This is a genomic window from Polynucleobacter alcilacus (genome assembly GCF_018881545.1).
In the GTDB taxonomy this organism is placed as follows: domain Bacteria; phylum Pseudomonadota; class Gammaproteobacteria; order Burkholderiales; family Burkholderiaceae; genus Polynucleobacter; species Polynucleobacter alcilacus.
This window is the reverse complement of the sequence record NZ_JACVQD010000001.1, coordinates 784,109-1,241,484: the sequence shown is the minus strand read 5'-3', so window position 1 is coordinate 1,241,484 and position 457,376 is coordinate 784,109. Positions and strand designations below refer to the sequence as shown.

Here is a 457,376-nt window from a genome sequence, read left to right as displayed (position 1 = left end):
TGTAGCCATCATTGGCATATTAATTTACAGGCCTTTTGCAGCTTATGTAACAGCCATGTTGGTTGAGAAAATAGGCTCACGTAAGTAATTTATAGAGCAAAAAAGGATTTATATGAAAGCCTATGTAGCTAGTATTTTTTTTATCATTGGATTATGGGGATGCGCTGCTGTTTATACAGACGCATCGGATGCAAATCACGTTACGTTTTTGAATAGTAGCGGCGAATCCATTGCACAGTTGACGCAAAAAGCGGGCGCGTACTGCGCGCAGTACGGTAAGGCTGCTTCCTTCAGAAGCAGCGATACTCAGTTACTCGTTGTGTTTGATTGCAAACCACCCCGCAACTAGGTGCAAGCAGCTTATCCAGCAAGATCTGATTGATAAATTAGGCCGGCATGTTCCCTCAGGGCATGGAACTGGATCGACTCCCAGCGCTGCTGTGCTACATCTAGCTCTGATTTATGGGATGCTAGAAAAACAGAGGCGCCTACAACATCCTCAGCCATACGATGAATATTTTCTTGAATAAACTTTTTTAGCGTAACGGGATCGTCCGAGCTTACCCAGCGAGCAAGGCTATAGCGTGCAGGCAGTAGCCGTACTTCTGCGCCATACTCACTTTGTAGACGATGACTTACCACTTCAAATTGCAGTTGACCAAAGGCACCAAGCAGCATGGTTCCGCCAGCCATGGGGCGGAAAACCTGAATGGCACCTTCTTCACCAAGCTGCATAAGGCCAGTTCGGAGTTGCTTGGTGCGTAAGGGGTCGGCTGACTCAACCATGCGGAAAATTTCAGGGGCAAAAAATGGCAAGCCTGTAAATTGCAATTGCTCGCCCTCGGTAAGCGTATCACCTAGGCGGAGTAGACCATGGTTAGGCAGGCCAATGATGTCGCCTGGAAATGCTTCATCTAAAATATCGCGTCTTTGCGACAAGAAAGACAACGCGTTATTGGTACGCACTTCTTTGTTGTTGCGACAAATCTTGAGTTTCATCCCCCGCTGAAAATGGCCGGAACAGATGCGTAAAAATGCTACGCGGTCACGATGGGCTGGATCCATATTTGCCTGGATCTTAAAGACTACAGCAGAGAATTTATTTTCAGCAGGACTTACTTCACGTTGCAGGGCTTTGCGTGATCCGGGTGAAGGCGCTAGTTCAACTAGTGTGTTCAGAATTTCACGAACACCAAAATTATTAATTGCAGAGCCAAAAAATACCGGCGACTGACGACCAGCCAGAAAGGCCGCCCGATCAAATGCGGGCATTGCTTCTTTAATAAGAGCCACTTCAGTCAACGCATTTTCTAAATCAGTTCCAAGGCGTGCCCTAAGGCCTGGATCATTGACGTCTACTACGGCGTGTGAGTCTTCAGTTACGCGGTCTTCGCCGGCTTTAAACATGCGCATACGCATATTGGCAATATCAATTACCCCAGCAAAAGATTTACCCATACCAACTGGCCAGGTAAATGGAACGACTTCAATGCCAAGTGCAGTCTCGATCTCATCCATCAATTCCATGGGAGGCTTTACCTCGCGATCCATCTTATTAATGAAAGTAACAATCGGTGTATTACGAGCACGACACACTTCAAGCAAACGAAGGGTTTGTGATTCGACACCATTGGCCGCATCAATCACCATTAATGCAGAATCTACTGCAGTCAGAACACGGTAAGTGTCTTCCGAGAAATCTTGGTGTCCGGGTGTATCTAATAGGTTGATGATGCAGTCGCGATATTCCATCTGCATTACAGAGCTTGCTACAGAAATACCGCGCTGCTTCTCAATTTCCATCCAGTCCGAGGTCGCATGCCTACTAGCCTTACGTGCCTTAACGCTACCCGCAATTTGAATGGCTCCTGCATAGAGCAACAGTTTTTCGGTAAGCGTAGTCTTACCTGCATCTGGGTGAGAGATGATGGCGAAGCTACGACGTCTCAGTACTTCTGCACCTGGGGTGCTGGGGATAATAGTTTCGATGGTGATTCTGCGCTTATCTAGTTTGGACGCAATTATAAGCGGGCGGCCTTGCTTAGAATTGCTCTTCAGGCCTTACAAAACGCCATTGGCCAGGTGGCAGTGGTCCTAGAGAGATACGTCCGATTCTGACGCGTTTCAAGCCAATCACTTTCAGGCCGACAATTTCGCACATTCTACGTATCTGACGCTTGCGACCTTCTCGTAATACAAAGCGAAGTTGATCTTCATTTTGCCAACTGACTTGCGCTGGTTTGAGTTCTACACCATCAAGAGAAAGGCCATGCTTTAGACGATCTAAATCCTCAAAGGAGAGTTTGCCCTCTACACGCACTAAATATTCTTTTTCAATGGGACTATTTTCGCCAATTAGTAATTTGGCAATACGACCATCCTGGGTTAAAACCAACATTCCGGTGGAATCAATATCCAGCCTACCCGCAGGCGCAAGGCCCTTGGTATTGAAGCGAGGATTGCGACCTTTATCGAGCGGGCTACCAAAGTAATTTTCAGGCGTGATGAGAGATGCTGCTGGTTGATATTCTTGCTCATCGTCAAAATGCGAGATGTAGCCAACCGGTTTATTTAAAACGACTGTTATGCGAGATGCTTGCTGTGCCTTGGCGCCAGACTGCAACTCAATTTTTTGATGGCGGTAGGCTCTAACGCCAAGTTCATTGACTACTTCACCATCTACCGTTACTAAGCCTTGCTCAATGTAGGAATCTGCTTCACGACGTGAGCACAGCCCCAGCTCAGACAATAGTTTAGAAACCCGTAATTTTTCTTCCATTACTGCATTATCCGTTAAAGGGTAGCTTAAAATGGTGCAAAGCAGTACTTCAAACTGGCTAAACTACGCGAGTCCTTAATACAAAATAAGAGAATTCAAAATGACTGTTGCCATGAAAAAGCCCCCATTTTATAAAATCCTTTATTTTCAAGTGCTTATGGCTGTATTGATCGGGGTTCTGCTTGGTAACTTTTACCCTTCCATTGGCGTAGAAATGAAACCCTTTGGCGATGCCTTTATTAAGGGCATCAAGATGTTAATTGCCCCGATTATTTTCTGCACGGTTGTGATTGGTATTGCCGGCATGGAAGATATGAAGAAAGTAGGCAAAACGGGTGGACTAGCGCTTTTGTATTTTGAGGTTGTGAGCACTATTGCATTAATGGTTGGATTGCTTGTGGTGAACGTATTACAGCCAGGCGCCGGCATGAATATTGATCCTGCCAGCTTGGACACCAAAGGAATTGCTGCATATACAGGCCCAGGAAAGATGGGCACCACCACAGAATTTTTACTCAACATCATTCCCAATACTGTTGTAGATGCATTTGCAAAAGGCGAGATATTACAGGTACTTTTTATTGCAGTACTTTTTGGATTTGCATTACATCGATTTGGTGGCCGGGGAACGATGGTATTTGATTTGATCGAAAAGACCTCCCATGTTTTATTCGACATCATTGGCATCATTATGAAATTTGCACCGATTGGTGCTTTTGGTGCAATGGCCTTCACCATTGGCAAGTATGGTGTTGGCTCACTTTTCTCCTTAGGCAAATTGATGGGCGCTTTTTACATTACTTGCCTACTTTTTGTTTTCATTGTGCTCGGAACCATTGCGCGTCTAAATGGTTTTAATATTTTCAAATTTGTACGCTACATTAAAGAAGAGCTCTTGATTGTTTTGGGCACATCCTCATCTGAATCGGTCTTGCCGCGCATGATGGAGAAGATGGAGTTATTGGGCGCCAAGAAGAGTTGTGTAGGTTTAGTTATTCCAACTGGCTATTCCTTTAACCTAGATGGCACTTCTATTTATCTAACCATGGCCGCAGTCTTTATTGCTCAGGCTACCGATACCCCAATGACGATCACTCAACAAATAACGCTTTTGCTGGTCTTATTGCTGACCTCAAAAGGAGCTGCTGGGATCACTGGTAGCGGCTTCATTGTCTTAGCCGCGACCCTTTCTGCCGTTGGGAATGTTCCAGTGGCTGGCTTAGCAATCATCTTGGGAATTGATCGCTTCATGTCTGAAGCGCGTGCTTTGACTAATTTAGTTGGGAATGGCGTAGCCACAATTGTTGTGGCCAAATGGACGGGTGAGTTAAATGAAAAGCAATTAACGGCAGCCCTGAATAGAGATAGTTGGATTGAGGCTCAGGATCCTGAATATTTCTTAGATCAAAAGCAAGACAAAATGCGTTAAGTTAGGTTCTCACAATATGAACGCTGCAGGGAGCTTCCTCAGCAATCTTTGTCATGGAAGTTCTCCAAGGCGTCACTTTGTTAGGCATCTTGTGTGAAGCACCAATTAAAATCAGGGATGCATCATTATCTTTAGCAAATTCCACAATGCGTGAGGCCGGATCCATGGCTTCTAGCACGTGATAAGAAATTCTCTCAGGGGGTAACTTTAAAGGCTTGGCCCACTCCATTAGTTGCACCAAGTGGCCACGCACAATTCCACTGGCGGTTTCATTTTCTTGATTGCCTTCAAATGTAGGAGTGCTGCTAATCGTACTAATACATACCAAGCGACTTTCTGGATAGGCATGCAATAAATTTTTAGCGGTGAGTTGCATGAGCTCGCGCAAGTCTTCATCAGATTGGCGAGTGTCAATTGCAGCAATCATCAAAGGGGCATCATGATTACCCATACTGGGGCGTGGACTAGGAGATGGTTCATAGCCAGCCGCCTTAAACATGCCTTTCAGGTTTTCCCAAAAGCTAGGGGGCTCAACTCGATCAGCCCGTTCTGTAAGGGTGATGCCTTCAGGCTCACGCAACACTTGACGTAAGCGGGCGGCACTTTGGTAGCGATCAGCAGCACGCGGTTCTAAGCATCTTAAAACAACCTCTTGTAACCAGCGGGGGATTTCCTTGCGGATTGCGCGGGGCGGAAAAGGTTCTGCCCACATCCGTTTTCTCAAGCCACTCATGGTCTGTGGGTTACCAAAAGGCAATTCACCAGTGAGCAGCTCATACATGATGACGCCAATGGAGTAGATATCACTGCGTGAATCTGAACGAATTCCCGCTACTTGTTCTGGGGAGATGTAGGGCGCCGATCCAACGCCCTTGCGCATTTCTTCTGCAAGCAAATCAGGATAGCGGGCATGATGTGACAAGCCAAAGTCAATCAAGGTTAACTTTCCTGTGTCATCAATCAGAATATTGTCTGGCTTGATATCCAGATGAATAGCATCTTGAGAGTGCAAGGATTGAACTGCTTGAGCTAGGTCTGCAGCAATCCGTACTACCTCCTCAATCGTAAAAATTTTGCCCTCTTTAATGAGATCTTCGAGCGGTTGCCCTGCCACTCTTGCCATCGCAATATAGGGGCGAGTAGCCATATTTCCAGCCCCCAAAAATTGAGGAACAAACGGGCTTTTCAAAGAGCGAAGAATCGTGAGCTCTGTCTCAAAGCCAATTAAGCTCTCAACAGGCTGATCTCTGCCGACGCGAGGGATCTTCAGTAGTATCGGAAGATCAATGCCTTCCTTGGTGGCAGTGAAAAGACTGGCCATGCCCCCTCGATGAACTTCTTTTCCTATAACAAAGCCGTCAACAACTTTGCCTTCTTGAAAAATATCATCAACCGCCTCAATATCGGTATTGATTGCCATTGACTTTTACTTGCCGGTAATTAAACGGTTCGCCAAATCTTCTGGCAAGCCTGCGCGACGAACTTTATCGGCAGCCGTGAAATGGTCATAGGGCACTCGATGAAAAGTGAGCACCTCTAATTCTGGTTCAAAAACTGCAAAACACGCCTCTGGATTTCCATCTCTTGGCTGCCCTAAGGAGCCAACGACACCAACCCATTGGCGGTGCTGTAAGACTGGGATTTCATCACCAGGATGTGGGGCAAAGCGAATCAACTTACCTACAGCGCTTTGATAAAAAAGGGCTTGCTCATGAGCATGCCCTACAAAGGTGTAGCTCTTGCCAGAATCTTGAACGCAACGCCATGCACTCATGCTGTCGGTAATGTAATTCCACTCAGCGGGTTTATAAGCAGAAGCATGAACGAAACACATTTTTTCTTCATTCACAATCAAGGGCAAGTTTTTTAAAAACTCAATATGACTTTCCTTGAGTTGAGTTTTGGTCCATTCAATAGCAGCATTGGCGCTGGCATTCATTTGGGTGCGGCAGTCCTTAAAAACAGCTTCGTCGTGATTTCCCAAAATAGCGATGGCTCTTTTGGCTTCTACTAGTCCTGCAATACGATCGAGTAAGGCAACCGGATCTGCGTTATAGCCCACTAGGTCGCCTAAGAAAACCATCCGGGTTACACCCAGCTCTTCAGCTCTGGCGATACAGGCTTCATAAGCCTCTAGATTGCTATGAAGATCGGCAAATAGCCCAATACGTTCGGTCATTTTTCAATGATAGGACAAAAGGTCTTCAATTTGAAGGGTTATAGGGGCTAGCTACGTTGTTAGGACGGTTTTTAAAGCGCTTATGAACCCAATAGTATTCAGCAGGGCGAAGCCGAATAGTGTCTTCAAAATACTGATTTAAGCGAGCTGTATCTATCGTGGCATCTGAGCTTGGAAAGTCTTTTAGAGGGGCGCTAATCTCACATAGATAGCCTGACTCATCTGCTTTTAAAGTAGTAGTCATCATGCAAACATCCGCACCCGTGATCTTGGCTAAGCGTGATACCGCGGTAATGGTGTTGGTCTCAATTCCAAAAAATGGCACAAATTCAGAATCTTTCAGACCTAAATCAATATCGGGGGCAATGATAATGAAGTTCCCATTGCGTATTTCTCGAATAATTTCTTTTGAGCTTCCTTGGCGATCAATTGAATTGCCCCCAAAGCGATTACGCCACTCAACTATTTTTTTATTGAAAAACGGATTTTTCATTCTCTGAAAGTATCCCGAGGTGCGAGGCCAGTGTTTTTGTTTTGCAAGCGCACTCAAAATAATACTTCCCTCGATACCAGTGAAATGCATATTCACCAGTATGCGAGGTTTTTTGCTGGAAAGATCAACCGCAGACTTAACTTCAATCATACGACTCAGTTGATTAACGCTTCCCATCCAAATAATGCTTTTTTCCACAATGCTTCTGCCGAGCAAACGCCAGTGTTGTTTGCTGAGTTGGTCAATTTCGGAGGCATTAAGATTATGAAAGCACAAGTGCAAGTTTGTTTTAACTACTTTGTTTCTATCCCCTGGAATACGTGCTGCTATATAGCCAAGACCATAACCTATTGATACTAATAGCCTGTAGGGAAGAAGTGATAACAGCTTGAGAAGGCAAACTGCAACAGAATTGAAGAACGACTTAAGCAAATGGGTTTTGCTCTGAATCGTAACGCTTGATGGATTTGATATAGCGCTCTTGCATCTCTTCAGTTGAGCTGATCGACATTCCTAAGTCGTTGACAAGACCAGTTTCTAATCGATAAGTCCAGCCATGGACTGTAAGGTCTTGGTCGCGCGCCCAAGCATCTTGCACGATGGTTGTTTCGCATACATTCACCACTTGCTCGATAACATTCAGTTCACATAAGCGATCTTGGCGTTTAGGTGTTGGTATTAGCTCACCTAAGTAGCGCTCATGTTTTTGATGCACGTCCTTTACATGGCGTAGCCAGTTATCGGCTAGGCCTACGCGTTTATCGGCTAATGCAGCATGCACGCCAGAGCATCCATAGTGACCGACAACCAAGATATGCTTGACTTTGAGTAGGTCGATGGCAAACTGAATGACGGACAAGCAATTCAAGTCGGTGTGAACTACAACGTTTGCTACATTACGATGAACGAAGAGTTCGCCTGGATCGAGATTCACAATCGCATTTGCTGGTACTCGACTATCTGAACAGCCTATCCAAAGGTATTCTGGGGCTTGTTGGGAAACGAGCCTTTTGAAGAAGTCACTATCCCGGGCAATCATGTCTTCTGCCCATGCGCGATTATTCACAAATAGCTGTTCGAGGGCTTGAGAATTCGGTTTGCTCATAATTTAAGTTTAAAGTACTTTCATGATGCCTATTTGGTTAAAACAAACCCCTAACGGAATTACGCTGAATTTGCACTGCCAGCCTGGCGCAAAGCAAACCAAGGTGGTGGGTTTGCATGATGGATGCCTCAAGATTTCTCTCCAAGCGCCTGCTTTGGAAAATAAGGCCAATGAATTTCTACTGGCCTGGCTTTCGAAGCAACTAAAAGTACCGCAAAAACAAATTCAATTTATCTCTGGCCAAAATAGCCGCCATAAACGGATTGAAATATGGGGCTCTATCAGTCCAGAGCAAATTATTCAGATCTTAAAGCCCTAAATTACCAAAAGATCGCCCACAAAATACCCAAGATCAATACCCATTTTCCAAGGTAATAGGCTGAGCGATGCTTGGCTTTCAGTTTTTTGGCTTGCGCCCTGAGCTCGTAAAAATACTTAAACAGCACGTTTACAAAACCAACCTTTTCACCTGCGACGTTTTGTGAAGCAGCAGCACTCATCACGTTTCTACCAAACCAACGATTAAATGCTTGCACTATCTTTGTATAAACGGGTCTTTCCACGTCACAAAATAAGACAATTCGTTGGTGATCAGTCTCGTTGGCAGCAAAATGAATATAGGTTTCATCAAACATCACAGGCTCTCCATCCTTCCAGTGATAACGCTCGCCATCAACCTCAATAAAGCATTTGGGGTCATTCGGTGTGACTAAGCCAATGTGATAGCGCAGCGAGCCTGCATAAGGGTCGCGGTGGCGAACCAGCGTTGCTCCAGGGGGCAAAGAGGCAAACATGGCTGCCTTAACTGAGGGGATCGACTTTAGTAATGCAACTGTTCTGGGGCAACTGGCTTGAGCTGAAGGCAAATCTTTGCCATACCAATACAAATGAAAGCGCTTCCAACCCGTCCTGAAAAAGGAATTAAAGCCAATATCGTTATACCCGGTAGCTACAGCAATCGCACCATCTGCATTTAAAGAAAGCGCCTCTTCACGAATCGCTTCCCAGTTATCTTGCAGTACTTGCATTTCAGGGAATTGGCTCACGGGAATGTAAGCGCTCGCCTTTACCTTAGAAAACAAATATAAAAGCGTATTCACAGGGGCTAGCAGGACTTGATAGTCTGTGAGGGATCGCACGACCCCAAACCTGACTCTGCCCCTAAAATACACATAAATAGCTGAGGCTACAAAAATAAAAAAGATGACGTGACGAATTTGCATGGGGCTTATCTAAGTGAGTTAACCCCCTTATTTTAATTTGTCTGTAGATGATTAATTGACTATTTCTTAGCTTTAGATGCTCATATACTTAGGCCTGATAGGTTTATGGACCTGATTAGGGTTTATGTGTAGATTGATCAAGGAAGATCTTATGAACGGGTTTACAAAATGGCTCTTAAGCCTTGTTTTAATTGGGTTAGTCGGTATTTCTGTATATACCTGGGCTATGCTCACTTGGAGTTATGGCAGCGGCGAACGTGCGGGATATGTGCAGAAATTCTCACATCGCGGCTATATCTGTAAAACTTGGGAAGGCGAATTGGCAATGGTTTCTATGCCCGGCACCATGTCAGAAAAATTCCTCTTTACGGTGCGTGAAGATGCTGTGGCGCAAAAAATAAATGCTAATCTAGGCAAAAAAGTAGCTCTAAAATATCAACAACATATTGGTTTACCAACTACCTGTTTTGGAGACACAGAATATTTTGTTTACGATATTACTGTTTTGGATGAGTAATTTGTAGGGCTTATAAAAAATTGCTGTAACGCAGCTTTATTTTTGTAATTTTTTGTGGTTAAAATCATGTCAGCGCAATGTGCGCCGACATCAATATCTATAAGGAGCTTCACTTGAACAAAGCCGAACTAATCGCAGCGATTGCTGACGACGCGGAGATTTCTAAAGCCAAAGCTGAATTCGCATTGAATTCTGCAATCGACACAATCATCAAAGCTGTTACCAAAGGTGACTCAGTACAACTGATCGGCTTCGGTACTTTTGCATCTGGTAAGCGCGCTGCACGTATGGGCCGTAATCCAAAAACTGGCGAGCCACTCAAAATCGCCGCTGCTAAAACTGTTAAGTTTTCTGCTGGTAAAGCATTTAAAGATTCAGTGAACAAGCGTAAGAAGTAATTCTGCCTTGGCAAATAAAAAAGCCCGGTCTGCCGGGTTTTTTTATTACTTCAGAAGCTAAGTACGCCTATCCAAGGCTAGCTTTGTACCAAGCGGCGATGGCGATGAATGCTCATCAGGATCCCTGCTCCAAAGCCCAGTGTGACCAACGCGGTTCCCCCGTAACTAATAAAAGGTAGGGGTACCCCTACAACGGGAAGTAGGCCGCTTACCATACCGATGTTCACAAATGCATAGGTAAAGAAAATTAACGTAACGGAAGCGCCCAATAAGCGAGTAAATAAATTGGGAGCACTCGCAGAGATGGCTAAACCGCGCTTAATCAGAGCAAAGAAAAGTGCCAGTAATACGAGATTTCCAAGAAATCCAAATTCTTCAGAAAATACTGCGAATACAAAGTCGGTATGTTTTTCTGGAATGAATTCCAAATGCGCTTGCGTTCCTTGAAACCAGCCTTTTCCAAAAAATCCGCCTGAACCAATCGCAATCATCGATTGAATGGTGTGGAATCCTTTTCCAAGGGGGTCGCTGCTAGGATCTAGCAAAGTACAAATGCGATGTTTTTGATAATCGTGCACAAAAGGCCACACCACATCACGCACACAAATCGTACTGCCAAAAATAATGATCAGTAATATACCAATCACTCCAATGCCAATAAAGGGGAGAATCCATTTCCAGGGTAGTCCAGCCAGAATGATGACGTAAAGGCCCGCAGCAAAAACAAGCAGTGCAGTACCTAAGTCGGGTTGGCGCGCAATCAGAAACACTGGGATTGCCAAAATAATTGCTGCAACTGCATAGTCCCAAGTTTTTTGAATGCCTTCACGTTTGTGAAAATACCACGCAAGCATTAATGGCATAGCAATCTTCATTAACTCAGATGGTTGAATAACGAAGCCAATATTGAGCCAACGACGTGCACCTTTTTTAATTAATCCAAATACCGCGACTGCAATTAATAAGGCAACCCCAAAACCATAAATCCAAACGGCACCCATCTCCAACCATTTGGGTGGAATGCGCGAAACAAGCCACATCACTACAAAGCAGAGAGCGAGATTACGCAACTCATCGGCAATTTGAACCGGTGTATTTTGACTGGAAGATAGGAATGTAAAAAATCCAATAGCTGCTAAGCCAAGTAAAATAAGGCCTAGCTGGCGGTCTAACCCAGAAAAAATACCAAAGAAAAAACTTTTAATTTTTATTAAGGGGCTCTTGTCCATTCAGGAATCTCCTTAGGCCACTTGCCCTCTATATAAAAGTCTAGCGCTTTACGCGCAATCGGCGCAGCGTACTGCGCACCAAAGCCCGCATTCTCAACCACCATCGCAATCACAATTGTTGGTTTATCTGCGGGAGCAAATGCAATATACAAAGCATGGTCACGTAAAAATTCTGCAGTGGAGCCATGTTTATATTCTTTCGAATTTAAACTAAAGACCTGGGCAGTACCCGTTTTTCCACCTACTTGATAACCAGTTCCCTTGAATGCCGTAGCGGATGTACCAGAGACATTCACTTCAACCATCGCCTTTTTAATGACTTCAATATTGTCTTGGTTAAGATCAATGCGATAGCTTTCTTTAGGGGTAGTTAAGACTCTGTTGCGCGTGAACGGGTCTTCAACTGCTTTAACCAAGTGCGGCTTCATCACAACACCGTTATTCGCTACGTTTGCCATTGCATGGGCTAGTTGCAAAATTGTAAAGGCGTTATAGCCCTGTCCAATGCCTAGAGAAATCGTTTCACCCTCGTACCATTTTTGTTGCTCAGGTTTTTTAAAGGTATTTTTCTTCCACTCAGTAGATGGCAGTACGCCTTTTGATTCACCCTGTAAATCGATGCCAGTAATTTGACCAAAGCCCAATGGTTTCATAAAGTCATGCATCATGTTCACGCCCATATCGCGAGCTAGCGTGTAATAGTAGGTATCGCAGGATTCAACGATCGACTTCTGCATATCTACTATGCCGTGACCACCTTTTTTATCATCGCGGAAAGTGTGGTTACCAAAATCAAAGTAACCCGGATCTGAAATGGTTTGCACAGGGGTGCGTTTCTTATTTTCTAATGCAGCCAGTGCCATGAAAGGCTTGTAGGTTGATCCTGGTGGGTATATCCCTTTGAGTGGACGGTTGTACAAAGGCTTTTGTGGGGAGTCATTAAGCTCCTTCCAGGTGACTGCATCTATGCCTTCTACGAAATCATTTGGATTGAAGTTTGGCTTAGACACAAAGGCAAGTACATCACCAGTTTCTGGTTCAATTGCAACAAATGCCCCGCGGAAATTTCCGTAGAGCTGCTCAACTAAATATTGCAGTTTGATATCCACCGAGAGAACCACATTCTTTCCCGGTATTGATGGCGAACTAGAAAGAGTGCGCACCGGTTTTCCGCCGGCAGTAATTTCTACTTGGTCGTAACCAGGTGTACCACGTAAAACCGTCTCATAGCTTTGCTCAAGCCCAATCTTGCCAACGTACTGAATGCCGGGCAAAAAGGAAGCTTGTAATGCATCGGGATCATCCGCTTTTGCCCCTTCAATTTCTACCTGCATTTTCTCTTTGTCTTTTTGGGAGACACGCCCAATATAGCCAATGAGGTGGGAGGCTAATTCGTTATAGGGATATTCACGAAAGCTTCTGGCACGGACTTCAACTCCAGGAAAGCGATAGCGATTAGCCATAAAACGAGCAGTTTCAGCCTCATTGAGCATCGAACGAAGGGGAAAAGTACCCATGTTTCGGGAGTCTTCTAGGGAGCGCTTGAAATTGCGGCGATCTCTGGGGGAAATATCAATGATTTCTGAAAGTTCATTGATGAGTTGGTCAACGTTCCCCTTCACTTCTTCAGCATTGACATCTAAAGTCAGGGCCGAGTAGTTTCTGCCAATCACAATGCCATTTCGATCAATCAGAAGCCCTCGATTGGCGGGTGCCGGCACTAAGGCAATGCGATTGCTTTCAGCGAGAAGAACATATTTTCCATGACTGACAAGTTGCAACCATACCAAGCGAGTTATTAGGAGTAAGAAGCAAAAAGTGACAAATAGGGTCGCAATATGAATGCGCTCTTGAAATGAGTCGAGGTCAGGTTTTTTATAAGAAACCATACAGCTTCTTAGAGTGGCCGATTGTGATCGACGTCAATTGGACGACGTTGTGGCCACAACAAAATGCGCGTTGCTAATGGCCAAAGCATTGCCTCAATTAGCGCTTGAACTGCCCCTGTTAAGGCCCACCAATAGAACTCTCCGCTTAGTAAGCAATGTACTAGTACCGGAAATAAAGAGGCTAGTAAGAAGATGGGCAGAAGATGCAGGGCTTGTGACAGGACGCTGAGCGCGATAATTCTTCTATGCCAAGAGATCGCTAGATAAGCAACTAATGAATAGCTAAACGCATGCAGACCTAAAAGATCCGAGTTGTGCACGTCTATTAATAAGCCGAGGATAAAGGCAGTGATGACGCTGACATAGCGATGCTGATGGATATTCCAAAACACAATACAAAGAATCAGCCAGTCTGGTACCCATCCGTAATTACCAATTGGTAAAAGGTTTAATAGCAGCGCACAAAATAAGCTGAAATAAATGAAGACCGGATTTACCGGACGCAGAATGTAGCCACTCTGAAGATCGATCATTGCATGCCTCGCGAGCGCGTTTGGCGACGACCTGGTGTGTTTGTTAAGGGCGCGTCAGTAAGCGATTTAGTATTCACGACGGGCGCTTTAGCATCGAATTGGGGGTCATACAAAAATGCCAAGGCTTGACGATAGCGGTTGACAGCCGCTACAGGGACACAAAATACATTCGACGAGTTCTTATCAGCGTTGCGCTCAATTTTGCTAATCACTGCCACAGCAAATCCAGGGGGGTATACGCCATCAATGCCTGAGGTAAGCAAAATATCACCGACCTCTAGATCACTGGCCACTGGTAAATAACGCAGTTCCAGCGGATTGCTGCGCCCAGCCCCAAATACCGCTGCACGCAGTCCGTTGCGGGCAACTTGTACTGGAACTGCGAAATCACGATCCTCTAATAAGGAAACTTCGGCAGAGCGCTCATATAGCCTTACTACCTGCCCAAGGATGCCGGAGTCATTGGCAATAGGGTTGCCAAGTTTGAGGCCATCATTGCTTCCGCGATTGATGACAATGCGCTGTGAGATTGGATTGGGTGGATTAAACAGAATCTCAACGGGTAAGGTTTTAAAGGCAAGCTGTTTTTGTAGTGCCATCAACTCACGCAAATTTTGATTTTCTACCATCAAAAATTCGGATTGGTTAGCAAGAAGCGAGAGCTCAGCTTGGCGAGCTTTCATCACTTGGTTTTCTTGATCAAGCGTAGCGCGTGTAGTGAAATATTCCGATGCTGCTTCAAATAGATTACGCGGTGTCATCATGACATATTCAAGCGGACGCAAAACCCAATTGACGTTGTTGCGAATGGGATCGAGAGGCTTGAAACGAAAATCAATCAGCATCAGAGCGATGCTGATTGACAGACAGACAATCAGTTTAAGTAAGGCCGGAATGCCCTGTCTGAAAAGTGGTGGAGCGCTATATTGCAATTCCCTGATCGACGTGTATGTCGCTTACTCGTGCGAGAACACTCCGCCTAACTTATCCATGCGCTCAAGGGCAATACCGCAACCACGAGCGACGCAAGTTAATGGATCTTCTGCAATATGAATTGGCAAACCTGTTTCTTCAAGCAAGAGGCGATCAAGGTCACGTAATAAGGCTCCGCCGCCAGTCAGCATCATCCCGCGCTCAGCAATATCAGAGGCCAACTCAGGCGGGATCTGCTCGAGAGCTGCTTTTACTGCAGTCACGATTTGATTCAAGGGATCAGTCAGCGCTTCCAGAATTTCATTACTTGTAACAGTAAAGCTACGTGGAATGCCTTCAGAAAGATTGCGTCCTTTTACTTCCATCTCACGCACTTCTGCGCCAGGGAAAGCAGAGCCAATCGTTTTCTTGATTAACTCAGCAGTTTGCTCACCAATCAACATGCCGTAGTTACGACGAATGTAATTAGTAATGGCTTCATCAAACTTATCACCACCAACGCGAACAGAGCCTTTGTAAACCATGCCACCTAATGACATCACACCAACTTCAGTTGTTCCGCCCCCGATGTCAACCACCATCGAACCAGCAGCCTCGGAAACGGGTAAGCCAGAACCAATTGCAGCAGCCATTGGTTCTTCAATCAGAAATACTTGGGATGCACCAGCGCCTAATGCAGACTCACGAATTGCACGACGTTCTACTTGGGTAGATCCACAAGGAACGCAAATGATGATGCGTGGACTCGGTTTTAATAATTTGCTCTCATGCACCAGCTTGATAAATTGCTTGAGCATTTGTTCGGTAATCGTGAAATCAGCGATCACGCCATCTTTCATTGGGCGAATTGCCTCGATATTTCCCGGAACACGACCCAACATCGCTTTTGCCTCTTTGCCGACGGCCAAAATGGTCTTTTTGCCATTGGGGCCACCTTCTTGGCGAATTGCGACAACTGAGGGTTCGTCGAGCACAATACCCCGCTCACGCATATAGATTAAGGTGTTGGCGGTGCCTAGGTCGATGGCTAGGTCATTAGAAAAGTAGCTGCGGAAAAAACCAAACATGATGTAGTGGGAAAATAGAAGTTGTTAATAAAAATATATAGGAATGATACTCTAGCGCCTCATGAATCTTGATGATGTCCAGCGCATTGCGCACCTTTCTCAACTTGAGTTAAGCCAGGCAGAAGCCGAGGCAGTTTTACCTCAATTGCAGGCTATTTTTTCCCTAGTGGAGGAAATGCAGGCAGTTGACACAACTGGTCTTGAGCCATTGGCCCACCCGATCCTATTTTTGCGTGATTTGGCTCAACCATTACGTGCTGACCAGGTTACCGAATCAAACCACCGAGCTGAAAATATGAAATCAGCCCCCGCTGAGCAGGAGGGTTACTTCTTAGTACCCAAGGTGATTGAATGAGTTGGCACAACACCCCTATCTCGTTAATGGCGAAGGCGCTGGCAGCAAAAGAGGTTTCCAGCACGGAGTTAACCCAATACTTTTTAGATCGAATTGAGGCTGGAAAACAGTGGAACGCATACCTAGATGTGAATGCTCACTTAAGTTTAGAGCAAGCATCTAAAGCAGATCAATTAATTTCTTCAGGAAAGTCTGGCAAATTAACAGGCATCCCAGTAGCCCATAAAGATGTCTTTGTCACCCGTGGTTGGAAGTCGACTGCTGCCTCCAAAATTCTGGCTGGCTACCAGAGCCCTTTTGATGCGACGGTTGTCGCGAACTTGGGAATTCCAGACGAAAGTAATCCAAACGGTGCTGGCATGGTGTGTCTTGGTAAGACCAATATGGATGAATTTGCGATGGGCTCTTCCAATGAAAACTCGGCCTATGGCCCCGTTTTAAATCCCTGGAATGCAGCCTATGTTGCGGGAGGTTCGTCAGGTGGCTCAGCCGCAGCCGTTGCTGCTGGACTAGCCCCCATTGCTACTGGCACGGATACGGGCGGCTCGATTCGTCAGCCAGCTGCATTTTGTGGCTTAACCGGAATTAAGCCCAGCTATGGGCGTGTGTCCCGCTACGGCATGATTGCCTACGCCTCTTCCTTAGACCAAGCTGGCCCAATGGGTAAATCTGCAGAGGATTGCGCATTGTTACTTTCAGCAATGTCTTCGCACGACCCCCGAGATTCCACTTCGCTCGCAGATTCTGGTGAAGACTACGGTCGTTACCTTAATCAAAGCTGGCAGGAGAGCAATGCCAATCCCGCAAAACCATTAGAAGGTTTACGTATTGGTTTGCCTAAAGAATTCTTCGCCGCAGGTTTGGCAGTAGAGGTTGCTAAGTCAGTAAACGAAGCGGCTAAAACTTTAGAAAGTCTAGGCGCTAAGCTTGTTGAGGTGAGTTTGCCTAAAACAAAGTTGTCCATTCCTGTGTATTACGTATTAGCCCCTGCTGAAGCTTCCAGTAACTTGAGTCGTTTTGATGGCGTGCGTTATGGGCTGCGTGCCAATGAGTACAAAGATCTGGGTGATATGTATCAAAAGTCGCGTACCGAAGGTTTTGGCGCTGAAGTCAAACGGCGCATCATGATAGGTACCTATGTTTTGTGTCATGGCTACTACGATGCTTACTATCTACAAGCGCAGAAAATTCGTCGCATTATTGCGGCTGATTTTCAGACGGCATTCAAAGACTGTGATGTCATTCTGGGCCCCGTTGCCCCAGATGTAGCTTGGCGCTTAGGCGAGAAATCAAAAGATCCCGTGCAAATGTATCTAGAAGATATCTACACTCTCTCTACGAATTTAGCTGGCTTGCCAGCGATGAGTACGCCCTGTGGATTTAATGCAAACAACTTACCGATTGGTATGCAGTTGATTGGTAACTACTTTTCAGAAGCGCGCTTATTGCAAGTGGCTCATCAATATCAGCAAGCCACCGATTGGCATTTGCGTCAAGCAAGCGGGGTGACATGATGCAATGGGAAGTCGTTATCGGTCTAGAGACCCACGCGCAGTTACAAACCCAATCGAAGATTTTTAGTGGTGCAAGCACACGTTTTGGGGCAGCACCTAATACACAAGCCTGCGCCGTAGATTTGGCTTTACCCGGAGTATTGCCAGTGCTGAATCGACAAGCAGTTGAGCATGCCATTCGTTTTGGGTTGGCAGTAGGGGCTAAGATTTCACCGGCAAGCATTTTCGCGCGCAAGAATTACTTCTACCCCGACTTACCAAAGGGATATCAGATTAGTCAGATGGAGATCCCAGTAGTCGTTGGCGGGCATCTTGAGATTTTGGTAGGCGATGAGGTCAAGATAGTTGAGCTGACCCGCGCCCACATGGAAGAGGACGCTGGTAAGTCGGTTCACGAAGAAGGCTTTATCGGGCCCCATGGTGAGGCCTCTAGCGGTATTGACCTCAATCGTGCTGGGACGCCTCTTTTAGAAATTGTGACTGAGCCTGTGATGCGGAGCGCTGCAGAAGCAGTGGCTTATGCCAAGGCGCTTCACACCCTTGTGGTTTGGTTGGGTGTTTGTGATGGCAATATGCAAGAGGGATCCTTCCGTTGTGATGCCAACGTATCAGTTCGCCCGATGGGGCAAAAAGAATTTGGCACGCGTTGCGAGATTAAGAATTTGAATTCATTCCGATTCTTGGAGGAAGCCATTCAATATGAGGTGCGTCGTCAAATTGAATTGATTGAGGATGGCGGCACTGTTGTTCAAGAAACCCGTTTATACGATCCTGACCGTGGTGAAACACGCAGCATGCGCAGTAAAGAGGATGCTAACGATTATCGTTATTTCCCGGACCCAGACTTGTTGCCAGTGGTAATCGATGCCGCATGGATAGCTGAAGTTCGCAATCAGATGCCGGTACTTCCTGAGCAGCTTCGTAAGCAATGGCAGACCGAGTATGGTTTGAGTGCTTACGATGCGCAAATATTGACACAAGATCGTGATACTGCAAAGGTCTTTGAAGAGCTTTCCACTATTGTTGGTAAGCCGCTTGCAAAGGCTGCTGCCAATTTAATTGCTGGTGAATTTGCTTCCTCCTTAAATCGTGCGGGTATTGCAGTAGTAAACGCGCCACTAAAAGCGGAGAACTTAGCCCCATTGCTGACTCGCGTGGCTGATGGCACGATCTCAAACAAGATTGCTAAAGATATCTTTGCCATACTCTGGGAAGAGGCCGTAGCTGGCAATGCAATCAGCACCGTAGATCAAGTAATTGACGCTAAAGGACTTAAACAGATTAGTGATAGTGGTGCTTTAGAGACCATCATTGATCAAGTGCTTGCAGCAAATCCGAAATCCGTTGAAGAGTTCCGCGCTGGCAAAGAGAAGGCCTTTAATGCGCTCATTGGGCAAATTATGAAGGCCTCACAAGGCAAGGCAAATCCTGGTCAGGTGAATGAGCTACTGCGTAAAAAGCTGAGTTAATAAAAGTACTTATTGAGAGTGATATTGAGAAAGAGATAGATGAGCGCAATAGATCCAAAGAAAGCAGAACAAGAAGAGTTAGTTGCAGAGTGGTTGCGGGCAACACCTGGCTTCTTTGAGCGTTATGCAGCCCTCTTTAATGAGATTCGCATTAAGCATCCGCATGAAGATCGCACGATCTCTTTGCAAGAACGTCAAATGACAGTCTTGCGCACTCAAAATCAAGAGCTTAATCGTCGCTTGAGCGAAATGCTGCACTTTGGTAGTCGAAACGATAAGACCCAACAAAGTTTGGTTGCCTGGTTATTGCGTTTAATGAAGGCCAACAATACAGTGGATGTTGAAGAGGCAATTACTTCTGGCTTAGCCGACGTATTTGAGGTGGAGTCAGCACAACTGCTGTCCCCGAATTCTGCATTTGGACCTTGGATAGATACGCCGCTGTGTGGATCGGCTAAAGAGTTGGCTACGGCAAGTGTCGCTTTGCTGGCGAGCCAAACCACCATTGATCCTGATTGGCAAAGCATGGTGGCTATTGGTCTGCCGCTGGGTAAGAGCATTGGTGCCGATCAATCCCCGGCAGTGTTGCTATTGGCAAGCAAAGATGAAACACGCTTCACTGCAGACATGGGTGCTTTCTATCTGCGCCAAATAGCCGAACTAAGCGCTGCAGCTTTGGATCGTGTCCAGGCTTATGAAATTAAAGGCGACTGATCTTCATCCCCTCGTGCAGGAGTACTTGCACGAGCTGCATGTTTTACGTCAACTATCAACGCATACGCTCAAGGCGTATGGCATGGATCTGAGCGATTTACAAACTTTTGCTCAGGAAGATTCCATTGATTTATTAAAAGTCAGCAATGGCCATGTACGTCGTTGGGCTGGTCGCTTACATTCAAAAGGGAAATCCTCTAGAAGTATTGCCAGGGCACTTTCAGCATGGCGTGGTTGGTATGACTGGCTTACAGAAAAAGATGCTAGGCGAGATGCACGTGCTGGCAAGGTGGCCGGTAATCTAGTGGCCAATCCCGTTGATGATGTTAAAGCCCCCAAACGCCTAAAGTCCTTACCTAAAGCCCTCTCGGTTGAGCAAGCTCTGGCTCTCGTAAACCAAGCAGTCAAAGAGGCGGAGGCGAAAAAGGATTTGGAATCGATTCGGGATGCAGCCATTATTGATTTACTCTATTCCTCTGGCTTGCGTCTATCAGAACTGTTGGGAATTGATGTGATGCAAAGTAAAGATCGTCAGCAAGAGTCTGCGGGTTGGCTAGATTGGGATGCTGCTGAAGTGACTGTACTAGGCAAAGGCGGCAAAAGAAGGTCAGTTCCCGTTGGGGGGCCTGCTATGCAATCTCTGAAAATATGGCGCCAGCTCCGGGATGCGGGCGCGTATGTCGAGCAATCGAATGCCCTCTTTTTATCCGCTACTGGAAAGCGCTTATCACCGCGTACCGTGCAAGCACGCTTACGAACCCTGGCAATGCGGGCTGGATTGCCAACCCATGTTCACCCCCATATGATGCGCCATAGCTTTGCAAGTCATGTGCTGCAATCCTCCCAGGACTTACGTGCCGTGCAAGAGATGCTGGGTCATGCCAGCATCGCTAGCACCCAGATTTATACCTCCTTAGATTTTCAGCACCTTGCCCAGGCATACGATAAGGCGCATCCACGCGCAAAGGCTGGTAAGGGCTGAGGAACTAGGTAATATAGTGAGTTTCCTGCTTTGGGAAAACACGATTTGAGAATTTGATTGGATTATTCATGGCGTTAATTCCGGTAACCATTTTGACGGGCTTCTTAGGTAGCGGCAAGACCACTTTGCTCAAGCACATTCTCACTGAGCAGCATGGCAAAAAAATTGCCGTGATCGAGAATGAATTTGGCGAAGAGAACATCGACAATGACATCTTGGTTCAAGACAATCAGGAGAACATCGTTCAGATGAGCAATGGATGCATTTGCTGCACTATCCGTGGGGACCTTGTTGAAGCCTTGAATGAGCTTTGGGAGCAGCGCAAAGATAAGAAAATTAGTTTTGAACGTGTTGTTATTGAAACTACCGGCGTCGCCAATCCAGGGCCGGTTGCGCAAACTTTTTTCATGGACGATGACGTTGCAGACCACTATGTGTTGGATGCAGTTGTCACTCTGGTAGATGCCAAGCATGGCCCGCAGCAATTAAATGAGCATGAAGAAGCACAGCGTCAAGTAGGGTTTGCTGATCAAATCTTTATTACCAAGACTGATCTCGTTACGCCAGCTGAAGTGGATACCTTACGCAAGCGCCTGATGCATATGAACCCAAGAGCCCCTATAACGGGTATTTCTAAGGGCGTCGTGCCCTTGGATGCAGTTTTAGATCTCAAAGGATTTAACTTAAACGCTAAGCTAGATATTGACCCGCATTTCTTGGAGCAAGATGATCATGATCACGAACACTGTGGCCACGATCATAGTCACGACCACGATCATAGTACTCATGGCCACGACCATAGCCACGCTCATCATGGCCACGCAGGCCATACAGATCGGATTCAATCCTTCGTTTTTCGTAGTGATAAACCCTTTGATCATAAAAAGCTGGAAGACTTCCTCGGGGGCATTTTGGAGGTTTTTGGAGAGAAGATGTTGCGCTATAAAGGGGTGCTCTATGTCAAGGGAAGCAACCGAAAAGTGGTGTTCCAAGGCGTTCATCAGATGATGGGCAGCGATTTGGCTGGTCCTTGGGGTACAGAGCCCAAACAAACCCGTATGGTCTTTATAGGCATCGATTTACCTAAAGACACACTGCTGGCTGGGCTGGAGGGATGTTTGGCATAGTTAGAGTCGGGTACAATCCGCCGCCACGGTCAATATTGATGAATATCGAACAATATTGATAAAAGGGTAGCAAAAGTTTGGCAGAATGAGGCAATAATGCTTCAAATCTAGGAAAGAATGAGATGACGGTAAAAACAGCAACAAAACCAGCTACTGCTGCAAAAGCTAGCAGTAAAGCTACGAGCACTAAGACTGCAAAAGGTGCGCCAATAACTGAAGCAGAATTGCTCAAAATGTCCGAGAAGGACTACATGAATGCTGCACAGTTGGATTTTTTCCGTCAAAAACTTCAGACCTTGAAAGAGGACATTTTGAAAAATGCCTCCGAGACAACAGAGCATCTGCGTGAAAATATTTTGGTGCCGGATCCTGCTGATCGCGCAACGATTGAAGAAGAACATGCATTGGAATTGCGTACTCGTGATCGCGAGCGGAAATTGCTCAAAAAAGTAGAGCAAGCTTTAACCCGTATTGAGTCTGGCGACTATGGATGGTGTGAAGAGACTGGTGAGCCTATCGGCCTGAACCGTTTAATTGCAAGGCCTACAGCCAATTTATCTCTTGAAGCTCAAGAGCGTCGAGAACTCCGCCAAAAATTATTTGGCGAATAAATTTTACTTGCAATGACTAAGCATTTACCTACTATTAGTGATATCCCGCCTTTATTAAAGGCGGAGATTCTTGCTGAAGCTTTACCTTACATCCGCGCATATCACGGCAAGACAATTGTGATTAAGTATGGTGGAAACGCCATGGTGGAGGAGCGTCTCAAAGAAAGTTTTGCTCGTGATGTCATTTTGCTGAAGTTAGTCGGCATGAATCCGGTTGTGGTTCACGGCGGCGGCCCACAGATTGACGAAGCACTCAAAAAAATTGGTAAGACTGGAACCTTTATTCAGGGCATGCGCGTTACTGATGAAGAAACCATGGAAGTGGTTGAATGGGTTCTTGGTGGTGAGGTGCAGCAGGATATTGTGATGTTGATTAACCACTTTGGTGGTCAGGCTGTAGGTTTGACTGGTAAAGATGGCGGACTCATTCATGCCAAGAAAATGTTCGTAGCAGATGAGAAAAACCCAGGCGGGAAAATTGATCTCGGTTTTGTAGGTGAGATTGAAGCGATTAATCCCGCAGTAGTAAAAGCCCTGCAAGACGATGCTTTCATTCCAGTGATCTCACCGATTGGCTTTAGTGCAGAAGGTCAGGCCTTCAATATCAATGCAGACTTGGTCGCTGGCAAGATGGCTGAAATACTGCATGCAGAGAAGTTGGTCATGATGACCAATATTCCTGGTGTGATGGATAAGAATGGCAAGTTGCTCACCGATTTAACCGCTCGTGAAATTGATGCTTTATTTGCTGACGGTACTATTTCAGGTGGTATGTTGCCAAAGATCTCTTCTGCATTAGATGCAGCTAAGAGTGGCGTAAATTCAGTGCATATCATTGATGGGCGCATTGAGCACTCCTTATTATTAGAAATCCTGACCGAGCAAGCGTTCGGCACGATGATTCGCTCGAGATAATTCAGTCCACATGCGCGAATCTATCAAGCCGGCAGATATCGACAACAGCAGCGCTGACGCTGGTAAGACACGTAAGCGGCCTCGCCCGGGCGAGCGGCGTTTACAAATCCTGCAAGTGCTTGCAGAGATGTTGCAAAACCCTAAGGCTGAGCGCGTAACTACAGCCGCCTTAGCTGCCAAAATTCAAGTTTCTGAGGCGGCCTTATATCGACACTTCGCGAGTAAAGCGCAAATGTTTGAAGGTTTGATTGCCTTTATTGAGCAAACTGTTTTTGGTTTAATTAATCAGATTAATCAAAAAGAAGAGTCTGGTCTTGCTCAAGCCCGCGGTATTTTGCAGATGCTTTTATTCTTTGCAGAAAAGAATCCTGGCATGACTCGCGTTCTATTGGGTGATGCTTTATTGCAAGAGGATGATCGCTTGCAAGAGCGCATCACTCAGGTTCTGGATCGTGTTGAGGCTTCCCTTAAGCAGGCATTGCGGATCGCACAATCCCAAGGCGGTGCCTGGGCACAAGTTGGCCAAGAAGAAGTCAGTATTCGTGCCGCCATGTTGATGAGTTTTGTGTTGGGTCGTTGGCATCGCTTTGCCCGCAGCGGCTTTAAGAAATTGCCAACAGAAGCCTCTGATATTAGTTTGCGCATCCTCCTTTCAGAATGAGCGAGCTACACCTCTCTAGAAACACTATTCATTTTGCCGAGCCCCTGCCTTTGCAGAGTGGCGCTATATTATCTGGCTACGATTTAGTGATTGAAACTTACGGTAAGCTGAACGCAGACAAAAGTAATGCTGTACTAATTTGCCATGCCCTCAATGCCTCCCACCATGTAGCCGGCCCGAGTCCAAGCGACGAAGCGGATATCGGTTGGTGGGACAACATGATTGGCCCTGGTAAGCCTGTTGATACAGATCATTTCTTTGTCATTGGCGTGAATAATTTAGGCTCTTGTTTTGGTTCTACGGGGCCAATGAGTATCAGCCCCCAAACTGGGAAGCCTTATGGGGCTGACTTTCCGGTCGTCACAGTAGAAGATTGGGTCAACACCCAGGCGCGGCTAGCGGATAAATTGGGCATTCGGAAGTTTGCTGCAGTCATGGGTGGTAGCTTAGGCGGTATGCAAGCGATGGCATGGGCTATTCAGTTTCCTAAGCGTCTTGAGCATTGTGTTGTGATTGCCTCAACGCCAAAACTTAGCGCCCAAAATATTGCCTTTAATGAAGTGGCGCGTAATGCCATTTTGTCTGACCCCGATTTTCATGGGGGCAATTATTACGAGCATGGTGTCGTACCAAAGCGTGGTTTACGTTTAGCGCGTATGGTCGGGCACATCACTTATTTATCCGATGACGATATGGCTGAGAAGTTTGGCCGTGAATTACAACGCCCAAATGGTGAATCAGATGACTATCGCTTTAGTTTTGACGTTGAGTTTGAGGTAGAGAGCTATTTGCGCCATCAAGGCGAAAAGTTCTCCACTTACTTTGACGCCAACACCTACCTTCTCATTACCCGTGCCTTAGACTATTTTGACCCTTCCCGTCGCTATGAAGGCAGCTTAAATCGCACCCTCGCCGAGGTACAGGCGAAGTTTTTGGTGGTGAGTTTCTCCACTGATTGGCGCTTCCCGCCAAATCGTAGTCGCGAGATTGTGCAATCTTTGCTAAGTAATAAGAGTGCAGTCAGTTATGCTGAGATAGATGCTCCGCATGGCCATGATGCTTTCTTATTGGATGATGAGCGCTATCACAATCTGGTGAGAGCTTATTTCAAGCAGATGCGTGAGGCCCACACATGATGAAGCGCGCAGACTTTGTTGCCATTGCTAATTGGATTTCATCTGATAGCCAAGTGCTTGATCTAGGTTGTGGCGACGGCAGTTTCTTAGAATTCTTGCAGAAGCAAAAACCAGTCCATTCATATGGTGTTGAGATTGATGATGCGCGCGTGCTCTCTTGTGTGCAAAAAGGGCTGAACGTGATCCAGCAAGACTTAGAAGGGGGTCTAGCCCTTTTTGAAGACGATAGTTTTGACACGGTAGTGCTATCGCAGACTCTGCAAACGATTCATCAAACTGAAAAAATCTTACGTGAGGTAGTGCGGGTTGGAAAAGAATCCATTATTTCTTTCCCAAACTTTGGCCACTGGTCGCATCGCCTAGCAGTAGGACTTGGTCATATGCCGATCTCCAAGAGCCTACCGTATCAGTGGTACAACACACCTAACGTGCGGGTGCTGACCGTTGCCGATTTTGAAAAGCTGGCCTCAACTTTGGGCTTGAAGGTTCTGGATCAATGCATCTTGCATGAAGGTCGACAGGTCACCTTAATGCCTAATCTTTTTGGTAGCCTCGCTCTATTCCGTATTCGTCGTGCCTAGTGCCGTGCTAAAGGCAGTGCAGTCGTGGCTAAAAGATTTTCGGGTTTATCTCGAATGGCCATGTCTGCGAATGCTCTTTCTGGGTTTTTCTGCTGGCCTACCCCTTTTATTAATCTTAGGCACTTTAAGTTTCTGGTTACGTGAGGCTGGTATTGATCGCAGCACAATTGGGTATTTGACTTGGGTGGGATTGATTTACGCATTTAAGTGGGCTTGGGCCCCATTGGTGGATCGTTTGCAGATCCCGCTACTCACTAAACTATTTGGACGCCGTCGTAGTTGGCTACTATTTGCGCAAGCACTGATTGTGATTGGTCTATTGGGCATGTCTACCCTAGACCCCAAGCTCGCCCTGAATTCTGTCGTCTGGTGCGCTTTGCTAGTGGCCTTTGGGTCGGCAACCCAAGATATTGCACTAGATGCATTCCGAATTGAATCGGCAAATAGCGATCATCAGGCAGCTTTAGCGGCCACCTACCAAACAGGTTATCGCTTGGCATTAATCTGGTCAGGAGCAGGTGTTTTATGGCTTGCGGCTCGGGTCGAGACTGGTGCTGGTTACGATGCGAGCGCATGGCAGTTTGCGTATCTCTGTATGGCCGCTTCCATCGGCATCGGCGTGGTGACTACCTTATTGAGTAAAGAACCGGTTCAAATTCATTTACCAAAGGCGCGGAATGCAAAAGCCTGGCTTCATCAAACCTTGATTGAGCCATTTGCAGAATTCTTCACCCGTTATCGCTGGCACGCAGTGTTGATTTTGTCTTTGATCGCCATTTATCGGATTAGTGACGTGGTGATGGGCATCATGGCAAATCCTTTTTATGTCGACATGGGTTACACCAAGGATGAGGTGGCGGCCGTTAGTAAGGTGTTTGGTGTCGTGATGACTTTAGTCGGCGCATTTGTTGGGGGTGTTTTAACTCTCCGTTTTGGTGTCTTGAGAATTTTGTTTTTGGGAGCCATATTGTCAGCAGTGAGTAATCTATTATTTGCTTGGTTAGCGACTCAAGGCCATGATTTACATGGATTGATTTGGGTCATTTCTGCGGACAACTTAAGTTCAGGCATTGCTAGCGCTGCTTTTATTGCTTTTTTATCGGCGCTTACCAATATTCGTTACTCGGCAACTCAGTACGCCTTGTTTAGCTCGATGATGCTGTTATTACCAAAATGGTTGGCGGGTTTTTCAGGAGTGTTTGTCGATAATTTCGGCTACCCAGCATTCTTCTATGGCACTGCCATTATTGGTGCCCCGGTCCTACTCTTAATTTGGGCAACAATTCATTTCAAAGTCGTGCAGATCAAAAAAGATTAAGACCAGTTTTTAAATTACAGCTTCCAGTCGTAGTCTACTGTTAGCGGTGCATGATCCGAGAATCGCTCATCCTTGTATACGGCAGTTTTCTTGGCAGCATCTGCAATGCTTGGGGTGCTAATGTGATAGTCAATGCGCCAACCGACATTTTTTGTATAAGCCTGCCCTCGATTGCTCCACCAGGTATAGCAAGACTCGCTCGCTTTCGGCTCTAGTTTGCGATACACATCTACGTAACCAACTTGATCAAATAAGTTGGTAAGCCATGCCCGCTCTTCAGGTAAGAAGCCAGAATTTTTAAGGTTACCTTTCCAGTTCTTCAGATCGATTTCTTGATGGGCGATATTGACGTCCCCACAAAGTACGATTTCACGACCAGATTTTTTTAACTTAATGAGGTGAGGTAGGAAGCTGTCGAGATAGCGATATTTTGCTTCCTGTCTTTCGGGCGAGCTTGAGCCAGAGGGCATATAAACTGAAATCACCGAAAGCCCTTTGAAGCGGGCCTCGACATAGCGCCCCTCGGCATCAAATTCTGCATTGCCATAACCATATAAGACATCATCAGGCTTATGGGGGGTATAAATTCCGCAGCCGCTATAGCCTTTTTTCTCGGCGTGATGAAAGAAGCCGTGCATTCCGCCCGGATTCAGAATGCCATCCTCTAAGTCATCGCGCTGCGCCTTCAACTCTTGCATGCAGATAAAGTCCGCTTTTTGTGCAATAGCCCATGGCAGAAAGCCTTTTTTAACTGCAGAACGGATACCGTTGAGGTTCGCGGAAATGATGCGTAACATGTAGGCCTATGAGCTCAAATAATTCAAATCAAGATAACTTTATACGTTTTGCCCTGGAGGCGAAGGTTTTATCCTTCGGAGAGTTTAAAACTAAAGCAGGAAGACTCTCACCTTATTTCTTTAATGCTGGTGGATTTAATGATGGGACACGCTTAAGCGCGCTGGGTCGTTATTACGCTAAAGCCTTACAAGAGTCACAGATTCAGTTCGACATGCTCTATGGTCCAGCCTATAAGGGCATCACCTTGGCTGCGGCTACTGCGATTGCCTTGGCTGATAACGGTTTGAATGTACCTTATGCCTATAACCGCAAAGAGGCTAAAGACCATGGTGAGGGTGGCTCACTGGTTGGGGCGCCCGTTAAAGGCAAGGTCGTGATTATTGATGATGTGATCTCCGCAGGCACCTCAGTCCGAGAGTCGGTAGATCTGATTCGTGAAGCAGGCGCTGAACCTGCCGCAGTATTGATCGCTTTGGATCGGATGGAGCGCTCTGGTAATGCAATAGAGATTGGCGATCAGTCGGCAGTGCAGGCGGTTGAACAAGAGTTTGGTTTGCCAGTCATTGCGATTGCAAACTTGACTGACTTAATGGCTTTCTTAACAGCATCAAGCGATACCGAGTTAACAAACTACCTGCCTGCAGTGAAAGCCTACCGCGATAAGTACGGTATTTAGATCCTTACTTCGCCTTCGAAGACAGTAACTGCTGGACCAGTCATGATGACTGACTGAGCGATGTCATTGACGATGCCTGCCCAAGCAATTTGCAGGTCGCCGCCACGCGTATGAACCGTGACTGGTGAATCTAATAAGCCCCTACGAATTCCGGAAACAACGGCTGCGCATGCCCCAGTGCCACAAGATAGCGTTTCTCCAGCGCCCCGTTCGTAAACCCGCAATTTGATTGCATTGCGATTGATCACTTGTAGATAGCCCGCATTCACCCTATTTGGAAATGCAGGATACCCTTCTATTGCAGGGCCTTCTTCTAAAACAGGCGCGCTCTCAATGTCAACGACCACTTGTACTGCATGAGGATTTCCCATGGAAAGTACACCGACGAAACTGTCATGAGTGGCCGGATGATCTAAAGGGATCGCATAGAGCATCTCTTGAAAATCTTGAATGCTTTTCAAGCCGCTTGCATCAAATGGTATTTGGCTGTGCTCAAAAATAGGGGCGCCCATGTCCACCTCAACTTGACCATCGGGGTGAGATTTGAGGGACAAGATGGTATGGGCAACCTCTACCCGCAGTGGATTTTTGCTAGACAGGCCTTGATCTAGTACAAATCGGACAAAGCAACGCGAGCCATTACCGCATTGCTCTACTTCGCCGCCATCTGCATTAAAAATACGATAGCGAAAATCCGCATCCGGGCGAGTCGCTTTTTCAACTAATAAAATTTGGTCCGCTCCAATACCGAATTGACGATGCGCAAGGGCTTTCCATTGCTCGCGTGTAATTGTGCTGAGATCTTGATCAATCCCATTAAGCACAATGAAATCATTGCCGGCACCATGCATTTTGGTGAAGCGTAGTTTGCGTCCTAGATTGGAGGTATTGGTACTCAAAATAGTTCCGTTTATTCGTAAAGGCTTGGTTCGCCCGGTGGCCTATGTTTAAAGCGCTTATGCACCCAATAGTACTCTGCTGGTCTCTCACGAACAAGCTCTTCAATATATTGATTTAATCGTGCAGTATCTTTTTCAGGATCGTCGCTCGGAAAGTTTGGCAGCGGCTTGCTAATGCGGCAGGTATAGCTCTGACGATCTTGATTCAGAGTGGTAGTCATTAGGTTGACTTCTGCATTGGTGAGTTTTGCCAATCGTGATATGGAGTCCACTGTGCTTGTCTGGATGCCAAAGAAAGGTACGAAGATAGAATCCTGTGGTCCTAGGTCGATGTCTGGCGCAATGATGGCTGGGTTACCACTTTTCAACTCGCGAAGAAGATCTCGTAAGCGATGCTGCCTTTCAATTGATTTACCGCCAAATCGATTTCGCCACCCCACCATTTTTTGGTTGAAAAGTGGATTCTTCATTCTTTGATATAAGCCAACACCATTGGGCCAATGATTCTGGGCGCTTAATGCTGATAGAGCCATAAAGCCGCCTTCGAGACCAACGAAATGAGGATTCACTAAAATGCGCGGTTTTTTATCTCTTAGATCAATTTCGGATCTGATGGAAACAAACTTAAGAATTTGTTCTCTGGTCCCAAGCCAAACTCGGCTTCGCTCCACAACGCTTCGCCCAAATAATTTCCAGTGCTCTAGCGCCAGCGCATTAATTTCATTTTCAGTGAGATTGGGAAAGCACAGTCGTAAATTGGTTTTAACGACTTTGGCACGACTATTGGGGATGTGCGCTGCGAGCCAACCAAGACCATAGCCTACGTAGACAGTAATGGTGTAAGGCAAAAAAGCAAAAAGGCGCAAGAGATTGAGCGCCAAGAAATTAAAAAGGTTGGATAACCAGGCCATTTCAAAAGTTTAAAACTAATCTCTTGGTGGTAATTCTGCACCCGCTGGATGCTTGTAACGGTTGTATGACCAGATAAATTGTTCGGGAGCAATTAAGACGGCGTTTTCAATAGCCACATTGAGTTCGGTGGCTGCAGTAGTGGCATCTTCAGATAAAGGGGCTAAACGGGTGGCTTGCATTAGCCAGCCCTTGCCAATGCTTTTACGTTTAGCAGTAAACATCACTACTGGTGTGTTATTACGATTTGCAAGACGAGCTGGTAGTGGTGTTGTATAGGCAGGACGACCGAAGAAGGGTACCCATACGCCTTCGCCTCCACTAGGCACTTGATCGGGAAGAATGCCAATGGCTTCTCCACGAGTAAGGGCTCTGGTCATTTGCCGAACGCCGTGCAGATTCGTTGGTACGAAATGCATATTGGGATACGCGCGACCTGTTTCCACTACTTCATTGAGCCATTCTTGACGTGAGGGCCTATACAAAATGGTGGCCGGGAAATGCTGCGCCAGGACACGAGGAATGATTTCAAAACCACCCAGGTGCGGAGTCAGCATGACTAAACCATGACCCTCATTGATGGCAGATTCCACTACATCCCAGTTTTGCACCTCGACCAGTTGTAGCGCTTTCTGAGGATTGCGCCAAATCCATAGGCTATCTGAAAAAAGCATGCCGGAGGCCCTAACAGCCTGCCAAAGCTTGCTTGGCAAATGATGGCTTTTCACGACAGCCTCATACTGGGGGCGAAAAAGGGAGCGAAACTGCTTTGAGCAAACATAGGCTAGCAGGCCTAATCCAGACCCAATTACCTGCAATACGGCAAGGGGGAGTACGGCAATTAAATGGAGGCTCAGCTTTAAAAGAAGTTTTCGCACCCCTTAATGATATTCAATGATGCCATTAGGGCCAAATTTAAGTCCACCTTGATGAATCGGAGCTTTTTCGGATAGAATTGATCTATCGCCGAGTTAAGACAACTTGCAGGGCGATTCAAAAATTCTGCTAAAGCGTCGCCGTTGTGGTTCCTGGCACGTCGAGTTGTCCCATAGATCGTGTTAATTTTTTAAAGGAATATGCAATGGCAAATGATTACTTCTTTACCTCAGAGTCTGTCTCTGAAGGTCACCCCGATAAAGTAGCAGACCAAATTTCCGATGCCATCTTGGATGCCATCTTGGCCCAAGATCCAACTGCACGTGTTGCGGCTGAAACTTTATGTAATACCGGCTTAGTAGTACTTGCTGGTGAAATCACTACTAATGCAAATGTTGACTATATTCAAGTAGCGCGTAATACCTTGCGTGAAATTGGTTACGACAATACCGCTTACGGTATTGATTACAAAGGTTGTGCAGTGCTTGTTGCTTATGACAAGCAAAGTCCAGATATTGCTCAAGGCGTTGATAAGGCGCATGACGATGGTTTAGATCAAGGTGCTGGCGACCAAGGCCTGATGTTTGGTTACGCTTGCGATGAAACTGCAGAGCTCATGCCCATGCCAATCCACTTGTCGCACCGTTTAGTTGAGCGCCAATCCCAATTGCGTCGCGATGGCCGTTTGACCTGGTTGCGCCCGGATGCCAAGTCTCAAGTGACCTTGCGTTATGTAGATGGCAAGCCTGACTCAATCGACACCGTGGTGCTATCAACGCAGCATGATGAAGATATCTCTCTTGAAAAATTACGTGAAGCAGTGATCGAAGAGATCATCAAGCCAGTACTGCCTAAGCATTTGGTCAAGGGCGCGATTAATTTCTTGGTAAATCCGACCGGTCGTTTTGTAATCGGCGGCCCACAAGGTGACTGCGGCTTAACTGGTCGCAAAATTATTGTGGATACCTACGGTGGGGCAGCTCCTCACGGTGGCGGCGCTTTCTCAGGCAAGGATCCATCTAAAGTTGACCGCTCTGCTGCCTATGCTGGTCGCTATGTTGCTAAGAACATCGTTGCCGCTGGATTGGCAAGCAAGTGTTTGATCCAGATTTCTTACGCCATCGGTGTAGCGAAACCTACTTCAGTCATGGTGAGTACGTTCGGTACTGGCAAAATTTCTGACGAAAAGATTGCTCAATTGGTATCAGAGCACTTTGACTTGCGTCCAAAAGGAATTGTGAAGATGCTCAATCTCTTGCGCCCAATTTATCGTAAGACTGCTGCTTATGGCCACTTCGGTCGTGAAGAGCCAGAATTTACTTGGGAGCAGTGCGATAAGGCACCTGCATTGCGTGCTGCAGCTGGCTTGTAGGCATTAAAAAGCAGATTTAGCTGTATTGAGGCGAAATATGGCGTAATTGATTACAATTACGCCATACCTTCAAGGAGCGTTGCAAGGATTGCTGAACCCAGCAGTTCCCCAGGCTTGAAGGGAGTGAATTCCTAGGTAACCCCGGAATTTGCTAATTGCAACTGCGCTCGCTAACCCATGATTCAATGGCTAGCGAGTTTCTACTCCAGCATTGGATCGTATTTAGCTGGAGCATGAATGAATACCGTTACTGATTTAAATAACTTTGTTGCCACTCGTTGCGCAATTGCTGATATTTCTTTGGCTGACTTTGGCCGTAAAGAAATTGCGATTGCCGAAACGGAGATGCCTGGTCTTATCGCCATTCGTGATGAATTCGCAGCAACACAGCCATTGCGTGGTGCTCGTATCACTGGCTCATTGCATATGACCATTCAAACTGCTGTATTGATCGAGACCCTTGAGGCGCTTGGTGCAGAAGTTCAGTGGGCTTCTTGCAATATTTTTTCAACTCAAGACCATGCTGCTGCTGCAATCGCTGCCAATGGCACACCAGTATTTGCTATCAAGGGCGAGACTCTTGAGCAGTATTGGGACTTTACCCACCGTATTTTTGAATGGGCTGATGGTGGCTTCACCAATATGATTTTGGATGACGGTGGCGACGCCACTTTGTTATTGCACTTGGGGGCACGCGCTGAAAAAGATCAAGCTTGCTTGAATCACCCAACGAGCGAAGAAGAAACCATCTTGTTTGCTGCCATCAAGAAAAAATTGGCACAAGACCCCACTTGGTATTCAACACGCTTAGAAAAAGTCAAGGGCGTTACGGAAGAAACGACTACTGGTGTTCATCGCCTTTATCAAATGTTTGCTAAGGGTGAATTGAAGTTCCCAGCAATCAACGTGAATGATTCAGTAACGAAAAGTAAGTTTGACAATCTCTATGGTTGCCGTGAGTCTTTGGTTGACGCAATTAAACGTGCAACCGATGTAATGGTAGCCGGTAAGGTTGCAGTAGTGTGTGGCTATGGCGACGTAGGTAAGGGCTCTGCACAGGCTTTACGTGCTTTATCTGCCCAAGTTTGGGTTACTGAAGTAGATCCAATTTGCGCACTTCAAGCTGCTATGGAAGGTTATCGTGTTGTCACGATGGATTACGCTGCTGATAAAGCCGACATCTTTGTTTCGGCAACTGGTAACTACCATGTGATTACTCATGACCATATGGCCAAGATGAAGAATCAAGCCATCGTTTGTAATATTGGCCACTTTGATAATGAGATTGATGTTGCTGGTATTGAAAAGTACAAATGGGAAGAAATCAAACCACAAGTGGATCATGTGATTTTCCCAGCAAGCAATGGCAAACCAGAGAAGCGCATCATCATTTTGGCCAAAGGGCGCTTGGTAAACCTCGGTTGCGGTACAGGTCACCCTTCTTATGTGATGAGCTCTTCATTTGCAAATCAAGTGATTGCGCAAATTGAATTATGGAATGCGGTTGGTACAGATAAATACCCAGTGGGTGTTTACACCTTACCTAAGCATTTAGATGAGAAGGTTGCACGCTTACAGCTCAAGACCCTCAATGCCCAGTTGACGGTATTGTCTGATCAGCAGGCCTCCTACATTGGCGTAACGAAGGAAGGCCCATACAAAGCTGACCACTATCGTTATTAATTCATTCAACCAATAGACCTGGGCCCAAGAACATGGAATTAAGCATTGAATTCTTTCCTCCAAAAACACCTGAAGGTGAGAGTAAGTTGCGTCTTGTGCGCGAGCGCTTTAGTAAAACACTAAAGCCCGCGTTTTATTCTGTGACTTTTGGTGCCGGTGGTTCTACCCAGTCCGGCACATTAAAGGTGGTGAGTGACATTCATGCTGCTGGTGCAGTAGTTGCGCCCCATCTATCTTGTGTCGGCAGTTCGCGTGAGAGCGTGCGTGAAATGCTCAAGCAATATCAAGCCATGGGTATTAAGCGCATGGTGGCTCTGCGTGGTGACTTGCCATCTGGCATGGGCCAATATGGTGAGTTTCATCACGCTAATGAGTTGGTGGAATTTATTCGCGCAGAAACGGGTGATTGGTTTCATATCGATGTTGCCGCTTATCCAGAAACACATCCTCAGGCAAAGTCACCCGCAAGTGATGTCGGTTTTTTTGTACAGAAAATGAAAGCGGGTGCGAACTCTGCTGTGACTCAATATTTTTATAATAGTGACGCTTATTTCCGCTTTGTCGATGAAGCCTATAAATTGGGTGTCACCGAGCCAATCGTTGCCGGCATCATGCCTATTTCCAATAGCAGTCAGTTATTGCGTTTCTCAGATGCCTGTGGAGCAGAAATTCCTCGTTGGATTCGCTTACGTTTGCAATCTTATGGAGATGATATTGCCTCCATTCGGGCATTTGGCGAAGAGGTAGTAACCGATTTGTGTGACCAACTTCTATGTGCTGGGGCACCTGGACTGCATTTTTATTCTTTGAATCAAGCGGATGCGGTTTTAGCAATCGCAGATAACTTAGATCTAACGAAGTAATCCTGACTCGGTAAGCAACATATCAAGCGGCTCATCATGAGTTTGAGCTGACCACTGATCATCATTGAGTTGTTGCCAATCAAAGCCAATCCCCATGCAAATGAGGTTTGGCTTATTTTTTCTGAGTTGCGCTAAGGTGCGATCAAAGTAACCGCCACCGTAGCCTAAGCGCCAAAATTGGGCCTTTCCAGCCAGATCAGAACTTGACCAGCCTACGCAAGGAATAAGGATGCAGTCGGGAGTGATAGCGGGTCTTGCAGGATTGTTTGGACTTGGTTCAGGCACACCATGTTGGCTTAGGCTTAAAACCTCACCGTCTTGCCATTCATAAAAGTCGAGGTGTTTATCAGGTCGAGCAAATGGCAGCGCTAATCGGCGCCCAGAAACCTGGTTTGCCCAAGAGATTAATGCGGGGCGTAAATCTACCTCATCTTGAATTGGCCAATAAAGGGCAATCGTGCTTAAGGATTTGCCATCCCTTTGTAAAAACTGAATTAGACCAGCCATGAGTCGATCTTTGGTTTGGGTGTAATTTTGCCCAGCAGCAAATTTTTTGCGTTGCTTTAATAAATCTTGGCGAAGACTTTTTGGTGAATTACCGTGCATATCGACCATTATCAGGCGAAAATTAGAAGATATAGTAAACAAGTTCAAGCCTAGTGGGTAGCTCGGCAAATCCGTATAAGGTTAGACAGTGAAAAAGAAGTTGGAATCTCTTACAGGCAAACATGCTCAATGGGCCAAGATCTTGGTCTTGGGTATCGTCTTGGCGATGCCTTATGCCCATGCTGAAAAGACCCAAAAGCCAAGCTTACCGAAATCCTATGAAAGCAAAGCTGCCCCTGCTGAAATTACCGATGCAGATCGGATGTTTATTGACTTGCGTGAAGCCGCCAGAAAGAACGATGTTTTTCGTACTCAGCAACTGTCATCAAACTTAGCAAACTATCCATTTGATGACTATGTAGCCTACTTTCGCATTAAGCCGCAATTATTTGATGGTACCGGTGGACCGCGCAGTGATTACAGCGCCGATACGCAAGTAGTAGCCTTTTTAAATCAGTATCAAGGCACAGCGCTGGCAGATCGCATGCGCAATGATTGGCTGTTGGTTTTAGGGAAGCGCAAAGATTGGGCGCGTTTTGATACCGAGTATGCAAAGTTCGTATTGGATGATGATACTCAGGTGAAATGCTATTCCTTGCTCTCCAAATTATCACAAGGTGAAAACCCAACTAAATTAGCAATTGATGCACGCTCAGTGTTGTTGGATCCGAGTTACTTTGGACAAGCATGTCAGGAATTAGTTCCTTCTCTGCTTGCTGCTGGTGGTATGACACCGAGTGAGGCAAAAGCCATCGGTCGTGCTGCCAGTGAGAGAGGCTTCGATACGATGGCACGTCGCTTGGGTGGCGAAGATCCGATTGCAGAGATTGTGAAAGCGGCTAAAGCCGATCCCGCTAAAACGTATCGTGATTTTTCTCAAAGCGCATCACATTATAGCAAGGAGAATCAAGCTGTAGCTTGGGGGGTGATTGGTCAATTTCTGGCGAAGAAGTTAGATCCCAATGCAGATGATGCCTATCGTATGCAACAAGAGCTTGGGTATAACGAGCTACTTTCGGTTGAGTCACAAGAATGGAAAGTGCGTGCAGGCTTGCGTGCCAAGGATTGGGTCTTGGTAAAAAATGCCATAGACGGCATGAATCCTGCAGTAAGGACTAAGGATCCAGCATGGACTTATTGGTATGGCAGGGCATTAAAGGTTGAGGGCCAAGATGCCAAAGCCAAGGAAAGCTATGAACTGATTGCCGATCAATACAATTTTTATGGTCAGCTTGCGCGTGAAGAGTTAGGAAAATCCAATCATGCTCCGACCCGCACCAAGGTTACGGATCAAGAAATTGACGCAATGGCTAGTCGTAAAGGCTTTATTCGGGGTGAGCGTTTATATGCCATGAACTTACGATTTGAAGGCAATCGCGAGTGGAATTGGGAGCTACGCAATATGACTGACAAGCAATTACTTGCAGCGGCTGAATATGCTAAACGGATTAACTTATATGACCGTGTAGTCAATACTGCCGATCGTACCAAGCAAGAGCATGACTTTAGCTTGCGTTACCCTACGCCATATCGTGAAGAGCTATCTCCTATCGCCAGACAAATTGATCTCAATCTTGCCTGGGCTTACGGATTAATTCGTCAAGAGTCCCGCTTCATCATGAATGCATCATCTTCGGTGGGTGCATCGGGCTTGATGCAGGTGATGCCAAATACAGCTAAGTATGTTGCTAAGAAAATCGGGATGGTGAATTACACCAATGACAAGTTAAGTGACACCACGACAAATCTCACTTTGGGTAGTAACTATCTCAATATGGTGTTGATTGATCTCGACGGCTCCTGGGTATTGGCTTCAGCTGCCTATAACGCCGGTCCATCTCGCTCTAAAGCATGGCGTGAGCGCTTGACTGGTCCCACTGAGGGGGCAATCTTTGCTGAGACGATTCCCTTTAATGAGACACGGACCTATGTGAAAAATGTACTCTCAAATGCAAACTACTATTCATCCGTAATGAATGGTCAGCAGCAATCTTTAAAACAACGCCTGGGTGTCATTACGCCAAAAGCAGCCACTCAAACCGAACTCCCTTAAATTACATCCCTTATATTGGAACTCTCATGAAATACGACATCCTCCTTATCGGCGGCAATGGATTTGTAGGGCGAGTATTGGCTGCACAATTACAGGGTGAGGGTTATTCAGTACTATTACCAACCAGTCATCTTGCGGCTGGGCGTGAGCTAAGAATGTTGCCGAAAGTACACCTTGAAGATGCCGATGTTCATGACTTTGATGAATTACAGGCGCTTTGTACACGCATTAAACCCAATGGGGCAGTCATCAATTTGGTTGGCGTGTTACACGATAAACCTGCTATGCCTTATGGCAAAGTGTTTAAGGCTGCTCATGTGGATTTACCTAAAAATATCATTACCGCCATGCAGATGAATGGACTCAAGCGCTATTTGCATATGAGCGCTTTGGGCGCCGATTCAAATGGACCATCCATGTACCAGCGCAGCAAGGGTGATGGCGAAGCAGCAGTTAGAGCTAGCGGTTTAGATTGGACTATCTTTCGACCATCCGTGATTTTTGGTGCGCAAGATCAATTTATCAATCTGTTCGCAAAGTTAACCAAGCTATTTCCTGCATTGCCTTTAGCCAATCACCAGGCAAAGTTTCAGCCGGTGAGCGTAGATGATGTGGCGACCGCATTTTCAATGGCCATCAAGATGCCGCAAACAATTCATCAAGCCTATGATTTGGTTGGACCTACTGTCTACACTATGAAAGAGATTGTTGAGTTTGCCGCGCGCAAAGCAAAAACCTCTTGTGCCATCATTCCGGTGCCTGCATTTGTTGGGCATCTGCAGGCCTTAGCTTTTGAATTCTTGCCCGTGCCTACTTTGATGTCGCGTGACAATATTGCTTCAATGCAACTACCAAATGTATTGCCAGTAAATGGTAGTGACGCCTTGACTGAAGTTTTCAAAATCAGTCGTCGTAGTTTGGAAGGCATGCGGTAATGAAGATTTACGCAGTCGGTGGTGCTATTAGGGACACTTTAATGGGTTTACCTGTGCACGATATCGACTATGTAGTAGTAGGTTCAAGCGTAGAGGAAATGCTCGCTCAGGGCTTTCGCCCAGTGGGTAAGGACTTCCCTGTTTTTTTGCATCCCGATACACAAGCTGAGTATGCCTTGGCACGTACTGAGCGTAAAACAGGTCAAGGCTATAAAGGCTTTCACTTTTATGCGGATCCTTCTGTTACCTTAGAGCAGGACTTAGAGCGTCGCGACTTAACCATTAATGCAATGGCTCAGGAGCTTGGCGCGGATGGAAAACAGTTTGGCCCAATTATTGATCCTTATAAAGGACAAGAAGATTTAGCGAGCAAAGTATTTCGTCATGTATCTGATGCCTTTGCAGAAGACCCTCTGCGCTTATTACGAATCGCTCGCTTTGCGGCACGTTTCCCAGAATTTAGTATTGCAGATGAAACTATGAGTGCATTAAAGGCAATTGTTCAATCTGGGGAATTAAATGCGCTTTCAGCAGAAAGGATTTGGCAAGAGCTTGCTAGGGGATTGATTGCGACAAAGCCAATGCATTTGTTTCAAGTCTTACTCAATACAGGTGCTGCCAAAACGATTCTGCCACCCACTCTTGCTGCAAATCTTGCCTATGAATTCTTTCGTGAAGAATTAATTACGCATTTTGATTTAGGAGGCAAGCGATTGGAAGAGCGCTGCGCCATCACATTGATGGATTTAGATTCAAGTGAAATTCGTTCTTGGGCTGAAGGTGTACGTATGCCGATTGAGGTGCGAGACTTTAGCGAGATCTTTAGTGAGTTGAAATTGCTTTCTCAAAAGACGCTAGCAGATACCTATCAAGCGGTTGATGTGCTAGCCTGGTTTAATCGTGCCGATGTTTGGCGTAAACCGGATCGTGGGCAGGCATTACTAGAGCTTGCTGAAAAGCTTGGATTTAAAGTCTCACCTTTGCTTGCGGCCCTTCGTCAGGCTCAGGAATTAAATACTGCACAAATTATTGCTGGCGTTGACGCTCAAGATCGCTCCAACGGTGAGCGTATTGGGAGTGCATTTGAATCTGCCAGACTTGCTGCTATCACTGCGGCCCTTCATTCTTAGAGCCTGTTCCTGCCGCGGAATCCTGGCAGATCCTCCAGCGTAAATCCAGGTAGTAAATCGCTCAAATTCTTTGTAAAAGCAAAGGCTTTGAAGAGTTCACCCATCTCTGCCTCAGAGAGTAATTTTTGTAGTGAGTTCGATATTGGCAAGAAAGTTTCTGGGTTGCTAGGATCACCAATTTCTAAGGCAATATCGCCAATGCCAGCATCGAGTAAATACGCAGCTTGATTTGTGAGAAAGACATTATCTGCATTTTCTGCGAGTGCACTGCGCGCAATTTGTGACCAGTCAACGTGAGTCGTTAAGTCGCATAGCCCTGGTAAATAAAAGGGATCTTGAATTGCGTGATGGCGATGGTGGGCCATCAGAGTACCCTCTAATCTCTGTGGATGGTAGTACTCGCTTTCAGGGAAGCCATAGTCAAAAGTTAAGAACAGACCTGTATTTAGATGTTGGGCAAGCTGATGCATCCAGGCATTGGCTGGTATATGCAATTCAGTGACATAGCCTTCCGAGAAGTTCCCGCTTAGCAAGCTTGCGGGTAATAGATCTTGTCCTACGGGCTTACCAGCTTTCCAGAGAAGTGTATTTTCTTCAAAGGCAACACCATACCAATACCAAAATCCATTTTGAAAAATAATGGCATCACAAGGAATAGCATCAATCACTTCATTCGCAAGGATGACGCCTTTAAAATCTAATGGTAATTCGCTAAGCCAGTTGCATTGGGTAGATAGAGCTTGATCACGAACGACATTGGTAATGGACTCTTTTTGCCGCTGAGCCAGATCTGGAGATATTTCAATAATGTCATAACGATCTAAGCTAAAGCCCAGATCCTTTAAGCGAGTCAGAATGGATGTTGCTAATTTGCCAGTACCGGCACCAAACTCCAAGATTTGAGCGGGGAGCCCCTTTTCTATGAGCCCTTCCAGGACTGGCAGGAGGGTTGAGCATATAGCTGCACCAAAGAGCGGACTCAGCTCAGGAGCCGTCGTGAAATCTCCACCAGTACCCAATTTATGGGCTCCCGCACTGTAATAGCCCATTCCGGGCTCATACAAGACCATTTCCATATATCGTGAAAAGGGTATCCAGCCACCATCAGAGGTGATCTGGGCAGCTATTTTGTCCTTTAGAAGCTGGCTATGCTCCGTTTCAAGGCTGGTCAAGGTAATATCCATAGCTCGCTAGTCTAAGAGAATTTAATTGAACTTACCTTTATCCCAGCAACAGAAAGCAGTTTTAGTGACCGGCGCTGCCAAGCGTCTGGGTCGAGAAATTGCTTTGCAGTTTGCACGCCAGGGGTGGGATGTAGTTGTTCATTATGGGCGATCTGAGAAAGAGGCCTTTGAAACAGTGAAGCAAATTCAGGGTTTAGGGGTGAAGTCTCAGGCATTCCAAGCAGACTTGGCAGACGAGCAGGCAACCCAAAACCTTTTTTTAGCAGTGCGTCAGGAATTTCCAAATTTACATTGCCTAGTCAATAGTGCCTCTATTTTTGAATACGACCGCGCTAATTCGAAGACGCCACTTTCAAGCAAGAGTTTGCAAGCACATACGCAGGTTAATTTAGCCGCGCCAATGTTGCTATCTCAGCTGATGTTTGAGTTTCAAAAAAATAGAACAAGCAAAGTGGATGATGGGTATCTGCCATCGGTCATTCAATTGCTTGATCAAAAGCTCATCAACCTCAATCCAGATTACTTGTCTTACACCTTATCAAAAGCTGCGCTTGCTACTTCAGTTGAAATATTGGCAGTCGACTTTGCGCCGGTTTTACGAGTGGTTGGTTTGGCGCCCGGAATCTCTTTGCCTTCAGGTGATCAAACCAATGAGGGATTTACAAAGGCTCATCAGATGACGCCACTTGGAAAATCTTCCACACCAGCTGATGTTGCTAAAGCTGCTGTATTTTTAGCAGAGTCAAATGCTATTACAGGAACTACTTTGTATGTGGATGGCGGTCAGCACTTATTGCCATCTTCACGCGATGTGATGTTTAAGACAAGTTAAGTTATATCATTCGATAAAAATAGAAGAAAAGTAATTATTTATGCATGCCATTCTTTCTCATCCTGCTCTTATTAATTGTCGGCGCTTATTTTTGCGTGACTACGAAATTTATATCAATATTGGTGTTCATGATTTTGAGAAAAAAGCTGAGCAACGCGTGATTCTAAACGTTGATTTATATATTCCAATGGCAATAAACACGCCAACCCATGATCAATTGGATGAAGTAGTTGATTATGATTTTATGCGCGAGACCATTAAGATACTTGCATCTAAAGGCCATATCCAGCTACAAGAAACTTTTTGCGATGACATTGTTGCTGCGATGCTTGCACACTCTAAGGTATTGGCAGCATGCGTAAGTACCTCTAAGCCAGACGTGTATCCAGACTGCTATTCAGTAGGTGTTGAAGTGTTTCGAATTAAGTAAGCCTGAGTTATTAAAGAAGAATTGCATTGTTATGGGTGATATTCGTAAAGTTGTCTTTGAGGAAAACAAGCTAGAGAAAAAGCTATGTCGTCTAGTAGGCCAAGCCATTGGTGACTTTGGCATGATTGAAGACGGCGACAAAATCATGGTTTGTGTATCAGGCGGTAAAGATAGCTATGCCATGTTGGATATTTTGATGAAGTTGCGTGAACGTGCTCCAATTCATTTTGACATTGTGGCTGTTAATTTAGACCAGAAGCAGCCCAACTTTCCGGCCGAGACATTGCCTAATTATTTAAACAGTTTAGGCATTCAGTTTCATATTGAAGAGCAGGATACCTATAGCATTGTTAAGCGGGTCATTCCGGAAGGAAAGACAACCTGTGGACTATGTTCGCGTTTGCGCCGTGGCATTTTGTACCGGGTGGCAGATGAGCTGGGTGCAACCAAGATTGCTTTGGGGCACCATCGTGATGACATCCTTGAAACACTCATGCTCAATATGTTTTACGCAGGCAAGTTAAAAGGCATGCCGCCAAAATTACGTTCGGATGATGGTAAGCACATTGTGATTCGACCCTTGGCTTATGTGCCTGAGAAATTACTTGAGCGCTATGCGGCAGATATGAGTTTCCCGATCATTCCTTGTGACTTGTGTGGCAGCCAGCCCAATCTTCAGCGTCAAGTAATGAAAGAAATGCTGCGTGATTGGGAGAAAAAGCATCCCGGTCGTGTAGAAAACCTGTTCCGCTCCATGCACCACATCGTCCCCTCCCATTTAATGGATGGAGAGGCTTTTGATTTCCAAAATTTAGAGATTTCCACCGAGTTATCGGGAATAGCTGCTCGGTCAGCTGGCGACAAGGCAATTGATGAGGCTGAATTAGACGAATTGGCTTGTGGAACCCTGATTCAGGGGACTTATAATCCCACTTTATGAATATCGTCATATTGGCTGCTGGGCAAGGAAAGCGGATGAAATCCGCTCTGCCCAAGGTCCTCCAAACTTTGGCAGGAAAACCGCTGCTTCAGCATGTACTCAATACAGCCCTCTCTTTGCAGGAAAAACAGACTAAAGCAGGACCTATTGTAGTGGTGGGGCATGGCGCTGCAGATGTGAAAACATTCTTGGCAAATGCTAGCAAGGTAGATGTCAGCTTTAGCAAAGTCACTACCGCACTTCAGGCTGAGCAAAAAGGGACCGGCCATGCGCTGTTGCAGGCTCTACCAAAACTCGATGCACAAGAGCCCACTTTAGTTCTTTATGGCGATGTGCCGCTGACTAGTAAAAAAACTTTAAGCAAGTTGGCTAAATTGGCTGATGGTGTTCGGGGTCAAGATTCTGCTGTGGCACTCCTTACCCAAAACTTAAAAGATCCAACGGGCTATGGCCGCATCGTACGTGACGCGGATGGTTCGGTAAAAGAGATTGTTGAAGAAAAAGATGCATCATTGGCACAAAAAGCCATTCAAGAGATTAATACCGGCATCATGGTGTTACCAACCAATGCGTTAAAGAAATGGCTGAAAGCCTTACGTGCAAGCAATGCACAAGGTGAATATTATTTAACGGATGTAATTGCGATGGCCGTTAAAGATGGTGTGCCAATTCGCACTACTCAAGCGGATGATGAATTTGAAATTATCGGCGTTAATAGCCGTAGTCAATTAGCTACCCTGGAGCGAGTACATCAACTCACTATCGCTAATCAATTGATGGATGCTGGTGTTTCTCTTGCTGATCCTGCACGTATGGATGTGCGTGGCACGCTCGAGTGCGGCACTGATGTATTTATTGATGTGGGCTGTGTATTTGAAGGCTGTGTCTCCCTGGCAGCGGGCACGAAAATTGGACCTTATTGCATTATTCGCAATAGCGTCATTGGTAATGAGGTTGCAATCCATGCATTCAGCCACATAGATGGTGCGAAAGTAGGTAATCAGTCAGTGATTGGGCCTTATGCTCGCTTACGTCCAGGTGCTGATTTATCGAATGATGTGCATATCGGTAACTTTGTTGAAGTGAAAAATAGCAAGATTGCCGCCAATAGCAAAGCAAATCACTTGGCTTATGTAGGTGATTCTATTGTGGGATCAAGAGTAAACATTGGCGCCGGCACCATTACTTGTAACTATGATGGCGTTAATAAACACCAGACCATTATTGAAGATGATGTCTTTATTGGTTCCGATACCCAATTAGTAGCACCAGTGCGTGTTGGGCGTGGCGCTACATTAGGCGCAGGTACCACACTCACTAAGGATGCGCCACCAAATCAATTGACTATTTCAAGGGCAAAGCAAATTTCCCTGAAATGGCAGCGTCCAGTGAAGCAGGATAAAAAGCCGGTTGTAAAGAAAGTAGCGAAAAAAACAGCGGTATCTAAAAAGGCAGCCCCTAAAAAAACTGCAAAGGGTAAAAAATAATGTGCGGCATTGTAGGCGCAGCTTCCCATCAAAATATTGTGGATGTGTTGGTTGAGGGATTGCGGCGCCTAGAGTACCGCGGTTACGACTCCTGTGGATTTGCTGTTATCAACGGCAATGATGCAAACCATCCGATTGAACGAGCGCGTACCACGGCCCGTGTCTCTGAATTGGCTGAACAGGGAAAAGACTTCACTGGCACTATTGGTATCGCTCACACCCGTTGGGCAACCCACGGTAAGCCAGATACGCAAAATGCTCACCCCCACATTTCAAATGGGCTGATTGCAGTAGTTCATAACGGCATTATTGAAAACTATGAAACGCTGCGTACAGAATTAATAACAGCGGGCTATGTATTTACTTCTGAGACAGATACAGAAGTGATTGCGCATTTGATTCATCAACAGTATGTGGCTAGCGGACAAAAACATATAGCTCAATCGGTTAGGGCGGTATTGCCTAAATTGCATGGCGCCTATGCTATTGGTGTCATTGCCCAAGATCAGCCAACTACTTTAGTTGGTGCGCGCGTTGGATCCCCTTTAGTTATTGCGCTTGGCGATAAAGAAAACTTCTTGGCCTCTGATGCACTAGCTTTAGCTGGCCGTGCCCATTCCATGATGTATTTGGAAGAGGGCGATATTGCTGTATTAAAAGCAGATAGTGCAGAAGTAATTGATCAAGCTGGAAATTCTGTGCAACGGGATCGCAAGCCGATGCCTGCACAAGCAGACTCGGTTGATCTCGGACCATATCAGCACTACATGCAAAAAGAGATCTTTGAGCAACCCCGGGCGATTGGCGACACTTTGGCCAATATTGCCTCTTTTGGCCCAGAACTCTTTGGGGCAAAACCAGAAGACTGGAAAGCCTTTGATCAAATATTAATTTTGGCTTGCGGTACGAGTTATTACTCAGCATGCGTGGCTAAATATTGGTTGGAAGATATTGCGGGCATTCCAACGCAAGTGGAAATTGCTAGTGAATATCGTTATCGCACCTCGGTGCCAAACCCAAAGACATTGATTGTGGTGGTGTCTCAGTCGGGTGAGACCGCAGATACTTTGGCGGCATTACGGCATGCCAAATCACTGGGGCATTGCTATACCTTGGCGATTTGTAACGTGGCTAGTAGTGCCATGGTTCGCGAAACGGATTGGCATTTCTTGACCAAAGCAGGTACCGAGATTGGCGTTGCTTCAACCAAGGCATTTACTACCCAGTTGTTGGCACTTTACCTCTTGGCGGTTTCACTTGCTAAACGCGCTGGCAGAATTTCTGCTGAAAAAGAAAAAGAACTCCTTCGTGAATTACGCCACTTACCAAAAGCACTCCATGCAGTGCTCGCACTAGAGCCGCAAATCATTGCTTGGAGTGAGGCCTTTTCTAAATGCGAGAACGCACTCTTCTTGGGTCGCGGTTTACATTATCCAATTGCGCTTGAAGGGGCTTTAAAACTAAAAGAAATTTCTTATATCCATGCAGAAGCTTATCCAGCAGGTGAATTAAAGCATGGCCCACTGGCCTTGGTAACAGACAAGATGCCTGTTGTAACCGTTGCTCCGAAAGATGAATTATTGGAAAAGCTCAAATCCAATATGCAGGAAGTGAAAGCACGTGGCGGTAAGCTGTATGTATTTGCAGATCAGGGCACTAATATTGAGAGCGCTGATGGCATCAATGTCATCAGATTGCCTGAACACTATGGCAACCTTTCACCCATTCTGCATGTAGTGCCTCTACAGCTATTGGCGTATCACACAGCTTGTGCTCGTGGCACCGATGTCGATAAGCCTAGAAATCTAGCGAAGAGTGTTACCGTCGAATAAAACACGCATTTTTATTTGACTTTACTCCGAGAGTATGTACAAATTTAAGTAGATAAATCAGGGCTTTACGAAGTCGTGTTTGTATTTTTGTGTTCAAATAACTCTTGTAAAAGAGGATATTTGTTGCAATTCATGTTTCTTTCAAAGTTACCTCCGTTCTCACGTTTGCAGTTACTTGCCTTGACTTGCGCAGGTGCTTTGTCTGCGTGTGCAGTAGGGCCAGACTTTAAACAACCTGAGGCACCCAATACCTCCTCTTATACCGAGACCACTCTATCCAAGAAATTGACTACTGCACCTGGTGTACCAGGGGGTTCTGAACAAGAATTTGTTGATGGTGCAGATATTGAGGCGCAGTGGTGGGAGCTGTATAAGTCACCCGAGCTCGATGCGCTAATTAAAAAAGCCTTAGTTCAAAATCCCAATTTAGGAGCTGCAGATGCAGCCTTACGGTCTGCCCAAGAAAATGTGAGTGCTCAAATTGGAGGGCAGTATTTTCCAGCTGTGGGCTTGGGTGGCACCGCTTCACGTCAGTTACAGCCATCGGCAATCTATGGTCTTCCATATGGCTCTGATACTTACAATCTTTACAACACTTCAGTCAACGTCACTTACAAGTTGGATGTTTTTGGTGGTGCACGCAGAACAGTAGAAAATGCGCGCGCACAAGCGGAGTATCAACAGTTTCAATTAGAGAGCGCATACCTTTCATTGACTGCAAATATCGTGACGGGCGCTATTCGTGAGGCCGCTTTGCGTGCGCAGATGCAGGCTACTGAAGAAATTCTCAAAGCACAAACCAATTTAGCTGAAGTAACTGAGAAGCAATTAAAGATAGGAACCGTAAATAAGGTAGATCTGACATCCCAGTTAACTTTAGTAGCAACATCAAAAGTAGACTTATTTACTTATGAGCGTAACTTGGCCTTTGCGCGTAATCAATTGGCTGTGTATACCGGTGAGTTGCCAAGCAATGCAACTATCACAAAATTTGATTTAAGTAATTTACATCTACCAGCACAGCTACCCCTCTCAGTGCCATCAAGCTTGGTACGTCAGCGACCCGATGTACGCTCAGCAGAAGCACTCATTAAATCAACCAATGCCTTGGTTGGGGTTGCTACTGCTAATTTATTGCCGCAATTTAATATCACTGGGGCAATTGGATCTGCAGCTCTAACTTCAGCAAATCTATTCGGGCCTAATGCCGCATTGTGGTCAATTGCAGGTGGAATATTTCAGCCCTTGTTTCAGGGTGGTCAACTCTTAGCCCAGCGTCGTGGCGCAATTGCCAATTATGAGCAAGCGGTTTATCAGTATCAAGCGACGGTGTTAAAAGCATTTCAAGAGGTTGCCGATTCATTACGCGCGCTTGAGACTGGTGCACAAGCACTTAAGGCTGCCTCAGAAGCTGAACAATTTGCTTATGAAACATTGGATTTAGTTCAGCAGCAATATAAGTTGGGTACTGCAAGTTATTTAGCAGTCCTGTATTACCAAAACCAATATCAACAAGCAAAAGTAAAATCGGTATCGGCACAAGCAACCCGTTTTTCTGATACTGCAGCATTATTTGCAGCATTGGGTGGCGGTTGGTGGAATCGTACCGGACCTGCTTTTAAACCAAAAGACATGGCTAACAAAGATCAAAATGAAACTTCTGGAAACAATTAAGAATAAGCTCATTGCTATGGTTCTTGCCTTGTGGGCATGGGTGAAGCTGAAGGCGGTGGAATGGAAGCTGCGCGAGAAAGCATTCGCCCTTGGGGAAAAAGCAAAAGCCTTTTGGGCACGCATGGGTCAAAAATGGCGTGCTACCAAAGCACATGAAAAGCTGATGGCGATGGAACCCTTGCACCGTCGCATGACCATCATGTTGTGTGGCGTGTTCTTGTTGTTAGGTTTGATTTTTGCTTTTAATCAGTTCAAGACTTTTATGATTAAGCATTTCATTTCAGGCATGGGCTTACCACCCGCAACCGTTTCAACGATGGTGATTGCTACAACCGAATGGCAGCCTAAGCTCACTAGTGTCGGTAATGTCCGTGCCTTTAGGGGCGTTGAGTTGAGTACGGAAATTGGCGGCTTAGTCTTGACGGTACCGATTAAATCTGGGCAGGATGTTAAAGAAGGCGACTTATTAATCAAACTTAATGATGCTTCGGATGTTGCACAGCTGAAGTCCCTAAAGGCCATGGCCGATCTTGCTAAAGTGATTAACGAGCGGGATAGACAGCAGTTAGCAATCCAAGCGATTAGTAAGAATGTTTTCGATACCAGTGCAGCGGATGCGAAGTCGAAACAAGCTCAAGTTGAAGCACAGATTGCATTGGTGGCCAAAAAGAACCTGAAGGCACCTTTCAGTGGACGAGTTGGCATCGTCTCAATTAACCCTGGCCAATTCGTCAATCCAGGTGACAAACTATTAACTTTGCAAACTTTAGATCCAATTTTTGTGGATTTCAATTTGCCCCAAAGCAATGCAGAGCAAATTCAGGTGGGGCAAGAAGTAGTGGTTACAACCGATGCCTTTAAGGACGCTAGCTTTACTGGAAAGATCACGGCTGTAAGTCCAAAGGTCGATACTAATACGCGCAATATTTCTATTGAGGCGCAGATTGCTAACCCGGATAAGAAAATTCTTCCAGGGATGTTTGCAAATGTAAATATTAAGCTTGGCGAACAAGTGAAGCTATTGACACTGCCGCAAACCGCTGTCACCTATAACCCTTATGGCTCTACTGTGTTTATTGCTAAACCTACTGGTAAGAAAGATAAACAGGGCAATCCAGCACTTGAGGCACAGCAAGTATTTGTTACTACGGGCGCCACGCGCGGCGACCAAGTGGCAATTCTGAAGGGGGTTGAAGAGGGCGCTACAGTTGTGACTAGTGGCCAGTTGAAGATAAAGAATGGTACACCGCTCATTATTAATAACAAAGTCCAGCCTGAAAACTTGCCTGACCCTAAGCCGCAGGAATAATTAGCCCATGAATTGGACTGATATATTCATTCGCAGGCCAGTGTTATCGCTGGTCGTGAGTGCACTCGTTTTACTCTTTGGTTTAAAGGCAATAGGTTCGCTACCAGTCAATCAATATCCGCAAACACAAAATGCGATTGTGACGATTACTACGGCTTACTACGGCGCAGATCCAGAGACTATCGCTGGCTTTATTACGCAACCGCTTGAAGCATCGATTGCTCAAGCACAAGGAATTGATTACCTATCCTCAACTAGTGTCAGCGGCCTTTCAACCATCATTGCTACTTTGAAGCTGAACTATGACTCCAATGCGGCTCTAACGCAGATTCAGACCCAAATCAGCGCAGTCAAAAATCAGCTTCCTCCACAGGCTCAGCAGCCTGTATTGACGGTACAAATTGGTCAATCAACCGCTGCTATGTATATGGGCTTCTACAGCGATGAAATAGCGAATAACGCGATTACTGATTACTTATTGCGCGTGGTTAAGCCTAAGTTAGATTCGGTTCAAGGTGTGCAGAACGCTGAAATTACTGGCGGTAGGAAATTTGCTCTACGCGCCTGGTTGGATCGCGAAAAGATGGCTGGTCTTGGAGTAGGTGCTGATGACGTATATGCGGCTATGGCTGCTAATAACTATCTATCTGCAGTGGGGAGCACTAAAGGCGATATGGTGGCTGTTGATTTAGTCGCCGGTACGGATTTACATACCTTGGAAGAGTTTCGCAAGTTAGTTGTCAAGAGTAATGGCGTCAATATTGTTTACCTAGATCAGGTTGCTAGCGTTACCTTAGGATCAGAAGACTACAACACCAATGTGGCTTTCAGTGGCAAGAAATCGGTATTTATTGCGATTAAGGTGGCTCCACAAGCGAACCTTCTGGATGTGGCGCAACGTGTTCGGGATGTGGTGCCCGATATTCAGAAACAATTGCCCATCGGTATGACTGGCAAAGTTGTTTACGACTCCACGAAATTTATTACTAGCTCTATTGATGAGGTCATATCAACACTAATTGAGGCTTTACTCATTGTGACCGTAGTGATCTACCTTTTCTTGGGTAGCGCCCGCGCTGTTGCCGTCCCGGTGATTGCCATGCCGCTTTCCTTAATTGGTACTTTCTTTTTGATGCAGATATTGGGCTACTCGATTAATTTATTGACGCTTCTAGCTTTGGTGCTGGCTATTGGGCTGGTAGTAGATGATGCCATCATCGTAGTAGAAAACGTCGATCGTCATATGAAAGAGGGAAAGTCTCCCTTAGAGGCATCCTTAATTGCTGCACGCGAATTGGGCGGTCCTATTTTGGCAATGACTGTAGTGTTGATTGCGGTTTATATCCCAATCGGATTTCAGGGGGGCTTAACCGGAGCCTTATTTACTGAGTTTGCTTTTACACTTGCAAGCGCAGTAGCTGTCTCAGGCTTGATTGCGTTAACGCTATCGCCAATGATGTGTTCCCGGATCTTTACGGAAGATCAAGAAACATCCGCTTTGGTAAAAAAGATCGATTTCATTTTTGATAAGGTACATCACAGCTATCAAAACACCTTGCGTGAGTTATTGAGTACCTGGCAAGTCATCATTGTCATGGGTGCAATCCTATTGGGCGGGGTAGCGTATTTGTATGCTACTGCTCGTGCAGAGCTTGCGCCAACAGAAGATCAAGGCATTGTTTTAATGCAAGCATCTGGTCCACCAAATAGTACCGTCAACCAAATGCAGACCTATGCAGATCAAATTTACCAAATATCTAGTGCTGAACCAGAATACGAGCAGATGTTTCAAATCACTAGCCCTACCAGTAGTTTTGGCGGTGTTTTATTGAAAGATTGGGGTGAGCGCAATCGTAACGCCACCAAGTTTCAGGAAGATATGCAGGCGAAGTGGAATACGATTGCTGGTGCACGCGTAGCAGCTTTCCAGTTCCCTGCCTTGCCTGGTGCTCAGGGCTTACCGGTGCAGGTGGTAATTAATACGACAGAGTCTTATGAGCAGTTAAATGAAGTTTCTCAGGCAGTTTTAGATAAAGCGCGTCGCAGCGGCAATTTCTTCTTTGTGGATTCGGATCTAAAGATTGATAAACCGCAAGATGTACTGGTGATCGATCGAGAAAAAGTGGCTGCCTTAGGTATGACACAGCAACAGGTTGGTTCTGCTTTATCAGCTGCTTTAGGCGGTGGTTACGTAAACTATTTTTCAGTTTCCGGACGCTCGTACAGGGTGATTCCTCAGGTTAAACAAGTTGACCGCCTAAATCCGGATCAAATCTTGGATTACTACATCCGCACACCAAGTGGTGCGATGATCCAGGCTAGAACCATTGCAACTATTAAGCAAAAGGTGGTTCCCCAATCAATCAATCACTTTCAACAATTGAACTCCGCAACGATTTCTGGAGTTAAAACCCCATTTATCTCAGAGGAAGGCGTGTTAGAGTTCATGCGTCAAACTTTGAAAGAGGTTGCGCCGAATGGTTACAGCATGGACTATGCCGGCCCATCGCGCCAGTTTATGGCGGAGTCTGGTGGGTTCTTGGTAACCATGTTCTTTGCCATCCTAATTGTGTTCCTAGTGCTTGCCGCTCAGTTTGAAAGCTTCCGCGATCCAATCGTGATTTTGGTCTCAGTACCGCTTGCTTTGTTTGGCGCACTGATCTTTATTAATTTAGGATTCACCACTCTAAACGTGTATACCCAAGTGGGTTTAGTCACGCTAATGGGGTTGATTAGTAAGCACGGAATTTTGATCGTGGAATTCGCGAATGAATTACAAGCTGAGGGCCGAAGCAAACTGGATGCCATCGTTGAGGCAAGTAGTATTCGCTTAAGACCGATCTTGATGACAACCGCTGCGATGGTATTAGGTGTATTGCCTTTGGTGATTGCCTCTGGAGCCGGTGCTGCAGGCCGCCAATCCATGGGCATTGTGATCTTTACTGGTCTCTCTATAGGTACCTTGTTTACCTTATTCGTAGTACCTGCGATGTATCTGTTTATTGGTGCAGATCATCATGCGAAGAAATTTAAACAACAGTAAAAAGAAAGGGTAAGAAACCTTATTTAACAATATTGAGTTCTTTATCTGCAAAATCATTAAAGCAAGTTTCAGTCTCCAGTTGTTTTAACCAGCGAGCAATATTCTTCAGTTCAGCACGTGGCCCAGTTTTTTCGGGGAAGGTTTGGTGCAGTAATACCCAGCGATGAACGCCTAAAGCCAGCACAATATCGCCAATATGAAATTGCTTGCCGGAGCAATAAGACTGTTTTTCAAGAATGTTATCAAGCAATTTGAGCGAATGATTGGTTGCTTGATATCCCTTATAAATTGCATCGTAGTCACGCTCCGCTTCTGGCGTTCTAGTTAATCCAAGAAAGGCGCCACGCAATGGGGGCCATAAGGTAGTCAGTTGCCAATCTAACCATTTTTCGGATCCGTACTTAGATACATTATCTGTTGGGAATCGCTTATTTTTATCGTATTGTTGGATCAGGTAACGCAAGATGGTATTGGATTCCCAGAGCACTAAGTCACCGTCTTGTAGGGCGGGCACTAAGCCATTCGGATTTAATTTTAGAAACTCGGGAGTGTGATTCACCCCAAAGTGAAGGCCGGCGTCGAGACGCTCAAAATCAACATTTTCTTTTAGACCAAGCTCAGCAAGACACCATAATACTTTTTGAACATTGATAGAACTTTTACGACCCCATAAATGCATCATGGCATTTCCTTTTCAAGCAGATTAGTTGGGGTGTGTTTCGGTGAAATCTACACCAACAAACTTGCTGCGAGCAAAAATCAGCGGCTCTTTTTCAGGATCATTTTTTAAGTTAATCACTTTAGCAACAATGATGTTGTGGTCACCACCAATATGCACCGTGATGGTTTCACATTCATAGTAGGCAACACAATGCTCAATTTGCGTGAGGCCACTGACTGCCAGCTTATGCTCTACACCAACAAATTGATCTAGTTTTACGGTAGCAAAGTGCATGGCTAAGTTTTCTTGGGAGCGTTCAAGTACGTGGATCAGATGTTTTTTACCGACCTCGACCCAAGGCATGAGACGCGAATGCTTTTTAAGGCTCCAAAGAATCAGTGGGGGCTCTAAAGAGACAGTATTAAACGAGCTGATCGTAATGCCGTGATGCATGCCTTCTTCATCGAGACAGGTAATCACTGTAACCCCAGTTGCAAATGAAGAAAATCCTTTGCGAAGCTCTTGTGAGGTAAAAGGGGCCATCAATTTTGGTTTACTTTGCTTCTGCTTTTGTCGCAGGCGGGATGCTGGTTCCTGGAATTGGAATCAATATTTCATTTTCTTCCGCTTTTACGCATTTAAATCGATATTCCTTGCCAGCCTTCGAGATGAAGCTCGCGCCTTCATAAAAGTCGTCTCTACAGGTCTTGCTGGCAAAGTTCATCACGTCCTGAGGATCGGCGCTAGAGCTAATTAGGCGCATATTTCCCATAGACATATTGATTTGCGTGGAATAGCACCCAGCTAGCAAGGAGCCAGAAATCGCGGTTAAGAGTAGAATTTTTTTCATGGAAGCCTCCATAATTAGTAATGCTCGTTAGGATAAACCTATTAAGCGATTGTTGCGGGGAAATACTCCGCTCTAAAAGGAAGAGACATGTTTAAAGCAATATTAATAAATAAGGATGACCAGGGCTATCGCGCTGAATTAGGTGAGGTGGAGGAGTCCAGTCTCCCAGAGGGCGATGTGCGGGTAAAGGTGTTGTATTCCACCCTGAATTACAAAGATGGACTAGCCATTACGGGTAAGAGTCCGGTGGTGAGAAGTTTTCCGATGGTGCCTGGAATCGACTTTGCAGGTGAGGTCATAGAAAGTAGCAGCCCAGACTTTAAGGCGGGCGATATGGTGCTTTTAAATGGCTGGGGAGTTGGCGAAGGCCATTGGGGCGGTTTGGCTCAACAAGCTCGAGTGAAGGCAGAGTGGTTGATTCCCCTCCCTAAGGGCTTTACTGCCAAGCAAGCTTTGGCAATTGGTACTGCAGGATATACCGCCATGCTCTGTGTCATGGCTCTACAAAAACATGATCTGAAGCCAAGTGATGGTGAGGTATTAGTCACTGGTGCTGCAGGAGGGGTGGGAAGTTTTGCAGTGGCGCTGCTGAGTAAATTGGGCTTTACGGTTGTGGCAAGTACGGGACGCATGGCCGAGGCAGACTATTTGAAAAAATTAGGCGCAGCTGAAGTAATTGATCGAAACACATTATCTGAGCCAGGAAAGCCTTTGGCAAAAGAGCGTTGGGCAGCAGTATTGGATAGCGTTGGGAGCCATACTTTAGCTAATGCTTGTGCTCAAACAAAAAGTAACGGTGCAGTAGCTGCTTGCGGCCTTGCACAGGGCATGGATTTTCCTTCATCAGTGGCGCCATTTATCTTGCGAGGAGTGACTTTGTATGGAGTGAACAGTGTTACCGTTCCCCGTACAAAACGCATTGCTGCATACGAGCAGTTAAGTAAACTGGTGGATCTCAAAACACTAGACGAAATCTCTCATGAAATCACTTTAGAAGAATCACTAAAGTATGCTCAAGAGTTGATGGCAGGAAATGTCCGTGGCCGTTTAATTGTTGATGTGAATAGATAGTAAGGATATTTACTGTGCTGCCTGAGGTTTACGTGATTCGAGTTGAGACCAAACCTCAAGCTTTTCAGTATTTGAAAGTTCAGACCAATCTGCAATTTCAGTCAGTGTGCGATAGCATCCACGGCAGTAACCGTTTTCTGGATTCATATCGCACCAGTTGATGCAAGGTGATGGAACTGTTGTCAAAGTAAGCCTAAAAACGTTAGCAACCCAAAAGAAAAATATACCCAAACCATGACCACTCAAAATCAGGCAAGCGCTGAAAGTGCTATCCATTATCCATTAGGAGACGCACTTCCTGAATTGGGCAGCACGATTGAAGTGGCCCCAGGCTTACGCTGGCTTAGAATGCGTTTGCCGTTTGCTTTAGACCACATCAATCTATGGTTGCTACGCGATGAAATTGATGGCGTAGATGGTTGGACTATTGTTGATTGCGGGATTTCAAATGATGAAACCAAAGCAGCCTGGGAGCAGATTTTTGCCAGCCAGCTAGCAGGCTTGCCTGTGTTACGGGTCATCGTGACCCATATGCATCCAGATCATATTGGTTTGGCGCAATGGCTCTGTGAAACATGGAATGTGCCTCTATGGATTTCTATGTCAGAATTTTTAACAGCGCAATGGCTTAGTTGTAAAGAGGGTGGCGCTGCAGTAGGTGCACGTGCTGGCGGTGGTGGCTCAGCAGACCATTTTCAGAGGCATGGTTTAACGACGCCTGAGGATTTGGAAAAGATTCGTGCGCGCTCAAATTACTATAGCAATATGGTCCCAGGTGTACCGCGGCAATACCGCCGCATTATGGACGATGAAAGTATATTGATTGGCGGCAAGCAGTGGCAAGTCATCATGGGTTTTGGTCACGCACCAGAACACGCATCACTCTTTTGTAAAGAGCTTGGAGTATTAATTTCTGGCGATATGCTTTTACCTCGCATCTCGACTAACGTAAGCGTTTATGACGCCGACCCGGACGCCGATCCATTGGGTTTGTATTTGCAATCTCTTGACCGCTATTTACCTTTGCCTGACGATACGCTCGTGTTGCCTTCTCATGGCAAACCATTCACTGGTATGAAGCCACGCATTGCTCAATTGAAAACACATCATGATGAGCGCTTAGCCGATACGCTCGGCGCATGTAGAAAACCGGCACATGCTCGGGAGATAGTGCCGGTTTTGTTTAAGCGTGAATTAGATATTCACCAACTCACTTTTGCTATGGGGGAGGCTATTGCTCACCTGAATTACCTACTTCGTCAAGGAAAGTTGCATCGCCAGCTTTGCGACGACGGCCTGTTGCGGTTTTCCGTGGTTTAGAGCTGCTGGTTTTGCTGGCAGACTCTTCCTTTGGAGTAGTGGCAGCTGCACTTGCTGCCGATACAGCATCACCAAAGGATTTGAGAGCCATCATCGTGGCATGCTGTACTTCCAAACCCTGAATCGTTGATTTGAGAACATTGAGATTGAGATTTAGCCAATTCTCAACACTTTTGAGGTCCTTGATGCGCTTTTCTAGTTCATCAACATCTAGACCTGGAAAGGCAGATCCAAAGCCGCCTGCCGCCTTAGAGGCATCTGTAGTGAAGGGAAACTGGCCAGCCTGACCTACGGCTCCTTGCCCCCACATTGTTTTAAGCATGTCAAGGCTTTGATTGAATTCTGGAATTGTTCCAAACATACCGGCTCCGGGTTAAATGAAAAGTGGCTTTTCCAATAGAATAAGGGATTCTAGAGATTAATCCCGGTTAAACAATGCAATCTAATGGTTTGTCCCAGCCTTACACCCGCGGTCAGGCACTACCCGAGCTTCTGAAGCAGCGTATCCTGATTTTGGATGGCGCTATGGGCACCATGATTCAGCAATACAAATTAAGCGAAGCTGACTATCGTGGACTGCCTAGCAACACGCGTTTTGCAGATCATCCCAGCGACATCAAAGGCAATAATGAGCTTTTGGTTCTGACCCAACCGCAAATCATTAGCAAGATTCATGAGCAGTATTTGGATGCGGGTGCTGACATTATTGAAACAAATACATTTGGTGCGACTTCCGTAGCGCAAGAAGATTACAAAATGGCCGGACTTGCTCGTGAGATGAATGAGGTCTCCGCAAAGCTTGCACGTGCTGCATGCGAAAAATATAGCACTTCGGATAAGCCTCGATTTGCCGCCGGAGCAATTGGACCTACACCAAAGACGGCAAGCATCTCTCCAGATGTCAATGATCCTGGTGCACGCAATGTGACTTTTGATGCCTTGCGCGCTTCTTATCGTGAGCAGATTGAGGGACTGTATGCCGGTGGCGTAGATTTGTTTTTAGTTGAGACGATTTTTGACACTCTGAATGCGAAAGCTGCATTGTTTGCATTAGACGAATTTTTTGAAGAGACTGGCGCGCGTTTGCCAGTCATGATTTCGGGAACAGTCACGGATGCGTCTGGACGTATTCTTTCTGGTCAAACTGTAGAGGCATTTTGGAATAGCTTGCGGCACATTAAGCCACTCACCTTTGGTTTGAACTGCGCCCTAGGCGCTGCTTTGATGCGTCCTTATATTGCTGAGCTTGCGCGTATTTGTGACGCAGCAGTTTCTTGTTATCCAAATGCTGGCTTGCCTAATCCCATGAGTGATACCGGATTTGATGAAACTCCTGAAATTACATCGAGCTTAGTAGATGGCTTCGCCAAAGATGGTTTGGTGAACTTAGTTGGCGGTTGTTGTGGAACAACTCCTGATCATATTCGTGCCATTGCCGATGCAGTTGCTAAACGCAAACCACGTGCTTTTTATCGTGAACAGCATGAGGCTTCAGCATGAGCCAAATAGATAAAAAAGTAATGCCTGCCATGAAGCTTTCTGGGCTTGAGCCTTTTAACGTCACGCCAGGAGTAGGTTTTGTCAACATTGGCGAGCGCACCAACGTTACTGGATCTAAAGCTTTTGCACGCATGATTTTGAATAATCAATTTGATGAAGCACTAGTAGTTGCTCGTCAACAAGTTGAGAGTGGCGCTCAAGTGATCGATATCAATATGGACGAAGCCATGTTGGATTCTGAGGCCGCTATGACACGCTTCTTAAACCTGATTGCTTCTGAACCAGATATTGCACGTATTCCCATCATGATCGACTCCTCTAAGTGGAGTGTGATTGAGGCGGGATTGAAATGTATTCAGGGTAAGCCAATTGTTAATTCCATTTCCTTAAAAGAAGGTGAAGAGTCTTTCAAAAGGCAGGCACGCTTAATTCGTCGCTATGGGGCAGCTTCTGTAGTCATGGCCTTTGATGAGGCGGGGCAGGCAGATACATTTAAGCGCAAGACCGAAATTTGTCAGCGTTGTTATGAAATCCTAGTTAATGAAATTGGTTTTCCAGCCGAAGATATTATTTTTGATCCCAATATCTTTGCGATAGCTACTGGTATTGAGGAACATGACAACTATGCGGTAGATTTTATTAATGCTACCCGCTGGATAAAAGAGAATCTCCCAGGCGCCAAGATCAGCGGGGGTGTTTCTAATGTGAGCTTCTCCTTCCGTGGCAATGATCGTGTACGTGAGGCTATCCACACCGTATTTCTGTACCATGCGATTCAAGCTGGCATGGACATGGGCATTGTGAATGCCGGTCAGTTGGGCGTATATGCTGACTTAGATCCTGAATTACGCGAGCGCGCTGAAGATGTGGTGCTCAACCGCTTTAAAGAAAAAGACGGAAAAACACCTACTGAGCGTTTATTAGATATTGCCGATCAATTTAAAGGCGGCGGTGCTAAGCAGGTAGAGAACTTGGTATGGCGTGAAGCACTAGTACGTGAACGCTTGACTCATGCACTAGTACACGGTATCACTACTTTTATTGAAGAAGATACTGAAGAATTGCGCGCTGAAATTATGGGATCAGGCGGGCGACCCATCGAAGTCATTGAAGGCCCGCTGATGGATGGCATGAATGTGGTGGGCGATTTATTTGGCGCCGGCAAAATGTTCTTACCGCAAGTAGTCAAGAGTGCGCGCGTCATGAAGCAGGCAGTTGCAATTCTGATTCCTTATATTGAGGAAGAAAAGCGTCAACATGTTGCTGCTGGTGGTGAAGCAAAGGCTAAAGGTAAGATTGTCATGGCTACTGTAAAGGGCGATGTCCACGATATTGGTAAAAACATTGTGACCGTAGTCTTGCAATGCAATAACTTTGAAGTGGCCAATATGGGGGTAATGGTTCCCTGTGCCGAGATTCTGAAACGTGCCAAGGAAGAGAATGCTGACATTGTTGGCCTTTCTGGATTAATAACGCCATCACTTGAAGAAATGACTTATGTAGCCCAAGAGATGCAGCGAGATGATTATTTCCGTGAGCGTCAGATCCCTTTAATGATTGGTGGTGCTACTACTTCGCGGGTTCATACTGCAGTCAAAATTGCGCCTCACTACGATGGCCCAGTTGTTTATGTTCCAGATGCATCTCGCTCAGTATCGGTTGCCTCAAACTTGCTTTCGGATGAGAGTGCTAAGAAGTTTATTCAAGACTTACGCGATGACTATGTTCGCATTCGAGAGCAACATGCCAACAAGAAGGCAGCGCCAACTATTTCTTTAGCGGCAGCACGTAAAAACCGTGAGCTCATTGATTGGTCATCGTATGTTCCAGAGAAGCCCAAGTTCATTGGGCGCCGGGTATTTAAAAACTTTGCACTCAGTGATATCGCTAAATATATCGACTGGACGCCATTCTTTCAGACCTGGGATTTAGCTGGAAAATTTCCTGCCATTTTGGATGATGAAGTGGTCGGCGTTGAAGCCCGTAAGGTGTTTGAGGATGCGAAGGCATTGCTCGATAAGCTTATCAAGGGGCAATGGTTGCAGGCAGATGCGGTGGTTGCCTTCTATCCAGCTAATACGATTGGTGATGATATTGTTTTCTATAGCGACGAAGCGCGCGAGCACCCACTTTTTGTGTGGCATAACTTGCGTCAGCAATCGGAGCGTCCTGTTATCGATGGAGTGCGCAGGCCTAATCGTTGTTTGGCGGATTATGTTGCTCCAAAAGATTCTGGAGTAGCTGACTATCTTGGTTGCTTTGCCGTTACAACTGGTCATGGCGTGGAAAAGAAAGTCGCTGAGTTTCAAGCGAAGCATGATGACTATAGTGCGATCATGTTAAAAGCGTTAGCAGATCGCTTGGCCGAGGCATTTGCAGAATTAATGCATCACCGCGTGCGCACTGATTTATGGGGTTATGCCACGGATGAGATTTTGACAAATGATCAGATGATCGATGAACAGTACCGCGGAATTCGTCCGGCCCCGGGCTACCCAGCTTGTCCTGCACATGAAGTGAAGGAAGATTTACTCAGAGTCATTGGTTCTGAAGATATTGGGATGACCTTAACGGAATCGATGGCCATGAATCCGGCTTCTAGTGTCAGCGGCTTCTATCTTGCGCACCCAGATGCACGCTACTTTAATGTTGGCAAAATCTCAGCCGATCAACTAGAAGATTTTGCTCAGCGTCGCGGCCAGACTATTGAAGATGCTCGTCGGCAACTTGCTAGTTTGATTGATTAAACGCCCCACATTACTGGTTCGCCTTTCGCCTTAGCTTGCTTCATCAGCTCTAAGAGAGGATAGGCTCTTTGTCCAAGACGATCAGCTAACTTGGGTTTTTCAGTCCCAGCTTCACCTTCAGCTTGTATTTTTGAGCGCTCTCCTAGATCTTTTAGGATAGCTGTCTCTAGAGCGGTAATGAGATTGGGTAGCTGCTCAATGGTCAGAATTCCTCTAGGCTCCAGGGGGCGCCCCAAAATATCAAAGATTCGTTTAGTCAAATCAGCCAGCATGATGACGTCTGGTCCAGCTTTTGAGCGAAATTGATAGATCATTTCAATAGCTTACCACCTGATAAACTCACTCTTCTATGTTGTCGACCAATAAAAATCGTTTAATTGAGATGCTTAGCAGTGCACTTCAGAGCCTGGCTCAAGAGCGCGGCTTTGCAGAAGCTCCTGTGCCTCGTTTAGAGCGCCCAAAGGCTGTAGATCACGGCGACATCGCCTGTAATATTGCGCTTCAGTTATCTAAGGCTTGGAAACTCAATCCTCGTGACTTGGCTCAGGCTTTAGTAGAGCGTTTGCAACAACAGTCCGGCTTTGATCAGCTAGTTACCTCTCTTGAAATTGCTGGACCAGGATTTATTAATTTGCGCTTAAGTAATGCTGCCAAAACAGCCGTGGTGACCGAGATTCTTGCGGAAGGTAGCCTTTTTGGCGAGCTGGCCCCCGATGCAGCTCCAGTAACTAGCGCCATGATTGAGTTTGTTTCTGCAAATCCCACCGGGCCTTTGCATGTGGGACATGGACGGCAAGCTGCACTTGGCGATGCGTTAGCCAATTTATTGGCAACTCAAGGCATTCGAGTTCACCGCGAGTTTTATTACAACGATGCAGGCGTGCAAATTGCAAACCTGGCTTTATCTGTTCAAGCGCGTTTAAAGAGTTTGAAGCCCGGGGATGCGGCCTGGCCTGAGCAAGCTTATAACGGTGAATATATTGCTGAGATTGCTAGTGCCTTTAAGGCATCTCCTCAATATCAAGATGACATCGAAGCAATGCGTCAGTTTGCGGTTGCTTACTTGCGCAATGAACAAGACATTGACTTAAAAACCTTTGGCGTTCAATTCGATTGTTATTACTTAGAATCTTCTTTATATACCGATGGTAGCGTTGCCCAAATTGTGGGTGATTTGCAAAGTATTGGTAAGACTTATGAGTCCGAAGGCGCATTGTGGTTGAAGACTACTGATGACGGCGATGACAAAGACCGCGTGATGCGTAAGTCTGATGGTAGCTTTACTTATTTTGTGCCTGATGTGGCCTATCACACCAGCAAGTGGAATCGTGGCTTTCATAAAGTAATTAATGTTCAGGGTAGTGACCATCATGGCACCATGGCCCGGGTCCGTTCTGGCTTGCAGGGCGTAGCTCAAAAGCGTGGCTGGGATATTCCGAAGACGTATCCAGAGTATGTATTGCATAAGATGGTTACCGTGATGAGACATGGTGAAGAGGTCAAGATTTCCAAACGTGCCGGCTCGTATGTGACAGTACGCGATTTAGTAGAGTGGTCAGGTGGCGTTACTCCGGAGATGACTCCAGCCGAGAGAGAATTAGCACTACAACGCGGCCGGGATGCAGTCCGCTTTTTCTTGATCTCGCGTAAAGCTGATACTGAATTTGTCTTTGATATTGATCTGGCCCTGCAGCAAAATGATGAGAATCCCGTGTTCTACGTTCAGTATGCCCATGCACGTATTAGCTCTATCTTGCAACAATGGGATGGGCAAACGTCTGATTTAGCAGCTGCAGATTTATCTTTATTGCAAAGCAAAGCTTCGGATCATTTATTGCGTCGCTTAGCAGAGTATCCCGAAGTACTCACGGATGCTGCTACTGAATTAGCTCCACACGCACTCGCTTTTTACTTACGCGATTTGGCTGGTGATTTCCATACCTTCTATAACGCTGACCGAGTCTTGGTGGATGATCAGAACCTTAAATTGGCCCGCTTAGCCCTTTTGTCGGCCACTCGCCAAGTCTTACAAAATGGTTTAAAAGTATTAGGGGTATCTGCTCCCGCTAAGATGTAGTGGCAGTAAATGAAGTGAAAATGTAAGATGAGGAAACAATGAAAAAACCGAATCAACAAACAGGCTTCATGAAGACTGATAAAGACAATGCCCAGTTTGGCGGCACCATCTTGGGCTTTATATTAGGCCTAGGCGCTGGTCTTGGTATTGCTTTTATGATTGCTTTCTACCTTTCTAAGAATACCCCCCAGGAAAGACCGGGGGTACGTGCACCCAATTTACCCTTAACGATTAAGCCTGCTGCTCCCCCTGCAGAGGGAGAAACCGCACCACCTGCTGAGCAATTGGATCTGAATAAGCCTTTGCAAAGTAAGACTCCAGCAGCTGCATCGCCTGACCCTATTGGTGATTTGGTGAGCGGTAAAAAGCCAGCCGATAATTCTGCTGCTAAATCAGACTCTATTTACTTCTTGCAAGTAGGCGCCTTTGTAAAACGAGCTGATGCTGATGCTCAAAAAGCAAACTTAGCAATTCAGGGTATTCAGGCACAACTCAGCGAAGTAACGAGCGACGGAAACACATTGTGGCGTGTCCGTACGGGCCCCTATAACAGTGTTGAAGACAGCAATCCTGTGCGAGATAAGTTGAATGGCATGGGCATCAAATCAACCCTTATTAAAGCCAGCAAATCATGATTTCATTTAGCAAAAGAATCCTCATTCTCCTAACGCTTTATTGTTTGAGCGGTATGGTTAGTGCACAAGGCCAAAAGATTGAAGAGGGCTTCGATTATCGTATTCTGCCCATCGCTCAGCCTGTAGAAACCAAGGGCAAAGTAGAGGTGATTGAGTTCTTTTGGTACGGCTGTCCGCATTGCTATGATTTTGAGCCAGAACTGACTAGCTGGGTTAAACGTCAGCCGAAGGATGTTGCTTTCCGGCGGGTCCCGGTCGCCTTCCGTGATGATTTTCTGCCACACAGCCAATTATTTTATGCGCTTGAAGCCATGGGCAAAGGGGATGCCATGAATGACAAGGTCATGTATGCCATGCATAAAGAGAACAAGCGCTTACTGACTGAGCCAGAGATTGCAGATTGGGTTGCTTCCCAAGGCATTGATCGCAATACCTTCTTGGCTACGTATCGTTCTTTTGCGGTGGTTTCTAAAGCGCGTGCTGCTAAGCAATTAACAGAAGCCTATCGCATCGATGGCGTTCCAACGATAGTGATGCAAGGAAAGTATGTCACTTCACCGTCAATTGCCGGATCTAAATCCAAAGCAATTGCAGTGATGGATTATTTAGAAGAAAAGATTCGAAAAGAGAAATACAAGCAGTAATGACCTTGTTTGATTTAATTGCTACTGCAGCTTAGATTTTTACAAAGCGGCGGACAATCCAAAAGTACAGTGGATAAGGCAATATTCTGAGAAATTTTAAGAATCTTGAAAATCTTTTAGGGAAATGAATGTCAAATTCTCCCTTTTGGATCCCACTCAAGATCTCAGTGGCAGCCTCTTCAGCACTAATGAGGGCGGGCATCTCAAAATCATTCTGAGCGGTGGCTTCTGTGGCAACAAACCCTGGAGAAATCATATGAACACTGATACCTTGAGGGAGAAGATCATAGTAAAGCGTTTCACAGAAATTGATGATTGCAGCCTTGCTAGGCCCATAAGCTAAGGCTTTAGGTAATCCGCTATATCCCGCAACACTGCCAACGATGGCAATGTGACCATTGTGCGCCTTGAGCATTTCAGGCAACACTAAGGCAACTGCACGCATAGGTCCTAGTAGGTTGGCGTTAATCGTTTGTTCTGCGATCTCAATGGTAAAACTATCTGCACGCAACGGCATATAAACACCAGAGACAAAAAGTAAAAGATCTACGCCGCCCCAGGTATTGAGGATGGAGGCATATCCCGCTTTGAATTGTGCATCATCGGTGACATCTAAGGGTAGCACCAAAGTTTGACCGAGTTGACCCTGGGATGCTATTGGGATTAAGCGTTCTTCCCTGCGACTAGAGAGGGCAACTTTAGCCCCTGATTGGATGAGTGCTTTAGCACAAGCTTCGCCAATACCACTAGAGGCGCCAATGACCCAGACACGTTTTCCTGAAAAAAGAGCGATACCCTTTTGCTTCATACGCTGAGAGCATCAGGAGATGCGTGTTTGGGTTGATGACTCAGGGTAAATTGCACTACATCGATGCTGCGCTCTGCAAATCCTGCAGCACAATACATGAGATAGAAATTCCAGAGACGGATAAAAGCTTCATCAAATCCTAGCCGACGAACTTCATGAAGTTTTTGATTGAAACTCTCGCGCCATAGACAAAGCGTTTTTGCATAGTCAACCCCAAAAGCAAATTCAGCTTCAATTTGTAATCCAGCCTTAGCGGCACTTTCTTTAAAGCTCGTGCGAGAGGGGAGCATTCCACCAGGGAATACATATTGCTGAATAAAGTCCGTACTTTGACGGTAGCGATCAAAGAACTCTTCGGCAATCACAATGGTTTGAATGCAGGCTTTACCGCCGGCTTTTAGACATTTGGCCAGTGTCTGAAAATATTCGGGCCAATGTTTCTCTCCGACAGCCTCGAACATTTCAACTGAAGCAATGCCTTCATACTGTTCTTCGCAGTCACGATAATCTTGCAAACGAACTTCAAATGGTTTTGGATCTACTATTTGTAACTGGATTTTTTGCAATCGATCTTCAGCAAAGACTTTTTGTTCTGTAGATAAGGTAAGACCCGTAATGGCCATATTACTTCTTAGGGCTTCCTCCATAACACCGCCCCAGCCACAACCTATCTCTAGAATGTGATCGCCTGGCTTAGTTCTCAAAGATTGAAAAATACGTCCAATCTTGGCGCGCTGGGCATCGACGAGAGAGTGCTTATCTCCCCCAGAAAACCAGGCACTGGAATAGCTCATCGTTGGATCAAGCCATAAGGTGTAGAAAGCATTTCCAAGATCATAGTGGGCATGAATATTCTTGCGGCTACCCGATTTCGAGTTGTCGCGCAGCCAATGTCTGATACGGTAAAGAATGGATCCGTACCAGTTACCATAGATGGCTTTTTCGAGAATGGTCCGATTGCGAATCGCTAGCTCCAGAATGGCTTTTAGATCTGGTGTATTCCATTCCCCACGAATATAACTCTCTGCAAAGCCAATATCTCCGTGAGAAATCACTTGTCTAAAGACTGACCAATCTAAGATGTGTATCTCAGCATGTAGTTCATCGGCTTGATTTCCAAACTCCTTCACATCACCATTGGGTAGCGTCATTTTTAAGTGGCCGCTACTCAGCTGCGATAAAAGTCGTAAAAGTGTATTAGTACTAATACGAAAAGGGTTGGCCTTGGCAGCATTTCTCTGTGGCCCTGAGAAATTTAGTCTCGATAGAAGGGATTGTCCAGGACGATTCATTTGCTAACTTCGAATTCTGGTGGGTTGGGCTTTGAGTGAAAGGGTACACCTTTTAGCCATAATTTCAAGGCTTGCCAGTGGATACGAAATATTACCCCAAGACTCATTAAAGGAAAGCGTAGAAACGCCAGCCAGAGCTTGCGTTGACTTAAGGGATAACTAGTTCCGCTGATACTGGTATTGATCAGTGGAGAGCCATCTTCATGCAGTTCAATTCGGCAAACTGAATGAGTCCCGCTACTGCTGTCTTGAGGAAATAGGAAACGAAAATGGTACTCGCCACGTACCTCACAAAATGGGGATACATAGAATACTTTTTTACTGTTGAGTGTTTCGCCAGAACATAAAACATCCCCTGAGCTTTTGTAGAGCAAGTAGCAGTGACGCTCCCCAAAGGTATTATTCACTTCAGCCAGTACAGCCTGTACTTGACCATCTGCGCGTGTGCACATCCAAAAACTGATGGGATTAAATACATAAGCTAAAACTCTTGGAAAAGTTTGTAGCCAAATTTCGCCATCTACATTGGGGATTGCATTTTCTTGCAATATATTCTCAATCCATTTCAGACTATCTTCTTGCCCAAGGCCATGATCTTTATCAAAGAAAGAAAATAAGCCTAGGCGATTGTCTTTTAAGCCGTATTGATTTAATAGCTGAGGATTAAGACTCCTGGCACGCATTGGGATAGATATGGTGAATACACCATAACCAAAGGCATTTTTGGCTGGCCTAAGTCGCTGATGCTTCACAAGCCCAAAGTTAATCTTTGGCGAATTCATTTATTGAGCGTCTTGCTTAGGAAGTATTTTGTGTGGAGACCGAATACGCTCGATTAAGGCTTCTGCTACCAGTTCACCAGAACGTAAGCCGTCCTCATGAAAGCCAAAGCCGGTCCAGGCACCGCAATACCAGATAGAGGATGCGCCTTGTATGAGCGGCAATTCTTTTTGCGCTTGAATGGCACTCATATCAAAGACGGGGTGTGAATAATGGATTTCTTGATGAATCAGCCGAGGATCTGGCTCCGAAGCAGGATTAAGGCTAACGATAATGGGAATATCTTTAAGCTGATCGGGCAGTGGCTGCAAGCGATTAATCAGGTAGTTGACGCTGACATGCTGCTTTGATGACAACTTCATGCCTGACTTGGCGGTGTAATTCCAGGCTGCCCAACAGCGTTTTTCATTGGGCAAAAATCGGACATCAGTATGAAGAATTGCGCGATTCTTTTGATAAGGAATTGCTGCCAAAATATTTCGGGCTTGTTGATTAATTCCGTGAACTACATCAAGTGTTTGATCGCTATGACAGGCCATGACAACTTCGTCAAAAAATACTGAACCGGATTGAGTAAGCAGCTCAACTTGAGATGTGCCATCTTGAGGGGCATTAATGCGCTGTACAGCCTCGCGAACAATCTTTACTTGATGAGTGGCTAAGGCAGCCAAAATGCGTTTCACGTATTCTCGTGAGCCACCTTGAATCGTAAGCCATTGAGGACGGTTTTGGATCTGCAATAAACCATGGTTGTGACAGAAGCGGACCATCGTTTGAATCGGAAACTCGAGCATTTGCTCAACTGAACAAGACCAGATCGCGCCGATCATTGGTAAAAAATAATTTTCTCTAAAGCTTTGACTGAGGCGGTTACGGTCTAGGAAGTTGGCAATCGTTTCATTAGGCTCTTTGTAAAGATGACCTGCATCAATTTGCTGTTTAGCTAGCTTAGTTGCTAGACGATTGAAGCGTAAAATATCGTAAGCCATTCGCCAAAAGGATGGTGAGAGCAAATTAGACCTCTGGCCAAAGAATGAGTTGAGATCGTTTCCGGCCCATTCAATATTTTTGTTACCTTGATTTTTCTCGGATGTATCAATTGATACTGAGAAGGACATTTCCGAAGGAGCTATGGGAGCTTGAATTTCTTCAAAGAGCCGGACTAGGCGCGGATAGGTTTTGCGATTGAAAACCAAGAACCCAGTGTCAACCCCATGCGTGATTTGCTTGCCGTTAACTGGGCAATTGAAATCAACTGTATTACTATGGCCGCCAATGTGATCGCCAGACTCATAGATGGTTAAGTCAAATTCAGGATGCTCTCGTAAGGCATAAGCGCAGCCGAGCCCAGATATGCCAGACCCAACAATGGCGATACGTTTTTTTATCACTGGGACTTTTCTCCCAAGAGCTTTTCGATTGCACCAGTGAGGCTGCTACTGCTTGGCTTGGTCATGCTGCCGTAGGAGTCAATCACATTTCCGTTGCGGTCAATCAGATATTTATAAAAGTTCCATTTTGGAGTTGTACCGGTTTTAGTAATCAACATCTTAAAGAGGGGGTTCGGGTTGCTGCCTGAGACCGAGCTCTTTGCAAACATCGGGAACTTCACGTCATAGGTATTTTTACAAAAATCAGCTATTTCTTTATTGCTTCCTGGCTCCTGTTGGCCAAAATCATTAGAAGGAAAACCCAAAACTACGAAACCCTGATCTTTGTATTTGGCATAAATCTTCTCAAGTCCTTCATATTGACTGGTAAAGCCACAAAAGCTGGCGGTATTCACAACGAGGATTACTTTGCCCTGGTATTGGCAGAGGTTTTGTGGGGCCTCATCCTGCAGACGGGGGAAGGTATGCGATAACAGAGGGCTGCAACTAGTGGCAGCATTGGCAATGTTTATATCGGCTAGGAGGGCTAGTGGGGTAAAAAGCCAAGAGAGGATGAATCGGGGGATACGGCAGTGCATTTAGCGCCTTCTTTTATTGGATCCTGAGTGCATCAAGTCTAAGACATTCTGAGTAATATCGCTGGACTACTCCTAAAGCCATTAATATTGAGCTATGAGTTCTTTACCGCTACCTTCTTTTGAATCTAAAGTTTGTCCTCTGGACCAGCTTGCAGCACGCATTGCAAAGCTTCCTAGACCATTGGTATTTACTAATGGGGTATTTGATATCTTGCATCGCGGACATGCCAGCTATTTAGCTCAAGCGCGCGCTCTAGGTGGAAGCCTAGTAGCGGGCGTGAATTCAGATGCTTCAGTAAAAATGCTGGGTAAAGGCGATGACAGGCCAATTAATTCAGAGGCTGATCGTCAAGCCTTGTTAGCCGCCCTTGAGAGTGTTGATATGGTGGTGCTCTTTGCTGAGCAAACGCCAGTGAACTTGATTGAGAAAATTCGGCCGGATATTTATGTCAAAGGCGGCGATTATGAAATTGATACCTTGGCAGAAACACATTTAGTGAAAAGCTGGGGAGGCAAAGCGATCGCCATTCCATTTCTTTATGAGCGCTCGACTACCAGCCTCCTCGGTAGGATCCGCTCTTAAAGATTCTGCAGTAACCAGGCCCAAATACCGCGGAGGACTAAGCCCTCAACAGGTTCGATGACGATTAAACCTGCCGTTTGAGATCGATTTATCTCATTAACCAGAATTTTGGCGTTACCCCCATCGACCCACACTCTTTCGACTGGATGATTCATTTCTTTGGCCAATTGAATGGCATATTGGATCGCGCCGACTTGAGCAGCGTCGCACCCGCCAATAATGGCATCGTTGGTAGACAAGCCAAAGCCTTGATTAGGATCACCACGGACAGCAAGAGGAAGTTGCGCAGTGTTCCTCTCCAAGCTTGTTTGCATTAGCTCGAGTCCCGGCAAGATCCAGCCACCATAGTGCACTCCATTTGAGCCAAGTAAATCAATGGTGGTAGCTGTTCCAGCGTTAATGATTAAGGTGTTAGTGCTGGATAGGGCGCGCGCGCCAATGACGGCAGCCCAACGGTCTGCACCTAGCTTGCTAGGATCTCGATAAAGAGTACGAACGCCGGCATATTCAGTATTGCCGCTGAGCTGTTTCCAGGAAATAGCCCCCCATTGTGGAAAAAGGGATTTGAGATTTTCAATCGCGTCTTCGCCAGCCACGCAACTAAACCCAATGACATCTGGCATGGGCAAAGTTTTAGCGATGTAATCAGCAAGCTCCGATCTATGTTCAGGAGATGCTAAAGATTTGCTGCTGATAGATCCAGAGTAGGCCCACAACTTCTTTTGTCGATCTGATGGCTGTTGTGATGATTCAACGGCAGCCCATTTGAGGCGCGTATTACCAACGTCGAATAATAAGTAAAGACTCATGATTGAACTCTTAAAGAAACATCACCAGCATGAATGGTGATGGTTTTATTTTCTTGTTGTAATAGTAGTGCACCAGTGTGGTCTATCCCTTTTGCAACTCCATATAGGGAATCTTTACCTGTATCAGAGATGCATACCGCTTGATCTTGATAAGCATCCCACTTCTTCCATTGCTCTTCAAAAAGGATGAAGCCATGGCGATCAAATTCATTGAGACGGCGCTCCAGAGCAGAAACGATTTTTAGCCAAAGGTATTCCATATCGGGAATTTTGGATGGTGCTTGCAGTATTTGATCCAGCGATCCAATCTTCAGATTATTGAGATTACTCAAGCTTGCTTCAATTGCATTAGCATTGCACAAATTAAGTCCAACACCAATAATCATCCAGCTTGGATCACTGGGTTTTGTTTGACCACCTTCTATCAAAATGCCGCCAAGCTTCGCCCCATTTAGGAGTAAATCATTGGGCCACTTTAGGCGTATACCCTTTTGATATAACGCTTCTTCATCTAGTCCACATGCTTGTGCGATGCCGGAGATTGTCGCTAACCCTACTAATAGACTAAGCCCAGTGAGTTCGGCCGGACTTCTTTTAAATGGAAAGGCCAAGGAAAAGCAGAGTGAGTCTTCTGGGTTGGCGAGCCATGTGCGCCCAGCCCTACCTTTGCCCGCAGTTTGTTTATGGGCAAGCCGGGCTATTGGGTCAATCAGCTGTCCAGCGCGCCAGCGCTCCAAAAGATCGTCATTGGTAGATCTAGTTTCGGCAACGCGTTCAAGGATGCTATTTGCAGTCATTTCGCCATTGTAGAAAGGTCTGACCTAGAATTGTGGGATGGATCAAAAAGAGCAGCGCCCCCACAAGTTTGTTTGGCCCCTCCAGGCCATGCCGCTTGCTCGGGCTATGAGTCTGAGCTATGCGCTATTAATCATTTATGTCAGCCTCAATCCCTTTGATTTTGATTTTCATAATGGAATATCTGCCTCAGCCTGGTTAGATGCCCCTTTACCCCGCTTTATTACTTTATTTGATGTATCGGTCAATATCCTGGCTTATATCCCATTTGGGTTTTTATTAGTTTTCGCTACGTATCCCCGTTGGCGTAATTTTGTGGCCCTGAGCATAGCCATTGGACTGAGTGCTTTATTGGCGTTTAGTGTAGAAACCTTGCAATCTTGGGTGCCTACCCGCATTCCTAGCTCGATGGATTGGTGGGCTAATGTGTTTGGCGGTCTCTTGGGTGGATTGCTGGCTATTCCGCTGGGCCCGCAATGGTTGTCTGGTAGTGCTATTCGTCGTCGCTTTGATCAGTGGTTTGGCCTGGATTGGGGAGGTTGCACCCTTTTATTGTTATTTCCCTGGTCGCAAATCTATCCTCAAAGTTCTTGGCTTGGAACTGGTGTATGGGGGCATGCTATTTTTGGTTCAATTGATTGGGGAACGTTCGTTATCAATCAAGTGGTGCAAGAGACATTCATTACTGCACTTTGTTGGCTTGGTGTGGCCTTGCTACTCTCATCGGGCTTAAGAGCAAAAGCACCACAATGGCGGATCTTAAATGGACTACTGTGTTTCACTGTATTAATGAAGACTTTCTTCACTGCACTCCAGTTTGGTGGAGAGTTTAGTTTGATCTGGCTCACAGCTGGAGCATTATGGGGAATGGTGCTGGGAAGTATCTCATTGCGATGGGCTCTGAGATTGAGACAAAAAGCCAAGTTTTGGCTAGCGCTATTTTGTTTGATTACTGCCACTATTGTGATCAATCAGTTGCCTGATAACCCGTATTTCATTATGAATTTGCGCCATTGGCATCAAGGTCGCTTAGTACACTTTAATGAGTTAATGCAATGGGTTTCAGTGGTATGGTTACCTGTTGCATTGATTTGGATGATTCAAAACAATGCCGCAGAAATGAAATCGAAACATTGACGAATATAATTTTTATATGAGCTATTCACACCACTTATTTTTTTGTTTAAATCAGCGCAGTAATGGCGAAGATTGTTGCGATCGCCATAACGCATTTGCATTATTTGAATATGCAAAAAAAAGGGTAAAAGAACTCGGTCTTGCTGGCCCGGGCAAGATTCGTGTTAATAAGGCAGGGTGTTTAGATCGCTGTGCAGATGGCCCAGTAATGGTGATTTATCCCGAAGGTATTTGGTATACCTTGGTAGATCAAGAGGATGTTGAAGAAATTATTCAATCCCATTTAATTGAAGGGCGTCCAGTAGAGCGTCTGCAATTAGCATAGTGTTTTATTGCTGAAAGTTTTCTCATGAATAGCCGTACCAAAGTAATTCAGATTAATGGCATTGTTGGCTCAATAGAAATGTCCATTGACCTTCCTGATGAATTAAAAAATGATCCATCCTATTCAGTGCGCGGCTTGGCTTTAGTCGCCCATCCGCACCCGCTCATGGGCGGCACGATGGATAACAAAGTTGCCCAGACTATGGCCCGCGCTTTTAATCAACTGGGTTACGTCAGCGTGCGCCCTAATTTTCGTGGTGTGGGCAGCACAGCAGGCGTGCATGATGATGGCGTTGGCGAATTGGAAGATTTATTGCATGTGACGGATTGGATGCGCACCCCATCTAGCTGGGCTCAATTTGAGGCAACCCTGAATCAATCTTGGGTTTCTGGTGTGAATACCTTGCCACTCGTAATTTCAGGTTTCTCCTTTGGTAGTTTTGTTGGAAGCCATTTGGTTAAAAGACTTTCTGAATTGGGACGCCCAGCTGAACGCTTAGTGATGGTTGGTAGTGCTGCTGGTAAATGGACCCTCGCTCCAGTTCCTGCAGATACCATCCTCATTCATGGGGAAGTGGATGAAACCATTCCTTTGATCGATGTGTTTGATTGGGCGCGCCCACAAGAATTGACTGTACAAGTAGTGCCAGGTGCCGACCACTTTTTCCATCGCCGCTTACATTGCATCCGCAATATTATTACTGGTGCATGGCTTGGTATGCCAGATCATCGCAAACAATAAGAGACTCTAAAAACTATGGCTGAAGAAAAATCACTGATCGAGTATCCATCGCAATTTCCCATTAAGGTAATGGGCAAGGCTAATCCAGAATATTTACCAGCAATTATTCACATCGCTAAGCAATTTGATCCAACGTTCGATGAGAGCAAGGTTGAACAAAGACCTTCTAAGGACGGAAATTACTTAGGGATTACTTTGCCGATCACCGCTACTAGTCGTGAGCAATTAGATGAGTTATATAGAACCTTGTCTACACATCCCCTAGTAAGTATCGTTCTGTAATTGCTCGATGCCCCTTTTGGTAAAACATCTCGGTTTAGTGGAATACGTACCAACGTATGAGGCGATGCAAACTTTTACCAAAGAGCGTCACAGTTCAACACCAGATGAGATTTGGGTTTTAGAACACGTACCCGTCTTTACCTTAGGGCTTGCAGGTGATGCGAGTAATCTGCATTCACCAAGCAGCCAAATTCCGCTAGTGCAGGTTGATCGTGGTGGTGAGATCACCTATCACGGCCCGGGCCAGATTGTGGTTTATCTCCTTCTGGATCTCAAGCGCCTTGGGATTTTTGTAAAAGAATTCGTCTCACGCATTGAGCAGGCACTGATTGATACTCTGGCCGATTTCGGGATTCAAGCAGAAAGACGTCCTGGCGCACCAGGGATTTATGTGGCTAAGCAGCCCGGAATTCCTGCGGAATGGATTGGTGCAAAGGTGGCGGCTTTAGGCTTAAAAGTCTCTAAAAACTGTTCTTATCATGGTCTAGCTCTGAATGTAGCTACTGATTTAGAAGCTTTCGAGCGGATCCACCCTTGTGGGTACGAGGGTTTAAAGACGGTTGATATGCAAACTCTTGGGATCAAGGACAATATGGGGATTATTAGCCAAAAGCTTTTGGAGCATTTACAAAAGCAACTGATGTCATCATGACCATAATTAAAACCAATACCGACAAGTCTTTTGAGGCGCGCCAAGACCTCAATTACGACGCATCTCGTAAACAAAAGTCGAGCGAGAAGACTGCGCGTATTCCAATCAAGATTATTCCTTTGGTGGAAGTTTTAAAGAAGCCAGACTGGATTCGGGTTAAAGCAGCATCAGGAAATTCTCGTTTTAATGAGATCAAAAAAATCTTGCGTGAAAACGAGCTTGTCACGGTTTGCGAAGAAGCCAGTTGTCCTAATATTGGTGAGTGTTTTGGCAAAGGTACTGCCACATTCATGATCATGGGCGATAAGTGCACTCGACGTTGCCCATTCTGTGATGTTGGGCATGGTAGACCGGATCCTCTTGATATAAAAGAACCTGCCAACTTAGCTCGTACGATCGCTGCATTGAAATTAAATTACGTAGTGATTACCAGCGTAGATCGTGATGATTTACGGGATGGCGGTGCCATGCATTATGTCGATTGTATTTCGCAATCACGCGCACTTTCACCGAATACGCGTATTGAAGTATTGGTGCCAGATTTTCGTGGGCGTCTAGATAAAGCATTGAATATTTTTTCCGAGCACGCGCCTAGTGGTCTGCCAGATGTGATGAACCATAATCTAGAAACAGTTCCCCGTTTGTACAAAGAAGCAAGACCAGGAGCTGATTATTTGCACTCTTTAAAACTCTTGAAAGATTTCAAAGAACGCTTTACTCATATTCCAACGAAGAGTGGTTTGATGCTTGGTCTTGGTGAAACTGACGAAGAAATATTAGAAGTTATGCGGGATATGCGTGAGCACAATATAGATATGCTTACCATTGGTCAGTACCTCGCACCATCAGGTCATCACCTTCCAGTAAGGCGCTATGTTCATCCTGATGTTTTTAAGATGTTTGAAGCAGAGGCTTATGCCATGGGCTTTTCCCACGCTGCAGTGGGTGCAATGGTGCGCTCGAGCTACCATGCTGATCAACAGGCCCTCGGAGCGGGAGTTGTCTAAAGGTTTCGCAAAAGCATGCGCTTTACTGGCAGTTGCAATTCTTCTAGTAGCCTGCAGTCCAAAACTAGACTGGCGCACTGTTCAGTCACCTCAAGAAAGATATACCGCTTTATTTCCTGGTAAACCAGATAAGCTGGAGCGACGCATTCCTTATCAAGATCAAGAATTGCTTCAAACTCTTGAGGCTGTAAAAATAGATGATGATATTTATGCCATCAGCTCTATTCAGCTCTCCGTCGATCAGATTGCCTCATTACCAAAGCTGCTCTTGCACTTGCAAAATAATATCCTGGAGAGAGCCAAAGCAAGCGGTGGAATAGTAGAGGAAGAGAGTGCGACTTATCAAACTGCTAGTCGTCAGCGTATACCAACGCAAGACTACTTCATCACATTAAAATCGGATGGAAAAGCACAGCAATTCATGCGAGTGCGTTGGATTACTCGTCCAATGAGTGATGGCGGTGTATGGGTCTATCAAGTATCAGTATTGCACGCCAACGCAAATGCGGACAACGCAAAGATAATGTTATCTAAAGAAGAATACACAAACTTCTTTAATGACTTCTATCCAGAATAAAAATCAACACCTAAAGTAGTCTTATTCAGATTTTTCTAAGGTAGCCACTTTGGCCTCTAATGCCTCTAATTTTTCTCTAGTTTTAGCAAGTACCTTCGTTTGTAAATCAAATTCTTCGCGCGTTACTAGGTCCATTTTCTGAAAACCTTGGTTCATCATCGCGCGAACATTTTTTTCAATCTCTTGCGCTGGTGAATTTCGGATCGCATCCCCCACTTTGTTTTGCATATCGCTTGCGATACGTTGAATTTGTTCGAGGATCTCGCCTGGTTTTTGCATGATTGGGATTCACAGTTCTATTGGTAGTTGTAGAAAAGATACACATTGATATTTTATGTTGTGTGGCCAAAAGTCTCAAAAAGGGCCCGAAAACCGCAATTTCAGCCGAATTTCCCCCAATTAGTGCAATCAAGTGCACTAAATAGGTGCATTGGCATTATTTAGGGGAATGATCCTGATTCCCAGTCTGGTGCGCGCTTCATGATCACTCCATGCATTAATCATTCAACTTATTTTTAATTAAAACAAGTAAGGAGTAACACATGAAATCTTTGCACAAGAAAGCCCTATCAGCTGCTGCTGTAGCTTTATTGAGCGGCGTAGCAATGCAATCTGCATATGCTGCTGATGAGCCAGCCGCTCCAGAAGTAAGCCCGATCACTGCAAACGTAACAGTTGTTAACGACTATCGTTACCGCGGTCTTAGTCAGTCAAATTTCAAGCCAGCTATTCAAGGTGGTTTTGATTACGCGCATGAAAGCGGTTTCTACATTGGTAACTGGAACAGCTCGATTAGCTGGATTAGCGATGCTTATGGTCAAAATGGCAGCGTCGGAGGGAATCCTTCAGCTGGTAAAACTGTATCCGCTCCTATTGAAATGGACTTCTATGCTGGCTTTAAGAAAGAGTTAATTGGCGAAGGCTTTGCGAGTGATATTGGGTTCTTGCAATACTACTATCCGACCTCAGGCTTGCCTAATGGCGCAACGAACCCAAATACTAGTGAAGTGTATGTTGCTCAAAACTTCACCTTTGGCCCATTAACTGGCTTTGCCAAAGTTTCTTATGCATTAACGCAAATCTTTGGAACCGCCAACTCATCTGGCTCTTACTATCCTGACTTAACATTGAACTACGACACTGGTGTATGGGGCTTGTCATTGAATGGCCACATTGGGTATCAGTATATTGCGGGTAATTTAAATAACGGCTCTCTTTCTTATGCGGGTGCGCAGATTGCTAATGGAACTAGCAACAGTACTTTGTATAGTTATACCGATTGGAAATTGGGTGTAACTAAAGATTTCGGCGGCGGTTTATCTGGCGCTATATCTTATGTTGGCACCAATGCGGCAACTTATGGGGGCGGCTACGCTTATTCCAATCCACAAGGCAAGAACTTGGGTAAATCTACCGGTTTGATTTCCTTAACAAAGGCTTTCTAATTTCCACATCTAAACGGAGAAACACATGAAATTAATTACCGCAATCATCAAGCCCTTCAAGCTTGACGAAGTGCGCGAAGCTCTCTCGGAAGTCGGAGTTTCGGGCATCACTGTCACTGAAGTCAAAGGCTTTGGTCGTCAAAAAGGTCATACCGAGCTGTATCGCGGCGCTGAGTATGTTGTTGATTTTTTACCTAAAGTAAAAATTGAAGCTGCTGTTGATGATGGCATCTTGGAGCGTGCGATTGAAGCAATTGAAAAATCAGCACGTACTGGCAAGATTGGTGATGGCAAGATTTTTGTCTCTCCTATTGAGCATGTCATTCGTATTCGCACCGGTGAAACCGGCGCGTCAGCACTTTAAAGAGAGGCTCAAAATGTTAACTTGGATGAAAAAACTCCTTGCTGGCGGTGCGATGGCTTTGGCTATTGGATCAACTGGCGTCATGGTGACATCACCAGCTTTTGCTGATGAAGCCAAACCTGCTGTTGCTGCTGCGGCAGCTGCTGCAACCGCGGCCGCTCCTGCCGCTCCTGCTTTAGTTCCTAACAAGGCAGATACCGCTTGGATGATGGTATGTACCGCTTTAGTGTTGTTGATGACACTTCCTGGCCTGGCTTTGTTTTACGGTGGTTTAACACGTAGCAAAAATATCTTGTCCATCTGTATGCAATGTTTCATGGTCTTTTCGTTGATTACAGTGCTTTGGGCTATTTATGGCTATAGCTTTGCATTCACGGAAGGTGGGCCATTCGTTGGTGGACTCGATCGTTTGTTCTTGGGTGGTATGACTCCAGATTCAGTTGCGGCAACCTTTAGTAAAGGTGTTGTCATTCCTGAGTATGTATTTATGGCTTTCCAAGCAGTGTTTGCAACGATCACTTGCTGTTTGATCATCGGTTCATTTGCTGAGCGCGCTAAGTTCTCTGCAATTTTAGTATTCATGATTATTTGGTTCACATTCAGCTACGTGCCAATCGCTCATATGGTTTGGTTCTGGCCTGGTCCTGACGACATCAAAGATGCTGCATCCCTCGAGGCAATTACTGCTCGTGCTGGTTGGTTATGGCAAAAAGGGGTTCTCGACTTTGCTGGCGGTACTGTTGTACATATCAATGCTGCGATCGCCGGTTTGGTTGGTTCTTACGTTATCGGCAAGCGAGTTGGTTACGGCAAAGAAGCCATGAAGCCGCATAACTTAGTTTATGTAATGGCGGGCGCTGCACTCTTGTGGTTTGGCTGGTTTGGTTTCAATGCAGGCTCTGCTCTTGAAGCTAATGGTAGCGCTGCATTGGCATTCGTGAATACTTATCTAGCTACTGCTGCTGCCGTATTGGGTTGGTCAGTTGCTGAATGGGTTCTCAAAGGAAAGCCATCGATGTTGGGTGCTGCTTCTGGTTGCGTAGCTGGCTTGGTAGCAATTACTCCTGCGGCTGGTTTTGTTGGCCCAATGGGCGCTCTCATCATAGGTGTATTGGCTGGTGTTCTTTGCCTCTGGGGTGTAACTGGTCTTAAGAGGATATTAGGCTCAGATGATAGCTTGGATGTGTTTGGTGTGCATGGTGTTGGCGGTATTACTGGCGCCTTGCTGACCGGTGTATTTGCTGATCCGGCATTGGGTGGAACTGGCATTTGGGACTATGTTGCAAATGCAGCTGCTGCTGACTACTCCATCGCTAGCCAATTATGGATTCAGGCTCAAGGTGTCATTACTACCCTGATCTGGTCCGGCGTAGTTTCTTTCATCGCATTCAAATTGATCGATATGGTGATTGGTTTGCGTGTCAAGGAAGAAGACGAGCGCGAAGGACTGGATATCAGCTCACATGGTGAGACTGCATACGAGTCTTAATTAGTCGATTTACCCCTCACTAGGCGGCCTTTGTTGGCTGCCTAGTTTTTAAGCGCGGGATCCTAGGATCCCGCGTCTTTCTTTTAATAATCTTACAATGGTGGAATGGTTCCACATCTCATCACTGCCCTAAGCGGCCCTTTGCTCGAATTAGAGTCAAAGGTTCTAGAAGCAACTCCAACTATTGAGCGTTGGTTCAGATTGGAGTGGCAAGAGCATACGCCGCCATTCTATTGTTCAGTTGATTTGCGCAATGCGGGCTTTAAGTTAGCTCCAGTTGATACCAATCTATTTCCTGGCGGCTTTAATAACCTATCCCCGCAAATGTTGCCTCTGGCTGTTCAAGCTGCCATGGCTGCGATTGAGAAAATCTGCCCAGAAGCGAAGAATCTTTTATTAATTCCGGAACGCCATACCCGCAATACTTTTTATTTACAAAATGTTGCCCGTCTTTCTTCCATCTTGCGTCAAGCAGGCTTGAATGTTCGCTTGGGTACTTTTTCAGAAGAAATTAAAAAGCCTACTTGGATTGAGCTGCCAGATGGTAATCGTCTATTGATGGAGCCCCTATCAAGATTGGGCTTGAAAAAGCAACGCTTAGGTTTAAAAGATTTTGACCCATGTTCGATCTTATTGAATAACGATTTGTCTGCTGGAATCCCGCCGATTTTAGAAAACATTCATGAGCAATACTTATTGCCAGGTTTACATGCTGGTTGGCATGTGCGTCGGAAGTCAAATCACTTTGCCGCCTATGAAGAGGTTGCTAAGAAATTTGCCAAGGTGGTTGATATCGACCCTTGGATGATTAATCCTTACTTTACCAGTTGCTCAAACGTTAATTTTCATGAGCGTAAGGGAGAAGAAGAGCTTCAAGCTGCGGTTGAGCAAGTTTTGAAAAAGACCGCGAAAAAATATCGTGAATATGGCATTAAAGAAAAACCCTATGTCGTTGTGAAAGCCGATGCCGGCACCTACGGTATGGGGGTGATGGTGGTTAACGATCCTTCACAGCTTAAGGACTTGAACCGTAAAGACCGTAACAAAATGAGTGTAGTTAAGGAAGGTCTAGAGGTGAGTGATGTTCTGATTCAAGAAGGTGTATATACCTTTGAGAAGGTAAATGAGGCAGTCGCTGAACCAGTGGTTTACATGATTGATCGCTATGTGATTGGTGGCTTCTATCGTGTACATACCGATCGTGGTCCTGACGAAAATCTGAACGCACCTGGTATGCACTTCGTGCCCTTAGCTTTCGAACAAAACTCAATGCCGGATATGAGTGCTAAGCCTGGTAGTGCAGCTCCTAACCGTTTTTACTTGTATGGTGTAGTTGCCCGCCTGGCATTATTGGCCGCCTCCTTAGAGCTTGAACGTACTGACCCTGATGCTGAAGCGGCCTAAATAAAACATGGATCTTTTATTCATTGCCGATCCACTAGAATCTTTTAAGGTTAAAAAGGATTCCACCCTAGCAATGATGCGAGTTGCCCAGGAGGCTGGGCACCGTTTATGGTTTTGCCAAAGTCGCAATGTATTGTGGAAAGAGAATGTAGTCCTTGCTGATTGCCAGACGCTAGTTATTAAGCCAAGCTCTACTTCTTGGTTTGAGCTTGGCGAAATTGAATCTCGCGTATTGAACTCTTTTTCCGCAGTATTGATGCGTACCGACCCTCCATTTGATATTGAGTATCTCAACGCAACTTGGTTGCTATCTGCAGCTGTAAGGCAGGGTGCAATCGTATTGAACGCACCCGCTGCAGTGCGCGACCATTCTGAAAAACTATCAATTACTGAATTTTCAGAATTAATTCCCCCCACATTAGTGGCTCGTGAATTGAGTGCGGTGGAGGAATTTCATCGGGTGCAGCACGATATTGTGATTAAACCCCTCGATGGCATGGGTGGAATGGGCGTGTTTCGGGTGGGGCCAGATGGGCTTAATTTGGCCAGTATTGTAGAAACCTTGGGGCAAAATGGCGCTAGAACCCTGATGATACAAAGATTCTTGCCGGAGATAGCGCAAGGCGATAAGCGCGTCTTGTTGATTGGGGGTGAGGTAGTCCCATTCTCCTTAGCGCGGATTCCTCAGGGCAATGAAATTCGTGGGAATTTAGCTGCTGGCGGAAAAGGCGTTGCTATGCCTTTATCTGCAGTTGAAAAACAAGTTGCTGAAAGACTTGCGCCAATTTTGAATCAGCGTGGTTTATTCTTGGTTGGACTAGATTTAATCGGCGGTTACCTTACTGAAATAAATGTTACTAGCCCCACTTGTTTTGTTGAAATAACAGATCAAAGTGGTTTTGATGTCCCGCAGTTTTGGTTGAAGGCGCTTGAGAAAGCATTGTCATAAGATGACCGGAATATTAATAGTTGCACACACCCCTCTTGCGAGCGCAATGCTAAGTTTTATTGAGCATACCTTTGGTGATTTGCCAGAGCGTATCAGCGCAGTTGATATTCCTCCGCATGAAGATATCAAAGATAGTTTTGAGCGAGTGCTTGAAGCGGCCATTGCTGTGAACACTGGTAAGGGTGTCTTGATATTGACCGACGTGATGGGGGCCACCCCAGCAAATGTGGCCTCTAAGATCGAATCTGTAGGCCATTCTTATGGGCTTACATCGCAAGTGATTGTATTGACAGGCCTGAACTTGCCAATGTTGATGCGCTGCATATCTCATCGCGGGGAAGAGTTGGAAGAATTGGCACATAAGGCGCTAGCCGGTGGCCAGCATGGAATTTTGCGTTTGGGCACAAAGGTTAATCAAGAATAAATTCGAGGTGAGTACGTAATGCCAGTTGCTGAAATTGAAATCATTAATAAATTAGGCCTACATGCCCGCGCTTCGGCCAAGCTAACTCAAATGGCAGCTGAATTTCCCTGTGAAATATTCTTGTCGCGCAATGGACGTCAAATCAATGCCAAGAGCATTATGGGTGTCATGATGCTTGCAGCTGGTATTGGCAGCAAAGTGACTATAGAGACTGTGGGTGATAAAGCGGATGAGGCAATGCAGGCTCTGACAGAATTAATTAATAACCGCTTTGGTGAAGGCGAGTAGCAATGACTTTTGCATTGCACGGAATTTCGGTATCAAAAGGCATTGCTATTGGCAAGGCGGTACTGATCTCACGTGCAGCTCTAGAAGTTAGTCATTACTTAGTTGAGTCCGGTAAAGAAGAGGTTGAAGTGCAGAAGCTTTTAGATGCCTTCGAGCAAGTTCGTTTAGAGCTCAATCAATTGCGTCAAGGCTTGCCAAAAGATGCACCGCAAGAGATGGCTGCATTCTTGGACGTACATGGCATGATCCTCGCTGATCCTGCCTTAGCAGAGAAGCCGATGAAACTAATTCGTACTCAGCGTATGAATGCCGCTTGGGCCTTAACCACAGAGTTAAATGATTTATTAGAGCAGTTTGCCGAGATTGAGGATATCTATCTCAAAGAGCGCGCTAATGATATCCGTCAAGTAGCTGAACGGGTGATTAAGGCTTTAAATGCGCAGAAAAAGGACTCTCTGACTGCTGCAGATTTACTGTCCCCAAGTGAACTTGGTGTTGAATCTATTATTGTGGCGCACGATATTGCTCCACTTGACATGTTGCGATTTAAGGAGTCCGCATTCACTGGATTTGTAACTGATCTAGGCGGTAAGACTTCTCATACTGCAATTGTTGCTCGTAGTATGGAAATTCCAGCCATAGTGGGTGTTCGTCATGCCAGTGAGATGATCCGCCATGGTGATTGGTTGGTTTTGGATGGCGAGCGTGGCGTTGTAGTGGTGGCTCCGGATGCGCAATTACTTGCGGAGTATCGTAAGTTACAAGGCCTAGCCTTAAAGGAGGGGCGCAAGCTTCAACAGCTTAAGCATACCAAAACCGAAACCCTTGACCGGATTGATATTGATTTGTTTGCCAATATCGAATTACCCGAGGATGCAATACAAGCGGTAAAACTCGGGGCTGTAGGAGTAGGCCTGTTTCGGTCCGAATTTTTATTTATGAATCGTAATCAGGCATTGCCCGATGAAGAGCAGCAATTTCAAGAATATCGACGTGTAGTTGATCTCTTGCATGGCCTGCCTGTCAATATTAGAACAATTGACGTTGGTGCCGATAAGGCCTTGGGCTCTAGCAGTATGGATGTTTCACAAACAGGGACTTCACCATTGGGTTTGCGGGCGATTCGTTGGTCCTTAACTGAACCTGAAATCTTTTTGACCCAATTAAGAGCAATATTGCGAGCCTCTGCATTTGGTCAAGCTCGCATCATGATTCCGATGTTGGCTCACGCAAAAGAAATTGATGAAACTTTCCGCTTAATAGAAAAAGCGAAGCAACAACTCCATCAACGCGGTCAGCCATTTAATCCTAGTATCCAGGTGGGCGCCATGATTGAAATCCCGGCGGCTGCTTTAGTTCTACCCCTATTCATAAACCGCTTTGATTTTCTCTCAATTGGTACCAATGATTTAATTCAGTACACCTTAGCGATTGATCGTGCCGATCATGCGGTCGCACATTTATACGATCCTTTGCATCCAGCCATTTTGCATTTACTGGCAAGTATCATTGATCAAGCAAAACGCGCTAATGTACCGATAGCAGTCTGCGGCGAAATGGCTGGCGACCCTTCATTAACTAAGCTTCTGCTTGCGATGGGTCTAACGGATTTCTCGATGCACTTTAGCCAGTTATTACTAGTCAAACGTGAGATTTTGAAGGCGAATGTGGGAATGTTAAAAGCCCGTTTTCCAAGGGTGCTTAAGGCTTATGAGCCTGAAGCCCAGGCGAAGGCGCTCGAGCGTTTACTGGCTTAGTGGGCTTTGCCACAAACCGGACACTCCGAATTGCGGGAAATTTTGAATTCATCAATTTGAGTAGTGCAAGCATTCCAAAGTAGCATGCGTCCCACTAAAGGCTCTCCAAAACCAATTAATACTTGCAAGGCTTGAGCGGCTTGCATTGTGCCAATAATTCCCACGAGCGGCGAAAAGATCCCCATTGAGGAGCAGCTTACCTCTTCAAATTGCTCGTCAGGAGAAAAGATGCATGCATAACATGGTGATGAAGCCTTACGTGGATCAAACACGCTAAGCTGACCATCAAAGCGGAGAGCCGAACCAGAAACTAATGGAATTTTGTACCTTACACAACTGGCATTAATCAAGTGGCGCGTTGAAAAGTTATCAGTGCAATCCAACACAACATCAACACTCGGTAGCAGCTCATCTAGCAAGGATGTTGTTGCCTTAGCTTGGATAGTTTCAATATGAACGTAAGAGTTGAGTTGCTCTAGAAACTGTTTGCCTGAGCCGACTTTGCTTTTGCCGACACTGTTTTCAGTGTGCATGATTTGGCGTTGGAGATTGGTGAGTTCAACTTGATCGTGATCAAGCAGAGTAATATTTCCAACACCGGCAGCCGCTAAATAAGGCGCAGCCGCACTGCCTAGTCCACCGGCCCCAATTACCAACACATGCGAATGTAAAAGCTTTTCTTGGCCTGCTACATCAATTTCTTCAAGGAGCAAGTGCCTTGAGTAACGGAGTAGCTGCTCATCATTCATGTGCTGGCTGAAAATGGATTACTCAAGCTTGGATGAAGAGCGCTTCACTGGCTGGCCGTTAATAAAGGCCACAGCTTGAGAAAGCATAAAGTCATCTGCACTACCAAGTTCAGGTGGCTTCTTATTCTTATCTTTTTCTTTCTCTTCAGGAGTCTTCTTCGCATTTTTCTCTTCAATGCGTTGTAACTCTTCAAGTCGACGCTGCTCGCGATCCTTAATCAACTTGTCTTCGGCAGATTGTTTATTGCGTAGATGTTTCTCACTATCGATTTCACGGGTAATTAATACGTCATCCGGATCGCCATCTTTGTTTTGATCTACAGGAATATCTGGCTTAACACCGTATGCCTGAATCGATTTTCCGCTGGGTGTGTAGTAGTAGGCGGTAGTAATTTTTAATGCAGAGTCATTGGTGAGTGGGCGAACCGTTTGCACGGACCCCTTGCCAAAAGTAGTTTTGCCAATAATAGTTGCCCGCTTGTAATCCTGCAGTGCCCCAGCCACAATTTCGGAGGCAGATGCGGAGTAGGCATTTACCAAAACTACCATTGGTAGTTTTTTGAAAATCTCGGGTACTCCAGCTAAGGGGTCTCCTGGTTCGCTCAGGCGGTACATTGCTGGTGTGGCATTGAAGACTTGCTTAGAGTCTGGAGATTGACCTTTGGTGGAGACAATTACAGCATCCGGCGGTAAGAACGCCGCCGCAACGCCAACAGCACCCTGTAAAAGGCCACCACCATTATTGCGAAGGTCCAGAATAATACCCTTGAGTTTAGGATCTTGATTAGCAAGCTCAGTTAACTTCTTGGCAAGATCAGGAACGGTACGCTCTTGAAAGCTGGTTACGCGAACCCAGGCAATATCCTTATCTAAAATTTTGGCTTTAACAGATTGCACTTTAATTTCAGCGCGAGTAATGGTTACTGGAAAGCTACGCTCTTCACTCTTGCGATAGACGGTCAGGGTAATTTTAGTACCTGGTGTACCACGCATCGTACGCACTGCTTTATCAAGCGACATTCCACGTACAGGCTTATCGTCTAAGCGAGTAATTAAGTCTCCTGCCTGCAATCCTGCTCTTGCAGCAGGACTATCTTCAATTGGATTGAGAACTTTGACAACGCCATCTTCAGAAGTAATCTCAATGCCAAGACCAGCAAATTTTCCTGAGGTTTGCTCTTGCATTTCTGCAAAATCTTTTTTATCCAAAAACGTGGAGTGTGGATCAAGACTGCTAACCATCCCTTTAACAGCATCAGTCAATAGCTGTTTATCTTCAATCGGCTCAACGTATTCGCGTTTGATTTGGGCAAAGACGTTTGAAAGGGTGCGAAGTTCTTCTAGCGGTAGCTGCTGAGAGCCTTGCTGGGCAGTAGCTGAAAGCTGAATGGTGGCGGCTACCCCTGCAATCAGACCAATCGCGATAAGGGCAAAGTTCTTTAAAAAATGGCGCATGTTTCTTTTTACCCTAGTCTAAGTAAAAGTGTTGAATCGGTTTAAGATTGTCATCGAGCTCATAAACAAGGGGTACTCCGTTAGGAACATTGACTTCCATAATTGCTTCATCAGACATTTGATCTAAATACTTAATTAATGAGCGAATACTGTTACCGTGCGCAACCAATAAAACGCGCTTCCCAGCTTTGAGGGCTGGTGCAATCGACTCATTCCACAGTGGCAGTACCCGCTCTACGTTATCTTTAAGGCATTCGCCCAGGGGAATTTCAGAAGTGCTGAGTTTTGCATAGCGCTGCTCATTTTTTGGATTGCGCTCATCGTCGTGCTCAAGCAAGGGTGGGCGTACATCATAAGAACGGCGCCAAATATGCACTTGTGCGTCCCCATATTTTTCGGCTGTTTCTGCTTTATTGAGACCAGTTAGCGCCCCGTAATGACGTTCATTTAATCTCCAACTGTGGACTACGGGAAGCCACATTAAATCCATGGCGTCCTGAACATGCCAAAGAGTGCGAATGGCCCGTCTTAAAACAGAGGTATACGCCACATCAAATTCATAGCCTGCTTTTTTGAGGTTTTCACCAGCAGTTAGAGCCTGTTCAGCGCCTTTAGGGGTTAAGTCAATGTCTGCCCAGCCAGTGAAGCGGTTTTCTAGGTTCCAGGTGGATTCGCCATGACGAATTAGGACAAGTTGTTTCATAGAGCCATTCTATAATCCCGGGATGAACTTTCTCACTCAAATCGATAATTTAGCGCTTATTGCCTTACTGTTAGTTTCCGGCTCAGCGCTTTTCCTTCCTACATTATCTACGCTAATTGGCGGGAAAGGCTTATCACCTACCGAAGCCACCATTTGGATAAATCGACGTAAAGCCTATGTTTTAGATTTACGTCCAGAAGAGATATTCAAGGCGGGCCGCTTGCCGGGGGCTAAATCGATTAGTGCAACCGCATTGACTGCAGCGATTGAAAAGCTCAAGCTAGACCGCAAGAACCCAGTCGTACTAGTGTGTGAAACAGGTGCACAGTCCCGTAAGGCAGTTGCTGAAGTGCAAAAATTGGGTTTTGTTGAGGTTGGTAGCTTAGATGGTGGAGTGCAGGCATGGAAAGATGCAGCCCTCCCATTAGTTAAATAAGAGAATTTATGCCCCAAGTCACGATGTATAGCACCCAAGTTTGCCCATATTGTGTGATGGCTGAAAAGCTGTTGCTTAAAAAAGGCGTCAACAACTTAGAAAAAATCCTTATAGACCGAGACCCAGTTCAGCGTGAAGCAATGATGTCCCGTACGGGTCGTCGTACTGTTCCGCAGATTTATATTGGCGAGACACATGTGGGCGGATATGATGATTTAGTAGCCTTGGATCGAGCAGGCAATCTCGATCCTTTATTAGCTTGAAGTATTAACATTTACAGAAAGATAGTAATGATTGAACAGTCTACCGCCCCTCAAGAAGGGGTCGATAACTCAACAGGACCCGGATTTCGGATCCAGCGCATTTATTTAAAGGACGCTTCACTTGAGCAGCCTAATGCACCGCAAATACTGTTGGTTGCATCTGAGCCTCAAGTTGAAGTTGAAGTGGATATTTCAGTTACTCCCTTGAGTGACGGTATATTTGAAGTAGCCTTAAGTTCGACGGTGACTGCGAAAGTTGAAGCTAAGGTACTCTTTTTGGTTGAAGCGAAGCAAGCGGGTATTTTTGAGTTCAGTAATATCCCTCCTGAGCAAATCGATCCCATGCTCGGGATCGCCTGTCCAACCATTTTGTATCCCTACTTGCGATCTAATGTCGCCGACATTATTAGTCGCGCTGGATTCCAGCCAATCCATTTGAATGAAATCAACTTCCACGGCATGTATGAGCAGCGCTTAATACAGGCTCAACAGGCATCTGCCATGGAAGCTAGCCCTACAGATGAAAGCAAGATCATCCTGCCGCATTAAGCTTCAGGAGCGGGCCTACAGATCATGAAAGTGACCCTGCTTGGTGCTGGCGCTTGGGGAACAGCGATGGCCGCTCAGGCGGCTCGCTTTCTGCAAGAAGGTGATGTTTGTTTGTGGTCTCGAAGTGCCGAGCAATTACTAGAGATCGAGAAGTCTGGCCAAAATAAACTCTATCTTCCTGACATTCGATTACCCAAAAATCTCACATTAGAAAGTCATTTTTCTAAGGCGATCAACAGACTCTCTAGTAATGATCTCTTAGTGATTGCAACCCCAATGTCAGGTCTTGCAGAAACAACCACTCAAGTGTTAAAGCTTGCCGAACACCCTCTAAATATTATTTGGTTATGCAAGGGTTTGGAACCTACGACGGCTTTGTTGCCCCATCAAGTGGTTGCGCGTGAACATGCCTTGCATAGTCATGGTATCCAGCATGCTTACGGCGCTTTATCGGGCCCTAGTTTTGCGCGTGAGGTAGGGGCCGGAATGCCCTGCGCATTAACTGTTGCTAGCACCTCAAGCCAGTTATGCGAAATTGTGCAAGCCGCATTTCATCATGGAAATATGCGCGTCTACTCAAGCGATGACTTAATTGGTGTTGAGCTAGGTGGAGCCATTAAGAATGTTTTAGCAATTGCCGCAGGCATTGGTGATGGCCTAGATTTAGGTTTGAATGCACGTGCAGCTGTTCTGACCAGAGGTTTGGCTGAAATGATGCGTTTGGTTAAGGCTGCTGGCGGTAGATCTGAAACTTGCATGGGTTTGACTGGTGTTGGAGATTTGATCTTGACTGCTACCGGTGATCTGTCTCGTAATCGCCGCGTTGGGCTTGAGCTAGCCGCTGGAAAGTCATTGAATGAGATTTTGGCTGGTTTAGGCCATGTTGCAGAGGGCGTTCTTTGCGCCGCAGCGGTTGCTGATTTAGCAAAGCGCCTGGGGGTGGAGATGCCGATTACCGTGATGATGGGTGAAGTCTTATCTAACAAGCTTACCGCGCAAGATGCCCTTAAAAAACTGATGAGCCGCGACCCAAAAATAGAAGCTTAATTTTCTTTCGCTTATTTTTAATTACCGCCAATAAGCCCATTTTGGCGCCAGGCTTCATACACCACAATCGCTACTGTATTGGATAGATTCAGACTACGACTACTATCTTGCATTACTAAACGCATTTGATTTTTTGGTGGAATTGAATTACGTACCTCATCAGTAATGCCTTTGGTTTCTGAGCCAAAAACAAAGTAATCATTTGGAGCATATTTGCTCTCATGAAATTTTCCACTTCCTTTAGTTGTTAAAGCAAAAAGATGCTTTGGATCGGGTTGCTCATCTTTTAAAAACTGTGCCCAACTAGTGTGTACTTTTACGCTAGCGAATTCGTGATAGTCAAGACCAGCCCTTTTTAGTTTGGCGTCTTCCATTGGAAATCCCAAAGGCTCAATTAAATGTAATTTCGCCCCTGTGTTTGCGCATAAGCGGATGATATTTCCAGTATTGGGCGGAATTTCTGGTTCGAATAAGACAATATTAAACATACTCTGTTCTTGATTTAATTTCTTTATAAAGGCTTTGAGGTTCTGAGTAGCACCCAATTTGTCACTCTCTTGACTCCATTGTCCTTCAGAACGCGAGCAATTTCATTCAGGGTCGCTCCACTAGTCATGACATCATCAAAAACGATGATGGAATGACCCTGAAGAAGTTCAAGATGCCGTTCTTCCACGTAAAACATCTCTTGTATTGATAAGCTTCTGTCAGTGCGCTTGCTTCCAGCTTGTTGCCCTGAAAAGTGTTGGCGCTTTAATGTGTAAGGCATTTTTTTAATCTGCGAACCAGAGTCAATCCTTCTAGCGATTTCCCAGCTTTGATTAAACCCGCGTAAGGCTAACTTTTCAGGGCTCAGTGGAACAGGAAGGAGATAAGTTGCTTTCTCATCTGGCAATTGCTGCACAAAAATCGCATTCCACACTTTTGCGAGTCCATCGGCATAGGCAAGACGTTTTTGATATTTCAGCTGATGTAAAGCATCTTGTAAGGAACCTTCGTAGCGATCAAGACAATAGCTTGCATCAAAATAGGGAGAATTTGCTATGCACTGCTTGCAGTGCTGCTCTTCTATTTCTGATGCGTCAAGTGAGATGCCGCATTGACGGCAACATTCATAATTAAATAGCGCGTTCTCATACAGGGATTGCAAGCAGTTATTGCATACAGCAGCTTTTTGATGATGTTCGCAAATGATGCAAGCTGTTGGCAACGCATACTCACTAATGCATTGAAAAATCTTCTCTAGAAATCGCATGGGACGCTGAGTATACTGAGCCAATGACCCAGCAGATCAGATGGTTACAAGATGAAATTGCAGACCGTATGTTGCAAAAACTCGATATTGTTAAATTAGATGTTAAGGATATTCTGCTTGTTCCAGATTTTCCTGGAAAGCATTTACTAAGCTTTGCAAAGCGCTATCCCAGGGCAACTATTTTTAGCGTTTCTGAGGAAGGTATTTCTGCTTTTGCAATGTGGCGCTCTAAGGCGATAAGTAATTGGCGATCTTTGTTTAGTAGTAATTCAAGTGCCTTTGCAACTTATCAATCAAAAGGCCGATTTGATCTTCCTGATAATTCTGTAGGTTTGGTTTTTAGCGACTTAATGATGCAGGACTTACCCGATCCGCAGCATTTCCTCAAAGAGTGTTGGCGTGTTCTGCGGGAGGGTGGTTTGCTCACTTTTAGTTATTTGGGGCCCGACACCGCTAAAGAGTTACGCGTCCTTGAACCAGGAGTGCTCCAGTTTAAAAACTTGTTGAGTCCTTGGGACATGCACGATATGGGCGACGCCTTGTTGGGAGAACGATTTTCAGATCCAGTAATGGATATGGAATGTCTGCATCTCGAATACGATTCTGACCAGCTTTTACTGATTGATGCAGGGGCTTTGAAATTGCTTCAAGACCCCCTTGTTGAAATGCCGAAAAGTGGCGTTTTGCCACAAAAAATGACCTTAGAGGTGGTTTATGGGCATGCTTGGGCTATCGGAAAACACCTAGCTAAGGTACAGGACAATGTCGCCTACATTGACATAAATCAAATTGGACGCAAGACTAGGTGAGATTCTGCTTAAGTGTAAGTACTTACTATCATTTAAACCTAGATCAAGATTGGACTACGCTGGGTCATCGCTGTTTGTTCTTAAGCTCAATTAACCCTATAATTAGCGCTGGATGAATTGGCTTGATACCGCATTTTGGGCATTTAGTGGCGCTTTTTGGCACTTTGCCCGCGACAATAAACAGAGAATAAGATGAATTTATTTGGAAAAGTCACTAGGGCTTCGCTCTATTTAGTAGCAGCCTTTGGTACTGCTTTAGCGCACGCAAGTGAAAATATGCCTGGTGGCCCAGCTGTAAATCAGCTGAACTTTACAGCCCCAGCAACCAAAATCATGCAAGAAATCCACTGGCTACATTGGATGATGTTGGTCATTTGTGCATTGATCTTTATTGGGGTTTTTGGGGTGATGTTCTACTCCATCTTGAAACATCGCAAATCATTGGGTCACAAATCTGCTTCGTTTCATGAGAGCACCACTGTTGAGATTATTTGGACAGTGATTCCGCTTTTAATCGTCATCGGTATGGCGTTGCCTGCAACCAAGACTGTTGTGGCAATGAAAGATACAACCAATTCAGATATCACCATTAAGACCACTGGTTACCAGTGGAAATGGGGTTATGACTACATTAAGGGGGAGGGCGAAGGAATTAGCTTTTTGTCGACTCTCTCTACTTCACGTGAAGCCATCAATAATTTGGCACCAAAATCAAATACCTATTTGATGGAAGTGGACAATGAAATGGTTGTGCCAGTTGGCAAAAAAATTCGCTTGATTACTACTGCTAACGACGTGATACATGCTTGGACAATTCCAGCATTCGGCGTTAAGCAAGATGCGATTCCAGGATTTGTGCGTGACACTTGGTTTAGGGCCGACAAGATTGGTACTTTCCGTGGTCAATGCTCAGAGTTGTGTGGTGCAGAGCATGCATTTATGCCGATTGTTGTGAACGTTGTTTCACAAGAAGACTACACGGCTTGGGTTGCACAGAAGAAAAAAGAAATGGGCGCCGCTGGCGATGATCCTTCAAAGGTGTATACCTTGGATGAGCAAAAAGAGCGTGGCGCAAAAGTGTATGCTGCAAATTGTGCGGCTTGTCACCAGGCAAATGGTAAGGGTGCGGGTGCATTTCCAGCTCTTGACGGTAGCAAAGTGGTCAATGGCCCTAAAGACGGTCAATACAATATTTTGCTTAACGGTAAAAATGCAATGCCGAAATGGGCTGGCGTAATTTCTGATGGTGATATCGCTGCTGTTATTACTTATACCCGTAACTCCTGGGGTAATAAATCAGGTGAGGTAATTCAGACCCAAGAAATTATTACTGCGCGCGGCGGCAAGTAATTCAGATTAACTAATATAGATAAAACGAAACCGGAGTATTCCATGAGCACAGTCTCTACTACCCACGATCACGATCACGCACACGATCATGCGCATGATGATCACACGCCACACGGTTGGCGTCGTTGGTTGTTTGCCACCAATCACAAAGACATCGGCACGATGTATTTGATCTTCTCGTTTATTAGCTTATTGGCTGGCGGCGTGATGGCTTTGGGAATTCGCTTGGAATTATTCCAACCGGGTTTGCAATTCTTGCGCCCAGAATTCTTCAATCAATTAACTACCATGCACGGTTTGGTGATGGTGTTCGGTGCAATCATGCCAGCCTTCGTTGGTTTTGCTAACTGGATGGTGCCTTTGCAAATCGGCGCATCAGATATGGCTTTTGCACGTATGAATAACTTCAGCTTCTGGATTCTGCCGGTGGCTGCTACTTTGTTATTGAGCTCATTCCTAGTTCCTGGCGGAGCACCTGCAGGCGGTTGGACAATCTATGCTCCGCTGAGTTCGCAGATGGGCCCCGGAATGGATATGGCTATTTTTGCCCTCCATTTATTGGGTGCTTCCTCGATCATGGGTTCGATCAATATCATCGTGACCATTTTGAATATGCGCGCGCCTGGTTTAACTCTGATGAAGATGCCCATGTTCTGCTGGACTTGGTTAATTACTGCTTATTTATTGATTGCCGTGATGCCTGTATTGGCCGGCGCAATTACGATGGTGTTAACCGACCGTCACTTCGGTACCTCATTCTTCTCTGCTGTTGGTGGCGGTGACCCAGTGATGTTCCAGCATATTTTCTGGTTCTTTGGCCACCCTGAGGTTTACATCATGATTCTTCCAGCATTTGGAATCGTCAGTGAGATCATCCCAACCTTTTCCAGAAAAACATTGTTTGGTTATAGCTCCATGGTTTATGCAACCGCATCAATTGCGATCTTGTCATTTATCGTATGGGCTCACCATATGTTTGCTACTGGTATGCCTGTCACTGGGCAGTTATTTTTCATGTACGCAACGATGTTGATTGCGGTACCAACTGGCGTGAAGATTTTTAACTGGGTTGCCACTATGTGGAAAGGGTCGATGACCTTTGAAACTCCAATGTTGTGGGCTATTGGTTTCATCTTCGTATTTACAATGGGTGGCTTTACGGGTTTGATCTTGGCATTGGCGCCAATTGATATCGGCGTTCAAGATACTTATTATGTGGTTGCTCACTTCCACTATGTATTGGTAGCGGGCTCATTATTTGCGATGTTCGCTGGCTTTTACTACTGGTGTCCAAAGTGGACTGGCTATATGGCTAATGAAACTCGCGGCAAGATCCATTTTTGGACTTCCATGATTTTCTTTAACTTGACCTTCTTCCCAATGCACTTCTTGGGCCTAGCAGGTATGCCACGTCGCTATGCAGACTATCCAACCCAATTCGCTGACTTTAATGCGATTGCTTCAATTGGTGCTTTGGGCTTTGGTTTATCACAAGTGTATTTCTTGTTCTTTGTTGTGCTGCCTGCCTATCGTGGTCAAGGCGTCAAAGCATCGATGAAGCCCTGGGATGGGGCAAAAGGTTTGGAGTGGACAATCCCTTCACCAGCGCCACACCACACTTTTGAAACCCCGCCAAGTCCAGAGCAAATGCGTGAAGCCGGAATTTAATTCTTCAGAGAAACAGGCCCTTGCTGCGAATAATCGCAGGATGGGTTTTATTCTTTTGAGTGTAGTAGTAGTCTTTTTTATTGGCATTCTGATTAAACGAGGTATGTTAGGTTAATCCCTCTAATTGTGATGGTTACTACTCAAACGCTAAATCGTCAGATTTTATTAAAGCTCTTAATTGCGGCTGTGATGATGTTTGGTTTTGGTTACGCTCTAGTTCCAATGTATAAGGCCTTGTGTGAGGTCACTGGAATTAATGTAGTGACTAGTAAGAATGATTATGGTGTCAGAGCCTTTAGTCCTAATAAGGTCGGTAATACTCAAGTGAACTATGCGCGCACAGTCACTATTGAGTTTGATTCGAATAGTCGTGGGCCATTTACTTTTAAACCAGTAAAGAACTTCTTAGAAGTTCACCCTGGAGAGATGACCGAAATTGTGTATGAAGTAACGAACAATCTCGGTCGTGTAGTGCGGGCTCAAGCAATACCGAGTTATGCGCCAAAAAGCGCAACGGAGTTTTTTACTAAGTTAGAGTGCTTTTGTTTTCAGGAACAAACGCTAGCAGCAAATGAAATGAAGAAGATGCCGGTAGTGTTTGTAATTGATGCAGGCTTGCCTGATGATGTGAAGACAATTACTTTGTCATATACCTTCTTCGAGTTGGGATTGGGCGGTACACCGCCTGCCCCTAAATCGAAGCTAGCTTCATGAAAAAGAAAAGTAGTTTTATGCAGTCTATGAAAGCCGTGATGTGGGGCTTCTTAGGTGTGCGTAAAAAAGCAGGTTTACAGGAAGATGTAGCTTCACTCAGTTTTGTGCACATTATCATTGCAGGTGTTCTTGGGGCCTTGATTTTTATGGCCGTTCTGCTGTTGATAGTGAAAGCAGTTGTGTCCCATTGATTATTTATTGATTGAATAGAGAGAATAAGATGTCATCCAATTCAACCCCATACTATTTTGTCCCTGCGCTATCTAGGCACCCAGCCATGGCAGCGATTGGCTTAATTGCATTTGGCTTCGGTATGTCCGGCTGGGTTAACCACGCCTCTTGGGGCGGTCCTCTGAGCCTAGTAGGCGTAGCCTGGATATTATTCGTTCTCTATCACTGGTTTGGAGACACGATTTCTGAATCCAATGCCGGTAAGTATGGCGTTAACGTTGATGTCTCTTACCGTTGGTCAATGGCTTGGTTTATCTTTTCTGAAATCATGTTCTTTGCTGCATTCTTTTCAGCCTTGTTTTATGCGCGTAATATTGCGATGCCTTGGATGGGTGATGTTGAGAGTAAGTTGATCTGGCCTAATTTCCAGGCTGTTTGGCCGAATGATGGTCCTGCCGGCTTGGTTGAAAAATTCACTACCATGGGTCCTTGGCCGATTCCTACCTTGAACACTTTCTTATTGTTGAGTTCAGGTGTAACGATCACCATCTCGCATCATGCTCTAGTCGAAAACCACATGAAGAAAGCTATCATTTTCTTGGCTGCAACGGTTGGTTTAGGCTTTATCTTCTTAGGGTTCCAGGCTTACGAGTATTACCATGCTTACCATGAGTTGAACTTGAAATTAACCTCTGGTATCTACGGCTCAACTTTTTTCATGTTGACTGGTTTCCATGGTTTCCACGTATTCCTTGGGGGCACTATGTTAGCGATTGTTCTGCGCCGGATGATTCGTGGCGACTTTACTGCTAAACACCACTTCGCTTTTGAAGGCGCTGCTTGGTACTGGCATTTTGTCGACGTTGTCTGGTTAGGCCTATACATCGCTGTCTACTGGATGTAAGCAGAGGAAAAAATCGGGGCGTAAGCCCCGATTCGTTTTGAGTTAGGGTTTTTTTACCTAGCTTTAGTTTCTGCCTACTTTGATACCAGTTGCCTCAATGAGGCCAAAGTAGTAAGCAAGCAGGATCCCCAGGAATAGCGCAAGTGATAGGCCAATGCGCAGCATCAGCGAGCGGACCATTCTGGAGCTATTGCCCCGATCTTTCATCATGTAATACAGTGCTGAGCCTAGGCTTCCAACAATCATTAGTAGGACAATCGGAATAATCCACTTCATCTCAAATCCTTAACTTGAATAATCTCTTTTCTGCCCTCATTACTAAGCGCATAGTTGCTACTGTATCAGCCTTGCTGGTCATTGCCATTGGCTGTGTTGCTGGAGTCTGGCAACTCAATAGGGCTGAAACCAAAATTGCTTTGGCTGCTAATTTATTGGCCCGCCAACAAATGCCCATTTTGAATGCCAATGCTGGCCCTGTAAGCTTAGAAGATGCGAGAGAACGTCGTATGAATGCTCGCGGACAGTTCATCCCAGAGGCAGCCGTTTGGTTGGATAACCGGCCAAGACCGATCCCTCCGGCGGCAAGTGCTGTTTCGCAGTCAGGCTTTTATCTCATGATGCCCTTTAGGCTCGAGGGACGCGATGAGATGTTATGGGTCAATCGAGGTTGGGCCCCTCGCAATACTGAAAATCGAGAAGCTTTGCCGCCGGTTAAAACACCAGCTAGTGTGGTCAATATTGAGGGCATTGTATTTCCCCATCCTGGTAAGGTGTATGAATTGGGTGATAGCACGCCTGCAGTTGACACTGGCAAACCCCGCATTGAACAAAACTTTAATTTAGGGATAGAAGCAAAGATCCATAGCTGGTCGCAAAGCCCCTTTATCTTGCGGGAAGTTGAAGCGGGTATTGACGATGGTTTATTACGTGAGTGGGCGCCCCTGACAAATGGGGTCGATCGCCATTATGCTTATGCATTCCAGTGGTTTGCTTTAGCTTTCTCTGGATTTTTATTTTGGTTAATTAGCGGCTTACGACAATATTGGCGTAGGGGTGTTGTGAATGGGGATCAAGGGTGAGTGATAAAGAATTATTAATACCTGCTTCGCAGACAGATACTTCTGCAATCATTGCGCGGACCCGGCGTGGCCGCATTCAAATGCTATTGCTTATGCTTGCCTGTGCTGCACCAGTCATTGCTTCTTACTTAGCCTATTACGTCATTAAGCCTGAAGGCGGCAAAACGAACTTCGGCATCTTAGTGTATCCAGCCCAAGAATGGAACACTGCCTGGCTAGATATTCCTATGCAGGGTAAGTGGACGTTGCTGATTGCGCGTCCAGCAGGTGAGTGCCAGATTAAAGATGAAAAGTGTATTGAGGCTTTATTTTTAATGCGTCAGACAAGAGTGGCTATGGGTAGAGAGAATAAGCGTGTTCAGCTGGTTTGGGTCAATACGGATGGCAAGCCCGTTGATCCAGAAGTGCTTAAGGTCTATGACGAGCAGTCTGCTGGCATGAAAGTGATTTCATTGCCCACAGATCCTCAACTCAGAGCTGGCTTTGAAGGCTGGCTTAATAAAGAGGGCGCAGGTCAGCAGATTCAATTGATTGACCCTAGTCCAGCCAAGATGATGTATTTCCCGGTCACGAATTCTCCTAAAGAGTTTTCAAGTATGAAGAAAGATTTAGAAAGACTCTTGAAGCTGAATCACAAGGGCGAAAATTTGTAATGCCCAATTTTGTTTTGTTTCTAGAGTTAGCTGCAATCGCAATCGTATTTGCGGGTCTGCCCTTGGCTTATCTGTGGACAAGGCCGGGTTATAGTTTTTTTCAAAAACTCAATTGGGTTCTAGTCTTTATGACTTTTGACTTGATTGTGTTTGGGGCATTTACCCGTCTGACTGACTCAGGACTTGGTTGTCCAGATTGGCCTGGTTGCTATGGGACATCCAATCCCTTTCATGCCCTTGGAGAAATCCAGCAGGCTGAGAGCGCCTTGCCGACGGGCCCCGTCACAGTTATAAAAGCATGGATTGAAATGATTCACCGCTACTTAGCTATGACGGTGGGGGCTTTAATTTTAGTTCAAGTTGGAATGGCTTTTAGCAAACTGAAGTCCTTAGGTAAGACTCCCTTGTTTGGTAGTTTAGGTCTCCTCTTATTGGTGTGTATTCAAGGCGCATTTGGTGCTTGGACTGTTACGCTCAAATTGCAGCCGATTATTGTGACCATGCATTTAATGTTGGCTTTGATTTTATTGGCCTGCCTTACTACATATGCTCAACACACTTGGGAAGGGGGTTCCACGAGTTCGCATACATTACGCATTCGCCCACTCCCTGCGGGCTTGCTACTCACCGCTTTTATTGTTCTTTCGATACAGATCTTTTTAGGCGCCTGGGTAAGTACGAACTACGCTGTATTGGCTTGTCCAGACTTCCCAACCTGCTTAGGAAGCCTGTGGCCAGAAACCAATTGGGCTGAGGGTTTCAGCCTGTGGCGCCAATTGGGCCTGAATGCTCAAGGTGAATTTATTTCTCCAGTTGCTTTACAAACGATTCATTGGGCGCATCGTCTATTTGCGCTTGTGGTTTTGCTTGTCTTGGGGGCATTGGGCTTGAAGGCTTTGCAATTAACAACGCCAGCCTTATCTGATCTTGGACGCTTGGCAAAACTTTTGCTGGCGATACTCTTACTGCAAGTTGTTACCGGGATATCAAATGTCGTGTTTCAGTGGCCTTTATTAGCCGCTTTACTGCACACCGCCGGCTCAGCCGCTCTAGTATTCTGTTTAGTCAGAATGAGTTATTGGGCATCTTGGGGCGCATCCATTCAACAGAAGATGACAAAGTTATGAGCACACCCCAACCCTCTCCGCCAGCAGCAATGCCACGTTGGCGCCAATACTGGGTTTTAACTAAACCGAGAGTGACTCAGCTTGCCGTTTTTTGTGCTGTGATTGGAATGTTCTTGGCAACCCCTGGCATGGTTCCTTACCCAGTACTTTTGGGTGGCATTGTGGGAATTTGGCTCTTAGCGGGCGCGGCGTTTGCAGTCAATTGTTTGATTGAACAGGCTGTTGATGCAAAAATGAAACGCACTGCATGGCGTCCTTCAGCTACAGGCGAAGTGGCGCCCTTTCACATTATTGTTTTTTCAATCATCATTGGTTCACTGGGGATGATTGTGTTGTGGAATTTCTGTAACCCACTGACGATGTGGTTAACCTTAGCTACCTTTGTGGGTTATGCAGTGATTTATACCTGGTTATTAAAACCAGCAACCCCCCAGAACATTGTGATTGGCGGCTTATCAGGTGCAATGCCTCCAGCGCTTGGTTGGGCAGCCGTTACCAATACCCTGTCTGCGGAAGCTTGGCTTTTAGTGCTAATTATTTTTGTTTGGACGCCGCCCCATTTTTGGGCCCTGGCTTTATACCGCCGCGATGATTATGTGCAATCTGGTTTGCCAATGCTACCCGTAACACACGGTGAGCGATTTACCTTGCTGAATATTTTGTTGTATACATTGATCTTGATTGCCGCAACGATGCTTCCCTATCTATATGGCATGAGTGGCATCGTGTATCTGGTCTCAGCCATCGTGCTCGGCTTAATATTTTTGGGCTATGCCATTGCTTTATTTATTTCCTATAGCGATGCCTTGGCTAAGAAAACCTTTCGTTTTTCAATTACCTATTTGTCATTGCTCTTTGCGGCACTGTTAATAGATCACTACTATCTTTAAGATGAATCTAAATTTATTCCGTACTAGCTGTGTTGTTGCACTGTTGATGATTTTGGCAGCTTGCAGTCCAAAGCCCGAGTTTAAGAATATTGACATCACTGGTAGCACAGCCTTTGGTAAAGACTTTAGTTTGCTCGATCCAGATGGTAAGGTTAGAACGCTTGCGGACTTTAAGGGGAAAGTAGTGCTGATGTTCTTCGGCTATACCCAGTGCCCAGATGTTTGCCCAACTACCTTGACTGAAATGCAGCAAGTCATGACCCTGTTGGGGCCTCAAGCAGATAAAGTGCAAGTGCTCTTTGTGACAGTAGATCCAGCACGAGATACAGACGCTATTCTGAAGCAGTATGTGCCTGCATTTGATCCCCGTTTCTTAGGCCTTCGTCCCGCAGATGATGCCGCCCTAGAAAAAGTCACCAAAGATTTCAAGATTTATTACAAAAAGGTGCCAGGAAATAGTCCAGGCTCATACACCATAGATCACACTGCAGGAAGCTATGCGTTTGATCCTGAGGGGCGTTTACGCCTTTACATCAAACATGCTCAAGGTCCTGAGACCTTGGCGCATGACTTGAAAGAACTTTTAAAGTAAGGGAATACTACTGTGGGCGAAAGCTTGCTTAGGCTGCTTCAGCTTGCAACATCCCGCGCATTTTTTTGAGCGCTGCTGTCTCAATTTGGCGGACGCGCTCTGCAGAGATGCCATATTCGGTAGCCAAATCATGCAAGGTTTTTGTACCATTACCATCGGCATCCATAGCCAACCAACGTGATTGAACAATATTGCGGCTACGCTCGTCTAAAGCCATCAGGGCTTGATCAAGCTTGGGGCCTTGTAATGCGTCAGCCTCATTGCCGGCAATACGCTCTGTGGGTTCTTGACTGTTATCTGCAAGCCATTGAATTGGTGCATATGCAGCATCGTCATCTGTGTCATCGCCTTCGAGTGCGATATCACCGCCAGCGAGGCGCATTTCCATTTCTTTAACGTCAGAACCTTTAACATCAAGCGCTTTTGCTAAAGCTTCCACTTCACCTGGGGTGAGGGCACTTAAGGTTGGTTTATTACTGCGCAAATTAAAGAACAGCTTACGCTGAGCTTTGGTAGTAGCCATTTTGACCAAGCGCCAATTCTTGAGAATGTATTCATGAATTTCTGCTTTGATCCAATGGATGGCATAGGAAACCAAGCGTGCACCATTATTAGGGTCATAGCGCTTAACGGCTTTCATCAGGCCAATATTGCCTTCTTGAATTAAGTCCGCGTGCGGGATTCCGTAGCCAAGATATTGACGAGCAACCGAAACAACGAGACGCAAATGCGAGAGCACTAAGGTTTTAGCGGCATCGACATTTTCAGAGCGACGAAATTCCTGCGCAAGATGTAACTCTTCTGCAGCACTCAGCATGGGTACGCGATTAACGTAAGCAATATAAGAATCAAGAGTGCCAACCCCTAAGGATGGCAACATTGGAAATGCAGACGCCGCCACAGTCTGCATAGCAGGCAGTCTTTGCATATTCAGATTGTCAGATTTCTTTTGAACCATTTTTTTATAAATATAAAGTATTAATAGAAATCTATTTTAGCACTCTTGTCAAGAGAGTGCCAATCGCTTAATTGGTCTATAAGTTATTGATTTAATTAAATAATTCAGAGGAATATTGCCCTGCTGTGAAGGGGGCTAAATCATCAATTCCTTCACCTTTGCCAAGAGCCAACACAGCTGGCTTTGGCTCTGCTTGCAGGATTTGTGCCAAGGCGCAGATCACGCCCCCTTTAGCAGTTCCATCAAGCTTGGTAACGATAATTCCAGTAAGACCCAAGGCCGTATGGAAGGCCTTCACTTGGCTTAAGCCATTTTGACCTGTATTGCCATCAAGTACTAACAAGGTGTGGTGTGGTGCCCCAATAAGGGCCTTAGCAATGACGCGCTTAATCTTTTTGAGTTCTTCCATAAGGTGATCTTGGGTTGCAAGACGGCCAGCGGTATCAATAATGAGAATATCGCTTTTACGAGAGATTGCTGCATGGATCGCATCGTGCGCAACAGCGGCTGCATCACCACCTTCTTGAGAAATGACGTCAACTTGATTGCGGCTACCCCATTCTTGTAGTTGATTGCGCGCTGCAGCCCTGAAGGTATCTCCTGCAGCCAAAAGGACGGATTTACCCTGAGACTGAAAGAGCTTGCAAAGCTTACCAATGGTGGTTGTCTTGCCTGCTCCATTAACCCCTACAACCAACCATACCTCTGGAATATAGGCTTTGTGAGATTCAAAAAGGGGGTTAGGGAAGGGTTCTAAAACTTTTAATAGAGCGCTGACTTCATCAATCAATAGGGTTTTAAGTTCATCTGGGCTAGAGGCTTTTTCAGTTTTAGCCGCTTTGCGCAGCTTACTAATCAACAGTTCGGTCGTAGGAAGGCCCACATCACTTTGAATCAGTGATTCTTCTAATGACTCAAACCAAGCTTCATCTATTTTGCTGGATTTGAAAAGGGATCCGAGGGTTTTACTTAAGCCGAACATAATCGATACAATTTAAACCTTGCATCTTATCAATTTAATTCTTGGGATATGGTGATTTAGCAGATGCGTTCTAATTTACTCCGAATTACCTTTTTACTCTTTGCATGTGCCCCATTGTCATGGGCGGCTGGTACAGACTCTGCAGATACTCACGAATATCGCTTGAGTAATGGACTCAAATTAATCGTGAGAGAGGATCATCGCGCCCCTACAGTAGCCCATATGGTTTGGTATCGTGCTGGCTCGATGGATGAGGTCAATGGCAAAACTGGGGTCGCCCATGTACTTGAACACATGATGTTCAAAGGTACCAATAAGGTTAAGACGGGGGAGTTTTCTCGCTTAGTAGCTGCCGTTGGTGGGCGCGAGAATGCCTTTACATCACGTGATTACACCGCATATTTTCAGCAAGTTGAAAAATCTAAATTAGACACCGTTATTCAGCTTGAAGCAGATCGGATGTCCAATCTGAATTTTGATGACGCTGAGTTCTTAAAAGAAATCCAGGTAGTCATGGAAGAGCGTCGCCTACGTACCGAAGACAATCCAAGCAGCTTATTAAATGAAGCATTCATGGCGACTGCTTATATGAGCTCCCCCTATCGTCACCCAGTGGTCGGTTGGATGAATGATTTACAGAATATGAAAGCTGCCGATGCACGTGACTGGTATCGCAGTTGGTATGCACCAAATAATGCAACGGTCGTCATTAGTGGCGATGTAGATCCAAAACAAGTTCTGAAAACAGTGGAAAAATATTATGGTGCTGTAGACGCTCATGAATTACCAGTACGTAAGCCACAAATTGAGCCACCACAAAAAGGCATCAAGCAGATTCAGGTAAAAGCTCCTGCAGATAACGCGCAATTAACGATGGGCTGGAAGGTGCCAAAGTTAGAGCCCGGGAAACTTGATGATGTTGAGCCATATGCTCTTGAGCTCCTCACGGGAGTGCTAGATGGCTATGATAATGCCCGCCTTAATCGCACTCTCGTGAAACAAGAGAAGGTAGTAAATGATGTTGGGGTTGGTTACGACATGATTTCTCGGGGCCCAGAGTTATTTTTGATTAGCACCACCATGGCCAAAGGGAAAACCGTGGCACAAGCTCAGGTAAGTATTCGTAAAGCATTGGCAGAACTAAAGCAAAAAGGGATTTTGGAGTCTGAGTTAAAGCGTATTAAGGTGCGCATTCTTTCCGATCAAATTTATAAGCGTGACTCTATTTTTGGCCAAGCAATGGAAATTGGTAGTACAGAAATGGCTGGATTTTCCTGGAAAGACATCGACTACATGTTGCAGAAAATGCAGACCATCACTCCTGAGCAGGTTCAGTCCGTCGCTAAGAAATATTTGATCGATGAAGGCCTAACCATTGCCATACTCGATCCGCAGGCCCGTCAATCTACAGCAAATAAGGAGAGCAAATAATGCATGCTCTCAAAAATACTATTGGGATTTTCTTGCTCAGCTTTGGGGTCTTCAATAGCGCCCATGCAATTTTGCCAATTGAAAAATTGGATTCATACAACGGGGCTAAGGCATATCTAGTCCAAACTAAAACCCTACCAATGGTCGATATTGAAGTGAGTATTGATGCTGGGGATCGTTATGACCCCGTTGGCAAAAGTGGGCTGGCTGATATGACTGCAGCCCTGATGAATTATGGCGCCCGTGGTAGTGAAGGGCTCCTAAACGAGGCTCAGATCGCCGATGAAATTGCTGATCTGGGCGCTAATATTGGACTATCGGTAAGTGGTGAGCGGGCGACTTTGCGTATTCGTAGTTTAAGTAGAAAAGATTTGCGAGATAGGGCGGTGAGGTTGGTGGCAGCAATGTTGAGTGCGCCCACGTACGATCCAAAAATAGTTGAGCGTGAAAAACAAAGAATGATTACCAATTTACTTGAAGCAGAAACAAAGCCAGAGTATGTTTTAGAGCGCCGTTTTAAAAAATCAGTTTATGGCAATTACCCTCTGGCTTATTCCCCCAGTGCTAAATCCATTGCTACGGTTAATACTGTTGATTTAAAGCAATTTCATAAGCAGTTTTATCGTGGTGATCGCATGATTGTGAGCATTGTTGGTGATGTTGATCGAGTACAAGCGAATGAAATCGTTCAGACCCTGTTACAAAAAGTTCCTGTATCTGGCCCAGCGATTTCAAAATTACCTGAGCTACAACGCTCTGTAGTAGAGCCATTGATGCAACGCGAGGTTCAAATCCCTTTTGATTCTCAGCAAGCGCATATCGCAATGGGAATGACGGCAGTAACTCGAAGTAATCCGGATTACTTTCCACTTTTAGTTGGCAATTACATATTAGGCGGCGGCGGATTTGTGTCCCGTCTAATGGCTGAGGTGCGTGAGAAACGAGGTCTAGCCTATAGTGTCTCTAGCTACTTCGTCCCAGGCAAAGATGCTGGTATTTTTCAGGCTGGCCTACAGACCAAAAATGATCAGGCCGTATTAGCGCTTGAGGTGATGAGTTCAACGATTGCAAAATTTATTGCAGATGGTCCGACCACTTCCGAGCTTATCGCTGCTAAATCCAACTTGATGAATGGTTATCCATTGCGTATTGATAACAATCGTAAATTGCTTGATAACGTTTCTTCAATAGCTTGGAATGATCTACCGCTCGATACGATGGACGTTTGGACCAAGCAAGTTGAGGCAGTTAGCTTAGAGCAAGTCACTAATGCTTTCCAAAAATATCTGGCAATGGATCGAATGCAAATTGTGGTCTTAGGCGCAAAAAAATAAGCTGATAACAACGATGGCCAGTAAAGCTACTCCAAGTCAAAAAATAGAGCTGCCTAAAAGGGTACGTATCATTGGCGGCGTTTGGAGAAGTCGTCTATTAACAGTTCTCGACTTGCCAGGATTACGTCCCACAACAGATCGTATTCGGGAAACTGTATTTAACTGGCTTGGTCAGGATTTAACAGATTTAGATTGCTTGGATTTATTTTCTGGCACAGGCGCATTCGGTTTTGAGGCAGCCTCTCGTGGGGCATCTCGGGTAGTGTTGTTAGAAAAAGATAAAAAAGTCTATGCTAGTCTCACTAAGAATTTTGCCTTGCTGCAATCATCCCCCGTTTCAGGTCAAGTAGAAATCTTACATAGGGATAGTTTGGAATATTTAAAGCAACAGGCAGATCAATCCAGTAATTTAATTTTCATAGACCCCCCTTTCCAAGATTCAGAGTTATTGGATCGAGCTGTCATTGAGGCAGGTCGAGTTTGTGATGACTCTCGGGGCGGTGGTATTTATGTCGAATTTTCTGCAAATCGTGCTCGTCAGGAGGTGGAAGCCCTAATACCGGACTGGCATTGTGGAAAATACTTAGAGGCGGGACAGGTAAAAGCCTGTCTATTCCGATCTGGAAGGGACTAAACTCTTGCCTGTAGCTGATAAAGCCTTAGGAGATTTATGACTGTCGCTGTATACCCAGGAACATTTGACCCCTTTACTCGTGGTCACGAGGATTTGGTGCGTCGTGCATCAAGTATTTTTGAGCAGTTGATTGTTGGTATTGCCTCAAGTCGCAGTAAACATCCCTTTTTCTCACTAGAAGAGCGAATTGACATTGCTACAGAAGTGCTTGGGCATTACTCTAATGTCAAAGTTGTAGGCTTTGACGGCTTATTAAAAGATTTTGCGCGTGAGCATAATGCCCGCGTCATTGTGCGAGGACTGCGTGCAGTCTCTGACTTTGAATATGAGTTCCAGATGGCTGGTATGAATCGCTATCTTTTACCTGATGTAGAAACATTATTCCTAACCCCTTCCGATCAATATCAATTTATCTCTGGAACGTTTGTTCGTGAGATCGCCTCAATGGGTGGCGATGTTAGTAAGTTTGTCTTCCCGTCGGTTGAAAAATGGTTAGTGAAGAAGATGGCGAGTAATAGCCAGAAAAAAGAGTAGGGACAGAAAGTACCGCTATGGCTTTAATGATTACGGACGAATGCATCAACTGTGACGTATGTGAGCCAGAGTGCCCCAATGATGCTATTTACATGGGGATTGAGATTTATGAAATCAATCCAGATAAGTGCACTGAATGCGTGGGGCACTATGATGCGCCCCAATGTCGTCAAGTCTGTCCGGTAGATTGCATTCCGTTTAATCCTGACCATACCGAATCCCAAGATCAGTTAATGGCCAAATATCATTTATTAACAGCCAGCAAAAAGACTGGCTCGGCTTAAGACTTCGAGTGCAACTCCAACATGGCTGTTTGGGTAGCGCCTTTCAAAAACAGGGGCAGAATTTCTAAACCATTTTTAATGCTAGCCTCTATGAGTTTTTGCTCAGACTGCAGTGGCCTACGCAAAACATAATCAGCAACATCCATTACTCTCGCGTCACCCGCGATATCCCTAGGATGTCCAATGCCTAAGCGAAGACGCCAGTAGTCAGCAGTACCTAAGTGGGCTTGTATGTCCTTAAGTCCATTGTGACCGCCAGTTCCCCCGCCCAATTTAATACGGGCAGATCCGGGCTTCAGATCGAGCTCATCTTGAACTACCAGAATATTTTCTGGAGTGATTTTGTGAAAACGGCATAAGGCGCCTACAGCTTGACCGCTGAGATTCATGTAAGTAGTAGGCTTGAGTAGAAAGAGATCGTCACCTCCCCATTTTGCTTTGGCTACTTTTCCAAGAAAACGTTTTTCAGTTTCAAAGCGAACATTTAATTGTTTTGCAAGGGCGTCAACAAACCAAAAGCCAGCGTTATGCCGGTCTTCTAAGTGCTCTTCTCCAGGGTTGCCCAGGCCAACAATTAATTGAGTCATGGTGGGAGTTTAAAGACTTCAGGGCTTTTCTACAAAAAAGAAAAAAGAAAGCCCGCTTGTGCGGGCCTTCGTGATGCAAAGAATGGGGCTTAAGTGTATTAAGCTTTATCTTTGGCAGGTTCAGCTGCAGCAGCTGGTGCAACAGCAGCTGCAGGGGCAGCTTCTTCAGCCTCAGCAGCTTTAACAGTTGGAATACGGGCGTTTGCAAGAACCGGATTCTCTTGTTCAATATGCAATACCAAGCTAACGCCTTTTGGTAAGGCAACGTCTTTAGCATGAATAGAGTGACCCACTTCAACCTTGCTAAGGTCCACTTCAATGAACTCTGGTAAGTCTGCTGGTAAGCATGAAATTTCGAGTTCAGTAATGATGTGGCTAATAACAGCACCTTGTAGCTTCACTGCAGCTGAAGTTTCAGCGTTGGTGAAGTGCAATGGAACACGCATATGGACTTTCTCAGTCGCGGAAACGCGCTGGAAGTCAATGTGTAATACCAGTGGCTTAAATGGATGCATTTGGTAATCACGCAACAACACTTGTTGTGTTTTTCCGCCGATTTCCAAGTCAAGAATAGATGAGTGAAATGCTTCCTTGCGGAGAGCATGAAACAGTGCGTTGTGATCTAACTCAATAACAGCAACTGGATCTTTACTACCGTAAACGATTCCCGGGGTCTTACCGGAATTGCGCAGACGGCGGCTCGCACCCGTTCCCTGTACGCTTCTTTCAAAGGCTACTACTTTCATATTTAATTCCCTAGTTAAGGTTAATTTCCGTTCGCGACCAAACAGAAAAGCCTTCGATTATATCGTGGGAATAGGCATTTTTGCCTAGAAATGATGCAAAACTGCCAAAAATCGGGGTAAAACAGTGTTTTTGGGCTTATTCAGCAAACATCGACATCACGGAGTCACCCTTGCTAATGCGGGAAAGGGTTTCGGCCAGAATAGGAGCAACGCTTAATTGACGGATTTTGCTGACTTTCATTGCTTCGGGGGTCAAAGGGATCGTGTCGGTGACGACTAGCTCATCTAATTCAGAGGCAGCAATACGAGCCACCGCACCACCAGATAGGACTGCGTGAGTACAGTAAGCAGTAACGCCCTTAGCACCCCGCTCTTTTAGCGCCTCAGCGGCCTTACAAAGCGTTCCACCAGTATCAATGATGTCATCCATGATGACGCAATGGCGGCCTTCTACTTCACCGATCAGATGCATTACTTCAGAAACATTAGCCTTGGGGCGACGTTTATCAATAATCGCTAGGTCAGTCCCCAATTGTTTTGCCATTGCACGGGCGCGTACGACGCCTCCAATGTCTGGAGAGACAATAATGAGGTCTTTTTGGGTTTTCTGAGCTTGTAGGTCAGCCAGCAGAACGGGAGATGAATAAATATTGTCTACAGGAATATCAAAGAAACCCTGAATTTGGTCAGCATGGAGATCCATAGTTAACACACGCTCAATACCAGCAACAGACTGGAGCATATTGGCGACGATACGGGCCGAGATAGCAACTCGTGCAGAACGAGGGCGACGGTCTTGGCGCGCATAGCCAAAGTAAGGAATCACGGCGGTAATGCGGCCTGCTGATGCGCGCTTCAGGGCATCAATCATGATCATTAATTCCATCAAGTTGTCGTTAGCTGGCGCGCAGGTTGATTGAATCACAACGACATTTTTACCGCGGACATTTTCTTGAATTTCTACTTGAATCTCACCGTCTGAGAATCGCCCAACAAAGGCTTTACCCATCGGAAGATTGAGTTCCTTGGCTACGGCCTCGGCCAAAACAGGATTTGCATTACCTGTGAATAGGGTCAGTAAATCTGTGTGGGTAGAGGAAGTCATAGGCTTAAGGGCATTATGGGGTCAAAAGGTTTTCTTTATCGTTTCTACAGTATTTGGCAGGGGAAGAAGGATTCGAACCTTCGCATGCTGGAATCAAAATCCAGTGCCTTAACCAGCTTGGCGATTCCCCTACAGGTCAATCTGAAGAAGTCAAATTGTAAGCGGGATTTTTATTTAACCCTCGAACAATGCGACTTACCCACCCTTTTGGAAGATTTTGTAAAAGATTCTCTAGTTTTACGATGTCAGTCTTAGGCTCTAAGACGGCAAAAACGCTACTTCCAGAACCAGTCATTCGGGGTTTAGAACCCGGTAATGCTTGGCCAATCCAATCCAAAGCTTGCTTCACTTCAGGACAAATCCGCATCGCTACAGCCTGACAATCATTTGTTTGAAAGGACCATGGCGACGCAAGAAAGCCATCTATTGTAATCGGAGCGTGATCTCGGGTCAATTCTGGGTCATGAAAAATGCGTGTAGTAGCGATCCCCTGACCAGGAAAGAGGATCAAAAAATCCCGAGTTTCCAGGGCAATTTCTTGAATTGTCTCGCCAACTCCCTCAACAAAAGCGTTTTGGCCAAAGATGAAAAAGGGCACATCAGCGCCAAGCTCAAGACCCAGTTTGGCTAAAGCCTCTGTGCTTAATTGGAGGTCCCAAATCAGATTTAGGCCAATGAGGGTGGTAGCTGCATCAGAAGAGCCGCCACCCAATCCAGCACCCATGGGAATTTCTTTTTTGAGGTCAATCTCAATGCCACTTTCAACTTGGTAAAACTCTTTTAATAATCTTGCTGCACGAACAACCAAATCACTTTCCACGGGCACGCCAGGAAGCGGATTGATTCGACGCACTTCATTTTCGGAGATCGGCTTGAGGGTGAGGGTGTCACACCAATCAATCAATTGAAAAACGGATTGAAGTAAGTGGTAGCCATTAGGACGACGTCCAACGATGTGGAGAAAAAGATTAAGTTTTGCTGGTGAGTGCAGCGTTAAACCATTACTAGTCATTTGGATGATCAAATACCAAGCGTATATCAATAGAACCAATATTGGAGCTGCGAGTCATGGTGAGTTTATCCAAGCGATTGTTCTTGCCCCAGCCATAAACCAAATCCCAACCATCCTGGTTAATTTTGCTGACTTGACCTTGAGGATTCCTTTCAACGCTTGCCTCGCTACCTGGCCGCACTTCACCTCTTAGCCAATTTGATAATCCACGTGCAGGGAGCGGTAGGCCTAAAGTGTTTTGTACTAAGGTATCGGCATCGATAGCAGTCACTATTTGTCCGTCGCGCTCAAGGCTTGCTTCACCAGGCATGATTATTATTTTTGCAATCGAGCCGCCTACGGGATTTCGAATCTCTAAAGTATCTTTGAGTGCTTCTTGCGTCAAACTAAATCCACCTGAACCACCTTGATTTTGAGCTTCGGTAATACCGATGATTTTGACTGCAAAGCGGCCGTCCCAAGAGCTATTCGGAGGCTGTTCGGGGGTCGTCCAGTCAGGCTTTAAGCGCTTTAAGGTTTCTTTTAAAGTGGGGTTATTGGCATCAAGTTTTTGACCTTGGCGCCACATCTCTTCCGCTTCAGATTTGCGGTTCATAACCCACATTACTTCACCAGTATGCGCTGCGATATCGGCTTCAGGTTTCATCGTAAATGCTTCTTGAAGTTGCTCTAATGCAATTGCATTTTTCCCAAGGCGAAAATTTACCCAACCCAAACTATCTAAGATAAAGCTATCTTTAGGAGAAAGCTGATGTGCTTTACTAATTAGGGCAAAGGCTTCTGGTAATTTGATATTGCGATCCGCTAATGAGTAACCCAATGCATTTAAAGAATTTGCATCATTGGGGTTCTTGCGCAAAATCTCGCGTAAGGTTTTTTCCATAATATCCAAGCGCCCAGCCTTTTCGGCAGACATGGCATAGGTATAGAGGAGCCCTTGATCTTTTGGCGCTATTTTTACAGTCGAAGCAATCTCATAAAAAGCACGCAAAGCCTCAGTTTCATCTTTAGCTCTTGCGAGTAAGGCTTGCAATTGCAAAAGCAGCATTTCTTGTTGAGCAGGAGTTTGTTGACTCAATAATGCAATTGCGGGTTTCACAGCATCCGACCAGCGATTATTTAAAACTAGCAGAGTGATCAGTACCTCTTTTGGCTTTGTTTGGGATGCCGGCGATAGTTCATCCCAAGTTTTTGCTGCTTGAAGGGCTAAGTCAGGTGAGCCACCAGCAATCGCAATTTCCATGGCTCTTTGAGCTAGGCGAGGGTCTTTATATTGGCGCGCCATTTCAATATAGGTGTTGTAGGCTAAACCAGCATCTCCTCGTTGCAGGGCAATTTCGGAAGCCAGCACTTCAAATATCACCTGACCACCTTGCGCGCTATTTGCTGCGGTCTGAGCCTGGCTTGAAATAGCCGCCCCTAAGGTCAGCGCTAATAGGAGTAAGCCCTGAAAAAAGGGCTTTATTGTGAATTTGCTCATAAGCACATTCTAATCTGCGAATCTACAATGCATTTATGCCAGAACTTCCAGAGGTTGAAGTCACCAGATTAGGAATTGCCCCCCATATTCAGGGGCAAAAGCTAAGTGCCGTCAAAGTGATTGATGGACGTCTACGTTGGCCGGTACCTAGCAGCTTGCCCAAGATCCTTCCAGGTCAACAGGTGCACTCCATCGATAGACGCGGAAAGTACCTCTTAATTGAGCTAGACACTGGCCACTTGCTGATTCATTTGGGAATGACGGGAACGCTCAGGGTCTTGCCTCACTCTGATCCTTTGAAAATACACGACCGAATCACATTTGAATTTGGCAAGTTCAGTTTGCGCTTGCATGACCCTCGCAAATTTGGGGCAGTGTTATGGCACCCCAAAACAAATGGCGCGCTTGAGAAACATGTCCTCTTGCAAAAACTTGGAGTTGAACCATTTTCACCCGAGTTTGCGGGAGAGCTTGGCGCCCAAATTTTGTATCAAGCTTCTCGTAAAAGAAGTATTGCCGTTAAACAATTTCTCTTGGCTGGTCAAGCGGTGGTTGGTGTTGGAAATATTTACTGTTCAGAATGTTTGTTTAGAGCTGGCATTCATCCGGCAAAAGCGGCGGGTAAGTTAACCCGTCCGCAGTGTATTCGTTTAGCAGATGCAGTCAGAATCATTTTGAAAAAAGCGATTGATGCTGGTGGTAGTAGTTTGAAAGACTTTGTCAATAGTGAAGGTGATCCTGGTCACTTCATGGTTCAAACTAAGGTATATGACCGCAAAGGCTTACCCTGCAAGGTTTGCAAGACGCCGATCATCCAAATAGTGCAAGGACAACGATCAAGCTATTTTTGTCCCCAATGTCAAAAACGTTGATGGACAATTTTTCCAAGAAGCTAATTGCCTGGCACAAGGTCAGTGGACGCTCGGGTTTGCCTTGGCAAAATAATCGAGATCCCTATGCCGTATGGGTTTCTGAAATCATGTTGCAACAAACCCAAGTAGCGACCGTGCTAGAGCGCTACCCCCGTTTCATGAAGCGTTTTCCGACAGTGAAAAAATTAGCTGCAGCAGATATCGATGAGATACTAGCTGAGTGGGCTGGCTTAGGCTACTACTCTCGAGCTAGAAATTTGCATGCCTGTGCTAAGCAAGTGATGGAAGATTTTTCTGGAAAGTTTCCGAGCGATCCTTTGCTCCTTATGCAACTCAAAGGAGTTGGTCGCTCAACTGCGGGTGCCATTGCTGCATTTGCATTTCAGGAAAAGGCACCCATTCTGGATGCGAATGTCAAAAGAATTTTGGCGCGCTTATTTGCTATTGAAGGCGCAATACAAGAAAAGGTTGTGAATGATCGCCTGTGGGATTTAGCCACAGAATTGCTACCAAGGCATTCTCAGGATATGCCGGCCTATACGCAAGCATTGATGGATTTTGGGGCAACCTGGTGTACTTCGCGAAAGCCGGTGTGCATCACTAATGAGAAAAAATGCCCTTTTTCTAGGGATTGTCAGGCTAATTTAAGTAACCAAGTGCTAGCCCTTCCGCAAAAGGTAGTGAAGGCAAAATCTCCGGAATTTGATTGCAACATGTTATTGATTCGATTTGACAATACGGTTCTTTTGCAAAAGCGTCCTACTACGGCAATCTGGGGCGGCCTATGGTCCATACCAGAATCTCCATGGAAACCAAGATCTGCCGGACTTGGAAAGCCCCATACAGCCTTAAAGACATTATTGGAAGAGGCGCTACCTGACGAGAAGGGCCCTGTTTTACTAGAGTCCTTTGGGGGTTTAAAGCAAGGCCAACAGATCAAACACATTTTTACGCATCGCCGTCTATGGATGCAAATTTGGGAAGTGCATTCCTTAAAGCCTGTGGAATTGACGAGCCCACATTTTAAGTGGGTGCCCCTCAATCAATTAGGACGATACGGCCTGCCTCAACCAATTAAACTTTTATTGCAGGGATTGAGTCTAGTTCGCGGTGGCGGTCCAAAAAGTTAAGCTGCAGAGTATTTAACTCTTTATTTGCACGGAAGTATTCGCTAAGGCGGTTGACTAAATAGACAGAGCGATGCTGTCCGCCAGTACAGCCAATGGCTACTGTCAAATAGCTACGACCATCCGCTATGTATTGTGGCAACCATTTTTCAATAAATTGGGTAATGTCACTCTCCATGCTGATTACTTCCGGAATTTTTTCTAGAAATTCTTTTACTGGCTCATCGTTGCCGGTGAGAGGTCTTAAGACTTTGTCGTAATGGGGGTTTGGTAGGCAGCGAACATCAAACACTAGGTCCGCATCGCTGGGCACCCCTTTTTTAAATCCAAAGGATTCAAAAACAACAGTAAGCCCGAGCGGTTTGTCTTTCAGAAGATCCTGAATCCAAGAGCGCAATGCATGGGAAGGCAAATTACTTGTATCAATGCTATGTGCTTGGGCACGTAGCGGCTCGAGTAGGGCGCGCTCGTTATCAATGGCCTCAATTAGAGTAGTAGATTGAGTCTGGGTAGTGCTTTTGGAAAGCGGATGGCGTCGGCGAGTTTCTGAAAAGCGCTGCACCAATGTGTTGGTATCAGCGTTTAAGAAAACCACGCGCACCTGATGATGGCTGCGTAAATTTTCTAGGATGGAGGGCAGCTCGGCAATCGATTCACCACGCCGGGCATCAATCGCCACGGCTATACGCTCACTGTTTTCTTTCTCCAGAGTGTGAATGAGACTTTCTAAGAGTGAAACAGGCAGGTTATCCACACAGTCATAGCCTGCGTCCTCAAAAGCCCTTAGGGCAACTGATTTACCCGAGCCAGAGATTCCGGTAATCAGATTAATTTGCATGACTTAGAGTAAGCGCCCTTGCGTTTTTAAAGAATCGGCTTCAGCATTCATTTGAATGCGCTGACGTTCCATAAATTCTTTCAGCGTGTCAATTCCACGTAATTGCAAAATAGTATTCCGAACTGCTGCCTCCACCAACACTGCTAAGTTACGACCAGCAGCCACCTGAATTTTGACGGTACGAATAGGGAGGCCTAATACATTAATATGCTGTGCTTCTAAAGGAAGTCTTTCGAACTCGCCATCAGTTCTCCGAACGAGTTGCACGATCAGACGCAACTTGAGTTTGCGACGTACAGCGGTTTCGCCGAAGATAGTGCGAATATCGAGAAGACCTAGACCACGAACCTCAAGTAGGTTGCGTAAGATGACAGGGCAACGACCTTCAATGTAATCCGGGCCAAGACGTGCAAAATCAACAGCATCATCAGCAACCAAACCATGCCCACGAGAAATGAGCTCAAGACCCAATTCGCTTTTGCCGAGACCTGAGTCACCGGTTAGCAAAACACCTAGACCTAAAATATCCATGAATACACCATGCATCGTGATTTGGGGCGCACCAATTTTGGTTAAGTAAGTGCGCAGATGGTCGATGACCTCTGCCGCAGAGATATTGGTAGTGAATAAAGGTGTTGAAGAGCGCTGGCAAAAGAGTTGAAGATCGGGGTCTGCAGATTTGCCATCAGCCACAATGACGCAAGGCGGAGTTTTAGAAATTAAGTTGGCAATCTGCTCCTGCCGCTGTTTGGGATCTAAGGCCGCATGGTAATCCACTTCTTGAACGCCAAAGATCTGAATGCGACTTGGATGTATCAGGTTTAAGTGACCTACTAAGTCAGAGCTAGCCGCAGCAGCCCTCACAGCTTCAATTGGGAAAGTGCGATCGGCACCTTCTAAGCCGCCGATCCAGGAAAGCTTGAGATCTGAAACATTGTCATCAAAGATTTGCTGAGCGTTTACTCCCTCTAGAAGTAATGGCTGCGTCATTTTGTTTTACCCCATTGCTGCAATAGCTCGCATACTTTGATTGGATCATTTGCAGATGACAAAAATTGACGGGCATCTGCATCGGACAGTAATTGGGCGATAGAAGATAGGATTTCTAAATGCTGTTGAGTTGCTTTTTCTGGCACTAACAAAAAAATCAGAATGGAAACTGGTTCCCCATCTGGCGCAGCGAACTCAATTGGGTCTTTTAGTTTTAGTAAGGCAGCAATGGGCTGCTTGAGGCCTTTCACGCGACCATGGGGGATGGCAACACCTGCACCAAGTGCGGTAGATCCTAAATCTTCACGTGCATTTAGAAAGTCAACAATAGCGCTAGCTTCAAGACCAGACTGCTTGGAGAATAGGCCGCCAGCGGCTGCAAATGCATCAGCCCTGCTTTTGGCAGGATTGTCTAATGCAATGCAGTCAGGGGTAAAAAGATTTATCAGGGCATTCATGTGAATTGATTATAGGTGTCCTGACATTCGGGATTACTCAAATCGCTTATCGTGATGGTGATCTTGGAGCTTTTCTTTGTGCTTTACAACTTGGCGCTCGAGTTTGTCAACCACTGCATCCATTGCGTGGTATAGATCGGCATTGTGTGCTTCAGCGAATAATTCTTTACCTTTGAGGTGAATGGTTATCTCGGCACTTTGACGGAGTTCCTTTTCTTTGGCGTTATCCACAACGAGAAAGGCGGAAGCATCAATGACATGGTCAAAGTGCTTACGAATTTTGGCCATCCCAGCCTCAAGGTGCGTACGCATGGCTGGTGTTACTTCCAGATGGCGGCTATTAATTTTTAAATTCATTAGCATCTCCTCTTATATATGCTTGCGCAGGCTCATGCATGGGGTGCGCAGCAAGCCCCTAAAATGATTTGAACAGTATTTTTTTGAAAGAAACTTCATGAACCTCCAGCGTATCAGCGAATTTGCTGAAAACCAAGAGGGGAAGTCACTTTTATTGCATAAATTGCCAGGCAAGCGATCTAGCTTACATTCGGAAGTTTTCGCCTAAGTAGACTCTACGCACGGCGTCGTTTTGGATAATCTGGTCAGGCTTACCCTCAGCCAGGACGCTACCCTCACTGATGATGTAGGCGTGGTCGCAAATACCGAGGGTTTCACGAACGTTGTGGTCGGTAATGAGTACGCCTATTTGGCGATCCCGAAGGAAGCGCACAATCCGCTGAATTTCCCCAACGGCAATAGGGTCAACACCAGCAAATGGCTCATCTAACAAGATAAATTTCGGCTGAGAAGCCAGGGCCCTCGCAATCTCAACCCGTCGGCGCTCTCCTCCAGACAATGATAGGGCTGGATTGTTGCGTAGATGGCTGATTTGCAGTTCGCCCAAAAGCTCGTCAAGGCGCGCAGCAATATCCGCTTTGCTAAGGGGTTTGCCACCTTGTACTTGGAGCTCAAGAACTGCCTGAATATTCTCAGCAACATTGAGCTTTCTAAAGACAGAGGCTTCTTGGGGAAGATAGGATAAGCCCATACGCGCACGCTCATGGATAGGCAAGTGAGTGATATCTGCGCCATCTAAAACAATGTTTCCGCCATCGAGTGGAACTAGGCCAACGATCATATAAAACGAAGTGGTTTTACCAGCGCCATTCGGGCCCAGGAGGCCTACAACTTCACCACATTTTACTTGGATAGAAACGTCACGAACGACAGTACGAGAGCCGTAACGTTTTTTTAAATTGTGGGCCGTGAGTGTTGCCGCCTGATTGGGTTGCACTAAATCCGTTGTCATTTCTCTAATGTGGCTTTTCTTCTCGGTGAAAGGATTGCTCTAGCCAAGGGCAGATCATCCGGCTTTGCATTTGTTGGAGGTGTAACTCGATAGTACTGCTTTACATCGTCGTATTCAATTTTCCAGCCACGCAATTGATCTAGCATCTGCATGTTTAAAAGGCGCTTGAGCTTCGCATCACCAGTTAATGTGAGGATTTCGGTTTTAGCGTTGTAGACAACTTGACTTGCTTGCCCTTGCATGAATTCGTCTGCTAAACCTTCGCGACGTTGCCTAAAGGAGGCGACTGCATCGGGTGTGCCCTTAACGTCTACAGATTCGTAGCCTTCGGGGTCAACCTGAATGTGGCCATCTTCACCGGTAATCACAATGCTGCCTTTGATGAGTAACACTTGCCCGTTCAAATCATAAATTTGTTGCACGTCATTTACAGAAACTTTTTCTGCTTCAAGAATAATGGGCTTATCTTGATCCGCCTTTTCAGCGTTAACATCTCCCGCCTGGGTAAGGAGCGATGAGAACAATACAACAGCAAAGCGGAGGTTTGGATAAGTTACTTTATGCATTTATTGAGTTACACGGGGCGCTCGTTCAATCCGTCCTTTAACTTGACCGGATAGCATCATACTTTGTTGAACATTATCAAAGATACCGCCTTCAGTAGAGTTCATGACCGACATACCCTGCTCAAGAGTGATGGGCTTATTGGTTTCGATAATGTCATCATTAATGAGCACCTTAAAATAACTTGAAGTTGCTAGCATGCGTAGGGTGGCTGGCTCTGTTGCGCTAGCTGCTTGGGCTGGCCGAAAGATCGATGCATTATTGAATAAATCCAAAATCGTGAGGTCGCCATCAAGATGTCCGGTATCTGATTTCACGGTCACTGGCGCTTTCTCGGCTTGAAAGAGGCGCATCTGCGGAGTGACAATGTCAATTGAAGCATCATCATCATAATGAATCACTTTCTTGCCCAGAATTCGATATTTGGTAGCGCCGAACTCATTGAGTGCATTAAGCGCGCCATCGTTTATGGTGTAGTCAGGTTCATGGAGCCTGGCACGCTCAAGGGCAGATTTTTCTGCTGGAGTATTTTTTTGGACCAACCAAAAAGTAGCTAAGGTTAGAGCGCCCATGAAAATCAATGGCATTAGGCGCAATAGGGTGCGACCAATGCCGAGTTTGATTTGTCGAGAATTTAATTGCATTACTTAGCTTTTGGCCTTCTTCAGCAACTCTTCATAGCGGTTCTGGGCTTTCAGAATGAGGTCACAGAGTTCCCGGACTGCACTATTGCCGCCAGTGTGGGTGGTGACTAGATGGGCAAACTCTTTTACTGCTTCATGTGCTTGAGCAGGACAGACTCGCATTCCGGCATTCTTCATCATCGCAAGATCAGGCCAGTCATCGCCCATCACCGCGCAATCCGCCATATTAAGTCCAAGCGCTTTAAGCACTTGATCTAATGCCAACGCTTTATTTTCTACGCCCATATGAACCTGCTTGATTCCAAGCTCTTCACAGCGAGACAAAACCATTTTGGAGTTTCGGCCAGTGATGATCGCCGTTGGAATACCACACTGCTCTAATAATTTAATACCCAGACCATCTTGAATATCAAATCCCTTGAGCGATTCTTTGCCATCCGCACCAATCCAAACCTGGCCATTGGTGAGAACGCCATCCACGTCTAACACGAGTAGTTTGACTTTGCCAGCGCGATCCCATGCTTGTGGATATTGCGCAAGAGGGTTGGTGTTGTGAGTATTAAAAGCGCTAGACATAAAAGTTCATCTAAGTAAGAGGCTGGATTAAATTACTTTGGCGGCAAATAAATCGTGCAGATTGAGGGCGCCCAATAATTGTCCATTGCGATCGGTTACCACTAAATGATTGATGCGATGTTTCTCCATCATCTCGATGGCCTCTTCTGCCAGAAGCTCCGGTGGAATCGTGCGAGGACCAGGCCTAGTAGCGCTTTTGAGGGTAAGTGCATCTAGATTAGTGCTCTTTTCTAGTAAGCGACGCAAGTCACCATCTGTCAGAATGCCAAACACTGTGTTGCCTTTTTCTAAGGTCACGACCATACCCATCCGCTTTGAAGTCATTTCTAAAAGGGCATCTTGTAAAGAAGCCTCTATAGAAATCTTTGGCGTATCTTCAAAGCTGCGCATGACTTCACTGACATGCATTAATTGTTTGCGACCAAGTCTGCCGCCAGGATGTGAGCGTATGAAATCCTCTGCTTCGAAACCTCTGGCATCTAAGAGCGCAACCGCTAAAGCATCACCCATTGCCAAGGCAGCAGTAGTGCTTGATGTTGGCGCTAGATTGAGAGGGCAAGCTTCTTTTTCAACACTCGTATCCAGATGGGCATCTGCTAACTTTGCTAAAGAGGAGTTCGGAGCGCCGGTGAGCGCAATGAGTTTTGCACCGGTACGCTTGACGATGGGGACAATAGTTAAGAGTTCATCGGTCTCGCCAGAATTCGAAAGAGCGACAAACACATCCTCTCGAGTCACCATACCTAAATCACCATGACTGGCTTCTGCTGGATGGACAAAAAAGGCAGGGGAGCCTGTAGAGGCAAAAGTAGCGGCAATTTTGCGAGCAATGTGACCAGATTTGCCGATACCCGAAACCACAATTCTGCCCTTGCAAGCATGGAGTAGTTCAACGGCTAGCACAAGGGCATCTGCATTGGCGCCTTCAAGGCGGTCGCGCATGGTTTGCAGCGCAGCAGCCTCAATAGTGAGGGTGTCGCGCGCAAGCTTTAGGGTACGTTCACGAGTCTTAGCTATCATCAAGTAAGTATATGCCGTCAGTCCTTCAGTTAACTCTCATTCTCTTGGCCTCTGGTGTGGCCGGAGTGGTTATTTTCCGCTATTTTGGCTTACCCCCGATTTTGGGCTATTTGGCCATTGGGGTACTCATAGGCCCCCATGCCCTGGCCTTCGCGAATGATTCGGCTACGGTGAAGTATTTGGCTGAATTTGGGGTGGTTTTCCTGATGTTTTCGATCGGGCTTGAATTCAACCTTCATAAGCTGCGGTCAATGCGCAAGATCGTATTTGGGCTTGGTGTCAGCCAAGTCATCTTGACCATGCTCTTGGCTGTTCCCGCTAGTCTTCTGATGAACTGGATTTATCCGATTTCATGGCAAGCTGCGATTGCTCTAGGCGGAGCCCTAGCGATGTCATCCACTGCCATTGTCACTAAGCTGATTTCAGATCGAGCTGAATTAGAAACCGAGCATGGTCGCAATGTCGTAGGTATTTTGTTATTCCAAGATTTGGCCGTGGTATTCCTGTTGATTTTGCTGCCGTCTCTGGGTAAAAATCCTTCAGACTTATTTGTTGCTCTCACGACGGCCTCCATCAAAATCACGATCGCCTTAGTGCTCATTTTCTTTATTGGCCAATCACTCATGAGCCATTGGTTCAAGTTGGTCGCTAAGTTACGGTCACAAGAGCTATTCATGTTAAATCTCTTGTTAATCGTGTTGGGGATGGCGGGTCTAACAGAGTACTTTGGTTTGTCATTAGCGCTTGGCGCATTCTTGGCTGGCATGTTGATTTCAGAAACGCCATACCGCCATCAGGTTGAAGAAGACGTTAAACCATTCCGCGATGTCTTACTAGGACTTTTCTTTATTACGATTGGTATGCTGCTGGATTTGAATGTCATCCGCGAGCAGTGGCTGTTAGTTATGCTTTTATTAATAGGGCCATTGATATTCAAGTTTGGTCTGATTGCTTTGTTATCCCGGGTCTTTGGCTCTAGTCCTGGGATATCGATTAGGACCGGCTTATGTCTAGCTCAGGCCGGAGAGTTTGGATTTGTATTGCTGACTCAAATTGATGGCTTAGATTTAATTGATCCAGTCTTGAGCCAAGCAATACTTGCTGCGATGCTGATCTCTATGTTCGGCGCTCCCTTCCTAATTGAATACAGCGATCGCATCGCAATGCGTTTCTCAAACAATGAGTGGTTATTGCAATCTCTTGCTTTAACACGAGTTGCCGCAAAAAGTGTGCGCAATGAAAATCATGTATTGATTTGTGGTTTTGGCCGTTCAGGTCAAAGCTTGGCGCGCATGCTTGACCAAGAAAAGATTCCTTATATCGCTTTAGATTTGGATCCTGATCGCGTAAAAGAAGCTGCCGCTGCAGGAGATAACGTGGTCTATGGTGATGCGAGTCGTGAGAACTATCTAGTGGCCGCTGGACTCTCCAGAGCGAAAGCAGTAGTGATTACTTACGCTGATACCGCAGCAAGCCTGCGGGTCTTGCGACAAGTGGAACAATTGCGTCCCGGTATGACGGTGCTAGTGCGAACACGAGATGATGCTGATATTAAGAAGCTGCAAGCTGCTGGCGCCACAGAGGTAGTGCCTGAGCTCATTGAGGGCAGCCTGATGATTGCTTCTCATGTCTTACTCATGATGGGCGTTCCAATGCGTAAGGTAGTCAGACGCATTACTAGTGCGCGCGAAGCACGTTATAGCTTATTGAGGGGGTATTTCCGAGGCTCTGCAGATGACGACTTTGGGTCGAATGAATCTTGGCGTCTGCATACGATTACCTTATTGCCGCACTCCCAAGCAGTTGGCAAGGCCTTGAGTGAACTTAAACTTGAGGATGACGGGGTTAATGTGCAAGCTGTGCGCCGCAAGGAGGCCAACTCAGACTATGTCAAGTTAGCCCTCAGTCCAGAGCTCATCCTGCAGGCGAATGACATTTTGGTGATCTCAGGTAATTCAGAGGCAACCGATTTGGCTGAAGCAAAGTTACTCTGAGATATGCCTAGTCTACCAATGACTTCTTTTTCTTAACGGGCGGAGCTTTACGAGTGAGCAAGGGGGCTAAGTAATGACCAGTAAAGCTCGCTTCATTCTTGGCAACTTCTTCAGGCGTACCGGTAGCAATAATTAGCCCACCTCCAGCGCCGCCTTTGGGTCCTAAATCAATTATCCAGTCAGCAGTTTTGATCACATCTAGGTTGTGCTCAATGATGACAATCGTGTTGCCTTGCTTCTTAAGTGTTTGGATAACCGTTAACAAAAGTTGAATGTCATGGAAATGCAAACCGGTTGTTGGTTCGTCTAGGATATACAGCGTTCTACCTGTATCCCGTTTGGATAATTCCAAGGAAAGCTTTACTCGTTGGGCCTCACCGCCTGATAGGGTTGTTGCGCTTTGTCCTAGTTTGACATAGCCTAGGCCAACATCTAACAGGGTTTTGAGTTTGCGTTTAACAACTGGTACAGCTTCAAAAAATTCATGTGCTTGTTCAATCGTCATCGAAAGGACTTCATGAATATTCTTGCCCTTGTAACGAATATCTAAAGTTTCCCGGTTGTAACGTTTTCCGTGGCACACATCGCAAGGTACGTAGACATCTGGTAGGAAGTGCATCTCTACTTTGAGAACGCCATCACCTTCACAAGAGTCGCAGCGACCACCTTTGACGTTAAAAGAGAAGCGGCCAGCTTCGTAGCCACGCTCACGTGACGCTGGCACGCCTGCAAAGAGTTCACGAATTGGGGTAAAGAGACCTGTGTAGGTAGCGGGATTTGAGCGCGGCGTTCTACCAATCGGGGATTGATCAACGCTAATCACTTTATCGAAATGCTCCAGACCCTTGATTGCATCATGCGCTGCTGGCTCTGCATTGGAGCCATACAGATGATGGGCTACTGCATGATGCAAAGTATCGTTGATTAAGGTCGATTTACCTGAGCCTGAAACCCCCGTTACGCAAGTGAGTAATCCAACTGGAATTTTGGCGTGCACTGATTGCAGGTTATTTCCGCGTGCGCCAATGATTTCTAGAAAGCGATCATTCACAGGGATGCGTTTTTCAGGAACGGCAATTGCTTCACGACCAGAAAGATAGGCGCCAGTTAAGGAATTGGGATTTGCTTCTACTTCCGCTGGAGTGCCTTGGGCAACAATCTCTCCGCCATGAATACCAGCACCGGGGCCAATATCAATGACCCAGTCAGAAGCGCGAATCATATCTTCATCGTGCTCAACTACTAAGACACTGTTGCCTAAGTCACGTAAGTGTTTTAGCGTGCCGATGAGTCGGTCATTATCACGTTGATGGAGACCAATCGAGGGCTCATCTAAGACATACATCACGCCCGTTAAGCCAGAGCCAATTTGGGAGGCTAGGCGAATCCGCTGGGCTTCTCCGCCAGAAAGGGTATCGGCACTTCGTTCAAGGGATAGATAATCTAGACCTACATCGTTCAAAAAGCGCAAACGCGCACTGATTTCTTTCACAATCTTGTCGGCAATTTCTCGTTTGGCACCCTTCAGTTCAAGCGCTTCGAAATATTCTTTTGCTTCTTTAAGGGGTAAGGCGCTGATTTCATAAATGGCGCGCGATTGTTTTTTATCACCCACTTTGACAAAGCGCGCCTCTTTACGAAGGCGGCTACCATTACATTCTGGACAGGTCTGTACATTTTGGTAGCGTGCAAGTTCTTCACGGACCGTCATCGAATCGGTTTCGCGATAACGTCTTTCGAAGTTCGCTACGATCCCTTCAAAGGCATGTTCCCGAATACTATTCTTGCCCCGTTCATTAATGTATTCAAACGGAATGGTGACATCACCAGAGCCCAACAAGACCAGATCCTGTTGCTTCTTGGAGAGGGTCTCAAATGGCTTCTCCACATCAAAGCCACCATGCTTAGCCAGGGTCTGCAGCAGTTTGAAGTAGAACTGATTGCGCCGATCCCAGCCTTTAATGGCACCAGAGGCTAGTGATAAATCAGGGTGGGCCACAATCCTTTTAGGGTCAAAGAAAGATTGATGTCCAAGACCATCACAAGATGGACAAGCACCCATCGGGTTGTTAAATGAAAAGAGACGTGGCTCTAATTCTTGAAGCGAGTATGAGCAAACCGGGCAAGCAAACTTACTAGAGAAAATCATTTCTTTGCCAGTATCCATATCGACAATCATGGCTTTGCCGTCAGCAAGACGAAGAGCGGTCTCGAAAGATTCGGCAAGACGTTGCTGAATATCAGGGCGCACTTTAATGCGATCAACCACCACTTCAATTGAATGCTTATCGTTTTTCTTTAGTACTGGTAGTTGGTCAACTTCAAATATTTCTGCTTTAGCAGCATTAGCTGTACCGCCTCCAGAGCGGACGCGAAAGCGAACAAAGCCTTGTGCTTGCAGGTCCTGGAAGAGGTCGACGAATTCGCCTTTACGCTCACTGACAACGGGAGCAAGAATCATTAACTTGGTATCTTCAGGCATCGATAGCACGGTATCGACCATTTGAGAAACGCTTTGCGCTTCTAGAGGAAGATCATGATCGGGACAATGTGGTGTACCTGCACGGGCAAAGAGTAAGCGTAGGTAATCGTGGATCTCTGTAACCGTACCCACTGTCGAGCGTGGGTTATGGCTCGTTGCTTTTTGCTCAATCGAAATCGCTGGCGAGAGTCCTTCAATCGTATCAACATCAGGTTTTTCCATTAGCTGCAAAAACTGACGCGCATAAGCAGAGAGTGACTCCACATAACGACGCTGGCCTTCAGCATAGAGCGTATCAAAAGCCAATGAGCTCTTACCTGAACCGGATAAGCCAGTCAGCACGACGAGTTTCTCTCTAGGAATGTCTAGATTGATGTTTTTGAGGTTGTGGGTGCGTGCACCGCGGATCTTAATTTCGTTATTCATGATTTTTTAGCGTAACTTGTTAATATAGCTCTTTCCCATGAATCCTTCTGAACTTCGCTCTACTCTGGCCTTAGCAGGCATCTTTGGCCTCCGAATGCTGGGCCTTTTTCTGCTTTTGCCGGTCTTTAGCATTCATGCACGGGGCTTGCCGGGTGGAGAGCACGCTCTTTGGGTAGGCCTATCCCTTGGGATTTTCAATATTGTTCAGGCTTGCTTCTATATTCCCTTGGGGCGCCTTTCCGATCGCATTGGCCGCAAACCAGTAGTTTTATGGGGACTTTCCTTATTTGTAGCTGGTGCCCTGATCTGTGCTGCCAAGAATGATCTCCTATGGATCACTATTGGGCGTGGGATTATGGGGGCAGGGGCGGTATCGGCTGCTATTTCAGCCTGGGTCGCTGACCTGACCAGAGAGCAGGTTCGGACTCGAGCCATGGCCTTAGTAGGCGGCAGTATTGCCCTCTCATTTGCATTATCTCTAGTAATCGCTGCACCGATCTATCGACTGATGAGCCTGAGTGGAATTTTTCTTGTGCTGGCGATTCTTGGCGTGATTGCTATGTTTGTTACTTATTATGTTTTGCCAAGTAATGGGATAGTAGTCAAAGTACAGCAAGCTTCTTTAAAAGAAGTTTTTTTCGTTCCAGAGCTCATGCGTCTCAATTTTGGCGTCTTTTTCCTGCACGCAACTCAAGTAGCAATGTTTCTGGTAATGCCACATCTATTAGTAGACGCTGGTTTACCTCTAGCTGAGCATTGGATGATTTATTTATCAGTGGTTTTGCTTTCATTTGCCCTAATGGCGCCTATTTTGATTGTTGGTGAGAAACATCAGCGTTTAAGACCCGTTTTTTTATTGGCAATCATTTTTCTTTTTATTGCTGAGATTTTATTTTCTCAGGCGAACTCAATCATTTTGATTGCGGCCACTTTATTGATTTATTTTGTCGGATTTAACTTACTCGAAGCATTGTTGCCCTCTTTGGTATCGCGTTTCGCTAATCAATCAAAAGGGGCTGCCTTAGGTATTTTTAATACCTCGCAATCAATTGGGTTGTTTTTTGGGGCCGCGGTTGGAGGATATTTAATCGATATCCTTGGCGATATATCGGTCTTTCAGATCAGTGCGGCGCTCTTATTTGGCTGGCTTATAATTGCTTGGTCAATGGGTGAAATGCCTGTGAGGTCAGCAAAATCAAAGGAAGTAGCCATAGAGACATCGCCTTAGCTTTATTTTTTAGCAGTAATAACGGTAGTATTTTTCTTCGGGAGACAACATGGCTTCGGTAAATAAGGTCATCATCGTAGGTAACGTAGGACGTGATCCAGAAACGCGTTATATGCCAAGCGGCGACGCTGTTACGAATATTTCAGTAGCAACTTCAGATCGCTACAAAGACAAACAAACTGGCGAAATGAAAGAAACCACAGAATGGCATCGTGTTGCATTCTTTGGCAAGCTTGCAGAAATCGCTGGTCAGTACCTCAAAAAAGGTTCACAGGTGTATGTTGAAGGTCGTTTGCGCACTCGCAAATGGACTGATGCTAGTGGCCAGGAAAAGTATTCCACTGAGATTGTTGCTGACACAATGCAGATGCTTGGCGGCAAGCCAGTAGGCGGAAGCGGTGACGGTGGCGAAAGCTATGCACGCTCAAAGCCGGCTGAGCAGTCTGCTCCAGCATCTTCAAATGCCGCATCACTCGGCGCAATGGATGACGATATTCCGTTCTAAGAACGTCTCATTCATTCAACGGTAATTTGATGGTGAGTTGAGTCGCAAAACCCCCTTCTAGGATTTCCTACAAGGGGTTTTTATTTACTTCAATTCAAAATAGATTTTTTATTGTCGTGCATGGCGAACATTTTCAGGCCATGGAGAGTTGTGATCAGTTCTGAATGGGTTGATGTCTAGGCCACCGCGTCGGGTATAGCGGGCATAAACAGATAGCTTGTCAGGTTTGCACTGGCGTTTGATGTCGCAGAAGATGGTTTCGACACAATGTTCATGAAACTCACCTAATTGCCTAAAGCCGATGAGGTAGCGCAATAAGCCCTCCTCTAAGATGGGGCGACCTTGATAACGGATTTGTACACTAGCCCAGTCGGGTTGCCCAGTTACGGGGCAATTCGATTTAAGTAAATGCGAAACAAGACATTGCTCAATCGGACCAAAGTCTTCATTGATGCCAAGTAGTGAGGGGTCGGCTGGCAGACTCGGATCAACCTCAATATCCAGACGATCCATCAAAACCCCGCCCATTTCTTGCATCCCTTTTTTGGCAACTAGTTCAGTTGAATGAATACGAGTGGTGATTTTGCTACCAGCAACTGTGGATAGGTCTGTGATGAGCCTTTCTTTGACTTCATTCTCATCCTCAAAGCGCGTGTTGTTGAGGCTATTGAGATAAAGCTTGAATGATTTGGACTCGATCATGTTGGGAGAGTCGGCTGGAATCTGAAATTCTGCTAAAGCGATTTGGGGCTTCCCTTTTTTATTCAGCCAGCTCAGCTCAAATGCATTCCAAATATCGACACCCACAAATGGCAGAGCTTGGTCTTCTTTCAGGTCTAGTTTTTTACGATTCTCTATTCTGGGAATAGGAAAGAGCAAACTTGGATCGTATTGATCTGGGTATTGCGTAGTTTGTCCAAGTGAAAGTGTTGCCATGAATTACTCTATTTATCTTTGGGCCTATTCGAAACGCCTGACACCACATGGCCAGTAGGCGCTACTGAAGCGGCTGATTGGCAATGACCGGTTTGATCATCAAAGAAAAAATCCGGCTCAAATTCGCGGAGGAATTCGCTCTTGGATAGACCACCTAAGAACATAGCTTCATCCACATCAATTCCCCACGCCATGAGAGTTCGGATCGCACGCTCATGCGCGGGTGCAGAACGGGCAGTGACTAAGGCAGTGCGAATACGCATACCGTTCTCGCTAGTAGAGCGTTGCAGTCTGTGCAGCGCTTCTAGCAAGGGCTTAAAAGGCCCAGGTGGCAATGGAATATCCACCTTCTTACTCTCATGATCAACAAAAGCCTCAAGTCCTTTGTTCTGGAAGACCTGTTCAGCTTCGTCAGAGAAGAGTACAGCGTCTCCGTCAAAGGCAATACGGATTTCATTAGGGTGCGATTCTGCAGTTTTGCTGGATTCTGGGTAGACACGTGCTGCAGGAAAACCTGCATCAATCGTTGCTCTCACATCATCTTCATTGGCTGACAAGAATAGGTTGGCATGCAGTGAGCGAAGATAGTGATAAGGAGGGCGCCCTCTTGTGAAAACACCGCGCTCGAGGTGTAAACCATGATGCTCAGCGGAGCGGAATACCCTTAAGCCACTGACCGGGTCATTCCGCGAGAGAATCACTACCTCTACACGTTGTTCACCTTCTTCATTAAAAGCCAATAGTTTTTTTACTAGCGGAAATGCCACGCCTGTTTGTGCAGCCTCACCAAGACGTTCGAGTTGCAATTTCATATAGGCACTGTCATCGGTCGACTCAAAGATACGATTTTCTTCTTCAAAGTCAAACAGGGCGCGTGAAGAGATCGCAACGACGAGCTTTCCGGTGAGTGAGTATGACATCTTGTGAGTGAACTCTTATTTAAGGAAGAGGCGGTAAGCGGGATTATTGCTTTCATCCCAATGTGGATAGCCTAGACTAGATAAGAAGTTTTGGAATTTCTTCTGCTCATTCTTGGGAACTTGAATACCCACCAGAATACGACCGTAGTCAGCGCCATGATTACGGTAGTGAAACAAGCTGATATTCCAGTTAGGCGCCATACTAGTTAAAAACTTCATCAATGCACCTGGGCGCTCTGGGAACTCAAAGCGATAGAGTAATTCGTCTTTCGCTAGCGCAGAGTGCCCACCAACCATATGGCGTAAATGCGTTTTCGCCAACTCATCATGAGTCAGGTCAATGGTTGCAAACTTCGCCTTAGTGAAGTGCTTTGCAATCGCTACGCTGTCGCCCGCTTTTTGGGTGCTGATACCCACAAATATATGCGCTTCGCTTTGATCGCCAATGCGATAGTTAAATTCAGTGACATTACGTTTGCCAAGTAACTGACAAAAGCGTTTAAAGGAGCCACGTTCTTCGGGGATGGTGACTGCAAATACGGCTTCACGGAATTCGCCAACATCTGCACGCTCCGCCACAAAGCGCAGACGGCTAAAGTTCATATTGGCACCACAAGCAACAGCAACTAAAGTTTTTTTCTTGATTCGCTTTTTCTCAACATACTTCTTCATACCGGCTATAGCCAAGGCCCCAGCAGGCTCAAGAATGCTGCGAGTATCAGTAAAGACGTCGTTAATGGCAGCACAGATCTCATCGGTATCTACTAAGACGATTTCATTCACTACCTTTTTGCAGATGCGAAAAGTTTCCTTGCCGACTAATTTCACAGCAGTGCCATCAGAGAACAACCCCACATCTTTCATCTCAATACGCTTATTGGCTTTGAGTGAGCGATTCATCGCGTCCGAGTCTGAGGCTTGTACGCCAATCACTTTCGTTTTTGGACTCACGGCTTTGACATATTCACCGATTCCGGAAATGAGTCCGCCACCACCAATAGCGACAAATACTGCTTCAATGGGTTCTTGGCATTGCTGAAATATTTCTTGTGCAATCGTGCCTTGTCCGGCAATAACATCAGGGTCATCAAATGGGTGTACAAAAGTCAGCCCCCGTTTTTCTCCTAAGGCCTCTGAGTACTTAAAGGCGTCGCTGTAGGACTCGCCATGAAGAATGATTTCTACCCAAGAACCACCTCTGGCCTTAACAGCGTCAATTTTCAAGCTAGGCGTGGTGATGGGCATCACGATCACTGCCTTGCATTTCATCTTGGCTGCGGAAAGGGCGACACCTTGGGCGTGATTACCAGCGGAAGCAGATATAACACCCCGTTTGAGGGCCTCTGGGGGGAGATGGGCCATCTTGTTATAGGCGCCACGGAGTTTGAAGGAGAAAACCGGCTGGTTATCCTCCCTTTTGAGTAGGACCTGATTGCCCAAACGCTTAGTGAGTTCTGGGGCGAGTTGGAGCTCAGTTTCCCTGGCTACGTCATAGACGCGAGCCGATAAAATTTTCTTTAAATAGTTCGTTGCCATCCAATGAGCGTACCACGGATGGCTCCTAAGCCCTTAGATTTGCAAGGGTTTATCCCTTTGAGCAACAACTTCCCCCATTTCCTGCCACTATCAGGTTCGCTCAATTAAAATGATCATTTACTAAATATGTTGCTATGAACGCCCCATTAGGTTTGAACCAGTTGTTAGACGCTGAGGCGGGATCTCCCCGCTTGCGTGAAATTCCCTACAACTACACCTCCTTTTCTGACCGAGAGATTGTGATTCGCTTGTTAGGCGAGGAGTCATGGCGCGTTCTAAATGATTTACGGGGCGTACGCCGCACCGGCCGTTCTGCTCGAATGTTATTTGAAATCTTGGGTGATATTTGGGTGGTGCAACGCAATCCATTTTTACAAGACGATCTTTTAGACAACGCTGATCGCCGCAAGCAGTTGGTGGACGCCTTATGGCATCGCTTAGGCGAGGTGAAGAAACGCAATAGTGGTGACTCAGCTGAGCAAGTAGAAATTTTATTGAGCGCAGCTGATCGCGCGATTGAAAATTTTGCGAATGGCTTTAAGGAAGTCGAACAAATTCGCAAACGCGCTCGTAAGGAACTAGGGCGTCATACCGCCAGTGACAATATTTGTTTTGATGGCGTGTCTCGTGCTGCGCACGTTACTGATGCAACAGATTGGCGGGTAGAGTTTCCATTGGTTGTTCTGAAACCGGATTACGAATCTGAAATTCCTGGGCTGGTTAAGACGTGTGTGGAATTAGGCCTCACGATTATTCCTCGTGGAGGTGGTACTGGCTATACCGGTGGTGCAATTCCTTTATACGCAATGTCTGCAGTTATCAATACCGAGAAGCTCGAGCAAATTGATGGTGTAAAGAGTAAGCGTCTGCCTGGAGTTGATCATGAGGTCTCTACCATCTTTACTGGTGCTGGTGTTGTCACTCGCCGCGTATCTGACGCTGCAGAGCATGCGGGTCTTGTCTTTGCGGTTGATCCTACATCAGCGGATGCAAGTTGCATCGGTGGCAATATTGCCATGAATGCTGGTGGTAAAAAAGCGGTTCTCTGGGGAACTGCTCTCGATAATCTCGCTAGTTGGCGCATGGTGGATCCGCAAGGAAATTGGCTGGACGTTGTTCGCCTTGAGCATAACCTTGGCAAGATCCATGACGTTGCCACTGTCCGTTTTCAATTAACTTGGTCTGATGGCAATAGCGAACCTGGACAACGAATCCTGAAAACGGAATTATTGGAAGTGGAAGGCAAGCGTTTTCGGAAAGAGGGTTTAGGTAAAGACGTTACGGATAAATTTTTATCTGGCTTGCCGGGTGTGCAAAAAGAAGGTTGCGATGGTTTGATTACTAGCGCAACCTGGATATTGCATCGCATGCCAAAATTCATGCGTACGGTTTGCCTAGAGTTCTTTGGCCAGGCACGTGAGGCAATTCCGAGCATCGTTGAAATCAAAGCGTATGTAGATGGTTTAAGCAAGCAGGGTGGACCTATTCTGGCGGGTCTAGAACATCTGGATGATCGCTATCTAAAGGCAGTGGGCTACTCCACTAAATCAAAGCGGAATAGCTTGCCGAAGATGGTATTGATTGGTGATATCGCGGGCGATGATGAGGCTGCTGTAGCAGCGGCGACCAGTGAAGTGGTACGGATGGCGAATTTGCGCGTCGGTGAGGGATTTGTAGCGGTAAGCCCTGAAGCGCGCAAGAAATTCTGGCTAGATCGTGCTCGCACTGCTGCGATTGCACGGCATACCAATGCTTTTAAGATTAACGAAGACGTTGTAATCCCCTTGCCCCGTATGGGTGAGTACACTGACGGCATCGATCGCATCAATATTGAGTTATCCCTCAAAAACAAATTACAAATCCTAGACGGCCTGGAATTATTCTTGAAAAAGAGTGCCTTGCCATTAGGTAAGAGCGATGCAGAGTACGAAATTCCTACTGCAGAAATCTTAGGTGATCGTGTTCAACAGGCATTAGAGCTGATTGCTAAAGTTCGTACCCGTTGGGCTGACTGGCTAATGCAGATGAATACGTATTTTCCGCAACTACAAGATTTAAGCTTGCGCGCTTCATGGAAAGAGGAAGTTCGCTCAGAGCTACGCATCATTTTTGGCGGCCTGGCATTTGAACCCATTCTTGCTGAATTAGAAGCAATTCATAAAAATATTTTGCGCAAGCGCGTCTTTGTTGCTTTACATATGCATGCTGGTGACGGTAATGTGCATACCAATATTCCGGTGAACTCGGATGACTATGAGATGCTGCAAGATGCACATCGTGCGGTTGCGCGCATTATGAAATTAGCCCGCTCACTCGATGGCGTGATTTCTGGTGAGCACGGAATCGGCATTACCAAGCTCGAATATTTGACTGAAGCCGAGTTAAAGGATTTCCGCAGCTATAAAAATCAGGTTGACCCTGAAGGTCGGTTTAATAAAGGCAAGCTCATGCCGAATGCGGTTTTGAGTATGGCCTACACACCAAGCTTTGGTTTAATGGGCCATGAATCCATCATCATGCAGCAGAGTGATATTGGTGCGATTGCTGATAGTGTGAAAGATTGCTTACGTTGCGGTAAATGTAAACCTGTGTGCGCAACCCATGTGCCCCGCGCTAACCTACTTTATAGTCCGCGGGACAAAATTTTAGCCACTTCATTATTAATTGAAGCTTTCTTGTATGAAGAGCAAACTAGACGTGGTGTTTCAGTAAAGCATTGGGAGATGTTTGATGACGTAGCGGCACACTGTACTGTCTGCCATAAATGTTTGACACCTTGTCCCGTCAATATCGACTTTGGTGATGTGACAATGAATATGCGCAATCTCTTGCGTAAGATGGGTCAGCAACGTTTTAACCCAGGTACAGCAGCATCAATGCTCTTCTTGAATGCAACAAGTCCAGAGACGATTAATTTAGTTCGTAAGGCCATGATTGGCTGGGGTTATAAATTGCAGCGCTTAGGTAATGATGTGTTGAGAAAGTTTGCTAAGCAACAAACTGCGCATCCTCCCGCTACAGTTGGAAAACCTAGTGTTAAAGAACAGGTGATTTTCTTTGTAAATAAGAAAATGCCTGGAAACTTGCCTAAGAAAACGGCGCGTGCTCTGTTAGATATTGAAGATGCGAACTATGTACCGATTATTCGCGATCCAAAAACCACTTCTGCAGATACAGAGGCAGTGTTCTACTTTCCGGGTTGTGGCTCTGAACGTTTATTCTCGCAAGTCGGCCTTGCAACCCAAGCAATGCTGTGGAATGTTGGAGTGCAAACAGTCTTGCCTCCAGGTTATCTCTGTTGTGGTTACCCGCAACGCGGCAATGGCGACTTTGATAAAGCGGAAAAAATGATTACGGACAACCGCGTGTTATTCCATCGCGTTGCCAATACTCTGAACTACTTAGATATCAAGACGGTAGTAGTGTCTTGCGGAACTTGTTATGACCAATTAGCTGGTTACCAGTTTGACCAAATTTTTCCGGGTTGCCGAATTATTGATATTCATGAATATCTTATGGAGAAGGGCGTTAAGCTTTCTGGAGTAACGGGTGTGAAGTATATGTATCACGATCCTTGTCACTCTCCAATGAAGTTGCAAGATCCCCTGAAGACAGTAAATGAACTTATTCAATTGGAAGATGGCAAAGCGATTGCTAAAAATGATCGTTGTTGCGGTGAAGCCGGAACACTGGCAGTAACCCGCCCAGATATCTCGACTCAAATACGCTTCCGCAAGCAAATTGAAATGGAAAAAGGCGCCAATGATTTACGTAAAGGCGACTTTACTGGTGAAGTAAAAGTATTAACCAGCTGCCCATCTTGTTTGCAAGGTTTAACTCGCTTCGATGCAGATAGTGATACCACTGCCGATTACATCGTGGTGGAGATGGCTAACAAACTACTCGGTGAAAACTGGATGCAAGATTACGTCGCCAAAGCCAATCAGGGTGGTATTGAAAGGGTCCTGGTTTAATGATTCCTAGTAATGTTGTAGTACATCAGCAATCCAAGGTATTGGAGCTCTCTTATGAGAATGGCAATACCTATCGTCTGCCATTTGAGTTTCTCAGAGTGTTATCTCCATCTGCTGAGGTGCAGGGCCATGGGCCTGGACAAGAAACTTTACAAACAGGTAAGCGTGATGTGTTGATAGCCAATTTAGAGCCCGTTGGGCATTACGCCTTAAAGCCCAGTTTTTCCGATGGCCATGATTCGGGTTTGTATTCTTGGGATTTCTTACAGTATTTATGTGAGAACCAGGAGCAATTATGGAAAGCGCATTTAGATAAATTAGCTGCTGCAGGTCTCGATCGAGATGCGCCGATGGGACAGCAAGGTCATTCCCATGACCACTCTTGCGGAAGTCACTAATGAGTAAAACCCATTTCGGTTACCAAAGTGTTGAGGAGGCAGAAAAAGCCGCTAAGGTTGCCGAGGTATTCCATTCGGTGGCGAGTAAATATGATGTGATGAATGACTTGATGTCATTTGGCCTGCACCGTCTTTGGAAAAAAATGACGATTGCTAGGGCACAAGTGCGCCCTGGTCAAAAAGTGTTAGATATTGCTGGTGGCACAGGTGATCTGGCTGCAGCGTTTGCAAAAGCGGCTGACTGGGGACGTAATTCCGAAGCACAGGTTTGGTTAAGCGACATCAATGCATCTATGCTGGCGGTAGGTCGGGATCGCTTGTTGGATCGTGGTATGGCCTTACCCTGCGTACAGTTTGATGCTGAGAAAATTCCCTTTCCCAGCAATCATTTTGATGTCGTCACGGTGGCTTTTGGTCTCCGCAATATGACCCATAAAGATGTGGCTTTAGGTGAGATGTGTCGTGTGATTAAGCCGGGCGGTCGTGTTTTGGTTCTAGAGTTTTCAAAACCAGACGCCTTTTTACAGCCGGTATATGACACTTACTCTTTCAAGGTCTTGCCTTGGCTAGGCGAAAAGATTGCCCAAGATTCTGAGAGCTATCGTTATTTGGCAGAATCCATCCGGATGCATCCAGATGCAGAAACCCTCAAAGAAATGATGTTGGGGGTCGGTTTTGACGAAGTAGAAACCCATAGAATGACTGGGGGTATCGTTGCCTTACATATTGGTATTAAATACTAATAGTTGTATAGTTTTTAAATTCTTAAAAACTAAAGAAGTGAAGCAGTTATAAGAAGGGGTAAATAAAAATGAACAAACATTTTTTTAAAGCGATTCTAATCAGTTTTACATTAATTTTTGCATCCATAGGTTATGTTGATGCAGCACGTCTAGGCGGTGGTAAAAGTATCGGTCGCGCACCAAGTGCACCAATTCAAAAGCAAGCTGCTCCTGTGCAAAAGCCAGCTCAGCAAGCGCAACCTACTGCTCCAGCCCCTCAGACTCCAGCTCCAAGCCGCTTTGGTGGCATGGGTGGGATCCTTGGTGGATTAGCAGCAGGTTTGGGGATTGGTTATCTCTTGTCGCATTTTGGTTTAGGTGAAGGAGCTTCATCTTTAATCACGGGTTTATTGATTGCGATGTTGGCTGGTTTTGTGATCATGCTCGTGATTAGAAAAGTACTGCCAGCACTGTCAGGCGCTACTAATAATGCAAATGTGCCAACGGGTATGCAACGTAGCAATGTTGAGCAAGTCTCTAGGCATGAGCCTGCTTTTATACCAGCGGCTAATGCGTTCGGCGGTGTTAGCAAGGACCCTGAACCTTTTCAGTCCACGCTACCTCCTGGTTTTGATCAGCAAGCATTCCTAGAAAACGCAAAGCAGTATTTCGTCACTTTGCAAAAATCTTGGGATCAAGGCGATCTTGCATCATTGCGTGAATTTACAACCCCGGACATGTATGCCACTATCCAACAAGATTTAGCGGGACGTACAGACAGCGCTAATCAAACCGATGTGCTGACGATTAATGCGCAACTCTTGGGTATAGAGACTGCCGATGGGCACTATTTCTGCAGTGTTCAGTTCAGCGGGATGATTCGCGAGCAGCCCGGTGCTGCTGCAAGTGACTTCTCAGAAATCTGGAATCTAAGCAAGCCTGTTGAAGGGCCTGGAGGCTGGGTACTAGCGGGTATCACCCAGTTAGTTTAAGCTTTAGGTACTTTCCATTGGAAAACCCGCACTAGTGCGGGTTTTTTACACTCATGAACACGTATTTGTCTTCCTCCCATACGATCGCTGCTGGCGCCGCTTGCCAAGGGATAAACCATGTTCTAGGGTCTGAGCCTTGGGCACGCAGTGAGTTAGCCAAGCATGCTGGGAAATCCATTTTTTTACAGATTCCTTTAGGAACTCTCAGTTTTGAGATCAAGTCCGATGGATTGTTAGGAGCTTTGAAAGAGGCAGATAACCCTTCTCTCACTTTAGAAGTTTCAGCGCAGGCTTTGAGTGGCTTTGCGGCAAGTAGTGGAAATTTGCGTGAGCAAGCATTTAAAGCTGTCAAAATTACAGGTGATGCAGACTTAGCCCAGTTATTAGGTCGTTTGGCCGGACAGCTACGTTGGGAATATGAGGAAGATTTGGCACGATTAGTAGGGGATGCCCCTGCGAATTTTGCAGTAAGACAAGGTAAGAAATTCATTTCTGCCAGTCGATCTGCAGCAAGTGATTTACTGGACAATGTTGTCGAGTATGTCAGCGAAGAAAGAAAAGTGCTTTTAAATAAACGCGATTTTATAGTTCGTAAGGCTGAATTAAGCGAGTTGCGCGAATCTGTTGACCGCATGGAAAAACGTATTCAAATCTTAGAGCAAAAGGCTGAATAAATCGTGCGTCGAATTGCTCGTCTTTGTTTTATTTTCTTTACTGCTTGGCGCTATGGTTTATTGCCTTTATTGCGCGATCTATTAAAGCCAGGCATTCGCCGTGGTTTCTTAACCGTCTTATGTTGGGTTTCTCCCGGAAATCATTTGCCAAGAGGTGAGCGCATTCGCTTAACCCTAGAAGCGCTTGGACCTATCTTCGTCAAGTTTGGACAAGTCCTTTCTACGCGCCGCGATTTATTGCCTGAAGACATCGCTAATGAATTAGCAAAGTTGCAAGATCAAGTCCCACCATTTTCTAATGAAGAGTCACGCCGTCTAATTGAGAAGGCTCTCGGTCAGCCTATTGAAGCGGTTTTTACCAGCTTTGATGCCACTCCAGTAGCTAGTGCCTCAGTTGCTCAAGTGCACTTTGGAGTATTGCGTGGGACCGAGAAACATCCCAAGTGGGAGGGTCACGCAGTGGCTATAAAAGTTTTGCGTCCTGGTATTTTGCCCGTCATTGAGGGCGATTTAGCGCTGATGTATGACTTAGCGAAAGTGATTGAAAAGACCTCTGAAGATGGCCGTCGTTTAAAGCCACACGAAAATGTGTCAGAGTTTGATACCCATTTGCATGATGAGTTAGATCTGATGCGTGAGGCTGCGAATGCAAGTCAGTTACGGAGATACTTTGTAGATTCTAAGAAACTGATGATTCCCGAGATGTACTGGGATCTTTGCCATACCAATGTCATTGTCATGGAAAGAATGTATGGTATTTCTATTGGGCGTACTGCTGAGTTACGTGCATCAGGTGTTGACTTTAAGAAGTTAGCAGCCGATGGGGTAGAGATATTTTTTACGCAAGTATTTGAATATGGGTTTTTCCATGCAGATATGCATCCTGGAAATATCATGATCAGCTTGGAGCCCGAGACGTTTGGACGTTTTATCTCCTTAGATTTTGGAATTGTGGGTGCCTTAAGCGAATCAGACAAAAATTATTTGGCTTTGAACTTCTTAGCTTTCTTCAATCGCGATTACCGGCGCGTGGCAGAGTTACACATTGAGTCTGGATGGGTTCCTGCCAATACGCGGGTTGAAGAATTAGAGGGTGCGGTACGCTCTGTTTGTGAGCCTTACTTTGACCGTCCATTAAAAGAAATTTCTTTGGGTATTGTTTTGATGCGCTTATTTCAAACCTCGCGTCGCTTCAAGGTAGAAATTCAGCCTCAATTAACCTTGTTACAAAAGACCCTTCTAAATGTCGAAGGTTTGGCGCGTCAATTGGATCCTGACCTCGATCTCTGGAAAACTGCCAAGCCAATCCTGGAAAAATGGATCAGCAAGCAATTGGGCTGGCGTGGTCTGCTGGATGGGCTAAAGGAGGAAGCGCCTTCTTGGGCCAAAATCCTGCCTACTTTGCCGCGCTTAATAGCTGATAGCTTGGCTCAAAGTCGGCACCAAAGCAAAGACCAAAATGGGGAATTAGAGGTCTTAAAGGCCCTTTTACTGCAAGAAAGGCATACTCATCGTGTCCTCGTGGGTGCCTTGCTGTTTGCTGGTGGGTTTTTAGCCGGAATTTTAATAATCAGCCTAGGATTTTATTAGGCTCTCGTTGATTGACTTCTTAACCGCTAAAATAGCGGGTTAGGCAAAACATGAAAAAATACTTTATCGCTGGCATCCTGGTTTGGGCACCACTGTCAATCACCGTCTGGGTGATTGGCTGGGGCTTAGGTTTGCTCGACGGTGTCTTTGGGTCTGTAATGCATGCCATCATTGTGGTTCTTCCACATGACGCTGCCTTAGATGTGCAGCATTTCCGCGACCTCCCAGGTGTTGGCATATTGATCGTGATTGCCGTCATCATGCTGACAGGATTGTTAGCAATTAGTTTTGCTGGGCAATGGTGGTTAAAAATTTGGGATAAATTGGTTAATCGCATTCCGATTGTTCGCTCTATTTATTCCAGTGTTCAACAGGTTTCATCCACCTTATTTTCGGGTAACGGTCAGGCTTTTAGTAAGGCCTTGTTAATTCGGTATCCACATGCAGACTCTTGGGTAATTGCTTTTCAAACTGGCGTTCCTGCAAAAGAAGTGACTGCAAAATTAGGCGCAGATTACGTGAATGTATTTTTGCCAACCACACCAAATCCTACCTCTGGTTTTTTCATGATCGTGCCCCGTGCGCAAACGATTGAGCTGGAGATGAGCGTGGAAGAAGCTCTTAAGCATATTGTATCAATGGGTTCTGTACCACCAAATAGTTCTAGTGGCCTGACGGCACCACCGTCACCACACCATGTTTGATTTTTAGGAAATTGTTATGTCGATGTTGATGCGTAGTCATACCTGTGGACAGGTAACCGATTCACTGATTGGTCAAGAGGTCACACTCGCTGGATGGGTTAACCGCCGCCGTGACCACGGAGGCGTGATCTTCATTGACTTACGCGACCATCAAGGCTTTGTTCAGGTAGTGTGTGATCCGGATCGCCCGGAGATGTTTGGGTTGGCTGAGCAAGTACGTAATGAATTCTGTATTCAGATTAAAGGCCTCGTGCGTGCTCGTCCTGACGGGACAGAGAACAGTGATTTAGTCAGCGGCAAGGTAGAAGTTCTTTGTCATAGCTTGGTGATCCTTAATGCTTCTATCACACCACCGTTCCAGTTAGATGATGAAAATTTATCTGAGACTACTCGCTTAACGCATCGTGTGCTGGATTTGCGTCGCCCACAAATGCAAAAGAATTTGCGCCTACGTTACAACGTGGCAATGGAATGCCGTCGCTATTTGGATGAAGCTGGTTTCATTGATATTGAGACTCCCATGTTGACAAAGAGCACCCCTGAAGGTGCGCGTGATTATTTAGTCCCATCGCGTGTTCATGATGGTCAGTTCTTTGCATTGCCACAGTCGCCTCAGCTATTTAAGCAGTTATTGATGGTTGCTGGTTTTGATCGCTACTATCAAATTACCAAATGCTTCCGCGATGAAGATTTACGTGCAGATCGCCAACCTGAATTTACACAAATCGACTGTGAAACTGCCTTCCTAAATGAAATAGAAATTCGAGAACTGTTTGAAAACATGATTCGGCATATTTTCAAAAAAACGATGAATGTCGAATTGGCAAATCCATTTCCAACCATGTCTTATTCAGAAGGGATGGCACGTTTTGGGTCTGATAAACCTGATTTGCGCGTGAACTTTGAGTTCACTGAATTGACCGATTTGATGAAGGATGTTGATTTCAAAGTATTTTCAGGGGCTGCAAACCAAGAAGGTGGTCGGGTTGTGGGCTTGTGTGTTCCAGGCGGTGCCGAGATTAGCCGCAGTGAGATTGATGATTACACCCAGTTCGTTAGCATCTATGGCGCTAAAGGTTTAGCCTGGATTAAGGTGAATGCGGTTGCTGAAGGCCGTAATGGCTTGCAGTCTCCCATTGTGAAGAATTTGCACGATGCGGCTATCGAAGGCATCTTGAAGCGGACGGATGCAAAAGACGGCGACATTATTTTCTTTGGTGCCGATAAAGAAAAAGTCGTAAATGATGCAATAGGTAATTTACGTCTGCGCATTGGTCATTCATCTTGGGGTAAGGCTCACGGCCTCTTTACCGAAGGTTGGAAGCCATTATGGGTGGTAGATTTTCCAATGTTTGATTACGACGAAGGTGAGGCGCGTTGGGTTGCTTGCCATCATCCGTTTACCAGCCCTAAAGATGAGCATATGAAGTATTTAGAAACTGATCCTGGTAAGTGCTTAGCTAAAGCGTATGACATGGTTCTAAACGGCAGTGAAATTGGCGGTGGTTCTGTGCGTATTCATCAAGAAGCGGTGCAGAGTCAGGTATTCCGTGCTTTGAAAATTAATGCTGAAGAAGCACAGGCGAAGTTTGGCTTCTTGTTAGATGCTCTGCAGTATGGCGCACCTCCACACGGCGGGATCGCATTTGGCTTAGATCGTATTGTGACCATGATGACTGGTGCTGAATCTATTCGGGATGTGATTGCCTTCCCTAAAACCCAGCGTGCACAATGCTTATTGACTCAGGCTCCTAGCCCAGTCGATGAGCGTCAGTTGCGTGAACTGCATATTCGTTTACGTCAAGCTACACCAGCTGCTTAAACAAGTAACTAGCTCTATTTTGAAAATCCCTATTTCGGTTTTGGTTGTTATCTACAAGTCGAATAGGGAGGTTTTATTAATAGAGCGCGCTGATCGAACGAATTTCTGGCAGTCTGTTACCGGTAGTCTTGATGCGCGAAATGAAGACTTAGCCTCAGCTGCTGCCCGTGAGGTCTTGGAAGAGACTGGGATCGCTGTAGAGCAATTACCCATTAACGCTCTGCAGAGCATGCATCAGCAGATTCAGTATGAAATTTACCCAGAGTGGCGTTTTCGTTATGCACCTGGTGTAACTAGAAATACTGAGCACTGGTTTTCATTACAAGTTCCAGATGATATTCAAATTCAACTTTCACCTAGAGAACATATCGCTTACCAGTGGCTGCCTTTCGAAGAGGCCGCTAAGAAATGTTTTTCTCCTAGCAATGGCGAGGCAATTTTGAAATTATTTTCGGCGCACTTAAGTAAAACCAAATAAGGAATAAGATAGATCGATGAGACATTCATCGGGAAACCATCACGGTAGCGTAGATTCCAAGCCTTCACAGGGAAACGATTGGAAAGTCATTCGCGATTTAATTCCCTATCTACTGGAATATAAATTAAGAGTTGCGATTGCTCTAGCGTGCTTGGTTGCTGCCAAGGTTACGAATTTAGGCATCCCTATTTTGCTAAAGCGTTTAATTGACGATTTAAACATCAGGACAGACTCTCCTCAGGTTTTGCTTATAGTTCCAGCAGGGCTCATTCTAGCGTATGGACTTCTCCGAATGTCCGCCTCCTTGTTTGCTGAATTACGTGAGTTTCTCTTTGCTAGGGTGACCCAAAATGCTGTCCGTAAAGTAGCCCTCCAAGTCTTTGAACATTTACATTCTTTAGCGCTGAGCTTTCACTTGGCTCGTCAAACCGGAGGTGTTAGTCGAGATATTGAGCGTGGTACACGCGGTATTCAGTCGCTGATTGCGTATTCACTCTATAGCATCTTGCCAACCCTAGTTGAGTTCATTTTAGTGTTGGGCTATCTGGCTTACTCATACGATATTTGGTTTGCATCAATTACCTTATGCGCCCTGGTTTTTTATATTGTGTTTACTGTAGTAGTAACAGAGTGGCGCACCCATTTTCGCAAGACCATGAATGACATGGATTCTAAGGCGAATCAGAAAGCTATTGATTCACTATTAAATTTTGAAACTGTGAAGTATTTTGGTAATGAAGCCTTTGAAGCTAGTCGTTACGACAAAAATTTGGTGCGCTATCAGGCCGCTGCCATCAAGTCCCAAAAATCGTTGGCAGTTCTTAACTTTGGCCAGCAAACAATCATCGCTATTGGCTTGGTCTTAATTTTGTGGCGCGCTACGCTCGGTGTAGTAGATGGCACCATGACTCTTGGCGACCTCGTACTCGTGAATACCTTAATGATTCAGTTGTACATTCCACTCAATTTCTTGGGTGTGATTTACCGCGAGATCAAGCAGTCTCTAACAGACATGGAGCGTATGTTTTCTTTACTTAATACCGATAAAGAAATCGCTGACTCACCGGACGCCAAAGTTTTACATATTGACAATCATGGCCTGGGGCCTGATGTTCGCTTTGAGGATGTTTCATTTCATTATGAGAGTAAGCGAGAAATCTTGCGCGATGTGAGTTTTAATATTCCAGCGGGCACGATTACTGCGGTGGTAGGGCAAAGCGGAGCTGGTAAGAGTACTTTGGCGAGATTATTATTCCGCTTCTATGATGTTCAGTTCGGAAAAATTCTGATTGATGGGCAAAATATTCAGGATGTGACTCAAGCAAGTCTGCGTAAAGCCATCGGTATAGTTCCGCAAGATACAGTCTTATTTAATGACACTATTGGTTACAACATCGCTTATGGTGATCCCACTGCAACAATTGAAGAAGTGCAAGAAGCGGCCAGGGCAGCCCAAATTGATAGCTTCATTAAGCGCTTACCGGATGGTTATGAGACTCAGGTAGGGGAACGGGGGCTCAAGTTATCCGGTGGTGAGAAACAGCGCGTCGCTATTGCGAGAACCTTGTTAAAAAAACCAGCGATGCTCATCTTTGATGAGGCAACCTCTGCTTTGGATTCCAAAACAGAGCGCGCTTTTCAAGAAGAGTTACTGAACCTAGCAAAAAACCGCACAACGCTTATCATTGCCCATCGACTTTCTACCATTATTCATGCGGATCAAATTCTGGTGATGGATCATGGACAGATCGTTGAGCGAGGAACCCATCTTGAGTTGATCACTGCGAATGGAAAATATGCAGAAATGTGGCAAATGCAGGAACGTGCTGCTCTTGATTAGAATAACTGTATGACGCAGCCAAATACCAAGCCAACCCCTATAGAAGATATTCTAAAGAATGCCTTTGCGGCCGCCGTCGCAGTTGCTGATCCCCAGCTCATCGTTCCGCAATATTTGGCGAAGATATTCCCAGTCGGGCAGGAGCCAAAAGGTAGGTGTTTAGTCGTTGGCGCAGGCAAGGCCAGTGCTTCAATGGCAAGCGCACTAGAAACTTATGCAAAAGTACATTGGCCTCAAGTAAATCTTGAGGGTATTGTTTTGACTCGTTACGGTCACAGTTCACCAACCTCATTCATTCGCATTGTTGAAGCTGGGCATCCAGTACCTGATCAGGCTGGCATGGATGGTGCACAGGAGATATTGTCTTTAGCAAAGCAATTGCAAGCGGGCGATATATTGATTGCGCTTGTTTCTGGTGGTGGATCTAGCTTGCTCACTTTGCCGCAAGAAGGCATCTCGATTGATGACATGCGCAAGACGACTGAGGCGCTATTACGCAGCGGTGCTCCTATTGAAGAGATGAATGTAGTACGCAAACACTTATCTGCGATTTTGGGTGGTAACTTAGCCAGGGTGGCAATTGCTCGAGGTGCAAGAGTAGAGGCTTTATTGATTTCAGATGTGACCGGGGACTCACCGGCAGATATTGCTAGCGGACCCTGTGCTGCCGACTATTCAAGCTATTTTGATGCAGTCAATATTCTTGATAAATACAGTCTTACTGAGCAATCAATTCCTGCTTCAGTAATAACTCATCTCAAACAAGGTCTAGCTGGAGAAATACCAGAGACCCTCAAGGACATAGATTTAGTAAATGCTCAGGTGGCCAATCATGTCATTGCTACTGCGTATAAAAGTTTAGAAGCTGCTGCTGAATACGTTCGCACTCAGGGTTATGAACCCATTATTTTAGGCGATACGATTACAGGCGAAGCGCAAGATCTTGGTATCGAGCAGGCCGATTTAGCCAAGAAGCATCTAGTAAAAGGTATTAGTAAGCCCTTGGCGCTCATCTCTGGCGGAGAATGTACGGTAACAATCCCGGTAGGAGTTAAGGGGCGCGGTGGCCGATGTAGCGAGTTTCTCCTGTCACTCTTTGCTGCCTCTGAAGGTATATCTAATTTAGCCGCTTTGGCTGCCGATACCGATGGAATTGACGGGAGCGAACAAAATGCAGGCGCATGGTTCTCTGGCGATATCCGCAAAGACAGTGAGCTGAAAGGTTTGATTCCAGAATCTTATTTAGCAGCCCACGATTGTTATGGTTTCTTTGCAGAATTAGGGGCCTTGGTGGAAACTGGTCCTACACTAACCAATGTGAATGATTTCCGTATCATCCTGCTCAATAAATAATATGTCGAATAGCCCAACACAAATTCAACTGATTCAACCAGACGATTGGCATTTGCATATTCGGGATGGTGAGGTGATGAAAGATGTACTGGCTGACACTGCACGTCAATTTGCCCGTGCGATCATCATGCCAAACTTAAAGCCTCCTGTTACAACAGTTGCTTTGGCAAACGCATACCGCACGCGTATCGAAGCAAATTTGAAATTATTGGGCATCGATAGCTTTACCCCATTAATGACTTTGTACCTGACTGATAACACCTCTGCTGATGAAGTGCGTAAGGCTAAAGCCGAAGGTATTGCCGCATTTAAGTTGTACCCTGCAGGTGCGACTACCAATAGCGATGAAGGAGTGAGTGATATTCAGCGTTGTTATCAGGCCTTAGAGGCGATGCAAGCCGTTGGTATGCCCTTGCTAGTCCATGGTGAAGTGACAAGCACTGAAATTGATATCTTCGATCGTGAGGCCGTCTTTATTGATCAAGTACTAGATCCTCTACGTAAGGATTTTCCAGGGCTTAAGATTGTGTTTGAGCACATTACTACCAAACAAGCCGCACACTATGTACGTGATGCAGTGACTGGCGAAAAAAATACGATTGCCGCCACAATTACTCCGCAACATCTACTCCTCAATCGCAATGCGATTTTTGCTGGTGGTATTCGTCCACACAATTATTGTTTGCCGGTTCTCAAACGCGAAGAGCATCGCGTAGCCTTATTAGAGGCTGCCACGAGTGGTAATCCCCGTTTCTTTTTGGGCACAGATAGTGCGCCACATGCCAAGGGCGCTAAAGAGGCCGCCTGTGGTTGTGCAGGTTGCTACAGTGCTTTTAATGCACTCGGTTTATATGCTGAGGCATTTGAGAGCGTGAATCAGTTGGATAAATTAGAAGGCTTTGCGAGTTTGTTTGGCCCAGATTTTTATTCTTTGCCACGGAATACCAAAAAAATTACCCTCAGAAAGCAAGCGCAAGCTGTTCCTACTGAATTACCTTTAGGTGATGCCACGATTGTTCCGCTACGTGCTGGCGAGACTATCGCTTGGACGCTGGTTTAGCTCCACCAGCCCTGTTTTTATAAGCTAACTTGGTCTGACTGCGTTAGACTGCAGGCGCAGAGTCAATTGGGCAATCGCCGCCTCTTTATTGAGGGGGAGGAAAGTCCGGACTCCATAGGGAAGGATGATGGCTAACGGCCATCCACGGTGACGTGAGGAATAGGGCCACAGAGACGAGCGTATTTAGTTACGGTGAAACGCGGTAACCTCCATCCGGAGCAATCCCAAGTAAGCAGGCGATGAGGCGTCCCGCTGAGTCTGCGGGTAGGGAGCTTGAGCCGGCAGGTAACTGACGGCCTAGAGGAATGATTGCCCCTAGATGCAAATCTAGGCGACAGAATCCGGCTTATCGATTGACTCTGCACTTATTCCGAAATGACTTCGATGCTGTAAGTCAATTCAGCGGTTTTGGCGAGCATGGCGGTAGCCGAGCAATATTTATCGTGAGAAAGCTTCACTGCTCGATCCACTTTAGCCTGATCAAGATCTTTTCCCTTGACTGTGAAGTGCAAATTGATCTGAGTAAAGACTTTGGGATCTTCCGTTGCTCTTTCAGCCTGTAAGGTGACATCGCATGCGCTGATGGCTTGGCGGGCTTTTTGTAGGATTAAAACCACATCAAATGCAGAACAGCCACCAGCGCCAGCTAATAGAAGTTCCATTGGTCGCGGGGCGAGGTTTCTGCCACCAGCTTCAGGTGCCCCATCCATATTAACTAGGTGACCGCTACCCGTTTCTGCAGAAAATGCCATACCGCCATTACCCAACCAAGATACTCGACATTCCATATTAGTGATCCCTAACTTACTAAATTAATCAATATTATCAATAGTTTACCAATTTCTCTATCGATTAGAGTTGTTGCATGGCAACATAAATATCTTGATCCAGGTCAATTTTATTGCATAGCACCATGAATTCTGTGTAGAATAACCATATTGGTAGTCAGTCTTATAGAAGACTTTGATTAACCTCCCAGTGTCTCCTCCACCCAAACAAAGGTGGATTCCAGCCCAGGACTCGTTCCTGGGCTTTTTTTAGGATACAATTCAAGGCTTTACTGAATTACCGAACCAGTCAGCGGTAATGGTTTTACCATTTAAATTGCAGAATCTGCGAGCTTGCAAACATAAGCAGGGCCAAGGTGGATGTAGTTTGGTTGGAGTAATTTTTTTTGACTATAACAATTTGAGAAATCATGAAAACTTTTTCTGCAAAATCCCATGAGGTAGTGCATGAATGGTTCGTGATTGACGCTACGGACAAAGTCCTCGGTCGTGTCGCCAGTGAAGTGGCACACCGTCTACGCGGCAAGCACAAACCCGAATACACACCACACGTTGATACTGGCGACTTTATTGTTGTCATTAATTCTTCTAAGCTGCGTGTTACAGGCACAAAAGGCTTGAACAAAATTTATTACCGTCACAGCGGATACCCAGGTGGTATTAGCTCGACTAACTTCGACAAGATGCAAGACCGTTTCCCAGGTCGTGCTTTAGAGAAGGCTGTGAAGGGTATGTTGCCAAAAGGCCCACTAGGTTACGCCATGATTAAGAAATTGAAAGTCTACGGCGACGCCAGTCATCCGCATGCGGCTCAACAGCCAAAAGCGTTAGAGATTTAAGGAAACCAAATGGCTATTAATTACGGAAATTGGAATTACGGTACTGGTCGTCGCAAGAGTTCTGTTGCACGTGTATTTATTAAATCTGGCAAAGGTGAAATTATCGTTAACGGTAAGCCTATCGATGCTTATTTTGCACGTGAAACATCACGCATGATTGCTCGCCAGCCCTTGGCTCTCACAGCCCATTTAACGACCTTTGATATCAAAGTAAACGTTTCTGGTGGCGGTGAAACTGGTCAAGCTGGCGCAGTTCGTCACGGTGTAACTCGTGCCTTGATCGACTATGACAACACTTTGAAGCCAGCACTGTCTAAAGCAGGCTTGGTAACTCGTGATGCTCGGGAAGTTGAGCGTAAGAAGGTTGGTCTGCACGGCGCGCGTCGTCGTAAGCAGTTCAGCAAGCGCTAATTTCTTTCAGTCGCTATGTTTTATTGAAAGGGTCGCGCAAGCGGCCCTTTTTGTTTCTACAATGTAGATATCTGTAAGAATGCAGTATTCGTCTCTGCAGAAGAACTGAATAAGCGACGTAGTATTTTGGAGAATGACATGATTAAGGTAGGTATCGTTGGTGGAACTGGATATACCGGCGTGGAATTGTTGCGTTTATTAGCGCAGCATCCTGAGGTTAGTATTATTGCAATTACCTCTCGCACAGAAGCTGGAATGCCGGTGGCCGAGATGTTCCCCTCTTTGCGTGGTCACGTTGATCTGAAATTCACCACGCCGGATGAAGCGAAATTAAACGAATGTGATGTTGTGTTCTTTGCAACACCGCATGGTGTGGCAATGGCACAAGCAAAAGAATTGCTCGCGAATAATGTCAAGATCCTCGATCTTGCAGCTGATTTCCGTCTTAAAGATGTCAAAGAGTTTGCGAAGTGGTATGGCATGGAGCACACCTGCCCAGAAATTTTGGCTGAGGCCGTTTATGGCTTAGCAGAAATTAATCGTGAAGCCATTAAAAAGGCGCGTGTGATTGGCTTGGCTGGTTGTTACCCAACTTCAGTTCAGCTTGGCCTTGCTCCTTTGCTCTCACCAAAATCAACTGGTGGTAAGCATTTGATTGATGGTAATCACATCATCTCGGATTCAAAGTCGGGAACCTCTGGTGCTGGACGTAAAGCAGAGATTGGCACTTTGCATTCTGAATCTAGCGATAATTTCAAAGCATATGGCGTTAAAGGCCATCGCCACCTCCCTGAAATTGTTCAAGGTCTAAAAGCGATTGCGGGCCATGATCAGATTGGTTTAACGTTTGTACCCCATTTAACGCCGATGGTCAGAGGGATTCATTCGACCTTATATGTGCGCTTAATTGAAGCTGGCCTGAATGTTGACTTTCAAAAGCTCTATGAAAACTTTTATAAAGATGAGCCTTTTGTCGATGTGATGCCTGCTGGTAGTCACCCAGAAACACGTTCTGTGCGCGGAAGTAATGGCATGCGGATAGCCATCCATCGTCCTGGAGGTGGTGATACTTTAGTCATTTTGGTAGTTGAGGACAATTTGGTTAAAGGGGCCTCAGGTCAGGGCGTGCAGTGTATGAACCTCATGTTTGGTTTGCCTGAAACAATGGGTTTGACCCAAATTGCGGTATCTCCATAAAGACCCTTCAGCAAACTGGGCATTAAAAGCCTAGAATATAAGCATTGCCTTTTGAATTAGGAGTAAACCATGACCCAATTAGCTACCCAAGAAACTGCCCAACCCGCACAAAATCTAGCCGAGCCACCTACCCCATTGGTATTCACGGATAGCGCCGCTGCAAAAGTAGCCGACTTGATTGCGGAAGAGGGCAATCCAGAGTTGAAGCTGCGCGTATTCGTTCAGGGCGGTGGTTGCTCAGGTTTTCAATATGGCTTCACATTTGATGATGCTGTGAATGACGACGACACTCTCTTTGAAAAGAATGGCGTTACGCTTTTAGTAGATTCAATGAGCTTCCAATATTTAGTTGGTGCTGAGATTGATTACAAAGAAGACATTAATGGTTCACAGTTTGTCATTAAGAATCCAAATGCCCAGTCTACCTGTGGCTGCGGATCTTCTTTCTCTGCTTAATTAAAAAGAGAATTTAAGCTGCGCATTTAAGCTGGATAGCAAGCACCTAGAATTCTAGGACCCTTCGCTCCCGTAACGGCTGGCAAATTCGCCGGCCGTTTTTCTTTGTGGGCCCAAGCAAGCCATGCAAAGGCGAGGCCTTCAACCAATTGGGGGTCAATTTCAAAAGACTCACTAGTAGTCACTTCCAAGGGCTCTTTGAAGAAAGACTGGGCTTTCACTTTGAGTAAATTTATGAGGGCATTATTTCTGGCGCCTCCCCCACAGACAATCAGCTTCTGGGTTTGCGGGGCATGACGTGCTAAAGCCGCCAATGCTGAATGCGCAGTTAAATGCAATAAGGTGGCCTGCACGTCTTCAGCGTGATGATTGTCTTTACCTAATTTTTCCTGTAGCCAATGCTGATGAAAGTCGTCGCGCCCTGTGCTCTTTGGTGGGGCTTTTACGAAGAAGGGATCGGATAACATTTTTGCTAGTAATACTTCATTCACTTTTCCTTGCAGTGCCCAGGAACCATTCTCATCAAATGCATTGCCTTGATGTTCTTGTACCCACAGATCCATCAACATATTTCCAGGGCCACAATCAAATCCAGTAACTTCACCACCCTTTGGCAGTAATGTCAGGTTGGCAATCCCGCCAATATTCAGAATGGCTGTATTTTCAGAGGAGGCAAATTGTTGTGCATGAAAGGCGGGCACTAAGGGTGCGCCATGTCCACCAGCAGCGAGGTCACGACTTCTAAAATCAGCAATGACATCGATACCCGTTTTTTCTGCCAAGAGGGCAGCATTGAGTGTTTGATGGGTATAAGCCAGGTCACCAAGATAGGGTTGGTGACGAATCGTCTGGCCGTGAGCACCGATCGCGGAAATATCTGAGGCTTGTAAAGCGGCCTTTTTTAACAGTTGGCTAACTGCATCTGCATAAGCAAGTGCTAAGGCATTTCCGGCTTGCTTCTCTCGGTGGAGTTCATTCGACCCTGGGCTTTGAAGGTCAAATAGGGCTTGACGCAGATCGGGAGCAAAAGCGGTGCTTACCGCCATTTCTGCGCTAGCTTCGCCATTTGGACCAATCTTGGCTAGAACGGCATCAATCCCATCCAGACTAGTGCCAGACATCAGTCCAATGTAGAGGGAATGGGGTTTATTCATGGGGCTCTCAGTGATGCGACAATTATGCTTTAGCAATTTAAATACTAATTTAACTGAAACAGTTATCCGAATCAGCATGATGGCTAATCCAGAACCAAAATATCCTTTAACCCCCGAAGTCTTTGCGGCGCTCGAAGTCACTAAACGTGGCTGTGATGAGCTATTGGTTGAGGCAGACTGGGTTCAGAAGCTGGCTCGAAGCCTAGCGACCAAGACGCCTTTGCGGATTAAATTAGGTCTAGATCCCACTGCACCCGATATTCATCTGGGTCATACCGTAGTTTTGAATAAACTGCGCCAGTTGCAAGATTTAGGTCATACCGTGATTTTCTTGATCGGTGACTTTACCAGCATGATTGGTGATCCATCTGGTCGAAACGCAACTCGACCGCCATTGACTGCAGAAGAAATCGCTGTCAATGCAGAAACTTACTATCGTCAAGCGAGTATGGTGCTTGATCCGTCTAAAACAGAAGTACGCTACAACAGTGAGTGGTGTGATCCCTTAGGTGCACGTGGGATGATTCAGTTGGCGGCCAAGCACACTGTTGCACGTATGTTGGAGCGTGATGATTTTACGAAGCGCTATCGCAATGGCGTACCCATCTCCATTCATGAATTTCTGTACCCACTCATGCAAGGTTATGACTCTGTTGCACTCAAGAGTGATTTAGAGCTTGGTGGTACTGATCAGAAATTTAATCTATTAGTTGGTCGTGAACTCCAGCGGGAATATGGCCAAGAGCCTCAATGTATTTTGACTATGCCTCTCCTCGTTGGTTTGGATGGCGTTGAGAAGATGAGTAAGTCCAAAGGCAATTACATTGGCATCAGTGAAGCACCTGGCGAGATGTTCGGTAAGCTTTTGAGTATCTCAGATGATTTGATGTGGGATTACTTCACCTTATTGTCATTCCGCCCAATGTCCGAAATTGATTTGATGAAGCAAGAAGTTGCTGCTGGACGAAATCCAAAAGATTGCAAAGTGCTGCTCGCACAAGAAATCGTTGCACGTTTTCATTCACAAGCTGCGGCAGAAAAAGCCCTGGAAGACTTTAATTATCGGGCTAAGGGTGGGATTCCTGATGACATTCCTGAAGTAAGTCTGACTGGTGCACCAATGGCAATTGCTAATCTTCTAAAGGCTGCAGGCCTGACCCCATCGACATCTGAAGCAATACGCAATATCGACCAGAATGGCGTGAAGATTGATGGAGCAACGATTGCAGATAAACAAGTCAAGATTGAGGCTGGTACCTATGTGGTTCAAGTTGGTAAGCGTAAGTTTGCAAAAGTAACGCTTAGTTAAACTACGATAGATATGAATAATCAGAAAAGTATTGAAAAAGAGGCAGAAGATCTAGAACGACTATCAGTTAAGTTGATTCAAGATAAAAACTGGGAAGCCCTGGAGAAAATGCTTTCTCCCAGTTGTCAGTTTATTAGCTCCCAGGGTTCATGCGATAAAGAAAGTGCCATGTGCCTCATGAAGGAGATGCATCTTGGGCCTGTTCAGTTTAAGGATTTTAAGGTCACGCAGGCTCAGGATAATTTGATAGTGAGCTTCTGGATTGCGGCTCTAGAATATCGCGATGGTAAAGAGTTATCTCCAGAGTATTCCCCGCGCTTAAGTGTCTGGAAAAAAATCGATAGCCAATGGCAATGTATTGCCTATGCTGATCTGATTGCTAACTGATTAAACCGCAATCATAAATCGAGGTTGGGGTTGTTACTTGGTGGTGTTAAGCCGAAATGCTCATAGGCCTGACGAGTAGCCACTCGACCCCGCGAAGTTCTTTGTAGATAGCCCTGCTGGATAAGATAGGGCTCTAGAACATCTTCAATGGTGTCACGCTCTTCACCAATGGCCGCGGCCAAGTTATCAATTCCCACTGGACCTCCATCAAACTTGTGCAAGATGGCTTCTAGTAATTTCCTGTCCATGACATCAAAGCCACTGGGATCGACATCTAACATCTTGAGCGCGGCATCAGCCATGGCTTTCGTAATGGTACCGGTACCCTTTACTTCTGCATAGTCGCGTACACGACGTAGTAAGCGGTTGGCTATACGTGGGGTACCACGTGCACGTTTGGCAATTTCTACAGAACCTTCTGGATCAATATTTGCCTTTAATAGACTGGCAGAACGAGTAATAATTTTGGTGAGCTCTTCGGTGGTGTAGAACTCAAGCCTTGCCACAATGCCAAAACGATCACGTAATGGATTGGTGAGCATGCCAGCGCGGGTTGTTGCACCAATGAGCGTAAAGGGCTTGAGGTCGATTTTGACACTTCGTGCTGCAGGCCCTTCACCAATCATGATATCGAGGCTATAGTCTTCTAGTGCTGGATACAGAATCTCCTCAACTACGGGAGAGAGGCGATGGATCTCATCAATGAAGAGAACGTCATTGGTTTCTAAATTAGTTAGCAATGCTGCAAGGTCGCCTGGTCTATCCAAAACAGGTCCGCTGGTTTGGCGCAAGTTCACGCCAAGTTCTCTGGCGATGATGTGGGCCAGAGTTGTTTTACCCAGACCAGGGGGGCCAAACAAGAGGACATGATCCAAAGCTTCTTGGCGCGCTCTCGTAGCACTAATGAAGATCTCTAATTGCGCTCTTGCTTTGGTTTGACCAACATACTCGTCGAGTTGCTTAGGGCGCAGTGCTCTTTCGAAGACGGCTTCAGCATTACCAGCTGCACCACTGACAATACGATCATTGTCTTCTGGTAGATCTTCGGGAATGGAACTGAGGTCGTCTGTATGAATTGCCATGCTACAAGTGTAGTGGTGTTTGGATTAGTCGTGTTTAGCGATTAAGGCTTGGAGAGGTATTTCAGGCCCATCCGAATCCCATCAGAAACCGTAGTGTCAGGTGGAATTTGCTTGAGGGCTAAGAGCGCTTCTTTTTCTGAATATCCCAATGCCAAAAGCGCCTGTAATACTTCACTGCTAGCTTCAATGGTTTGCGGTTTATCGCCAGTAATACCTAGGTCTGGAGCTAGCTTACCTTTGAGCTCTAAGCAAAGACGTTCAGCAGTTTTTTTGCCAATGCCGGGTACTTGAGTCAGGCGATCGGCTTCTTGTAGGGCAATAGCCTGCACTAATTCATTCACGCTCATTCCTGAGAGTACGGCTAACGCAGTTCTGGAACCAACACCGCTAATTTTAATGAGTTGTCTAAATGCTTCACGTTCAGTCTCAGTAGCAAAGCCAAATAATTGCTGTGCATCTTCTCGCACTTGGAAGTGAGTAAGGAGGGTTATTTTTTCCCCTGCTTGGGGTAGTTGATACAAGGTGCTCATGGGTACATCCACTTCATAGCCAATACCTTGGCAATCAACCAAGAGGCGGGGTGGATGAATAGAAACGAGGATTCCTTGAATACGACCAATCATATGAAGATCTTAACCTGTAATGTGCTGTTTATTTTTTAGGACTGCGCTTTGGAGCGAGTGCATTGGTAATCGCTATTGGTATTTGAGCGTGATGGGCAGCACAAATAGCGACACCTAAGGCATCCGAAGCATCAGTACCGGGGGCGCGAGTTAAGCGAAGCAAGCGCTTCACCATTTCTTGGACTTGGGGCTTAGTCGCTCTACCAGTACCTACAATAGATTGCTTGACTCTCAGGGCGCTGTATTCAGCAACCGGTAGATTTTCAGAGACAAGGGCGGCTATCACTGATCCTCTGGCTTGGCCTAGCATCAATGTGGAACGGGGGTTGACGTTTAAGAAGACTTCTTCGATCGCCGCTGATTGAGGGTGATAGGTTTCTAGAACTTCTTTCACACCGGCATAGAGTGCGCCTAAACGCTCAGGCAAGCCTTTGGCTGGATCACCACTTTCAATCGTCCCAGAAGCAACGTAAGTCAGTTTTTGGCCATCTACATCGATGACACCAAAACCAGTGGTGCGCAATCCCGGGTCGATTCCTATCCAGCGCCTTGGCATGTTTGTTTCTGACGACTTAATGACGGAAGTGGCGGGTGCCAGTAAAGATCATAGCAATACCATGTTCGTTTGCAGCGGCAATTATTTCATCATCACGCATGCTGCCACCGGGTTGGATTGCACAACTTGCACCACCATTGACAACCACATCTAAGCCATCACGAAATGGGAAGAAAGCATCACTTGCTACTGCTGAGCCCTTAAGACTTAAACCAGCGTTCTCAGCTTTAATACTTGCCATCCGTGCAGAGTCCACGCGGCTCATTTGGCCAGCACCAATGCCAAGGGTCATACCATTCGCGCAATAGACAATTGCATTGGATTTCACAAACTTGGCAACCCGCCATGCAAACAGCATGTCATTCATTTCACTTGGAGTTGGTAGCCTTTGGCTAACAACGCGCATCTCACTTTGCAAAACATTCTTTGCATCTGGAGTCTGCACTAATAAGCCACCACCAACGCGTTTGAAATCATCACGATTAAATGCAGTACCAAGAGGGATCTCTAGGAGACGCACATTTTGTTTTGTAGCAAAGATGGCCTTTGCTACATCGCTAAAGCTAGGGGCAATCAATACTTCTACAAACTGTTTGGAAATCTCTTGGGCAGCAGCGCCATCACAAGGCACATTCAAGGCAATGATTCCGCCAAAGGCTGAGCTCGGGTCGGTTTTGAAGGCCTTCTGGTAAGCCTCAAGCGCATTGGCGCCAACCGCTACACCACAGGGGTTAGCGTGCTTGATGATCACGCAGGCGGCGCTACCGCCAGTATTGCCATCAGTATTCCCAGAAAAACTCTTAACGCATTCCCAGGCAGAGTCAGCATCAGCAATATTGTTATAAGAAAGTTCTTTACCTTGCAATTGTTGGTAATTGGCAAGCGCACCAGCTACGGGATAAATATCTTTGTAGAAAGCAGCGGATTGATGTGGGTTCTCACCGTAACGCATCTCTTGAACTTTTTCAAAAGCCAGATGCAAGGATTCTGGGTAAGCAGAGCGTGCCTTATGATCTAAGTCATCACCCAAAGCAGAAAGATAGTTCGCAATCGCACCATCGTATTGGGCGGTATGCGCAAATACTTTTTTGGCTAAGGCTAAATTGGTTTTATAGGAAACGACATTGTTATTGGCTTTCATTTCTGCCAATACGGGAGCGTAATCCTCGGGAGAAATTAATACCGTAACGTCTTGGTGGTTCTTAGCAGCCGCACGCAACATCGCTGGTCCACCAATGTCGATATTTTCGATTGCATCTTCAAAAGAACAATCTTCTTTAGCAACCGTTTCATTGAATGGATAAAGATTGATTACCAACATGTCAATCGTATCAATGCCATGCTCTTTTAATGCTGCCATATGCTCAGGAAAGTCTCTGCGCGCCAATAAGCCTCCATGGACCATCGGATGGAGAGTCTTTACGCGACCATCGAGCATTTCTGGAAACTTGGTCAAAGAAGAAACTTCTACTACGGGTAAATTATTTTCAGCTAAGAGTTTTGCGGTTCCGCCCGTAGAAATGAGTTTGATGCCTTGCTCATGAAGCGCTTTGGCAAAAGCTACGATGCCATTTTTATCAGAGACGGAGAGTAGAGCGGTGCGGATCATATTTTTCGGAGGTTTTGATGAGTGAATAAGTGAACTATTTTTATTAAGCTTAGCTTAGTAGTTGGTGTTCAACTAATTTTTTATGCAGAGTATTGCGATTGATGCCAAGATATTGTGCGGCTAAGGATTGATTCTGCTTAGCATGTTGCATTACTAGCTCTAACATTGGTTTTTCAACTACCGCTAAAACCATGTCATAGATATCACTTGGAGGCGTACCTTTGAGATCATTCAGGTACCCCTGTAATTGGGTTTCAATACATTCGGTAATAGGGTGTTTATTGGTCATAAAATTGAATTGCTGATAAAAACTAAAAATTAAGCGGCTTCTAAAAAGAGTAAACGGTCAGAGAGAGATTTCATCTCATCGAAATAGTCATTCACCATTTGTAATTGCGTTTTGCAATCATCTGCGGTATTCATACGTTGGCGAAAGGCATGGGAGTTACGCAAGCCTTTGCAGTACCAGCCAATATGTTTACGTGCAGTTCGTAGGCCAATGTGTTCGCCATAAAACTCGTAGTGATCTAAGAGATGCGCATTCATGATGCTCTGAATCTCATTGATCTCTGGGGTGGGTAGCTTGCCACCAGTTTCAAGGTAGTGATTGATTTCGCGGAAGATCCAAGGTCGTCCTTGGGCGGCGCGCCCAATCATGATGGCATCTGCGCCAGTGATCTTTAAGACGGCCGCTGCTTTTTCTGGAGAATGGATATCACCATTCGCCACTACCGGAATACCCACACTGCTCTTCACAGCAGTAATCGTTTCATACTCTGCTTCGCCATGGTAGAGATCTGCTCTGGTACGACCATGAACGGTCAGCATGGAGATGCCAGATTTTTCTGCAAGTCGTGCAATCTCAATGGCGTTCTTGTGCTCGCGATCCCAGCCGGTCCGAATTTTTAAAGTCACTGGTACTGCGTCTGGACCAACGCCAACTGCATTAATTACAGCCTCAAGAATTTGTTTTACCAGCGGCTCATCGCGCAACAAGGCTGACCCCGCTGCAACATTACACACTTTCTTTGCAGGGCAGCCCATATTGATATCAATAATTTGTGCGCCGTGATCTACATTAATTTTTGCAGCGGCAGCCATCATGGCTGGATCAGCGCCTGCAATTTGAACTGCAATGGGTTTGAACTCCCCCACATGGTTAGCGCGACGTTGCGTCTTTTCACTATTCCAAAGCAAGGCATTGGAAGCCACCATTTCAGAGACTGCGTAGCCCGCACCCAATTTTTTACAAAGCTGCCTAAATGGACGGTCGGTTACCCCTGCCATTGGAGCGACAAAAAGTCTATTTGCAAGGAGGTGGGGACCAATTTTCATCGAATGGGGATTGGAATATGGGGGATGACGGAAAGCATGACACTTTAGCACAATTGAGACCTGATCTGCCTATTTTTTAGGCAACTGACCTGATTCAGATCAAACCGAGAAAGCCTTTATTTGGAGGCTAATTTAGGCCTCTTAACGCCTACCAAACATCATCTGGCGAGCTAAGGCTGTTTTCACAGGCGGAAGCCACTGAAGGGCGGATAAAGCCAGTCCGCGAGCCATCACTACGGGGACGAGATTTGAGGTAAATACTCTAGCCATAAAGTCGGTTAGACCGATAGTGGTGGTTCTGTCTACCTTACGACTTTGGGCATAAGCTTCTAGCGCCTCTTGAATTTTTCCTGCAGCTTGATTTTCTACTGAGCCTGCAAAAACTCCTACTAGTTTTTCAGCCAGAAGAAACGCATCGCGTAATCCGAGATTTAATCCTTGACCGGCTACGGGGTGTAAAGCTTGTGCAGCATTGCCGATCCAAACTTCATTGTCTTTGGTAATTTGCTTACGGTAGTTCAAGCCCAGCTCGTATAAGCGACGATCCTGAATCTTTAGAAAACGCCCAATACGCGAGCCAAATTCATTTTGTAATGAGTTAAGAAAATCAGCATCACTCAGTTGCAGGCGGTGTTGTGAAGATTCTGGCGAGCCACACCAAACGAGATTCAAAATATTGGGGCCGTAATGGCTTGGAAGAACTGCTAGCGGACCTTCGGATGTAAAGCGCTCCCAAGCTTGTTGAGGGGCGGCGTTTTCCACCTCAACTAAACCCACTAAGGCAGACTGGCCATAGTCGCGACCGGATTCAACCCAATCCTGCTTTTTAAATAGACCACCTTCAGCATGCACAATGCATTTCGCAAGGACGGGATTATGTTCATCCTTAGCATCGGTATGCTGCCACATGAAATTGGGACTTTTACTTTGAATGGCTCTGAGAGCTTGGCGCAAAGTGATGTGAATATCCCGATAGCGAATGATATGACCTAGTGCGTCTTGGTGTAATTCTTCGCGCGTCATTAGGGCGCGACCAAAGCGTCCCGCTTGTGAAACATGCACACGATGAATGTCAGCGCATTCGACAGGCCAAGCATCAATCGTATCGAGCAAGAGTTTGCTGCCATGCGATAGCGCAATACCTCTACTGTCTGCCGCAGCAAGATCAGCATCGTCTACTGAGTTTCGGTCCAGCAGTGTTAAATAAGCATCCGGAAACTTTTGTAATATCCAGGCAGCACAGGCCAAGCCTACTGGCCCACCCCCCTGAATCAAGATATCGCATTGAGTTGAACTCATGTATTTTTCATAAGGGCTTCGATCTCATCAGCCTTTACGGGAGCTCCACGAGAAATGAGTTCGCATCCAGAGTCGTTAATAACGGCATCATCTTCAATCCGAATGCCGATATTCCAAAATGCTTCGTCAATATCATCTGCCGGCCGTATGTAAAGGCCTGGTTCAATCGTGATAACCATGCCGCTCCGCAGAATACGCCAAGGTTTTTCATCTTGTACGAGGTTTGTAGAAGATTCGCGATAAGAGCCTACGTCATGGACGTCCATCCCCAGCCAGTGGGAGGTACGATGCATATAGAACCGACGATAGGCCCCAGTTTCAATAGCATTCTCAAGCGATCCTAACTCTGAGAGTTTGAGTAATTTTTCATCTAGCAAGCCTTGCGTGAGAACTTTAACGGCTGCCTCATGAGGTTGTATAAATGTATTGCCCACTATTGTCATGGCGATAGCTGCCTCTTGTGCTGCTTGGGTAATGTCATAAAGTGCACGTTGGGGTCCGGAAAATTTTCCATTGACCGGGAAAGTGCGCGTGATGTCAGAGGCGTAGCCATCTAATTCACAACCAGCATCAATTAAACAAAGCTCACCTGCGCGCAATTCAGTGGCGCCTGCACGATAGTGAAGAATGCAAGTATTGGCTCCACCCGCAACAATACTGTTGTATGCAACGCTTTGCGCGCCGCTATTGCGAAACTCATGCAGTAACTCTGCTTCGAGTTGATACTCGCGCATGCCAGGTTTACAGGCTTGCATTGCACGGACATGTGCACGTGCTGAGATAGTTGCAGCGCGACGCATGGTATTGATCTCTTGAGCATCTTTGAATAAGCGCATTTCATGAATGAGGGCTTCAACATCATGAAACGCTGATGGGGGATTAATGCCAGAGCGCGCCTGCCCTCTAACTTGCTTCATCCAATGACGTAAGCGGCGATCTGCTTCTGCGTTTTCCGAGAGACTAACGTAGACGGCATCTTGATCAGCTAGGATGTCACTGAGTTTTTGATCCAACTCTTGATTGCTGTGAGCAAATTCAATACCCAGCGCCTCTGGTGCTGCCTCAGGTCCAAGACGAATACCATCCCAAATTTCCCGTTCTGGATCTTTGGGTCTACAAAATAGATGAGATTGCAGCTGGAAATAGTTGCCATCTTTTTCCACTTTCATGACCAAGGTGGCGCCTGGCTCTTCGAAGCCCGTTAAATAAAAGAAATCGCTGTCATGGCGGTAGGGAAATTCGCTATCGCGATTGCGAGTAAGCTCTGGCGCAGTGGAGATAATGGCAACCCCTCCACCAGTCTTGGTGAACAGATGTTGCGCTAATGCATTTCTGCGAACTTGATAGATGTTGGATTTATTCATAAGCCACATTGAGCTCTTGTAATCGTTGCGGAGTTCCTACATCGTGCCATGGTCCGGTATATTTTTCACCCGACACTGTATTTTGCTCCATTGCGGATCTCAGGAGGGGCGCTAACTTCGCTCGCTCCCCGATCTTGATACCCTTAAATAAATCCTTGTGATAAATGCCGATTCCTGAAAAGGTCAGCTTTTCAGCTCCCAATGACGCTTTATCGAATACTTGCGAGTCTTTTAAGTAAAAATCTCCTTCTGGGTGCTGTACTGGGTTTGGAACCATTAAGAGGTGTGCCAAAGGCTTCTGGGGCTTACGACGCAAAGTGGATACCCTCTCTAGAAGCGCTTTGATGGGAAGTTGGGGGCTAAAGACATCCCCATTGATCACCAAGAAATAGTCATCTGGCAGAAGGATTGGTAGTGCTTTAGCTATTCCTCCCGCTGTTTCTAAGGCAGTACCCTCAGGGGAGTATTGGATTTGGAGCCCAAATTGATGACCGTTACCAAGAGCGGCTTCAATTTTCTGACCTAGCCAGGCATGATTAATGACGACATTTTTAATTCCTGCATTTGTAAGGGACTCTAAATGCCAAGCAAGCAGGGATTTGTTTTGAATAGTGAGCAAAGGCTTGGGTAAGTTATCTGTGAGAGGGCGCATCCGTTCACCCCTGCCAGCGGCAAGCAAAAAACACGGAATCAATTCACTTTTATTCATGAGCTCAATTTACGCTTTACTTGGACGAGTAGATTCCAAAATTCGGGCTAAAGGTTTTAATTCGATATAGCGATTGGCAGTTGCAATAGCGTAGTCCAGAACCAGTGGCATATCTTTGAGATAGCCATCTTTGCCATCACGGTGAAAGAGTCTTGCAAAAATCCCAAGAACTTTGAGATGACGCTGTAAACCCATCCATTCAAAATCACGATAGAACTGTCCAAAATCACTAGGCATGGGCAAGCCAACTTTGCGACCTTCTTCCCAAAATTTGATGACCCAATCAATTACTTTATCTTCGGGCCATGCAATGTAGGCATCGCGCCATAAGGATGATGCGTCATAAGTAATCGGACCATAAACAGCATCCTGAAAATCAATTACTCCCGGATTATTTATTGCTGTCACCATTAGGTTGCGAGAATGGTAATCACGGTGAACATAGACTTTAGCTTGCGCTAAATTATTTTCTAGGATGAGCGCAAAAGATTGCGTGAGTTGCGCTTTTTGTAGATTCGTTAATTGAATATTGAGATGCTTATTCAGATACCACTCGGGAAATAAATCTAGTTCTCGTTGAAGAAGGGCTTCATCATAATTTGGTAATACATCTGGTTTGCTAGCCAATTGCATTTGTACTAAGGCATGTGTTGCATCTTGATATAAGGGATCAGCTGTTTCAATATTGAGTTCAGCAAGGTAAGTTTTAGTGCCTAGATCACTCAATAAAAGGAAGCCCTCGGGAATGTTTTCCTCCAGAATTTTTGGCACATTTAAGCCTGCTGCTGCTAGCAATAAATCGACCTTGATGAAGGCATCTAAGGACTCATATTGAGGGGGTGCATCCATTACTATTAAAGTCCCAAAATTGGGGTTTTTGGACGCAATACGGAAATACCGCCTAAAGCTGGCATCTGCTGAGGCGGGCTCCAAGCTATCGAGATCTAATTGCCAGCGTGCTTGCAGGGCTTTTAGCCAGTTGCGGAGGGTGTTTAGGCGAGGGTCAGTCATGGTCGATTCGTATAATAAGGCGGGTCTGGATCTATGAGTCATTATCGCCGTCGCGCCGGCCTTTGCGCCCCTCTTTTTTTAGCTGTATCCCTGCGAATAATGATGGGGATGGCATTGCTTCAATTTGCCCTACCAATTCATGCTCAGGCACCCGCTCCATTACCTTCTGTTTCAACGCCTTCTACCAATTTAGTTTTATTACCAGATCGTGGCAACGTTACGATTTTGAAGTTGGATGATCAACTTCGTGTTGGTAAACCGATTGCCGATGGCCAAGCCCTCACCTTTACATCAAGTGATTTCATTGATGGGGTAGTGGAGCGAGATATGCATTTGAAGAGCCGTGCTCAAATTCGTCGAAATGGCGCGGTATTAAAAGCGGATGAGATAACTTACAACCCAGATACTGATATCGCAGATTTGCTTGGTAATGCAGAGCTGTCAAAAGGTAATGTGACTTTTAAGGGCCCCAAAGGACAGTTCAAGGTAGATGCGCGTGAAGGCGCCATGGAGACACCAATTTATGAATTGCGCGATAACGGTGGTAACGGTAAAGCAAAAAAATTGACTGTTGAGAGTGCGGATGTTTTTGTATTTGATAAAGCGACTTACTCCACCTGCACTCCAGAAAATTTGGATTGGTATTTCACTGCTGACACCCTGGAAATTGATAACGAACAAAAAGAAATGGCTGGCACGCATGGTGTGATGCGTTTCTTTGATGTACCGATAGCTTATGTTCCTTATTTCACTGCGCCTACTGGCGGTCAAAGGCGTTCAGGCATTCTTGCGCCGGTGGTGGGCTATAACTCAAATAATGGTTTGGACATTACTCAACCTTATTACGTCAATATTGCACCGAATCGTGATTTGCTTTTATTGCCTCGGTATATGAATCATCGAGGCGGCATGCTGGGTGCCCAATATCGATTTCTAGATTCTCAATACTCTGGTGCGGCAATGGGTGAATACTTACCTTATGACAAACAGACGGGTACCAATCGCTGGAAGTATGATTGGCAACAGCGCCAGGCTTTTACTGGTGGAGTCGGTCCGGGTGGAGTGCCTCTGCCTGGCTCTTGGACAGGATATGTCAATATGGCTAGGGTTTCTGATAATTTATACCCAACCGACTTTTCGCAAAGTATTGCTGGTGCGGTTACGAATCAGTTTCGTCAGGAAGTAGGAACTAGTAAAGCACTTACGGGCAGCTTAAGTAATTGGAATGTGTCAGCTCGCGCATTAACATTTCAAACGCTACAGCCAGACCCTACTACTACTGTACAGTCTCCTTACAATATCTTGCCGAACGTTACCGCTAGCTATAACAATCGCATTACTCCAACAGTAGCGGATGCGAGTGGCAAGTATGTCACCTTGCCGAGCGGACCAACAACTACATTTTCTACTGACTTTACGCGTTTTGCGTACAACATTCAGGGTAACGCAGCTGCTACTGCCCCAGGTATTTACAGTCAGGCAGATAGAACGGTAATTAAAGGTGCTCTAGCCCTTCCACAGGTTACGCCAGGCTATTACATCACTCCAAGTATTAGTTTCCAGTCAAATACTTATAACGCAACCCCCTTTGCCAATAATACGGGCGCCCCTCCCGCGCAAGGTTTCACAATTCCCACTTTTACTTTGGATTCAGGTTTGTCATTCGAAAGGGATGCTGCTGAGCTAAAAGGCTTCTTTGGAAGGGATATGTTGCTAACAATGGAGCCGAGAGTTTTTTATGCTTATACGCCCTATCAAAATCAGGCCAATACCCCAATATTTGATACTGCTGAAGCGGGATTTGGTGTTTCCCAAATCTTTGCTGCTAATACCTTTATTGGTAATGATCGAATATCTGATAGCAATGCAGCCACCCTCGGTTTAACGAGCCGCATGATTGAGGCAAATACGGGTGCTGAGCGTGCAAACGTAACGATTGCCCAGAAACAGCAGTTCGCTGGTCAAAAAGTGGGTTTGAACGGCAACATTACTAACCCTTCTACCTATTCCGACACCTTAGGCTCGGGTTCGATTCGCCTGCTTGGAAACTTTAGTGCCGATGTGTTCGGACAATACAACACCCAACTCAATCGTTTTGTGCAAACTACCGTGGGCGGAAGTTGGCGCCCAACTCCTGGCAGAAATTTAAATTTTGGCTATAGAAATGTTTGGACGCCACCGGTTCAGGCGTCTATACAAAATAACCAGCCTTATACCCCGGGCGCTACTACGACTGATCAATACAATATTTCTGGACAATGGCCTCTTACTCGCGAAGTTTCAGTATTGGGACGCTGGGGATATGATGCCTTGACTGTTAAAACTTTAAATACCTTGGTTGGACTTGAGTGGAATAGAGATTGCTGGACGTTTCGTGGTGCCTATTCGCAAATGGTCAATACTTCCCTGATAACTACTACTCAAGTGCTCTTTCAAATAGAATTTAGGGGCTTTGCTAGCGCAGGCAGCAACCCTGTTGATATCATGAGGCTTAATGTTCCTGGATATATGCCAACTTCAAAGCCTATACCGCCCTCAATATATGAGAACTATCAATGATGCTTTATAGGAATTGCTTGAGACGGATTGTGACTGCTATTCTACTGAATGGAGTGCTAGTCATAGCGAGTCCTATCTGCGCCCAAGATTTAACGCGTTCAACTAGTGTGGCAGACAGCAAGGTTCGAAATATTGACGGTGTAGCAGCAGTAGTCAACACCGGTTTTGTCACTCGTAAAGAAATTGACGATCGAATTGCGAGTCTTCAAAAGCAAAACGCAAAACTTCCAGATGCAAGTAGTTTAAGAAAGTTAGTTTTAGAGCGTCTCATTATTGAGAAAATTCAATTACAGAATGCAGAGTTAGAAGGTGCCAGTGTTGGTAACAAAGAGTTAGAAAAAATTCTTGCTGATACCGCTGCTAGAAATAAATTGACCTATACAGAATTTAAAGACAAAGTAATTGCTTCCGGTACTTCATTTGAGCGTTACAAAGAACTATTGCGAGATGACATTATTGTTAGCCGCTATCGTGAGCGTGAAGTGGATTCAAAGATCAAAATTTCAGATGCAGAAATTGATAATTTTATAATGGAACGAACCCGTGCAATTTCTGGTGCAGGTGCACAGCGCTCAACTCAGGCTATTAATGGCGGCCCAGAAGAGATTGACGTTGCACAGATTTTTATACCAGTAGAAGCGGGTGCAGGTGCAGGTGCTCAAGCTGATGCAAAAAAGAAAGCAGATGCCTTATTGCTCGCAGCAAGGGGGGATATAGACTTCTTGCAATTAGGAGCGATGGCAGCAAAAGAAAATCCTAAAATTAAATTTCAAGACTTAGGCTACCGGACTCCAGATCGTTTGCCTAAATTATTTTATGATGCTATTCGAAATACTGGCGGTGGCCAGGTTGCAAATGCAGTAGTAAAAAGTCCTGCGGGTTATCACGTTCTGAAAGTTTTAGATCGAAGGGCCATGTCTGCTGGAGCTCCAGCTCAAGCTATAGCGCAAGAGCCTGCTTCAAGTACCCCTCAAAATATTCCCATCACACAAACAAATGCGCGTCATATTTTGCTTAAAAGTCGTTCAGGCTTAAGTGATCAAGACGCAGAAAGACGTTTGCAGGGCTACCGCGATCAAATACGAGCAAAGACAGTTGACTTTGCAGATCTTGCTAAGAAATATTCTGAAGACGGCGCCGCTGCTAATGGAGGATCTTTGGGTTGGATGAGTCCTGGCGACCTAGTACCGGAATTTGAGCAGGCGATGAACAGGCTTCAGATTGGAGAGGTCAGCAACCCAGTGAAAACTCAATTTGGTTGGCACCTTATCCAGGTAATGGAGCGTCGTGAATCACAGTTGACTGTAGAAAAACAGCGAGAGTTTGCACGTGCAGCAATTCGTGAGAGAAAGTTTGAGCAAGCCTATCAGGACTGGATTCGTGAATTACGCGATACCGCAACAGTAAAAATTCTGAATGTGGATGATGAAGCAACCAGCGCTCTTCGTTAAATTAGGAATTACAACAGGAGAACCGGCTGGCGTAGGACCTGAAGTCTCCTTAGCCGCTGCCTTGCATTTTGTTGGCGAGCAAACTGATGTTGAGATTACTTTACTGGGCGATAGTAGTCTTTTGACATTCGCTAAAGACAAAATTCCAAATGGGCACGAGCGCATTAAGCTTGAATCAAGCCCATTGGCTGACGCTGTCGTGCCAGGCATCTTAAATCCTGCTAATGCCCAGTACGTTTTACATCTTTTAAATCAAGCCACCGATGCTTGTCTTCAGGGTCGATTTGATGCCATGATCACGGCCCCAGTCCAAAAGAGCTTGATTTATGCTGCTGGCATCCCCTTTACTGGACATACAGAGTATTTAGCGCAGCGCTGTGATACAGAACAGGTTGTGATGATGTTGTGTGCTCCACTGCCACGGGGTTTCTTGGGAATTAAAGCGCCTAGAGATTTACGAGTAGCTTTAGTAACTACCCATTTGCCATTAAAAGAGGTATCAGCGGCGATCACCTACAAGCAAGTACTAGGGACTATTCAAATTGTTGCTCAGGACTTAAGAAAAAAGTTTGGCATCGCCAAGCCAGTGATTCGGGTGGCGGGATTAAATCCTCATGCTGGAGAGTCTGGCTATTTAGGGCATGAAGAAATAGAAGAGATTGCACCTGCAATTGACTTTGCTAAAAATCAGGGAATAAACGTTTCAGGGCCTTATCCCGGAGATACGATGTTTGATTCTGCCGCGCTTGAACAGGTTGATGCCTTTATTGCGATGTATCACGATCAAGGATTGGCCCCTTTCAAGTTTGTTACTTTTGGGGGCGGAGTCAACGTCACTCTAGGACTACCAATCATTCGAACATCAATAGACCATGGCACGGCTTTAGATATTGCCGGTAAAGGTATTGCAGACTTTGGTAGCATGCTTGAGGCTATCCGTTTAGCTTATCAGCTGGCGATTATCCAAAGAAAATCAAGCTAAAGAATGCATCGAGCACGTAAACGATTTGGCCAGAATTTTCTGCAAGATGAAGGCATTATTTACTCTATCGTCTCATTCATCAACCCAAGTGCTGATATGCGGGTGATGGAGATTGGTCCGGGCCTCGGAGCCTTAACTAGACCCTTATTAAGAAACCTGGACCAACTTGATCTTTTAGAAATTGATCGTGACTTGGTAGCTTATTGGAAGCAGCAAAATCTCGCAGGCTTAACTGTCATTGAGGGTGATGCACTTCAATTTGATTTCTTAGAATGGGCACAACATAAATCTGATCGAAAAGGTTTCTGTAAGGTTGTGGGTAATTTACCTTACAACATCTCTTCACCACTATTGTTTCATCTGGTTGCTGCAGCAAAATCGATCGATGAGCAAGTATTTATGTTGCAGGCAGAAGTGGTAGAGCGCATGGTCGCAAAAGCAGGTAGCTCTGATTTCAGTAGGCTTTCAGTGATGCTTCAAGCCCGCTACGAGATGGAGCTTGTTCTTGAGGTACCCCCAGAAGCTTTTGAACCTAAACCTAAGGTGAACTCTGCGGTAGTTCGCATGATTCCTCATCGAGATTTTAATTTGAGTGATGCCCAGTGGAGTTCTCTCGAAAAAGTAGTCGCGGCTGCCTTCTCGCAAAGAAGAAAAATGTTGCGGACTAATTTACAGGCGTTTTCAGAGAGATTAAAACTCACTGAGCACGAATTAAAAGCAAGAGCTCAAGATATTTCAGTAGAACGCTACATCGAATGGGCTAAGGTGTTAGCCGCTTAATTTGCTTTAGATTAGTAGGCGCTAGGATCGATCACCCGCATTTCAGCTTCGATCCAACCCTCTACTTCTTGCTGAAGATCCTCCCCAGACTTGCCTGTGGAGGTAATGGGAGGTCCAATCGATAAGATTACAGTGCCGGGATACTTCAAGAAACTATTCTTAGGCCAAACACTACCTGCGTTATGCGCAATCGGAATCACTAGTGCGCCAGTAGCGCTAGCAAGGCGAGCTCCGCCTTTGCGGTAAGGTTTGGTAGAGCCCCTAGGAGTTCTGGTGCCTTCGGGAAATAACATAATCCATTTGCCTTCACTCAGGCGTTTGCGGCCTTGACTAACTACTGATAGTGCGGCTGTTTGCTTATTAGCGCGATTGATATGAATCATTTTGAGCAATGCCAAAGCCCACCCAAAGAATGGAATCCACAGTAACTCCCGCTTAAAGACAAAGCAAAGCTGCTTAGGCAATAAGGCTATATAAGCAATCGTTTCATAAGCAGATTGATGCTTGCTTAGGATGATGACAGCTTGGTCAAGAACCGCTCGCATATGCTCCATGCCGCGAATTTCATAACGAATTCCGCACAAATGCCATAGCAGCCAAATGACTATTTTGTTCCATAGGCCAATAAAGCGGTAGCGATTTTCAGGACTTAGAAAAGGAAACGCCAACAGGCACAGTACTGACCAAATAGGCGTGAAGACCAGTAAAAATAGGGTAAACAGGGTTGAGCGGATATAGATCATGGACTTTCTAAACCTTGCTTGCTAATAAGCTATTTGTAAAAGCCATGAGATCAGCGTGTATTTGAGTGCCTTCAGGTAAGCCACCATTTTCTAGGGTCTTCTGACCCTTACCTGTAAGCACTAAATGGGGTGAAGCTCCGAGAACTATTCCAGCCTGAAGATCACGTAAGGAATCGCCAACAATAGGCACGCCTAAAAGTGGCTGTGTGCTGTCAGCCTTTTTGTAACGTAAGGCAATTTCTTTCATTAGGCCTGGAGCAGGTTTACGACAGTCACAGCCATGAGAGTCAAGATGTGGGCAAAAGAAGATGCTATCAATATGACCGCCCAATGGTTTCAGTAATTGTTCCATTTTGTTATGCATTGCATGCAAATCGTTGATGGTGAAATAGCCTCTAGATAAGCCGGATTGATTAGTGGCAATGGCAATTTGATAGCCCGCCTGGTTTAAAAGGGCAATCGCCTCTAAGCTACCGGGAAGAGGAACCCACTCATCTACAGATTTCACGTAGTCGTCTCGGTCTTCGTTGATCACACCATCGCGATCAAGAATGATTAACTTGGAAGAGCGGTTGCTCATGCTAATTTGCCGAGGTCGGCAACGAGATTCATTTTCTGGTGAAGTTGTTGCAAGAGGGCTAGGCGATTATCCCGAAGCTCTGGATTGGGATCCATCACCATGACATCAGCAAAGAACTGATCAATTGGTGCGCTTAAGGCAACGAGGACTTTTAAGAGCTCTACAAATTGGCGCTTTTCATAAGCAGCAGTTAATGCGGGGGTGATCGCTTCTAAAGCTTGATGCAATGTGGCTTCAGCTGGAATTTGCAATAACTTTTTAGAGCATGAGGATGGAATAGCCGTAGTGGTTTTCTTCAGAATATTGCTAATGCGTTTATTTGCAGCAGCCAATTGGGCAGCCTCGGCAAGTGCATTAAATTCACGAACAGCCGTTAAGCGCTCAATGATGTCATTAACCTGCGCCGGAGATTGACTGAGAACAGCATCAATTTCAGCGCTAGTAAACGACTTACCTGCTACAGACTGGTCACGCAAATAGGCTCGCAGGCGGTCAATGATGAACTCATAGATATCTATAGCTATTGCATTTTCCTGAACCTCTTTTTGTGGGAATTGCGCGCGAGCTAACGAAATTAACTCTGGCACGCTCAAAGAAAGATTTTTTTCCAGGAGTAAGCGGCAAATGCCAAGTGCATGACGTCGTAAGGCATAGGGGTCTTTATCGCCAGTGGGCGCAAGCCCAACACCCCAAATACCAACAAGGGTTTCAAGCTTATCAGCAATAGCCAAAATAGTACCGCTCTGGGTTTGTGGCAAAGAGTCGCCAGCAAAGCGCGGCATATAGTGCTCACTACAAGCCGCAGCCACTTCAGCATGCTCGCCATCATGAATTGCATAGTAGCGCCCCATGATGCCTTGAAGTTCTGGGAACTCGCCAACCATATCGGTTAACAAATCCGTCTTTGCAATTTCAGCGGCACGACTAGCTAGCTTTTCATCGGCATTGAGTTTTTTTGCAATACCAACCGCAATAGCTTGAACACGTTTGGTTCGCTCTAATTGGTTTCCTAGTTGATTGTGATAAACCACTTTACCCAGATCAGTAACGCGCGAAGCTAATGGACGTTTTTGATCTTGTTGAAAGAAGAAGCGCGCATCCGAAAGGCGGGGGCGTATGACGCGTTCATTACCAGAAATGATGGCATCCGGTTTATTCGATGCAATATTAGACACAATCAGAAAACGATTGCGCAGCTTACCTTGCTTGTCGGTCAATGCAAAGTATTTTTGATTGGTTTGCATTGTCAGAATCAAGCACTCTTGTGGAACTTCTAAGAATTCTTGATCAAAGTGGCATTCATAAATCGCTGGCCACTCAACAAGGGCAGTGACTTCATCTAATAAGCTATCTGGCATTAAGACTAAATCAGCGCCAGCCGCTTTAAGAAGGGCAGCCTCAATTAGAGCGCGGCGCTTGTTAAAGCTTGGAATGACTTTAGCTTTAGTTTCTAAATCACTTTCATATTGGTCCGCATGGCTAATGGTCAGATTACCTGGTGCTAAGAAGCGGTGTCCCTCAGTGAGATTATCTGCATCAATCCCAAGGCTGTTGATGTTCAGGGATTGATTGCCATGCAGGGCAACGATACGGTGGGCTGGTCTAGCAAATTGCACCTCCGCCAACTGACCATCTTTTTGGAGCACTTGGTAGTGCATCATTTTAGCGATCGGCAATTTATTGAGCGTCTGCTCAAGTGCAGTTTGAGCGGTTTGCTCTAATATCGCACCGTTAGCAACTACATTGAGATAGAGCGCTTCATTCTTACCTTCACCTGACTTCTCTAGTGTTGAGATATCAAGATCAGCAAAACCAAGCGCAGCTAATTTTTTAAGTAAAGGCGCTGTTGCTTTACCTTCAGCATCAAAGGCAATACTGGTAGGTAAGAGTTTTTCGCGTACCGGGTAGTCTGGTGCTTGTTCCAGAATATGGCTAACTTGGACTGCTAGGCGACGGGGTGTGGCAAAGCCAGTTGCCTGAGAGGATTCTGTAGTCAAGCCTGCATTTTTGAGTGCCGCAAAGATTCCCTCGCTAAAGGCATCGCCTAGGCGACGAAGTGTTTTAGGTGGCAGCTCTTCAGTAAATACCTCAATTAATAAAGTAGCTGTCTGAGAGGATGAATTGGTTGTGCTCATAAGTGAATTGCCAGGTTCTCGATATCGAAGCTTAGTCTTTGGCTTGACGTTGGCACATGGGGAAGCCTAGCTTCTCACGGGATTCAAAATAGGCTTGAGCTACTGCGCGAGAAAGATTGCGGATGCGACCAATGTAGGCTGCTCGCTCTGTTACCGAGATAGCGCCACGCGCATCAAGTAAATTAAAGGTATGCGCTGCTTTCAGTACCATTTCATAGGCCGGTAGAGCAAGCGGAACTTCCATGAGGCGTTTAGCTTCACTCTCGTAATTTGCAAAGTTTGTAAATAGTAAATCCGTATTGGAGTGTTCAAAGTTGTAGCAAGATTGCTCTACTTCGTTCTGGTGATACACATCGCCATAGGAAATCCCATCAGCCCAAACTAAGTCATAAACGTTTGAGCAATTTTGGATATACATTGCCAAGCGCTCAATACCGTAAGTAATCTCACCAAGTACTGGTTTGCAATCTAAGCCGCCCACTTGCTGAAAGTACGTGAACTGAGTAACTTCCATGCCGTTTAACCACACTTCCCAACCTAAGCCCCAGGCACCCAAGGTCGGGTTCTCCCAATCATCCTCCACAAAACGCACATCGTTTTCTTTCAGATCAAGACCTAATGCAGTAAGAGAGCCAAGATAGAGGTCAAGAATATTTTCTGGGGCAGGCTTAAGCACCACTTGATATTGATAGTAGTGTTGTAAGCGGTTTGGGTTTTCACCATAACGACCATCTTTCGGTCTGCGGGATGGCTGAACATATGCTGCTTTCCAAGGCTCTGGCCCGATGGCTCGCAAGAAGGTGGCGGTATGGGAAGTCCCAGCGCCAACCTCAAGGTCGATGGGCTGCAATAGGGCGCAACCTTGTTGGTCCCAGTACTCTTGAAGTTTTAGAATGATTTGCTGAAAAGTAAGCATGATTAACCTGGCTAAGCCATTGATTTTACATGGCTAGAGGCATTAAGAAGCAAAAATGACTAAAAACGTCGCTGACGAATGATGCCCCAGATCAGTAAGAGGCAAGAAATGCTCAAAATTGGGAAATTACCCCAAATCACATAAGGTGTTTTTCCTGAGTAGCCTTGTACTTTAGCGCTCAGAGTTGCCTGAGTAAATTCGGGAAGCGATGCAAGAACTTTACCGTTCGGCCCCAAGACTGCAGTGATACCGGTGTTGGTGGCACGTAAGGCAGGAAGGCCGGTCTCTAGAGAGCGTAGTTGAGAAAGTCTCAACTGTTGAGCGGGGGCTTGTGACTTTCCAAACCACGCTAGGTTGGTGAGATTAATTAATAAGTTCGTAGGTTCAGCGTTATTGCGAATTCGACTAGCAAGTTCACCACCAAAAACATCTTCGTAACAGATGGTGATAGCGGCATATAGCGGATCTTGGTTTTTCCGACGAATCATGAGGTTGGCTTGCTCAGCACCACCTCTCGCGAAATCACTCAATGGCACGCTAAAGGCATTTACAAACCAATGGAATCCTGGCGGAATAAATTCTCCAAAGGGTACGAGATGATTTTTATCATAGCGATAAGGGTCTGCAGAGGGTAATAGTCCTAAGGCGCGATTCGAAAATTCTCTTCCCGAAGGAGAGCTTGGGTCTCGCCCAATTACCCCAAAAAGTAAGTTGCTATTGGTGTCATTGGAAAAATGCTGCAGGCTTTCTAAGAGCCCAATTGGTAAATCATTTTCAGGCCAGGAAAACGCCGTCTCTGGCGCAATAATCAGTTCAGCATCGGATTGGGTCATGGTAGTGCTGTAAAACTGAATCTGTCTCAACACCCCCTCCGGCCGAAAAATCATGCTTTGAGGGAAATTGCCTTGAATTAATTCGACAGTAAGAGGCTCTCCAATTGGCTTTGTAAAACTCCAAAGGCTTGCAAGAAAAGTAATGAATGCAACTAATAATAAAGTTGAGGCATAGTGCAGAAAATGCTGCTTCAGCTGTAGGATTTGCCAAGAGGTATACACAGCTAGAAAAGTGCAAGCTAAGCCCCCTAAATAAGGAGCAATGGAAGCAAATGGGCCGTTCACTTGGGACTCAGCAAAGCCCATCCATGGAAAGCCTGTAAATAATTCCCCTCTGAGGTATTCGCTAACAACCCAGATTGATGCCAACAGTAAGCCAGATAGGTAAGAGGTTTTAAAAAGCCGAATAGAGAGGCATGCGACTGAAAAATAGAGGGCAACGTAGGAAGACAATAAAAAAACCGCCATGCAGGAGAGCAAGGGATTCATGCCGCCCACATCATGCAAGCTAATGTAAAGCCACCATAAGCCTACTACAAAGTACCCTAGGCCAAATACGAGGCCCAATAAGAAATATTTTTTTAGGGTGATAGTTCCAAGAGTACTAAGGCGCCACCAGACCAAACTTAATAAGGGAATCTGAACCCAGCCACCAAAGGGAAGTTCAGCTGCAAGGGCAATTAGGATGCCCAATATAAACAGCATTAAGAAAACTAGCGCATGGTTGCTTAGGAGTTTCTTGCTGGAATGCGAATCGAGCAAAGCAAATCTCAGCTAATGGTTTTTGGAATTTGACGTGCTAGCAAAATATGAATTTGCCGTGGGTCCGCGCGCAGCACTTCAAATTCAATGTCATCAATTTTAATCAGCTCGCCAATTTTTGGAACTCGGCCTAAATGTTGAATCACCAGGCCAGCTACTGTCTCAATATCATCAACTGCAAATTGAGTGCCAAGAGTTTCATTGAATTGCTCAAGTTCGGTAATGCCCTTGACACGAATATCGCCATTATCTAAAGAAAGGATGTTGTCAGCCTCTTCATCAACATCATGCTCATCTTCAATGTCACCAACGATTTGCTCGAGCACATCTTCAATCGTAATAATGCCTGCTACACCGCTATATTCATCGACCACAATGGCTAAGTGATTGCGATTATCTTTAAAGTCTCGCAGTAAAACACTTAAGCGCTTTGATTCTGGAATAAATACCGCTGGACGTAACCAATCGCGAACTTGAAAATCTTTCTCGGTAGCATGTCTCAGTAAGTCTTTAGCTAATAAGATGCCAATAACGTTATCTTTATTACCCTCGAATACTGGAAAGCGGGAGTGAGCTGCTTCGATCACGCTTTTAATGACTTCTGCCAAAGGTTGATTGATATCAATCCAATCAATTTGGGCACGTGGCACCAAGATATCTCGTGCAGAAAGCTGCCCTACTTGAAATACACCCTCAATCATCGAAAGGGCATCTGCGTCAATAAAGCCTTCAGATTGGGCTTCACGCAGGGTTGCAATTAATTCTAGGCGACGTTCATTGGGGCTAGATGGCTGTGGCGTTAAAAAATCAGCCAGGCGCTCTAAAAGGGATTTATTGGGGTCAGGCATATGGCAAGAATAGCGTAGAAATGAGTCAGATTAATAATTGAAGCCTAGGCAGCGTCATTATTGAGCTAAATAAGGGTTGGTAAATCCCAGTTTTTTCAAAATTTTGACTTCTAGGGCTTCCATTCTTTCCGCATCTTTTTTGTTTTCGTGATCATAAGCTTGCGCATGTAGGCAGCCGTGAATCACTAAATGGGCTAAATGGTCCTGAAGGGGTTTGGCTTGCTCTTTTGCTTCCTTCAGCATGACTGGCAAGCAAAAAACAATATCGGCCACCAAAGTATTCTTTGAGTATTCATAAGGAAATGTCAGAACGTTTGTTGCGTACTCTTTTTTTCCAAAAGCCAGATTTAATTTTTTACCCTCTGCCGCATTAACAAAACGAAGTGTTAGTAATCCACCGCAATGAATTACAGATTTGACCCATTTTTTGATCAATGTAGCTGAGGCAACAGCATTCAGAGCAGCCTCAATACTTGGGCTTGCATACTGAAGATCAATTTTCAGTAGGGGTTTGTTTGGGCTTAATTTAGATGGCATGGGCTTCTACCAATTCGCCGCGCAAGGTGAATTTAAGAACCTCAGTGATTCTAATATCAACCATCTGCCCAATCATTGATTCAATATCTTGATCGGGCGCCGTGAAATGAACAACGCGATTGTTTTCGGCCCTACCTTGTAGCTTGATGCCATCTTTAGCGAGGCCTTCAATGAGGACGCGTTCTGTATGGCCCAACATTTTTTGACTAATCTGACTCGATTGCCCGTCAATAAGATCTAATAAAATGTGTAGTCGCTTCAACTTAACTTCATATGGAGTGTCATCACTGAGGTTGGCTGCAGGAGTACCTGGGCGAGGGCTAAAGATAAAGCAAAAACTATTATCAAAATCTAAATCTTGAACCATTTTCAAGAGCTTTTCAAAGTCTGCCTCAGTCTCTCCGGGAAAGCCCACAATGAAATCGCTTGATAAGGTGAGGTTAGGCCGAACAGTACGCATTTTGCGGATGATGCTTTTATATTCCAATGCGGTGTAACCTCGTTTCATAGCCGATAGTATTGAGTCGGAACCATGCTGCACAGGGAGATGCAAATGACTGACTAGTTTAGGAACTTTGGCATAGACATCAATGAGGCGCTGGGTAAATTCTTTTGGGTGGCTTGTTGTAAAGCGGATGCGTTCAACCCCAGGAATGTCGGCAATGTATTCAATCAACAAAGCAAAGTCAGCAATTTCCTCTGTATCACCCATCTTGCCAAGATAGGCATTGACATTTTGACCTAGCAACACAATTTCTTTGACGCCTTTGCTCGCTAGACCAGCTACCTCAGTAAGCACATCATCAAAAGGTCTGGAAACTTCCTCACCTCGGGTATAGGGAACTACGCAGTAACTACAGTATTTAGAGCAGCCTTCCATAATGGAAACATAAGCTGAGCCGCGAGTCTGGCGCGATGCAGGCAGGTGATCAAACTTTTCAATTTCTGGGAAAGAAATATCTACCTGAGGAATGCCCGTATTGCGTCTTTGGGCAATCAAGTCGGATAGGCGGTGTAATGTTTGTGGACCAAAGACCACATCTACATAAGGAGCGCGACTCACTATTTGTTGACCTTCTTGACTGGCAACACAGCCACCAACACCAATTAATAGATTTGGCTTCAATTTTTTGAGTTCACGTAATCGCCCTAAATCGGAGAACACTTTATCTTCGGCTTTTTCACGAATCGAGCAAGTATTGAGAAGGACGACATCGGCGTCTTCCGGGCTATCTGTGATGATCATGCCATCATTAGCATGTAGGAGGTCGGCCATCTTGCCCGAGTCGTACTCGTTCATTTGACAGCCGAAGGTTTTGATATAGAGCTTTTTCATATGCCGTTCTCAGGTTTATAGCTGGGGGCGAAGCTCAGATTTTACTGTCTATAGGAGTCGATAAGCCAGAATTGTCACGAGTGTGGGCGGTAAGGCTGCTATGAGTAGATAGAGTGCCGATACTGCGCCTCCTGGAAAGTATTGACGCAAGATGGCAATACCTGCGGGATTGGGAGCATTGGCAATCACGGTAAGCCCTCCGCCAGCAACCGCGCCTCCCACTAAAGCGAGCTTGAACTCTAGTGAGGTACCTGTAACTAATGAGCCCAAATAGGTCAGGGCAGCATTATCGGTAAGTGCTGTCAAAGCTAGGCTGCCATAAAAGACTGCGGTAGGGCTCATTTTTGAGAGGATGGGTTGTAACCACCATCCTTGTAGTGCACCCAAGACTACCAATCCACCCAAGAAGAAACCTACCAACAATGCTTCTTTCAGAATCAGGGGGCTTTGATGTTTTGGGTAAGCGATTGTGTATCCAATAAAAAAAAGCAGGAGCCACATAAAAATAGGGGGGTCATGGGCAAATACCACTACTCCAAATAAAAACAACAAGTGCATCAAAATGACAAAAAATGGAATTTTGGCTGGCTTGTTATTACCGGTAGTATTAATGAGTTGCCCTTGGAATATCAGTGTTGCGCCTAATGCGTTTACAAAAATTGCAATACAGGATTCGATGCCAAAGTTGCTAAACATGAATGCTGAGCTCCAACCCCAAGTGGAGGCCACCATTAGAACGGGAGGAGCTGCAAAGTTGGTTAAGGTTCCACCAATAGAAATGTTGACGAACAGTACGCCAAGCGTTCCAAAGAGCAAGGCTTTAGAGCATTGGTGGCGATAAACCAGATCGCGTAATAAAAAGGCAGCCAAAGTCATTGCAGCGGGCTCGGTAATCAGTGAGCCTAATAATGGCGTAATGCTTAAAGTTAAAAAATAGAGGGCAGGAGTACTTTTAATGCGCAGTACAAACTGTAGTCCCTTGGCAAACAGATGCAAAAGTTCTGTAGAGATATAAAGAATGGGCTTACTGCCAGCCACAATCATGATGGCAAAAACAAATAAGGGTTCTGTGAAGTTTTGATTGTCCAGAAAGGTTTTTGCTGTCCCCAAATCATCCACTATGGTGATATAGATAAATAAGATCGCTGCCCAAAATCCAAAGACCACTTCAACCTCACCCAAAAGATGCCAGAGGCCTTCATGGGCAGGATATTTTTTGGCGAGTGCCTCAAAATAAGCAGTACAAAAAGTATGCAAAACTGCAATGGCAAAAATAATGCTCGCACCGAGTTCTATAGGGGTAAAGTTCATAGCAGAATGGTAGCAGGTGATTCAATACCTTGAGACATTGTTACTTTAGGAGTTTTTTGATGAAATTAAAGATGGGATATGCAGAGTTGATTGCGCATGCAATGGCTGAAATTGAAACGGTTCCATTACCTAAGGCTGAGCCCCTCTTGGATGATCCCAATGTTGTTTTTGTCGATATCCGGGATATCCGAGAATTAGAGCGTGAAGGGATGATCCCTAACGCCTTACATGCCCCACGGGGGATGCTGGAATTTTGGGTGGATCCAGATAGTCCTTATTACAAACCTATTTTTGGCGAGGGTAAGCGCTTGATTCTTTACTGTGCATCTGCCTGGCGCTCAGCCTTAGCAACCGAGACTTTGCAAAGAATGGGAGTGCCGAATATTTGCCATTTGGAAGGCGGGTTTAGTGCTTGGAAGAAGGCTGGATTACCTACTGCAGAGAAGATCAGTAAACCACATAACAATTAACTAATTTTTATGATTGATTGAATCAATCTACTTGGAGAAATGATGAGAAAAGTATTATCCCAGTTTGGTGAAGGTCTTTTACAGCAAAAACTCAGTACTGGTGATTTGCATTTTTTATCTGATGCATATACTGCTAATGGTGGGAATGGGACTGGGCCCACTCCCCATGAGTATCTTGGTGCTGCTTTGGCAGCCTGTACTAGCATGACACTCAAAATGTATTCTGCGCGCAAGTCGATTGCGCTAGAGAACGCGATTGTGACGGTGGATATTGAGCGTGTCGATGATGTTGAGAAATTCAGTCGCGCTATTGAGTTCATCGGTAATCTCAGTGCCGAAGAAAAAGAACGCCTGCTTGAAATTGCTAACAAGTGCCCGATTCATAAAGCGCTAGCTGGACAGATCCAAATAAAAACCCAGCTTGTAAATTAATATAAGCTGGGCGGAGTTGCATTACTACTTGAAGCTTGGCTAGTTTGCTTAGTTAGGTGGAGTAGCTGCTTTATTGTTTTTGCCAGCGTTATAGCCAGAGTTGTATTGAGAGGCTTGCTCTTTTTTGTAGGCATCATATGCGTAGCCTGATGCAGCTCCAACTGCTGCACCACCAACTGCACCCCAAATCGGATTGCCGTGGAAGATTGCAGTGCCAACGGCACCAGCTGCTGCGCCAATACCTGCGCCTGAAAGAGTGCGCTGTTCAGTGTTGCTCATGTTTGAGCAACCTACAATAGCTAAAGTTGCTACGGTAATCGCGATAATTTTTTTCATATCAGCTAATCCTTTAAATGTATTTTGAGTTGGCTAAGTTGTTTTGATTATTTTCTGGCGCAAGGAAATTTTGTTGCCAAGAAGCCCAAGAAGGTACCCGCTGCTGGTTTATCAGCAGTTTGTGGATTTTCACTAGTCCATTTAACAAAATCAGCAATCACTGCATCACGCTGAGGAGCGGGTTGCTTGATGCAAATAAAAGGCTTCGCACGTTGTGGATTGCGCGTTACCAAATAGGTATCGTAAATTGCAGTTGAATAACCAATGCAAAAGCTACGGGATTCTGGGCTTGCAGGAAGTTTGCAGGTAGTTGCTAGCTCTTGGGTGCTTAGTACTTTGACAGTTTCTTGGGCCTGAGCAAGGCTAGAAAATGCTGCAAGAGCAGCTAAAGCTACGAGGACTTTCTTCATGGGTTCTCCCTTGGGTATGTGTAATTCAATCATAAACTATAAATATTCTACAAAATGCACTATTTAGGTGCAGGTTGCACTTTATTGGGTTGGCTTATTCCCCATAATGAGGCAAAAAATAGGAGGGTAAATTTCATGGAAAACTTGAAATCAGGAAGTGATGCTTTATTTATTTTGCTGGGCGCCATCATGGTGCTTGCAATGCATGCAGGTTTTGCATTTCTAGAGCTGGGTACTGTGCGTAAGAAAAACCAAGTGAATGCCTTGGTCAAAATCTTAGTGGACTTTGCTGTGTCTACGATTGCCTATTTTTTTATTGGTTACAGCATTGCGTATGGCGTGAACTTTTTCTCAGGCGCTGAAATATTGGCCGAAAAGAATGGTTATGAGTTAGTGAAATTTTTCTTCTTATTAACTTTTGCTGCGGCGATTCCAGCTATTGTTTCGGGTGGCATTGCAGAGCGGGCTAAATTTAATCCCCAGTTGATTGCCACGTTTGTATTGGTGGGCTTTGTGTATCCCTTCTTTGAAGGCATTGCCTGGAATCAGCATTACGGCATTCAAGCATGGATCAAAGGACTCACTGGTGAAGAGTTCCATGACTTTGCTGGATCTATAGTGGTACATGCAGTAGGTGGGTGGATTGCTTTACCCGCTGTTATTTTGTTGGGAGCGCGCCGTGGCCGCTATACCAAGGAAGGTCAAGTCTCTGCGCATCCTCCATCTAGCATTCCGTTTCTGGCTTTAGGCGCTTGGATTTTGGCAGTAGGTTGGTTTGGATTTAACGTGATGAGCGCACAAACTATCGATAAGATCAGCGGCTTGGTTGCAATGAATTCCTTAATGGCGATGGTTGGTGGCACCTTGGCTGCATGGGTAGTTGGCCGCAACGATCCTGGCTTTACTTATAACGGGCCTTTAGCAGGTTTAGTAGCAGTTTGTGCGGGTTCTGATTTAATGCATCCCCTTGGCGCTTTGATTGTTGGTTTGGTGGCGGGCGGATTATTTGTATTCATGTTCACCTTGGTGCAAAACCGCTGGAAGATTGATGATGTTCTGGGTGTATGGCCATTGCATGGCCTATGTGGCCTCTGGGGCGGACTTGCAGCCGGCATCTTTGGAAGCAAGGCGCTCGGCGGAATTGGCGGCATTACTTTTACTGGGCAACTGATAGGAAGCGCCTTAGGTGTAGGGATTGCTCTGATTGGGGGCATAGTTGTATATGGTGCCTTAAAGCTATTTCTAGGTATTCGTATGTCACAAGAAGAAGAGTACGAGGGTGCCGATTTAAGTGTGCATCGCATTTCTTCTACTCCAGATCGTGAGCCAAACTGGTAGCTCATGATTGGTGCCTAGTCCTTTATGTATAGCCTGATTCAAACCTATAATGAGTCATGGCTATATTTGAACTAGACGGAAATGCCCCGCACTTAGCTGAGGGTGCTTGGGTTGCTGAGAGCGCTGAAGTAATCGGCAAAGTGGAGCTGCACAAGCATGCAAATGTTTGGCCGAAGGTAGTGATTCGTGGTGATAACGACCGGATTCAAATTGGTGAAGGTAGCAATGTTCAAGACGCTTCCGTTTTGCATACTGATCCAGGTTATGAACTCATTGTTGGCAAACATGTCACGGTAGGGCATCAAGTAATGCTTCACGGCTGTCATATCGGTGACGGTAGTTTGATTGGCATTGGTGCCATCATTTTGAATGGCGCCAAAATTGGTAAGCATTGCTTAGTAGGTGCGGGAGCGCTCGTCACTGAGGGCAAAGAGTTTCCAGATGGCTCTATGATTATCGGCTCACCGGCCAAGGCGGTGAAGACACTCACCGCTGAACAAATGACGGGCCTTGAAGAAATTGCCAAGCGATATGTCCAAAATGCGCAGCGTTATATCAAGATGCTTAAAAAGATTTCATAAGCCTTGCTCTACGTTTTCAATGTTGTCCTGCCGGTATTTCTTCTCATACTCATTGGGTATGCGTGTGGAAGAACGGGCAAGCTGGGGGTCAGTGCTTCTATAGAGCTGAATCGCTTTGTAGTTTGGCTAGCGCTACCAGCACAACTTTTTAACTTTGCGGCCAATAGTGGCTGGGAAACACTTTGGCAGCCAGGTTTTATTGCAGCTTTTTTAATTGGCTGTTTGTTGGTATTTGTCTTAGTCCTTTTTATAAGTTGGTATCGAGATAGAGATTTAGCAGCAGCCAGTTTTAATGGTTTAAGTGCTTCTTATTCGAACACTGGTTATATGGGCATCCCTTTGTGCGCTCTTGCACTGGGTCAAGATGGTTTAGCACCAGCCATTATTTCAACATTCCTCGTCTTTGTAATGTTTGCTTTAGCAACCATCCTGATTGAAATTGCCATTTTGTCGCATAAGAAATCGCATGAGATTGTCTTGAGTGTCATTAAGTCGCTTTGTAGTAATCCCTTATTAGTGGCCCCGATTGCTGGGCTTGTTTGGGCTACCACGGGTTTGCAGTTGTACGATCCACTCTCTCAAGTGATTGCATTCCTAGCTGCTGCCGCAACACCCTGCGCCTTGGTATCTATCGGTTTATTTTTGATGCGAAAAAGTGAAGCCGCTTCTCATCAAGCCTGGGGAATTAGTTTTGCAAAACTCATCATTCAGCCCTTGATTGCTTGGGTAATCGCCGGCCCCATATTGGAATTACCCAGTTTATGGCTAAATGCAATAGTCATCTTAAGTGCCTTACCAACCGGCACAGGACCATTTATGTTGGCTCAATATTACAAAGCCGATGGCAGCGTGATCTCACGGGTAGTATTAATCACCACCATGGGTTCTTTGATCACGCTCTCATTATTTCTGTGGAGTAGCAACGGGGTTTAGCCCCTCAGCATCGATTTGTTTTTCCCAAGAGGCATCGATAAAGGCGGGTAACCTCATGCACTCATCAAAAATTTTCATGAGGCTAGGGTAGGGGCTGACATCAACTTTGCTACTCAGAGCGTTAAAGATTTGTGGCACCAAGCAAATATCTACTAGGCCAGGTTGATCGCCATAAACAAAGCGACCAACTCGGACATCAATACTTAAGCGCTTTTCTAAACTCGCTAGACCAGACTTAATCCAATGCTGATACCAGACATCCTTTACTTCACCACTAATCCCAAGTTGCTTTACTAAGTAACGCAATACCCGTAGATTATTGATGGGATGGATATCACTAGTGATATCCATTGCGAGTGCGCGTACCCAAGCACGATCAATCGCAGATGTAGGTAGCAGCGGTGGTTTAGTTTGAATCTCATTGAGATATTCGATGATGGCGATGGACTGGTGAATAGTATTTTTACCATCGTCAAATAAAGGTACTAGTTGATTCGGATTCTGTTTGGAATACGCATCGGCCAGTTGTTCACCGCCATTTTTGCTTAAATGAACGGGGATGACTTCATAGCTCATGCCCTTGAGGTTAAGCGCAATACGGACACGAAAGGCAGCAGAGCTGCGCCAGTAGCTATAGAGCTTGGGTTTCATATAAGAACTTTCTTTGAACTCATATTGAACAGTATATTGATGAAGCAAAAGTGGGAGAAGGGCTTTTCAATTGCTTTAGACTGAGGTCATGGAAAATATTCATTTCTGGATTGGCGTGATTGCAACAATAGCCTTTGCAGTTACTGGGGTGCTGGCGATTGCTGACCGCGGCGTAGACCTTTTTGGTGTTCTGGTTCTTGGGGTAATTACAGCCATTGGCGGAGGAACTATTCGCGACATGATTTTGGGGACCCCCGTTTTTTGGTCTGAAAATCAAATATATGTCTGGCTGGCGTTAGGCGCAAGTGTGTTGACATTCGTTGCTGAATCTTTTTTTACACAACCCCAGATATATCGTTGGATGTTATACATCGATGGTTTTGGAGCCGCCTTATTTGGTATTCAAGGTGCCAATAAGGCATGGAGTATGGATTTTGGTTTGCCCGTTGCACCAGTGATCTTGGGAGTCATTACTGCTATCGGTGGCGGTTTAATACGGGATATATTGGCCGGCAGAAAAACCCTCATTATGTCCCACGAGCTTTACGCGATTCCAGTAACGCTGGGATGTTGTGCATATGTCTTGGTCCTGAATTTTCTTCCGCAATATGCCATAGAGGGATCTGTAGTTTGCATGCTGGGGATCTTTGGTTTACGCGCAGCCGCCATTCATTGGGATTTGCGCGTACCCAACATGTTCATAACTAAAACGCGCTAACTGCTCCATCGCTCCGGGGATCCCAGCCACCACGCAAGGTGCCTGAAGGGTCGCGAATGATACAGCCAGCATGACCTACAGTTTCATCAAATGCATCGAGCATCTCAATCTCATGGCCTAGAGCATGTAATTCTTTTGCAACCCAAGGGCTAAAGCGCGATTCTAGTTTTAAACTGTCGCTGGTTTGACCCCAAGTGCGCCCGAGCAACCAACGCGGACGACTGATTGCATCTTGCGGATCAAGACCATACGTAGCAGTGCGGGTAAAGACAGCACATTGTGTTTGAGGTTGACCATCGCCACCCATGGTGCCGTAAACCATAGAGCGCCCATCTTTGAATAAAGCCATTGCAGGGTTAAGTGTGTGAAAAGGTTTGCGATAGGGCTCAAGGTGGTTAAGTGTTTTAGGGTCTAGAGAGAAGCTGCAACCACGGTTTTGCCAATTGACACCCGACGTAGGTAGAACAATGCCAGCACCAAATTCGTGATAAATACTTTGAATAAAAGAGACACAGTTGCCGTCACCATCAATCACACCCATCCAAATTGTATCTGCTGGACCTTTGCCTTGACCCCAAGGTAAAGCTTTATTGGGATCGATATTCTTGGCCAATTTTTTCAAAAACGCAGGAGACAAAAAGGATTGCGCATTTTTTGTCATGTAAGCAGGATCAGTCACAAACTGATCGCGAATCTTAAATGCTTGCTTAGTAGCTTCTACGCAGTGATGAACATACTCTGCGCTGTCGACCTTAAAGCGCTTTAAGTTCAGTTGATCTAAGATGCCAATGATCATTAATGACACCACCCCTTGGGTAGGCGGCACCATGTTGTATACATTACCTTGACTATGTTTGAGTTCAAGAGGATTGATCAGTTTTGCATGGTGACGATGTAGATCGCCTAAACGTAATGGACTCCCAATATCGGTAAGTTCATTTGCCAATAAATCAGCAAGATCGCCACGGTAATAATCTTCGGTTCCTTTTGTGGCAATTTGCCGCAAGGTTCTTGCAAGACGACCTTGTTTGAAGATGCTCCCAACTGCGGGGGCTTTGCCATTGACCAAGAAGGTCTTAGAAAATCCCGGAATAGGGCTCAGCTCTTCGCGTTTCTTTGCGGTCAAACTCGATTGGCTGTACGTTACTGGAATACCTGTTTCTGCATAGTAGATCGCATCTGCCAAGAGGCGAGATAAGGGAATCTTGCCACCCAGACCTTGCTGAGAAAGCGTGTGTGCAGCACCCCAGCCAGAGATGGTGCCTGCGACAGTATTTGCCGCAACCGCCCCACGAAACGGAATTGCCTTAGTAATACCGCGCTCCGCATACCATTTCTTGGTAGCGAGACCAGCCGCTGCTCCGCAAGCATCAATACCACCCATCGCTTTATTTGGAGCATGAATAACCCAAAAAGAGTCGCCACCGATGGAGTTCATGTGGGGGTAAACGACAGCAATAGTTGCTGCTGCAGCCACCATTGCCTCTAAGGCGTTACCACCTTCCCTCAGAACTGCTAAAGCCGATTCAGATGCAAGGGAATGCGGCGCAACCGCCATCCCCCGAATACCCCACTTTGCTTGCATTGCAAAACCCCTCTATTTTTTTTGGCTTACTTTTTTGTTTTATTTATTTTCTCGTAATTGACGCTCGATCTCTGAGCTAGAGTCTACAGCGATCTCATTTTGCTCAACACCAGCCAGCGGATCAATAGAGGGTCCATTGGTGTCAAAGACAGCAGCAGGTTGATCAACAAAGTAGGTAACCGTTTCTGGAATGAAGATGATAATTGCCACCAAAATCAGTTGTAGACCGACCCAGGGCAAGGCTCCATAGTAAATATCCGAGCTTTTGACGGATTTTGGCGCAACCCCTCGCAAGTAGAACAAAGCAAATCCAAATGGCGGGTGCATAAAGGAGGTTTGCATATTGGCGCCAAGAAGTACGCCAAACCAAATCAAATCAATTCCCAATTTTTGTGCGACGGGGGCTAGCAGTGGAATGATGATAAAGGCAATCTCAAAGTAATCTAAGAAGAAGGCTAAGAAGAAGACAAATAAGTTCACCACAATCAAGAAGCCGATTTGCCCGCCCGGCAGACCGGTTAAGAGTTGTTCAATCCAAAGGTCGCCATCAACGCCACGGAAGGCTAAGCCAAAAACAGTTGAGCCAATCAGAATGAAGATCACCATGGCGTTGATGCGCATAGTTGAGGTCATTGCATCCCAAACCAAAGTCTTTTGTAAGCGCTTGTTCATGGCGGCGAGAACTAATGCACCTACTGAACCCATGGCGCCGCCTTCAGTTGGTGTCGCGAGACCCATCAAGATAGTTCCAAGCACTAAGAAGATGAGGGCAATAGAAGGAACAATACCCCATAGAATTTTCTTGAAGAGCTTCCAGTCTATTTTTGGACGGGCTTCTGGTGGAAGTGCAGGGACGTCTTGAGGTCTAAAAATAGATAAGAAGAAAATAAATAAACAGAACAGCACGATCTGAATGATGGAAGGCCCAATGGCTCCCGCATACATATCGCCAACAGACTTACCTAACTGGTCAGCCAATACAATTAATACCAGTGATGGTGGAATCAGTTGAGTAATTGTTCCTGACGCGGCAATCACACCAGTTGCTACACGCGGGTTATAGCCGTAGCGCAGCATGATTGGTAGGGAGATCAAGCCCATCGCAATTACTGAAGCTGCTACGGTGCCAGTAATGGCTCCCAGAATCGCACCAACAATAATCACTGCGTAGGCTAAGCCGCCACGGATTGGGCCAAACAGCTGACCCAAACCTTCGAGCATGTCTTCTGCTAGCCCGCACTTCTCCAGAATTGCGCCCATGAATGTAAAGAATGGAATGGATAGCAATAAGTCATTTGAGAGAATGCCAAAGACGCGGTCAGGTAGCGCTTGCAAGAAGGTGGGCTGAAACATACCCATCTCGATGCCGATGAAGGAAAAGAATAGGCCAACAGCACCAAGAGAAAATGCGGCCGGATAGCCTATTAATAAAAATACAATCAGACCCCCAAACATGATGGGGGCCATTAAATCTTGGCTAATCATTGTAGGGGTCTTTCGTACTTAGGATCGATTTGAATCATGCCAATAAGGGCTGCATAGCGCTTGATGATTTCGGAGATGCCTTGGAGTGTTAATAAGAAAAAGCCCAAAGTAATAATGCCGCGTACTGGCCAGCGAATCAGGCCACCTGGGTTACTCGAGGTTTCACTTTGTATTACAGAAGTAATAAAAAATTCCCAGGAGTAATAACCAATAATGGTGGTCATTGGAAGAAAGAAAACAATTCCACCCCAAAAGTCTAGCCAGAGGCGAACACGATTGGGATACATTGCATACAGTACATCGACGCGCACATGTTCATTGAGGCGAAAAGTAGTGGCAGCTCCAAACATCACCATACCGGCAAACAAATACCACTGCGCTTCTAGCCAACCGTTAGAGCTTACGTTAAAGCCGTACCGAATCAGCGCATTTCCTGTGCTAACCAGTACGGCTATCAATACCATCCAACTCGCTAATACACCAAAACGGTCATTTAAGCGATCAACAAAACTTGCAAAAACTAAAAATTGTTTTGGCATATCAGATTCTCAGTAAGGTTCTATTTGACCGGGTTAGTCAACATGAAGCTCATGAGAGTTTGCTCTGCGACTTTATTCCACAACATTTGATCGTTACGGAATTTTTTCCATGGTTCGTAAATCTTCTTGAATGATGGATTCTTGGCAGCCTCTTCTTCATACATGTCGAAGGCTGCATTTGACGCTGCTTTCATAATGTCTGTTGAATAGGACTGCAACTTGACACCATTCTTAATCAGGCTTTGTAGGGCGATTGGGTTTTTGTAATCGTACTCAGCCATCATGTCAATATTGCATTCAGCACAGGCTGAGATCAATGCTTCTTGATATTGCTTAGGAAGCTTTTCCCATTCTTTAATGTTGACGTACATGGAGTACATGGAGCAGGCTTCCCACCATCCTGGATAGTAGTAGTAGGGCGCAACTTTGTAGAAGCCGAGTTTCTCATCATCGTAAGGGCCGACCCACTCTGCCGCGTCAATCACCCCTTTTTCAAGAGCAGGGTAAATATCACCGCCAGCAATTTGCTGTGGGATAGCGCCCAAGCGAGACATCACTTCACCGCCAAGTCCGGCAATACGCATCTTGAGGCCCTTGAGATCTGCAACGGTCTTCACTGGTTTTTTAAACCAGCCACCCATTTGCGTTCCGGTGTTGCCTGCTGGGAATGAAATAATGTTGTAGTCACGCAAGAACTCCCGTTGGAGTTTCAAACCACCACCCCAATACATCCAAGCATTTTGCTGGCGCTGATTCATACCAAATGGAACGGTAGTATCAAAAGCAAACGTTTTGTTTTTACCAACAAAATAATATCCGGCAGTATGGGTGCACTCTACCGTTCCTTGTTGCACTGCATCAACAGTACCAAAGGCCGGCACAATTTCGCCTGCACCAAAGGTGCGGATCTGAAATTTCCCATCCGTTAAAGCCGCAACCCGTTTGGAGATGAACTCGCCACCACCATAAATAGTGTCTAAGCTTTTTGGAAAGCTAGAGGCACAGCGCCATTTCACTTCTGGCATTGATTGGGCAATCGCTGGCGCAGCCAGTACGCCTGCAGCAGCTCCAAGTGCGGTCTTACCTAAAAAGTCACGTCTTTTCATTTGCCTTGCTCCTTGTTTAATATTTATTAGGGGGCATTTTTAGTAATGCCTTTTTATTAACTTCTCAAACCATTAAAGCGCAGTGCGTAAGAGCTACTTTCTGTAGTGTGCACTTGTAATTAGGGATATGCACCTAGCTTGGGCGTACTGCTTCTAACTGGTGCAAATCCTGAATATCATCATGACTGAAGTGCGCTGCATCAATACCCACTTCTCGGGAAAACCCCGAGTGAATTTAATGAGGAATTACCCTAAGTAGTGGATTTCTTTGATTTTTTTCAAAGCATAATCAGCGAGTTGTTTTTTATTTAATAAAAATAGTTAGGAGCTACTGATGTCAACATCAATTAAAGCAGCCCCAATGACCGCTGCAGAGCGCAAAGTTATTTTTGCTTCCTCTTTAGGTACGGTTTTTGAGTGGTACGACTTTTATCTGTACGGTTCTTTGGCTGCCGTTATTGCCAAGCAGTTCTTCTCAGGCTTGGATGCTGGCTCTGCCTTCATTTTCGCTTTGTTAGCATTTGCTGCTGGTTTTATCGTGCGTCCATTTGGTGCCTTGGTTTTTGGTCGCTTAGGCGATTTGATCGGGCGTAAATATACCTTCTTGGTCACCATCGTTTTAATGGGTGCTTCCACCTTCATCGTGGGCATCTTGCCTAACTATGCAACGATCGGCGTTACTGCTCCAGTGCTGTTGATTGCCTTGCGCATGCTTCAAGGTTTGGCTTTGGGTGGTGAGTACGGCGGTGCTGCTACTTATGTTGCAGAACATGCTCCTCATGGCAAGCGTGGTGCCTACACATCATGGATCCAGACAACAGCTACTCTTGGTTTGTTCCTCTCCTTGCTGGTGATTTTGTTTACCCGTGAATTCACTGGTCCAGACTTTGATGTTTGGGGCTGGCGTGTTCCTTTCATCGCTTCTATCGCATTGTTAGCGGTTTCTGTATGGATTCGTTTGTCCATGAACGAGTCACCCGCTTTCAAGAAGATGAAAGATGAAGGCAAATTGTCTAAAGCACCTTTGACCGAGTCATTTGCTCAATGGAAGAACTTGAAGATTGTGATCTTGGCATTGTTTGGTCTGGTTGCAGGTCAAGCGGTGGTTTGGTATACAGGCCAGTTCTACGCGTTGTTCTACATGACCCAGGTGTTGAAGGTAGATCCTAAAACTGCAAACTTGTTGATTGCCGCTTCATTGGTAATCGGTACACCATTCTTCATCGTGTTTGGTAGCTTGTCAGACAAAATTGGTCGTAAGGTGATCATCATGGGTGGCTTGTTATTTGCCATCATTTTGTACATCCCGAACACACCGGTTTCCTTGTTTAATGGCCTAACCCACTTTGCTAACCCTGCGTTAGAAAAAGCCATGGCGACTGCACCAGCAAGCATTACTGCTGATCTGAATGAATGTACTTTCCAGTTCAACCCAACCGGTACGGCGAAGTTCACTAGCTCTTGCGATATTGCTAAGCAGGTGATGGCTGGTAACTCTGCAAGCTATACAACTATTCCCGGCCCTGCTGGCGGTACTGCGGTTGTGAAGATTGGCGATACAGAGATTCAAGGCTACTCCGCTAAAGGTATGGCGCCAGCAGATGCGAAAGCAAAAGATGCAGAGTTCAAGAAGGCCATTCGTGAAGCATTGAATGCTGCTGGTTACCCTGCAAAAGCGGATCCTGCTGCTATTAACTATCCTGCAGTGCTTGGTATCTTGGTAATTTTGGTGATCTTGGTAACCATGGTTTATGGTCCAATTGCGGCGATGCTGGTTGAGATGTTCCCAACCCGTATTCGTTACACCTCGATGTCCTTGCCATACCATATTGGTAACGGTTGGTTCGGTGGCTTGTTGCCAACGATCTCCTTCGCCTTGGTAGCGCAGAACGGTAACATTTACTACGGTCTCTGGTACCCAATTATCATCGCTGCGATGACATTGGTAATCGGCACACTGTTTATTAAAGAAACAAAAGACGTGGATATCTATGCACGTGACTAAGCTTCTTTAGTCTGTATTAAATAAGAAACCCGATCAGAAATGGTCGGGTTTTTTATTCCCACAAATCTTGTTGCTTTCGATTGCGTAAAAGTTGGTGATTTTGCTGAGCAATAGACACTTCTCTTGCACCAGGAATAACGGTAATCTTTTCACCAGCAGCGAGTGTGCCGGCTTTTAGGACTCGTAAGTACCAACCGCTAAAGCCAGATTGCAACATGGCCTTAGCTGCGCCTTTATATTTCATACGGGCATTGAACTTAAAGCAGGGTTCACGTAGCTTAACTACTGAGAATTCCAACTCACCAATGCGCAATACATCACCGACAAATACTTCGGTTTCTAGTAATCCTTCGATCGTGAAGTTCTCACCGAAGGCCCCATATTGGAGCTCAACTGCTTGTTTGGTTTCTCGGGTGAGTAGGGTATTCCAAAATGCATAGTGTTCTGCTGGATAAACGTAGATCGCTTTTTCAAGCCCACCATGAACACTCAGATCGGCCTGTTCATCACCCCTCACCCCAAGCTTGGTGATTTCTATTGGTGTGGGTGTTTGTAAATCACTTACTGGGGTTTTGACAATCGCCGAAGCAACTGATTTGTAATCAGGGTGATGATTACCAAATAAGGGCGCAACTTTACCGCTGGAAATAGATAAAAGTCTCACTGAGCTTACATCAATGAACAGTAATCAAAATTACTTACTCCATTTCGTTTCCATGGACAGAATTTTTTCTGAACCTAACTCTGCGAGATATTTATTAAACTCTTCTCTAATGGGCGAGCCTTTGACAAATGCAAAGCCCAATTTATCAGAGTAAGGAACTTCATAGCTACTGGTTAAAGGCATCTTCATCTTGTTGACATAGGTGAGTAGCATAGAACTATCCACAAAAACCAGGTCTAGGTTGCCATTGCTAAGGTCCGTCAAGGCCTCGCTCATGGATGGATAGAGTTTGACTTTGTTAATAGGATAAATGCCTGTGGGTACCCATTCTTTCTCGATGTAACCCATGAAGACTGCGCCTGTAGGAAAGCCAATCGAGTATTTTTTGATTTGCGATAAATCGGTGATTTTGATATCACGCTTAGTGAGACTGACTAAATTCCAGCCATTCTCTACGTAAGGGTTCGAGAAATCCATGACCTCTTGGCGTTTTGGAGTGATGGAAATTCCGGAGAAGGCAACATCTGCTTGTCCGCTCGCAACTGCACCAAGCATCCCTTGGAAGTCATAGGCTTTTAAATTGTAGGTATAGCCACGTGATTCACAAAATCCTTTAAAGATTTCGATATCAACACCCACCACTTGACCATTCTCTTCAAATGTAAATGGTGGAATAGAAGGCGATATAGCAGCTTGCAAAACCTTCGATGTTTTGTTGTCGGATTTAGAGCAGCCAAGCGAAAATAAGGCTAGCAAAACACAGGCACTTGTTAGTAGTGTTTTTGAGAAAGTCGGTGAGATTTTGATCATATTGTTTTTCGCTGTATGCACGACATTAGGATAAGTGCTGCTTGACTGCTAAGATCACATCATAAATCGAAGAGAGTGAAATATGCGTTTATATATAGTAATGATGTTGGGGCTTTTTTGCACACTAATTAGCCAAACTGCATGTGCTAAGTGGGATGAGGAGCGCGATGTCACTGGTAGCGGTAATCAGGAACTGGTCTACTATTTCAAAACAAATGGGCAAGGTCAGAAATTAGTCCTCGATAAGTATGTGAAGCGGCTGATTTTTATTCAGCAAGACCGCTTGTATAAGCGCACTATCAAACAAATCAAAATTGATGGGTTCCCCATTGATGTGATGAGCGATCCCTTTTCTCACTACCCTGAGCAAACTGCAATTACCTTTGAAAATAAGGACGAGGTACTCAAAAAGCTATTTTTAGCCAAGAAAATCGAGATTGAGCTGCGTTATGGGCGCGATCAAGGGGTCAGCGTGTTTCAGATTCAGTAGCAAGGGGTAGTCTATTTAGCTCAATAAAGTCATCAAATTGAAATAAATCATGCCTACATTACATCCTCGCCCTTTATCTTTATTGTTCAAGATAAGTCGTTTATAGCAAAAGGCATTAATTTCCCATGACGCCCATTAAAATATTAGTCACAAACCAAAAAGGCGGCGTTGGGAAAAGCACGATTTCTGCAAATCTAGCGGCCTTTTTTGCCTTAAAACGGAATATCAAAACGGCATTTATCGATTTTGATAAACAATCTTCATCATCTAACTGGTTAAAAAAAGCAGCTAACTTTGGTATTGAGATTCATCAGGCTCATCTCCAGAGTCAAAATAATTCTGGCCTGCTCTTGCTTGATGCTAAAGCGGCATTAAGGGAATGCTCGAAAGCAGCAGAGTTAGTAATTGCTGACTTAACCTGGACATACACCTTACCCCCTCAGTTTTTGATGGAGTTTGATATTGTTATTGTCCCAAGTTCAATCAGTCGAGTGGAAATGGTGAGCTCTGAAATTTTTGTACTTGAATATCTTCAAAAAAGTCTTGCCATTGCCGGCAAAAAACACCAAATCATCATCATGGCTCCGAGCAGAATTGACGCCGGCCAAAGCACGGAAGGCATCTTCCCCTTTGTATCTGCAAATGACAACTGCTTTATTAGCCCGCCGATAGAAAAAGTGAGTGATATTGACCAATATTATTTTGGTAGTTTTCTTTGTGAGGCGCAAGATGAGCGCGTTGCAAAGAATTTTTGCGAATTCGGGAGCTTTATTTATGAAAAATATTGCTCGCTAGTAATGCCTTACCAAAGCATTCATTCCGGCGTCAGCAATCCAGTATCGAGCTATAGGCAAGAACGGCTTAAGAGCCCCATTGCAGCCTCTGGTGTTCAAAATTTAGCTTCTGCATCATCAACAATGCCATTGAAAAACGAGAGACTAGGACGAAAAGTGGTCGACCTATTTATCCCTCAATTTTTGCGTAGCAAAAGCCCTATTGACAATAGTAAAGGGGAGTAGATGTTTTGGAAAATAAAATTACTCTTAATTAAACAGGAGAGCGCAAGGATTTCGATACTTCGCATACATGCGGAGTCTCTTAAAGAGGCTCTTGAGAAATCCCTCGATTTGTATCGTAATGCATCAATTCTTTCGTATCAAAAAGAGGGTGATGCTGAGATTGCTTTTGACTCTAACAAGAGCTTGTGATGTCAAACGCGAGCAAATGGCAACTAGCGATCAATTAAACCAATTAGCATCTCTTTAGGATTGATGACCGCACCATTTTTGACTATTTCATAATGTAAGTGAGGCCCAGTTGACCTTCCGCTTGTACCTACCGTAGCAACCACCTGATTCCGTCTAACGATATCTCCCTTATTGACATAAATATCCTGGGTGTGGGCATATCTCGAAAGGTAGCCATCCCCATGGTCAATAATCAAAAGTTTTCCATAATTTAAATCCCAGTTAGCCTGCAGCACCTGACCATTAGCAGTGGCGTTGATAGGCGTCCCGCTGGGTGATTGAAAATCCAAACCAGAGTGGAAACTTTCCCTGCGATTAAAGGGGTCAATACGGGGACCATATTCACTAGAAATACTTGACGCATTCTGAATCGGCATTCCAGTGGGTTTAGATTCGAGCCATTGCAGATAATTGAAGCTATGAGTAATTACAGTATCGACATACTTATTTTGCGAATGCGCTAGCTTTGATAGATTTGAAAATAGCTGTAGCGGTCGAGAATTGTTGGTCTCATCCATCAAATTTAGGGGAATAAATTGACCGCCCATAGTATTTTGCTTTGGGCTTGAGCTCTTAAGGGCGGCAGGGGTAGCAAGTTGCTCGAGCTTTTTATTCAGAGTTTCAAGTTGAGTCAGTTTTTGGTTGTTTTCAACAATGCGCTCATTTAACTCTAATAGCTTCAGTTTATAGATTGCGTTGAGATTTTCCATTTCTACGGGTGAATGTAAATTGCCGAGTTGCTTTGCCAATTGGGGGTCATATTCAATTGCCATGCGAAAGCCAAAATACTGCAGGCTTGCCCCTGCTAGGATTAATGCCAAGACGAGCGAGCATGAGCCAATCAATAAATGACGGTAAGTCAAATTGATCTTGCGGATGTGACCAACAGGGCCTGATACCCAAATAATTTGCATAATTTAGCTGGGAATCTTTTGCTTCACTTGGGATAGTAGGAGTTCGGCCTCATTAGCTACTCCCGCTGATGAAATCTGTAGCAACTTACCCGTTACATTGGCGCCAATCTCGATACCGATATTGCCGTAAGTGATGTCTCCTTCGATGTGAGCGTGTGCGAGCAACTCAATTTTTCCAGACGAAAATATATTGCCCTTAACCGACCCTGCCACAATAATGTGTTCGGCACGAATATCCCCAAAGATACGAGCGCTTGGTGCAATGGCAATCGTTGCCTCTGAACCTTCTTCCTGCAGGATGTTTCCGTGTAAGCTGCCATCAATCCGCACGCTTTTTGAAATGATCAGATTACCGTCAACCCGAATGGATGTCCCCAAAATCGATTCAAAATCTTGAACCGATTTACCTAAGGCTTTTTTCTTGGTCTTTTTAAACATCATGAAGATTTCCTTAGATCTTTGCAGATTTAATTAGGGAATGAAGATCTTACTAAAGTTTGATGAAAATGAGGACATAAAGCTTCATCACCAATAAATTTAAATGGTTATAGTTTCAATCTACTAAATACTGATTAAATGTGAGCACCCACATTTAAAGAACTCACTTGAACAACAAGAGGTCTAGCGGTAATATGACAGTCAATTTAAGATTTCTTTAAGGTAAAGCATGTTTGAGAAGCGCAAGAAAATTTCTCTAAAGCCAACAAGCGAGCATTTTGAGACGCTGATCGGTAAAACGTCGGAAATTTTTGGTCGAATGGTGATTGCTCATAGTTTGCGGATTGATGGAAAAGTCGTCGGCAACATTGAGAGCGATCAAGATGTCAGAGTAACGGTAGCTATTGGTGAAGGTGCAGTGGTTATCGGCGACATTACGGCATATCGGGTTATGGTAGCCGGCAAAGTAGAGGGAAATATTTACGCAAAGGAACGCGCTGATTTTTATGAAACTGCAGTTGTTAGGGGCGATGTAACCTATGGAACTATAGGCATTGAACACGGTTCACAAATTATTGGGCTGATCATTCAGGGGGCGTTATCGAATCCGGTGATTGATGCAAAAACAGTAATACGCGAGGCACAGCAGCAGCGTTAAGTTGAGCCCCTATTTACGCTTAAGGTCACCCTTGATGATCCCGCCGCGCTGAATTGCTAAGTTGGAGTAGGTGAGTGAGCCCTCAACAACTGCGCGACCACCAATTACTAGATCCCTGCATTCCATTTGCCCTGAAAGTTCGCCTTTGACGTTGATATTGTCAGCGGTGACATTGCCATCCACGCTACCGGTGCTGCCAATGGTTAATGATTGCACTGAAATGGTTCCCTTGAGTTTTCCGTCAACTGTGATGGATCCCTTCGATCGAATTTCACCGATAAATTCAAAGCCTTCGCTGATGATAGATGGTTTTAGGTGAACTGTTTCCGAATTCCGTATTAAGTTATCCTCAGCCACATCGGGTTCAGTTGGTAACTGCTCGCTACCAAGGACATCTTCTACATCTCTTTTTTTGTTAAACATCATGTTTTACGCTTGTGAAGGAGTATTGCCGTTAGCATCTATTTTGATTAGGCTACCCTGTAAATCTCCACCCTTTTCAATTTCAATTTCAGCATATTGAATTGAGCCACTAATTTTTCCAGTTGAGCGTATGAAAAGCGATTTCTTGGAATGAAGGTTCTCATGGATTTCACCACGAAGGTCAACAACTTCCGCAGAGATTTTTCCTTTGAGTACACCAGTCGCACCAACAATAATCTCTCTAGCTGTTAGCTCGCCCTCAATAGTTCCAGAAATAGAGGCGATATCTGGGACGTTGAATGTGCCAGATAGTTTGACGCCTTCGCCAACAGTCAAACAACCGTTTTGATTATTTTCCGCCATATACACTTTCAGTTTGGGATAGCTCACTTTTTTACTAAAGCGATATGTCAGAATTATGACTTTTATTATTAATTTATATAATCATAAAGACAGAGTTATAGGCTCAAAGGGAACATAAAAATCCCGCACTATTCAAGGATATGCAATCCTTGAAATATTGCTGTGTAATGAGCTGATGGCTAAACCTGAATTTAGAGGCCCGTAGGTGTCTTTTCAACAGACGCTTGGTGCCTTAGTCATCATCTCTTACAGCGATCCGTCCAAGAGTATCAAGATCAGACTCATCTACCTCTAAATAATCATCTTCAATCACTGTTGCGCCTTCTAAGTGCTCTATATATTCTCGAACAGCATAGTAAGGAGCGATATGGACATGATCATCATCTTGATGATCCCAGATCTTGTAGCGAAAGACGGTTAGCTTCATTTGGTTTTGGCCTAAATTAATCTCATGAGCCCAGGCGATGGTTTACATAGCGATTGGCATATGCTTTCCGAGCCTCATTCCAGGCTAAAGCCCCTTTAATAAGCAGACGTTTTAGTTTTGTCATGATTTATAGCCCCCTAGAGGTGGTGTAGTAGAGGTAATCACGAGTAAGTTGCTCTACTTGCTCATGGCTAATGGGGTTACGGCTGTTGATGTACTGCTCTAAATCATTGCTTTTGGTCTGGTTACCAAAAACTTGATTGAAGAGACTCAATAATTGTGTCATTTAAGGCTCCTTTAGTTAAAAATACTAGGGTTAATACTTAATTAGTATGCGCTTCACATGTGAATGTTGCATGACAGCAAAATAGTATTTTGTGGCTGAAAGTGCTTAAGTTGGTGTGTAAGCTCAAACACTCCACTGTCCCAGGAGGATCAATAGTCCAATGGATCACAAGTGCTCATGGTTCAGGCTGAATGGCTCTCATGGCCATTTGACCTTATAATCATCAGTTCGGCGAATTAGCTCAGCTGGTTAGAGCGACGGAATCATAATCCGCAGGTCCGGGGTTCAAATCCCTGATTCGCCACCAAATCTAAAGACCATTGCCCACCAGCAGTGGTCTTTTGCTTAGGCAGATAGAATGAAGTCATGGCTAAATTTTGGAACTTCTTCTTTTTCCAAGTGGGCTGGTTTGCTTGTGTCCTCGGCGCAACGCATCAACAGGTGTTTTGGGCGGTTTCGGGGACCCTGGCATATATAGCCTTCCAGATCTGGCGCTCCCCAGACCCTAGGCAGGAGATTAGCCTGCTGGCTAAGGTGCTAATTTATGGAATCGTAACTGATACCCTCATCATGCATTTGGGGTTTGTCGACTTTGGAGAGTCGTGGCCATCCCCTTATTTATCCCCCCTATGGATGTGGGCACTATGGCTATTAGTGGGCAGCACACTCAATCAATCTTTATCTTGGTTACGTGGCAGGCCCATCCTTGGAGCCTTTTTAGGCGTTATTTGTGGTCCGATATCCTATGAGGCCGGTATTCGAATGGGGGCTGGGGCATGGGGATCCGGAGGCCAATTTATGGGATTTATCCTGGTGGGATTGGTCTGGGCTATCGCTCTACCCCTCTTTTACTACTGGGATCGCACCCCAATCGAACGGGTCTTATTAAAAAATACGTAAATTCCTTAAAAAGTCGCTTGCAAATAGTACTGTTTTTATATACAGTAACTTCCAGGTTGTTAAACAGTAGATAGACTTCGGGAAAAAGCCCAGTACATAGCGAAAAGGAATAAAAAATGGCCTTGGATGACAAAAGAAAATCAGCTTCCTCAGAATTTGAAGGAATGAGCGGAGATAAGCAAAAAGCCTTAACGGCAGCCTTAGCGCAAATTGAGAAGCAATTTGGCAAGGGCTCGATCATGAGATTGGGCGATGCTGAAATTAATCAAGATGTTCAGGTGGTCTCTAGCGGATCTCTTGGCTTGGATATCGCTTTGGGAGTTGGCGGTATAGCGCGTGGCCGTGTCATTGAGATTTACGGTCCAGAATCATCCGGTAAAACAACGTTGACATTGCATGCGATTGCAGAAATGCAAAAGCTTGGTGGTACTTGCGCCTTCATTGATGCAGAGCATGCGCTAGATGTTCAGTACGCTTCACGCTTAGGTGTAGACGTCAATAATTTATTAATCTCCCAGCCAGATACTGGTGAACAAGCCCTAGAAATTGCCGATGCTTTAGTACGCTCTGGCTCTATAGATTTGATCGTGATTGACTCAGTTGCTGCACTCGTTCCTAGGGCAGAGATTGAGGGCGATATGGGTGATTCATTACCAGGACTGCAAGCACGCTTGATGAGTCAAGCTCTGCGTAAGCTAACGGGTGCCATCAAACGAACAAATACCACGGTCATTTTCATTAACCAAATTCGGATGAAGATTGGTGTGATGTTTGGCTCCCCAGAAACTACCACTGGCGGTAATGCGCTGAAGTTTTATGCCTCTATGCGTTTAGATATCCGTCGTATTGGCAGCATCAAAAAAGGGGATGAGGTTGTCGGTAATGAAACCCGTGTAAAAGTTGTCAAGAATAAAGTTTCCCCGCCATTCCGCGAAGCCATCTTTGACATCATGTATGGCGCAGGCATATCTAGAGAAGGTGAAATCATTGATATGGGTGTAGAAGCCGATATCGTTGAAAAATCTGGTTCTTGGTATAGCTATAACGGCGATCGTATTGGGCAAGGCAAGGACAATGTCCGTGAGTTCTTAAAAGAGAACCCAGAGATTGCTAAAGACATCGAGAAAAAGATACGTGAAAAGTTGGGTGTTAAATCTGGCTCAGCTGTCGTAACCGATGTCCTGAGTGAAGAAGAGGAAGTCGAATAGTTCGATGTCAGAGCTAAGTAGTAAAAATAAAGATGGCATCAAAGAGGATGCTAAACAAAGCCCGAGTCTCAAAGCTCGGGCTTTGCGTCTTTTATCGCTCCGTGAATACAGCCGCAAAGAGCTGGCTGCAAAACTGACCGAGTCCGAAGCAAGGTGGGCAAAGCTGGGAGGGCTGCAGTCTGAGCAAACTCCAGATAATAGAAATATACAGATCGAAGAAGTTTTGGATGATTTTGAAGCCAGAGGATGGCTTTCTGATGAGCGCTTTGCCGAGGCACTGGTTCGAAGGCGCAGCGAGCGCTATGGTGTGCGAAAAATCCAAGGTGAACTTGAAAGGGCTGGTGTGGATACTCTGACATCCGCAAGCCTGCTAACTGCATTAAAAGAAACTGAGTATCAACGTGCCTATGAGCTCTGGTTAAGAAAGTATGGAGAGAAGGCAGTCGATCAAAAAGAGCGTGCTCGACAGTATCGTTTTTTAGCTTCTAAGGGCTTTGGCTCAGAGGTTGTTGCCAAAGTAGTCGGTGGACACAAGCCAGACTAGGGCAATTACGGAGCGAGAATGGTAATTTGCCGCGTTGCAGCATGATAGACTTATGGAGTCGGTCAAGCCGTTCGCATTTATTCAAAGTTGGCTAATTTAGCTACTTCCAGAGTAAGTATGGGATTCAGGCGAAATCGCTTTTGTTGATCCTCATCGCTTGCTAAAAAATACCGTTTCGGAGTAATTATGAAAATTCACGAGTACCAAGGCAAAGAACTTCTTCGCCAATTTAATGTGCCTGTTCCTAATGGCATACCTGCATTTAGTGTTGATGAGGCAGTGAAAGCTGCTGAAAAATTGGGCGGCCCAGTATGGGTAGTGAAGGCACAAATTCATGCGGGTGGACGTGGTAAAGGTGGGGGCGTGAAATTGGCTAGGAGTATGGAGGAAGTGAAAAAATACGCTTCTGAAATCTTAGGAATGCAACTCAAGACTCACCAAACTGGACCAGAAGGTCAAAAAGTAAACCGCCTCTTAATTGAAGACGGTGCAGATATTAAAAAAGAGTACTACTTCAGTATCGTTACCGATCGTGGAACACAAAAAAATGTGATCATGGCCTCTAGCGAAGGTGGCATGGATATTGAGGAAGTGGCTGAATCTCATCCAGAAAAAATTATCAAAGTATTTGTTGATCCATTGATTGGGTTAACAGATGCTGATTGCGACATCGTTGCAAAAGGCATTGGCGTTCCTGAAGCATCTATCCCAATGGCTCGTGACGTATTTAAAAATTTGTACAAGACCTACTGGGATACCGACGCATCCTTGGTAGAGATCAACCCTTTGATCCTCGAAGGCAATGGCAAGATTAAAGCGCTGGATGCGAAATTCAACTTTGATCCAAACGCGTTGTTCCGCCATCCTGAAATCGTTGCTTATCGTGATATTGACGAAGAGGACCCAGCAGAGATCGAAGCTTCTAAATTTGACCTTGCCTATATCTCTTTAGATGGAAACATTGGTTGCTTAGTGAACGGTGCTGGCTTGGCAATGGCTACGATGGACACCATTAAGTTATTTGGCGGCGAGCCAGCGAACTTTTTGGATGTTGGTGGCGGTGCTACAGCAGAAAAAGTCACTGAAGCATTCAAGATCATGTTGAAAAACAAAAGTGTTGAAGCGATTTTGGTCAACATCTTCGGCGGCATTATGCGTTGTGATGTGATTGCCGATGGCGTTGTAACAGCATGTAAAGCAGTCAACCTGACAGTGCCTTTGGTCGTGCGGATGAAGGGTACAAACGAAGAGTTGGGCAAGAAGATTCTTGTAGACTCCGGTTTGCCAATTATTAGCGCCGATTCGATGGCTGAAGCTGCTACTAAGGTAGTTGCCGCTGTTGCCAAAAACAAATAATCCAGGATTTCAATATGTCTATTTTGATCAATAAAAACACTAGAGTCATCACACAAGGTATTACCGGAAAGACCGGTCAGTTTCACACTGAAAAATGTCAGGAATACGCTAACGGTAAAAATTGTTTTGTCGCTGGCGTTAATCCTAAAAAAGCAGGTGAATCTATCTTTAACATTCCGATTTATGCGACTGTCAAAGAGGCTGCTCAGCAAACGGGCGCAACTACTTCTGTAATTTATGTTCCACCTCCAGGCGCAGCTGCTGCCATCTGGGAAGCAGTTGATGCTGATCTTGACTTCGTTATCTGTATTACTGAAGGTATTCCAGTGCGTGACATGCTGGAATTGCGTAACAAAATGCATGCTAAAGAAGCTGCTGGCGGCAAAAAGACTTTGTTGCTTGGGCCAAACTGTCCAGGAATTATTACTCCAGATGAAATTAAGATCGGCATCATGCCGGGCCATATTCATAAGAAAGGCCGCATTGGTGTAGTTAGTCGTTCTGGTACTTTGACCTATGAAGCAGTTGGTCAATTGACAGCAATCGGTCTAGGTCAGTCCACTGCAGTAGGTATTGGTGGCGATCCCATTAACGGTTTGAAGCACATCGACATCATGCGCATGTTCAACGAAGATCCGGAAACGGATGCCGTTATCATGATCGGTGAAATCGGTGGTCCTGATGAAGCTGAAGCAGCGCGCTGGTGCAAGGACAATATGAAGAAACCAGTAGTTGGTTTTATTGCTGGTGTAACAGCGCCTCCTGGAAAGCGAATGGGTCATGCAGGTGCATTGATTTCTGGTGGTGCCGATACCGCTGATGCCAAACTTGCTGTTATGGAAGAGTGTGGCTTTAAGGTAACAAAAAATCCTTCCGAAATGGCCGCTTTATTGAAGGACATGTTGTAATTGATTTAAATAAACGGGGCGCTGCTAAAGCAGCGTCTCTTTTTGTAGTGCCAGTAGTTAAAACATAAAATAAAAACCGCGGGAGACATTATGGATTTTTCAGCATTTTCAGGGCCAGCATTTTGGGCTGCACTTCTATCAATCATCGTAGCGAATATTTTGTTATCGGGTGATAACGCAGTAGTGATTGCTTTGGCATCGCGCAATCTGCCACCACATCAGCAAAAGAAGGCAATTTTTTGGGGTAGTGCAGCTGCAATCATCTTGCGTGTTGTGCTCACGATAACGGCGGTCCAATTACTCAGCTTGCCGTATCTTAAAATTATCGGCGCTATCTTGCTGCTTTATATTGGCGTTCAACTTTTAGCTGATAGCGGCGAAGAAGAAGAGATGCATGGCCATTCAAATATCTGGGGTGCAATCCGTACGATTCTGGTAGCTGATTTGGTAATGAGCTTGGATAACGTATTGGCAGTTGCCGCTGCCGCACAAAAGGGCCCTGAAGAAACTCGTTTAGCACTGTTAATTATTGGTCTTGGTCTTTCCATTCCTTTGATTATTTTTGGTAGCACGATGCTTCTAAAAGTGATGGATCGTTTCCCAGTCATCATTACGCTTGGTGCTGGCTTGTTGGGGTTATTGGCAGGGGGCATGTTGGTTGAAGACCCAGCTATTAAAGAATCGATGCAAGCTGCGTTTGAAGATGCGCATATGATCTTTGAAGGTATTGGGGTTGCGATTGTGATCCTCTTAGGCACTTATTTGAAGAAAAAGGGTGCTAAGAAGGCAAAGGCCTAATTTTCTTTCTTGTGAATCAGTAAAAGCCGGCTACTAATGCCGGCTTTTTTACGTGCAGTATTCTTGAGTAGAAGAGGTTTAGACTGGATGATGAGGGATTTCACCTCAGGAGCCAGAAGATATGCAAAATGCAAGAAAAGAAGATCAGCAGCAAGAGCCACTCAAAAGTACCGAAGAGGGATTTACGCTGATTGAGGTTATGGTGGTAGTTGCCATCATCGGTATTTTGGTAGCAGTAGCTGTTCCGCAATATCAAGACTATATTGCTCGTAGTCGCGTTGTGGAGGGTATGAATTTATCTTCTAGCGCAAAGTTGGCTGTGACTGAGGCTTTTGCAAGTCGGGGCACTGTGCCTATGGACGATGCTACAAATGGTTCATTTACCTTTGTACCAACCCGTAGCGTCAAATTGATTGAAGTAACCCCTTCAGGCGCTATCGCAATTGACTATCAAGTGAGTGTTGCCCCTGAGGGTAAAAACACATTGCACCTCATTCCAACAAATGAACCAGATGCAAATATACCTAAGCCAATTGATTTATCAAAACCAGAAGGGGCAACTTGGGCGGGAGGTTGGTCTTGTAGATCTACGGAAACTAATTTGTTATCTCAGTTATTGCCTTCAGAATGCAGAATTAGCAAATAAATAATGACTGAAGTATTCATTTGGGATGAAATACGATTTATAGCCCCTGTTTTATTGGCCTCAGGTTTTAGATACCATCATTAACCAACAGTAATAAAATCAGCAGATGAACCCCCAACTACAACTGATGCTTCAACAGGCTATTCAAGCCTTTCAATCTGGCAATTTTGATGCAGCCGATTCAATTCTGAAAAGATTGATTCAGTTAGATGCAAAAAATTTACCAGCTTTGCATGTTCTCGGATTAATTAAAGCTTCCCAGCACAACTATAAAGAGGCTGTTGAATTACTGGGGCGTGCAGTAAGGTTAAATCCTACTGAACCCTCACTTCGCTATAACTTGGCAAAGGCCTTGGTTGACTGTGAACTAAATGAAGAGTCTATTCCGCACCACAAAAAAGCTGTTGAGCTAGCCCCAAATAATCCAGAGGCTTGGTTAAATTATGGGAAAGCGCAATCCCATTTGCAGAATTATAAATTTGCCATCTCTCACTATGATCAGGCAATACGTTTGAAGCCAGATTATGCAGAAGCTTGGTTCAATAAAGGGAATGCATTACGTGCACTTAGTTTAGCTGAGGAAGTATTAAATAGTTACAACCAAGCTATTAGGTTCAAGCCGGATTATGCTGAGGCATTTTTAAATAAGGGGGTCTATCTTCAAGAATTAAAGGATTATGAGAATGCCATGGTCTGCCTTGATCAGGCTCTTAGTCTGAATCCGGACCACATGGAGGCTTTATTAAGTAAGGGAGCCAACCTTCACATCCTAAAGCGCTACGAAGAGGCGATTTCTCTATACGACTACGCAATCACCCTCAAGCCAGATTACGCAGAAGCCTTAAATAATAAGGCACTTAGTTTGGGTGAGTTAAAGCGTTATGAGGAGGCAGTCGCCCTATATGATCAAGCACTTAGTTTAAGACCTCATTATCCGGAAGCTTGGCATAACAAGGCGCTAGCATTATCAGGCCTAAAGCAGTTTGATGATGCGATGGCTCACTTTGATCATGCACTCACCCTAAAGCCAGATTATGCAGAGGCTTGGTGTAACAAAGCCAACATAGAAGTGGAATTTCGGAGATATGAAGAAGCTATTGTTGCGTATGACAAAGCTATCAACTTTAAAGATGATATTGATTGGGTGCATGGGGCCCTTTTATCCCTCAATATGAAATTATGTTCTTGGAAGAATTTTGGGAAAGAATTGGAAGAAATTTTAGATAGAATTCATCTAGCCAAGAAAGTGATTCAGCCATTCCCTCTTTTGGCATTAACTGATGATCCTATTTCTCATAAGCAATGCTCAGAGATTTATCTCAAATCTATCACCACAAAAATTAGTGAACTAGGCTGTATTCCGAAGCGGCCTAAGCAAGAAAAAATTCGGATAGGCTATTTTTCTGCTGACTTTCATAATCATGCTACTGGGCACTTAATGGCAGGCCTCTTTGAGTTGCATAATAAGCACCAGTTTGAATTAATTGGTCTCTCATTTGGACCGCCTGAAAATGATGAAATGCGAAAGCGCTTGGTGAGTGCATTTGATCAATTTATAGAAGTTGGAGAAAAGTCAGATCGCGAAATTACCCAGTTAAGTAGAGCTTTAAATATTGATATTGCTGTTGACTTAAAGGGATATACGCAGGATTCTAGGCCGGGGATATTTTCTTATCGCGCCGCCCCAATTCAGGTAAGTTATTTGGGCTATCCAGGAACGGTATCTAATAATTCCATGGATTACATCATTGCAGATAAAACCTTAATTTCGAATGAATTTGAGAAATACTATTCTGAAAAAATAGTGTATTTACCAAATACTTATCAGGTCAATGATAGAAAGCGAATAATTTCTGACAGAGTCTTTACAAGGCAAGAGCTGGGTTTGCCGGATACCGGATTTGTCTATTGTTGTTTCAACAATAATTATAAAATACACCCTCATACATTTGATGCATGGATGAGAATATTGAATAGAGTAGAAGGAAGTGTTCTATGGCTTCTTGAGGATAATCCAGTAGCATCTGAAAATCTTAAGAAAGAAGCATTAAAACGTGGGGTATCAGAAGAAAGATTGATATTCGCTAAGCGAATGCCTATTCCCGATCATTTGGCAAGACATCGCAACGCTGATTTGTTTATCGATACTTTTCCATATAATGCCCACACTACTGCTAGTGATGCCTTATGGGCTGGATTGCCAGTCTTGACACTAACAGGACAATCTTTCGCTAGTCGGGTTGCAGCAAGCCTGCTTAATACAATCAATTTATCTGAATTAATTACAGATAACCAAGGTGACTATGAGTCCCTTGCAGTTGAATTGGGAAACAATCCGCAGAAGCTTGAAATAATTAAACAAAAACTTTCCGACAACCGTTTAAGTGCCCCACTATTTGATACAGAGCTCTTTACCAGAAATATAGAGAAGGCATATATTAAAATGTATGAGTGCTATTTAAATGACTTACCGCTCGATCATTTAGAGGTAGTTTGATATAAATCTTCCTCTTATGTATCCGATTTAAACATTTCCCCTATTTAAGTTCATTGCGCATGAAAAAACTCACGATAATAATCCCGTCACGAAAACAAGAAAAGCAAATTGAATTTCTTCGTAGAGCGACAGATTCGGTTCGAAACCAATCCATTGCCAATCAATTTCAACTTACTTTTTTAATAGGAGTGGATAAGGGTTTTGCCTTAGATCCTTTAGTTGCAAAAAGTCTTGGGGTAATTTGCATAGAAAGTGATGGCACCTCTCAAGCAGCAGCGTTAAATGGGGCGATAAGAGTAATGAAGGATGGCTACGTAGCCTTTCTTGAGGATGATGACAGATGGATGCCAGAGTATCTCAACTTTGCCATGAAAGCCCTAGCCCTTAGTGAATTTGTTTCATCTACACAAGCAGAGGTAGATGAAGATGATGAGCTATTAAGAATTAATGATTTTCCGACACCCTCAGGGTGGATTATGGATTCATCTGTACTAAAAAAAGTTGGTGAATTTAATGAGGAATATCGATTTCATCTCGATAATGAATGGCTTGGGAGATTGTCAGAATTAAAAATAAAACGCATTCATATGGCTGAATCGACTGCTCCAATTGTGCGTAAATACATTAATCCAGTGAGACCTTGGTTATTAAATGTGTTAAATCTTTCAGGGGGATATTGCAGCATAGCCAGGCATCAGTCGCCATATCCTTTAGTTAAGAGGATGGTACATTCTAAGTCAGGAATGGCTCAAATAGCAGCGAGTAAAGAACTTTTAGAAATCTCAGATATAGAAGTTAACAAGATTATTAAGCGTTTCGGCAGAAGGCCATGGTAAGTTTTCCAGGGTACTTACGATCTTTCGTAAATTAAATTGGCCCTTAATTATTTATTCTTCTCTTTTCTCGCTTTGCTGGTTAGGTCTACTTCTCTGCAACCCAAGTGCCACTCTTACCACCACTCTTTTCCAGTAGTTTGATGTCCCCCATCACCATGCCACGGTCTACAGCTTTGCACATGTCGTAGATTGTGAGTAAGGCAACTTGGACTGCGGTGAGCGCTTCCATTTCTACGCCAGTAGGTCCAGTTGTTTCGGCTCTAACTTGGCAGCTGATGCAATTTGTTAGTTGATCAAGTGTAAATTCAAGGCTAATGTGAGTAAGGGCTAATGGATGGCATAAGGGGATTAGGTCCGATGTTTTTTTGGACGCCTGAATACCGGCAATTCTGGCTATACCCAGAACATCCCCCTTTTTATGGCTGCCAGCCTCTACTATTTTGAAGGTTTCTGGAAGCATTGAAATCTTGCCATTCGCTATAGCAATCCGGTGGGTAGAAGGTTTATCGCCTACATTCACCATATGGGCTTGGCCGCTATTATCAAAATGAGTGAGTTTGTTCATAGGATAAGTTTTACCATATAGGAATGTGGGAAATAAAGTTACCTAGAAAAACCTTCTATTTAAAGCATATTTTGGCTGTCCAGCTAATGCTGGGTTTGGCTTGTTCCGGCATTCCTACTGCTTATGCAGCTCCTGCCAGTGGGGATGTGGTGGTGGAGGGTAATTCAGCCGCTATTCAGAATATTGGGCGTGCCATGCAATCTCCAGATGCGCGCCCTACAAATGCCGCCTCTCGAAGTATTTTACAAAGTCAGCCGAATCTTGTTTTGCCAGATATGGGCGATCCAGGCGGGGATGTTTTAGGTCGGCTAGACGAACGCAAGTATGGTGAAATGATCATGCGCCAGATTCGGCCTGATCCTGATTATTCAAATGACTTACCTTTGTATGATTTCTTAAACCAAATGGAGCGCCGACTCTTACAGGCTGCAAAAAAATTACAGCTTGGGGGTGCAAATGAGCAGGGAAGTGGTGCATACAACTTTGAAGTTTTTGCGGTTAAAGATAGCAGTATTAATGCGTTTGCATTACCTGGTGGTTTTATAGGTTTTCATACGGGATTAATAGTTACGGCTGATACTGATTCTGAAGTTGCTTCCGTGATGGGACATGAGACTGGTCACGTTTTGCAACGTCATCTGGCTCGGCAAATGGATCAGCAGGCTACCAATACAATGATTGCTCTTGCAGGCATGGTCCTTGGTGCCTTAGCCATGTCGCGTAATCCTTCTGCTGGTGCAGGTTTAATGCAGGGCGGTCAAGCAGCTGCAATCAATAATCAGTTGTCGTATTCGAGGGATGCTGAACGTGAAGCCGACCGCATTGGATTTCAGATTTTAGATGCTGCAGGATATGACGTTAATGGTGCTCCAGGATTTTTTCAGCGCCTCCAAAAAGCCACTGGAATCATGGATAAAGGTGTCCCAACTTACGTTCGGTCTCATCCCCTAACTACGGATCGTATTGCGGACATGCAAGATCGTGCGCGGACTGTAGCATCCCGTAATGTACCTACATCGGTAGAGTTCTATTTCATCAAGGCAAGAGCTCGGATGGAGCAGGCTGGAACTTCTAGTGGTCTTTACGATCTAAAAAATACCTTTGAGAGCTATAGCAAGCAAGCGCAGGCAGGCAAGCAAATGGAGGGCTTCTATGGATTAGCGCTCATTGCGCAGCGTCAGGGAAAGATCGATCAAGCAGAAACCTATTTGGTGCAGTCCCGTAATTTAGCTCAGGCGGCCAGCGCTCCTGGATCACCCATTCAAAGGCAAAGTTTATCTTTGGATATCACTGCTTCGGAGTTAGCCCTAGCTAAGGGTAAGAATGAAGAGGCATTACAAATTGCGCAAGCGACTTTACGTGCCTATCCGCAGTCTTATGCTGCAGGGGCTGCGATGGTGAATGCCTATTTAAAGCTGGGACGCACTAATGATGCGATTACTTGGCTTAAAGCACGCACTAGGGCACAGCCAAATGAAGTTGTATGGTGGGCCCTATTGTCATCGGCCTATGATCAGGCAAAAAATGTACCCATGCGGCACTATGCTTTAGGCGAAAAGTACGCGCTAGAAGGGGCTTGGCCATCAGCAATTGAACAGATGAAGATTGCTCGTTCTGCTGGGGCTGACTATTACCAGGGCTCAAGTATTGATGCACGTCTACGTGAGATGCAAAGACAGTATCAAGATGAGCTTAAGGAGCAAGGAAAAAATCCAGGTTAAGTATTAAGCTCGAGGACTTGGGCTGTAATTAAATCGAGTACTAAGTTCGTTAGAGTGAACTGGATCTAACGATAATGATTTCCCATGCCAACTCCAGGAACCACCAAAGCTACATGCTTCTTCTCGCAATTTTGCTAACTCAGAAAAGAGATCTAAGTCGTGGTCATGTAAGAGGGCAACACTGAAATGATTCGCAGTCGATAAATCCGTGCTGTGACTTTCATCAGTTACTTGATTAATCAGGCCAACAATGTAAATATTGCCTTTTTCATCGCTTAAGGCAGCGTTTGGCTCAAGGTGGGTTTGGCATTGCGTAGTTAGCCGCAAGCCTTGTTCGCTTGGAAGTAGTCTGACTATCCATGGCGTGGCGTCTAGCGTGACAAAGACCCGTTGCGGACCATTCTGAAAAAAGTATCTTCCTAGCTCGTCAAATGCATAGTTTCTGGAGATAAAGTCATTCAAGGCTAGATGTTGAATGACCTGGCCTGGTAACTTATTTTGCTGCGTAAATTCATCGCGCATGCGCCATTGGCCGCGCCGATCTAATGCAAGCCAGCCGAAGCAATCCGGCACATTAGGCCACTTGATGAGCGATCGTAGTACTTGCTCATCCATGGGGATCTTTAATGCAAGCCGTGTGGTGTAGATGGGGCATCAAAAGTTTCTTCTGTTGATCGACTGGCATGCAGGTGAGCAATTCTCCAGCCTTGACTATCTTGCAGTAGAACTAGTGTGATATTCAGAAAAAATGCTGCTTCTATTTGGTCAGGTTTGAGATGAACTGCTTCTGTGGTGTCGTAGATCGATGCGCCTAAGATAGAGTGACTAATACAGGCGATTGGCTCAAGAAATAAAGGCTGCTTAGACAATAATCTTTCTAACCCTAGACGAATTTCTGCATGACCACTTAGGCGATGACCCTCAGGAAGTACGCAGGTAATAGAGTCATCATCTAGCCAAAGATCCAATGCCCCTTGTACGTTACGATGACGTAAGGCATCACGCCACGCGTCCACAACTTCATCGGCATTGTGAAAGAGTCTGGCAAGTTTGGTCATGGCTAGCTTTCCCTGAGAGGTAATTACAAGGTATTGAGTGTAGCCAAAACTTGTTCTGGCAATATATCTTTAAGGCACTTCAAGTGACCCAGCGGGCACTCTCTTTTATGGCAAGGACTGCACGGCAGATTAAGCCAAATGACCTGGGCCTTATCTGACAGTGGGGGTGTGTGTGCGGGGTCGCTGGAGCCAAAGATAGCTACTTGAGGGATCTTAAGGGCTGCTGCAATATGCATGAGCCCGGAGTCGTTACTGAGGACAGCTTTGCTTATCCCGATAAGAGCAATCGCTTCGTCTAGGGATGTGCTCCCACACCAGTTATGAATATTTTTTGCATCATCTGCTTGTGAAAGGATTTCTTGAGCGATCGCATCATCACCCTTACTACCGAGTAGGATGATCTGATTGCTTGAATCTTGCGTAATCAAGCTGGAGGCAAGTTTTGCAAAGTGGTCTGCTGGCCATCGTTTGCTCGGCCCATACTCAGCGCCTGGGCAGATAACATAAAGCGATCCAAAAGGAATGTGAGCATCATGCAGTTTTCGCTCTACAGATTCTTTTGCAGTAAGCGAAACGTTAAGCTTGGGCGTTAAATTAGCTAGAGGCTTTGACTCATCATCAAGAAGCTGAGTCAGTGCTTGGTAGTGATCCACCATTGGCGGGCGATTGAATTTGCTTGGATTATCTAGCGATAAATTAATAAGGCCAAAGCGAAATTCACCGCGATAGCCAATGCGAAATGGAATGTTAGCAAGCCAAGGGATGAGTGCAGATTTAAGACTATTGGGCAATACAAAACAGGCTTGATAATTTTTAGCCTCAAGCTTTTTCGCTAGATTCTTTCTAAGACCCCATTGCAATTGTTTGTGCTTAAACTTTGCGTCGATGACTTCATTCACTTCAGAGCAAGCGCGATAAATAGGGGCTACCCAAGTGCTTGCAAGAACATCAATCCTTGTATTTGGATAGAGCACTTTGAGGTTTGCAAGCAAAGGCTGAGTCATCACTGCATCCCCAATCCAGTTTGGGGCGATGATCAGAATACTTTGCATGTGATGTATCCCGACTCAGCGCCTCAGAGTAAGGCGCCGATAAGGCTTAGTGTCCGTGTGGCTCGGTGCCAGGAATAAGTTTGTAATCAGCACCGCAGTAGGGGCACTTCGCTTCCCCGGTTTTAGTGATGTCCAAGAAAACCCGTGGATGTGAATTCCAGGCAGGTGTTTGATTGGTAGGGCAATGCAATGGCAGATCTTTACCATCCACCATTACTGCTTGAGCTTGAGTCATGTTCTGCTTCCTAATTGCCAAATACTATTTAACGTATGTGAGCCACGATTTGTATTGATCGCTTCTTCCGTACACGGCATCAAAATAGGTTTTTTGAATTTTTTCAGTGATCGGACCACGCTTACCATCACCAATGCTGCGGTCATCTAATTCTCGAATTGGGGTGACTTCAGCAGCTGTACCAGTAAAGAAGGCTTCATCAGCAGAATAAATTTCATCGCGCGTGATGCGTTTTTCGCGCAGCTCAAGACCAAGATCTTTCACAATATCAATGATGGAATCACGCGTGATACCGTCTAGGCAAGAAGCTAAGTCAGGTGTATAAACAATGCCATCACTTATCATGAAAATATTCTCTCCGGATCCTTCAGAAACATAACCCTCGGTATCGAGTAATAAAGCTTCATCGTAGCCATTGGCAGTGACTTCTTGGTTGGCCAAAATCGAGTTGATGTAATAACCAGAGGCCTTAGCGCGCACGAGGGATGAATTGACAAAGTGGCGTGTAAATGAGGAGGTTTTAACCCGAATGCCTTTATTGATACCATCTTCACCTAAATAAGCCCCCCATTCCCAGGCAGCAATTGCCGTATGAATGGTATTGCCCTTAGGGGAAATTCCCAGCTTTTCGGATCCAATAAAGATAATTGGGCGGATATAGCAAGCCTCGAGCTTATTGCTATTGACTACATCAATGATGGCCTTGGAAATCACTTCAGGGCTATAGGGCATATTCATTTGAAAGATCTTGGTGCCATTAAAAAGGCGCTTTACGTGCTCTGGGAGGCGAAAAATAGCGGTACCTTGAGGCGTTTTATAGGCGCGGATACCCTCAAAAACACCCATTCCATAATGGAGGCTATGGGTTAGGACGTGAATATTCGCTTCACGCCAAGGAACTAGCTTTCCATCGGTCCAAATAAAGCCATCGCGGTCGGACATCGACATTTTTTCTACCTTTGTTCTATCAGTTAAATCCAGTTAATCGGGGCGCTCGGACAAGGGGTGCATGTCTTTTAGGCCCAAAATACCTCTTAGCCCTTATTGTAGAGCAGGTAGCGAAGTCGGATAGCTTCGACCATGAGGGTTGTAATCCTAGACGATTTAGAATGGAGATCTCCTCACAAATCTCTTTATTTGCCAAATCTCATGCCTGAATCCTTGTTTAAAGTTAAGCGCTTAAGTGAATTAGCCCAATCAGGCCAATTAAAGGGAAAGCGGGTATTTATTCGCGCCGACCTGAATGTTCCTCAGGATGAAGCGGGAAACATTACCGAGGACACCCGAATTCGGGCATCGATGCCTGCAGTGCAAATATGCTTGGATGCTGGCGCCGCCGTAATGGTGACCTCTCATTTAGGTCGTCCCACTGAAGGGGAATTTAAGCTCGAAGATAGTTTGGCTCCGGTAGCCGATCGAATGGCAACCATACTTAACCGCAAGGTGCCATTAATTAGTAATTGGGTTGATGGCGGTTTTGAAGTGAATCCAGGAGAACTGGTGCTTCTCGAAAATTGCCGCTTGAATGTGGGTGAAAAAAGGAATGACGATGCGTTAGCAAAGAAAATTGCTGCGCTGTGTGATGTGTATGTAAACGATGCTTTTGGTACAGCCCATCGTGCTGAGGCAACTACTTATGGAGTTGCAAAATTTGCCCCGATAGCCTGTGCGGGTCCGTTAATGGCTGCTGAGTTAGACGCTTTAAGCCGTGCGCTGGCGAGTCCTAAGCGGCCCTTAATAGCCATTGTTGCTGGATCAAAGGTGTCTTCAAAACTCACCATTCTTAAAGCTTTAGCAGATAAAGTGGATGAGCTGATTGTGGGTGGGGGTATTGCTAATACATTCATGCTGGCAAAAGGATTGCCCATTGGTAAATCTTTGGCTGAGCCAGACTTGGTCAATGAAGCAAAAGAGATTATGGAGCTCATGGAAAAGCGTGGTGCGCATGTGCCTATTCCTGAGGATGTAGTAGTTGCTAATGAACTTTCTCCGCTAGCTCGTGCTAACCGCGTGTCAGCAGATCAAGTGGCTGAAGATGACATGATTTTAGATATTGGCCCGAAGACTGCTGCACGTCTGTCAACCATGCTTGCACACGCTGGTACGATTGTCTGGAACGGTCCTCTCGGAGTATTTGAGATTGACCAATTTGGCGGCGGTACTAAAATGCTTGCGGCAGCAATTGCCCACTCGCCTGCATTCTCTATCGCTGGCGGTGGTGATACCTTGGCAGCAATTGCTAAGTATGGAATAGAAAATCAAGTGGATTACATCTCAACTGGCGGAGGTGCTTTCTTGGAATTCCTTGAAGGTAAAACTTTGCCAGCCTTTGCAGTACTAGCTGAAAGAGCGAAAGGTTAAATATGTTAAGAGCAACAAAGATTATTGCAACCCTAGGGCCCGCATCTGAAAAGCCTGAAGTATTACGTGACATGATTCGTGCAGGTGTTGATGTGGTGAGAATGAATTTCTCCCATGGCACTATTGCCCACCATAAAGCTCGTCATAAGTTAGTGCGCATGATCTCTGCTGAGGAAGGCAAGGAAGTTGGCATTATGGCTGACTTACAAGGTCCAAAAATTCGCGTTGGTAAGTTTATCGATAGCAAAGTCCTCTTAAAAGAGGGTGAGAAATTTATCCTTGACGTTGACTGTGAGCTAGGCAATCAAGGGCGAGTAGGACTCGATTACAAAGAATTGCCAAAAGATGTCAAACCAGGTGATCGTCTTTTATTAAATGATGGCTTAGTGGTATTGCGCGTAGAGAGTGTGAAGGGCGGTGAGATTTTTACAATAGTGGAGCAAGGTGGCCCACTGTCGAATAACAAAGGTATTAATCGCGCCGGCGGGGGTTTAACTGCTCCCGCTTTAACTGAAAAGGACATCACCGATTTAGATGCAGCAATCGCTATGGGGGTTGATTTCTTAGCCATTAGCTTTCCAAAAGATGGCGCAGATATGACTTATGCCCGCAAGTTGGCTGACGCTGCTAGCGCTAGACATGGTGTTGGTAAAGTGCGGACTATCGCTAAAGTAGAGCGTGCTGAAGCGATTGAACTAGAAGCACTGAAGAGCATTATTGCGGAGAGCGATGGCATTATGGTGGCGCGCGGGGATCTAGCGATTGAGGTTGGTAATGCTGCGGTTCCAGCTTTACAAAAGCGCATGATTGCATTGGCACTTGAAGCCGATAAATTTACGATTACCGCTACCCAAATGATGGAGTCAATGATTCATGCTCCAGTCCCAACCCGTGCTGAGGTAAGCGATGTGGCGAATGCGGTGCTAGACGGCACAGATGCCGTCATGCTCTCAGCAGAATCTGCTGCAGGTACGTACCCAGTGCAAACCATTAAAGCAATGGCGGAAATTTGTGTAGAGGCCGAGAAATCTAATCGCGTTAAATTAGATACTGATTTCTTGGATCAAACCTTCACTCGCATTGATCAGACTATTGCATTAGGTGCCTTATTTACGGCTCATCATTTGAATGCGAATGCTATTGCGGCATTGACTGATTCTGGTTCTACAGCAATTTGGATGAGCCGCCATAATATTCATGTACCTATCTTTGCCCTTACTTCCAAGATTGCTACTCAACGCGCATTAAGCACTTATCGCAATGTCACGCCAATTGGCCTTGATTGCTCTCAGGATCGCGATACTGCTTTACAAGAAGTCGAGGCCTGTCTAAAGAAGTCAGGCGTAGTGAAACAAGGCGATACCGTGGTATTGACTTCAGGTGAGCCAATGGGTGAGCCTGGGGGCACCAATACCCTCAAAATTATTCATGTGAAGTAATTGATTAACGTATTTAACCCATATTAATGAAGAGAACATCATGGCTTTAGTTTCTTTGCGACAACTCTTGGATCATGCTGCTGAAAATGGCTATGGCCTGCCAGCATTCAACGTCAATAATTTGGAACAAGTTACGGCGATTATGGAAGCGGCTCATGAGGCAGACTCACCAGTAATCATGCAAGCATCGGCTGGTGCTCGCAAGTATGCTGGCGAAGCATTTTTGCGCCATTTAATTTCTGCAGCGGTTGAGGCTTATCCACACATTCCAGTCGTGATGCATCAAGACCATGGTCAAAGTCCAGCGGTCTGTATGGCTGCGATTAAGAGTGGCTTTACGAGCGTCATGATGGATGGTTCTTTAGAAGCTGATGGCAAATCTGTAGCTAGTTATGAATACAACGTAGACGTTTCTAAAGAAGTAGTGAAATTTTCCCATTCGATTGGGGTCACTGTTGAAGCAGAGTTGGGTGTGCTGGGCTCACTAGAGACGATGCAGGGTGACAAAGAAGATGGTCACGGTGCTGATGGGAAAATGACTCGTGAACAATTGCTGACAGATGTTGAGCAAGCCGCTGACTTTGTTAAAGAAACTCAGTGTGATGCTTTAGCAATTGCAATTGGCACTAGTCATGGCGCGTATAAGTTTACCAAAAAGCCCACTGGCGATATTTTGGCGATTGAGCGTATTAGAGAAATTCATGCGCGCATTCCGAACACCCATTTAGTGATGCACGGTTCCTCGAGTGTTCCTCAGGAACTCTTGGCTGAGATTCGTGAGTTTGGTGGCGACATGAAAGAAACGTACGGCGTCCCCGTAGAAGAAATTCAAGAAGGTATTAAAAATGGGGTTCGTAAGATCAACATCGATACTGATATCCGTTTGGCTATGACAGGCGCCATTCGCCGTTACTTTATTGAAAATCCAAGTAAATTTGATCCGCGTGATTACCTAAAGCCAGCCCGTGAAGCGGCTAAGAAGGTTTGTATCGCGCGCTTTCAGGCTTTTGGATCTGCTAGTCAAGCATCCAAAATCAAACCAATTCCATTGGAAAAAATGGCTGAGCTTTATAAGAGCGGCAAACTCACCCAGATCGTGAAGTGATTTAAATATGCCCGCTTTGTATGCAAGTTCTATTAAGTCATTACCTCTATTGTCCAAAGGAAAGGTGCGGGATGTCTACGCTCTAGGCAATGACAAATTATTGATGATTACCACTGATCGTTTATCTGCATTTGATGTGGTGATGGGAGAGTCTATTCCGGAGAAGGGCATTGTCCTGAATCAAATGGCGAACTTCTGGTTTGATAAATTAGCTGCTGTAATTCCTAATCACTTGACTGGCATCGATCCGGCTACAGTTGTTGCTGCAGATGAAGTAAGTCAGGTGAATGGCCGTGCAGTCGTAGCAAAGCGTTTGAAGCCCATTTTGGTGGAAGCGGTTGTACGGGGATATTTAGCGGGTAGTGGCTGGAAAGATTACAAAGAAACTGGCAAGGTATGCGGAATTACATTGCCTTCTGGTTTAGAAAATGCACAAAAATTACCTGAGCCTATTTTTACACCTGCTGCAAAAGCAGAGGTGGGTGAGCATGATGAAAATATCTCATTTGAAAAAGTCGTTGAGTTGATTGGTGAAAAATTAGCCAATCAGATACGGGAAGTCAGTATTCGTTTGTATAAAGAAGCTTCTGAATACGCTGCCACTCGTGGAATTATCATTGCCGATACCAAATTTGAGTTTGGCTTGGATGATGCCGGCCAGTTAGTATTGATGGATGAGATTCTGACGGCTGATTCATCCCGTTTTTGGCCTGCTGAGACCTATTATGTAGGCTCAAATCCACCTTCGTATGACAAGCAATTTGTACGGGATTGGCTAGAGACTGCCATGGTAGATGGCAAGCTTTGGCCTAAAACCGCTCCCGCACCCCAATTGCCGGCAGATGTCATTGAAAAGACCGCTGAAAAGTATCGTGAAGCCCTGAGCCGTTTGACTCAGTCGCCTATCTAAAACATCTCAGGGATAATAGAGCCCTACATCGTATATCAGCGGATTTAAGGTATTTGGAGAGGTTCATGAGCAAAAAGCCAATAGTCGGAATAGTGATGGGTTCCAATTCAGATTGGGACACGATGCAACACGCCGCTCAAATGCTAGAGCAATTTGGTATTGCTCATGAAGCTAAAGTGCTCTCAGCACATCGGATGCCTGATGATATGTTCCAGTACGCAGAAGAAGCCCAGGCCAATGGTTTGCAGGCAATTATTGCTGGTGCTGGTGGAGCTGCGCATTTGCCAGGCATGCTGGCCTCTAAAACAATCGTTCCCATCTACGGTGTTCCAGTGGCAAGTAAATATTTACGTGGTGAAGACTCCCTGTATTCCATTGTGCAAATGCCAAAAGGTATTCCAGTTGCAACGTTTGCGATTGGTGAGGCTGGCGCAGCGAATGCAGCCTTGCATGTAATCGCAAGTTTGGCATTGCACGATGCTGATCTAGCAAAGCGCCTTGATGAGTTCCGCTCAAAACAGTCAGATACTGCGCGCGCTATGAATCTACCGGGATACTAATTACATGGTAGAGCACATGGAACCCATCTTACCGGGTTCATATTTAGGTATTTTAGGTGGCGGTCAATTGGGGCGGATGTTTACCCAGGCTGCTCAAGCGATGGGTTATAAAGTTTGTGTCCTTGACCCTGGAGCCGATAGTCCTGCTGGCTCAATTGCAGAAAAATTCATTCAAGCGGATTACACAGACTCTAAGGCTTTAAAAGAGATGGCATCTCTTTGCGCATCGGTGAGCACGGAATTTGAAAACGTTCCGGCACAGGCATTAGATGAGTTGGAGTCTTTGGGCGTGTTTGTTGCGCCGCGTAGCAGTTGTGTTTCATTGGCACAAAACCGCATTGCTGAGAAAAAGTTCTTAGCTACCTGGAAATCAGAAACAAATATTGGCCCTGCTCCAAACTTCGTCATTGAGCATGATGCGGATATTACTCATGTACCCGCAGACCTTTTCCCAGGCATCTTAAAGACGGCTCGCATGGGTTATGACGGCAAAGGTCAGATTACTGTTTATGATGCCGAAAGCTTGAGTGCGGCTTGGAATGACTTCGGTCGAGTACCTTGCGTATTAGAAAAACGCATGGAACTGGACTTTGAAGTTTCTGCCTTAGTGGTGCGTGGCTATGATGATGCCGTCGTGGCATATCCGGTAGCTCAAAATATTCATCGCGATGGTATTTTGCATACCACCACAGTACCTGCCCCGTCGTTGAAGCCTGCACAAGAGAAGAAGATTATTGATGCGGCTAAGGCGCTTATTCGTAAGATTGATTATGTCGGTGTACTTTGTATTGAATTCTTTGTACTCAAAAATGGCGATATCGTAGCTAATGAAATTGCACCGCGTCCGCATAATTCTGGTCACTACACGATGGATGCTTGTGTGAGCAGTCAGTTTGAACAACAGGTCAGGGCAATGGCTCGCTTGCCTTTAGGGGATACTCGTCAGTTGGCGCCGGTATCAATGCTGAATTTACTAGGGGATCTCTGGTTTGAGGGTAGTGAAGATCAATCTAAAGAGCCCGCTTGGAATAAAGTCCTTGCGCATCCGGATGCGAAATTGCATCTCTACGGTAAGTCAGAGCCCCGTATGGGACGCAAGATGGGTCACATCAATTGCCTAGGTGAGGCCTTAAATGAGGCTCGTCAAAACTGTGCTGCCGTTGCTACCGAATTAGGCATTGAGCCCTGAAATGTCTTCGGATAAGACGCCACTGCAATCCTCTGCAGTGATTAACGAGGCAGTGCAAACCTTGCGTGATGGAGGTTTGGTTGCCTTTCCAACCGAGACAGTTTATGGCTTAGGGGCGGATGCTAAAAATGCTGAAGCCATCCAGAAAATCTTCTCTGCAAAAGGACGCCCTTCAAATCATCCTTTAATAGTCCATTTGGCAGCCCCTGATAAATTTGATCGAGCACAAATTGATTGGCTTCCTTTACTTACTCCATGGGTGAGGGATTTATCTGATGATGCTTTGAAGTTGATGAATGCTTTTTGGCCTGGACCCTTAACCTTGGTTTTTAAAAAGGATAAGAGTGTTCTAGATGAACTGACTGGTGGTCAAGATACAGTCGCCATTCGGGCGCCTGCCCATCCTGTTGCACAAGAGTTGCTGCGTAAATTTAAGGGTGGTGTAGTAGCACCATCTGCCAATCGTTTTGGCAAAGTCTCACCCACCAGTGCTGCTGATGTGCGTAATGAATTTGAAGGTATGTTGGATTTAATGGTATTGGATGGGGGTGATTGTGAAGTGGGTATCGAGTCCACCATCATTGATCTCTCATCAGGGGATAGCGCTATTTTGTTGCGCCCTGGAGTAATTACCCCTAAAGAAATTTTGGCTAAGACCGGTATCACAGTCTATCAGCTAGATGAAGCAAAAGATCAAAATCTCATTCCAGTTCTTCCTAGAGTATCAGGAAGTATGCGCGCGCACTATGCTCCAACTACACCATTGCGTTTGTATGCTCCTGGTAGAGTCCTAGATGCTTTGAGTGAGTTTCCAGATATCAAGTCTCGCGTCGCTGTTGCAGTATGGGACTCTGAGTCCTCTCTGGGTGAGGATGGTCATCCATCTGTGCATTTCGAAGAGGTGGAGGTTCCTAGTAACAGCACCACTTTTGCGAGTCGTTTATATCGTTCTTTACGAGACTTAGACCAACAGGGCTGGGACTTAATACTGTTTCCTGAGCCACCCGCTGGCGAAGAATGGGATGGCGTCAGAGATCGACTTCAGCGCGCGTGTTTTGGCTCTGGTCCATCTTCAAGTAGCCACGCTAGTAATTGATCATGCGCCTCTAGTCCTTTCCAGGCATTGGGGTGATTGATAAACGACGTTACTGCATATAGCTTTCCAGATTTACTCAGCACATAGCCAGAGATTGCACGCACATCTGCCAGTGAACCAGTTTTAATTCTAGCCTCTGGTTTTTTCTTGAGATGTAAAAATTTTCGTAGTTGAGTCATTAAGCGATTCCGCATAGTGCCATCGGTACCAGCAATAGGCAGGCTGTTATAAAAGACATCACCTACTGGAAGATTACGAGCAGTGAACAGAAGTTGATTCATTTGCCCCGCTGAGATGGCTTCATTGCGTGATAAGCCAGAACCATTTTCAATAACTAGCCCTGAAAACTCCAGCCCATTTTGTTTTAGCCAACTCTGAATGACAAGTTCACCATTCGCTGTTGTGGCAGGCTTACCCATTTTTTCTAATGCCAGAGTGAGTAGAAGTTGGCGGGCCATCACATTGTTCGAGTACTTATTAATATCTTGCACGTCATCAGCCAGGTTGATGCCTTCAAACTGAAGTAATAAGCGTGCAGCAAGTGGAACCACACCATTTTTCCCTACCGGTGTTTGTGTCCAGGTGCCGCCTGCTAATTCCCAGGCAGCAGTAAAGCCTTGCGTCAAAAAGGTATTTGCATCAAGCACAACAACGTTGTAATTCACTCCCTTGCAAGCGCTTGGAAAGGCGCCAGAGAACTGGGCAATGAGCAGTTGCTCATTGTTGGGGTTACCTTCAGGGTCTAAATTAAAGCGAATATTACTTTTCCAGTTATCACAAGATCTATCGACCAATTGCATTTGGTTATTAATCTTGAGTTGTGAAAGGGCTGGCGTATAACTAATATCAATGAAATCTGCTGTACGTGATTTACCTATCTGGAATGAGAGCGTTCTAAAAGCATAGAGTAGGGGATCGGGCGGAACGTTATAAGCCCTGAGCGATTCGCCGTCGATGGTGTTGTGCTCCATAACGCTGGGTGCATAGGCGCTACGATCAAAAAAGAGATTGCCATCAATTTTTTGAATCCCCAGACCTTGAAGTGCCTTCATTAGCTTAGCCAATTCTTCTGGAATCAGTTTAGGGTCACCTGTGCCTTGTAAATAGAGGTTTCCTTTAAGCGTTCCTTGGCGGATCACGCCATCAGTATAGATATTGGTGCGCCAACGATATTGCGGTCCTAGAATATCCAAGCCGGCAAGAGTGGTAAGTAATTTCATGGTTGAAGCAGGGTTCATTGCTTCACTAGCGCGCCAATCCAAAATATTCTTGGCAAGATGTTTACCAGGGCGTCCTGGCTCAATTTCCATAACAGAGATGCTCACCGCATTTTTGGGGATTTGATTTCGCTCTAAGCTGCCAGTAACTGCGGGTGGTAGTGCTAAGGGAGTACCTTCAGCCCTCACCATAGGGGCAAGAAGAGAAGTTCCAATCCAGAAGATTATTGAAAGGAGGATGGGTAAGCGTTTAACAAGGGATCGCATTCCCGATAGGATAAACCTACGTAAGCAGAAGACAAACCTTATTCAGAAATAGCGTACTGGGCCTTGTAACGTTCAATGATGCGATTTTGTGCCTCTAGCAAGTCGATACAAAGAGAAACTCGGTCTGATATAGCCCCCGCTTTTTCTAATGATTCGCAGCTTTCGATAAAGTATTTAGCGCTTAGGAGTTGGGCGCCCCCTTTAATCTTATGTAGTATGCCCATGAATGTGGCTTCATCGACAGCTTCAGTCTTCAGTATTTCAAGCGAGTCATCATGGACACGTTTAATTTCATCAAGTATGACGATAATCTGTTTTGGATTTTGGCGTAATAAGTTTGCGAAGACGTCGAATGAGTATTCCTCCCCTATTCCATTCTCATCTTCGACCGTGAAATAACGAGAGAGCTCATTTTCAAGGGTAAGGATACTTAGGGGCTTGATGAGAACCCCATTCATGCCAGCCGCTAAAAATAAATGGCGTGAATCTAGAGCATAGATATCTGCAGTAATGCCAACAATAATGAGTTTATGGTGACCCAAAGAACGTACTTGTTTTGCTAACTCAGAACCTTGCATGCCAGGCATAGATTGATCAGTCATTAATAGATCAAAGTGATCGGTAGCAATCAACTGAAGTGCTGCATTTGCGTTATCGCATACAGATACTTCAATTCCCAAAGCTTGTAGTTGCAGGGCAATAATTTGCCGGCTAGCAGGATGGTCCTCAACTACTAGGGCCTTGATGGCACGACTCTCGTTATGCGCTTGTAAAGAAACCCGTTTGTGAGCGGATGTCGATTGATCATGGGCAAATGTAACTTTAGAGGCAGCAATGCTGGTGCGTGGAAAGGCAACGCAGAAATGAATATTACTTCCAAAACCTGGCGCGCTCTCAAAGTAGAGTTGGCTATCCATAGAGGTAACCAAATGATTTGTGATGGTAAGGCCAAGACCGGTACCATTTTGTTGGGTACTTTTGCCGGGCACTTGCTCAAAAGCTTGAAGTGCTATTTCGAGCTCTTCCTTGCCCATGCCAATTCCCGTATCAATTACTCGAAACTCAATCAGTTGACCCGCATGATCATCAGCTAATATACTAATAGAGAAATAGATTTCCCCTTGGTTGGTAAATTTAATCGCATTGCTAATTAGATTCTGGAGAATTTGGCGCAGACGTAGTCCGTCTATCATCAGCACTGATGCAATGCGCGGATCTTTAGAGGTATGGAGGATGAGATTCTGTTTGCAAGCCACCGTCGAAAAGGCTGAGTCAACCTCATCAATCAGCGTATTAAGGCAACAAGGCTCGGTATTTAGGGTGAGCTTACCCGCCTCAATCTTAGAGAGATCTAGAACTTGATTTAAGATTCCCAAGAGAGATTCAGCAGATGCATGCGCACTCTTTAGTAGTGATTTTTCATTAGCAGGAAATTGTCGACTAGTAAGAAGCAACTCTTGTACTCCTAAGATGGCATTCATTGGTGTACGAATTTCATGACTCATCGTCGCTAAAAAGCTCGACTTTGCTGCATTGGCTCTTTCCGCAAGATCTCTAGAGGAAATTAAATTCTCCGCTTCTTGCTCATGAAGACTTTGTTTTTTTCGCATACGCCACAACAAAAAACTCCCGGCTAGAAATATAGCTAAAGTTGATAACCAAGGAAGCGTCTTCCAAGGCGAATTGTTCTGAGACGGAGGACTGGGATCATCCAAGGCAAAGAGCTGGCGTGATTCCATTGGATCCAAGTGCGCAAGAAAACCACTCAGTACGCCATGCAAAGCAGTATCTTCATGAGAAATCAGCCAGCGATACTCAAAGGGCTCGCGATGATATAGGCCATCAACCTGGAGATCTGGATTACTGAGTTGTTTGATAAGCTGTTTGGCTAAGCGAATGGGTAGAACTAGGGCGTCAATATCATTTCGTAGGAGATCAAAAATAAGCTTCTCCGATTGACTTGAAAGACTGGCTTGCGGATGAGCAGTGATCGGGGGATTTTCATAACCGCGATCAAAGTAAGCAATATTGACTGGTGAGATTGATTTATTGCTCTTGGAGCTCGTTGTGAGCACGGCATCATGACCCCAGAATATCGCTTCTGATAAGGATCCAAATTGAAGATGCTCGTCATTGAGTGAGGGTGGATCGATAATGAAATCCACCTCTCCATTCGCTAATTGCCTCAAACCTTCTTGTTCTGTCTTTCTCCATGTAGGATGAAATTCTTGTTGGGTAAATTGCCCTAGTCGTTTTAAGAAGGTATAAAAGATTCCGGAATCGCTGTTTACTTCATTCTGAAGGTAAGGGGCATATTTCTCGTGAATGCTAAAGCGCACTACGGGATGGGCATCGATCCATCTTAGCTCTGCTGAACTTAGTGAAGTTGACTGGGCTAAGCCATTGGCTCCGCCTGCCAAAAGGCAAACAAAGAGAGCGGAGCGAATGGTGAATCGATACATGCCAGTGTTAACTCTCGATAATATTGTTCATGCGGCAGAACAAAATCAAGTCAGCAATATTATTAATACCAAGCTTATCAAAGACTCTAGTCTTATAGGTGGCTACAGTCTTATTGCTGATGTGCAGCAGGTCTGAAATTTGCTGGTTGGTATTTCCTTTGCCGAGGTATTTCATCACCTGTAACTCACGATCAGAAATTAAAGCCAACTTATCGTTATCGCTTAATGAGCTATTCCCATTTTTCCCGTGAGTAAAAAAGTTATACCCTTGAGAGATTGCAACGCAGGCCGCTAAGATCACATCAGCACCAGCTGTTTTATTAACAAAGCCGTGGCCCCCGAGTGAGCGAACCCTGCCACCATAAACTGCTTCATCCATGCTGGATAAAACCAGCATTCGAACTTCAGGATGCATTAAGCCAATGCGCCGAATCACATCGAAGCCATCTGTTTTAGGCATATCAAGATCTAATATCACCATATTCGGATTCACTTCTTTCATGGATCGAAGGCACTCCTCACCATTCTGAGCTTGCCCTACTACTTCGAATAACAACTGGTCTTGCAACATACTTTTGAGAGCCATCAGCATAGCCGGATGGTCATCTACCAACATCACGCGTTTTCTCATTACTTGTCTCCGTTTTGGTTTGGGTGTTGATGAGGGTGCAGCGAAAAAATGGCTTTAGCAATGCGGCTATCATTGATTTGAAGTATTTGATGTCGGCTAAGCGGCGACATCATTAAGCCGCCATAGCAATGGTCAATCTGCCAATCAGTAGCATTTTCTAAGTCTTTTATAAGTAATACATTGCTTGCATAAATTTGGGTGGGTGAATAAGGTGAGTTTCTGATTTGAGAAAGGACATCTCTCGCCAGCGTTTGATCACGAAACTGGCGCATATCAATATGAATACCTTCAATTTGCATTTCGGCAATCCAGCGTAATTGCTCTGGGCTTCCTGAAAAATCCATGAGGTGAAGTAATACGCCAAGGCGGCGCATGCGCAGCAAGCCCTCTTTGTAAGCGTCATTGATCTCAGGATCTCGGGGTAGATTGATGCCAAGGGCAATAAGCCCTACCGGCAAACGTGAATTGAGGATGAGATCACTGAGGGCATCAATATAGCCACTAGAAGCAACTGCATGCATTGGGATTGGCAAGATGCCGGGAATAAAGCGACCACTGCGATACCAGTAGGCAATCGTATCTAAGCCCTCCATAAATAAGCGCAGTAATTGCACATCTGTACTTGTCAGTAATGGTCTAAATAAAGAGCCGGTCAGTTTTGTCCCCTTACAGTTAAAAATGGGTTCATGACTAATCGCTTGTCGCTTGGACCAGGATTGATGATCTTCAAGGGCTTGGCTACTAAGACCAAGCCAAGGTGCGCCACAGGCGTCTCGTACTTCTTGGAAGGGTTTGTTCTTCCATGCCTTTACAAGCGTGTACAGCCGGGATTTCGGGCTCATCAGCATTCTCCAATCGGTGACTGTCCAGTCTATGCAGGACGGATTGGAGTAGTAAGGGCTTAAGGCTGATTTATCTGTAGGAATCGACCTACCACACTATAAATAGTATAGATGGGGGGTTATTCCTTAAAGAATTTATGGGGATTTGCCCTTGAAATCTAAGGAATCAGACCTATATAATCAGCACTCCCTACATGAGAGTGCTAAAAACGCTTTTCCTAGCAATTTTCATGTATTGAGATTGTAAACCCCTGTTTTATATAGATTTTTAATAGTTAACATTTACTAACATAGGAGAAGAGATGAATTTGCGTCCCTTACATGATCGCGTAATCATCAAGCGTTTAGATCAAGAATCAACAACTGCTTCCGGAATCATCATTCCTGACGCTGCTGCAGAAAAGCCTGATCAAGGTGAAGTTATGGCAGTAGGCCCAGGCAAACGGGATGACAGTGGCAAATTAAACGCACCTGACGTCAAAGTAGGCGATCGCGTTTTATTTGGCAAATATGCAGGTCAAACAGTTAAGGTCGATGGCGATGAACTTCTCGTAATGCGCGAAGAAGACATCATGGCTGTTGTACAGAAGTAATTTCGGCATTTAAGAAAGGAATTCAATCATGGCAGCAAAAGACGTTGTATTTGGAGATAGTGCCCGTACCAAGATGGTAGAAGGCGTAAATATTCTCGCGAACGCAGTAAAAACAACTTTAGGACCTAAGGGTCGTAATGTGGTGATGGAGCGTTCATTCGGCGGCCCAACCATCACTAAAGATGGTGTATCCGTAGCAAAAGAAATCGAACTCAAAGATAGACTGCAAAATATGGGTGCTCAGATGGTTAAGGAAGTAGCTTCCAAAACTGCTGACATCGCTGGTGATGGCACCACTACCGCTACTGTTTTGGCGCAATCGATTGTTCGTGAAGGCATGAAATACGTAGTGTCAGGTCATAACCCAATGGATTTGAAGCGCGGTATCGATAAAGCAGTTACAGCCGCTCTCGAAGAACTCAAAAAAATCAGCAAGCCCTGCACGACTACCAAAGAAATCGCTCAAGTCGGCTCTATCTCTGCAAATAGCGACCATAGTATTGGTCAACGTATTGCAGAAGCGATGGAAAAAGTCGGTAAAGAAGGTGTTATTACTGTTGAAGATGGCAAGTCTTTAGAAGACGAACTCGAAGTAGTTGAGGGTATGCAGTTTGACCGCGGTTACCTCTCTCCTTACTTCATTAACCAACCTGAAAAACAAGTAGCCGTATTGGAAAGCCCATATGTTCTTTTGTTTGACAAAAAAGTTAGCAACATTCGTGATTTGCTTCCAGTGCTCGAGCAAGTAGCGAAGTCTGGTCGCCCATTGTTAATTATTGCTGAAGATGTTGAAGGCGAAGCCTTGGCAACTTTAGTTGTGAATAACATCCGCGGAATTATCAAAACTTGTGCTGTTAAGGCTCCAGGCTTTGGTGATCGCCGTAAGGCAATGTTAGAAGACATCGCGATTTTGACTGGCGGTACAGTGATTGCTGAAGAGATTGGCCTCACACTCGAGAAAACCACTCTAGAGCATTTGGGTCAAGCTAAGCGCATTGAAATTGGCAAAGAAAACACCATCATCATTGACGGTGCTGGTGATGCTAAAGCGATTGAAGCTCGTGTGAAGAACATTCGTGTTCAGATCGAAGAAGCGACTAGCGACTACGACAAAGAAAAATTGCAAGAGCGCGTTGCCAAGTTGGCAGGTGGTGTTGCAGTGATTCGTGTTGGCGCTGCTACTGAAGTAGAAATGAAAGAAAAGAAAGCCCGCGTTGATGATGCATTGCACGCTACACGCGCTGCAGTGGAGGAAGGTATTGTTCCAGGCGGTGGCGTTGCATTAATTCGTGCTATGCAAGGTATCAAGGGCTTGAAAGGCGATAACGCTGATCAAGACGCTGGTATCAGCATCGTATTACGCGCCATGGAAGAGCCACTTCGTATCATCGTTTCTAATGCTGGTGATGAAGCAAGTGTTGTAGTAAATGCGGTATTGGCTAGCAAGGGTAATAACGGCTACAACGCAGCAACTGGTGAATACGGCGACCTCGTAGCTCAAGGTGTGATCGACCCAACTAAGGTAACTAAAACAGCTTTGGTAAATGCAGCTTCTGTTGCAGCGCTGTTATTAACTACCGATTGCGCTATCTGTGAAGCACCAAAGGATGAGTCTTCTGGTGGCGGTATGCCTGATATGGGCGGTATGGGCGGTATGGGTGGTATGGGCGGCATGATGTAATAGGCCGCACCCTCCAGCTAACTTGCTGTAGAAATAAGAGCGCCCAGTTCAAAAGACTGGGCGTTTTTTATTTGGTACAGTGGACTACATTCATTCCCCTAAAGAACAGGTATCGCTATGGCGCAGAGAAAAAAAGCAGTAATGACCCTTAAGTTACTCCTACTCTCTCTAGGAGTGACCCTAATAGCCGAGAATTCGACCGCCCAAACCATTCAGCAAAAAATACCTGAATTTGAGATGTCGGTTTCTAATCTCCGGAATCAGCGCTATTGCGAAGTACTGTACGGCAAACGAAGTTGGCTTAAGCTGGAGGTAAAAGTATTTAATACTCAAGGCCTTAATCTCTGTCCAGAGGAGCAATGGAAGGCGCTTTCAAAGGATGCTATTGCCAAAGCCAATGATGCTTCATTCGTATTACTTAATGGTCCAAGATACTGGACAATGGATGAGATTCAAGCGGCAGGTAGCTCAGTGAATAAGGTAAAAGAATCATTTGGCGGTATTGAAATGAATTTGCGAGCAGTAGTAAAAGTAGGACTATTTAAGCAACTGATTGGTAGCAAACAATATAGTCCAAATGAAATCACTCGTACGACGAACTTTATTTATAAAGCTGGTGCTACCGTATATGAGTTATCCTCTCCTGCCGGTGAGGTTTACGTGATGCAGTCTTATTCACAAATTGTAAATCCCACTTTATCTATCAAAGATTTAGCTACCCTAGATCAGCAACTAAAGATGCCTGCGGGTTGGTCTTATAAAAGTAGAGTCTTAGAACGGGATTTATCATTGGTAGCAAATGGCATTGCTTATGTCTTGCAGGATAATCTAGCAAATAGTTATCAACGGAGATAAAAAACGACGAAATATTTTTCTAAAGCCGCTGATATTATTGAATTATGAATCCACAATTAGGTTTTCTTCTAAACAAATCGCTTGAATCACTCAGAAATTTAAACTTAGAGTCGGCAGAGCTATATTTAAAGCAGGCGCTACGACTGCAATCTAACAATCCCCATGTTCTGAGACTTCTTGGAGTAATTGCTGCCCAGCGGAGGCAATATTCAGATGCTCTTCAGTTCTTAAATAGCTCTCTCAAAGTCTTGCCAAAGAATTCATTAGCCTTGAGCAATCTAGGCAATGTTTTTCTTGATCTTAAAGAGTACAACAATGCTCTAGATGCCTACGATAAGGCGATAAAAATAGACCCTAAATATGAGGAAGCTTGGTCCAATAAGGGCAATGTCTTGTATGAACTAAAACGTTTTGAAGAGGCTATTGCTCATCACGATAAAGCGCTAAGCTTAAACCCCGATTATGCCGAGGGATGGTCCAATAAAGGGAATATCCTACATGAGCTTAAACTTCTTGATGAGGCTATTGCTCATCACGATAAAGCGCTAAGCTTAAGGCCCAACTATCAGGACGCATATTGGAATAAAAGTTTGTGCCTGCTTTTGCAAGGTAATTTTGAAAATGGTTTACCAATTTATGAGAGCAGGTGGGATTCCAAGATTGTTGATGAAATTGGGGGGAGGCGCACATTTGAAAAGCCTAAGTGGCTTGGTGTTGAGTCACTTCAGGGTAAGACAATTTTGCTCTATGGGGAGCAAGGATTTGGTGATTTCATCCAGTTTTGTAGATATACAAAATTAGTTTCTGATTTAGGTGCTAATGTCATTTTGGAAGTTCCTGAGGCGCTTGCAAGTTTGATGGAAAATGTAGAAGGCGTTTCACAATTAGTCATTAAGGGTGAAAAGTTACCGTTCTTTGATTATCAATGCCCATTGTTGACCCTTCCTTTGGCGCTAAATACTACTATTTCCAGAATTCCCTCCTATCCTCATTATTTAACTTCAAATAACAATAAGGTTTTTGAGTGGAAGATCAAATTGGGAGAAAAGAGAGCTAAACGAATTGGTTTGGTTTGGAGCAGTATGTCCAGTTTTAAATTGGACTCTAAAAGAAGCTTAATGCTTAAAGATTTTGTGAAGGCGCTTCCTATTGAAGGATTCGAATACATCTGCCTGCAAAAAGAAATAAAAGAATGTGATAAAGAATTTTTTAAAGCCTATGGAAGTATTAGGTTCTTCGGAGAGGAATTAGAAAGCTTTGCTGATACGGCGGCCCTTATTGAGAATCTAGATTTGGTTATTAGTACGTGCACGAGCATTCCTCATTTAAGCGCAGCTTTGGGAAAAGAGACATGGATTCTTTTATCTCATGTGCCTGATTGGCGATGGCTTTTAGATAGAACTGACAGTCCTTGGTATCCATCAGTAAAGTTATTTAGACAGCCAGCCATTGGTGATTGGGATAGTGTTTTTGAGAAGGTTAAATTCGATTTAAATCATATCTAGGACTTTAGGTAGGCATGTCATTTTCCGCTTGGTTAGCCTTTCATATTTTTTTAACACTTTAAAGCCTTACTGAGTAATACTTTTAAGCCTTAGTCAACAACCTTGACCATGTCTTCCACATTAGGGTTAGTCCCTTCACATTGTTTTGCAAGGCAGACTGGATTTTTTTGCATCAACTCTATTGGGGTAATATTTAATTATGAATTCCCAAATAATCTCACTTTTGAATCAATCACTTGAATTTCTTAGGGGTACAAACTTAGAGTCAGCTGAGAAGTGTTTAAAACAAGTAATAAGTCTGGAATCCAGCAATCCTTATGCACTCAGACTTCTTGGGGTAATTTCCGCTCAAAGGGGGCGATATCCAGAGGCTTTGAATTACCTCAATGCATCCCTTAAAGCTCTTCCCCAGGATTCATTGACTTTAAGTAATTTGGGTAATGTTTACCTTGAAATTAAAGAGTACAGCAATGCTCTTGATGCTTATGATAAGGCAATCAAAATAGACCCAAAATATGAGGAGGCTTGGTCTAATAAAGGCAATGTATTAAATGAACTCAAGCGCTATGACGAGGCGATTGCACACTACGATCAAGCCCTGAGCCTAAAACGTGATTATGCAGAAGCTTGGTCTAATAAAGGCAATGTATTAAATGAACTCAAGCGCTATGACGAGGCGATTGCACACTATGATCAGGCGCTTATTCTTAAGCCTAACTATGCGGAGGCATGGACTAATAAAGGATGGGCTTTGTGTGAGCTTAAACGTTACGACGAGGCGATGGCGCACTACGATCAGGCCCTGAGCCTAAAACCTGATTATGCAGAAGCTTGGTCTAATAAAGGTGCCACACTAAATGATCTTAAGCGCTATGACGAGGCGATGGCGCACTACGATCAGGCCCTGAGCCTAAAACCTGATTATGCAGAAGCTTGGTCTAATAAAGGTGCCACACTAAATGATCTTAAGCGCTATGACGAGGCGATTGCACATTACGATCAGGCGCTTATTCTTAAGCCTGATATTGATTGGGTATATGGATATTTGCTCCACGCAAAAATGAAAATAGCTAGCTGGTCTAATGTAGCGAGTGACATCAAAAATATAGCTAAAAAAATAATTGCGAAAGAGCGAGTTGCGGGCCCCTTCATATTGGCTATGAATGATGATGCTTTGCTGCATAAACAGGCTGCTCAAATTTTTGCCTACGAGAAATATCCATCAAATCCTGCTTTAGGCCCTATTTATAAGCTGACTAAAAAAGAGAAAATTCGCATTGCTTATTTCTCTCCTGATTTTCAAAGCCATCCAGTTTCCTTCTTAACTTCCGAACTCTTTGAAATTCATTCTAGAGATAGGTTTGAGGTATTTGCTTTTTCGTTACAAAAGGCCCCTATTGGAGATTTAACGAATGTTCGCCTAAGAAAGGGGTTTGATAGTTTTATAGAAGTTGAGAATTTGTCAGACCAAGAAATTGCTCAATTAGCTAGAGACTTGGAGATAGACATTGCAATTGATTTAGCTGGTCCAACTCAATATTCTAGAACTGGAATTTTCTCTTATCGGGCCTCTCCTATTCAGGTCAATTGGTTAGGTTATCCCGGGACAATTGGCGCTGATTTTATCGATTATATTGTTGCCGATAAAACGCTTATTCCAGAGTCTCATCAAGAGTTTTATACCGAAAAAGTAGTGAGCCTACCTGATACTTATATGGTTGATGATTCCAAGAGAGTGGCGTCTTCTAGGCTATTTACACGAGAAGAGTGTGGGTTGCCACAAAATGCATTTGTTTTCTGTTGCTTTAATAATGACTATAAATTTAATCCTCAGGTTTTAGATGGCTGGTCTAGAATTTTGCATGGTGTCGAAAACAGTGTTTTATGGGTATCTGAAAATAATCAATCCTTCCAGACTAATATCACAGCAGAATTTGAGAGGCGGAGCATTGACTCTAGTAGGATTATTTTCGCTAAGAGAGTAGAGCTAATGTCTGATCATTTAGCAAGATATGCAATTGGAGACTTATTTTTGGATACCCATCCCTACAATGCCCACACTACAGCGATCGACTCTTTAAAGGCATGCACTCCCATCCTCACACTAATGGGGCAGACCTTTGCTAGTCGTGTAGCTGCCAGTCTTTTAAATGCTATTGGTCTGCATGAACTCATTACAACTACTCAAGAAGATTATGAAGCTTTGGCAATTGAGTTGGCGCAGAACCCTCAAAAACTAGCTCATATTAAGCAAAAAATAATGAATAATCGCCCAACTGCACCCTTGTTTGATACACCACTTTTTACAAAAAATCTTGAGGCTGCTTACATCCAAATGTATGAGAGATACCACGCAGACTTGAAACCAGACCACATAGCTATCTAGCTATAGCAATAAAGCCTTACTCAACAGCCTTGACCATATCCTCTACGACCTTCTTCGCATCGCCGAAGACCATCATGGTTTTATCCATGTAGAAGAGTTCGTTATCTAATCCAGCGTAACCGGCAGCCATCGAACGCTTATTGACGATAATCGTTTTAGCTTTAAAGGCTTCCAGAATAGGCATGCCAAAGATTGGGCTGCCTGGTGTGCGTGCAGCGGGGTTCACCACGTCATTTGCGCCTAGCACTAACACTACATCTGCCTGACCAAAGTCACTATTGATATCTTCCATCTCAAATACTTGATCATAAGGAACTTCTGCTTCGGCGAGTAGAACGTTCATGTGACCAGGCATACGGCCAGCAACTGGGTGGATTGCATATTTCACAGTCACACCATGATGGGTTAATTTTTCGGTTAGTTCTTTGAGGGCGTGCTGCGCACGGGCAACTGCTAAACCGTATCCAGGAACAATAATTACGGTATCCGCATTTTCCATTAAGAAGGCAGCATCTTCTGGCGAGCCAGTTTTGTAATTCTTGGGGGCACCATCATCGGCGCCACCAGCACCAGCTTCAGCACCAAACCCACCAAGCAATACCGCCAGGATAGAGCGGTTCATTGCCTTACACATGATGTAAGAAAGAATCGCACCTGAAGAACCAACACAAGCACCTGCGATGATCAGTACTGGATTATTCAAAGTAAAACCAATACCCGCAGCAGCCCAACCGGAATAGCTGTTAAGCATTGATACAACTACCGGCATATCAGCACCACCGATAGGAATAATCAAAGTCACGCCCAATACTAAGGCAATTGCACACATTGCCAAGAAAGCTGCGTGGCTATCACCCATATAGTAGGCAATACCTGCACCAACCATAGCGATCGCTAAGATCAGATTAAGCAAGTGCTGACCAGCAAAGCTTACTGGTTTACCACTGACTTTACCCGATAACTTCCCGAAAGCAATGACTGAAGCAGTAAAGGTGATCGCACCAATAAATGCGCCAATGAACAGTTCGATCTTTTGTGCACCAGTATGGTCTTGCGCTGGATTAAATACTGCCGCTACAGCGATTAATACTGCTGACAAGCCAACGAATGAGTGCATTAGAGCAACGAGTTCTGGCATCTTCGTCATTTGCACACGCTTGGCTGCGATCGTTCCAATAATTGCGCCACCAACAATGGCAACTGCAATTAATGAGAGAACAGGTTTGAAATCAGGAATAAAGAATGTAGTGATGACAGCAAGGAGCATCCCAATCATGCCGAAGGTGTTGCCTTGACGTGATGTGGTTGGTGAGGACAGACCGCGCAAAGCGAGAATGAACAACACCGATGAGATGAGATAAGAAATAGCAGTTATGTTTGACATCATATTGGTCTCTATATAGGTCTTGTTCTGGTTTACTTAGTTCCAGCCGCATCCGCTTTCGGAGCTTTCTTTTTGAACATCTCCAGCATGCGACGGGTGACCATAAAGCCACCAAAAATATTGATTGAGGCGAGAAATACGGCAACTGCACCAATGATGCTAGTGAGGGTAATTTCATCACCGCCGATCACTTCAGTTTGGAGAAGAGCGCCAACAATAATGATTCCAGAAATAGCGTTCGTTACCGCCATCAACGGGGTATGCAGTGCTGGGGTGACATTCCAGACTACGTGATAGCCAACGAAAATAGCCAACACAAACACTGTGATATTTTGAACCGTGAGAATGCTTTGAAAAGCAACGAGATCCATGATAGTTCCTTCGTATTTTTAATTAGTTTTTGCGGACGGCTTGGCCATCACGGCACATCAAGCAAGCGGTAACAATGTCATCATCACTGGGGATGACTAACTTTGCATCTTTGTCTACGATGAGTTTCATGAAGTCGAGCAAGTTACGCGCATAGAGAGCGGATGCATCTGCAGCAACCATGCTCGCAAGATTGGTGTAGCCCACAATTTTCACGCCATTAATATCAACGATCTTGTCAGCTTGAGTCAAAGGACAATTACCGGATCCGTTATCACCTTTACCAGCAGCTAAGTCGATCACTACCGAGCCAGGTTTCATATTGGCAACGGTATCGCTATGCAACAGGACAGGCGGTTTACGTCCTGGAATCAATGCGGTAGTGATGACAATGTCAGCTTGTTGTGCGCGTTCAGCAACTAATGCTGCCTGACGCTTCATCCACGCTTCAGGCATTGGGCGGGCATATCCACCAACGCCCTTAGCAATTTCGCGTTCTTCATCATTCTCGTAAGGAACGTCAACAAACTTAGCGCCCAAGGATTCAATTTGTTCTTTAGCAGCAGGGCGAACGTCAGATGCCTCAATGACGGCACCCAAACGTTTTGCGGTTGCAATTGCTTGTAAGCCAGCAACACCTGCACCCAAAATGAGTATGCGAGCTGCTTTAACAGTTCCTGCAGCAGTCATCAGCATTGGCATGAAGCGTTGATATTCATTTGCCGCAACTAAGACTGCTTTATAGCCCGCAATGTTGGCTTGTGATGACAAGACATCCATGCTTTGAGCACGAGTGGTTCGTGGGGCAGCCTCAAGTGAGAATGCAGTAACACCTTGTGCAGCCATCGCAGCAATATTGTCGTTGTCAAATGGATCAAGCATCCCGAGGAGTACGCTGCCAGATTGAATGTGCTTTAGTTCTGCAGCTTCAGGAGCGCGCACCTTGAGAACAATCTCAGCGCCAAATGCATCAACGGCACTCCCAATAGAGGCGCCAACGGCCTCATATGCGGAATCAGGTTGGCTAGCTTGTACGCCGGCATTTTTTTGAATCACAACCGTATGACCTTGAGCAATCAATTTTTTTACGGTTTCCGGGGTGGCGGCCACTCGAGTTTCCCCGGGCCTTGTTTCCAGCGGCACTCCTATGCGCATGGCATGTCTCCAAAAGCAAAATTTATAAAAGTCTATTTTATAGATAAACAGGGTAGGTTTTACCTATTTACTGAGCCCCCAGGTCTAACGGCTATGGTTTTGCCTAAAATCATGCGAAGTCTGGTTGAGACTTCTACAATGGGGTTTATTTCTCTGTAAAGCATTCTCGCATTTTTTGATGAACCAGTCTAATTCTTCTGTAACCCCCCCAAAAAAGGCTAACAAAGTCGTCATTGGCATGTCTGGGGGGGTAGATTCGTCGGTTGCCGCCTGGATGCTCAAGGAGCAGGGCTATGAGGTTGTAGGCCTATTTATGAAGAATTGGGAGGACGACGATAACGATGAGTATTGCTCTACTCGCCAAGATTGGTTGGATGTCGTATCTGTAGCGGATTTAATCGGAATTGATGTCGAGGCGGTCAATTTCGCCGCAGAATACCGCGAACGGGTTTTTGCGGAGTTTTTACGGGAATATGCTGCTGGGCGAACTCCCAACCCCGATGTGCTTTGTAATGCCGAAATCAAGTTCAAAGCCTTCTTGGATCATGCGATGAGTTTGGGGGCGGATGCAATTGCTACAGGCCACTATGCAAGGGTGCGCCATGAGAGCGGCAAAGTGCAATTATTAAAAGCCCTAGACGCCACCAAAGATCAAAGCTATTTTTTACATCGCCTAACTCAGCAGCAATTAGCCAACGTTTTATTTCCTCTAGGTGAGATTCCGAAAACAGAAGTACGAACGATTGCAGAAAAAATTGGCCTACACAATGCGCATAAAAAAGACAGCACGGGAATTTGTTTTATTGGTGAACGTCCTTTTAGAGAATTCTTAAATCGCTATTTACCGCGTGTACCTGGACCTATCAAAACTCCGGAAGGTAAAACTGTTGGAGAGCATATGGGCCTAGCCTTTTTTACTCTGGGCCAGCGCAAAGGAATTGGTTTGGGCGGTAGTCAGGATGGTAATGGTGATGCTTGGTATGTCGCACACAAGGACATGACTAACAACACTTTGTATGTAGCGCAAGGCCATGAACACCCATGGTTATTGGCCAATCAGCTAGAGGCTATCGATGCAAGTTGGGTCTCGGGGGCTGCGCCTATTGCTGGAGGCTATTCTGCGAAGACACGTTATCGCCAAGCAGATTCTGCATGTAGCTTGATCTCTAGTGATCCGCCATTCAGTTTCGGCTTGAGTTTCCCCGATGCTCAATGGGCTGTAACACCAGGACAGTCAGCTGTTTTATATGATGGCGATATTTGTTTGGGTGGCGGTATTATTTCCGCCTAAGACCCAGAGATAGTTTATAAATTATCGAAATCGAAAATTATGCAGCCGGTGGTTCAGTTTCAATAAAAGAAGGCCGCTGCAATAACTTTTGATACAGACGATCTAAGTTTGGGTACTGTATTTGCCACTGGATATCAGGAAAGCGAAATAACAAATAACCCACTGCGCAACCGACTGCAATATCTGCCAAAGTCATTTGATTTCCCTGGCACCAGGCATTGCCACCGAGTTGTTCAGACATTTGGCGCAAAGAATTTTGGATCTTGTTCATTTGGCGATCTACCCAGGCTGAGCTTTGTTGCTCCGATGGACGCCAAGTGCGCTCTAAGCGAGCCAAGATACCTGCATCCATCACGCCGTCAGCCAGGGCCTCCCAAGTTTTGACGGAGGCGCGTTCACGATTATCCGCAGGAATCAGCTTGCTAACAGGGCTTAAAGCATCTGCGTACTCAGCAATGACGCGAGAGTCATAGATAGCCCCGCCGTCGTCCAAAATGAGGCAAGGAACCTTCCCCAAGGGGTTGGAATTGGCTATTTTGGTCTCTGCAGACCAAACATTCTCCAATTCAAGGTCTACATCGACCTTTTTCTCTGCAAAAACGATACGTACTTTACGTACATAGGGGCTGGTGAGGGATCCGATTAGTTTCATAGGGTGGAGTATAGCCATCCTTGAGGGGGCGTGCTGTACTCCGGAACGCATTAAAATGAGGTTTCATTGACATATTCCATGCAAAGGCAAAATCCGTGAGTCAGCCTCTTTCAGCACTTAATGCCCTTTCTCCCCTGGATGGACGCTACGCCGGCAAACTCGATGCGCTGCGTCCGTGGCTTTCAGAGGCGGCCTTTATGCGTCAGCGCGTATTTGTAGAGATTCATTGGCTTTTGGCTTTGGCAGCAGCGGGTTTGCCTGACGTACCCAAAATCAACGCTGCAGACGAAACCTTTTTGCTTTCCCTTCCAGAAAACTTTTCTGATGAAGATGCGCAACGCATTAAAGACATTGAGGCGGTCACCAATCACGACGTGAAAGCGGTTGAGTATTTCTTAAAAGAAAAAGTCGCAGGCCGCCCCGATTTATTAAAAGCAAGTGAGTTTATTCACTTCGCCTGTACTTCTGAGGATATTAATAACACTTCGCATGGATTGATGCTACGTGGTGCACGTGATGAGGTATTACTTCCTCAACTGAAAAAAGTTCTTTCAGTCTTGACAGATTTGGCCCTTGAGAATGCCCGAGTCCCTTTGCTATCTCGCACACATGGGCAGCCAGCTTCGCCAAGCACCTTGGGTAAAGAGATCGCCAATATTGCTAAGCGCTTAGAGCGCGCCATTGATTCGATTGCTGCAGCCCCTTTGCTAGGCAAAATGAACGGTGCAGTAGGTAACTACAATGCCCATTTATCAGCCTATCCTGATTTTGACTGGGAAAATTTTTCTCAGAACGTAGTTGAGAAACGTCTTGGCTTAACCTTCAATCCTTACACCATTCAGATTGAACCGCATGATGGCATGGCGCAATTATTTGATGCCATTGCCCGTGCCAATACCATTCTCTTGGATATGGATCGTGACTTCTGGGCTTATATTTCTATTGGCTACTTCAAACAGCGTACCAAAGCGGGTGAGATTGGCTCCTCTACGATGCCGCATAAAGTAAACCCCATTGACTTTGAAAACTCTGAAGGTAATTTGGGTGTAGCGAATGCATTACTGCGTCATCTGGCTGAAAAATTACCGATTTCTCGTTGGCAGCGTGACCTGACTGATTCAACAGTCTTACGTAATTTAGGCCCAGCATTTGGTCATAGCGTATTAGCCTACGACAGTGCATTACGCGGTCTTAGTAAGCTGGAAGTCAATCATGCAGCTATCGCTGCTGATTTGGATGCTTGCTGGGAAGTATTGGCAGAACCAGTACAAACCGTCATGCGTCGTTACGGCATTGAGAATCCCTATGAGCAGTTAAAAGAACTCACACGTGGAAAAGGGATTAATCAGGCTGATTTGCAGAGTTTTATTCGGGGTTTAAAAATACCGGAAGATGCAAAAGCACGCTTGCTCGAAATGACGCCCTCTACATATTTAGGCATGGCGGTCGAATTGACCGAACGTCTCAAAAAGTGAGTGTGACCACCCATGCAGAATACGGGGCGCGCCCCTGCATCTGGTTTGCTGTTTACCAATTGCTCTGGCATCTCTTGCTGCCATTCGCTTTTGTTCGTTTAGCTTGGCGTGCGCGTCATTCTTTCGCTTATCTCCATCACATCCCTGAGCGTCTTGGGTTTGGCTACGACAAACCAATTCAGCAGGGGTCGATTTGGATTCACGCGGTGTCAGTCGGTGAGACGCGTGCCGCACAACCTTTAATTGAAGCCTATCTGGCGATGGGCGAATCCATTTTACTGACGCATATGACCTTGAATGGTCGCCGCACAGGTAAGCAATTGTTTGCCAAAGAAATTGCCAATGGCCAAATTCGGCAAGTCTATTTGCCATATGACTTATGCTGGTCCGTAGAGCATTTTCTGAATACTTTCAAGCCCAAGTTTGGTCTCTTTATGGAAACAGAGGCTTGGCCAACAATAGTCTTTCGTTGCGCAGAAAAAAGGTTACCTTTATTTCTGGTTAACGCACGCCTTTCAGTAAGAAGCGCACGCCGCGTGAATCGTTTTGGTAAAGCGGGGCGATCTTTATTTCAAGCTTTCGCAGGTATTTTGGCGCAGACTGAGTTTGATGCTGAGCGTTATCGGAGTCTGGGTGTGCAGAACGTCAGCATTGTTGGAAACCTCAAGTTTGACGTCCCTCTTGATGTCGCTCTTGTGGAACAAGGAAAAATTTGGCAACAAGCATTGCATGGCAACGGTCGGTTGATGGTTTGTGCAGCCAGTACTCGAGATGGTGAAGAGGAAATCATCCTCAAGGCCTGGAAAGAATTACTTCTGAGCAATACTTTTGCAATTGCCCCATTACTTTGTTTGGTACCTCGCCATCCCGAGCGGTTTTCGGAGGTTGCTGAGCAGATGAATACGTCTGGCTTGACATATCGCCGTCGTACAGAGTGGCCTGGAACTCCAAAGGATTGTCTCGGATTAGATATTGTTTTGGGTGATTCTATGGGCGAAATGCCGATGTACTACAGTGCCTCTAACCTAGTGGTCATGGGCGGAAGTATTTTGCCATTTGGCGGTCAGAATTTAATCGAGGCATGTGCTACTGGCTGCCCTGTCTTACTTGGTGAGCATACCTACAACTTTCAACAAGCCTCCTTGGATGCGATACAAGCGGGAGCTGCAAAACGCATTCAGGGCGATGCATTACTAGGTGAGCCTCTTGCGCTGATGGAGTCTTTGAAAGTATTACTCTTAAATACGGCTGAGCTGGCAAAGATGAGTGATGCTGCTAAGCGCTATTCAACCGAACACCAAGGCGCAACTCAGAAAATCTTAGCTGCCCTTGATCAGCAAAACCGTTCTTTTACCTAACTCAGGTTAAAACTTAAACCTGCGCCCCGAAGTTGGGATCATCGTTGCGGATATTGTCATCCGGCTTCTTTTCGCCCTTGACCAAATCTTCCCGTGTTACACCAAGCCACATTGCTAAAGCTGCTGCCACAAAGACTGAAGAGTAAATACCAAACAAAATACCAATGGTTAAAGCTAAGGCAAAATAGAAAAGAGTCGGGCCACCAAATATCAGCATTGCTAGAACCATCATCTCAGTGCTACCGTGGGTAATGACTGTACGGCTGATAGTGCTAGTAATGGCGTTATCAATGACTTCACGGGTATTCATCTTGCGATATTTACGGAAATTTTCCCGAATACGGTCAAAGATCACCACAGACTCATTGACCGAATAACCTAGCACCGCCAGAACCGCTGCTAACACAGAGAGAGAAAATTCCCACTGGAAGAAGGCAAAAAAGCCCAGGATGATCACCACGTCATGCAAGTTCGCAATGATCCCGGCTACAGCAAATTTCCACTCAAAGCGGAAGGAAAGATAGACAACGATGCCAATGATTACAAAAATTAAGGCTTTTAAACCATCCAGGGCCAGCTCTTGTCCGACTTGAGGCCCTACAAATTCAACCCGTTGCAGTTTTACGCCGGAAGTGCTGGGATCGAGTGCCTGCATCACCGCAGCACTTTGATCTGCTGAGGGAATGAATTTGCCGTCAGCATCTTTTTGTAGCGGCAAGCGAATCATGATGTCGCGGGAGCTGCCAAAGTTCTGAATTTGGGTATCTGCGTAACCGAGTTTTTCAACCTTAGCGCGAATTGACTCCAGTGGCGCTGTTTGTGGGTAACTCACCTCCATTACTGTGCCACCAGTAAATTCAATAGAAAGGTGTAAACCGTTATGCCAGAGGAAAAATACCGCTGCTAAGAATGTAATTAAGGAAATAGCGTTCAGCACCAATGCATGGCGCATGAAGGGAATATCTTTTTTGATACGAAAAAATTCCATGGCTTACTTCTCCTGTGGGCGCCAAACTTGGCCGATAGCAAGTTTTTGAATCTTCTTATGTCTGCCGTACCAGAGGTTGACAAGACCGCGTGAGAAGAAGACAGCCGAGAACATTGAAGTCAGAATACCTAAGCAGTGCACTACTGCAAATCCTTTGATAGGGCCTGAGCCAAAAGCCAATAAGGCTAGACCAGCAATTAAGGTAGTCACATTGGAGTCCAAAATAGTTGCCCAAGCCTTATCAAAGCCAACCGCAATGGCAGTTTGAGGTGCAGCACCATTACGGAGCTCTTCACGGATACGTTCATTAATCAAGACGTTTGAGTCAATCGCCATACCAAGAGCCAATGCCATCGCTGCGATACCTGGCAAAGTGAGTGTTGCTTGTAGCATCGACAGGACAGAGATCAACAAGACTAAATTTACTGCCAAGGCAACTACGGAGAAGGTTCCGAACAACAAGTAATAAGCCATCATGAAAATAGCAATTGCTGTAAAACCAATTAATAAGGACTTGAAGCCTTTTTCAATATTTTCTGCGCCCAAGCTTGGTCCAATGGTGCGTTCCTCAATGATTTCCATAGGAGCTGCGAGTGAGCCAGCGCGCAGCAATAAAGCAAGGTCATTGGCACTTGCGGTTGTTGGTTGACCAGTGATTTGGAACTTAGAACCAAATTCGCCTTGGATCGTAGCGATGGTTAGCACTTCACCTTTGCCTTTTTCAAAGAGAATCATGCCCATCGGCTTGCCAATATTTTCACGCGTAATTTGTTGCATTACCCGACCACTGCTTGCATCTAAAGCAATATTGACAGCAGGGCGTTGATTTTGATCAAAGCCAGCAGTGGCATCTGTAATGCTATCCCCACTGAAAATAACGGACTTCTTAAAGACGCCTAAACGATTTTCGCCAAAGCGAAAGGTATCCATTCCGGGAGGAGGTATTTCACCAAGAGCAATTGTAGATACCAATGGATCGGCTAAGCGAGATTCCAAGGTTGCTGTGCGTCCAATAATATCTTTAGCACGTGCAGTATCTTGCACGCCAGGTAATTGCACAACGATCCGTTCAGCACCCTGTTGTTGAATAACCGGCTCTTTAACTGCCAGCTCATTCACACGCTTATTTAAGGTGATGATATTTTGTTTAACAGCGGTATCTTTAATTTCTTGTAATGCAGTTGGTTTGAACTCACCAGCTAATTTGGGTGAAAGTCCTGTAGGTTTCACTTGCCAAATGAGATTAGGTTCACTAATCATCAGCAGTGTACGGGCTGCCTCAGCTTCATCGGTGCTACCAAAATTAATGGTAATGCTATCTGTATTCCGATCTATACCTTGATGCCGAATATTTTTCTCGCGTAGCTGTGAGCGAATATCGGTTGCCAAAGAGGTCACCTTCTTTTGGACTGCCCCCTTCATATCTACTTGCAAGAGGAAGTAAACGCCGCCACGCAAATCAAGGCCTAAGGGCATCGGTAGTGCATTGATGGCATGTAACCAATCCGGGGTATTGGATAGGAGATTTAAGGCAACCGTGAAGTTAGGATCGTTTTGATCAACATTTAATTTCTGCTGTAGCAGATCACGGGCACGCAGTTGAATATCAGTATTGTTAAAACGAATCTTGATGGAGCCAACATTGCCGGCATTCTCAAAGAACACCCCAGTGTTATCAATCTGGGCTTCAGTCAAAATCTTTTCAACTCGAGACTGTGTCGCCAAATCAACCTTGATGGTTGGTTTGGCGGACGAGACTTGAACCGCTGGTGCCTCACCATAGAAATTAGGTAAGGAATATAGTCCGCCGATCAAGAGTGCAGCGGCGATGACCAGATATTTCCAGAGAGGGTAGCGATTCATATTGAGATACTTTTAAACAAGCTGATTAAGCAGATTTCAGAGTGCCTTTTGGCAACACAGTAGTGATTGCACTTTTTTGCATCTGTACTTCAGTGCCTACAGAAATCTCAACAGTAACCACTTGATCTTTCAGTGCAGTCACTTTGCCCATGATGCCGCCTACAGTCACCACTTCATCGCCAACACCCAATGATTCAAGCATGGCTTTCGTTTCTTTTTGACGCTTCATTTGTGGGCGAATCATGATGAAGTACAGCACAGCAAACATCAACACTAAAGGAAGGAAGCTCATCAAGCCACCGGAATCTGCGCCCGCAGCTGGAGCCTGGGCAAAAGCGTTACTAATCCACATACAAAACCTCCGTTAAAGACTATTTGGAAACTGCTTCAGTTTTAGGCTTTGAAGTAAAGCCGTAAACCCGCAATTCTAAACTGTGTAGGGCTTTGGAGCTGATTTGGGGGAGGTCAAGGCCTGTGTAGGGCTGTTAATCCTGCCCGGGCTCTACACCACGTTGCCGGTTCTGATGAAATTCTTCACGGTAAGCGCTAAAACAGTCTTTACTGAGGGCTTCCCTGACCTCAGTCATCAATTGGAGGTAGTAGGTGAGGTTATGGATTGTATTTAGCTGGGAACCCAGAATCTCATTGGCCTTTTGTAGATGGTTTAAATAGGATCTGGTGAAGTTTTGGCAGGTGTAGCAGGTGCAGGTTGGATCTAGCGGGCGATCATCGTCCTTATAGCCCGAATTACGCAATTTAAGGTCACCAAAACGGGTAAATAGCCAGCCATTGCGGGCATTACGGGTAGGCATCACGCAATCAAACATATCAATCCCTAAACTGACTCCCAAAATGAGGTCTTCTGGGGTACCTACCCCCATGAGGTAGTGAGGCATATGCTCGGGCAACTTAGGGGCTGTGAAAGTCAAAATACGCTCAAACTCAGGCTTGGGCTCACCTACGGAGAGGCCGCCAATCGCAATTCCATCAAAACCTTGCTGGCTAATCCCCTCCAATGACAGCTCGCGTAAATTCTCAAACATGCCACCTTGGACGATTCCAAATAAACCGTTGCCTGTATTGAGCTCCCTAAAGCGTTTGATGGAGCGATCACCCCAGCGCAGGGACATTTCAAGCGATGCGCGCGCTGTTTTTTCAGAGGTTGCCTGACCTTTGATTTCGTAGGGGGTGCATTCATCAAATTGCATGGCGATATCGCTATTTAATACCGCCTGAATTTCCATTGATACTTCTGGCGACATAAATAGTTTGTCGCCATTAATAGGCGATGCAAATGTCACGCCCTCTTCGGAAATTTTACGCAGGGCGCCTAGGCTAAAAACCTGAAAGCCACCAGAGTCAGTCAGGATGGGTTTATCCCAAGCCATGAAGCGATGCAGACCACCATGTTTTTTAATCACATCCAATCCTGGTCTTAGCCATAAGTGAAATGTGTTTCCCAGAATAATTTGCGCTTTAGCTTCATTGAGATCACGAGGCGTCATTGCTTTGACAGTCCCATAAGTTCCTACTGGCATAAAGATTGGTGTTTGTACGCTGCCATGGGGAAGATCAAGCTGACCAAGGCGAGCGGGACTCTGGGGGTCACGCGCCAAAATATTAAAGTGAACTGGTTTGGTCATTGCTTTGTATTCTCAAGTAGGCAAAGAAACATCGCATCCCCATAACTAAAGAAACGGTATTTCTGATTAATCGCATGTTGGTAAGCAGCTCGAATATTATCTACCCCTGCAAAGGCACTGACCAACATTAATAAAGTAGATTTTGGCAGATGAAAGTTTGTCAGCAAACAATCAACGGTTTTAAATTGAAAACCGGGGGTAATAAAAAGGTTGGTTTCCCCACTGCTTTTTTGGCTGATAGCCTGGCTCTCTAAGGCTCTTAGGCTGGTAGTTCCCACCGCAATGACTCTACCACCATTGCGATGGGTTTCTTGAACAGCCTGCAAAGTTGCTTCTGGAATAGAGAACCACTCGTGATGCATTGTATGTTTTGAAAGATCCTCTTCACGTACTGGTGTAAAAGTACCTGCTCCAACATGGAGTGTGACAGTTGCCTGTTGTACTCCTAAAGCATGTATCTTTTGTAAGATATCTTTATCAAAGTGGAGTCCTGCAGTAGGCGCTGCAACTGCACCTGGATTTTTTGCAACTACCGTTTGATAGCGTTGTGCATCTTCGCTATCCGGCCGATGCTCGATATAAGGTGGAAGTGGGAGCTCACCAAAGCGTTCGAGTAATGCGAATACATTCTCCGGAAAACATACTTCATAAAAACGTCCGTCATAAGCAAGCATCTCGACAGGAAAAGTTTCACCTGCTTGGTTATGAATATGCACAATTGAACCCATCTTAGGTACTTTAGATGCTCTGATTTGGACCCACGCTTGACATTCGCCGCTAATCCGTTCGATGAGCATTTCAATCAGGCCACCAGTTTCCTTTTTGCCGTGTAAGCGTGCTGGAATCACTTTAGTGTCGTTGAAGACGAGTAGATCCCCTGGCTGAATCAGTTGAAGAAGGTCTTTAAACTGGCGGTCAACGATTTGGGCGCGATTATCCCCTTTAACCACCAGCTCTAAGAGGCGGCTATCAGTTCTATTCGCCAAGGGATGCTGGGCGATTAGATTGGGCGGGAGTTCGTAATTGAAGTCAGAAAGTTGCATAGCATTACCATCAGGTATTGGATTTTAACGATGACTACTAAACCAGCGCCAACAACACTCAAAAAAATGGGTTTAGACAGCCCAATGGCTCTTGCTTTGCATCTTCCATCTCGATACGAGGACGAGACTGAGTTATTTACCATCGCAGAGGCATTACATCAGGGTAGATTTAGCCCCACTCAAACCCAGGGAGCGGTGATCCGCAACCAGGTGCTATTTAGACCCAGAAGACAAATGCTCGTCACCATCGAAGACGATACGGCTACCCTGCAACTGCGTTTCTTGAACTTCTACCCCAGTCAGCAAAAGCAAATGGCGGTTGGATCGCAAATTCGAGTGCGCGGAGAGGTCCGGGAGGGATTTCAGGGGGCAGAGATGGTTCACCCCACCGTTCGTGCAGTTGCAGTTGACGCACCATTGCCGATTAGCCTTACCCCGGTCTACCCAGCCAGCGCAGGAGTTTCTCAGGCAGCAATACGCAAGGCAGTTACCCAAGGCTTACGCGATCCTAGTTTGCAAGATAGCTTGGCTGAGTTCCTACCCAAAAAGCTCATGACCCAATTGCTGCCAAGTCATGATTGGCCAAGTTTGCATTCTGCAATTGCCTACTTGCATCAACCACCAGCGGATGCCGATACTCAGGCTTTATTAGAGCGCACACATCCTGCGTGGCGCCGGGTTCAGTTCGAGGAACTACTCGCTCAACAAATTTCATTAAAGCGGGCGCACGCTATCCGACAGGAGCGACATGCACCGAGCTTTGCAAAGTTAGCTCAAAAAGAGTCCAGTCTTGAGGCGGGTTTACTTAAAGCGCTGCCATTTCAACTGACCGGTGCACAAGATCGCGTCTACTTAGAAATCGGATCCGATTTATCGAGGTCTTTTCCAATGAATCGCCTTTTACAAGGCGATGTTGGCAGTGGTAAGACTGTAGTCGCTGCACTAGCTGCAGCTCGCGTGCTTGATCACGGATATCAGGCCGCAGTGATGGCTCCCACCGAGATCTTGGCTGAGCAACACTATTTAAAAATGAAGGAGTGGTTTGAGCCATTGGGCGTCAGGATTGCTTGGCTATCCGGAGGTTTGAAGGCAAAAGAAAAAAGACTGGCCCAAGAAATGATAGAGAGTGGTCACGCCCAATTAATTATTGGCACCCATGCATTGATTCAAGAAAACGTTCATTTTTCGAAGTTAGGTCTTGCAGTGATTGATGAACAACATCGCTTTGGAGTCAGGCAGCGCCTGGAAATTCAGCAGCGTCTTGGCTCAGAATTATTTTATTGCCATCAATTAATGATGTCAGCTACACCGATTCCACGTACGCTAGCTATGACTTATTACGCAGATCTCGATGTATCCGTCATTGATGAATTACCTCCGGGTAGAAAGCCGATCACAACAAAAGTAGTCAAAGCTAGTCGTCGCGATGAGGTTATTTCTGGTTTACAAAGTTGGTTAGCAAAAGGGCTTCAGGCTTATTGGGTATGTCCATTAATTGAAGAGTCAGAGGTGCTACAACTACAGACGGCTGTAGAAAGTTTTGAACAACTGACACAAGCATTGCCTGAATTTACAGTTGGCCTAGTTCATGGCCGCTTAAAGGCAGAAGAAAAGGCTGCAGTCATGGCTGCTTTTAAGGCAAACGAAATTCAGTTATTGGTAGCTACTACCGTGATTGAGGTTGGGGTTGATGTGCCGAACGCTGCATTGATGGTAATCGAGCATGCTGAGCGCTTTGGCTATGCCCAAATTCATCAGTTACGGGGGCGGGTTGGCCGTGGCTCTGCAGACTCAGTTTGCATCTTAATGTATGCAGAGCCGCTATCAATGGCCGCTAAAGAACGTTTGCAGACCTTGCGTGAGGTTTCTGACGGCTTTGTGATTGCAGAAAGAGATCTTTCTTTGCGAGGTCCCGGTGAGTTGCTCGGGGCTAAACAATCTGGTGATGCCATGCTGCGCTTTGTTGATTTGCAACGAGATGCTTGGTTAATCGAGCTTGCCCAACAGGCTGCCGAACGTTTACTAGCAGAGCACGCCGATCTGGTAGAGCGACATTTAGAGCGCTGGCTCGGATCACGCGCAGATTTTCTAAAGGCGTGATAATTAACCTATGACCCTGACAGAACTTCGTTACATTGTTGCTGTAGCCCGAGAGCGCCACTTTGGTCGTGCTGCTGAGGCCTGTTTTGTATCACAACCCACTTTATCTGTGGCAGTTAAAAAACTAGAAGAAGAGCTGTCAACCCAGATCTTTGAGCGGACAAACTCTGAAGTCGCAATGACAGCTTTGGGAGCACTCATTGTTGAGCAGGCGCAACGGGTTTTAGAGGAGGCCAACTCTTTAAAGCATCTTGCGAAGCATGGCCAAGATCCACTATCTGGTCCATTGAGATTAGGAGCGATTTATACAATCGCACCTTATCTTTTGCCAAGCTTAGTAAGAGTGGCAAGAAAGCGCTTGCCTAATGCCCCTTTATTCTTAGAAGAAAACTTCACGGTACGCTTATTAGAGATGTTGCGTCAAGGTAGCTTGGATTGTGCGGTGTTAGCTGATCCTTTTGCTAGCGCAGGTTTAGATGTTATCGATTTATATGAAGAGCCATTTTTAGTGGCTGTACCCAAAGGTCATCCCTGGGAAGATCGCAAATCGATAGGTCATCAAGAACTCAAAGAACAGAACACTTTATTGCTTGGCGCCGGACACTGCTTTAGAGATCATGTACTGGGAGTTTGCCCAGAATTGAATCGCCTTGGTTCTGGGTCAACCTTGGGTGAGCATCATAGCTTTGAAGGTTCCTCATTAGAGACTATTCGGCAAATGGTGGCAGGTGGGATCGGAATTTCTGTGTTACCGCGTACCTCAGTGGTAGATCCTGCCTCGCAAAATGGTTTGATTCGGTATATCCCACTTGACAGTCCAGTTCCGACGAGACGAGTTTGTTTGGTGTGGCGCAAGAGTTATCCACGGACCGTTGTCATGCATGAGCTTGCGAAAATCATTCGCAGTTGCGACTTGCCGGGAGTGACCTTGGTTTGATGCACCAGCGCTTGCTTGATCGCTTTGTGAATTATGCTTATCTCATTCGTTTGGATAAGCCAATTGGTACGCTTTTACTTTTATGGCCAACCTTGTGGGCATTATGGCTAGCCAGCGGTGGTTTGCCTGACTTCAAAATAGTATTCATTTTTGTGGTGGGTACCTTCTTGATGCGTAGTGCGGGCTGTGCAATCAATGACTATGCCGATCGTGATTTTGATCGCCATGTTTTGCGAACGCAAGGGCGCCCAGTCACCAGTGGAAAAATTTCTGGCAAAGAAGCACTATTGGTTGCTGCAGTGTTGGCTTTGATCGCCTTCCTATTGATTCAGCCTTTGAACGGCTATACCAAGAAACTATCTGTATTGGCTCTATTGGTGGCCTTTATCTACCCCTTTACAAAACGCTTCTTCGCGATGCCACAGGCTATTTTGGGGATTGCCTTTGGCTTCGGTATTCCAATGGCCTATGCCGCTATCTTGGATTCCATTCCCCTTGAAGCATGGATCTTGTTTGTGGGAAATATTTTTTGGGCTATTGCTTATGACACTGCTTATGCCATGGTTGATCGAGAGGATGATCTACGCCTAGGTTTACGTACTTCAGCTATTACTTTTGGCCAATATGATGTGACGGCGATAGCAATCAGTTACGCCATCTTATTCATTAGTCAGCTTTGGGTCGCCCAATTGGCTGACTTGAGTAATTATTTTTTAGTCGGCTGGTTTGCAGCCTTGGCTTGTGCTGTATATCACTTGAAGCTTATCTCTACTCGCAAGAGGGAGGAGTGCTTTAGAGCCTTTCGTCACAACAACTGGTTGGGCGGATTTTTATTTCTGGGGATTGTGCTCGGCTTAGCTCTGACTTAGCCCTTACCTAGCTCATCACCCATGGCCTTGCCACGCTGACTAGCTGCATCAATGGCTTTTTCCAAAATCTCATTCCAGCCATGTTGCTTCATCACCTCTAGAGCTGCTGCGGTGGTTCCGCCTTTAGAAGTCACTCGCTCACGCAGCACGCTGGCGGGCTCATCGGAGTTATGGGCAAGCTGAGCAGCACCCTCTAAGGTCGCATAGGCAAGCTTACGCGCATTGTCAGTATCTAGACCAAGCTTCTCTCCAGCAGATTGCATTGCCTCTAGGAAGGCAAAGACATAGGCTGGACCACTGCCGGATAGGGCAGTCACTACATCCATCAGTTTTTCTTCAGAAACCCAAATGCTTTGACCTACTGCACTGCAAATCGTTTCAGCGAGTTGACGATCATCAGCCTTCACTGCAGCTTCAGCAAATAAACCGGTAATACCCTTACCAATTAATGCGGGGGTATTTGGCATAGCGCGTACGCAACGTGCATGATCTAGCCAACGACTCATGTCCTTCAAACGAATACCTGCAGCAATACTCAGAATCAATGGACCTGGGGCAGTTGCATGCTTGAGCTTAGAAGCTAAATCTTTGGCAGCTAAATTAAAGTCTTGCGGCTTAATCGCCATCACAACGACATTATTTTTGGAAAAGTCAAAAGCGATATGTTCTAAAGAGTCGATCCCTTGAACTCCAAAATCTTCATGTAATTTGAATGCGGTAGCCGCATTCGCTTCAAGTACGGAGATTTGATTAGAGGTAAATCCACTAGCCAGCAAACCACTAATCAAAGCGCGACCCATATTGCCGCCCCCAATAAATGTGATATGCGTATTTGCCTGGTTTTGTGCGCTCATACAGTAATCTTATCGCGCTTCCCAAAAATCGCCGTTCCAACGCGAATCATCGTGCTACCTTCAGCAATCGCAGCCTCTAAATCATCAGACATTCCCATAGATAAGGTGTCGAAGAATTGATAGCCAGGATTACTAAAGCGAGTGATTTGGATATGCTTGAAGCACTCACGAACCCGCGCAAAAGCTTGGCGCTGATCGCTTGGATCTGCGCTTGGAGCTGGAATGGCCATAAGCCCCCTCAGGATGACGTTGGGTAATTTGGCAATGGCATCACAGAGTTCTTCAGCGTCAGCAAGAGAAATACCGCTTTTAGTAGCTTCTTCACTGACATTGACCTGAACACAGATCTGTAATTCAGCTAAATCTGGGAACTCTCCTCGCTGTGAAGATAAGCGTTCTGCAATCTTGAGTCGGTCAACGCTGTGCACCCAGTCAAAATGCTCAGCGACTTCTCTCGTTTTATTACTTTGAAGTGGGCCAATGAAGTGCCATACCAACCAGGGGCGTAATTTGGCAAGCTGTTGAATCTTTTCAACACCCTCTTGAACATAGTTCTCGCCGAAAGCAGTTTGCCCTGCATGCATTGCTTCTTCCACTGCCGTAGCAGGGAAGGTTTTACTCACTGCTAATAGTTCAATCTCTTCTGGTTCGCGCTTTGCAGCCAAAGCTGCGAGCTCAATACGCTCTCTCACTTTCATGAGATTAACCACGATTGAGTTCATTTGGTCTTAGTGGATTGTTTGTTCATCAACTGATCAACAATTTCAATCCAATGGAGTACGGGAGTATCTTCTTGTTGTAAATGAGCAATACAGCCAATATTGCCTGACACAATTACCTCAGCGCCAGATTCTTCACAGGCAGCATTTAAGTGAGTGAGTTTGTTCTTACGTAATTGCTCGGATAGCTCAGGCTGGGTTACTGAATAGGTACCAGCAGAGCCACAGCAGAGGTGGCTATCTGTACATAAGCGTACGCCAACCCCAAGACTGCTTAAAAGGCCCTCCACCTTGCCACGAATTTGTTGGCCATGTTGCAAAGTGCAAGGCGGGTGGTACACCACACCTGATTTTTGGTCTGTACCGATTAGCTCAATTAATTCATTTTGGAGGCTTGGCAGAATTTCAGAAATATCTTTGGTGAGCTCTGAAATTCTTTTGGCTTTGACTGCATAACTCGCATCATTGGCAAAGAGATGGCCATAATCCTTAACCATCACACCGCAGCCAGAAGCAGTCATCACAATCGCCTCAACCCCATTTTCAACTAGAGGCCACCAGGCATCAATATTTTGTCTGGCGTTGTCTAAGCCGCCAGCTTGATCATTTAAGTGATAACGCAAAGCACCACAGCAAGTTGCATTAGGTGCGCTAATCAATTGAATCTTCAGGGCATCTAAAACACGCGCTGTTGCCGAATTAATATTTGGGAGCATACCAGGTTGAACACAGCCCTCCAAAATGAGCATTTTGCGAGCGTGGGTTGTTGCAGGTCTTGCATAAGGATCAGTTGATCGTGCTAAACCTGCATTCTTAATCTCTGGAATCTTGCGTTTGATGCCACTTGGCATGAGTGGGCGCATCAAGCGACCCAATGTCATTGCAGAGTTGAACAAAGCAGGCTTGGTAAGTCCTTCTTTAAGGGCCCAGCGCGTAAGCCTTTCCACAAGAGGGCGCTCCGGAGTATTTTCCTCAACCCATTTACGACCAATATCAACCAAGTTGCCATATTGCACTCCGCTAGGACAAGAGCTCTCGCAATTGCGGCAAGTAAGACAGCGATCTAAGTGTAGACGTGTTTTTTCAGTTGGAGTCTGACCCTCTGCCATTTGTTTGATGAGATAAATTCGGCCACGGGGGCCATCTAACTCATCGCCCAAAAGTTGATAGGTTGGACAGGTAGCAGTGCAAAAACCACAGTGGACACATTTACCCAAAATGCGAGCTGCTTCTAGACCTTCCGGTGTATTAGCAAATTGAGGGGCGAGTTGAGTTTGCATATAAATATTTACGGAAGACGTTTTGTAGCAAATACACCCGCTGGATCAAAGGCAGATCTCAGGCGCTCTTGAACTGTTTCAAGGGCTTTGGAGTGAGCTTGTTCGGAGAGTAAGGTAAAGCGTTGAAAAGCGGGATCCAGCTTAGCGCCTTGCTTAAAGCGACTAGCATGCCCACCATGACTGGAGGCAATATTTTTAATGGCTGTAAATGTCGCTTCATCCCCGGGCGCTTTGATCCAACGTTGCTGGCCGTGCCACTCAAGCACAAGTTCACCTTCTGCATTGGGGATATCGATTTTTCCACATGCTGCTGGTAAGGCAAAACGGTAGAGGGTTTGATCACCTGCAAGCGTGCCAAACGCTGAAAGTTGATGTTCTCGCAAATCATTCCAAAATGCCTCTGCTTTTTGGGGATCTACTTCGCTTGCCATTACTAAGGAACTGATGAGTGGTAGGGCGGACTTTACTGCAGCAGTAGCACCGGCCAAGCGGATGCTGAGCTCACCCTCGCCACTTACGTTACCAATCCAACAACTCGCGGATAAGGGCAAAGGCTGCCCCGCCCATTCATTTAAAAAACGCAATGCTTTTTCTTGCGAAATCTGGCAACGCAGTGTTGCTGTAGCTGCAGGCTTTGGTAGAACTTTTACTGAGGCTTCCAACAATAATGACAATGTACCCATGGAGCCTGGTAGCAGACGCGAAACATCATAGCCCGCGACATTCTTCATGACCTTGCCGCCAAACGCAAGATCTTGACCCTTGCCATCCAAAATGCGCGCACCCAAAACAAAATCGCGGAAGTTGCCAACGCTAATGCGGCCTGGCCCAGCTAGACCTGCGGCGATTGCACCGCCAAAGGTTGCCTGTTCTCCAAAATGGGGTGGCTCAAACGGCAAGGCCTGATTTTTTTCTTTGAGGGCTGCTTCAATTTCTTTAAGGGGTGTGCCGGCACAGGCAGTAATTACCAATTCTTCTGGCTGGTATTCCAGAATTCCTGAATATGTGCGCGTGTCTAGTTTTGCAAAGCTATTGGGATTGCCATACCAAGACTTAGTACCTCCCCCTTCAATGGAGAGTTGTGTGTTGTTCTTAGCTGCATTGAGAATCTGCTCACGAAATACATCAATTGTTGCGTCACTTGTTGCATTGCTAACATTCATTAGAAGCGTTCCAACTCTGGGTGAGGAAGTTTTCCGCCGCTAATACGCATACGACCGTATTCGGCGCAACGATTTAGAGTGGGGATCGCTTTATCTGGGTTCAACAGTTTTTCTGGATCAAATGCACTCTTCACTCCCCAGAAAGCTTCCCGTTCCCCTTCGCCAAACTGGACGCACATGGAATTAATCTTTTCGATACCAACTCCGTGTTCGCCAGTAATGGTCCCGCCTAGCTCTACGCAGGCTTCCAGTATCTCAGTACCGAATTCTTCTGCGCGGTGCCATTCATCTTGATCGGCGCCGTTAAATAAAATGAGGGGATGCATATTGCCATCACCCGCATGAAACACATTCAAGCAACCTAAGCCATATTTTTCTTCCATGCCTGCAATACGCTTCAGCAAAGTAGCAATATGCCGACGGGGAATCGTGCCATCCATACAGTAGTAATCGGGCGCCAGACGGCCAGCTGCTGGAAATGCATTCTTGCGACCACTCCAAAATTTTAGGCGCTCACTCTCATCTTTAGAAATTTGAATTCCACTAGCGCCTGACTCTTCAAGTACCTTAGTCATGCGTTCAATTTCTTCAGCAACTTCTTCGGGAGTGCCGTCAGATTCACAAAGCAAAATTGCTACAGCATCTAAGTCGTAACCGGCATGCACAAATTCTTCTACAGCTCGCGTGGTAGCTTTATCCATCATTTCTAAACCAGCGGGAATAATGCCTGCAGCGATGATGGCTGCAACGGCGTTGCCCCCTTTTTCAATATCGTCAAAGCTAGCCATGATGACGCGAGCTAATTTGGGTTTAGCCACTAGCTTCACAGTGACTTCGGTGACGACTGCAAGCATACCCTCGCTACCCATCACGACTGCAAGTAAGTCTAATCCTGGAGAGTCTGGTGCAAGACTGCCAAACTCCACAATTTCACCATTCATCAGAATGCCGCGTACTCGGAGAACGTTATGCAATGTCAGGCCATATTTAAGGCAGTGAACACCGCCAGAATTTTCATTGACGTTGCCACCAATGGAGCAGGCAATTTGGGATGATGGGTCGGGAGCGTAGTACAGACCTAAATGAGCTACTGCCTCTGATATGGCTAGATTGCGCACCCCAGGCTGAACTACTGCAGTGCGGGTAAATGAATCAATACTCAGTATCTTCTTAAGCTTCGCTAGCGAAAGCACCAAACCTTGAGATATTGGCATCGCACCACCAGATAAGCCAGTGCCAGATCCGCGTGGAACCACTGGAATTTTCATCTCGAAGCAAATTTTCAGGATTTGGGCAACTTGCTCTTCCGTTTCTGGGAGCGCTACAGCCAAAGGCATCCGTTTATAGGCTGCCAAGCCATCACATTCATAGGGAATCGTGTCCTCAGGCTCCCAAAGCAGGGCGTATTCAGGGAGGATAGGGCGCAAGGCGGAGACGAGTTTGGCTTGAAGCGCACTAATAGCGGCTATATCGGGGGGCGGGATCACCATGTTCATAGCAACCATTTTAGCCATTTACTTATAATTAAGGCTATGGGAAATCGACTATCGAAAATTGCCACTAGAACTGGTGATGCTGGCATGACTGGCTTAGGTGACGGAAGTCGCGTTGAAAAGGATCATTTACGAATTTGCGCCATGGGTGACGTGGATGAGCTGAACTCTGAAATCGGTGTTTTGATGACTGAAGAGATCCCCACAAGCATTTCTGCTGAATTAAGAGTGCTTTTCTTGCAAGTGCAGCATGATTTATTTGATTTAGGGGGTGAACTTTGCATCCCAAATTACAAACTCCTAAACCCAGATCATGTTGCTCAGTTAGACGTTTGGCTTGAAAAATACAATAAAGATTTACCGCCATTAACCGAGTTTATTTTGCCAGGTGGAACGCGTGCTGCTGCCCAGGCGCATGTTTGCCGCACTGTCTGTAGAAGAGCTGAGCGTTCTATAGTGCGTTTAGGTTGGGAAGAGCCTTTGTATGATTCCCCGCGTCAATACGTCAATCGCTTATCGGATTTATTGTTTGTTCTGTCGCGAATTTTGAATCGTGCGGCCGGTGGCACGGATGTGCTTTGGAAGCACGAAAAAAAAGAGACTAAATAATTAGCCTCTTTTAATATTTCTTAAATTATCTACAGTATTACTTTTTCTTGCTCCTGCGTTTTTTTACTGCAGTTGCTAAGCGCTCTAAAACGCCAACAGAATCATTCCAGCTAATACAGGCATCGGTAATACTTTTGCCGTATTCCAGCTTACTAGGGTCATCTTTTCCTGGCGTAAATTTTTGAGCACCATCGTTAAGATGGCTCTCTATCATTACTCCAAAGATCTGACGTGATCCAGTCTCAATTTGTTTAGCGATATCATCAGCAACGATGATTTGGCGCTCATGCTTTTTACTTGAATTCGCATGAGACAAATCAACCATCAATCCGGCTGGAAGCTTTGCTGCTTCTAGCTCTGCACAGGCTGCTTGAACATGCTGAGCTTCATAGTTAGGCTCTTTGCCACCGCGCAAAATAACGTGACAATCCTTATTACCTTTGGTTTCCACAACGGATACCTGGCCATTTTTATGAATCGATAAAAAGTGATGTGGACGGGCAGCTGCTTGAATTGCATCAGTAGCAATTTTAATATTGCCATCAGTACCGTTTTTGAAACCGATGGGTGCAGATAAGCCCGAAGCAAGTTCGCGGTGAACTTGGCTTTCAGTTGTGCGTGCACCAATTGCACCCCAAGAGATGAGATCGGCAATATATTGTGGTGAAATCACATCTAAGAATTCGCTACCGGCTGGCATGCCAAGGCGATTGATTTCCATCAGCACTTGGCGAGCCAGACGCAGCCCTTCTTCAATGCGATAGCTTTCATCTAGATAAGGGTCGTTAATCAAACCCTTCCAGCCAACAGTAGTGCGTGGTTTTTCAAAATACACTCGCATGACAATTTCCAGCTCACCAGCAAAGCGCTCGCGCTCTGCTAATAGGCGCTGACAATATTCCAATGCCGCTCTTGGATCATGAATTGAGCATGGCCCAATGATGACGAGTAAGCGATCATCCTTTCCATGAATGATGTCACGAATCTTTTTACGCGTTTTGCTAATTAGCGCTTCGGTGGGTGTTCCAGAAATCGGGAAAAAGCGAATTAAATGCTCTGGCGGTGGCAGAACAGAGATATTGTTGATGCGTTGATCGTCAGTGTCCGAAGTTTTATCAACAGCGGAGTACCAATTAGCGGGGTTAGTATTTTGTTGGCTCATACGACTATTTTAAGCCGTATCAGGCAGTTCCACCCACAGTTAAGCTGTCAATCCTTAAAGTGGGCTGCCCAACCCCGACTGGAACGCTTTGTCCTTCCTTGCCGCAAACCCCTACGCCACCATCTAATTTAAGGTCGTTACCGATCATCGAGACCTGTTTTAAGGATTCTGGACCACTGCCAATAATGGTCGCACCTTTAACTGGATAAAGGATTTTGCCGTTTTCCACCCAATACGCTTCAGAGGCAGAAAAAACAAATTTACCACTAGTGATGTCAACTTGGCCGCCGCCAAAGTTAACCGCATACAGGCCTCGCTTAATACTCGCCACAATCTCTTGGGGATCATCCTTACCGGCCAACATATAGGTATTGGTCATACGTGGCATTGGTAGCGAGGCAAAACTTTCGCGACGCCCATTGCCAGTTAGAGGCATTTTCATGAGTCGGGCGTTCAAACTGTCCTGAATGTAGCCCTTCAAAATACCATCCTCAATTAAAGTAGTGCATTGCGTAGGCGTACCTTCATCATCAATATTCAAAGATCCTCGGCGACCAGATAGGGTGCCATCATCCACTACGGTAACGCCTTTAGCGGCAACCCGTTGTCCAATGCGTCCAGCAAATGCAGAGGATCCTTTACGATTAAAGTCGCCCTCTAGACCATGACCTACTGCTTCGTGCAGGAGAACGCCTGGCCAGCCTGGACCCATCACTACGGTCATAGGGCCTGCAGGTGCAGGGCGCGATTCTAAATTGACAAGCGCACCATCAACGGCTTCATCTACATAGCGATTAATAATGTCGGCATCAAAATAGAGATAGTCATGACGCGCGCCACCGCCTGATGAGCCGGATTCACGGCGCCCATTTTGTTCTGCAATGACATGAACCGAAACTCGTACCAAAGGACGAACGTCCGCTGCAAGCAATCCATCGGCTCGCACCACTAAGACCACATCAAACTCACCAGCCAGACTTGCCATCACTTGAATAATGCGCGGATCACGTGCTTTTGCACGACGCTCAATACTTTCTAGTAAGGCAATTTTTTCTGTGGGTTGCAATGAGTCGAGTGGATTGATATCAGAGTACAACTGATTAGATATTGGGTTAAATAACTTAGTGGCAACCGCTTGTTTGCCGCCCTGAGGACCAATCACCCGCGTGGCTTTTGCAGCCTTACTGAGTGCTTCTAGATTAATTTCATCGGAGTAAGCAAAAGCCGTTTTATCACCGTAAATCGCACGTACACCAACACCTTGATCAATGCTAAAGCTCCCGGATTTCACAATGCCTTCTTCAAGACTCCAGCTTTCACTCCGGGTGTGTTGGAAGTAGAGGTCGGCATCATCTAAGTGATGGGTAAACAGATTGCCAAAAGTATGATGAAGATCTTGCTCTGAAAGGCCAGCAGGCTCAAGCAAAATCGTTTTGGCTAACTTGAGTAGGTCAGCCTGTTTTTTGGCTTTTGTCCAATTTGCTGGGAAGAGCGCTTCAGGTGCATTCATGTGATTCGGCAGATCTTTCGTTAAAGCTTGCGATGGGTAAGAGCGGGTAACTTAGAGCGTACCTCGTTTAATTTTTCTTTGCTGAGAACTCCAGAAATGAAGCCCTCTCCTTCGGGAAGATCGGCCAGAATACTGCCCCAGGGATCAATCAGCATGCTATGCCCCCAAGTACGACGTTGATTTTGGTGTTTACCGCCTTGAGCTGATGCTAAGACATAGCACTGGTTTTCGATTGCGCGTGCTCGTAGTAGAATTTCCCAATGATCTTTGCCAGTCGTATAGGTAAAGGCTGCTGGAATAATATGACAATCCACTTGTCCTAAGGCGCGATAGAGTTCTGGAAAGCGCAGGTCATAACAAATGCTTAGGCCAAAAGTCCAATCTTGCCCATCGACTGAAATCTGCAGAATCCCCGGCTCATTACCAGCCTCAATCGTTTCAAATTCTTGATAGCGCTCTGTACTCGTTTGAAAGCCAAACAAATGAATCTTGTCATAGCGGCCAATTCTTTGGCCATCCGGATCGTAAGCAAGCAGTGTATTGAGAACTTTATTTGGATCCTTGGCCTCCAGCGGAATAGTGCCGGCTACTAAATACATTCGATTCTCTTGCGCTATGGCGGCTAACTGTTCCTGAATGGGGCCACTGCTAAAGACTTCTCTTGCATGAACTTTGTCACTATCTTTGAGGCCCATCAAGCAAAAATATTCTGGGAGTACTACTAGATTTGCTCCATCCTCGGCTGCAGCCTTAATCAGCCTGCTTGCAGTTTCCATATTTTCTTTTAGCACTGGAGTCGAAACCATTTGAATGGAGGCGACTTTCAATTCGGTATTACTTGCTGATGAAATCATAGGATGGATTAAATTTAACGTGGGTCGGTTGAATTATATAAAGGCGCTGTATTTGGTGAGGAATTCGGAGAATTACTTGACCCAGGTCTACTCTGCTCTTTGAGCAATTCTTTACTACGTATCGAATTAAATGTTTTTGTATCGATGGGCTGACCTTTTTGATCAAGCGGGATAATTTCAGGGTTCTCCCAGGAGCCCTGTACTAAGTAATCTGATTGCAGATTACGGTTGATTTGATTGGTAATTAAGTACTGACCAACTAAGGCGCCCAAGCCGACGATTGGGTTAATGGCAAATGCAGCTAATGAACCTGCTGTTGCATCAATGGTTGGAAAAATAGTGACACGCAGATCCTGGGTTTGCTTTGGAATGTTAATTTGCCCACTCATCGCCACTCTGGCCTGATCAAGGTTCATAGAAAATTGCCTAGTTTGCGCAACTCCGCTATAGATATCAAAACTACCATTAATATCGCTAAATGGGGTACCTTTGGCAACAATATTCCCAAGACCACCTTGAATATCGAGCGTCGCGAATTTCAATAAACTTTGTAGGCTAAGAACATCGAGGAGCTTTGCGCCACTCGTATCGACTTCAAGCAACCTCCCTTTTTCAAGATTTAAATTGACCTTACCCGATAGGGTTTCATACTTGGGGCTGAAGGGGGAGCCATCCCACTCTGCATTAACGGTTATTTTTCCTTGACCGCCCTCGACAGTTTTTTGCGTAGTCCAATGGGCAATAATTTGCCCGGCATCTTTTACATTGAGATCAACCTGAATATTGCTATGTTCAGCCTCATTTTTAGTGCCGCCATTCCATTGCCCTGAAATGACAGAGTTGCCTTGAGGATTATTTGATTGAATTGATTCAATTTTTAATGTGTTGTTGCTTGTAATAGTTTTTATTTGGACTTTTCCAAGCCGTGCCTTTGTCCAACTCAAGTCATCAATCTCCAAGTTCAGGCTTGGAATAGCACTAGGAGCGAACTTGCTTTTATTAGCAACGGGTTGTGCTCCTAATTTCTTGGCATCGGTGGTTGAGGGTTTAGCTACAGTTGCTGGGATAGAAAGTTCATCGGATACCTTTAGGCGGTTTAGATGACCACTGACAATTCCACTGGTATGAATTGGAGTCGCCTCTTGGAATTCAATCTGGCCTGCAATCAGCGGTGAATTCAGACGCATTTGCCAGCTAGTATTTTTATTGCTGGCAGAAATATTCATGTCTTGCCAAACCCGATCCAATAGAGTCAGTTTTTTTACTTGTGCAGTAATTTGGATATTGTCAGCGCTGGTGTTATCTACCTTAGATGCAATCGCTTTCTTGTTCTGAGCTTCAATAAAATCTTGCCACTCATCTAGGTTGAACTCAGCGCTTAATAGATTAAGACTAAAACCTTGTTGTGGAATGATTGCTGGCGCACCTATACCGAGGGCGTAGCGTAGCTCATCATCATTACCAAGGTTGCCTTGGACCTCACATACATCACCTAGTTTGCCGCTCCATGAGAGACGATTCCCCCCAGGCTTGCTATTTGACAAAGTCTTAAAGGTGATTTGCCCATTTAATGGGGTGCCCATTTGTTTTTTAGCTGGTGCAGGTGCCATGCTTGCCAAGTTACGCAAATCAAATGTGAGATTGGTTTCGCTACCCAACTTATTAAAGTTGAGAGTGCCCTGATATTTTGCAGTACCACTCATTGCCTGAAGTATCGAGATTGATTCAGTCTTTAGCGTCTTCGCATAATAGTCTTTTAGAAAATTGGCAGAGACATCGCCTGCAATACTAAAACTCTGGTTTCCAGCCGAAGACGGTATGCTGGTAATTTTGAGGGCACCACCTAGGAAGTTGGCGCTGACATCTTCAAATTCAGGATGGATTTCGGTAATTCGAACTTTACCCCTGAGGTTCTCAAGAGGGGGCAAATCTGACCATTGCGCTCTATTGCCAGCAAGATCTAATTTAATGTCTAAGTTAGGATCGTTTGTTCCCGAAAGGGGGAGCTTTAGGCCGAGGCTGAAATTAATGGGCCCCGTAATTCGCAAATTCTTTTCTAACTTTTCTTGTTTTTTCGCAAACGGGGAAGCAAAGATATATTCGAGTATTTGCGGCGCATCACCTTGTACATTTCCATTTACTGTTAAAACAAGTTGCTTTGCGCTGACATTTGGAATTTCTGCATGAAATTGATTTAATGAAACTTGTTTGTAATTCGCTTTTGACACATCTACTACAAAACTGGAGTTCTGCATTGCAAGTAAACCATTCACATTAGTGAGTGCTGACCAAACTCCTTGATTGCTTGAAAGTAAGGGGGTGGGGCTAAATGTGGCACCTTCGATTGGAAGACTGAGGGTGAATTCACCGTCGGTTCCATTGGAAAAGGGTATTCCATTCGGGTCGCCTTTGGCATGTAGCTTCCCTTTTTGCACGGTTCCAGCCGCAAACGCTTTACTGAGATAGCTTGTAGTGTCCTTATCCATACCCACTGGTAGGTAACGGTATGCAGTTGCTAAATTGGCCTTAGCAAAATCCATATCCAGAACCATGTAGTCCGGTTTTTTTGCCCCGCCTAAAATGTAATTGAGATTGAGGCTGGTGTTAATTTCTGAGTTGCTTAACTCAAGTTGCTTGGCGTTAATAACCCAGTTCCCTTTTTGCTTACCCCAGCTAATCTGCCCGTTCGCTCGATCAAGCTTAATTTTTGGGTCTACCAATAAGTCATTGATCTCGAACTCAACATTCGTGGAGTTAATCGAGAGCTTACCTTCGCTTTGATTGCCTGAAATAAATCCAGATAAGTTTGAGACAGAGGGCATCGATTTATTGATGCCTACAAAGCTCAGATTAATCAACTTAGCGCTAACTGCAAAATCGACTTTATTAGACTTAAACCAGCCGCCAGGAATATTCAATGCGGATAGTGGTGATTTGCTTTCTGACCAGCTGATATCGAGATTCTGCAGTTCGCCATCTGCATGAGAGGCTTTAATCCATTGCTGTATTTTTTTAGAGAGCGGTAAGTTGACTGCAAATAGCACAACATCCTCTACTAAAATCTTGGGTGATGAAAAACCAAATTCTTTAATCTCTCCATCTGCTCCTGGGGGTTTCCAGCGGAAAGTCATGGGGCTTAAGATTTCTAAAGCCGCATTTTTTGGAGCATTCATCTCTCGCCACGCAAATGTTTTAGTGGTAATGGAGTTCAAACCATTCTCAGTTTCTTGAATGATATTTGTCTCTAGCCTACCTAAGGCAATCGCATCCTCATTTTTTGCTAACTGAATGATGAGATTGTCACTGGCAATATAGGCTTCACCGCCATCGGGTCTGCCGTTATCAATTTTTAATTTCCCCTTAGAGCTGAGTTTCCCTTCTAAGGCATTTAATGACACTGTGAAATCTTTGGTAATTTGATTTAAGTTGAGATCATTTACATCCCAGGAAATCGTTCCTATCCAATCGCGCCAATTACCTGGCTGCCCTCCAAGGTGATGAACAAAGTCGGCCTCTAGTTGAATTGGGCCTGTGGACCAAGGCGTGCTGGCCTTCAATAGGGCGATGTGCCTACGAATGCCATTACTCAGCGAAAGATTCTGAATCTCTAGTGACGCGATTGCCTTCTGCTTTAGTTGATCATCCCAAGCTAACTTGACATCTTGAACATCAATGTCGTTTTGAGAAAAAAGCCAGTCCTCTGCGGAGTGATTATTCGAGTTTCCATGTATAGGAATACCTGCGATAGAAATGACCCCTTGATTATTACGCTGAGCATAAATTTCTGCGCCTTGAATATGAAGTTCATGAAAGTAGGGTGCTAGATGATAGAAAGAGACCCAACTTAATTCACCACTAATTTTCTGAATTTGTAATAGCGGTTTTGTTTTATCTGGTCCGTTAAAACGTAAACCGTCAATTTCAAAGCTTGGCCGAATGCCTACCCACGCTACCTCTAACTTCTCCATAGAAACATCTGCCCCAATTCGAGCGCCGATCAGTTTTTCTACAGAGGCCTTGGATTTCTCAACTTGAGGCCAAATGACATACCGAACGCCGAGATGGACAATTAGCAAAAGCACAAATATGAAGCTGCTCAAAATCAAGGCGCGTTTAAGCCAAAGTCCGCTGGAACCTTGAGGACGTTTTGTCAGCAGGGTCTTTATGCGAGGCGGAATGAGGTTTTGCAGCATGAGCTCTATTATCCGTCAGCCTTCAGCCGACCGCCAAGCTTCCCCCATTCGGCTCTGAGTACCGATTAAGATGAGGGAATGGATGAATTTTCACGACAAATTGCATTTTTAGAGCAACACTCCACCTATGCGCGGCGCTGGCTCAATGCTCGTCCAGAGTGGGCTGATTGGTTGCGATCCCAGGGGGGTAAAAAAGTAGATTTGCTGGGGATTCGTGAGTTGCTAGTGAGTTGTAGTGTTGGTCACCAGGAGTCGACTCAAGAAGAAGCGCAATTTATGGCGAATCTGCGTTTAGCCAGACAGCGCTTGATGCTCTGGATTGGTTTTCGGGATCTCAATGGCTTGGCTGACCTGGAGGAAGTGACGCATAGTCTGAGTCATTTTGCCGAACTGGCAGTATCTGCATCGATTGCCTATATACGTAAAGATTTAAAAGAACGATTTGGTTTGCCGTGGAGTGAGGCCAGAGATACGGAGATGCCTCTCATGGTTGTAGGCATGGGAAAGTTGGGCGGCCTAGAGCTCAATCTGTCTTCCGATATTGATTTGATATTTTTATATGAGTGTGAAGGCGAGACGGTTGGCGGCCCGAAAAGCCTCTCAAACCAGGAATGGTTTACTCGTATGGGTAAGCGTTTAATCAATGTGCTAGCTGAGCATGATGAGAATGGATTTGTATTTCGGGTGGATATGCGCTTACGCCCTAATGGAGATTCCGGCCCATTAGTTTGTAGTATGGATATGCTCGAAGAGTACCTCGTGGTTCAGGGCAGAGAATGGGAACGCTATGCTTGGATTAAAGGGCGCTTAATTGCCCCATTGCCCGGTTCAGCAGAGCATGCTGATTGCGCAAAAGAATTAGAGCAACTCATTCGCCCTTTTGTATATCGCAGGCATTTAGATTATGGGGTGATTGCCTCTATCCGCGACTTGCATGCGCAGATCCAACGCGAAGCAGAGAAGAAGTCCTCTGGACATGAGGGGCGTTCACGTGACATTAAGTTAGGACGTGGCGGCATTCGGGAAATTGAATTCTTGGCGCAAATGTTTCAGCTGATGCGTGGGGGTACTGATCCACGCTTCAGAGCCCGGCCTACTTTAGATGTTCTGACCTTAATTCAGCAGCAAGACATTCTTCCCGCAGAAGAGGTAGATGCTCTAAAGGCAGCTTATGTTTTCCTGAGGCGTTTGGAACATCGTATTCAAGTTTGGGATGATCAACAAACCCATTACCTGCCCGATGATGAATCTATCCGTGAACGTTTGGCTATCGCAATGGGGAAGCAAGATCAAAGTCAAAATGGTGCCGCATTTATGGCCGATCTCGACCTCCATCAAAATCATGTTGCCCGGTTGTTTGAAAAAGCGTTTTTATTAGATGACAGTACTCGCTTGGATTTAGCTCCCTTGGCTACAGACTGGGAGCCAGATCCCCAATTTTTTCCTCAAGCCCTATTACGTTGGCAGGCTTGGTTAGACAGTTCAAAACAAAAACAATTACCCGAAAAGAGTCGTCTGATTTTTGGCAACTTGATGCGAAAGGCTGCAGAAAATTTGCAGGCCAGCAAAGATGAGCCCGCGCATGCCGATCTGACCTTATTGCGGTTTTTTGATTTGCTTGAGGCGATTGCAAGACGAAGCGCCTACTTATCCATCTTGGCTGAATATCCTAGGGCTCTCATGAATGTGCTGGCCTTGCTCAGCGCCTCCCAGTGGGGTGCCCTATACCTTACTCGGCATCCCCACTTGTTGGATCATTTACTCAATTCGCGTACTGAAAAGAATTTAATTGAGCATCCTGAGGAATATTGGTGTGAGGTGAGAGAAAACTTGAACATGCGCCTCGATGATGTCATGGCGGATGGTGATGGCTCAGAGCAAGCGATGGATATTCTGCGGGTTACCCATCACACCGAAACCTTTATTACCTTATTAGCGGACTTGGGTATTGGTGTTGATGAGCCCCTCGCGGTGGAGAAAGTGAGCGATCATCTTTCCACTTTGGCAGATCTGATATTGCAAGTGACGTTTGAGCGGGTATGGCCTGGGGTTGCGCAGAAATTGGGTTTAGACGCTGAATCAATACCTCCATTTGCCATTATTTCTTATGGCAAATTGGGGGGTAAAGAATTGGGATACGCCTCTGATTTGGATTTAGTATTTTTATATCAATCAGCAGAATCTGATTACGCAGCCCAAGAAACCTTCGCACTCTTTGCTAAACGCATGATTAATTGGCTGACTGCGTTTACATCTACGGGTAGCTTATTCGAGATTGATACGCGTCTTCGCCCGAATGGCTCAGCAGGATTTTTGGTTACCAATGTGGAAGCATTTAAAAAATATCAGATGCGTGAAGGGGATAACGCCGCATGGGTATGGGAGCATCAGGCCCTCACTAGGGCGCGTTTCTCGGCAGGCAATACGATGGTTGGTGTGGAGTTTGATACCGTTCGTTTTGAGGTATTGAGTCAAAAGCGCAATATCGATCAGCTTCGTACTGAAATTTTGGAGATGCGTCGCAAGGTGCATGCGGGACATCCCAATCCAAGCGGTGATTTTGATTTAAAACATGACTCAGGCGGCATGGTGGATATTGAATTCATGGTGCAATTTTTAGTTCTAGCCTATTCATGTCAGCACCAAAAATTCATTGGTAACCTTGGCAATATTGCTTTACTTCGAATTGCCGGAGAGCTGGGTTTAATTGATGAGGGCGTAGCTTTATCTGTTGGCAATGCCTATCGCTTGTTCAGGTCGCGTCAGCATCGATTGCGATTAGATGGCGCTGAAAAAACCCGCATCAATCTCAAGGGTGAGCCTGAGCTGATGATGGCGCGAGAGGCTGTCCTAGCGCTCTGGTTTGAAATCTTCCAAGCACCTTCTGATACTGAATGAAGTTTAGTTTTGCTCGAGTAGCTCGCGAGCATGTCTACGGGTGGTATCAGTAATCGTGGCACCACCAAGCATTCGTGCTACCTCTTCAACGCGCTCCGGTCTTCCTAATGCCTGTACCTGAGAAATGGTTTTGTCGTCACTTTGGATCTTGCTAACCTTGAGGTGGTGATTGCCCTGAGCAGCGACTTGCGGAAGATGGGTTACGCAGAGAATTTGATGGGATTGCCCTAATTGATGTAATAACTTACCAACGGTTTCAGCCACTGCGCCACCGATTCCTGCATCTACCTCATCGAATATCAAAGTGGGCGTGAATGAGGCTTTACTAGTGATCACGCTAATAGCTAAGCTAATGCGTGCCAGTTCACCTCCCGAAGCGACCTTGGCTAAGGAGCGTGGTGTACTGCCGGCATGACCAGCAACTAAAAATTCAATTTGCTCTAGACCAAATGAACCACCCTCGCTAAGCGGGGTTAAAGCAATTTGTAGCTGTCCGCCTGCCATCGATAGATTCTGCATTGCATCCGTCACCAGTTTGCCAAGATCGGCTGCAGCGACTCCCCGTTTTTGCGAGAGTTGTTTGGCGAGCTTCAGGTAGGCAGCCTCTTCTTGCTTTACTTTTTCACGCAAGGCTTCCATATTTTGAGAGGCAGTGAGCGCATCCAAGCGATCGGCCGTTTCTAAAAGAAGCTTGGGCAGTTCATTAACCTCGGTGCGGTATTTTCTGGCTGAGGTGTGAAGGGCTTGCATACGCTCTTCAATCTGTCCAAGACGTGCAGGGTCGAGATCAACTTTCTGTAGATAGCGATTCAGGCTATGAATAGCCTCATCTAGTTGAATTTGGGCGCTTTCTAAGGCGGTATTGATTTCCCCCAGGGCTGAGTCATGCTCCGCTAAAGCCCCAATAGTGCTGCAGACTTTAGAGAGACTCGATTCGATCGAGTTATCCGCATCACTGAGGATATCAATTGCTTCTTGGCAGCCATCAATAATCTTTGCTCCATTCGCTAATCGTGAGTGCTCGCCCTGGATGCTTGACCATTCCCCCTCTTGAGGAGACAGCTCAGTGAGCTCTTCGAGTTGCCATTGGAGGCGTTCACGTTCTCGCTCGATATCCTGCCCAGCATTTTCTGCTTGCTCTAAGCGACGTCGAGAATCATTCAGTGTTTTGAATGCCTGAGAAACTTCTGTTGCAAGTGATAGTAAGCCTGCATGCCGATCCAGTAACTCTCTTTGAGCGCCGCCTTTTAACAGGAGTTGATGGGCGTGTTGACCATGAATATCGACCAGTTGATCGCCAGCTTCGCGCAGTTGTGCCAAGGTAGCAACGCTGCCATTGATGAAAGCGCGGCTTCGGCCATTGCTTTCTATTGTTCTTTTCAGCAAGAGGCTCTGCCCCTCATCCTCTAGAGGGAAGCCCTGACTATCGAGCCATGCGCTGAAATGATTGATTTGCTCGTTATCAACCCGAAAGAGCGCGGAGATTTCTGCGCGCGTACTTCCCTCTCGAATTTGACTACTATCAGCACGTTCACCCAATACCAGGCCAAGGGCATCCAGAAGAATGGATTTGCCGGCGCCAGTTTCGCCTGTGAGGACGGTAAAGCCGGAGGCAAAGTCTAGCTCAAGCTGATCAACAATGACAAAGTCACGAAGAGAGATGTTTTGAAGCATGTATTAGCGTAGCGTAGAACTCAACATCAGAATGTCGAGGGGTACTCATTCCAATGCAACTTCTCGCGCAAAGTCTTGTAGTCGCTGTGGTTGCTAGGGTGAAGAAGAGCAATTGTTTTATCAGATTGACGTACTTCAATTGTGTCGCCACTTTGCAGATTGGTTTGCGATTGCATATCAAAATTGACGATCACTTCAAGTCCATTGACTACCTCAATCACTGTAACGCTATCTTGCGGCAAGACAATGGGTCGATTGGAGAGCGAGTGCGGCGCAATGGGGACAAGCAATATGCCTGCGACGTGTGGATGCAAAATCGGGCCGCCTGCAGAGAGGGCATACGCAGTAGAGCCAGTAGGGGTAGACACAATCAAACCATCAGAGCGTTGGTTGTACATAAAGGAGCCATTGACATGAACCGCAAGCTCTACCATCCCAGAAATGCCAGAACGATTTACGACTACATCATTTAGCGCTAAAGCGCGATTAATTTCTTTGCCATCCCGCAGAACGACAGCATCAAGCAATGTTCTGGTGTCGGCTTCATATTCACCGGCAATAATTTTGGGTAGAGTGATTTGTACAGACTGAATCGGAATATCGGTCATATAACCAAGACGACCCATATTGATTCCAACGAGGGGAACGTTGCTGCCCGCCAATTGACGCGCAATACCTAGCATGGTGCCGTCGCCACCCAAGACCACAACGAGATCAATAGCTCCAGCAAAGTCTTGTGCAGTTTTCGTGGGGTAATCACTCAAACCCAGGTGGGCGGCGGTATCAGCCTCAATAAAGACCTCACAGCCTAGGCTAGCGACCAGTTTGGCTAGGTCTTTTAGGTATTGATCAATGCCGTCCGCCTGAAATTTACCGACAAGCGCAACTCGGCTAAATGCCTTCTTGGTGGAATTTGGGGATGGGCTTAACATATAACGATTAAACCATAGGCATAAAATCCCTTCCACCATGGATGAACGTTCCCGCGCTTTACTAAAAACCCTCATCGAGCGCTATATCGAGGAAGGGCAGCCCATTGGCTCACGCACCCTATCCAGATTCTCGGGTTTAGATCTCTCAGCCGCTACTATTCGGAATGTCATGGCTGATTTGGAAGATCTGGGCCTAGTCACTAGCCCCCATACCTCCGCAGGCCGTATACCTACCCCTAGGGGCTATCGTTTATTTGTAGACACCATGGTCACGGTTCGCCCCCTTGAGGAGATAGCTGCTCGCGAAGTAGAAAAAGGCCTCTTGCCAGACTCGCCTCAAAGAGTGCTGAGTTCAGCTGCTCAGATGTTGTCAAACTTGACCCATTTTGCTGGGGTAGTGATGACCCCAAAGCGCACCCAGGTTTTTAAGCACATTGAGTTTTTGCGCCTGGGTGAAGGCAAGATCTTATTAATTATGGTGACACCTGAAGGTGACGTGCAAAATCGGATTCTGCCCACGACTCAAGATTACACCCCAAGCCAGCTCATCGAAGCGGGTAACTTTATTAATGCGCAATTTGCTGGAAAAAGTTTTGAGCAAGTGCGCATGCACCTCAAATCAGATTTAGATCATTTACGAGCAGATATCTCTGGATTAATGGCCTTAGCTTTGCAAAGCGGGGTTGCTGATTACGATATGGGCGGCGGTGATATGGTGTTATCAGGGGAGCGTCGCTTACTGAATGTTGGTGACTTGAGTGCTAACCTAGATAAGCTTCGCAAAATGTTTGATATGTTGGAACAAAAATCGGTCTTAATGCAGTTGCTAGATGTGTCTAGTCACGCAGATGGTATTCAAATATTTATTGGGGGCGAGAGTGATTTATTGCCCTACGAGGATTTAGCCGTCATTAGCGCCCCGTATAGTGTTGATGGCCAGATCGTGGGTACTTTGGGAGTCATCGGCCCCACTAGAATGGCTTATGACCGGGTGATTCCGATTGTGGACATTACCTCAAAACTACTCTCGGGTGCCCTAAGCTCTTAAGAACGATTGAGCGTATTGATAAAACATTTAATTACTAGAGACAAGCTATTTTGAAACAGAACCCACACTTACAAGCTTCCAAGACAGCGGTGCTGTTATTAAATTTGGGCACACCATCTGCACCAACACCAAAAGCAGTCAGAGCTTATCTAAAGGAATTTCTTTCGGACCCTCGTGTTGTAGAAATTCCCCGCATCATTTGGTGGTGCATTTTGAACGGCATTATTTTGCCGATTCGCAGTAGTGCTTCGGCTAAAAAATATGCCTCGATTTGGATGCCCCAGTTAGGCTCGCCTTTAATGCATTACTCGCGCTTACAAGCGAAAGAGCTAGGTGAGCGATTTACGAATGAAGGTCATACTGTCCTGGTAGATTTGGCTATGCGCTATGGTCAACCTTCTACCCAGAAAGCCTTGGAAGACCTAAAAGAACAGGGTATGGAACGTTTATTGCTCCTACCGCTGTACCCCCAATACTCCGCCACCACAACTGCATCTAGTTTTGATGAAGTCTTTCGAGTTTTGGGTACTTGGCGTGATCAACCTGAGTTACGTTTAATTAAGCACTATCACGACAATCCTGCATATATAGCCGCGCTGCGTGATCAAGTTTTATCCAGCTGGGACAAAGATGGATACCCAGATTTTGCGAGCGGCGATCGATTTGTGATGTCCTTTCATGGTTTGCCTAAGCGCAACTTAATGAAAGGCGACCCTTATCACTGTGAGTGTCTGAAAACCGGGCGCTTACTGGGTGAATCCCTGGGCTTGGAGCCGGGTCAATATCTTGTCACTTTCCAGTCGCGCTTTGGTAAAGCCGAATGGTTAAAGCCCTATACCGCCCCAACGATTGAAAAGTTGGCGAAAGAGGCATGTCAGCGAATCGATATTTTTTGCCCAGGATTTCCAGCGGATTGCTTAGAAACATTGGAAGAGATCGCTATGGAGGCACGAGAAATATTTTTGGAGCACGGCGGCAAGGATTATCGTTATATTCCTTGCTTAAATAGTAATCCAAAATGGATCGAAGCGCTCAGGGGTATAGCCTATGAGCATCTGCTGGGCTGGCCTTTGGGAGTCGAGTCTGCTGAAGTTCTGGCTAAGCGCAATGAAAGAGCCGAGCTTGCAGAAAGAACGAAGGCTTGAAATTAATCTGATCGACCCCATATTGCACAGTAGTAGCCATTCTGATAGAAAAGTAAAATAGCCGCCATGACACAAGAAAATCAACACCCATCCCCAGAGCAAGAAAATTCTGCTGCCGATCCACAAGCGGAGGCAGCTGTTGAGCCTGCTCTTGTAAAGACGTCTGAACAAGAGATAGAAGAGCTCAATCAACAGATTGGGGAGTTGCAGGATAACTTCTTGCGCGCCAAGGCCGAAGGTGAAAATATTCGCCGCCGCGCCGTTGAAGATATTGCCAAGGCCCATAAGTTTGCCATTGAAAGTTTTGCAGAACACTTGGTGCCAGTAACTGACAGTCTTTATGCCGCTTTAAGCACTGATGCTGGCGATGCTAAGGCCTTTAAGGAAGGCCTCGAAATTACCTTAAAGCAGCTTTTATCCGCATTTGAAAAAGGCCGCATGACCGAAATTAATCCTGCGATTGGGGATAAATTTGATCCGCACCATCACCAGGCCATCGCCTCAGTACCATCTGAGCAAGAGCCTAATACGATAGTTTCTGTGTTGCAGCGGGGTTATACGGTTGCTGACAGGGTGCTTAGACCTGCTTTAGTGACGGTTAGCGCGCCTAAATAAGGGCTAAAACCTCAAAAATTGCATAAAAAGGCAGATTTCTGCCTTTTTTGCTATTCCAGCCCTTGAATTCTTCTTTTTAGACCCCATTTATTTCGTATTGGAATAAACACAGTGGTAATTCATCAAAACAACTTAGTAACTTAAATTTTTTGGAGCAATTATGGGAAAGATTATCGGAATCGACTTAGGAACCACTAATTCATGTGTATCAGTCGTTGAAAACAATGCACCTAAAGTTGTCGAGAACGCAGAAGGCGCTCGCACAACCCCATCCATCATCGCTTACGTTGAAGATGGCGAGGTATTGGTTGGCGCGCCAGCAAAACGTCAGTCAGTAACCAATCCTAGAAACACCATCTACGCAGTGAAGCGCTTGATGGGTCGTAAATTTACTGATGCCGAAGTACAAAAGGACATCGGTCTCATGCCTTACAAAATTGTTCAAGCAGAGAATGGTGATGCTTGGGTTGAAGCGCGTGATCAGAAAATGGCACCACAGCAAGTATCAGCAGAAATCTTACGCAAAATGAAAAAGACTGCCGAAGACTATCTCGGTGAAGAAGTAACAGAGGCGGTAATTACCGTTCCTGCTTACTTCAACGACAGTCAGCGTCAAGCCACTAAAGATGCTGGCCGTATCGCTGGTTTAGATGTGAAGCGCATCATCAACGAACCTACTGCAGCTGCTTTAGCGTTCGGCTTGGATAAACAAGATAAGGTTGATCGCAAGATCGCCGTATATGACTTGGGTGGCGGTACATTCGACGTATCTATCATTGAGATTGCCAACGTAGATGGCGAGAAGCAATTTGAAGTGCTCTCCACTAACGGTGACACTTTCTTGGGTGGCGAAGACTTTGACCAACGTATCATTGATTGGATCATTGCTGAGTTCAAGAAGGAACAAGGCGTAGATTTGAGTAAAGACGTATTGGCATTACAGCGTTTGAAAGATGCTGCAGAAAAAGCCAAAATCGAGTTGTCATCTGCACAGCAGACAGAAATCAATTTGCCTTACGTGACAGCTGATGCCAGCGGTCCTAAGCATTTGAACTTGAAATTAACCCGCGCCAAGTTGGAATCTTTGGTAGAGGAGTTGATCAACCGTACCGCTGGTCCTTGCTTAACAGCGATTAAAGATGCTGGTGTGAATGTGGCTGATATCGACGATGTGATTTTGGTCGGCGGTCAAACGCGGATGCCGGCAGTTCAGGACAAAGTAAAAGAGATTTTTGGTAAAGAGCCACGTAAAGACGTAAATCCTGACGAAGCAGTTGCTGTTGGTGCTGCGATTCAAGGTTCCGTATTGTCTGGCGATCGTAAAGACGTATTGCTCTTGGACGTTACCCCATTGTCATTGGGTATCGAAACCTTGGGTGGCGTCATGACCAAAATGATTCCTAAGAACACGACTATTCCAACTAAGCATTCTCAGGTTTACTCCACAGCTGAAGATAACCAGCCTGCGGTAACCATTAAGTGCTTCCAAGGTGAGCGTGAGATGGCGGTTGCAAACAAGTTACTTGGCGAATTTAATCTCGAGGGTATTGCCCCTGCGCAACGCGGTTTGCCACAAATCGAAGTGACTTTTGATATCGATGCCAACGGAATTTTGCATGTCACTGCAAAAGATAAAACTACTGGTAAAGAAAACAAAATCACCATCAAAGCAAACTCTGGCTTAACCGAAGAAGAAATTCAACGCATGGTTAAAGATGCTGAAGCCAATGCTGCCGAAGATAAGAAGGCCCTCGAGTTAGTAACTGCACGTAACACTGCTGATGCTTTGGCTCACTCAACCAAGAAAGCCTTGGAAGAGCACGGTGCCAGCTTAGAGGTTTCTGAAAAAGAAGCCATCGAAGTAGCTTTGAAAGAATTGGACGAAGCCATCAAAGGTAGTGATAAAGAAGCGATTGAGTCTAAGACTGAAGCGTTGGGCAAAGCAAGCCAGAAGCTAGGCGAAAAAGTCATGGCTGCTGAACAGGCTAAAGCTGGTGGCGCTGCTCCTGGAGCAGCTCCTGGTGGCGCACAACAAGCTGCCCCTGATGCTGATGTGGTTGATGCTGATTTTAAAGAGGTGGATGACAAGAAGTAATCGAGTCATTCAATATAGAAAAGACGTATTCATTAAGGTATTTTTGAAGTACTTAAATAACAAGTCGGCCTCGTGCCGACTTGTGTCATTCAGGTTGTTGAGAGGAACAGGCCGTGCCTAAAAGTAAACGTGACTATTACGAAGTACTCGGTGTCGCTAAGGGTGCCAGTGATGAAGAGCTAAAAAAAGCCTATCGTAAATTGGCAATGAAATATCACCCAGATCGGAACCCTGATAGCAAAACAACCGAAGCGCAATTTAAAGAAGTAAAAGAGGCTTATGAAACTCTAACTGACCCCAATAAACGCGCTGCATATGATCAATATGGCCATGCCGGTGTTGATCCATCGATGGGCGGCGGATTTGGCGGTGGTGGTTTTAATGGTGGTGGCGGATTTGCTGATGCCTTTGGCGATATTTTTGGTGATATTTTTGGCCAAGGGGGTGCTCGTCATGCTGGTCCTCAAGTCTACAAGGGCGCAGATCTACGCTACAACATGGCCATCTCTCTTGAGCAAGCGGCTGAAGGGTATACAACCCAGATTCGAGTACCTAGTTGGAGCAATTGCAAGCCCTGTCAGGGTACAGGCGCTGAACCTGGTAGTAAAGCTGAAAAATGTTCGACCTGCGATGGTCATGGTCAGGTGCGGGTGCAGCAAGGTTTTTTCTCAATGCAACAGACTTGCCCGAAGTGCCGCGGTACTGGTGAGTACATTCCTAAGCCCTGCAAAACTTGTCACGGTAGTGGAAAGCATAAAGAACAAAAAACGCTGGAAATCAAAATACCAGCAGGTATTGATGATGGTATGCGCGTGCGATCAGTCGGTAATGGTGAGCCTGGGGTTAATGGCGGACCATCTGGAGATCTCTACGTAGAAGTGCGTGTTCAGCCGCATAAAGTGTTTGAGCGTGATGGCAGTGATTTGCATGTTCAAATGCCAATCTCATTTGCAGCGGCAACTATCGGCGGAGAAATTGAAGTGCCCACCTTATCTGGGCGCGTGGAGTTTCCGATACCAGAGGGTACCCAAACGGGTAAAACTTTCCGTTTGCGCAACAAGGGCATCAAGGGATTGCGCTCCACTTTAGTTGGCGATCTCTTTGTACATGTTGTGGTCGAGACACCAGTGAAGTTGACTGACGAGCAAAAGAAAATGCTACAAAATTTTGATGAAAGCCTAAAAACTGCGGGTGACAAACACAGCCCCCAGCAAAAAGGCTGGTTTGATGGCGTAAAGAGCTTCTTTAGTTAAGCGCTGATTAGCCGGCAAAGCCGTTCTCAGGTCCGGGGAATTTCCCGGATCTCACTTCGCGGATATAAGCTCGGATAGCTGCTTCGACTGAGTGGTGGCCATCCATGAAGTTTTTAACAAACTTGGGTGGTTTACCAGGGCTGATGCCCAGCATATCTTGAAGTACTAATACCTGGCCAGAACAATCTGGTCCTGCGCCAATACCAATTGTTGGGATATGAACTTCTGCAGTGATTCTTGCGCCGAGTGAAGAAGGGATCGCTTCCAGTACAACCATTTGTGCCCCAGCATCTTGGCAAGCCAGCGCTTGTTCAAGCATGATGGTGGCGGCATCTTTTGATTTACCCTGCACCTTGTAGCCGCCCAAGAGATGAACTGACTGAGGTAATAGGCCAAGATGAGCGCAAACGGGCACAGCGCGATCAACTAAATATCGAATGACATTTACTTGCCAATCTCCACCGCCTTCAAGTTTCACCATATCAGCACCTGCACGCATTACTGCGGCAGCTGACTCTAATGCTTGCACTGGATCGCCATAACTAGCAAAGGGCAAATCGGTAATCAGAAAAGCATGGGTGTTTGCACGGGCCACGCATTCTGTGTGATAGACCATTTGCTCAACAGTAACTGGAGTAGTAGAGGAATGACCTTGAATCACATTACTCAATGAGTCACCGATCAGGATGACCTCAACCCCGCAGCGATTCAAAAGCGCAGACATAGTCGAGTCGTATGCAGTGAGCATGGCAATTTTTTCTCGCTCAGCATGCATTGCGAGGAGTCTGGTAATCGAGATTGGCTTATCGCCTTGTAAGTAACCCATGGCGAGAGTTTAATGAATTAATGCACCGATTGGCTATAAACACCTTTTTCCCCACAATTGCAGTTCCTGCAGGGTAGTTTTTCTATTCTTTGGTGAGCTACTTGAGGTAAGTAGGACTTCAGTTCACCTAAATCTGGCAAGAAGAAGTTGGGGGCAATCTCTAGAAGGGGGAGGAGTACAAAAGAGCGCTCAATGATTCTGGGGTGGGGAAGGATGAGATCAGTCTCGTTTTGGATTACGCCCTCGAAAGACAGGATATCGAGATCTAAAGTGCGTGGAGCATTGGAGTAGGGGCGCTCCCGGCCAAATTCTTGTTCGATTGCTTGGCAAACATGCAAAAGCCCATAAGGACTCAGCTCAGTTTCAATTTCAATAACGGCATTGATATAGTCTCCGCCGGTCGCTTCGACAGGTGCACTTTGATAAAAGCAGCTCTTGGCTAAGATATGTAATTCGGAGCGCAAAGCCAGGCAAACAATAGCATCAGTGATGAGTTGACGCGTGTCGCCAAGATTGCCACCAAATCCGATAAAAGCCCGTGCCATATGATTCCTAACTAGAGATAAAACTACTTTACTGAAATTTCTCTAAGTCTGCTTAGTCTGGCACATTTTCTGCTGGAGTAGCTTCTTTGGGTTTTCTGCGACGACGCCGTTTCACGGGATTCGCACTATTACCAGATTCATTCTTTGCGCTAGCCATTAGCTCGTCTTGGCCGGCTGGGTCTGTCGCAATAAAGAGAGTCCACCATTCACCTAGTGCTGGGTTCTGCTCACCAGTGGCACAACGCAACAGCATGAAGTCATAACCGGCCCTAAAGCGTGGCGATTCGATGAGGCGATAAGGGTAGCGACCTACGCGCTTCTCAAAACGGGGCTGCATTGACCAAATCTCACGCATATCACTTTCAAAGCGGCGTTGAATGGTCATGCCACTACTTTGAGTGGCAATCGTATCGTCCATCGCATCATTTAACGCAGGAAGATTAGACATTCCTTTAGCGATATTTGCTTTCCAGTTCTTCAAGAGATCTGGCCAAAGTAAAGTGGCAAATAAGAAGCCAGCAGAAACGCTTTTTCCAGACTGAATGCGTTGATCCGTGTTGGCTAATGCCAATTTAACAAAATCATTTGCCCCTTTAGAGTCTTCACCACTATCTAGAATATGGTCTAGTAATGGCAATAAACCATGGTGCAAGCCCGCATCTCTGAGTCCTTGGATCGCAGCCCAGGAATACCCCGACATTAATAGTTTGAGTATTTCATCAAACAGTCTGGCAGAAGGAACGTCTTGTAAAAGATTGCTCAGTTTTGCAATGGGTGCGCGTGTGAGCGCATCCAAAGTAAAACCAGTCTTGGCTGCAAAACGAATTGCTCTGAGCATGCGGATAGGATCTTCGCGATAGCGCTTTGCAGGATCACCGATCATACGCAAAGTTTTCTTTTGCATATCAGCCATACCGCCGTGATAGTCCAGCACAGTTTCCGAAGAAGGGTCGTAATACATGGCATTAATTGTGAAATCACGCCGGGCTGCATCTTCATCTTGCGAGCCCCAAACGTTATCGCGCAGAATGCGTCCACTTTCAGCGACATGGTCACCAGCGTTATCTAGTAGGGCTCTAAAGGTAGAAACTTCGATAATTTCAGGGTGCCCTTTGCCAAAAAAGGTGACATGCACAATCTGAAAACGACGACCAATCAGGCGCGCCTTGCGAAAGAGTCTTTGCACTTGATCTGGTGTGGCATTAGTCGCAACATCAAAGTCTTTTGGCTCAATTCCCAGCGCAAGATCGCGTACTGCGCCACCAACAATGAAGGCTTCATAGCCTGCTTGCTGGAGTGTATGCGTGACCTTAACGGCATTCTTGGAGAGCAGATGGGGGTCAATGCGATGGGCTTTCTTAGGGATGCGTTTTGGTGCACCCGAGTTATTAGCTTGCGTGTGTTTGACCATAGGGTCACGGCGCAAGATGCGTTTAATAAATTTAGTAATCATGCAAACAACTCAAGAATAGGCCAATTGCGTTTAATGGCTTCGTGGCGCAGGCGCTCATCCGGGTTTGTTGCGACAGGATTGCTGACCTCTTCCAGTAAAGGCAGATCATTCATCGAATCAGAATAGAAATAACTCCGCGGCATCTGATCGAACGAGAGTTTTTGAGCCGTTAACCAATCATGCAGGTTCTGAACTTTGCCCGCGCGAAAATTGGGTATGCCCTTGACTTCGCCAGTGTAGTTAGCTAGCGGGTCATTTGCGATAGTAGCTGGTTCAGTTGCGATGAGATGCTTGATACCAAAACTTTCCACAATAGGGCGGGTCACAAAACTATTCGTTGCGGTAATGACGCAACATAAATCGCCAGCGTCTTGATGGCGTTTTACTAGGTCAATTGCCTGCTGTCTTAATTGGCCATGAATCACTTCTTTCATGAACGCGTCATGCCATTCCTTAAGTTGTGCGCGTGAATGCTCTGAAAGGGGCTTCAAGGCAAAGCGCAGAAATTCCTGAATATCCAGATTACCTTCTTTGTAGTCTTGATAGAAACGCTCATTTTGCTTAGCGTAAAAGTCGCCATCGACTACGCCGATGCGTGCCAGAAATTGACCCCACTCATAATCGCTATCGCAAGGGAGGAGGGTGTGATCTAAATCGAAAAGGGCTAGCTGGGTCACAAATTGAATATGAAGTAAATTATTTTGGCTGTAAGAGCTCACGAACGAGTGGCAAGGTTACAGCACGTTTAGTTTCTAGTGAATAAGCATCTAAAGCATCAATCAAAGCCATCAAATTAGGCATATCACGATAAAAGCGGTTTAACAACCAAGGCAACACATCTGGAGATAAAACCAGGCCTCGTGCCCTTGCCGCTTGCTCTAAGGCTTGTATTTTCTCATCATCATTCAAAAGCTGCGTTTGAAAGACCAAACCCCATCCTAGACGAGTGCGCAGGTCTTCGCGTAGCTCTAGAGTTGCTGGCGCAGCTTTGCCAGCCATAAAGACATGGATGTTCTTGCTCGCCTGAACGATGTTCAGAACCCGAAACAATGCCCCAACCAGACGCTCATCCAATCGATCAACGTCATCAACGGTAATTACTGAGGGGGCATCCCTTTCAGCAAGAGTATTCATTTGCTCTTCAATGCGTACCCAAGAAATCGGTTCATTTGGGTTCAAAGAAAAATTTTCAAGCCCCGCATATTCCGCAGCATTTGTCATCGCTTCTAGTAAATGCGTGCGTCCAGAACCCTCGGGCCCCCACCAATAAATCCAGCGTTCATTGAGTGGGTTGGTGACAGAGTGATTGCTTGCTAGTGACCACGATTTACAAATCTCTTGCAAGGTGGATAGCAAAGCGAAATCTTTGCCAGGCAAATAGTTTTCTAAACTGGATTTAGGTGTATGGCTAAGGTCTAGAGCGAATTGTCTGGGAAGCGATGAGGTGTTCATTACAACTAAATTTATTTCTTATACCAAGTGCTTTGGGTATAAACCGACCATAGATACTGGGTCAAAACTAAGACTAATGCGCTCATAGGGAGTGCTAAAAGTACCCCAAAGAAACCAAAGAGATTGCCAAAGAGTAGTAATGCAAAGAGCACAACTGCTGGATGTAAACCTATACGTTCTCCAACTAGGCGGGGTGTTAAGAAAAACCCTTCGAGAAGTTGGCCTAGCCCAAACACAATCAAAACGCCAATGAGTTCAGATCCTAGGCCAAACTGTAATATTGCAGAGAATACGGCTAGTGTTAGGCCGAGAGCAATTCCAATATAGGGCAGCACGATCATGAGTGCAGTGAAGGCACCAATGGCTACTGCACCCTTAATCCCCACTAGAGTCAGACCTACCCCATAGAACACTGTCATGATGGAGATGACAATGATCATGCCGCGGAGATATTGAGACAACAGACCATCTGCGTGCATAGCAAGATGATGAACTGTTTCCTGGGCGCGAGGTGGAACAACCTTTTTAATCAAGGCAAAGAATTCATCCCAATCGATCAATAAGTAAAACATCACGAAGATGATGAGGACGAAATTTGCAAACCCAGTAATTACAGAGCTACCAGACATCAAGACCGTATCAATGGTGGAGCTTACTAAGGCATCTGCATGCTCACTGATGTGGTCTGAAATTTTTTGCGATGCGCTAGCTTTGATGCTGGCCCAATTAAAGCTGATATGGTATTCAATTAACTTGGGTTCAAGCCACGCTTGAGTATTTTGTATCCACCCAGGAAGCTGTTCCTTAATCAGGGGAATCTCCGTTTTGAGAAGGCTCACAAAAAGACTCAAAATTCCAATGAGGACGCACAGACCAAAAATTGCGGTCAATGTGGCGGCCAAAGGGGCGGGGAGCCGACGTCTTTCTAGCCATAGAAAAGCGGGCCTCAGGATATAGGCCAGAATGAAAGCGGCCATAAAAGGGGTAAAAATTTCAGCCATTACAAGTAATCCTCTAGAATTCAATGATTCTACTGACCTAGTAGCACTTTTCACTAATATTCCGACTTTCACATGACCTCATCTACTGATTCTTCCTCAAAAGGCCTTTCCTACCGCGATGCTGGCGTCGATATTGACGCTGGGGATGACTTAGTTGACCGTATTAAGCCCTTAGCCAAGAAAACCATGCGTGAAGGTGTTTTGGCTGGCATTGGAGGTTTTGGAGCCCTTTTTGAAGTTCCCAAGCGCTATCGAGAGCCAGTTTTGGTAGCGGGTACAGATGGTGTTGGAACCAAGTTGAGATTGGCATTTGAATGGAGCCGCCACGATACGATTGGCCAAGACTTGGTCGCCATGAGTGTGAATGATATTTTGGTTCAGGGTGCAGAACCCCTCTTTTTCTTGGATTACTTTGCCTGCGGCAAGCTCACTGTTGATACTGCTGCTACCGTAGTTGGCGGCATTGCAAAGGGCTGTGAATTAGCGGGTTGTGCATTAATCGGTGGAGAAACCGCAGAAATGCCTGGTATGTATCCTCCCGGAGAATATGACTTAGCTGGATTTGCGGTTGGCGCTGTCGAGAAGTCCAAGATTATTTCTGGTGCACGCATTGTTCCGGGTGACACCATTTTGGCAATTGGCTCAAGCGGTGCCCATTCCAATGGTTACTCATTAGTTCGCAAAATTATTGAACGTGCCGGTGCTAAACCGACTGATGATTTAGGCGGACGTCCGCTGGGCGATGTTGTGATGGCACCAACAGAGATTTACGTGAAGCCCCTCCTGAAATTAATTGCTGAGATTGATGTCAAGGGCATGGCGCATATTACTGGTGGTGGCTTAGTCGACAACGTACCACGCGTCCTTCCAGAAAATACGCAAGCAATATTGCATCGCGACAGCTGGCAAATGCCAGAGCTCTTTCGCTGGTTGCAAATGAAGGGCGGCGTTGCTGATGCAGAGATGGTGCGGGTATTTAATTGCGGTATCGGCATGGTGGTGATTGTTGCCCCAGATCAAGCAGATACTGCAATCAAGTCACTTACAGCACAGGGACTCAAAGCTTGGGTCGTTGGTGAGGTGGTGGAGCGACCAATAGGTGCCCCACAAACCATCGTTATCTAAATTCGGTTTATTTCTGACTTAATTGACTTTTGCAGTACTCTAGCGCCGCCTTGAATTCCTCGGGATCAAAGGGGTCAAAGGTTTTTCTACCAGCGATTGCTCTGAGCCAAGTGAGTTGGCGCTTTCCAAGTTGCCTGGTTGCAGCTAATGCTTTGTAGCGCATCTGCTCAGCATCGATTTCCCCGTTGAGAAATTCCCAAGCTTGGCGGTAACCAACTGACCGAATGGCGGGCAGATCAGCATGTAAGGCAGAATTGGTTCGCAGTACTCTCACCTCGTCTAAAAATCCTGCGAGTAGCATTTCATCAAAGCGTTTTTCTAAATTTTGATGTAAACGTTTGCGATCACTGGGCTCCAGTGACACCAAATGAATCCACGCAGGTATAGCCGAACCTTCTCTACCGTCTTCACTTGGAGAATCTGCGAGTAATGCAGACATGGGTTTACCAGTGATTTCAAATACTTCAAGCGCTCGTTGCACCCGTTGAGAGTCATTGGGTTTTAGGCGTGCAGCAGTTTCTGGATCAACTTGAGCCAGTTTGGCATGCATTGCAGGCCAACCAATCGCTTTACCTTCTTCGTCTAGGCGCGACCGAATCTCCGGATTAGCAGTTGGTAAAGCAGAAAGGCCATGCGCCCAAGCGCGCCAATACAACATGGTTCCACCAACCACTACGGGGATGTTTCCCCTATTGCGGATTTCTTCACAAAGTCGTTTTGCATCTTTGGCAAATCGAGCTGCTGAATAAACCTCAGCAGGTTCCAAGATATCAATTAGATGATGAACGACGGCTGCTTGTTCTGCTTTAGTGGGTTTCGCGCTACCAATATCTAAACCGCGATAGACCAGAGCTGAGTCCATGCTAATAAGTTCGAGCGTAAGACCAATCGATTTAGCATGTTCAGCAAGCGACATGGCGAGATGGGTTTTGCCTGCACCGGTGGGGCCAACAATACAAAGTATTGGCATAGTCTCCGGGGCATGCATAGCCTGAATGTAGGGTTCAGTTTGCATGTCTCATTATAAGAGCCTGTTAATATCCGCAACAAGCCCATATTTGGAGTGCAAGCAGATGGATACCCTTTTACAACTCAGTGATTTATTGCTGCATATCGATCGTCACTTAGACGTAGTGATTCAGCAGTATGGTCTTTGGGCTTATGGTCTTTTGTTTGCGATCGTATTTGCAGAAACTGGTTTAGTGGTTGCGCCTTTCTTGCCGGGTGATTCCCTCTTATTTATTGCAGGCGCTTATTGCGCAACTGAGCATTTCAATATTTGGACTTTGTGCTTTGGCTTGCTCATTGCGGCAGTGGCGGGTAATACCGTGAATTACTTTATTGGACGTTGGATTGGTAAGCGAGTGTTTAGTAGTCAGTTTCGCTGGATTGATCAGAATGCTTTACGTAAGACGCATACTTTTTATGAGAAGCATGGCGGCAAGACGATTATCCTGGCGCGCTTCTTGCCAATTATTCGTACCTTTGCACCCTTTGTTGCCGGCGTATCCGAGATGAACTTCTCACGCTTTCAATTTTTTAACATCACGGGCGCTGTTCTTTGGGTGTTTGGTTTAGTGATCGCTGGATATTTCTTTGGCAACATTCCGATCATTCGCCAAAACTTGAACGTCATTGTTTTAGTAGGTATTGGCGCTGCTGCAGTGCCTGTAGTGCTGGCGGCTATCTATAAGATTTTTCAAGGCAGTAAAAAGTAACTACTTGCCTTGACCTACAGAGCGCTAATGAAATTTAGCTTGGCTCTCGAGTGTCGCAATATGCTCGCGAATATCGCCAGCATCTTCAGCTTCTGGAGATTCACTGAGATAGCGGTGCATGTCGGCTAAGGCTGGACGTAAATACTCCAACTGCGCAAAGATCAGACCGCGATCCCGAATTTCTTCAATTGAGTCAGGTAGCAGAATAACTAAGCGCTCCTGTACTCCGAGTAAGCGCTCCCAGCGGTCATGCTCTGAATAGATCATTTTGAGATTTCTGAGAAAGCGCGACAAGATCTCACGCGAGCTGGAGGCTCGCAAAAATACGTTCAAGGGTAGGCTGAGTTCACCGCGATAGCCTTTGGCATCCAAGTAGGGGTCGAGCATTTCTTGTAATTGACTCTTGGAGAGTGATTCACCAGTTAATGGATCCATGATCACCTCTCCCTGCTGCAATGAGATACGCATCATGAAGTGATTCGGAAATGAAACTCCACGAATCTTTAAACCAATTTGATTACCCAATTCCATCATGAGTATGGCTAACGAAATGGGAATACCTCTGCGATTCTCAAGCACGTAATGTAAGTAAGAATTCTCGGGCGCATAAAAGTCATTCGGGTTGGGGCCAAATCCAAGTTCAATATAAAAAAAGTGTTTCAGAATTTGCAAACGCTGAACAGGTGAGGTGTCAGGTGTAATTCGGGACTTCAATTTATTACCTAATTGATCCAGGTGATCAAGCACACCCTGAACATCTAAATCAGGATAGGCATGCTGAGCCACAGCAATTGCTGCCTCAGTTAATGGGAGGTGTTCGTCTTCAGCAACTAAAGAAGTGAAATAGTCGAGTTGTTGTGTTGGCATATGTTCTATTTTGCATGACGCAAGAATTTTTGCCAGCGAATTCCAACCAACCCTAGGGCGCCAAAGTAAACAATGGCCGCGACACCCAACCATAGGGCTAATAGACCGATTCGGGTCCAAGGTTCAGCTTGTAAGGCAATCCAATTGTGGGCGCCTGCTGCGTAGATAAGCACCGCAGCAAATGGGATTAAGGCTAATACAAGTTGCCCCAGATATTTTGCCCAAGCAGAATGGGGGAGGGCTCCCCGTTTATGAAGACCAACCCATAGTAGGGCGGCGTTAAGGCAGGCCCCTGTGCCCACTGATAAGGCTAGACCAGCATGACCCAGCCAGGGAACGAAAACCAGGTTAGCTAATTGGGTAGCGACAAGCACAAACAAGCCAATTTTGACTGGGGTACGAATATCTTGGCGTGAGTAAAACCCGGGTGCCAGTATTTTGACCAAGATTAATCCAATGAGACCAACTCCATAAGCTGCTAGTGCACGCTGCGTCATCAATACATCCAGCGCATTGAATTTCCCGTAGTGATACAAAACGGCAGCAAGGGGCTCACCAAAAATGAATAGAGCTAGCGCACAAGGCGCCGCTAACAAAAAGGTTAATTGCAATCCCCAGATCAGCAATTCTCCGGCGTGTACTAAATCATTTCTGGCATTCGCTTTGCTTAAGCTTGGCAAAAGAACGGTCCCCAAAGCTACACCCAGTAGTGCCGTTGGAAATTCCATTAATCGATCCGCATAAGAAAGCCAAGAAACGCTACCGGTCTGCAAGCGTGAAGCAATGTTGGTATTAATGATGAGGGAAATTTGGGCTACGGAAACAGCGAATACAGCCGGCCCCATCAGTTTTAAAACACGTCTGGCTTCAGGGTTTGTAAGGGCTGATTTGATAGTGCCTGGTAATAAACCGATGCGTGGCAAAAGTCCCAAACGAGACAGAGCCGGAATCTGAATTGCTAATTGCAATACGCCACCTAAGAGAACGCCAATGCTGAGGGCATAAATGGGCTGCTCTAAATGGGGGGCTAGAAATAACGCACTACCGATCAGGGCAAGATTGAGTAAAACGGGGGTGAATGCGGGAATGGCAAAACGCTGGAATGTGTTCAAAATTCCGGCTGATAGTGAGACCATGGAAATGAGGCCAATGTATGGGAACATGATGCGTGTCATCACCACGCTGGCTTCGTAGGCAGGGCCACCACTAAAGCCTGTAGCAATCACCAGAATGAGCAAGGGGGCGCCAAGCACCCCCAGCAATACCGTTAGCAGCAAAGCCCAAAATAAGAGTGTGGCGACCGCATTTACCAGGGTTTGAGCCTGTTTTTGGTCCCCATCCTTTGAGATTTCCCCCAAAATGGGTACAAAGGCTTGAGAAAAGGCCCCCTCGGCGAATAGGCGACGGAGTAAGTTGGGTAGCCTAAAAGCCACATTAAAGGCATCTGTCCACTCAGAAGCCCCGAAACTCCGGGCTATGAGGGTCTCCCGGAGCAGCCCTGTAATACGGGATAACATGGTTAGGGAGCTAACCTTGGCGGCAGCAGAAAGCAGATTCATGGGTCGATTTTCACCTATTTATGGGTGGACTGGGCTTTTTTGCCCCTTTAAGGTAAAATCTTGGGTTTTGGTGAGCTTGCTTATGAATCTGGCAAGGTCATGGGATATTTAACTAATCGCATTTTGCAATTTATAGAGGCAAGGTTTAAAGATGGCCAATACAGCACAAGCGCGTAAACGCGCACGCCAGGCAGTAAAACAGAACGATCACAATTCCAGTTTGCGTTCCAAGCTGCGCACTTCCATTAAGGCAGTTCGTAAAGCAATCGACACGGGTGATAAAGCGGTTGCCGCGCAAGTATTCGCAGCAACTCAAGCAACAATCGACAAGATTGCTGATAAGAAGATTGCTCATAAAAATACTGCAGCTCGTCAGAAATCCCGTTTGTCTGCAGCCATTAAGGCAATGGCAGCGTAATACAGTACAAGTTTCAGGCTGGTCGAAGTAATTTCGACCTAGGCCCGCTCCTTATCAGGGCGGGTTTTTGTTTTTAGGACTGGGTTTGGGGTTTGGGTTCAAACTCACAAGCTTCTTCGATCGGTAGACCGTTGTCTTTGGCAAAGTTCGTCACAAAGTCCAGCGCTCTTGGGTCAAGATCACCTAGTCTAGTGTCAATAACAACGCATTTCACTGTGGCAATCACGACTGGTGTTACGTAGGGTGAGTAGGTGAAGCGAGGGTCTCCAGAATCGCCTGGAGGGCGAAAGGAAGCCATCACCCCGCAAAGACGTTCTGCCCAATCACTGGGTCGAAAAGGTTTGCCAGCAGTTGTAATGCCTTGAATGAAAAGCTTTTTATGGTTCAAGTTCGCGCAAAGATGGTGGTAGAAATAATGGTTGCTAAGTCCTCTAGCTTAACAGCCCAAGTTGGCCGTAAGATGACTTTAGGTTCTGTTTACGTGCAGTCAAATGGTTTAAGAAAAAAATGCAAGCCAAAACTTTAGTAGAAAGCTCAACTATGACATCTCTGGCAAAGCCTCAAGCGCCCGGTCAGGTCAAGCACTACCTGCAGTTTTCTGACCTCACTCGAGAAGAATATGACTATTTGTTAAAAAGATCCGCATGGTTAAAAGCCAAATTCAAAAGTTATGAAACGTGGCACCCTCTGCATGATCGAACTTTGGCAATGATCTTTGAAAAGCATTCCACTCGGACACGTCTTTCCTTCGAGGCAGGCATTCATCAACTTGGTGGACATGCCGTATACCTCAACACTCGTGATACGCAGTTGGGTCGTGGTGAGCCTGTAGAGGACGCTGCGCAAGTCATTTCTCGGATGACTGACATCATCATGATTCGTACCTTTGGTCAAGAGATCATTGAACGATTTGCTGCTAACTCTCGCGTCCCCGTCATTAATGGCCTGACAAATGAATATCATCCCTGTCAGGTATTGGCTGATATCTTTACCTTCGTGGAAATGCGTGGCCCAATTCAAGGTAAAACAGTTGCTTGGGTTGGTGACGCTAACAATATGGCATATACCTGGATCCAAGCTGCCGAATGTTTAGATTTTCAATTACGCTTCTCTGCACCTGAAGGATATTCATTAGATCCATCACGCTTGACTAGCGCAGCAGCAAAACATTTAACGATTTGCGCTGAACCAGAAGAAGCTTGTAAAGGAGCAGACTTAGTCACCACGGATGTTTGGACAAGTATGGGTTTCGAGGATGAAAATACTTCTCGTATGAATGCCTTCAAAGACTGGATGGTTGATGAGGAGTTGATGGCGCTTGCAAAACCAGATGCCTTGTTTATGCATTGCTTGCCAGCCCACCGTGGCGAAGAGGTCTCTGCTGCCGTCATTGATGGGCCGCAAAGTATTGTTTGGGAAGAGGCAGAAAATCGTTTGCATGTTCAAAAAGCGCTGATGGAGTATTTACTCTGTGGCCGTTTGGATTAAGAAATTCATTATGTAATTTGCCTTAGTCAGTTTTTAGTTAATTTTTGATTGAATAAAAAGTCATGTCTGATATTAAAAAAGCAGTCTTAGCGTATTCCGGTGGTCTTGACACTAGCGTGATCTTGAAGTGGCTTCAAGATACCTATGGTTGTGAGATCGTGACATTTACTGCTGACTTGGGTCAGGGTGAAGAGCTTGAGCCGGCGAGAGCAAAGGCTTTGCAATTTGGCATTAAGCCAGAGAATATTTTTATCGATGATTTACGTGAAGAGTTTGTACGTGATTTTGTTTTCCCCATGTTTCGCGCAAACACGATTTACGAAGGTGAGTACTTATTGGGCACCTCTATTGCACGCCCTTTAATTGCTAAACGTCAAATTGAGATTGCTCGCTTAACTGGCGCTGATGCCGTTTCCCATGGCGCAACTGGAAAAGGCAATGATCAAGTCCGTTTTGAGCTTGGGTACTACGCCTTAGAGCCAGGAATTAAAGTAATTGCCCCATGGCGTGAGTGGGACCTGCTCTCACGTGAGAAGTTGATGGCCTACGCTGAAAAGCATGGTATTCCTGTTGAGATGAAGCATAAACAAGGCGGCTCGCCCTATTCAATGGATGCCAATCTTTTGCATATCAGCTACGAGGGTCGTCACTTAGAGAATCCCAATGCTGAGGCGGAAGAATCGATGTGGCGCTGGACGGTATCTCCCGAGCAGGCTCCAGATGCCCCAGAAATTATTGAGATTGAATTTAAGGCAGGCGATCCTGTCGCCATTAATGGCAAAGCTTATAAGCCACATGAGTTATTGGCTGAATTAAACCGTATCGGTGGCATGCATGGCATCGGGCGCCTTGATTTAGTAGAAAACCGCTTTGTTGGTATGAAAAGTCGTGGTTGCTATGAAACACCTGGGGGCACAATTCTGCTCAAGGCGCATCGCGGCATCGAGAGTATCACCCTCGATCGTGAAGTGGCTCATTTGAAAGATGACCTCATGCCACGTTACGCTAGCCTGATCTATAACGGTTTATGGTGGTCTCCAGAGCGCCTCGCTTTGCAAACCTTAATTGATCACACGCAACAGATGGTAAATGGTGTGGTGCGCCTGAAGCTCTATAAAGGCTCTGCATCTGTGATCTCACGGGATTCAGCAAATACTTTGTTTGATCAAAATATTGCCACCTTCGATGATGATGGTGGTGCCTATAACCAGGCGGATGCTGGCGGTTTTATCAAGCTCAATGCATTGCGTATGCGTATCGCTGAAATAGCTAGACGTCAGCGCGCTAAAAAATAATCAACAGTCAGTTTTTTGAACTAAACGAAATAGAAAGAGCCCAGATGCAATTTGATCAAGTTTCAGTAGGCAAAAAAGCCAATGTATTTTTTGAGGGCAAATGTGTTTCTCATACCGTTACCCTGCCTAATGGCGTTCGTAAGTCAGTTGGTGTCGTACTGCCAAGTACTTTACGTTTCGACTTGAGTACCAAAGAAGTAATGGAAGTGGTTGATGGGATTGCTTTTGTAAGTATCAATGGGGCTCCCGAACAAGAATTTAAGGCTGGCCAAAGCTGGGAAGTAGAAAAGGGCGGTTACTTTATTATTCGTGCTGAGCAACCAGTGCACTATGTATGCCACTTTGAGTAAGTAAAGCGGCATGTAAAACAAAATGCAGACCGCAGTCTGCATTTTTTATTACTTTATTATTTACCTCTTTGGTAGCCCAGTGATAAAAGTACCGGGCACGATCACTCTCTCTGCGAACCATTGCTTGTTCATCTCTAACGCATAACGTACAGCAGCCTTAGGACAATGATTATTTGTTGTCTCCGCTTGCATCTCTTCGATGTTCACAATCCTGCCGTCATCTGCTATGAAAGCAATTGATAGCGGGATCTTGGTATTGTTCATCCAAAAGCAGTGACCTGCCTTTTGTTCAAAGATAAAAAGCATTCCAGAGTTCGTTGGCATACTTGTGCGATTCATGAGTCCAACTTCTCTTGCTTTAGGGGTATCTGCTAGCTCAGCTTGGATGCGGTAGATGCCCGTCTTTAATTCAACAGTGGGAAGCCCAGTGTTGACTTGCCCTAAAACAATGCTTGAGCTGATCAAAAGAGCGGAGGCAAAAATATTGCGCAAAACTTTGGTTGAGGTAGACATGCTGTGTATTTTAAGTGACGTAAATTGCGGACGAAAAAAAACCCAGGAACAAGTCCTGAGTTTCTAATAATGATCTAAGGACGATTAAGCCGCTTGGATATTGGTAGCCTGCTTGCCTTTAGGACCTTGGGTAATATCAAACGTTACCTTTTGGTTTTCCTTGAGGGTCTTAAACCCAGGCATAGTAATTGCGCTGAAATGCGCGAACAACTCTTCTTCACCATCATCAGGTTTGATAAAGCCAAAACCTTTTGCATCATTGAACCACTTAACAATTCCGGTCGCCATGCGAACTCCATTACATAATCTTAAAACAACCGTGATGAGGGTAAATACTTTTTAATCAGTCTCGCTCCACAACACGCCTAAATAGAACCTCTCTTGAGGCCTACAGCACGATTGTTTGCCCTTTTTCTAGGGGTGTCAAGGAGTTATATGTATTTAACCCTTAGTAATTACCCCTTTTTTTATTGAAAAATGCCCCAATATGGGTTTATGAGGGTAATTTTTGCGTGTTTTTCGCAACAAGACCCTAGTTTAATAAATTTGGATATCTGTGTTTAGAATGTTTCTAATGAGCGACTACCCGAAAAATCCCACTACTGGTACACCAGCGAATCCGTACGCTGAGGACACCATTCTTCTCGAAAAGCAGGCCGAGAAAGTTAAGGCGCCTTCGATGTATAAAGTTTTACTTTTGAATGACGATTACACGCCAATGGAATTTGTAGTGATGGTGATTCAAGAGTATTTTAATAAGGATCATGAAACAGCCACACGCATTATGTTGCAGGTTCACTTAATTGGCAAAGGCGTTTGCGGTGTATTTACTCGCGACGTTGCTGCCACCAAAGTGCATCAAGTTGTCGAACTCTCCCGTGAAGCGGGTCACCCACTACAGTGCACTATGGAGGAAGTATGATTGCCCAAGAATTAGAAGTCAGTTTGCATATGGCGTTTGTTGACGCAAGGGCATCGCGTCACGAGTTCATTACGGTCGAGCATTTATTGGCCTCACTCCTAGATAATGCAACGGCAGTCGAGGTTCTAAAGGCCTGCGCAGTAAATATTGCAGAGCTTCGAGCGCAGCTCAAAAATTTCATTAACGACAACACTCCTGTCGTGCCGGGGAATGATGAAGTTGATACTCAACCTACGCTGGGATTTCAGCGAGTCATTCAACGCGCCATCATGCATGTGCAATCGACTTCCAACGGTAAGAAGGAAGTCACTGGTGCCAATGTATTGGTTGCAATCTTTGGTGAAAAAGATTCACACGCAGTATATTTCTTGCAGCAACAAGGGGTGACTCGTTTAGATGTGGTGAACTTTATTAGCCATGGTGTACGCAAAGATCAAGCTGAGCATGTAAAACCTGCTGAAGCTTCACAAGATGCAGAAGAGTCTGCCTCCTCTGGAAAAGAAAGCCCCCTTGATCAATACACTCAAAATCTGAATACCCTGGCTCGTCAAGGCAAGATTGATCCGCTCATTGGTCGGGATAGTGAAGTAGAGCGGGTTATCCAAGTCCTTTGCCGGCGTCGTAAAAATAATCCACTTTTGGTGGGTGAGGCCGGGGTCGGTAAAACCGCGATTGCAGAGGGTCTAGCTTGGCGCATCGTTAAGGGTGACGTGCCCGATATTCTGGCCGATGCTACTGTCTATTCATTGGATATGGGTGCCTTGCTTGCAGGCACTAAATATCGTGGTGACTTTGAGCAACGCTTAAAGAGTGTGCTGAAGTCTTTAAAGGACCATACTCATGGCGTTTTGTTTATCGATGAAATTCATACTCTGATTGGTGCTGGTGCTGCATCGGGTGGTACCTTGGACGCGAGCAATCTTCTGAAGCCAGCCCTATCAAATGGTCAGCTGAAGTGTATTGGTGCCACGACATTCACTGAGTACCGTGGCATCTTTGAAAAAGATGCGGCATTGTCGCGTCGTTTCCAGAAGGTTGATGTAGTAGAACCAACAGTAGATCAAACGGTACAAATTCTGCGTGGCTTGAAGTCGCGCTTCGAAGAGCACCATAGTGTGAAGTATGCGGCTGGTGCTTTAGTGGCAGCTGCTGAACTCTCTGCTCGTTACATCAACGATCGCCATTTACCAGACAAGGCAATTGACGTGATTGATGAGGCTGGTGCTGCACAGCGCATCCTGCCTAAGTCGAAGCAGAAAAAAACTATTGGCCGTCCAGAAATTGAAGAGATCGTGGCTAAGATTGCACGTATACCACCTCAGTCCGTTACTGTAGATGATCGTAGTAAGTTGCAAACTTTGGATCGGGACATTAGAAGCGTAGTGTTTGGTCAAGATCCTGCTATCGAGGCATTAGCTAGCGCTATTAAGATGACTCGCGCTGGTCTCGGTAAGATTGACCGCCCAATTGGATCATTCTTATTCTCGGGTCCAACCGGCGTTGGTAAAACTGAGGTTGCTAAGCAACTCGCTTATATTTTAGGCATTGAACTCTTGCGTTTTGATATGTCGGAATACATGGAGCGTCATGCAGTGAGCCGTTTGATCGGTGCGCCTCCAGGCTATGTAGGCTTTGATCAAGGCGGCTTATTAACCGAGGCGGTAAATAAGAAACCGCACTGCGTGCTCTTACTCGATGAGATTGAAAAAGCCCACCCAGATATTTTCAATATCCTGTTGCAGGTAATGGACCATGGCACATTGACTGATAACAATGGACGTAAGACCGACTTCCGCAATGTCATCATGATCATGACTACTAATGCTGGTGCAGAGGCGATGCAGAAATCGACTATTGGCTTTACGAATGCACGTGAGTCTGGCGATGAGATGGCAGATATTAAGAAGTTCTTCACGCCAGAGTTCCGTAACCGTTTGGATGCGATTGTTTCCTTCAAAGCTTTGGATGAAACCATCATTATGCGGGTTGTCGATAAGTTCTTAATGCAATTAGAAGAGCAATTGCATGAGAAGAAAGTCGACGCAACCTTTAGCCCAGCACTACGTGCACATTTAGCTAAGCATGGCTTTGATCCATTAATGGGTGCCCGCCCAATGCAACGGATTATTCAAGATACCGTTCGCAAAGCCTTGGCAGATGAATTGCTCTTTGGAAAATTGGCGCAGGGTGGTCATGTAGATGTGGATATTGATGCCGACGGTAAAGTGCAGTTGAACTTTGATGCTCCGAAGTTGCCTGGTAAAGCCGCCAAGGCAGATGTTGCGCCTGTAGAAGAAATTTAAGAATTAATAGTCGTATCACCACAAAAGGAAAATATGTCACATCACGATAAATTGCTGGAGTCTTTTGAAACCTACAAAGCAGAGAATGAAAAGTTTCAAGGTAAAGGCATTAAGGCATCCGCTGCACGCGCACGCAAGGCTTTACAAGAAATAGCTGGTTCTTGTAAAGAGCGTCGCAAGGAAATTACTGCCGAGAAAGAATCTCGTGAAGGTGCTGGTAGCGGCATGTCTCAAGATGCGGCACGCCACGCCCATATTCGGAAATAAACTGAGTCTTTAAGAAAAGGCCACCTTCGGGTGGCTTTTTTTATGATTTACACTATTCTAGGTAGCTCCATAAACGCTAGTTTTGTAATAGAGATCACGATGAACACCCTAAAACGCGAACCGGCATTTTTCATGGCGGTAATAGCAGTAATCTATTTATATGCCTTTGCACCTCCTATGGAGGATATGCAATATCAGTTAGTTGTCGCTGGCATTTTGTTCATCATTATTCTGCTTTGCATTTTCAGGGTTGCTCACTTTGCTGATGTATTGGCTGAGATGTTGGGTGAGCCCTATGGAACCTTGCTGCTAACCATTTGCGCAACCTTAATTGAGGTTGCGGTCATGATTACCGCTTTAACGCATGGAGATGGAAATCCCACCTTTGTAAGGGATACGATTGCCGCCACCTTATTTATCGTATTGGGCGGCATGATGGGCTTATCCATGATTATTGGGGGATCCTATCACCTAGATCAAAGTATCAATACCAATGGTGCACACATGTACCTAGGTTTGCTAATCCCATTGGCATTGCTGACTTTAGTGCTCCCTAATTTCACAACAAGTACTATTGGTCCTACCTTAGCTTGGAGTCAAGAAATCTTTATTGGGCTCATAGCCCTGGCGCTTTACGGTGTCTTTATCTTTGCGCAAACCAAGCGCTATCGAAATTTCTTTGACGACCCTTATCCTTTTGGGGCATCAAGAGGTGCTACCTCTGATGCCGTGCATCCCCCATTAATCCATCAAGAGATGACGAAATTGGAATGGAAAAAGGTTATCCATTCAGCTTTCTGGTTAATTCTTACATTGATTGTCGTGATTCTGCTCATCGAAAAATTGGCGATTCTGATCAATGTGGGATACGCAAGACTTGGGTTCCCAAAAACGCTGAATGGTACGACCGTAGCTATTCTGGTCTTAGCCCCAGAGTGGCTGGCTGCATTGTATGCAGCAAAGGCCAACCATTTGCAACGCTCTCTGAATATTGCCTTAGGCAGTGGTTTAGCTACCCTATCTCTGAGTGTGCCGGTAATGCTGTTTTGGGTGGCTTATCAGGGCCTTCATATCGAGTTAGGATTGCACGCGAGAGAAATTGTGATGCTTTTAGCGTCCCTTTGGGTTGCTCACGTTTCGATTTCAACTGGGAAGTCAAATATCATGCAAGGATCTATTCTCTTCATCTTATTTCTCTCCACAATCTTTTTAATCTTTAACCCCTAATTAGTTTTCAAAATGAATTCATCTGGCGAGTTAGCCAAAAATTCGCTTGGCGTATTTGAGTCCATCATTATGGGGATTGCTGGGACAGCACCTGCCTTCAGCGTAGCTGTTACCAGCGCCGCCATTGTGGCTTCGGTCGGAGTATTGTCAGTTGGCAGTATTTTGTATTGTGGCCTCATCATGTTTGGTATCACTTTGGCTTTTATTCATCTGAGTAAGATTCAGCCAAATGCTGGTGCGGCATATGCTTGGGTAGGTCATGTTTTTGGGCCGACATGGGGCTTTTTCGCCGGCTGGGGTTTATTAATTGCCTCCATCTTTTTTATGGTTTCTGCAACGATTCCTGCGGCTAGCTCCACCTTATTATTATTTGCCCCCGATCAATCTCAAGATACTCGCTTCATTACAGCAATTGCTGCTGTGTGGCTCACGGTTGTTTCTTTGATCGTTGGGCGCGGCATCAAGCACTCAAGTTTCATGCAAATGATGCTTACTCTTTTTGAGTCAGTAATTTTATGTGTACTCATTGTGGCTGGCTTAATGAGCTATTGGGATTTGCCAGCTCATCCACCTTCAATTGTTTGGATTTCTCCGCTCTCTTTCTCCCCGCAGTTATTTGCAACAGGAGCGCTTACGGCCATCTTCTTTTTTTGGGGATGGGATGTGACGATGAATCTCAGCGAGGAGAGTAAGGGTGGCAGCAACAATGCCGATGGCGCGGCAGGAAAGGGGGCATTTTGGTCGGTGCTCAATATGATCCTTTTCTTTGTTCTGATGATGGTTGTAGTCTTAATGGTCTTAACGGATCAAGAAATCGCTGACTCTGGAACGAACGTACTGTTTGCGATTGCTAATAAATTATTCCCCGCTCCTTGGAGCTATCTGGCAGTCTTTTGCACCATATTTAGTACGGTGGGAACTATAGAAACTCAGATTTTGCAGTTCAGTCGCAGTATGTTTGCAATGGCGCGTGATGGTATGCTGCATCCAGTCTACGCAAGAGTCCATGAGCACTGGAAGACGCCATGGGTAGCTACTTTTGTGATTTGGTTTTTAGGAATAGTGTTGCTATTTTCTTCTTCCTTTATGCCCTCAGTCAAAGTGATTCTGACGAGTTCTATTTTGGCAATTGGATTTCAGATCTGCTTCTACATGAGCTTGACGGGTTTTGCCTGTGCATGGCATTACCGAAATCAACTGAAGGTAAGTGTGGGCGCTGCCTTAGGGTATGTCATTTGGCCTGCATTCTCAGGCGGATTTATGGTGTTTGTGGCTATTTACAGTATCCCCATCTTTGATTCATTCACCATCATGATGGGGGTAGGCGGCTTGCTTCTGGGTTTCTTACCCCTGGCATTTAATCGTAAAAGATCTGTAAAGAAGTAAATCTGAATAGGGTAGTTAGCCTCGGCCAGTGCTACCAAAACCACCGGCACCACGACTACTCTCAGTGAACTCTTCCACCACTTTGAGTTCTACTTGTTGCACAGGCATCACCACTAATTGAGCTAAACGCTCCATCGGCTCGAGTTTGAATGCAGCAGAGCCCCGATTCCAGGTGCTCACCATGAGTTGGCCTTGGTAGTCTGAATCGATTAGGCCAACCAAGTTGCCCAGAACAATCCCATGCTTATGACCTAGGCCTGAGCGCGGCAATATAAATGCTGCATAACGGGGATCTTCAACATAAATAGCGAGGCCAGTAGGTACAAGCACGGTTTGGCCAGGGGCAATCTCAATAGCCTCATCAATGCAGGCTCGCAAATCTAATCCAGCACTGCCTGGTGTGCCATAGCTTGGCAATTGGTCGCGCATACGTTCATCGAGAATTTTGACTTGAAGGACTTGCATGGGATTTCCTAAAGCGGGGAATAAATAAAAAAAGAAAACGAAAAATAGGATGGGTTAGATTTTCTTGGCAACCAGCCCTATCAGTTGACGTGCAAGCTGTAGTTTTTCAGCCTGAGGAATTTTCTTGCTGCCAGTCTCATCAATCACTAGTAATTGATTAAAGTCACTAGCAAAAGTGTCAGGGCCAATATTGCCAACAATCATTGGGATACCCTTACGCTGACGTTTATCACTTGCATGTGCCTCGAGATCGGTTGACTCAGCTGCAAAACCTACGCAGTATGGGTAAGGTTTACTGCCCTTCATCTTTACTGCTTTAGCAACATCGAGAAGAATATCGGGGTTAGCAATAAATTCAATACTAGGTGCTGCTTTTCCCTGGCGTTTGATTTTTTCTTTGGCTGGCTTAGCAATACCCCAGTCAGCAACTGCAGCAACTGCAAAGAAGACATCACAGTCAGCTGCGGCTAGAGTGGCTGCATGCATTTCTTTGGCGCTGACCACATTGATGCGAGTAATTTTCCCGGTTGCTTCAAGTGGGGTCTCTAAATCGCATGGACCTGCAATGAGATACACTTCAGCGCCTGCTTCTACTGCAGCGCGGGCAATAGCAAAGCCCATCTTGCCGGAGCTATGGTTAGTAATGCCACGCACGGGATCAATTGCTTCAAAAGTTGGCCCAGCAGTGATGAGTACTTTCTTACCAGCCAATGATTTTTTCTGAAAGAAGGCAATGACTTGCTCGGTAATTTCCACGGGCTCAAGCATTCTGCCCATACCCACCTCACCACAAGCCTGAAAGCCACTAGCAGGGCCCAGAATTGCAACGCCATCAGTATTTAAGCGTTGAGCACTTCTTTGGGTAGCGGCATGCTCCCACATCTGTTTATTCATTGCTGGCGAAAGCAGGAGTGGACAGTCTCTTGCAAGACAGAGCGTACTCAATAAATCATCTGCTAAACCTAAAGAAAGCTTTGCCATCAAATCAGCACTAGCAGGAGCAATGAGGATGGCATCGGCAGAGCGCGATAGTTCAATATGCGCCATATTGCTCGCAATACTGCTATCCCATTGGCTGGTGTAAACCGGATTACCAGTCAGGGCCTGCATTGTGACTGGTGTCACAAATTGTTGTGCCGCTTCGGTCATTACGACTTGAACAGACGCACCTTCTTGTATCAACTGTCGTGCAAGCTCGGGTGCTTTATAGGCAGCGATGCCACCAGAGATTCCGAGAACGATTTTCTTGTTTAAAAGTGATTGCATGGCGCCAGCTTAATGGGATTGGGCAGATTTGCCAAATGACTTACGTAATTCGCCCCAAATAATGAGGGTGGCACCAATACAGATGGCACTATCGGCAATATTAAATGCGGGCCAATGCCAGTTTGCGTAGTGCAGGTCAATAAAGTCAACCACTGCACCATACATTATCCGGTCCAAAACATTACCGAGAGCACCTCCTAGAATCAGACTTAATGCTAGGCACAGCAGTTTATCGTTCTGGCTTTTGCGAAGTAGCCAAACGATATAAACGCAGGCTACTAGACCAAGAATAGTAAAGAACCAACGCTGCCAGCCAGAACCTTGGGCTAGAAAAGAAAATGCTGCGCCGGGATTAAAGAGTAGCAACCAGTTCAAGAAAGGAAGAACTGGTTCGGGAACGCCCATTTGCAAATTACTTAAAGCCGACCACTTGCTCAGTTGATCTAAGAGTAGAACAAGCGTGGCAATTACAAAATAGCGCAGCAGTGAGAGGTTCATCAAGGATTGGCCTTAAGCAAACAAACGATGATCACCATCGCCGAAAAGATTGCTAATGCAACGGCCGCACAATTCAGGATGATCGGCATTACTACCGACATCCTTAGTGTGATGCCAGCAGCGGCCACATTTTTTATATTGACTGCCACGAACGAATACTTCTAAACCTGCATTGCTGAGCTCAATGTTAGCGCTTGAAGTGATGGTGACAAAACGCAAATCGTCTTCCAAAGAATGGAGGATGGCGAAGTCTACATCAGCAACTTTGATAGTGAGTTCGGCTTGTAATGATGAACCTACATTTCCGGCTTCACGCTCGACCTCAATGGCTTTGGTAACTTCAGAGCGAATCTCTCGAATACGATTCCACTTTGCGAGCAATTCATCAGCGTGCAAAATTTGTGGGAACTGACCAAACTCTTCCATGAAGATTGATTCTGCAGGCTCGCTTCCTGTGCCGTGCGGAAAATCTCTCCAGGCTTCTTCTGCGGTAAAGGATAGAAAAGGCGATAACCACTTCAAGAGATTGCGAGTGATGTGAAATAACGCGTTCTGTGCTGCCCGACGATCAGCTGAGTCAGGAGCGCTGGTATAGAGGCGGTCTTTTAGGATATCTAAATAGAAGCCACCTAAATCTTCAGAGCAAAAAGTCAGCATGCGAGCAACTGCAGGCTGGAATTCATATACCTTGTAGTGGGCTTGGACATCATTTTGGAGTTGATTAGCAAGTGCTACTGCATAACGGTCGATTTCTAACCACTGATCCGCAGGCATTGAATGTTTGCTTGGATCAAAGTCAGACAGGTTAGCTAACAAGAAGCGCAAGGTATTGCGAATACGACGATAGCTTTCGGTAACGCGCTTCAGAATCTCATCTGAGATCGTCATCTCACCAGAGTAATCGGTAGAGGCTACCCACAGACGAATGATTTCAGCACCCAGTTTGTCAGCAACCTGCTGTGGTGCGATGACATTACCTACGGACTTACTCATCTTGCGGCCTTGACCATCTACGGTAAAGCCATGTGTCAGGAGCGCTTTGTAGGGAGGCTTACCATCGAGCATGGCACCGGTTAGCAAAGAGGAATGGAACCAACCACGATGTTGGTCTGAGCCTTCTAAGTACAAATCAGCTAAGCGGCCATTTGGGGTTTCAGCCTCAGCAGTTAAAAGCTGATCCCGGTGAGAGCCACGGATGACATGCCAATGGGTTGTCCCGGAATCAAACCAGACGTCTAAGGTATCGCGGTTCTTTTCGTATTGAGCAGCCTCATCACCAAGTAATTCAGCGACCTCTAATTTTTGCCAAGCTTCAATGCCATCCTTATCTACCCGTTTTGCAATTTCTTCCAGTAGTTCAACTGTGCGTGGGTGCGGTTCACCACTTTCTTTATGAACAAAGAATGCCATTGGTACGCCCCATTGGCGTTGACGTGACAAGGTCCAGTCAGGACGATTGGCAATCATGCTATGTAAACGTTGCTTACCCCAGGCCGGAAAGAACTCTGTATTTTCAATGCCAGCCAAGGCAGTCTCGCGGAGACTGGTTTTGCCATCAGAAGGCTTTTTATCCATGCTTGCAAACCATTGGGATGTGGCGCGATAAATAATCGGTGACTTATGGCGCCAGCAATGCATGTATGAGTGGGTATAGGTTTTATCTCTTAACAGACTACCTGCTTCACGCATCGCCTCAACAATGTTTGGATTTGCTTTCCAAATATATTCGTTAGCAAAGAGGGGTAACCAAGATGCATACACCCCATTACCCATGACTGGATTCAGAATATCTTTGTCGGCTAACTTATTCGTTTTACATGACTTAAAGTCTTCCTCGCCATAGGCGGGCGCAGCATGAACGATGCCCGTACCCGTATCCAGAGTGACATACTCAGCCGGGTAGATGGGCGCGAGGCGTTTATATCCATCATGCAGCGACGCCAAGGGATGCCAGAAAGAGATGTTGGCTAACTCAGTGCCAAGACAGGTCGCGATGATCTTGCCTTCGAGGCCGTAATCTTGCAAGCAAATCTCTACGCGATCCTTTGCCAGAATCAATAACTTGTCACCAACATCGACCAAGGCATAAGTCAGGTCGGGATGAACATTCATTGCCTGGTTAGCTGGAATGGTCCAAGGTGTCGTGGTCCAGATCACAATCTGGCCTGGCTTATTAGGAAGCTCTGAGAGACTGAATGCTTTTGCAAGTTGCGGGCGCTGCGCATCGTCAAAAGCGAAGCCAACGTCAACTGTGGGATCAGTTTTATCTTGGTATTCCACTTCAGCTTCTGCAAGTGCAGAGCCGCAATCAAAACACCAGTTCACAGGTTTTAAGCCACGGAAAACATATCCTTTTTCCCAAATCTTGCCAAGCGCACGGATTTCATCAGCCTCATTACGGAAGTTCATGGTGAGATAAGGGTTGTTCCAGTCGCCCAAAACGCCCAAACGCTCAAAATCTTTTTTCTGCTTGGCTATTTGTACTTGAGCATAGGCGCGCGCCTTGGCTTGGACTTCAGCTGTAGGTAGGTTTTTGCCAAACTCTTTTTCAATCTGGATTTCAATTGGCATACCATGGCAATCCCAGCCAGGAATATACACAGAATCAAAACCCATCAACCAGCGGGACTTGACGATCATATCTTTGAGAATCTTGTTTACTGCATGACCAATATGAATATCACCATTTGCATACGGAGGCCCATCATGCAAAATGAATTTAGGTTGATTAGCATGAGCAGCACGAATCTTTTCGTAGAGCTTATTTTTTTGCCATTCAGCTACCCATTGCGGTTCACGCTTGGCTAGATCTCCTCGCATTGGAAATGCGGTATCGAGTAGATTAACGGGATATAAGTTTTCGTTTTCAGACATGAGTTTTTTTCAGGAAATAATTTCTGGCGTGCATTGCATCGGCTGCAATCGCTTTTGTTAGTGTGTCGAGGTCATTATATTTGGCCTCATCACGAATTTTTTCTAAGAGTTCCACGGTAATAATTTTCCCGTAAACATCTTGCTGGTAATCAAAGATATGCGTTTCGAGTAATACGCGACCCTCATCTTCTACGGTAGGTCTCACACCAAGGCTCGCTACAGCGGGCAAAGCTTCATCTGTAAGGCCTAAGACCTGAGCAGTGAAGATACCAGTGGTAGCGGGTCTGCGATGATGTAAGTGATTAGCAACAGCTAGGTTCAGAGTGGGGAAGCCTAGCTGGCGACCTAATTTTTGGCCATGAATCACATGTCCAGAAATTCCATAAGGACGGCCCAATAATTTTTCTGCTTGCACCATATCGCCATTCGCAAGTGCAGCTCTCAAAGCAGAGCTTGAAATACGTTCACCATCTTCCAAAATCGTTTGGATACTGGCAACTTCAAAACCATATTTTTCACCGGCTGCTTTCAGGCTTGCAAAATTGCCAGCCCGTTTTGCGCCATAGCAAAAGTCATCACCAATTAAAATCCATTTAGCTTTTAAGCGCTTGACGATAATTTCTGAAACAAATTCTTCAGGAGTCAGACGCGCGAATGCAGAGTTGAAATGTTCCACCACTACTTGATCAATGCCAAGTTCAGACAGGGCTGCTAGTTTGTCACGCAGATTCAGAATTCGAGGGGGCGCTTGATCAGGTAAAAAAAATTCTTTTGGGTGAGGCTCAAAAGTCATGACGCAACTGGCAAGGCCCCGTTGCTTAGCACCCTCAACAAGCTGCTTGAGTAGGGCGCGATGACCCCTGTGCACGCCATCGAAGTTCCCGATGGTTAGGGCACAAGCAGGTCCTGCAGAAAACTGGGTCGGGCCACGTAATACGTTCACAAAATCGCTTTCAGGGTAGCCATCAATTATATTGTGAGCATGCTTTCAATCGTCACCTTAATCTCCGGCCGCGGATCTAATTTCGAGGCTATCGTCAAAACAGCTCAAAAAGAGCAGTGGCAAGTCATGTTTGCAGGGGTCATAGCCAATCACGGAGCGGCTCAGGGTCTTGATTTTGCTCGCGCGCAGGGTATTCCCACTTTTACTATAGAGCACAAGGAGCATGCAACACGTGAATCCTTTGATGCCGCTTTGATTGCTCAAATTGACGCCTTAGGGGCCGATTTGGTGGTGCTGGCGGGCTTTATGAGAATCTTGACCCCAGGCTTTATTCGTCATTTTGAAGGTCGCCTGGTGAATATTCACCCCGCTCTCTTACCTGCATTTCCGGGGCTGCATACCCACGAGCGGGTGTTGGAGGCTGGGGTGAGGGAGCATGGGGCCACGGTGCATTTTGTAAATGAGGGTGTGGATGAAGGACCCATTATTTGCCAAGCCACTGTTCCAGTGCTCGAAGGGGATGATGCTGGCACCTTGGCGGCCCGTGTTTTAACTGCCGAGCATCAAATTTACCCGCGGGCCGTAAAATGGTTCCTTGATGGACGATTGCGAATAGAAGGTAATCAAGTGAAGCTACATCCCCCAGAGTCGCAATTTTTTAAATTATGAGTGCAGAGCGCCCACCCCGTAAATCTGGCAGCAGATTAGCCCCACATAAAAGTTACGCAACTAAAACCAAAGATGCATTACGTCGCCCCGAGAGGCGAAATGCCAGCGGCAATCTCATTGCTCCAGAAGGACAAAAGAATTTTTCAAATGCTAAGGCACTACCTCAACACGCACTGCATTTAGAGCGCTTACTACCAGAATTACTGAGCTTCGAGCAGCCGTCAGACCGTGTTGTGAGTCGCTATTTCCGTGCAGAACCTCAGCTTGGAAATCGAGACCGCGCATTAATTGCTGAGAGTGCCTTCGCTATTCTGCGCCGTAAAAATGAGTTCTCCCAATTTGCCTCTAGTGGCGAGGGCTCACAGGCGAGACGCTTGGCCCTATTGGGTTTGCTGTCCGCGCTATCAGAGGGTGGTCTGGGTTCGGCCAACCGCGCTGAGAGCGCCATCGCAGACTTGGCGCACGTTCTCAAGCCCGGTGAATATGAATGGCTGCAACGCTTTTCTACAGTAGATCCATCTGCACTCAATCCTTTGGTGCGCACTAATTTACCCGAGTGGCTTTGGGATGCCTTTGGAAAATATCCTGGTGAAGAAAGCCGTGAAGAGCTTGCGAAAGCATTAATGCATCCAGCGCTTTTAGATTTGCGTGCCAACACCATGAAAACTAATCGAGAAGATTTGCTTGCGCAAATGAACGCCTTGGGTGGGCGTTATCAGGCGATACCCACTCCTTATGCGCCTGATGGCGTGCGCATTATGGGTAAGCCTGCGTTACAAAATACGGTTGGATTTAAAGCGGGAATGTTTGAAGTCCAGGATGAAGGTAGTCAACTCCTGTCTTACTTACTTGCCCCCAAGCGTGGCGAGATGGTGGTGGATTTCTGTGCAGGTGCGGGTGGTAAGACTCTCGCTATTGGGGCATTGATGCGTTCTACAGGACGCTTATATGCATTTGATACCTCTGAGCGTCGTTTAGCGAATTTGAAGCCACGACAAGCTCGCAGCGGCCTATCTAACGTGCATCCCGTATGGATTGATAGTGAGAATGACGCCAAGATCAAGCGCTTAGCTGGAAAGATTGATCGGGTTCTGGTAGATGCCCCTTGCAGTGGAATGGGTACCTTACGTCGTAATCCCGACCTGAAATGGCGTCAAAACCCAACAGGGGTTTTAGAGCTAAATCAAAAACAAATGAATATTTTGGCTTCAGCAGCCCGCTTGCTAAAACCCGGCGGACGCTTGGTTTATGCTACCTGCAGTCTTTTGCCACAGGAAAATCAGGGAATTGCTGAAGATTTCCTAGCGAAACACCCAGATTTTGAGGCCGTTCCAGCTGCTGAAGTTCTCAAGCCTCTTTTTCCTAAAGACAAGTTGCCCCTAGGCTGTAGTTCTGATAATCCTTGGTGGCAGTTATGGCCGCATATTCACGGCACAGACGGGTTTTTTGGGGCAGTTTTTCAGAAAAAAGGCCAAAAGCTAGAGAAGGCAGAAAAGCCAAAATCAGAAAAGTTAACAGAAGATAAGCCTAAAAAGACCGAAAAAGCGCTAAAATGAGGAATTAACACTCATTTAGGAATTCCTTTTGAATACCGTTTCAAGCTCTGGTTTTGACTTATTCCTCAACTGGCTAGCCAATGGCTATCTGGATTGGTCTTGGTGGGAAATAACGATTTTTACATTGGTCGTCACGCACATCACGATCGCTGCAGTCACCATCTTTTTGCATCGCTGCCAAGCGCATCGCGCCTTGGACTTGCATCCGATGATTTCTCACTTTTTTCGTTTTTGGCTCTGGCTAAGCACCGGCATGGTGACTAAAGAGTGGACATCTATTCATCGCAAGCATCACGCTAAATGCGAAACCATTGATGATCCCCATAGCCCCCAGATTCTGGGTATTGCTACTGTGCTTTCTCGCGGTGCTGAACTTTATAAAGCAGAAGCGGCTATCCAAGAAACTCTAGATAAGTTTGGTCATGGCACCCCTGATGATTGGATTGAACGCAATATTTATTCTAAGTTTTCTTGGCAGGGTGTTGCCATCATGCTCATCATCGATGTGTTTTTATTTGGAGGTATTGGCCTCACTGTTTGGGCAATTCAAATGTTGTGGATCCCCATTACTGCCGCTGGTGTGATTAATGGAATTGGTCACTATTGGGGATACCGTAATTACGATTGCGAAGATGCTTCAACCAATATTGTTCCCTGGGGAATTTTGATTGGTGGCGAGGAGCTGCATAACAATCACCACACTTTTGCTACCAGCGCTAAGCTTTCAAACAAATGGTATGAGTTTGATATTGGCTGGTTTTATATTCAAATGATGAGTGCTGTTGGTTTGGCTACGGTTAAAAAGACCCCGCCTAAGCCTGTACTGAGTGATTTACGTCCTGCAGATCAAAACACTTTGGAAGCCATTATTGCTAATCGCTACGAAATCATGGCGCGTTATAGCAAGACCTTGCGTAATTTCTTTAGCCATGAAATGCAACACATGCAGGTACTTGCAGCCCATTTGAGTGATGCTCGCACTTGGTTATCTAAAGACGAATCTCGTTTGAGCGAAGAAGAGAAAGCCAAGTTAGAAGAGCTCATGGCAAGAAATGCTCAGTTGCGTAAGATGATTGAGATGCGTCGTGATCTACAGGCCATTTGGGGACGCTCTAGCGCCACTAAAGATCAATTACTTACTCAGTTGCATGCTTGGTGTCAGCATGCTGAAGATAGCGGCTTAACTAGCTTGCGTGAATTCTCTTTGAGATTGCGTCGTTACGCCTAAAGAGTTTAAAAATGTGGGCAATAAAAAACCCGCTATATAAGCGGGTTTTTTATTTGTTCGAACTACACTGAATAAATAAATTATTTCAGCTTTGTCTCTTTGTAAGCAACATGCTTGCGAATAGTTGGATCAAACTTCATGATCTCCATTTTCTCAGGCTTAGTACGCTTGTTTTTTGATGTGGTGTAGAAGTGACCAGTACCTGCTGATGACTCTAACTTGATTTTTTCTCTGCCGCCTTTAGCCATTTGTGCGCTCCTTAAATTTCGCCACGTGCACGCAGATCAGACAACACAGCATCAATGCCGTTCTTGTCGATAACGCGCAAACCAGCATTGGTTAAGCGCAAGCTAATCCAGCGGTTTTCAGATTCAACCCAGAAACGACGATTTTGCAGATTAGGCAAAAAGCGACGCTTCGTTTTATTGTTTGCATGGGATACATTGTTGCCAACCATCGGCTTCTTCCCAGTGACTTGGCAAACTTTTGCCATGACATAACTCCATTAATTGCGAAAAAGAAGATTGTATCAGTCCTGAGCTATTTTGGGCTAGTCCTAAATGAGTTTCAGTAAAGGACTTGATCCCAAGTTACCGCTTAAAATCACTCGTTTTTCTTCTTAAGTTAGTATTTACTCTCTTTAATTACCATTATTCATGAGACCTGAGTCAGAAAATGAGAAAAATCCACTGCCACTAACAATGCAGTGATCGAGTAGTGGAATATCCACTAATTGCAGGGCATTTAAGAGGGTCTTGGTAAGTTCTTGATCAGAATCACTGGGTAAGGGGTTCCCACTAGGATGATTATGAGCCACGATCAGGGCGCTGGCATTTCTGGCTAGGGCCTCTTTGAGGATTTCTCGGGGATACACCGCTGTATGAGTGATAGAACCTCTAAATAGCTCTTGGCACTCGATCAGATGCAGGCGTGAATCTAAGTAAAGGCAGAGGAATACCTCATGTGGCAGTCGACCAATTTTGGCCTGCAGGAACTCTCTTACATGGCTTGGTGAGGAAAAGATAGAGTCTTGAGCCAAACCTTCCTCGAGGCTACGCTTTACTAGTTCATATGCCGCCTGAATTTGTGACCATTTAGATATACCCATGCCATGAAGGCGGGTGAAATCTTCTGAACTACAGGCTAATAAGCGTGGCAGGCTGCCAAAATGATGAAGTAGATCTTTAGCAAGGGCGACAGCACTCTTTCCCTTTACTCCAACCCGTAAAAAGATGGCCAGCAGTTCCGCATCAGAGAGCGCTGCAGCACCCTGAATACGGAGCTTTTCTCGGGGCTGCTCATTTTTTGGCCATCCCGTAATGGGGGAATGCCCAATTGATGCGGGCCTAGATACAATGAGCTTATGGCTAAGCTTACTGTTCTCCCTAACTCCTTCTTGACCCTCAACTATCGGCTCACTTTGCCCAACGGGGAGGATTACATCAATACTTTTGTTGATCGTCCTGCGACGGTTCTGATGGGTTCTGGACAATTTGCACCTTGCTTTGAAAATGTGTTGCTTGGACTTAGTGTTGGTGAGAAAAAAAGTGCGCTACTTCCGCCGGAAGAAAGTTTTGGTGAGCGCAAAGAAGATTTGGTGCAATGGGTATCTTTGCAGGCGCTGAAAGAAGGGCGCGAAGAGGATACGGAATTTAATCCGGGTGATGTGATTGAATTCAATGCGCCAGGCGGCGCCCAATATGCCGGCGTCTTGCAATCGATTGATGATGAGGGTGCATGGTTTGACTTCAATCATCCTTTGGCTGGTAGACCGGTGAGCTTTGAAGCAGAAATCGTAGCGATTCTCTAAAAGATGAGTACTCCAGATACCCCTGAAATTTTGATGGCTCAGCCGCGCGGTTTTTGTGCAGGCGTGGATCGAGCAATTAATATTGTGAATGAGGCGCTGACGCGTTTTGGTGCTCCCATTTATGTGCGCCATGAAATTGTGCATAACGCTTACGTTGTGAATGAGTTGCGCGACAAAGGGGCGGTATTTGTCGAGGAATTGCATGAGGTGCCTAAGGGCGGAATCGTTGTATTTAGTGCGCATGGTGTTTCTCAGGAAGTGCGAAAAGATGCTGAGGAGCGGGGTTTGCGGGTATATGACGCCACTTGCCCCTTGGTAACCAAAGTGCACCTTGAGGTAGTCAAGATGTGCAAGGATGGCTTTACTGTGTTGATGATTGGTCATGCAGGTCACCCAGAAGTTGAGGGCACCATGGGGCAGGTAAAAGAGGGAGTCTTTCTCATTGAAAGGGTGGGCGATATAGATGCTTTAACTTTTTCAAGCGACGAAAAGATGGCATTCGTTACCCAAACTACCTTATCAGTTGATGAGACGAAAGAAATCGTTGAGGTACTCACCAGAAAATTTCCCAAAATTGTTCAGCCACGTAAGCAGGACATTTGCTATGCCACCCAAAATCGACAAGATGCTGTGAAATTTATGGCACCCCAAGTAGAGGTGGTTATTGTGGTCGGGAGTGCGGCAAGCTCAAACTCCAATCGATTGCGTGAATTATCAGAAAAGTTGGGCGTACCCTCTTACATGGTGGATGCCCCAGAGCAATTAAAAGCGGAATGGTTTGTAGGTAAGAAGCGAGTCGGTTTAACTGCTGGTGCATCTGCACCTGAAAGTTTGGCGCAATCGATTGTTGCGCGTATTCAGGAGTTTGGGCCACGACAAGTGCGTGCTTTGGATGGCGTCGTGGAGGACGTTATCTTTTCCCTGCCTAAAAATTTAATTGACTGAAGTATTGACTGCAGTATTGATTTTATTCAGGCAAGTAGTCGAGCAAGTCAAAAGCAAATAGACTTAATCTACCTGTTGAAGTAACTCGCGTAGCATATTGCACATCTGAAGTATTTCATCATCACTGATATTCAAGGCAGGCATAAAGCGCAATAAGTCCGCTTTTGGCGAGTTAATTAATAAGCCTTCAGGACGGCGCTCGCGAGCGAGTTCAACGAGTTTTCCACCAATGTCTCTACCAAGCATCAAGGCGCGTAATAAACCTTCACCACGCTCACCTTCTAGATTAAATTCAATGCAAAGTTTGAGTAATTCTGATTTGAGTAATTCACCCTTAGCTTTCACACTTTCTAAAAATCCTGGTGCCAGTAATTGTTCAATAACGCTCATACCCACCGCTGTCATGAGAGGGTTGCCGTTATAGGTGCCACCCTGATCTCCAGGAACAAAGCAAGCTGCAGCATTCGTGGCTAGCAAAGCAGCAAGAGGCACGCCACCACCGATCCCTTTACCTAAAGTCATGATGTCAGGCTCAATCCCGTAATGCTGATAAGCAAAAAGGGTACCGGTGCGTCCACAACCAGCCTGAACTTCATCTGCAATTAAGAGAATATTATTTTCCCTGGTGAACTTCCGTAGCTCACGCATAAATTCTAGGGTAGTGGGAATGACGCCACCTTCGCCTTGAACGGGCTCTAACATGACTGCAACAGTTTTATTAGTCACCAATTTTTTGACGGAATCCAAATCATTTAAATCTGCCTTTGGAAAGCCGCCAACTTGAGGTGCAAACATCGTATCCCAACCCGGTTTTCCAGATGCGCTCATCGTTGCTAATGTGCGCCCATGAAAGCTGTGATCAAAAGTAATGATCTCAAATGCGCCTGACTTGTTAAGCTGACCCCATTTACGCGCCAACTTAAGGGCACCCTCATTTGCTTCGGCGCCACTATTAGCAAAAAATACTTTGTCGAAACAGCTATTTGCAGTTAGAAGATTAGAAAGGCCAATCATCGGCTCGTTATAGAAGGCGGGACTTGAATTGATAAGCTTCTTTGCTTGCGCATTGAGTGCCTCAATCATTCCTGGATTGCAATGACCCAAGCAATTGACCGCCCATCCTTGTAAAAAATCTAAATAGCGCTTGCCGTTGTTATCGGTTAACCATGAGCCATTACCTTCAACCATGATGATTTCTGGTCTTTGGGTGATAAACATCACTGAATGTGTATCGAGGATTTGGGCTGGCTTATTCATACGGGCTCTAGGTAAAAAGGCTAATGAAGTTTCTATTATCTAACGTTATGGGAGGATTAGTTGGTGGCTAAATCAGCCGCGCTGGTAAAAGAATCTGCGAAGAATTCTTCCTCGGGCAGATGACACTTCGATGAAAAGTCCTCTCGGGCCGCATTTACCATTACCGGAGCTCCACAGGCGTAGACCTGAAAGTCCTTCATATTGGGGTGGTCTGCCATGGCAGCTTGATGAACAAAGCCCGTGCGACCGCGCCAGTTGTCCTCTGCTAAACCATCCGAAATTACCGGGATGTACTTGAAATTGGGGATCTCTTTTTCCCAGGTTTTGCACAAATCATGGAGATAGAGATCGCTTGGACGACGTCCACCCCAGTAGAGTTCAATTGGTCGATTAATCTTCTTGGCTTGCATTTGTTCAATGATCGATTTAATTGGGGCAAGGCCAGTACCAGCGGCAACAAAGATGAGGGGCTTTTTAGAATCCTCTCTAAGGAAGAAGCTACCCAAGGGGCCCTCGAAACGCAGAATATCTTTTTCTTTTAATGCAGGGGAATTTGCTCCAAAGACAAAATCTGTAAAGAGGCCACCAGGTAAATGGCGAATATGCAGCTCAAGCGGACCTTCTTGATCCGGAGCATTGGCAATCGAGTAGGCACGCCGCTGACCATCTTTGAGTAGAAATTCTAAATACTGCCCAGCCAAGAACTGAAAGCGCTCGGCTGCGGGAAGCTGAAGCTTGAGGATGGCAACATCCTTGCTAGGATTGCTAATTGAATTGACACGACAAGGCACTTTACGAATGGCAATATCGCCAGCGCCCTGAACTTCCCGAGCCTCAATGATGAGATCGGACAGAGGATGGGCACAGCAAAATAAGGTGCCGCCAGAAGTCTCGTCAGCTTTGCTGAGAGCGCTCTCGCTGTGTTGGCCATGCCTTAGCTGACCTTCTATGACTTTGCCTTTGCAGGATCCGCAGGCACCGTTTTTACAGCCATAAGGTAAGTTAATGCGTTGGCGTAGGGCGGCTTCCAGAAGGGTTTCATCCTGGTTTACGGTAAATTCTTTGCCGCTCGTTTTGAGCGTGACCTGATAAGACACTCTCATTCCTTTCAATAAATCGTTACGATGTCACTTATGCAATCTTTTGGTAAACCTTCAATCCTGATTATTGGCTGCGGTGACATTGGTCTTCGGATAGTAAAGCAGCTTTCCCGCAGTCATCGAGTATTTGCATTAACTTCTTCACCAAGTCGTCTTCAGGAGTTGAGGGAGGTTGGCGCGACTCCAATTTTGGGGAATCTGGATAAGCCAGAAACCTTATGGCGCCTTTCCGGTTTAGCTCAAACCGTCATTCATTTAGCGCCACCCCAAAACCACGGTAATCGTGATTGCCGAACCCGCAACCTAATCCGAATTTTATCCCAAGGCTCTAATACCGTCCGCCGCCTGATCTACATCAGCACCACAGGTGTATACGGCAACCATCGGGGTGAAAAAGTGAGTGAGGCTACCCCAGTAAGCCCTGAAAGTGAGCGGGCCAAAAGAAGAGTGGATGCAGAGCGTATATTGCGTTTATGGGCTCCAGCCCATGGTGTTGCTTTAACAATTTTGCGCGTGCCTGGAATATATGCCTCTGACCGTTTGCCGCTTGAGCGGATTCAGTCTCAAACACCTGCTTTACTTCCGGAAGAGGATGCGTATTCCAATCATATTCATAGTGATGATTTGGCAAGACTAGTGTGTGCAGCGGTGTATCACGGCAAACCCCAGAGAATCATCAACACTTGCGATGGTGGTGAAACCAAAATGGGGGATTACTTCGATGAAGTAGCTGATGCATTTGGTATGGATCGCCCACCTCGAATGCCAGCCAGCGAACTTAAAAACAGGGTTAGTCCGATGCTGTGGTCATTTATGCGGGAGTCCAGACGGGTTACGAACACCCGACTTCATGAGTTGAAGACGCCGCTACGCTATCCCAGCGTAGCGCATTTCTTGAAAACTATTTCCAAGAATCCTTAAGGCCAACGGTACGATTGAATACTGGCTGACCCGGTTTTGAATCCTTTATGTCGGCAACAAAGTAGCCATGGCGTTCAAACTGAAAGTGCTCTTCTGCTTGAACATCTTTCATGCAAGGCTCAAGATAGGCGGTAATAGTTTGCTTGGAGTTGTGATTAATAGCATCTAAGAAATTCTTCTCCCCACTATCTGGATGAGGATCAGTGAAGAGATGGTCGTACAAGCGAACCTCAGTAGGAATGGCTTCTGCAGCGCTGATCCAGTGAATATTACCCTTCACCTTGTAGTTATTTGATCCCGGTGTACCACTTTTACTATCTGGGAAATAGTTTGCGTTGACTTGGATCACTTTGCCATTGGCATCAGTCTCAAAGCCAGTACATTCAATCACAAAGCCATGACGAAGGCGTACACGACTACCAGCTTGTTCACCGATAGGTGGGAATAACCTAAAGAATCCCTTGATTGGATCTGGCATGAAGTCGTCTTCTTCAATCCAGAGCTCGCGTGTGAAGTTAAACTCGCGATTACCCCATTCAGGATGTTGCGGGTGACGCGGTGCAGAGCAAGCTTCTTTTGCGGCAGCATCATAGTTTTGAATCACGAGCTTAAGGGGCTTAAGAACTGCAGTGGCGCGGGGCGCCCGCACTTCAAGATCATCGCGCAGCGCTTGATCAAGGGTACTCATATCAATCCAACTATCAGCTTTAGAAACGCCAATCCGTTCACAGAACAAACGAATACTTTCTGGGGTATAGCCACGACGCCGGATACCGACAATTGTTGGCATACGCGGATCATCCCAAGCATCAACATGCTTTTCTTCAACGAGTTGTAATAACTTCCGTTTGCTGGTGATGGTATAGCTTAGGTTGAGGCGGGCGAATTCATATTGATGTGGCACTGGGTCTTTAAAGACGCCTAGCTCTTTTAATGCATTCACTATCCAGTCATAGAGGGGGCGATTGTTCTCAAACTCCAGTGTGCAAATAGAGTGAGAGACATTCTCCAGCGCATCAGAGATACAGTGGGTAAAGTCATATAAGGGATAGATACACCATTTACTGCCGGTGCGATGATGATCAGTATGGCGAATACGGTAGACCACCGGATCCCGCATTACGATATTCGGATGCGCCATATCAATCTTGAGTCGCAGAACATGTTCACCATCTTTGAATTTGCCAGCGCGCATTTCGCGAAAGAGGGTGAGATTTTCTTCTGGACTGCGTTCACGATAAGGACTGTTTTTCCCGGCTTGACCGAAGTTGCCACGATTAGCATGAATGTCATCAGCGCTTTGGCTATCAACATAGGCTTTGCCATTCTGAATCAGAATTTCAGCAAACGCATAGAGCTGATCAAAGTAATCGCTAGCGTGGTACAGATGAGTGCCCCAATCAAACCCTAGCCACCGAACTGCCTCCAAAATACTATCTGCGTATTCGATATCCTCTTTAACGGGGTTGGTGTCATCGAGACGCATATTGCAGCGTGCACCACCAGCTTGAGCGTTGTAATCATTTGCCAGGCCAAAGTTCAGACAAATACTTTTGGCATGCCCAATATGGAGATAGCCATTCGGCTCTGGAGGAAAACGCGTAATGATGGAGGGAATCGCTGCTCCAGCTAAATTAGTGCGTTGATTAAATGCACCGCTTGCTAAGTCATGATCAATGATCTGACGTAAGAAGTTGGATGGTTCGGCTACAGCGCCGTTAGCAGTATTGGCTTTGGAGGGTTTGCTATCTTGGGACATAAATACATTGTAGAGAAAACCCCTGACCCATAAAGAAAAAGCCCGCAAACTGCTGCGGGCTCATTTCTATCAAGGCAGCAGGAATTAATCCTCTACGAATGCCTCTTCGCGAGTCTTCTTCACCGCTGGTAAGGCTACGATCACTACCAAGAGAGCCGCTGCAATCAGCAATCCCAAGGAGAGTGGGCGGGTCAAGAAGGTTGTGAAATCACCCCGAGACAGTAAAAGAGCGCGACGGAAGTTCTCTTCCATCATTGGTCCGAGCACAAAGCCCAAGAGCAATGGCGGAGGTTCGCAACCCAGTTTGAAGAATAGGTAACCGATCAAGCCAAAGCCAGCAGTCACGTAGACGTCAAATACCGTGTTGTTCACGGTGTACACGCCGATACAGCAGAACACCAAGATCGCTGGGTAGAGGAAGCGGTAAGGAATCTTCAGAAGTTTGACCCAGATACCAATGAGGGGCAAGTTCAAGAGAATCAACATTACGTTACCAATCCACATGGAAGCAATCAGACCCCAGAACAATGCTGGGTTGCTGGTCATTACCTGTGGACCTGGTTGAATGTTATGAATCGTCATCGCACCAACCATCAAAGCCATCACGGCGTTTGGTGGAATCCCTAAAGTCAGCAATGGGATAAATGAGGTTTGCGCGGCAGCGTTGTTGGCTGACTCTGGCCCAGCAACACCTTCAATAGCACCTTTACCGAATTCATGACTGTATTTGGAAGATTTTTTCTCAACAGAGTAAGCACCGAACGCAGCCAAGGCAGCTCCGCCACCAGGCAGAATACCTAAGATAGAACCAATAGTGGTGCCACGCAGAATCGAGGGGATCATCCGCTTTATATCTTGCTTGGTTGGAATCATGGTGGTCATCTTGTTTAAGAAGCCCTCATCCTCACCAGTTTTCTCCAAGTTACCCATGATTTCAGCAAAACCAAATACACCCATCGCTACGGCAACGAAGCCAATACCGTCGCTCAATTCTGGAATGTCAAAGGCATAGCGCGATACCCCTGAGTTCACGTCAGTACCAATAATGCCCATCAAGAGGCCTAAGATGATCATGCCAATCGCTTTGATCAAAGAACCGGATGCCAACACAACCGCACCAATTAAACCTAAGACCATTAAGGAGAAGTATTCAGCGGGACCGAACTTAAATGCGAGTTGTGAAAGTGGCGCAGCAAAGGCAGCTAACACTAAAGTGGCTACGCAACCTGCAAAGAAGGAGCCCATACCAGCAGTGAACAAAGCTACACCCGCTCGACCATTACGGGCCATTTGGTAGCCATCGATTGCGGTGACTACCGACGACGTCTCCCCCGGAATATTCAGGAGAATTGCAGTGGTGGAGCCGCCGTATTGTGAGCCGTAATAAATACCGGCCAACATAATCAAGGCAGCGATTGGAGGCAGTGCATAGGTAGCTGGCAACAGCATCGCAATCGTCGCGATAGGGCCTAAGCCAGGCAAAACGCCAATCAGAGTTCCTAAGACGCAGCCGATCAGACAGTAAAGAAGATTTTGTAGGGTGAACGCGGTTTCGAAACCGAGAGCTAAGTTAGCAAATAAATCCATTTTTCAGAGTCCCGGTTCGTTATTGTTGTAGGAATGCAGGCAAGAGTGGGAACTGGAGTTTTAAGCCCAGCACAAACACGGAATACGTAAATGCGACTAAAAAGGCAGCATTAATCGCGGTGCCTTTCCAGGTGAATTCTTTACTTGCGCTTGCAGATACAAAGACTAGAACAATGACGGCCACCAGGAAACCAAGCCTTGGAAGTAGTAGTCCATAAAGCACTACGGCGCCAGTGATTTGCGCAATGATTCGCCAGTTGAATTTTGGGATCTTTTCAATCGCTGCTTTAGCGCTAAAGGATTTTACTAGTACCAGTAAGCCCAAGAGGGTCATTAAGAGCCCTAGATAGAAGGGAAAGTAGCCCGGACCCATTTTGGCAGCAGTACCCATTTGGTAACCGGTTGCGACAAAGGTAAAGAAGATGCCGATGACCATATACATGATCCCAGCCCCAAAATCCCGTTGATTGCGAATTTTCAAGATACGCTCCTTATGTATCGACTTAAGTGCCGATCTATTTATTGATGTTGTGGGATTGTAAGGCACCTAAGGGGTCTATTGTCTAGGGTTTGCCCTAGACAGGTGCCAATGCGATAATTATTTCTATGAAAGTTTCCCAAATTCGCCAGGCCTACCTGGATTTCTTTGCCCAAAAGGGCCACCAAATTGTTCCGTCGAGCCCAGTAGTGCCCGGGGATGATCCAACACTGCTATTCACCAATGCAGGGATGAACCAGTTTAAGGATGTGTTTTTAGGCTTTGATAAGCGTCCTTATAACCGTGCGACTACTGCACAAAAGTGTATCCGGGCTGGTGGCAAACACAATGACTTGGATAACGTCGGCTATACCGCACGTCACCATACCTTTTTTGAGATGTTGGGTAATTTCTCCTTTGGGGATTACTTTAAGAAAGATGCGATTCAATTCGCTTGGGATTTATTGACGGGGGTATTTCAGCTACCTAAAGAAAAACTCTTAGTCACGGTCTATGCTGAAGATGATGAAGCGTATGCCATTTGGAAAGATCAAATCGGCATCCCGGCTGAACGCATTATTCGCATTGGGGATAACAAGGGCTCACGCTATGCTTCAGATAATTTCTGGATGATGGGCGACACCGGCCCTTGCGGTCCTTGCACAGAAATTTTCTATGACCACGGCGAGCATATTCCTGGCGGTCCTCCTGGCAGCCCCGATGAAGATGGGGATCGTTTTATTGAAATTTGGAATAACGTGTTCATGCAGTTCAATCGCGATGAAGCAGGTGTGATGCACCCACTGCCTAAGCCTAGCGTGGATACGGGTATGGGCCTTGAGCGGATTGCTGCTGTCTTACAGCACGTGCATTCCAATTATGAGATCGACCTCTTCGTCAATCTTCTTAAAGCTGCCAAGGATGCAGTAGATGCTGCTGGTGGCGATCAGTGTGACGCACAAAGCCCTTCACTAAAAGTGATCGCTGACCATATTCGTGCATGTAGCTTTATCGTTGTGGACGGTGTTATTCCAGGTAATGCTGGCCGTGGTTACGTATTACGCCGGATTGCGCGTCGTGCGATTCGACATGGTTATAAATTGGGCGCACGTAAGCCATTCTTTTATCAATTGGTACCTGCACTCGTAAAAGAGATGGGTGATGCCTATCCAGAGTTACGCATTGCTCAAGATAAAGTCAGTGAAGTACTGAGGCAGGAAGAAGAGCGCTTCTTCCAAACGATTGCAAATGGGATGGAAATTTTGGATGCCGCTTTAGCGGGCGGCACCAAAGTGGTTGATGGCGAAACTGTATTCCGTCTACACGACACTTTTGGTTTCCCGCTGGATCTCACTGCTGACGTCTGTCGTGAGCGTGGGGTTACTGTGGATGCTGCCGGATTTGAAGTGGCAATGCAAAAGCAGCGTGATCAAGCTAGAGCAGCAGGCAAATTCAAAGTGGCCCAAGGCTTAGATTACAAAGGTAAACCTACCCAGTTCCATGGTTATGACACTCTCAAACATGAGGGCGCCAAGGTAACAGGTCTATACGTAGATGGCTCAGCTGTCCAGTCTGTCAAAGCAGGAGACTCAGTAGTCATCGTTCTAGATCACACGCCTTTCTATGCTGAATCAGGCGGCCAAGTTGGTGATAAAGGTGAGCTTCGTAATGAATCTGTCCGTTTCGCGGTAGAGGATACCTTCAAGATTCAAGCCGATGTCTTTGGGCATCAGGGTGAGTTGCTTGAGGGTGAGCTCACAGTAGGAGATGTTCTAAATGCGTTGGTGGATACCCAACAAAGATCCGACACGATGCGCAATCACAGTGCTACCCATATTTTGCATAAAGCCTTACGTGAGGTTTTGGGTGATCATGTGCAGCAAAAGGGTTCGCTAGTGGATGCAACGAAAACGCGCTTTGACTTTACTCATCATGCACCGATTACTGCAGAACAAATTCGCAAAATAGAAGACATTGTTAATCAAGAGATTCTGCAGAACACAGCCACTTCAGGCAAGGTAATGTCCTTAGAGGATGCCCAGAAGACTGGCGCCATGATGCTCTTTGGTGAAAAGTATGGCGCTGAAGTCCGCGTCCTAGAAATAGGCAGTTCTAAAGAGTTATGTGGTGGAACACACGTATCTCGCACTGGCGATATTGGCAGCTTGAAGATTGTTTCTGAAGGCGGTGTTGCTGCCGGTATTCGTCGTATTGAAGCCGTGACTGGCAGCAATGCCCTGCATTTCTTACAGGGCTTAGAGGACAAAATCAATGAAGCTGCAGCGCTCCTTAAAACACATCCAGGTGATTTGGTAAATCGAGTTGCTCAGCTGCAAGATAGTCTGCGTCAAGCAGAACGCGAATTAGAAAAAGCGAACTCCAAATTGGCCGCTAGCCAAGGCGATGAACTGGCTGGCCAAGCCATTGAGGTAAACGGTATCACAGTATTGGCAGCCCGCTTAGACGGTGCCGATGCCGGAGTCTTACGTGAAACTATGGACGCACTCAAAGCAAAACTCAAAACAGCGGCTATCGTACTAGCTTCAGTCCAAGGTGATAAGGTAAGTCTGATTGCTGGCGTCACGGCGGATTCGATTGGAAAAGTGAAAGCAGGAGATCTCGTGAACTTTGTCGCCTTGCAAGTAGGAGGGAAAGGCGGAGGCAAACCAGAAATGGCAATGGCTGGCGGAAACGACCCCAGTAAGTTAGATGCCGCATTGAATGGCGTTAAAGATTGGGTGGCTAGCAAATGATTGATGAGATCAATATGGCTTTTAATGCAGAAGTTGATGCCATTGGTATGAATTGCCCCTTACCTATTTTGCGAACCAAGAAAGCCTTAGCAACCATGCAATCTGGGGAGGTCTTGAAGGTGAAGGCAACCGATGCAGGGGCTGCCCATGACTTTCCTGCGTTTGCTAAGCAAACGGGCAATGAGTTACTAGCGAGCACTACTGAAGGCGATGTCTTGGTCTTCTTTTTGAAAAGAAGATGAGCTCTCGATTAACTCAATCTTCTTTATTTGAGAAAAACCCGACTCTTAAGATAGTCGGCAAAATCAGCACTTACTTCTGGATGACGTAATGCAAATTCGACAGAGGCTTTGAGGTAGCCAAGCTTGCTACCGCAGTCATAACGCACACCATCGTACTCATAAGCAAACACAGGCTCTTCTTTGAGTAAGGCAGCAATCGCATCAGTGAGTTGGATTTCTCCGCCAGCGCCTGGCTTGAGATTGCGAATATGTTTGAAGATGTCAGAAGATAAGACATAGCGCCCAACAACTGCTAAGTTAGACGGCGCATCTTTAGGTTGGGGTTTTTCAATAATGCCATCCAGCCTGTAAATACCTGGGGTAACTTCAGTCCCAGCAACAATGCCGTAATAGCTACTTTTGGCGGGATCAATTTTTTCTACTGCTAGAACTGAGCCATTTTGCTCTTCAAATACTTTGAGCATTTGCTTGAGGACGGGTGGTTGACCATCCAATAAGTCGTCAGCCAAGATAATAGCGAAGGGCTCATCGCGTACGAGTTTTTCAGCACACAGTACCGCATGACCTAAACCCAAAGCCTCGGGTTGGCGAACATAAACGCAATCCACATGACTAGGTTTTACGTTGCGTACGATCTGAAGCAGATCAGTCTTATTTTTAGCCTCAAGCTCAGCTTCTAACTCGTAGGATTTATCAAAGTGGTCTTCAATCGAGCGCTTGCTGCGACCAGTAACAAAAATCATTTCTGTAATACCGGCTGCAATAGCCTCTTCTACCGCATACTGAATGAGGGGTTTATCCACGACATTGAGCATTTCTTTTGGGCTTGCTTTCGTGGCAGGTAAAAAGCGGGTACCTAAACCTGCAACAGGAAAGACTGCTTTAGTGACTGCTTTGGTATTCATAGACATTTCGACTTTAGTCCTTTTATTATTTATTACTGCAATCGCTTCAATTGTGCAACAAGCTTCTCATGGTTTTGTTCAAACCCGGCAAGCCTTTCTTGTTCTTGGGCTACGACCTCAGTCGGGGCACGTGCGATAAAGCTTTCATTATCTAGTTTAATGCGTGCTTTGATTATTTCATTTGCAATACGCTCAATTTCTTTACTGAGTCTTACCCTCTCTGCTACTACATCAACCTCAATTTTTAATAGTATTTTCATACTGCCCACGAGAGCCATTGGTGCTCCAGGGGCATCTTTCTCGAGGCTAGACTCATTGCCATAGATTTTGACTTCAGACAATTTTGCTAATGCGAGTAAATAAGGCTTTGCTTTTTCTAAGAAAGCCTCAGGCCCACTAATCCATAGAGGAACTTTTTGACCGGGAGGGACTTGCATCTCGCCGCGAAGATTTCTGCAGGCATCCACAATTGCTTTAATTTGAGTCACCCACGCTTCACTTTGTTCATCAATCTTTTCAGGTTGAGCAACGGGATAAGGCTGAAGTGCAATCGTTTGCTTTGCTTGCTGAGCTAAGTCTTTGCCAGACTTTGGCCCAACAGTCTGCCAGAGTGTCTCAGTGATAAATGGAATTAATGGATGCGCCATCCGCAAGATGGTTTCCAGTACTCGTAAGAGAGTACGGCGGGTTGCACGTTGCTGGGCTGGGGTTCCGGTCTGTAACTGTACTTTGGCAAGCTCTAAATACCAGTCGCAGTATTCATCCCAAACAAATTGATAGATGCTGCTTGCAATATTGTCAAAGCGATAGTTCTGAAAGCCCTTTTCAACTTCGGCTTCCGTTCTTTGTAACTGCGAAACAATCCATTTATCAGCTGGTGAAAAATCTAAGTAAGCATCAGGTCCACATTGATTATCACAAGGGGCTAAGCCATTATCTTCATCGCTGCCAGGGCAGTTCATGAGCACAAAACGAGTGGCATTCCACAGTTTGTTGCAGAAGTTGCGATAGCCTTCACAACGCTTCTGGTCAAAGTTGATATTGCGACCTAGAGATGCAAGGGATGCAAAGGTAAAGCGCAAAGCATCTGTGCCAAATGCCGGAATACCTTCTGGAAATTCTTTTTTGGTTTTCTTGCTAATACTTTCTGCTTGTTTTGGGTTCATTAAGCCGGTAGTACGCTTACTTACCAAGTCTTCAATCTGGATGCCGTCGATCAAATCAATCGGATCCAAAGTGTTGCCCTTGGACTTGCTCATCTTTTGACCTTCAGCATCACGCACCAAACCGTGCACATAAACAGTATGAAACGGCACCTTACCGGTGAAGTGGCAAGTCATCATGACCATGCGCGCCACCCAGAAGAAGATGATGTCAAAGCCGGTTACTAATACTGATGAAGGTAAGAAGTGATTTAAGGCAGGCGTTTGTTCTGGCCAACCTAATGAGCTAAATGGCACGAGCGCAGAACTAAACCAGGTGTCTAGTACGTCTGGGTCACGCTTGAGCGAGCCGGTATAGCCTGCAGCTACCGCCTTAGTTTTAGCTTCTTCTTCAGAGCGTGCCACAAAGATCTGGCCGTTATCAGCATACCAAGCCGGGATTTGATGACCCCACCAGAGCTGGCGTGATATACACCAGTCTTGGATATTTTCTAGCCACTGGGTGTAAGTATTAATCCAGTTTTCTGGTACGAGTTTAATATCGCCTTTAGTGACTGCATCTAAAGCTGCGCCAGCGATGGATGAGCCAGGTTGATATTGGTTATCAGGGCTTGGCTTGGACATTGCCACGAACCATTGGTCGGTGAGCATCGGCTCAATAATGGTTTGTGTGCGGTCACCCCGTGGCACCATCAATTTATGGGGCTGCACTTTATCTAGTAAGCCAGCCGCTTCTAAATCAGCAACGACTTGTTTACGAGCTGCAAAGCGTTCCATGCCTCGATAAGGGGCAGGGGCATTCTCATTGATCTTGGCATCTAAGGTCAGAATATTGATCAAGGGAAGTTGATGGCGTTGACCAACCGCATAGTCATTAAAGTCATGTGCGGGAGTTACTTTGACAACACCAGTTCCAAAGTTCACATCCACGTAGTCATCTGCAATGATCGGAATTTGACGATCACATAAGGGTAGATTGACAGACTTGCCGATGAGGTGTTTGAAGCGCTCATCTTCTGGGTTAATCATCACTGCAACGTCGCCAAGTAAAGTTTCTGGGCGCGTTGTGGCAACGGTCAGGTGTCCAGAGCCATTACTCAGTGGATAGCGGATGTGCCACATGAAACCATCTTCTTCTTCACTCACTACTTCGAGGTCGGAAACTGCGGTACCTAAAACTGGATCCCAATTCACTAAACGTTTGCCGCGATAAATCAGACCTTGTTCATGCAGACGAACAAATACCTCAACAACCGCTTGGGACATCTTGCTGTCCATGGTGAAATATTCTTTGCCCCAATCAATCGAAGCGCCAAGGCGACGAATCTGACGAGTAATAGATGACCCTGAAGTTTCTTTCCATTCCCACACTTTTTCTAAAAATTTCTCACGACCTAAATCATGGCGAGAAACTTTTTGCGCATCGAGTTGGCGCTCGACCACAATTTGTGTGGCGATTCCGGCATGGTCTGTACCGGGAACCCATAAAGTATTTTTCCCAGCCATGCGTGCATGACGTACCAAGCCATCCATGATGGTTTGATTAAAAGCGTGCCCCATATGTAGGGTGCCAGTAACGTTGGGAGGTGGTAACTGAATCGAAAAATTATCTTTGCTCTCATCCATAGTGGCATCGGCAATACCTCTGCGTTCCCACTCCGGGCCCCAGTAGGCTTCGATGGGGGCGGGTTCATAGGATTTGGCGAGTTCATCTGCTGAGCTGGCTGCTGGTGAATTAGGGGTATTTGAGGCATTTGGCATAAGAGGCAAATTATAATTGGGGCGATGTACTCAGACTTGCTCGCCAACTTAAATCCAGAACAACGCGAGGCAGTAACCCTCCCGCCCGTGAATGACCATGGTCAGGCCCAGTCAGCCATGATCTTGGCAGGGGCTGGTAGCGGTAAAACCCGCGTGCTCACCACCCGTATAGCCTGGTTGATCCAGACCGGTCAGGTGTCTCCTATTGGCGTCCTGGCGGTAACCTTCACCAATAAGGCCGCTAAAGAGATGATGGTGCGTTTAAGCGCCATGTTGCCTATTAATACTCGAGGTATGTGGATTGGCACCTTTCATGGTCTTTGTAACCGTTTATTGCGTGCCCACCACAAAGAGGCTGGTTTGCCGTCTACTTTCCAGATATTGGATACCCAGGATCAGCTTTCTGCCATTAAGCGCCTTTTAAAGGGCTTAAAGGTAGATGATGAAAAATATCCTCCGAAGCAACTGCAGTACTTTATTGCTCACGCTAAAGAAAGAGGGCAGCGTGCTAAAGAGCTTGCAGTAGGCGATGACTTCCAAGCCAAGATGGCTCAGCTCTACCAAGCTTATGATGAGCAGTGTCAGCGTGAAGGTGTGGTGGATTTTGCTGAATTGCTATTACGCAGCTATGAGTTGTTGAAACACAGTGAGCCAATTCGGACACATTATCAAGAACGCTTCCGCCATATCTTGATTGATGAGTTTCAAGATACCAATGCTTTGCAGTATGCGTGGTTGAAATTATTATCTGGTCATGACGCTAGTCGTATTAATGTCAGTGGTGCTGGCAGTAGCTCAGTATTTGCTGTGGGTGATGACGATCAAAGTATTTATGCTTTTCGTGGTGCTGATGTTGAGAATATGCGTTTGTATGAGAAGCAATATCACCCCTTGATGGTCAAGCTCGAGCAGAACTACCGTTCGCACGGCCATATTTTGGACACGGCAAATCATTTGATTGCCAATAACTCTGAGCGCTTAGGTAAAAACTTGCGCACCGATGCAGGCCATGGTGAACCCGTGCGCATTTTTGATGCGCCGAGTGACCATGCTGAAGCTGCTTGGCTAGTAGATGAAATTAAAGCCCTTGTAACTAGTGGGATCAAGCGTACAGAAGTGGCATTGCTTTATAGAAGCAATGCCCAGTCGCGCATTATTGAGCACGCCTTGTTCTCTGCCGGTATTCCTTATCGCGTATATGGCGGCTTACGGTTCTTTGAGCGCGCCGAAATTAAACATGCGCTTGCATACATGCGCTTACTTGAAAATCCTAACGATGACACCTCATTCTCACGTGTAGTGAATTTTCCTACCCGTGGTATTGGGGCGAGATCTATTGAAGCATTACAAGATGCTGCAAGATCTCAGCAATCCTCCTTATATACAGCAGCTTCATCATTAGAAGGTAAAGCAGGCGCCGCCTTAAGCGGGTTTGTGCGTTTAATTGATCACATGCGTGAAGCTACTCGGCATAACACTTTGCCAGAAACAGTTGAATTCATTATTCAACATAGTGGCTTGATTCAGCATTACCTCTCGGAGCGCGAAGGACAAGATCGTGTCGAGAACTTACAAGAATTGATTAATGCTGCCACTGCATTTATTGCAGAAGAGGGTTACGGCCAAGATGCGGCAGCAGCAATGCTTCCCGGAGAAAATGCGCCTGGCGTGGTAGAAGTTTCCCCATTGGCCGCATTCTTATCCCATGCTTCTCTAGAGGCAGGCGATAACCAGGCTCAAGCTGGGCAAGATGCCGTGCAGTTAATGACAGTGCATTCTGCAAAAGGTTTGGAATTTACTTCCGTATTTATTACTGGGCTTGAAGAAGGTCTGTTTCCTCATGAGAACAGTATCAACGAGCAAAATGGTTTAGAGGAAGAGCGTCGCTTGATGTATGTGGCCATTACACGAGCCAAAGAGCGCCTCTATTTATCGCATACCCAATCGCGTATGTTGCATGGACAAGTTCGCTACAACATGCCATCACGATTTTTGGAAGAATTACCTGCTGATTCATTGAAGTGGCTCACTCCAAAAGCAAAAGATGCTCGTTGGGGTGGCAATGCGAGATCAGGGTCTACTTGGCAAGATGGCTATACCCGTCAGCGCGAGTATGAGTCGAATGACTTCTTTGACTCTGGTAGTGATCGGCAAAAACCCACCAAACGGATTGGTTCAGCCTCCACTGAAGTCAAAAGATTGGCCTCACCACCGCGAGGGGATTACCCATTCACAATTGGCCAAAACGTATTTCATACAAAGTTTGGTGAAGGCCGCGTTACCGGTTTAGAAGGCGTAGATGCTGATGCACGGGCGCAGGTGAGCTTTAAGCGCCATGGCGTGAAGTGGTTACAACTGAGTATTGCTAAGCTTGCTGCGATTGACTGAGTCCGTGCTGATTAAGTAGGTAAAACTACTTCATCTTCTGTGAAACAGGCTTTCCAGCTTGCATAGAAAGAGCAGTGCATCACTGTTAAGCCTGCCATCGAAAGAGGCGCAACAATGAATGAGGCTACTTGCCCCAAGTCCATAGCATCAAAGAGCATACCTATCGTTAGCGGTATGGCAATTAAGATAGCACTCCAAATGGCAAGATATAAGAAGAAGGCTGCTTTGTTATTCCAACAAGCCAAATAGCTAGAAAAAATTGCTTGTGGAACCGACATATCTGCCCATGCTATGAGTACTGGTGAGAACCACATAAGCATGGCAACGGGTATATACAGTATTGCGCCGAAGAAAAGCACTAAATAGATCTGGCGTAGTGCTTCAGGCGTAATCGGTTTATCGCTAGTCATTAAGGGAAGTAGTAATTCAAAATCTACCAATAGACTTAAGATAAAGCTCAATAGCAAAATGAGGGCGGCATAAATGAGGCCCAATTGCATGATGCGTTTACGAATGAGTTGACCTGATTGCAGTCCGATCAAATATACCGTCGGTTTGATACGCTCTTTTTGGATAGCTTGCCGACAAGCAGTCATGAAGCCCACCGCAAGAGTTGGCGTGAAGAGAAGAACAGCAAATACACCAATGACCGGAATAATGATGGCTAACTGCGCAACAAATACATACATAAAAACCAGCATCAAGAAGCCCAAGGGGTTTTGTTTAAATAGCCAAACACCTTGTCTTATCCAGACATAGCCTTCTTGTGGGGCAATTGAGTTCAGTTTCATAGGGAGCGACGACTTAAAAGAATATGTTCAAAGTGGGTTGGGTCATGAGGGGTTAGCATTTGGGCATCGCGTGGTAAATAAAAATCCCATAATCTGGAAACCCAAAAGCGCAGGGCTGCTGCTCGCAACATCAAAGGCCAGCTTACTTGCTCTTCTCTAGTGAGTAAGCGGACTGATTGGTACGCCTTCATGAGTGCTTCCAAGCGAGCGGGATCTAAATCCTGTTGATTGTCAGCAAGACACCAATCATTTGCAGTAACCGCTAAATCGAATAGCCACTTATCAGTACCGGCAAAATAAAAATCAAAGAAACCGCCTAATTGATCATTAGCGGAACTAAGCCCTTCCTTTGGATCGAAGAGGACGTTGTCGCGAAAGAGATCGCAATGACTGGAGCCCTGGGGTAGGGCATCGTAATTGGCTGAGCTAAAGAATGCTTCTTGAGTAGTTAGCTCATGAGTGAGCAATTCTTTTTGCAATGCATTTAAATACGGCAACACCAAGGGAATTGTTTTTTGCCACCAAGCGAGACTACGTAAGTTCTCTTGATTTTGTGAAAAATCTTTTCCCGCTAAATGCATTTTGGCTAGCATCTCACCCACTAAGGTGCAATGCTGAGCCTCAGGTTGTAAACGCGATAAGCCGGGTAACTTCGTCACGATCGCGGCAGGTTTACCTTTGAGGGTAAATAGAATTTCACCCTGTTTATTCTCAATGGGTTTGGGGACTGGGATCCCTTTATTTGCTAAGTGGCGCATTAACTCAAGGTAGTAAGGTAACTGCTGTGCAGACAGTCTCTCGAAGAGGGTTAAAACATATTCCTGTTTTTGCCCATCCTTACTAGTATCTAAGAAAAAATTCGAGTTTTCTATACCGCCATGAATGCCACGAATATCAATGGCCTCACCAAGATTGAAATCTTGGGAAATCCAATTGGCAATATCACCAAGCTCGATCGGAGTAAAAACAGCCATAGAACAGCGTCAGTATTTTTTATTAAAAAGGAATGCTGATGCTGGGCACACTCAGAAGTTCACCCTCTCCCGCTTGAGCGCCTGGTTTAACAGAGTCTGGCGGAGACATTTCGTAGGAAGTGTATTTGGTTTTAACCTGTACTTGGGTTGGACTATTTGCGTCTTTGTACTCTGTTACCTCTGTACCATTCCCATCCCTATACTGATAGTTCGGCGTGCGATTTTGAGGGGAGTTGAGCGCGCCAGATGGACTCACTGTTGGAGCAAGCGGCTGATTATTGATTCGATTTAGTTCAGAGGGACTCAAGGCTTGGCTGTTATTCTGAGCTTGTGCTGATCCCACTCCAAAGAGTCCAAAAACCACAAAAAAGCTCATGAGAGCCAGATTTTGACTTGGGAGGTGGCTAATTAAGTTCGTTAGAGAATGCATCATTTTCACCTTTTTAAGCCTACTCTCGGCTGGTTCCTTAACCAGTCCTGTAGGCAATTGACAACTAGATTGTACGATTGCGTTATGACTAAACATAGACTCTTGTTGGTAGACGGTTCTAGCTACCTCTATCGTGCCTTTCACGCTATGCCAGACCTCAGAAATGGGGCTGGAGAGCCCACTGGGGCTATCTATGGCATGGTCAATATGATGCGCCGTGCTAGATCTGAGCTCAAGGCTGACCATATTGCCTGTGTTTTTGACGCCAAAGGGAAGACCTTTCGGGACGAAATGTACTCCGAGTACAAGGCCCATCGCTCGCCAATGCCCGAGGATTTAGTAAATCAAATCGAGCCTATTCATGCCATGGTGAGGGCTTTGGGCTGGCCCATATTGATGGTCTCTGGGGTTGAGGCAGATGATGTCATTGGTACATTGGCTTGCCAAGCGACCGAAGCGGGATGGGAAACGATTATCTCTACTGGGGATAAAGATTTGGCTCAGCTAGTAAATCCGTCTGTGACTTTAATTAACACGATGACGAATGAAATGCTCGATATCGAGGGCGTGATTGAAAAATTTGGAGTGCCACCGAATCGCATCGTTGATTACCTGTCAATCATTGGCGATACCGTTGACAATGTTCCCGGCGTTCCTAAGGCTGGACCAAAGACGGCGAATAAATGGTTAGCAGAGTTTGGTGATTTAGATAACTTGATGGCGCATGCAGATCAAGTGAAGGGCGTGGTCGGAGAAAATCTGCGCGCCTCATTAACTTGGCTACCGCAAGCACGACAACTGATTACCGTCAAAACAGATTGTGATTTATCCCCCCATTTACCCGGCTTAGATGATTTACATGCGAAGTCAGAAGATGCCCCTTTATTGCGAGAGTTATTTGAGCGTTACGCTTTTAAGACCTGGCTGCGTGATGTGGAGAGAAAGCTAGAAAGCCCATCGGGTATGGCTTCTGAGGCACTCCAAGAGCTTGATTTGGCTGGGAGTCCAATCCTTAGAGAGGCTTCAGTAGAGGCTATTGAGATCCCTAAAAGGTCAACCGTAATTGCCACTTCACCGACAAAAGATTTATCGCAAGATACAAGAGATATACAAGACGCTTTTGGAAAAAATTATGAATGTGTAGTAGATGAAGCGGCCCTGGATAGATGGCTAAAGAAAATAGAGTCTGCAGAACTGACTGCTGTCGATACCGAAACAACTAGTTTGGATGCATTGGCTGCTGAATTGGTTGGCATCTCTTTATCCGTTAAACCAGGTGAGGCTTGTTATATTCCGGTTGCTCATCGCAATGGTGAAATACAACTCAGTCGTGAGCTTGTGCTTGCGCGTCTCAAGCCCTGGCTGCAAAGTGCAAGCCATTTGAAGGTCGGACAAAACTTAAAGTACGATGCCCATATTTTTGCAAATTACGACATTACTTTGAATGGTATTGCATACGATACCTTGCTGGAATCGTATGTGTTGGAATCACATCTGCCACACAATATGGATAGCTTAGCTGAGCGCCATCTGGGTATGAAAACCATTCGCTACGAAGAAGTCTGTGGCAAAGGAGTACATCAAATTGGCTTTGATCAGGTAGATCTCAAAATTGCTACTGACTATGCTGCAGAGGATGCCGACATCACTTTGCGCCTGCATTTAGAGCTTTGGCCGCAGATTCAAGCTAGCCCAGGACTACTGTATATCTATGAACAGATTGAGATGCCAGCAATGCGGGTACTTGGCATCATGGAGCGCAACGGCATCCGCATTGATTCTGCTTTATTGGCTAAGCAAGGCCAGCAGGTCGGCAAACGCCTGCTGGAATTAGAAGGGGAGATTCATCAGCTGGCAGGACAGCCGTTCAATATTCAGTCACCAAAACAGATTGCTGAAATCTTGTTTGGCCAACTTGAGCTCCCAGTCATTAAGAAAACACCATCAGGCGCCCCCTCTACTGATGAGGAAGTGCTGCAAAAGTTGGCTGAAGATTACCCATTACCGGCGCGCATTTTGGACTATCGTAGTTTGGCTAAGCTGATGTCTACTTATATCGAAAAACTGCCGCGGATGGCAGATCCTAAGACGGGTCGAGTACATACCAACTTTTCACAGGCAACCGCAGTGACTGGCCGTTTAGCTTCTAGCGATCCCAATTTGCAAAATATTCCAGTACGTACTGAAGAGGGTCGTCGCATCCGCGAAGCTTTTATTCCTGCAGATGGATGTAAGTTGCTCTCGGCAGACTACTCACAAATTGAATTGCGCATCATGGCGCATATTGCTGAAGATGAAAACTTACTAACGGCGTTTAGGGAAGGCAAGGATGTGCACCAAGCTACTGCCGCCGAAATTTTTGGCATTGCCTTAGACGAGGTTAACTCAGAGCAGCGTCGTTATGCCAAAGTCATTAACTTCGGATTGATTTATGGGATGAGCGCTTTTGGCTTAGCAGGGAACTTAGGAATTGAACGCGCTGCTGCTCAGAACTACATTGCAAAATATTTTGATCGTTACCCAGGGGTTGCACAGTATATGGAACGTACCCGCTTAGAGGCTAGAGAGAATGGCTATGTAGAAACGGTATTTGGTCGTCGACTTTGGTTGCCCGAGATTCAGGGCTCTAATGGTCCACGCCGTCAGGGAGCAGAGCGGGCAGCTATCAATGCCCCAATGCAGGGGACTGCTGCAGATTTAATTAAGTTGGCCATGATTGCGGTGGAGGACTGGCTTGAAAAGGAGCAGTTGAAAACTAAACTCCTGCTTCAAGTTCATGATGAATTGGTGTTGGATGTACCTTTAGATGAAATCGAGCTTTTACAGGCCAAGTTACCAGGTTTAATGTGTAATGTTGCCGAGCTAAAGGTACCTTTAGTGGTGAGTATTGGGATTGGCGATAATTGGGAAGAAGCACATTAAAAATCAAGACGAGGAGACAAGAATGACTGAGAAAATACAAAATAGTAGACGCGGTTTTATGAAGACTTCGGCGATCGGTGCCACTGTAATTGGGGTTGGATTTGTAGCAGCTTCCGAGCCAGTCATGGCCGCGGCAATTCAAACGGATTTCACGGGAATTAAAGCCGGAGAACAGATGATTCCAGTAGGCAGCTTTCAGATGCCTGCTTATGTATCGCGTCCTGAAAATTCCAAAGGATCTTTGCCAATCATTATCGTCTTTAGCGAAATCTTTGGTGTACATGAGCACATTGCTGATATCACAAGACGTTTTGCCAAACTGGGTTATCTTGCAATTGCGCCCGAGAAATTCATTCGTGCTGGCGATCCTAATGCTTATGGAACAGTGGCAGAGATTCAGAAGAATATTGTTTCCAAAACCCCTGATGCACAAGTCTTAAATGACTTTCAGGCAGCTTTGGTATGGGCCGGTAAAAATGGTGGCGATCTAAAAAGAGTTGGTGTGACTGGATTCTGTTGGGGTGGACGTATTACTTGGCTCGCTGCTACTTTGCCACAAGTTCGGGCTGGCGTAGCATGGTACGGCAGGCTCATCGGTGAGAAGACTGAAGGCAATCCTCTTCATCCAGTTGATATTGCTGCTGACTTAAAAGCCCCTGTACTGGGTTTATATGGTGGTGCAGACTCTGGCATCTCCTTAGAAAGTGTAGATCACATGCGCGCAGAGCTAGCAAAAGCCGCCCCTAAGAACCCTGCTGCTAAAGCATCCCTCATTGAAGTGTATCCAGATGCTCCACATGCTTTCCACGCAGACTATCGTGGCAGCTATCGCGAAGGTCCTGCAAAAGACGGCTGGGAGAAGTGCGTCGCTTGGTTCAAGAAAAATGGAGTAGCCTAATTACCCCATGAGTGTTCTGCAAACGATTCTTTTGGTTACTGCACTTGCAGGTACTGCTAGCGTATTAGTGGCCGCTACCTTCTCGGTGGCTCTGCTTGCCAAGATGGTCAATAACATGGTGAGTCTGTCAGTAGGTATTTTGTTGGCAACAGCCTTGCTCCACTCTTTGCCGGAAGCATTCAGTATGCAGGGTGCAAGCCCACAGTTATTGTTTGCCACTTTACTTGCGGGTTTATTGGGTTTCTTCCTCCTGGAGAAAATTGCTCTCCTGCGTCATGATCATCACCATGAGGGCGATGGCCACCAGCATCATGATGGGCACGATGCGGAGAATGCGGGACGTAGCGGTTGGATGATCTTGGTGGGGGATGGCATTCATAATTTTGTGGATGGCATCTTGATTGCTGCTGCATTTATGGCAGATTATCAAGTGGGTATCTTTACCGCAATCGCCATCATCGCTCATGAGATTCCACAAGAGATTGGTGATTTCATTGTATTGCTCAATGCAGGATTTTCACGTGCACGTGCCTTACTGTACAACTTGATTTGTGGCCTATCCGCTGTGGTTGGCGGGGTGTTGGCTTACTTCTTCTTAGAGAAGGCCCACGCTGCTATGCCCTATTTACTTGTGATTGCATCCAGCAGTTTTATTTATATAGCAGTAAGTGATTTAATTCCGCAAATGCACCGTCGCCCTCATTGGATAGAGTCCTTGCGTCAAACGCTTTTGATTGCTTGCGGCGTAGGATTTGTAATCCTGCTGTCATTGCTGCATTAAGGACTGCTATAAAGATTGCGCTTTAAAGTTCACGCATTAAAGCTCGATAGGACGCTCAGGGTCAGCGCACCATTCGCTCCAGCTTCCCGCATAAAGACGCGAACCTTTTAGTCCAGCAACCTCCATTGCCAAAAGGTTGTGGCATGCAGTTACTCCTGAGCCACATTGGTGAATGACTTGGGACGGTTTGTTGGCGCCCAGTAGATTGACGAAGTTATTAAATAATTGCTCTGATGTTTTAAATGCTGTTGCAGAGAGATTATTTTTAAAGAAGTGATTGATGGCTCCAGGAATGTGACCACCGATAGGATCCAAGGTTTCATTCTCACCATGAAAACGATCATTTGCTCTTGCATCGAGCACGATGTTTTTTTGAGATTGCAGATTGCTCATCACTTCATCGACTAAAACAAGCCCAACGTAGGGCATTGGCTCAATAGCCTGAGTTGTTGGGTTTGGTTTGCGGGGAATCGTCCCCATTGGGCCATTCCAAGAATCGAGACCGCCATCAAGAACCCGCACATTGGCGTGCCCTGTAGCTTTCAGCATCCACCACAGGCGGCTTGCATAGACTGAACCTTGTTTATCGTAAGCGACGACCAAAGTATTTGGACTAATACCTAAACGGGTTTTGGTTTTTGCCCAGGATTCGGGTGAGGGTAGAGGGTGTCTACCATTGCTGCCATTTTTATTGCCCGATAAATCATGATCGAGATCGACATGAATCGCACCAGGGATGTGGCTCTCTTCATAAGCTTTTCTGCCAGCCTCTGCATCGACTAAATCAAAGCGACAATCACACAGTAAAACATTTTCGCCGCTGTTAATGATTTCTTCTAATTGGTTTGCTGAGATCAGAGGAGTCATATGGCTTCCTGTATTTTTCTAGAGCGAGAGCGTTGGGATTTGCGCCTTAATTATGCGCCTGGAAATTGCATTACGCGACGGTACCATTCATGAAAATGTTGCATCCCATCTTCCATTGGGCTTTGATAAGGGCCCACTTCGTTAATGCCACGCGCAAAAAGGGCTGCACGCCCTTGATCCATACGCTCGCCAATCTCATCATCTTCGATACAGGTTTCCATATAAGCTGCACGTTCAGCCTCTACAAACTCGCGCTCAAATAAAGCAATTTCTTCTGGATAGTAAAACTCCACTACATTGCGGGTCTTGTTGGGGCCCATTGGGTGCAAAGTAGAAACGCACAGCACGCCTGGGTACCATTCCACCATGACATTGGGGTAGTAGGTCAGCCAGATAGCACCGTGGCGCGGAGTCTTGCCTTTGTATTGGCGCATGACAGCTTCGTGCCAGTTGCGGTAGACCGGGGATCCTGGAGTTTGCAAGTCCTTATGAATACCTACCGTTTGTACGCTGTGCCAGTCACCAAACTCCCAGCGTAAATCTTCACAGGAAACAAATTTACCTAGACCTGGATGAAATGGAACAACATGGTAATCCTCGAGGTAAACCTCAATAAAGGTTTTCCAGTTGTAATTGCAATCGTGGACTTCAACATGGTCAAGTAGGTAACCATCAAATTGCAGATCCTCAGCAACACCTAATTTTGCTAGGTCAGTTCGCACATCGCGTGGACCCTCAAATAACAGCCCTTGCCAATTTTGCAAAGGCGATTTACCTAAATGCAGGCAAGGCTTGTCTTCAAAGTGCGGTGCACCTAGTAAATTGCCACCTAAATCATAGGTCCAGCGATGGAGTGGGCAAACAATATTTTCAGTCTTACCTTTGCCATTGAGCATGAGTGCTTGGCGATGACGGCAAACATTGGAAAGGAGTTCTACACCAGATGCATTACGAACCAGAATGCGACCTTCATTTTCAGCGCTTAAGGTTTGGTAGGAGCCCATTTCTGGCACCATGAGCTCGTGGCCAACATAGCCTGGCCCCTGCTTGAAAAGCAGTTCAATTTCCCGCTGATACAAGTCAGCGTCAAAATATGCCGAAACCGGCAGTTGTAGGTTGGACGGCGCAAGATTCTGCGCGGTAGCCAGATTAGTCATTCTCCCCACCCCCGAAAACGTCAGCCGAAGCTAAGCGGAATAACCAATCCAACCATCGACGGATCGATATTGGAAAGGAAGGGGGGAATTATACCCATCAGAGCGCCATCTCGCTTTAATATGTAGGGCTATCCATGTGGGAAATCCAAAGGAAACAACTTATGCCAGCCAAGAAGTCAGAAAGTCTAAAGCCCGGTCTTGAGGTCCAAATTGACCCAGAATTACGCTATGAACAGGCAGTGAAAGAGTTGGAAAAGCTGATTTCTGATATGGAGTCGGGTAAATTTTCTCTAGAAGAGACCCTTTTGGCTTATCAACGAGGCGCGGCTTTGTTAAAGCATTGTCAGGGGGTACTTGCCCAAGTTGAGCAACAAGTGCGGGTTTTCGAGGCTTAATGGCTACGGTTTTTCAATTTCAAGAATGGCTTGCTTCGCACTCTGTACGAACTGAGTCAGCCTTAGGTCGTTTGCTTGATTCTGCGCAAACCACGCCGGTACGTTTGCATGAGGCCATGCGTTATGCCGCCCAAGGTGGTGGCAAACGAATTCGTCCATTGTTAGTGTATGCGGCTGGCGAACTGGGTGATGCTAAAGATGCCGCTTTGGATGCAGCAGCAGTGGCAATGGAATGTATTCATGCCTACTCATTAGTACATGACGATTTGCCTTGTATGGATGATGATGATTTACGTCGAGGTCGTCCTACTGTGCATAAAGCATTTGATGAGGCTACCGCGCTTCTTGTTGGCGATGCTTTGCAAACCCGCGCCTTTGAAATCCTCGCGAATGCCGAGTGTGAAGTTGATGTACGCTTGCTCATGATCAGTGCTTTAGCCGCGGCCTCTGGCTCTCGCGGGATGGCTGGTGGTCAAGCAATCGACCTAGAGAGCGTCGGGAAAAAATTAGATCTAGCAGGTTTAAAGCAAATGCATGCGCTGAAAACGGGCGCTTTGCTCTCCTGTGCAGTTGCTTTAGGTGGTATTGCGGCCCATCTGAATCCCTCCCAAATGAGCCATCTTCAGAATTATTCCACCTCGCTTGGCTTGGCCTTTCAAATCGTCGATGATGTGCTAGATGCGACAGCGGATAGCCAAACCCTGGGAAAAACTGCAGGCAAGGACGCTGCGGCCAATAAGCCTACCTATGTGACCTTGATGGGTTTAGACTATGCTCAGAAGCAGGCTAAAGAGCTACAAGAAGCAGCGATTGCAAGTCTGGATAGTTTTGGTAGTCAGGCGCAAGCCTTGAAAGATTTAGCGCGATTGGTTGTCAATAGAAGTAAATAAGAGAGCTAAATAAGTACGGATTAATCGATTTAATGACTTTAGATTCCATCAACTTCCCTGAAGATTTAAGAAAACTTTCTCGCGAAGAGTTGCCTGCGCTTGCTGATGAGTTACGTCAATTTGTTTTAGATTCGGTATCTAAAACAGGGGGCCACCTGTCTTCTAATCTAGGAACGGTAGAGCTATCCATCGCCTTGCATTATGTATTTGATACCCCCCATGATCGAATTGTTTGGGACGTTGGTCACCAAAGCTACCCACATAAAATTTTGACAGGTCGTCGTGAGCGTATGAATACCTTGCGTCAGTTCAAAGGGCTATCCGGATTTCCGCAGCGCGCGGAAAGTGAGTTTGATGCCTTTGGTACAGGTCACTCTTCCACTAGTATTTCTGCTGCGATGGGTATGGCACGCGCATTTCAGACAAAGGGCGAGCGACACGTTGCAGTTGCGGTAATTGGTGATAGCGCAATGACTGGTGGTATGGCATTCGAAGCAATGAATAATGCTGGCGTCTATGACGATTTACCGCTAGTGGTGATATTGAACGATAACGATATGTCGATTTCGCCTGCTGTGGGTGCGCTCAATCGACACCTCGCAAGATTGCTGAGTGGCAATATTTACTCAGCGACTAAAAAAGGAATTGATAGTGTTCTCTCAATTGCCCCACCGTTAAGGGAGTTTGCAAAACGGCTGGAAGATCATGCCAAGGGTATGGTTTCGCCATCAACCATTTTTCAGGAATTTGGTTTTAATTACTTCGGCCCGATTGATGGGCACGATTTAGATGCTTTGGTCCCGATGTTGCAGAACGTACGCCGTTTGGCCCTTGAGGGGCGTGGCCCCCAGTTTTTACATGTGGTGACCAAAAAAGGCCAGGGCTATGAGTTAGCCGAGGTTGACCCAGTGCTATACCACGGCCCAAGTAAATTTAATCCTGAGGAAGGGATTAAAAAATCTTTAGTCACAAAGAAAACGTTCACTCAAGTGTTCGGTGAGTGGTTATGCGATATGGCGCACGTTGAGCCTCTATTGGTTGGTATTACGCCAGCAATGCGCGAAGGTTCTGGCTTGGTGGAGTTTGAGCGGAGTTTCCCTAAGCGCTATTACGATGTTGGTATTGCCGAACAACATGCAGTGACATTTGCCGCCGGCATGGCATGCGAGGGCATGAAGCCAGTAGTGGCTATCTATTCGACATTCTTACAGCGTGCATACGACCAATTAATTCATGATGTGGCCTTACAAGACTTGCCAGTTTTGTTTGCATTGGATCGCGCTGGATTAGTCGGTGCTGATGGTGCAACTCACGCAGGCGCTTACGACATTCCTTTTTTACGTTGCATTCCAAATATGTTAGTGATGACGCCAGCCGATGAAGCGGAGTGTCGCGATCTGCTCACTACCGCATTCCATCAAGCGCATCCAAGTGCAGTACGTTATCCACGCGGCTCGGGTGTTGGGGCTACTCCTTCAAAAGAATTACGCACATTGCCGTTTGGCAAAGGTGAGATTCGTCGTAAATCCAATGCGCCATCTGGACAGCGCGTCGCTATCTTGGCTTTCGGTACTTTGCTCTACCCGGCATTAGAAGTAGCGCAAAGCATTGATGCCACTGTGGCGAATATGCGTTTTGTAAAACCGCTTGATATTGATCTGATTCAATCTTTGGCAGCCGATCATGATTATTTTGTGACGGTCGAAGATGGCGTTATCCAAGGAGGGGCTGGAAGTGCCTGCTTAGAAGCACTCTCTAGCTTGGGAATGAACAAACCCCTCCTGCAGTTAGGTCTTCCGGATCAGTTCATTGAGCATGGGGACTACAGTTTGCTGATGACCAAGTGTGGCCTGGATGTAGAGGGCATGGCCAACTCCATCAAACAGCGTTTTCCGACCTTATTGACAATAAATTTTGTGGCGGCGGGCAAATAAGCCCGTTTTGCTTGAAAATAGAGCCATGAATGACATGAATCCCGCTTTTCTGAAAGCCAGCGCAATGCCTGACGTGCAATCCACTTTGGATGTGCGCGCCCTGCCAATCGAGCAGGTTGGTATTCGTGGTGTGCGTCATCCATTAACAATTCGTAGTAAGACCGGCAACTTTCCTACTGTAGGTCAGTTTGAGATGGACGTGGCATTGCCAGCGCATGTGAAGGGCACGCATATGTCCCGTTTCATGGCCCTACTTCAAAAACAAGAAGAGGCGGTTGATAGCACCTCGGTTGTGAAAATGTTGCGCCATATGCTGCCTTTGCTTGATGCTAAAGAGGGGCATGTGCAATTTACCTATACGCACTTCGTTAAAAAAGCAGCACCCGTATCTGGTGTTGAAAGCTTGATGGATTACGAAGTAACCTGGATGGCAACAGCTAAACAAAATGCTACAGGTACATTAGATGTGGAATTGGGATTACGTGCCCAAGTACCTGTGATGAGTCTGTGTCCATGCTCAAAAGAGATTTCAGAATTTGGCGCACATAACCAACGCTCCCATGTCACTATGGATGTAGTGCTTGACACACAAACAAAGATGACTGTTGAAGACCTCGTTGATATCGCTGAGAGTGAAGCTTCCAGTGAGTTGTGGGGATTATTAAAGCGCCCAGATGAAAAGTGGGTAACCGAGCGCTCTTACAGTAATCCGAAATTTGTTGAAGACCTAGTACGCGATGTGGCTGGGCGCCTTAAGGCTGATGAGCGTATTCATTCTTTTGTGGTTGAGGCTGAGAACTTTGAGTCTATTCACAATCACAGTGCGTTTGCTCGTATTAGCCAACAAAAATAAACGAAGTCATTCATACTTCTTTTAAAAAACTACTTTAGATTATTGCTTGCTAAATCCCAACGGGGTTTGATATCAAATGCGCCCGATTTGCTTGAGCCATTATTTTCAGCGAGTAAACGGAGTGCGCCAGCAAATGCAATCATGACGCCGTTATCGGTACATAACTCGAGTGGCGGATAGTGCACCTCAAATCCATTTCGTTTTGCCTTCTCATTGAGTGCGCTACGTAATTGCAGATTAGCCCCAACACCACCAGCAAGAACTAAGTGTTTACAGCCAGTTTGCTTGAGTGCTTTTTCGGATTTGCTGACAAGTACCGCTACCAGAGAATCAACAAAGCTTCTGGCTAGATCTGCATGAAACTGCTTGATTTCCTGCGCTTCAGTGATATTTTTTTCTGCAAATTTTTTCACTTGATTGAGAACAGCAGTCTTTAATCCAGAGAAAGAAAAGTCCAAGTCTCCCGAGTGAAGCATGGGCTTAGGTAAATCAAAAATACCACTGCGTCCTTGTTCTGCCAATCGAGAGATGGCTGCGCCACCTGGGTAATCTAAGCCCAATAATTTGGCAGTTTTATCAAAAGCTTCGCCGGCTGCATCGTCCAAGGTTTCGCCCAGAAGTTGGTATTGACCGATGCCCGATACTTTCATAAGCTGGGTATGGCCACCCGAGACGAGTAAGGCGATAAACGGAAATTGCGGGACAGTTTGACCCAATAGGGGCGAAAGTAAGTGCCCCTCAAGGTGATGAACCCCAATCGAAGGCAAATTGAGTCCTTGAGCCAGAGATTTGGCAAAGGCGCTACCCACTAGGAGAGCCCCTGCTAGACCGGGGCCTTGGGTGAAGGCCACCGCATCAATATCAGATAACTTGAGTTCAGACTGGGCTAAAGATTCGTCTAAAAGGGGTAGTACGCGGCGGATATGGTCGCGGGAGGCAAGCTCTGGGACTACACCCCCATAATCCCGGTGCATAGCAATCTGCGAGTGCAAGCCTTGCCCCAGAATGCCCTGGAACGCAGGTTTGCCCTCTTCCCAAGCGGTGGTGTTGTATAAAGCCACCCCGGTTTCATCACAAGAAGTTTCTATGCCTAAAACAATCATTTTTTTGTTTGGTCGTGCTAGAATCGCCATTCAGTTAATTTTTCGATATTTTTCGAGCATATACGAGTTAAACAAGTATGACTACAGTCCGCCTCCGCGAAAACGAACCATTTGAAGTGGCATTGCGCCGTTTCAAGCGCACCATTGAAAAAAATGGTCTTCTAACCGACTTGCGTGCCCGCGAGTTTTACGAGAAGCCAACGGCTGAACGTAAGCGCAAGAAGGCCGCAGCTGCAAAACGCCATTACAAGCGTATTCGCAGCCAAATGTTGCCTAAGAAGCTTTACTAATAGAATTTAAAAGCTCTCTTCACCGAGAAGCTTTGCAGCCCGCTGACGGTGAAACGCAGCGGGTTTTTGCTTTTTAATCGCCAGAAATAGTTAGATACTTAATACAACAGGAACTAAGCAATGAGTCTAAAAGATCAAATCACCGAAGATATGAAAAATGCTATGCGTGCAAAAGCAGTAGCACGCCTTGGGACTATTCGTCTTTTGTTGGCAGCCATTAAGCAGCGTGAAGTAGATGACCGCATCGTGCTTGATGATGCCGCTGTCATTGCCACCATTGAAAAGATGATTAAGCAGCGTAAAGATTCAATTTCTCAGTTTGAAAAAGCAGCACGTGATGATTTAGTCGCGATTGAAGCTGCTGAGATGGTGATTTTGCAAACCTATTTACCAGCGCAAATGTCTGATGCGGAAGTAGAGGCTGCAATAGCCGCAGCTGTCAGCGCTACTGCTGCTGCAGGTCCTCAAGATATGGGTAAAGTGATTGGTATTCTCAAAGGCCAATTGGCAGGTAAGGCCGATATGGGCAAAGTTTCAGGCTTGGTAAAAGCAGCACTCTCGAAGTAAGCTCGAAGTGAGCCAATTACGTAAAACAGTTTCATACTGAAAGCCCGATGGCACTTATTCCCCAATCCTTCATCGCCGATCTTCTAAATCGGGTTGACATCGTTGATGTGGTTGGGCAGCACGTAAAGTTAAAAAAAGCAGGCGCAAACTATCAAGGCTTGTGCCCATTCCATTCCGAAAAGTCACCCTCATTCTCAGTGTCACCGACAAAGCAGTTCTATCACTGCTTTGGTTGTGGTGCCCATGGTTCTGCCATTAGCTTCTTAATGGAGTACTCGGGGTTAGGTTATGTTGATGCAATTGAAGATCTAGCGCGCTCAGCAGGTCTGGATGTTCCTCGGGAGGAGCGCACCGCAAATGATGTCGCTAGACAGCAGCAGGCGATGGCTTTGAGTGAAGTGATGAGCTCAGCAGTGGATTGGTATCGCCAGCAGCTTAAAGCCAGTACGCGCGCAGTCGAGTATCTGAAGGGTCGTGGCCTCACCGGAGAAATCGCTAAACGCTATGCCTTAGGTTATGCACCAGATGGTTGGCAAGGTTTAGAGGCAGTATTTGGGAGTTATGCTAACGATGAAGTTGCCAAGACTTTACTAGAGGGCGGTTTACTGATTCAGGGTGAGCAAGCTGAAGGCGGTCAACCAGTCAAACGTTACGATCGCTTTCGCGATCGCGTGATGTTTCCGATTCGTAATCCCAAAGGCCAAACCATTGGCTTTGGTGGACGCATCTTGGATCAAGGGGAACCAAAGTATTTAAATTCTCCAGAGACGCCATTGTTTTCTAAAGGCAATACGCTGTACGGATTATTTGAAGCTAGACAAGCGATTCGTGCGCAAGAATATGTTTTGGTATGTGAAGGTTATATGGATGTGGTTGCATTAGCGCAATTGGGTTTCCCTAATGCTGTAGCGACATTAGGTACAGCTTGTACTGCAAATCACGTGCGTATGCTACTGCGTCAAACCGACAAAGTCGTATTTTCATTTGATGGTGACTCTGCTGGTCAGCGTGCTGCCCAGCGTGCGCTTGAAGCTTGCCTACCTTTGATGTCTGACGATAAAGAAATCCGTTTCTTATTCTTGCCTACAGAGCATGACCCTGATAGTTATGTCCGTGCTTACGGTGCCACTGCATTTGAAAAAGTGATTAAAGAGGCAATGTCGATTTCTAGCTTCTTCTTCAAAATTGTGAGTGAAGAGCATGAACTAACTACTCCAGAGGGTAGAGCACATACACATCATGCTGCTAAGCCCCTGTTGTTATCGATGCCGCCAATTGCCTTACGTACACAGATTTTGAGAGAGCTAGCGATTCGTACTAATACAACGCCAGCCGAGCTTGAAGCATTTTGTGGTTTGACTATAGTACCTACGCCAGTACAGCAAACTTCCTATCAGGTCAGATCACAAAACAATGCAAATACTTTTTCCAATAATGGCAATCGACAAGGCGCTCCATGGCAAGCATCTAAAGGATCTGCCAAGCGGGTCGCTACCCAAAATATAGAGCCGCCTAAAGCACCAACCGATTTAGCCGAGCAGATGTTGCGCGTATTGATTCAGTTTCCGCATTTGGGAAAAGTGCTTGATGCAAATAAGCGCTCTTTGGCATTAAAAGCTGCTGAGCAAAGATCAGAAAAAGCATTGGCCTTAATGAAGGATCTCTTAGCTCAATGTGATTTAGTGGAGATGATTCCAGGAGAAAGTGGCAAAGCTGAGACTGTCGGTGCCGGTGCTTTTGCTATGTTCCAGGATCAACTTGCCCGTAGCGAACTTGCCCCACTTTATGAGATGCTCCGAAAACGGGTAATGGACTCGGATTTGGATTTGGATGGCGCGACTGCTGACCTTGATGGCGCCTTTAAAAAGCTTGAACTTGCGCATCTAAAGCAAGAAATGACAGAAATCACTCAAAAAATGGCATCCAGCACTGCTACTGAGCAGGATCGTGCCCGTTATCGCGAATTGGGCGAAAAACTGAAATTCTCATAAGAATTTTCCTAAACGCCACTAGTAATCCTCTGAAATTGCCTCATATTTAAAGGTAATAGGGGGCTAAAAAAGTCGCAATCGACTATAATCCTCTCTTCCCAGGAAAAAACCGATTTAATTCAGCCACTTGCGCTTTATTTTGAAGTAATTTGGGGTAAGCGGACTACGGGGCTGTACTTCATCAGTCGATATCAATAACAGTAATGTGAGTAAGTGCCAACAAATGCCTAATACCAAGACAAAAAAACCAGCTAAACCAGCCGCAAAAACAGCTAAGCCAGCAGCCAAGGCAAAAGCGCCAAGCAAGACAGTGAAGGCTCCCGCTAGAGCTGCTGCAAAGCCAGCACCTAAAGCAAAACCTGCTGCTAAACCAGCAGCTAAAAAAGTAGCCGCTAAGCCGGTAGCTAAAAAAGTTGCTGCCAAACCAGTGAAACCGGTTGCTAAGCCAGCTCTGAAAGCGAAGGTTGTTGTCAAGCCAGCTGCTAAAAAAGTGGCGGCTAAGCCAGCTGCTAAAAAAGTGGCGGCTAAGCCAGCTCTGAAAGCGAAGACTCCAGTTAAACCAGTAAAAGTTTCCGTTAAAGCAGTGCCTGCGAAGCCCGTAAAAACTGAACCTGCTAAAAAGGCTAAGGCGCTAGCCGTACCGAAGGCTGATGAGCTGAAAGGTAAAAAAGCGAAAGCTGTTGAAACTGCAGTTGAGCCTGTTGAGGAAGAAAAAAAACGTGGCCGCAAAGCTAAAGTAGAAACGCCAGCAGACAATGCTGAGCCAGTTTTAACGGATCGTCAAAAAGCGCGTGAGCGTAAGGCTAAAGAGAAAGCACTCTTAAAAGAATTCGCTGCACAGCAATTAGGTACAGAAGAGCAGCAAGAGCTCCGTCGCGCCCGCTTGAAGACTTTGATCAAGATGGGTATGTCCAAGGGTTACTTAACCCATGGTGAAATGAATGACGTGATGTCAGATGAGTTATCCGATGCTGATGCATTAGAAACTTTGATTAGCTTATTAAACGACATTGGTATTACCGTTTATGAGCAGGCCCCAGATGCAGAAACATTAATTCTGTCTGATAACACCGAAGCTGCAGCTTCTGAAGAAGAGGCTGAAGAAAAGGCTGAAGCAGCTTTATCAACAGTGGATTCAGAGTTTGGTCGTACAACGGATCCAGTTCGCATGTATATGCGTGAGATGGGTACAGTCGATTTGTTAACTCGCGAAGGCGAGATTGTGATTGCGAAGAAGATCGAAGCCGGCCTTAAGGATATGGTGATGGCTTTGGCTGCTTGCCCAGTAACGATTGCAGAAATTTTAAGCAACGTTGACAAGATTGCTAGCGGTGAGATGGAGATAGACCAGTTTGTAGATGGGCTAGTAGATCCTAATGCTGAAGATATTAAGCTTGGGCCAGAAGAGCCAGAAGTTGACCCAGACGCTGAAGTAAGCGAAGAAGAGGGTGAAGATGAAGGTGGTGGTGCCGCCGCAACGGCCAATGCTAAACAGCTTGAAGAGCTAAAGCAAATCTCATTAGAGAAGTTTGCAATTGTTCGCACACAAGCTGACAAAATGCGCCGTGCCTTTGATAAAGACGGTTATAACTGTCCTGCTTACATTAAGGCGCAAGACTTAATTCGTGGTGAGTTACTTGGTTTCCGTTTAACAGCCAAGAGTGTTGAAAAGTTATGTGACACCATGCGCTCCCAGGTTGATCAAGTATGGAAACTTGAGCGTGGCATGGTTAGTCTGTTAGTGGACAAAGTAGGTGTAAACCGCGGAGAAGTATTAAAAGACTTCCCTAAGATGTCTATGAATCTTACTTGGACTGACAAATTACTCAAAGAAAACAAGCCCTATACCGCACTCTTACAGCGTAACGTACCTGCGATTCAAGAACTACAACAGAAGTTAATTGATATCCAGACTCGCGTAGTGATTCCACTTCCAGAATTAAAAGAAGTAAACAAGCAGATGATTGCCGGTGAGAAGCGCGCTCGTGAAGCTAAACGTGAAATGACCGTAGCGAACTTGCGTTTGGTAATCTCTATTGCCAAGAAATACACTAACCGTGGTCTGCAGTTCTTAGATTTGATTCAAGAAGGCAATATTGGTTTGATGAAGGCGGTAGATAAGTTTGAATACCGTCGTGGTTACAAGTTCTCTACCTATGCAACTTGGTGGATTCGTCAGGCGATTACCCGTTCAATTGCTGACCAGGCGCGTACGATTCGTATCCCAGTTCATATGATTGAGACGATCAATAAGATGAACCGTATTAGCCGTCAGATCTTGCAAGAAACTGGTCATGAGCCAGATGCTGCAACTTTGGCGCTGAAGATGGAGATTCCGGAAGACAAGATTCGTAAGATCATGAAGATTGCTAAAGAGCCAATCTCTATGGAGACGCCAATTGGTGATGATGAAGATTCTCATTTAGGAGATTTCATTGAGGACGGTAACACCTTGGCACCAGCTGAAGCGGCATTACACGAGTCTATGCGTGATGTGGTGAAAGATGTGCTGGATTCATTGACGCCACGTGAAGCAAAAGTATTGCGTATGCGTTTTGGTGTTGAAATGAGCACAGACCATACTCTTGAAGAAGTGGGTAAACAGTTTGACGTCACCCGTGAGCGTATCCGTCAGATTGAAGCTAAGGCCCTCAGAAAAATGCGTCACCCAAGCCGTAGCGACAAACTCAAGACCTTCCTCGAAGAGGATTGATTCAAGGCTACTTAGGGGTCGTGAGCTCTTTAGATAAAAGGGTTCACGATTTGTAGTCTCTTATCGATCATTTGTCGATGGTGCATATCCTCTGAATACAGCGTCTCACAGCCCGCCTGTAGGGCGGCTGCAATAATCATTGAGTCGTAATGGTGGTATCCATATCTTCTGGATACAGCTAGCCCAGTTTCAAATGTCTCTACATTGAGCGGCCTGATATTGAATATGGATATGAATAGGCTTAGAAACTCATCCAGCTCAATGTTAGATATTTTAATTTTTCTAAGGCTTGCGGATGTAAATTCACTGAGAACTTGAACGCTAATTACATTAGATTGCTGTAGATTTGAGCTAACCCAATCTGCTTTTTTTGAATCTGATGAAAGTAAATACAGCAATGTATTAGTGTCAAAAAATATTTTCTTAGCGTTCATTTAATTCGGATCTATCAAAGTGAAAATCAGCGGGTATGCGACCGCGAAATTTTCTCAGACCATCAATCCTATCTTGCAGAGAAGGTTTCTTCTTTATTTGAAAATGTTTTTTATCGGCAACGTGAACCTCAATGTCATCACCTTCTTTGAGTTTTAAATAGTCAACCACCTGGGTGGGTAGGCGGATGGCTAAACTATTCCCCCATTTAGATACGATCATGATCTGCTCCCCTAAGATATACATATAATAATGTATATCTAAACACAATGGAATGACTTGCATGGGGTCTTATGGGGCATGATTACGGTAGATCCTTCAATTACAATGAAAGATTAGGGCCCATAGCTCAGTTGGTTAGAGCAGAGGACTCATAATCCTTTGGTCCCAGGTTCAAGTCCTGGTGGGCCCACCAGCAATATCAATGACTTAGTGTGAGAGCGCTAGGTCATTTTTCATTGATGTGTAGTCGGTATGTAGCTAATATCGCCACTAAAGATATTTGGCTCTAGCTTGGAGCAATCAACTACTTGTTGCCCCTGTTTTATAAGCGCTCAGTGACTACTTTCGGCCAATAGAAGCCGATAGACTAGAGTCCTTTAATCGGCGGTTCGATTCCGCCCCGGGGCGCCGAAAAATACTAAAACCACCTCTGGGTGGCTCTTTCATTTGTTTTGATCTCGAAATAAGTGTAAGCTTTAATCAGCAATATTGCTAATTCCATAATTATTTTATGGACTACAACAACCGGAGAAGTTATATGACAAGTATTCGTAGGATCCTTTCCTTGCTAATTTTGGGATTAGTCATTTTTAGTTTTGGCGCTAGTGCGGCAGATGCCCCTAAAAAGCCATCTGGCACACTAAGTATTAATGAGACCCAATTTGCTTTGATTATTGGCGGCAGTACTGGTGGTGGTGTACTTACCTATCAAGGGAAGCAGTACCCATTTAAGATTAGTGGAATGAGTCTTGGTGCCAATGTGGGGGCATCTAAATTATCCGCAAGTGGTGAGGTATATGACTTAAGCGATATATCTAAGTTTTCTGGCACTTTTACCAAATTAGAGAGTAGCATCACATTGGGCGGTGGCGTTGGTGGTACCGTCCTTAGAAATGAAAATGGCGTCATCATGCGCCTAGTCAGTACTTCTCAAGGCCTTCAGCTTAACCTTAGCGCCAGTGGTGTTACCGTAAAGCTCGATAAGTGATGAAGTTAAACATCTTGAGCCCTAGTTATCCCCCGGGGCCACCAAGAATCACTAAAACCACCTTCGGGTGGTTTTTATTTAGCCAATAGGTAAATAGTTTGATGGTTCATGTATTAGGGGTTTTACGACAATTGGATGGTCCTCAGTCATATTGCTAGGGGATAAACTGCACTAAAAAATAGGTGATAATCCCTTATAGTTTTTGGGTATATTTAATATGTGATGGTTTTTTAGCATTCAAAAGCCACTTTTGTATAAAACCGCTTTTTTGGATTGGGTGCGCTGTATGGCATTAGATGGACTTATCGTCTGTGAACAATGCGATTTACCGCAGTTGGAGGCTCCCTTAGAGTCTGGTGGCAAGGCATTTTGTAGTCGTTGCGGCAATGTTTTATATCGTCTTCAAGCAGATGGTCTGAGGCGCAGTTTGATATTTTCGCTGACTGCAGCCGCATTATTTTTGATCTCGAACTCTTTTCCGATTGTCAGTATTGATTCGCAGGGTCTAACCAATTCAACTACCTTACTCGATGCAGCGGATCGGCTGGTTAAGGATGGCATTCCTAGTATTGCAGTACTCGTGTTTGCAACTACCTTTTTAATGCCCGCGCTGGAAATTATGGCATTGATCTATTTGCTCTTGCCATTACATTTTGGGCGTCTCCCGCCTGGACTTCCTTTTGCTTTTAGATTGGTACATCTTGTCAAGCCTTGGGCGATGATTGAGGTGTTTATGTTGGGCCTTTTGGTAACGATTTCTAAGCTCAACGCCTTGGCCACAGTGAAACCAGATATTGGTTTATTTTCTTTTGTTTTACTCATGTTTATGGTCACTGCTGCGTCAGCAAATTTTGATGCCCGGAGTTTTTGGAAGCAGGTAGATGAACTACAAGAGCTGCAGGTGAATTTATGTTGACTGCAGCCTCAAAAGGGATTATCGGCTGTGATGACTGTGGTTTTGTGCAGCGCATTCCGTCGACCTCGACACAGTTAAAGTGTTTTCGCTGTGCGGCCACTATGCATGCTCGAAAGACTAATAGTATTAGCCGTACTTGGGCCCTCGTAATTGCTGCCTATGTATTAATTATTCCTGCCAATTTAATGCCGGTAATGGCAACGGGCTCACTCTTTGGTACTGAAAAAGATACGATTTTTGGTGGGGTTATTTATTTATGGACCTCAGACTCTGAAGTATTGGCTATGATCTTATTCACCGCCAGTATTATTATTCCGTTTGCAAAGCTATTTAGCTTAAGTTTTTTGTTGATTTCTGTGCAAATCCGGTCAACCTGGAAGCCTAAGCTACGGGCAAAACTCTATCGGGCAGTCGAGGCCATTGGGCGCTGGTCCATGATTGATGTTTATGTTGCGACCATGCTGACTGCTCTCGTACAATTTGGTAGCCTCATGTCCATTCGAGCAGGCGCTGGCGCCATCGCTTTTGCTACTGTAGTGGTGTTAACTATTTTTGCTGCAAAGAGTTTTGATCCTCGGCTCATTTGGGATGCTGCGGATCGTCAAAAGAATAATGACCATTTAGCTGAGAAATGACATGTCTGATTTATCACCAGGGCCTAGACCCTCAGATTTACCCTCTGCAGTTGCGCAAGCTAAGCAATCTTGGACACTGCAAATCATTTGGATTATTCCCATTATTGCTATTTTGGTTGGGTTGGGCTTGCTGTATAAGTCGATAGCAGATCGTGGGCCGACCATTACTGTGTCATTTAATTCGGGCGATGGCTTAGTTGCAGGTAAAACCCTTGTTAAATTTAAGGATGTCAACATTGGTTTAGTGAAGACAGTCATTTTGTCTAAAGATCACCAGCAAGTGATTGCAACGATTGCGCTGAATAAAGATGCGGCAGATTTTGCCAAAAAAGATACGCGTTTTTGGATTGTGCGTCCGCGTATTACTGCTGCTGGAGTCTCAGGCTTGAGCACTTTATTAGATGGGCCTTTTATTGCCGCTGATTTGGGGAAATCAGACGATAAAAACGACGATTTTACAGCACTAGAAGTTCCTCCGATCTTAACAGGCGATATTCCTGGTAGGCAGTTCATATTAAGAGCTCCCACTTTAGGGTCTCATGGTATTGGTACACCAGTCTATTTTCGTAGTCTCGCTGTGGGTCAAGTGGTTGCTTATGATCTGGATAAGGATGGTAAGAATATTTCGATTCGTGTATTTATTAATGCACCCTATGATCAATATGTGACCAACGACACACGCTTTTGGAATGCCAGTGGTATTGATGTGAATCTCGATGCAACGGGTATTCACGTACAGACAGAATCATTAGTGGCGGTGCTCGTGGGCGGCATTGCTTTTGAGTCACCGTATCATTCGGATTCCAAACCGAATCGTACTGATATCAATCCCTCTCCAAGCGCTCAAACTCAAATTGAGAAGGCTGTCTCCTTCGGTTCTGAACGCGCCAAAACAGATACGGTATTTATGATTGCGCCGTCACGGACGGCTGCGATGAAGCAACCCGATACCCGCTCTCAGCGCTTTGTGCTGAACTTCAAACAATCGGTGCGCGGATTATCGGTGGGTGCCCCGGTAGAGTTTAGGGGGGTCACTATTGGTGAGGTCGTTAGCATTGAAACTGCTATGGATCCAAAGACCTTTGAGGTAATTCAACCTGTTGAAATCTTTGTATTTCCCGATCGTCTTAAAGTACGTGATATAAAAACAGGCGTTTTATTACCCCCCCCAGAGAATGAGATAGCTCGATTGAAGGAGCTGATTAAGAGGGGCTTTCGCGCTCAAATGCGCACTCTTAGTATTTTATCTGGCCAACAATATATTGCCTTAGATCTTTTCCCAGATGCACCATCCTACACCTTTAATCCATCCAAGTACCCACCCGAGTTACCAGTTATCGCTGGCGATCTTGAGAACGCGGAAAGGACCATCGGCAATGTACTCAAAAATACCGATCGTATTGTTAAAAAACTGGACGAACAAACTATTCCCGAGCTTGATAAAACACTAAAGAATGTCAATGCGCTTACCGATAGCAATTCCCCTTTGGTAACGGATATGCGTGATTCCATGCGAGAGTTAACCAAAGCGGCAACTTCAATAAAAACGTTAACAGACATGTTGGATCAACAGCCGCAATCCCTGATATTTGGTAAACCTGCAGAGGAAACTAAGAAATGAGATCGCTCCTTACTTCTTTACTATTAGCTCTGATATTGGTGGGTTGCAGTTCACCAAAAACATCCTATTACAAAATGAGTTCAGCTCCTATCCCAACGATGTCGGAGGCGGATGGCAAAATTCGTCTGATGGTTGGTCCAGTGAGTGTTCCCGAAAGAATGGACCGCCCGCAATTGGTCGTGCAAAGTAGCGGTAATGAGGTACAGATTTATGAGTATCAGCGTTGGGCTGGATCCTTGAAAGGTGATATTGCACGGGTAGTTAGTGCAAGTCTAGCGCGTGACTTAGGCACTCCTAATGTGTGGAGTTTTTCAGATAGTACCTCGACTAATTTTGATTATCAAATCTTGCTTGATGTGCAAAACATAGAGAGTAGCCTTGATTCTGGTGTAGTGGTCGATGTATTGTGGACCATTAAACCAGCCAGCGATAAAAATAAAGCGCTAGTAAAAAATGCCAACCCTAATTCAGATACAGCACCTAAATCCCAAACCATCATGGGTCGCTCTTTAGTTAGTGAAGCGACAAGCGGTCCCGGGCTTGATGCTCTTGTTGCTGCGCAAAGTAAAGCTTTTGCAAGGGTTGGCGGAGAAATTACGCAATTGATGCGCCGTTAGTAAGCGAATCACTGGATTTATTGAAAGTAATGTATTCATATATCTTCATAACAAATTGCTTAAGGAATAATGATGAAACAAAAACACCAGCAAAACGTTTTGCCCTAACTGTTACATCGACGGGTTGAAATCAAGGTCGTTAGCTGCCGTCCAGAAAAGTAAGCGTTACTTAAAGTAACGCTTACTCACCCAAAGTACTTTGGAGCAACGAAGTGTTAGATGATTGTTCCAAAAATCCTTTGGTTTTGAAAACCAAAGACCGAGAGACCACTTTCTTTAAATCCATGAATTTGCTTACACATTTGCTTGAACACCGAGACTGACAACCCGCAGACCCCCTGTTTATATGGGTCTACTCACGGCTTCTGCTCTCATAATCCTTTGGTCCCAGGTTCAAGTCCTGGTGGGCCCACCAATGAAATCAACGACTTAGGGAGAAATTCCTAAGTCATTTTTCTTTAATGTGTAGTCGGTGGGTAGAAAATATAACCGCTAGACCCCAATAGATATATGGCTCAAGTCCTAGTGGACTCACCAAGAGATTTTTTAACTATCTTCGTTTAAGATTTGCTAAATTAGTGCCCAATCAACTTATTTAGAGAAAAAGGAAGCCTCATGAAAACCAAATTACTAAGTCTCATTGCAGCATTGGCATTGGCCGCTTGCGCTGCCCCCGTGACTCAACAGGAAATTGCACAAGCCAAATTTCCACCTCAACCCAATCAAGCAGCAGTGGATAAAGAGGTTAATACTTACCTTAAGTCTGCTATGAATAACCCCGATATGGCAAAAAAAGAATGCTCACCTCCACGTAAAGCTTGGGCTAGGGCGCTAGCTTTTGAGACTCCAAAGTTTGGTTGGATGGTGGTTTGCGATGTCAATGCAAAAGAGAAATCAGGTGGCGATGGCCCTATGAAAACCTATATGTTCTTGTTCACCACAAATGGCAATTTCTCATATGACTCAGCTTCTTTTGGGAATATCAACAACAATGTGCAGTTCTTGGATTTAATTAAGTAAGCTGAAATATCTGATCAATAAAACTACCCAAATGAACTGACCCCCATAAGTTGGACATCAAGTCTAACCAAGGGGGTTTTTTTATGAGCAAGCACAGTACGCAGCTCAAGCAGTAATGCGCAGCTCACCATGCAGTTGGCGAATTTGCACTTCATCGCATTGGTAAGATTGATCCAAATTGTTGTATTTTTGCCGTATGACACAGGCGGCTAACAGGCTTAGTGCTGAAACTGATAGAACCAATAAGGTTCTATTGAATGAAATCTCCAAATAATTATGAAATTAACAACATACTGGTAACACCATGCCCCATCAGGGGGCCGAATTCTTTCTAATACTTTCCACTAAAGACTTCGTCACATTAGGATCAGCACCATTGCCCCAGCTTGCTCTTATGTAATTTGAAATCTCCAAAATCTCTTCATTGTTTAAGTTGGCTGCATAAGACGGCATCGCAATGTAACCATCGCGTTGCTTGATACCATCAATCATGACCTTAATAATGTTGTCTGGTTTTTCAGCCATGACTACCGGGTTTCCGGCGAGCGGCGGAATAACATTCGTGATCCCTCTACCGGAGGACTGATGACAGCCGCTGCAATTATCGATATATAGCTTGGCGCCCTGAAGATGCGTTGCATCCACTTTTTTACGATCCTCAGAGAGCTTGGAGCTAGCGGGGATAGTTTTGAGGTAAGTGCCCATCGCTAATAAATCAGCATCCGTCATTTTGCTAGTGCTGTTGTGAACTACTTCCGTCATTGGACCTAATACGCTGGTTTTATCCTTGAAAGAACCTGTTTTTAAGTAGCTTGCAATATCTTCCGCTGACCACTTACCGAGACCTGTCAATGGATTTGAGGTGATGTTCAGGGCGTACCAGCCATCAATCACAGAGCCTGTGTAAGCCTTCGAGTTTTTAATGGCTCCCATTAAGTTACGAGGGGAGTGGCAAGAGCTGCAATGACCTAGGCCTTCGACTAAATAAGCCCCGCGATTCCATACAGCAGATTGAGCAGGATCCAGTTTATAAACACCTGCTCTAAAAAATAATTCACGCCACACAATCATGCTGGTGCGAATATTGAATGGGAAGTCCAGATTATTGACTACAACCTTATTAGAAACTGCTGGTAGGGATCTCAAGTAATCATAAATTTTGTCTGAATCTGCTCTGGTGACTTTGGTATAGGCTTCAAATGGCATAAAAGGATAAAGATCCTGACCCTTTTTGTTTACTCCGTTATGCAAGACGCGAAAAAAATCATCTTTGGTGTAGGCGCCGATACCGGTTTCCATGTCTGGCGTAATATTTGGTGTCAGCATGTAGCCAAATTGGTTGGACATTTTGAGGCCACCAGCAAAGGGTTTACCACCTGGTGCGGTATGGCAAGAAACGCAATCTCCTGCGATAGCTAAATAGGCGCCGTCTTTTACAGCATCATTAGCAAGGGCATTAACAGAGGAGAATGCAACCACTGCACAAAAAAAAGGACTTTTGAATCTGCTGACAAAAGTAGATAAAGTGCCGATCATTGAACTGACCCTTACGATATTTAAAATAATTTGATCTTAATTTCTAGTTAAAACTATGTAAAAACTATACCCAAATTTATAACATGGTTATTTCATTATTGTAAATTGATTGAATTTTCTTTGCACTAACTTAGTGCAGGATACCCCTAAGGCCTAATTGAAACGGCCACTACAAAGGCGATCCTTCATGAACCGCTGTCATCTTTTTGACATAAGTAATAATTATAAATTATCATTCTAATTTTTCGCATCTTAGCTAAACCCAAGACTCCTTCCTAAAGAAAGCCCCCTAGGTTATGTTTATGGCGGGAGGTCTGATAAGGAATTTAAATCCACATGAAAGATCTCAATCTCCCATATCCTCGAATTGGTCTTGTTCTGCAGGGAGGGGGCGCATTAGGGTCGTATCAAGCTGGGGTACTTGAAGGTTTGAATAAAAAAGGTATTCATCCCAATGCACTAGCTGGGGTTTCAATTGGGTCACTCAATTGCGCCGTCATAGCTGGAAATGCCCCAAAAGATCGTGTAGAAAAATTAAAAGGGTTTTGGGAAACCATTTGCCGCAATCCATCTCCACTAGCCCAGTTTTTGATGTTTGCTGACAAGATGTATGCAGCTAGCCCAATCGGTATGCATATGCTCGATAACACTTATATTGAAAAAATGTTTGGGTCAGCTGCAGCATCCAATGCAATTATGGGCGGTCAACAAAACTTTTTTGTACCTAAACCTTTTGCACCTGGTTTAGGCAGTCCAGCTGACGTTAGCTTTTACGACACCTCCCCCATGATTGTAACTCTTGAAAAATTTTGTGATTTTGACAGAATTAATGACCACAAATCTATGCGAGTTTCAGTGGGTGCGACAAATGTACGAACTGGAAATTTTGTTTATTTTGATAATACCGAGATGAAGTTAGGGCCTAAGCATTTTCTGGCTTCGGGATCACTTCCACCCGGATTTCCCGCGGTTGAAATCGATGGCGAATTTTATTGGGATGGTGGATGTGTGTCCAATACACCCCTTGAACATATTTACACCCTTAACAACCTATCTTTAGAAGATTCTCTCGTTTTTCAGATTGATTTATGGAGTGCCGCGGGCGAGCTTCCGACGAATATTTTTGAGGTGATGGAGCGACAGAAAGATATTCAATACTCCAGCAGAACACGTAGTGGTACCAATAGTATTAAAGAAAAGCAAAAATTGCGCAAATTCTTATCAGATACTTTGGAGCATGTACCCGACTCTGTTAAGAACCAGGACCCGTGGTTCTCCGAATTACAACGTGAAGCGTATTCAAGAAAAGTTAATTATATCCAGTTGATTTATCAAGATAAACCTAGCGAAGGTCACTTCAAGGATTACCAATTTAGTTTTGAGACGATGCAAATGCATTGGGAGGCAGGGCTTAAAGATATTCTCGAAACGCTTTCAAATCCACAGTGTCTCGAGTTACCTCCCGATGGAGAAAACTATAAGGAATATGATTTTCACAGAGCCCAAAAAACCGACAATACTTTAAACAGGAAAAAGAAATGAAGATTGCAGACATTCGCAAAAATGCCTATTCGATGCCTTTTGTCAGTCCCGCCTACCCAAGGGGTCCTTACCACTTTGTCAATCGGGAATTCTTCATCATCACTTATAGAACGGACCTAGACGCCTTAAGAGCAATCGTTCCTGAGCCTTTGACAGTGAACGATCCGTTGGTCAGTTTTGAATTTATTAAAATGCCCGATTCTTCTGGTTTTGGCGATTACACCGAAAGTGGTCAAGTAATCAATGTCATTGATGCTGACGGTAAACCTGCTAGTTATACCCATATGATGTTTTTGGATGACTTGGCACCTATTGCTGGGGGAAGAGAGTTATGGGGATTTCCGAAGAAGCTGGCATTTCCTAAATTAAGAATCGAGTCGGATACGTTGGTGGGTACTTTGGATTACGGCCCCATCAGAGTCGCCACAGGAACCATGGGTTTTAAATTTCAAACCTTGGATATTGCTCAAGAGCAAAAAAAGCTTTCCGAAACCCCTGGTTACTTGCTCAAAATTATTCCCCACGTAGACGGCACACCTAGAATTTGTGAGTTAGTGCGCTATTTTAGTCAAAATGTCACGGTTCATGGTGCCTGGACTGGCCCTGCAAGATTAGAATTATTTCACCATGCATTAGCGCCCATAGCCGATTTACCAGTGCTTGAAGTTGTTGCTGCAAAACACCTCATGTGTGATCTCACCCTGGGTTTGGGTGAAGTTGCTTTTGATTACCTAGCTTAATCCAATCCCTTTTCATTTTTCCCGGAGATAAGAATGTCTTTAAAAAATAAAGTTGCCCTGATTACTGGATCTGCCAGCGGTATTGGTAAGGAATGTGCCATCAAGTTATCAGCAGCGGGCGCGGCCGTTGTGATTGCCGATCTCAATTTAACAGATGCTCAAAAAGTTGCAGATGAGATTAACCAGGGTGGTGGTAAGGCAATTGCTATCGCCATGGATGTGACTAATGAAGAGATGGTGAATGCAGGCATCGATGAAACGGTAAAAAAGCTAGGCAGTATTGATGTGCTCGTATCCAATGCCGGCATTCAAATTGTTCACCCCATCGAGGATTATCCCTTTGCTGAGTGGAAAAAAATGATGGCAATTCATTTGGACGGCGCATTTCTCACCACCAAGGCTGCAATCAAGCATATGTATGACAGTGGCAGAGGCGGGTCAATCATTTATATGGGCTCAGCTCACTCGCATGAGGCATCCAAACTAAAAGCGGCCTATGTGACTGCGAAACATGGCTTGCTTGGTTTGTGTAAAACGGTTGCTAAAGAAGGCGGCCCAAGAAAGGTGCGTGCCAATGTGGTTTGCCCTGGGTTTGTGATGACACCTTTGGTTGAAAAACAGATACCTGAGCAAGCAAAAGAGCTGGGCATTAGTGAAGCGGATGTAGTAAAAAATGTGATGCTAAAAGAAACCGTTGATGGAGAATTTACTACTGTTGACGATGTAGCAAACACAGTAGTATTCCTCGCTGGATTCGAGACCAATGCCATCACTGGTCAATCGATTCTTGTCAGTCATGGGTGGTTTATGCAGTAAGGTGTGTTGCGCTTTTATTTAATGAATACCCAACTAAACTAAATTGTCATTTTGTATTTAATGGTTGATCCGCTATATGCCGTTGCCTAGAAATTTAAGGCTCTCAGTAACCCTTCTCGCCAGCACTGGTTTGCTGGCGGGTTGTTTTATGGTGGGCCCTGATTTTACAAGGCCAGCGTCGAAGGCAGTGGACCGATATCAGACCACAACGCAAACCGAATTTACGGAATCATTGGGTGAAAACTCGAATAAAATTCTGGATCCAGTGGAGTGGTGGAAGAGTTTTAATGACCCAACACTCAACGCCTTGCTTAAAGAGGCTGCTGCTCAAAACCTCTCGCTGCAACAAACTGCTTTAAGAATCTATCAGCTACAAGCGCAACTCGGTGTGAGTGATGCAGCTATCTTACCAACAGTTGCATTGAGTGGTTCTACTGCCAGTACCCGTAATAGTAATTTGCAAGAAATTACCAATAGCCCAAGTAATTTAACCTTTAATAACGTCGTAGTGCAACTCAATTGGGAGTTGGATTTTTGGGGTAAGGCTAGGCGAGGTATTGAAAGCTCTTTAAATTCGTATTTATCTAGTGTGGCTGCTTTTTATTCAGCGGATGTGTCTTTAACTGCGGATGTCGCGAATACCTATATTAATATTCGCAACAATGAGGAGTTAATTGCAGTCGCCAATGCGAATCTTGCCCTGCAAAAGGAAAGTTTACGGATTGCAGGCGCTCGTTTTAAATATGGTGCAACATCAATGTTGGATCTCAGTCAGGCTCAGGCGCAATATGAGCAGACCAAAGCGCAGATCCCCGCTTTGATCGCTAACCTCAAGAAAACACAAAATGCAATGAGCATTTTATTGGGTGAGCCACCCGATTACTATGAAAAGAAGTATGGTAATACCAAGGGCTCACTCAAGCCACCCAATGAATTAGGTGTGGGGATGCCAAGAGATTTATTGCGTCGTCGTCCAGATATCCTGCAAGCAGAATTTTTTGCAGCATCCCAATCTGCTTTGATAGGTGTCAATAAGGCCTTGCTGTATCCCACTTTTACCCTAGGCGGTACCTTTGGTTATGCAACCTCAAATTTTGGCGGCACGAGCCCAGGAAGTTTATTTAGCTGGAGTAATAACACCACCGGCATTTCCGCAGGACTTTATTTACCGTTGTTTTATCGAGGCGCATTGGTAGATCAGGTGCGTGTCCAGGATGCTGTGTTTCAGCAAAGTATTTTGGCGTATCAAAATCTGGTCTTGAATGCGCAAAAAGAGGTTGAGGATTCGCTAGTGGCGATTTCAACCTCGAAAAGTGCTGTAGAGGATTACAGCCGCGCCGTGATTGCTGCTAAGAGTGCCGCTGATATGGCCTTAGGACGCTACATAGCAGGTCAAAATGACTACAACACGGTGATTATTGCTCAGCAATCCTTATTGAGCATACAAAACTCTTTAGTGCAAACCAAATCGAATGAGCTGGTTGGCTATGTTGGCGCATTTAAGTCGCTCGGTGGCGGCTGGTCTGCGGAAATGACGCCGCCTAAATTACCTGATGTGATGGTTGCCGAGATGACCGACCGAACAGATTGGGGTAAGGTACTCACAAAGACTGGTGAACCGTTTAATGTTCAAGCTGGCAAGCTAGTTTTGCCAAATCAATCGCTACCCGCTGAAGGGGTAACGCCAATGAAATCAACAACACCGACTCAGGGAAGTGCTGCGCCATGAAAGACCTCTTACTAAAAGCCAAACTTTTACTAACGGAACTATGGGGCCATCTGCGGCCTTTGTGGACTTCATTATTGTCACGTTGGAATGCTCTGTTAACAAAGTTAAGTACAGTTGATATCCCGTTCCTGAAAAAGAAGCTGTCACCAAGGACTATTGGCATAGCCATCGTCGTATTGATTGCAATCATTGCTCTGATCTTCCTTAAATCCTGCGGTAAAACTACGACAAAACCACCAATACCAGTCACTACCGCCCTGCCACTCTCTCAGGAAATCCGCAGTTTTGCCACTTCTGATGGCGTGGTTGATCCTTTTCTTACCGTCAACCTAGATGCCCGAGTTAAAGGCTACCTCACCAAAATTGGGTTTGCAGATGGCGCCATGGTGAAAAAGGGTGATCTGTTGTTTGTGATTGAACAGGACCAATATATCCAAGAAGTGAATTTTAAAAAGGCTATTTACGACGAAGCAAAAATAGAATATGGGCGTCAAAAATCGTTGCTGAAAGAAAACGCGACCTCTCAAGCAGCTGTAGACAAAGCTTTATCCCAGTATCAGCAGTCCGAGGCGAGCTTAACGCTCGCAAAGATCAATTTAGGCTATACCGAAATTAGAGCGCCATTTGATGGACTAATGGGTCGGCACTTATTAGACGTCGGCACGTATTTAGACACCACTTCAAAAGGGGTGAAGTTGGCAACGATCCAACAGATTTCACCTATATACGTTTATTTCTCAGTCAATGAGCGTGATTTCTTGAAGTTTGAGGAAATCGATAAAAATGCAGATAAGAAGTCTAATGTGAATACCTTGCCAGTGTTTGCTGGGCTACAAAATGATAAAGGCTATCCTCATGAAGGAGTCCTTGATTATGCGGCCAATTTAATCTCCACAGAAACCGGATCCCTGCAGTTACGAGGCATCTTCAAAAATGAGGACAGTACATTAATACCTGGCCTGTATGCGCGTGTCATGGCGCAATATGGCAAACCAAGACAGGCTTTATTGGTTCCTGTAACTGCCACCTTGAATGATCAAGTGGGAGATTATGTTTATGTCTTAGATGAAGCAAAGCGGGCGCAACGTCAGCCGATTAAGCTTGGACAGCGTTTCGAAAAGTATGTTGAAGTTACGGAAGGCTTGACTGCCTCAAGCCAAGTGGTAATTAATGGCTTCATTAATTTGAGCGTCAACCAAGTGACTAATCCCAAAGCGGTAACGCTTGAAGCAATGATCCTCAAATAATCATGCTCTCTAAATTTTTTATCGAACGGCCAGTAATGGCCAATGTGATTGCGCTGCTGATGGTGCTGATCGGCGGAGTCTCTATTTTTGGCTTGCCGATTTCGCAATACCCGAACATCGTACCGCCCACCATTCAGGTCACCACGAGCTATCCTGGCGCCAGTGCTACTTTGGTACAGCAATTGGTAGCCAGCAATATTGAAACTCAGGTAAATGGTGTGGAAGGCATGCTCTATATGGAGTCGTCTTCTACGGATACTGGTAATTACACGCTGACCGTCACGTTTCAAGTGGGCACCGATCCTGACATCGCTCAAGTGAACGTGCAGAACCGAGTAGCAATCGCGCTGCCTGCACTGCCGCAAGCCGTTCAAAAGCAGGGAGTCACCACTAAAACACAGTCCACGGCGATTTTGCAGTTTGTCACCCTGACCTCTACCAATCCTGAGCATGATGGATTATTTTTAAGTAATCTTGCAAACCTCCAATTACAACAGCGCTTAGCTCGCATACCTGGTGTAGCAGCAGCCAATGTGTTTGGTGTGGGAAATTACAGTATGCGGATATGGCTAGATCCTGCTCAGATGAAGATGCGCAATCTTGTGCCAAGCGATGTAATCGCCATGATTAATAAACAAAACATATTACTGACTGCAGGTCAGACAGGATCACCCCCTACACCGCTTGGCCAAGATTTCCAATTAACACTGAATGTGACCAGTGCCATGACGACGCCAGAGCAGTTTGGCAGAATCGTTGTGAAGACGGGCAGTAAATCCGATATTACCTATTTACGGGATATTGCCAGAATTGAAATGGGCAGCCAAAACTACACCCAGATCTTTAAAATCGATGAGAGTCCCGCGGGCGGAATAGCCATATATCAAATGCCAGGTGCTAATGCTTTAGCAGTAGCTCAAGCTGTTCGAGGGGAGATGGAAAAAATCGCTAAGACACTTCCCAAGGGGGTTTCTTGGGATATTCCGTTTGACACCACCATGTTTGTACAGGCATCTATTAGTGAAGTGTATAAAACCCTTTATGAAGCCGGTATCTTAGTTTTAATTGTGATTTTAATATTCCTGCAAAACTGGCGGGCTACCTTAGTGCCCGCTACGACTGTGCCCGTCACGATTATTGGTGCCTTTGCCGCTATGGCAGCATTGAGTTTTTCGATTAACCTCATGACCTTGTTTGCGATTGTGTTGTGTATTGGTATTGTGGTCGACGATGCGATTGTGGTGGTTGAGGCGGTCTCCAAGAAAATTGAAGATGGTGAAGCTCCTAGGCAAGGTGCAATTGATGCCATGACCCAATTAATGGCTCCCATTATTGGAATTACCTTGGTGTTGATGGCAGTGTTTATTCCTGCTTCCTTTATTTCAGGCATCACTGGCCAAATGTACCGCCAATTTGCTTTGGTGATTGCAGCTACCGCATTAATTAGCGGTATTAATGCAATTACTTTAAAGCCAACTCAATCTGCGCAGTATTTAAAGCCCGTTGATCCAAATAAGGTCAAAAATAAGTTTTATCAAAAGTTTGATGAATACTTTAATCGCCTCGCTACTTGGTATGAGCGTCAACTACATAAGTTGATGGACAATCGTAAAAAGGCAGTCTTATTTGGCACTGCGGTCATTGCTACATCTCTCATTGGTCTTTCTCTCACACCTTCGGGATTTATTCCAAACGAGGATCAAGGTTATCTACTCGTTTCAGTGACCTTGCCTGACGCTGCATCCTTGGAAAGAACCGAAGAGGGGATGAAAAAAGTGGTTGCAGTTCTGGAAAAGATCCCTGGCGTTGACCGGTCAGTAGTCATTGGCGGTATGAATCTAATCAACAACAGTACTGTTCAGTCGAATTCGGGGGGACTCTATGTCATTCTGAAGCCTTGGGATGAACGTGGCAAAGGTGAGGGCTTACGCGATATCTATATCGCGATGAATGAAGGTTTGAAGCAGGTGCAAGAGCTCAAATCTGTTGTACTTTTACCACCCGCTATTCCAGGTCTTGGCCTTTCCGGAGGCTTCTCAATGAGACTCATGTTGACTGATGGCAGTAATAATTTTACAAAATTGGATGCGGCCACGAAGCAATTTATTAGTGAAGCGCAAAAATTTCCAGAGGTCATGACGGCCTTTACGCCATTTCAAAATGATGCTCCCCAACTTAAGCTTACATTCAATGTTGGCCGTGCTGAAACGGTAGGTGTTGCGATTGGGGATGCCTATGATGTGTTGCAGTCCTATGTTGGCTCCACCTACGTCAATCAATTCTTTAAGTACGGTCAAACCTATCAGGTATATGTGCAGGCTGATGGGAAGTACCGGATGACTCAGGATCAGATAAGTCGTTTGTATGTCAGAAATAAGATCGGCGATATGGTCCCCCTAGGATCTTTTATCGACATTGAAGAAGTCAACGGACCTCCGTTTGTAAATCAGTTCCAGCTATACCCGTCAGCTGCCGTTTTAGGTGCTGCAAATGAGGGTTATAGCTCAGGGCAGGTCATGCAAGCTTTGGAAAAACTAGCCACAGAAACGCTGCCCGATGGTATTGCCTTTCAGTGGGAGGGGATGTCCTATCAAGAAAATTTGGTAGGCAATACCGTGATCTTGATCTTTGGACTGTCGATCTTATTGGTCTACCTTGTTTTAGCTGCTCAATATGAAACTTGGGTTGCTCCATTGTCGGTTTTGACCGCTGTTCCTCTTTCTTTATCGGGACCCGTACTAGCGCTCACGCTCACTGGCATACCCAACAACATCTATGTGCAGATTGGTTTGGTCTTAATGATTGCACTTTCTTGTAAAAACTCCATCTTGATTGTGGAGGTTGCGCTCGAGTGCAAGGAAAAAGGAATGAGTTTGGTTGAATCTGCATTAGAGGCATCTAAGGTGCGTTTTAGAGCAATTACGATGACATCGATTGCATTTATCCTAGGTGTCATGCCCTTAATATTTGCTTCTGGAGCAGGAGCCGCATCGCGGGTCTCTCTCGGGGTCACAGTCTTTAGTGGCATGATTGCTTCGACCTGTTTAGCAGTGGCACTGGTACCTATTTTTTTCGTAGAAATTGAAACCTTTTTTGAGAACAGGGCAAAGAAAAAGGCATCGTAGAAAGATAGAAATAAGCAAAGCTTGATAAGAAAGTCATAATGGCAATAGAGTGGGGTGGGTTCGCTTAATTCGACGAATTCAGTTTACGAATGCATGACACCCGAAGATTGGTGCTGTTTTCTAGTTGTCGTCTAAATGCCATGTTATCAAGCTAGTGACACAAAAGTTATACAAACAAATTCAGCAGGCATAACCTGTTGTTTTGTATGTGACTTTAATAACGTAACTATTAAAATTTAGTAAGCCTATTATCATTAAGTTTTGACATATTTACTAATTGGCCCTCCATGGGAAGTATCACACAAGACATCAAAGAATCCTGCCTAGGTATCTATGAGACAGCCCTGGAAAAGAGGGATGACTTCCTACTGTTTTTGCGGGAGGCATGGCTCATATTACTCATTATATTATTGGTGTTAATAGGGGTCTGGTGGTATGCCGATCCACCGCCCCCAAGGCGGGTAGTGATTGCAACCGGACCGCCTGGTGGAGTGAATGAGATTTTAGGAAAGAAGTACGCTACCTTTTTTGAGAAAAAAGGCATTGTTCTTGAGCTACTTCCGACCAAAGGTACCGCGGAAAATATCACTCATTTAGTCGACCGCAAGGATCCAGTGCAAGTTGCCTTTGTGCAGTCAGGTACATTCCATCCGCATGATGCTCCGGGGGTAGAGTCATTGGGCGCAATTAATTATTTGCCGATTTGGTTCTTTTATCGTGGTCCTGAGCTGAAGCAACAGGATTTTCAGAACATGAAGGCGACCACCCAATATTTTTTAAAGTCCAGATTATCTGTGGGTGAAAAAGGTAGCGCTTCTTATGCTCAGACCATGCTTTTACTAAAGGCCAATGGATTCGATGAAGGCCCCAATTTTGTTCATCTCTCCAACTTACAGTCCGCCGAAGCTTTAGAAAAAGGGGAAATAGATGCTGCGATCATCGTAGAAAGTTATGATGCGCCTGTCGTACAGAAATTATTGGCAGATCCAAATCTGCATCTAGCGGGATTTCCACGGGCTAAGGCACTAATACGTTCGATGCCATACTTACATATCCTGGATGTCCCAGAGGGTGGATTTAGTCTGGGACGCAACTTCCCTGCAACCGACATCACGCTGTTGGCCTCAACAACTAATCTGTTGATTGATGACAAAATGCATCCAGCACTACAGTTTTTATTTTTAGAAGCGGCACGCGAAATTAATGGAAAGGCCAGTTTCTTTGCCAGGCAAGGCGAATTCCCCTCCTTTAAAAATTTAGCGCTCCCAGAAAGCCCCGTGGCTTTGCATTATGAAAAAAATAGTTCACCATTATTGATGCTTTATTTTCCGTTTTGGTTAGCAGAGTTAATTAATCGCTTAGCTTTCGTATTTTTGCCATTCTTGGCCTTGTCGTATCCAATGCTATTGATGTTGCCGGGATATCGTAATAAGCGGATGCAGCGAAAAATTGCTGCGCTCTACGCTACTCTAAGGATGTACGAAGAAGAGCTCACTGAAAATTTTTTGCCAGAAGTCAGAGATGTCTATCTGAAGAAATTAGACTTGCTGGAATATGAGGCTCTCAAAATCCAGGTTCCTAGGAGCTTGATTAGTTCTTATTACTCCTTGCGGACCAGCATAGACTTTGTTCGTAGCTGCCTTAATCGGGGTGTTCAACCTTATCAGGTAGTCAGCGAAGATGTCATTCTGAAATGATTTGTTCAAATAAAAAAGAGACCCAGACGCCTCTTTTTTATTTACCATTAACCCATCTCAACCCAAGCAGCTTCTATTAATAGGGGTTCTTTCATGCCTGTAGCTTCTGTATCGAAAATAATAGTTTTGGACATGGGTAATGAGGTTGGTAGATATTTAGTTACATATCCTAGAAAATAGTCAAAATATTACTAATGGTAAATGAAAGGGTCTGCTCTCATAATCCTTTGGTCCCAGGTTCAAGTCCTGGTGGGCCCACCAGCAATATCAATGACTTAGTGTGAGAGCGCTAGGTCATTTTTCATTGATGTGTAGTCGGTATGTAGCTAATATCGCCACTAAAGATATTTGGCTCTAGCTTGGAGCAATCAACTACTTGTTGCCCCTGTTTTATAAGCGCTCAGTGACTACTTTCGGCCTTGGAGATAATATACTTACTAAAATTAGTATATCTAAGAAAATCTAAATGAATCGATTTTTTCAACAAGTAAATGCCTTATTTAAAAACTGGCTTATTTCAGCTTTATATTTCTCGGTCTGGTTTTGTGCGCTGACTTTTTATAACGAGGCAGCGTTGCACTTAGAGCCTTCTGCGGTGAGAGGGTATGGATTCGCTATTTTTCAGGCTGTGCTGTTAGCTAGATTCTTAACAATGGCCGAATTGATTCTGCCAACGGAGTTGATATTAAAACATTCAGTCTATTTGGCAATTCTCTTTCGCACTACTGGAGTATCCATACTCGTCATGTTATTTCGGCTTTTTTCGATAGGTTTGGAGGGCTTGTTTTACTATAAGCCCTTCTTAGAATCTATCCTCAATTTTTTTGAGGATGATATTAAGCATGGATTAGCCGTATTTTTTATGTACTGGTTGATTATCATGCCCTATATTGTTTATGGCATCCTAAAGCACCTCGCTGGCGAAAGAGATTTGGAAGCCCATCTTTTAGCAAGCCGAAATCGAGATTAATGGTTTTAGGGGGTTCATAGAGAGGCTATATAGTCGCCACCAAAGCTATTCTGCTAGGTGACTCAGTGGCCTATTTTCTTTTTCTGAAATATGCATTATTGTGAACTTGAATTTTATCCGCGAATTTAAATGACTATTTAAAATCTGGTCCTAAATGCAGGCAAATCCATCAAATCAAAAAATCTACTCCTTAGTATTAGCTGCATTGGGTATCGTTTACGGTGATATAGGTACCAGTCCGCTTTATGCGTTTGAGCAGGCCTTCAGTCCAGGCCTGCATGCAGTTCCAATCTCTGAAGCTAACGTTCTTGGCGTCTTGTCACTATTTTTTTGGTGCCTTGTGATGATTGTTACTGTCAAGTATGTGCTCATTGTGATGCGTGCTAATCATAAGGGTGAGGGTGGAATCCTTTGTTTGGTCAGAAAACTGCTCGATCGATCTCATGGAAGACCTATTATCAAAGGACTATTAATCTTTGCTGGGTTATTGGGCGCAGCTTTCTTTTATGGAGATGGGGTGATTACCCCAGCAATCTCAGTTCTGTCTGCGGTTGAGGGGATGGAGGTAATCTCTCCTTCATTAAAACCTTACGTGATACCTGTTGCCCTGACTATTCTGGTGGTATTGTTTTTGGGGCAACGATTTGGCACGGCAAAGATTGGTATTTTATTTGGTCCGGTAATGGTCGTATGGTTTGTCTTAATCGGTGTGCTAGGTTTCTTAAATATCTTAGAAAATCCACAAGTGTTACTTGCAATGAATCCGATTTACGCGCAAGAATTTGTCTCCAATAACGGCCTTCTCCCATTCTTTGCTCTAGGTGCAGTGGTCTTATGCGTTACGGGGGCGGAAGCCTTGTACGCGGATATGGGCCACTTCGGTTCCAAACCAATTCAGCTGGCATGGGTTGGTTTTGTTTTGCCTGCTTTAGCACTAAATTATTTTGGGCAAGGCGCTTTACTACTCAAGTCACCAGAGTCGCTTAGTCAGCTCTTTTATCTGATGGCGCCAGCTTCGTTTCATATTGCCTTCGTAATTTTTGCAACATTGGCAACGATTATCGCCTCTCAAGCAGTGATTTCAGGAGCGTTCTCAATCACGAAGCAGGCTATCGACTTGGGGTTTTGGCCCAAGATGCGTGTAGTGCAAACCTCTACGCATCATGCCGGTCAAATTTATGTCCCCACCATCAATCTCATGTTGCTTGTCATGGTAGTGATTGCTGTTCTATTTTTTAAATCATCTAATGCATTAGCGACGGCTTATGGTATTGCTGTGACTGGAACAATGGTGTTAACAGATTTTCTCGGAATGTATGTTGCAATTAAGATTGCACGCTGGAACGTATTTTTAGTGACGATAGTCGCCATTTTCTTCATATTGATCGACTTAGCCTTCTTTACATCTAACGCAACGAAGTTTATGGATGGTGGATGGTTTCCCTTGGGTATGAGCGTGGTGTTGGTTATCTTTATGGCAGTAGTATTTTTGAGTCCTAAGAAAGAGCAGTTATAGTCTTGTCGCCCTCATGGGGTGGAATATTGTTATATGAAGTGCAAAAATAACCCGATGAGTAAAACCAAGAAAATAGATGGCGCTGACTTAAAGCATTCATCAAGTATTGAGGTAGGGAAAGCGTTACGTAAGACTCACCCACTCAATGCGCATGAAATGATCAAGGCTCGCCCCAAAGGCTTTGACTCCAATGCAATTTTTGAGATATCTCCACGAATTTGCTTACACATTTGCTTGCACACCGACACTGACCACCCGCAGACCCCCTTTTTATAAGGGTCTATCTTGGATGTCTGCTATCATAATCCTTTGGTCCCAGGTTCAAGTCCTGGTGAGCCCACCAGAAATGAAAATACCAACCTTCGGGTTGGTATTTTTTTGAGCGTTACTTTAAGTAACTCTGGGTGTACTAAAAAGTATGTAGGCAATTTCTACCAAAATCTTGGGTTAGCCCTTCTCCAGGCACTTGCCAAATAGCAATGATCACCATTAAATGCCAATTCTGGAGATTGCTCCATTAGTGAGCCAGCTTCCATGTGCATAAGATTCTTTGAGAATGGCTGAACTATACTATTTTCATCTCGCTTCATGATGTAATCTGGATTTAGCTCTGAGGTATGATTCAAGCCTGCCGCCATCAGAATTTCTGAAAGTGCATGAAGTGTATTGTGATGAAAGTGATAAACGCGTTGACCTTTATCCTCCGGGTCAAGAGCCCTTTGTCTTAATGGATTCTGGGTTGCTACGCCAGTAGGACACTTATCCGTATTACAAGTCCTTGATTGAATACACCCAATAGCAAACATAAAACCCCTGGCAGAATTGCACCAATCAGCACCTATTGAGCATACCCTGACAATGTCAAATGCAGAAATAATTTTTCCTGCAGCGCCAATCTGGACTCTATCTCGAAGATTTGCTGCAATCAATGTCGTATGAATTAAGCGCAGGCTATCCCGCATTGGCATCCCAATATGGTCAATAAATTCAACAGGGGCTGCCCCAGTTCCCCCCTCGCTACCATCAACAACAATAAAATCTGGAGCTAATCTTGTTTCAATCATTGCTTTAAGAATAGCAAACCAATCGTCTGGTTTTCCAACGCACAACTTGATGCCAACTGGCTTGCCATTGGATTTTTCCCTCAAGGTAGTAATGAATTCGAGCATTTCAATGGGATTATTAAAAGCGGTATGCCGACTAGGCGAAATACAATCCACTCCCATAGGTACTCCACGGGTATGGGCAATTTCTGCAGTAATCTTGGCTGCCGGCAAAATTCCACCGTGACCTGGTTTTGCACCCTGAGATAATTTAATTTCAATCATTTTAATTTGTGGGTCAGCTGCAACTTGAATGAACTTCTCGAGGTCAAACCGCCCATCATCAAATCGACAACCAAAGTAACCAGATCCGATCTCCCATATCAGATCACCGTCATGAACTTTGTGATATTTGGATACTGATCCCTCACCTGTATCCTGAGCAAAACCACCTAATTTTGCCCCTTTGTTTAATGCAAGAATTGCATTGGCCGACAAGGACCCAAAACTCATCGCTGAAATATTAAAAACAGAGATTGAGTAAGGTTGCGCACAATTCTGATTTCCAATACTCACTCGCAAGTTATTAGGATTGATTGCTATTTGCGATGGTGCATTCGAATAGCTAAGCCACTCATGCCCATTTGAATAGACATTTTCAATTGTTCCGAAAGGACGTTGGTCAGATAAATTTTTTGAGCGCTGATACACCAAAGCTCGTTGATTTCGTGAAAACGGTAATTTCTCACCATCCGACTCCAGAAAGTACTGACGCACTTCGGGGCGAATAAATTCAAGCCAAAATCTTAAATGTCCAATGACTGGGTAATTACGTAAGATCGAATGCTTTTTTTGTACCAGGTCCATAAAACCAACTAGACCTAAAGCTGTAAAGGCAAAAAATGCAAGCCAAATTTTAACTATGGAACCATCTAGAATAAGTAAGAAGCTAAAATAGACGCTTAGTACTATGGATAATTGCCAGACGAAGTAACGTGTCATATTTTCCTTGCAATTTATATGACAATCATACAAAAGAAATGTGTCAGATCTAGAGTCTTTTAATGTGGAGTCAGTGCTTTTAATGATTTTTAAACGACATTAAATAACTTGTAATGAAGTTGTCATATTTCAGGGTAGCTGTGAGGGTTCAAAATCTGCTTGCTGTCTAAGGAGATAGTCTCTTCGAGGGGTGTATCGTCTTTGGCAGGTCTAAAGATGGTGTCAATATGCTGATCTACTTTACGAACATTAATCAAGGAAATTACGGATTCCTCATTCCTTGGCGGGGGTAATTGTTAGCTGTGCCATAAATCCCCTTTAGTTAATGCGTATTTATATCTCAGAAAAATGTCGTAAATCTCGTTAAGATAAGAGCATGACTGAAGATAAACAAACCTTCCTAGATAGAAAATTACGCCCCTTGCCGCGTTGGATTTTTATGTCCCGCTGGTTGCAGGCACCCCTCTATATTGGTCTGATTGTTGCCCAAGGGGTATATGTTTGGCAATTTTGGTTAGAGCTCGTCCATCTGGTTAGCATGATGGCGGATAAGAGTATGACTGAAACCGCGCTCATGCTGGTGGTCTTAGGATTAATCGATGTGGTGATGATCTCTAACCTGCTAGTGATGGTCATTGTTGGCGGATGGGAAACATTTGTCTCTCGTTTGGAATTAGAGAATCATCCCGATCAGCCCGAGTGGTTATCTCATGTAAATGCGGGTGTACTCAAAGTAAAGCTGGCCACCGCCATCATTGGTATTTCATCTATCCATTTGCTTAAGACTTTCATCAATGCGGCATCCTATGATGAAAAAACGCTCATGTGGCAAACCATCATCCACATTACCTTTGTACTTTCAGCAGTTGCTATAGCCTATACAGAAAAGCTAGTGACTTCAGCTCATAAGCATCAATAAAGATAAGTCATCTAAGGGGCTGAGATGCATTCTTTCAACAATCTCATCCAGATATCTACTAACGCGCTTTAGGCATTACGAAATTGTTCTCCAGCAGTCATGCGCCCTAAGTGATAGAGCGGGCATTTTGGACATCTGCGCTCATCATTCTTTAGTTCCACGCTTAAGTCCTAGTGGCGTAACATTGAAATCAACAGCTTAGGGAGAAATTCCTCAGTTGTTTTTCTTTCTCTGCCCCTCGGTGTGTCGGCATTCTCTATGCATCTTCAACGGCGAGCCTACTTAATCAAAATTACATTACTGCGAGTGGGGCAAGAACCCTATCCTAATAGGTAAATTAAGGGGGTCTAATTCCCCTGCGGGCATAAAATCAGAGAATCATTTAAAGTTAATTCTATGAACCAGCCCGTCCACTACACACCCATTGAGTTTTCTGATCGAATTGCGCTCTTTTTCACCAAAGGCATGCGGTTTTTTGCTGATACCTTTTTTAAGAAACGCTACGGACACCGAGCTGTTGTTCTTGAAACGGTTGCAGGAGTTCCTGGAATGGTTGCTGGAATGTGGACTCATTTAACAAGCCTGCGTTCCATGAAGGCCGGCTATGGACCAAAGATTCGTACGCTTTTAGCAGAGGCTGAGAATGAAAGAATGCATTTAATGACTTTCATTGAGATTGCTAAGCCCAATATATTTGAGCGTTACCTTGTCTTGATTGCACAGGCTATTTTCTGGAATTTCTTTTTTATCGTTTATGTATTTTTTCCAAGAACAGCCCATCGCATAGTCGGCTATTTTGAGGAGGAGGCAGTTTATTCCTATACTGAATATCTTAAAGAAATTGATGAGGGACGTATAGCCAATGTGCCAGCCCCAAAGATCGCCATTGACTATTGGAAATTGGAATCCAATGCAACCCTCAGAGATGTTGTGATTGCTGTCCGTAATGATGAAGCGCATCATCGGGATACCAATCACCAATTTGCCAGCGACTACGACCAAAAGTCGTAAGATTATCGGTATCAGCGCCTAAAGAGGGCGGGACTGCTAGTAGAGTTTATGAAGGTTTAAAAATGAAGACTCCAGATAAGCGTTGCTGTGGCTCCGGTGTTTGCATCATTAATGATGCTGGAGAATGCTGGTGTGGCCAAGTATGGGATGGTGAAAAGATGGCTGCACCCAGCTTAAATATGAAACCTATCCCATCCCCAATTCAGAATCCAAGTACAGACAAGACTAAACCTGAGTTGTAGGAGCAGGTTTAAGGCATGCCTTGCTTGCAGAGTCCTCTGCCGGCTTGAGCCATGGAGGTCTTTTGTTGCTGTTATTTAATTCATCCAATTGCGAAGAATTCAAATTATTGAGTAACTGCTTGGATGTGCACTCGCAATAGGGCCGAAAATCCTCTGGAGAAATTGCTTTCAACTTCTGATGTTGCTGGACTTGATTTTGAATGCAGCTCTCTAAGTAGCTCGGACTTAGTTGCTTATTAGAATTGGTCTGAGCAGAAGCAACACTCAATGCGGCTAGTGACAGCGTTACTAAAGTAAAGTGATTTCGTATATTCATGATAGTTTTGCCAGGAGATAGATAAACACAGCTAGCTGAAAAAAATTAATAACAACGCTAGCCCCATGGAGCCAATGGAACTGCTTAGTGTTGCCATTGTCTTTAGCGTTATTTATTTTCCCTGTGAGGTAAAAGAGGGTGAATCCAAAAAGTACAGCGCAGATTGCAAGCAAGATTTAGCTCAGCAATTCAGGCGCTGTAAAAACGCAGACAGCAGTGATTAAGCCTAAGCTTGCGTAATATTTAGGGAAAAAATTTCTCACGTATTTACTAGACCATTCGATTGGAAGCACCTTAAAAACTGTAGGTGCTACAACGACTGTGAAAAATAGTATGATGCCAACCATGCCAGATATTAAGTAACTCGTAATCATGATCACTTTCTTAATCCATTATCCGTAGACTCTACGAAATGAGTGGGCGGCCACCCCATCTTTAAGGGCCTCACGTACAGGCATTGCAATTAAATCAATACTCATTTTGACTGCTAAGCGCTCTAGATGGCTTGGGGTTGGTTTATGAATCAAGGGGTAGACCCAGTCGGGAAGGTTCAAAATACCAGCGCGGCTAATGAGCTTAATAAAGGGTTTTGCTGTGAGATTACTTGGAAAGTTTTCTAGTAAATTCAGAATACTTTGGGCACGCTCGCCAAAATAAAGCTCTGGGATATAGCTTTTGATAGCCTCACTCGTACCAGCATAAGTGATTGGCAAATCTACAGCACCCATCTTATTGCCAAGTAAGGTCATCTCTAGAAAGTATCGGTCTTTATCTTGAGGACTGAACTGCTCTTTGCGATAGCCTTCATAAGCACTCATGAAGCTACGAGTCTCAGTGAGGTGTACCCATGCTAGTAAATGGGGATCAGTAGCTGAGTAAGGTTTACCAAACTCATCCAAGCCAGTAATCTTGGTATGGATTTGATTCACCTTTTTAATAATATTATTAGCCATCTCTTCAGAGCCATAGGTAGTAGCAGCTATAAAAAATGCTGTTCTCCCTAATCTACCTTTGAGATCCTCCCTAAAACTAGAGTGATCCCAGACCCCTGCTAGCGCTTGTGGATGAAGGGCTTGTAGGATTAGTGAGCTAATTCCGCCAATCATCATAGAGATGAAGTCGGCATGCACTTTCCAGGCTATGGACTCCGGACCAAATAAGCCCCTATCTCCTTTTGGAGCTAAAAACGCTACGGGAGGACCGCTGCCCCCCACCATTTCTCGAATCGTTTTACGAATGAGCTCATCTAGCATGGCATTAATGCATCATGAGTTTTCTTAAATCGTCATCTTCAATGATTTCGGTAATGAGATCGAGTCTGATTCTAGGATTAGTTTGCGCCAGCAAGTGATTCTTTTGGGCTAAGGAGATTGGCAAGAGCTCGGCTAGTCGATTGGAAACCCAGCCACAATCATCTACCTTAAATGGTTTCTTAAAAGGTGCATCCCCTAAAAGATCTTCACTTTGAATAACTGTAATGATTTGATCTAAAAGCTGAGCCACCTTTTGATGCTCTTGCGGAATTAAGGTAAAGGGGTCATTTTCTAAAAGCGTCACCTCGCCAATCCAAAGTCCACTAGCTTCTTGTTTGCTACTCAATAAGGTAAAGCGCTGCGTGCCAAATGACTTGGTCATATACAGTGCGGGCTGGATAGGGTCAAAGTCCTCAATTTGGGCTAATGTGCCAATGTTGGAAAAGGAGCGGGACAGATCTTCTTCAATCACCTCTGGGTTTTTAATAATGCTTACAACGCCAAATTCGGTCTTTTCTCGTAAGCATTGCTTAATCATGTCGAGATAGCGAGCCTCAAAAATCTTCAGAGCAATCACGCCATCTGGAAATAGAACGGTGCCTAGGGGAAATAAAGGAATTTGGCGGACGGTAGGGGTGGATTTAGTCATCTGTTCAATGTAATGGATTTATCCCATCTTTGCTGATGCCCAATGAGAGCCAAATACCCCCACTGTTTTTTCTCGTAGCCAACACCAAACCGCGTTTCCGTTTACATTGGAAGCTAAATACTAGGAGATTCAAATGATTCAAAAACTACGTGTCAAGCTTGCGCGCTGGATTCTGGGTAAGCATTGCCCCTGCTACCAAATGGGTTATCACAATATGGTCGATTTTCAACAAAGAAGTGCTGACCAGTTGGCTAAAGCTCAAGAGCGCAACCAGATTAAATAAGCACCCCATTATTCTCGGGCCGTCGACATGAGCATGAAACGTTGGCAAATGCGCAGAAACTGCGCTCTGACCCCTAAGCAGCTTCTGCAGTTTTATATTGTTTTAGTCTGCCTCTCGCTGACCGTAGCAATCGGCTTCCTTTTAGCTGGGGTGTGGGTTATCCCGATTTTTACAACCCTTGAATTACTGGCAGTAACGACTGGCTTTTTAATCTACAGTAGACATGCACTAGATTGTGAAACGATTGAGATTGAAGGCAAGCGTTTGATGGTCAAAAAATTTATTGGCTACAAAGAAACCGTTTATGAATTTAACACCCAATGGGCAAAAATTGAGTTACCGATTGAGGGTTCAAAAACCTTTCATATCAGCCAATCCAACTTACGGGTTGAGCTCGGCCAGTTTGTAAGGCATGAGCAGCAAATTGCATTGCTAGCGCAAGTGCGGGTTTGCCTAGGATGATTGGGTATCCTTAGGCGCTTCAACCATGAAATAAAAAGGGTTAATTAATGCGCTGCAGCACAAAGTCTGAATCGGTTTCATACTAGTTGAAATCTAACATTTACGTCAAAAATACTATGGAAGTTACTAAAGCAGTTAAAGCAGCCCTAAATACATTGGTCGATATTGCAAGCCACTCGACCAATGGCCAACTTGTGCCTGTTCCAGAAATAGCCCAAAGACTGCAAATATCGATTAGTCGCATTGAACTGTTGTTGCGACCTCTCCGAGAATCAGGGTTAGTGATTGGGATTAAAGGGCGGACTGGGGGTTATCAACTCTTAAAAGATCCCCGCATGATTTCGATCAAAGATATTGTTTTGGCAATGAATAGCATCAAAAAAAGAAAAGTAGAGGTGTCTGATATTGCAAAAGATCTCTATCAGTCGCTAGAGGCTTACATGATGAATTGCATCTCTAATGTCACTTTGGCCTCTGCCATTAAAGATTACATTCCCCGCTTTAGCGAGGTAAAAACGGCGCCTGAAACAAGGCCCTATTTTCCTGCTGAGACTGAGGTGAAGACCAAACAAGAAAAAAGCCCTAAGGGGGAGATCCAAAAAGTGGTGAAGAGCGCATTTAAAAAGGTTGAAGACACTCCTCGCGGGCCAAATTCTATTTTTAGCTTTGCTGACTACCTCAATAGAAACTCACCAGTAAACTAAAGCTCCAAAGTCATTTGAAGTGAATACCAAAGAGGTCTCGTACCCTAATTTAGCTTTTGTTGACATTGAAACTACCGGTTCTCATTTTGAGCGCGATCGCATTACAGAGATTGGCATCAAAACACTCGCTAGTAACCAAATTCAGGTATGGGAACAGTTAATTAACCCGCAAACGTTTATCCCGCAAAATATTCAAAGATTGACCGGCATATCGCCGCAAATGGTGGAGAACCAACCCTCTTTTGATCAAATTGCAAGAGAGTTAAAGCAAGAGCTTGAAGGAAAAATATTCATTGCTCACAATGCCCGATTTGATTACGGGTTCATCAAGGCTTCTTTTAAAAGAATCGGCATCGATTTCAGGCCAAAAGTTTTGTGCACGGTAAAGCTTTCAAGGTTGCTCTTTCCTGATCAGCCTCGCCATAATTTAGATACCATCATTCATGCGCATGACCTTCAGGTTAGCGCCCGTCATCGCGCACTAGGCGATGCCGACTTATTGCTGCAGTTTTGGCGAGTCTGCGAATCCAAATTTGGGAAAGAAAAACTCAGTGAGGTAATGAATCAACTGATTGGTAATCCTAGTCTGCCGCCAAATATAGACAAGGCATTAATAGACTCGATTCCTGAAGGACCTGGTTGCTATATCTTTTATGGCGATAACAAAATCCCGCTCTATATCGGTAAAAGTATTTCTCTGCGAAGTAGGGTGATGGGCCACTTTCAAGGAGCCTTAACGCAACGCAAAGAAATGAAACTATCTCTGCAAGTGAGAGACATTGATTGGATAGAGACTAGTGGTGAGTTGGGTGCCCTCATTTTAGAGTCTCAGTTAATTAAAGAGCGTATGCCCAGTATGAACATCAAGCTGCGTCGCTCTAAAGATCTCTGCGGATGGAGTTTAGTTGAAGATGAGTCTGGAGTTCTCATACCTACCTTAGTGACTCATCATCAATTGGTGCCTGGCTTGCAAGATAATTTATATGGTTTGTTTTATAGCAAACGGGAGGCCCACTCCTATCTGAAGGCTATAGCCAAAAAGTACCATCTTTGTGAAGCATTACTTGGCCTAGAGAAGAGAATTGAAGGCAAATCTTGTTTTGGTTATCAAGTAAAGCAATGTGGCGGAGCCTGCCTAAATCTCACCCCAGTTGCCTTACATAACTTACAACTAAAGACGACTTTAGAGTTTTTTAAGGTGCAGGTATGGCCCTATGCCGGGCCTATCGCAATTAAAGAGGGTGGGGAGATGATTGTGATTGATAAATGGTGCTATCTTGGCACCGCTATCAATGAAGATGAGCTTTACGAGTTAGCGGAATCTGGAGAAGCTGAATTTGATCTCGATATTTATAAGATATTAAAAAAAGCGTTATCGGGCCCTTATAAACAACAAGTGATGGATTTCTCAATTCACTGAATATCAAACTTGCTTCAAATTTTCTGATCCACCGAGATGAACCACCCGATGAGCTTCTTTTTCTGGAGCTTCATTCAGGGCTTCTAATCTCATAATCCTTTAGTCCCAGGTTCAAGTTTTGGCGAATCTGCCAGTGAAATTAACGACTTAGGGAGAAATTCCCAAGTCTTTTTCTATCCAAGCCATGAAATGGGTAAATACTTTTCACCTGTCTTTCACGATAACTTCAAACGACAGCTTTAACACTCTTGACCTCAAAGAATTTGTAATAATGGTTTATTGGGTAAGAAATTTTTATGGCCTTAGTTAGCTTTTCTTTTTCTAGAGAAATTTATGAATATTAAGAATGTTAAGGAACGTGCATTCGCAATGCCGCTTACCAATCCCTGATACCCAAAGGGCCCTTATGAATTTCGCGATCGAGAATATTTTATTGTTACCTACCGTACGGATCCAGTGGCATTGGCGAATGTATTGCCAGAACCTTTAATTGCTCCAGACATTTTTTGGTAGATCTCACTCTTGACTTAGGTGAAGTCGTGCATGACTATATGGTGGACTAACTAGTTGATTAGTTTGTTCTTGACGTAGTTTTTTATGCATTTAACCTAAATAGGAGTGATATGAAAAATCTTGCTTTGGCATTTCTATCTTTTGCTTTTTTGGTGGGTTCTAGTTACGCTGCCGATGCTCCAAATATTGTAGGCACTTGGAAAGCTATTTCTGGCGTTTCTTCGACGACTGGTACAGAACTAAAAAAAGCCCCAGCAGTTTTATCTCAACAACCTTGGCACTCTGAAATCAATATTACAGAACAAAAAGGTCGAGTGTTTAATGGTGCCACTAAGAGACCTGATGGTTCTCAGTTAATGTTGGCTGGCGCGTTTGCGGCAAACGGCAAGAACTTCACTATCTCTACGGATAAGGGAATCTTGACCGGTACTTATGAGGCAGGGAAGTTGGAATATTGCGGTGCCACCCTTTCCACAGAATATAACCTTACGTTCTGTTCAACTCTAGAAAAAGCTAAATAACATTTAAGAGCCAAATCTATAGTGAATATCTGAACTAGGCCCAAGTGCTGGTGGGTAAGCAGAAAATCAAACCCTCATCAGAAATGGTGAGGGTTTTATCTTTTAAGTTCTACTTAAATAAATAGCTAACCCTCTTTCAGGCGAGCACTTTTGCGCGATTTTTCATAAAAGTGATTGGGCTTTGATTTAACCCAATGAATGAATCGTTGCATTTCAGGATGCTCTTGAAGAGCGGCAGCGGTATTGAATTGTGAGGCTAGTTCGGTTTCTGTAAAAAGAGCATGGATTTGGCGATGACAGATTCGATGTAAATACTCCGTAGTTTTTCCACCCTTAGATTTGGGGATGAGGTGATGAGCATCTTTCTGGGCCTCCGGAATAGGGCGGTCGCAGATAGGACAGACTGCATTTACCACTTTGAGGCGTTGGGTTGGTGCAAGTGAAATTAGTTTTTGGCGAATTTTTCCAAGCATGTGATTCTTTGAAAAATGAGTGTTGAGTACAAGTTTAGTAAATAAGTCATAAACTTGCAGGGTGCCAAAAATTGCAATAAAAACACTTTCTGAAGCTGATATTTCTCGCCTGATTGAGATGGCCTGGGAAGACCGTACCCCATTTGATGCAATCGAGAAGTCCTTTGGCCTATCTGAGCCTCAAGTGATTCAGTTAATGCGTCATGAGCTAAAGCGAGGCTCATTTGAGTTATGGCGCAAGCGGGTAACTGGAAGGGCAACTAAGCATGTTGCTCTGCGAAGTAAGTTAGTTGAGCGCGCGTATTGTCCAACGCAGTACAAAAACAAATGAACCCACCTAAAAGCTTAGTCCTGATTCTGGGGGATCAGTTGGATTTAAAAGGGGCAGCCCTCAAAGGTTTTAATCTCAAGACTGATGAGGTCATCATGATTGAGTCCATTCCAGAGGCCGAATATGTCTGGTCTCACAAGGCCAAGATTGCACTCTTTTTATCTGCTATGCGGCACTTCGCCCAAAATCTCACCGAGCTTCATTACCCCCTCTCTTACATTCAAGACTCGCCTCTATCGATCGTTGAGACTTTAAGAGAAAAAATGATTCAAGAGGGAGTTACACACTTAATTTGTGTGGAACCAGGGGAGTGGCGCTTAAAGCAGCAAATAGAAGCATTAGCAAAAGAGTTATCACTCAAGCTGGATATGCGCGAGGACGATCACTTTTACTGCTCGCATCAAGAATTTACTGAATGGGTAGCCGATAAAAAAGAATTAAGGCTAGAGTACTTTTATCGCTTAATGCGTAAGCGCCATCATATTTTGGTTGATTCTGAGGGCAACCCTGAGAGTGGTCAGTGGAATTATGATCAAGATAACCGCAAGCCCTATCCCAAAAAAGGTCCTGGAATTATTGAGGCTCCAGTACTATTTGAACCAGATCATATTACAAAAGAAGTGCTGGCGTTCGTTAACGCGACCTACCCGAAGCATCCTGGGTCCTTGGATCATTTTCAATGGCCAGTTACTCGTTCACAAGCACTAGAGGCTCTAGATTATTTTGTGGAATACCGTTTAAGAAACTTTGGGGTATACGAGGATGCGATGTGGACTGATACCCCATTTGGTTGGCATTCCATTCTTTCGAGTTCGCTTAATCTGAAGTTACTCAATCCACGAGAGGTGATTGCTGCTGTTCTAGAGGCGTGGAAAAAATACTCCTTAGATCTTTCTACGGTCGAAGGATTTATTCGTCAAATTTTAGGCTGGCGAGAGTTTGTACGCGGCATGTATTACTTGGACATGCCCAAAATGGCTCAAGATAATTATTACAATCACCAAAGATCCCTGCCACAGTGGTATTGGACAGGCCAAACTAACATGGCCTGTATGAAAGATGCGATTGGCCAAACGCTACAGTATGGCTATGCCCATCATATTCAGCGCTTGATGGTTACCGGAAACTTTGCGTTATTGGCAGAGATCTTGCCCTCTGAAGTGTGTGATTGGTATTTGGCAATCTATGTTGATGCAATTGAGTGGGTCGAACTTCCCAATACTGCAGGTATGGCTTTATTTGCAAATGGCGGGCGCTTTACGAGTAAGCCCTATATTGCCAGCGGGGCCTATATCAAGCGGATGAGTAATTATTGCAACGCTTGTAAATATAAGCCAGATGTTCGCTTTGGAGAGAGTGCCTGTCCTGTCACAACCTTGTATTGGAATTTCTTAATCAAACATCGCAGTCAGTTCGAATCTAGTCCTCGGACAAAATTAATGACAGCAAACCTCAAAAGAATTAGCGATGAAGATCAACAGTTGATCGTAGACCATGCGCAATATGTACTAAACCACCTCAATGATTTATAGAACTTGAGATGAGCGTTGTCTTTAAGGGTAATAAAAGCTATCTACCCAGCAAAATTTGTGTTGTCTGCAAAAAAGAAATGGCGTGGAGAAAGTCCTGGGCTAAAAATTGGGAGTCAGTTAAATATTGTTCAGATGCTTGTAGGAAAAAGGCGCCCAAGGCTCAGAGCTAAATCATTAGCGAGCTACTACCAGGGTAATTTTTCGCCTGAATAGGAAATAAAACTTCCCGAATCTTCTTTCTTCAGATTTTCAATCACTCGAAACATGTCGGTTACAGCATCTTTTGCAGGCCTGCCAATCTGTTCACCGCGAAAGGGTTTAGAAAGTCTTGAGTTCACGGTACCGGGATGCATTGCAATCAAGGCGGTATTGGGTTTTGTACGAGCCCATTCAATAGCTGCTGTTTTAAGCAACATATTTAGCGCAGCCTTAGAGGCTCGGTAGCTGAACCACCCACCAAGACGGTTATCTTCGATGCTGCCGACCTTGGCAGAAAGGGTAAGCATGATGCTATTGTTGGGATCTAGTAATTGAGAGAAGTAGCGAATGGTTAGTGCTGGCCCAATGGCGTTGATCTTCATCAGCTCTTCCAGTTGTTCAGCATTGAGATCATCAAGCCTCTTTTCGGGCATCCATTTGCTAGTGTGTAAAACCCCAATCGTATTAATGATGAGCTGAAATGGCCCAGTGGGTATAAGTGCAGCAGCGCAGGATTTGATGGACTCTAAGTTTTCATAATTCATTGGAAATTCTGAATGGCGATGAACTTCTACAAGCTCCGAGCATGAAGGGTTATTTTTCAGCAGCTCTACAAACGCAGCGCCAATGGTTCCAGAGGAGCCAATGACTAGGGCGCGAAAGGGGTTCGGAAGTAATGCCATAAAGAATTCTTTTAAAAGAGCGAATGCGGTTTAGGGTGCTAACTCAGTTTAAACAAACTACACATAACACTACGTTTCGTACTGACTATTTATAAAGACCTCTGTTCAGGGGCTTGATCCCAAAGTGGCGGGGATTATCTTTTGGCACTACTCTTAGTGAGGGATTATGATTGGTAAATATATTAAGTGAGATATTTCTTTATATTAGAACGATATGACCCAGTTGATCGAATTAACTTATGTGAGTGAGCCTGCGCAAGAAATGTCATTTCTAGGGCTAATGCGCTTGCTTTATCACTCCTACTTAAGAAATACAAGCATGGGGGTTACAGGCGTCTTGATTTTTGAAAATAATCGCTTTGGTCAAGTCATTGAAGGCCCAAGGACCCAGATCGAAGAATTATGGGAAAAAATTCAAAAAGATACTAGACATAAAAATATTCGTCTCATAGACTCAAAGCCTATTGACCATAGAAGCTTTAGTAAGTGGACCATGGTTTTTCAGGGTAGTGAAGAGGTAGCTAAAAAATTACCTGAAATAGCAGTCGCCGTTGAGGACGTGAATTTTCCTGCAGGACATCCTCTTTTGATCGCTTTGAGGGATGGTGGCTAATGTCCGCTTGACTAAATTTTAGTCTCATCATTGACCCAACGTTTTTTGATTTAGAAAACCAAAGTGCCAGCCAGCGTTTTTTGTGAGCTTGTTAAACCAGTCACACAAAATGCTTCACACCGATAAACAGGCACTGTAAGCACTTAACATCCAGGCGATTTTATTTGGATACATGCTCTCATAATCCTTTGGGCCTAGTTTCAAGTCCTAGTGGACCCATCGGAAATGAAAATACCAAGCTTCGGGTTAGTATTTTTTTGAGCGTTACTTAAAGTAACTGTTAGTCTTTCGGCTTACTACACTCATCAATAAAAAGGCTTTACCATCCGGCGGACTCATGGCAGTAGTGAGTCGATCTTGCAAGCCTAAGAAATGGTCTTTGAGGGCTGCTACATCAATTTGAGTGTGTCATTGGTCTTGATATTCAGGAATCAGTAAATTGTAGTTTGGCTAAATATGAATAAAGACCTTCATTGTTTACTAGCGAAGAGTGATTACCAATTTCTACAATACGACCATTCTCCATTACAACAATCCTATCAGCTTTTTTTACTGTTGCTAATCTATGTGCAATTACTAGGGTTGTTCTGCCTTTCATTGCCTCATCAAGTGCTTGTTGTACTAGCCTTTCTGACTCCGCATCTAGGGAACTAGTTGCCTCATCTAATAAGAGTAATGGTGGATTTTTTAGTAAAGCTCTTGCTATGGCGATTCGTTGTCTTTGACCGCCTGATAGCCTTACGCCTCGATCACCTAAGAATGTGCTGTATCCATCAGGTAGCTTAGAAATAAATTCATCTACAAAAGCAATCTTAGAAGCTCTAATTACCTCATCATCACTTGCATTTTCTTCGCCATAGCGAATATTTTCAAACGCATTTTCAGAAAAGATGCTGATATCCTGTGGCACCACGCCAATGAGTTTTCTTAAATCATCTAATTTATATCTTCTGATATCAATGCCATCAAACGATATGCTCCCTGACTGAGGGTCATAAAAGCGCTGTAGTAATTTAAACAAGGTTGTTTTACCTGAGCCCGATGGACCCACAATGGCAATCTTTTCTCCAGCCTGGATATCTAAGGAAATATCTACAAGTGCATTTATCGAAATAGAGCGATAGTGAAAGCTTAGCCCTTGGATGTCAATGCTGATGGCATTATTGGCTGATGAAGATGGAACAATAGGTTCTTTAGGATTTTGTACTTGTGACTGAATGCTCAATAACTCTAAAAGTCGATCGCCAGCACCGATTGCCCTTTGTACGTCCCCAATGACTTCTGAGAGAGCAGCTATAGATCCTGCAACAATCACAGCATATAAGAAGAATTGCGTTAATTCGCCACCAGACATTTCCTGGTTGATAACAGCATAGGCGCCAAGCCAAAGTACAGCGATGATGCTTGTAAAGCCCAGAAGTATGGCTACAAAAGTAAGCTTACCTCGAGCTGCACTTCTATTTTTTGAGGCCAAGAATGAAGTCTCAATAGATGAATTAAATGCTTTAATTTCTTTTTGTTCATTTGCAAAAGACTGAACAGTCAGAATGGCATTGATTTTTTCGCCTGCGATTGCAGAAGCAAGCGCAATCTTATCTTGTGAATTTCTAGAGAGCTGCCGAACCTTTTTGCCCATAACCATGATGGGTATTACGGTTAATAACAGGGTAGCAAGAATAAGCAAAGATAATTTGATGCTGGTAATAAACATCATTGTCATTCCGCCTAGCAAGAGAAATATATTTCTCACTGCCATAGATATGCTTGTGCCTATTAAGATCTGAACTATTGATGTATCGTTGTTAATCCGAGAGAGAAGCTCGCCGCTCTGCTGGGTTTCAAAGAACTCTGGACTTTGTACGATGATATGTGAGTAGACTGCCTTCCGAATATCACAAGTAACTCTTTCTCCTAGCCAAGAGACGATGTAGTAACGCAGGGCACTGGCAAATGCAAGAACAAACGCGGCTGCAAAAAGATTGATAAAGGTGAGGTTAATTTGTTCATGGCTGATATCGCTAAACCCTAGATCAATAATCTTGCGAAAACAGAGTGGCACGACCAATGTTGCGCAAGCGGCAAGTACTAGGCTTATCGCAGCTACCAGTAATTGCTTTCTATAGGGCCTTAGAAAGGGTAGAAATGACGCTATCGATTTCAGCTGGTGAGAGTTACGGTTTGCTTTTTTGGTCATTGGAGATGGTTTTATTTGTCTTAATATTTGCTACTTAGCAAGGCGAAGCCTTTTCCCTGCGCCATCCATTATTAACTCGAACCTATCTTGGTATCAGGACAATTCAGAAGATGGCAAGTATATGAAGGTTAGTGCTATTTTTGCTCTATTTTTACAATAATCCTACTTTTAATAGATATCTAAAAATTCTATAAGCCATTGAAAATAAAGAAATAAAATTAATTTTAGAATAAATATGTATATTTATATTGACATATAAAAGTGTATTTAATAAATTACATTGGTGGTAGTAGGATTCAGTGATTTTGGTCACTACCCTGCGTGCGGGGTTGCACGTTTAGTGAGTCTTTTCTATAGGGAGACGAAAACTATGTCAGATGGAAAAATTAGCCTCACGGGGCTTAATGAAGAACAATCAGAGGAGTTGCACCGTAATCTGATTCAAGGGACCCAGTTTTTTGGGATGATTGCAGCGCTAGCGCATTTGCTTGCTTATATTTATTCGCCTTGGCTTAAATAAAGGAAAGGGAGATCAATATGATTTACGGAAAAATGTGGACAGTGGTTAAGCCTACTGTTGGGATCCCGCTCATGATTGGGGCAGTAGCAGTTGGATCTTTTAGTGTGCATTACGCAATTTTGACTCATACAACTTGGGTGAGTGCTTTCTTAGAAGGAGGTGCTAAGACAGCAACAGCAGCAGTGGCGCCAGCACCTACGGCGCCGGTCAAGAAGTAAAGTATTCATGTTCCTTTAAAGGCTGGATAAAACCAGCCTTTTTAGTTTTATTAACCTAACAATTGCAATTTGTATTGCTGCATCTCGATATTGAATTCACTAGGGTAGAATTTATAAGATGAATCGAGTGACGAAAAAGCTCATGCAATCTTGGTCAAATCTTGGCCCTAGGTACCTGCCTTTTGCAGACGCTGCCTCAGATGATTTACCTTTATCGAGGTTGCTGAGACTCTCTCTGTTTCAAGCCTCTGCTGGCATGGCATTGGTTTTGCTGGTTGGCACTCTCAATCGTGTCATGATTGTTGAGCTTCACGTACCAGCTTCCATTGTCTCGGTGATGATTTCTTTACCGATCATTTTTGCTCCTTTTCGAGCGCTCATTGGTTTTCGTTCCGATAACCACAAATCTGCTTTAGGTTGGCGTCGGGTGCCCTATATTTGGATGGGTACCTTAGTGCAGTTTGGTGGTTTGTCCATCATGCCGTTTGCATTGCTTGTTTTATCTGGCGGTGGACAATCCCATCAAGCGCCAGTTTGGATTGGGTGGGTAGCTTCGGGACTTGCTTTTTTATTGGTTGGTGCTGGCATACATATTACTCAGACGGTGGGTTTGGCTTTGGCAACAGATTTGGCACCGGAAGCCGATCAACCTAAAGTGGTTGGCTTGATGTATGTCATGCAACTCTTAGGGATGATTGTCAGTGCATTGGTATTTGGCTGGGCTCTCAATGAATTTAGCCCTGCAAAGTTAATTCAAGTAATCCAGGCTTCCGCTCTCATCACCATCGTCCTTAATGTGATCTCGCTATGGAAACAAGAGCCAAGAAGTGCGACTCAAAAAAAATCTGCTGGCGAGCCTTCGTTTTTGGACTCGTGGCGTACCTTTGCCCAAGGGGGTAATGCCATTAGAAGGTTGGTTGCGCTAGGGTTTGGCACGATGGCTTTCAGCATGAATGAGGTTTTGCTAGAACCTTATGGTGGTCAGATTTTGGATATGAGCGTGAGTGATACTACGATGCTTACCGCAATTCTGGCAGTTGGCGGATTAATTGGTTTTAGTTGGGCATCGCGTGTGCTTAGCAAAGGTACTGATCCATTCTATATGGCCAGCATTGGAGCTCTAGTTGGGATTCCCGCTTTTATATTGATCACGCTTTCTGCCCCATTGGCTTTAAAAGCACTTTTCTTAATGGGTACTTTTTTAATTGGTTTTGGGGGCGGTCTATTTAGCCATGGAACTTTAACGGCAACGATGCAGTTGGCGCCATCTAAGCAACGAGGCCTTGCATTAGGAGCTTGGGGCGCCGTGCAGGCTACCGCAGCTGGGATTGCAATTGGGCTTGGTGGGATCATTCGGGATCTGATTGTTGCAATTGGATCAGCCAATTGGCTACCTGAGGGGGTGATAGGCCCCGCCACAGGATATTCTTTTGTATATTGCTTGGAAATTGGATTATTGATTGCTACAATTTTTTCAATGACAACTTTGTTGTCAAAGAAGAAATAAACACTTGATAGGTAGTTGTTTAAATTGAATTTGAGGAGACTGAGATGAATCTAACCGGAATTTTATTGGCTGCTTGGATAATCGTATGCGTTATCACGCTTTCAAAAATGGCAGCAGGACTTACTAGCAAATACAAGTAAATAAATTTGCTTGAACTAGCTCATATTGCAATATGAGCTAGTTATCGTGGGCCAAATATTTTGAGCACCACGTATTCGATCATGAAGTTACAAATGAGTGCCATAACAAAGCCGGTTAATAGGGCAAGCCCAATTCCGCTAATATCGTAACCAAACTTAAAGCCCAAGCCAAATCCAGCGATGCTGGCTAGGCAGTAAGGGATGAGGCGCCAAAAATAAATTTTCTTTTTGGTATTACTCATGCCATCGAATAATTTTTTAGATCACATCAATTTTCTGTAGCTCTTGCATAAGTCTGATGATATTGCGACTAGAAAGTAGCCACCAATGCCAATGACAAATAGGACGTATTGCTGATCTCGAATCGCTAAAAGTAGACCAAACAGCATGATGAATAAAAAGCCTAGGCTAATAATGGTTTTTGCGAACATGTTTATCTCCTATTATTGGATGGGATCAAAATTAACATATACGATGAAATCTGGCTATCTTTATGCAGGTTTCGGAATCAAATCCGCCGCACCCTGCGCCAATAAGTCCTTTGCTATTGCCAGGCCTAAGGCTTCTGCATCTTCAACCGACTGCACTGATGCGCTGCCATTAGCTAGGCAAATGGCTTTGCCATCTGTACTCGCCACAAAGGAGCGAATACTCATATGATTCTGATCCCATACGGCATGGGCAGCTAACGGCACCTCACAGGAACCGCCTAATTGACGAGAGACCATGCGCTCAGCAGAAACTGCGAACAAGGTTGGCAAATCACTTAAAGGCTCAAGCCATTGTTTGATATTGGGATGTTTACTTAAGGTCTCAATACCTAAGGCTCCTTGCCCTGCAGCAGGGGTATAAGGATCATAAGGTAAGCAGGCCCGAATACGACTTTCTAAACCTAAACGCTTGAGGCCAGCCGCTGCCAAAATAATCGCTTGATACTCACCTTTATCTAGCTTACCCATGCGCGTATCTAAGTTCCCGCGCAGGGGTTGAATCTCTAGATGGGGAAACTTGGCACGCAATACTGACTCGCGCCGTAAGCTAGAAGTACCCACAATCGCCCCTTTAGGGAGATCTTCAAGACTGGCATAGTCGTTCGAGACAAAGGCATCTCTGGCATCTTCTCTGGCCATGACGCAAGATAGATCAAAACCTTCAGGCATCACCATAGGAACATCTTTAAGAGAATGTACTGCTAAATCAGCGCGGCCCTCTTCAAGCGCAGTCTCGAGCTCTTTGACAAAAAGGCCTTTACCGCCCACTTTAGAGAGGGCTTTATCTAAAATCTGGTCCCCCCGGGTAGTCATCCCTAAAATCTGGACATCACAGTCTGGGTAAAGGGTTTTAAGGCAAGCTTGGACGTACTCAGCCTGCCACATGGCTAGGCGACTTTCGCGGGAGGCAATCACCAGGCGCTTGGGGGCAGCTACTGAAGCCGATGAAGGGGTGGAATTGAAGGTTTGGGACATAACATTTAAATAAATGCCGATAAATTTTCAAAATCTAGAGGATATTCCTAATAAGCAATCGCAAGATTAACATTTAGTTAGACTAAACTAAATTTCATCTTCAATACTATTTTGCTTTGGAATAGCAATGGCCCTTAATTTTCCTTTTACAGCAATTGTTTCGCAAGCAGAAATGAAGCTGGCGATCACACTCTGCACTATTGACCCCCTGATTGGCGGCGTTCTTATCTTTGGGGATCGGGGAACCGGAAAGTCCACTACCATTCGTTCATTGGCTGGCTTATTGCCTTCCATGAAATCAATTGCTGGATGCCAGTACCACTGCAATCCAGATTCGAAAATTCTTTGCACTGAATGTGAAGCTAAAAAAGCACAGGGCGTGAAGTTAAAAGTTGAGAATATTGCGGCGCCTGTAGTGGACTTACCTTTAGGTGCCACAGAGGATAGAGTAGTCGGTGCTTTAGATATTGAAAAGGCATTGACACAAGGTATTAAATCATTCGAGCCTGGATTGCTGGCAAAGGCAAATCGGGGTTATCTCTATATTGATGAGGTGAACTTACTGGAAGATCATTTAGTAGATCTATTGATTGATGTTGCTGCTTCTGGTGAAAATATTATTGAGCGCGAAGGCCTAAGTATTCGCCATCCAGCCCGCTTTGTATTAATTGGTAGCGGCAATCCAGAGGAAGGCGAATTGCGCCCGCAGATGTTAGACCGCTTTGGTTTATCAACTGAGGTGAGAACCCCATCGGACTTCAAAGAGCGCGTTGAGATTATCAAAAGACGTGATGAGTTCGAAAGAAATCCAGAACGATTCATTGCTGCATGGCAACAGCCAGAAGAAGAATTCAAGAAAAAAATTAGTAAATCTCAAAAGCTTCTAGATAAAGTTGAGGTAGATGATGACTTGCTTGAGCTTGCTACCAAGCTCTGCGCCCATTTGGGAACCGACGGCTTGAGGGGTGAGTTAACGCTGCTACGGGGTGTTAGAGCGTTAGCAGCATTTGAGGGTAAGAAGAAAGCAAGTCTCAATCATTTGAAAAAAATTGCGCCGCTCGCTTTGGGCCATCGATTGCGCCGCAATCCGCTAGATGATAGTTCTTCAGGCGCACGGATTGATCGTGCCATGGAAGAGTTTTTTGCAACTTCTGCAAAGTGAAATCAGCACAAACAGCATGGTTTGATGCCAATTTAATGGCCATTCTTTTGGCAATTAATCCCAGAGGTCTCAAAGGGGTTACAGTCAAAAGTCAATTTGGCCCAGTAAGAGATGCTTGGCTTGGATATCTAAAGCAGTTAACTACATCCTGCGGAATGCAAATGCTGAAAGCACCTGCCAATATCTCGGCAGAGCAACTACTGGGCGCATTGGACATAGAAGCTAGTTTGCAGGGTGGTTCATTGATTATGAGTAAGGGCCTTTTAGAGCGAGTCGAAGGTAATGCTCTCTTGCTCCCAATGGTAGAGCGCATGGATTTACAAGCCATCGCACTCATCTCTCAAGCACTTGACGATAAAAATACGGTTCATGCAGCCGCCCCTTTTGGTGTGATTGCATTGGATGAGTCTGACAGTGCTGAGGAGGCCATTAGTCCACGACTCTTGGACAGATTGGCATTTGAGCTTTACTTAGATCAATTCTCTTTGGCGGATATTCGTGAATCTCTTGAAGTTCATTCGAAAGATGTTGATGAGGCAAAAAAGCTTTTACCTTCAGTCAAATGTAGTAATGAGTATTTAGAGGTGATGACAAAAGCAGGACTTAGTCTTGGCGTCAGCTCTTTAAGAGCAAATCAATTTGCTTTAGAGACAGCAAAAACTTTAGCTGCATTAAGGGGTTTATCTGAGGTCGGTCAAGATGAAGTGCTCGATGCCTCTCGCTTGGTATATACCCCGTCCAAGCGGATGAATATCAATCCAGAGATGGATCAACCCGATCAAGACTCTGATGAGAAGAGGGATGATCAAAATCAGGATAGTCAGCCTGAAGATTCTCAAAATGATGAACAATCAAATGATCAGCAGAATCAGGAACAGCCTTCCAATGATGAGTTGGAAGATATTATTGTTGAGGCAGTGAAGGCCTCAATTCCGCCACAGCTTTTACGTCAATCCAAGCAAAACGTACGAGCCGGAAAATCTGCCGCGCACGTTTCAGGGAAGTCGGGAGCTGTTCAGAAAAACTTCTTCAGTGGTAGACCGCTCACTTCCCGAAAAGGCAGGCCTAATGATGGCAGGCGCCTTGATATTCTAAAAAGTATTCGGGCTGCCATACCCTGGCAACGACTTCGGGGGATGTCGCTCGATGCTGATCAACGGAGTGGAGCTCGAGCTAGGATTGACTTTAGGGCCGAAGATCTTCATATCAAGCAGTATTTAAGAAGAAGAGGGACAGTCACCATCTTCTTGGTAGATGCCTCTGGCTCATCCGCCACTCAGCGTTTGGCTGAGGCAAAAGGGGCTTTAGAAGAATTGTTGGCTCAGTGCTACATTCGGCGCGATGAAGTGGCTATGGTTTCAATGCGCGGCGCTAAGGCAGAGATTGTTTTGCCACCCACACGATCCCTCGTGAGAGCAAAAAGAAATTTAGCGACATTGCCTGGTGGCGGTGGGACGCCCCTAGCAGCTGGTTTTCGCGCTGCCAATGAGATGGCCATCTCACTTGAGCGTAAAGGATTAACTCCCATTATTGTGATTATGAGTGATGGCAAAGCGAATGTGAATCTCTACGGCGTTGGTGGTAGAGAGAGTGCTCATAGCGATGCTTTAATCGCCGCTAAAGAGTTGCGCATTAAAAATCACCGACTCTTATTTGTAGATACCTCTCCTAAGCCTGAGATCTTGGCTCAGGAATTATCTAGCGCTATGGCCGCACAATATTTTCCATTACCATTTACGAGTTCAGGTAAAAAGATATCGCAAGCAGCTATACATTTAGCTAATTCTTAATGCATCTTCTTTTGTGATAATTTTTTTAAAACCTTTTGGCCTCTTAAATAGGCATTTGCGAATAGCCCTAGGCCAACCAGAGCGCCCAAGCATAACAAGATACTAACTAGTAGAGACATGGCTCTCTCCTCCCTTACTGAATGCTTCCTTAATGAATTCAAGGGCAAGTTTTTCATTCGCTTCATGAAACATATGACCTCCTTGTATTTCAATAAGATTTGCTTGATTGAAATATTGATGAATCACCTTGCGAAGTGCTTGAGCTGGGATCCAACCATCATCCTCAGTCAGAACAAAGGTGAGTGAGGATCTGATCTGATTGCACTGCTCTAGAAGGCTTGGTATATCTGTCCCTGCCATAAAACTTACAGATCCATTGAGATGATCCGCATTTTTAAATAAGGTTTTATATCTAGCCCGCTTATCGGAATCGAGTTTGGTATTGGTTGAATCAATGAGGTTATCAATCATCCTAGTGTGTGGCAAAAGATCAGTCAGTACCGCAGTAAAAAATGATGATGTCACTATAGGATTTAAAAATGGGGCAACAAATTTATTGTAAAAACTCGGCAAGCTGATGAGGGAGGGGTTAAGACCAACGATTGTTTTTGCTTGTTTATTTTTCAGTGTGTAACTTAAAGCAAGGGTAGCGCCTGCTGAGTGACCAATGATGTGGTCAAAATATTCAATATTGAGAGCTTCTCGCAGTTCTGAGAGCTTATCGGCTAATGCATCTAAATTAAGATTTTTCCCCCCGCGGTTTTTGGTAAACCCATGACCCGGTAGATCTGGTGCAATCACAGTGTATTTTTTAGCTAACTCTGCAAATAGATTTCCCCAGGTATGCGCAGAAGAACCAGTGCCGTGTAAAAGGAGCACATGAATAGGGGAAGTGCCGGCAACTTGAACATGCCAAGATAAATCTCCCGTTTGAATACTGCGACTGAAAGATCGATTGGGCCAGTCTTGCGGAATGCTATTAATCATCTTTTAAAAATACGCTTAATCAGGGTAAACCCTTATATTTTGGTTTGACATCGACTCGAATAGTGTCTATATTTTTTTACATAGTAAATTGTATTTTAAATTAGACAAAGAAATTGAATTCTTTTTAAGGGGCAAAAGTCATGTCACCAATCAAGCATTTGGAAAGAGCACTTGAACACACTTTGAGGTCGAACGAGTCTGCTAAGGGCCCAGCTTTATTAAGTAAGGCTATCAGACATGCAGTTTTTCCAGGCGGCGCTCGGATTAGACCGCAACTAACCTTGGCGGTAGCTCATGCCTGCGGAAATGATGACCCACAATTATCGATGGCAAGCGCCATTGCAATTGAGATGATTCATTGCGCATCTCTAGTGCATGATGATTTGCCTTGCTTTGATAACGCAGATATGCGACGTGGTCAAACTTCAGTCCATAAAGAATATGGAGAGCGATTAGCTGTGTTGGCAGGTGATGCGCTGATCGTTATGGCCTATCAAACGATTGCCTGTGGATCTAGGCGATCAGCACAAAGACTAGCACCGATTATTAAAACAGTTTCGCAAGGGGTTGGCGCTCCATATGGAATTATCGCTGGTCAAGCTTGGGAGTGTGAGCCTCAAGCATCTTTAAGTGATTATCAAAGGGCAAAGACGGGTGCACTCTTTTCTGCAGCGACAGCAGCCGGTGCTCAAGCAGCTGGATCCGATGCAGAGACTTGGAAAGGTTTGGGTGAATGGTTGGGAGAGGCATATCAAGTTGCAGATGATATTCGTGATGTATTAGGCGATTCCCAGTTTCTTGGTAAACCTTCCGGTCAAGATGAGGAGCATCAACGCCCTAGTTCAGCAAGAGAGCTTGGCCTTAATGGTGCTGTAGAGCATTTTGATCTTTTGGTAGGTAAAGCAATTGCTTCAATTCCAAACTGCCCGGGAGATGGATATCTCAAAAAGTTAGTTGCGTTTGAAGCTGAGAGACTACTGCCTTCGTCCTGGTTTGAGCGTGGCGAGAGACAGTTGGCCATTGCTACTCAAAGACAAGCAGCATAAGCAGCTTAAGCAACCTCAGCAACTTCAGCAGAGTCATGGCACAAATACAGTCCTTATCGATTGAGCATAGTCAACATGAGTATGGTCTTTGGGACAGGCTTTGCATCTTCAAAGATCGGTTGATTGCAGATAGTCGTTTTCAGAATCGAGTGGCCAAAATTCCTTTTCTAAAAAATATTGCCAAGAAAAGGGCCAATCAATTATTTGATGTCATGGCTGGATTTGTTTATACCCAAATACTGCTGTCATGCGTACGCTTAAATCTATTTAATTTATTAAAGGATGGCCCTTTAAGTTTGGATGAGATTAAAAGATTTTGCAGTCTTGACGCTACTCCTTTAAAAAAATTATTAGATGCAGCAGTTTCTATTCATCTTTTGGAGATGCGCTCTAACAAGAAGTATGGCCTAGGGACATTAGGCGCGCCAATGGTTGGTAATACTGCCCTGTCTTCCATGATTGAGCACCATACTGTTTTATATGATGATCTACGCGATCCATTACGTCTTCTATCGGGTGATGTTGAAATCAAGCAGATGGAAAAATTTTGGCCCTACGTTTCTCCTGATCAACAAGATCAAGATGCGTTGAAAGATAAAGAGCGCGTCAAAAATTATTCTGACTTGATGTCAGCCTCTTTGCCTTTAGTGGCAGACCAAGTAGTAGATGCTTATGATTTTTCTCAGCATGAATGTTTATTGGATGTTGGTGGAGGACAAGGTACTTTTTTAAAGCGCGTTTTCTTAAATACGCCGCAACTCAAAAGAAAACTATTTGATTTGCCAGGTGTTGCTAACCTTGCCAAAGATAGTTTTGCCCTGACTCCAGACCATCAAGATATTGAAGTGCATGGGGGGGATTTTTTCCAGGATCCGCTGCCAAGTGGAGCAGATCTCATCACACTAATTCGGGTGATCTTTGACCACGACGATGAACGCGTCAACATTTTATTAAAGTCAATATTTGAAGCATTGCCTGCTGGTGGCAAGCTATTAGTGGCAGAGCCTATGGCCGATACTCCCGACCATCCTGCGATGGGGCATGCTTATTTTGGGTTTTATTTGCTGGCTATGGGCAGGGGTAGACCCAGAACTATTCAAGAAATCAGTCATTTAGCCGTGCATGCCGGGTTTAAGGGTGTAGAAGTGCTGCCCTGCAGCATGCCAATTAATGCCCAAGTTTTACTAATTAGTAAATAAATCAGGGTAATTACTAATGACTACAGCTCTATAAGTGTATAAATTAGTTTACATATAGAAAGTAAAGAAAAATATACATATGTTAAGTCAACTCCATTCAACAGCCGTTTTGCTTGAGAGCCCCAGGGAACTCAGGCTCAAGCGTCTTTTGTTAGATGAGCCTAAAGATTCAGATGTTGTTATCCAAATTGAATGGAGTGGCATCAGCACAGGAACTGAAAAGTTACTTTGGAATGGAACGATGCCAGATTTTCCAGGTATGGGCTACCCATTAGTGCCTGGATATGAATCCGTTGGAAGAGTCACTCGAGTTGGAAAAAATTCCAAACTAGATCTTCATCAAAGAGTATTTGTGCCTGGCGCAAAATGTTTTGGAGATGTGAAGGGTCTGTTCGGTGGAGCCGCATCTCATGTGGTGGTGCCGAGTGATAGAGCAGTTTCGCTTCCCGAAGGAATCGGTGAAGAGGGTGTATTGCTAGCGCTTGCTGCTACTGCCTACCATGTTACTCAAGGTAAAAAAGCATTGCAGCCAGATTTAATCGTTGGGCATGGAGTCTTGGGAAGACTGATTGCCAGGATTGCTGTGCTATTAGGCCATCAGCCTGTAGTTTGGGAAATTGATGCAGACCGTATGAGTGGCGCAGAAGGCTATACCGTTCTTCACCCTTGCGATGATCAAGAAAACAAATATAAAAATATTTGTGATGCCAGTGGACAAGTCAGCGTATTGAATAAATTAATTAGCCAACTGCAGTTTGGTGGCGAGATTGCTCTCGCTGGTTTTTACGACAAAGATATTCAGTTTAATTTCCCTAAGGCATTTATGAAGGAAGCCAAATTCCGAATTGCTGCGCAGTGGGCCCCTCAGGATTTAATGGATGTAAAGCAACTCATTGCAAACGGAAAATTAAGCCTTAGTGGCTTGATTACCCATCATCGCAAGCCATCTTCAATCGATGAAGTGTATCGCACTGCATTTGAAGATCCTAGCTGTCTCAAAATGGTTGTTGATTGGAGAGAAGCATTATGAACGCGCCAAATGTCCCAAAAGAAATCACGATTCAATTTGCACAATTGAAAAAAGAGGCTGCTATTGAACCAGATAAAGTTCATACAGGAGAAATCAAAAAAGAGACCCAGATCATTGCGATCTACGGTAAGGGTGGGATTGGCAAGAGTTTTACTCTAGCCAACTTGTCATACATGATGGCCCAACAGGGCAAAAAAGTATTGCTAATCGGTTGTGACCCTAAAAGCGATACCACTTCATTGTTATTTGGTGGAAAAGCATGTCCAACCATCATTGAGACTTCATCCAAAAAGAAATTAGCAGGTGAAGAGGTCAAGATTGGAGATGTTTGCTTCAAGCGTGATGGGGTTTATGCCATGGAGCTTGGAGGACCAGAGGTCGGGCGGGGTTGTGGCGGTCGCGGAATTATTCACGGCTTTGAAACCTTAGAAAAACTTGGCTTCCATGATTGGGGTTTTGATTACGTCTTACTAGACTTCTTGGGTGATGTAGTTTGTGGTGGATTTGGTCTGCCTATTGCTAGAGATATGTGCCAAAAAGTGATCGTGGTTGCAAGTAACGATCTGCAATCTTTATACGTTGCTAACAACGTTTGTTCAGCAGTTGAATACTTCCGTAAGCTAGGCGGTAATGTTGGTGTAGCAGGCATGGTGATTAATCGTGATGATGGCACCGGTGAGGCCACCGCATTTGCTGAGAATGTCGGCATTCCAGTTCTATCTGTTATCCCTGCAAATGATGACATTCGCAGAAAGAGTGCTAGCTACGAAATCATTGGTAAGCCAGACTCTCAGTGGGGTCCTCTCTTTGAGGGATTAGCAAGTAATGTTGCAGCAGCCCCACCTGTTCGTCCAAAACCCATGACTCCGGATGATTTGCTAGGTTTATTTGCGGCTAATCAAGTAGGTAGAGATGTGGTCCTCGAGCCTGCGACGATTTTTGACATGGTTGGAAAAAATGAAGTGATTAAACCGACTCTCGAAGTGATTTACGACAAAGCTTAGAGATCGAGATCAACGTGAAATCTACTAAAGTCATTCCGATACAAGACCAGACTAATAATACGTCTGGGATTTCCTGTCATTCTGGAGCTGAAGATTTATTAGCGGCTGCTAAATTAGCCAATAAGAGTGAGATTTTGGGGCAGTATGCCAAAGACTATCCTAAGGGACCACATGATCAGCCACAAAGCATGTGCCCAGCATTTGGATCACTGCGAGTAGGTTTGAGAATGCGTCGCACTGCGACCATCTTGTCTGGTTCTGCATGTTGCGTTTACGGTTTAACTTTTACCTCGCATTTTTATGGTGCTCGTCGCAGCGTTGGTTATGTGCCATTTAACTCAGAGTCATTGGTTACCGGGAAACTCTTCGAAGATATTCGAGACGCTGTATACAAAGAAGCAAACCCAGAGCTTTATGACGCTATCGTGATCATCAATTTATGTGTACCGACAGCTAGCGGTGTTCCATTGCAGCTGCTGCCAAAAGAAATTAATGGTGTACGCATTATTGGGATTGATGTTCCTGGCTTTGGTGTTCCAACCCATGCTGAAGCAAAAGATGTTTTAGCAAGCGCCATGTTGCGCTATGCCCGCACAGAAATTGAGAGTGGACCGGTTTCAGCGCCACGCAACGGAATCTCTGATAAACCCACTATTACTCTCTTGGGTGAGATGTTCCCGGTTGATCCAATCAGTATCGGCATGATGCTTGAGCTAATGGATTTGGCAGTAGGTCCAGTAGTGCCTACGAGAGAATGGCGCGAGCTCTATCAGGCAATGGATTCCAAGGTAATTGCTGCAATACATCCTTTTTATACAGCGAGTATTCGTGAATTTGAAAGTGCTGGAAGAACGGTTGTGGGCTCAGCCCCGATTGGTTACGAGGGTACAGCTCAATGGCTAGAAAACATTGGAGCAGCCTCCGGCGTCAGCGCAGAAAAAATTGGTAATGCTAAAGCCAAATTTTTACCGATGATTCAAGCAGCGCTAAAGGCAAAACCGATCAAAGGAAGAATTACTCTAAGCGGATACGAGGGCTCAGAGTTGCTAGTGGCGCGTTTATTGGTGGAGAGTGGTGCAGATGTACGCTATGTTGGCACTGCTTGTCCGAAGACGATTTGGAGCAGTAGCGACTTAGATTGGCTTGAGCAACATGGGGTGCATGTTCAGTATCGTGCTTCTCTTGAGCAAGATCTCGCAGCAATGAAGGAGTTCGAGCCAGATTTAGTGATTGGTACAACGCCAGTGGTTCAAAAAGCCAAAGAATTAGCTATCCCATCTTTATATTTCACTAACTTAATTTCAGCACGACCATTAATGGGAGCAGCTGGAGCTGGATCTTTAGCTCAAGTGATCAATGCCGCCTTAGCAAATCAAGATCGTTTTGATGCCATGAATTCTTTCTTTGAAGGTGTGGGTAAAGATCATGCAACAGGCGTTTGGGAATCGGTGCCGGTTGATCGTCCTGATTTTAAAGCTGATGTAAGGCGTCGCATGGAAAAAGCGCGAGCAAAACAAAAAGCTGAGGAGATGGGCTAATGCTAGTCCTAGATCACGATCGCGCTGGCGGCTATTGGGGTGCCGTCTATGTTTTTACTGCTGTGAAGGGTTTACAGGTGGTAATTGACGGTCCAGTTGGTTGCGAGAATCTGCCAGTCACTTCAGTATTGCATTACACAGATGCTTTACCTCCTCATGAGTTACCTATCGTAGTTACTGGTTTAGCAGAGGAGCAGTTAGGCAGAGAAGGCACCGAAGAATCAATGAAGCGTGCTCATAAGGTATTGGATCCAGATTTACCCGCAGTGGTAGTGACGGGATCTATTGCCGAAATGATTGGTGGTGGAGTGACTCCAGAAGGCACTGGAATTAAGCGCTTCCTACCTAGAACTATTGACGAAGATCAGTGGCAGTGTGCTAACCGCGCAATGAATTGGTTATGGACTGAGTATGGCCTTAAAAAAATTCCAGAGCGTAAGCGGGTCGCAGGTGAAAAACCCAGAGTTAATATTATTGGCCCCTCATATGGCAGCTTTAATTTATATAGCGATTTAGCGGAAATTAGACGGTTAATCGAAGGTATTGGCGCAGAAGTCAATATGGTATTTCCACTTGGTTCACACCTTGCTGATATTCCAAAGTTAGCTGATGCTGATGTCAATGTGTGTATGTATCGAGAGTATGGGCGTTTACTATGCGAGACATTAGAGCGTCCCTATTTACAAGCCCCAATCGGGATGCAATCCACAACAGCATTTTTGAGAAAGCTCGGAGAGCTCTGCGAGATTGATGTGGAAAGTTTTATTGAAAAAGAAAAACATACCACGCTCAAGCCCATTTGGGATTTATGGCGCTCAGTTACACAAGATTTTTTTGGCACAGCCAGTTTTGCCATTGTTGCCAATGAAACTTATACCCGAGGAATTAGAAATTTCTTGGAAGAGGAGATGGGACTTCCTTGCAATTTCGCCATTCCTAGAATCCCAGGCAATAAGACAAATAATGTAGAGATACGAGAATTGGTGCAGAAGAAAACACCACTAGTCATGTTCGGTAGTTATAACGAACGGATGTATGGCAGTGAGATCGGAGCCCGCTTTTCTTATATCCCCGCCTCTTTTCCTGGGGCAATTATTCGTCGGCATACTGGCACTCCATTTATGGGCTATGCAGGTTCTGTCTATTTGATTCAAGAAGTGTGCAACTCTCTATTTGACGCACTCTTTAATATTCTGCCGCTAGGTACAGAAATGGATAAGGTTGATCGCACACCTGCCCGAGTTCAAAGCTCTATTAAGACAATGCCTTGGGAGCAAGAAGCGCAAGAACTTCTGAATAAATTAATTAGTAATCAACCTGTACTTACCCAAATATCAGCCGCAAAAAGAATGCGAGATGAAGCGGAACTTGAGGCTCGTAAACAAAATATTGAAAGAGTCACAGTAGATTGCGTACAGAAGTCATCCTTCTCCATCACAGCAGGAGAGGTTGTATGAAGCTTGTACAAAAAAATTGCCCTGATCAAGGGTTAAACCAATATGACTTTTTCAGGTCATGTCCTCAAATCTACAGGGGTGATGTAGAAAAGACCGTAAGGTCAGTTTCAAGGAGTTGTCATCATGAGTGAAAACAGATCTATATCTGGGCTTACCGATGCAGAGGCTCAGGAATTCCATGCATTTTATGTGCAAGGTCTTTTAGGGTTCGTTGCTATCGCAGTCGTCGCGCACATACTTGTATGGGCATGGCGTCCATGGTTCTTTTGATGCAGTAGTAAGTACATAGTAAATAGCTCAGCTAAAAGGAGTAATTCTTATGAAGACCAATACAGATTTAATCAATAAAAATGACTTTCAGGAAAGCATGTCCTTCAAGTTTATTTTTTTAATTAGTTATGCAGTGATCTTTGTAGTAGCACTCATTTTGGTTGTGTTACCTGCCTCCCAGAAAAGTTGGTTATTTTCAGAGGCTGACGGAGGTTCATTCTTCAAGTCAGTTGAGTCAGGCGTTTACAGCTTTATGTCTTACTTAAATTAGGAGAAATATTATGTGGAGAATTTGGAAGTTGTACGACCCGTTACGTGCGATGGTTGCACAGGGCGTTTTTCTCTTTGCTTTGGCAGCCATGATTCATCTCATTTTATTGAGCACTACTCAGTACAAATGGTTGGATGGAATGAGTCAAGAGCAGTACAAAGCAGCAATTGCAGCAGCGAAGAAGTAACTAGATGTGCAAATCGTAGGCGAATTTCTAGAAATAGTCATTCGTCTACGTACGATTAATTAGTTTTGAGAAATATTCTCAATATGTTAGGAGCGTTATATGGCCATGCTCAATTTTGAAAAAAAATACCGTGTTCGCGGTGGGACTCTAGTGGGAGGAGATCTTTTTGATTTCTGGGTAGGCCCGTTCTACGTCGGTTTTTTTGGGGTTACAACCTTCTTTTTTGCATTCTTAGGAACTGCAATGATTTTTTGGGGTACCTCACAGGCAGGAGTGTTTAATCCCTGGCAAATCAATATCGCACCGCCAGATCTGAAATACGGCCTAGGAGTGGCGCCAATGATGGAGGGCGGCTTATGGCAAATCATCACCATTTGCGCCTTAGGCGCTTTTGGATCATGGGCGATGCGGGAGGTTGAGATCTCTCGCAAGCTGGGTATGGGTCTGCATGTGCCAGTTGCTTTTAGTATGGCAATTTTTGCTTACTTCTCATTAGTAGTCATCAGGCCAGTTTTGATGGGTGCATGGGGCTACGGGTTTCCTTATGGCATCTTGAGTCACTTGGATTGGGTTTCGAATACAGGTTATCAATACCTACACTTTCATTACAACCCTGCACACATGATTGCTGTCACATTATTTTTTACTACAACATTGGCGCTTGCACTTCATGGGGCATTAATTTTGTCCTCCACGAATCCTCAGCCTGGCCATACGGTGAGAACGCCGGAACATGAAGATACCTTCTTTAGGGATATTGTTGGCTACTCTGTTGGCACCCTGGGAATTCACCGCTTAGGCTTATTTTTGGCCCTAGCAGCAGTATTTTGGAGTGCTGTTTGTATTGTGATTAGCGGACCATTTTGGACTAAAGGTTGGCCGGAATGGTGGACATGGTGGTTGAATCTGCCAATCTGGGGATAGTTTTAGCTCAAATGAAAATGCGGAGAGCATGATGGAATATCAAAATCTATTTACACAAACGCAAGTAACTGGTCCTGCTAGTCATGGCGTTCCAATTAATGCATACGATATGCGTGAAAGAACTAAAACAATTGGTTTTAGTCATCTCATGGGGCGTCTGGGTAATGCGCAACTAGGGCCTATATATCTTGGACGTCTTGGAGTCGCCTCATTAATTTTTGGCATGACTGCATTTTTCCTCATTGGCATGAATATGTTGGCCCAGGTGAATTGGAATCCATTGCAGTTTGTGAGAAAACTCTTTTGGTTATCGCTCGATGCACCTGCACCTAAGTATGGGCTTACATTTCCACCAATGAATGAAGGGGGTTGGTGGTTAATTGTTGGCTTATTTACTACCATCTCCATCATGTTGTGGTGGTTACGTACATTCCGTAGAGCGCAAGCGCTAGGTATGGGTACTCATGTTCCTTGGGCATTTGCCTCAGCGATTTGGTTATTTTTAGTGCTAGGCCTGATTCGCCCTGTATTAATGGGTAGCTGGAGTGAGGGGGTTCCCTTTGGGATCTTTTCTCACTTAGATTGGGTATCCGCATTTTCAATCCGCTATGGAAATCTGTTTTACAACCCATTCCATATGCTTTCAATTGTTTTTCTTTATGGCTCAGTGCTGTTATTTGCAATGCACGGTGCCACCATTCTTGCGGTGAGTCGTTTTGGTGGCGAGCGAGAAATTGAGCAGATTGTTGATCGAGGAACTGCATCAGAACGTGCCGCATTGTTCTGGAGATGGACCATGGGTTTTAACGCCACGATGGAATCCATTCATCGTTGGGCTTGGTGGTTTGCAGTGTTAACTCCATTGACGGGTGGTATTGGGATTTTGCTAACCGGTACGGTAGTGGATAACTGGTATTTATGGGGAGTTAAACATAATATTGCGCCAGCGTACCCAGCGATTTACGGCACTGTAGCTGACCCTGCATTAAAAGCACCGGCATCCCCAGTGGCCAAAGGGGGCGCAAAATGAAAAATTGGACTCAAAAAATTGCGCTTGCCCTAGGCATCTTTGCAATGATGTTCTTGACTGCGTGTGAGCGTCCGCCCGTTGAATCAAAACAGACCGGCTATCGCGGAACTGGTATGGATCAAATTAGCAATCCGCGTACCGATAGGCAACTAGCTAAGCTGAATGAATTACCGCCTCCAATGCCATCCTCAGCAGATGGCCCGAAGGCCAGTGCAGTTTATAAAAATGTCAAAGTCTTGGGTAATCTCAGTGCTGCACAGTTTAGTGCCTTCATGGTCTCGATGACTTCCTGGGTTGCACCTAATCAGGGATGCACTTACTGCCATAACGTCCAAAATTTTGCCGATGATTCTCTTTACACCAAAACAGTAGCCAGAAGAATGATTCAGATGAATCAAAGTATTAATAGCAACTGGAGTGATCACGTGAAGACAACAGGGGTGACTTGCTATACCTGTCATCGGGGTAATAATATTCCGCAAAATATTTGGTTTGATACCGTTGATAAGCGTGGCGGCAATATGCTGGGTAACACTAATGGTCAAAATGATCCCGTGAAAGCCAATGCTTATTCATCCTTGCCAAAACAACCTTTTAGCAGTTATTTCGTAGCTAATGCTAATGCTGCTAGAGTCATTGGTGACACGGCCTTGCCTACTGGACATAAGGCTACGCTACAAAGTACAGAGAATGTCTATGGTGTGATGTCTCATATGTCACATTCTCTGGGGGTGAATTGCACTTTCTGTCATAACAGTCGTGCATTTTCAAGTTGGGAAGAAAGTACGCCACAGCGTGTCCAGGCTTGGTATGGCATACAGATGCTGAAGGATGTAAATACTAACTTTATGACGCCTTTGACATCAACCTTCCCTGATAACCGCAAGGGCTCAGGTGGCGATGTAGCTAAGGCCAATTGCGCCACTTGCCATCAAGGTGTGAATAAACCTCTTCTAGGTAAGAGTATGTTGCAAGATTACCCTTTCCTTGCTCCCAATAATGGCAAGCCAAAAGAGGGTAATCAAGTTGCCAAGAACTAATTGCCCTATCCTTGTTGGTCAAGTTGATCAACGAGGATTTTCATTAGCGGTGGTCTGATGGATCAGAGAGTAGATCAATTTAAGATTCCAGAAACTGTTGAGGCGTATAGCTATGGCAAACATTCAGAGCGAGCGATCGTAATCGGCTCTGGATTTGGGGGTCTTGCGGCTGCAATTCGACTGGCTGTCAAAGGCTACGATGTGCAGATTCTAGAGAGACTAGGTAGCGCAGGCGGAAGGGCTTATGTTCATCGCCGACACGGTTTTACATTCGATGCAGGCCCGACGATCATCACAGCACCATTTCTTCTAGAAGAGTTATGGGAGCTTTGCGGCAAGAAAATGTCAGATGATGTGGATCTTCGTGCGATGGATCCCTTCTATCAAATCCGTTTTGCTGATGGACGGGTATTTAATTACACCGGCGATGTAGAGCGCATGAAAGCCGAAGTGGCTAAATTTAGTCCAAAAGATTTACCGGGCTATTTACGTTTCTTGGAAGAAGCAGAAAACTGCTACAAGCTCGCCTTCGAAGATCTAGGCGATGTTGCCTTTGACGGTCTTAGGGACTTAGTCAAAGCCATGCCCAATCTGATCAAGATGCGTGCGTGGAATAATTTATATAGCTTGGTAGCCAAATATATTAAGGACCCTCAATTGAGAGAGGTCATGAGTTTTCATCCTTTACTCATTGGCGGAAATCCGTTTTCAGTCAGCTCGGCTTATGCACTAATTAATTCCTTAGAGCGAAAATGGGGCGTCCATTCCGCCATGGGGGGTACTGGCGCGATTATCAAAGGACTTGTTAAGCTCTTAGACGGACTAGGGGTTTCTATACGGTATGCCAGTACAGTCAAAAAAATTAACATTGTTGACAATAAAGTCACTGGAGTGACTTTAGAAAATGGTGATGTTTTATATGCTAATAAAGTCGTATCGAATGCAGATACCGCTTGGACCTATAAAAATCTGATTGATCCACAATATCGAAAAATTTGGACTGATAAAAAGATTGAGAATGGTAAGTATTCCATGAGCCTTTTTGTCTGGTACTTCGGTACAAAAAAACAGTATCCACAAGTACCGCATCATATGATGCTTTTGGGTAGGCGTTATAAAGAATTATTAGACGATATTTTCAAACGCCATTATCTCGCCAAAGACTTTAGCCTCTACTTGCATCGTCCTACAGCGACTGATCCAAGTCTTGCCCCAAATGGTTGCGATACCTTTTATGTTTTATCACCCGTACCCCACTTGGATAGCGGCACTAATTGGACCGAAGTGGCTGAGTCCTACAGACAATCGATTGCTAAAATGCTGGGTGAAACAGTTCTTCCTGGCTTGGAAGAGAATCTGGTGGAATCATTTGTGATGACGCCTCAAGATTTTCAAGATCGACTCTTGTCTTATAAGGGCGCCGCATTTGGACTTGAGCCCCTCTTAACGCAGAGTGCTTGGTTTAGACCTCATAATCGTAGCGAAGAAATTGAAGGTTTATATATGGTTGGTGCCAGCACTCATCCAGGCGCCGGAATACCAGGAGTACTCTCTTCAGCCAAAGCTTTAGATTCGCTACTAGCGCCCGCAAAAATGAATGCAAATCATGAACGATAGAGCAATTACTGCAGAATATGGTTTTCAGATTGACCTAGAGACTTGCGAGAATCTCATGCGAGACGGGTCAAAATCTTTTTTTTCTGCTGCCAGAATCTTGCCCGCAAAAATTCGTGATTCAGCGATCGCCTTGTATGCATTCTGTCGTATGTTAGATGATATGGTGGATGATCTGCATGCACCTGAAAATGTGATCAAGCAAATTGAGTATCGCCTAGATCGGATTTATGCTAAAAATCCAGTAGATATCCCGGCTGATAGAGCTCTTGCTATTGTGGTGGAACGCTTTTTAATTCCACGCGATATCTTGGAAGCTTTGGTAGAAGGCTTTAGATGGGATCGTAGTGGACGACAGTATCAAACGATTGATGAATTATGTGACTACGCTGCGCGAGTGGCTTCCACAGTAGGCGCCATGATGACTTTGATTATGGGTGTTCGTGACCGCAATATATTAGAGCGTGCATGCGAGCTAGGTTTAGCAATGCAGCTAACCAATATCGCCCGGGATGTGGGTGAGGATGCCAGAAATCAGCGCTTATATTTACCAAGAGACTGGCTTGTATCTGAGGGTATTGATCCAGATGACTGGTTAGAAAAACCCATATTCAACGATGCTATTTCTAGAGTGATTCAAAGGCTGATATCTCATGCGGATGAGATGTATGAGCGCGCTTCCTATGGAATTGCAGGGTTACCGCGGAACTGCCGATCCGCTATTGCTGCTGCTAGCCTTATCTATTCTGAAATTAGTCGGCAAATCGAGCGACAAGGCTTGGATAGCATCAGCCAAAGAGCAGTGGTTTCTAAGAAGAAAAAAATATTGCTGTTGTTGAAAGCCTTACAGTCGACAATTTATAATGCTAAATCAAAGAAAAACTTAAGCAAGATCCCGGCTGTTCAATTTTTAATAGATGCTGTTGAGCCTGAAGCTCCTTATGCGCACTATGCTGGTTCAGTGGAGGATCGATTGATCTGGGTGGTGGGCTTAATGGAAAAGATTGAACGCAGAAAAGTACAGTCTTTCAATTCTCTAGCGCAACATTAAAATATTTTGGTTGGATTTCTAGGCATTCTCCAAGGCAGCATAAACTGCACAATGTTGGACTCCAAGCGTTTGACGTTGAGAGTTTCATGCATGGAAATGACCTCTTCACCAAGTAGCTGCGATTTGAGCATCGAGCGAGCATAAAAAGGGGTGTCCTCAAAAGTATTGAGTAACTCAATATTGGCATTGCTACCCATCTTCTCAGAGCGCATATTACGTTGAATGCGCCAGCCTGTTTTACGTAAGCGGACTCTTTCGGGTGGTGTAAACGATTCGATAGTGCCATCGGGATTAAATTTGCTAGCAATGATGCGTTCATTCCCATTCTTTTGTCGAACATCGTAGATTACTGCAGTGCTGCCGTCTTTCAGGTGCGCTCTTGACCAATCCCATTCGCTAAATGGCTTACTGATAGCCTCATCACCTTCATTCGAGTCAAAATAGGCGCTACCATGCCACTGGAGATTAGGCTCAGAAAAAGCAACTTCTACTCTAGCTGATGGCGCTATTGGGCCCCAACGATGTTTCTGATGATCATCGAGTGCCACTACATGATTAAAGAGTTGCTCAGGGAATACTTTAATACTCCCCTGAACTTTGGTACCCAGCAGGGGAACTCGCTCATCAATTTGAATCGTGAGCACGTCATTTTCCCAGCGCAGATGACTAGGACCAACGGTAAATTGATGCGCAGTTCTCTCAATTGCATTCTGACCACGCTCGGTCATCGTCCAATATTTTTTTGTCGGAGTATAGAGTGCCACATTGATTGCGCAGTAGTCATCAGCGGGCGCCGGTTTTCTTTTATTAGCCCAAGCATAATAGGGTGAAAATACGCTACCAACAAATGCAATGATGCTAAAGCCATAGAGCCCATCATCACTCAGGCCATCGATGTACCACCATAGATAATTTCCAGGGTCGACTACTTGATCAAACCGAGGTGTCCCATCAGGGTGGCGGCCGCCAGACGACCTGACATGGCCGCCATGGGAACTCCCGGTCCCGGGTGAGTGCTGCCTCCCGTTAGTAGAAGATTGCTGATTTGTGACTGAGAACCGAGTCGCTGAAAGGAGCTCATCCAACCGTGAGTTGCCTGACCATACAGGGCTCCACCGCGTCCCGGAAATAGCTTGGCAAATTCCTGGGGTGAGGTGCGGGAGATTTGTGCATCCTGAAGTTGCAGGCCATACTGGCGCATGAGTGAAAACGCTTTTTGTTCGCATCGTTCTATTTCCCCATTGTCATAGGATTGATTATCACCATTAGCAGGCGCATTGACTAGGCAAAAAAGTCTTTCATAGTCATGATTGTCACTTGCTAAATCGGTTCTGTCTTGAGCGCAAATATAGACAGTAGGATTGGCTGGTAACTTGTTTTTCTCAAAGATATCGGTAAATTCACTTTGATAGGGATGGTTAAAAAATACGTTATGTCTGACTAACGGAAAGCCGGAAGCTTTAACGCGCATCGACCAGGTAAGGGCAGAAAGAGAATCTGTTTGTTTCAGGTTTTTCGGAATAGCCGTATTTGCCTCTTTACCAAGTAAGCCTTTCTGTAAAGCATTGATATCCCCATTGAAGATCAGGTAATCACATTCAATCACTTCGCCGGAGCTGAGTAGAACTCCGCTCACCTTGTTCCCGGCAAATTGAAGGGCTTTCACTTCAGCCCCATACTGAAACTGACAACCCTTTTTTTGTGCCAAGCGTGAAATTACTTCTGGGATTTTGGCCATCCCCCCTTTAATTGCCCATACGCCTTCCATTTCTACTTCGGCAATGAGCATTAAAGTGGCCGGGGCTAAGTAAGGAGAGGAGCCGCAATAAGTAGCGTAGCGTCCAAATAGTTGATGTAAGCGTGGATCTGGAAAATAGCTTTCAAGAGATGACCAGAGGCTAGTAAATGGTCCAATATCCCAAAGCACTTTGCTCTTTTGCAATCCTAATGCGGACATCATGCCAAACATATTCGGGCGAGGAGATTCGATAAACGGACCTTTCAGTGCGCCATATACTTTCTTGGCAGTTCTACAAAACTCTAAAAATAATAGAGCTTGTTTGGCGCCAGAAAATTGACCAATAGCATCGGCACTTTTCTGAGTATCTGCGTACAAGTCTAGTGGCGCCCCTCCCCAACTATGGCGCGCAAGAATATCTAAGGCCTCTAGCTCAAACTCTGCATCAAAGTTTTCATCGCAATCGGCAAACAGCTTTTCAAATATCCAGCGCATTGTAAAAACAGTTGGACCAGAATCAATGAGAGCACCCTCAACATTGATTTGACGAATCTTCCCCCCTGGATACTGACTCTTTTCTAATACAGTGACATCCAGTCCACGATGCGCAAGCTCAAGAGCAGCAGTGAGTCCCCCAATGCCTGCGCCAACGATCAGAATCTTAGGGGATTTGGACATACTTACCCTGCCAAGTACCTTGGGCCTTTAAGACTCTAAATCGAGTGAACATAGATTCAGAGAAGTAAGCTTGACCATATGCGGCCTTAATTGCAGATAGATGAGCGCCTTGCTGAGCATATTGCTCAAGGGATTGAGCGTTATCCCAGATGGTGAAGGTTGCTTGACGAAAGTAGGGTGCCTCTCCAACGCCTGCAGTCAGAATTTTCCCCGATGCTAAAACAATGGCATCTTCCGCAGGTTTTGCTTTCGCCCAAAATTGCCTTGCCTTGCTTGGGCGAATAGATGCTCGAGTTAAAGATGCAATAGGAGCATTGATTGGCGGGCTTGGATCTGCGCACTCCATGGAAAAACCAGACCAAGAACCCCGACTAGAGTAGGGCTGTACGCTTGCTAAAAAGAATTCACGAGCGTGATCTTGATAAGCCTTGACGATAGAAGAAGATTCTGCGAAATGGGCAGCATTGTCAGCGCTATTAAAGACGCAAAAAAAGCCTTGTTTGGTGAGGCTAGGTTTAGTACTAAACCCGCCGTTGTAGCCAGAACCTAGTACTTTGCAAAACTGCAGACCTGGAGTATGTTGAAAAGGAGACTTGCCAAGGATGTATCTTAAGAACCCCCATGCTCTGGAGTGTGAAGCAATATCAATTAAACCTAATACTGCTGTCTGATCATTCATTGCAACTTAGGCATCAATATCATCTGTGGGGTTACTATCCACAATGCCAAACCGTCTCATTTTAATATAGAGACCTTGTCTTGATAGGCCCAGTAGCTCGGCTGCAGATGCTCTATTGGACATCGTCAGATCAAGCGCAGCCAAGATACATAATTTTTCAATAATGTCAGTAGTCTCAGTCACGATTTGTTTGAGGGGCACCTTGCCCACCAATTGCGTGAGCTCTTTAGCGTTCTTGCCAAGATTGTCAGGCTTATCTGCCGGTTGAGTTGAGGCCTTAGAAATTGAATGAATACCAATAGCAACCAATGAAAGCTTGGCGCTATTAAAACCAATAGCAGAAATTCGGACATCCATAGGCGAACTGCCATCATCTGCCGTGATGGTACTCGCATAGTCCTTAATAGAACCATGTTCACGTACTGTACCCAATAGAATTTTGAGATCAACACTGGCTCTTCCAAGCCATATCTCTAATGATTTGCCTAAGACGCTCTCTTTTTGTGTCGATTGCGACATCGAGACAAACGTATTATTGCTTGTGAGGATGATTCCGTTGCTACTACAGACAATAAAGCCATCCTGGAAATCTTCCATAGCTTGAGAGAGTAGTGCAGCTTGCTCATTTACTGTGCCGAGATTCGCAGTTTGAGACTTTGACTTAATAGAGACCAAGCAGACGTTTTGATTTCCTTCACGCAAAATCGTACTCGAAATTTCCACATTCTCTTTCAGATTTTCTAGCGTCGTTTGAATAGAGGACTGCAGTATTCCAGATTTAGACTCCATGAGGTAACTCTGAATAGCCTCATGATCTTTTACAGGAAATAGATTAACAAAAAGTTTACCTTGAATTTTTTTCAGATCACCCACTAAAAAACCAGCTGACTTATTCACTTCAATAATCTTTAAAGTCTGACTATCCACAATCAGATAGGCTTGATCAATACTATTAAAGAGTTGTAAGTAGCGATTTTGAATAGCATGAAGATTCGCATAATCACGCTCAATTTCTTGCTGGGATTCAACTAATTTTTGTTGCAGCATAGAGATACTGCTGAGATCTTTGCCAATTGCGACTAACTTATTTTGTTTGGGAAAAAAGATAGTACTGTATTGAATGGGAAGTGAAGTTGTCCCATTAATTTCTTGATTTACTTGACGCCATTTTTGTTCATCCTGATCTTCACGTGTCTTGAGTAGTGCATTGACTTTTGGCTGGCTATCAATGGCCACAGTATCAAGCCATTTTTTCCCAACTAGAGCGGATGTATCTGCTGCAACGGGTTTTGAGCCATCAACTACTTTTTCAATCACGCCAGATTCATTAACGATGAGTGTTAAATCTACTGACAGAGCCAAGAGCTCAGCTACAAAATTCACATCTAAGGTATTTAATGCAGAAGTATCTAAATGATAAATTTTGGTCACGTTTTATTTTTTACTCACTTATCTAAGTATTATTTTTCTAATTGGCTGAGATGTTGCTCAAGTTTCTGAACGGATTCCTCAGGACTAAAAGCCTTAACTTCTGCCTGAATGTGATCGAATGCATCGGGCGCCTTATTATAAAGCGGACCACCAATAAGAACAATGATTTTGGGGTTCTGAGATTTTTGTCTAATTAAATCAATCAAGTTTGGAAGCCGTTCAAGTTGCTCATGGGTTGAAACCGAAATAGCAATTGCCTGGAGCATTCTTGAAGATACTCCGTAGACAATAGCGTCTAGATTGACTTGATTTGGACGATGCACTTGCCAACCGGTAAATGTTAGAAAATTGGCAAAAATGAGACTGCCTAAACTGTGCTGTGAGCCTGGAAATACAGTAATAAAAATGGCTTTGTTTTGCTGTCGATCTAATTGGTTCGCCTGAAAGAGGTAATCAAGCTTATGAATAACCCTTTCTAGTTTATTTACCCCAATGGATACGTCTGCAAAGCTAAGGCTATCGTCTTCCCATTGTTTACCTAACTTTCTAGCGATTGCTGGGATTAGGTCTAAGACAATGTAATCAATTGAGGCACCATGAGTTTTGAGTACGGTGATTGCGAGTTCAAATGAACCTTCTTCAGTATCTAGTAAAAGATTGGTGAGTTTGTTGATTTCTTCTTCATCTAGCGTATGGCGATATTGATCTTGTTTGAGGCGGGGCGGTTGAACCCAATTTTGATTAGAGGAGGTCCTAGATGCCAAGACATCTACTTTGCGTTCAATCACCCCAATTAAGTCTGGTAACTGAGTGCTGACTACATCTCTGATGAGTTCTTTTTTAGCTAATGAATTCACTAAATAGCCCTTATGATAGTGCCTGCCAATTAAATGACAATTAAATGTAAAATAATTATTACACTTATGATCAATTTAAAGCAATATATTTGTATTAACTAGGGTTAATACTTATAAATATCCCCTCATATCAGGGAAAATACTAGTTTTTGTAGAGGATTTTTGGCGTAAAGTTTTGTTTACACATAGCCAACAGGGCAGCCTCAAAAAAATGAAGATTAGTAAGCCACTTTACAACCAAGAACAGCGTGCCAAACGAGATGCCACGGTTTGGACCTTGGTTCAGGGTATTTTGGCTCCAATTCAATTCCTGGTATGCCTCATTAGCCTTTCTTTGGTGCTGCGCTATCTCATTACTGGAGAGGGATATGCGTTGGCGACTATTTCAGTAGTGATTAAAACCCTATTTCTCTACTTAATCATGCTAACGGGCAGCATTTGGGAGAAGGTTGTATTTGGCAAATACCTCTTTGCAGAGAGCTTCTTCTGGGAAGACGTATTTAGTATGTTGGTCATTTCACTTCATACCCTCTATCTCTACTTTCTCTTCGTAGGAGAAATGAGTCAGCGTGGATTAATGTACCTAGCCTTGGCTGCCTACGCATCTTATTTTATTAATGCGGGTCAATTCTTATATAAATTACGCATGGCGCGTTTGCAAATGAGTGAGGGAGTCACTGCATGAATGCAATCGTAGACTTGCCTAAAGATCAAATCAGTAGCGTAGGAAAAAATATTCCTATCTATAAAGAGCGCGGCCAAAGAGAAGTATTTTGTGGCTTAACCGGAATTATTTGGCTACATCGAAAGATACAAGATGCCTTCTTTTTGGTAGTAGGCTCCCGGACCTGTGCCCACTTGGTCCAATCAGCTGCTGGGGTGATGATCTTTGCAGAGCCACGCTTTGCCACTGCCATCATTGACGATCGTGATCTTGCTGGAATTGCAGATGCACACGAAGAGTTGGACCGCGTTGTGAAATCCCTGCTCACCCGTCGGCCAGATATCAAAATGTTATTTTTGGTTGGGTCATGTCCATCCGAGGTCATTAAGCTTGATCTTTCAAGGGCTGCGCAAAGATTAAACAAAGAATTTCTGAATCAATGCCGTATCTTGAGTTATTCGGGTAGCGGTATTGAAACGACCTTTACCCAAGGTGAAGATGCCTGCCTTGCATCATTGGTAAATGAGATTCCTAAGCCAGTAGTAGCAGGAGAAAAAAATCTACTGATTGTGGGCTGCTTGCCGGATGTAGTCGAAGATCAGTTCCAGCGATTATTTGCCGATCTTGGTATTGAGAGAGTTTCTTTTTTTCCACCAAGAAATTCACAGCAAAAAATTGAAATTCATAGCAATACGCAATACTTACTTGCGCAGCCATTTTTGGCTGATACAGCAAGATTTATTGAAGAGCGTGGTGCTAAAAGAATTTCTGCGCCATTCCCATTTGGAATTGGAGGAACAACGGCTTGGTTAAAAGCTGCTGCCAATCAATGGGGAGTGACTGTTGCGCATTTTGATAAAGTAACGCAGCCCAAAATAGAGCGAGCTCAGAAGGGCTTGGCACACTATTTACCAATGTTGGAAAACAAGAGAATTTCTTTTTTCCCTGATTCTCAATTAGAAATTCCACTGGCCCGTTTTCTTTCCCAGGAGTGCGGTATGAAAGTCCTAGAAATCGGTACGCCCTATCTTCATAAACAACACCTGGAAGCAGAGTTGGAATTACTTCCTGAAAACTCTCGAATTGTGGAAGGTCAGGACGTTGAGAAACAGCTAGATAGATGTCGCTCAGATAAGCCAGACATCGTTGTTTGTGGTTTGGGATTGGCAAACCCCTTAGAAGCAGAAGGCATTACGACCAAGTGGTCAATCGAATTGGTATTTAGTCCTGTGCACGGCTATGAGCAGGCTGCAGATTTAGCAGAGCTCTTTGCGCGACCTTTAAATCGCAGTATCAGATTAGCGGCCTAGGGGAAGCAGATGCAATTAACGCTATGGACATACGAAGGTCCTCCACATATTGGAGCAATGCGTATTGCTACTTCCATGACGGACTTGCACTATGTTCTGCATTCACCTCAGGGTGATACCTACGCAGATCTTCTATTTACGATGATCGGACGTTCACGTAAGCGTCCTCCAGTGACTTACACCACATTTCAGGCAAGAGATTTGGGTGGCGACACAGCACAGTTATTTCAGGATTCGGTAAATGATGCGTATCAACGCTTTAAACCAAAAGCAATGATTGTTGGTGCCTCCTGTACTGCTGAGTTGATTCAAGATGATCCAGGCGGTTTGGCAAGAGCATTGAGTTTGCCCATTCCAGTCATCCCACTGGAATTACCTTCGTATCAGAAAAAAGAAAATTGGGGTGCTTCAGAAACTTTCTATCACATTGTTCGTGGTTTAGTCAGCGTAGATAAATCTATCTCAGCACAACAGTATCAAGAGAAGCTGGCAGCTAGCAAGCAAGAAGGTCAAAATCCCAGTTGCAATATTTTGGGGGCAACCGCTTTAGGTTTTCGAAATCGGGACGATGTTCAAGAGATTCGTGGCTTACTTGAATCGATGGGTATAGAAGTAAGGGTGGTGGCACCCTTAAATGCTTCTGTAGCTGACCTCAGCAAGATCCCAGAAGCAGACTTCAATGTGTCGCTCTATCCCGAAATCAGTCAACTCACTTGTACTTGGTTGAATAAAACGTTTGGTCAGCCATTTACAAAAATCATTCCGATTGGCACTAAAGCGACTAAGGTATTTATTGAAGAGGTAGCGCAGCTTGCTAACCTGAATCCTGAGACTACTTTAGAGAATCAAGAGGAGCGGGCGCGCTGGTATGCAAAATCAGTTGACTCTACTTATTTGACTGATAAAAGAGTGTTTATCTTTGGTGATGCAAGTCATGTCATCGCAGTTGCTAAGGTAGCAGCAGAAGAAATTGGCTTCAAAGTAGTTGGTCTAGGAACCTATAGCCGTGAATTTGCGCGTGAAGTCCGTGAGGCTGCAAAGTTATATGATGTAGAGGCACTGATTACTGATGACTACCTCGAAGTTGAGCAAAAGGTTGCTGAGTTAAGTCCAGACTTAGTTTTGGGAACTCAGATGGAGCGCCATATTGCCAAGAGATTAGGTATTCCTTGCGCAGTCATTTCAGCGCCAGTACACGTTCAAGATTTCCCTGCACGCTACTCACCTCAAATGGGTTTTGAAGGTGCTAATGTGTTGTTTGACACCTGGATTCATCCACTGATGATGGGTCTAGAGGAGCATCTCATCATGATGTTCCGTGATGACTTTGAATTTAGTGCTAAAGCAGCGCCATCTCACCTAGGTCATGGAAGTTCAAGTGCAAAAGAGCACACTCTAGCTGTAACTCAAACAAGCGATGCTGCTGTTGCTCAAGCGACCCAGGTTAATGCTGAACTCTTTAATGGTGCTAATCCAGCCAATCTTTGGGATGCTGCTGCTGAAAAAGAATTGGGAAAAATCCCGTTCTTTGTAAGAGGAAAAGCGCGGCGTAACACTGAGAAGTTTGCAGTAGAGCATGGCATCAGCCAAATAACGATCGAAACCCTCTACGATGCTAAGGCTCACTATGGCAGATAAGCATCCATCAATGAGGGTCACCATTGTGACGATGGATACGCACTTGGCCAGCGCGACTGAGCGAGCTCGTCATGCTCTGAAAAGGAAAATGCCTAGTTTGGAATTGACTATTCATGCAGCTTCAAGCTGGACAGTCGATAGCAAGGCACTAGAGAGCTGTCTTGCAGATATCCAATCAGCAGACATTTTGATTGTGACCATGCTCTTTATGGAAGATCACTTTAAGCCGGTGATTGAGGCTCTTAAAGCAAGACGAGATCATTGTGATGCGATGGTATGCGCCATGTCAGCTGGTGAAGTGGTGAGTCTGACCCGGATGGGTGGATTTGATATGGGTAAACCTGCAAGTGGTTTGATTGGTTTACTCAAGCGCCTCAGAGGGAACAAAGAAAAGTCTCAAACTGGTGGCGCTGCTCAAATGCGCATGTTGCGTCGTTTACCTAAGATTCTGCGTTTTATTCCTGGGGGTGCTCAGGATGTCAGAGCTTATTTTTTAACTCTGCAATATTGGTTAGGGGGCTCTGAAGAGAATCTCTACCATATGGTCAAAAATTTGGTCAATCGTTACGCTGCCGGTGAGCGTGAAGTATTAAAAACAAAAGAGAAATTAGTAGAGCCGGTCATTTATCCAGATAATGGCATCTACCATCCGCGTCTTCAGGGTCGCATGAGCGAGTCTTTAAGTGATCTACCTAAGTTGGTGAGCGATAAGAAATCTAAGGGTAGGGTAGGTCTGTTGCTGTTGAGATCTTATATTTTGGCTGGCAATACCCTTCACTACGATTCAGCAATTGCTGCTTTAGAGGCACAAGGTTTGCAGGTATTACCTATATTTGCAGTTGGCCTAGATGCCAGGCCTGCAATTGAGAAATTCTTTTTCCAAGACGGAAAGAATATCGTAGATGCTGTGGTGTCCTTAACAGGATTTTCTTTGGTAGGAGGCCCTGCTTATAACGATGCCAAAGCAGCTGAAGAAGTGTTGGCCTCACTGGATGTTCCTTATTTAGCTGCGCAGCCTTTGGAGTTTCAAACTTTGAATGAATGGGGCGGTTCAGATCGCGGCTTGTTGCCGGTTGAGAATACGCTCATGATCGCTATTCCAGAGTTAGATGGTGCAATTGTTCCAATGGTGTTTGGTGGTCGCGCTGGCGAAGCCGATGTGCAATGCACAGGTTGTCATAAGGCATGTGTGTTTGAAGCTAGCATCAATCGTCACGATATGCATACTTGTGTAGAGCGTACTGCGATGTTGGCAGCACGAGTCAGCAAACTGATTGCACTTCGTAAAACAGAGCAGGCTAATCGTAAAGTTGCTTTAGTGATGTTCAACTTCCCACCCAATGCTGGAAGAGTCGGAACTGCCGCCCATTTAAGTGTTTTCGAATCAGTCTTCAATACGCTAAAGAGTTTGAAAGCAGAAGGTTACACAGTGGATGTGCCAAATTCTGTAGATGAATTTAGGGATCAGATCCTCATAGGTAATGCAAAGCAATATGGCACTGATGCGAATGTCCATACTCAGATCAGTACAGGCGATCACATTAAACGCGAACCTTGGTTAAAAGAGATTGAGGCCCAGTGGGGTCCTGCGCCTGGCAAGCTTCTGACTAATGGATCATCACTCTTTGTGTTGGGTAAGCAATTTGGTAATGTCTTTGTAGCACTTCAGCCAGGATTTGGTTATGAAGGCGATCCAATGCGTTTACTGCATGAAAAAGGATTTGCACCAACTCACGCATTCTCTGCTTTCTACCGTTACTTACGCGAAGATTTTTCTGCCTCAGCAGTGCTTCATTTTGGTACACACGGCGCCCTTGAGTTTATGCCAGGTAAGCAATCCGGCATGTCGGGATCATGCTGGCCTGACCGCTTGATCAATGATTTGCCGAATCTCTATATTTATGCATCTAATAATCCCTCAGAGGGAGCAATCGCTAAGAGACGTGCTGGTGCAACACTCATTAGTTACTTAACTCCACCAGTTTCTCAGGCAGGTTTGTATCAAGGCTTATCGGAATTAAAAGAGTCTGTGGAGCATTGGCGTAAAGCGACACCTCAAGAAAATAGCCACGAAGTTAGTCAAGAGACTACTCAGGCCTGGGACGAAAATGCACAGGAGCTTTTAGATTCTCTCCAAGCGCAGGCGGTTGCATTGGAGTTTGTATCTGCAGAGCCAGCTTGGAAAACGCTAGATGCAGATACCGTTAATAAAACAGTAATGCATTTAAGTGAACAAATACTCGAGCTTGAGTACACCTTGATTCCTTATGGCCTGCATATCTTAGGCGGCCAAATGAGTACTGAGCAAAGTTTGGATATGTTGATGAGTTACGCATCAGTGCAAGAGGGAGAGATTCAAAATTTCTCTAGAGACGCGATGAATGCATTGATTCATAGCCAAAGTCTTGAGCATTTTGCCAAAGATCAGGCACTAGCTTTAACACCTAGCTTAAGGGAAGAGCTTGATCAAGTAATGAATATGCATCGCGAAATGCAATCTGATAGTGAAATGCAAGGTATTTTGAAGGCTTTGGAAGGTCGTTATATCCGCCCAGCGCCAGGGGGTGATGTTCTCAGAAATCCTCAAGTACTCCCTACCGGCAGAAATGTTCATGGCTTTGATCCATTCCGCATTCCTAGTAAGTTCGCTATGAAGGATGGGCAGTATCAAGCGAACAAACTACTAGAAAGATATCAGGCTGATGGAAATCCATTGCCAGAATCTATTGCAATGGTTCTCTGGGGTACTGACAATCTCAAAACAGAAGGTGGCCCAATAGCGCAAATCTTTGCCTTAATGGGCGCTCTTCCACGTTTTGATAGCTTCGGTAGATTGGCTGGTGCTCAACTTGTACCGCTAGAAGAATTAGGACGCCCCCGGATTGACGTGATGGTCTCTATTTCAGGAATCTTTAGAGATCTCATGCCATTGCAAATCAAGATTCTGGCCGAAGCTGCATACCTAGCAGCAGTAGCTGATGAGCCTCTTGAGCACAATTTCATTCGCAAGCATGCGCTGGCATATCAAGCTAGCAATGGGTGTGATCTGGAGACTGCGGCATTACGTGTTTTTGGAAATGCTGAAAGCGCCTACGGTGCTAATGTCAATATGATGATTGATAACGGCCTGTGGCAGGACGAAAATGAATTAGCAGAAACCTATACTCGCCGCAAAAGCTTTGCTTACGGAAGATCTGGTAGGCCAGTAGTGCAAAGTGAATTATTAAATTCCATCCTTGCGGATGTCGAGTTGACTTATCAAAACCTAGATTCCATTGAATTGGGTGTAACTACGATTGATACTTACTTTGATACTTTGGGTGGTGTAAGCCGTGCTGTACGCCGTGCTAAAGGTGGCAAAGTAGCCCCGGTATATATTGGCGACCAAACTAAAGGGGATGCCGTAGTCAGAACCTTAAATGAACAAGTCTCATTAGAAACCCGTTCACGCATGCTCAATCCCAAGTGGTACGAGGGCATGCTTAAACATGGTTATGAAGGCGTGCGCCAATTAGAAAGTCACCTCACCAATACCGTAGGTTGGTCTGCAACTACTGGTCAAGTTGAGCCTTGGGTTTATCAACACCTCACCCAAACATTCATATTAGACCCAGAAATGCGCGAGCGCTTAATGAGTTTGAACCCTGCATCATCGGCGAAAGTAGCAAGTCGCTTATTAGAAGCATCAGAAAGAAATTACTGGAAGCCAGAGCCATCGGTATTAGAGACATTACGTCGCGTTGCCAATGATTTTGAAGATCGACTTGAAGGTGTATACGAGGGAGTAGCTATTTAATGGAAACGGTAAACATACCAATTTCTTCAATTAATACGAGAACCAAGCCATTAGATGGCGAGGGCAGTTTGCAAGTTCATCTGGATCCAAACGAAAAAATTGGCAATGCAAAAGTTTTTGCGATCTATGGAAAGGGTGGAATTGGAAAAAGTACCACTTCTTCTAATCTTTCCGCGGCTTTTTCATTATTGGGTAAGCGGGTTATTCAGATTGGATGCGATCCAAAGCATGACTCTACTTTTACTCTGACTAAAAAGTTGGTTCCCACCGTGATTGATATTCTGGAGTCAGTAGATTTTCACTCTGAAGAATTGCGCGTAGAAGATTTTGTCTATGAGGGCTTTAACGGTGTGATGTGTGTCGAAGCAGGCGGCCCTCCAGCTGGAACAGGTTGCGGTGGTTACGTGGTTGGTCAAACAGTGAAGCTTTTAAAAGAGCATCATTTACTGGAAGATACCGACATTGTTATTTTTGATGTACTAGGTGACGTAGTTTGTGGCGGTTTTGCGGCCCCCTTACAGCATGCTGACCGCGCACTGATCGTGGCCGCCAATGATTTCGATTCGATCTTTGCGATGAATCGTATCGTTCAAGCGATTAGTGCAAAGGCAAAAAACTATAACGTTCGCTTAGGCGGTGTGATTGCCAATCGTAGTCAAGATACCGATCAGATCGACAAATTCAATGATCGTGTTGGTTTAAAGAAGATGGCTCATTTTCCTGACCTAGATGCTATTCGTAAGAGCCGTCTAAAGAAATGCACCATATTTGAAATGGAATCTACCCCTGAAATTGAGGCGGTGAAAGAAGAGTATCTGCGCTTGGCAGCAAGCTTGCTTTTAGATGATGAACCCTTATTGATGGAATCTCTAAAAGACCGGGAAATCTTTGACTTACTGGGATTTGACTAATCATGGATGCTATTTCATATTTAGATAGACGCAGTAAGCTGCAGAACTATTTTGATCGTACTGCCAACGATGCTTGGGCAAAGCTGACATCAGATGCACCAGTCAGCGGTATTCGTGCAACTGTGAGAGCAGGGCGCGATCAAATGCGCAACAGTATTATCAGTCGATTACCGGAAAATCTGACTGGTAAAAGAGTTCTAGATGCAGGTTGTGGAACCGGTGCCGTAGCGCTTGAATTGGCTAAAAAAGGGGCTTTAGTTACCGCAGTGGATCTCTCGCCTAATTTAATAGAACTTGCTAAAAGCAGAATCCCTGAGACTGAGCGTCAAAATATCCAGTTTCATTCTGGCGATATGCTAGATGAGGCTTATGGTGATTTCGATTATGTCATCGGCATGGACTCCATGATTCACTACTGTGCAAAAGACATGTTGGTGGTGTTGGAGAAGTTATCTCCTCGTGTATCTGAAAAAATACTATTTACTTTTGCTCCCAGCACATTACCCCTGGAATTGATGATTCGGGTTGGTCGTCTGTTCCCAAGAAAAGATAGAGCACCATTTATTGAGCCGATTAGTCATGCAAAGCTACATCAATCGATTCATCAGTCACCTTGGTTCGTTGATTGGGAAACCCCATTTACCCAGTTGGTGTCAAGCGGCTTTTATAAATCTCAACTCATGGAGTTGAAAAAACAATCATGATGAACATGGCGCGAATTGCAAAAGCTTGGACGAGGATTCATCCTCGCTTTTTGCCTTTTGCAGACGTGGCAACTCCTGATTTACCTTTAGGACGTCTCCTCAGGTTATCTTTGTTTCAAGTTTCTGTTGGTATGGCTACTTCATTGCTCGTCGGCACTCTCAATCGCGTGATGATTGTGGAGATGAACATAGACGCATGGATAGTAGCCTTAATGGTGGCATTACCTTTAGTCTTTGCCCCGTTTAGGGCGTTGATTGGTCATAAGTCTGATACACATCGCTCCATCTTGGGCTGGAAAAGAGTTCCTTATATCTGGCTGGGGACTTGGTTGCAGTTTGGCGGTCTTGCCATCATGCCGTTCGCATTGATCTTGTTATCTGGCGACACTCACTGGCCTATCTGGTTTAGCTATCTTGGCAGTACATTGGCATTTTTATTGGTAGGCGCTGGTATGCAAACCACTCAAACTGCTGGCTTGGCTCTTGCAACTGACTTAGCGGATGAAAAAAATAGACCACGTGTTGTCGCCATGATGTATGTCATGTTGCTAGTGGGTATGGTGTTAAGCGGAATTATCTTCAGTCTATTTTTGAATCCCTTTAGTCCAATGCAATTAATCAGAGTAATACAGGGTGTCGCCATCCTGACTCTGTTTCTGAACCTCTTTGCCTTATGGAAGCAGGAAGTTCGGCAACCTAGAAATACCTCTCCTGATATTCCTCAACCTAAATTCACCCAGAGTTGGAATGGATTCATCAAAAAACCCAATGTACGTCGTTTTTTAATCATGCTTGGCCTTGGTACTACTGGTTTTAGCATGCAAGACATTATTTTGGAGCCCTATGGTGGCGAGATTTTGCAACTCGATGTTTCTGCGACCAGTTTCCTAACAGCCTTAATTGCTTTTGGATCTTTATTGGCATTTTCACTGTCAGCAAGATGGCTCGGTCGTGGGTTTAACGCGCATAGAATCGCTGCGCTAGGTTTATTACTGGGTTTAATTGCCTTTACCATGGTCATCTTCTCTGAGCCTATGGGCTCTCCAAATTTATTCAGATTAGGCGCGCTCTTAATTGGCTTTAGCGGTGGCTTGTTTGCAGTCAGCACCTTAACAATTGCAATGAGCATGGACCAAGAAAATACGAGCGGCATGGTCATTGGGGCCTGGGGGGCAGTTACTGCCACTTGTTCTGGAATCGGTATGTTATTGGGTGGTGCAATTAGAGATCTCGTCGGCCAATTGGCTACGAGTGGAGCGATTGGCTCTGCATTAATGAATCCAGCAACTGGGTATAGCTTTGTTTATCACATTGAAATTTATTTATTGTTTATTACTTTAGTTGCATTAGGTCCTTTGGTAGCCAAAAGGACTGTTTTGGGTGTTTCAAAAACGAGTAAGTTTGGCCTAGCTGATTTTCCAGGCTAGTTTTTAAGGAAGGGGAGAAATATGGGTACAGGTGCAATTACACAATATATCGACGTAGCTCAAGTCGTGTTTTATTTATTCTTACTTTTCTTTGTTGGGTTAGTGATCTATCTCACATTGGAAAGTAAACGTGAGGGATTTCCATTGGAAACTGAGCGCTTTGGACAGGTGCGTCGTGAAGATGGCATCTTGGGTATGCCAAGAGTGAAAAAATTTGTGACAGAGTTTGGTAAAACCTATTACGCGCCACTGCAAACGCCTCCAGAGCCAGAAAAAGTTTCTGCAGTTCCGATACATCCTTGGAACGGAGCGCCTTTAGCGCCAGTTGGTAATCCGCTATTAGCGGGTGTTGGCCCAGGCTCCTATGCAAATCGTGCCGATCATGTCGATTACGACTTAGAGGGTCATGCACGTATTCGCCCATTAAGAAATCTGCCAAAAATTTCTATCTCAGAAATTGATATTAATCCAATTGGTTTGGAGGTAATCGGTGCGGATGGCAATAAAGGCGGCAGGGTGACGGATGTATGGGTAGACCATATGGAAATGATCATTCGTTACCTTGAGGTAGATGTGAATGGCAATAAAGTGTTGCTTCCAATGAACTTTTCTCGTATTGGCAAGCACAATATTCAAGTGCAATCTATCTTGTCAGATCAATTTTCTCAGGTGCCAAAAACAAAGCACCCAGAAGAAGTGACCTTGCTAGAAGAAGAAAAGATTATGGCGTACTTTGGTGCGGGTACTTTATACGCAACACCTGAGCGTCAGGAGCCATTAGCATGAGTCTCGATATCCATAACAGTCCAGAGCATGAGTTTGAGGCTGAATTTGGCCTGCCTGAGAAATTGCCAAAGGGTGAGCGTATTTTGTGGCAGGGATCACCTGACACAAAAACTATCCTATCGAAGGTCTTTTATATCAAACTATTGGGCATTTATTTTGGATTGCTATTGGCTTATCGTTTAGTGACTGGCTTTAGTGATGGCGAACCTGTAACAGCTATCTTGTATTCAGCGCTTACTATCCTGGCTTTATCTAGCTTAGGCCTTGGCCTAGTTGGACTTATCGCTTATTTGATCTCTTCAACGGCGGTTTACACCATTACCAATAAGCGCGTAGTGATGCGAATTGGAATTGTGCTCAATATGACTTTTAATTTTCCCTTGAAAATGATTGAGTCAGCAGATTGTGGATTTACTAAAGAAGGTGCTGGTGATATTTATTTGAAGTTAAGCAAGGGAACCAAAATTGCCATATTTCATTTATGGCCACATGCAAGACCTGGTAAGTGGGCTATTCCCCAGCCGACTTTAAGGGGAATCAAAAACTGTGCAGAAGTGGCGCAAATTTTGGTGGATGCGTGGGCAATAGAAAATAATGTCATCGCACGTACAGTACATGCAAACGAGCGCATGTCGGTGGATGCAAAAAGCCCTTACTCAGAGGCAGAAATAGCATGATCTTGCGTATGAACACTATTCAGATGCAAAACTATATTGCATTGATTATTGTTTCACTGCTAGCGGTTGTCATTCTGCTCGTTGGCAGCTTTGTTCGATCTGGCAAACTAGAGCATCAAGCAGATGCCAGCATCGTTGCCAAGAAAACATTGCATTTTAGAGATCTACCTAGCGGGGCAGTAGGCGTGATTTCTGCAGATAACGGACAAATGATTGCCCAAGTTGAGGGGCAGGCTGGTTTTATCAGGGGTATTTTGAGGGCAATGGCTCGTGATCGCCGTATGCGTCAAATATCTAGTGATGATGCCTTTGAATTGGTTAGTCGCTCGGATGGAAGGTTAACCCTGATTGATTTAGCAACCAATCATCGAATAGATTTAGAGTCATTCGGAAAAGATAACGCAGCTGAATTTGCTGCATTTTTAACTATTGCGAGATAACTATGTCAAAACAAACAGTGCCTTGTCATGTCGATATGTCCAATACCTCTGAATTTCTTTATGCTCATGTTGATTTGAGTGGAGTGCAAGTTGGACCAGGAGACCAGGTCTTAGTTCATGATCCCATCGTTGACATCAATTTTGGCGAAGTGCTCAGTTACGATCGAACTGCTACGGTTTCTAAGGCGGGCATTTTTTCGCGATTATGGGTGTATCTCACAGCAAGACTAGAGGTCACTATGCTTTATGAGGTGAGCTTTTCGACTACTCGATTTAGTAAGGCTAAGAAATACCCTAGGCCGGCTCCTATGAAAAAGGCTACCCCTATTATTTTGCATGAAGGAGTAAAAGTATGAGCACCAGTGCGCCAACAATGCCAATGGGGCGTCCAGTAAATGAGTCAACCGATCGCGCTCTTGAAAATACGATCCTCAGTCCGCGCTTTTATACCACCGACTTTGATGAGATGGATCGTTTTGATGTCTCATCTGTAAAGCCTGAATGGGATCGATTGATGCAAGAGTTTGACCAAGATATTAATCAGGCTCACTTTCAGCGGCCTGAAGATATGTCAAAGGATTACTCACATCTTCCAGAGGGCCTATACCAAGAATTCCTTGATTTTTTGATTAGCTCAATTACTTCTGAATTCTCTGGCTGTGTACTGTATTCAGAAATTAAGAAATCCATCAATAATCCCGAGCTAAAAAACCTGTTCTCTTATATGGCCCGTGATGAAAGTAGACATGCTGGCTTTATTAATCAGTGGCTCAAAGATTTTGGTATTGGCGTTGATTTGGGATTTTTAGCAAGAACTAAAAAATATACCTTCTTTAAGCCAAAGTTTATTTTTTATGCAACCTATCTTTCTGAGAAGATTGGTTATGCGCGCTACATCATGATTTTTCGCATCATTCAGAAAAAACCGGAGTTACGTTTTCACCCGATCTTCTTATGGTTTGAGAAATGGTGTAACGATGAATTCCGTCATGGTGAGGCCTTTGCATTATTAATGCGCTCTAATCCAAAATTACTCAGTGGTGTGAATCGTCTATGGATACGCTTTTTCCTTATCGCGGTTTATGCAACCATGTATGTAAGAGACCATTCAAGGCCTGAATTTCATAAGGCTCTTGGAATATCGCCTACGGACTATGATCGTCAGGTACTGAAAATCACCTCCGACATTTCCAAGCAAGTTTTCCCCTTCACCATCAATCTGGATGATCCTAGGATTTGGGAGGGATTTGAAAAGCTGAGAAAGATTTCTGATGAGGTTGAGGAGCTTAAGCTAAAAGGTGGACTCTTATCTACGATCAAGCGTGGTGCTTTAGCTGTTAGTGCTGCGGCAACCTTTGTGCACATTTATTTATTGCCAGTAGTTCCCAATGAGCTGCCGGTTGATATACGCTTAGCGCCTGTTTGGTAAGCCATTATGTATTTTTGGATAAGCCCTCTCATTTTTACCATCTTTGTATGGTGGTTCAGCACGGGCCTTATCCTAAAAATAAATGGCTTGCCTAAGCGGTATTTCAAGGCAATTTTCACTTTCTCCTTGATCGTTTTACTGTTTGCCTTTTGGGGGCTGGGAATTTCTAGCCAACAGGCAACAGTGGCTGGAGCATATTGTTCATTTACCTGTGCAATCATTATTTGGGGTTGGCAAGAACTTGCTTTTTTACTGGGCTATATTACCGGATCAAGGCGGACAGATTGCCCGCATGGGCTTGGCGGACTAAGACGAGCTTGGTATGCCTTTCAGACGATCAACTATCACGAGATGACCTTGCTCACTCTGGGCGTCCTCATCTTCCTCATGAATATCGATGCCGTGAATCACACCGGTTTTTGGACGTATATCATCCTCTGGGGAATGCGACAAAGCACCAAGATTAATGTTTTCTTGGGTGTACTCAATTTTAATGAAGCCTTCTTGCCACAGCATTTGAAATATCTCATTACTTACTTTAGACGTAAGGCAATGAATCTTTTGATGCCATTCTCAATTTTGGTTTCAGTGCTCTTTTTAGTGCCTATTTGGTCGCATGCAGCTTCCGATTCTTCTGCTTATGAAATCACATCATCAGCATTGTTGGGTACGCTATTAGCACTTGGATTGTTGGAGCATTTATTTCTTGTGATGCCATTTCCTAGTGAGTTATTGTGGAAATGGGGCTATAAAAATCATCGTTAAGTAACAGTACCTCATGCTTTCAAAAAAAACTATCTATCTAGCTCAACCACGAGGCTTTTGTGCCGGCGTGGAGAGGGCTATTCTTATAGTGGAAGAAGCGTTAAAGAAATATGGTGCGCCAATTTATGTTCGACATGAAATTATTCATAACGCCTACGTTGTGAAAGATTTTGAATCGCGTGGAGTGGTATTTATTAATCAGTTAGATAAGGTGCCCAAGGGTGCTATTCTGATTTTTAGTGCACATGGAGTCTCTAAAGCGGTTCGTTATGAAGCAGATGAACGCCAATTTCAGGTATTTGATGCCACCTGCCCCTTGGTTGCGAAAGTTCATGCAGAAGTAGTCAGCCTGAAAGAGCGGGGCTTTCAAATTATTATGATCGGTCATCGCGGGCATCCGGAGGTTGAGGGTACTATGGGGCAAGTTGATTCATCGATTCATTTAATTGAGCATGTACCAGATGTTGATCAGCTTACTTTTGATAAAGATGAATTACTTGCTTATGTTACTCAAACAACTTTGTCGGTTGATGAGACGCAAGAAATTACTGCTGCATTAATAAAAAAATATCCACAGATTCATGCTCCCAAGAGGCAGGATATTTGTTATGCCACTCAAAATCGACAAGATGCCGTCAAAGCAATGATTCCTCACGTGGATATCGTCATTGTGGTCGGTAGTCAAAATAGCTCTAATTCCAAGCGACTACAAGAGTTGGCGAGCAGCTTGCAGGTGCCAGCATTCTTAGTGGATGATCCTAGTCAGATCAAATCAGAGTGGTTTAAGTCGGTGAAGAATATTGGGGTTACAGCTGGTGCCTCAGCGCCAGAGTCTTTAACCAGCGAAATCATTGATGCGATCAATTCCCGTTACAGGGGTTCAGTTGTACCTATGCCGGGAATCGAAGAAACCATCAGCTTTTCCCTTCCAAAAGGCTTATTGAAGGCAGCTTAGGGTTAAATCCCCCCTTTCCCTTGATATATAAGGGTTTTCACTGGTAAAAACAGGCTAAAAAAGTGTCAAATTTAATTGACACTTTAATATGTCAATGACAAAATCATTTACATGAATCTGCCAGAACCAAGAGCAATTTTGACGCTTTTAAAGCCTATTACATGGTTTCCGCCCATGTGGGCATTTGCTTGTGGATCGATTACTGGCAGCGAAAAAATTGTTGAGAACCTCCCGATATTTTTTCTCGGTTTGGCGCTGACTGGTCCTCTGGTGTGTGCTTCAAGCCAAGCAGTGAATGATTGGTATGACAGACATGTCGATGCAATTAACGAGCCAAATCGACCCATTCCTTCTGGTCGCATTCCTGGGAGATGGGGCCTTTATATCGCCGTGATTTGGTCATTGATTTCTTTATGGGTCGGAAGCTTCTTAGGTCCAATTGGATTTCTGGCAACCGCACTAGCTTTAGTGTTGGCATGGTTCTATAGCATGCCACCTATTCGCTTTAAAAATAATGGTTGGCTGGGTAATCTTGCTTGCGGTGTAAGTTACGAAGGCTTGGCTTGGGTAACTGGCGCTGCGTTGTTGTCTGGTGGAGTGGTGCCGAGTAAGCCATCTCTTTTACTTGCAGGTTTATATAGCGCAAGTGCTCACGGCATCATGACCTTAAATGATTTCAAGGCAATCGAGGGTGATCGACAAATGGGAGTGCGATCACTGCCTGTTCAGCTTGGCGCAATCAGAGCGGCTCAAGTTTCTGCCGCCTTTATGTTACTTCCGCAAGTGATCGTTTTACTTTTGCTTCTCATGTGGGATAAGCAGAACTACGCAATAGTAATTGGTGCGTTGATGATTGGACAAATTATCTTATTGCGTGATTTTTTAAAAAGACCGATTGAGAAAGCACTTTTTTATAGCGGCTTTGGAGTGCCTCTATTGGTTTCCGGAATGATGGTAGCTGCTTTTGCAGTGAATAGCCTGGGCTTGGAGTCATGAGTATCACCTTGACCCAGCCGCTCTTTCAATCATCCACATTTGGGTGGATCAGTATTGTGCGTCTGGGCTTGGTGCAAGCAGCTATCGGGGCCATTGTTGTCATGACAACTTCTACCTTAAATCGCATTATGGTTGTTGAGTTGGCTTTGCCTGCAAGCCTTCCTGGCTTATTGGTCGCAATTCATTACTTTGTTCAGGTCATCAGGCCTCGTATGGGATTTGAGTCTGATATTGGCGGCAAAAGAACGCCATGGATTATCGGTGGCATCAGTTTGCTGGCCTTAGGGGGCTTTGGTGCTGCAATCGCTACAACCCTGATGGGCTTTCATTTAATGCTTGGTATTGCAGCAGCAATCGTCGCTTTCTTCTTGATTGGTATTGGCGTTAGTATCAGCGGGACTTCATTGCTAGCTCTGCTCGCTAAGGGGGTAAGTGATGAGAGAAGGGCGGCTGCGGCTACAACAGTTTGGCTCATGATGATTTTTGGATTTGCTCTGACTAGTGGTATTGCAGGAAAGTATTTAGACCCCTATTCGCCAGAGAAGGTCATCCTGATTTCAGGAATTATTTCATCTGCTGCCTGCATGATTGCTGTGTTGGCTTTATATCGGCTTGAGGGCGATGCGCTAGAAAATAAACGTGTTGGTGCTGCTCAAAAAATTCCTTTTAGAACAGCATTGACCGACATTCTGGCTGATCCAGACACTAGAAAATTTACCATCTTTATTTTTCTGTCGATGTTTGCGTTCAGTGCACAGGATTTAATTTTGGAGCCGTTTGCCGGAATGATTTTTAAATACTCTATAGGTGAGACAACCAGCCTATCAGGGATTCAACACTCTGGAGTGCTCACTGGCATGCTTTTGGTGGCAGTTTGTGGTTCTAGCAGACTAAGGCGTTATTTTGGCTCACTCAGATCTTGGATGATCTATGGCTGCCTGGCCTCAGCGTTGGCAATGTTTGGTTTGGTGATTGCTGGAATCGTCGAGGGAGACTGGCCACTAAAACAGAATGTATTCATTTTGGGTCTTGCCAACGGCGCCTTCTCTATTGCAGCAATCGCATCCATGATGCGCTTAGCGGTTGTTGGTGGAGGGGGCAAAGAGGGGGTCCGAATAGGTTTATGGGGAGGAGCGCAAGCGATTGCTTTTGGCTTGGGTGGTCTTTTGGGAGCTGGAGCAAGTGATCTTGCACGCTCTATTTTTACCAATCCAGCCTGGGCATATTCTTCAGTCTTTTTTATTGAAGCAATTCTATTTATTGCTTCTGCTTATATGGCATCTCTGGTTGAAAGTAAACAAAGTAGCGCTAGTGGAGCGAGGTAAAACATGACAACAGAATTTATTTATGATGCAGTAGTCGTTGGCGGTGGACCCGCAGGTGCTACTGCAGCTCAAACGCTTGCTCAAAAGGGCAAGCATGTCTTGCTATTAGATAAGCGCGGACGCATTAAACCCTGTGGTGGAGCAATACCACCACGTCTAATCAAAGATTTTCAGATTCCAGATGAGTTGTTGGTTGCTAAAGCAAAATCAGCTCGGATGGTTTCGCCTCTAGGAAAAACGGTAGACATCCCTATTGAAAATGGTTTTGTAGGAATGGTTGATCGGGCCCAGTTTGATGAATGGCTAAGGAAGCGCGCAGTTGCAGCAGGAGCAGTTCGTGAGGATGGACTATTTGAAACCCTTCAGCGAGAAGGTGCCAACGTCCGCATTTACTATCGCACACGAGGAGCGCTTGATGGCGACCAGGGCGCGGTGAAGAGTGTATTGGCAAAAGCAGTGGTAGGTGCTGATGGCGCTAAATCACAAGTTGGTAGAAGCGCAGGTGTAAAAGGATGTGCTGAAGCAAATTATGTGTTTGCTTATCACGAAATTATTAAAACTCCATCTGATAAACCACTTTCATTTGATAGCAGTCGCTGTGATGTCTTATATCAAAAGCCAGTATCCCCAGATTTTTATGGTTGGGTATTTCCACATGGCGACACTATTAGTATTGGCACGGGAAGTGCAGATAAAGGCTTCTCTCTTAGAAATGCAGTTGCCAAGCTGCGCGCAGATATCGGCTTAGAGGGAGCGGAACTCATTCGCCATGAAGGGGCACCATTACCGATGAAGCCCTTGAAGAAATGGGATGATGGGCAGCAAGTAGTTTTGGCTGGCGATGCTGCAGGTGTTGTTGCTCCGGCTTCAGGTGAGGGCATATATTACGCCATGCTCGGCGGTCAATTGGCTGGTGAAGCCGTTGCTGAGTTTATCGAGAGCAAGGATCCCGCAAAACTCCAGTTGGCCCGTAAGCGTTTTATGAAAGAACACCGCATGACCTTTTTAGTCTTAGGCATCATGCAATATTTTTGGTATTCAACCGATAAAAGACGTGAGAGCTTTGTCAAGATGTGCGAAGACAAAGACGTTCAAAGATTGACCTTTGAGTCTTATATGAATAAAAAGTTAGTTCGTAAAAAGCCTCTCGCACACTTCAAAATCTTTATCAAAGATATGGGGCATCTTTTAGGCTTGGCTAAGGTATGAAGCTCTTTTTTCAACATAAGTACCTCTGGATGATTGCAGCTTGGATGGTTGCTACATCCATCTTGGGTGGTATGGCCACAAAGCTGGGCCCTTGGTACTTTTCCTTGATTCAGCCTCCTTGGAAACCACCAGATTGGTCATTTGGAGTCATTTGGACCATTATTTTTATTTTGTCTGCATTGGCATGGATGATTTCTTTTAATAGCAACCCAACACCATCGCAGAAAAATAAAATCACCTTTCTTTTTGTGCTAAATGGTTTTTTAAATGTACTTTGGAGTATGTTTTATTTCCGCATGCAACATCCTGATTGGTCGTTAGTAGAGGCTTTTTTTCTGTGGGGTTCTGTACTTGCCATTATTTTAGTGATGTGGCCAATACGGAGAATTGCTGCGTATCTCATGCTGCCATATCTCATTTGGGTCACGATTGCGATGTGCCTAAATTGGGATACGCTTGTTTTGAATCCAGGTGCTTACTAGACATATGTCAAGTATGAAATTGCTCAACCTTGGTGTCAATCACCATACAGCTCCTATTGATATTCGGGAGAGTGTGGCGGTTGCGCCTGAGGTTTTGCACGACTCTTTAATAGATTTACGTAAATATCTACAAAGAGAAGATGCCGAGAATCAGCCAGAGGTGGCTATTCTGTCAACCTGTAATCGGATGGAAATCTATTGTGCTGCCAATGATGTTGAGTATGAGGATCATCATTTAGAAAGCCGCGCTTTTGAATGGTTGGCCGCTCAAAACAATGTTCATAAAAACGAATTACGCCCCTATATCTATTCGGCAAAGGAAAGCGATGCAGTCAAGCATGCCTTCAGGGTGGGTAGTGGTTTAGATTCTATGGTTCTAGGAGAAACCCAAATCCTAGGGCAAATGAAAAAGGCAATCGAAAATGCTAATCAAGTAGGTACATTAGGTACTTACTTGAAGCCTTTATTTGATAAAACATTTTCAGTAGCCAAAGTGGTTCGAGGTAATACGAAAATTGGGGCCCATTCAGTATCGATGGCGGGCGCCTCTATCAAGTTAGTTGAGCGCATCTTTGGAAAAATTAGTGATTGCAATGTTTTATTTATTGGTGCCGGTGAGATGATTGGTCTTTGCGCAAATCATTTTGCCAGCAAGAACCCCAAAAAGATTGCTATCTCTAATCGAACAATTGATCGAGGTAGTGCATTAATTCAGACATTTGCTAGCCAAAATTTGCAGACAGAAGTCTTTCCTTTAGCAGATTTACCGCAGCACTTAAGTCAATACGACGTGATTGTTTCTTGTACGGCGAGTTCCTTACCGATTGTAGGTATGGGAATGGTTAAAACAGCACTCAAGACTCGTCAGTCTCGCCCTTTAGTTTTGATCGACTTAGCCGTGCCAAGAGATTTTGAACCAGAAATTAAGAGTTTAAAAAATGCTTACCTTTACTCTGTTGATGATCTAGGTGAAATAGTCAATGCTGGAAAAGCAAACCGCCTTGAATCTATTGGCGAAGCAGAGAAAATTATTGAAAAAGGGGTTGTGGAGTTTTATGAAACCCTAGGGAAGAGAGCGGTTGTTCCTATCATTAAGTCAATCCAAGATGTAGGGGAGCAATATCAAAAGATTGAGCTAGAAAAAGCAAGCAGAAGACTTGCAAATGGTGATGACCCTATGGTTGTACTTTCACATATGGCAATAGCACTTGCGAATAAGTTTATGCATGCCCCAATACATGCTTTGAAGCAGTCTTCCGATGCCAATTTGGAAGAATATAAAAAAATCATATCTAAAATCTACTCATCGAAATGAGGTGGCTATGCTCAAAATGACTAACCTCCTTGAAACCATATCTAACCCGCAAGACTTGAGGGAGCATGAGGTATCTAAGCTTCCCCAGATTGCGCGAGAGTTGCGAAACTTTATATTGAGCTCGGTTTCAAGCACTGGAGGACATCTTTCATCTAACTTGGGAACTGTAGAGCTCGCCATCGCATTGCATTATGTCTTTGATACGCCTTATGACCGTTTAGTTTGGGATGTGGGCCACCAAAGCTACGCTCATAAAGTACTTACAGGTCGCAGGGATGCGATGTCGGGTCTAAGGCAATTCGGCGGTATTTCAGGGTTTCCTAAGCGTAGTGAAAGTGAATACGACGCATTTGGAACGGCTCATTCATCGACCAGTATTTCGGCAGCATTGGGGATGGCGGTCGCTGCTAAGACAAAAAATGAGAAACGTAATGTAGTAGCCATTATTGGTGATGGTGCAATGAGTGCTGGCATGGCATTTGAAGCGATGAATAATGCTGGCGTGAATAAAAAAGTACCGCTTATTGTGATTCTGAATGACAACGAGATGTCAATTTCACCAGCAGTAGGCGCGCTGAACCGCTATCTAGTGAAGTTAATTTCTGGTTCTATGTACGCGGCCACTAAACGGGGTATTGATAAAGTGCTCTCTGTAGCGCCACCCATTCGCGAATTTGCAAAAAGATTAGAAGGGCATGCTAAGGGAATGGTAGGTCCTGCAACTATTTTTGAAGAGTTTGGGTTTGACTATTACGGTCCAATTGATGGCCATAATTTAGAAGTATTAATTTCGACCCTACAAAACATTAAAACCCTTGCTCAAACGGAGGGACCCCAGTTCCTTCATATCATTACTAAAAAAGGCAAAGGATATTCATTAGCAGAGCAAGACCCAATTGCCTATCATGGTCCAAGTCCATTTGACCCGTTAGTAGGGATTGTGACAAAGTCAGTGGCTAAGAAAACCTACACCCAAGTATTTGGTGAGTGGTTATGCAATATGGCAGAGGTGGATGAGCGCTTGATCGCCATTACTCCTGCCATGCGCGAGGGCTCGGGATTAGTAGAGTTTGAAAAACGCTTTCCGGATCGATATCACGATGTGGGGATAGCGGAGCAACACGCCGTTACCTTTGCAGCTGGCATTGCATGCGAAGGGCTTAAACCAGTAGTTGCGATCTATTCAACTTTCTTGCAGCGCGGCTATGACCAGTTGATACATGATGTGACTTTACAAAACTTGCCGATCGTATTTGCTATTGATCGAGCAGGTATGGTGGGTGCGGATGGAGCAACCCATGCGGGAGTATTTGATATTGCATTCTTGCGCTGCTTGCCAAACTTATTACTCATGACGCCTTCAAACGAGCAAGAATGCCGAGCAATGCTAACTACCGCCTTTAAACACAATGGTCCAGCAGCAGTCCGTTATCCACGAGGTTCTGGAGCAGGACTAGAGACAGTAGGCAAGCCCTTAGAAACATTGCCAATTGGTAAAGGGCTCGTAGTACGCAAAATAGAGGTGACTTCGCCTCTAAAGAAAAGAATTGCTTTTATTTGTTTTGGGCCATTACTCTACAGCGCTCTTGCCGTAGCGCAAGAAATCAACGCCACCGTGGTAGATATGCGCTTTGTGAAGCCTTTGGATGAGAAATTATTGCTAGAAATTGCAAGCACTCATGATGGACTTGTTTTTGTTGAAGATAGCGCGATTAAGGGCGGCGCTGGTAGTGCTTGTTTAGAAGTGCTATCGGATAACAATGTCCATATTCAATCTTTATTAGTGGGACTGCCAGATGAGTATGTAGAGCATGGTGAGCTTAATTTACTTTTAGATAGCTATGGTCTGTCTAAGGAAAAGATTAAACAAAGAGTTTTGGCCCGTTTTTTATAAGGCCTGATGAATAGTGGAGTCAATTGAGATTGCCCCATTTCGTGATTTATGTACCGATTGCGGCGTATCTCGAACTACGCAGCCCAAACGATGCGCAACTGCCTGTCAGTTTATTCAGCCTAATTACCCTAAATTTGAAACATTAGCTCACGGTAGAGAGCGTGTTCAAGATGGTTCTGACGAGATCTTCTTTGGCCCCTATTTAGAAATGTTTAGGGCCAGGTTAAAGACGCCATTAAAGGGTGCTCAGTGGACCGGAATTATCACGCGACTGTGTGAGGTGTTACTGGAGCAGGGGATTGTTGAGGCGGTGATTACCATGAGCTCAGACCCTAATGATCGCTGGAAACCAGTTCCGGTGATCGTGACGAGATCTCAGGATATGGCGCAATGTAGGGGTATGAAGATGGGCTATGCCCCAATTATTCAATACCTTGAGCAAGCAAAAGATCTGGGGTATAAAAAAGTAGCCATGGTGGGTATTCCATGTCAGGTCTATGCTGCAAGAGCACTCGAACAAGAATTGGACTTTGAGAAATTATTGATTATTGGCTCGCCTTGTTCCGATAACACGACTACCGAACATTTTCATCAATTCTTAGGCCTACTTTCCGAAAAGCCGGAAACGATTTCTTATCTGGAGTTTAGAGCGGATTATCACGTTGAGATTCGCTTTGAGAATGGCCAAAAACAAGAAATACCTTTTTTAAAGCTGCCCCTATCAAATTTACCTGCAGATTTTTTCCCTACAACCTGCAAGACGTGTGTTGACTATGTCAATTCACTTTCTGATATTACGGTTGGGTATATGGCAGGCACAGGCGAGCAGTGGGTCATTATTCGCAATGTAAAAGGAAAGGGTTTAGCGAGCTTACTTGCGGCAGAGCTTGTTTTAGAGCCTGTAACTTCTGCCGGTAATCGCTTAAGTCCTGTAAAGGGTTTTATGAAGAATGTGGAGTTAGCAGCCGGCGGGTTGCCATTGCAAAGAATGCCAAATTTTTTAAGAGGAATATTTGCCTGGGTAATGCCGCGGTTTGGACCTCGTGGTCTTGAGTTCGCAAAAGCGAGAATTGAGATGAAGGCAATCGAATCTATTGTTCATTTACGAAATACTGCGCCGCACAAAATAAAGAATATGGTCCCCGACCATGTATGGAGGCTAACGAAAAGATATGGTTTAGAGCCTCAAAATGATGAAACTAAAGGCTCTAGGGAAAGCACCTAGAAATAAGTCTTTGTGATTTGATCTAAATCAATTTATAAAGTAAATATTCCAATAAAGAGGCTCTTAGGCAGCCACGGTATTTTTCAAAAAACTCTTTTGAGACCGTGTCTTGATCAAGTGATGTTCATGAATTTATCCAGGCTAGTGAGCATTACTGGGCTCAAAAAGAAATCTACTCGTGACGATTTCAATTTAGATCAACAACAGACGACCAAAGCGTCGAATGACATGTGGGAGGACTGCTTAGTATCTAATGCGCCCACAAAATCAACATTTGAGCAAGACAAAAAAACTCATCCAATAGAAAAAGCCTGTACCGAAGGTGAGTATCTTGAATCTCTCGTGAAAACCATTGAGGGAAATATTCTTCCTTTGATGATTGAGCAACACTTAGAGTCATCGATTCCTGCGCTGTTGCCAGTCAAGCAAATCATTGATCAAAAAGCTGTGGATGATTTAACCAAGTTAGTGTTACAAGAAGATGCTCGTATTTCCGTTGACTACGTAAAAGAGATGCATACCTCTGGAACTACTTTAGAAGATATTTATTTGCTTCTGCTCACTCCAGTGGCAAGAAAATTAGGGACAATGTGGGATGAGGATGAATCTAGCTTTACAGAGGTAACCATAGCGCTTTGGCGGATCAAGCAATTAATGTATGACTTAAGCCCCATTTTTCAACAGTATTCTGATCAGGGTAAAGCCGGCTCCAGCATTATGTTAGTGCCATTGCCTGGCTCCCAACATAACTTAGGCCTTTTTATGGTCTCTGAATTTTTTGCAAAAGCGGGATGGCGCATATGGGGTGAATTGGCTGCCACCGAGGAAGACATTATCTCCATGGCTGCAAACGAATGGTTCGATGTTGTCGGTTTATCAGCCAGTGTTCGAGAGCAATTTCCACAACTGAAGGAATTAATTAAGAGCATTAAGGCTAAGTCCAAAAATCCTAAGGTAGGCGTCATCATCGGTAGTCCCGTATTTAATCAATTTCCGGAGCTTGTGGCTGATCTTGGGGCAGATATGGTTGGCATGGATGCTGAGGACGCGCTTGAAAAAGCAAGCTTTTATGTTGAGCGATTGCGCTAAATCATTAATGTTTATCTATGGCAGTCCAGCTAGAAAACGATTTATTCATCAAAGCTTGTTTTTGTCGCAAAACAGATAGAACGCCTGTTTGGCTAATGCGTCAGGCTGGAAGATATTTGCCTGAGTATCGAAATACCAGATCTAAGGCAGGAAGTTTCTTGGACCTGGCCAAAAGCCCCGATTTTGCTACCGAAGTAACACTCCAACCCATTGATCGTTTTGGCTTAGATGCGGCAATTTTATTTTCAGACATCTTAACCATTCCCGATGCTATGGGCTTAGAGCTATCTTTTGAGAATGGCGACGGCCCACGGTTTGCTAAGCCCTTAACTTCTGAGCGTGAGGTGAACCAATTATGTATAGCCAATATGGAGCAATTGCGTTATGTTTTTGATGCGGTAAGCTCAATTGCAAAGGCACTTACCTCAAATGGAAAGCAGCAAGTACCTTTAATTGGATTTTCTGGGAGTCCTTGGACCTTAGCTTGCTACATGATTGAAGGCTCAGGCTCTCGCGATTTTTCCTTGGCTAAGAAGATGTTGTATGAGCGCCCCGATCTTTTGCAAAAAATACTAGATATCAATATTCAGTCAGTTAGTGAATATTTGCGCTTACAGATAGATGCGGGTGCACAGGCTGTGATGATATTTGATACCTGGGGTGGTTTATTAACTTCAGAGGATTATTTGCAATATTCCCTCCAGCCTATGACTAAGATTATTAAAGACATACGTAGTCATCCAAAATACACAACAGTACCCATCATCTTGTTTACCAAGGGAGGTGGGATTTGGTTAAGTGATATTGCTAAATCAGGAGCCGATGTGTTGGGCATAGACTGGACCATCAATTTGGCTAGGGCGCGAGAGGTAATTAATCAAGCAACGAGCAAGCATTTAGCGATACAAGGAAATCTAGATCCATCCATCCTTCTATCCAATCCAAAAGAGATTGAAAAAAGAGTTCAGCAATGTTTTGAAGATTTATCTAATGTCAAATTGGCAGAGGGAGACCCACTAGACGGGCATATTTTTAATCTGGGCCATGGTATTAGCCAATTTACGCCCCCTGAAAATATTGCTGCACTAGTCTCCAAGGTCCGCCAGTGTTCAACTGATTTTAGGTTCAGCAAGGTTTAGGGGCGGCATAGTGGCTGGAGGCGTGTGCTGGTTATTGTGTATCCCCTGCGATACCAAAGCTTTTATGCAGATATGCGTAGCAGAGCTCGTTAATGAGGGAGTAGGACTTTTACCTTTGCTTTAAGTAATGCTTAATCATCCATAAAGTACTTTGGAGCAACGATGTGTTTAGATTATTGCCCCAAAGATTTTTGCTTTATATTAAGTTCTACATTCATTTTCGAAAACTCACCAATGTCAAGCAATTCGAAGGGCGGTCTTAAGCTAATTAATAAGGATACCCTTTGGGATAAGGCGTATTTCTCCTTGCGAAGCGCATTGCTGGCTGGCAAGTTTGTTCCTGGCGAGCGAATCATTTTGAGAAAAGTTGCTCAGGATCTGGGGATTAGTCTTACCCCAGTTCGCGATGCCATCAATCGTTTGGCCGCTGAAAATGTGCTTGAGAGGGGCGGTGTTGGGCAAGGCGGTGGTGCCTCGGTACCGCTTTTGAATGCTCATGAGTTTGATCAATTGATGTCGATACGCAGTAGCCTAGAACCATTAGCTGCTGAGGCAGCCGCTAAAAACGCAAATAAAGCAGAAATTACTGAAATAGCAGAACTGCTGACTCAAATGAGAGATTTAGCTGAAACTGGAAATCTAGCTTCTTACTTAGACGCCCACTACAAGTTTCATTTTGGGATTTACAAATTGGCTAACCAATCTATTTTGCTTCAGGCTATTGAAGGTGCTTGGCTTCGTTGTGGACCAACTTTAAATCTGGCATTACCCGAGTACAAGCCCGGGCAAAAAAGACATAAACATCATCTGGCTGCCTTGAATGCCTTAAAAAAGGGTGATGGTATAGGGGTTGCTCAAGCAATCCGTGCCGACATTGATAGTGCTCGACACGATATCTGTAATTTGCTAGATTAAATTCGTGGTTCAAATTAGGGTTGATATTTGTTCTCTAAAATGAATGTTATTTGTTATAACATTAGTATAATTCGTGCTTAAAGGAGTTGATATGAACACATTTAAAGCAGTAGTAAGTGCGATGGCGGCTACCAGCCTGGGGGTTTTAGTAGCCTTTAGCTCTGCTGTAGCCGCTGATTTTCCAACAAGGGAGATAAAGTTGGTGGTGCCTTGGAATGTTGGCGGATCAAATGATATTTCGGCTAGATTAATTTCAAAAATTTTGGCCGATGAAGGAATTATAGTAGTAGTAGATAACGTTGCGGGGGCGACAGGAACCATTGGTATGGCAAAGGTTGCTAATGCAGAACCAGACGGCTACACCATTGGCATGGGTACTAGCTCTACTATGGCAATGATTGCGCAGGGTTTAACACCGCTAAGGAATGAGCAGTTTGCTCCGATAGCACGCGTAACAACCGATCAATTGTTGCTACTTGTGCCGAAGGATAGTCCAACAAAAGATCTTGATGCATTTGAAGCAATGGTTAAAAAGAAGCCAGGAAAAATATCCATTGGTACACCAGGCAGTAATAATTTAAATCATATTTTTGCAGTGATGACGGGTAATGTTGTTAACTCCGAAATTATTACTGTTCCATATACTGGGGGTGCTAAGGTGATTATTGATCTAGCTGGCAAGCAGCTTGATGCAGCAGTACTAAAGCCATCTGAGAGTAAAGCGCAGATGGATTCCAATATGGTGATGCCTTTGGGTGTATTTGCAAATGAGCGAATTAAATCAATGCCCAATATTCCTACTTTTAAAGAGAAGGGGTATAACGTTTTTCCATATGGACCACTAGTACAAATGGCATATCTTGCAGCTCCTGCAAAGACTCCGCCAGATATTCAAGAAAAATTAATTGCAATTTTTAACAAGGCTATCCAGGATCCACGTTTTAAGGCCGCATCTGAAGATGGCGGCGCAAGGGTTGATAGCCTTACCGGTAAAGCTTTGGGTGCTGAAATTACCGCCGTGACAAACACCTTAGCAGTTGTTGGAAAAAAAGTATTTTCTGAGAAAAAATAAATAATCTGTGTTGAAAGAATAGTAATGAGTCAAATCAAAAAAGTAAATTGCCATGTCGTCTCTGCTCCTGTAGAAAAGCCATTTACCTCTTCCAGGGGTTGGATTTATAAAACGAGGGGCTCTTGCATTGTCGAAATTGAAACAAGTGATGGCATAGTGGGCTGGGGAGAGTGTTACGGGCCTTCGGCGGTATCAAAAGCGTTTATTGATACTCAATTTGGCCCTCGCATTATCGGTAGGGACCCGTTTGACATAGAAGTAATCTGGGAAGATTTATATAATCGTATCAAGGACTATGGTACTAAAGGTATGGCAATTTCTGCTATCAGCGGAATTGATATTGCCTTATGGGACATCATTGGTAAATCTTGTGGAAAGCCAATCCATAAATTGATTGGCGGTTCTTATCGTGAGGAAGTAACACCTTATGCCACAGGCCTATATTTTATTGATATGGATCGCTTAATTGAAGAGGCGGTTGAAGAGGCTATTGAATTTAAGGAAAACGGCTTTACTGCTATCAAAATGAAAATTGGCTTAGGCGATTTAAAGTTAGATATTCGGCGAGTTGAGGCAGTCCGCAAGGCAGTGGGGGATGATATGCGCCTGATGGTTGATGCTAACCATTGTTTTACGGTACCCCAGGCCATCAAGATTGGCCGAGAGCTTGAGAAGTTAGATATTGAATGGTTTGAGGAGCCGATCTCCCCTGAGGATTTAGATGGCTATGTTGAGGTGACTCGTGCGCTGGATATGGCTGTAGCTGGTGGTGAGAATGAATTTACCCGATGGGGATTTAGAGATATTGTGGTGCGTAAGGCGATGGACATTGTGCAGCCGGACGTTTGTGCTGCCGGCGGTATTAGCGAATGTCGTAAGATCGCTACCCTTGCTAGCGCCCACGGTGTAGAGTGCGTTCCGCATGCGTGGGGATCGGTGATTGGGGTCGCTGCAACTTTACATTTTTTAGCAGCGCTTCCGGATCAGCCGCCTAGCTTTAAAGGGAATCCACCCTTATTCGAGTTTGAGCAGTGTGAGAATCCATTCCGTGATTTGTTATCAGTTGATCCTATTATTCAGCGTAATGGTAAGGTAAGCGTACCAACAGGACCGGGTCTTGGTATTGAGATTAACCGTCATATCCTTGATCAATTTCGAGTCGCATAGATTGCAGCTATGCGTTACTTAACATTTATGCCAAGTGGGAGGGCGCCTAGAGTAGGGGTGCTACTGAGTGACTCTTTGCGTGTACTAGATCTCTCTCATCAAAGCTTTAGTGACATCATGGGAAATGAAAGTCACAGCATGCTTAAGATGATAGAAGCAGGCTTACTCTCCATTACTCAGAAAATCGCATCCAAAATTGAGGGTGGAAACTATCATCAGGATGCTGTAGTGAGCATCAATGACATTACAATTTGCTCCCCAATTCTCAATCCTGGAAAGATTGTGGGCGCTGCATATAACTTTACAGATGCATTAGATGAGCGTTCTATGCCATACCCAGCAGAGCCAGTTATTTTTATTCGTTCTGGAAGTACCGTTATAGGACCAAATGATCCCATCCTAATTCCGCCAGATGTTGGTAACGTAGGCTATGAAGCGGAGCTAGCGGTAATTATTGGAAAACGCGCATTGTTTATAGATCCGGAGGGTGCGATGGACTATGTTGTGGGTTATACAGTGCATAACGATGTCAGTGGCAGCGGCATGATTAAGCAAGATAAAGGTAACTTTGTCCGCGGTAAGAATATGCCTGCTTCTGCCCCCTTTGGCCCTTTTTTAGTCACTACTGATGAGGTCGCGGATCCATATGCCATTCAAATTACACTAGACGTGGATGGCAGACCATTGCAGGATGGCACAACAGGCACAATGCTTTTTAAAATAGCAGAATTAATCTCCTATATTTCTAAGCAAATGCCACTTGAGCCTGGGGATATTATTGCGACAGGTACTCCAGCGGGCTTGGCAATGATGCATCAGCCAACTGCATGGCTTGAACCAGGGCAAACTGTTCGTGTAGAGCTAAAAGGGTTAGGAGTGCTCAATAACCCAATTAAAAAGGGAGTACCATTTCTTGAGTAAAAGATTTAAAGTTCTTTTAACTAATCCTATACATCCGGAGTGCCAGCAAGCACTGATGAGAGAGTGCGACGTGGTGCTTGCTCCGGATATAAAGCCTGAGACCTTAAAAGGACTGATTTCAGACTGTGACGGTTTGATTGTTCGCTGTCAGTTGCCTCAAGATATTTTTGCTGATGCCCTGCAATTAAAAGCAGTCGTACGTCATGGTGTGGGATTGGATTTTATTCCAGTCGATACCGCTACCCAAAAAGGGATACCTGTTGCTAACTTACCAGGTTCGAATACGAATGCTGTGGTTGAGTATTGCTTGGCTGTCATTTTTTACTTCCGGCGCCGCTTAGCTTTAATTGATACACAATTGCGAAGTCAGGGATGGGCAAAAGCTCGACCGCTGGCCGATCCCTCAAACGAGATAGCAGCTACTACCTTGGGAATTATTGGGTTTGGGGCTATAGGTAGCAAATTAGCAAATGCGGCGAGTGGCCTACAAATGAAAACTATCGCGCTTACTAGACGCCCAGAGACACTCCCGAGCGGAATTCGTGCCGCTACAAAAACAGAACTATTTTCTGAATCAGATGTGATAGTTGTGTGCTGCCCTTTGAATGAGAGGACCCGCGGAATAGTTGACCAAGCTTCAATCTCAATGATGAAGCCAAATGCCATTCTGATAAATATTGCTCGCGGACCAGTAATAGATACGCAAGCAATTATCAAGGCCTTAAAAGCGGGAGATATTGCTGGTGCAGCGATGGATGTGCATGATCAGCAACCTCTGACTGGAGCTGAGCAGATTTTTGATTGCCCAAATTTATTACTTACTCCCCATATTGCATCCATTACTGCTAGCAGTATGAAAGGCATGAGCGAGGGGTCCGTAAAGACTATTCTTGCCATTCTTAATGGCGAGCGCCCTGAAAATATTGTTAATCCAGACGTATTTCTTTAATTGAGAAAAACATGACAAGTAATCCAATGCGTATCGTAAAGTTAGAGGCTGTTCCTATTTCGTTTCCCGTTCCTGAGAATAAGTCTGTTCGACTGGGTATTGGTAAATGTGTGAAGCGCGATTCAGTACTCGTACGCATCGAAACAGAGGATGGCCATATTGGCTGGGGCGAGGCACATCATGGACGTGCTCCAGGTGCAATTGCAAAGTTAATTGATACGACTATGCGAGAGTTGGTTCTCAATAGCGATGCCATGGATATTAATGGTATTTGGGCACGCGTTTACAAAATGCAAATCTCAAGCCATGGAATGGGTGCAGCTGCCGTATTGGCTTTGAGCGGCATTGATATCGCGCTCTGGGATATACGTTCTCAGATCATGCAACAACCTTTATATCGCATGTTGGGTGGTGCCTCCAAAAAGATTAAGGCATACGCAGGTGGTATTGCCTTGGGATGGCAAGAACCAGTATCTTTGGTAAAAGAGGCACAAGAGCATATTGCTACTGGGTACCGAGCATTAAAGCTACGCGTGGGAGATACCGCTGAGAAAGATATCGAAAGGGTGCAGGCAGTTCGTCATGCGGTAGGCAGTGATATCGATATATTGGTGGATGCCAATACGAACTACACATTGGCAGATGTCCGCAAGGTAATGCCCGCCTTTGATGAAGCTGGTGTGAGTTGGCTAGAGGAGCCATTTCCACCTCAGGATCGCAAGGCATACCATATGGCTCGTAGCTTAGGTCGAGTCCCATTTGCGGCTGGAGAGAATCACTATACCCGCTATGATTTCTCAACCCTATTGGATGATGGAGATGTTCAATTCATTCAGCCTGATTTATCAAAGACTGGTGGCGTTACTGAAGCTATGAGAATTGCAGCAATGGCGAGTGCCAATAAGTTAACGATTAATCCCCACACTTCTGCTACCGCAATCAATATGGGAACAACAATCCATTTTCTTTCTGCTATAGATAATCCAGGATATTTTGAGGGAGACGTTACTTCATTAAATCCCTTTAGGGACGAGATGATGGATAAAGCTGCCTATGAACTTGATGCTGAGGGTTATGTAAAACCATATGATGGTATAGGTATCGGAATGAAAATCAATCTAGATTTTATCAAAGATCATCCTTTGATTGATGGGCCTTGCTATATTTGATAGCTACTTCTAGGGGTGATTCAAAGCGCGCTTACTTGCTATGCACTGCTACACGCCGCCCACAGATCCCCTATTTGTGAGCGCTACTCCTCTAAATCCTCACTACTATCATCGATTCGATATTCCACCTTCAATTTTTTGAGTATGGCATTTAAGGGTGGATTTGTATCATGCGCGGACGGGTCAGTTAAGTAGCAATAGCCGTAAAAGGGTATTGGCTCCTTTTCAGCATGCTCACGATCTTCACTTGTAAAGGTGGTCATCATAGCTCTCCCCAATTGAGACAATAGGTGGTTACCTATGGGCTGTTAGAACAAACTGAGAGTATCCAGTAAGGAGTAGAATTGCTCTTCATCTCCCATAAGTAGATCTCATTTTCAATGAATGAATATGACATCTCTATCATGAATTGAAATAATTTTAATTTATTTTAAATAGTGAAATTGTTCTATTTTGGCTTGATAGATCGGCCTTAAATGTGACCAAGACGGTTGATAAAATTCATATAAACGTCATGTAAAAGGTGGAGCATCACAGTCAAGTTCAATGCCAAACTGATGGAGAGACAAAGATGCTAGATCAACACTTAAATGACAAGGTGATACATTTAAGAAGAAGAGCTGCTGAGTATTTTCAAAAAGCCGCATGGAATCAGTTATTAGCCTTAGATCATTATCAGAAGAATGATTTATTAGCTGCTGAACGTTTTGCGCAACTCTCTTTCGATGATCAAATGAATGGAGTAGAGTGTGCGGAGTTAGCCGATGCGGAATCACTCCTATTTCTTGATCTAAATGTGGAAGAAGAGTATTGATGATTCCTGATGCATTATTACGATTGAGAGCTTCTATTATGAAACGAGCATTCCTTTTATGCCTCTTGATAGGCTCTGAATCTAGCTTTGCGATTGCTGAGCTAACTCCCTATGATCTAGAAGTAGCTGTAGCAAAATCTGGGGCAGGTTTTCAGGTGCAGGCCAGCTATATCGCTCCCGTGAGTCAGTGCGAGGCATATACTTTTTTGACAGATTATGAGGATACGAAAACCATCCCTGGAATTGTTGAGTCAAAAGTGCGCAAAAGGAATGGTAATAAGGTAACTGTAGATAGAATGGTCGAGGAGCGAATTTTATTATTCCCGATTCAGTTTCGGTCAGAAGTGGAGTTTACGGAGTTCCCACATCAGGGACTTAATTTTATTCAGACTAAAGGCGACAACAAATCCTATTCTGGGACGTGGCGAGTACAAGCCAATGAGAAGGGCGCGCTGGTGCGATATTCCAGCATCATCGAGCCTAATTCCCTGATTCCAAATGGAATCATCGAGTATTTCTTAAGAAATAATATTCGCCGAGGTTTTGAAATGATGGCCGAGGGAATGGAGCGCAGCAAAGATACTCTGAGCTTAGCCTGTAAATAGCTTAAGTTGATGCAGTGTTTTCAAATAAAGCCTCACCCATCCGAATATTGTCGCCAAGATTTAAGCTTGGTAGTAATCGATAATTTTTTGGGGCAAAAACAATAATAGTGGAGCCGTGTTGAAACCAGCCTAGCTCTTCACCACGATGAACGGCTACATTGCACTCAATTTCATTAGGGCCTTGATACCGTAGATGGAAGAGTAGATTGATACAGTGCATGCGAATGCTGGCAACAAGAATGGCTGCTACAGGCACCAGAGTCAGGGTAGCATTCGGCATCTCTTTGTCTGCGTGATCAATTTCACATTCAATCACAGCCCTCTCATTTTTACAAAACAGTCTTTCAACTCGTTTGAGTGCGATCGGATTTACATTCCAAGTATCGCCAGAGATATAAGTGATTTTTCTAATCCGCATGGCAGCTGGCGCATGAAACCGGTGGTACATGCTTGAGGTCAGGCGCAAGGTTACGTATTCACACCCCTCATAGCTTTTGGCTAAGATTTTGTTGGGTATCAGATCATCTAAGGCATAAGGAAAGCCTTTGGCTTGAAAAACTTCTCCATTTCTGACTTGACCGAACGCCCCAATTAGAGCGTCACACGGACTTACAAGATAACTTAAGCCTTGATTAATTAGTCTAGCGTTAGGCTTGAGTTCCCGTGTAAAACACGCATGCATACTTTTAAAGTGCTGATTTTTCGCTTCTGATAAATCCAGCGCAGAAAAGAACTTCCAAACCTGAATGGAGACAAAAGCAATCACTGGGTTCTCAATTTGGCTAAACCAGCCAATAAAGCGAGTGAGCGCATTACGAGGAATGCGGTTAGTTAGAAGAAAATTGAGATCCTCTTGGGATAGGATGTTTTGGATCGTTTTTTTCATTGACATAATTATGTCAAATAAATGAAGTAAAAGTGTAATGAATAAATCATTGGAGTATCTATGGATAGTTGGATCGTATTCAGTATATTCGGTGCAGGGTTGGGAGTGTGGTTAGTTAGAAAGCTCTACACCAGATTGCAACTATCTAAGGCCAAGCACCCTTCATTAGCTGGCCACTCACGCATGGCAAAGAGGGTAGCCCGTTTAATTCCTTTTTATTCCTTTAATCGAGATTCCTTTTTTAAGGTCGATGGGGCGCCAGACAATATCGCCTCCTTAAGAGAAGCTGGCTTCATGCGCCTAGCGCATATCTATCAAGAGCGATTTGCAAAATCAGTGAGTTTGACAAATCAGGCAGCACAAAACATCTCTGATTTGCAATTTACAGGCAGGTATCGCGTGCCCTTTCAATTTAGCCAAATTGTCAGTGAGCACTTGAAATCAGGTAGCTTTATGCAGTCTTCATCAGGGGTCACATTGACTGATTTGGATGGCAATACTTTTTATGACTTAACTGGATCCTATGGCGTCAATGTGCTCGGATACGATTTTTATAAAAGATCGATTGAAGAGGGTGCTAGGCGCGTATCTGAGCTTGGTCCTGTTCTAGGGTTTTATCACCCCATCGTTGCTGACAATGTGAAGCGTTTAGAAGTTATTTCAGGGTTAGATGAAATTTCCTTCCATATGTCTGGTACAGAGGCTGTGATGCAGGCAGTACGCCTAGCTCGCTACCATACCAAGCGAAGCCATGTAGTCCGGTTTAACGGGGCGTATCACGGCTGGTGGGAAGATGTTCAGCCCGGCATAGGTAACCCCCTTCCACCGAGAGAAACCTACACATTAAAAGACATGGATCAAGATACTTTACGGGTACTGCGCAAGCGGAAAGATATTGCCTGCGTATTAGTAAATCCATTGCAAGCAATACATCCCAATAAAGGGGCCCCCAGCGACTCATCTCTATTGGATAGCTCACGTACTGCGCATTATGATCGTGCCGCATATACCAAATGGCTCAAAGAGCTCAGAGAAGTCTGTACACAGAATGGCATTGTGTTGATTTTTGATGAGGTATTTGTAGGATTCCGTTTGGCTCAGGGTGGTGCCCAAGAATATTTTGGCGTAAGGGCCGATATGGTGACCTACGGTAAAACCTTAGGCGGTGGCTTGCCGATAGGCGTAGTGTGCGGACGTAGTGATTTAATGAAGCGCTTTAGGGATGAAAAACCTGCCGACATCTGTTTTGCACGCGGGACGTTTAACTCACATCCCTATGTGATGGGGGCAATGCAGGTATTTCTAGAACAACTAGAAACCCCCGAAATCAAAAAAATGTATGTGGATTTAGACCAAGTTTGGAACCAGCGCGCCAATAGTTTGAATGAACAACTGATTTCTTTAGACTTGCCGGTCAGGGTCGCAAATATGTCGAGTATCTGGACCATCAATTTCACTGAGCCAAGCCGCTACAACTGGATGTTTCAGTATTACTTAAAGGAGCAAGGACTAGCGCTTAGTTGGATTGGTACGGGAAGATTTATTTTCAGTCTGAACTACAGCGATTCAGACATGCTAGCCGTTCAAGAACGCTTCATTGCTGCAGCACAGTCCATGAAACAAGATGCTTGGTGGTGGAATGGAAACAGCCTGAGTAATAAAGCGATCAAACGTCAAATTATTAAAGAGATGCTATTTAGCAAAAAATAGCATCTCTGCCCTATCTGTACTAAGTGTTGACTGAGCCCAGATTTTCTTCGGTGAGTTCAAGGTGATCCATCGGATCAATGAGTTGCCCGCGTAATAAATACAGTGGGGCGGTCGCATAAATTTTTGCATCGTGAAATGGGTCTGTGAGAATTTTTGTCATCCAGGCCAGGGCTGCTTGAACGTCATGAATGAAAAAGAGATGGAAAGTGCGGAAAAGCACGCCACCAACACCCAGCCAAAGCCATAAAAGACCAGTTTGACGGATAAAACCTTCGGTATCTGTGAAGGTATTCAAAGCAACAAATTTTTGCAAGAACAGGGGGTTAACATAAACCAAGACTGGAATTGCCGCCCAAATCGATAAAAGAACAACTTTTCTATTGAGGTTATAGCCAACTTTGATTTCTTCTTTGTATTCATGAGTGGCTTTATTCACCTCATCATATCCTTTGGGCTCAAAGAAGAAGTGGCCACTTTGACGCGTAGTCATGGCAACCAACCAAGCCAATAATGAGGCTGCGATAGGGTCGGTAAACAGTAAAAAGTAAGCAGTCAAGAAACTCAGAGCGCTAACAAAGTGTAGCGATTGATTGATGCGGCTGTGATGATAGTAACGATGATCATCCCAGCGCTGTTTTTTTAGGGTTTCAAGAAATTGAATCAATTTTAATCCTCTGAATATTAGGTTTTTATATTACACAAATATGAACGTCCCTAATATTTACAATTTTTTTGTGACAATTTCATGTCAAGAAAATATTCGCATTGTCATAAAACTGTTATTTTTTTCAAGAATACTCATGGGCAATGACTTTAAATAACCTGGGAAATACTAGCGAAATCAATCTGAATGCCTCAGTTAAAGTTGCTATTGTTACGGAGACATATCCTCCAGAGGTCAATGGGGTAGCTAGTACGATAGCGCGCTTCATACAGGGTTTGGCCGAGCTTGGGCATGACATTACTCTCATCCGGCCGCGTCAGGGTTTAAAAGATAAACCCAAAAATGAATCGCATTTCAAAGAAATACTGACAGTAGGAATTCCTATTCCGGGATACAGTGCATTGCGGATGGGAATCCCGCAAAAAAATAGGTTGATTAAGCAATGGTCTACCGATAGACCTAGCCTTGTCCATATCGTTACTGAAGGTCCCTTGGGTTGGTCGGCTCTAGAGGCAGCTAAAAAATTAAACATTCCTGTTTGCTCTGATTTCCGCACCAATTTTGATGCCTACTCAACCCATTACGGTTTGAGTTGTCTCAAAAGCCCGATCCAAAGGTATCTGCGTTACTTTCATAACAATAGTCACTTCACAATGGTGCCAACCCAGGCTCTTAAAAATCAGTTACTGAGTCACGGATTTGAAAGGCTGAGAGTGCTGGCAAGAGGAATTGATACGGAATTATTCAATCCCTCAAAACGTTCCCATGAATTACGAAATCAATGGGGAGTAAAAGATCACCAAAAAGTAGTCTTGTATGTTGGCAGACTTGCATCAGAGAAAAATCTCCAAGTCACAGTAGATACTTTTAGGGCAATGTTGCAAGTCAATCCCAATTTAAAAATGGTCTGGGTGGGTGATGGCCCTCAAAAAGGGGCTTTGAAGTTGAGCTGCCCCAATAGCATCTTTACAGGTGTGCAGACCGGGGAGGCTCTAGCAACACACTATGCGAGTGGTGATCTATTTTTATTCTCAAGCCTAAGTGAGACTTTTGGGAATGTCACCCTAGAGGCGATGGCTAGTGGCTTGGCTGTATTGGCGTATGACTATGCAGCAGCTCGGCAATTTATTGATCATGGTGTCAATGGTTTCTTGGCTGACCCAAATGAGGCCAACTCATTCGTTAATCAAGGCCTTGAGCTCATGAAAGAGAATTGTGATATTCAAAATCTGAGAACACATGCAAGGCAAACTACCTTAGAAATTTCATGGGATAAAGTTACTAAAAAATTAGAAAATAACTATCACGATTTAATACTCAATTCCCATTTAAAAGATAAATTGGCTTCATCACCTGCTTTAAGAAAAATTTTTATTAAGCAATGAATCGTATTTTCTATACGATCGCATTCTCACAGTTTTTATCATCATTAGCGGATAACGCCTTACTGATCGTATCGATTGCGCTCCTGGTTTCAATGCAAGAGCCCGATTGGGTTTCGCCTTTACTTAAGATTTCTTTTGTCATCCCTTACGTTCTTTTTGCGCCGTTTGTAGGCGCTTTTGCAGACTCTAGGCCTAAAGGCCAAGTGATGTTGATTTCTAACGTGCTTAAAGCTAGCGGGTGCGGCCTGATGCTTCTTGGCTTACATCCATTATTGGGGTATGGCATCGTTGGCATTGGTGCAGCCTTATATGCCCCTGCAAAATATGGAATTTTGACTGAGCTACTACCATCGGATAAGTTAGTAGCAGCCAATGGTTGGATGGAGGGCCTCATTATTGCTTCGATTATTTTTGGCACCTTATTGGGTGGCTTTCTTATTAGTGATTTTCTGTATCATGCTTTTCAACAATTCAATCTAGATTTCATAAGAGGCGATATTCCTCGTTTTGCAGCGCTGGCTATTTATTTGATCTCGGCCATCTATGCAATAGCTGCCTTACTCAACGTACCCCTATTAAAGGTGGGAGTTTGTTATCAAAAATTGAACTTGCATTGCGGCAATCTAGTGCGAGATTTTTCTACCTGTTTTGTGAGCTTGTGGCGAGATCGCCTTGGTAAGCTCTCACTAACTGTAACTACGCTATTTTGGGGGGCTGGAGCAACCCTTCAATTCATTATGCTGAAATGGGCTGAATATGCTTTGCATATGAACCTCTCGGAGAGCGCTGCTTTACAGGCTGTTTCTGCAATAGGCGTTGCTGCGGGAGCTGTTTATGCAGCTTGTAAAGTTTCTTTGAAGGATTCAGCTAATGTATTGCCTTATGGCGCGCTGATGGGCTTAGTAGTCTGTTTAATGGGAATGTATAACGATGAACTTTTACCGCCAATCGTTCTCTTGCAAATGCACTCAATCCAATTAACCCTAAATGATTTCCCCGCCTATTTTTTATTAATACTCTTAGGCTGGTTATCAGGCTATTTTGTGGTGCCAATGAATGCTTTGTTACAACATCGGGGTTATTCCTTGATGGCAACCGGCCAATCTATTGCTGTTCAAGGCTTTAGTGAGAATTTGGCAGTATTGTTCATGCTCCTCGTCTATTCCATACTCTTATGGCTAAATCTCAGTTTGCCTCTCATCATTATTGGTTTTGGTACAACGGTCTTTTTAGCAATGGTCTTGATCATGTATCAGCATTTCGGGCCTCAAGGTAAGGCCCTCAATGAGGTTAAGAAATCTTATTAAATAGGTGACAAGATGTCATCATTCTTTGGTCACGGGTTCAAGTCTTTGCGGCTCACTAATGCATTAACGGCTCAAGAGGAGGCTCCCAGCCGTATTTCAAATGAGGTCTATTTAATATAGAGTGTATGTTGCCAGGAACCATCTGCAAGATGGATAGTTTCAACCCATCCACCAATGCCAGCAAATTTCCCCGTTCCACCTGTGATAGCTCTTCGGGTGCTGGTAGATTCCTCTAACGTAGCCTTTGCACTGGCGTATTTAGCTACACCTTGAATGACTATCTGATCTTTAGTGCCATCATCGAAAGAAAATACAGCAGAAGTAATGCGGTATTCAATACCTTTATCTGCAACCAACCCAGTGGTAGTTAAGATCCAGTCGGTTGTGAGCTTGCTGCCATTATCTGCTTTTGCATCAAAATGCCAAATCCGTACATCGCCAATAGATTGACCTGCTTTGCCGAAATCAAGAAAAGTCGCGGGCGGCACTTCGGGGTGGGTAACGATGATTTTTGTATCGGCTAAAGATAGGCTTGCCGAAAATAGACCTACTGAAACGAGAATAATTTTAAGTATTCGCATAGGGATCTCCTTGGATATGATTACTCGTAATTGTATGCATCATTTAAAAAACTCAGGATTATTTAGGGTTCTTCGTAGGCATTACTAATTCACCCTCACTATTAATATAGTTCAGTGCAGACTCAAGAGGGCGAGACGAAATACTGATATCACCCTGAAAGGGATGATCCAAGCCGATGATTGCAGAGAGTACTAGGCCTATGAGTATCGATAGAAGCGAGAGAAAAATAGCGCTATTGAATTTCGATGATTCAGACTCCAAGAATATACAGGCCAATAGAGTTAAACACCCCCCTAGGAATACCAATTGTAAGATTGCCCCATTCAGGCCTGATTCTGCCAGAAAGAGACGTTCTTCTCTAATCATTCTCAAATAGTTCACTTCTTGAATCACAATCGGTATAAATAATTCTTGAGATTTAGTTTTCGGTTCAATTTGGGTCAAGCGTTTGGTTAATGCAGTTATATTTGCCTCATTCATTTCTGGAGGAATATTTTTTTTCATCTTTGGCCATTCATTTTGAATAGCATCTTCAAGATAGTGTTTGATGAAAGCTTGCACCTCTTTAGCTTCATTATTTCCTAGACCAGGGGCTGAGTTATAAATGTTGATAGCGCTCGAAGCTTCTTTAATCACCACAATATCGGCATGATCAAATTTCTCCCAAGAGCCTATTGCGACTGCACCAACCAATACCGCATAAACAATGCCAATAACGCCGAACATATGACCATGGACGTCTAATATTTTATGGCGATCTTCTATTGGCCATATCTTTCTGAGTAAATAGAGGGTCACCAAGGAAAAGGATAAACAAAGGAGGCTAAGAATGATGCTTTGAAAGCCGGTATTCGCATTGAGAAAATAGTTCAACATAGGTGGTCCAAATTGGAATGAGGCGATGATGAATGGTTTGTGCTGCTAGAAATTATTTTGATCTGCGCATTTAATCGAAAACAGTTTAGATGAGTTTTTGAGATTCAAAAAAATTATTTTCTTTATTAAGGGGGGAGATTTTTTTAAGCCACTTATCTGGTATATAAGTACTAATCTAATTCCAATGTTTATTCTTGGGTCAATCTTGTCGATGGCTTAAAAAGTATTTTGGAACTGACATCTTCCTCAAAAGGTATGTTAGTTTGTGCTTTATGGTTAAACCACTCATGACACCGTCTGGAGAGCATTGTGTATAAAGCAACCGGAATTCTGGCAACATTTTTGACTCTCACTTTCTATGCGGTGACTGCTATGGCGCAATCCCAGGCTGCGGTAGTAAACAGTGGCTATGTTTGGCTGCCGGGAAAATTAATTCCGAATGAATATGCATTAGCGGATGGTACTTGGACAAATTCTTCTATTCGTGAGTGTCTTAGTCAATGTTCAGCTCAACAGGCTTGCTCTGGTTTTAGTATAAAAAAGATCTATGGAGATGCATGGCAGTCGGGTTGTAAAGACGATTTGTGTGAGCAAAAAACAGAATGTCACGCAAAGGGTCTACGGAGTTCAAGTGAGTATTGGCTCCCAAATGACCAACAAATTCGGGTCCCCAAAGTTGACGCAACTAGCAATGCTTGGATAAAGGACTGGGGTACTATTTTAAAAAATAGTCGCTAGATTTTTCTGTGAATTTAAATATACGCAAGCCAGCTTTAGCAATATTATTTGTCTTGTTAGCTACCCATTTAAACCTAGCCTTTGCGGACACTAAGACCATGGACCTGCCCGATTTGACAACTGCCAAGCTAAATCGAGAGTGTAGTGCGTTTATAGAGGGTAAATTACAGGAGACAAATTTTAGCCAGGGGCTTTGTATCGGGATTATCTTAGGGGTCGAAGATAATGCGCGTTATGATAAAAAAATCTGCGTACCCAACAATGTTAGCCTTCGGGAGCGAGTCCTTACTGTGAGAGATTATGTCTCTACCCAGCCTAAAAGAATGAACGAAGCTTTCGCCTCTCTAGTTTTTGATGCTTTGATAGTAAAGTGGCCCTGCAAAAATAAAGCTTGAGCTTAATTAATCCATATACTTTAATAATGACTAATTCTCTCTACGTTTCTTCGCCAGTAAATGCTCTAGTTCAAGGCATTTTGAGAGAAGATAAGACTCTTAAACAAGTGCTGAGACATGGCAATTTTGGCCTAGGAACCTTCAACGATCTTGACGGTGAAATGGTGCTTGCAGATGGCATCTTTTACCAATTAAGATCAGATGGTTCGGTCTTAATCCCAGATTTAAATCTGGGGACGCCTTACGCCTGCGTTACTCAGTTCAAGCCAGTCAATTCCTTTGAGGCGCCCAAGCAGGTAACTTATTCTGACTTACAGCAAGCCATCAGCAAGTCCATGCTGTCGAGTAATCTTGTATACGCTATCCGAATAGAAGGTACTTTTACAAAGATTCGACTTCGCTCTGTACCCAAGCAGGATGCCTATCGGCCCTTAGTCGAGGTTGCTGGGGACCAGAAAGAATTTAACTATGAAGGTATTGCTGGCCAGTTAGTGGGTTTTTGGACCCCCGATTTTATGCACTCTATTTCTGTTCCAGGATTTCACTTGCATTTTTTGAGTGCAGATAAGAGTCATGGCGGTCATGTGCTCGATTTTTTAATAGAAGAGGGAGAAGTCTCACTACAACCCTTGGATCAGCTAAGTTTAGATTTGCCTCATACCATTGAGTATTTGCACGCTAACTTAGATCAAGATAACTCTGCCGATTTAAATAAGGCTGAGCATTAGTTTGGCAAGACATAGATTTAAGGACTGAATTTTGAAGTATTGAATAGTAATTTTTAAGATGATTAAAAAGGAAAAAAGATGATGATCAAAAAATGCTTACTTATTCTTACGGTAATGTTTGCGAGTTCTGCGTATGCGCAAACCGCTCCTAATATTCTTGGAACCTGGGAGGTGGTATCCGCTGTAAGCTCAGCTGGTGGAACAGAAGATAAACAGTCACGCTCAGTTTTATCCAATAAAAAGGATGCGGCAATTCTGAAGTTTACGATTTCTACTCAAGATGGCGCAGCCTTCCAGGGTGAGACAACATGGAAGGATGGATTAAAAAATCTCGTATCGGGAGTATTTCATAGAGACGGAAAAACGCTCACTTTTTCTAGTGATGTTGGAGTAGGTACAGGTTATGTTGCAAATGATGAGATGGAGTTTTGTAGCGCTAGTGTGTTAACAACTAAAAACAGGGCAAGCTGTACCCAACTGAAAAAAGTGAAATAACACTCGAACGGGTAGTGCTTCTATCTAGTTGCGCATTGCTTGCGTCTATTGGCGTAGTGCATGCCGATCAGGGGCCTACTCCAAAAGACGACCTTTCAAGGCCCGCAATTATCAGCAGCATTCCGATTCTAATCATCTTTACAGATCTTATTAACTAAGGTATCGGAACTTCAATTGAGCTATTCAAAGGAAAAACAGTGAAACAACAAACAATCAAAAAAATAGTGGCTGCTACAGTTTCGGCTACCTTAGCATTCGCTCCCTTAGTGGGTAATACCTGTACCGCTATCAATGTGATCGCAAAAGATGGCGGGGTTATCGCTGGTAGGACAATGGAATGGTCTTTCGATATGAAATGGGCTTTGGTTTCTAACCCCAAAGGGACTTCGATTGCGATGACGGCACCTGCTTCTTTGCGTTTGCCCGCCACAAAACTTTCTAGCAAATATGCTTTTATAGGAATTGCACCCGGCGTTTTACAGGGATCTGCCGCGTATTTGGAAGGACAAAACGAAGTGGGCCTTGGCCTCAGTGGAAACTTTTTACCGGGTTTTACTGAGTATCAAACCGTAACTCCACAAGATAAACAATATGTTTCGGTAGTCAACTTTGGTAGTTTTGTTTTAGGCATGTTCGGATCTGTGAAAGAGTTACGAGCTGAACTTCCCAAATATAAGGTTTGGTATGACCCAAGTGAGGTCAAAGGTATACCCACTCCACCTTGGTTGCACTATGTGTTAACAGACCGAAGTGGTGACAGCATTGTTGTGGAGTTCGTCAAGGGTCAAATGGTCATTTATGAAAATGTAGCGGGCGTTTTAACTAATTCGCCAACTTATGACTGGCATCTCAATAATGTTCGAAACTATTTATCGCTTACAGCTACAGCCACACCTTCTGTTGTTGTAAATGGAAGTAACGTTACTGAATTAGGCCAGGGCGGTGGCTTAGTGGGATTGCCTGCTGATTACACTCCACCATCTCGTTTTGTCAGGGCAACTTATCTGAAGTATTTTGCAGATAAACCGAATAATAGTAGCGAAGCTATTCAATTAGTCGATCACCTTTTGAATAATGTCGACATTCCAGTGGGCGTGGCTCGTTCGACAGACGGTAAGCAGGTTGTTTCTGATTACACACAGTGGGTAACCCTGAAGGATTTAAAAAATAATCGTCTGAAAATTGCAAACTATGCAAACCGTACTAACTTTATCGAACTTGACCTTAATCAGGTATTTAAAACTGGAAAATCGATGACCTGGCCAATTGATAAATTACCTTACCCGCAAAATGACTTAACAGCGCAACTGTTGAAATAAATTAACCAGTAAGCTGCTGAGGTGGCTTACTGGCTTTTTGAAGAAGTGGAGATCTTGCTAATTGATCCAGCTGATAAAGTGATCTTTAGCGCGCCTGACTTTCTGTAGACTTGCTAACCAGTCTTCATCAGTTTTACGATAGCCAAGAGGAAGCATGACTACACTGCGCAATCCTTTTTCTTTGAGATTTAACACCGCATCCAATGCACCGGGGTCAAAACCTTCCATTGGGGTGCTATCGACCTGTTCATAAGCAGCGGCAATCAATGCGGTCCCTAGGCCGATATACGCTTGTTTTGCGGCATGGGTGAAATTGACTTCGGCATCTCTGCTTGGATAAACCTTTAATAGCATTTGACGATAGGCGGTACCAGATTCACTTGTGAAATTACGAATACTTTCGGTCATATCAAATGCATCATTAATTCGCTGTGCAGTGTAGGTGTCCCAGGCGGCAAAAACAAGTAAATGAGAGCAATCCGTTATCTGAGATTGGCCATTGGCTATAGGTAGAATTTTGGCGCGAACTTCTTTATTGGTAATGACCAGGACTTCATAGGGCAGTAGTCCACTAGAACTGGCTGTTAGACGAATTGCTTCAAGAATTTGCTCTACTTTGTCTTGTGGAACTGCTTTTAATGGATCCATCTTTTTGGTGGCATAGCGCCATTGCAGCTTATCTAGCAGACTCATTCCCGTTTTCCTATTTTTGATTGGTATAAAAGTGTATCTATTTTAGTGGAATTGAGTTTTTATAGCTGAGTCGAATGAGGCCCCTGTTTGGGGGCCGAGCCAGGGAAAGTAGACCAATAATGTCCGCTAGCTTTGGTTTTAGGGCAAAAATAATGGCTATATAAGTAATCTAGGGCAATCTCCATTGCAGGATGCGAAAAGATGTTTCCGGCTTTGGACCGTAATTAAGCTCTGATACTATGTTGCATGCTAGATGAATAGTTTGTAGCAGCAGATCTAATGAATAGAACGTACGGTATTTGGAAAAAATATAAATATGTCTAATATGAACCACCACAAATTCTTTGCTCTACCAAAGTCGGTATTAGCGATCTTGCTTGTATCCAATGTTATTTTTGCTTGGTGGCTTAATCAAAAGATTGGTAGTTATTGGGGATGGACAGTAGTTGATTTATCGGCTGACTTAAGTTTCAACTTAGCGACATTATTGGCAGTCATTCAATTTGCGCTGTTTGGCCTAAGTATTGATATGACAATTCGTACCTTTGTAACGTCTATCAATAGCAAATTAAAGGAATTCCAAGTTCCCGCGATTATGGTCATGGCAATGACGATTGCGACTTATGGAATTATTGGTTTACTCGGTTTCATTCTGTTATATGACCATAGCCTTTCCCATATTTTGGCTGCTGCAGGTGCGGTCGGCCTGGGTGCAGCCTATGCATTTCGAGAGCCGATTGCTGATATCACTGCCAGTATGCAGATTCAGACTGATCACCTGGCTAGTATTAATGACTATATTGAGATTGTGGGCGAAAAAGACGTATATAGGGTTACCCAAATTGATCATCGCATGATCACGCTTGAGGACAAGTACCACTTTTTATTAAGAATTCCAACTCGCCAGTTTTTAAACTGGAAATACATCAATATCACTAAGCAGCCAAGTAAGCGGGGCGCTAAACGTCGCTGTACATTTACCTTAACGACTCATAATAATAGTAATAGAGTCTTAAGCATGATGAATAACGGTATGCAATATTTGGTAAATAAAGATGAGCGCTTTTACGCAGGCTATTCTTGCGAACTTGAAGCAGTCACTGGCGGAGCATTTACTTATGGCATCAGCTATGAATGTGATCCGAGCCTGAACCACTATGGTTCCAGTCATTTAGTAAATGAGGCAATGCTACACATTTTTAATGCAGCTGCCATTAATATTAATTCTGATATCGCAATTTATAAATATATTCCCATCGCAACTGATGCGATGCATCGCTTGTTAGACATTTACCGATCCAGTATTCTGAAGGTGCTTGATGATAATCAAATGCAGGAATTGTCTGCAAACGTCAACCTAGTCCGCTTTGAGGCCGGAGACCATGTGATCAAGCTGGGAGAGCATGCTCAAAGCATGTATTTCATTTCAGAAGGTCATCTAGAGGTTGGTATTCCTGGCAAAGAAGGTAAGGAACTCATTGTTGCTACCTTGTGGCCTGGAGACTGTGTAGGAGAAATGTCTTTGTTAACTGGTGAACCACGTTCAGCTAATGTATACGCTAAATCTAGCGGTGTTTTACTAGAAATTACCAAAGAGAGTCTGGCGCCATTCTTTGAGGCGTCACCTCAATTAATTGAGAAAATTTCACAAGTACTTGCAGATCGAAAATCGAAGAATGAAAAGGCTGGTTCACTTGAAGAAGATCCAGACTCAAGACTGAATCGCGTCAAGGCATTGGCGCAGAAAATTTTCAAATTCTTCTTTAGTACGGATTAATCAACCAGCTTTCTGATTATCTGGCCAGACCTTTCATAGGTATTAACGCTTAGTCCAGATTCAGTTCCAGCCCCGAACCCCAAAAAGCGGTAGTATTTATCGTCTGATGCGGGGTTGCAAGCCTCCATTAGCAAATATATATAAAAATAATTTACCAATGATGGGGAAGAGACATGAATCGCGAGTCATTTGAAAAAGGCCTAAAAACACGTAAAGAAGTTCTTGGAGATGAGTATGTAGAGAATTCATTAAAGAATGCAGATGATTTCAACATGCCCATGCAAGAGTTGGTTACAGAGTATTGTTGGCATGAAATCTGGAATCGCCCTGGCTTAGAAAGAAAAACGCGCAGCTTTTTGAACTTGGCTATGATCGCAGCATTGAATCGCCCACATGAACTTAAGCTTCATGTACGAGGTGCCATTAATAATGGCCTTACCAAAGAAGAAATTAGAGAAGTCTTTTTGCAAGTTGCCATTTACTGTGGCGTCCCAGCTGCTATTGATAGTTTTCGAGTGGCCAAGGAAGTGTTCAAGGAAATGGGAATCTAATGAAGCCAGCAGACACAAAAATCGCCTTTGTAGGTTTAGGGCTCATGGGTGTTCCCATGGCGCAGAACTTACTCAAAGCGGGATATGAGCTTGCTGGGTTTGATCTAAATAAAGATGTCGCTGCAAAATTTGTAGACGATAAAGGATTTAAGTTTGTCTCAAGTCCTGAGCAGGCCATTCAGGATGCTGATGTAACCATACTGATGCTGCCTGATAGCACCATCATTGATTCCTTGCTTTGGGGTAGTGCTGGCCAAGCAGGGATTGCTGAAAAGTTGCCAAAAAATAGCTATCTTATTGATATGAGCTCTTCGAGCCCAACTTCTTCTAAAGAAAATAACAAAAAATTAGCGCAATTGGGAATCAAGTTTATTGATGCTCCAGTATCTGGGGGAGTTAAAAAGGCAATCGATGGATCTCTTTCAATTATTGTGGGTGGCCAGAAATTACATTTTGAAGAAGTTATCCCATTGCTAGGGTATATGGGTAAGAGCATTCTTCATGTAGGCGATGCTGGTGCGGCACATGCAGTGAAAGCATTAAATAATTATGTATCTGCAGCGGGTTTAATCGCTGCAAGTGAAGCTCTCAATGCTGCAGCCGAGTTCGGCCTGGATACCCATGTAGTCAATTCTGTGTTCAACGCCTCTACAGGTAAAAACAATACAACAGAGAATAAGGTTGAGAACTTCATGTTGAATGACGCCTTCAATTCTGGATTCTCGCTGGCTTTAATGAGTAAGGATGTGCAGATCGCCCTGAAGTTTATTCAGGATATGAATTGTTATGCCCATTTAGCCCAACAATGTGTAGCGACCGCCAAGGAAGCAGACCAGAAGTTGGGTAAAGGCGCGGACCATACAGCGATGTATGACTATGTGAGATCTCAAAAGCAGTAACTCTTCTAATCTTGTAACCATGGAAAAGTCATGAAATTTATTCAAAAAATATTTTTGGCATTCGCATGTTATTCAGTGTCTCTCGTCTTCGCTGCCTATCCTGATAAACAAATAGTAATGGTGGTCCCCTATGCTCCAGCTGGATCAACTGATGTATTGGGAAGAATTCTTGCTCAAGTGATGTCCAAAGATTTAGGGCAAACAGTGATTGTTGAAAATACTGGGGGAGCGGGTGGGACTATTGGTTCTGCTAGGGTAGCCAAAGCAAATCCCGATGGTTACACGATTCTTTTTCATAATATGGCTCAAGCAGCAGCA

General features: G+C 45.1%; 453 protein-coding genes, 3 tRNA genes, 1 other RNA gene, 1 pseudogene and 1 riboswitch (2 of these 459 running past the window's edge). Of the genes and pseudogenes, 274 read left to right on the top strand and 184 right to left on the bottom strand.

Annotated elements, in window-relative coordinates; genetic code table 11:
- Positions 1-88: the end of a DUF2798 domain-containing protein gene (locus tag ICN45_RS06330; protein WP_216174619.1), read on the top strand. The gene continues 146 nt to the left of window position 1, outside the view; 88 of the gene's 234 nt are visible here — the last part of the coding sequence; its start codon lies off the left edge, out of view; the stop codon is at positions 86-88.
- 272 nt (positions 89-360) lie between these two features.
- Here the strand turns inward: ICN45_RS06330 and ICN45_RS06325 are convergent, their stop codons facing one another.
- The gene (locus ICN45_RS06325) at positions 361-1,977 is read right to left on the bottom strand and encodes a peptide chain release factor 3 (RefSeq protein WP_216175655.1); all 1,617 of its coding nucleotides are present in this window, start codon (positions 1,975-1,977) and stop codon (positions 361-363) included.
- A 64-nt stretch (positions 1,978-2,041) separates the two neighbouring features.
- Positions 2,042-2,779, bottom strand: a complete 738-nt coding sequence (locus ICN45_RS06320; RefSeq protein WP_216174617.1) for a pseudouridine synthase — start codon at positions 2,777-2,779, stop codon at positions 2,042-2,044.
- A 100-nt stretch (positions 2,780-2,879) separates the two neighbouring features.
- Here ICN45_RS06320 and ICN45_RS06315 point away from each other — a divergent pair, with 100 nt between their 5' ends.
- The gene (locus tag ICN45_RS06315; protein ID WP_304610116.1) at positions 2,880-4,208 is read left to right on the top strand and encodes a dicarboxylate/amino acid:cation symporter; all 1,329 of its coding nucleotides are present in this window, start codon (positions 2,880-2,882) and stop codon (positions 4,206-4,208) included.
- A gap of 1 nt (position 4,209) precedes the next feature.
- Here the strand turns inward: ICN45_RS06315 and ICN45_RS06310 are convergent, their stop codons facing one another.
- Genes ICN45_RS06310 through can form a run of 4 tightly spaced genes read right to left on the bottom strand, consistent with a single transcriptional unit; the run spans position 4,210 to position 7,985 of the window.
- On the bottom strand, positions 4,210-5,628 hold the full coding sequence (locus ICN45_RS06310) for a serine/threonine protein kinase (protein WP_216174613.1): 1,419 nt from the start codon (positions 5,626-5,628) through the stop codon (positions 4,210-4,212).
- A gap of 6 nt (positions 5,629-5,634) precedes the next feature.
- Positions 5,635-6,387: a metallophosphoesterase family protein gene (locus tag ICN45_RS06305; RefSeq protein ID WP_216174611.1), complete on the bottom strand. Its 753-nt coding sequence runs from the start codon at positions 6,385-6,387 to the stop codon at positions 5,635-5,637.
- A 25-nt stretch (positions 6,388-6,412) separates the two neighbouring features.
- Positions 6,413-7,312, bottom strand: coding sequence for an LpxL/LpxP family acyltransferase (locus ICN45_RS06300; protein WP_216174608.1), 900 nt, complete (start codon positions 7,310-7,312; stop codon positions 6,413-6,415).
- Positions 7,305-7,985 carry a carbonate dehydratase gene (gene can / locus ICN45_RS06295; RefSeq protein ID WP_216174605.1) on the bottom strand — a complete coding sequence of 227 codons (681 nt, stop codon included), beginning with the start codon at positions 7,983-7,985 and terminating at the stop codon, positions 7,305-7,307. The genes ICN45_RS06300 and can overlap by 8 nt, the downstream gene beginning before the upstream one ends.
- A gap of 22 nt (positions 7,986-8,007) precedes the next feature.
- Between can and ICN45_RS06290 the strand changes: the two genes are divergently transcribed.
- Entirely contained in the window at positions 8,008-8,304 is a 297-nt protein-coding gene (locus ICN45_RS06290; RefSeq protein ID WP_216174602.1) for a DUF167 domain-containing protein, read from the top strand.
- Between the two features lies 1 nt (position 8,305).
- On the opposite strand, the gene ICN45_RS06285 is transcribed toward ICN45_RS06290, so the two are convergent.
- Positions 8,306-9,202, bottom strand: a complete 897-nt coding sequence (locus tag ICN45_RS06285; protein WP_216175654.1) for an aspartyl/asparaginyl beta-hydroxylase domain-containing protein — start codon at positions 9,200-9,202, stop codon at positions 8,306-8,308.
- Positions 9,203-9,359: 157 nt separating this feature from the next.
- On the opposite strand from ICN45_RS06285, the gene ICN45_RS06280 reads away from it, so the two are divergent.
- The gene (locus ICN45_RS06280) at positions 9,360-9,725 is read left to right on the top strand and encodes a DUF8785 domain-containing protein (protein ID WP_216174598.1); all 366 of its coding nucleotides are present in this window, start codon (positions 9,360-9,362) and stop codon (positions 9,723-9,725) included.
- A 113-nt stretch (positions 9,726-9,838) separates the two neighbouring features.
- Positions 9,839-10,123, top strand: coding sequence for an HU family DNA-binding protein (locus ICN45_RS06275; RefSeq protein WP_048812313.1), 285 nt, complete (start codon positions 9,839-9,841; stop codon positions 10,121-10,123).
- Between the two features lie 77 nt (positions 10,124-10,200).
- On the opposite strand, the gene rodA is transcribed toward ICN45_RS06275, so the two are convergent.
- Genes rodA through ICN45_RS06250 form a run of 5 tightly spaced genes read right to left on the bottom strand, consistent with a single transcriptional unit; the run spans position 10,201 to position 15,774 of the window.
- Positions 10,201-11,352, bottom strand: coding sequence for a rod shape-determining protein RodA (gene rodA, locus ICN45_RS06270; protein ID WP_216174595.1), 1,152 nt, complete (start codon positions 11,350-11,352; stop codon positions 10,201-10,203).
- Positions 11,334-13,241 carry a penicillin-binding protein 2 gene (mrdA, locus tag ICN45_RS06265; protein WP_216174592.1) on the bottom strand — a complete coding sequence of 636 codons (1,908 nt, stop codon included), beginning with the start codon at positions 13,239-13,241 and terminating at the stop codon, positions 11,334-11,336. The genes rodA and mrdA overlap by 19 nt, the downstream gene beginning before the upstream one ends.
- Before the next feature lie 8 nt (positions 13,242-13,249).
- Positions 13,250-13,774: a rod shape-determining protein MreD gene (gene mreD, locus ICN45_RS06260; RefSeq protein ID WP_216174589.1), complete on the bottom strand. Its 525-nt coding sequence runs from the start codon at positions 13,772-13,774 to the stop codon at positions 13,250-13,252.
- The gene (mreC, locus tag ICN45_RS06255; RefSeq protein ID WP_216174586.1) at positions 13,771-14,706 is read right to left on the bottom strand and encodes a rod shape-determining protein MreC; all 936 of its coding nucleotides are present in this window, start codon (positions 14,704-14,706) and stop codon (positions 13,771-13,773) included. The genes mreD and mreC overlap by 4 nt, the downstream gene beginning before the upstream one ends.
- Before the next feature lie 24 nt (positions 14,707-14,730).
- Positions 14,731-15,774 (bottom strand): rod shape-determining protein, encoded by a 1,044-nt coding sequence (locus ICN45_RS06250; RefSeq protein ID WP_216174583.1) that lies wholly within the window; start codon positions 15,772-15,774, stop codon positions 14,731-14,733.
- Between the two features lie 61 nt (positions 15,775-15,835).
- On the opposite strand from ICN45_RS06250, the gene gatC reads away from it, so the two are divergent.
- The 12 genes from gatC (at position 15,836) to ICN45_RS06190 (ending at position 27,157) form a co-directional block, all read left to right on the top strand.
- The gene (gatC, locus tag ICN45_RS06245) at positions 15,836-16,129 is read left to right on the top strand and encodes an Asp-tRNA(Asn)/Glu-tRNA(Gln) amidotransferase subunit GatC (protein WP_216174580.1); all 294 of its coding nucleotides are present in this window, start codon (positions 15,836-15,838) and stop codon (positions 16,127-16,129) included.
- Positions 16,126-17,643: an Asp-tRNA(Asn)/Glu-tRNA(Gln) amidotransferase subunit GatA gene (gene gatA / locus ICN45_RS06240; protein ID WP_216174577.1), complete on the top strand. Its 1,518-nt coding sequence runs from the start codon at positions 16,126-16,128 to the stop codon at positions 17,641-17,643. Before gatC ends, gatA begins: the two co-directional genes overlap by 4 nt.
- Positions 17,643-19,112, top strand: coding sequence for an Asp-tRNA(Asn)/Glu-tRNA(Gln) amidotransferase subunit GatB (gatB, locus tag ICN45_RS06235; RefSeq protein WP_216175653.1), 1,470 nt, complete (start codon positions 17,643-17,645; stop codon positions 19,110-19,112). The genes gatA and gatB overlap by 1 nt, the downstream gene beginning before the upstream one ends.
- A 39-nt stretch (positions 19,113-19,151) precedes the next feature.
- Complete coding sequence (locus tag ICN45_RS06230) at positions 19,152-19,826, top strand: DUF484 family protein (protein WP_216174574.1); 675 nt, start codon at positions 19,152-19,154, stop codon at positions 19,824-19,826.
- Complete coding sequence (locus ICN45_RS06225; RefSeq protein WP_216174572.1) at positions 19,807-20,808, top strand: tyrosine recombinase XerC; 1,002 nt, start codon at positions 19,807-19,809, stop codon at positions 20,806-20,808. Before ICN45_RS06230 ends, ICN45_RS06225 begins: the two co-directional genes overlap by 20 nt.
- A gap of 68 nt (positions 20,809-20,876) precedes the next feature.
- Positions 20,877-21,935, top strand: a complete 1,059-nt coding sequence (locus tag ICN45_RS06220; protein WP_216174569.1) for a CobW family GTP-binding protein — start codon at positions 20,877-20,879, stop codon at positions 21,933-21,935.
- A gap of 122 nt (positions 21,936-22,057) precedes the next feature.
- Positions 22,058-22,546 carry an RNA polymerase-binding protein DksA gene (gene dksA / locus ICN45_RS06215; protein WP_216174566.1) on the top strand — a complete coding sequence of 163 codons (489 nt, stop codon included), beginning with the start codon at positions 22,058-22,060 and terminating at the stop codon, positions 22,544-22,546.
- 12 nt (positions 22,547-22,558) lie between these two features.
- Complete coding sequence (gene argB / locus ICN45_RS06210; protein ID WP_216174563.1) at positions 22,559-23,461, top strand: acetylglutamate kinase; 903 nt, start codon at positions 22,559-22,561, stop codon at positions 23,459-23,461.
- Between the two features lie 10 nt (positions 23,462-23,471).
- Positions 23,472-24,122, top strand: a complete 651-nt coding sequence (slmA, locus tag ICN45_RS06205; protein WP_216174560.1) for a nucleoid occlusion factor SlmA — start codon at positions 23,472-23,474, stop codon at positions 24,120-24,122.
- A complete protein-coding gene (gene metX / locus ICN45_RS06200) occupies positions 24,119-25,258 on the top strand; it encodes a homoserine O-succinyltransferase MetX (RefSeq protein ID WP_216174557.1) in 1,140 nt (379 codons plus the stop codon). Before slmA ends, metX begins: the two co-directional genes overlap by 4 nt.
- Complete coding sequence (metW, locus tag ICN45_RS06195; protein ID WP_216174554.1) at positions 25,255-25,839, top strand: methionine biosynthesis protein MetW; 585 nt, start codon at positions 25,255-25,257, stop codon at positions 25,837-25,839. The genes metX and metW overlap by 4 nt, the downstream gene beginning before the upstream one ends.
- Entirely contained in the window at positions 25,832-27,157 is a 1,326-nt protein-coding gene (locus ICN45_RS06190) for an AmpG family muropeptide MFS transporter (protein ID WP_439650782.1), read from the top strand. Before metW ends, ICN45_RS06190 begins: the two co-directional genes overlap by 8 nt.
- A 14-nt stretch (positions 27,158-27,171) precedes the next feature.
- Here the strand turns inward: ICN45_RS06190 and ICN45_RS06185 are convergent, their stop codons facing one another.
- Positions 27,172-27,954: an exodeoxyribonuclease III gene (locus tag ICN45_RS06185; RefSeq protein WP_216174551.1), complete on the bottom strand. Its 783-nt coding sequence runs from the start codon at positions 27,952-27,954 to the stop codon at positions 27,172-27,174.
- An 8-nt stretch (positions 27,955-27,962) separates the two neighbouring features.
- Between ICN45_RS06185 and pyrE the strand changes: the two genes are divergently transcribed.
- Entirely contained in the window at positions 27,963-28,631 is a 669-nt protein-coding gene (pyrE, locus tag ICN45_RS06180; protein WP_216174548.1) for an orotate phosphoribosyltransferase, read from the top strand.
- On the opposite strand, the gene dapF is transcribed toward pyrE, so the two are convergent.
- The 3 genes from dapF to ICN45_RS06165 are packed head-to-tail and all read right to left on the bottom strand — an operon-like array spanning position 28,628 to position 31,317.
- Positions 28,628-29,482 (bottom strand): diaminopimelate epimerase, encoded by an 855-nt coding sequence (gene dapF / locus ICN45_RS06175; protein WP_216175651.1) that lies wholly within the window; start codon positions 29,480-29,482, stop codon positions 28,628-28,630. The genes pyrE and dapF overlap by 4 nt on opposite strands.
- Before the next feature lie 59 nt (positions 29,483-29,541).
- Positions 29,542-30,441, bottom strand: a complete 900-nt coding sequence (locus ICN45_RS06170; RefSeq protein WP_216174547.1) for an LpxL/LpxP family acyltransferase — start codon at positions 30,439-30,441, stop codon at positions 29,542-29,544.
- A 15-nt stretch (positions 30,442-30,456) separates the two neighbouring features.
- Positions 30,457-31,317 carry a lysophospholipid acyltransferase family protein gene (locus ICN45_RS06165; RefSeq protein WP_216174544.1) on the bottom strand — a complete coding sequence of 287 codons (861 nt, stop codon included), beginning with the start codon at positions 31,315-31,317 and terminating at the stop codon, positions 30,457-30,459.
- Between the two features lie 203 nt (positions 31,318-31,520).
- On the opposite strand from ICN45_RS06165, the gene metK reads away from it, so the two are divergent.
- The 3 genes from metK to metF all read left to right on the top strand — a co-directional run bounded on the left by metK (position 31,521) and on the right by metF (position 35,233).
- A complete protein-coding gene (gene metK / locus ICN45_RS06160) occupies positions 31,521-32,687 on the top strand; it encodes a methionine adenosyltransferase (protein ID WP_216174541.1) in 1,167 nt (388 codons plus the stop codon).
- 65 nt (positions 32,688-32,752) lie between these two features.
- Positions 32,753-32,863: riboswitch (S-adenosyl-L-homocysteine riboswitch) on the top strand.
- Positions 32,864-32,924: 61 nt separating this feature from the next.
- A complete protein-coding gene (ahcY, locus tag ICN45_RS06155) occupies positions 32,925-34,370 on the top strand; it encodes an adenosylhomocysteinase (protein WP_216174539.1) in 1,446 nt (481 codons plus the stop codon).
- Between the two features lie 32 nt (positions 34,371-34,402).
- Positions 34,403-35,233, top strand: coding sequence for a methylenetetrahydrofolate reductase [NAD(P)H] (metF, locus tag ICN45_RS06150; RefSeq protein ID WP_216174536.1), 831 nt, complete (start codon positions 34,403-34,405; stop codon positions 35,231-35,233).
- On the opposite strand, the gene ICN45_RS06145 is transcribed toward metF, so the two are convergent.
- Positions 35,222-35,839 carry a 5-formyltetrahydrofolate cyclo-ligase gene (locus tag ICN45_RS06145; protein ID WP_255531108.1) on the bottom strand — a complete coding sequence of 206 codons (618 nt, stop codon included), beginning with the start codon at positions 35,837-35,839 and terminating at the stop codon, positions 35,222-35,224. The genes metF and ICN45_RS06145 overlap by 12 nt on opposite strands.
- An 88-nt stretch (positions 35,840-35,927) precedes the next feature.
- Here ICN45_RS06145 and ICN45_RS06140 point away from each other — a divergent pair, with 88 nt between their 5' ends.
- The 3 genes from ICN45_RS06140 to ICN45_RS10540 are packed head-to-tail and all read left to right on the top strand — an operon-like array spanning position 35,928 to position 39,957.
- Positions 35,928-37,892: a lytic transglycosylase domain-containing protein gene (locus ICN45_RS06140; protein ID WP_369411466.1), complete on the top strand. Its 1,965-nt coding sequence runs from the start codon at positions 35,928-35,930 to the stop codon at positions 37,890-37,892.
- Between the two features lie 26 nt (positions 37,893-37,918).
- The gene (locus ICN45_RS06135) at positions 37,919-38,827 is read left to right on the top strand and encodes a complex I NDUFA9 subunit family protein (protein WP_216174530.1); all 909 of its coding nucleotides are present in this window, start codon (positions 37,919-37,921) and stop codon (positions 38,825-38,827) included.
- The gene (locus ICN45_RS10540; RefSeq protein WP_216174527.1) at positions 38,827-39,957 is read left to right on the top strand and encodes a tRNA nucleotidyltransferase/poly(A) polymerase-related protein; all 1,131 of its coding nucleotides are present in this window, start codon (positions 38,827-38,829) and stop codon (positions 39,955-39,957) included. The genes ICN45_RS06135 and ICN45_RS10540 overlap by 1 nt, the downstream gene beginning before the upstream one ends.
- On the opposite strand, the gene ICN45_RS06125 is transcribed toward ICN45_RS10540, so the two are convergent.
- Positions 39,954-41,141 carry a class I SAM-dependent methyltransferase gene (locus tag ICN45_RS06125; RefSeq protein ID WP_216174524.1) on the bottom strand — a complete coding sequence of 396 codons (1,188 nt, stop codon included), beginning with the start codon at positions 41,139-41,141 and terminating at the stop codon, positions 39,954-39,956. The genes ICN45_RS10540 and ICN45_RS06125 overlap by 4 nt on opposite strands.
- A gap of 25 nt (positions 41,142-41,166) precedes the next feature.
- On the opposite strand from ICN45_RS06125, the gene ICN45_RS06120 reads away from it, so the two are divergent.
- The 8 genes from ICN45_RS06120 to ICN45_RS06085 all read left to right on the top strand — a co-directional run bounded on the left by ICN45_RS06120 (position 41,167) and on the right by ICN45_RS06085 (position 52,688).
- Positions 41,167-41,973, top strand: coding sequence for an SDR family oxidoreductase (locus tag ICN45_RS06120; RefSeq protein WP_216174522.1), 807 nt, complete (start codon positions 41,167-41,169; stop codon positions 41,971-41,973).
- Positions 41,974-42,013: 40 nt separating this feature from the next.
- Complete coding sequence (locus ICN45_RS06115) at positions 42,014-42,403, top strand: dihydroneopterin aldolase (RefSeq protein ID WP_216174519.1); 390 nt, start codon at positions 42,014-42,016, stop codon at positions 42,401-42,403.
- 31 nt (positions 42,404-42,434) lie between these two features.
- Positions 42,435-43,343, top strand: a complete 909-nt coding sequence (gene ttcA, locus ICN45_RS06110; protein ID WP_216174515.1) for a tRNA 2-thiocytidine(32) synthetase TtcA — start codon at positions 42,435-42,437, stop codon at positions 43,341-43,343.
- A complete protein-coding gene (glmU, locus tag ICN45_RS06105; protein WP_216174513.1) occupies positions 43,340-44,830 on the top strand; it encodes a bifunctional UDP-N-acetylglucosamine diphosphorylase/glucosamine-1-phosphate N-acetyltransferase GlmU in 1,491 nt (496 codons plus the stop codon). Before ttcA ends, glmU begins: the two co-directional genes overlap by 4 nt.
- Complete coding sequence (gene glmS, locus ICN45_RS06100; protein ID WP_216174511.1) at positions 44,830-46,662, top strand: glutamine--fructose-6-phosphate transaminase (isomerizing); 1,833 nt, start codon at positions 44,830-44,832, stop codon at positions 46,660-46,662. The genes glmU and glmS overlap by 1 nt, the downstream gene beginning before the upstream one ends.
- 132 nt (positions 46,663-46,794) lie before the next feature.
- Positions 46,795-48,336, top strand: coding sequence for an efflux transporter outer membrane subunit (locus tag ICN45_RS06095; RefSeq protein ID WP_216174509.1), 1,542 nt, complete (start codon positions 46,795-46,797; stop codon positions 48,334-48,336).
- A 169-nt stretch (positions 48,337-48,505) separates the two neighbouring features.
- Positions 48,506-49,645, top strand: coding sequence for an efflux RND transporter periplasmic adaptor subunit (locus ICN45_RS06090; protein ID WP_216175649.1), 1,140 nt, complete (start codon positions 48,506-48,508; stop codon positions 49,643-49,645).
- 7 nt (positions 49,646-49,652) lie between these two features.
- Positions 49,653-52,688 carry an efflux RND transporter permease subunit gene (locus ICN45_RS06085; RefSeq protein WP_216174507.1) on the top strand — a complete coding sequence of 1,012 codons (3,036 nt, stop codon included), beginning with the start codon at positions 49,653-49,655 and terminating at the stop codon, positions 52,686-52,688.
- A gap of 19 nt (positions 52,689-52,707) precedes the next feature.
- On the opposite strand, the gene ICN45_RS06080 is transcribed toward ICN45_RS06085, so the two are convergent.
- From ICN45_RS06080 to ICN45_RS06070, 3 genes are read right to left on the bottom strand one after another with little or no spacing between them, the layout of a single operon-like run.
- Complete coding sequence (locus ICN45_RS06080; RefSeq protein WP_216174504.1) at positions 52,708-53,370, bottom strand: glutathione S-transferase family protein; 663 nt, start codon at positions 53,368-53,370, stop codon at positions 52,708-52,710.
- Between the two features lie 21 nt (positions 53,371-53,391).
- Positions 53,392-53,892, bottom strand: a complete 501-nt coding sequence (locus ICN45_RS06075) for a flavin reductase family protein (RefSeq protein WP_216174501.1) — start codon at positions 53,890-53,892, stop codon at positions 53,392-53,394.
- A gap of 10 nt (positions 53,893-53,902) precedes the next feature.
- Positions 53,903-54,199: a hypothetical protein gene (locus ICN45_RS06070; protein ID WP_216174498.1), complete on the bottom strand. Its 297-nt coding sequence runs from the start codon at positions 54,197-54,199 to the stop codon at positions 53,903-53,905.
- Positions 54,200-54,286: 87 nt separating this feature from the next.
- Here ICN45_RS06070 and acuI point away from each other — a divergent pair, with 87 nt between their 5' ends.
- Complete coding sequence (gene acuI, locus ICN45_RS06065; RefSeq protein WP_216174495.1) at positions 54,287-55,270, top strand: acrylyl-CoA reductase (NADPH); 984 nt, start codon at positions 54,287-54,289, stop codon at positions 55,268-55,270.
- A 9-nt stretch (positions 55,271-55,279) separates the two neighbouring features.
- On the opposite strand, the gene ICN45_RS06060 is transcribed toward acuI, so the two are convergent.
- A complete protein-coding gene (locus ICN45_RS06060) occupies positions 55,280-55,546 on the bottom strand; it encodes a DUF1289 domain-containing protein (protein WP_216174493.1) in 267 nt (88 codons plus the stop codon).
- Here ICN45_RS06060 and ICN45_RS06055 point away from each other — a divergent pair.
- Positions 55,505-56,590, top strand: a complete 1,086-nt coding sequence (locus tag ICN45_RS06055) for an MBL fold metallo-hydrolase (RefSeq protein WP_216174491.1) — start codon at positions 55,505-55,507, stop codon at positions 56,588-56,590. The two genes, ICN45_RS06060 and ICN45_RS06055, sit on opposite strands and share 42 nt — an antisense overlap.
- On the opposite strand, the gene ICN45_RS06050 is transcribed toward ICN45_RS06055, so the two are convergent.
- Positions 56,502-56,951 (bottom strand): PhaM family polyhydroxyalkanoate granule multifunctional regulatory protein, encoded by a 450-nt coding sequence (locus ICN45_RS06050; RefSeq protein WP_216174489.1) that lies wholly within the window; start codon positions 56,949-56,951, stop codon positions 56,502-56,504. The two genes, ICN45_RS06055 and ICN45_RS06050, sit on opposite strands and share 89 nt — an antisense overlap.
- Before the next feature lie 74 nt (positions 56,952-57,025).
- On the opposite strand from ICN45_RS06050, the gene ICN45_RS06045 reads away from it, so the two are divergent.
- The gene (locus ICN45_RS06045) at positions 57,026-58,090 is read left to right on the top strand and encodes a homocysteine S-methyltransferase family protein (protein ID WP_216174487.1); all 1,065 of its coding nucleotides are present in this window, start codon (positions 57,026-57,028) and stop codon (positions 58,088-58,090) included.
- Entirely contained in the window at positions 58,087-60,837 is a 2,751-nt protein-coding gene (gene metH / locus ICN45_RS06040; protein ID WP_216174486.1) for a methionine synthase, read from the top strand. Before ICN45_RS06045 ends, metH begins: the two co-directional genes overlap by 4 nt.
- On the opposite strand, the gene ICN45_RS06035 is transcribed toward metH, so the two are convergent.
- Positions 60,834-61,151 carry a DUF1840 domain-containing protein gene (locus tag ICN45_RS06035; protein WP_216174484.1) on the bottom strand — a complete coding sequence of 106 codons (318 nt, stop codon included), beginning with the start codon at positions 61,149-61,151 and terminating at the stop codon, positions 60,834-60,836. The genes metH and ICN45_RS06035 overlap by 4 nt on opposite strands.
- 35 nt (positions 61,152-61,186) lie before the next feature.
- Here ICN45_RS06035 and argS point away from each other — a divergent pair, with 35 nt between their 5' ends.
- Genes argS through ICN45_RS06020 form a run of 3 tightly spaced genes read left to right on the top strand, consistent with a single transcriptional unit; the run spans position 61,187 to position 64,193 of the window.
- Positions 61,187-62,914: an arginine--tRNA ligase gene (gene argS, locus ICN45_RS06030; RefSeq protein ID WP_216174482.1), complete on the top strand. Its 1,728-nt coding sequence runs from the start codon at positions 61,187-61,189 to the stop codon at positions 62,912-62,914.
- Between the two features lie 38 nt (positions 62,915-62,952).
- Positions 62,953-63,549 carry an SPOR domain-containing protein gene (locus ICN45_RS06025; protein ID WP_216174480.1) on the top strand — a complete coding sequence of 199 codons (597 nt, stop codon included), beginning with the start codon at positions 62,953-62,955 and terminating at the stop codon, positions 63,547-63,549.
- Positions 63,546-64,193 carry a thiol:disulfide interchange protein DsbA/DsbL gene (locus ICN45_RS06020; protein ID WP_216174477.1) on the top strand — a complete coding sequence of 216 codons (648 nt, stop codon included), beginning with the start codon at positions 63,546-63,548 and terminating at the stop codon, positions 64,191-64,193. The genes ICN45_RS06025 and ICN45_RS06020 overlap by 4 nt, the downstream gene beginning before the upstream one ends.
- Positions 64,194-64,224: 31 nt before the next feature.
- Here the strand turns inward: ICN45_RS06020 and ICN45_RS06015 are convergent, their stop codons facing one another.
- The 5 genes from ICN45_RS06015 to ICN45_RS05995 all read right to left on the bottom strand — a co-directional run bounded on the left by ICN45_RS06015 (position 64,225) and on the right by ICN45_RS05995 (position 69,042).
- Positions 64,225-65,001, bottom strand: coding sequence for an SDR family NAD(P)-dependent oxidoreductase (locus ICN45_RS06015; protein ID WP_216174475.1), 777 nt, complete (start codon positions 64,999-65,001; stop codon positions 64,225-64,227).
- On the bottom strand, positions 64,998-66,152 hold the full coding sequence (locus ICN45_RS06010; RefSeq protein ID WP_255531107.1) for an SAM-dependent methyltransferase: 1,155 nt from the start codon (positions 66,150-66,152) through the stop codon (positions 64,998-65,000). The genes ICN45_RS06015 and ICN45_RS06010 overlap by 4 nt, the downstream gene beginning before the upstream one ends.
- A gap of 137 nt (positions 66,153-66,289) precedes the next feature.
- Positions 66,290-67,075 (bottom strand): DUF1365 domain-containing protein, encoded by a 786-nt coding sequence (locus tag ICN45_RS06005; protein WP_216174469.1) that lies wholly within the window; start codon positions 67,073-67,075, stop codon positions 66,290-66,292.
- Positions 67,076-68,464, bottom strand: coding sequence for an NAD(P)/FAD-dependent oxidoreductase (locus ICN45_RS06000; protein WP_216174466.1), 1,389 nt, complete (start codon positions 68,462-68,464; stop codon positions 67,076-67,078).
- Entirely contained in the window at positions 68,461-69,042 is a 582-nt protein-coding gene (locus tag ICN45_RS05995; protein WP_216174463.1) for a glutathione peroxidase, read from the bottom strand. Before ICN45_RS05995 ends, ICN45_RS06000 begins: the two co-directional genes overlap by 4 nt.
- A gap of 94 nt (positions 69,043-69,136) precedes the next feature.
- Here ICN45_RS05995 and rfaE2 point away from each other — a divergent pair, with 94 nt between their 5' ends.
- Positions 69,137-69,625: a D-glycero-beta-D-manno-heptose 1-phosphate adenylyltransferase gene (gene rfaE2 / locus ICN45_RS05990; RefSeq protein WP_216174460.1), complete on the top strand. Its 489-nt coding sequence runs from the start codon at positions 69,137-69,139 to the stop codon at positions 69,623-69,625.
- On the opposite strand, the gene ICN45_RS05985 is transcribed toward rfaE2, so the two are convergent.
- Complete coding sequence (locus ICN45_RS05985) at positions 69,622-70,434, bottom strand: type III pantothenate kinase (RefSeq protein ID WP_216174457.1); 813 nt, start codon at positions 70,432-70,434, stop codon at positions 69,622-69,624. The two genes, rfaE2 and ICN45_RS05985, sit on opposite strands and share 4 nt — an antisense overlap.
- Positions 70,431-71,231, bottom strand: coding sequence for a biotin--[acetyl-CoA-carboxylase] ligase (locus tag ICN45_RS05980; RefSeq protein WP_216174453.1), 801 nt, complete (start codon positions 71,229-71,231; stop codon positions 70,431-70,433). The genes ICN45_RS05985 and ICN45_RS05980 overlap by 4 nt, the downstream gene beginning before the upstream one ends.
- Positions 71,232-71,268: 37 nt before the next feature.
- On the opposite strand from ICN45_RS05980, the gene ICN45_RS05975 reads away from it, so the two are divergent.
- From ICN45_RS05975 to ICN45_RS05945, 7 genes are read left to right on the top strand one after another with little or no spacing between them, the layout of a single operon-like run.
- A complete protein-coding gene (locus tag ICN45_RS05975; RefSeq protein WP_216174450.1) occupies positions 71,269-72,366 on the top strand; it encodes a VanZ family protein in 1,098 nt (365 codons plus the stop codon).
- Positions 72,367-72,382: 16 nt separating this feature from the next.
- Positions 72,383-72,691 carry a (2Fe-2S) ferredoxin domain-containing protein gene (locus ICN45_RS05970; RefSeq protein WP_216174447.1) on the top strand — a complete coding sequence of 103 codons (309 nt, stop codon included), beginning with the start codon at positions 72,383-72,385 and terminating at the stop codon, positions 72,689-72,691.
- A 24-nt stretch (positions 72,692-72,715) separates the two neighbouring features.
- Complete coding sequence (locus tag ICN45_RS05965; protein ID WP_216174444.1) at positions 72,716-73,432, top strand: alpha/beta hydrolase; 717 nt, start codon at positions 72,716-72,718, stop codon at positions 73,430-73,432.
- 15 nt (positions 73,433-73,447) lie between these two features.
- Entirely contained in the window at positions 73,448-73,714 is a 267-nt protein-coding gene (locus ICN45_RS05960; protein ID WP_216174441.1) for a YbeD family protein, read from the top strand.
- A gap of 7 nt (positions 73,715-73,721) precedes the next feature.
- Positions 73,722-74,366, top strand: a complete 645-nt coding sequence (gene lipB / locus ICN45_RS05955) for a lipoyl(octanoyl) transferase LipB (protein WP_216174438.1) — start codon at positions 73,722-73,724, stop codon at positions 74,364-74,366.
- Positions 74,363-75,373, top strand: coding sequence for a lipoyl synthase (lipA, locus tag ICN45_RS05950; RefSeq protein ID WP_216174435.1), 1,011 nt, complete (start codon positions 74,363-74,365; stop codon positions 75,371-75,373). Before lipB ends, lipA begins: the two co-directional genes overlap by 4 nt.
- On the top strand, positions 75,366-75,950 hold the full coding sequence (locus ICN45_RS05945) for a hypothetical protein (RefSeq protein ID WP_255531106.1): 585 nt from the start codon (positions 75,366-75,368) through the stop codon (positions 75,948-75,950). The genes lipA and ICN45_RS05945 overlap by 8 nt, the downstream gene beginning before the upstream one ends.
- Before the next feature lie 21 nt (positions 75,951-75,971).
- Here the strand turns inward: ICN45_RS05945 and ICN45_RS05940 are convergent, their stop codons facing one another.
- Positions 75,972-76,229, bottom strand: a complete 258-nt coding sequence (locus ICN45_RS05940; RefSeq protein WP_216174432.1) for an accessory factor UbiK family protein — start codon at positions 76,227-76,229, stop codon at positions 75,972-75,974.
- Positions 76,230-76,492: 263 nt separating this feature from the next.
- On the opposite strand from ICN45_RS05940, the gene ICN45_RS05935 reads away from it, so the two are divergent.
- The 8 genes from ICN45_RS05935 (at position 76,493) to ptsP (ending at position 84,070) form a co-directional block, all read left to right on the top strand.
- Complete coding sequence (locus ICN45_RS05935) at positions 76,493-77,395, top strand: TorF family putative porin (RefSeq protein WP_216174428.1); 903 nt, start codon at positions 76,493-76,495, stop codon at positions 77,393-77,395.
- A gap of 25 nt (positions 77,396-77,420) precedes the next feature.
- Positions 77,421-77,759, top strand: coding sequence for a P-II family nitrogen regulator (locus tag ICN45_RS05930; protein WP_216174425.1), 339 nt, complete (start codon positions 77,421-77,423; stop codon positions 77,757-77,759).
- A gap of 13 nt (positions 77,760-77,772) precedes the next feature.
- Positions 77,773-79,248 (top strand): ammonium transporter, encoded by a 1,476-nt coding sequence (locus tag ICN45_RS05925; protein WP_216175647.1) that lies wholly within the window; start codon positions 77,773-77,775, stop codon positions 79,246-79,248.
- Between the two features lie 105 nt (positions 79,249-79,353).
- The gene (gshA, locus tag ICN45_RS05920; protein ID WP_216174423.1) at positions 79,354-80,652 is read left to right on the top strand and encodes a glutamate--cysteine ligase; all 1,299 of its coding nucleotides are present in this window, start codon (positions 79,354-79,356) and stop codon (positions 80,650-80,652) included.
- Between the two features lie 7 nt (positions 80,653-80,659).
- Positions 80,660-81,601, top strand: coding sequence for a glutathione synthase (gene gshB / locus ICN45_RS05915; protein ID WP_216174420.1), 942 nt, complete (start codon positions 80,660-80,662; stop codon positions 81,599-81,601).
- Position 81,602: 1 nt separating this feature from the next.
- Positions 81,603-82,025, top strand: a complete 423-nt coding sequence (locus ICN45_RS05910) for a PTS sugar transporter subunit IIA (RefSeq protein ID WP_216174417.1) — start codon at positions 81,603-81,605, stop codon at positions 82,023-82,025.
- An 18-nt stretch (positions 82,026-82,043) separates the two neighbouring features.
- A complete protein-coding gene (locus tag ICN45_RS05905; RefSeq protein WP_216174414.1) occupies positions 82,044-82,313 on the top strand; it encodes an HPr family phosphocarrier protein in 270 nt (89 codons plus the stop codon).
- Between the two features lie 2 nt (positions 82,314-82,315).
- A complete protein-coding gene (ptsP, locus tag ICN45_RS05900) occupies positions 82,316-84,070 on the top strand; it encodes a phosphoenolpyruvate--protein phosphotransferase (RefSeq protein ID WP_216174412.1) in 1,755 nt (584 codons plus the stop codon).
- On the opposite strand, the gene ICN45_RS05895 is transcribed toward ptsP, so the two are convergent.
- The 3 genes from ICN45_RS05895 to gpmA are packed head-to-tail and all read right to left on the bottom strand — an operon-like array spanning position 84,067 to position 86,977.
- A complete protein-coding gene (locus ICN45_RS05895; RefSeq protein WP_216174409.1) occupies positions 84,067-84,819 on the bottom strand; it encodes a HesA/MoeB/ThiF family protein in 753 nt (250 codons plus the stop codon). The two genes, ptsP and ICN45_RS05895, sit on opposite strands and share 4 nt — an antisense overlap.
- Before the next feature lie 18 nt (positions 84,820-84,837).
- A complete protein-coding gene (locus ICN45_RS05890) occupies positions 84,838-86,274 on the bottom strand; it encodes a S41 family peptidase (RefSeq protein WP_216174406.1) in 1,437 nt (478 codons plus the stop codon).
- Between the two features lie 13 nt (positions 86,275-86,287).
- Entirely contained in the window at positions 86,288-86,977 is a 690-nt protein-coding gene (gpmA, locus tag ICN45_RS05885) for a 2,3-diphosphoglycerate-dependent phosphoglycerate mutase (RefSeq protein ID WP_216174402.1), read from the bottom strand.
- A 22-nt stretch (positions 86,978-86,999) separates the two neighbouring features.
- On the opposite strand from gpmA, the gene ICN45_RS05880 reads away from it, so the two are divergent.
- From ICN45_RS05880 to ICN45_RS05865, 4 genes are read left to right on the top strand one after another with little or no spacing between them, the layout of a single operon-like run.
- The gene (locus tag ICN45_RS05880; RefSeq protein WP_216174400.1) at positions 87,000-87,413 is read left to right on the top strand and encodes a rhodanese-like domain-containing protein; all 414 of its coding nucleotides are present in this window, start codon (positions 87,000-87,002) and stop codon (positions 87,411-87,413) included.
- An 8-nt stretch (positions 87,414-87,421) separates the two neighbouring features.
- Complete coding sequence (gene grxC, locus ICN45_RS05875) at positions 87,422-87,676, top strand: glutaredoxin 3 (protein ID WP_216174397.1); 255 nt, start codon at positions 87,422-87,424, stop codon at positions 87,674-87,676.
- A gap of 27 nt (positions 87,677-87,703) precedes the next feature.
- Positions 87,704-88,225 carry a protein-export chaperone SecB gene (gene secB / locus ICN45_RS05870; RefSeq protein ID WP_216174394.1) on the top strand — a complete coding sequence of 174 codons (522 nt, stop codon included), beginning with the start codon at positions 87,704-87,706 and terminating at the stop codon, positions 88,223-88,225.
- A 24-nt stretch (positions 88,226-88,249) separates the two neighbouring features.
- Positions 88,250-89,272, top strand: a complete 1,023-nt coding sequence (locus ICN45_RS05865; RefSeq protein WP_216174392.1) for an NAD(P)H-dependent glycerol-3-phosphate dehydrogenase — start codon at positions 88,250-88,252, stop codon at positions 89,270-89,272.
- A gap of 17 nt (positions 89,273-89,289) precedes the next feature.
- Here the strand turns inward: ICN45_RS05865 and trmL are convergent, their stop codons facing one another.
- Together trmL and ICN45_RS05855 are read right to left on the bottom strand one after the other, a co-directional pair.
- Positions 89,290-89,760 carry a tRNA (uridine(34)/cytosine(34)/5-carboxymethylaminomethyluridine(34)-2'-O)-methyltransferase TrmL gene (gene trmL, locus ICN45_RS05860; protein ID WP_216174389.1) on the bottom strand — a complete coding sequence of 157 codons (471 nt, stop codon included), beginning with the start codon at positions 89,758-89,760 and terminating at the stop codon, positions 89,290-89,292.
- A gap of 23 nt (positions 89,761-89,783) precedes the next feature.
- Complete coding sequence (locus ICN45_RS05855) at positions 89,784-90,527, bottom strand: ComF family protein (protein WP_216174386.1); 744 nt, start codon at positions 90,525-90,527, stop codon at positions 89,784-89,786.
- A 23-nt stretch (positions 90,528-90,550) separates the two neighbouring features.
- Between ICN45_RS05855 and ICN45_RS05850 the strand changes: the two genes are divergently transcribed.
- The 7 genes from ICN45_RS05850 to ICN45_RS05820 all read left to right on the top strand — a co-directional run bounded on the left by ICN45_RS05850 (position 90,551) and on the right by ICN45_RS05820 (position 96,143).
- Positions 90,551-91,336: a class I SAM-dependent methyltransferase gene (locus ICN45_RS05850; RefSeq protein WP_216174383.1), complete on the top strand. Its 786-nt coding sequence runs from the start codon at positions 90,551-90,553 to the stop codon at positions 91,334-91,336.
- A gap of 192 nt (positions 91,337-91,528) precedes the next feature.
- Positions 91,529-92,686, top strand: a complete 1,158-nt coding sequence (gene coxB, locus ICN45_RS05845) for a cytochrome c oxidase subunit II (RefSeq protein WP_216174380.1) — start codon at positions 91,529-91,531, stop codon at positions 92,684-92,686.
- Between the two features lie 42 nt (positions 92,687-92,728).
- Positions 92,729-94,354, top strand: coding sequence for a cytochrome c oxidase subunit I (ctaD, locus tag ICN45_RS05840; protein ID WP_216174377.1), 1,626 nt, complete (start codon positions 92,729-92,731; stop codon positions 94,352-94,354).
- Positions 94,254-94,469, top strand: coding sequence for a cytochrome oxidase small assembly protein (locus ICN45_RS10510; protein WP_369411465.1), 216 nt, complete (start codon positions 94,254-94,256; stop codon positions 94,467-94,469). The genes ctaD and ICN45_RS10510 overlap by 101 nt, the downstream gene beginning before the upstream one ends.
- Positions 94,470-94,483: 14 nt before the next feature.
- Complete coding sequence (locus ICN45_RS05830) at positions 94,484-95,068, top strand: cytochrome c oxidase assembly protein (RefSeq protein WP_216174371.1); 585 nt, start codon at positions 94,484-94,486, stop codon at positions 95,066-95,068.
- 17 nt (positions 95,069-95,085) lie between these two features.
- Positions 95,086-95,259 (top strand): DUF2970 domain-containing protein, encoded by a 174-nt coding sequence (locus tag ICN45_RS05825; protein WP_439650781.1) that lies wholly within the window; start codon positions 95,086-95,088, stop codon positions 95,257-95,259.
- Between the two features lie 29 nt (positions 95,260-95,288).
- Positions 95,289-96,143: a cytochrome c oxidase subunit 3 gene (locus tag ICN45_RS05820; RefSeq protein ID WP_216174366.1), complete on the top strand. Its 855-nt coding sequence runs from the start codon at positions 95,289-95,291 to the stop codon at positions 96,141-96,143.
- 63 nt (positions 96,144-96,206) lie between these two features.
- Here ICN45_RS05820 and ICN45_RS05815 read toward each other — a convergent pair whose 3' ends face one another.
- On the bottom strand, positions 96,207-96,419 hold the full coding sequence (locus ICN45_RS05815) for a twin transmembrane helix small protein (RefSeq protein ID WP_216174363.1): 213 nt from the start codon (positions 96,417-96,419) through the stop codon (positions 96,207-96,209).
- 14 nt (positions 96,420-96,433) lie between these two features.
- Between ICN45_RS05815 and ICN45_RS05810 the strand changes: the two genes are divergently transcribed.
- Genes ICN45_RS05810 through ICN45_RS05790 form a run of 5 tightly spaced genes read left to right on the top strand, consistent with a single transcriptional unit; the run spans position 96,434 to position 100,484 of the window.
- Entirely contained in the window at positions 96,434-97,222 is a 789-nt protein-coding gene (locus ICN45_RS05810) for an SURF1 family protein (RefSeq protein WP_255531105.1), read from the top strand.
- The gene (locus ICN45_RS05805; protein WP_216174360.1) at positions 97,219-97,875 is read left to right on the top strand and encodes a redox-active disulfide-containing membrane protein; all 657 of its coding nucleotides are present in this window, start codon (positions 97,219-97,221) and stop codon (positions 97,873-97,875) included. Before ICN45_RS05810 ends, ICN45_RS05805 begins: the two co-directional genes overlap by 4 nt.
- Complete coding sequence (locus ICN45_RS05800; RefSeq protein WP_216174358.1) at positions 97,875-99,002, top strand: COX15/CtaA family protein; 1,128 nt, start codon at positions 97,875-97,877, stop codon at positions 99,000-99,002. The genes ICN45_RS05805 and ICN45_RS05800 overlap by 1 nt, the downstream gene beginning before the upstream one ends.
- Positions 98,999-99,892, top strand: a complete 894-nt coding sequence (gene cyoE, locus ICN45_RS05795; protein ID WP_216174356.1) for a heme o synthase — start codon at positions 98,999-99,001, stop codon at positions 99,890-99,892. Before ICN45_RS05800 ends, cyoE begins: the two co-directional genes overlap by 4 nt.
- Position 99,893: 1 nt before the next feature.
- Positions 99,894-100,484, top strand: coding sequence for an SCO family protein (locus ICN45_RS05790; RefSeq protein ID WP_216174353.1), 591 nt, complete (start codon positions 99,894-99,896; stop codon positions 100,482-100,484).
- Positions 100,485-100,512: 28 nt separating this feature from the next.
- Here the strand turns inward: ICN45_RS05790 and rpoH are convergent, their stop codons facing one another.
- Both rpoH and ftsY read right to left on the bottom strand, forming a co-directional pair.
- On the bottom strand, positions 100,513-101,442 hold the full coding sequence (gene rpoH, locus ICN45_RS05785) for an RNA polymerase sigma factor RpoH (protein WP_439650780.1): 930 nt from the start codon (positions 101,440-101,442) through the stop codon (positions 100,513-100,515).
- A gap of 91 nt (positions 101,443-101,533) precedes the next feature.
- Entirely contained in the window at positions 101,534-102,424 is an 891-nt protein-coding gene (gene ftsY, locus ICN45_RS05780; protein WP_216174350.1) for a signal recognition particle-docking protein FtsY, read from the bottom strand.
- A gap of 63 nt (positions 102,425-102,487) precedes the next feature.
- Between ftsY and ICN45_RS05775 the strand changes: the two genes are divergently transcribed.
- Genes ICN45_RS05775 through ICN45_RS05755 form a run of 5 tightly spaced genes read left to right on the top strand, consistent with a single transcriptional unit; the run spans position 102,488 to position 106,641 of the window.
- Complete coding sequence (locus ICN45_RS05775) at positions 102,488-103,855, top strand: M16 family metallopeptidase (protein ID WP_216174347.1); 1,368 nt, start codon at positions 102,488-102,490, stop codon at positions 103,853-103,855.
- A complete protein-coding gene (locus ICN45_RS05770; RefSeq protein ID WP_216174344.1) occupies positions 103,855-105,189 on the top strand; it encodes a M16 family metallopeptidase in 1,335 nt (444 codons plus the stop codon). Before ICN45_RS05775 ends, ICN45_RS05770 begins: the two co-directional genes overlap by 1 nt.
- Positions 105,190-105,202: 13 nt before the next feature.
- Positions 105,203-105,823, top strand: a complete 621-nt coding sequence (gene rsmD, locus ICN45_RS05765) for a 16S rRNA (guanine(966)-N(2))-methyltransferase RsmD (protein WP_216861717.1) — start codon at positions 105,203-105,205, stop codon at positions 105,821-105,823.
- A 36-nt stretch (positions 105,824-105,859) separates the two neighbouring features.
- Entirely contained in the window at positions 105,860-106,357 is a 498-nt protein-coding gene (gene coaD / locus ICN45_RS05760) for a pantetheine-phosphate adenylyltransferase (protein ID WP_216174341.1), read from the top strand.
- A 17-nt stretch (positions 106,358-106,374) separates the two neighbouring features.
- Positions 106,375-106,641 carry a YfhL family 4Fe-4S dicluster ferredoxin gene (locus ICN45_RS05755; protein ID WP_216174338.1) on the top strand — a complete coding sequence of 89 codons (267 nt, stop codon included), beginning with the start codon at positions 106,375-106,377 and terminating at the stop codon, positions 106,639-106,641.
- Here ICN45_RS05755 and pth read toward each other — a convergent pair.
- The 6 genes from pth to ICN45_RS05725 form a co-directional block, all read right to left on the bottom strand.
- Positions 106,638-107,228, bottom strand: a complete 591-nt coding sequence (gene pth / locus ICN45_RS05750; protein ID WP_216174335.1) for an aminoacyl-tRNA hydrolase — start codon at positions 107,226-107,228, stop codon at positions 106,638-106,640. The two genes, ICN45_RS05755 and pth, sit on opposite strands and share 4 nt — an antisense overlap.
- Positions 107,229-107,326: 98 nt before the next feature.
- Positions 107,327-107,974, bottom strand: coding sequence for a 50S ribosomal protein L25/general stress protein Ctc (locus tag ICN45_RS05745; RefSeq protein WP_216174332.1), 648 nt, complete (start codon positions 107,972-107,974; stop codon positions 107,327-107,329).
- A gap of 136 nt (positions 107,975-108,110) precedes the next feature.
- Complete coding sequence (locus tag ICN45_RS05740; protein WP_216174330.1) at positions 108,111-109,079, bottom strand: ribose-phosphate pyrophosphokinase; 969 nt, start codon at positions 109,077-109,079, stop codon at positions 108,111-108,113.
- Between the two features lie 54 nt (positions 109,080-109,133).
- Positions 109,134-109,210: transfer RNA gene (locus ICN45_RS05735), tRNA-Gln, on the bottom strand.
- Positions 109,211-109,215: 5 nt separating this feature from the next.
- Positions 109,216-110,091, bottom strand: a complete 876-nt coding sequence (gene ispE / locus ICN45_RS05730) for a 4-(cytidine 5'-diphospho)-2-C-methyl-D-erythritol kinase (protein WP_216174327.1) — start codon at positions 110,089-110,091, stop codon at positions 109,216-109,218.
- Positions 110,084-111,571, bottom strand: a complete 1,488-nt coding sequence (locus ICN45_RS05725; protein WP_216174324.1) for an outer membrane lipoprotein LolB — start codon at positions 111,569-111,571, stop codon at positions 110,084-110,086. The genes ispE and ICN45_RS05725 overlap by 8 nt, the downstream gene beginning before the upstream one ends.
- 35 nt (positions 111,572-111,606) lie before the next feature.
- On the opposite strand from ICN45_RS05725, the gene mutM reads away from it, so the two are divergent.
- Positions 111,607-112,443, top strand: coding sequence for a bifunctional DNA-formamidopyrimidine glycosylase/DNA-(apurinic or apyrimidinic site) lyase (gene mutM / locus ICN45_RS05720; RefSeq protein WP_216174322.1), 837 nt, complete (start codon positions 111,607-111,609; stop codon positions 112,441-112,443).
- Positions 112,443-113,573, top strand: a complete 1,131-nt coding sequence (mutY, locus tag ICN45_RS05715; protein WP_255531104.1) for an A/G-specific adenine glycosylase — start codon at positions 112,443-112,445, stop codon at positions 113,571-113,573. The genes mutM and mutY overlap by 1 nt, the downstream gene beginning before the upstream one ends.
- On the opposite strand, the gene rapZ is transcribed toward mutY, so the two are convergent.
- The 9 genes from rapZ to ICN45_RS05670 all read right to left on the bottom strand — a co-directional run bounded on the left by rapZ (position 113,518) and on the right by ICN45_RS05670 (position 119,969).
- Complete coding sequence (gene rapZ, locus ICN45_RS05710; protein WP_216174316.1) at positions 113,518-114,408, bottom strand: RNase adapter RapZ; 891 nt, start codon at positions 114,406-114,408, stop codon at positions 113,518-113,520. The two genes, mutY and rapZ, sit on opposite strands and share 56 nt — an antisense overlap.
- A 3-nt stretch (positions 114,409-114,411) precedes the next feature.
- On the bottom strand, positions 114,412-115,398 hold the full coding sequence (gene hprK / locus ICN45_RS05705; RefSeq protein WP_216174313.1) for an HPr(Ser) kinase/phosphatase: 987 nt from the start codon (positions 115,396-115,398) through the stop codon (positions 114,412-114,414).
- Positions 115,395-115,856 carry a PTS sugar transporter subunit IIA gene (locus tag ICN45_RS05700; RefSeq protein ID WP_216174311.1) on the bottom strand — a complete coding sequence of 154 codons (462 nt, stop codon included), beginning with the start codon at positions 115,854-115,856 and terminating at the stop codon, positions 115,395-115,397. Before ICN45_RS05700 ends, hprK begins: the two co-directional genes overlap by 4 nt.
- 33 nt (positions 115,857-115,889) lie before the next feature.
- Complete coding sequence (gene hpf, locus ICN45_RS05695) at positions 115,890-116,213, bottom strand: ribosome hibernation-promoting factor, HPF/YfiA family (protein WP_216174309.1); 324 nt, start codon at positions 116,211-116,213, stop codon at positions 115,890-115,892.
- 184 nt (positions 116,214-116,397) lie between these two features.
- The gene (gene lptB, locus ICN45_RS05690; RefSeq protein WP_216174308.1) at positions 116,398-117,165 is read right to left on the bottom strand and encodes an LPS export ABC transporter ATP-binding protein; all 768 of its coding nucleotides are present in this window, start codon (positions 117,163-117,165) and stop codon (positions 116,398-116,400) included.
- On the bottom strand, positions 117,162-117,731 hold the full coding sequence (gene lptA / locus ICN45_RS05685; RefSeq protein ID WP_216174306.1) for a lipopolysaccharide transport periplasmic protein LptA: 570 nt from the start codon (positions 117,729-117,731) through the stop codon (positions 117,162-117,164). Before lptA ends, lptB begins: the two co-directional genes overlap by 4 nt.
- Positions 117,732-118,373 carry an LPS export ABC transporter periplasmic protein LptC gene (gene lptC, locus ICN45_RS05680; RefSeq protein WP_216174304.1) on the bottom strand — a complete coding sequence of 214 codons (642 nt, stop codon included), beginning with the start codon at positions 118,371-118,373 and terminating at the stop codon, positions 117,732-117,734.
- Between the two features lie 3 nt (positions 118,374-118,376).
- On the bottom strand, positions 118,377-118,949 hold the full coding sequence (locus ICN45_RS05675) for a KdsC family phosphatase (protein WP_216174302.1): 573 nt from the start codon (positions 118,947-118,949) through the stop codon (positions 118,377-118,379).
- Positions 118,950-118,976: 27 nt separating this feature from the next.
- Positions 118,977-119,969 (bottom strand): KpsF/GutQ family sugar-phosphate isomerase, encoded by a 993-nt coding sequence (locus tag ICN45_RS05670; protein ID WP_216174299.1) that lies wholly within the window; start codon positions 119,967-119,969, stop codon positions 118,977-118,979.
- Between the two features lie 11 nt (positions 119,970-119,980).
- On the opposite strand from ICN45_RS05670, the gene ICN45_RS05665 reads away from it, so the two are divergent.
- On the top strand, positions 119,981-121,963 hold the full coding sequence (locus tag ICN45_RS05665; protein ID WP_216174296.1) for a monovalent cation:proton antiporter family protein: 1,983 nt from the start codon (positions 119,981-119,983) through the stop codon (positions 121,961-121,963).
- Positions 121,964-121,970: 7 nt separating this feature from the next.
- Here the strand turns inward: ICN45_RS05665 and uvrA are convergent, their stop codons facing one another.
- Entirely contained in the window at positions 121,971-124,871 is a 2,901-nt protein-coding gene (gene uvrA / locus ICN45_RS05660; protein WP_216174293.1) for an excinuclease ABC subunit UvrA, read from the bottom strand.
- Positions 124,872-124,908: 37 nt separating this feature from the next.
- Between uvrA and ICN45_RS05655 the strand changes: the two genes are divergently transcribed.
- Both ICN45_RS05655 and ssb read left to right on the top strand, forming a co-directional pair.
- Positions 124,909-126,099 (top strand): MFS transporter, encoded by a 1,191-nt coding sequence (locus ICN45_RS05655; protein WP_216174290.1) that lies wholly within the window; start codon positions 124,909-124,911, stop codon positions 126,097-126,099.
- A gap of 49 nt (positions 126,100-126,148) precedes the next feature.
- Positions 126,149-126,604, top strand: coding sequence for a single-stranded DNA-binding protein (gene ssb, locus ICN45_RS05650; protein ID WP_216174287.1), 456 nt, complete (start codon positions 126,149-126,151; stop codon positions 126,602-126,604).
- Between the two features lie 108 nt (positions 126,605-126,712).
- Here ssb and queF read toward each other — a convergent pair whose 3' ends face one another.
- From queF to ilvA, 3 genes are read right to left on the bottom strand one after another with little or no spacing between them, the layout of a single operon-like run.
- Positions 126,713-127,540 (bottom strand): NADPH-dependent 7-cyano-7-deazaguanine reductase QueF, encoded by an 828-nt coding sequence (gene queF / locus ICN45_RS05645; RefSeq protein WP_216174284.1) that lies wholly within the window; start codon positions 127,538-127,540, stop codon positions 126,713-126,715.
- Positions 127,541-127,548: 8 nt separating this feature from the next.
- Positions 127,549-128,460 carry a 5'-nucleotidase gene (locus ICN45_RS05640; protein ID WP_216174282.1) on the bottom strand — a complete coding sequence of 304 codons (912 nt, stop codon included), beginning with the start codon at positions 128,458-128,460 and terminating at the stop codon, positions 127,549-127,551.
- Positions 128,461-128,475: 15 nt separating this feature from the next.
- The gene (gene ilvA / locus ICN45_RS05635) at positions 128,476-129,996 is read right to left on the bottom strand and encodes a threonine ammonia-lyase, biosynthetic (RefSeq protein ID WP_216174279.1); all 1,521 of its coding nucleotides are present in this window, start codon (positions 129,994-129,996) and stop codon (positions 128,476-128,478) included.
- 134 nt (positions 129,997-130,130) lie between these two features.
- Here ilvA and ICN45_RS05630 point away from each other — a divergent pair, with 134 nt between their 5' ends.
- From ICN45_RS05630 to rnpB, 13 genes are all read left to right on the top strand, one after another.
- Positions 130,131-133,970 (top strand): DUF3683 domain-containing protein, encoded by a 3,840-nt coding sequence (locus tag ICN45_RS05630; protein ID WP_216174275.1) that lies wholly within the window; start codon positions 130,131-130,133, stop codon positions 133,968-133,970.
- Entirely contained in the window at positions 133,970-134,368 is a 399-nt protein-coding gene (locus ICN45_RS05625) for a gamma-butyrobetaine hydroxylase family protein (protein WP_216174273.1), read from the top strand. Before ICN45_RS05630 ends, ICN45_RS05625 begins: the two co-directional genes overlap by 1 nt.
- Positions 134,368-135,111 carry a bifunctional demethylmenaquinone methyltransferase/2-methoxy-6-polyprenyl-1,4-benzoquinol methylase UbiE gene (gene ubiE, locus ICN45_RS05620; protein ID WP_216174258.1) on the top strand — a complete coding sequence of 248 codons (744 nt, stop codon included), beginning with the start codon at positions 134,368-134,370 and terminating at the stop codon, positions 135,109-135,111. Before ICN45_RS05625 ends, ubiE begins: the two co-directional genes overlap by 1 nt.
- A gap of 68 nt (positions 135,112-135,179) precedes the next feature.
- Positions 135,180-136,082 carry a Tim44 domain-containing protein gene (locus ICN45_RS05615; RefSeq protein WP_216174255.1) on the top strand — a complete coding sequence of 301 codons (903 nt, stop codon included), beginning with the start codon at positions 135,180-135,182 and terminating at the stop codon, positions 136,080-136,082.
- A 53-nt stretch (positions 136,083-136,135) separates the two neighbouring features.
- Entirely contained in the window at positions 136,136-136,756 is a 621-nt protein-coding gene (locus ICN45_RS05610) for a ubiquinone biosynthesis accessory factor UbiJ (RefSeq protein ID WP_216174252.1), read from the top strand.
- A 3-nt stretch (positions 136,757-136,759) separates the two neighbouring features.
- On the top strand, positions 136,760-138,346 hold the full coding sequence (gene ubiB, locus ICN45_RS05605) for a ubiquinone biosynthesis regulatory protein kinase UbiB (RefSeq protein WP_216174249.1): 1,587 nt from the start codon (positions 136,760-136,762) through the stop codon (positions 138,344-138,346).
- A 50-nt stretch (positions 138,347-138,396) separates the two neighbouring features.
- Positions 138,397-139,050 carry a DUF502 domain-containing protein gene (locus ICN45_RS05600; protein WP_216174246.1) on the top strand — a complete coding sequence of 218 codons (654 nt, stop codon included), beginning with the start codon at positions 138,397-138,399 and terminating at the stop codon, positions 139,048-139,050.
- Positions 139,051-139,072: 22 nt separating this feature from the next.
- A complete protein-coding gene (aspS, locus tag ICN45_RS05595; protein ID WP_439650795.1) occupies positions 139,073-140,872 on the top strand; it encodes an aspartate--tRNA ligase in 1,800 nt (599 codons plus the stop codon).
- Between the two features lie 19 nt (positions 140,873-140,891).
- Positions 140,892-141,350 (top strand): dihydroneopterin triphosphate diphosphatase, encoded by a 459-nt coding sequence (gene nudB / locus ICN45_RS05590; RefSeq protein ID WP_255531103.1) that lies wholly within the window; start codon positions 140,892-140,894, stop codon positions 141,348-141,350.
- 16 nt (positions 141,351-141,366) lie between these two features.
- Positions 141,367-143,190, top strand: coding sequence for an ABCB family ABC transporter ATP-binding protein/permease (locus ICN45_RS05585; protein ID WP_216174237.1), 1,824 nt, complete (start codon positions 141,367-141,369; stop codon positions 143,188-143,190).
- A gap of 9 nt (positions 143,191-143,199) precedes the next feature.
- Positions 143,200-144,543 carry a glycerate kinase type-2 family protein gene (locus ICN45_RS05580; protein ID WP_216174234.1) on the top strand — a complete coding sequence of 448 codons (1,344 nt, stop codon included), beginning with the start codon at positions 143,200-143,202 and terminating at the stop codon, positions 144,541-144,543.
- A gap of 1 nt (position 144,544) precedes the next feature.
- Positions 144,545-145,603 (top strand): dihydroorotase, encoded by a 1,059-nt coding sequence (gene pyrC, locus ICN45_RS05575; protein WP_216174231.1) that lies wholly within the window; start codon positions 144,545-144,547, stop codon positions 145,601-145,603.
- A gap of 58 nt (positions 145,604-145,661) precedes the next feature.
- Positions 145,662-145,968: RNase P RNA component class A (rnpB, locus tag ICN45_RS05570), an RNA gene on the top strand.
- Here rnpB and ICN45_RS05565 read toward each other — a convergent pair.
- Entirely contained in the window at positions 145,969-146,391 is a 423-nt protein-coding gene (locus ICN45_RS05565) for an OsmC family protein (protein ID WP_216174228.1), read from the bottom strand. It lies immediately after the preceding RNA gene.
- A 410-nt stretch (positions 146,392-146,801) separates the two neighbouring features.
- On the opposite strand from ICN45_RS05565, the gene rplM reads away from it, so the two are divergent.
- The 4 genes from rplM (at position 146,802) to erpA (ending at position 149,294) form a co-directional block, all read left to right on the top strand.
- Entirely contained in the window at positions 146,802-147,230 is a 429-nt protein-coding gene (gene rplM, locus ICN45_RS05560; RefSeq protein WP_216174225.1) for a 50S ribosomal protein L13, read from the top strand.
- A 9-nt stretch (positions 147,231-147,239) separates the two neighbouring features.
- Positions 147,240-147,641 carry a 30S ribosomal protein S9 gene (gene rpsI / locus ICN45_RS05555; protein ID WP_100379757.1) on the top strand — a complete coding sequence of 134 codons (402 nt, stop codon included), beginning with the start codon at positions 147,240-147,242 and terminating at the stop codon, positions 147,639-147,641.
- A 138-nt stretch (positions 147,642-147,779) separates the two neighbouring features.
- Positions 147,780-148,838: an N-acetyl-gamma-glutamyl-phosphate reductase gene (gene argC / locus ICN45_RS05550; protein WP_216174223.1), complete on the top strand. Its 1,059-nt coding sequence runs from the start codon at positions 147,780-147,782 to the stop codon at positions 148,836-148,838.
- Between the two features lie 69 nt (positions 148,839-148,907).
- Positions 148,908-149,294, top strand: coding sequence for an iron-sulfur cluster insertion protein ErpA (gene erpA / locus ICN45_RS05545; RefSeq protein WP_216174219.1), 387 nt, complete (start codon positions 148,908-148,910; stop codon positions 149,292-149,294).
- A gap of 26 nt (positions 149,295-149,320) precedes the next feature.
- Here the strand turns inward: erpA and ICN45_RS05540 are convergent, their stop codons facing one another.
- Complete coding sequence (locus ICN45_RS05540; protein WP_216174216.1) at positions 149,321-150,448, bottom strand: anhydro-N-acetylmuramic acid kinase; 1,128 nt, start codon at positions 150,446-150,448, stop codon at positions 149,321-149,323.
- A gap of 76 nt (positions 150,449-150,524) precedes the next feature.
- Here ICN45_RS05540 and tyrS point away from each other — a divergent pair, with 76 nt between their 5' ends.
- Positions 150,525-151,757, top strand: coding sequence for a tyrosine--tRNA ligase (tyrS, locus tag ICN45_RS05535; RefSeq protein ID WP_216174213.1), 1,233 nt, complete (start codon positions 150,525-150,527; stop codon positions 151,755-151,757).
- A gap of 12 nt (positions 151,758-151,769) precedes the next feature.
- On the top strand, positions 151,770-152,144 hold the full coding sequence (locus ICN45_RS05530) for a nuclear transport factor 2 family protein (protein ID WP_216174210.1): 375 nt from the start codon (positions 151,770-151,772) through the stop codon (positions 152,142-152,144).
- Between the two features lie 11 nt (positions 152,145-152,155).
- Here ICN45_RS05530 and ruvB read toward each other — a convergent pair whose 3' ends face one another.
- The 10 genes from ruvB to ICN45_RS05480 form a co-directional block, all read right to left on the bottom strand.
- Entirely contained in the window at positions 152,156-153,226 is a 1,071-nt protein-coding gene (gene ruvB / locus ICN45_RS05525) for a Holliday junction branch migration DNA helicase RuvB (protein ID WP_216174207.1), read from the bottom strand.
- Positions 153,227-153,267: 41 nt separating this feature from the next.
- Positions 153,268-153,849, bottom strand: coding sequence for a Holliday junction branch migration protein RuvA (ruvA, locus tag ICN45_RS05520; protein ID WP_216174205.1), 582 nt, complete (start codon positions 153,847-153,849; stop codon positions 153,268-153,270).
- A 28-nt stretch (positions 153,850-153,877) separates the two neighbouring features.
- On the bottom strand, positions 153,878-154,405 hold the full coding sequence (gene ruvC / locus ICN45_RS05515; protein ID WP_216174202.1) for a crossover junction endodeoxyribonuclease RuvC: 528 nt from the start codon (positions 154,403-154,405) through the stop codon (positions 153,878-153,880).
- 16 nt (positions 154,406-154,421) lie between these two features.
- Complete coding sequence (gene purH / locus ICN45_RS05510; RefSeq protein WP_216174200.1) at positions 154,422-156,014, bottom strand: bifunctional phosphoribosylaminoimidazolecarboxamide formyltransferase/IMP cyclohydrolase; 1,593 nt, start codon at positions 156,012-156,014, stop codon at positions 154,422-154,424.
- A 49-nt stretch (positions 156,015-156,063) separates the two neighbouring features.
- Positions 156,064-156,303, bottom strand: coding sequence for a helix-turn-helix domain-containing protein (locus ICN45_RS05505; RefSeq protein WP_216174197.1), 240 nt, complete (start codon positions 156,301-156,303; stop codon positions 156,064-156,066).
- A 29-nt stretch (positions 156,304-156,332) separates the two neighbouring features.
- A complete protein-coding gene (gene dusB / locus ICN45_RS05500) occupies positions 156,333-157,349 on the bottom strand; it encodes a tRNA dihydrouridine synthase DusB (protein WP_216174194.1) in 1,017 nt (338 codons plus the stop codon).
- Positions 157,350-157,490: 141 nt separating this feature from the next.
- Complete coding sequence (locus ICN45_RS05495) at positions 157,491-158,648, bottom strand: FAD-dependent monooxygenase (RefSeq protein ID WP_216174191.1); 1,158 nt, start codon at positions 158,646-158,648, stop codon at positions 157,491-157,493.
- A complete protein-coding gene (locus ICN45_RS05490) occupies positions 158,645-160,012 on the bottom strand; it encodes an aminopeptidase P N-terminal domain-containing protein (RefSeq protein ID WP_255531102.1) in 1,368 nt (455 codons plus the stop codon). Before ICN45_RS05490 ends, ICN45_RS05495 begins: the two co-directional genes overlap by 4 nt.
- Positions 160,005-160,721 carry an N-acetylmuramate alpha-1-phosphate uridylyltransferase MurU gene (gene murU, locus ICN45_RS05485; RefSeq protein ID WP_216174187.1) on the bottom strand — a complete coding sequence of 239 codons (717 nt, stop codon included), beginning with the start codon at positions 160,719-160,721 and terminating at the stop codon, positions 160,005-160,007. The genes ICN45_RS05490 and murU overlap by 8 nt, the downstream gene beginning before the upstream one ends.
- A gap of 9 nt (positions 160,722-160,730) precedes the next feature.
- The gene (locus tag ICN45_RS05480) at positions 160,731-161,732 is read right to left on the bottom strand and encodes an aminoglycoside phosphotransferase family protein (protein ID WP_216174184.1); all 1,002 of its coding nucleotides are present in this window, start codon (positions 161,730-161,732) and stop codon (positions 160,731-160,733) included.
- Between the two features lie 33 nt (positions 161,733-161,765).
- Between ICN45_RS05480 and ICN45_RS05475 the strand changes: the two genes are divergently transcribed.
- From ICN45_RS05475 to rsmA, 4 genes are read left to right on the top strand one after another with little or no spacing between them, the layout of a single operon-like run.
- Entirely contained in the window at positions 161,766-164,291 is a 2,526-nt protein-coding gene (locus tag ICN45_RS05475) for an LPS-assembly protein LptD (protein WP_216174181.1), read from the top strand.
- Between the two features lie 29 nt (positions 164,292-164,320).
- Positions 164,321-165,742 carry a peptidylprolyl isomerase gene (locus ICN45_RS05470; protein WP_369411464.1) on the top strand — a complete coding sequence of 474 codons (1,422 nt, stop codon included), beginning with the start codon at positions 164,321-164,323 and terminating at the stop codon, positions 165,740-165,742.
- On the top strand, positions 165,717-166,724 hold the full coding sequence (gene pdxA / locus ICN45_RS05465; RefSeq protein WP_216175643.1) for a 4-hydroxythreonine-4-phosphate dehydrogenase PdxA: 1,008 nt from the start codon (positions 165,717-165,719) through the stop codon (positions 166,722-166,724). Before ICN45_RS05470 ends, pdxA begins: the two co-directional genes overlap by 26 nt.
- Before the next feature lie 3 nt (positions 166,725-166,727).
- A complete protein-coding gene (gene rsmA, locus ICN45_RS05460; RefSeq protein WP_216174179.1) occupies positions 166,728-167,504 on the top strand; it encodes a 16S rRNA (adenine(1518)-N(6)/adenine(1519)-N(6))-dimethyltransferase RsmA in 777 nt (258 codons plus the stop codon).
- Positions 167,505-167,515: 11 nt separating this feature from the next.
- Here the strand turns inward: rsmA and ICN45_RS05455 are convergent, their stop codons facing one another.
- Genes ICN45_RS05455 through ICN45_RS05415 form a run of 9 tightly spaced genes read right to left on the bottom strand, consistent with a single transcriptional unit; the run spans position 167,516 to position 177,505 of the window.
- Positions 167,516-168,247, bottom strand: a complete 732-nt coding sequence (locus ICN45_RS05455; protein ID WP_216174176.1) for a lysophospholipid acyltransferase family protein — start codon at positions 168,245-168,247, stop codon at positions 167,516-167,518.
- 7 nt (positions 168,248-168,254) lie between these two features.
- Positions 168,255-168,827, bottom strand: coding sequence for a D-glycero-beta-D-manno-heptose 1,7-bisphosphate 7-phosphatase (gene gmhB, locus ICN45_RS05450; protein ID WP_216174173.1), 573 nt, complete (start codon positions 168,825-168,827; stop codon positions 168,255-168,257).
- Positions 168,824-170,962 (bottom strand): glycine--tRNA ligase subunit beta, encoded by a 2,139-nt coding sequence (gene glyS, locus ICN45_RS05445; RefSeq protein WP_216174171.1) that lies wholly within the window; start codon positions 170,960-170,962, stop codon positions 168,824-168,826. Before glyS ends, gmhB begins: the two co-directional genes overlap by 4 nt.
- A gap of 31 nt (positions 170,963-170,993) precedes the next feature.
- Positions 170,994-171,878, bottom strand: a complete 885-nt coding sequence (gene glyQ, locus ICN45_RS05440; RefSeq protein WP_216174168.1) for a glycine--tRNA ligase subunit alpha — start codon at positions 171,876-171,878, stop codon at positions 170,994-170,996.
- 59 nt (positions 171,879-171,937) lie between these two features.
- Positions 171,938-173,473 (bottom strand): apolipoprotein N-acyltransferase, encoded by a 1,536-nt coding sequence (gene lnt / locus ICN45_RS05435; RefSeq protein ID WP_255531101.1) that lies wholly within the window; start codon positions 173,471-173,473, stop codon positions 171,938-171,940.
- An 8-nt stretch (positions 173,474-173,481) separates the two neighbouring features.
- The gene (locus ICN45_RS05430; protein WP_216174165.1) at positions 173,482-174,321 is read right to left on the bottom strand and encodes a CorC family transporter; all 840 of its coding nucleotides are present in this window, start codon (positions 174,319-174,321) and stop codon (positions 173,482-173,484) included.
- A gap of 57 nt (positions 174,322-174,378) precedes the next feature.
- Positions 174,379-174,858 carry an rRNA maturation RNase YbeY gene (ybeY, locus tag ICN45_RS05425; RefSeq protein ID WP_216174162.1) on the bottom strand — a complete coding sequence of 160 codons (480 nt, stop codon included), beginning with the start codon at positions 174,856-174,858 and terminating at the stop codon, positions 174,379-174,381.
- On the bottom strand, positions 174,848-176,194 hold the full coding sequence (gene miaB, locus ICN45_RS05420; RefSeq protein WP_216174159.1) for a tRNA (N6-isopentenyl adenosine(37)-C2)-methylthiotransferase MiaB: 1,347 nt from the start codon (positions 176,192-176,194) through the stop codon (positions 174,848-174,850). Before miaB ends, ybeY begins: the two co-directional genes overlap by 11 nt.
- Positions 176,195-176,242: 48 nt before the next feature.
- On the bottom strand, positions 176,243-177,505 hold the full coding sequence (locus ICN45_RS05415) for a putative Na+/H+ antiporter (protein WP_216174156.1): 1,263 nt from the start codon (positions 177,503-177,505) through the stop codon (positions 176,243-176,245).
- A gap of 59 nt (positions 177,506-177,564) precedes the next feature.
- Here ICN45_RS05415 and ICN45_RS05410 point away from each other — a divergent pair, with 59 nt between their 5' ends.
- The gene (locus ICN45_RS05410; protein WP_216174153.1) at positions 177,565-177,975 is read left to right on the top strand and encodes a rhodanese-like domain-containing protein; all 411 of its coding nucleotides are present in this window, start codon (positions 177,565-177,567) and stop codon (positions 177,973-177,975) included.
- 42 nt (positions 177,976-178,017) lie between these two features.
- On the top strand, positions 178,018-178,407 hold the full coding sequence (locus ICN45_RS05405; protein ID WP_216174151.1) for an OsmC family protein: 390 nt from the start codon (positions 178,018-178,020) through the stop codon (positions 178,405-178,407).
- A 48-nt stretch (positions 178,408-178,455) separates the two neighbouring features.
- Here ICN45_RS05405 and ICN45_RS05400 read toward each other — a convergent pair whose 3' ends face one another.
- Both ICN45_RS05400 and ICN45_RS05395 read right to left on the bottom strand, forming a co-directional pair.
- Entirely contained in the window at positions 178,456-178,743 is a 288-nt protein-coding gene (locus tag ICN45_RS05400; RefSeq protein ID WP_216174148.1) for a YMGG-like glycine zipper-containing protein, read from the bottom strand.
- Positions 178,744-178,790: 47 nt separating this feature from the next.
- The gene (locus ICN45_RS05395) at positions 178,791-179,153 is read right to left on the bottom strand and encodes a Rap1a/Tai family immunity protein (RefSeq protein ID WP_216174145.1); all 363 of its coding nucleotides are present in this window, start codon (positions 179,151-179,153) and stop codon (positions 178,791-178,793) included.
- A gap of 135 nt (positions 179,154-179,288) precedes the next feature.
- On the opposite strand from ICN45_RS05395, the gene ICN45_RS05390 reads away from it, so the two are divergent.
- From ICN45_RS05390 to ICN45_RS05380, 3 genes are read left to right on the top strand one after another with little or no spacing between them, the layout of a single operon-like run.
- A complete protein-coding gene (locus ICN45_RS05390) occupies positions 179,289-180,491 on the top strand; it encodes an ammonium transporter (protein WP_216174142.1) in 1,203 nt (400 codons plus the stop codon).
- Between the two features lie 56 nt (positions 180,492-180,547).
- The gene (locus ICN45_RS05385; RefSeq protein ID WP_216174139.1) at positions 180,548-181,072 is read left to right on the top strand and encodes a gamma carbonic anhydrase family protein; all 525 of its coding nucleotides are present in this window, start codon (positions 180,548-180,550) and stop codon (positions 181,070-181,072) included.
- Between the two features lie 3 nt (positions 181,073-181,075).
- The gene (locus tag ICN45_RS05380) at positions 181,076-182,005 is read left to right on the top strand and encodes an AEC family transporter (RefSeq protein ID WP_216174136.1); all 930 of its coding nucleotides are present in this window, start codon (positions 181,076-181,078) and stop codon (positions 182,003-182,005) included.
- On the opposite strand, the gene maiA is transcribed toward ICN45_RS05380, so the two are convergent.
- The gene (maiA, locus tag ICN45_RS05375; protein WP_216174133.1) at positions 181,976-182,656 is read right to left on the bottom strand and encodes a maleylacetoacetate isomerase; all 681 of its coding nucleotides are present in this window, start codon (positions 182,654-182,656) and stop codon (positions 181,976-181,978) included. The two genes, ICN45_RS05380 and maiA, sit on opposite strands and share 30 nt — an antisense overlap.
- Positions 182,657-182,744: 88 nt before the next feature.
- Here maiA and ICN45_RS05370 point away from each other — a divergent pair, with 88 nt between their 5' ends.
- Entirely contained in the window at positions 182,745-183,374 is a 630-nt protein-coding gene (locus ICN45_RS05370) for a trimeric intracellular cation channel family protein (RefSeq protein WP_216174130.1), read from the top strand.
- On the opposite strand, the gene ICN45_RS05365 is transcribed toward ICN45_RS05370, so the two are convergent.
- The 4 genes from ICN45_RS05365 to ICN45_RS05350 are packed head-to-tail and all read right to left on the bottom strand — an operon-like array spanning position 183,361 to position 188,089.
- A complete protein-coding gene (locus tag ICN45_RS05365) occupies positions 183,361-184,959 on the bottom strand; it encodes a gamma-glutamyltransferase family protein (protein ID WP_216174129.1) in 1,599 nt (532 codons plus the stop codon). The genes ICN45_RS05370 and ICN45_RS05365 overlap by 14 nt on opposite strands.
- A gap of 39 nt (positions 184,960-184,998) precedes the next feature.
- Complete coding sequence (locus ICN45_RS05360; RefSeq protein WP_216174126.1) at positions 184,999-186,444, bottom strand: TRAP transporter large permease; 1,446 nt, start codon at positions 186,442-186,444, stop codon at positions 184,999-185,001.
- The gene (locus tag ICN45_RS05355; protein ID WP_216174123.1) at positions 186,441-186,983 is read right to left on the bottom strand and encodes a TRAP transporter small permease subunit; all 543 of its coding nucleotides are present in this window, start codon (positions 186,981-186,983) and stop codon (positions 186,441-186,443) included. The genes ICN45_RS05360 and ICN45_RS05355 overlap by 4 nt, the downstream gene beginning before the upstream one ends.
- 20 nt (positions 186,984-187,003) lie before the next feature.
- Complete coding sequence (locus tag ICN45_RS05350; protein ID WP_216174120.1) at positions 187,004-188,089, bottom strand: TRAP transporter substrate-binding protein; 1,086 nt, start codon at positions 188,087-188,089, stop codon at positions 187,004-187,006.
- A 334-nt stretch (positions 188,090-188,423) separates the two neighbouring features.
- On the opposite strand from ICN45_RS05350, the gene ICN45_RS05345 reads away from it, so the two are divergent.
- Positions 188,424-190,094, top strand: coding sequence for an MFS transporter (locus ICN45_RS05345; protein ID WP_216174118.1), 1,671 nt, complete (start codon positions 188,424-188,426; stop codon positions 190,092-190,094).
- Between the two features lie 52 nt (positions 190,095-190,146).
- Here ICN45_RS05345 and ICN45_RS05340 read toward each other — a convergent pair whose 3' ends face one another.
- Entirely contained in the window at positions 190,147-190,758 is a 612-nt protein-coding gene (locus ICN45_RS05340; RefSeq protein WP_216174115.1) for an MOSC domain-containing protein, read from the bottom strand.
- A gap of 30 nt (positions 190,759-190,788) precedes the next feature.
- Positions 190,789-191,568, bottom strand: a complete 780-nt coding sequence (locus ICN45_RS05335; protein ID WP_216174113.1) for a transporter substrate-binding domain-containing protein — start codon at positions 191,566-191,568, stop codon at positions 190,789-190,791.
- 82 nt (positions 191,569-191,650) lie between these two features.
- Here ICN45_RS05335 and ICN45_RS05330 point away from each other — a divergent pair, with 82 nt between their 5' ends.
- The 3 genes from ICN45_RS05330 to ICN45_RS05320 all read left to right on the top strand — a co-directional run bounded on the left by ICN45_RS05330 (position 191,651) and on the right by ICN45_RS05320 (position 193,266).
- Complete coding sequence (locus ICN45_RS05330; RefSeq protein ID WP_216174111.1) at positions 191,651-192,058, top strand: hypothetical protein; 408 nt, start codon at positions 191,651-191,653, stop codon at positions 192,056-192,058.
- A 125-nt stretch (positions 192,059-192,183) separates the two neighbouring features.
- Positions 192,184-193,077 (top strand): ParA family protein, encoded by an 894-nt coding sequence (locus tag ICN45_RS05325; protein WP_216174108.1) that lies wholly within the window; start codon positions 192,184-192,186, stop codon positions 193,075-193,077.
- Complete coding sequence (locus ICN45_RS05320; protein WP_216174105.1) at positions 193,078-193,266, top strand: hypothetical protein; 189 nt, start codon at positions 193,078-193,080, stop codon at positions 193,264-193,266.
- A 23-nt stretch (positions 193,267-193,289) separates the two neighbouring features.
- Here the strand turns inward: ICN45_RS05320 and ICN45_RS05315 are convergent, their stop codons facing one another.
- Positions 193,290-194,219 (bottom strand): M23 family metallopeptidase, encoded by a 930-nt coding sequence (locus tag ICN45_RS05315; RefSeq protein ID WP_216174102.1) that lies wholly within the window; start codon positions 194,217-194,219, stop codon positions 193,290-193,292.
- Positions 194,220-194,222: 3 nt separating this feature from the next.
- A complete protein-coding gene (locus tag ICN45_RS05310; RefSeq protein ID WP_216174099.1) occupies positions 194,223-194,660 on the bottom strand; it encodes a bactofilin family protein in 438 nt (145 codons plus the stop codon).
- Positions 194,661-194,886: 226 nt separating this feature from the next.
- Here ICN45_RS05310 and ICN45_RS05305 point away from each other — a divergent pair, with 226 nt between their 5' ends.
- Entirely contained in the window at positions 194,887-195,315 is a 429-nt protein-coding gene (locus ICN45_RS05305) for a bactofilin family protein (RefSeq protein ID WP_216174097.1), read from the top strand.
- 9 nt (positions 195,316-195,324) lie between these two features.
- Here ICN45_RS05305 and ICN45_RS05300 read toward each other — a convergent pair whose 3' ends face one another.
- The 4 genes from ICN45_RS05300 to ICN45_RS05285 form a co-directional block, all read right to left on the bottom strand.
- A complete protein-coding gene (locus ICN45_RS05300; protein ID WP_216174094.1) occupies positions 195,325-195,741 on the bottom strand; it encodes a bactofilin family protein in 417 nt (138 codons plus the stop codon).
- A gap of 3 nt (positions 195,742-195,744) precedes the next feature.
- Positions 195,745-196,128: a bactofilin family protein gene (locus ICN45_RS05295; RefSeq protein ID WP_216174091.1), complete on the bottom strand. Its 384-nt coding sequence runs from the start codon at positions 196,126-196,128 to the stop codon at positions 195,745-195,747.
- Positions 196,129-196,333: 205 nt separating this feature from the next.
- Positions 196,334-196,528, bottom strand: coding sequence for a hypothetical protein (locus ICN45_RS05290; protein ID WP_216174088.1), 195 nt, complete (start codon positions 196,526-196,528; stop codon positions 196,334-196,336).
- Between the two features lie 127 nt (positions 196,529-196,655).
- Complete coding sequence (locus ICN45_RS05285; protein ID WP_216174085.1) at positions 196,656-196,814, bottom strand: hypothetical protein; 159 nt, start codon at positions 196,812-196,814, stop codon at positions 196,656-196,658.
- A gap of 230 nt (positions 196,815-197,044) precedes the next feature.
- On the opposite strand from ICN45_RS05285, the gene ICN45_RS05280 reads away from it, so the two are divergent.
- From ICN45_RS05280 to ICN45_RS05235, 10 genes are all read left to right on the top strand, one after another.
- Positions 197,045-197,121: transfer RNA gene (locus ICN45_RS05280), tRNA-Met, on the top strand.
- Between the two features lie 59 nt (positions 197,122-197,180).
- The gene (locus ICN45_RS05275) at positions 197,181-197,714 is read left to right on the top strand and encodes a DUF2878 domain-containing protein (RefSeq protein ID WP_216174083.1); all 534 of its coding nucleotides are present in this window, start codon (positions 197,181-197,183) and stop codon (positions 197,712-197,714) included.
- 164 nt (positions 197,715-197,878) lie between these two features.
- Positions 197,879-198,922, top strand: a complete 1,044-nt coding sequence (gene recA, locus ICN45_RS05270; RefSeq protein WP_255531098.1) for a recombinase RecA — start codon at positions 197,879-197,881, stop codon at positions 198,920-198,922.
- Positions 198,923-198,926: 4 nt separating this feature from the next.
- On the top strand, positions 198,927-199,466 hold the full coding sequence (gene recX, locus ICN45_RS05265) for a recombination regulator RecX (protein ID WP_216174076.1): 540 nt from the start codon (positions 198,927-198,929) through the stop codon (positions 199,464-199,466).
- A gap of 186 nt (positions 199,467-199,652) precedes the next feature.
- A complete protein-coding gene (gene sucC / locus ICN45_RS05260; protein WP_216174073.1) occupies positions 199,653-200,822 on the top strand; it encodes an ADP-forming succinate--CoA ligase subunit beta in 1,170 nt (389 codons plus the stop codon).
- A gap of 14 nt (positions 200,823-200,836) precedes the next feature.
- On the top strand, positions 200,837-201,730 hold the full coding sequence (gene sucD, locus ICN45_RS05255) for a succinate--CoA ligase subunit alpha (protein WP_216174070.1): 894 nt from the start codon (positions 200,837-200,839) through the stop codon (positions 201,728-201,730).
- A 90-nt stretch (positions 201,731-201,820) separates the two neighbouring features.
- Entirely contained in the window at positions 201,821-202,528 is a 708-nt protein-coding gene (locus ICN45_RS05250) for a TerC family protein (protein WP_216174068.1), read from the top strand.
- A gap of 121 nt (positions 202,529-202,649) precedes the next feature.
- Positions 202,650-203,174, top strand: coding sequence for a pilin (locus tag ICN45_RS05245; protein WP_216174065.1), 525 nt, complete (start codon positions 202,650-202,652; stop codon positions 203,172-203,174).
- Between the two features lie 106 nt (positions 203,175-203,280).
- Complete coding sequence (locus tag ICN45_RS05240; protein WP_216174062.1) at positions 203,281-205,671, top strand: tetratricopeptide repeat protein; 2,391 nt, start codon at positions 203,281-203,283, stop codon at positions 205,669-205,671.
- Positions 205,672-205,730: 59 nt separating this feature from the next.
- Positions 205,731-206,507, top strand: a complete 777-nt coding sequence (locus ICN45_RS05235; protein WP_216174060.1) for a glycosyltransferase — start codon at positions 205,731-205,733, stop codon at positions 206,505-206,507.
- A gap of 85 nt (positions 206,508-206,592) precedes the next feature.
- Here the strand turns inward: ICN45_RS05235 and moaC are convergent, their stop codons facing one another.
- A complete protein-coding gene (gene moaC / locus ICN45_RS05230; protein WP_216174058.1) occupies positions 206,593-207,072 on the bottom strand; it encodes a cyclic pyranopterin monophosphate synthase MoaC in 480 nt (159 codons plus the stop codon).
- A 23-nt stretch (positions 207,073-207,095) separates the two neighbouring features.
- Here moaC and ICN45_RS05225 point away from each other — a divergent pair, with 23 nt between their 5' ends.
- Positions 207,096-208,793: a M48 family metalloprotease gene (locus ICN45_RS05225; RefSeq protein ID WP_216174055.1), complete on the top strand. Its 1,698-nt coding sequence runs from the start codon at positions 207,096-207,098 to the stop codon at positions 208,791-208,793.
- A 3-nt stretch (positions 208,794-208,796) separates the two neighbouring features.
- Here ICN45_RS05225 and ICN45_RS05220 read toward each other — a convergent pair whose 3' ends face one another.
- From ICN45_RS05220 to ICN45_RS05200, 5 genes are read right to left on the bottom strand one after another with little or no spacing between them, the layout of a single operon-like run.
- Positions 208,797-209,408 (bottom strand): DUF2946 family protein, encoded by a 612-nt coding sequence (locus ICN45_RS05220; protein ID WP_216174052.1) that lies wholly within the window; start codon positions 209,406-209,408, stop codon positions 208,797-208,799.
- An 8-nt stretch (positions 209,409-209,416) separates the two neighbouring features.
- On the bottom strand, positions 209,417-209,851 hold the full coding sequence (locus ICN45_RS05215) for a nuclear transport factor 2 family protein (protein WP_216174049.1): 435 nt from the start codon (positions 209,849-209,851) through the stop codon (positions 209,417-209,419).
- Between the two features lie 23 nt (positions 209,852-209,874).
- Complete coding sequence (waaF, locus tag ICN45_RS05210; protein WP_216174046.1) at positions 209,875-210,903, bottom strand: lipopolysaccharide heptosyltransferase II; 1,029 nt, start codon at positions 210,901-210,903, stop codon at positions 209,875-209,877.
- A 46-nt stretch (positions 210,904-210,949) separates the two neighbouring features.
- Positions 210,950-211,138 (bottom strand): zinc-finger domain-containing protein, encoded by a 189-nt coding sequence (locus tag ICN45_RS05205; RefSeq protein ID WP_216174043.1) that lies wholly within the window; start codon positions 211,136-211,138, stop codon positions 210,950-210,952.
- Between the two features lie 24 nt (positions 211,139-211,162).
- A complete protein-coding gene (locus ICN45_RS05200) occupies positions 211,163-212,086 on the bottom strand; it encodes a branched-chain amino acid transaminase (protein WP_216174040.1) in 924 nt (307 codons plus the stop codon).
- 201 nt (positions 212,087-212,287) lie between these two features.
- On the opposite strand from ICN45_RS05200, the gene ICN45_RS05195 reads away from it, so the two are divergent.
- The 7 genes from ICN45_RS05195 to ICN45_RS05165 all read left to right on the top strand — a co-directional run bounded on the left by ICN45_RS05195 (position 212,288) and on the right by ICN45_RS05165 (position 219,798).
- Positions 212,288-213,499, top strand: a complete 1,212-nt coding sequence (locus ICN45_RS05195) for a phosphoglycerate kinase (RefSeq protein WP_216174037.1) — start codon at positions 212,288-212,290, stop codon at positions 213,497-213,499.
- 2 nt (positions 213,500-213,501) lie between these two features.
- Positions 213,502-214,938 carry a pyruvate kinase gene (pyk, locus tag ICN45_RS05190; RefSeq protein ID WP_216174035.1) on the top strand — a complete coding sequence of 479 codons (1,437 nt, stop codon included), beginning with the start codon at positions 213,502-213,504 and terminating at the stop codon, positions 214,936-214,938.
- A gap of 40 nt (positions 214,939-214,978) precedes the next feature.
- Positions 214,979-216,043, top strand: a complete 1,065-nt coding sequence (gene fba, locus ICN45_RS05185) for a class II fructose-bisphosphate aldolase (protein WP_216174032.1) — start codon at positions 214,979-214,981, stop codon at positions 216,041-216,043.
- 7 nt (positions 216,044-216,050) lie between these two features.
- The gene (locus ICN45_RS05180; RefSeq protein WP_216174029.1) at positions 216,051-216,953 is read left to right on the top strand and encodes a phosphoribosylaminoimidazolesuccinocarboxamide synthase; all 903 of its coding nucleotides are present in this window, start codon (positions 216,051-216,053) and stop codon (positions 216,951-216,953) included.
- 65 nt (positions 216,954-217,018) lie between these two features.
- Complete coding sequence (gene purE, locus ICN45_RS05175; protein ID WP_216174026.1) at positions 217,019-217,513, top strand: 5-(carboxyamino)imidazole ribonucleotide mutase; 495 nt, start codon at positions 217,019-217,021, stop codon at positions 217,511-217,513.
- A gap of 4 nt (positions 217,514-217,517) precedes the next feature.
- Positions 217,518-218,702 carry a 5-(carboxyamino)imidazole ribonucleotide synthase gene (locus ICN45_RS05170; protein ID WP_216174023.1) on the top strand — a complete coding sequence of 395 codons (1,185 nt, stop codon included), beginning with the start codon at positions 217,518-217,520 and terminating at the stop codon, positions 218,700-218,702.
- Position 218,703: 1 nt separating this feature from the next.
- On the top strand, positions 218,704-219,798 hold the full coding sequence (locus ICN45_RS05165) for an L-threonylcarbamoyladenylate synthase (RefSeq protein ID WP_216174020.1): 1,095 nt from the start codon (positions 218,704-218,706) through the stop codon (positions 219,796-219,798).
- Here the strand turns inward: ICN45_RS05165 and dacB are convergent.
- From dacB to ICN45_RS05145, 4 genes are read right to left on the bottom strand one after another with little or no spacing between them, the layout of a single operon-like run.
- Entirely contained in the window at positions 219,744-221,282 is a 1,539-nt protein-coding gene (dacB, locus tag ICN45_RS05160; RefSeq protein WP_216174017.1) for a D-alanyl-D-alanine carboxypeptidase/D-alanyl-D-alanine endopeptidase, read from the bottom strand. The two genes, ICN45_RS05165 and dacB, sit on opposite strands and share 55 nt — an antisense overlap.
- 38 nt (positions 221,283-221,320) lie before the next feature.
- Entirely contained in the window at positions 221,321-223,744 is a 2,424-nt protein-coding gene (locus tag ICN45_RS05155) for an ATP-binding protein (RefSeq protein ID WP_216174014.1), read from the bottom strand.
- A gap of 7 nt (positions 223,745-223,751) precedes the next feature.
- Complete coding sequence (locus tag ICN45_RS05150) at positions 223,752-224,375, bottom strand: response regulator transcription factor (protein ID WP_216174012.1); 624 nt, start codon at positions 224,373-224,375, stop codon at positions 223,752-223,754.
- Positions 224,375-225,217: a diguanylate phosphodiesterase gene (locus ICN45_RS05145; RefSeq protein ID WP_216174008.1), complete on the bottom strand. Its 843-nt coding sequence runs from the start codon at positions 225,215-225,217 to the stop codon at positions 224,375-224,377. Before ICN45_RS05145 ends, ICN45_RS05150 begins: the two co-directional genes overlap by 1 nt.
- Before the next feature lie 302 nt (positions 225,218-225,519).
- On the opposite strand from ICN45_RS05145, the gene ICN45_RS05140 reads away from it, so the two are divergent.
- The 5 genes from ICN45_RS05140 (at position 225,520) to ICN45_RS05120 (ending at position 232,237) form a co-directional block, all read left to right on the top strand.
- Positions 225,520-225,810: a co-chaperone GroES gene (locus ICN45_RS05140; RefSeq protein WP_216174005.1), complete on the top strand. Its 291-nt coding sequence runs from the start codon at positions 225,520-225,522 to the stop codon at positions 225,808-225,810.
- 28 nt (positions 225,811-225,838) lie between these two features.
- Positions 225,839-227,491: a chaperonin GroEL gene (gene groL / locus ICN45_RS05135; RefSeq protein ID WP_216174002.1), complete on the top strand. Its 1,653-nt coding sequence runs from the start codon at positions 225,839-225,841 to the stop codon at positions 227,489-227,491.
- Between the two features lie 117 nt (positions 227,492-227,608).
- Positions 227,609-228,346: a hypothetical protein gene (locus tag ICN45_RS05130; RefSeq protein ID WP_216173999.1), complete on the top strand. Its 738-nt coding sequence runs from the start codon at positions 227,609-227,611 to the stop codon at positions 228,344-228,346.
- Positions 228,347-228,390: 44 nt separating this feature from the next.
- The gene (locus tag ICN45_RS05125) at positions 228,391-229,851 is read left to right on the top strand and encodes a tetratricopeptide repeat protein (RefSeq protein ID WP_216173996.1); all 1,461 of its coding nucleotides are present in this window, start codon (positions 228,391-228,393) and stop codon (positions 229,849-229,851) included.
- A gap of 199 nt (positions 229,852-230,050) precedes the next feature.
- On the top strand, positions 230,051-232,237 hold the full coding sequence (locus ICN45_RS05120; RefSeq protein WP_255531097.1) for an O-linked N-acetylglucosamine transferase family protein: 2,187 nt from the start codon (positions 230,051-230,053) through the stop codon (positions 232,235-232,237).
- A 16-nt stretch (positions 232,238-232,253) separates the two neighbouring features.
- Here the strand turns inward: ICN45_RS05120 and ICN45_RS05115 are convergent, their stop codons facing one another.
- Genes ICN45_RS05115 through ICN45_RS05105 form a run of 3 tightly spaced genes read right to left on the bottom strand, consistent with a single transcriptional unit; the run spans position 232,254 to position 235,145 of the window.
- Entirely contained in the window at positions 232,254-233,621 is a 1,368-nt protein-coding gene (locus ICN45_RS05115; protein ID WP_216175640.1) for an NAD(P)(+) transhydrogenase (Re/Si-specific) subunit beta, read from the bottom strand.
- Positions 233,622-233,653: 32 nt separating this feature from the next.
- Positions 233,654-233,992 (bottom strand): proton-translocating transhydrogenase family protein, encoded by a 339-nt coding sequence (locus ICN45_RS05110; protein WP_216173991.1) that lies wholly within the window; start codon positions 233,990-233,992, stop codon positions 233,654-233,656.
- A gap of 22 nt (positions 233,993-234,014) precedes the next feature.
- Positions 234,015-235,145: a Re/Si-specific NAD(P)(+) transhydrogenase subunit alpha gene (locus ICN45_RS05105; protein ID WP_216173989.1), complete on the bottom strand. Its 1,131-nt coding sequence runs from the start codon at positions 235,143-235,145 to the stop codon at positions 234,015-234,017.
- 178 nt (positions 235,146-235,323) lie between these two features.
- Between ICN45_RS05105 and mnmA the strand changes: the two genes are divergently transcribed.
- Positions 235,324-236,436 (top strand): tRNA 2-thiouridine(34) synthase MnmA, encoded by a 1,113-nt coding sequence (gene mnmA / locus ICN45_RS05100; RefSeq protein WP_216173986.1) that lies wholly within the window; start codon positions 235,324-235,326, stop codon positions 236,434-236,436.
- 37 nt (positions 236,437-236,473) lie between these two features.
- Here mnmA and ICN45_RS05095 read toward each other — a convergent pair whose 3' ends face one another.
- Positions 236,474-237,088 carry a glutathione S-transferase gene (locus tag ICN45_RS05095; RefSeq protein WP_216173983.1) on the bottom strand — a complete coding sequence of 205 codons (615 nt, stop codon included), beginning with the start codon at positions 237,086-237,088 and terminating at the stop codon, positions 236,474-236,476.
- A 95-nt stretch (positions 237,089-237,183) separates the two neighbouring features.
- On the opposite strand from ICN45_RS05095, the gene purB reads away from it, so the two are divergent.
- Both purB and ICN45_RS05085 read left to right on the top strand, forming a co-directional pair.
- The gene (gene purB / locus ICN45_RS05090; protein ID WP_216173980.1) at positions 237,184-238,563 is read left to right on the top strand and encodes an adenylosuccinate lyase; all 1,380 of its coding nucleotides are present in this window, start codon (positions 237,184-237,186) and stop codon (positions 238,561-238,563) included.
- A complete protein-coding gene (locus ICN45_RS05085) occupies positions 238,560-239,921 on the top strand; it encodes a 3-deoxy-D-manno-octulosonic acid transferase (RefSeq protein ID WP_369411463.1) in 1,362 nt (453 codons plus the stop codon). The genes purB and ICN45_RS05085 overlap by 4 nt, the downstream gene beginning before the upstream one ends.
- A gap of 13 nt (positions 239,922-239,934) precedes the next feature.
- Here ICN45_RS05085 and secF read toward each other — a convergent pair whose 3' ends face one another.
- From secF to queA, 5 genes are all read right to left on the bottom strand, one after another.
- On the bottom strand, positions 239,935-240,909 hold the full coding sequence (gene secF / locus ICN45_RS05080; protein WP_216173977.1) for a protein translocase subunit SecF: 975 nt from the start codon (positions 240,907-240,909) through the stop codon (positions 239,935-239,937).
- A gap of 3 nt (positions 240,910-240,912) precedes the next feature.
- Entirely contained in the window at positions 240,913-242,772 is a 1,860-nt protein-coding gene (gene secD / locus ICN45_RS05075) for a protein translocase subunit SecD (RefSeq protein WP_216173974.1), read from the bottom strand.
- A 25-nt stretch (positions 242,773-242,797) separates the two neighbouring features.
- A complete protein-coding gene (gene yajC, locus ICN45_RS05070; protein ID WP_216173971.1) occupies positions 242,798-243,124 on the bottom strand; it encodes a preprotein translocase subunit YajC in 327 nt (108 codons plus the stop codon).
- A 133-nt stretch (positions 243,125-243,257) separates the two neighbouring features.
- Positions 243,258-244,415, bottom strand: coding sequence for a tRNA guanosine(34) transglycosylase Tgt (tgt, locus tag ICN45_RS05065; protein WP_216173968.1), 1,158 nt, complete (start codon positions 244,413-244,415; stop codon positions 243,258-243,260).
- Positions 244,412-245,458 (bottom strand): tRNA preQ1(34) S-adenosylmethionine ribosyltransferase-isomerase QueA, encoded by a 1,047-nt coding sequence (gene queA / locus ICN45_RS05060; protein WP_216173965.1) that lies wholly within the window; start codon positions 245,456-245,458, stop codon positions 244,412-244,414. The genes tgt and queA overlap by 4 nt, the downstream gene beginning before the upstream one ends.
- A 30-nt stretch (positions 245,459-245,488) precedes the next feature.
- On the opposite strand from queA, the gene recG reads away from it, so the two are divergent.
- Genes recG through ubiA form a run of 3 tightly spaced genes read left to right on the top strand, consistent with a single transcriptional unit; the run spans position 245,489 to position 249,364 of the window.
- Positions 245,489-247,558, top strand: coding sequence for an ATP-dependent DNA helicase RecG (gene recG / locus ICN45_RS05055; protein ID WP_216173963.1), 2,070 nt, complete (start codon positions 245,489-245,491; stop codon positions 247,556-247,558).
- A 10-nt stretch (positions 247,559-247,568) separates the two neighbouring features.
- Positions 247,569-248,495 carry a LysR substrate-binding domain-containing protein gene (locus tag ICN45_RS05050; RefSeq protein ID WP_216173959.1) on the top strand — a complete coding sequence of 309 codons (927 nt, stop codon included), beginning with the start codon at positions 247,569-247,571 and terminating at the stop codon, positions 248,493-248,495.
- Positions 248,495-249,364 (top strand): 4-hydroxybenzoate octaprenyltransferase, encoded by an 870-nt coding sequence (ubiA, locus tag ICN45_RS05045; RefSeq protein ID WP_216173957.1) that lies wholly within the window; start codon positions 248,495-248,497, stop codon positions 249,362-249,364. The genes ICN45_RS05050 and ubiA overlap by 1 nt, the downstream gene beginning before the upstream one ends.
- On the opposite strand, the gene proC is transcribed toward ubiA, so the two are convergent.
- The 5 genes from proC to ICN45_RS05020 are packed head-to-tail and all read right to left on the bottom strand — an operon-like array spanning position 249,361 to position 254,870.
- Entirely contained in the window at positions 249,361-250,218 is an 858-nt protein-coding gene (proC, locus tag ICN45_RS05040) for a pyrroline-5-carboxylate reductase (RefSeq protein WP_216173954.1), read from the bottom strand. The two genes, ubiA and proC, sit on opposite strands and share 4 nt — an antisense overlap.
- Positions 250,215-250,940: a YggS family pyridoxal phosphate-dependent enzyme gene (locus tag ICN45_RS05035; RefSeq protein WP_216173952.1), complete on the bottom strand. Its 726-nt coding sequence runs from the start codon at positions 250,938-250,940 to the stop codon at positions 250,215-250,217. Before ICN45_RS05035 ends, proC begins: the two co-directional genes overlap by 4 nt.
- Entirely contained in the window at positions 250,937-252,217 is a 1,281-nt protein-coding gene (gene glcF, locus ICN45_RS05030; protein ID WP_216173950.1) for a glycolate oxidase subunit GlcF, read from the bottom strand. The genes ICN45_RS05035 and glcF overlap by 4 nt, the downstream gene beginning before the upstream one ends.
- Before the next feature lie 8 nt (positions 252,218-252,225).
- The gene (gene glcE, locus ICN45_RS05025) at positions 252,226-253,380 is read right to left on the bottom strand and encodes a glycolate oxidase subunit GlcE (protein ID WP_216173947.1); all 1,155 of its coding nucleotides are present in this window, start codon (positions 253,378-253,380) and stop codon (positions 252,226-252,228) included.
- Positions 253,380-254,870 (bottom strand): FAD-linked oxidase C-terminal domain-containing protein, encoded by a 1,491-nt coding sequence (locus tag ICN45_RS05020; protein WP_216175638.1) that lies wholly within the window; start codon positions 254,868-254,870, stop codon positions 253,380-253,382. The genes glcE and ICN45_RS05020 overlap by 1 nt, the downstream gene beginning before the upstream one ends.
- A 42-nt stretch (positions 254,871-254,912) precedes the next feature.
- On the opposite strand from ICN45_RS05020, the gene ICN45_RS05015 reads away from it, so the two are divergent.
- The gene (locus tag ICN45_RS05015; protein ID WP_216173944.1) at positions 254,913-255,482 is read left to right on the top strand and encodes a cob(I)yrinic acid a,c-diamide adenosyltransferase; all 570 of its coding nucleotides are present in this window, start codon (positions 254,913-254,915) and stop codon (positions 255,480-255,482) included.
- A gap of 37 nt (positions 255,483-255,519) precedes the next feature.
- Here the strand turns inward: ICN45_RS05015 and ICN45_RS05010 are convergent, their stop codons facing one another.
- The 4 genes from ICN45_RS05010 to ICN45_RS04995 are packed head-to-tail and all read right to left on the bottom strand — an operon-like array spanning position 255,520 to position 263,201.
- On the bottom strand, positions 255,520-256,644 hold the full coding sequence (locus ICN45_RS05010) for a 3-deoxy-7-phosphoheptulonate synthase (protein WP_216173941.1): 1,125 nt from the start codon (positions 256,642-256,644) through the stop codon (positions 255,520-255,522).
- 19 nt (positions 256,645-256,663) lie between these two features.
- A complete protein-coding gene (tldD, locus tag ICN45_RS05005; RefSeq protein ID WP_255531096.1) occupies positions 256,664-258,154 on the bottom strand; it encodes a metalloprotease TldD in 1,491 nt (496 codons plus the stop codon).
- 20 nt (positions 258,155-258,174) lie between these two features.
- Positions 258,175-259,008 carry a carbon-nitrogen hydrolase family protein gene (locus ICN45_RS05000; protein ID WP_216173939.1) on the bottom strand — a complete coding sequence of 278 codons (834 nt, stop codon included), beginning with the start codon at positions 259,006-259,008 and terminating at the stop codon, positions 258,175-258,177.
- A gap of 14 nt (positions 259,009-259,022) precedes the next feature.
- Positions 259,023-263,201 carry a YhdP family protein gene (locus tag ICN45_RS04995; protein WP_216173937.1) on the bottom strand — a complete coding sequence of 1,393 codons (4,179 nt, stop codon included), beginning with the start codon at positions 263,199-263,201 and terminating at the stop codon, positions 259,023-259,025.
- A gap of 78 nt (positions 263,202-263,279) precedes the next feature.
- On the opposite strand from ICN45_RS04995, the gene glnE reads away from it, so the two are divergent.
- Complete coding sequence (gene glnE, locus ICN45_RS04990) at positions 263,280-266,099, top strand: bifunctional [glutamate--ammonia ligase]-adenylyl-L-tyrosine phosphorylase/[glutamate--ammonia-ligase] adenylyltransferase (RefSeq protein ID WP_216173934.1); 2,820 nt, start codon at positions 263,280-263,282, stop codon at positions 266,097-266,099.
- Between the two features lie 3 nt (positions 266,100-266,102).
- Here glnE and recN read toward each other — a convergent pair whose 3' ends face one another.
- Positions 266,103-267,773 (bottom strand): DNA repair protein RecN, encoded by a 1,671-nt coding sequence (recN, locus tag ICN45_RS04985; protein ID WP_216173931.1) that lies wholly within the window; start codon positions 267,771-267,773, stop codon positions 266,103-266,105.
- Between the two features lie 26 nt (positions 267,774-267,799).
- Entirely contained in the window at positions 267,800-268,705 is a 906-nt protein-coding gene (locus tag ICN45_RS04980; RefSeq protein ID WP_216173928.1) for an NAD kinase, read from the bottom strand.
- 37 nt (positions 268,706-268,742) lie between these two features.
- Here ICN45_RS04980 and hrcA point away from each other — a divergent pair, with 37 nt between their 5' ends.
- The 5 genes from hrcA to dnaJ all read left to right on the top strand — a co-directional run bounded on the left by hrcA (position 268,743) and on the right by dnaJ (position 274,861).
- Positions 268,743-269,753 (top strand): heat-inducible transcriptional repressor HrcA, encoded by a 1,011-nt coding sequence (gene hrcA / locus ICN45_RS04975; protein ID WP_216173925.1) that lies wholly within the window; start codon positions 268,743-268,745, stop codon positions 269,751-269,753.
- Positions 269,754-269,803: 50 nt separating this feature from the next.
- Complete coding sequence (hemH, locus tag ICN45_RS04970) at positions 269,804-270,898, top strand: ferrochelatase (RefSeq protein ID WP_216173922.1); 1,095 nt, start codon at positions 269,804-269,806, stop codon at positions 270,896-270,898.
- Positions 270,899-270,964: 66 nt separating this feature from the next.
- Complete coding sequence (gene grpE / locus ICN45_RS04965; protein WP_216173920.1) at positions 270,965-271,513, top strand: nucleotide exchange factor GrpE; 549 nt, start codon at positions 270,965-270,967, stop codon at positions 271,511-271,513.
- 160 nt (positions 271,514-271,673) lie between these two features.
- Entirely contained in the window at positions 271,674-273,608 is a 1,935-nt protein-coding gene (dnaK, locus tag ICN45_RS04960; RefSeq protein ID WP_216173917.1) for a molecular chaperone DnaK, read from the top strand.
- A gap of 113 nt (positions 273,609-273,721) precedes the next feature.
- Positions 273,722-274,861, top strand: a complete 1,140-nt coding sequence (dnaJ, locus tag ICN45_RS04955) for a molecular chaperone DnaJ (RefSeq protein WP_216173914.1) — start codon at positions 273,722-273,724, stop codon at positions 274,859-274,861.
- 7 nt (positions 274,862-274,868) lie between these two features.
- Here dnaJ and panB read toward each other — a convergent pair whose 3' ends face one another.
- The 6 genes from panB to ICN45_RS04925 are packed head-to-tail and all read right to left on the bottom strand — an operon-like array spanning position 274,869 to position 280,138.
- Complete coding sequence (gene panB / locus ICN45_RS04950; protein ID WP_216173912.1) at positions 274,869-275,687, bottom strand: 3-methyl-2-oxobutanoate hydroxymethyltransferase; 819 nt, start codon at positions 275,685-275,687, stop codon at positions 274,869-274,871.
- A gap of 17 nt (positions 275,688-275,704) precedes the next feature.
- Complete coding sequence (gene folK, locus ICN45_RS04945) at positions 275,705-276,232, bottom strand: 2-amino-4-hydroxy-6-hydroxymethyldihydropteridine diphosphokinase (protein ID WP_216173909.1); 528 nt, start codon at positions 276,230-276,232, stop codon at positions 275,705-275,707.
- 52 nt (positions 276,233-276,284) lie between these two features.
- Positions 276,285-277,685: a polynucleotide adenylyltransferase PcnB gene (pcnB, locus tag ICN45_RS04940; RefSeq protein ID WP_216173907.1), complete on the bottom strand. Its 1,401-nt coding sequence runs from the start codon at positions 277,683-277,685 to the stop codon at positions 276,285-276,287.
- The gene (locus tag ICN45_RS04935) at positions 277,682-278,362 is read right to left on the bottom strand and encodes a histidinol-phosphatase (protein ID WP_216173904.1); all 681 of its coding nucleotides are present in this window, start codon (positions 278,360-278,362) and stop codon (positions 277,682-277,684) included. The genes pcnB and ICN45_RS04935 overlap by 4 nt, the downstream gene beginning before the upstream one ends.
- A gap of 19 nt (positions 278,363-278,381) precedes the next feature.
- Positions 278,382-279,137: a DnaA regulatory inactivator Hda gene (gene hda / locus ICN45_RS04930; RefSeq protein WP_216173901.1), complete on the bottom strand. Its 756-nt coding sequence runs from the start codon at positions 279,135-279,137 to the stop codon at positions 278,382-278,384.
- An 11-nt stretch (positions 279,138-279,148) separates the two neighbouring features.
- Positions 279,149-280,138, bottom strand: a complete 990-nt coding sequence (locus tag ICN45_RS04925) for an AI-2E family transporter (protein WP_216173899.1) — start codon at positions 280,136-280,138, stop codon at positions 279,149-279,151.
- 72 nt (positions 280,139-280,210) lie between these two features.
- Between ICN45_RS04925 and purM the strand changes: the two genes are divergently transcribed.
- Entirely contained in the window at positions 280,211-281,263 is a 1,053-nt protein-coding gene (gene purM / locus ICN45_RS04920; RefSeq protein WP_216173896.1) for a phosphoribosylformylglycinamidine cyclo-ligase, read from the top strand.
- Between the two features lie 7 nt (positions 281,264-281,270).
- Here purM and miaA read toward each other — a convergent pair whose 3' ends face one another.
- Positions 281,271-282,278 (bottom strand): tRNA (adenosine(37)-N6)-dimethylallyltransferase MiaA, encoded by a 1,008-nt coding sequence (miaA, locus tag ICN45_RS04915; protein ID WP_216173893.1) that lies wholly within the window; start codon positions 282,276-282,278, stop codon positions 281,271-281,273.
- A 58-nt stretch (positions 282,279-282,336) separates the two neighbouring features.
- Between miaA and ICN45_RS04910 the strand changes: the two genes are divergently transcribed.
- The gene (locus ICN45_RS04910) at positions 282,337-282,981 is read left to right on the top strand and encodes a VTT domain-containing protein (protein WP_216173890.1); all 645 of its coding nucleotides are present in this window, start codon (positions 282,337-282,339) and stop codon (positions 282,979-282,981) included.
- A 24-nt stretch (positions 282,982-283,005) separates the two neighbouring features.
- Here the strand turns inward: ICN45_RS04910 and ICN45_RS04905 are convergent, their stop codons facing one another.
- Both ICN45_RS04905 and murJ read right to left on the bottom strand, forming a co-directional pair.
- Positions 283,006-283,848: a SirB1 family protein gene (locus ICN45_RS04905; RefSeq protein ID WP_216173887.1), complete on the bottom strand. Its 843-nt coding sequence runs from the start codon at positions 283,846-283,848 to the stop codon at positions 283,006-283,008.
- Positions 283,849-283,853: 5 nt separating this feature from the next.
- Positions 283,854-285,407, bottom strand: a complete 1,554-nt coding sequence (gene murJ / locus ICN45_RS04900; RefSeq protein ID WP_216173884.1) for a murein biosynthesis integral membrane protein MurJ — start codon at positions 285,405-285,407, stop codon at positions 283,854-283,856.
- A 151-nt stretch (positions 285,408-285,558) separates the two neighbouring features.
- Between murJ and rpsT the strand changes: the two genes are divergently transcribed.
- Positions 285,559-285,825, top strand: a complete 267-nt coding sequence (gene rpsT, locus ICN45_RS04895) for a 30S ribosomal protein S20 (protein WP_216173882.1) — start codon at positions 285,559-285,561, stop codon at positions 285,823-285,825.
- Between the two features lie 73 nt (positions 285,826-285,898).
- Here rpsT and ICN45_RS04890 read toward each other — a convergent pair whose 3' ends face one another.
- Positions 285,899-286,213 (bottom strand): DUF3579 domain-containing protein, encoded by a 315-nt coding sequence (locus ICN45_RS04890; protein ID WP_216173879.1) that lies wholly within the window; start codon positions 286,211-286,213, stop codon positions 285,899-285,901.
- A gap of 152 nt (positions 286,214-286,365) precedes the next feature.
- Here ICN45_RS04890 and argF point away from each other — a divergent pair, with 152 nt between their 5' ends.
- From argF to ppnP, 3 genes are all read left to right on the top strand, one after another.
- Positions 286,366-287,313, top strand: coding sequence for an ornithine carbamoyltransferase (gene argF / locus ICN45_RS04885; RefSeq protein WP_216173877.1), 948 nt, complete (start codon positions 286,366-286,368; stop codon positions 287,311-287,313).
- A 62-nt stretch (positions 287,314-287,375) separates the two neighbouring features.
- A complete protein-coding gene (locus ICN45_RS04880) occupies positions 287,376-288,608 on the top strand; it encodes an argininosuccinate synthase (RefSeq protein ID WP_216173874.1) in 1,233 nt (410 codons plus the stop codon).
- A 44-nt stretch (positions 288,609-288,652) separates the two neighbouring features.
- Positions 288,653-288,958: a pyrimidine/purine nucleoside phosphorylase gene (ppnP, locus tag ICN45_RS04875; RefSeq protein WP_216173872.1), complete on the top strand. Its 306-nt coding sequence runs from the start codon at positions 288,653-288,655 to the stop codon at positions 288,956-288,958.
- A gap of 60 nt (positions 288,959-289,018) precedes the next feature.
- Here ppnP and ICN45_RS04870 read toward each other — a convergent pair whose 3' ends face one another.
- Positions 289,019-289,471, bottom strand: a complete 453-nt coding sequence (locus ICN45_RS04870; protein WP_216173869.1) for a DUF192 domain-containing protein — start codon at positions 289,469-289,471, stop codon at positions 289,019-289,021.
- 84 nt (positions 289,472-289,555) lie between these two features.
- Positions 289,556-289,759, bottom strand: coding sequence for a cold-shock protein (locus tag ICN45_RS04865; protein ID WP_011903586.1), 204 nt, complete (start codon positions 289,757-289,759; stop codon positions 289,556-289,558).
- 277 nt (positions 289,760-290,036) lie between these two features.
- On the opposite strand from ICN45_RS04865, the gene clpS reads away from it, so the two are divergent.
- From clpS to ICN45_RS04840, 5 genes are all read left to right on the top strand, one after another.
- On the top strand, positions 290,037-290,393 hold the full coding sequence (gene clpS, locus ICN45_RS04860) for an ATP-dependent Clp protease adapter ClpS (RefSeq protein WP_216861716.1): 357 nt from the start codon (positions 290,037-290,039) through the stop codon (positions 290,391-290,393).
- Positions 290,390-292,696 (top strand): ATP-dependent Clp protease ATP-binding subunit ClpA, encoded by a 2,307-nt coding sequence (gene clpA / locus ICN45_RS04855; RefSeq protein ID WP_216173866.1) that lies wholly within the window; start codon positions 290,390-290,392, stop codon positions 292,694-292,696. The genes clpS and clpA overlap by 4 nt, the downstream gene beginning before the upstream one ends.
- 33 nt (positions 292,697-292,729) lie before the next feature.
- A complete protein-coding gene (locus ICN45_RS04850) occupies positions 292,730-292,963 on the top strand; it encodes an Hc1-related histone H1-like protein (RefSeq protein WP_216173863.1) in 234 nt (77 codons plus the stop codon).
- Positions 292,964-293,062: 99 nt separating this feature from the next.
- Complete coding sequence (locus tag ICN45_RS04845) at positions 293,063-294,190, top strand: calcium:cation antiporter (protein WP_216173861.1); 1,128 nt, start codon at positions 293,063-293,065, stop codon at positions 294,188-294,190.
- A 12-nt stretch (positions 294,191-294,202) separates the two neighbouring features.
- Complete coding sequence (locus ICN45_RS04840) at positions 294,203-295,576, top strand: APC family permease (protein WP_216173858.1); 1,374 nt, start codon at positions 294,203-294,205, stop codon at positions 295,574-295,576.
- Positions 295,577-295,591: 15 nt separating this feature from the next.
- On the opposite strand, the gene dut is transcribed toward ICN45_RS04840, so the two are convergent.
- From dut to ICN45_RS04815, 5 genes are read right to left on the bottom strand one after another with little or no spacing between them, the layout of a single operon-like run.
- Complete coding sequence (gene dut / locus ICN45_RS04835) at positions 295,592-296,041, bottom strand: dUTP diphosphatase (protein WP_216173855.1); 450 nt, start codon at positions 296,039-296,041, stop codon at positions 295,592-295,594.
- A gap of 54 nt (positions 296,042-296,095) precedes the next feature.
- Entirely contained in the window at positions 296,096-297,307 is a 1,212-nt protein-coding gene (gene coaBC / locus ICN45_RS04830) for a bifunctional phosphopantothenoylcysteine decarboxylase/phosphopantothenate--cysteine ligase CoaBC (RefSeq protein WP_216173852.1), read from the bottom strand.
- A gap of 9 nt (positions 297,308-297,316) precedes the next feature.
- Entirely contained in the window at positions 297,317-297,805 is a 489-nt protein-coding gene (gene lspA, locus ICN45_RS04825) for a signal peptidase II (protein ID WP_216173849.1), read from the bottom strand.
- A 12-nt stretch (positions 297,806-297,817) separates the two neighbouring features.
- Complete coding sequence (gene ileS / locus ICN45_RS04820) at positions 297,818-300,679, bottom strand: isoleucine--tRNA ligase (protein ID WP_216173847.1); 2,862 nt, start codon at positions 300,677-300,679, stop codon at positions 297,818-297,820.
- Positions 300,672-301,622 (bottom strand): bifunctional riboflavin kinase/FAD synthetase, encoded by a 951-nt coding sequence (locus ICN45_RS04815; protein WP_216173846.1) that lies wholly within the window; start codon positions 301,620-301,622, stop codon positions 300,672-300,674. The genes ileS and ICN45_RS04815 overlap by 8 nt, the downstream gene beginning before the upstream one ends.
- A gap of 39 nt (positions 301,623-301,661) precedes the next feature.
- On the opposite strand from ICN45_RS04815, the gene purN reads away from it, so the two are divergent.
- The 3 genes from purN to ICN45_RS04800 are packed head-to-tail and all read left to right on the top strand — an operon-like array spanning position 301,662 to position 305,075.
- Complete coding sequence (gene purN / locus ICN45_RS04810) at positions 301,662-302,291, top strand: phosphoribosylglycinamide formyltransferase (protein WP_216173843.1); 630 nt, start codon at positions 301,662-301,664, stop codon at positions 302,289-302,291.
- Positions 302,288-303,847: an RsmB/NOP family class I SAM-dependent RNA methyltransferase gene (locus ICN45_RS04805; protein ID WP_216173841.1), complete on the top strand. Its 1,560-nt coding sequence runs from the start codon at positions 302,288-302,290 to the stop codon at positions 303,845-303,847. The genes purN and ICN45_RS04805 overlap by 4 nt, the downstream gene beginning before the upstream one ends.
- 28 nt (positions 303,848-303,875) lie before the next feature.
- Positions 303,876-305,075 (top strand): DesA family fatty acid desaturase, encoded by a 1,200-nt coding sequence (locus ICN45_RS04800; RefSeq protein ID WP_216173838.1) that lies wholly within the window; start codon positions 303,876-303,878, stop codon positions 305,073-305,075.
- Positions 305,076-305,155: 80 nt separating this feature from the next.
- Here ICN45_RS04800 and rpmG read toward each other — a convergent pair whose 3' ends face one another.
- From rpmG to radC, 3 genes are all read right to left on the bottom strand, one after another.
- Positions 305,156-305,323: a 50S ribosomal protein L33 gene (gene rpmG / locus ICN45_RS04795; RefSeq protein ID WP_015421876.1), complete on the bottom strand. Its 168-nt coding sequence runs from the start codon at positions 305,321-305,323 to the stop codon at positions 305,156-305,158.
- An 11-nt stretch (positions 305,324-305,334) separates the two neighbouring features.
- Entirely contained in the window at positions 305,335-305,568 is a 234-nt protein-coding gene (gene rpmB / locus ICN45_RS04790) for a 50S ribosomal protein L28 (protein ID WP_011903570.1), read from the bottom strand.
- 147 nt (positions 305,569-305,715) lie between these two features.
- A complete protein-coding gene (gene radC, locus ICN45_RS04785) occupies positions 305,716-306,396 on the bottom strand; it encodes a RadC family protein (RefSeq protein ID WP_216175635.1) in 681 nt (226 codons plus the stop codon).
- Positions 306,397-306,438: 42 nt separating this feature from the next.
- Here radC and ICN45_RS04780 point away from each other — a divergent pair, with 42 nt between their 5' ends.
- Together ICN45_RS04780 and ispH (ICN45_RS04775) are read left to right on the top strand one after the other, a co-directional pair.
- Positions 306,439-306,885 (top strand): FKBP-type peptidyl-prolyl cis-trans isomerase, encoded by a 447-nt coding sequence (locus ICN45_RS04780; protein ID WP_216173835.1) that lies wholly within the window; start codon positions 306,439-306,441, stop codon positions 306,883-306,885.
- A 3-nt stretch (positions 306,886-306,888) separates the two neighbouring features.
- Positions 306,889-307,830 (top strand): 4-hydroxy-3-methylbut-2-enyl diphosphate reductase, encoded by a 942-nt coding sequence (ispH, locus tag ICN45_RS04775; RefSeq protein ID WP_216173832.1) that lies wholly within the window; start codon positions 306,889-306,891, stop codon positions 307,828-307,830.
- A gap of 63 nt (positions 307,831-307,893) precedes the next feature.
- On the opposite strand, the gene ICN45_RS04770 is transcribed toward ispH (ICN45_RS04775), so the two are convergent.
- Complete coding sequence (locus ICN45_RS04770; RefSeq protein ID WP_216173829.1) at positions 307,894-309,087, bottom strand: acetylornithine transaminase; 1,194 nt, start codon at positions 309,085-309,087, stop codon at positions 307,894-307,896.
- 56 nt (positions 309,088-309,143) lie between these two features.
- The gene (locus tag ICN45_RS04765; protein WP_216173826.1) at positions 309,144-310,184 is read right to left on the bottom strand and encodes a CDP-6-deoxy-delta-3,4-glucoseen reductase; all 1,041 of its coding nucleotides are present in this window, start codon (positions 310,182-310,184) and stop codon (positions 309,144-309,146) included.
- A 27-nt stretch (positions 310,185-310,211) separates the two neighbouring features.
- Between ICN45_RS04765 and ICN45_RS04760 the strand changes: the two genes are divergently transcribed.
- Positions 310,212-311,108, top strand: coding sequence for an SDR family oxidoreductase (locus ICN45_RS04760; protein WP_216173823.1), 897 nt, complete (start codon positions 310,212-310,214; stop codon positions 311,106-311,108).
- On the opposite strand, the gene ICN45_RS04755 is transcribed toward ICN45_RS04760, so the two are convergent.
- From ICN45_RS04755 to ICN45_RS04745, 3 genes are all read right to left on the bottom strand, one after another.
- Positions 311,089-312,867, bottom strand: a complete 1,779-nt coding sequence (locus ICN45_RS04755; protein ID WP_216173820.1) for a glutamine--tRNA ligase/YqeY domain fusion protein — start codon at positions 312,865-312,867, stop codon at positions 311,089-311,091. The two genes, ICN45_RS04760 and ICN45_RS04755, sit on opposite strands and share 20 nt — an antisense overlap.
- Positions 312,868-312,951: 84 nt before the next feature.
- Positions 312,952-314,454 (bottom strand): tripartite tricarboxylate transporter permease, encoded by a 1,503-nt coding sequence (locus ICN45_RS04750; protein WP_216173817.1) that lies wholly within the window; start codon positions 314,452-314,454, stop codon positions 312,952-312,954.
- A 19-nt stretch (positions 314,455-314,473) separates the two neighbouring features.
- The gene (locus ICN45_RS04745; RefSeq protein WP_216173814.1) at positions 314,474-314,935 is read right to left on the bottom strand and encodes a tripartite tricarboxylate transporter TctB family protein; all 462 of its coding nucleotides are present in this window, start codon (positions 314,933-314,935) and stop codon (positions 314,474-314,476) included.
- 125 nt (positions 314,936-315,060) lie between these two features.
- Here ICN45_RS04745 and alaS point away from each other — a divergent pair, with 125 nt between their 5' ends.
- A complete protein-coding gene (gene alaS / locus ICN45_RS04740) occupies positions 315,061-317,685 on the top strand; it encodes an alanine--tRNA ligase (RefSeq protein WP_216173811.1) in 2,625 nt (874 codons plus the stop codon).
- A gap of 14 nt (positions 317,686-317,699) precedes the next feature.
- Positions 317,700-317,927: a sulfurtransferase TusA family protein gene (locus ICN45_RS04735; RefSeq protein WP_216175634.1), complete on the top strand. Its 228-nt coding sequence runs from the start codon at positions 317,700-317,702 to the stop codon at positions 317,925-317,927.
- A 23-nt stretch (positions 317,928-317,950) separates the two neighbouring features.
- Here ICN45_RS04735 and galU read toward each other — a convergent pair whose 3' ends face one another.
- The gene (galU, locus tag ICN45_RS04730; RefSeq protein ID WP_216173808.1) at positions 317,951-318,838 is read right to left on the bottom strand and encodes a UTP--glucose-1-phosphate uridylyltransferase GalU; all 888 of its coding nucleotides are present in this window, start codon (positions 318,836-318,838) and stop codon (positions 317,951-317,953) included.
- Positions 318,839-318,864: 26 nt separating this feature from the next.
- Positions 318,865-321,756 carry a valine--tRNA ligase gene (locus tag ICN45_RS04725; protein ID WP_216173805.1) on the bottom strand — a complete coding sequence of 964 codons (2,892 nt, stop codon included), beginning with the start codon at positions 321,754-321,756 and terminating at the stop codon, positions 318,865-318,867.
- 24 nt (positions 321,757-321,780) lie between these two features.
- Here ICN45_RS04725 and ICN45_RS04720 point away from each other — a divergent pair, with 24 nt between their 5' ends.
- Positions 321,781-324,144 carry a UvrD-helicase domain-containing protein gene (locus ICN45_RS04720; RefSeq protein WP_216173802.1) on the top strand — a complete coding sequence of 788 codons (2,364 nt, stop codon included), beginning with the start codon at positions 321,781-321,783 and terminating at the stop codon, positions 324,142-324,144.
- Between the two features lie 11 nt (positions 324,145-324,155).
- On the opposite strand, the gene ICN45_RS04715 is transcribed toward ICN45_RS04720, so the two are convergent.
- From ICN45_RS04715 to ICN45_RS04705, 3 genes are read right to left on the bottom strand one after another with little or no spacing between them, the layout of a single operon-like run.
- Entirely contained in the window at positions 324,156-324,935 is a 780-nt protein-coding gene (locus tag ICN45_RS04715; RefSeq protein WP_216173801.1) for a BPSS1780 family membrane protein, read from the bottom strand.
- On the bottom strand, positions 324,932-325,909 hold the full coding sequence (locus ICN45_RS04710; RefSeq protein WP_216173798.1) for a homoserine kinase: 978 nt from the start codon (positions 325,907-325,909) through the stop codon (positions 324,932-324,934). The genes ICN45_RS04715 and ICN45_RS04710 overlap by 4 nt, the downstream gene beginning before the upstream one ends.
- Before the next feature lie 22 nt (positions 325,910-325,931).
- A complete protein-coding gene (locus ICN45_RS04705; RefSeq protein ID WP_216173795.1) occupies positions 325,932-326,342 on the bottom strand; it encodes a hypothetical protein in 411 nt (136 codons plus the stop codon).
- 81 nt (positions 326,343-326,423) lie between these two features.
- On the opposite strand from ICN45_RS04705, the gene polA reads away from it, so the two are divergent.
- From polA to ICN45_RS04690, 3 genes are read left to right on the top strand one after another with little or no spacing between them, the layout of a single operon-like run.
- Positions 326,424-329,261, top strand: a complete 2,838-nt coding sequence (polA, locus tag ICN45_RS04700; protein WP_216173793.1) for a DNA polymerase I — start codon at positions 326,424-326,426, stop codon at positions 329,259-329,261.
- 22 nt (positions 329,262-329,283) lie between these two features.
- Positions 329,284-330,159, top strand: a complete 876-nt coding sequence (locus ICN45_RS04695; RefSeq protein WP_216173789.1) for a dienelactone hydrolase family protein — start codon at positions 329,284-329,286, stop codon at positions 330,157-330,159.
- Positions 330,160-330,166: 7 nt separating this feature from the next.
- Positions 330,167-330,940, top strand: a complete 774-nt coding sequence (locus tag ICN45_RS04690) for a ZIP family metal transporter (RefSeq protein WP_216173786.1) — start codon at positions 330,167-330,169, stop codon at positions 330,938-330,940.
- 36 nt (positions 330,941-330,976) lie between these two features.
- On the opposite strand, the gene ICN45_RS04685 is transcribed toward ICN45_RS04690, so the two are convergent.
- Complete coding sequence (locus ICN45_RS04685) at positions 330,977-331,807, bottom strand: sulfurtransferase (protein WP_216173784.1); 831 nt, start codon at positions 331,805-331,807, stop codon at positions 330,977-330,979.
- Between the two features lie 50 nt (positions 331,808-331,857).
- Positions 331,858-332,964 (bottom strand): aromatic ring-hydroxylating oxygenase subunit alpha, encoded by a 1,107-nt coding sequence (locus ICN45_RS04680; protein WP_216173782.1) that lies wholly within the window; start codon positions 332,962-332,964, stop codon positions 331,858-331,860.
- A gap of 161 nt (positions 332,965-333,125) precedes the next feature.
- Here ICN45_RS04680 and xseB point away from each other — a divergent pair, with 161 nt between their 5' ends.
- The 4 genes from xseB to folE2 are packed head-to-tail and all read left to right on the top strand — an operon-like array spanning position 333,126 to position 337,036.
- Complete coding sequence (gene xseB, locus ICN45_RS04675; RefSeq protein WP_216173779.1) at positions 333,126-333,359, top strand: exodeoxyribonuclease VII small subunit; 234 nt, start codon at positions 333,126-333,128, stop codon at positions 333,357-333,359.
- The gene (locus ICN45_RS04670) at positions 333,359-334,249 is read left to right on the top strand and encodes a polyprenyl synthetase family protein (protein ID WP_216173776.1); all 891 of its coding nucleotides are present in this window, start codon (positions 333,359-333,361) and stop codon (positions 334,247-334,249) included. The genes xseB and ICN45_RS04670 overlap by 1 nt, the downstream gene beginning before the upstream one ends.
- A 32-nt stretch (positions 334,250-334,281) precedes the next feature.
- Positions 334,282-336,183, top strand: a complete 1,902-nt coding sequence (gene dxs, locus ICN45_RS04665; RefSeq protein ID WP_216173774.1) for a 1-deoxy-D-xylulose-5-phosphate synthase — start codon at positions 334,282-334,284, stop codon at positions 336,181-336,183.
- 25 nt (positions 336,184-336,208) lie between these two features.
- On the top strand, positions 336,209-337,036 hold the full coding sequence (folE2, locus tag ICN45_RS04660; RefSeq protein WP_216173771.1) for a GTP cyclohydrolase FolE2: 828 nt from the start codon (positions 336,209-336,211) through the stop codon (positions 337,034-337,036).
- Between the two features lie 29 nt (positions 337,037-337,065).
- Here the strand turns inward: folE2 and tsaD are convergent, their stop codons facing one another.
- Positions 337,066-338,139: a tRNA (adenosine(37)-N6)-threonylcarbamoyltransferase complex transferase subunit TsaD gene (tsaD, locus tag ICN45_RS04655; RefSeq protein ID WP_216175633.1), complete on the bottom strand. Its 1,074-nt coding sequence runs from the start codon at positions 338,137-338,139 to the stop codon at positions 337,066-337,068.
- 77 nt (positions 338,140-338,216) lie between these two features.
- On the opposite strand from tsaD, the gene rpsU reads away from it, so the two are divergent.
- From rpsU to rpoD, 4 genes are all read left to right on the top strand, one after another.
- On the top strand, positions 338,217-338,429 hold the full coding sequence (gene rpsU / locus ICN45_RS04650; RefSeq protein ID WP_011903537.1) for a 30S ribosomal protein S21: 213 nt from the start codon (positions 338,217-338,219) through the stop codon (positions 338,427-338,429).
- 120 nt (positions 338,430-338,549) lie between these two features.
- Complete coding sequence (locus ICN45_RS04645) at positions 338,550-338,996, top strand: GatB/YqeY domain-containing protein (RefSeq protein ID WP_216173769.1); 447 nt, start codon at positions 338,550-338,552, stop codon at positions 338,994-338,996.
- 47 nt (positions 338,997-339,043) lie between these two features.
- Complete coding sequence (dnaG, locus tag ICN45_RS04640) at positions 339,044-340,987, top strand: DNA primase (RefSeq protein ID WP_216173766.1); 1,944 nt, start codon at positions 339,044-339,046, stop codon at positions 340,985-340,987.
- A 223-nt stretch (positions 340,988-341,210) separates the two neighbouring features.
- On the top strand, positions 341,211-343,700 hold the full coding sequence (gene rpoD / locus ICN45_RS04635; RefSeq protein ID WP_216175632.1) for an RNA polymerase sigma factor RpoD: 2,490 nt from the start codon (positions 341,211-341,213) through the stop codon (positions 343,698-343,700).
- Between the two features lie 29 nt (positions 343,701-343,729).
- On the opposite strand, the gene ICN45_RS04630 is transcribed toward rpoD, so the two are convergent.
- Together ICN45_RS04630 and ICN45_RS04625 are read right to left on the bottom strand one after the other, a co-directional pair.
- Positions 343,730-344,134: a PIN domain-containing protein gene (locus tag ICN45_RS04630; RefSeq protein WP_216173763.1), complete on the bottom strand. Its 405-nt coding sequence runs from the start codon at positions 344,132-344,134 to the stop codon at positions 343,730-343,732.
- Entirely contained in the window at positions 344,124-344,354 is a 231-nt protein-coding gene (locus tag ICN45_RS04625) for an AbrB/MazE/SpoVT family DNA-binding domain-containing protein (protein ID WP_216173761.1), read from the bottom strand. The genes ICN45_RS04630 and ICN45_RS04625 overlap by 11 nt, the downstream gene beginning before the upstream one ends.
- Positions 344,355-344,470: 116 nt before the next feature.
- On the opposite strand from ICN45_RS04625, the gene ICN45_RS04620 reads away from it, so the two are divergent.
- The 7 genes from ICN45_RS04620 to ICN45_RS04590 all read left to right on the top strand — a co-directional run bounded on the left by ICN45_RS04620 (position 344,471) and on the right by ICN45_RS04590 (position 350,151).
- Positions 344,471-344,547 (top strand) — tRNA-Ile (locus tag ICN45_RS04620).
- A 345-nt stretch (positions 344,548-344,892) separates the two neighbouring features.
- Entirely contained in the window at positions 344,893-345,342 is a 450-nt protein-coding gene (locus ICN45_RS04615) for an EipA family protein (RefSeq protein ID WP_216173758.1), read from the top strand.
- Positions 345,343-345,628: 286 nt separating this feature from the next.
- The gene (locus ICN45_RS04610) at positions 345,629-346,258 is read left to right on the top strand and encodes a paraquat-inducible protein A (RefSeq protein ID WP_216173755.1); all 630 of its coding nucleotides are present in this window, start codon (positions 345,629-345,631) and stop codon (positions 346,256-346,258) included.
- Entirely contained in the window at positions 346,252-346,893 is a 642-nt protein-coding gene (locus ICN45_RS04605) for a paraquat-inducible protein A (RefSeq protein WP_216173752.1), read from the top strand. Before ICN45_RS04610 ends, ICN45_RS04605 begins: the two co-directional genes overlap by 7 nt.
- Before the next feature lies 1 nt (position 346,894).
- On the top strand, positions 346,895-348,514 hold the full coding sequence (locus ICN45_RS04600; RefSeq protein WP_216173749.1) for a PqiB family protein: 1,620 nt from the start codon (positions 346,895-346,897) through the stop codon (positions 348,512-348,514).
- A 74-nt stretch (positions 348,515-348,588) separates the two neighbouring features.
- Positions 348,589-349,131 (top strand): PqiC family protein, encoded by a 543-nt coding sequence (locus ICN45_RS04595; protein WP_216173746.1) that lies wholly within the window; start codon positions 348,589-348,591, stop codon positions 349,129-349,131.
- A 615-nt stretch (positions 349,132-349,746) separates the two neighbouring features.
- Positions 349,747-350,151, top strand: coding sequence for a hypothetical protein (locus ICN45_RS04590; RefSeq protein WP_216173743.1), 405 nt, complete (start codon positions 349,747-349,749; stop codon positions 350,149-350,151).
- A gap of 312 nt (positions 350,152-350,463) precedes the next feature.
- On the opposite strand, the gene ICN45_RS04585 is transcribed toward ICN45_RS04590, so the two are convergent.
- Positions 350,464-351,687, bottom strand: a complete 1,224-nt coding sequence (locus ICN45_RS04585; RefSeq protein ID WP_216173741.1) for a c-type cytochrome — start codon at positions 351,685-351,687, stop codon at positions 350,464-350,466.
- A gap of 336 nt (positions 351,688-352,023) precedes the next feature.
- Between ICN45_RS04585 and ICN45_RS04580 the strand changes: the two genes are divergently transcribed.
- The 10 genes from ICN45_RS04580 (at position 352,024) to ICN45_RS04535 (ending at position 365,345) form a co-directional block, all read left to right on the top strand.
- On the top strand, positions 352,024-353,229 hold the full coding sequence (locus ICN45_RS04580) for a DUF3734 domain-containing protein (protein ID WP_216173738.1): 1,206 nt from the start codon (positions 352,024-352,026) through the stop codon (positions 353,227-353,229).
- Positions 353,226-353,969, top strand: a complete 744-nt coding sequence (locus ICN45_RS04575; protein ID WP_216173735.1) for an acetoacetate decarboxylase — start codon at positions 353,226-353,228, stop codon at positions 353,967-353,969. Before ICN45_RS04580 ends, ICN45_RS04575 begins: the two co-directional genes overlap by 4 nt.
- Positions 353,970-354,002: 33 nt before the next feature.
- A complete protein-coding gene (locus ICN45_RS04570) occupies positions 354,003-354,785 on the top strand; it encodes a 3-hydroxybutyrate dehydrogenase (RefSeq protein ID WP_216173732.1) in 783 nt (260 codons plus the stop codon).
- Between the two features lie 76 nt (positions 354,786-354,861).
- On the top strand, positions 354,862-356,514 hold the full coding sequence (locus tag ICN45_RS04565) for an efflux transporter outer membrane subunit (protein WP_255531091.1): 1,653 nt from the start codon (positions 354,862-354,864) through the stop codon (positions 356,512-356,514).
- Entirely contained in the window at positions 356,511-357,761 is a 1,251-nt protein-coding gene (locus tag ICN45_RS04560; RefSeq protein ID WP_216173726.1) for an efflux RND transporter periplasmic adaptor subunit, read from the top strand. Before ICN45_RS04565 ends, ICN45_RS04560 begins: the two co-directional genes overlap by 4 nt.
- A gap of 2 nt (positions 357,762-357,763) precedes the next feature.
- Positions 357,764-360,886, top strand: coding sequence for an efflux RND transporter permease subunit (locus ICN45_RS04555; RefSeq protein ID WP_216173723.1), 3,123 nt, complete (start codon positions 357,764-357,766; stop codon positions 360,884-360,886).
- Between the two features lie 287 nt (positions 360,887-361,173).
- Positions 361,174-362,583 (top strand): TAXI family TRAP transporter solute-binding subunit, encoded by a 1,410-nt coding sequence (locus ICN45_RS04550; protein ID WP_216173721.1) that lies wholly within the window; start codon positions 361,174-361,176, stop codon positions 362,581-362,583.
- A 466-nt stretch (positions 362,584-363,049) separates the two neighbouring features.
- Positions 363,050-363,553, top strand: coding sequence for a hypothetical protein (locus ICN45_RS04545; RefSeq protein ID WP_216173718.1), 504 nt, complete (start codon positions 363,050-363,052; stop codon positions 363,551-363,553).
- A 154-nt stretch (positions 363,554-363,707) separates the two neighbouring features.
- Positions 363,708-365,069, top strand: a complete 1,362-nt coding sequence (locus ICN45_RS04540) for a KUP/HAK/KT family potassium transporter (RefSeq protein ID WP_216173716.1) — start codon at positions 363,708-363,710, stop codon at positions 365,067-365,069.
- A gap of 54 nt (positions 365,070-365,123) precedes the next feature.
- Positions 365,124-365,345 (top strand): hypothetical protein, encoded by a 222-nt coding sequence (locus ICN45_RS04535; protein ID WP_216173713.1) that lies wholly within the window; start codon positions 365,124-365,126, stop codon positions 365,343-365,345.
- 155 nt (positions 365,346-365,500) lie between these two features.
- Here ICN45_RS04535 and ICN45_RS04530 read toward each other — a convergent pair whose 3' ends face one another.
- A complete protein-coding gene (locus tag ICN45_RS04530) occupies positions 365,501-367,114 on the bottom strand; it encodes an FMN-binding glutamate synthase family protein (RefSeq protein WP_216173710.1) in 1,614 nt (537 codons plus the stop codon).
- Between the two features lie 376 nt (positions 367,115-367,490).
- Between ICN45_RS04530 and ICN45_RS04525 the strand changes: the two genes are divergently transcribed.
- From ICN45_RS04525 to ICN45_RS04515, 3 genes are all read left to right on the top strand, one after another.
- Complete coding sequence (locus ICN45_RS04525) at positions 367,491-368,033, top strand: TIGR00645 family protein (RefSeq protein ID WP_216173707.1); 543 nt, start codon at positions 367,491-367,493, stop codon at positions 368,031-368,033.
- Between the two features lie 396 nt (positions 368,034-368,429).
- Positions 368,430-369,044: an alternative oxidase gene (locus ICN45_RS04520; RefSeq protein ID WP_216173705.1), complete on the top strand. Its 615-nt coding sequence runs from the start codon at positions 368,430-368,432 to the stop codon at positions 369,042-369,044.
- A gap of 62 nt (positions 369,045-369,106) precedes the next feature.
- Positions 369,107-369,286, top strand: a complete 180-nt coding sequence (locus ICN45_RS04515) for a hypothetical protein (RefSeq protein WP_216173702.1) — start codon at positions 369,107-369,109, stop codon at positions 369,284-369,286.
- Here ICN45_RS04515 and ICN45_RS04510 read toward each other — a convergent pair.
- The 4 genes from ICN45_RS04510 to ICN45_RS04495 all read right to left on the bottom strand — a co-directional run bounded on the left by ICN45_RS04510 (position 369,270) and on the right by ICN45_RS04495 (position 371,504).
- Positions 369,270-369,602: a hypothetical protein gene (locus ICN45_RS04510; protein WP_216173700.1), complete on the bottom strand. Its 333-nt coding sequence runs from the start codon at positions 369,600-369,602 to the stop codon at positions 369,270-369,272. The genes ICN45_RS04515 and ICN45_RS04510 overlap by 17 nt on opposite strands.
- 176 nt (positions 369,603-369,778) lie before the next feature.
- Entirely contained in the window at positions 369,779-369,949 is a 171-nt protein-coding gene (locus ICN45_RS10505; protein ID WP_369411477.1) for a DUF4149 domain-containing protein, read from the bottom strand.
- A 45-nt stretch (positions 369,950-369,994) separates the two neighbouring features.
- Positions 369,995-370,855: an oxygenase MpaB family protein gene (locus ICN45_RS04500; RefSeq protein ID WP_216173697.1), complete on the bottom strand. Its 861-nt coding sequence runs from the start codon at positions 370,853-370,855 to the stop codon at positions 369,995-369,997.
- Positions 370,856-370,859: 4 nt separating this feature from the next.
- A complete protein-coding gene (locus ICN45_RS04495; protein WP_216173695.1) occupies positions 370,860-371,504 on the bottom strand; it encodes an LON peptidase substrate-binding domain-containing protein in 645 nt (214 codons plus the stop codon).
- A gap of 133 nt (positions 371,505-371,637) precedes the next feature.
- Between ICN45_RS04495 and ICN45_RS04490 the strand changes: the two genes are divergently transcribed.
- From ICN45_RS04490 to ICN45_RS04470, 6 genes and pseudogenes are all read left to right on the top strand, one after another.
- Entirely contained in the window at positions 371,638-371,787 is a 150-nt protein-coding gene (locus ICN45_RS04490; RefSeq protein ID WP_216173693.1) for a hypothetical protein, read from the top strand.
- Between the two features lie 33 nt (positions 371,788-371,820).
- A complete protein-coding gene (locus ICN45_RS04485) occupies positions 371,821-372,249 on the top strand; it encodes a DUF2244 domain-containing protein (protein WP_216173691.1) in 429 nt (142 codons plus the stop codon).
- A gap of 86 nt (positions 372,250-372,335) precedes the next feature.
- Positions 372,336-372,953, top strand: coding sequence for an RrF2 family transcriptional regulator (locus tag ICN45_RS04480; protein WP_255531090.1), 618 nt, complete (start codon positions 372,336-372,338; stop codon positions 372,951-372,953).
- Positions 372,954-372,972: 19 nt separating this feature from the next.
- A complete protein-coding gene (locus tag ICN45_RS04475) occupies positions 372,973-374,373 on the top strand; it encodes a 3'-5' exonuclease family protein (RefSeq protein WP_216173689.1) in 1,401 nt (466 codons plus the stop codon).
- A 333-nt stretch (positions 374,374-374,706) separates the two neighbouring features.
- Positions 374,707-374,874: pseudogene (locus ICN45_RS10405) on the top strand (acetoacetate decarboxylase family protein); the annotation flags it as partial.
- A 122-nt stretch (positions 374,875-374,996) separates the two neighbouring features.
- A complete protein-coding gene (locus ICN45_RS04470) occupies positions 374,997-375,407 on the top strand; it encodes a DUF2147 domain-containing protein (protein WP_216173686.1) in 411 nt (136 codons plus the stop codon).
- A gap of 125 nt (positions 375,408-375,532) precedes the next feature.
- Here ICN45_RS04470 and ICN45_RS04465 read toward each other — a convergent pair whose 3' ends face one another.
- On the bottom strand, positions 375,533-375,880 hold the full coding sequence (locus ICN45_RS04465) for an HNH endonuclease (RefSeq protein WP_216173683.1): 348 nt from the start codon (positions 375,878-375,880) through the stop codon (positions 375,533-375,535).
- A gap of 61 nt (positions 375,881-375,941) precedes the next feature.
- Here ICN45_RS04465 and ICN45_RS04460 point away from each other — a divergent pair, with 61 nt between their 5' ends.
- The 3 genes from ICN45_RS04460 to ICN45_RS04450 are packed head-to-tail and all read left to right on the top strand — an operon-like array spanning position 375,942 to position 377,913.
- Positions 375,942-376,211, top strand: coding sequence for a TIGR03643 family protein (locus tag ICN45_RS04460; RefSeq protein ID WP_216173681.1), 270 nt, complete (start codon positions 375,942-375,944; stop codon positions 376,209-376,211).
- Complete coding sequence (locus tag ICN45_RS04455; protein ID WP_216173679.1) at positions 376,208-377,743, top strand: cryptochrome/photolyase family protein; 1,536 nt, start codon at positions 376,208-376,210, stop codon at positions 377,741-377,743. The genes ICN45_RS04460 and ICN45_RS04455 overlap by 4 nt, the downstream gene beginning before the upstream one ends.
- An 8-nt stretch (positions 377,744-377,751) precedes the next feature.
- Positions 377,752-377,913 (top strand): DUF2256 domain-containing protein, encoded by a 162-nt coding sequence (locus ICN45_RS04450; RefSeq protein WP_216173676.1) that lies wholly within the window; start codon positions 377,752-377,754, stop codon positions 377,911-377,913.
- A gap of 15 nt (positions 377,914-377,928) precedes the next feature.
- On the opposite strand, the gene ICN45_RS04445 is transcribed toward ICN45_RS04450, so the two are convergent.
- Entirely contained in the window at positions 377,929-378,624 is a 696-nt protein-coding gene (locus tag ICN45_RS04445) for an SDR family NAD(P)-dependent oxidoreductase (protein WP_216173673.1), read from the bottom strand.
- 214 nt (positions 378,625-378,838) lie between these two features.
- On the opposite strand from ICN45_RS04445, the gene ICN45_RS04440 reads away from it, so the two are divergent.
- A complete protein-coding gene (locus tag ICN45_RS04440; RefSeq protein ID WP_216173670.1) occupies positions 378,839-379,237 on the top strand; it encodes a BLUF domain-containing protein in 399 nt (132 codons plus the stop codon).
- A gap of 424 nt (positions 379,238-379,661) precedes the next feature.
- Here the strand turns inward: ICN45_RS04440 and ICN45_RS04435 are convergent, their stop codons facing one another.
- Positions 379,662-381,431: an ABC transporter transmembrane domain-containing protein gene (locus ICN45_RS04435; protein WP_216173667.1), complete on the bottom strand. Its 1,770-nt coding sequence runs from the start codon at positions 381,429-381,431 to the stop codon at positions 379,662-379,664.
- A 370-nt stretch (positions 381,432-381,801) separates the two neighbouring features.
- On the opposite strand from ICN45_RS04435, the gene pufB (ICN45_RS04430) reads away from it, so the two are divergent.
- The 3 genes from pufB (ICN45_RS04430) (at position 381,802) to ICN45_RS04420 (ending at position 383,676) form a co-directional block, all read left to right on the top strand.
- Complete coding sequence (pufB, locus tag ICN45_RS04430) at positions 381,802-381,951, top strand: light-harvesting antenna LH1, beta subunit (RefSeq protein ID WP_215365468.1); 150 nt, start codon at positions 381,802-381,804, stop codon at positions 381,949-381,951.
- Positions 381,952-381,968: 17 nt separating this feature from the next.
- Positions 381,969-382,169 (top strand): light-harvesting protein, encoded by a 201-nt coding sequence (locus ICN45_RS04425; protein ID WP_216173664.1) that lies wholly within the window; start codon positions 381,969-381,971, stop codon positions 382,167-382,169.
- A 118-nt stretch (positions 382,170-382,287) separates the two neighbouring features.
- On the top strand, positions 382,288-383,676 hold the full coding sequence (locus ICN45_RS04420; protein WP_216173661.1) for a PucC family protein: 1,389 nt from the start codon (positions 382,288-382,290) through the stop codon (positions 383,674-383,676).
- Positions 383,677-383,857: 181 nt separating this feature from the next.
- Here the strand turns inward: ICN45_RS04420 and ICN45_RS04415 are convergent, their stop codons facing one another.
- Genes ICN45_RS04415 through hemC form a run of 3 tightly spaced genes read right to left on the bottom strand, consistent with a single transcriptional unit; the run spans position 383,858 to position 385,282 of the window.
- Positions 383,858-384,058: a hypothetical protein gene (locus ICN45_RS04415; protein WP_216173658.1), complete on the bottom strand. Its 201-nt coding sequence runs from the start codon at positions 384,056-384,058 to the stop codon at positions 383,858-383,860.
- A 21-nt stretch (positions 384,059-384,079) separates the two neighbouring features.
- On the bottom strand, positions 384,080-384,247 hold the full coding sequence (locus ICN45_RS04410; RefSeq protein ID WP_216173655.1) for a hypothetical protein: 168 nt from the start codon (positions 384,245-384,247) through the stop codon (positions 384,080-384,082).
- Positions 384,248-384,307: 60 nt separating this feature from the next.
- On the bottom strand, positions 384,308-385,282 hold the full coding sequence (gene hemC / locus ICN45_RS04405) for a hydroxymethylbilane synthase (protein WP_216173652.1): 975 nt from the start codon (positions 385,280-385,282) through the stop codon (positions 384,308-384,310).
- A 127-nt stretch (positions 385,283-385,409) separates the two neighbouring features.
- Between hemC and bchI the strand changes: the two genes are divergently transcribed.
- Both bchI and ICN45_RS04395 read left to right on the top strand, forming a co-directional pair.
- Positions 385,410-386,444 carry a magnesium chelatase ATPase subunit I gene (gene bchI / locus ICN45_RS04400; protein ID WP_216173650.1) on the top strand — a complete coding sequence of 345 codons (1,035 nt, stop codon included), beginning with the start codon at positions 385,410-385,412 and terminating at the stop codon, positions 386,442-386,444.
- Positions 386,441-388,234, top strand: coding sequence for a magnesium chelatase subunit D (locus ICN45_RS04395; RefSeq protein WP_216173647.1), 1,794 nt, complete (start codon positions 386,441-386,443; stop codon positions 388,232-388,234). The genes bchI and ICN45_RS04395 overlap by 4 nt, the downstream gene beginning before the upstream one ends.
- Positions 388,235-388,336: 102 nt before the next feature.
- Here ICN45_RS04395 and ICN45_RS04390 read toward each other — a convergent pair whose 3' ends face one another.
- The gene (locus ICN45_RS04390; RefSeq protein WP_216173644.1) at positions 388,337-389,221 is read right to left on the bottom strand and encodes an alpha/beta fold hydrolase; all 885 of its coding nucleotides are present in this window, start codon (positions 389,219-389,221) and stop codon (positions 388,337-388,339) included.
- A gap of 140 nt (positions 389,222-389,361) precedes the next feature.
- On the opposite strand from ICN45_RS04390, the gene ICN45_RS04385 reads away from it, so the two are divergent.
- The 14 genes from ICN45_RS04385 to ICN45_RS04320 all read left to right on the top strand — a co-directional run bounded on the left by ICN45_RS04385 (position 389,362) and on the right by ICN45_RS04320 (position 402,882).
- Entirely contained in the window at positions 389,362-390,267 is a 906-nt protein-coding gene (locus ICN45_RS04385) for a polyprenyl synthetase family protein (protein WP_216173641.1), read from the top strand.
- Between the two features lie 35 nt (positions 390,268-390,302).
- A complete protein-coding gene (locus ICN45_RS04380) occupies positions 390,303-391,466 on the top strand; it encodes a methyltransferase (protein ID WP_216173638.1) in 1,164 nt (387 codons plus the stop codon).
- Between the two features lie 79 nt (positions 391,467-391,545).
- The gene (gene bchC, locus ICN45_RS04375; protein ID WP_216173635.1) at positions 391,546-392,496 is read left to right on the top strand and encodes a chlorophyll synthesis pathway protein BchC; all 951 of its coding nucleotides are present in this window, start codon (positions 391,546-391,548) and stop codon (positions 392,494-392,496) included.
- Positions 392,493-393,500, top strand: a complete 1,008-nt coding sequence (locus ICN45_RS04370) for a chlorophyllide a reductase iron protein subunit X (protein ID WP_216173632.1) — start codon at positions 392,493-392,495, stop codon at positions 393,498-393,500. The genes bchC and ICN45_RS04370 overlap by 4 nt, the downstream gene beginning before the upstream one ends.
- A gap of 14 nt (positions 393,501-393,514) precedes the next feature.
- The gene (gene bchY / locus ICN45_RS04365) at positions 393,515-395,038 is read left to right on the top strand and encodes a chlorophyllide a reductase subunit Y (protein ID WP_369411462.1); all 1,524 of its coding nucleotides are present in this window, start codon (positions 393,515-393,517) and stop codon (positions 395,036-395,038) included.
- Positions 395,038-396,495 carry a chlorophyllide a reductase subunit Z gene (gene bchZ, locus ICN45_RS04360; RefSeq protein WP_216173629.1) on the top strand — a complete coding sequence of 486 codons (1,458 nt, stop codon included), beginning with the start codon at positions 395,038-395,040 and terminating at the stop codon, positions 396,493-396,495. Before bchY ends, bchZ begins: the two co-directional genes overlap by 1 nt.
- Before the next feature lie 123 nt (positions 396,496-396,618).
- Positions 396,619-396,765, top strand: a complete 147-nt coding sequence (gene pufB / locus ICN45_RS04355) for a light-harvesting antenna LH1, beta subunit (RefSeq protein WP_087909627.1) — start codon at positions 396,619-396,621, stop codon at positions 396,763-396,765.
- A gap of 49 nt (positions 396,766-396,814) precedes the next feature.
- A complete protein-coding gene (locus ICN45_RS04350) occupies positions 396,815-397,036 on the top strand; it encodes a hypothetical protein (RefSeq protein WP_216173626.1) in 222 nt (73 codons plus the stop codon).
- 10 nt (positions 397,037-397,046) lie between these two features.
- On the top strand, positions 397,047-397,223 hold the full coding sequence (pufA, locus tag ICN45_RS04345; protein ID WP_216173623.1) for a light-harvesting antenna LH1, alpha subunit: 177 nt from the start codon (positions 397,047-397,049) through the stop codon (positions 397,221-397,223).
- A 99-nt stretch (positions 397,224-397,322) separates the two neighbouring features.
- Positions 397,323-398,147, top strand: a complete 825-nt coding sequence (pufL, locus tag ICN45_RS04340; protein WP_216173620.1) for a photosynthetic reaction center subunit L — start codon at positions 397,323-397,325, stop codon at positions 398,145-398,147.
- 31 nt (positions 398,148-398,178) lie between these two features.
- Positions 398,179-399,177 (top strand): photosynthetic reaction center subunit M, encoded by a 999-nt coding sequence (pufM, locus tag ICN45_RS04335; protein WP_255531089.1) that lies wholly within the window; start codon positions 398,179-398,181, stop codon positions 399,175-399,177.
- Positions 399,174-400,217, top strand: a complete 1,044-nt coding sequence (pufC, locus tag ICN45_RS04330; RefSeq protein ID WP_216861714.1) for a photosynthetic reaction center cytochrome PufC — start codon at positions 399,174-399,176, stop codon at positions 400,215-400,217. The genes pufM and pufC overlap by 4 nt, the downstream gene beginning before the upstream one ends.
- A gap of 57 nt (positions 400,218-400,274) precedes the next feature.
- A complete protein-coding gene (locus ICN45_RS04325; protein ID WP_216173614.1) occupies positions 400,275-401,834 on the top strand; it encodes a phytoene desaturase in 1,560 nt (519 codons plus the stop codon).
- A complete protein-coding gene (locus tag ICN45_RS04320) occupies positions 401,824-402,882 on the top strand; it encodes a phytoene/squalene synthase family protein (RefSeq protein ID WP_216173612.1) in 1,059 nt (352 codons plus the stop codon). Before ICN45_RS04325 ends, ICN45_RS04320 begins: the two co-directional genes overlap by 11 nt.
- On the opposite strand, the gene ICN45_RS04315 is transcribed toward ICN45_RS04320, so the two are convergent.
- The 5 genes from ICN45_RS04315 to ICN45_RS04295 all read right to left on the bottom strand — a co-directional run bounded on the left by ICN45_RS04315 (position 402,879) and on the right by ICN45_RS04295 (position 408,265).
- Complete coding sequence (locus ICN45_RS04315; RefSeq protein WP_500797055.1) at positions 402,879-403,736, bottom strand: carotenoid 1,2-hydratase family protein; 858 nt, start codon at positions 403,734-403,736, stop codon at positions 402,879-402,881. The two genes, ICN45_RS04320 and ICN45_RS04315, sit on opposite strands and share 4 nt — an antisense overlap.
- Positions 403,737-403,807: 71 nt before the next feature.
- Positions 403,808-405,298 (bottom strand): 1-hydroxycarotenoid 3,4-desaturase CrtD, encoded by a 1,491-nt coding sequence (gene crtD, locus ICN45_RS04310; protein WP_216173609.1) that lies wholly within the window; start codon positions 405,296-405,298, stop codon positions 403,808-403,810.
- Entirely contained in the window at positions 405,282-405,977 is a 696-nt protein-coding gene (locus ICN45_RS04305; protein ID WP_216173606.1) for a spheroidene monooxygenase, read from the bottom strand. Before ICN45_RS04305 ends, crtD begins: the two co-directional genes overlap by 17 nt.
- 6 nt (positions 405,978-405,983) lie before the next feature.
- Positions 405,984-407,408 carry a transcriptional regulator PpsR gene (gene ppsR, locus ICN45_RS04300; protein WP_216173603.1) on the bottom strand — a complete coding sequence of 475 codons (1,425 nt, stop codon included), beginning with the start codon at positions 407,406-407,408 and terminating at the stop codon, positions 405,984-405,986.
- A 29-nt stretch (positions 407,409-407,437) separates the two neighbouring features.
- The gene (locus ICN45_RS04295; RefSeq protein WP_216173600.1) at positions 407,438-408,265 is read right to left on the bottom strand and encodes a cobalamin B12-binding domain-containing protein; all 828 of its coding nucleotides are present in this window, start codon (positions 408,263-408,265) and stop codon (positions 407,438-407,440) included.
- A gap of 211 nt (positions 408,266-408,476) precedes the next feature.
- Here ICN45_RS04295 and bchF point away from each other — a divergent pair, with 211 nt between their 5' ends.
- The 29 genes from bchF (at position 408,477) to ICN45_RS04150 (ending at position 440,634) form a co-directional block, all read left to right on the top strand.
- Complete coding sequence (gene bchF / locus ICN45_RS04290) at positions 408,477-408,950, top strand: 2-vinyl bacteriochlorophyllide hydratase (protein ID WP_216173597.1); 474 nt, start codon at positions 408,477-408,479, stop codon at positions 408,948-408,950.
- Positions 408,947-410,239, top strand: a complete 1,293-nt coding sequence (locus ICN45_RS04285) for a ferredoxin:protochlorophyllide reductase (ATP-dependent) subunit N (RefSeq protein WP_216173595.1) — start codon at positions 408,947-408,949, stop codon at positions 410,237-410,239. Before bchF ends, ICN45_RS04285 begins: the two co-directional genes overlap by 4 nt.
- 9 nt (positions 410,240-410,248) lie before the next feature.
- A complete protein-coding gene (bchB, locus tag ICN45_RS04280; protein ID WP_216173593.1) occupies positions 410,249-411,877 on the top strand; it encodes a ferredoxin:protochlorophyllide reductase (ATP-dependent) subunit B in 1,629 nt (542 codons plus the stop codon).
- Positions 411,867-415,673 carry a magnesium chelatase subunit H gene (locus ICN45_RS04275; RefSeq protein ID WP_216173591.1) on the top strand — a complete coding sequence of 1,269 codons (3,807 nt, stop codon included), beginning with the start codon at positions 411,867-411,869 and terminating at the stop codon, positions 415,671-415,673. The genes bchB and ICN45_RS04275 overlap by 11 nt, the downstream gene beginning before the upstream one ends.
- A complete protein-coding gene (bchL, locus tag ICN45_RS04270) occupies positions 415,673-416,584 on the top strand; it encodes a ferredoxin:protochlorophyllide reductase (ATP-dependent) iron-sulfur ATP-binding protein (protein ID WP_216173588.1) in 912 nt (303 codons plus the stop codon). The genes ICN45_RS04275 and bchL overlap by 1 nt, the downstream gene beginning before the upstream one ends.
- A 2-nt stretch (positions 416,585-416,586) precedes the next feature.
- Positions 416,587-417,288 carry a magnesium protoporphyrin IX methyltransferase gene (gene bchM / locus ICN45_RS04265; RefSeq protein ID WP_216173585.1) on the top strand — a complete coding sequence of 234 codons (702 nt, stop codon included), beginning with the start codon at positions 416,587-416,589 and terminating at the stop codon, positions 417,286-417,288.
- Entirely contained in the window at positions 417,285-418,715 is a 1,431-nt protein-coding gene (locus tag ICN45_RS04260) for a BCD family MFS transporter (protein ID WP_216173582.1), read from the top strand. Before bchM ends, ICN45_RS04260 begins: the two co-directional genes overlap by 4 nt.
- Positions 418,716-418,736: 21 nt before the next feature.
- Complete coding sequence (gene puhA / locus ICN45_RS04255; RefSeq protein WP_216173579.1) at positions 418,737-419,501, top strand: photosynthetic reaction center subunit H; 765 nt, start codon at positions 418,737-418,739, stop codon at positions 419,499-419,501.
- A complete protein-coding gene (puhB, locus tag ICN45_RS04250) occupies positions 419,498-420,178 on the top strand; it encodes a photosynthetic complex putative assembly protein PuhB (RefSeq protein ID WP_216173577.1) in 681 nt (226 codons plus the stop codon). The genes puhA and puhB overlap by 4 nt, the downstream gene beginning before the upstream one ends.
- A gap of 8 nt (positions 420,179-420,186) precedes the next feature.
- Positions 420,187-420,618: a photosynthetic complex assembly protein PuhC gene (puhC, locus tag ICN45_RS04245; RefSeq protein ID WP_216173574.1), complete on the top strand. Its 432-nt coding sequence runs from the start codon at positions 420,187-420,189 to the stop codon at positions 420,616-420,618.
- A 2-nt stretch (positions 420,619-420,620) separates the two neighbouring features.
- Positions 420,621-420,974, top strand: a complete 354-nt coding sequence (locus tag ICN45_RS04240; protein WP_216173571.1) for an O2-dependent cyclase accessory protein — start codon at positions 420,621-420,623, stop codon at positions 420,972-420,974.
- Positions 420,971-422,047 (top strand): magnesium-protoporphyrin IX monomethyl ester (oxidative) cyclase, encoded by a 1,077-nt coding sequence (gene acsF / locus ICN45_RS04235; RefSeq protein WP_255531088.1) that lies wholly within the window; start codon positions 420,971-420,973, stop codon positions 422,045-422,047. The genes ICN45_RS04240 and acsF overlap by 4 nt, the downstream gene beginning before the upstream one ends.
- Before the next feature lie 6 nt (positions 422,048-422,053).
- Positions 422,054-422,812, top strand: coding sequence for a putative photosynthetic complex assembly protein PuhE (gene puhE / locus ICN45_RS04230; protein ID WP_216173568.1), 759 nt, complete (start codon positions 422,054-422,056; stop codon positions 422,810-422,812).
- A 13-nt stretch (positions 422,813-422,825) separates the two neighbouring features.
- The gene (gene ispH, locus ICN45_RS04225; RefSeq protein ID WP_216173565.1) at positions 422,826-423,767 is read left to right on the top strand and encodes a 4-hydroxy-3-methylbut-2-enyl diphosphate reductase; all 942 of its coding nucleotides are present in this window, start codon (positions 422,826-422,828) and stop codon (positions 423,765-423,767) included.
- 111 nt (positions 423,768-423,878) lie between these two features.
- The gene (chlG, locus tag ICN45_RS04220; RefSeq protein WP_216173563.1) at positions 423,879-424,763 is read left to right on the top strand and encodes a chlorophyll synthase ChlG; all 885 of its coding nucleotides are present in this window, start codon (positions 423,879-423,881) and stop codon (positions 424,761-424,763) included.
- Positions 424,760-426,088 carry a BCD family MFS transporter gene (locus ICN45_RS04215; RefSeq protein ID WP_255531087.1) on the top strand — a complete coding sequence of 443 codons (1,329 nt, stop codon included), beginning with the start codon at positions 424,760-424,762 and terminating at the stop codon, positions 426,086-426,088. The genes chlG and ICN45_RS04215 overlap by 4 nt, the downstream gene beginning before the upstream one ends.
- A gap of 3 nt (positions 426,089-426,091) precedes the next feature.
- Positions 426,092-427,297: a geranylgeranyl diphosphate reductase gene (locus ICN45_RS04210; RefSeq protein ID WP_216173560.1), complete on the top strand. Its 1,206-nt coding sequence runs from the start codon at positions 426,092-426,094 to the stop codon at positions 427,295-427,297.
- Positions 427,294-427,779 carry a TspO/MBR family protein gene (locus tag ICN45_RS04205; RefSeq protein ID WP_216173557.1) on the top strand — a complete coding sequence of 162 codons (486 nt, stop codon included), beginning with the start codon at positions 427,294-427,296 and terminating at the stop codon, positions 427,777-427,779. The genes ICN45_RS04210 and ICN45_RS04205 overlap by 4 nt, the downstream gene beginning before the upstream one ends.
- Positions 427,780-427,792: 13 nt before the next feature.
- On the top strand, positions 427,793-429,094 hold the full coding sequence (hemA, locus tag ICN45_RS04200; RefSeq protein WP_216173555.1) for a glutamyl-tRNA reductase: 1,302 nt from the start codon (positions 427,793-427,795) through the stop codon (positions 429,092-429,094).
- A gap of 16 nt (positions 429,095-429,110) precedes the next feature.
- Positions 429,111-430,988, top strand: coding sequence for a 1-deoxy-D-xylulose-5-phosphate synthase (gene dxs, locus ICN45_RS04195; RefSeq protein ID WP_216175625.1), 1,878 nt, complete (start codon positions 429,111-429,113; stop codon positions 430,986-430,988).
- A 13-nt stretch (positions 430,989-431,001) separates the two neighbouring features.
- Complete coding sequence (locus ICN45_RS04190; protein WP_369411460.1) at positions 431,002-432,213, top strand: Coenzyme F420 hydrogenase/dehydrogenase, beta subunit C-terminal domain; 1,212 nt, start codon at positions 431,002-431,004, stop codon at positions 432,211-432,213.
- A gap of 126 nt (positions 432,214-432,339) precedes the next feature.
- Positions 432,340-433,302, top strand: a complete 963-nt coding sequence (locus tag ICN45_RS04185) for a cobalamin B12-binding domain-containing protein (RefSeq protein WP_216173552.1) — start codon at positions 432,340-432,342, stop codon at positions 433,300-433,302.
- 17 nt (positions 433,303-433,319) lie between these two features.
- The gene (hemE, locus tag ICN45_RS04180) at positions 433,320-434,441 is read left to right on the top strand and encodes a uroporphyrinogen decarboxylase (RefSeq protein WP_216173549.1); all 1,122 of its coding nucleotides are present in this window, start codon (positions 433,320-433,322) and stop codon (positions 434,439-434,441) included.
- Between the two features lie 234 nt (positions 434,442-434,675).
- Positions 434,676-435,356, top strand: coding sequence for a GntR family transcriptional regulator (locus tag ICN45_RS04175; protein ID WP_216173546.1), 681 nt, complete (start codon positions 434,676-434,678; stop codon positions 435,354-435,356).
- A 91-nt stretch (positions 435,357-435,447) separates the two neighbouring features.
- Positions 435,448-436,428: a Bug family tripartite tricarboxylate transporter substrate binding protein gene (locus ICN45_RS04170; protein WP_255531086.1), complete on the top strand. Its 981-nt coding sequence runs from the start codon at positions 435,448-435,450 to the stop codon at positions 436,426-436,428.
- Between the two features lie 24 nt (positions 436,429-436,452).
- Positions 436,453-437,595 (top strand): mandelate racemase/muconate lactonizing enzyme family protein, encoded by a 1,143-nt coding sequence (locus tag ICN45_RS04165; protein WP_216173543.1) that lies wholly within the window; start codon positions 436,453-436,455, stop codon positions 437,593-437,595.
- A 138-nt stretch (positions 437,596-437,733) separates the two neighbouring features.
- Entirely contained in the window at positions 437,734-438,516 is a 783-nt protein-coding gene (locus ICN45_RS04160) for a fumarylacetoacetate hydrolase family protein (protein WP_255531085.1), read from the top strand.
- A complete protein-coding gene (locus ICN45_RS04155; protein ID WP_255531084.1) occupies positions 438,509-439,465 on the top strand; it encodes an NAD(P)-dependent oxidoreductase in 957 nt (318 codons plus the stop codon). Before ICN45_RS04160 ends, ICN45_RS04155 begins: the two co-directional genes overlap by 8 nt.
- 11 nt (positions 439,466-439,476) lie before the next feature.
- Positions 439,477-440,634 (top strand): mandelate racemase/muconate lactonizing enzyme family protein, encoded by a 1,158-nt coding sequence (locus tag ICN45_RS04150; protein ID WP_255531083.1) that lies wholly within the window; start codon positions 439,477-439,479, stop codon positions 440,632-440,634.
- Positions 440,635-440,717: 83 nt separating this feature from the next.
- On the opposite strand, the gene ICN45_RS04145 is transcribed toward ICN45_RS04150, so the two are convergent.
- Positions 440,718-440,900 (bottom strand): hypothetical protein, encoded by a 183-nt coding sequence (locus tag ICN45_RS04145; protein ID WP_216173537.1) that lies wholly within the window; start codon positions 440,898-440,900, stop codon positions 440,718-440,720.
- Positions 440,901-441,205: 305 nt separating this feature from the next.
- Between ICN45_RS04145 and ICN45_RS04140 the strand changes: the two genes are divergently transcribed.
- On the top strand, positions 441,206-441,448 hold the full coding sequence (locus ICN45_RS04140) for a hypothetical protein (RefSeq protein ID WP_216173534.1): 243 nt from the start codon (positions 441,206-441,208) through the stop codon (positions 441,446-441,448).
- On the top strand, positions 441,448-442,053 hold the full coding sequence (locus ICN45_RS04135; RefSeq protein ID WP_216173531.1) for an SRPBCC family protein: 606 nt from the start codon (positions 441,448-441,450) through the stop codon (positions 442,051-442,053). The genes ICN45_RS04140 and ICN45_RS04135 overlap by 1 nt, the downstream gene beginning before the upstream one ends.
- Before the next feature lies 1 nt (position 442,054).
- Here ICN45_RS04135 and asd read toward each other — a convergent pair whose 3' ends face one another.
- Positions 442,055-442,939: an archaetidylserine decarboxylase gene (gene asd, locus ICN45_RS04130; protein ID WP_216173528.1), complete on the bottom strand. Its 885-nt coding sequence runs from the start codon at positions 442,937-442,939 to the stop codon at positions 442,055-442,057.
- 60 nt (positions 442,940-442,999) lie between these two features.
- Here asd and ICN45_RS04125 point away from each other — a divergent pair, with 60 nt between their 5' ends.
- Positions 443,000-444,649, top strand: a complete 1,650-nt coding sequence (locus tag ICN45_RS04125) for an aminotransferase class III-fold pyridoxal phosphate-dependent enzyme (RefSeq protein ID WP_255531080.1) — start codon at positions 443,000-443,002, stop codon at positions 444,647-444,649.
- A gap of 19 nt (positions 444,650-444,668) precedes the next feature.
- Here ICN45_RS04125 and ICN45_RS04120 read toward each other — a convergent pair whose 3' ends face one another.
- Positions 444,669-445,313, bottom strand: coding sequence for a hypothetical protein (locus tag ICN45_RS04120; protein ID WP_216173525.1), 645 nt, complete (start codon positions 445,311-445,313; stop codon positions 444,669-444,671).
- A 143-nt stretch (positions 445,314-445,456) separates the two neighbouring features.
- On the opposite strand from ICN45_RS04120, the gene ICN45_RS04115 reads away from it, so the two are divergent.
- Together ICN45_RS04115 and lplT are read left to right on the top strand one after the other, a co-directional pair.
- Complete coding sequence (locus ICN45_RS04115) at positions 445,457-446,698, top strand: glycosyltransferase family 4 protein (protein WP_216173523.1); 1,242 nt, start codon at positions 445,457-445,459, stop codon at positions 446,696-446,698.
- The gene (gene lplT, locus ICN45_RS04110) at positions 446,695-448,005 is read left to right on the top strand and encodes a lysophospholipid transporter LplT (RefSeq protein WP_216173520.1); all 1,311 of its coding nucleotides are present in this window, start codon (positions 446,695-446,697) and stop codon (positions 448,003-448,005) included. Before ICN45_RS04115 ends, lplT begins: the two co-directional genes overlap by 4 nt.
- A gap of 107 nt (positions 448,006-448,112) precedes the next feature.
- Here the strand turns inward: lplT and ICN45_RS04105 are convergent, their stop codons facing one another.
- Entirely contained in the window at positions 448,113-448,586 is a 474-nt protein-coding gene (locus ICN45_RS04105; protein WP_216173519.1) for a hypothetical protein, read from the bottom strand.
- A gap of 58 nt (positions 448,587-448,644) precedes the next feature.
- Complete coding sequence (locus ICN45_RS04100) at positions 448,645-449,463, bottom strand: bestrophin-like domain (RefSeq protein ID WP_216173517.1); 819 nt, start codon at positions 449,461-449,463, stop codon at positions 448,645-448,647.
- A gap of 309 nt (positions 449,464-449,772) precedes the next feature.
- Here ICN45_RS04100 and ICN45_RS04095 point away from each other — a divergent pair, with 309 nt between their 5' ends.
- The 5 genes from ICN45_RS04095 (at position 449,773) to ICN45_RS04075 (ending at position 453,138) form a co-directional block, all read left to right on the top strand.
- The gene (locus ICN45_RS04095; protein ID WP_216173515.1) at positions 449,773-450,201 is read left to right on the top strand and encodes a hypothetical protein; all 429 of its coding nucleotides are present in this window, start codon (positions 449,773-449,775) and stop codon (positions 450,199-450,201) included.
- Positions 450,202-450,209: 8 nt separating this feature from the next.
- Positions 450,210-450,596, top strand: coding sequence for a Rap1a/Tai family immunity protein (locus tag ICN45_RS04090; RefSeq protein ID WP_216173512.1), 387 nt, complete (start codon positions 450,210-450,212; stop codon positions 450,594-450,596).
- Positions 450,597-450,622: 26 nt separating this feature from the next.
- Positions 450,623-451,324 carry an acetolactate decarboxylase gene (gene budA, locus ICN45_RS04085; protein WP_216173510.1) on the top strand — a complete coding sequence of 234 codons (702 nt, stop codon included), beginning with the start codon at positions 450,623-450,625 and terminating at the stop codon, positions 451,322-451,324.
- 78 nt (positions 451,325-451,402) lie between these two features.
- A complete protein-coding gene (locus tag ICN45_RS04080) occupies positions 451,403-451,819 on the top strand; it encodes a DUF2147 domain-containing protein (protein WP_216173508.1) in 417 nt (138 codons plus the stop codon).
- A gap of 197 nt (positions 451,820-452,016) precedes the next feature.
- Positions 452,017-453,138 (top strand): choloylglycine hydrolase family protein, encoded by a 1,122-nt coding sequence (locus ICN45_RS04075; protein WP_216173505.1) that lies wholly within the window; start codon positions 452,017-452,019, stop codon positions 453,136-453,138.
- A gap of 57 nt (positions 453,139-453,195) precedes the next feature.
- Here the strand turns inward: ICN45_RS04075 and ICN45_RS04070 are convergent, their stop codons facing one another.
- Positions 453,196-453,831, bottom strand: a complete 636-nt coding sequence (locus ICN45_RS04070) for an NAD(P)H-dependent oxidoreductase (RefSeq protein WP_216173502.1) — start codon at positions 453,829-453,831, stop codon at positions 453,196-453,198.
- 316 nt (positions 453,832-454,147) lie between these two features.
- On the opposite strand from ICN45_RS04070, the gene ICN45_RS04065 reads away from it, so the two are divergent.
- From ICN45_RS04065 to ICN45_RS04050, 4 genes are all read left to right on the top strand, one after another.
- The gene (locus ICN45_RS04065; RefSeq protein WP_216173500.1) at positions 454,148-455,608 is read left to right on the top strand and encodes a cyclic nucleotide-binding domain-containing protein; all 1,461 of its coding nucleotides are present in this window, start codon (positions 454,148-454,150) and stop codon (positions 455,606-455,608) included.
- 173 nt (positions 455,609-455,781) lie between these two features.
- Positions 455,782-456,159, top strand: a complete 378-nt coding sequence (locus ICN45_RS04060) for a carboxymuconolactone decarboxylase family protein (protein ID WP_216173497.1) — start codon at positions 455,782-455,784, stop codon at positions 456,157-456,159.
- Positions 456,159-457,058 carry an NAD(P)-dependent oxidoreductase gene (locus ICN45_RS04055; protein WP_216173494.1) on the top strand — a complete coding sequence of 300 codons (900 nt, stop codon included), beginning with the start codon at positions 456,159-456,161 and terminating at the stop codon, positions 457,056-457,058. Before ICN45_RS04060 ends, ICN45_RS04055 begins: the two co-directional genes overlap by 1 nt.
- 30 nt (positions 457,059-457,088) lie before the next feature.
- On the top strand, positions 457,089-457,376 hold the 5' portion of the coding sequence (locus tag ICN45_RS04050) for a tripartite tricarboxylate transporter substrate-binding protein (protein ID WP_216173491.1). The gene runs 681 nt beyond the window's last position; only the first 288 of its 969 coding nucleotides appear in the window; it begins with the start codon at positions 457,089-457,091; its stop codon lies beyond the right edge, outside the window.

What these genes read in the sequence shown, in the direction of transcription:
- ICN45_RS06320 (WP_216174617.1), bottom strand. Translation starts at nt 2,779, where the DNA reads ATGGAAGAAAAATTACGGGTTTCTAAACTATTGTCTGAGCTGGGGCTG.
- ICN45_RS06315 (WP_304610116.1), top strand. Translation starts at nt 2,880, where the DNA reads ATGACTGTTGCCATGAAAAAGCCCCCATTTTATAAAATCCTTTATTTT.
- ICN45_RS06310 (WP_216174613.1), bottom strand. Translation starts at nt 5,628, where the DNA reads ATGGCAATCAATACCGATATTGAGGCGGTTGATGATATTTTTCAAGAA.
- ICN45_RS06305 (WP_216174611.1), bottom strand. Translation starts at nt 6,387, where the DNA reads ATGACCGAACGTATTGGGCTATTTGCCGATCTTCATAGCAATCTAGAG.
- can (WP_216174605.1), bottom strand. Translation starts at nt 7,985, where the DNA reads ATGAGCAAACCGAATTCTCAAGCCCTCGAACAGCTATTTGTGAATAAT.
- ICN45_RS06290 (WP_216174602.1), top strand. Translation starts at nt 8,008, where the DNA reads ATGATGCCTATTTGGTTAAAACAAACCCCTAACGGAATTACGCTGAAT.
- ICN45_RS06280 (WP_216174598.1), top strand. Translation starts at nt 9,360, where the DNA reads ATGAACGGGTTTACAAAATGGCTCTTAAGCCTTGTTTTAATTGGGTTA.
- rodA (WP_216174595.1), bottom strand. Translation starts at nt 11,352, where the DNA reads ATGGACAAGAGCCCCTTAATAAAAATTAAAAGTTTTTTCTTTGGTATT.
- mrdA (WP_216174592.1), bottom strand. Translation starts at nt 13,241, where the DNA reads ATGGTTTCTTATAAAAAACCTGACCTCGACTCATTTCAAGAGCGCATT.
- mreD (WP_216174589.1), bottom strand. Translation starts at nt 13,774, where the DNA reads ATGATCGATCTTCAGAGTGGCTACATTCTGCGTCCGGTAAATCCGGTC.
- ICN45_RS06250 (WP_216174583.1), bottom strand. Translation starts at nt 15,774, where the DNA reads ATGTTTGGTTTTTTCCGCAGCTACTTTTCTAATGACCTAGCCATCGAC.
- gatC (WP_216174580.1), top strand. Translation starts at nt 15,836, where the DNA reads ATGAATCTTGATGATGTCCAGCGCATTGCGCACCTTTCTCAACTTGAG.
- gatA (WP_216174577.1), top strand. Translation starts at nt 16,126, where the DNA reads ATGAGTTGGCACAACACCCCTATCTCGTTAATGGCGAAGGCGCTGGCA.
- gatB (WP_216175653.1), top strand. Translation starts at nt 17,643, where the DNA reads ATGCAATGGGAAGTCGTTATCGGTCTAGAGACCCACGCGCAGTTACAA.
- ICN45_RS06230 (WP_216174574.1), top strand. Translation starts at nt 19,152, where the DNA reads ATGAGCGCAATAGATCCAAAGAAAGCAGAACAAGAAGAGTTAGTTGCA.
- ICN45_RS06225 (WP_216174572.1), top strand. Translation starts at nt 19,807, where the DNA reads ATGAAATTAAAGGCGACTGATCTTCATCCCCTCGTGCAGGAGTACTTG.
- ICN45_RS06220 (WP_216174569.1), top strand. Translation starts at nt 20,877, where the DNA reads ATGGCGTTAATTCCGGTAACCATTTTGACGGGCTTCTTAGGTAGCGGC.
- dksA (WP_216174566.1), top strand. Translation starts at nt 22,058, where the DNA reads ATGACGGTAAAAACAGCAACAAAACCAGCTACTGCTGCAAAAGCTAGC.
- argB (WP_216174563.1), top strand. Translation starts at nt 22,559, where the DNA reads ATGACTAAGCATTTACCTACTATTAGTGATATCCCGCCTTTATTAAAG.
- slmA (WP_216174560.1), top strand. Translation starts at nt 23,472, where the DNA reads ATGCGCGAATCTATCAAGCCGGCAGATATCGACAACAGCAGCGCTGAC.
- metX (WP_216174557.1), top strand. Translation starts at nt 24,119, where the DNA reads ATGAGCGAGCTACACCTCTCTAGAAACACTATTCATTTTGCCGAGCCC.
- metW (WP_216174554.1), top strand. Translation starts at nt 25,255, where the DNA reads ATGATGAAGCGCGCAGACTTTGTTGCCATTGCTAATTGGATTTCATCT.
- ICN45_RS06185 (WP_216174551.1), bottom strand. Translation starts at nt 27,954, where the DNA reads ATGTTACGCATCATTTCCGCGAACCTCAACGGTATCCGTTCTGCAGTT.
- pyrE (WP_216174548.1), top strand. Translation starts at nt 27,963, where the DNA reads ATGAGCTCAAATAATTCAAATCAAGATAACTTTATACGTTTTGCCCTG.
- dapF (WP_216175651.1), bottom strand. Translation starts at nt 29,482, where the DNA reads ATGCATGGTGCCGGCAATGATTTCATTGTGCTTAATGGGATTGATCAA.
- ICN45_RS06170 (WP_216174547.1), bottom strand. Translation starts at nt 30,441, where the DNA reads ATGGCCTGGTTATCCAACCTTTTTAATTTCTTGGCGCTCAATCTCTTG.
- metK (WP_216174541.1), top strand. Translation starts at nt 31,521, where the DNA reads ATGGCAAATGATTACTTCTTTACCTCAGAGTCTGTCTCTGAAGGTCAC.
- ahcY (WP_216174539.1), top strand. Translation starts at nt 32,925, where the DNA reads ATGAATACCGTTACTGATTTAAATAACTTTGTTGCCACTCGTTGCGCA.
- metF (WP_216174536.1), top strand. Translation starts at nt 34,403, where the DNA reads ATGGAATTAAGCATTGAATTCTTTCCTCCAAAAACACCTGAAGGTGAG.
- ICN45_RS06145 (WP_255531108.1), bottom strand. Translation starts at nt 35,839, where the DNA reads ATGCACGGTAATTCACCAAAAAGTCTTCGCCAAGATTTATTAAAGCAA.
- ICN45_RS06135 (WP_216174530.1), top strand. Translation starts at nt 37,919, where the DNA reads ATGAAATACGACATCCTCCTTATCGGCGGCAATGGATTTGTAGGGCGA.
- ICN45_RS10540 (WP_216174527.1), top strand. Translation starts at nt 38,827, where the DNA reads ATGAAGATTTACGCAGTCGGTGGTGCTATTAGGGACACTTTAATGGGT.
- ICN45_RS06125 (WP_216174524.1), bottom strand. Translation starts at nt 41,141, where the DNA reads ATGGATATTACCTTGACCAGCCTTGAAACGGAGCATAGCCAGCTTCTA.
- ICN45_RS06115 (WP_216174519.1), top strand. Translation starts at nt 42,014, where the DNA reads ATGCATGCCATTCTTTCTCATCCTGCTCTTATTAATTGTCGGCGCTTA.
- ttcA (WP_216174515.1), top strand. Translation starts at nt 42,435, where the DNA reads ATGGGTGATATTCGTAAAGTTGTCTTTGAGGAAAACAAGCTAGAGAAA.
- glmU (WP_216174513.1), top strand. Translation starts at nt 43,340, where the DNA reads ATGAATATCGTCATATTGGCTGCTGGGCAAGGAAAGCGGATGAAATCC.
- glmS (WP_216174511.1), top strand. Translation starts at nt 44,830, where the DNA reads ATGTGCGGCATTGTAGGCGCAGCTTCCCATCAAAATATTGTGGATGTG.
- ICN45_RS06095 (WP_216174509.1), top strand. Translation starts at nt 46,795, where the DNA reads ATGTTTCTTTCAAAGTTACCTCCGTTCTCACGTTTGCAGTTACTTGCC.
- ICN45_RS06090 (WP_216175649.1), top strand. Translation starts at nt 48,506, where the DNA reads ATGGAACCCTTGCACCGTCGCATGACCATCATGTTGTGTGGCGTGTTC.
- ICN45_RS06085 (WP_216174507.1), top strand. Translation starts at nt 49,653, where the DNA reads ATGAATTGGACTGATATATTCATTCGCAGGCCAGTGTTATCGCTGGTC.
- ICN45_RS06080 (WP_216174504.1), bottom strand. Translation starts at nt 53,370, where the DNA reads ATGATGCATTTATGGGGTCGTAAAAGTTCTATCAATGTTCAAAAAGTA.
- ICN45_RS06075 (WP_216174501.1), bottom strand. Translation starts at nt 53,892, where the DNA reads ATGGCCCCTTTTACCTCACAAGAGCTTCGCAAAGGATTTTCTTCATTT.
- ICN45_RS06070 (WP_216174498.1), bottom strand. Translation starts at nt 54,199, where the DNA reads ATGAAAAAAATTCTACTCTTAACCGCGATTTCTGGCTCCTTGCTAGCT.
- acuI (WP_216174495.1), top strand. Translation starts at nt 54,287, where the DNA reads ATGTTTAAAGCAATATTAATAAATAAGGATGACCAGGGCTATCGCGCT.
- ICN45_RS06055 (WP_216174491.1), top strand. Translation starts at nt 55,505, where the DNA reads ATGACCACTCAAAATCAGGCAAGCGCTGAAAGTGCTATCCATTATCCA.
- ICN45_RS06060 (WP_216174493.1), bottom strand. Translation starts at nt 55,546, where the DNA reads ATGGATAGCACTTTCAGCGCTTGCCTGATTTTGAGTGGTCATGGTTTG.
- ICN45_RS06050 (WP_216174489.1), bottom strand. Translation starts at nt 56,951, where the DNA reads ATGTTTGGAACAATTCCAGAATTCAATCAAAGCCTTGACATGCTTAAA.
- ICN45_RS06045 (WP_216174487.1), top strand. Translation starts at nt 57,026, where the DNA reads ATGCAATCTAATGGTTTGTCCCAGCCTTACACCCGCGGTCAGGCACTA.
- metH (WP_216174486.1), top strand. Translation starts at nt 58,087, where the DNA reads ATGAGCCAAATAGATAAAAAAGTAATGCCTGCCATGAAGCTTTCTGGG.
- ICN45_RS06035 (WP_216174484.1), bottom strand. Translation starts at nt 61,151, where the DNA reads ATGATCTATCAATTTCGCTCAAAAGCTGGACCAGACGTCATCATGCTG.
- argS (WP_216174482.1), top strand. Translation starts at nt 61,187, where the DNA reads ATGTTGTCGACCAATAAAAATCGTTTAATTGAGATGCTTAGCAGTGCA.
- ICN45_RS06025 (WP_216174480.1), top strand. Translation starts at nt 62,953, where the DNA reads ATGAAAAAACCGAATCAACAAACAGGCTTCATGAAGACTGATAAAGAC.
- ICN45_RS06020 (WP_216174477.1), top strand. Translation starts at nt 63,546, where the DNA reads ATGATTTCATTTAGCAAAAGAATCCTCATTCTCCTAACGCTTTATTGT.
- ICN45_RS06015 (WP_216174475.1), bottom strand. Translation starts at nt 65,001, where the DNA reads ATGAAGCAAAAGGGTATCGCTCTTTTTTCAGGAAAACGTGTCTGGGTC.
- ICN45_RS06010 (WP_255531107.1), bottom strand. Translation starts at nt 66,152, where the DNA reads ATGACGCTACCCAATGGTGATGTGAAGGAGTTTGGAAATCAAGCCGAT.
- ICN45_RS06005 (WP_216174469.1), bottom strand. Translation starts at nt 67,075, where the DNA reads ATGAATTCGCCAAAGATTAACTTTGGGCTTGTGAAGCATCAGCGACTT.
- ICN45_RS05995 (WP_216174463.1), bottom strand. Translation starts at nt 69,042, where the DNA reads ATGCACTGCCGTATCCCCCGATTCATCCTCTCTTGGCTTTTTACCCCA.
- rfaE2 (WP_216174460.1), top strand. Translation starts at nt 69,137, where the DNA reads ATGAGTTCTTTACCGCTACCTTCTTTTGAATCTAAAGTTTGTCCTCTG.
- ICN45_RS05985 (WP_216174457.1), bottom strand. Translation starts at nt 70,434, where the DNA reads ATGAGTCTTTACTTATTATTCGACGTTGGTAATACGCGCCTCAAATGG.
- ICN45_RS05980 (WP_216174453.1), bottom strand. Translation starts at nt 71,231, where the DNA reads ATGACTGCAAATAGCATCCTTGAACGCGTTGCCGAAACTAGATCTACC.
- ICN45_RS05975 (WP_216174450.1), top strand. Translation starts at nt 71,269, where the DNA reads ATGGATCAAAAAGAGCAGCGCCCCCACAAGTTTGTTTGGCCCCTCCAG.
- ICN45_RS05970 (WP_216174447.1), top strand. Translation starts at nt 72,383, where the DNA reads ATGAGCTATTCACACCACTTATTTTTTTGTTTAAATCAGCGCAGTAAT.
- ICN45_RS05965 (WP_216174444.1), top strand. Translation starts at nt 72,716, where the DNA reads ATGAATAGCCGTACCAAAGTAATTCAGATTAATGGCATTGTTGGCTCA.
- ICN45_RS05960 (WP_216174441.1), top strand. Translation starts at nt 73,448, where the DNA reads ATGGCTGAAGAAAAATCACTGATCGAGTATCCATCGCAATTTCCCATT.
- lipB (WP_216174438.1), top strand. Translation starts at nt 73,722, where the DNA reads ATGCCCCTTTTGGTAAAACATCTCGGTTTAGTGGAATACGTACCAACG.
- lipA (WP_216174435.1), top strand. Translation starts at nt 74,363, where the DNA reads ATGACCATAATTAAAACCAATACCGACAAGTCTTTTGAGGCGCGCCAA.
- ICN45_RS05940 (WP_216174432.1), bottom strand. Translation starts at nt 76,229, where the DNA reads ATGCAAAAACCAGGCGAGATCCTCGAACAAATTCAACGTATCGCAAGC.
- ICN45_RS05935 (WP_216174428.1), top strand. Translation starts at nt 76,493, where the DNA reads ATGAAATCTTTGCACAAGAAAGCCCTATCAGCTGCTGCTGTAGCTTTA.
- ICN45_RS05930 (WP_216174425.1), top strand. Translation starts at nt 77,421, where the DNA reads ATGAAATTAATTACCGCAATCATCAAGCCCTTCAAGCTTGACGAAGTG.
- ICN45_RS05925 (WP_216175647.1), top strand. Translation starts at nt 77,773, where the DNA reads ATGTTAACTTGGATGAAAAAACTCCTTGCTGGCGGTGCGATGGCTTTG.
- gshA (WP_216174423.1), top strand. Translation starts at nt 79,354, where the DNA reads ATGGTTCCACATCTCATCACTGCCCTAAGCGGCCCTTTGCTCGAATTA.
- gshB (WP_216174420.1), top strand. Translation starts at nt 80,660, where the DNA reads ATGGATCTTTTATTCATTGCCGATCCACTAGAATCTTTTAAGGTTAAA.
- ICN45_RS05910 (WP_216174417.1), top strand. Translation starts at nt 81,603, where the DNA reads ATGACCGGAATATTAATAGTTGCACACACCCCTCTTGCGAGCGCAATG.
- ICN45_RS05905 (WP_216174414.1), top strand. Translation starts at nt 82,044, where the DNA reads ATGCCAGTTGCTGAAATTGAAATCATTAATAAATTAGGCCTACATGCC.
- ptsP (WP_216174412.1), top strand. Translation starts at nt 82,316, where the DNA reads ATGACTTTTGCATTGCACGGAATTTCGGTATCAAAAGGCATTGCTATT.
- ICN45_RS05895 (WP_216174409.1), bottom strand. Translation starts at nt 84,819, where the DNA reads ATGAATGATGAGCAGCTACTCCGTTACTCAAGGCACTTGCTCCTTGAA.
- ICN45_RS05890 (WP_216174406.1), bottom strand. Translation starts at nt 86,274, where the DNA reads ATGCGCCATTTTTTAAAGAACTTTGCCCTTATCGCGATTGGTCTGATT.
- gpmA (WP_216174402.1), bottom strand. Translation starts at nt 86,977, where the DNA reads ATGAAACAACTTGTCCTAATTCGTCATGGCGAATCCACCTGGAACCTA.
- ICN45_RS05880 (WP_216174400.1), top strand. Translation starts at nt 87,000, where the DNA reads ATGAACTTTCTCACTCAAATCGATAATTTAGCGCTTATTGCCTTACTG.
- grxC (WP_216174397.1), top strand. Translation starts at nt 87,422, where the DNA reads ATGCCCCAAGTCACGATGTATAGCACCCAAGTTTGCCCATATTGTGTG.
- secB (WP_216174394.1), top strand. Translation starts at nt 87,704, where the DNA reads ATGATTGAACAGTCTACCGCCCCTCAAGAAGGGGTCGATAACTCAACA.
- ICN45_RS05865 (WP_216174392.1), top strand. Translation starts at nt 88,250, where the DNA reads ATGAAAGTGACCCTGCTTGGTGCTGGCGCTTGGGGAACAGCGATGGCC.
- trmL (WP_216174389.1), bottom strand. Translation starts at nt 89,760, where the DNA reads ATGTTTAATATTGTCTTATTCGAACCAGAAATTCCGCCCAATACTGGA.
- ICN45_RS05855 (WP_216174386.1), bottom strand. Translation starts at nt 90,527, where the DNA reads ATGCGATTTCTAGAGAAGATTTTTCAATGCATTAGTGAGTATGCGTTG.
- ICN45_RS05850 (WP_216174383.1), top strand. Translation starts at nt 90,551, where the DNA reads ATGACCCAGCAGATCAGATGGTTACAAGATGAAATTGCAGACCGTATG.
- coxB (WP_216174380.1), top strand. Translation starts at nt 91,529, where the DNA reads ATGAATTTATTTGGAAAAGTCACTAGGGCTTCGCTCTATTTAGTAGCA.
- ctaD (WP_216174377.1), top strand. Translation starts at nt 92,729, where the DNA reads ATGAGCACAGTCTCTACTACCCACGATCACGATCACGCACACGATCAT.
- ICN45_RS10510 (WP_369411465.1), top strand. Translation starts at nt 94,254, where the DNA reads ATGGGGCAAAAGGTTTGGAGTGGACAATCCCTTCACCAGCGCCACACC.
- ICN45_RS05830 (WP_216174371.1), top strand. Translation starts at nt 94,484, where the DNA reads ATGGTTACTACTCAAACGCTAAATCGTCAGATTTTATTAAAGCTCTTA.
- ICN45_RS05825 (WP_439650781.1), top strand. Translation starts at nt 95,086, where the DNA reads ATGCAGTCTATGAAAGCCGTGATGTGGGGCTTCTTAGGTGTGCGTAAA.
- ICN45_RS05820 (WP_216174366.1), top strand. Translation starts at nt 95,289, where the DNA reads ATGTCATCCAATTCAACCCCATACTATTTTGTCCCTGCGCTATCTAGG.
- ICN45_RS05815 (WP_216174363.1), bottom strand. Translation starts at nt 96,419, where the DNA reads ATGAAGTGGATTATTCCGATTGTCCTACTAATGATTGTTGGAAGCCTA.
- ICN45_RS05800 (WP_216174358.1), top strand. Translation starts at nt 97,875, where the DNA reads ATGCCCAATTTTGTTTTGTTTCTAGAGTTAGCTGCAATCGCAATCGTA.
- cyoE (WP_216174356.1), top strand. Translation starts at nt 98,999, where the DNA reads ATGAGCACACCCCAACCCTCTCCGCCAGCAGCAATGCCACGTTGGCGC.
- ICN45_RS05790 (WP_216174353.1), top strand. Translation starts at nt 99,894, where the DNA reads ATGAATCTAAATTTATTCCGTACTAGCTGTGTTGTTGCACTGTTGATG.
- rpoH (WP_439650780.1), bottom strand. Translation starts at nt 101,442, where the DNA reads ATGGTTCAAAAGAAATCTGACAATCTGAATATGCAAAGACTGCCTGCT.
- ftsY (WP_216174350.1), bottom strand. Translation starts at nt 102,424, where the DNA reads ATGTTCGGCTTAAGTAAAACCCTCGGATCCCTTTTCAAATCCAGCAAA.
- ICN45_RS05775 (WP_216174347.1), top strand. Translation starts at nt 102,488, where the DNA reads ATGCGTTCTAATTTACTCCGAATTACCTTTTTACTCTTTGCATGTGCC.
- ICN45_RS05770 (WP_216174344.1), top strand. Translation starts at nt 103,855, where the DNA reads ATGCATGCTCTCAAAAATACTATTGGGATTTTCTTGCTCAGCTTTGGG.
- rsmD (WP_216861717.1), top strand. Translation starts at nt 105,203, where the DNA reads ATGGCCAGTAAAGCTACTCCAAGTCAAAAAATAGAGCTGCCTAAAAGG.
- coaD (WP_216174341.1), top strand. Translation starts at nt 105,860, where the DNA reads ATGACTGTCGCTGTATACCCAGGAACATTTGACCCCTTTACTCGTGGT.
- ICN45_RS05755 (WP_216174338.1), top strand. Translation starts at nt 106,375, where the DNA reads ATGGCTTTAATGATTACGGACGAATGCATCAACTGTGACGTATGTGAG.
- pth (WP_216174335.1), bottom strand. Translation starts at nt 107,228, where the DNA reads ATGACTCAATTAATTGTTGGCCTGGGCAACCCTGGAGAAGAGCACTTA.
- ICN45_RS05745 (WP_216174332.1), bottom strand. Translation starts at nt 107,974, where the DNA reads ATGAAAGTAGTAGCCTTTGAAAGAAGCGTACAGGGAACGGGTGCGAGC.
- ICN45_RS05740 (WP_216174330.1), bottom strand. Translation starts at nt 109,079, where the DNA reads ATGACTTCCTCTACCCACACAGATTTACTGACCCTATTCACAGGTAAT.
- ispE (WP_216174327.1), bottom strand. Translation starts at nt 110,091, where the DNA reads ATGACTAGTAATGGTTTAACGCTGCACTCACCAGCAAAACTTAATCTT.
- ICN45_RS05725 (WP_216174324.1), bottom strand. Translation starts at nt 111,571, where the DNA reads ATGAGCAAATTCACAATAAAGCCCTTTTTTCAGGGCTTACTCCTATTA.
- mutM (WP_216174322.1), top strand. Translation starts at nt 111,607, where the DNA reads ATGCCAGAACTTCCAGAGGTTGAAGTCACCAGATTAGGAATTGCCCCC.
- mutY (WP_255531104.1), top strand. Translation starts at nt 112,443, where the DNA reads ATGGACAATTTTTCCAAGAAGCTAATTGCCTGGCACAAGGTCAGTGGA.
- rapZ (WP_216174316.1), bottom strand. Translation starts at nt 114,408, where the DNA reads ATGCAAATTAATCTGATTACCGGAATCTCTGGCTCGGGTAAATCAGTT.
- hprK (WP_216174313.1), bottom strand. Translation starts at nt 115,398, where the DNA reads ATGACGCAGCCATTACTTCTAGAGGGAGTAAACGCTCAGCAAATCTTT.
- ICN45_RS05700 (WP_216174311.1), bottom strand. Translation starts at nt 115,856, where the DNA reads ATGAATGCCCTGATAAATCTTTTTACCCCTGACTGCATTGCATTAGAC.
- hpf (WP_216174309.1), bottom strand. Translation starts at nt 116,213, where the DNA reads ATGAATTTAAAAATTAATAGCCGCCATCTGGAAGTAACACCAGCCATG.
- lptB (WP_216174308.1), bottom strand. Translation starts at nt 117,165, where the DNA reads ATGACAACGGATTTAGTGCAACCCAATCAGGCGGCAACACTCACGGCC.
- lptA (WP_216174306.1), bottom strand. Translation starts at nt 117,731, where the DNA reads ATGCATAAAGTAACTTATCCAAACCTCCGCTTTGCTGTTGTATTGTTC.
- lptC (WP_216174304.1), bottom strand. Translation starts at nt 118,373, where the DNA reads ATGCAATTAAATTCTCGACAAATCAAACTCGGCATTGGTCGCACCCTA.
- ICN45_RS05675 (WP_216174302.1), bottom strand. Translation starts at nt 118,949, where the DNA reads ATGTCTAGCGCTTTTAATACTCACAACACCAACCCTCTTGCGCAATAT.
- ICN45_RS05670 (WP_216174299.1), bottom strand. Translation starts at nt 119,969, where the DNA reads ATGATAGCTAAGACTCGTGAACGTACCCTAAAGCTTGCGCGCGACACC.
- ICN45_RS05665 (WP_216174296.1), top strand. Translation starts at nt 119,981, where the DNA reads ATGCCGTCAGTCCTTCAGTTAACTCTCATTCTCTTGGCCTCTGGTGTG.
- uvrA (WP_216174293.1), bottom strand. Translation starts at nt 124,871, where the DNA reads ATGAATAACGAAATTAAGATCCGCGGTGCACGCACCCACAACCTCAAA.
- ICN45_RS05655 (WP_216174290.1), top strand. Translation starts at nt 124,909, where the DNA reads ATGAATCCTTCTGAACTTCGCTCTACTCTGGCCTTAGCAGGCATCTTT.
- ssb (WP_216174287.1), top strand. Translation starts at nt 126,149, where the DNA reads ATGGCTTCGGTAAATAAGGTCATCATCGTAGGTAACGTAGGACGTGAT.
- queF (WP_216174284.1), bottom strand. Translation starts at nt 127,540, where the DNA reads ATGGCAACACTTTCACTTGGACAAACTACGCAATACCCAGATCAATAC.
- ICN45_RS05640 (WP_216174282.1), bottom strand. Translation starts at nt 128,460, where the DNA reads ATGTCATACTCACTCACCGGAAAGCTCGTCGTTGCGATCTCTTCACGC.
- ilvA (WP_216174279.1), bottom strand. Translation starts at nt 129,996, where the DNA reads ATGGCAACGAACTATTTAAAGAAAATTTTATCGGCTCGCGTCTATGAC.
- ICN45_RS05630 (WP_216174275.1), top strand. Translation starts at nt 130,131, where the DNA reads ATGAACGCCCCATTAGGTTTGAACCAGTTGTTAGACGCTGAGGCGGGA.
- ICN45_RS05625 (WP_216174273.1), top strand. Translation starts at nt 133,970, where the DNA reads ATGATTCCTAGTAATGTTGTAGTACATCAGCAATCCAAGGTATTGGAG.
- ubiE (WP_216174258.1), top strand. Translation starts at nt 134,368, where the DNA reads ATGAGTAAAACCCATTTCGGTTACCAAAGTGTTGAGGAGGCAGAAAAA.
- ICN45_RS05615 (WP_216174255.1), top strand. Translation starts at nt 135,180, where the DNA reads ATGAACAAACATTTTTTTAAAGCGATTCTAATCAGTTTTACATTAATT.
- ICN45_RS05610 (WP_216174252.1), top strand. Translation starts at nt 136,136, where the DNA reads ATGAACACGTATTTGTCTTCCTCCCATACGATCGCTGCTGGCGCCGCT.
- ICN45_RS05600 (WP_216174246.1), top strand. Translation starts at nt 138,397, where the DNA reads ATGAAAAAATACTTTATCGCTGGCATCCTGGTTTGGGCACCACTGTCA.
- aspS (WP_439650795.1), top strand. Translation starts at nt 139,073, where the DNA reads ATGTTGATGCGTAGTCATACCTGTGGACAGGTAACCGATTCACTGATT.
- ICN45_RS05585 (WP_216174237.1), top strand. Translation starts at nt 141,367, where the DNA reads ATGAGACATTCATCGGGAAACCATCACGGTAGCGTAGATTCCAAGCCT.
- ICN45_RS05580 (WP_216174234.1), top strand. Translation starts at nt 143,200, where the DNA reads ATGACGCAGCCAAATACCAAGCCAACCCCTATAGAAGATATTCTAAAG.
- pyrC (WP_216174231.1), top strand. Translation starts at nt 144,545, where the DNA reads ATGTCGAATAGCCCAACACAAATTCAACTGATTCAACCAGACGATTGG.
- ICN45_RS05565 (WP_216174228.1), bottom strand. Translation starts at nt 146,391, where the DNA reads ATGGAATGTCGAGTATCTTGGTTGGGTAATGGCGGTATGGCATTTTCT.
- rplM (WP_216174225.1), top strand. Translation starts at nt 146,802, where the DNA reads ATGAAAACTTTTTCTGCAAAATCCCATGAGGTAGTGCATGAATGGTTC.
- rpsI (WP_100379757.1), top strand. Translation starts at nt 147,240, where the DNA reads ATGGCTATTAATTACGGAAATTGGAATTACGGTACTGGTCGTCGCAAG.
- argC (WP_216174223.1), top strand. Translation starts at nt 147,780, where the DNA reads ATGATTAAGGTAGGTATCGTTGGTGGAACTGGATATACCGGCGTGGAA.
- erpA (WP_216174219.1), top strand. Translation starts at nt 148,908, where the DNA reads ATGACCCAATTAGCTACCCAAGAAACTGCCCAACCCGCACAAAATCTA.
- ICN45_RS05540 (WP_216174216.1), bottom strand. Translation starts at nt 150,448, where the DNA reads ATGAATAAACCCCATTCCCTCTACATTGGACTGATGTCTGGCACTAGT.
- tyrS (WP_216174213.1), top strand. Translation starts at nt 150,525, where the DNA reads ATGATGGCTAATCCAGAACCAAAATATCCTTTAACCCCCGAAGTCTTT.
- ICN45_RS05530 (WP_216174210.1), top strand. Translation starts at nt 151,770, where the DNA reads ATGAATAATCAGAAAAGTATTGAAAAAGAGGCAGAAGATCTAGAACGA.
- ruvB (WP_216174207.1), bottom strand. Translation starts at nt 153,226, where the DNA reads ATGGCAATTCATACAGACGACCTCAGTTCCATTCCCGAAGATCTACCA.
- ruvA (WP_216174205.1), bottom strand. Translation starts at nt 153,849, where the DNA reads ATGATTGGTCGTATTCAAGGAATCCTCGTTTCTATTCATCCACCCCGC.
- ruvC (WP_216174202.1), bottom strand. Translation starts at nt 154,405, where the DNA reads ATGCCAAGGCGCTGGATAGGAATCGACCCGGGATTGCGCACCACTGGT.
- purH (WP_216174200.1), bottom strand. Translation starts at nt 156,014, where the DNA reads ATGATCCGCACCGCTCTACTCTCCGTCTCTGATAAAAATGGCATCGTA.
- ICN45_RS05505 (WP_216174197.1), bottom strand. Translation starts at nt 156,303, where the DNA reads ATGACCAATAAACACCCTATTACCGAATGTATTGAAACCCAATTACAG.
- dusB (WP_216174194.1), bottom strand. Translation starts at nt 157,349, where the DNA reads ATGAAAATTGGTCCCCACCTCCTTGCAAATAGACTTTTTGTCGCTCCA.
- ICN45_RS05495 (WP_216174191.1), bottom strand. Translation starts at nt 158,648, where the DNA reads ATGAGTTCAACTCAATGCGATATCTTGATTCAGGGGGGTGGGCCAGTA.
- ICN45_RS05490 (WP_255531102.1), bottom strand. Translation starts at nt 160,012, where the DNA reads ATGAATAAATCCAACATCTATCAAGTTCGCAGAAATGCATTAGCGCAA.
- murU (WP_216174187.1), bottom strand. Translation starts at nt 160,721, where the DNA reads ATGAATAAAAGTGAATTGATTCCGTGTTTTTTGCTTGCCGCTGGCAGG.
- ICN45_RS05480 (WP_216174184.1), bottom strand. Translation starts at nt 161,732, where the DNA reads ATGACTGACCCTCGCCTAAACACCCTCCGCAACTGGCTAAAAGCCCTG.
- ICN45_RS05475 (WP_216174181.1), top strand. Translation starts at nt 161,766, where the DNA reads ATGAGTCATTATCGCCGTCGCGCCGGCCTTTGCGCCCCTCTTTTTTTA.
- pdxA (WP_216175643.1), top strand. Translation starts at nt 165,717, where the DNA reads ATGAAGCAACCAGCGCTCTTCGTTAAATTAGGAATTACAACAGGAGAA.
- rsmA (WP_216174179.1), top strand. Translation starts at nt 166,728, where the DNA reads ATGCATCGAGCACGTAAACGATTTGGCCAGAATTTTCTGCAAGATGAA.
- ICN45_RS05455 (WP_216174176.1), bottom strand. Translation starts at nt 168,247, where the DNA reads ATGATCTATATCCGCTCAACCCTGTTTACCCTATTTTTACTGGTCTTC.
- gmhB (WP_216174173.1), bottom strand. Translation starts at nt 168,827, where the DNA reads ATGAGCAACCGCTCTTCCAAGTTAATCATTCTTGATCGCGATGGTGTG.
- glyS (WP_216174171.1), bottom strand. Translation starts at nt 170,962, where the DNA reads ATGAGCACAACCAATTCATCCTCTCAGACAGCTACTTTATTAATTGAG.
- glyQ (WP_216174168.1), bottom strand. Translation starts at nt 171,878, where the DNA reads ATGCTTACTTTTCAGCAAATCATTCTAAAACTTCAAGAGTACTGGGAC.
- ICN45_RS05430 (WP_216174165.1), bottom strand. Translation starts at nt 174,321, where the DNA reads ATGCCTGACCCCAATAAATCCCTTTTAGAGCGCCTGGCTGATTTTTTA.
- ybeY (WP_216174162.1), bottom strand. Translation starts at nt 174,858, where the DNA reads ATGCCATCTAAATTAAGCCCAAACAAACCCCTACTGAAAATTGATCTT.
- miaB (WP_216174159.1), bottom strand. Translation starts at nt 176,194, where the DNA reads ATGAAAAAGCTCTATATCAAAACCTTCGGCTGTCAAATGAACGAGTAC.
- ICN45_RS05415 (WP_216174156.1), bottom strand. Translation starts at nt 177,505, where the DNA reads ATGAACTTTACCCCTATAGAACTCGGTGCGAGCATTATTTTTGCCATT.
- ICN45_RS05410 (WP_216174153.1), top strand. Translation starts at nt 177,565, where the DNA reads ATGAAATTAAAGATGGGATATGCAGAGTTGATTGCGCATGCAATGGCT.
- ICN45_RS05405 (WP_216174151.1), top strand. Translation starts at nt 178,018, where the DNA reads ATGAGAAAAGTATTATCCCAGTTTGGTGAAGGTCTTTTACAGCAAAAA.
- ICN45_RS05400 (WP_216174148.1), bottom strand. Translation starts at nt 178,743, where the DNA reads ATGAAAAAAATTATCGCGATTACCGTAGCAACTTTAGCTATTGTAGGT.
- ICN45_RS05395 (WP_216174145.1), bottom strand. Translation starts at nt 179,153, where the DNA reads ATGAAGAAAGTCCTCGTAGCTTTAGCTGCTCTTGCAGCATTTTCTAGC.
- ICN45_RS05390 (WP_216174142.1), top strand. Translation starts at nt 179,289, where the DNA reads ATGGAAAACTTGAAATCAGGAAGTGATGCTTTATTTATTTTGCTGGGC.
- ICN45_RS05385 (WP_216174139.1), top strand. Translation starts at nt 180,548, where the DNA reads ATGGCTATATTTGAACTAGACGGAAATGCCCCGCACTTAGCTGAGGGT.
- maiA (WP_216174133.1), bottom strand. Translation starts at nt 182,656, where the DNA reads ATGAAACCCAAGCTCTATAGCTACTGGCGCAGCTCTGCTGCCTTTCGT.
- ICN45_RS05370 (WP_216174130.1), top strand. Translation starts at nt 182,745, where the DNA reads ATGGAAAATATTCATTTCTGGATTGGCGTGATTGCAACAATAGCCTTT.
- ICN45_RS05365 (WP_216174129.1), bottom strand. Translation starts at nt 184,959, where the DNA reads ATGCAAGCAAAGTGGGGTATTCGGGGGATGGCGGTTGCGCCGCATTCC.
- ICN45_RS05360 (WP_216174126.1), bottom strand. Translation starts at nt 186,444, where the DNA reads ATGATTAGCCAAGATTTAATGGCCCCCATCATGTTTGGGGGTCTGATT.
- ICN45_RS05355 (WP_216174123.1), bottom strand. Translation starts at nt 186,983, where the DNA reads ATGCCAAAACAATTTTTAGTTTTTGCAAGTTTTGTTGATCGCTTAAAT.
- ICN45_RS05350 (WP_216174120.1), bottom strand. Translation starts at nt 188,089, where the DNA reads ATGAAAAGACGTGACTTTTTAGGTAAGACCGCACTTGGAGCTGCTGCA.
- ICN45_RS05345 (WP_216174118.1), top strand. Translation starts at nt 188,424, where the DNA reads ATGTCAACATCAATTAAAGCAGCCCCAATGACCGCTGCAGAGCGCAAA.
- ICN45_RS05335 (WP_216174113.1), bottom strand. Translation starts at nt 191,568, where the DNA reads ATGATCAAAATCTCACCGACTTTCTCAAAAACACTACTAACAAGTGCC.
- ICN45_RS05330 (WP_216174111.1), top strand. Translation starts at nt 191,651, where the DNA reads ATGCGTTTATATATAGTAATGATGTTGGGGCTTTTTTGCACACTAATT.
- ICN45_RS05325 (WP_216174108.1), top strand. Translation starts at nt 192,184, where the DNA reads ATGACGCCCATTAAAATATTAGTCACAAACCAAAAAGGCGGCGTTGGG.
- ICN45_RS05320 (WP_216174105.1), top strand. Translation starts at nt 193,078, where the DNA reads ATGTTTTGGAAAATAAAATTACTCTTAATTAAACAGGAGAGCGCAAGG.
- ICN45_RS05315 (WP_216174102.1), bottom strand. Translation starts at nt 194,219, where the DNA reads ATGCAAATTATTTGGGTATCAGGCCCTGTTGGTCACATCCGCAAGATC.
- ICN45_RS05310 (WP_216174099.1), bottom strand. Translation starts at nt 194,660, where the DNA reads ATGATGTTTAAAAAGACCAAGAAAAAAGCCTTAGGTAAATCGGTTCAA.
- ICN45_RS05305 (WP_216174097.1), top strand. Translation starts at nt 194,887, where the DNA reads ATGTTTGAGAAGCGCAAGAAAATTTCTCTAAAGCCAACAAGCGAGCAT.
- ICN45_RS05300 (WP_216174094.1), bottom strand. Translation starts at nt 195,741, where the DNA reads ATGATGTTTAACAAAAAAAGAGATGTAGAAGATGTCCTTGGTAGCGAG.
- ICN45_RS05290 (WP_216174088.1), bottom strand. Translation starts at nt 196,528, where the DNA reads ATGAAGCTAACCGTCTTTCGCTACAAGATCTGGGATCATCAAGATGAT.
- ICN45_RS05285 (WP_216174085.1), bottom strand. Translation starts at nt 196,814, where the DNA reads ATGACACAATTATTGAGTCTCTTCAATCAAGTTTTTGGTAACCAGACC.
- ICN45_RS05275 (WP_216174083.1), top strand. Translation starts at nt 197,181, where the DNA reads ATGGCTAAATTTTGGAACTTCTTCTTTTTCCAAGTGGGCTGGTTTGCT.
- recA (WP_255531098.1), top strand. Translation starts at nt 197,879, where the DNA reads ATGAGCGGAGATAAGCAAAAAGCCTTAACGGCAGCCTTAGCGCAAATT.
- recX (WP_216174076.1), top strand. Translation starts at nt 198,927, where the DNA reads ATGTCAGAGCTAAGTAGTAAAAATAAAGATGGCATCAAAGAGGATGCT.
- sucC (WP_216174073.1), top strand. Translation starts at nt 199,653, where the DNA reads ATGAAAATTCACGAGTACCAAGGCAAAGAACTTCTTCGCCAATTTAAT.
- sucD (WP_216174070.1), top strand. Translation starts at nt 200,837, where the DNA reads ATGTCTATTTTGATCAATAAAAACACTAGAGTCATCACACAAGGTATT.
- ICN45_RS05250 (WP_216174068.1), top strand. Translation starts at nt 201,821, where the DNA reads ATGGATTTTTCAGCATTTTCAGGGCCAGCATTTTGGGCTGCACTTCTA.
- ICN45_RS05245 (WP_216174065.1), top strand. Translation starts at nt 202,650, where the DNA reads ATGCAAAATGCAAGAAAAGAAGATCAGCAGCAAGAGCCACTCAAAAGT.
- ICN45_RS05240 (WP_216174062.1), top strand. Translation starts at nt 203,281, where the DNA reads ATGAACCCCCAACTACAACTGATGCTTCAACAGGCTATTCAAGCCTTT.
- ICN45_RS05235 (WP_216174060.1), top strand. Translation starts at nt 205,731, where the DNA reads ATGAAAAAACTCACGATAATAATCCCGTCACGAAAACAAGAAAAGCAA.
- moaC (WP_216174058.1), bottom strand. Translation starts at nt 207,072, where the DNA reads ATGAACAAACTCACTCATTTTGATAATAGCGGCCAAGCCCATATGGTG.
- ICN45_RS05225 (WP_216174055.1), top strand. Translation starts at nt 207,096, where the DNA reads ATGTGGGAAATAAAGTTACCTAGAAAAACCTTCTATTTAAAGCATATT.
- ICN45_RS05220 (WP_216174052.1), bottom strand. Translation starts at nt 209,408, where the DNA reads ATGGATGAGCAAGTACTACGATCGCTCATCAAGTGGCCTAATGTGCCG.
- ICN45_RS05215 (WP_216174049.1), bottom strand. Translation starts at nt 209,851, where the DNA reads ATGACCAAACTTGCCAGACTCTTTCACAATGCCGATGAAGTTGTGGAC.
- waaF (WP_216174046.1), bottom strand. Translation starts at nt 210,903, where the DNA reads ATGCAAAGTATTCTGATCATCGCCCCAAACTGGATTGGGGATGCAGTG.
- ICN45_RS05205 (WP_216174043.1), bottom strand. Translation starts at nt 211,138, where the DNA reads ATGACTCAAGCTCAAGCAGTAATGGTGGATGGTAAAGATCTGCCATTG.
- ICN45_RS05200 (WP_216174040.1), bottom strand. Translation starts at nt 212,086, where the DNA reads ATGTCGATGTCCGACCGCGATGGCTTTATTTGGACCGATGGAAAGCTA.
- ICN45_RS05195 (WP_216174037.1), top strand. Translation starts at nt 212,288, where the DNA reads ATGCCTGAATCCTTGTTTAAAGTTAAGCGCTTAAGTGAATTAGCCCAA.
- pyk (WP_216174035.1), top strand. Translation starts at nt 213,502, where the DNA reads ATGTTAAGAGCAACAAAGATTATTGCAACCCTAGGGCCCGCATCTGAA.
- fba (WP_216174032.1), top strand. Translation starts at nt 214,979, where the DNA reads ATGGCTTTAGTTTCTTTGCGACAACTCTTGGATCATGCTGCTGAAAAT.
- ICN45_RS05180 (WP_216174029.1), top strand. Translation starts at nt 216,051, where the DNA reads ATGCCCGCTTTGTATGCAAGTTCTATTAAGTCATTACCTCTATTGTCC.
- purE (WP_216174026.1), top strand. Translation starts at nt 217,019, where the DNA reads ATGAGCAAAAAGCCAATAGTCGGAATAGTGATGGGTTCCAATTCAGAT.
- ICN45_RS05170 (WP_216174023.1), top strand. Translation starts at nt 217,518, where the DNA reads ATGGTAGAGCACATGGAACCCATCTTACCGGGTTCATATTTAGGTATT.
- ICN45_RS05165 (WP_216174020.1), top strand. Translation starts at nt 218,704, where the DNA reads ATGTCTTCGGATAAGACGCCACTGCAATCCTCTGCAGTGATTAACGAG.
- dacB (WP_216174017.1), bottom strand. Translation starts at nt 221,282, where the DNA reads ATGCGATCCCTTGTTAAACGCTTACCCATCCTCCTTTCAATAATCTTC.
- ICN45_RS05155 (WP_216174014.1), bottom strand. Translation starts at nt 223,744, where the DNA reads ATGTATCGATTCACCATTCGCTCCGCTCTCTTTGTTTGCCTTTTGGCA.
- ICN45_RS05150 (WP_216174012.1), bottom strand. Translation starts at nt 224,375, where the DNA reads ATGAGAAAACGCGTGATGTTGGTAGATGACCATCCGGCTATGCTGATG.
- ICN45_RS05145 (WP_216174008.1), bottom strand. Translation starts at nt 225,217, where the DNA reads ATGAGCCCGAAATCCCGGCTGTACACGCTTGTAAAGGCATGGAAGAAC.
- ICN45_RS05140 (WP_216174005.1), top strand. Translation starts at nt 225,520, where the DNA reads ATGAATTTGCGTCCCTTACATGATCGCGTAATCATCAAGCGTTTAGAT.
- groL (WP_216174002.1), top strand. Translation starts at nt 225,839, where the DNA reads ATGGCAGCAAAAGACGTTGTATTTGGAGATAGTGCCCGTACCAAGATG.
- ICN45_RS05130 (WP_216173999.1), top strand. Translation starts at nt 227,609, where the DNA reads ATGGCGCAGAGAAAAAAAGCAGTAATGACCCTTAAGTTACTCCTACTC.
- ICN45_RS05125 (WP_216173996.1), top strand. Translation starts at nt 228,391, where the DNA reads ATGAATCCACAATTAGGTTTTCTTCTAAACAAATCGCTTGAATCACTC.
- ICN45_RS05120 (WP_255531097.1), top strand. Translation starts at nt 230,051, where the DNA reads ATGAATTCCCAAATAATCTCACTTTTGAATCAATCACTTGAATTTCTT.
- ICN45_RS05115 (WP_216175640.1), bottom strand. Translation starts at nt 233,621, where the DNA reads ATGTCAAACATAACTGCTATTTCTTATCTCATCTCATCGGTGTTGTTC.
- ICN45_RS05110 (WP_216173991.1), bottom strand. Translation starts at nt 233,992, where the DNA reads ATGGATCTCGTTGCTTTTCAAAGCATTCTCACGGTTCAAAATATCACA.
- ICN45_RS05105 (WP_216173989.1), bottom strand. Translation starts at nt 235,145, where the DNA reads ATGCGCATAGGAGTGCCGCTGGAAACAAGGCCCGGGGAAACTCGAGTG.
- mnmA (WP_216173986.1), top strand. Translation starts at nt 235,324, where the DNA reads ATGAACCAGTCTAATTCTTCTGTAACCCCCCCAAAAAAGGCTAACAAA.
- ICN45_RS05095 (WP_216173983.1), bottom strand. Translation starts at nt 237,088, where the DNA reads ATGAAACTAATCGGATCCCTCACCAGCCCCTATGTACGTAAAGTACGT.
- secF (WP_216173977.1), bottom strand. Translation starts at nt 240,909, where the DNA reads ATGGAATTTTTTCGTATCAAAAAAGATATTCCCTTCATGCGCCATGCA.
- secD (WP_216173974.1), bottom strand. Translation starts at nt 242,772, where the DNA reads ATGAATCGCTACCCTCTCTGGAAATATCTGGTCATCGCCGCTGCACTC.
- yajC (WP_216173971.1), bottom strand. Translation starts at nt 243,124, where the DNA reads ATGTGGATTAGTAACGCTTTTGCCCAGGCTCCAGCTGCGGGCGCAGAT.
- tgt (WP_216173968.1), bottom strand. Translation starts at nt 244,415, where the DNA reads ATGACCAAACCAGTTCACTTTAATATTTTGGCGCGTGACCCCCAGAGT.
- queA (WP_216173965.1), bottom strand. Translation starts at nt 245,458, where the DNA reads ATGCAACTTTCTGACTTCAATTACGAACTCCCGCCCAATCTAATCGCC.
- recG (WP_216173963.1), top strand. Translation starts at nt 245,489, where the DNA reads ATGACTACTAAACCAGCGCCAACAACACTCAAAAAAATGGGTTTAGAC.
- ICN45_RS05050 (WP_216173959.1), top strand. Translation starts at nt 247,569, where the DNA reads ATGACCCTGACAGAACTTCGTTACATTGTTGCTGTAGCCCGAGAGCGC.
- ubiA (WP_216173957.1), top strand. Translation starts at nt 248,495, where the DNA reads ATGCACCAGCGCTTGCTTGATCGCTTTGTGAATTATGCTTATCTCATT.
- proC (WP_216173954.1), bottom strand. Translation starts at nt 250,218, where the DNA reads ATGAGCGCACAAAACCAGGCAAATACGCATATCACATTTATTGGGGGC.
- ICN45_RS05035 (WP_216173952.1), bottom strand. Translation starts at nt 250,940, where the DNA reads ATGAACTCAATCGTGGTTAATCTCATGAAAGTGAGAGAGCGTATTGAG.
- glcF (WP_216173950.1), bottom strand. Translation starts at nt 252,217, where the DNA reads ATGCAAACTCAACTCGCCCCTCAATTTGCTAATACACCGGAAGGTCTA.
- glcE (WP_216173947.1), bottom strand. Translation starts at nt 253,380, where the DNA reads ATGAATGTTAGCAATGCAACAAGTGACGCAACAATTGATGTATTTCGT.
- ICN45_RS05020 (WP_216175638.1), bottom strand. Translation starts at nt 254,870, where the DNA reads ATGGTGATCCCGCCCCCCGATATAGCCGCTATTAGTGCGCTTCAAGCC.
- ICN45_RS05015 (WP_216173944.1), top strand. Translation starts at nt 254,913, where the DNA reads ATGGGAAATCGACTATCGAAAATTGCCACTAGAACTGGTGATGCTGGC.
- ICN45_RS05010 (WP_216173941.1), bottom strand. Translation starts at nt 256,644, where the DNA reads ATGAGCCAACAAAATACTAACCCCGCTAATTGGTACTCCGCTGTTGAT.
- tldD (WP_255531096.1), bottom strand. Translation starts at nt 258,154, where the DNA reads ATGAATGCACCTGAAGCGCTCTTCCCAGCAAATTGGACAAAAGCCAAA.
- ICN45_RS05000 (WP_216173939.1), bottom strand. Translation starts at nt 259,008, where the DNA reads ATGATTTCATCAGCAAGTAATACCGAATTGAAAGTCGCCTCCATTCAA.
- ICN45_RS04995 (WP_216173937.1), bottom strand. Translation starts at nt 263,201, where the DNA reads ATGCTGCAAAACCTCATTCCGCCTCGCATAAAGACCCTGCTGACAAAA.
- glnE (WP_216173934.1), top strand. Translation starts at nt 263,280, where the DNA reads ATGGATGAATTTTCACGACAAATTGCATTTTTAGAGCAACACTCCACC.
- recN (WP_216173931.1), bottom strand. Translation starts at nt 267,773, where the DNA reads ATGCTTCAAAACATCTCTCTTCGTGACTTTGTCATTGTTGATCAGCTT.
- ICN45_RS04980 (WP_216173928.1), bottom strand. Translation starts at nt 268,705, where the DNA reads ATGTTAAGCCCATCCCCAAATTCCACCAAGAAGGCATTTAGCCGAGTT.
- hrcA (WP_216173925.1), top strand. Translation starts at nt 268,743, where the DNA reads ATGGATGAACGTTCCCGCGCTTTACTAAAAACCCTCATCGAGCGCTAT.
- grpE (WP_216173920.1), top strand. Translation starts at nt 270,965, where the DNA reads ATGACACAAGAAAATCAACACCCATCCCCAGAGCAAGAAAATTCTGCT.
- dnaK (WP_216173917.1), top strand. Translation starts at nt 271,674, where the DNA reads ATGGGAAAGATTATCGGAATCGACTTAGGAACCACTAATTCATGTGTA.
- panB (WP_216173912.1), bottom strand. Translation starts at nt 275,687, where the DNA reads ATGGGTTACTTACAAGGCGATAAGCCAATCTCGATTACCAGACTCCTC.
- folK (WP_216173909.1), bottom strand. Translation starts at nt 276,232, where the DNA reads ATGGCACGGGCTTTTATCGGATTTGGTGGCAATCTTGGCGACACGCGT.
- pcnB (WP_216173907.1), bottom strand. Translation starts at nt 277,685, where the DNA reads ATGATTACTAAATTTATTAAACGCATCTTGCGCCGTGACCCTATGGTC.
- hda (WP_216173901.1), bottom strand. Translation starts at nt 279,137, where the DNA reads ATGAACACCTCATCGCTTCCCAGACAATTCGCTCTAGACCTTAGCCAT.
- ICN45_RS04925 (WP_216173899.1), bottom strand. Translation starts at nt 280,138, where the DNA reads ATGGCTGAAATTTTTACCCCTTTTATGGCCGCTTTCATTCTGGCCTAT.
- purM (WP_216173896.1), top strand. Translation starts at nt 280,211, where the DNA reads ATGACCTCATCTACTGATTCTTCCTCAAAAGGCCTTTCCTACCGCGAT.
- miaA (WP_216173893.1), bottom strand. Translation starts at nt 282,278, where the DNA reads ATGCAAACTGAACCCTACATTCAGGCTATGCATGCCCCGGAGACTATG.
- ICN45_RS04910 (WP_216173890.1), top strand. Translation starts at nt 282,337, where the DNA reads ATGGATACCCTTTTACAACTCAGTGATTTATTGCTGCATATCGATCGT.
- ICN45_RS04905 (WP_216173887.1), bottom strand. Translation starts at nt 283,848, where the DNA reads ATGCCAACACAACAACTCGACTATTTCACTTCTTTAGTTGCTGAAGAC.
- murJ (WP_216173884.1), bottom strand. Translation starts at nt 285,407, where the DNA reads ATGAATCTGCTTTCTGCTGCCGCCAAGGTTAGCTCCCTAACCATGTTA.
- rpsT (WP_216173882.1), top strand. Translation starts at nt 285,559, where the DNA reads ATGGCCAATACAGCACAAGCGCGTAAACGCGCACGCCAGGCAGTAAAA.
- argF (WP_216173877.1), top strand. Translation starts at nt 286,366, where the DNA reads ATGACATCTCTGGCAAAGCCTCAAGCGCCCGGTCAGGTCAAGCACTAC.
- ICN45_RS04880 (WP_216173874.1), top strand. Translation starts at nt 287,376, where the DNA reads ATGTCTGATATTAAAAAAGCAGTCTTAGCGTATTCCGGTGGTCTTGAC.
- ppnP (WP_216173872.1), top strand. Translation starts at nt 288,653, where the DNA reads ATGCAATTTGATCAAGTTTCAGTAGGCAAAAAAGCCAATGTATTTTTT.
- ICN45_RS04870 (WP_216173869.1), bottom strand. Translation starts at nt 289,471, where the DNA reads ATGTCTACCTCAACCAAAGTTTTGCGCAATATTTTTGCCTCCGCTCTT.
- ICN45_RS04865 (WP_011903586.1), bottom strand. Translation starts at nt 289,759, where the DNA reads ATGGCGACCGGAATTGTTAAGTGGTTCAATGATGCAAAAGGTTTTGGC.
- clpS (WP_216861716.1), top strand. Translation starts at nt 290,037, where the DNA reads ATGTTTCTAATGAGCGACTACCCGAAAAATCCCACTACTGGTACACCA.
- clpA (WP_216173866.1), top strand. Translation starts at nt 290,390, where the DNA reads ATGATTGCCCAAGAATTAGAAGTCAGTTTGCATATGGCGTTTGTTGAC.
- ICN45_RS04850 (WP_216173863.1), top strand. Translation starts at nt 292,730, where the DNA reads ATGTCACATCACGATAAATTGCTGGAGTCTTTTGAAACCTACAAAGCA.
- ICN45_RS04845 (WP_216173861.1), top strand. Translation starts at nt 293,063, where the DNA reads ATGAACACCCTAAAACGCGAACCGGCATTTTTCATGGCGGTAATAGCA.
- ICN45_RS04840 (WP_216173858.1), top strand. Translation starts at nt 294,203, where the DNA reads ATGAATTCATCTGGCGAGTTAGCCAAAAATTCGCTTGGCGTATTTGAG.
- dut (WP_216173855.1), bottom strand. Translation starts at nt 296,041, where the DNA reads ATGCAAGTCCTTCAAGTCAAAATTCTCGATGAACGTATGCGCGACCAA.
- coaBC (WP_216173852.1), bottom strand. Translation starts at nt 297,307, where the DNA reads ATGCAATCACTTTTAAACAAGAAAATCGTTCTCGGAATCTCTGGTGGC.
- lspA (WP_216173849.1), bottom strand. Translation starts at nt 297,805, where the DNA reads ATGAACCTCTCACTGCTGCGCTATTTTGTAATTGCCACGCTTGTTCTA.
- ileS (WP_216173847.1), bottom strand. Translation starts at nt 300,679, where the DNA reads ATGTCTGAAAACGAAAACTTATATCCCGTTAATCTACTCGATACCGCA.
- purN (WP_216173843.1), top strand. Translation starts at nt 301,662, where the DNA reads ATGCTTTCAATCGTCACCTTAATCTCCGGCCGCGGATCTAATTTCGAG.
- ICN45_RS04805 (WP_216173841.1), top strand. Translation starts at nt 302,288, where the DNA reads ATGAGTGCAGAGCGCCCACCCCGTAAATCTGGCAGCAGATTAGCCCCA.
- rpmG (WP_015421876.1), bottom strand. Translation starts at nt 305,323, where the DNA reads ATGGCTAAAGGCGGCAGAGAAAAAATCAAGTTAGAGTCATCAGCAGGT.
- rpmB (WP_011903570.1), bottom strand. Translation starts at nt 305,568, where the DNA reads ATGGCAAAAGTTTGCCAAGTCACTGGGAAGAAGCCGATGGTTGGCAAC.
- ICN45_RS04780 (WP_216173835.1), top strand. Translation starts at nt 306,439, where the DNA reads ATGGCTAAGCTTACTGTTCTCCCTAACTCCTTCTTGACCCTCAACTAT.
- ispH (WP_216173832.1), top strand. Translation starts at nt 306,889, where the DNA reads ATGAGTACTCCAGATACCCCTGAAATTTTGATGGCTCAGCCGCGCGGT.
- ICN45_RS04770 (WP_216173829.1), bottom strand. Translation starts at nt 309,087, where the DNA reads ATGAATAAGCCAGCCCAAATCCTCGATACACATTCAGTGATGTTTATC.
- ICN45_RS04760 (WP_216173823.1), top strand. Translation starts at nt 310,212, where the DNA reads ATGTCACTTATGCAATCTTTTGGTAAACCTTCAATCCTGATTATTGGC.
- ICN45_RS04755 (WP_216173820.1), bottom strand. Translation starts at nt 312,867, where the DNA reads ATGTCCCAAGATAGCAAACCCTCCAAAGCCAATACTGCTAACGGCGCT.
- ICN45_RS04750 (WP_216173817.1), bottom strand. Translation starts at nt 314,454, where the DNA reads ATGGATTTATTTGCTAACTTAGCTCTCGGTTTCGAAACCGCGTTCACC.
- alaS (WP_216173811.1), top strand. Translation starts at nt 315,061, where the DNA reads ATGAAAGTTTCCCAAATTCGCCAGGCCTACCTGGATTTCTTTGCCCAA.
- ICN45_RS04735 (WP_216175634.1), top strand. Translation starts at nt 317,700, where the DNA reads ATGGCTTTTAATGCAGAAGTTGATGCCATTGGTATGAATTGCCCCTTA.
- galU (WP_216173808.1), bottom strand. Translation starts at nt 318,838, where the DNA reads ATGTCTATGAATACCAAAGCAGTCACTAAAGCAGTCTTTCCTGTTGCA.
- ICN45_RS04725 (WP_216173805.1), bottom strand. Translation starts at nt 321,756, where the DNA reads ATGCCAAATGCCTCAAATACCCCTAATTCACCAGCAGCCAGCTCAGCA.
- ICN45_RS04720 (WP_216173802.1), top strand. Translation starts at nt 321,781, where the DNA reads ATGTACTCAGACTTGCTCGCCAACTTAAATCCAGAACAACGCGAGGCA.
- ICN45_RS04715 (WP_216173801.1), bottom strand. Translation starts at nt 324,935, where the DNA reads ATGAAACTGAACTCAATTGCCCCACAAGAAGGCTATGTCTGGATAAGA.
- ICN45_RS04710 (WP_216173798.1), bottom strand. Translation starts at nt 325,909, where the DNA reads ATGGCTGTTTTTACTCCGATCGAGCTTGGTGATATTGCCAATTGGATT.
- ICN45_RS04705 (WP_216173795.1), bottom strand. Translation starts at nt 326,342, where the DNA reads ATGATGCATTCTCTAACGAACTTAATTAGCCACCTCCCAAGTCAAAAT.
- polA (WP_216173793.1), top strand. Translation starts at nt 326,424, where the DNA reads ATGACTAAACATAGACTCTTGTTGGTAGACGGTTCTAGCTACCTCTAT.
- ICN45_RS04695 (WP_216173789.1), top strand. Translation starts at nt 329,284, where the DNA reads ATGACTGAGAAAATACAAAATAGTAGACGCGGTTTTATGAAGACTTCG.
- ICN45_RS04690 (WP_216173786.1), top strand. Translation starts at nt 330,167, where the DNA reads ATGAGTGTTCTGCAAACGATTCTTTTGGTTACTGCACTTGCAGGTACT.
- ICN45_RS04685 (WP_216173784.1), bottom strand. Translation starts at nt 331,807, where the DNA reads ATGACTCCTCTGATCTCAGCAAACCAATTAGAAGAAATCATTAACAGC.
- ICN45_RS04680 (WP_216173782.1), bottom strand. Translation starts at nt 332,964, where the DNA reads ATGACTAATCTGGCTACCGCGCAGAATCTTGCGCCGTCCAACCTACAA.
- xseB (WP_216173779.1), top strand. Translation starts at nt 333,126, where the DNA reads ATGCCAGCCAAGAAGTCAGAAAGTCTAAAGCCCGGTCTTGAGGTCCAA.
- ICN45_RS04670 (WP_216173776.1), top strand. Translation starts at nt 333,359, where the DNA reads ATGGCTACGGTTTTTCAATTTCAAGAATGGCTTGCTTCGCACTCTGTA.
- dxs (WP_216173774.1), top strand. Translation starts at nt 334,282, where the DNA reads ATGACTTTAGATTCCATCAACTTCCCTGAAGATTTAAGAAAACTTTCT.
- folE2 (WP_216173771.1), top strand. Translation starts at nt 336,209, where the DNA reads ATGAATGACATGAATCCCGCTTTTCTGAAAGCCAGCGCAATGCCTGAC.
- tsaD (WP_216175633.1), bottom strand. Translation starts at nt 338,139, where the DNA reads ATGATTGTTTTAGGCATAGAAACTTCTTGTGATGAAACCGGGGTGGCT.
- rpsU (WP_011903537.1), top strand. Translation starts at nt 338,217, where the DNA reads ATGACTACAGTCCGCCTCCGCGAAAACGAACCATTTGAAGTGGCATTG.
- ICN45_RS04645 (WP_216173769.1), top strand. Translation starts at nt 338,550, where the DNA reads ATGAGTCTAAAAGATCAAATCACCGAAGATATGAAAAATGCTATGCGT.
- dnaG (WP_216173766.1), top strand. Translation starts at nt 339,044, where the DNA reads ATGGCACTTATTCCCCAATCCTTCATCGCCGATCTTCTAAATCGGGTT.
- rpoD (WP_216175632.1), top strand. Translation starts at nt 341,211, where the DNA reads ATGCCTAATACCAAGACAAAAAAACCAGCTAAACCAGCCGCAAAAACA.
- ICN45_RS04630 (WP_216173763.1), bottom strand. Translation starts at nt 344,134, where the DNA reads ATGAACGCTAAGAAAATATTTTTTGACACTAATACATTGCTGTATTTA.
- ICN45_RS04625 (WP_216173761.1), bottom strand. Translation starts at nt 344,354, where the DNA reads ATGATCGTATCTAAATGGGGGAATAGTTTAGCCATCCGCCTACCCACC.
- ICN45_RS04615 (WP_216173758.1), top strand. Translation starts at nt 344,893, where the DNA reads ATGACAAGTATTCGTAGGATCCTTTCCTTGCTAATTTTGGGATTAGTC.
- ICN45_RS04610 (WP_216173755.1), top strand. Translation starts at nt 345,629, where the DNA reads ATGGCATTAGATGGACTTATCGTCTGTGAACAATGCGATTTACCGCAG.
- ICN45_RS04605 (WP_216173752.1), top strand. Translation starts at nt 346,252, where the DNA reads ATGTTGACTGCAGCCTCAAAAGGGATTATCGGCTGTGATGACTGTGGT.
- ICN45_RS04600 (WP_216173749.1), top strand. Translation starts at nt 346,895, where the DNA reads ATGTCTGATTTATCACCAGGGCCTAGACCCTCAGATTTACCCTCTGCA.
- ICN45_RS04595 (WP_216173746.1), top strand. Translation starts at nt 348,589, where the DNA reads ATGAGTTCAGCTCCTATCCCAACGATGTCGGAGGCGGATGGCAAAATT.
- ICN45_RS04590 (WP_216173743.1), top strand. Translation starts at nt 349,747, where the DNA reads ATGAAAACCAAATTACTAAGTCTCATTGCAGCATTGGCATTGGCCGCT.
- ICN45_RS04585 (WP_216173741.1), bottom strand. Translation starts at nt 351,687, where the DNA reads ATGATCGGCACTTTATCTACTTTTGTCAGCAGATTCAAAAGTCCTTTT.
- ICN45_RS04580 (WP_216173738.1), top strand. Translation starts at nt 352,024, where the DNA reads ATGAAAGATCTCAATCTCCCATATCCTCGAATTGGTCTTGTTCTGCAG.
- ICN45_RS04575 (WP_216173735.1), top strand. Translation starts at nt 353,226, where the DNA reads ATGAAGATTGCAGACATTCGCAAAAATGCCTATTCGATGCCTTTTGTC.
- ICN45_RS04570 (WP_216173732.1), top strand. Translation starts at nt 354,003, where the DNA reads ATGTCTTTAAAAAATAAAGTTGCCCTGATTACTGGATCTGCCAGCGGT.
- ICN45_RS04565 (WP_255531091.1), top strand. Translation starts at nt 354,862, where the DNA reads ATGCCGTTGCCTAGAAATTTAAGGCTCTCAGTAACCCTTCTCGCCAGC.
- ICN45_RS04560 (WP_216173726.1), top strand. Translation starts at nt 356,511, where the DNA reads ATGAAAGACCTCTTACTAAAAGCCAAACTTTTACTAACGGAACTATGG.
- ICN45_RS04555 (WP_216173723.1), top strand. Translation starts at nt 357,764, where the DNA reads ATGCTCTCTAAATTTTTTATCGAACGGCCAGTAATGGCCAATGTGATT.
- ICN45_RS04550 (WP_216173721.1), top strand. Translation starts at nt 361,174, where the DNA reads ATGGGAAGTATCACACAAGACATCAAAGAATCCTGCCTAGGTATCTAT.
- ICN45_RS04545 (WP_216173718.1), top strand. Translation starts at nt 363,050, where the DNA reads ATGAATCGATTTTTTCAACAAGTAAATGCCTTATTTAAAAACTGGCTT.
- ICN45_RS04540 (WP_216173716.1), top strand. Translation starts at nt 363,708, where the DNA reads ATGCAGGCAAATCCATCAAATCAAAAAATCTACTCCTTAGTATTAGCT.
- ICN45_RS04535 (WP_216173713.1), top strand. Translation starts at nt 365,124, where the DNA reads ATGAGTAAAACCAAGAAAATAGATGGCGCTGACTTAAAGCATTCATCA.
- ICN45_RS04530 (WP_216173710.1), bottom strand. Translation starts at nt 367,114, where the DNA reads ATGACACGTTACTTCGTCTGGCAATTATCCATAGTACTAAGCGTCTAT.
- ICN45_RS04525 (WP_216173707.1), top strand. Translation starts at nt 367,491, where the DNA reads ATGACTGAAGATAAACAAACCTTCCTAGATAGAAAATTACGCCCCTTG.
- ICN45_RS04520 (WP_216173705.1), top strand. Translation starts at nt 368,430, where the DNA reads ATGAACCAGCCCGTCCACTACACACCCATTGAGTTTTCTGATCGAATT.
- ICN45_RS04515 (WP_216173702.1), top strand. Translation starts at nt 369,107, where the DNA reads ATGAAGACTCCAGATAAGCGTTGCTGTGGCTCCGGTGTTTGCATCATT.
- ICN45_RS04510 (WP_216173700.1), bottom strand. Translation starts at nt 369,602, where the DNA reads ATGAATATACGAAATCACTTTACTTTAGTAACGCTGTCACTAGCCGCA.
- ICN45_RS10505 (WP_369411477.1), bottom strand. Translation starts at nt 369,949, where the DNA reads ATGGTTGGCATCATACTATTTTTCACAGTCGTTGTAGCACCTACAGTT.
- ICN45_RS04500 (WP_216173697.1), bottom strand. Translation starts at nt 370,855, where the DNA reads ATGCTAGATGAGCTCATTCGTAAAACGATTCGAGAAATGGTGGGGGGC.
- ICN45_RS04495 (WP_216173695.1), bottom strand. Translation starts at nt 371,504, where the DNA reads ATGACTAAATCCACCCCTACCGTCCGCCAAATTCCTTTATTTCCCCTA.
- ICN45_RS04490 (WP_216173693.1), top strand. Translation starts at nt 371,638, where the DNA reads ATGATTCAAAAACTACGTGTCAAGCTTGCGCGCTGGATTCTGGGTAAG.
- ICN45_RS04485 (WP_216173691.1), top strand. Translation starts at nt 371,821, where the DNA reads ATGAAACGTTGGCAAATGCGCAGAAACTGCGCTCTGACCCCTAAGCAG.
- ICN45_RS04470 (WP_216173686.1), top strand. Translation starts at nt 374,997, where the DNA reads ATGAAAAATCTTGCTTTGGCATTTCTATCTTTTGCTTTTTTGGTGGGT.
- ICN45_RS04465 (WP_216173683.1), bottom strand. Translation starts at nt 375,880, where the DNA reads ATGCTTGGAAAAATTCGCCAAAAACTAATTTCACTTGCACCAACCCAA.
- ICN45_RS04455 (WP_216173679.1), top strand. Translation starts at nt 376,208, where the DNA reads ATGAACCCACCTAAAAGCTTAGTCCTGATTCTGGGGGATCAGTTGGAT.
- ICN45_RS04450 (WP_216173676.1), top strand. Translation starts at nt 377,752, where the DNA reads ATGAGCGTTGTCTTTAAGGGTAATAAAAGCTATCTACCCAGCAAAATT.
- ICN45_RS04445 (WP_216173673.1), bottom strand. Translation starts at nt 378,624, where the DNA reads ATGGCATTACTTCCGAACCCCTTTCGCGCCCTAGTCATTGGCTCCTCT.
- ICN45_RS04440 (WP_216173670.1), top strand. Translation starts at nt 378,839, where the DNA reads ATGACCCAGTTGATCGAATTAACTTATGTGAGTGAGCCTGCGCAAGAA.
- ICN45_RS04435 (WP_216173667.1), bottom strand. Translation starts at nt 381,431, where the DNA reads ATGACCAAAAAAGCAAACCGTAACTCTCACCAGCTGAAATCGATAGCG.
- pufB (WP_215365468.1), top strand. Translation starts at nt 381,802, where the DNA reads ATGTCAGATGGAAAAATTAGCCTCACGGGGCTTAATGAAGAACAATCA.
- ICN45_RS04425 (WP_216173664.1), top strand. Translation starts at nt 381,969, where the DNA reads ATGATTTACGGAAAAATGTGGACAGTGGTTAAGCCTACTGTTGGGATC.
- ICN45_RS04420 (WP_216173661.1), top strand. Translation starts at nt 382,288, where the DNA reads ATGAATCGAGTGACGAAAAAGCTCATGCAATCTTGGTCAAATCTTGGC.
- ICN45_RS04415 (WP_216173658.1), bottom strand. Translation starts at nt 384,058, where the DNA reads ATGAGTAATACCAAAAAGAAAATTTATTTTTGGCGCCTCATCCCTTAC.
- ICN45_RS04410 (WP_216173655.1), bottom strand. Translation starts at nt 384,247, where the DNA reads ATGTTCGCAAAAACCATTATTAGCCTAGGCTTTTTATTCATCATGCTG.
- hemC (WP_216173652.1), bottom strand. Translation starts at nt 385,282, where the DNA reads ATGTCCCAAACCTTCAATTCCACCCCTTCATCGGCTTCAGTAGCTGCC.
- bchI (WP_216173650.1), top strand. Translation starts at nt 385,410, where the DNA reads ATGGCCCTTAATTTTCCTTTTACAGCAATTGTTTCGCAAGCAGAAATG.
- ICN45_RS04390 (WP_216173644.1), bottom strand. Translation starts at nt 389,221, where the DNA reads ATGATTAATAGCATTCCGCAAGACTGGCCCAATCGATCTTTCAGTCGC.
- ICN45_RS04385 (WP_216173641.1), top strand. Translation starts at nt 389,362, where the DNA reads ATGTCACCAATCAAGCATTTGGAAAGAGCACTTGAACACACTTTGAGG.
- ICN45_RS04380 (WP_216173638.1), top strand. Translation starts at nt 390,303, where the DNA reads ATGGCACAAATACAGTCCTTATCGATTGAGCATAGTCAACATGAGTAT.
- bchC (WP_216173635.1), top strand. Translation starts at nt 391,546, where the DNA reads ATGTTAAGTCAACTCCATTCAACAGCCGTTTTGCTTGAGAGCCCCAGG.
- ICN45_RS04370 (WP_216173632.1), top strand. Translation starts at nt 392,493, where the DNA reads ATGAACGCGCCAAATGTCCCAAAAGAAATCACGATTCAATTTGCACAA.
- bchZ (WP_216173629.1), top strand. Translation starts at nt 395,038, where the DNA reads ATGCTAGTCCTAGATCACGATCGCGCTGGCGGCTATTGGGGTGCCGTC.
- pufB (WP_087909627.1), top strand. Translation starts at nt 396,619, where the DNA reads ATGAGTGAAAACAGATCTATATCTGGGCTTACCGATGCAGAGGCTCAG.
- ICN45_RS04350 (WP_216173626.1), top strand. Translation starts at nt 396,815, where the DNA reads ATGAAGACCAATACAGATTTAATCAATAAAAATGACTTTCAGGAAAGC.
- pufA (WP_216173623.1), top strand. Translation starts at nt 397,047, where the DNA reads ATGTGGAGAATTTGGAAGTTGTACGACCCGTTACGTGCGATGGTTGCA.
- pufL (WP_216173620.1), top strand. Translation starts at nt 397,323, where the DNA reads ATGGCCATGCTCAATTTTGAAAAAAAATACCGTGTTCGCGGTGGGACT.
- pufM (WP_255531089.1), top strand. Translation starts at nt 398,179, where the DNA reads ATGGAATATCAAAATCTATTTACACAAACGCAAGTAACTGGTCCTGCT.
- pufC (WP_216861714.1), top strand. Translation starts at nt 399,174, where the DNA reads ATGAAAAATTGGACTCAAAAAATTGCGCTTGCCCTAGGCATCTTTGCA.
- ICN45_RS04325 (WP_216173614.1), top strand. Translation starts at nt 400,275, where the DNA reads ATGGATCAGAGAGTAGATCAATTTAAGATTCCAGAAACTGTTGAGGCG.
- ICN45_RS04320 (WP_216173612.1), top strand. Translation starts at nt 401,824, where the DNA reads ATGAACGATAGAGCAATTACTGCAGAATATGGTTTTCAGATTGACCTA.
- crtD (WP_216173609.1), bottom strand. Translation starts at nt 405,298, where the DNA reads ATGTCCAAATCCCCTAAGATTCTGATCGTTGGCGCAGGCATTGGGGGA.
- ICN45_RS04305 (WP_216173606.1), bottom strand. Translation starts at nt 405,977, where the DNA reads ATGAATGATCAGACAGCAGTATTAGGTTTAATTGATATTGCTTCACAC.
- bchF (WP_216173597.1), top strand. Translation starts at nt 408,477, where the DNA reads ATGAAGATTAGTAAGCCACTTTACAACCAAGAACAGCGTGCCAAACGA.
- ICN45_RS04285 (WP_216173595.1), top strand. Translation starts at nt 408,947, where the DNA reads ATGAATGCAATCGTAGACTTGCCTAAAGATCAAATCAGTAGCGTAGGA.
- bchB (WP_216173593.1), top strand. Translation starts at nt 410,249, where the DNA reads ATGCAATTAACGCTATGGACATACGAAGGTCCTCCACATATTGGAGCA.
- ICN45_RS04275 (WP_216173591.1), top strand. Translation starts at nt 411,867, where the DNA reads ATGGCAGATAAGCATCCATCAATGAGGGTCACCATTGTGACGATGGAT.
- bchL (WP_216173588.1), top strand. Translation starts at nt 415,673, where the DNA reads ATGGAAACGGTAAACATACCAATTTCTTCAATTAATACGAGAACCAAG.
- bchM (WP_216173585.1), top strand. Translation starts at nt 416,587, where the DNA reads ATGGATGCTATTTCATATTTAGATAGACGCAGTAAGCTGCAGAACTAT.
- ICN45_RS04260 (WP_216173582.1), top strand. Translation starts at nt 417,285, where the DNA reads ATGATGAACATGGCGCGAATTGCAAAAGCTTGGACGAGGATTCATCCT.
- puhA (WP_216173579.1), top strand. Translation starts at nt 418,737, where the DNA reads ATGGGTACAGGTGCAATTACACAATATATCGACGTAGCTCAAGTCGTG.
- puhB (WP_216173577.1), top strand. Translation starts at nt 419,498, where the DNA reads ATGAGTCTCGATATCCATAACAGTCCAGAGCATGAGTTTGAGGCTGAA.
- puhC (WP_216173574.1), top strand. Translation starts at nt 420,187, where the DNA reads ATGAACACTATTCAGATGCAAAACTATATTGCATTGATTATTGTTTCA.
- ICN45_RS04240 (WP_216173571.1), top strand. Translation starts at nt 420,621, where the DNA reads ATGTCAAAACAAACAGTGCCTTGTCATGTCGATATGTCCAATACCTCT.
- acsF (WP_255531088.1), top strand. Translation starts at nt 420,971, where the DNA reads ATGAGCACCAGTGCGCCAACAATGCCAATGGGGCGTCCAGTAAATGAG.
- puhE (WP_216173568.1), top strand. Translation starts at nt 422,054, where the DNA reads ATGTATTTTTGGATAAGCCCTCTCATTTTTACCATCTTTGTATGGTGG.
- ispH (WP_216173565.1), top strand. Translation starts at nt 422,826, where the DNA reads ATGCTTTCAAAAAAAACTATCTATCTAGCTCAACCACGAGGCTTTTGT.
- chlG (WP_216173563.1), top strand. Translation starts at nt 423,879, where the DNA reads ATGAATCTGCCAGAACCAAGAGCAATTTTGACGCTTTTAAAGCCTATT.
- ICN45_RS04215 (WP_255531087.1), top strand. Translation starts at nt 424,760, where the DNA reads ATGAGTATCACCTTGACCCAGCCGCTCTTTCAATCATCCACATTTGGG.
- ICN45_RS04210 (WP_216173560.1), top strand. Translation starts at nt 426,092, where the DNA reads ATGACAACAGAATTTATTTATGATGCAGTAGTCGTTGGCGGTGGACCC.
- ICN45_RS04205 (WP_216173557.1), top strand. Translation starts at nt 427,294, where the DNA reads ATGAAGCTCTTTTTTCAACATAAGTACCTCTGGATGATTGCAGCTTGG.
- hemA (WP_216173555.1), top strand. Translation starts at nt 427,793, where the DNA reads ATGAAATTGCTCAACCTTGGTGTCAATCACCATACAGCTCCTATTGAT.
- dxs (WP_216175625.1), top strand. Translation starts at nt 429,111, where the DNA reads ATGACTAACCTCCTTGAAACCATATCTAACCCGCAAGACTTGAGGGAG.
- ICN45_RS04185 (WP_216173552.1), top strand. Translation starts at nt 432,340, where the DNA reads ATGAATTTATCCAGGCTAGTGAGCATTACTGGGCTCAAAAAGAAATCT.
- hemE (WP_216173549.1), top strand. Translation starts at nt 433,320, where the DNA reads ATGGCAGTCCAGCTAGAAAACGATTTATTCATCAAAGCTTGTTTTTGT.
- ICN45_RS04175 (WP_216173546.1), top strand. Translation starts at nt 434,676, where the DNA reads ATGTCAAGCAATTCGAAGGGCGGTCTTAAGCTAATTAATAAGGATACC.
- ICN45_RS04170 (WP_255531086.1), top strand. Translation starts at nt 435,448, where the DNA reads ATGAACACATTTAAAGCAGTAGTAAGTGCGATGGCGGCTACCAGCCTG.
- ICN45_RS04165 (WP_216173543.1), top strand. Translation starts at nt 436,453, where the DNA reads ATGAGTCAAATCAAAAAAGTAAATTGCCATGTCGTCTCTGCTCCTGTA.
- ICN45_RS04160 (WP_255531085.1), top strand. Translation starts at nt 437,734, where the DNA reads ATGCTTAAGATGATAGAAGCAGGCTTACTCTCCATTACTCAGAAAATC.
- ICN45_RS04150 (WP_255531083.1), top strand. Translation starts at nt 439,477, where the DNA reads ATGACAAGTAATCCAATGCGTATCGTAAAGTTAGAGGCTGTTCCTATT.
- ICN45_RS04145 (WP_216173537.1), bottom strand. Translation starts at nt 440,900, where the DNA reads ATGATGACCACCTTTACAAGTGAAGATCGTGAGCATGCTGAAAAGGAG.
- ICN45_RS04140 (WP_216173534.1), top strand. Translation starts at nt 441,206, where the DNA reads ATGCTAGATCAACACTTAAATGACAAGGTGATACATTTAAGAAGAAGA.
- ICN45_RS04135 (WP_216173531.1), top strand. Translation starts at nt 441,448, where the DNA reads ATGATTCCTGATGCATTATTACGATTGAGAGCTTCTATTATGAAACGA.
- asd (WP_216173528.1), bottom strand. Translation starts at nt 442,939, where the DNA reads ATGAAAAAAACGATCCAAAACATCCTATCCCAAGAGGATCTCAATTTT.
- ICN45_RS04125 (WP_255531080.1), top strand. Translation starts at nt 443,000, where the DNA reads ATGGATAGTTGGATCGTATTCAGTATATTCGGTGCAGGGTTGGGAGTG.
- ICN45_RS04115 (WP_216173523.1), top strand. Translation starts at nt 445,457, where the DNA reads ATGACTTTAAATAACCTGGGAAATACTAGCGAAATCAATCTGAATGCC.
- lplT (WP_216173520.1), top strand. Translation starts at nt 446,695, where the DNA reads ATGAATCGTATTTTCTATACGATCGCATTCTCACAGTTTTTATCATCA.
- ICN45_RS04105 (WP_216173519.1), bottom strand. Translation starts at nt 448,586, where the DNA reads ATGCGAATACTTAAAATTATTCTCGTTTCAGTAGGTCTATTTTCGGCA.
- ICN45_RS04100 (WP_216173517.1), bottom strand. Translation starts at nt 449,463, where the DNA reads ATGTTGAACTATTTTCTCAATGCGAATACCGGCTTTCAAAGCATCATT.
- budA (WP_216173510.1), top strand. Translation starts at nt 450,623, where the DNA reads ATGACTAATTCTCTCTACGTTTCTTCGCCAGTAAATGCTCTAGTTCAA.
- ICN45_RS04080 (WP_216173508.1), top strand. Translation starts at nt 451,403, where the DNA reads ATGATGATCAAAAAATGCTTACTTATTCTTACGGTAATGTTTGCGAGT.
- ICN45_RS04070 (WP_216173502.1), bottom strand. Translation starts at nt 453,831, where the DNA reads ATGAGTCTGCTAGATAAGCTGCAATGGCGCTATGCCACCAAAAAGATG.
- ICN45_RS04065 (WP_216173500.1), top strand. Translation starts at nt 454,148, where the DNA reads ATGTCTAATATGAACCACCACAAATTCTTTGCTCTACCAAAGTCGGTA.
- ICN45_RS04060 (WP_216173497.1), top strand. Translation starts at nt 455,782, where the DNA reads ATGAATCGCGAGTCATTTGAAAAAGGCCTAAAAACACGTAAAGAAGTT.
- ICN45_RS04055 (WP_216173494.1), top strand. Translation starts at nt 456,159, where the DNA reads ATGAAGCCAGCAGACACAAAAATCGCCTTTGTAGGTTTAGGGCTCATG.